The organism is Dactylosporangium sp. CA-139066 (assembly GCF_050936175.1).
GTDB lineage: Bacteria > Actinomycetota > Actinomycetes > Mycobacteriales > Micromonosporaceae > Dactylosporangium.
The window spans coordinates 4,720,664-5,165,896 of sequence record NZ_JBNJNH010000001.1 but is presented as its reverse complement, the minus strand read 5'-3'; the positions used below and the strand labels follow the sequence as shown (position 1 = coordinate 5,165,896).

At 73.8% G+C, this 445,233-nt stretch carries 435 protein-coding genes and 9 pseudogenes (2 of these 444 only partly in view); 207 read left to right on the top strand and 237 right to left on the bottom strand.

Going from position 1 to position 445,233, the window contains the following annotated elements; all coding sequences use genetic code 11:
* Positions 1-605, bottom strand: the 5' portion of a protein-coding gene (locus ACQEVU_RS23690; protein ID WP_433327021.1) for an NAD(P)-dependent oxidoreductase. It extends 241 nt beyond the left edge of the window; 605 of the gene's 846 nt are visible here — the first part of the coding sequence; it begins with the start codon at positions 603-605; the stop codon falls past the left edge of the window.
* A gap of 118 nt (positions 606-723) precedes the next feature.
* On the opposite strand from ACQEVU_RS23690, the gene ACQEVU_RS23685 reads away from it, so the two are divergent.
* The 3 genes from ACQEVU_RS23685 (at position 724) to ACQEVU_RS23675 (ending at position 3,531) form a co-directional block, all read left to right on the top strand.
* Positions 724-2,229 carry a long-chain-fatty-acid--CoA ligase gene (locus ACQEVU_RS23685; protein ID WP_433327019.1) on the top strand — a complete coding sequence of 502 codons (1,506 nt, stop codon included), beginning with the start codon at positions 724-726 and terminating at the stop codon, positions 2,227-2,229.
* Positions 2,230-2,300: 71 nt separating this feature from the next.
* On the top strand, positions 2,301-2,654 hold the full coding sequence (locus ACQEVU_RS23680) for an MmcQ/YjbR family DNA-binding protein (RefSeq protein WP_433327017.1): 354 nt from the start codon (positions 2,301-2,303) through the stop codon (positions 2,652-2,654).
* Between the two features lie 58 nt (positions 2,655-2,712).
* On the top strand, positions 2,713-3,531 hold the full coding sequence (locus ACQEVU_RS23675) for a universal stress protein (protein WP_433327015.1): 819 nt from the start codon (positions 2,713-2,715) through the stop codon (positions 3,529-3,531).
* On the opposite strand, the gene ACQEVU_RS23670 is transcribed toward ACQEVU_RS23675, so the two are convergent.
* Positions 3,524-4,525: a zinc-binding alcohol dehydrogenase family protein gene (locus ACQEVU_RS23670; RefSeq protein ID WP_433327013.1), complete on the bottom strand. Its 1,002-nt coding sequence runs from the start codon at positions 4,523-4,525 to the stop codon at positions 3,524-3,526. The genes ACQEVU_RS23675 and ACQEVU_RS23670 overlap by 8 nt on opposite strands.
* A gap of 76 nt (positions 4,526-4,601) precedes the next feature.
* On the opposite strand from ACQEVU_RS23670, the gene ACQEVU_RS23665 reads away from it, so the two are divergent.
* Entirely contained in the window at positions 4,602-5,297 is a 696-nt protein-coding gene (locus ACQEVU_RS23665) for a DUF998 domain-containing protein (protein WP_433327011.1), read from the top strand.
* A gap of 6 nt (positions 5,298-5,303) precedes the next feature.
* Here ACQEVU_RS23665 and ACQEVU_RS23660 read toward each other — a convergent pair whose 3' ends face one another.
* The 3 genes from ACQEVU_RS23660 to ACQEVU_RS23650 all read right to left on the bottom strand — a co-directional run bounded on the left by ACQEVU_RS23660 (position 5,304) and on the right by ACQEVU_RS23650 (position 8,915).
* Positions 5,304-6,854, bottom strand: coding sequence for an IMP dehydrogenase (locus ACQEVU_RS23660; RefSeq protein ID WP_433327009.1), 1,551 nt, complete (start codon positions 6,852-6,854; stop codon positions 5,304-5,306).
* Between the two features lie 167 nt (positions 6,855-7,021).
* Positions 7,022-7,453 (bottom strand): RDD family protein, encoded by a 432-nt coding sequence (locus ACQEVU_RS23655; protein WP_433327007.1) that lies wholly within the window; start codon positions 7,451-7,453, stop codon positions 7,022-7,024.
* A gap of 31 nt (positions 7,454-7,484) precedes the next feature.
* Complete coding sequence (locus tag ACQEVU_RS23650) at positions 7,485-8,915, bottom strand: GAF domain-containing protein (protein WP_433327005.1); 1,431 nt, start codon at positions 8,913-8,915, stop codon at positions 7,485-7,487.
* Between the two features lie 292 nt (positions 8,916-9,207).
* On the opposite strand from ACQEVU_RS23650, the gene ACQEVU_RS23645 reads away from it, so the two are divergent.
* Together ACQEVU_RS23645 and ACQEVU_RS23640 are read left to right on the top strand one after the other, a co-directional pair.
* On the top strand, positions 9,208-9,429 hold the full coding sequence (locus ACQEVU_RS23645; protein ID WP_433327003.1) for a LuxR C-terminal-related transcriptional regulator: 222 nt from the start codon (positions 9,208-9,210) through the stop codon (positions 9,427-9,429).
* 119 nt (positions 9,430-9,548) lie between these two features.
* On the top strand, positions 9,549-10,877 hold the full coding sequence (locus tag ACQEVU_RS23640; protein ID WP_433327001.1) for a DNA polymerase IV: 1,329 nt from the start codon (positions 9,549-9,551) through the stop codon (positions 10,875-10,877).
* A gap of 6 nt (positions 10,878-10,883) precedes the next feature.
* Here ACQEVU_RS23640 and ACQEVU_RS23635 read toward each other — a convergent pair whose 3' ends face one another.
* Both ACQEVU_RS23635 and ACQEVU_RS23630 read right to left on the bottom strand, forming a co-directional pair.
* Positions 10,884-11,768 (bottom strand): AIM24 family protein, encoded by an 885-nt coding sequence (locus tag ACQEVU_RS23635; RefSeq protein WP_433327000.1) that lies wholly within the window; start codon positions 11,766-11,768, stop codon positions 10,884-10,886.
* Between the two features lie 7 nt (positions 11,769-11,775).
* Positions 11,776-12,573 carry an AIM24 family protein gene (locus ACQEVU_RS23630; protein ID WP_433326998.1) on the bottom strand — a complete coding sequence of 266 codons (798 nt, stop codon included), beginning with the start codon at positions 12,571-12,573 and terminating at the stop codon, positions 11,776-11,778.
* Positions 12,574-12,674: 101 nt separating this feature from the next.
* On the opposite strand from ACQEVU_RS23630, the gene ACQEVU_RS23625 reads away from it, so the two are divergent.
* From ACQEVU_RS23625 to ACQEVU_RS23610, 4 genes are all read left to right on the top strand, one after another.
* Positions 12,675-14,354: an alpha-keto acid decarboxylase family protein gene (locus ACQEVU_RS23625; protein WP_433326996.1), complete on the top strand. Its 1,680-nt coding sequence runs from the start codon at positions 12,675-12,677 to the stop codon at positions 14,352-14,354.
* Positions 14,355-14,442: 88 nt separating this feature from the next.
* A complete protein-coding gene (locus tag ACQEVU_RS23620; protein ID WP_433326994.1) occupies positions 14,443-15,648 on the top strand; it encodes an Nramp family divalent metal transporter in 1,206 nt (401 codons plus the stop codon).
* 4 nt (positions 15,649-15,652) lie between these two features.
* Positions 15,653-15,913: a hypothetical protein gene (locus ACQEVU_RS23615; protein ID WP_433326992.1), complete on the top strand. Its 261-nt coding sequence runs from the start codon at positions 15,653-15,655 to the stop codon at positions 15,911-15,913.
* Positions 15,861-17,003, top strand: a complete 1,143-nt coding sequence (locus tag ACQEVU_RS23610) for an oxalate decarboxylase family bicupin (protein WP_433326990.1) — start codon at positions 15,861-15,863, stop codon at positions 17,001-17,003. Before ACQEVU_RS23615 ends, ACQEVU_RS23610 begins: the two co-directional genes overlap by 53 nt.
* Here ACQEVU_RS23610 and ACQEVU_RS23605 read toward each other — a convergent pair.
* Together ACQEVU_RS23605 and ACQEVU_RS23600 are read right to left on the bottom strand one after the other, a co-directional pair.
* Complete coding sequence (locus ACQEVU_RS23605; RefSeq protein WP_433326988.1) at positions 16,993-18,255, bottom strand: glycosyltransferase; 1,263 nt, start codon at positions 18,253-18,255, stop codon at positions 16,993-16,995. The genes ACQEVU_RS23610 and ACQEVU_RS23605 overlap by 11 nt on opposite strands.
* A gap of 14 nt (positions 18,256-18,269) precedes the next feature.
* A complete protein-coding gene (locus ACQEVU_RS23600; protein WP_433335034.1) occupies positions 18,270-20,474 on the bottom strand; it encodes a glycoside hydrolase domain-containing protein in 2,205 nt (734 codons plus the stop codon).
* A 121-nt stretch (positions 20,475-20,595) separates the two neighbouring features.
* Here ACQEVU_RS23600 and ACQEVU_RS23595 point away from each other — a divergent pair, with 121 nt between their 5' ends.
* Both ACQEVU_RS23595 and ACQEVU_RS23590 read left to right on the top strand, forming a co-directional pair.
* Positions 20,596-20,811 carry a hypothetical protein gene (locus ACQEVU_RS23595; RefSeq protein ID WP_433326986.1) on the top strand — a complete coding sequence of 72 codons (216 nt, stop codon included), beginning with the start codon at positions 20,596-20,598 and terminating at the stop codon, positions 20,809-20,811.
* Positions 20,808-23,735: a phosphatidylglycerol lysyltransferase domain-containing protein gene (locus tag ACQEVU_RS23590; protein WP_433326984.1), complete on the top strand. Its 2,928-nt coding sequence runs from the start codon at positions 20,808-20,810 to the stop codon at positions 23,733-23,735. Before ACQEVU_RS23595 ends, ACQEVU_RS23590 begins: the two co-directional genes overlap by 4 nt.
* On the opposite strand, the gene ACQEVU_RS23585 is transcribed toward ACQEVU_RS23590, so the two are convergent.
* The gene (locus tag ACQEVU_RS23585) at positions 23,716-24,843 is read right to left on the bottom strand and encodes an EAL domain-containing protein (RefSeq protein ID WP_433326982.1); all 1,128 of its coding nucleotides are present in this window, start codon (positions 24,841-24,843) and stop codon (positions 23,716-23,718) included. The genes ACQEVU_RS23590 and ACQEVU_RS23585 overlap by 20 nt on opposite strands.
* A complete protein-coding gene (locus ACQEVU_RS23580; protein ID WP_433326980.1) occupies positions 24,840-25,982 on the bottom strand; it encodes a diguanylate cyclase domain-containing protein in 1,143 nt (380 codons plus the stop codon). Before ACQEVU_RS23580 ends, ACQEVU_RS23585 begins: the two co-directional genes overlap by 4 nt.
* Positions 25,983-26,078: 96 nt before the next feature.
* Between ACQEVU_RS23580 and ACQEVU_RS23575 the strand changes: the two genes are divergently transcribed.
* Positions 26,079-27,413, top strand: coding sequence for an extracellular solute-binding protein (locus ACQEVU_RS23575; RefSeq protein ID WP_433326978.1), 1,335 nt, complete (start codon positions 26,079-26,081; stop codon positions 27,411-27,413).
* Positions 27,414-27,503: 90 nt separating this feature from the next.
* On the opposite strand, the gene ACQEVU_RS23570 is transcribed toward ACQEVU_RS23575, so the two are convergent.
* The 5 genes and pseudogenes from ACQEVU_RS23570 to ACQEVU_RS23550 all read right to left on the bottom strand — a co-directional run.
* On the bottom strand, positions 27,504-27,836 hold the full coding sequence (locus ACQEVU_RS23570; RefSeq protein WP_433326976.1) for a transcriptional regulator: 333 nt from the start codon (positions 27,834-27,836) through the stop codon (positions 27,504-27,506).
* Positions 27,824-28,504, bottom strand: a complete 681-nt coding sequence (locus tag ACQEVU_RS23565; RefSeq protein ID WP_433326974.1) for a hypothetical protein — start codon at positions 28,502-28,504, stop codon at positions 27,824-27,826. The genes ACQEVU_RS23570 and ACQEVU_RS23565 overlap by 13 nt, the downstream gene beginning before the upstream one ends.
* Positions 28,505-29,832: 1,328 nt before the next feature.
* Positions 29,833-30,195, bottom strand: a complete 363-nt coding sequence (locus tag ACQEVU_RS23560) for a hypothetical protein (protein WP_433335032.1) — start codon at positions 30,193-30,195, stop codon at positions 29,833-29,835.
* A 17-nt stretch (positions 30,196-30,212) separates the two neighbouring features.
* Positions 30,213-30,536 (bottom strand): annotated as a pseudogene (locus tag ACQEVU_RS23555) (LysR substrate-binding domain-containing protein); the annotation flags it as partial.
* 73 nt (positions 30,537-30,609) lie between these two features.
* Positions 30,610-30,744, bottom strand: a pseudogene (locus ACQEVU_RS23550) (LysR family transcriptional regulator); the annotation flags it as partial.
* 38 nt (positions 30,745-30,782) lie between these two features.
* On the opposite strand from ACQEVU_RS23550, the pseudogene ACQEVU_RS23545 reads away from it, so the two are divergent.
* The 4 genes and pseudogenes from ACQEVU_RS23545 to corA all read left to right on the top strand — a co-directional run.
* Positions 30,783-31,211: pseudogene (locus ACQEVU_RS23545) on the top strand (serine hydrolase); the annotation flags it as partial.
* A 38-nt stretch (positions 31,212-31,249) separates the two neighbouring features.
* The gene (locus ACQEVU_RS23540) at positions 31,250-31,546 is read left to right on the top strand and encodes a hypothetical protein (RefSeq protein WP_433326972.1); all 297 of its coding nucleotides are present in this window, start codon (positions 31,250-31,252) and stop codon (positions 31,544-31,546) included.
* A gap of 28 nt (positions 31,547-31,574) precedes the next feature.
* Positions 31,575-33,242, top strand: coding sequence for an MFS transporter (locus ACQEVU_RS23535; RefSeq protein WP_433326970.1), 1,668 nt, complete (start codon positions 31,575-31,577; stop codon positions 33,240-33,242).
* 100 nt (positions 33,243-33,342) lie between these two features.
* Entirely contained in the window at positions 33,343-34,305 is a 963-nt protein-coding gene (gene corA, locus ACQEVU_RS23530) for a magnesium/cobalt transporter CorA (protein ID WP_433326968.1), read from the top strand.
* 262 nt (positions 34,306-34,567) lie between these two features.
* On the opposite strand, the gene ACQEVU_RS23525 is transcribed toward corA, so the two are convergent.
* On the bottom strand, positions 34,568-35,212 hold the full coding sequence (locus tag ACQEVU_RS23525) for a hypothetical protein (RefSeq protein ID WP_433326966.1): 645 nt from the start codon (positions 35,210-35,212) through the stop codon (positions 34,568-34,570).
* A gap of 52 nt (positions 35,213-35,264) precedes the next feature.
* A complete protein-coding gene (locus ACQEVU_RS23520; protein ID WP_433326964.1) occupies positions 35,265-35,789 on the bottom strand; it encodes a cupin domain-containing protein in 525 nt (174 codons plus the stop codon).
* Between ACQEVU_RS23520 and ACQEVU_RS23515 the strand changes: the two genes are divergently transcribed.
* On the top strand, positions 35,754-35,996 hold the full coding sequence (locus ACQEVU_RS23515; protein ID WP_433326962.1) for a hypothetical protein: 243 nt from the start codon (positions 35,754-35,756) through the stop codon (positions 35,994-35,996). The two genes, ACQEVU_RS23520 and ACQEVU_RS23515, sit on opposite strands and share 36 nt — an antisense overlap.
* Here the strand turns inward: ACQEVU_RS23515 and ACQEVU_RS23510 are convergent.
* Both ACQEVU_RS23510 and ACQEVU_RS23505 read right to left on the bottom strand, forming a co-directional pair.
* The gene (locus ACQEVU_RS23510; protein WP_433326960.1) at positions 35,976-36,182 is read right to left on the bottom strand and encodes a ferredoxin; all 207 of its coding nucleotides are present in this window, start codon (positions 36,180-36,182) and stop codon (positions 35,976-35,978) included. The genes ACQEVU_RS23515 and ACQEVU_RS23510 overlap by 21 nt on opposite strands.
* Positions 36,176-37,393: a cytochrome P450 gene (locus ACQEVU_RS23505; RefSeq protein WP_433326958.1), complete on the bottom strand. Its 1,218-nt coding sequence runs from the start codon at positions 37,391-37,393 to the stop codon at positions 36,176-36,178. The genes ACQEVU_RS23510 and ACQEVU_RS23505 overlap by 7 nt, the downstream gene beginning before the upstream one ends.
* 101 nt (positions 37,394-37,494) lie before the next feature.
* Here ACQEVU_RS23505 and ACQEVU_RS23500 point away from each other — a divergent pair, with 101 nt between their 5' ends.
* The 5 genes and pseudogenes from ACQEVU_RS23500 to ACQEVU_RS23480 all read left to right on the top strand — a co-directional run bounded on the left by ACQEVU_RS23500 (position 37,495) and on the right by ACQEVU_RS23480 (position 41,469).
* Positions 37,495-37,944 (top strand): hypothetical protein, encoded by a 450-nt coding sequence (locus ACQEVU_RS23500; RefSeq protein WP_433326956.1) that lies wholly within the window; start codon positions 37,495-37,497, stop codon positions 37,942-37,944.
* Entirely contained in the window at positions 37,941-39,143 is a 1,203-nt protein-coding gene (locus ACQEVU_RS23495; protein ID WP_433326954.1) for an ATP-binding protein, read from the top strand. The genes ACQEVU_RS23500 and ACQEVU_RS23495 overlap by 4 nt, the downstream gene beginning before the upstream one ends.
* Before the next feature lie 622 nt (positions 39,144-39,765).
* Positions 39,766-39,954 (top strand): annotated as a pseudogene (locus ACQEVU_RS23490) (hypothetical protein); the annotation flags it as partial.
* 42 nt (positions 39,955-39,996) lie between these two features.
* Positions 39,997-40,179, top strand: coding sequence for a hypothetical protein (locus ACQEVU_RS23485; protein ID WP_433326952.1), 183 nt, complete (start codon positions 39,997-39,999; stop codon positions 40,177-40,179).
* Positions 40,180-40,188: 9 nt separating this feature from the next.
* Positions 40,189-41,469: a hypothetical protein gene (locus ACQEVU_RS23480; protein ID WP_433326951.1), complete on the top strand. Its 1,281-nt coding sequence runs from the start codon at positions 40,189-40,191 to the stop codon at positions 41,467-41,469.
* Here ACQEVU_RS23480 and ACQEVU_RS23475 read toward each other — a convergent pair.
* The 5 genes from ACQEVU_RS23475 to ACQEVU_RS23455 all read right to left on the bottom strand — a co-directional run bounded on the left by ACQEVU_RS23475 (position 41,427) and on the right by ACQEVU_RS23455 (position 44,972).
* Complete coding sequence (locus ACQEVU_RS23475) at positions 41,427-41,714, bottom strand: hypothetical protein (RefSeq protein WP_433326949.1); 288 nt, start codon at positions 41,712-41,714, stop codon at positions 41,427-41,429. The genes ACQEVU_RS23480 and ACQEVU_RS23475 overlap by 43 nt on opposite strands.
* A 26-nt stretch (positions 41,715-41,740) precedes the next feature.
* Positions 41,741-42,721 carry a carboxymuconolactone decarboxylase family protein gene (locus ACQEVU_RS23470; RefSeq protein WP_433326947.1) on the bottom strand — a complete coding sequence of 327 codons (981 nt, stop codon included), beginning with the start codon at positions 42,719-42,721 and terminating at the stop codon, positions 41,741-41,743.
* An 87-nt stretch (positions 42,722-42,808) separates the two neighbouring features.
* Entirely contained in the window at positions 42,809-43,258 is a 450-nt protein-coding gene (locus ACQEVU_RS23465; RefSeq protein WP_433326945.1) for a hypothetical protein, read from the bottom strand.
* Positions 43,255-43,818: an RNA polymerase sigma factor gene (locus ACQEVU_RS23460; protein ID WP_433326943.1), complete on the bottom strand. Its 564-nt coding sequence runs from the start codon at positions 43,816-43,818 to the stop codon at positions 43,255-43,257. The genes ACQEVU_RS23465 and ACQEVU_RS23460 overlap by 4 nt, the downstream gene beginning before the upstream one ends.
* Positions 43,815-44,972, bottom strand: coding sequence for a S8 family serine peptidase (locus tag ACQEVU_RS23455; RefSeq protein WP_433326941.1), 1,158 nt, complete (start codon positions 44,970-44,972; stop codon positions 43,815-43,817). The genes ACQEVU_RS23460 and ACQEVU_RS23455 overlap by 4 nt, the downstream gene beginning before the upstream one ends.
* A 370-nt stretch (positions 44,973-45,342) precedes the next feature.
* Between ACQEVU_RS23455 and ACQEVU_RS23450 the strand changes: the two genes are divergently transcribed.
* Positions 45,343-47,712, top strand: a complete 2,370-nt coding sequence (locus ACQEVU_RS23450) for a CHAT domain-containing protein (protein WP_433326939.1) — start codon at positions 45,343-45,345, stop codon at positions 47,710-47,712.
* 14 nt (positions 47,713-47,726) lie between these two features.
* Here ACQEVU_RS23450 and ACQEVU_RS23445 read toward each other — a convergent pair whose 3' ends face one another.
* The 12 genes from ACQEVU_RS23445 to ACQEVU_RS23390 form a co-directional block, all read right to left on the bottom strand.
* A complete protein-coding gene (locus ACQEVU_RS23445; RefSeq protein WP_433326937.1) occupies positions 47,727-48,527 on the bottom strand; it encodes a hypothetical protein in 801 nt (266 codons plus the stop codon).
* A gap of 5 nt (positions 48,528-48,532) precedes the next feature.
* On the bottom strand, positions 48,533-48,994 hold the full coding sequence (locus ACQEVU_RS23440) for a hypothetical protein (RefSeq protein ID WP_433326935.1): 462 nt from the start codon (positions 48,992-48,994) through the stop codon (positions 48,533-48,535).
* 1 nt (position 48,995) lies between these two features.
* Positions 48,996-50,048: a PASTA domain-containing protein gene (locus tag ACQEVU_RS23435; RefSeq protein ID WP_433326933.1), complete on the bottom strand. Its 1,053-nt coding sequence runs from the start codon at positions 50,046-50,048 to the stop codon at positions 48,996-48,998.
* Between the two features lie 10 nt (positions 50,049-50,058).
* Positions 50,059-50,538, bottom strand: a complete 480-nt coding sequence (locus tag ACQEVU_RS23430; RefSeq protein WP_433326931.1) for a phage tail protein — start codon at positions 50,536-50,538, stop codon at positions 50,059-50,061.
* Positions 50,525-53,092: a putative baseplate assembly protein gene (locus ACQEVU_RS23425; protein ID WP_433326929.1), complete on the bottom strand. Its 2,568-nt coding sequence runs from the start codon at positions 53,090-53,092 to the stop codon at positions 50,525-50,527. Before ACQEVU_RS23425 ends, ACQEVU_RS23430 begins: the two co-directional genes overlap by 14 nt.
* Before the next feature lie 17 nt (positions 53,093-53,109).
* Positions 53,110-53,526 (bottom strand): GPW/gp25 family protein, encoded by a 417-nt coding sequence (locus tag ACQEVU_RS23420; protein ID WP_433326927.1) that lies wholly within the window; start codon positions 53,524-53,526, stop codon positions 53,110-53,112.
* A complete protein-coding gene (locus tag ACQEVU_RS23415) occupies positions 53,523-53,861 on the bottom strand; it encodes a hypothetical protein (protein WP_433326925.1) in 339 nt (112 codons plus the stop codon). Before ACQEVU_RS23415 ends, ACQEVU_RS23420 begins: the two co-directional genes overlap by 4 nt.
* Complete coding sequence (locus tag ACQEVU_RS23410) at positions 53,858-55,351, bottom strand: phage baseplate assembly protein V (protein WP_433326923.1); 1,494 nt, start codon at positions 55,349-55,351, stop codon at positions 53,858-53,860. Before ACQEVU_RS23410 ends, ACQEVU_RS23415 begins: the two co-directional genes overlap by 4 nt.
* On the bottom strand, positions 55,348-56,076 hold the full coding sequence (locus ACQEVU_RS23405) for a hypothetical protein (protein ID WP_433326921.1): 729 nt from the start codon (positions 56,074-56,076) through the stop codon (positions 55,348-55,350). The genes ACQEVU_RS23410 and ACQEVU_RS23405 overlap by 4 nt, the downstream gene beginning before the upstream one ends.
* Before the next feature lie 1,905 nt (positions 56,077-57,981).
* Positions 57,982-58,461 carry a phage tail protein gene (locus ACQEVU_RS23400; protein WP_433326919.1) on the bottom strand — a complete coding sequence of 160 codons (480 nt, stop codon included), beginning with the start codon at positions 58,459-58,461 and terminating at the stop codon, positions 57,982-57,984.
* A 14-nt stretch (positions 58,462-58,475) separates the two neighbouring features.
* Complete coding sequence (locus ACQEVU_RS23395) at positions 58,476-59,684, bottom strand: phage tail sheath family protein (RefSeq protein WP_433326917.1); 1,209 nt, start codon at positions 59,682-59,684, stop codon at positions 58,476-58,478.
* Between the two features lies 1 nt (position 59,685).
* Positions 59,686-60,354, bottom strand: coding sequence for a carboxypeptidase-like regulatory domain-containing protein (locus tag ACQEVU_RS23390; RefSeq protein ID WP_433326915.1), 669 nt, complete (start codon positions 60,352-60,354; stop codon positions 59,686-59,688).
* 123 nt (positions 60,355-60,477) lie between these two features.
* Between ACQEVU_RS23390 and ACQEVU_RS23385 the strand changes: the two genes are divergently transcribed.
* Together ACQEVU_RS23385 and ACQEVU_RS23380 are read left to right on the top strand one after the other, a co-directional pair.
* Positions 60,478-61,566 carry an alanine racemase gene (locus tag ACQEVU_RS23385; protein WP_433326913.1) on the top strand — a complete coding sequence of 363 codons (1,089 nt, stop codon included), beginning with the start codon at positions 60,478-60,480 and terminating at the stop codon, positions 61,564-61,566.
* A gap of 168 nt (positions 61,567-61,734) precedes the next feature.
* Positions 61,735-64,467 (top strand): BTAD domain-containing putative transcriptional regulator, encoded by a 2,733-nt coding sequence (locus ACQEVU_RS23380; RefSeq protein ID WP_433326911.1) that lies wholly within the window; start codon positions 61,735-61,737, stop codon positions 64,465-64,467.
* Positions 64,468-64,474: 7 nt separating this feature from the next.
* Here the strand turns inward: ACQEVU_RS23380 and ACQEVU_RS23375 are convergent, their stop codons facing one another.
* Together ACQEVU_RS23375 and ACQEVU_RS23370 are read right to left on the bottom strand one after the other, a co-directional pair.
* On the bottom strand, positions 64,475-64,864 hold the full coding sequence (locus tag ACQEVU_RS23375) for a PPOX class F420-dependent oxidoreductase (RefSeq protein ID WP_433326909.1): 390 nt from the start codon (positions 64,862-64,864) through the stop codon (positions 64,475-64,477).
* Between the two features lie 10 nt (positions 64,865-64,874).
* Entirely contained in the window at positions 64,875-65,273 is a 399-nt protein-coding gene (locus ACQEVU_RS23370) for a pilus assembly protein CpaE (protein WP_433326907.1), read from the bottom strand.
* A 33-nt stretch (positions 65,274-65,306) separates the two neighbouring features.
* Between ACQEVU_RS23370 and ACQEVU_RS23365 the strand changes: the two genes are divergently transcribed.
* Entirely contained in the window at positions 65,307-65,474 is a 168-nt protein-coding gene (locus tag ACQEVU_RS23365; RefSeq protein ID WP_433326905.1) for a hypothetical protein, read from the top strand.
* Positions 65,475-65,709: 235 nt separating this feature from the next.
* Positions 65,710-67,842, top strand: coding sequence for an Hsp70 family protein (locus tag ACQEVU_RS23360; protein WP_433326903.1), 2,133 nt, complete (start codon positions 65,710-65,712; stop codon positions 67,840-67,842).
* A 52-nt stretch (positions 67,843-67,894) separates the two neighbouring features.
* On the opposite strand, the gene ACQEVU_RS23355 is transcribed toward ACQEVU_RS23360, so the two are convergent.
* The 4 genes from ACQEVU_RS23355 to ACQEVU_RS23340 are packed head-to-tail and all read right to left on the bottom strand — an operon-like array spanning position 67,895 to position 70,875.
* A complete protein-coding gene (locus ACQEVU_RS23355) occupies positions 67,895-68,656 on the bottom strand; it encodes an energy-coupling factor ABC transporter ATP-binding protein (protein ID WP_433326901.1) in 762 nt (253 codons plus the stop codon).
* Positions 68,653-69,576, bottom strand: coding sequence for a cobalt ECF transporter T component CbiQ (gene cbiQ, locus ACQEVU_RS23350; RefSeq protein WP_433326899.1), 924 nt, complete (start codon positions 69,574-69,576; stop codon positions 68,653-68,655). Before cbiQ ends, ACQEVU_RS23355 begins: the two co-directional genes overlap by 4 nt.
* Positions 69,573-70,640 carry a cobalt transporter CbiM gene (cbiM, locus tag ACQEVU_RS23345; protein WP_433326897.1) on the bottom strand — a complete coding sequence of 356 codons (1,068 nt, stop codon included), beginning with the start codon at positions 70,638-70,640 and terminating at the stop codon, positions 69,573-69,575. Before cbiM ends, cbiQ begins: the two co-directional genes overlap by 4 nt.
* Positions 70,641-70,671: 31 nt before the next feature.
* Positions 70,672-70,875, bottom strand: a complete 204-nt coding sequence (locus tag ACQEVU_RS23340; RefSeq protein WP_433326895.1) for a TauD/TfdA family dioxygenase — start codon at positions 70,873-70,875, stop codon at positions 70,672-70,674.
* A 215-nt stretch (positions 70,876-71,090) separates the two neighbouring features.
* Between ACQEVU_RS23340 and ACQEVU_RS23335 the strand changes: the two genes are divergently transcribed.
* Together ACQEVU_RS23335 and ACQEVU_RS23330 are read left to right on the top strand one after the other, a co-directional pair.
* Positions 71,091-72,050, top strand: a complete 960-nt coding sequence (locus tag ACQEVU_RS23335; protein WP_433326893.1) for a proline racemase family protein — start codon at positions 71,091-71,093, stop codon at positions 72,048-72,050.
* Complete coding sequence (locus tag ACQEVU_RS23330; protein WP_433326891.1) at positions 72,047-72,937, top strand: ornithine cyclodeaminase family protein; 891 nt, start codon at positions 72,047-72,049, stop codon at positions 72,935-72,937. The genes ACQEVU_RS23335 and ACQEVU_RS23330 overlap by 4 nt, the downstream gene beginning before the upstream one ends.
* On the opposite strand, the gene ACQEVU_RS23325 is transcribed toward ACQEVU_RS23330, so the two are convergent.
* The gene (locus ACQEVU_RS23325) at positions 72,934-74,106 is read right to left on the bottom strand and encodes a mannitol dehydrogenase family protein (protein WP_433326889.1); all 1,173 of its coding nucleotides are present in this window, start codon (positions 74,104-74,106) and stop codon (positions 72,934-72,936) included. The genes ACQEVU_RS23330 and ACQEVU_RS23325 overlap by 4 nt on opposite strands.
* Entirely contained in the window at positions 74,103-75,524 is a 1,422-nt protein-coding gene (uxaC, locus tag ACQEVU_RS23320; protein ID WP_433326887.1) for a glucuronate isomerase, read from the bottom strand. Before uxaC ends, ACQEVU_RS23325 begins: the two co-directional genes overlap by 4 nt.
* A gap of 142 nt (positions 75,525-75,666) precedes the next feature.
* Here uxaC and ACQEVU_RS23315 point away from each other — a divergent pair, with 142 nt between their 5' ends.
* A complete protein-coding gene (locus ACQEVU_RS23315; RefSeq protein WP_433326885.1) occupies positions 75,667-76,668 on the top strand; it encodes a LacI family DNA-binding transcriptional regulator in 1,002 nt (333 codons plus the stop codon).
* 301 nt (positions 76,669-76,969) lie between these two features.
* Here the strand turns inward: ACQEVU_RS23315 and manD are convergent, their stop codons facing one another.
* From manD to ACQEVU_RS23295, 4 genes are all read right to left on the bottom strand, one after another.
* Positions 76,970-78,208 (bottom strand): D-mannonate dehydratase ManD, encoded by a 1,239-nt coding sequence (gene manD, locus ACQEVU_RS23310; RefSeq protein ID WP_433326883.1) that lies wholly within the window; start codon positions 78,206-78,208, stop codon positions 76,970-76,972.
* Between the two features lie 110 nt (positions 78,209-78,318).
* Complete coding sequence (locus ACQEVU_RS23305) at positions 78,319-80,244, bottom strand: putative bifunctional diguanylate cyclase/phosphodiesterase (protein WP_433326881.1); 1,926 nt, start codon at positions 80,242-80,244, stop codon at positions 78,319-78,321.
* Positions 80,245-80,462: 218 nt separating this feature from the next.
* Positions 80,463-81,200, bottom strand: coding sequence for an OmpA family protein (locus ACQEVU_RS23300; RefSeq protein ID WP_433326879.1), 738 nt, complete (start codon positions 81,198-81,200; stop codon positions 80,463-80,465).
* Between the two features lie 718 nt (positions 81,201-81,918).
* Entirely contained in the window at positions 81,919-82,803 is an 885-nt protein-coding gene (locus ACQEVU_RS23295; RefSeq protein ID WP_433326877.1) for a hypothetical protein, read from the bottom strand.
* Positions 82,804-83,044: 241 nt separating this feature from the next.
* Here ACQEVU_RS23295 and ACQEVU_RS23290 point away from each other — a divergent pair, with 241 nt between their 5' ends.
* Positions 83,045-83,611, top strand: coding sequence for a hypothetical protein (locus ACQEVU_RS23290; RefSeq protein ID WP_433326875.1), 567 nt, complete (start codon positions 83,045-83,047; stop codon positions 83,609-83,611).
* Positions 83,612-83,643: 32 nt separating this feature from the next.
* Complete coding sequence (locus ACQEVU_RS23285; RefSeq protein WP_433326873.1) at positions 83,644-84,129, top strand: hypothetical protein; 486 nt, start codon at positions 83,644-83,646, stop codon at positions 84,127-84,129.
* Here ACQEVU_RS23285 and ACQEVU_RS23280 read toward each other — a convergent pair.
* From ACQEVU_RS23280 to ACQEVU_RS23270, 3 genes are all read right to left on the bottom strand, one after another.
* Positions 84,126-84,581 carry a hypothetical protein gene (locus tag ACQEVU_RS23280; RefSeq protein ID WP_433326871.1) on the bottom strand — a complete coding sequence of 152 codons (456 nt, stop codon included), beginning with the start codon at positions 84,579-84,581 and terminating at the stop codon, positions 84,126-84,128. The two genes, ACQEVU_RS23285 and ACQEVU_RS23280, sit on opposite strands and share 4 nt — an antisense overlap.
* Positions 84,582-84,661: 80 nt before the next feature.
* Positions 84,662-85,192 carry a GtrA family protein gene (locus tag ACQEVU_RS23275; RefSeq protein WP_433326869.1) on the bottom strand — a complete coding sequence of 177 codons (531 nt, stop codon included), beginning with the start codon at positions 85,190-85,192 and terminating at the stop codon, positions 84,662-84,664.
* Positions 85,193-85,253: 61 nt separating this feature from the next.
* Complete coding sequence (locus ACQEVU_RS23270; RefSeq protein WP_433326867.1) at positions 85,254-87,491, bottom strand: LuxR C-terminal-related transcriptional regulator; 2,238 nt, start codon at positions 87,489-87,491, stop codon at positions 85,254-85,256.
* 146 nt (positions 87,492-87,637) lie between these two features.
* Between ACQEVU_RS23270 and ACQEVU_RS23265 the strand changes: the two genes are divergently transcribed.
* On the top strand, positions 87,638-88,204 hold the full coding sequence (locus tag ACQEVU_RS23265; RefSeq protein WP_433326865.1) for an adenylate kinase family protein: 567 nt from the start codon (positions 87,638-87,640) through the stop codon (positions 88,202-88,204).
* Between the two features lie 3 nt (positions 88,205-88,207).
* Here the strand turns inward: ACQEVU_RS23265 and ACQEVU_RS23260 are convergent, their stop codons facing one another.
* Both ACQEVU_RS23260 and ACQEVU_RS23255 read right to left on the bottom strand, forming a co-directional pair.
* Entirely contained in the window at positions 88,208-89,392 is a 1,185-nt protein-coding gene (locus ACQEVU_RS23260; RefSeq protein ID WP_433326863.1) for a M48 family metalloprotease, read from the bottom strand.
* Positions 89,393-89,432: 40 nt separating this feature from the next.
* A complete protein-coding gene (locus ACQEVU_RS23255) occupies positions 89,433-90,437 on the bottom strand; it encodes a LacI family DNA-binding transcriptional regulator (RefSeq protein WP_433326861.1) in 1,005 nt (334 codons plus the stop codon).
* Between the two features lie 224 nt (positions 90,438-90,661).
* On the opposite strand from ACQEVU_RS23255, the gene ACQEVU_RS23250 reads away from it, so the two are divergent.
* Positions 90,662-91,699: a polysaccharide deacetylase family protein gene (locus tag ACQEVU_RS23250; RefSeq protein WP_433326859.1), complete on the top strand. Its 1,038-nt coding sequence runs from the start codon at positions 90,662-90,664 to the stop codon at positions 91,697-91,699.
* 93 nt (positions 91,700-91,792) lie between these two features.
* Positions 91,793-92,521 carry a hypothetical protein gene (locus ACQEVU_RS23245; RefSeq protein WP_433326857.1) on the top strand — a complete coding sequence of 243 codons (729 nt, stop codon included), beginning with the start codon at positions 91,793-91,795 and terminating at the stop codon, positions 92,519-92,521.
* Here ACQEVU_RS23245 and ACQEVU_RS23240 read toward each other — a convergent pair.
* Positions 92,515-93,492 carry a TerC/Alx family metal homeostasis membrane protein gene (locus ACQEVU_RS23240; RefSeq protein WP_433326855.1) on the bottom strand — a complete coding sequence of 326 codons (978 nt, stop codon included), beginning with the start codon at positions 93,490-93,492 and terminating at the stop codon, positions 92,515-92,517. The genes ACQEVU_RS23245 and ACQEVU_RS23240 overlap by 7 nt on opposite strands.
* Before the next feature lie 184 nt (positions 93,493-93,676).
* Between ACQEVU_RS23240 and ACQEVU_RS23235 the strand changes: the two genes are divergently transcribed.
* Positions 93,677-94,357 carry a M23 family metallopeptidase gene (locus ACQEVU_RS23235; RefSeq protein WP_433326853.1) on the top strand — a complete coding sequence of 227 codons (681 nt, stop codon included), beginning with the start codon at positions 93,677-93,679 and terminating at the stop codon, positions 94,355-94,357.
* Positions 94,358-94,370: 13 nt separating this feature from the next.
* Here the strand turns inward: ACQEVU_RS23235 and ACQEVU_RS23230 are convergent, their stop codons facing one another.
* Positions 94,371-95,216, bottom strand: coding sequence for a DUF72 domain-containing protein (locus ACQEVU_RS23230; protein ID WP_433326851.1), 846 nt, complete (start codon positions 95,214-95,216; stop codon positions 94,371-94,373).
* Between the two features lie 215 nt (positions 95,217-95,431).
* Here ACQEVU_RS23230 and ACQEVU_RS23225 point away from each other — a divergent pair, with 215 nt between their 5' ends.
* The 5 genes from ACQEVU_RS23225 (at position 95,432) to ACQEVU_RS23205 (ending at position 102,069) form a co-directional block, all read left to right on the top strand.
* Complete coding sequence (locus ACQEVU_RS23225; RefSeq protein ID WP_433326849.1) at positions 95,432-96,826, top strand: aldehyde dehydrogenase family protein; 1,395 nt, start codon at positions 95,432-95,434, stop codon at positions 96,824-96,826.
* A complete protein-coding gene (locus ACQEVU_RS23220; RefSeq protein WP_433326847.1) occupies positions 96,823-98,283 on the top strand; it encodes a sugar ABC transporter ATP-binding protein in 1,461 nt (486 codons plus the stop codon). Before ACQEVU_RS23225 ends, ACQEVU_RS23220 begins: the two co-directional genes overlap by 4 nt.
* An 82-nt stretch (positions 98,284-98,365) precedes the next feature.
* The gene (locus ACQEVU_RS23215) at positions 98,366-99,328 is read left to right on the top strand and encodes an ABC transporter permease (protein WP_433326845.1); all 963 of its coding nucleotides are present in this window, start codon (positions 98,366-98,368) and stop codon (positions 99,326-99,328) included.
* Positions 99,325-100,272: a substrate-binding domain-containing protein gene (locus tag ACQEVU_RS23210; RefSeq protein ID WP_433326843.1), complete on the top strand. Its 948-nt coding sequence runs from the start codon at positions 99,325-99,327 to the stop codon at positions 100,270-100,272. Before ACQEVU_RS23215 ends, ACQEVU_RS23210 begins: the two co-directional genes overlap by 4 nt.
* Before the next feature lie 9 nt (positions 100,273-100,281).
* The gene (locus ACQEVU_RS23205) at positions 100,282-102,069 is read left to right on the top strand and encodes a discoidin domain-containing protein (RefSeq protein ID WP_433326841.1); all 1,788 of its coding nucleotides are present in this window, start codon (positions 100,282-100,284) and stop codon (positions 102,067-102,069) included.
* A 4-nt stretch (positions 102,070-102,073) separates the two neighbouring features.
* On the opposite strand, the gene ACQEVU_RS23200 is transcribed toward ACQEVU_RS23205, so the two are convergent.
* A complete protein-coding gene (locus tag ACQEVU_RS23200) occupies positions 102,074-103,162 on the bottom strand; it encodes a SecDF P1 head subdomain-containing protein (RefSeq protein WP_433326839.1) in 1,089 nt (362 codons plus the stop codon).
* 20 nt (positions 103,163-103,182) lie between these two features.
* A complete protein-coding gene (locus ACQEVU_RS23195; RefSeq protein WP_433326837.1) occupies positions 103,183-103,446 on the bottom strand; it encodes a virginiamycin B lyase family protein in 264 nt (87 codons plus the stop codon).
* 79 nt (positions 103,447-103,525) lie between these two features.
* Here ACQEVU_RS23195 and ACQEVU_RS23190 point away from each other — a divergent pair, with 79 nt between their 5' ends.
* Positions 103,526-104,356, top strand: coding sequence for a DUF4240 domain-containing protein (locus ACQEVU_RS23190; protein WP_433326835.1), 831 nt, complete (start codon positions 103,526-103,528; stop codon positions 104,354-104,356).
* A gap of 5 nt (positions 104,357-104,361) precedes the next feature.
* Here ACQEVU_RS23190 and ACQEVU_RS23185 read toward each other — a convergent pair whose 3' ends face one another.
* Positions 104,362-104,784: an MmcQ/YjbR family DNA-binding protein gene (locus tag ACQEVU_RS23185; RefSeq protein ID WP_433326833.1), complete on the bottom strand. Its 423-nt coding sequence runs from the start codon at positions 104,782-104,784 to the stop codon at positions 104,362-104,364.
* Positions 104,785-104,800: 16 nt separating this feature from the next.
* Positions 104,801-106,213 carry a S1C family serine protease gene (locus tag ACQEVU_RS23180; RefSeq protein WP_433326831.1) on the bottom strand — a complete coding sequence of 471 codons (1,413 nt, stop codon included), beginning with the start codon at positions 106,211-106,213 and terminating at the stop codon, positions 104,801-104,803.
* 104 nt (positions 106,214-106,317) lie between these two features.
* On the opposite strand from ACQEVU_RS23180, the gene ACQEVU_RS23175 reads away from it, so the two are divergent.
* From ACQEVU_RS23175 to ACQEVU_RS23165, 3 genes are read left to right on the top strand one after another with little or no spacing between them, the layout of a single operon-like run.
* Positions 106,318-107,058, top strand: coding sequence for an ATP-binding protein (locus ACQEVU_RS23175; protein WP_433326829.1), 741 nt, complete (start codon positions 106,318-106,320; stop codon positions 107,056-107,058).
* A 9-nt stretch (positions 107,059-107,067) separates the two neighbouring features.
* Positions 107,068-108,903, top strand: coding sequence for a CheR family methyltransferase (locus tag ACQEVU_RS23170; protein WP_433326827.1), 1,836 nt, complete (start codon positions 107,068-107,070; stop codon positions 108,901-108,903).
* 19 nt (positions 108,904-108,922) lie between these two features.
* The gene (locus ACQEVU_RS23165) at positions 108,923-110,062 is read left to right on the top strand and encodes a SigB/SigF/SigG family RNA polymerase sigma factor (RefSeq protein WP_433326825.1); all 1,140 of its coding nucleotides are present in this window, start codon (positions 108,923-108,925) and stop codon (positions 110,060-110,062) included.
* A 124-nt stretch (positions 110,063-110,186) separates the two neighbouring features.
* On the opposite strand, the gene ACQEVU_RS23160 is transcribed toward ACQEVU_RS23165, so the two are convergent.
* Genes ACQEVU_RS23160 through ACQEVU_RS23150 form a run of 3 tightly spaced genes read right to left on the bottom strand, consistent with a single transcriptional unit; the run spans position 110,187 to position 115,571 of the window.
* On the bottom strand, positions 110,187-113,882 hold the full coding sequence (locus tag ACQEVU_RS23160; protein WP_433326823.1) for a chemotaxis protein CheB: 3,696 nt from the start codon (positions 113,880-113,882) through the stop codon (positions 110,187-110,189).
* A 28-nt stretch (positions 113,883-113,910) separates the two neighbouring features.
* On the bottom strand, positions 113,911-115,344 hold the full coding sequence (locus tag ACQEVU_RS23155) for a protein kinase domain-containing protein (protein ID WP_433326821.1): 1,434 nt from the start codon (positions 115,342-115,344) through the stop codon (positions 113,911-113,913).
* A 32-nt stretch (positions 115,345-115,376) separates the two neighbouring features.
* Positions 115,377-115,571: a hypothetical protein gene (locus ACQEVU_RS23150; RefSeq protein ID WP_433326819.1), complete on the bottom strand. Its 195-nt coding sequence runs from the start codon at positions 115,569-115,571 to the stop codon at positions 115,377-115,379.
* A gap of 153 nt (positions 115,572-115,724) precedes the next feature.
* Here ACQEVU_RS23150 and ACQEVU_RS23145 point away from each other — a divergent pair, with 153 nt between their 5' ends.
* Complete coding sequence (locus tag ACQEVU_RS23145) at positions 115,725-116,537, top strand: phosphotransferase (RefSeq protein ID WP_433326817.1); 813 nt, start codon at positions 115,725-115,727, stop codon at positions 116,535-116,537.
* 74 nt (positions 116,538-116,611) lie between these two features.
* Entirely contained in the window at positions 116,612-117,673 is a 1,062-nt protein-coding gene (locus ACQEVU_RS23140; protein ID WP_433326815.1) for a hypothetical protein, read from the top strand.
* Positions 117,674-117,819: 146 nt separating this feature from the next.
* Here ACQEVU_RS23140 and ACQEVU_RS23135 read toward each other — a convergent pair whose 3' ends face one another.
* The 7 genes from ACQEVU_RS23135 to ACQEVU_RS23105 form a co-directional block, all read right to left on the bottom strand.
* Positions 117,820-120,669: an FAD-binding and (Fe-S)-binding domain-containing protein gene (locus tag ACQEVU_RS23135; RefSeq protein WP_433326813.1), complete on the bottom strand. Its 2,850-nt coding sequence runs from the start codon at positions 120,667-120,669 to the stop codon at positions 117,820-117,822.
* A gap of 121 nt (positions 120,670-120,790) precedes the next feature.
* A complete protein-coding gene (locus tag ACQEVU_RS23130; RefSeq protein ID WP_433326811.1) occupies positions 120,791-121,060 on the bottom strand; it encodes a hypothetical protein in 270 nt (89 codons plus the stop codon).
* Positions 121,061-121,271: 211 nt separating this feature from the next.
* Positions 121,272-122,411 (bottom strand): sensor histidine kinase, encoded by a 1,140-nt coding sequence (locus ACQEVU_RS23125; protein WP_433326809.1) that lies wholly within the window; start codon positions 122,409-122,411, stop codon positions 121,272-121,274.
* A gap of 67 nt (positions 122,412-122,478) precedes the next feature.
* Positions 122,479-123,687: a lanthionine synthetase LanC family protein gene (locus ACQEVU_RS23120; RefSeq protein ID WP_433326807.1), complete on the bottom strand. Its 1,209-nt coding sequence runs from the start codon at positions 123,685-123,687 to the stop codon at positions 122,479-122,481.
* 32 nt (positions 123,688-123,719) lie between these two features.
* Entirely contained in the window at positions 123,720-124,484 is a 765-nt protein-coding gene (locus ACQEVU_RS23115; RefSeq protein ID WP_433326805.1) for a hypothetical protein, read from the bottom strand.
* Positions 124,481-124,963: a sigma factor-like helix-turn-helix DNA-binding protein gene (locus ACQEVU_RS23110; protein WP_433326803.1), complete on the bottom strand. Its 483-nt coding sequence runs from the start codon at positions 124,961-124,963 to the stop codon at positions 124,481-124,483. Before ACQEVU_RS23110 ends, ACQEVU_RS23115 begins: the two co-directional genes overlap by 4 nt.
* Positions 124,964-125,003: 40 nt before the next feature.
* On the bottom strand, positions 125,004-125,765 hold the full coding sequence (locus ACQEVU_RS23105; protein WP_433326801.1) for a MerR family transcriptional regulator: 762 nt from the start codon (positions 125,763-125,765) through the stop codon (positions 125,004-125,006).
* A gap of 32 nt (positions 125,766-125,797) precedes the next feature.
* On the opposite strand from ACQEVU_RS23105, the gene ACQEVU_RS23100 reads away from it, so the two are divergent.
* Positions 125,798-126,637 (top strand): alpha/beta fold hydrolase, encoded by an 840-nt coding sequence (locus ACQEVU_RS23100; protein ID WP_433326798.1) that lies wholly within the window; start codon positions 125,798-125,800, stop codon positions 126,635-126,637.
* On the opposite strand, the gene ACQEVU_RS23095 is transcribed toward ACQEVU_RS23100, so the two are convergent.
* The 3 genes from ACQEVU_RS23095 to ACQEVU_RS23085 form a co-directional block, all read right to left on the bottom strand.
* Complete coding sequence (locus tag ACQEVU_RS23095) at positions 126,627-127,523, bottom strand: carbohydrate ABC transporter permease (protein ID WP_433326796.1); 897 nt, start codon at positions 127,521-127,523, stop codon at positions 126,627-126,629. The genes ACQEVU_RS23100 and ACQEVU_RS23095 overlap by 11 nt on opposite strands.
* Entirely contained in the window at positions 127,520-128,362 is an 843-nt protein-coding gene (locus ACQEVU_RS23090; RefSeq protein ID WP_433335030.1) for a carbohydrate ABC transporter permease, read from the bottom strand. Before ACQEVU_RS23090 ends, ACQEVU_RS23095 begins: the two co-directional genes overlap by 4 nt.
* Before the next feature lie 135 nt (positions 128,363-128,497).
* On the bottom strand, positions 128,498-129,781 hold the full coding sequence (locus ACQEVU_RS23085; protein WP_433326794.1) for an ABC transporter substrate-binding protein: 1,284 nt from the start codon (positions 129,779-129,781) through the stop codon (positions 128,498-128,500).
* 294 nt (positions 129,782-130,075) lie between these two features.
* Here ACQEVU_RS23085 and ACQEVU_RS23080 point away from each other — a divergent pair, with 294 nt between their 5' ends.
* Positions 130,076-130,552: a YdeI/OmpD-associated family protein gene (locus ACQEVU_RS23080; RefSeq protein ID WP_433326792.1), complete on the top strand. Its 477-nt coding sequence runs from the start codon at positions 130,076-130,078 to the stop codon at positions 130,550-130,552.
* On the opposite strand, the gene ACQEVU_RS23075 is transcribed toward ACQEVU_RS23080, so the two are convergent.
* Positions 130,528-130,683 carry a hypothetical protein gene (locus ACQEVU_RS23075; protein ID WP_433326790.1) on the bottom strand — a complete coding sequence of 52 codons (156 nt, stop codon included), beginning with the start codon at positions 130,681-130,683 and terminating at the stop codon, positions 130,528-130,530. The genes ACQEVU_RS23080 and ACQEVU_RS23075 overlap by 25 nt on opposite strands.
* Positions 130,684-130,787: 104 nt before the next feature.
* On the opposite strand from ACQEVU_RS23075, the gene ACQEVU_RS23070 reads away from it, so the two are divergent.
* Positions 130,788-131,561 (top strand): SDR family NAD(P)-dependent oxidoreductase, encoded by a 774-nt coding sequence (locus ACQEVU_RS23070; RefSeq protein ID WP_433326788.1) that lies wholly within the window; start codon positions 130,788-130,790, stop codon positions 131,559-131,561.
* A gap of 283 nt (positions 131,562-131,844) precedes the next feature.
* Here ACQEVU_RS23070 and ACQEVU_RS23065 read toward each other — a convergent pair whose 3' ends face one another.
* From ACQEVU_RS23065 to ACQEVU_RS23055, 3 genes are all read right to left on the bottom strand, one after another.
* Positions 131,845-134,571: an Hsp70 family protein gene (locus ACQEVU_RS23065; protein ID WP_433326786.1), complete on the bottom strand. Its 2,727-nt coding sequence runs from the start codon at positions 134,569-134,571 to the stop codon at positions 131,845-131,847.
* A 178-nt stretch (positions 134,572-134,749) separates the two neighbouring features.
* Positions 134,750-134,998 carry an ATP-binding protein gene (locus ACQEVU_RS23060; protein WP_433326784.1) on the bottom strand — a complete coding sequence of 83 codons (249 nt, stop codon included), beginning with the start codon at positions 134,996-134,998 and terminating at the stop codon, positions 134,750-134,752.
* Positions 134,999-135,145: 147 nt separating this feature from the next.
* The gene (locus tag ACQEVU_RS23055) at positions 135,146-135,709 is read right to left on the bottom strand and encodes a hypothetical protein (protein ID WP_433326782.1); all 564 of its coding nucleotides are present in this window, start codon (positions 135,707-135,709) and stop codon (positions 135,146-135,148) included.
* Between the two features lie 233 nt (positions 135,710-135,942).
* On the opposite strand from ACQEVU_RS23055, the gene ACQEVU_RS23050 reads away from it, so the two are divergent.
* From ACQEVU_RS23050 to ACQEVU_RS23040, 3 genes are all read left to right on the top strand, one after another.
* Positions 135,943-136,290 (top strand): hypothetical protein, encoded by a 348-nt coding sequence (locus ACQEVU_RS23050; RefSeq protein ID WP_433326780.1) that lies wholly within the window; start codon positions 135,943-135,945, stop codon positions 136,288-136,290.
* A 309-nt stretch (positions 136,291-136,599) separates the two neighbouring features.
* Positions 136,600-136,890 (top strand): hypothetical protein, encoded by a 291-nt coding sequence (locus ACQEVU_RS23045; protein ID WP_433326778.1) that lies wholly within the window; start codon positions 136,600-136,602, stop codon positions 136,888-136,890.
* Positions 136,887-138,032, top strand: coding sequence for an MFS transporter (locus ACQEVU_RS23040; RefSeq protein ID WP_433326776.1), 1,146 nt, complete (start codon positions 136,887-136,889; stop codon positions 138,030-138,032). Before ACQEVU_RS23045 ends, ACQEVU_RS23040 begins: the two co-directional genes overlap by 4 nt.
* A 282-nt stretch (positions 138,033-138,314) precedes the next feature.
* On the opposite strand, the gene ACQEVU_RS23035 is transcribed toward ACQEVU_RS23040, so the two are convergent.
* Positions 138,315-138,722, bottom strand: a complete 408-nt coding sequence (locus ACQEVU_RS23035) for a hypothetical protein (protein WP_433326774.1) — start codon at positions 138,720-138,722, stop codon at positions 138,315-138,317.
* A 169-nt stretch (positions 138,723-138,891) separates the two neighbouring features.
* On the opposite strand from ACQEVU_RS23035, the pseudogene ACQEVU_RS23030 reads away from it, so the two are divergent.
* Positions 138,892-139,239: pseudogene (locus ACQEVU_RS23030) on the top strand (BlaI/MecI/CopY family transcriptional regulator); the annotation flags it as partial.
* Positions 139,236-140,195 carry a M48 family metalloprotease gene (locus tag ACQEVU_RS23025; protein WP_433326772.1) on the top strand — a complete coding sequence of 320 codons (960 nt, stop codon included), beginning with the start codon at positions 139,236-139,238 and terminating at the stop codon, positions 140,193-140,195. The pseudogene ACQEVU_RS23030 and the gene ACQEVU_RS23025, both read left to right, overlap by 4 nt.
* Before the next feature lie 110 nt (positions 140,196-140,305).
* Here the strand turns inward: ACQEVU_RS23025 and ACQEVU_RS23020 are convergent, their stop codons facing one another.
* The gene (locus tag ACQEVU_RS23020) at positions 140,306-141,934 is read right to left on the bottom strand and encodes a copper resistance CopC/CopD family protein (protein ID WP_433326770.1); all 1,629 of its coding nucleotides are present in this window, start codon (positions 141,932-141,934) and stop codon (positions 140,306-140,308) included.
* Between the two features lie 129 nt (positions 141,935-142,063).
* Positions 142,064-142,621 carry an NUDIX hydrolase gene (locus ACQEVU_RS23015; protein WP_433326768.1) on the bottom strand — a complete coding sequence of 186 codons (558 nt, stop codon included), beginning with the start codon at positions 142,619-142,621 and terminating at the stop codon, positions 142,064-142,066.
* Positions 142,622-142,873: 252 nt separating this feature from the next.
* Here ACQEVU_RS23015 and ACQEVU_RS23010 point away from each other — a divergent pair, with 252 nt between their 5' ends.
* The 8 genes from ACQEVU_RS23010 to ACQEVU_RS22975 all read left to right on the top strand — a co-directional run bounded on the left by ACQEVU_RS23010 (position 142,874) and on the right by ACQEVU_RS22975 (position 153,051).
* Positions 142,874-144,523 (top strand): methyl-accepting chemotaxis protein, encoded by a 1,650-nt coding sequence (locus ACQEVU_RS23010; RefSeq protein ID WP_433326766.1) that lies wholly within the window; start codon positions 142,874-142,876, stop codon positions 144,521-144,523.
* Positions 144,524-144,705: 182 nt separating this feature from the next.
* Positions 144,706-145,161 carry a hypothetical protein gene (locus ACQEVU_RS23005; RefSeq protein ID WP_433326764.1) on the top strand — a complete coding sequence of 152 codons (456 nt, stop codon included), beginning with the start codon at positions 144,706-144,708 and terminating at the stop codon, positions 145,159-145,161.
* Between the two features lie 72 nt (positions 145,162-145,233).
* Positions 145,234-145,323, top strand: coding sequence for a K(+)-transporting ATPase subunit F (gene kdpF / locus ACQEVU_RS23000; RefSeq protein WP_344617409.1), 90 nt, complete (start codon positions 145,234-145,236; stop codon positions 145,321-145,323).
* A complete protein-coding gene (gene kdpA, locus ACQEVU_RS22995) occupies positions 145,323-146,984 on the top strand; it encodes a potassium-transporting ATPase subunit KdpA (protein ID WP_433326761.1) in 1,662 nt (553 codons plus the stop codon). The genes kdpF and kdpA overlap by 1 nt, the downstream gene beginning before the upstream one ends.
* The gene (kdpB, locus tag ACQEVU_RS22990) at positions 146,981-149,065 is read left to right on the top strand and encodes a potassium-transporting ATPase subunit KdpB (RefSeq protein WP_433326759.1); all 2,085 of its coding nucleotides are present in this window, start codon (positions 146,981-146,983) and stop codon (positions 149,063-149,065) included. The genes kdpA and kdpB overlap by 4 nt, the downstream gene beginning before the upstream one ends.
* Positions 149,065-149,856 (top strand): potassium-transporting ATPase subunit C, encoded by a 792-nt coding sequence (locus ACQEVU_RS22985; protein WP_433326757.1) that lies wholly within the window; start codon positions 149,065-149,067, stop codon positions 149,854-149,856. The genes kdpB and ACQEVU_RS22985 overlap by 1 nt, the downstream gene beginning before the upstream one ends.
* A 1-nt stretch (position 149,857) precedes the next feature.
* Positions 149,858-152,365, top strand: coding sequence for an ATP-binding protein (locus tag ACQEVU_RS22980; protein ID WP_433326755.1), 2,508 nt, complete (start codon positions 149,858-149,860; stop codon positions 152,363-152,365).
* Entirely contained in the window at positions 152,362-153,051 is a 690-nt protein-coding gene (locus ACQEVU_RS22975; protein WP_433326753.1) for a response regulator, read from the top strand. Before ACQEVU_RS22980 ends, ACQEVU_RS22975 begins: the two co-directional genes overlap by 4 nt.
* On the opposite strand, the gene ACQEVU_RS22970 is transcribed toward ACQEVU_RS22975, so the two are convergent.
* Entirely contained in the window at positions 153,048-154,961 is a 1,914-nt protein-coding gene (locus ACQEVU_RS22970; RefSeq protein WP_433326751.1) for an amino acid transporter, read from the bottom strand. The two genes, ACQEVU_RS22975 and ACQEVU_RS22970, sit on opposite strands and share 4 nt — an antisense overlap.
* A gap of 255 nt (positions 154,962-155,216) precedes the next feature.
* Between ACQEVU_RS22970 and ACQEVU_RS22965 the strand changes: the two genes are divergently transcribed.
* The 4 genes from ACQEVU_RS22965 to ACQEVU_RS22950 all read left to right on the top strand — a co-directional run bounded on the left by ACQEVU_RS22965 (position 155,217) and on the right by ACQEVU_RS22950 (position 159,795).
* The gene (locus ACQEVU_RS22965) at positions 155,217-156,713 is read left to right on the top strand and encodes a diguanylate cyclase domain-containing protein (RefSeq protein ID WP_433326749.1); all 1,497 of its coding nucleotides are present in this window, start codon (positions 155,217-155,219) and stop codon (positions 156,711-156,713) included.
* A gap of 214 nt (positions 156,714-156,927) precedes the next feature.
* A complete protein-coding gene (locus ACQEVU_RS22960) occupies positions 156,928-157,146 on the top strand; it encodes a CbtB domain-containing protein (protein ID WP_433326747.1) in 219 nt (72 codons plus the stop codon).
* Between the two features lie 14 nt (positions 157,147-157,160).
* Complete coding sequence (locus tag ACQEVU_RS22955; RefSeq protein WP_433326745.1) at positions 157,161-157,976, top strand: CbtA family protein; 816 nt, start codon at positions 157,161-157,163, stop codon at positions 157,974-157,976.
* Positions 157,977-158,079: 103 nt separating this feature from the next.
* Positions 158,080-159,795, top strand: coding sequence for a methyl-accepting chemotaxis protein (locus ACQEVU_RS22950; RefSeq protein WP_433326743.1), 1,716 nt, complete (start codon positions 158,080-158,082; stop codon positions 159,793-159,795).
* Here ACQEVU_RS22950 and ACQEVU_RS22945 read toward each other — a convergent pair.
* The 12 genes from ACQEVU_RS22945 to ACQEVU_RS22890 all read right to left on the bottom strand — a co-directional run bounded on the left by ACQEVU_RS22945 (position 159,708) and on the right by ACQEVU_RS22890 (position 168,746).
* Positions 159,708-161,882 (bottom strand): chemotaxis protein CheA, encoded by a 2,175-nt coding sequence (locus ACQEVU_RS22945; protein WP_433326741.1) that lies wholly within the window; start codon positions 161,880-161,882, stop codon positions 159,708-159,710. The genes ACQEVU_RS22950 and ACQEVU_RS22945 overlap by 88 nt on opposite strands.
* Positions 161,879-162,151, bottom strand: a complete 273-nt coding sequence (locus ACQEVU_RS22940; protein ID WP_433326739.1) for an STAS domain-containing protein — start codon at positions 162,149-162,151, stop codon at positions 161,879-161,881. The genes ACQEVU_RS22945 and ACQEVU_RS22940 overlap by 4 nt, the downstream gene beginning before the upstream one ends.
* Positions 162,148-162,516: a response regulator gene (locus tag ACQEVU_RS22935; protein WP_433326737.1), complete on the bottom strand. Its 369-nt coding sequence runs from the start codon at positions 162,514-162,516 to the stop codon at positions 162,148-162,150. The genes ACQEVU_RS22940 and ACQEVU_RS22935 overlap by 4 nt, the downstream gene beginning before the upstream one ends.
* Positions 162,517-162,527: 11 nt before the next feature.
* Positions 162,528-163,565, bottom strand: coding sequence for a methyl-accepting chemotaxis protein (locus ACQEVU_RS22930; RefSeq protein ID WP_433326735.1), 1,038 nt, complete (start codon positions 163,563-163,565; stop codon positions 162,528-162,530).
* Positions 163,558-164,586 carry a protein-glutamate methylesterase/protein-glutamine glutaminase gene (locus ACQEVU_RS22925; RefSeq protein WP_433326733.1) on the bottom strand — a complete coding sequence of 343 codons (1,029 nt, stop codon included), beginning with the start codon at positions 164,584-164,586 and terminating at the stop codon, positions 163,558-163,560. Before ACQEVU_RS22925 ends, ACQEVU_RS22930 begins: the two co-directional genes overlap by 8 nt.
* Positions 164,583-165,059, bottom strand: a complete 477-nt coding sequence (locus ACQEVU_RS22920; protein ID WP_433326731.1) for a chemotaxis protein CheD — start codon at positions 165,057-165,059, stop codon at positions 164,583-164,585. Before ACQEVU_RS22920 ends, ACQEVU_RS22925 begins: the two co-directional genes overlap by 4 nt.
* Positions 165,052-165,885, bottom strand: coding sequence for a CheR family methyltransferase (locus ACQEVU_RS22915; RefSeq protein ID WP_433326729.1), 834 nt, complete (start codon positions 165,883-165,885; stop codon positions 165,052-165,054). Before ACQEVU_RS22915 ends, ACQEVU_RS22920 begins: the two co-directional genes overlap by 8 nt.
* Complete coding sequence (locus ACQEVU_RS22910) at positions 165,882-166,427, bottom strand: chemotaxis protein CheW (RefSeq protein ID WP_433326727.1); 546 nt, start codon at positions 166,425-166,427, stop codon at positions 165,882-165,884. Before ACQEVU_RS22910 ends, ACQEVU_RS22915 begins: the two co-directional genes overlap by 4 nt.
* 105 nt (positions 166,428-166,532) lie before the next feature.
* Positions 166,533-167,294 (bottom strand): ABC transporter permease, encoded by a 762-nt coding sequence (locus ACQEVU_RS22905; RefSeq protein ID WP_433326725.1) that lies wholly within the window; start codon positions 167,292-167,294, stop codon positions 166,533-166,535.
* Between the two features lie 5 nt (positions 167,295-167,299).
* Entirely contained in the window at positions 167,300-168,055 is a 756-nt protein-coding gene (locus tag ACQEVU_RS22900) for an ABC transporter ATP-binding protein (protein WP_433326723.1), read from the bottom strand.
* On the bottom strand, positions 168,055-168,414 hold the full coding sequence (locus ACQEVU_RS22895; protein ID WP_433326721.1) for a DUF1048 domain-containing protein: 360 nt from the start codon (positions 168,412-168,414) through the stop codon (positions 168,055-168,057). The genes ACQEVU_RS22900 and ACQEVU_RS22895 overlap by 1 nt, the downstream gene beginning before the upstream one ends.
* Before the next feature lie 2 nt (positions 168,415-168,416).
* Positions 168,417-168,746, bottom strand: a complete 330-nt coding sequence (locus ACQEVU_RS22890) for a PadR family transcriptional regulator (protein ID WP_433326719.1) — start codon at positions 168,744-168,746, stop codon at positions 168,417-168,419.
* 96 nt (positions 168,747-168,842) lie between these two features.
* On the opposite strand from ACQEVU_RS22890, the gene ACQEVU_RS22885 reads away from it, so the two are divergent.
* Positions 168,843-169,589, top strand: a complete 747-nt coding sequence (locus tag ACQEVU_RS22885; protein ID WP_433326717.1) for a DUF5995 family protein — start codon at positions 168,843-168,845, stop codon at positions 169,587-169,589.
* 68 nt (positions 169,590-169,657) lie between these two features.
* Here ACQEVU_RS22885 and ACQEVU_RS22880 read toward each other — a convergent pair whose 3' ends face one another.
* Positions 169,658-171,013: a S8 family peptidase gene (locus ACQEVU_RS22880; RefSeq protein ID WP_433326715.1), complete on the bottom strand. Its 1,356-nt coding sequence runs from the start codon at positions 171,011-171,013 to the stop codon at positions 169,658-169,660.
* Between the two features lie 276 nt (positions 171,014-171,289).
* Between ACQEVU_RS22880 and ACQEVU_RS22875 the strand changes: the two genes are divergently transcribed.
* The 4 genes from ACQEVU_RS22875 (at position 171,290) to ACQEVU_RS22860 (ending at position 174,576) form a co-directional block, all read left to right on the top strand.
* Entirely contained in the window at positions 171,290-172,486 is a 1,197-nt protein-coding gene (locus tag ACQEVU_RS22875; protein WP_433326713.1) for a hypothetical protein, read from the top strand.
* 26 nt (positions 172,487-172,512) lie between these two features.
* Complete coding sequence (locus tag ACQEVU_RS22870; protein ID WP_433326711.1) at positions 172,513-172,950, top strand: MarR family transcriptional regulator; 438 nt, start codon at positions 172,513-172,515, stop codon at positions 172,948-172,950.
* 20 nt (positions 172,951-172,970) lie between these two features.
* The gene (locus tag ACQEVU_RS22865) at positions 172,971-173,537 is read left to right on the top strand and encodes a cysteine hydrolase family protein (protein ID WP_433326709.1); all 567 of its coding nucleotides are present in this window, start codon (positions 172,971-172,973) and stop codon (positions 173,535-173,537) included.
* 85 nt (positions 173,538-173,622) lie between these two features.
* Positions 173,623-174,576: a DNA topoisomerase IB gene (locus ACQEVU_RS22860; RefSeq protein WP_433326707.1), complete on the top strand. Its 954-nt coding sequence runs from the start codon at positions 173,623-173,625 to the stop codon at positions 174,574-174,576.
* Positions 174,577-174,604: 28 nt separating this feature from the next.
* Here ACQEVU_RS22860 and ACQEVU_RS22855 read toward each other — a convergent pair whose 3' ends face one another.
* The 7 genes from ACQEVU_RS22855 to ACQEVU_RS22825 form a co-directional block, all read right to left on the bottom strand.
* The gene (locus ACQEVU_RS22855) at positions 174,605-175,747 is read right to left on the bottom strand and encodes a cytochrome P450 (protein ID WP_433326705.1); all 1,143 of its coding nucleotides are present in this window, start codon (positions 175,745-175,747) and stop codon (positions 174,605-174,607) included.
* Entirely contained in the window at positions 175,744-176,847 is a 1,104-nt protein-coding gene (locus tag ACQEVU_RS22850) for an AAA family ATPase (protein ID WP_433326703.1), read from the bottom strand. Before ACQEVU_RS22850 ends, ACQEVU_RS22855 begins: the two co-directional genes overlap by 4 nt.
* Before the next feature lie 32 nt (positions 176,848-176,879).
* The gene (locus ACQEVU_RS22845; protein ID WP_433326701.1) at positions 176,880-178,358 is read right to left on the bottom strand and encodes a glycosyltransferase family 2 protein; all 1,479 of its coding nucleotides are present in this window, start codon (positions 178,356-178,358) and stop codon (positions 176,880-176,882) included.
* A gap of 9 nt (positions 178,359-178,367) precedes the next feature.
* Positions 178,368-179,261 (bottom strand): cellulase family glycosylhydrolase, encoded by an 894-nt coding sequence (locus ACQEVU_RS22840; RefSeq protein ID WP_433326699.1) that lies wholly within the window; start codon positions 179,259-179,261, stop codon positions 178,368-178,370.
* A gap of 154 nt (positions 179,262-179,415) precedes the next feature.
* Positions 179,416-180,498, bottom strand: coding sequence for an enolase C-terminal domain-like protein (locus ACQEVU_RS22835; RefSeq protein ID WP_433326697.1), 1,083 nt, complete (start codon positions 180,496-180,498; stop codon positions 179,416-179,418).
* Positions 180,488-183,409 (bottom strand): FAD-binding and (Fe-S)-binding domain-containing protein, encoded by a 2,922-nt coding sequence (locus ACQEVU_RS22830; RefSeq protein ID WP_433326695.1) that lies wholly within the window; start codon positions 183,407-183,409, stop codon positions 180,488-180,490. Before ACQEVU_RS22830 ends, ACQEVU_RS22835 begins: the two co-directional genes overlap by 11 nt.
* 6 nt (positions 183,410-183,415) lie before the next feature.
* Positions 183,416-185,179 (bottom strand): thiamine pyrophosphate-dependent enzyme, encoded by a 1,764-nt coding sequence (locus tag ACQEVU_RS22825; protein ID WP_433326693.1) that lies wholly within the window; start codon positions 185,177-185,179, stop codon positions 183,416-183,418.
* A gap of 131 nt (positions 185,180-185,310) precedes the next feature.
* Here ACQEVU_RS22825 and ACQEVU_RS22820 point away from each other — a divergent pair, with 131 nt between their 5' ends.
* From ACQEVU_RS22820 to ACQEVU_RS22790, 7 genes are read left to right on the top strand one after another with little or no spacing between them, the layout of a single operon-like run.
* On the top strand, positions 185,311-185,790 hold the full coding sequence (locus ACQEVU_RS22820) for a Na+/H+ antiporter subunit E (protein ID WP_433326691.1): 480 nt from the start codon (positions 185,311-185,313) through the stop codon (positions 185,788-185,790).
* On the top strand, positions 185,787-186,047 hold the full coding sequence (locus ACQEVU_RS22815) for a monovalent cation/H+ antiporter complex subunit F (protein WP_433326689.1): 261 nt from the start codon (positions 185,787-185,789) through the stop codon (positions 186,045-186,047). The genes ACQEVU_RS22820 and ACQEVU_RS22815 overlap by 4 nt, the downstream gene beginning before the upstream one ends.
* Positions 186,044-186,346: a monovalent cation/H(+) antiporter subunit G gene (mnhG, locus tag ACQEVU_RS22810; protein WP_433326687.1), complete on the top strand. Its 303-nt coding sequence runs from the start codon at positions 186,044-186,046 to the stop codon at positions 186,344-186,346. The genes ACQEVU_RS22815 and mnhG overlap by 4 nt, the downstream gene beginning before the upstream one ends.
* Complete coding sequence (locus ACQEVU_RS22805) at positions 186,346-186,618, top strand: hydrogenase subunit MbhD domain-containing protein (protein ID WP_433326685.1); 273 nt, start codon at positions 186,346-186,348, stop codon at positions 186,616-186,618. The genes mnhG and ACQEVU_RS22805 overlap by 1 nt, the downstream gene beginning before the upstream one ends.
* Complete coding sequence (locus ACQEVU_RS22800) at positions 186,615-187,451, top strand: MnhB domain-containing protein (RefSeq protein ID WP_433326683.1); 837 nt, start codon at positions 186,615-186,617, stop codon at positions 187,449-187,451. Before ACQEVU_RS22805 ends, ACQEVU_RS22800 begins: the two co-directional genes overlap by 4 nt.
* Positions 187,448-187,789 (top strand): sodium:proton antiporter, encoded by a 342-nt coding sequence (locus ACQEVU_RS22795; RefSeq protein ID WP_433326681.1) that lies wholly within the window; start codon positions 187,448-187,450, stop codon positions 187,787-187,789. Before ACQEVU_RS22800 ends, ACQEVU_RS22795 begins: the two co-directional genes overlap by 4 nt.
* A 1-nt stretch (position 187,790) precedes the next feature.
* Positions 187,791-189,362 (top strand): complex I subunit 5 family protein, encoded by a 1,572-nt coding sequence (locus ACQEVU_RS22790; protein WP_433326679.1) that lies wholly within the window; start codon positions 187,791-187,793, stop codon positions 189,360-189,362.
* A gap of 5 nt (positions 189,363-189,367) precedes the next feature.
* On the opposite strand, the gene ACQEVU_RS22785 is transcribed toward ACQEVU_RS22790, so the two are convergent.
* A complete protein-coding gene (locus tag ACQEVU_RS22785; protein WP_433326677.1) occupies positions 189,368-191,329 on the bottom strand; it encodes a family 43 glycosylhydrolase in 1,962 nt (653 codons plus the stop codon).
* Between the two features lie 124 nt (positions 191,330-191,453).
* Positions 191,454-191,717: a hypothetical protein gene (locus ACQEVU_RS22780; RefSeq protein ID WP_433326675.1), complete on the bottom strand. Its 264-nt coding sequence runs from the start codon at positions 191,715-191,717 to the stop codon at positions 191,454-191,456.
* Here ACQEVU_RS22780 and ACQEVU_RS22775 point away from each other — a divergent pair.
* On the top strand, positions 191,695-192,885 hold the full coding sequence (locus ACQEVU_RS22775) for a hypothetical protein (protein ID WP_433326673.1): 1,191 nt from the start codon (positions 191,695-191,697) through the stop codon (positions 192,883-192,885). The two genes, ACQEVU_RS22780 and ACQEVU_RS22775, sit on opposite strands and share 23 nt — an antisense overlap.
* A gap of 54 nt (positions 192,886-192,939) precedes the next feature.
* Here the strand turns inward: ACQEVU_RS22775 and ACQEVU_RS22770 are convergent, their stop codons facing one another.
* From ACQEVU_RS22770 to ACQEVU_RS22760, 3 genes are read right to left on the bottom strand one after another with little or no spacing between them, the layout of a single operon-like run.
* Positions 192,940-194,670 carry a glycoside hydrolase family 15 protein gene (locus ACQEVU_RS22770; protein ID WP_433326671.1) on the bottom strand — a complete coding sequence of 577 codons (1,731 nt, stop codon included), beginning with the start codon at positions 194,668-194,670 and terminating at the stop codon, positions 192,940-192,942.
* A gap of 2 nt (positions 194,671-194,672) precedes the next feature.
* Positions 194,673-195,611 carry a TIGR03557 family F420-dependent LLM class oxidoreductase gene (locus tag ACQEVU_RS22765; RefSeq protein ID WP_433326669.1) on the bottom strand — a complete coding sequence of 313 codons (939 nt, stop codon included), beginning with the start codon at positions 195,609-195,611 and terminating at the stop codon, positions 194,673-194,675.
* Between the two features lie 4 nt (positions 195,612-195,615).
* Positions 195,616-196,170, bottom strand: coding sequence for a hemerythrin domain-containing protein (locus tag ACQEVU_RS22760; RefSeq protein WP_433326667.1), 555 nt, complete (start codon positions 196,168-196,170; stop codon positions 195,616-195,618).
* 154 nt (positions 196,171-196,324) lie between these two features.
* On the opposite strand from ACQEVU_RS22760, the gene ACQEVU_RS22755 reads away from it, so the two are divergent.
* Positions 196,325-196,684: a hypothetical protein gene (locus tag ACQEVU_RS22755; protein WP_433326665.1), complete on the top strand. Its 360-nt coding sequence runs from the start codon at positions 196,325-196,327 to the stop codon at positions 196,682-196,684.
* Here the strand turns inward: ACQEVU_RS22755 and ACQEVU_RS22750 are convergent.
* Genes ACQEVU_RS22750 through ACQEVU_RS22710 form a run of 9 tightly spaced genes read right to left on the bottom strand, consistent with a single transcriptional unit; the run spans position 196,650 to position 206,532 of the window.
* Complete coding sequence (locus ACQEVU_RS22750; RefSeq protein ID WP_433326663.1) at positions 196,650-197,555, bottom strand: glycosyltransferase family 9 protein; 906 nt, start codon at positions 197,553-197,555, stop codon at positions 196,650-196,652. The two genes, ACQEVU_RS22755 and ACQEVU_RS22750, sit on opposite strands and share 35 nt — an antisense overlap.
* Positions 197,552-198,241: an SDR family oxidoreductase gene (locus tag ACQEVU_RS22745; protein ID WP_433326661.1), complete on the bottom strand. Its 690-nt coding sequence runs from the start codon at positions 198,239-198,241 to the stop codon at positions 197,552-197,554. The genes ACQEVU_RS22750 and ACQEVU_RS22745 overlap by 4 nt, the downstream gene beginning before the upstream one ends.
* On the bottom strand, positions 198,238-199,593 hold the full coding sequence (locus ACQEVU_RS22740; protein WP_433326659.1) for a PfkB family carbohydrate kinase: 1,356 nt from the start codon (positions 199,591-199,593) through the stop codon (positions 198,238-198,240). Before ACQEVU_RS22740 ends, ACQEVU_RS22745 begins: the two co-directional genes overlap by 4 nt.
* Complete coding sequence (locus ACQEVU_RS22735) at positions 199,590-200,186, bottom strand: D-sedoheptulose-7-phosphate isomerase (RefSeq protein WP_433326657.1); 597 nt, start codon at positions 200,184-200,186, stop codon at positions 199,590-199,592. The genes ACQEVU_RS22740 and ACQEVU_RS22735 overlap by 4 nt, the downstream gene beginning before the upstream one ends.
* Complete coding sequence (locus ACQEVU_RS22730) at positions 200,183-201,400, bottom strand: glycosyltransferase (RefSeq protein WP_433326655.1); 1,218 nt, start codon at positions 201,398-201,400, stop codon at positions 200,183-200,185. The genes ACQEVU_RS22735 and ACQEVU_RS22730 overlap by 4 nt, the downstream gene beginning before the upstream one ends.
* A complete protein-coding gene (locus ACQEVU_RS22725; protein WP_433326653.1) occupies positions 201,385-202,332 on the bottom strand; it encodes a glycosyltransferase in 948 nt (315 codons plus the stop codon). Before ACQEVU_RS22725 ends, ACQEVU_RS22730 begins: the two co-directional genes overlap by 16 nt.
* The gene (locus tag ACQEVU_RS22720) at positions 202,329-203,888 is read right to left on the bottom strand and encodes an HAD-IIIA family hydrolase (RefSeq protein WP_433326651.1); all 1,560 of its coding nucleotides are present in this window, start codon (positions 203,886-203,888) and stop codon (positions 202,329-202,331) included. Before ACQEVU_RS22720 ends, ACQEVU_RS22725 begins: the two co-directional genes overlap by 4 nt.
* Positions 203,885-204,868 carry a glycosyltransferase family 2 protein gene (locus tag ACQEVU_RS22715; protein ID WP_433326649.1) on the bottom strand — a complete coding sequence of 328 codons (984 nt, stop codon included), beginning with the start codon at positions 204,866-204,868 and terminating at the stop codon, positions 203,885-203,887. The genes ACQEVU_RS22720 and ACQEVU_RS22715 overlap by 4 nt, the downstream gene beginning before the upstream one ends.
* Positions 204,865-206,532 (bottom strand): carbamoyltransferase family protein, encoded by a 1,668-nt coding sequence (locus tag ACQEVU_RS22710; RefSeq protein WP_433326647.1) that lies wholly within the window; start codon positions 206,530-206,532, stop codon positions 204,865-204,867. Before ACQEVU_RS22710 ends, ACQEVU_RS22715 begins: the two co-directional genes overlap by 4 nt.
* Before the next feature lie 92 nt (positions 206,533-206,624).
* Here ACQEVU_RS22710 and ACQEVU_RS22705 point away from each other — a divergent pair, with 92 nt between their 5' ends.
* Positions 206,625-208,019, top strand: a complete 1,395-nt coding sequence (locus ACQEVU_RS22705; RefSeq protein ID WP_433326645.1) for an aldehyde dehydrogenase family protein — start codon at positions 206,625-206,627, stop codon at positions 208,017-208,019.
* Positions 208,020-208,033: 14 nt separating this feature from the next.
* Here ACQEVU_RS22705 and ACQEVU_RS22700 read toward each other — a convergent pair whose 3' ends face one another.
* Entirely contained in the window at positions 208,034-209,161 is a 1,128-nt protein-coding gene (locus ACQEVU_RS22700; RefSeq protein WP_433326643.1) for a SigB/SigF/SigG family RNA polymerase sigma factor, read from the bottom strand.
* A gap of 173 nt (positions 209,162-209,334) precedes the next feature.
* Between ACQEVU_RS22700 and ACQEVU_RS22695 the strand changes: the two genes are divergently transcribed.
* The 3 genes from ACQEVU_RS22695 to ACQEVU_RS22685 are packed head-to-tail and all read left to right on the top strand — an operon-like array spanning position 209,335 to position 211,290.
* The gene (locus ACQEVU_RS22695; protein ID WP_433326641.1) at positions 209,335-210,288 is read left to right on the top strand and encodes a helix-turn-helix transcriptional regulator; all 954 of its coding nucleotides are present in this window, start codon (positions 209,335-209,337) and stop codon (positions 210,286-210,288) included.
* Between the two features lie 43 nt (positions 210,289-210,331).
* Positions 210,332-210,781: a hypothetical protein gene (locus ACQEVU_RS22690; RefSeq protein WP_433326639.1), complete on the top strand. Its 450-nt coding sequence runs from the start codon at positions 210,332-210,334 to the stop codon at positions 210,779-210,781.
* 8 nt (positions 210,782-210,789) lie between these two features.
* On the top strand, positions 210,790-211,290 hold the full coding sequence (locus ACQEVU_RS22685) for a hemerythrin domain-containing protein (RefSeq protein ID WP_433326637.1): 501 nt from the start codon (positions 210,790-210,792) through the stop codon (positions 211,288-211,290).
* Between the two features lie 59 nt (positions 211,291-211,349).
* On the opposite strand, the gene ACQEVU_RS22680 is transcribed toward ACQEVU_RS22685, so the two are convergent.
* Positions 211,350-212,495 carry a glutathione-independent formaldehyde dehydrogenase gene (locus ACQEVU_RS22680; RefSeq protein ID WP_433326635.1) on the bottom strand — a complete coding sequence of 382 codons (1,146 nt, stop codon included), beginning with the start codon at positions 212,493-212,495 and terminating at the stop codon, positions 211,350-211,352.
* 135 nt (positions 212,496-212,630) lie between these two features.
* Here ACQEVU_RS22680 and ACQEVU_RS22675 point away from each other — a divergent pair, with 135 nt between their 5' ends.
* The 4 genes from ACQEVU_RS22675 to ACQEVU_RS22660 are packed head-to-tail and all read left to right on the top strand — an operon-like array spanning position 212,631 to position 215,673.
* Positions 212,631-213,509, top strand: coding sequence for an ABC transporter substrate-binding protein (locus tag ACQEVU_RS22675; RefSeq protein WP_433326633.1), 879 nt, complete (start codon positions 212,631-212,633; stop codon positions 213,507-213,509).
* Positions 213,509-214,351, top strand: coding sequence for an amino acid ABC transporter permease (locus tag ACQEVU_RS22670; protein ID WP_433326631.1), 843 nt, complete (start codon positions 213,509-213,511; stop codon positions 214,349-214,351). Before ACQEVU_RS22675 ends, ACQEVU_RS22670 begins: the two co-directional genes overlap by 1 nt.
* Positions 214,348-215,094, top strand: coding sequence for an amino acid ABC transporter ATP-binding protein (locus tag ACQEVU_RS22665; protein ID WP_433326629.1), 747 nt, complete (start codon positions 214,348-214,350; stop codon positions 215,092-215,094). Before ACQEVU_RS22670 ends, ACQEVU_RS22665 begins: the two co-directional genes overlap by 4 nt.
* A 39-nt stretch (positions 215,095-215,133) precedes the next feature.
* A complete protein-coding gene (locus ACQEVU_RS22660; RefSeq protein ID WP_433326627.1) occupies positions 215,134-215,673 on the top strand; it encodes an FUSC family protein in 540 nt (179 codons plus the stop codon).
* Here the strand turns inward: ACQEVU_RS22660 and ACQEVU_RS22655 are convergent.
* The 3 genes from ACQEVU_RS22655 to ACQEVU_RS22645 form a co-directional block, all read right to left on the bottom strand.
* Complete coding sequence (locus tag ACQEVU_RS22655) at positions 215,574-217,019, bottom strand: MFS transporter (protein WP_433326625.1); 1,446 nt, start codon at positions 217,017-217,019, stop codon at positions 215,574-215,576. The two genes, ACQEVU_RS22660 and ACQEVU_RS22655, sit on opposite strands and share 100 nt — an antisense overlap.
* A 2-nt stretch (positions 217,020-217,021) precedes the next feature.
* A complete protein-coding gene (locus tag ACQEVU_RS22650) occupies positions 217,022-217,198 on the bottom strand; it encodes a hypothetical protein (RefSeq protein WP_433326623.1) in 177 nt (58 codons plus the stop codon).
* 66 nt (positions 217,199-217,264) lie between these two features.
* On the bottom strand, positions 217,265-217,705 hold the full coding sequence (locus ACQEVU_RS22645; protein WP_433326621.1) for an Lrp/AsnC family transcriptional regulator: 441 nt from the start codon (positions 217,703-217,705) through the stop codon (positions 217,265-217,267).
* Positions 217,706-217,799: 94 nt separating this feature from the next.
* Here ACQEVU_RS22645 and ACQEVU_RS22640 point away from each other — a divergent pair, with 94 nt between their 5' ends.
* The 3 genes from ACQEVU_RS22640 to ACQEVU_RS22630 all read left to right on the top strand — a co-directional run bounded on the left by ACQEVU_RS22640 (position 217,800) and on the right by ACQEVU_RS22630 (position 220,806).
* Complete coding sequence (locus ACQEVU_RS22640; RefSeq protein ID WP_433326619.1) at positions 217,800-219,086, top strand: PhzF family phenazine biosynthesis isomerase; 1,287 nt, start codon at positions 217,800-217,802, stop codon at positions 219,084-219,086.
* Positions 219,087-219,224: 138 nt separating this feature from the next.
* A complete protein-coding gene (locus tag ACQEVU_RS22635; RefSeq protein ID WP_433326617.1) occupies positions 219,225-219,953 on the top strand; it encodes a histidine phosphatase family protein in 729 nt (242 codons plus the stop codon).
* Positions 219,946-220,806, top strand: a complete 861-nt coding sequence (locus tag ACQEVU_RS22630) for an NAD(P)H-hydrate dehydratase (RefSeq protein WP_433326615.1) — start codon at positions 219,946-219,948, stop codon at positions 220,804-220,806. The genes ACQEVU_RS22635 and ACQEVU_RS22630 overlap by 8 nt, the downstream gene beginning before the upstream one ends.
* 16 nt (positions 220,807-220,822) lie before the next feature.
* Here the strand turns inward: ACQEVU_RS22630 and ACQEVU_RS22625 are convergent, their stop codons facing one another.
* Positions 220,823-223,090 (bottom strand): catalase, encoded by a 2,268-nt coding sequence (locus ACQEVU_RS22625; protein WP_433326613.1) that lies wholly within the window; start codon positions 223,088-223,090, stop codon positions 220,823-220,825.
* Between the two features lie 122 nt (positions 223,091-223,212).
* Here ACQEVU_RS22625 and ACQEVU_RS22620 point away from each other — a divergent pair, with 122 nt between their 5' ends.
* Positions 223,213-224,052, top strand: coding sequence for a Rieske 2Fe-2S domain-containing protein (locus ACQEVU_RS22620; RefSeq protein ID WP_433326611.1), 840 nt, complete (start codon positions 223,213-223,215; stop codon positions 224,050-224,052).
* A gap of 14 nt (positions 224,053-224,066) precedes the next feature.
* Here the strand turns inward: ACQEVU_RS22620 and ACQEVU_RS22615 are convergent, their stop codons facing one another.
* Complete coding sequence (locus ACQEVU_RS22615) at positions 224,067-224,348, bottom strand: LysR substrate-binding domain-containing protein (protein WP_433326609.1); 282 nt, start codon at positions 224,346-224,348, stop codon at positions 224,067-224,069.
* 10 nt (positions 224,349-224,358) lie between these two features.
* Here ACQEVU_RS22615 and ACQEVU_RS22610 point away from each other — a divergent pair, with 10 nt between their 5' ends.
* Together ACQEVU_RS22610 and ACQEVU_RS22605 are read left to right on the top strand one after the other, a co-directional pair.
* Positions 224,359-224,607, top strand: a complete 249-nt coding sequence (locus tag ACQEVU_RS22610) for a hypothetical protein (protein ID WP_433326607.1) — start codon at positions 224,359-224,361, stop codon at positions 224,605-224,607.
* A complete protein-coding gene (locus ACQEVU_RS22605; RefSeq protein ID WP_433326605.1) occupies positions 224,600-226,156 on the top strand; it encodes a multicopper oxidase family protein in 1,557 nt (518 codons plus the stop codon). The genes ACQEVU_RS22610 and ACQEVU_RS22605 overlap by 8 nt, the downstream gene beginning before the upstream one ends.
* A gap of 3 nt (positions 226,157-226,159) precedes the next feature.
* Here ACQEVU_RS22605 and ACQEVU_RS22600 read toward each other — a convergent pair whose 3' ends face one another.
* The 4 genes from ACQEVU_RS22600 to ACQEVU_RS22585 all read right to left on the bottom strand — a co-directional run bounded on the left by ACQEVU_RS22600 (position 226,160) and on the right by ACQEVU_RS22585 (position 228,688).
* Complete coding sequence (locus ACQEVU_RS22600) at positions 226,160-227,086, bottom strand: cation diffusion facilitator family transporter (protein ID WP_433326603.1); 927 nt, start codon at positions 227,084-227,086, stop codon at positions 226,160-226,162.
* Between the two features lie 12 nt (positions 227,087-227,098).
* Complete coding sequence (locus tag ACQEVU_RS22595; RefSeq protein ID WP_433326601.1) at positions 227,099-227,326, bottom strand: hypothetical protein; 228 nt, start codon at positions 227,324-227,326, stop codon at positions 227,099-227,101.
* Between the two features lie 24 nt (positions 227,327-227,350).
* Positions 227,351-228,163, bottom strand: coding sequence for a mechanosensitive ion channel family protein (locus ACQEVU_RS22590; RefSeq protein ID WP_433326599.1), 813 nt, complete (start codon positions 228,161-228,163; stop codon positions 227,351-227,353).
* A 126-nt stretch (positions 228,164-228,289) separates the two neighbouring features.
* Entirely contained in the window at positions 228,290-228,688 is a 399-nt protein-coding gene (locus ACQEVU_RS22585) for a ChaB family protein (RefSeq protein WP_433326597.1), read from the bottom strand.
* Positions 228,689-228,963: 275 nt separating this feature from the next.
* Between ACQEVU_RS22585 and ACQEVU_RS22580 the strand changes: the two genes are divergently transcribed.
* The 3 genes from ACQEVU_RS22580 to ACQEVU_RS22570 all read left to right on the top strand — a co-directional run bounded on the left by ACQEVU_RS22580 (position 228,964) and on the right by ACQEVU_RS22570 (position 231,811).
* Positions 228,964-230,181, top strand: coding sequence for a hypothetical protein (locus ACQEVU_RS22580; RefSeq protein WP_433326595.1), 1,218 nt, complete (start codon positions 228,964-228,966; stop codon positions 230,179-230,181).
* Positions 230,174-230,761, top strand: a complete 588-nt coding sequence (locus tag ACQEVU_RS22575) for a hemerythrin domain-containing protein (RefSeq protein ID WP_433326593.1) — start codon at positions 230,174-230,176, stop codon at positions 230,759-230,761. Before ACQEVU_RS22580 ends, ACQEVU_RS22575 begins: the two co-directional genes overlap by 8 nt.
* Before the next feature lie 237 nt (positions 230,762-230,998).
* Positions 230,999-231,811 carry a hypothetical protein gene (locus tag ACQEVU_RS22570; RefSeq protein WP_433326591.1) on the top strand — a complete coding sequence of 271 codons (813 nt, stop codon included), beginning with the start codon at positions 230,999-231,001 and terminating at the stop codon, positions 231,809-231,811.
* Positions 231,812-231,820: 9 nt separating this feature from the next.
* Here the strand turns inward: ACQEVU_RS22570 and ctaD are convergent, their stop codons facing one another.
* From ctaD to ACQEVU_RS22550, 4 genes are read right to left on the bottom strand one after another with little or no spacing between them, the layout of a single operon-like run.
* Positions 231,821-233,494 (bottom strand): aa3-type cytochrome oxidase subunit I, encoded by a 1,674-nt coding sequence (gene ctaD / locus ACQEVU_RS22565; protein WP_433326589.1) that lies wholly within the window; start codon positions 233,492-233,494, stop codon positions 231,821-231,823.
* A complete protein-coding gene (qcrB, locus tag ACQEVU_RS22560) occupies positions 233,487-235,031 on the bottom strand; it encodes a cytochrome bc1 complex cytochrome b subunit (RefSeq protein WP_433326587.1) in 1,545 nt (514 codons plus the stop codon). The genes ctaD and qcrB overlap by 8 nt, the downstream gene beginning before the upstream one ends.
* Entirely contained in the window at positions 235,028-235,447 is a 420-nt protein-coding gene (locus ACQEVU_RS22555; RefSeq protein ID WP_433326585.1) for a cytochrome c oxidase subunit 4, read from the bottom strand. The genes qcrB and ACQEVU_RS22555 overlap by 4 nt, the downstream gene beginning before the upstream one ends.
* A 44-nt stretch (positions 235,448-235,491) precedes the next feature.
* A complete protein-coding gene (locus tag ACQEVU_RS22550; RefSeq protein ID WP_433326583.1) occupies positions 235,492-236,010 on the bottom strand; it encodes a vitamin K epoxide reductase family protein in 519 nt (172 codons plus the stop codon).
* Between the two features lie 123 nt (positions 236,011-236,133).
* Between ACQEVU_RS22550 and ACQEVU_RS22545 the strand changes: the two genes are divergently transcribed.
* Entirely contained in the window at positions 236,134-236,967 is an 834-nt protein-coding gene (locus tag ACQEVU_RS22545) for a glucose 1-dehydrogenase (protein WP_433326581.1), read from the top strand.
* Between the two features lie 7 nt (positions 236,968-236,974).
* Here the strand turns inward: ACQEVU_RS22545 and ACQEVU_RS22540 are convergent, their stop codons facing one another.
* The 5 genes from ACQEVU_RS22540 to ACQEVU_RS22520 all read right to left on the bottom strand — a co-directional run bounded on the left by ACQEVU_RS22540 (position 236,975) and on the right by ACQEVU_RS22520 (position 240,784).
* Positions 236,975-237,658: a DUF6766 family protein gene (locus ACQEVU_RS22540; protein ID WP_433326579.1), complete on the bottom strand. Its 684-nt coding sequence runs from the start codon at positions 237,656-237,658 to the stop codon at positions 236,975-236,977.
* An 81-nt stretch (positions 237,659-237,739) separates the two neighbouring features.
* Complete coding sequence (locus tag ACQEVU_RS22535) at positions 237,740-238,153, bottom strand: hypothetical protein (RefSeq protein ID WP_433326577.1); 414 nt, start codon at positions 238,151-238,153, stop codon at positions 237,740-237,742.
* A 76-nt stretch (positions 238,154-238,229) separates the two neighbouring features.
* Positions 238,230-238,637, bottom strand: coding sequence for a DUF6158 family protein (locus ACQEVU_RS22530; protein ID WP_433326575.1), 408 nt, complete (start codon positions 238,635-238,637; stop codon positions 238,230-238,232).
* Positions 238,638-238,679: 42 nt separating this feature from the next.
* Positions 238,680-239,819, bottom strand: a complete 1,140-nt coding sequence (locus ACQEVU_RS22525) for a carboxylate-amine ligase (protein WP_433326573.1) — start codon at positions 239,817-239,819, stop codon at positions 238,680-238,682.
* Positions 239,810-240,784: a methyltransferase gene (locus ACQEVU_RS22520; protein ID WP_433326571.1), complete on the bottom strand. Its 975-nt coding sequence runs from the start codon at positions 240,782-240,784 to the stop codon at positions 239,810-239,812. Before ACQEVU_RS22520 ends, ACQEVU_RS22525 begins: the two co-directional genes overlap by 10 nt.
* Positions 240,785-240,845: 61 nt before the next feature.
* On the opposite strand from ACQEVU_RS22520, the gene ACQEVU_RS22515 reads away from it, so the two are divergent.
* A complete protein-coding gene (locus ACQEVU_RS22515) occupies positions 240,846-241,892 on the top strand; it encodes an iron-containing redox enzyme family protein (protein WP_433326569.1) in 1,047 nt (348 codons plus the stop codon).
* Here the strand turns inward: ACQEVU_RS22515 and ACQEVU_RS22510 are convergent.
* Positions 241,844-242,089 (bottom strand): CDGSH iron-sulfur domain-containing protein, encoded by a 246-nt coding sequence (locus tag ACQEVU_RS22510; RefSeq protein ID WP_433326567.1) that lies wholly within the window; start codon positions 242,087-242,089, stop codon positions 241,844-241,846. The two genes, ACQEVU_RS22515 and ACQEVU_RS22510, sit on opposite strands and share 49 nt — an antisense overlap.
* A gap of 71 nt (positions 242,090-242,160) precedes the next feature.
* On the opposite strand from ACQEVU_RS22510, the gene ACQEVU_RS22505 reads away from it, so the two are divergent.
* Positions 242,161-243,045: a glycosyltransferase family 2 protein gene (locus ACQEVU_RS22505; protein ID WP_433326565.1), complete on the top strand. Its 885-nt coding sequence runs from the start codon at positions 242,161-242,163 to the stop codon at positions 243,043-243,045.
* A 238-nt stretch (positions 243,046-243,283) separates the two neighbouring features.
* Entirely contained in the window at positions 243,284-244,102 is an 819-nt protein-coding gene (locus ACQEVU_RS22500) for an MBL fold metallo-hydrolase (protein ID WP_433326563.1), read from the top strand.
* Between the two features lie 13 nt (positions 244,103-244,115).
* On the opposite strand, the gene ACQEVU_RS22495 is transcribed toward ACQEVU_RS22500, so the two are convergent.
* From ACQEVU_RS22495 to ACQEVU_RS22485, 3 genes are all read right to left on the bottom strand, one after another.
* Positions 244,116-245,183 carry an NAD-dependent epimerase/dehydratase family protein gene (locus ACQEVU_RS22495; protein WP_433326561.1) on the bottom strand — a complete coding sequence of 356 codons (1,068 nt, stop codon included), beginning with the start codon at positions 245,181-245,183 and terminating at the stop codon, positions 244,116-244,118.
* A gap of 229 nt (positions 245,184-245,412) precedes the next feature.
* Positions 245,413-246,210, bottom strand: a complete 798-nt coding sequence (locus ACQEVU_RS22490) for a DUF4142 domain-containing protein (protein WP_433326559.1) — start codon at positions 246,208-246,210, stop codon at positions 245,413-245,415.
* A gap of 150 nt (positions 246,211-246,360) precedes the next feature.
* Entirely contained in the window at positions 246,361-246,822 is a 462-nt protein-coding gene (locus ACQEVU_RS22485) for an AAA family ATPase (protein ID WP_433326557.1), read from the bottom strand.
* A 17-nt stretch (positions 246,823-246,839) separates the two neighbouring features.
* Here ACQEVU_RS22485 and ACQEVU_RS22480 point away from each other — a divergent pair, with 17 nt between their 5' ends.
* Complete coding sequence (locus ACQEVU_RS22480; RefSeq protein ID WP_433326555.1) at positions 246,840-248,252, top strand: hypothetical protein; 1,413 nt, start codon at positions 246,840-246,842, stop codon at positions 248,250-248,252.
* Positions 248,253-248,641: 389 nt separating this feature from the next.
* Here the strand turns inward: ACQEVU_RS22480 and ACQEVU_RS22475 are convergent, their stop codons facing one another.
* From ACQEVU_RS22475 to ACQEVU_RS22460, 4 genes are all read right to left on the bottom strand, one after another.
* Positions 248,642-249,622 carry a CU044_5270 family protein gene (locus ACQEVU_RS22475; RefSeq protein ID WP_433326553.1) on the bottom strand — a complete coding sequence of 327 codons (981 nt, stop codon included), beginning with the start codon at positions 249,620-249,622 and terminating at the stop codon, positions 248,642-248,644.
* Entirely contained in the window at positions 249,619-250,194 is a 576-nt protein-coding gene (locus ACQEVU_RS22470) for an RNA polymerase sigma factor (protein WP_433326551.1), read from the bottom strand. Before ACQEVU_RS22470 ends, ACQEVU_RS22475 begins: the two co-directional genes overlap by 4 nt.
* Before the next feature lie 84 nt (positions 250,195-250,278).
* Complete coding sequence (locus ACQEVU_RS22465; protein WP_433326549.1) at positions 250,279-251,553, bottom strand: MFS transporter; 1,275 nt, start codon at positions 251,551-251,553, stop codon at positions 250,279-250,281.
* 62 nt (positions 251,554-251,615) lie between these two features.
* The gene (locus ACQEVU_RS22460) at positions 251,616-252,845 is read right to left on the bottom strand and encodes an MDR family MFS transporter (RefSeq protein ID WP_433326547.1); all 1,230 of its coding nucleotides are present in this window, start codon (positions 252,843-252,845) and stop codon (positions 251,616-251,618) included.
* A 60-nt stretch (positions 252,846-252,905) separates the two neighbouring features.
* On the opposite strand from ACQEVU_RS22460, the gene ACQEVU_RS22455 reads away from it, so the two are divergent.
* Positions 252,906-253,874, top strand: coding sequence for a DUF5937 family protein (locus tag ACQEVU_RS22455; RefSeq protein WP_433326545.1), 969 nt, complete (start codon positions 252,906-252,908; stop codon positions 253,872-253,874).
* Here the strand turns inward: ACQEVU_RS22455 and ACQEVU_RS22450 are convergent.
* The 3 genes from ACQEVU_RS22450 to ACQEVU_RS22440 are packed head-to-tail and all read right to left on the bottom strand — an operon-like array spanning position 253,869 to position 255,708.
* Positions 253,869-254,816 carry an NAD(+)/NADH kinase gene (locus ACQEVU_RS22450; protein ID WP_433326543.1) on the bottom strand — a complete coding sequence of 316 codons (948 nt, stop codon included), beginning with the start codon at positions 254,814-254,816 and terminating at the stop codon, positions 253,869-253,871. The two genes, ACQEVU_RS22455 and ACQEVU_RS22450, sit on opposite strands and share 6 nt — an antisense overlap.
* Positions 254,817-254,821: 5 nt before the next feature.
* On the bottom strand, positions 254,822-255,445 hold the full coding sequence (locus tag ACQEVU_RS22445) for a TetR/AcrR family transcriptional regulator (RefSeq protein ID WP_433326541.1): 624 nt from the start codon (positions 255,443-255,445) through the stop codon (positions 254,822-254,824).
* A complete protein-coding gene (locus tag ACQEVU_RS22440; RefSeq protein ID WP_433326539.1) occupies positions 255,442-255,708 on the bottom strand; it encodes a hypothetical protein in 267 nt (88 codons plus the stop codon). Before ACQEVU_RS22440 ends, ACQEVU_RS22445 begins: the two co-directional genes overlap by 4 nt.
* Before the next feature lie 71 nt (positions 255,709-255,779).
* Here ACQEVU_RS22440 and ACQEVU_RS22435 point away from each other — a divergent pair, with 71 nt between their 5' ends.
* Entirely contained in the window at positions 255,780-256,721 is a 942-nt protein-coding gene (locus ACQEVU_RS22435) for a hypothetical protein (RefSeq protein WP_433326537.1), read from the top strand.
* Here the strand turns inward: ACQEVU_RS22435 and ACQEVU_RS22430 are convergent.
* Positions 256,712-258,265, bottom strand: a complete 1,554-nt coding sequence (locus tag ACQEVU_RS22430; protein WP_433326535.1) for a pectate lyase family protein — start codon at positions 258,263-258,265, stop codon at positions 256,712-256,714. The two genes, ACQEVU_RS22435 and ACQEVU_RS22430, sit on opposite strands and share 10 nt — an antisense overlap.
* Before the next feature lie 217 nt (positions 258,266-258,482).
* Here ACQEVU_RS22430 and ACQEVU_RS22425 point away from each other — a divergent pair, with 217 nt between their 5' ends.
* From ACQEVU_RS22425 to ACQEVU_RS22410, 4 genes are read left to right on the top strand one after another with little or no spacing between them, the layout of a single operon-like run.
* Entirely contained in the window at positions 258,483-259,532 is a 1,050-nt protein-coding gene (locus tag ACQEVU_RS22425) for an ABC transporter substrate-binding protein (RefSeq protein ID WP_433326533.1), read from the top strand.
* A gap of 5 nt (positions 259,533-259,537) precedes the next feature.
* Positions 259,538-260,320, top strand: a complete 783-nt coding sequence (locus ACQEVU_RS22420; protein ID WP_433326531.1) for an ABC transporter ATP-binding protein — start codon at positions 259,538-259,540, stop codon at positions 260,318-260,320.
* Positions 260,317-261,057, top strand: coding sequence for an ABC transporter permease (locus ACQEVU_RS22415; RefSeq protein WP_433326529.1), 741 nt, complete (start codon positions 260,317-260,319; stop codon positions 261,055-261,057). The genes ACQEVU_RS22420 and ACQEVU_RS22415 overlap by 4 nt, the downstream gene beginning before the upstream one ends.
* Positions 261,054-261,857 carry an ABC transporter permease gene (locus ACQEVU_RS22410; protein ID WP_433326527.1) on the top strand — a complete coding sequence of 268 codons (804 nt, stop codon included), beginning with the start codon at positions 261,054-261,056 and terminating at the stop codon, positions 261,855-261,857. The genes ACQEVU_RS22415 and ACQEVU_RS22410 overlap by 4 nt, the downstream gene beginning before the upstream one ends.
* A 4-nt stretch (positions 261,858-261,861) precedes the next feature.
* On the opposite strand, the gene ACQEVU_RS22405 is transcribed toward ACQEVU_RS22410, so the two are convergent.
* Entirely contained in the window at positions 261,862-265,692 is a 3,831-nt protein-coding gene (locus tag ACQEVU_RS22405) for a CHAT domain-containing protein (protein WP_433326525.1), read from the bottom strand.
* Between the two features lie 77 nt (positions 265,693-265,769).
* Here ACQEVU_RS22405 and ACQEVU_RS22400 point away from each other — a divergent pair, with 77 nt between their 5' ends.
* Both ACQEVU_RS22400 and ACQEVU_RS22395 read left to right on the top strand, forming a co-directional pair.
* Complete coding sequence (locus ACQEVU_RS22400; protein WP_433326523.1) at positions 265,770-266,183, top strand: hypothetical protein; 414 nt, start codon at positions 265,770-265,772, stop codon at positions 266,181-266,183.
* A complete protein-coding gene (locus tag ACQEVU_RS22395; protein WP_433326521.1) occupies positions 266,180-267,043 on the top strand; it encodes a hypothetical protein in 864 nt (287 codons plus the stop codon). The genes ACQEVU_RS22400 and ACQEVU_RS22395 overlap by 4 nt, the downstream gene beginning before the upstream one ends.
* Here ACQEVU_RS22395 and ACQEVU_RS22390 read toward each other — a convergent pair.
* A complete protein-coding gene (locus ACQEVU_RS22390; protein WP_433326519.1) occupies positions 267,040-267,903 on the bottom strand; it encodes an alpha/beta fold hydrolase in 864 nt (287 codons plus the stop codon). The genes ACQEVU_RS22395 and ACQEVU_RS22390 overlap by 4 nt on opposite strands.
* Before the next feature lie 116 nt (positions 267,904-268,019).
* Here ACQEVU_RS22390 and ACQEVU_RS22385 point away from each other — a divergent pair, with 116 nt between their 5' ends.
* Both ACQEVU_RS22385 and ACQEVU_RS22380 read left to right on the top strand, forming a co-directional pair.
* On the top strand, positions 268,020-268,526 hold the full coding sequence (locus tag ACQEVU_RS22385; protein WP_433326517.1) for a DUF1269 domain-containing protein: 507 nt from the start codon (positions 268,020-268,022) through the stop codon (positions 268,524-268,526).
* 79 nt (positions 268,527-268,605) lie between these two features.
* Positions 268,606-269,103 (top strand): inorganic diphosphatase, encoded by a 498-nt coding sequence (locus tag ACQEVU_RS22380; RefSeq protein ID WP_433326515.1) that lies wholly within the window; start codon positions 268,606-268,608, stop codon positions 269,101-269,103.
* Positions 269,104-269,139: 36 nt separating this feature from the next.
* On the opposite strand, the gene ACQEVU_RS22375 is transcribed toward ACQEVU_RS22380, so the two are convergent.
* The gene (locus ACQEVU_RS22375; RefSeq protein ID WP_433326513.1) at positions 269,140-269,973 is read right to left on the bottom strand and encodes a hypothetical protein; all 834 of its coding nucleotides are present in this window, start codon (positions 269,971-269,973) and stop codon (positions 269,140-269,142) included.
* 38 nt (positions 269,974-270,011) lie between these two features.
* Between ACQEVU_RS22375 and ACQEVU_RS22370 the strand changes: the two genes are divergently transcribed.
* Positions 270,012-270,698, top strand: a complete 687-nt coding sequence (locus tag ACQEVU_RS22370; RefSeq protein WP_433326511.1) for a VC0807 family protein — start codon at positions 270,012-270,014, stop codon at positions 270,696-270,698.
* 60 nt (positions 270,699-270,758) lie between these two features.
* Here the strand turns inward: ACQEVU_RS22370 and ACQEVU_RS22365 are convergent, their stop codons facing one another.
* A complete protein-coding gene (locus ACQEVU_RS22365) occupies positions 270,759-271,832 on the bottom strand; it encodes a CapA family protein (protein WP_433326509.1) in 1,074 nt (357 codons plus the stop codon).
* A gap of 251 nt (positions 271,833-272,083) precedes the next feature.
* Here ACQEVU_RS22365 and ACQEVU_RS22360 point away from each other — a divergent pair, with 251 nt between their 5' ends.
* Both ACQEVU_RS22360 and ACQEVU_RS22355 read left to right on the top strand, forming a co-directional pair.
* Positions 272,084-272,476: a hypothetical protein gene (locus ACQEVU_RS22360; protein WP_433326507.1), complete on the top strand. Its 393-nt coding sequence runs from the start codon at positions 272,084-272,086 to the stop codon at positions 272,474-272,476.
* A 162-nt stretch (positions 272,477-272,638) separates the two neighbouring features.
* Positions 272,639-273,190 carry an MFS transporter gene (locus tag ACQEVU_RS22355; protein ID WP_433326505.1) on the top strand — a complete coding sequence of 184 codons (552 nt, stop codon included), beginning with the start codon at positions 272,639-272,641 and terminating at the stop codon, positions 273,188-273,190.
* On the opposite strand, the gene ACQEVU_RS22350 is transcribed toward ACQEVU_RS22355, so the two are convergent.
* The 3 genes from ACQEVU_RS22350 to ACQEVU_RS22340 form a co-directional block, all read right to left on the bottom strand.
* A complete protein-coding gene (locus ACQEVU_RS22350) occupies positions 273,087-274,610 on the bottom strand; it encodes a flavin-containing monooxygenase (protein WP_433326503.1) in 1,524 nt (507 codons plus the stop codon). The genes ACQEVU_RS22355 and ACQEVU_RS22350 overlap by 104 nt on opposite strands.
* A gap of 2 nt (positions 274,611-274,612) precedes the next feature.
* Positions 274,613-275,077: a cupin domain-containing protein gene (locus ACQEVU_RS22345; RefSeq protein ID WP_433326501.1), complete on the bottom strand. Its 465-nt coding sequence runs from the start codon at positions 275,075-275,077 to the stop codon at positions 274,613-274,615.
* 111 nt (positions 275,078-275,188) lie between these two features.
* Positions 275,189-275,953: an IclR family transcriptional regulator gene (locus ACQEVU_RS22340; RefSeq protein WP_433326499.1), complete on the bottom strand. Its 765-nt coding sequence runs from the start codon at positions 275,951-275,953 to the stop codon at positions 275,189-275,191.
* An 18-nt stretch (positions 275,954-275,971) separates the two neighbouring features.
* On the opposite strand from ACQEVU_RS22340, the gene ACQEVU_RS22335 reads away from it, so the two are divergent.
* From ACQEVU_RS22335 to ACQEVU_RS22255, 17 genes are all read left to right on the top strand, one after another.
* Complete coding sequence (locus ACQEVU_RS22335; protein ID WP_433326497.1) at positions 275,972-276,781, top strand: SDR family oxidoreductase; 810 nt, start codon at positions 275,972-275,974, stop codon at positions 276,779-276,781.
* Entirely contained in the window at positions 276,781-277,284 is a 504-nt protein-coding gene (locus ACQEVU_RS22330; RefSeq protein ID WP_433326495.1) for a cupin domain-containing protein, read from the top strand. Before ACQEVU_RS22335 ends, ACQEVU_RS22330 begins: the two co-directional genes overlap by 1 nt.
* Positions 277,281-278,156, top strand: coding sequence for an alpha/beta fold hydrolase (locus tag ACQEVU_RS22325; protein WP_433326493.1), 876 nt, complete (start codon positions 277,281-277,283; stop codon positions 278,154-278,156). Before ACQEVU_RS22330 ends, ACQEVU_RS22325 begins: the two co-directional genes overlap by 4 nt.
* A complete protein-coding gene (locus ACQEVU_RS22320; RefSeq protein ID WP_433326491.1) occupies positions 278,153-279,082 on the top strand; it encodes a 2,3-dihydroxyphenylpropionate 1,2-dioxygenase in 930 nt (309 codons plus the stop codon). The genes ACQEVU_RS22325 and ACQEVU_RS22320 overlap by 4 nt, the downstream gene beginning before the upstream one ends.
* 1 nt (position 279,083) lies before the next feature.
* The gene (locus ACQEVU_RS22315) at positions 279,084-279,845 is read left to right on the top strand and encodes a 2-keto-4-pentenoate hydratase (protein WP_433326489.1); all 762 of its coding nucleotides are present in this window, start codon (positions 279,084-279,086) and stop codon (positions 279,843-279,845) included.
* Entirely contained in the window at positions 279,842-280,753 is a 912-nt protein-coding gene (locus ACQEVU_RS22310) for an acetaldehyde dehydrogenase (acetylating) (protein WP_433326487.1), read from the top strand. The genes ACQEVU_RS22315 and ACQEVU_RS22310 overlap by 4 nt, the downstream gene beginning before the upstream one ends.
* On the top strand, positions 280,750-281,748 hold the full coding sequence (dmpG, locus tag ACQEVU_RS22305) for a 4-hydroxy-2-oxovalerate aldolase (RefSeq protein WP_433326485.1): 999 nt from the start codon (positions 280,750-280,752) through the stop codon (positions 281,746-281,748). The genes ACQEVU_RS22310 and dmpG overlap by 4 nt, the downstream gene beginning before the upstream one ends.
* A gap of 166 nt (positions 281,749-281,914) precedes the next feature.
* Entirely contained in the window at positions 281,915-282,499 is a 585-nt protein-coding gene (locus ACQEVU_RS22300; protein WP_433326483.1) for a hypothetical protein, read from the top strand.
* 10 nt (positions 282,500-282,509) lie between these two features.
* A complete protein-coding gene (locus ACQEVU_RS22295; RefSeq protein ID WP_433326481.1) occupies positions 282,510-283,661 on the top strand; it encodes an SRPBCC family protein in 1,152 nt (383 codons plus the stop codon).
* A complete protein-coding gene (gene gvpJ / locus ACQEVU_RS22290; protein ID WP_433326479.1) occupies positions 283,658-284,059 on the top strand; it encodes a gas vesicle protein GvpJ in 402 nt (133 codons plus the stop codon). The genes ACQEVU_RS22295 and gvpJ (ACQEVU_RS22290) overlap by 4 nt, the downstream gene beginning before the upstream one ends.
* A gap of 1 nt (position 284,060) precedes the next feature.
* Positions 284,061-284,819, top strand: coding sequence for a GvpL/GvpF family gas vesicle protein (locus tag ACQEVU_RS22285; RefSeq protein WP_433326477.1), 759 nt, complete (start codon positions 284,061-284,063; stop codon positions 284,817-284,819).
* A 2-nt stretch (positions 284,820-284,821) separates the two neighbouring features.
* Positions 284,822-285,058, top strand: coding sequence for a gas vesicle protein GvpG (locus ACQEVU_RS22280; protein WP_433326475.1), 237 nt, complete (start codon positions 284,822-284,824; stop codon positions 285,056-285,058).
* Between the two features lie 3 nt (positions 285,059-285,061).
* Positions 285,062-285,361, top strand: a complete 300-nt coding sequence (gene gvpO, locus ACQEVU_RS22275) for a gas vesicle protein GvpO (RefSeq protein WP_433326473.1) — start codon at positions 285,062-285,064, stop codon at positions 285,359-285,361.
* Between the two features lies 1 nt (position 285,362).
* The gene (gvpJ, locus tag ACQEVU_RS22270; protein WP_433326471.1) at positions 285,363-285,734 is read left to right on the top strand and encodes a gas vesicle protein GvpJ; all 372 of its coding nucleotides are present in this window, start codon (positions 285,363-285,365) and stop codon (positions 285,732-285,734) included.
* A complete protein-coding gene (locus tag ACQEVU_RS22265; RefSeq protein ID WP_433326469.1) occupies positions 285,727-286,521 on the top strand; it encodes a GvpL/GvpF family gas vesicle protein in 795 nt (264 codons plus the stop codon). Before gvpJ (ACQEVU_RS22270) ends, ACQEVU_RS22265 begins: the two co-directional genes overlap by 8 nt.
* Positions 286,518-286,799 (top strand): gas vesicle protein, encoded by a 282-nt coding sequence (locus ACQEVU_RS22260; RefSeq protein WP_433326467.1) that lies wholly within the window; start codon positions 286,518-286,520, stop codon positions 286,797-286,799. The genes ACQEVU_RS22265 and ACQEVU_RS22260 overlap by 4 nt, the downstream gene beginning before the upstream one ends.
* Positions 286,796-287,116 carry a gas vesicle protein K gene (locus tag ACQEVU_RS22255; protein WP_433326465.1) on the top strand — a complete coding sequence of 107 codons (321 nt, stop codon included), beginning with the start codon at positions 286,796-286,798 and terminating at the stop codon, positions 287,114-287,116. Before ACQEVU_RS22260 ends, ACQEVU_RS22255 begins: the two co-directional genes overlap by 4 nt.
* On the opposite strand, the gene ACQEVU_RS22250 is transcribed toward ACQEVU_RS22255, so the two are convergent.
* Together ACQEVU_RS22250 and ACQEVU_RS22245 are read right to left on the bottom strand one after the other, a co-directional pair.
* The gene (locus ACQEVU_RS22250; protein WP_433326463.1) at positions 287,088-288,203 is read right to left on the bottom strand and encodes a sensor histidine kinase; all 1,116 of its coding nucleotides are present in this window, start codon (positions 288,201-288,203) and stop codon (positions 287,088-287,090) included. The genes ACQEVU_RS22255 and ACQEVU_RS22250 overlap by 29 nt on opposite strands.
* A gap of 4 nt (positions 288,204-288,207) precedes the next feature.
* A complete protein-coding gene (locus ACQEVU_RS22245; RefSeq protein ID WP_433326461.1) occupies positions 288,208-288,861 on the bottom strand; it encodes a response regulator transcription factor in 654 nt (217 codons plus the stop codon).
* Positions 288,862-288,975: 114 nt separating this feature from the next.
* Between ACQEVU_RS22245 and ACQEVU_RS22240 the strand changes: the two genes are divergently transcribed.
* The 3 genes from ACQEVU_RS22240 to ACQEVU_RS22230 all read left to right on the top strand — a co-directional run bounded on the left by ACQEVU_RS22240 (position 288,976) and on the right by ACQEVU_RS22230 (position 292,143).
* On the top strand, positions 288,976-289,836 hold the full coding sequence (locus ACQEVU_RS22240) for an ABC transporter ATP-binding protein (protein WP_433326459.1): 861 nt from the start codon (positions 288,976-288,978) through the stop codon (positions 289,834-289,836).
* Positions 289,833-290,831, top strand: a complete 999-nt coding sequence (locus ACQEVU_RS22235; RefSeq protein ID WP_433326457.1) for an ABC transporter permease subunit — start codon at positions 289,833-289,835, stop codon at positions 290,829-290,831. The genes ACQEVU_RS22240 and ACQEVU_RS22235 overlap by 4 nt, the downstream gene beginning before the upstream one ends.
* A 106-nt stretch (positions 290,832-290,937) precedes the next feature.
* On the top strand, positions 290,938-292,143 hold the full coding sequence (locus ACQEVU_RS22230) for an MFS transporter (protein ID WP_433326455.1): 1,206 nt from the start codon (positions 290,938-290,940) through the stop codon (positions 292,141-292,143).
* On the opposite strand, the gene ACQEVU_RS22225 is transcribed toward ACQEVU_RS22230, so the two are convergent.
* Complete coding sequence (locus tag ACQEVU_RS22225) at positions 292,133-293,974, bottom strand: ABC transporter ATP-binding protein (protein ID WP_433335028.1); 1,842 nt, start codon at positions 293,972-293,974, stop codon at positions 292,133-292,135. The two genes, ACQEVU_RS22230 and ACQEVU_RS22225, sit on opposite strands and share 11 nt — an antisense overlap.
* 220 nt (positions 293,975-294,194) lie before the next feature.
* Here ACQEVU_RS22225 and ACQEVU_RS22220 point away from each other — a divergent pair, with 220 nt between their 5' ends.
* The 4 genes from ACQEVU_RS22220 to ACQEVU_RS22205 are packed head-to-tail and all read left to right on the top strand — an operon-like array spanning position 294,195 to position 297,350.
* Complete coding sequence (locus tag ACQEVU_RS22220) at positions 294,195-294,587, top strand: GntR family transcriptional regulator (RefSeq protein WP_433326453.1); 393 nt, start codon at positions 294,195-294,197, stop codon at positions 294,585-294,587.
* 8 nt (positions 294,588-294,595) lie between these two features.
* Complete coding sequence (locus ACQEVU_RS22215) at positions 294,596-295,462, top strand: ABC transporter ATP-binding protein (RefSeq protein ID WP_433326451.1); 867 nt, start codon at positions 294,596-294,598, stop codon at positions 295,460-295,462.
* Positions 295,459-296,412 carry a transporter gene (locus ACQEVU_RS22210; RefSeq protein ID WP_433326449.1) on the top strand — a complete coding sequence of 318 codons (954 nt, stop codon included), beginning with the start codon at positions 295,459-295,461 and terminating at the stop codon, positions 296,410-296,412. Before ACQEVU_RS22215 ends, ACQEVU_RS22210 begins: the two co-directional genes overlap by 4 nt.
* Complete coding sequence (locus ACQEVU_RS22205; RefSeq protein ID WP_433326447.1) at positions 296,409-297,350, top strand: transporter; 942 nt, start codon at positions 296,409-296,411, stop codon at positions 297,348-297,350. Before ACQEVU_RS22210 ends, ACQEVU_RS22205 begins: the two co-directional genes overlap by 4 nt.
* Here the strand turns inward: ACQEVU_RS22205 and ACQEVU_RS22200 are convergent.
* The 6 genes from ACQEVU_RS22200 to ACQEVU_RS22175 form a co-directional block, all read right to left on the bottom strand.
* Complete coding sequence (locus tag ACQEVU_RS22200) at positions 297,347-298,006, bottom strand: alpha/beta fold hydrolase (protein WP_433326445.1); 660 nt, start codon at positions 298,004-298,006, stop codon at positions 297,347-297,349. The two genes, ACQEVU_RS22205 and ACQEVU_RS22200, sit on opposite strands and share 4 nt — an antisense overlap.
* 112 nt (positions 298,007-298,118) lie before the next feature.
* Positions 298,119-301,136, bottom strand: a complete 3,018-nt coding sequence (locus ACQEVU_RS22195) for a lectin (RefSeq protein ID WP_433326443.1) — start codon at positions 301,134-301,136, stop codon at positions 298,119-298,121.
* A gap of 53 nt (positions 301,137-301,189) precedes the next feature.
* Positions 301,190-301,729, bottom strand: a complete 540-nt coding sequence (locus ACQEVU_RS22190) for a DUF3995 domain-containing protein (RefSeq protein WP_433326441.1) — start codon at positions 301,727-301,729, stop codon at positions 301,190-301,192.
* Positions 301,730-301,927: 198 nt separating this feature from the next.
* Positions 301,928-302,968 carry a LacI family DNA-binding transcriptional regulator gene (locus tag ACQEVU_RS22185; protein ID WP_433326439.1) on the bottom strand — a complete coding sequence of 347 codons (1,041 nt, stop codon included), beginning with the start codon at positions 302,966-302,968 and terminating at the stop codon, positions 301,928-301,930.
* Between the two features lie 59 nt (positions 302,969-303,027).
* Positions 303,028-304,455 (bottom strand): glycosyl hydrolase, encoded by a 1,428-nt coding sequence (locus tag ACQEVU_RS22180; protein ID WP_433326437.1) that lies wholly within the window; start codon positions 304,453-304,455, stop codon positions 303,028-303,030.
* Between the two features lie 18 nt (positions 304,456-304,473).
* Positions 304,474-305,859 carry a glycosyl hydrolase gene (locus ACQEVU_RS22175; RefSeq protein ID WP_433326435.1) on the bottom strand — a complete coding sequence of 462 codons (1,386 nt, stop codon included), beginning with the start codon at positions 305,857-305,859 and terminating at the stop codon, positions 304,474-304,476.
* Positions 305,860-306,239: 380 nt separating this feature from the next.
* Between ACQEVU_RS22175 and ACQEVU_RS22170 the strand changes: the two genes are divergently transcribed.
* A complete protein-coding gene (locus ACQEVU_RS22170; RefSeq protein ID WP_433326433.1) occupies positions 306,240-306,806 on the top strand; it encodes a hypothetical protein in 567 nt (188 codons plus the stop codon).
* A 175-nt stretch (positions 306,807-306,981) separates the two neighbouring features.
* On the opposite strand, the gene ACQEVU_RS22165 is transcribed toward ACQEVU_RS22170, so the two are convergent.
* Complete coding sequence (locus tag ACQEVU_RS22165; protein ID WP_433326431.1) at positions 306,982-307,524, bottom strand: DUF3455 domain-containing protein; 543 nt, start codon at positions 307,522-307,524, stop codon at positions 306,982-306,984.
* 56 nt (positions 307,525-307,580) lie between these two features.
* Positions 307,581-308,129: a hypothetical protein gene (locus tag ACQEVU_RS22160; RefSeq protein WP_433326429.1), complete on the bottom strand. Its 549-nt coding sequence runs from the start codon at positions 308,127-308,129 to the stop codon at positions 307,581-307,583.
* A gap of 141 nt (positions 308,130-308,270) precedes the next feature.
* Here ACQEVU_RS22160 and ACQEVU_RS22155 point away from each other — a divergent pair, with 141 nt between their 5' ends.
* Complete coding sequence (locus ACQEVU_RS22155; protein ID WP_433326427.1) at positions 308,271-309,032, top strand: PIG-L deacetylase family protein; 762 nt, start codon at positions 308,271-308,273, stop codon at positions 309,030-309,032.
* On the opposite strand, the gene ACQEVU_RS22150 is transcribed toward ACQEVU_RS22155, so the two are convergent.
* Positions 309,004-312,159, bottom strand: coding sequence for an ATP-binding protein (locus tag ACQEVU_RS22150; protein WP_433326425.1), 3,156 nt, complete (start codon positions 312,157-312,159; stop codon positions 309,004-309,006). The two genes, ACQEVU_RS22155 and ACQEVU_RS22150, sit on opposite strands and share 29 nt — an antisense overlap.
* A gap of 254 nt (positions 312,160-312,413) precedes the next feature.
* Between ACQEVU_RS22150 and ACQEVU_RS22145 the strand changes: the two genes are divergently transcribed.
* Positions 312,414-313,358: a sensor histidine kinase gene (locus ACQEVU_RS22145; protein ID WP_433326423.1), complete on the top strand. Its 945-nt coding sequence runs from the start codon at positions 312,414-312,416 to the stop codon at positions 313,356-313,358.
* Positions 313,359-313,560: 202 nt separating this feature from the next.
* Here ACQEVU_RS22145 and ACQEVU_RS22140 read toward each other — a convergent pair whose 3' ends face one another.
* The gene (locus ACQEVU_RS22140) at positions 313,561-314,328 is read right to left on the bottom strand and encodes a permease (protein WP_433326421.1); all 768 of its coding nucleotides are present in this window, start codon (positions 314,326-314,328) and stop codon (positions 313,561-313,563) included.
* 476 nt (positions 314,329-314,804) lie between these two features.
* On the opposite strand from ACQEVU_RS22140, the gene ACQEVU_RS22135 reads away from it, so the two are divergent.
* Both ACQEVU_RS22135 and ACQEVU_RS22130 read left to right on the top strand, forming a co-directional pair.
* Positions 314,805-315,092: a hypothetical protein gene (locus ACQEVU_RS22135; RefSeq protein WP_433326420.1), complete on the top strand. Its 288-nt coding sequence runs from the start codon at positions 314,805-314,807 to the stop codon at positions 315,090-315,092.
* 233 nt (positions 315,093-315,325) lie between these two features.
* Entirely contained in the window at positions 315,326-317,194 is a 1,869-nt protein-coding gene (locus ACQEVU_RS22130; protein WP_433326418.1) for a putative Ig domain-containing protein, read from the top strand.
* 77 nt (positions 317,195-317,271) lie between these two features.
* Here the strand turns inward: ACQEVU_RS22130 and ACQEVU_RS22125 are convergent, their stop codons facing one another.
* Positions 317,272-320,616: a hypothetical protein gene (locus tag ACQEVU_RS22125; protein WP_433326416.1), complete on the bottom strand. Its 3,345-nt coding sequence runs from the start codon at positions 320,614-320,616 to the stop codon at positions 317,272-317,274.
* A 361-nt stretch (positions 320,617-320,977) separates the two neighbouring features.
* Between ACQEVU_RS22125 and ACQEVU_RS22120 the strand changes: the two genes are divergently transcribed.
* From ACQEVU_RS22120 to ACQEVU_RS22110, 3 genes are all read left to right on the top strand, one after another.
* Complete coding sequence (locus ACQEVU_RS22120; protein ID WP_433326414.1) at positions 320,978-321,166, top strand: hypothetical protein; 189 nt, start codon at positions 320,978-320,980, stop codon at positions 321,164-321,166.
* A 31-nt stretch (positions 321,167-321,197) separates the two neighbouring features.
* Complete coding sequence (locus tag ACQEVU_RS22115; protein WP_433326412.1) at positions 321,198-321,599, top strand: Fur family transcriptional regulator; 402 nt, start codon at positions 321,198-321,200, stop codon at positions 321,597-321,599.
* 117 nt (positions 321,600-321,716) lie between these two features.
* Positions 321,717-322,247, top strand: coding sequence for a hypothetical protein (locus ACQEVU_RS22110; protein WP_433326410.1), 531 nt, complete (start codon positions 321,717-321,719; stop codon positions 322,245-322,247).
* Positions 322,248-322,435: 188 nt separating this feature from the next.
* Here ACQEVU_RS22110 and ACQEVU_RS22105 read toward each other — a convergent pair whose 3' ends face one another.
* Positions 322,436-323,155, bottom strand: coding sequence for a YcnI family protein (locus ACQEVU_RS22105; protein ID WP_433326408.1), 720 nt, complete (start codon positions 323,153-323,155; stop codon positions 322,436-322,438).
* 180 nt (positions 323,156-323,335) lie between these two features.
* On the opposite strand from ACQEVU_RS22105, the gene ACQEVU_RS22100 reads away from it, so the two are divergent.
* Positions 323,336-325,345, top strand: coding sequence for a cytochrome c oxidase assembly protein (locus tag ACQEVU_RS22100; protein WP_433326406.1), 2,010 nt, complete (start codon positions 323,336-323,338; stop codon positions 325,343-325,345).
* Positions 325,346-325,628: 283 nt separating this feature from the next.
* On the opposite strand, the gene ACQEVU_RS22095 is transcribed toward ACQEVU_RS22100, so the two are convergent.
* From ACQEVU_RS22095 to ACQEVU_RS22075, 5 genes are all read right to left on the bottom strand, one after another.
* Positions 325,629-326,219 (bottom strand): copper resistance CopC family protein, encoded by a 591-nt coding sequence (locus tag ACQEVU_RS22095; protein WP_433326404.1) that lies wholly within the window; start codon positions 326,217-326,219, stop codon positions 325,629-325,631.
* Positions 326,220-326,463: 244 nt separating this feature from the next.
* Positions 326,464-327,213 carry an SDR family NAD(P)-dependent oxidoreductase gene (locus ACQEVU_RS22090; protein WP_433326402.1) on the bottom strand — a complete coding sequence of 250 codons (750 nt, stop codon included), beginning with the start codon at positions 327,211-327,213 and terminating at the stop codon, positions 326,464-326,466.
* Positions 327,214-327,287: 74 nt separating this feature from the next.
* Positions 327,288-328,274: an ABC transporter substrate-binding protein gene (locus ACQEVU_RS22085; protein WP_433326400.1), complete on the bottom strand. Its 987-nt coding sequence runs from the start codon at positions 328,272-328,274 to the stop codon at positions 327,288-327,290.
* Entirely contained in the window at positions 328,275-329,057 is a 783-nt protein-coding gene (locus ACQEVU_RS22080) for an ABC transporter ATP-binding protein (protein WP_433326398.1), read from the bottom strand.
* Positions 329,057-330,058, bottom strand: coding sequence for a FecCD family ABC transporter permease (locus ACQEVU_RS22075; protein WP_433326396.1), 1,002 nt, complete (start codon positions 330,056-330,058; stop codon positions 329,057-329,059). Before ACQEVU_RS22075 ends, ACQEVU_RS22080 begins: the two co-directional genes overlap by 1 nt.
* A 119-nt stretch (positions 330,059-330,177) precedes the next feature.
* Between ACQEVU_RS22075 and ACQEVU_RS22070 the strand changes: the two genes are divergently transcribed.
* The 6 genes from ACQEVU_RS22070 to ACQEVU_RS22045 all read left to right on the top strand — a co-directional run bounded on the left by ACQEVU_RS22070 (position 330,178) and on the right by ACQEVU_RS22045 (position 336,741).
* Positions 330,178-331,422 (top strand): MFS transporter, encoded by a 1,245-nt coding sequence (locus tag ACQEVU_RS22070; RefSeq protein WP_433326394.1) that lies wholly within the window; start codon positions 330,178-330,180, stop codon positions 331,420-331,422.
* Positions 331,423-331,535: 113 nt separating this feature from the next.
* Positions 331,536-331,721: a streptamidine-related RiPP repeat protein gene (locus tag ACQEVU_RS22065; protein ID WP_433326392.1), complete on the top strand. Its 186-nt coding sequence runs from the start codon at positions 331,536-331,538 to the stop codon at positions 331,719-331,721.
* Between the two features lie 36 nt (positions 331,722-331,757).
* The gene (locus ACQEVU_RS22060; protein ID WP_433326390.1) at positions 331,758-332,567 is read left to right on the top strand and encodes a hypothetical protein; all 810 of its coding nucleotides are present in this window, start codon (positions 331,758-331,760) and stop codon (positions 332,565-332,567) included.
* On the top strand, positions 332,564-334,105 hold the full coding sequence (locus tag ACQEVU_RS22055; protein WP_433326388.1) for a CocE/NonD family hydrolase: 1,542 nt from the start codon (positions 332,564-332,566) through the stop codon (positions 334,103-334,105). Before ACQEVU_RS22060 ends, ACQEVU_RS22055 begins: the two co-directional genes overlap by 4 nt.
* The gene (locus ACQEVU_RS22050; protein ID WP_433326386.1) at positions 334,090-335,439 is read left to right on the top strand and encodes a YcaO-like family protein; all 1,350 of its coding nucleotides are present in this window, start codon (positions 334,090-334,092) and stop codon (positions 335,437-335,439) included. The genes ACQEVU_RS22055 and ACQEVU_RS22050 overlap by 16 nt, the downstream gene beginning before the upstream one ends.
* Before the next feature lie 9 nt (positions 335,440-335,448).
* Positions 335,449-336,741, top strand: coding sequence for a YcaO-like family protein (locus tag ACQEVU_RS22045; RefSeq protein ID WP_433326384.1), 1,293 nt, complete (start codon positions 335,449-335,451; stop codon positions 336,739-336,741).
* A gap of 4 nt (positions 336,742-336,745) precedes the next feature.
* Here the strand turns inward: ACQEVU_RS22045 and ACQEVU_RS22040 are convergent, their stop codons facing one another.
* The 10 genes and pseudogenes from ACQEVU_RS22040 to ACQEVU_RS21995 all read right to left on the bottom strand — a co-directional run bounded on the left by ACQEVU_RS22040 (position 336,746) and on the right by ACQEVU_RS21995 (position 343,484).
* Positions 336,746-336,913, bottom strand: coding sequence for a hypothetical protein (locus ACQEVU_RS22040; protein WP_433326382.1), 168 nt, complete (start codon positions 336,911-336,913; stop codon positions 336,746-336,748).
* Positions 336,910-337,203, bottom strand: coding sequence for an ArsR/SmtB family transcription factor (locus ACQEVU_RS22035; RefSeq protein WP_433326380.1), 294 nt, complete (start codon positions 337,201-337,203; stop codon positions 336,910-336,912). Before ACQEVU_RS22035 ends, ACQEVU_RS22040 begins: the two co-directional genes overlap by 4 nt.
* A 101-nt stretch (positions 337,204-337,304) precedes the next feature.
* Positions 337,305-338,159, bottom strand: a complete 855-nt coding sequence (locus ACQEVU_RS22030; protein ID WP_433326378.1) for a metal ABC transporter permease — start codon at positions 338,157-338,159, stop codon at positions 337,305-337,307.
* On the bottom strand, positions 338,146-339,021 hold the full coding sequence (locus ACQEVU_RS22025; protein WP_433326376.1) for a metal ABC transporter permease: 876 nt from the start codon (positions 339,019-339,021) through the stop codon (positions 338,146-338,148). Before ACQEVU_RS22025 ends, ACQEVU_RS22030 begins: the two co-directional genes overlap by 14 nt.
* Positions 339,022-339,028: 7 nt before the next feature.
* Positions 339,029-339,793: a metal ABC transporter ATP-binding protein gene (locus ACQEVU_RS22020; RefSeq protein ID WP_433326374.1), complete on the bottom strand. Its 765-nt coding sequence runs from the start codon at positions 339,791-339,793 to the stop codon at positions 339,029-339,031.
* Positions 339,786-340,733 carry a metal ABC transporter substrate-binding protein gene (locus ACQEVU_RS22015; protein ID WP_433326372.1) on the bottom strand — a complete coding sequence of 316 codons (948 nt, stop codon included), beginning with the start codon at positions 340,731-340,733 and terminating at the stop codon, positions 339,786-339,788. Before ACQEVU_RS22015 ends, ACQEVU_RS22020 begins: the two co-directional genes overlap by 8 nt.
* 35 nt (positions 340,734-340,768) lie before the next feature.
* A pseudogene (locus tag ACQEVU_RS22010) lies at positions 340,769-341,029 on the bottom strand (transcriptional repressor).
* A gap of 43 nt (positions 341,030-341,072) precedes the next feature.
* Positions 341,073-342,119, bottom strand: coding sequence for an LLM class flavin-dependent oxidoreductase (locus tag ACQEVU_RS22005; protein ID WP_433326370.1), 1,047 nt, complete (start codon positions 342,117-342,119; stop codon positions 341,073-341,075).
* A complete protein-coding gene (locus tag ACQEVU_RS22000; protein WP_433326368.1) occupies positions 342,109-342,501 on the bottom strand; it encodes an SCO5389 family protein in 393 nt (130 codons plus the stop codon). The genes ACQEVU_RS22005 and ACQEVU_RS22000 overlap by 11 nt, the downstream gene beginning before the upstream one ends.
* A 20-nt stretch (positions 342,502-342,521) precedes the next feature.
* Positions 342,522-343,484 (bottom strand): ATP-binding protein, encoded by a 963-nt coding sequence (locus ACQEVU_RS21995; RefSeq protein ID WP_433326366.1) that lies wholly within the window; start codon positions 343,482-343,484, stop codon positions 342,522-342,524.
* Positions 343,485-343,632: 148 nt separating this feature from the next.
* On the opposite strand from ACQEVU_RS21995, the gene ACQEVU_RS21990 reads away from it, so the two are divergent.
* The 4 genes from ACQEVU_RS21990 (at position 343,633) to ACQEVU_RS21975 (ending at position 349,201) form a co-directional block, all read left to right on the top strand.
* On the top strand, positions 343,633-344,034 hold the full coding sequence (locus ACQEVU_RS21990) for a Fur family transcriptional regulator (protein ID WP_433326364.1): 402 nt from the start codon (positions 343,633-343,635) through the stop codon (positions 344,032-344,034).
* A gap of 325 nt (positions 344,035-344,359) precedes the next feature.
* Positions 344,360-346,453, top strand: coding sequence for a hypothetical protein (locus tag ACQEVU_RS21985; RefSeq protein ID WP_433326362.1), 2,094 nt, complete (start codon positions 344,360-344,362; stop codon positions 346,451-346,453).
* An 82-nt stretch (positions 346,454-346,535) separates the two neighbouring features.
* Positions 346,536-347,006 (top strand): hypothetical protein, encoded by a 471-nt coding sequence (locus ACQEVU_RS21980; RefSeq protein ID WP_433326360.1) that lies wholly within the window; start codon positions 346,536-346,538, stop codon positions 347,004-347,006.
* A complete protein-coding gene (locus ACQEVU_RS21975; RefSeq protein WP_433326359.1) occupies positions 347,003-349,201 on the top strand; it encodes a tetratricopeptide repeat protein in 2,199 nt (732 codons plus the stop codon). The genes ACQEVU_RS21980 and ACQEVU_RS21975 overlap by 4 nt, the downstream gene beginning before the upstream one ends.
* A 312-nt stretch (positions 349,202-349,513) precedes the next feature.
* Here the strand turns inward: ACQEVU_RS21975 and ACQEVU_RS21970 are convergent.
* The 8 genes and pseudogenes from ACQEVU_RS21970 to ltrA form a co-directional block, all read right to left on the bottom strand.
* Positions 349,514-349,813: pseudogene (locus ACQEVU_RS21970) on the bottom strand (calcium/sodium antiporter); the annotation flags it as partial.
* Positions 349,814-350,711: 898 nt separating this feature from the next.
* Positions 350,712-351,761 carry a PucR family transcriptional regulator gene (locus ACQEVU_RS21965; RefSeq protein WP_433326357.1) on the bottom strand — a complete coding sequence of 350 codons (1,050 nt, stop codon included), beginning with the start codon at positions 351,759-351,761 and terminating at the stop codon, positions 350,712-350,714.
* Between the two features lie 8 nt (positions 351,762-351,769).
* On the bottom strand, positions 351,770-352,558 hold the full coding sequence (locus ACQEVU_RS21960) for an ABC transporter permease subunit (protein ID WP_433326355.1): 789 nt from the start codon (positions 352,556-352,558) through the stop codon (positions 351,770-351,772).
* A complete protein-coding gene (locus ACQEVU_RS21955; RefSeq protein ID WP_433326353.1) occupies positions 352,536-353,462 on the bottom strand; it encodes an ABC transporter ATP-binding protein in 927 nt (308 codons plus the stop codon). Before ACQEVU_RS21955 ends, ACQEVU_RS21960 begins: the two co-directional genes overlap by 23 nt.
* Before the next feature lie 123 nt (positions 353,463-353,585).
* On the bottom strand, positions 353,586-354,368 hold the full coding sequence (locus tag ACQEVU_RS21950; RefSeq protein WP_433326351.1) for an ABC transporter permease: 783 nt from the start codon (positions 354,366-354,368) through the stop codon (positions 353,586-353,588).
* Positions 354,365-355,297: an ABC transporter ATP-binding protein gene (locus tag ACQEVU_RS21945; RefSeq protein WP_433326349.1), complete on the bottom strand. Its 933-nt coding sequence runs from the start codon at positions 355,295-355,297 to the stop codon at positions 354,365-354,367. Before ACQEVU_RS21945 ends, ACQEVU_RS21950 begins: the two co-directional genes overlap by 4 nt.
* A 241-nt stretch (positions 355,298-355,538) precedes the next feature.
* Positions 355,539-356,063, bottom strand: a pseudogene (locus ACQEVU_RS21940) (IS1380 family transposase); the annotation flags it as partial.
* 190 nt (positions 356,064-356,253) lie between these two features.
* Positions 356,254-357,570: a group II intron reverse transcriptase/maturase gene (ltrA, locus tag ACQEVU_RS21935; RefSeq protein ID WP_433322606.1), complete on the bottom strand. Its 1,317-nt coding sequence runs from the start codon at positions 357,568-357,570 to the stop codon at positions 356,254-356,256.
* Between the two features lie 742 nt (positions 357,571-358,312).
* Between ltrA and ACQEVU_RS21930 the strand changes: the two genes are divergently transcribed.
* Complete coding sequence (locus ACQEVU_RS21930; protein ID WP_433326347.1) at positions 358,313-358,453, top strand: hypothetical protein; 141 nt, start codon at positions 358,313-358,315, stop codon at positions 358,451-358,453.
* Between the two features lie 34 nt (positions 358,454-358,487).
* Here ACQEVU_RS21930 and ACQEVU_RS21925 read toward each other — a convergent pair whose 3' ends face one another.
* From ACQEVU_RS21925 to ACQEVU_RS21915, 3 genes are read right to left on the bottom strand one after another with little or no spacing between them, the layout of a single operon-like run.
* The gene (locus tag ACQEVU_RS21925; protein WP_433326345.1) at positions 358,488-359,036 is read right to left on the bottom strand and encodes a GerMN domain-containing protein; all 549 of its coding nucleotides are present in this window, start codon (positions 359,034-359,036) and stop codon (positions 358,488-358,490) included.
* Between the two features lie 20 nt (positions 359,037-359,056).
* Positions 359,057-360,412, bottom strand: a complete 1,356-nt coding sequence (locus ACQEVU_RS21920; RefSeq protein WP_433326343.1) for an ATP-binding protein — start codon at positions 360,410-360,412, stop codon at positions 359,057-359,059.
* On the bottom strand, positions 360,409-360,573 hold the full coding sequence (locus ACQEVU_RS21915; RefSeq protein ID WP_433326341.1) for a hypothetical protein: 165 nt from the start codon (positions 360,571-360,573) through the stop codon (positions 360,409-360,411). The genes ACQEVU_RS21920 and ACQEVU_RS21915 overlap by 4 nt, the downstream gene beginning before the upstream one ends.
* Positions 360,574-360,765: 192 nt before the next feature.
* Between ACQEVU_RS21915 and ACQEVU_RS21910 the strand changes: the two genes are divergently transcribed.
* Positions 360,766-361,290 carry a MarR family winged helix-turn-helix transcriptional regulator gene (locus tag ACQEVU_RS21910; protein ID WP_433326339.1) on the top strand — a complete coding sequence of 175 codons (525 nt, stop codon included), beginning with the start codon at positions 360,766-360,768 and terminating at the stop codon, positions 361,288-361,290.
* A 10-nt stretch (positions 361,291-361,300) separates the two neighbouring features.
* Here the strand turns inward: ACQEVU_RS21910 and ACQEVU_RS21905 are convergent, their stop codons facing one another.
* Positions 361,301-363,055, bottom strand: coding sequence for a chloride channel protein (locus tag ACQEVU_RS21905; RefSeq protein ID WP_433326337.1), 1,755 nt, complete (start codon positions 363,053-363,055; stop codon positions 361,301-361,303).
* A gap of 88 nt (positions 363,056-363,143) precedes the next feature.
* On the opposite strand from ACQEVU_RS21905, the gene ACQEVU_RS21900 reads away from it, so the two are divergent.
* On the top strand, positions 363,144-363,347 hold the full coding sequence (locus ACQEVU_RS21900) for a hypothetical protein (RefSeq protein ID WP_433326335.1): 204 nt from the start codon (positions 363,144-363,146) through the stop codon (positions 363,345-363,347).
* 37 nt (positions 363,348-363,384) lie between these two features.
* On the opposite strand, the gene ACQEVU_RS21895 is transcribed toward ACQEVU_RS21900, so the two are convergent.
* Positions 363,385-363,516 (bottom strand): hypothetical protein, encoded by a 132-nt coding sequence (locus tag ACQEVU_RS21895; RefSeq protein WP_433326333.1) that lies wholly within the window; start codon positions 363,514-363,516, stop codon positions 363,385-363,387.
* Positions 363,517-363,770: 254 nt separating this feature from the next.
* Here ACQEVU_RS21895 and ACQEVU_RS21890 point away from each other — a divergent pair, with 254 nt between their 5' ends.
* Both ACQEVU_RS21890 and ACQEVU_RS21885 read left to right on the top strand, forming a co-directional pair.
* On the top strand, positions 363,771-365,153 hold the full coding sequence (locus ACQEVU_RS21890) for a protein kinase domain-containing protein (RefSeq protein ID WP_433326331.1): 1,383 nt from the start codon (positions 363,771-363,773) through the stop codon (positions 365,151-365,153).
* A gap of 371 nt (positions 365,154-365,524) precedes the next feature.
* Entirely contained in the window at positions 365,525-366,034 is a 510-nt protein-coding gene (locus ACQEVU_RS21885) for a MarR family winged helix-turn-helix transcriptional regulator (RefSeq protein ID WP_433326329.1), read from the top strand.
* A 72-nt stretch (positions 366,035-366,106) separates the two neighbouring features.
* On the opposite strand, the gene ACQEVU_RS21880 is transcribed toward ACQEVU_RS21885, so the two are convergent.
* On the bottom strand, positions 366,107-366,316 hold the full coding sequence (locus ACQEVU_RS21880) for a hypothetical protein (protein ID WP_433326327.1): 210 nt from the start codon (positions 366,314-366,316) through the stop codon (positions 366,107-366,109).
* A 254-nt stretch (positions 366,317-366,570) separates the two neighbouring features.
* Between ACQEVU_RS21880 and ACQEVU_RS21875 the strand changes: the two genes are divergently transcribed.
* Complete coding sequence (locus ACQEVU_RS21875; protein ID WP_433326325.1) at positions 366,571-366,999, top strand: STAS domain-containing protein; 429 nt, start codon at positions 366,571-366,573, stop codon at positions 366,997-366,999.
* 30 nt (positions 367,000-367,029) lie between these two features.
* On the opposite strand, the gene ACQEVU_RS21870 is transcribed toward ACQEVU_RS21875, so the two are convergent.
* The 5 genes from ACQEVU_RS21870 to ACQEVU_RS21850 all read right to left on the bottom strand — a co-directional run bounded on the left by ACQEVU_RS21870 (position 367,030) and on the right by ACQEVU_RS21850 (position 369,640).
* A complete protein-coding gene (locus tag ACQEVU_RS21870; protein ID WP_433326323.1) occupies positions 367,030-367,263 on the bottom strand; it encodes a hypothetical protein in 234 nt (77 codons plus the stop codon).
* Positions 367,264-367,501: 238 nt separating this feature from the next.
* Positions 367,502-367,855: an STAS domain-containing protein gene (locus tag ACQEVU_RS21865; RefSeq protein WP_433326321.1), complete on the bottom strand. Its 354-nt coding sequence runs from the start codon at positions 367,853-367,855 to the stop codon at positions 367,502-367,504.
* A 138-nt stretch (positions 367,856-367,993) separates the two neighbouring features.
* Positions 367,994-368,239, bottom strand: a complete 246-nt coding sequence (locus ACQEVU_RS21860) for a hypothetical protein (RefSeq protein WP_433326319.1) — start codon at positions 368,237-368,239, stop codon at positions 367,994-367,996.
* 217 nt (positions 368,240-368,456) lie between these two features.
* Positions 368,457-369,068 (bottom strand): STAS domain-containing protein, encoded by a 612-nt coding sequence (locus ACQEVU_RS21855; RefSeq protein WP_433326317.1) that lies wholly within the window; start codon positions 369,066-369,068, stop codon positions 368,457-368,459.
* Between the two features lie 137 nt (positions 369,069-369,205).
* A complete protein-coding gene (locus ACQEVU_RS21850) occupies positions 369,206-369,640 on the bottom strand; it encodes a sodium:calcium antiporter (protein ID WP_433326315.1) in 435 nt (144 codons plus the stop codon).
* Here ACQEVU_RS21850 and ACQEVU_RS21845 point away from each other — a divergent pair.
* Positions 369,639-370,919, top strand: coding sequence for an ABC transporter permease (locus ACQEVU_RS21845; RefSeq protein WP_433326313.1), 1,281 nt, complete (start codon positions 369,639-369,641; stop codon positions 370,917-370,919). The two genes, ACQEVU_RS21850 and ACQEVU_RS21845, sit on opposite strands and share 2 nt — an antisense overlap.
* A gap of 18 nt (positions 370,920-370,937) precedes the next feature.
* Here the strand turns inward: ACQEVU_RS21845 and ACQEVU_RS21840 are convergent, their stop codons facing one another.
* Complete coding sequence (locus ACQEVU_RS21840; RefSeq protein WP_433326311.1) at positions 370,938-371,234, bottom strand: PucR family transcriptional regulator; 297 nt, start codon at positions 371,232-371,234, stop codon at positions 370,938-370,940.
* A gap of 713 nt (positions 371,235-371,947) precedes the next feature.
* Here ACQEVU_RS21840 and ACQEVU_RS21835 point away from each other — a divergent pair.
* Both ACQEVU_RS21835 and ACQEVU_RS21830 read left to right on the top strand, forming a co-directional pair.
* Positions 371,948-372,736, top strand: coding sequence for an OBAP family protein (locus tag ACQEVU_RS21835; RefSeq protein ID WP_433326309.1), 789 nt, complete (start codon positions 371,948-371,950; stop codon positions 372,734-372,736).
* 347 nt (positions 372,737-373,083) lie between these two features.
* Positions 373,084-373,620 carry a MarR family transcriptional regulator gene (locus ACQEVU_RS21830; RefSeq protein ID WP_433326307.1) on the top strand — a complete coding sequence of 179 codons (537 nt, stop codon included), beginning with the start codon at positions 373,084-373,086 and terminating at the stop codon, positions 373,618-373,620.
* Between the two features lie 25 nt (positions 373,621-373,645).
* Here ACQEVU_RS21830 and ACQEVU_RS21825 read toward each other — a convergent pair whose 3' ends face one another.
* The 3 genes from ACQEVU_RS21825 to ACQEVU_RS21815 form a co-directional block, all read right to left on the bottom strand.
* Positions 373,646-374,185, bottom strand: coding sequence for a DUF421 domain-containing protein (locus tag ACQEVU_RS21825; protein ID WP_433326305.1), 540 nt, complete (start codon positions 374,183-374,185; stop codon positions 373,646-373,648).
* 419 nt (positions 374,186-374,604) lie between these two features.
* On the bottom strand, positions 374,605-375,057 hold the full coding sequence (locus ACQEVU_RS21820) for a VOC family protein (protein WP_433326303.1): 453 nt from the start codon (positions 375,055-375,057) through the stop codon (positions 374,605-374,607).
* Positions 375,058-375,382: 325 nt separating this feature from the next.
* Positions 375,383-375,844, bottom strand: coding sequence for a MarR family winged helix-turn-helix transcriptional regulator (locus tag ACQEVU_RS21815; protein WP_433326301.1), 462 nt, complete (start codon positions 375,842-375,844; stop codon positions 375,383-375,385).
* Between the two features lie 135 nt (positions 375,845-375,979).
* Here ACQEVU_RS21815 and ACQEVU_RS21810 point away from each other — a divergent pair, with 135 nt between their 5' ends.
* Positions 375,980-376,837 carry an NAD(P)H-binding protein gene (locus tag ACQEVU_RS21810; protein ID WP_433326299.1) on the top strand — a complete coding sequence of 286 codons (858 nt, stop codon included), beginning with the start codon at positions 375,980-375,982 and terminating at the stop codon, positions 376,835-376,837.
* Between the two features lie 406 nt (positions 376,838-377,243).
* Positions 377,244-377,543: a hypothetical protein gene (locus ACQEVU_RS21805; protein ID WP_433326297.1), complete on the top strand. Its 300-nt coding sequence runs from the start codon at positions 377,244-377,246 to the stop codon at positions 377,541-377,543.
* Positions 377,544-377,705: 162 nt separating this feature from the next.
* Here ACQEVU_RS21805 and ACQEVU_RS21800 read toward each other — a convergent pair whose 3' ends face one another.
* The 4 genes from ACQEVU_RS21800 to ACQEVU_RS21785 form a co-directional block, all read right to left on the bottom strand.
* Positions 377,706-378,275, bottom strand: coding sequence for a dihydrofolate reductase family protein (locus tag ACQEVU_RS21800; protein ID WP_433326295.1), 570 nt, complete (start codon positions 378,273-378,275; stop codon positions 377,706-377,708).
* Between the two features lie 338 nt (positions 378,276-378,613).
* Positions 378,614-378,907: a DUF1330 domain-containing protein gene (locus tag ACQEVU_RS21795; RefSeq protein WP_433326293.1), complete on the bottom strand. Its 294-nt coding sequence runs from the start codon at positions 378,905-378,907 to the stop codon at positions 378,614-378,616.
* Between the two features lie 33 nt (positions 378,908-378,940).
* Entirely contained in the window at positions 378,941-380,374 is a 1,434-nt protein-coding gene (locus tag ACQEVU_RS21790; RefSeq protein ID WP_433326291.1) for an MFS transporter, read from the bottom strand.
* Positions 380,371-380,829 (bottom strand): MarR family winged helix-turn-helix transcriptional regulator, encoded by a 459-nt coding sequence (locus ACQEVU_RS21785; protein WP_433326289.1) that lies wholly within the window; start codon positions 380,827-380,829, stop codon positions 380,371-380,373. Before ACQEVU_RS21785 ends, ACQEVU_RS21790 begins: the two co-directional genes overlap by 4 nt.
* Positions 380,830-381,026: 197 nt before the next feature.
* Between ACQEVU_RS21785 and ACQEVU_RS21780 the strand changes: the two genes are divergently transcribed.
* Both ACQEVU_RS21780 and ACQEVU_RS21775 read left to right on the top strand, forming a co-directional pair.
* Entirely contained in the window at positions 381,027-381,713 is a 687-nt protein-coding gene (locus tag ACQEVU_RS21780; protein WP_433326287.1) for a FadR/GntR family transcriptional regulator, read from the top strand.
* Complete coding sequence (locus ACQEVU_RS21775; RefSeq protein ID WP_433326285.1) at positions 381,710-382,915, top strand: MFS transporter; 1,206 nt, start codon at positions 381,710-381,712, stop codon at positions 382,913-382,915. The genes ACQEVU_RS21780 and ACQEVU_RS21775 overlap by 4 nt, the downstream gene beginning before the upstream one ends.
* A 61-nt stretch (positions 382,916-382,976) precedes the next feature.
* Here ACQEVU_RS21775 and ACQEVU_RS21770 read toward each other — a convergent pair whose 3' ends face one another.
* Complete coding sequence (locus ACQEVU_RS21770; RefSeq protein ID WP_433326283.1) at positions 382,977-385,253, bottom strand: transglycosylase domain-containing protein; 2,277 nt, start codon at positions 385,251-385,253, stop codon at positions 382,977-382,979.
* Positions 385,254-385,314: 61 nt separating this feature from the next.
* Between ACQEVU_RS21770 and ACQEVU_RS21765 the strand changes: the two genes are divergently transcribed.
* The 3 genes from ACQEVU_RS21765 to ACQEVU_RS21755 all read left to right on the top strand — a co-directional run bounded on the left by ACQEVU_RS21765 (position 385,315) and on the right by ACQEVU_RS21755 (position 387,955).
* Positions 385,315-385,884, top strand: coding sequence for a TetR/AcrR family transcriptional regulator (locus ACQEVU_RS21765; protein ID WP_433326281.1), 570 nt, complete (start codon positions 385,315-385,317; stop codon positions 385,882-385,884).
* 47 nt (positions 385,885-385,931) lie between these two features.
* Positions 385,932-386,723: an SDR family NAD(P)-dependent oxidoreductase gene (locus tag ACQEVU_RS21760; protein WP_433326279.1), complete on the top strand. Its 792-nt coding sequence runs from the start codon at positions 385,932-385,934 to the stop codon at positions 386,721-386,723.
* Between the two features lie 98 nt (positions 386,724-386,821).
* A complete protein-coding gene (locus tag ACQEVU_RS21755) occupies positions 386,822-387,955 on the top strand; it encodes a glycosyltransferase 87 family protein (protein WP_433326277.1) in 1,134 nt (377 codons plus the stop codon).
* Here the strand turns inward: ACQEVU_RS21755 and ACQEVU_RS21750 are convergent.
* The 3 genes from ACQEVU_RS21750 to ACQEVU_RS21740 are packed head-to-tail and all read right to left on the bottom strand — an operon-like array spanning position 387,942 to position 390,402.
* Positions 387,942-388,649 (bottom strand): ABC transporter ATP-binding protein, encoded by a 708-nt coding sequence (locus ACQEVU_RS21750; protein WP_433326275.1) that lies wholly within the window; start codon positions 388,647-388,649, stop codon positions 387,942-387,944. The genes ACQEVU_RS21755 and ACQEVU_RS21750 overlap by 14 nt on opposite strands.
* Complete coding sequence (locus ACQEVU_RS21745) at positions 388,622-389,443, bottom strand: ABC transporter permease (protein WP_433326273.1); 822 nt, start codon at positions 389,441-389,443, stop codon at positions 388,622-388,624. Before ACQEVU_RS21745 ends, ACQEVU_RS21750 begins: the two co-directional genes overlap by 28 nt.
* Positions 389,440-390,402, bottom strand: coding sequence for an aliphatic sulfonate ABC transporter substrate-binding protein (locus ACQEVU_RS21740; protein ID WP_433326271.1), 963 nt, complete (start codon positions 390,400-390,402; stop codon positions 389,440-389,442). The genes ACQEVU_RS21745 and ACQEVU_RS21740 overlap by 4 nt, the downstream gene beginning before the upstream one ends.
* An 83-nt stretch (positions 390,403-390,485) precedes the next feature.
* On the opposite strand from ACQEVU_RS21740, the gene ACQEVU_RS21735 reads away from it, so the two are divergent.
* Positions 390,486-391,538, top strand: coding sequence for an LLM class flavin-dependent oxidoreductase (locus ACQEVU_RS21735; RefSeq protein WP_433326269.1), 1,053 nt, complete (start codon positions 390,486-390,488; stop codon positions 391,536-391,538).
* Here ACQEVU_RS21735 and ACQEVU_RS21730 read toward each other — a convergent pair.
* Complete coding sequence (locus ACQEVU_RS21730; protein ID WP_433326267.1) at positions 391,428-392,687, bottom strand: MFS transporter; 1,260 nt, start codon at positions 392,685-392,687, stop codon at positions 391,428-391,430. The genes ACQEVU_RS21735 and ACQEVU_RS21730 overlap by 111 nt on opposite strands.
* 72 nt (positions 392,688-392,759) lie before the next feature.
* Between ACQEVU_RS21730 and ACQEVU_RS21725 the strand changes: the two genes are divergently transcribed.
* Positions 392,760-393,602 carry a LysR family transcriptional regulator gene (locus ACQEVU_RS21725; protein ID WP_433326265.1) on the top strand — a complete coding sequence of 281 codons (843 nt, stop codon included), beginning with the start codon at positions 392,760-392,762 and terminating at the stop codon, positions 393,600-393,602.
* Here ACQEVU_RS21725 and ACQEVU_RS21720 read toward each other — a convergent pair.
* The 5 genes from ACQEVU_RS21720 to ACQEVU_RS21700 are packed head-to-tail and all read right to left on the bottom strand — an operon-like array spanning position 393,585 to position 399,331.
* Positions 393,585-394,373, bottom strand: a complete 789-nt coding sequence (locus tag ACQEVU_RS21720) for a hypothetical protein (RefSeq protein WP_433326263.1) — start codon at positions 394,371-394,373, stop codon at positions 393,585-393,587. The genes ACQEVU_RS21725 and ACQEVU_RS21720 overlap by 18 nt on opposite strands.
* 3 nt (positions 394,374-394,376) lie before the next feature.
* A complete protein-coding gene (locus tag ACQEVU_RS21715; RefSeq protein ID WP_433326261.1) occupies positions 394,377-395,987 on the bottom strand; it encodes a dipeptide ABC transporter ATP-binding protein in 1,611 nt (536 codons plus the stop codon).
* The gene (locus tag ACQEVU_RS21710; RefSeq protein ID WP_433326259.1) at positions 395,987-396,787 is read right to left on the bottom strand and encodes an ABC transporter permease; all 801 of its coding nucleotides are present in this window, start codon (positions 396,785-396,787) and stop codon (positions 395,987-395,989) included. Before ACQEVU_RS21710 ends, ACQEVU_RS21715 begins: the two co-directional genes overlap by 1 nt.
* Position 396,788: 1 nt before the next feature.
* Positions 396,789-397,709, bottom strand: a complete 921-nt coding sequence (locus tag ACQEVU_RS21705) for an ABC transporter permease (protein ID WP_433326257.1) — start codon at positions 397,707-397,709, stop codon at positions 396,789-396,791.
* 2 nt (positions 397,710-397,711) lie between these two features.
* Positions 397,712-399,331: an ABC transporter substrate-binding protein gene (locus ACQEVU_RS21700; RefSeq protein WP_433326255.1), complete on the bottom strand. Its 1,620-nt coding sequence runs from the start codon at positions 399,329-399,331 to the stop codon at positions 397,712-397,714.
* Between the two features lie 150 nt (positions 399,332-399,481).
* On the opposite strand from ACQEVU_RS21700, the gene ACQEVU_RS21695 reads away from it, so the two are divergent.
* From ACQEVU_RS21695 to ACQEVU_RS21665, 7 genes are read left to right on the top strand one after another with little or no spacing between them, the layout of a single operon-like run.
* Entirely contained in the window at positions 399,482-400,204 is a 723-nt protein-coding gene (locus tag ACQEVU_RS21695) for a glutathione S-transferase C-terminal domain-containing protein (protein ID WP_433326253.1), read from the top strand.
* Complete coding sequence (locus ACQEVU_RS21690; protein WP_433326251.1) at positions 400,201-401,142, top strand: LLM class flavin-dependent oxidoreductase; 942 nt, start codon at positions 400,201-400,203, stop codon at positions 401,140-401,142. Before ACQEVU_RS21695 ends, ACQEVU_RS21690 begins: the two co-directional genes overlap by 4 nt.
* Positions 401,139-402,461, top strand: coding sequence for an NtaA/DmoA family FMN-dependent monooxygenase (locus tag ACQEVU_RS21685; protein ID WP_433326249.1), 1,323 nt, complete (start codon positions 401,139-401,141; stop codon positions 402,459-402,461). The genes ACQEVU_RS21690 and ACQEVU_RS21685 overlap by 4 nt, the downstream gene beginning before the upstream one ends.
* Entirely contained in the window at positions 402,458-403,504 is a 1,047-nt protein-coding gene (locus ACQEVU_RS21680) for an LLM class flavin-dependent oxidoreductase (RefSeq protein ID WP_433326247.1), read from the top strand. Before ACQEVU_RS21685 ends, ACQEVU_RS21680 begins: the two co-directional genes overlap by 4 nt.
* Positions 403,501-404,598, top strand: coding sequence for an LLM class flavin-dependent oxidoreductase (locus tag ACQEVU_RS21675; protein ID WP_433326245.1), 1,098 nt, complete (start codon positions 403,501-403,503; stop codon positions 404,596-404,598). The genes ACQEVU_RS21680 and ACQEVU_RS21675 overlap by 4 nt, the downstream gene beginning before the upstream one ends.
* A complete protein-coding gene (locus ACQEVU_RS21670; RefSeq protein WP_433326243.1) occupies positions 404,595-405,089 on the top strand; it encodes a flavin reductase family protein in 495 nt (164 codons plus the stop codon). The genes ACQEVU_RS21675 and ACQEVU_RS21670 overlap by 4 nt, the downstream gene beginning before the upstream one ends.
* 35 nt (positions 405,090-405,124) lie before the next feature.
* Positions 405,125-405,328, top strand: a complete 204-nt coding sequence (locus ACQEVU_RS21665) for a hypothetical protein (RefSeq protein WP_433326241.1) — start codon at positions 405,125-405,127, stop codon at positions 405,326-405,328.
* A 14-nt stretch (positions 405,329-405,342) separates the two neighbouring features.
* Here ACQEVU_RS21665 and ACQEVU_RS21660 read toward each other — a convergent pair whose 3' ends face one another.
* Positions 405,343-406,317 carry a zinc-binding dehydrogenase gene (locus ACQEVU_RS21660; RefSeq protein ID WP_433326239.1) on the bottom strand — a complete coding sequence of 325 codons (975 nt, stop codon included), beginning with the start codon at positions 406,315-406,317 and terminating at the stop codon, positions 405,343-405,345.
* Between the two features lie 54 nt (positions 406,318-406,371).
* On the opposite strand from ACQEVU_RS21660, the gene ACQEVU_RS21655 reads away from it, so the two are divergent.
* Positions 406,372-407,130 (top strand): AraC family transcriptional regulator, encoded by a 759-nt coding sequence (locus ACQEVU_RS21655; RefSeq protein WP_433326237.1) that lies wholly within the window; start codon positions 406,372-406,374, stop codon positions 407,128-407,130.
* A 44-nt stretch (positions 407,131-407,174) separates the two neighbouring features.
* Here ACQEVU_RS21655 and ACQEVU_RS21650 read toward each other — a convergent pair whose 3' ends face one another.
* Entirely contained in the window at positions 407,175-407,615 is a 441-nt protein-coding gene (locus tag ACQEVU_RS21650) for a hypothetical protein (protein ID WP_433326235.1), read from the bottom strand.
* A 125-nt stretch (positions 407,616-407,740) separates the two neighbouring features.
* On the opposite strand from ACQEVU_RS21650, the pseudogene ACQEVU_RS21645 reads away from it, so the two are divergent.
* Positions 407,741-409,264: pseudogene (locus ACQEVU_RS21645) on the top strand (BTAD domain-containing putative transcriptional regulator); the annotation flags it as partial.
* 1,793 nt (positions 409,265-411,057) lie between these two features.
* Here the strand turns inward: ACQEVU_RS21645 and ACQEVU_RS21640 are convergent.
* Positions 411,058-411,483, bottom strand: a complete 426-nt coding sequence (locus tag ACQEVU_RS21640; RefSeq protein WP_433335026.1) for a hypothetical protein — start codon at positions 411,481-411,483, stop codon at positions 411,058-411,060.
* On the opposite strand from ACQEVU_RS21640, the gene ACQEVU_RS21635 reads away from it, so the two are divergent.
* The 7 genes from ACQEVU_RS21635 to ACQEVU_RS21605 all read left to right on the top strand — a co-directional run bounded on the left by ACQEVU_RS21635 (position 411,394) and on the right by ACQEVU_RS21605 (position 419,151).
* A complete protein-coding gene (locus ACQEVU_RS21635) occupies positions 411,394-411,609 on the top strand; it encodes a hypothetical protein (protein ID WP_433335394.1) in 216 nt (71 codons plus the stop codon). The two genes, ACQEVU_RS21640 and ACQEVU_RS21635, sit on opposite strands and share 90 nt — an antisense overlap.
* 162 nt (positions 411,610-411,771) lie before the next feature.
* A complete protein-coding gene (locus ACQEVU_RS21630; protein ID WP_433326233.1) occupies positions 411,772-412,272 on the top strand; it encodes a DUF6220 domain-containing protein in 501 nt (166 codons plus the stop codon).
* The gene (locus tag ACQEVU_RS21625) at positions 412,269-414,101 is read left to right on the top strand and encodes a multicopper oxidase family protein (RefSeq protein ID WP_433326231.1); all 1,833 of its coding nucleotides are present in this window, start codon (positions 412,269-412,271) and stop codon (positions 414,099-414,101) included. Before ACQEVU_RS21630 ends, ACQEVU_RS21625 begins: the two co-directional genes overlap by 4 nt.
* 75 nt (positions 414,102-414,176) lie before the next feature.
* Positions 414,177-416,780 carry an ATP-binding protein gene (locus tag ACQEVU_RS21620; RefSeq protein ID WP_433326229.1) on the top strand — a complete coding sequence of 868 codons (2,604 nt, stop codon included), beginning with the start codon at positions 414,177-414,179 and terminating at the stop codon, positions 416,778-416,780.
* 49 nt (positions 416,781-416,829) lie between these two features.
* Positions 416,830-417,996 carry an FAD-dependent oxidoreductase gene (locus ACQEVU_RS21615; protein ID WP_433326227.1) on the top strand — a complete coding sequence of 389 codons (1,167 nt, stop codon included), beginning with the start codon at positions 416,830-416,832 and terminating at the stop codon, positions 417,994-417,996.
* Positions 417,993-418,532, top strand: a complete 540-nt coding sequence (locus tag ACQEVU_RS21610; RefSeq protein ID WP_433326225.1) for an OsmC family protein — start codon at positions 417,993-417,995, stop codon at positions 418,530-418,532. The genes ACQEVU_RS21615 and ACQEVU_RS21610 overlap by 4 nt, the downstream gene beginning before the upstream one ends.
* A 1-nt stretch (position 418,533) precedes the next feature.
* On the top strand, positions 418,534-419,151 hold the full coding sequence (locus ACQEVU_RS21605) for a peroxidase-related enzyme (RefSeq protein ID WP_433326223.1): 618 nt from the start codon (positions 418,534-418,536) through the stop codon (positions 419,149-419,151).
* 214 nt (positions 419,152-419,365) lie between these two features.
* Here the strand turns inward: ACQEVU_RS21605 and ACQEVU_RS21600 are convergent, their stop codons facing one another.
* From ACQEVU_RS21600 to ACQEVU_RS21590, 3 genes are all read right to left on the bottom strand, one after another.
* Positions 419,366-420,499, bottom strand: coding sequence for a GH12 family glycosyl hydrolase domain-containing protein (locus ACQEVU_RS21600; protein WP_433326221.1), 1,134 nt, complete (start codon positions 420,497-420,499; stop codon positions 419,366-419,368).
* Between the two features lie 217 nt (positions 420,500-420,716).
* On the bottom strand, positions 420,717-421,736 hold the full coding sequence (locus tag ACQEVU_RS21595) for a LacI family DNA-binding transcriptional regulator (protein ID WP_433326219.1): 1,020 nt from the start codon (positions 421,734-421,736) through the stop codon (positions 420,717-420,719).
* 139 nt (positions 421,737-421,875) lie between these two features.
* Entirely contained in the window at positions 421,876-423,234 is a 1,359-nt protein-coding gene (locus ACQEVU_RS21590; RefSeq protein ID WP_433335024.1) for a ricin-type beta-trefoil lectin domain protein, read from the bottom strand.
* 279 nt (positions 423,235-423,513) lie between these two features.
* Between ACQEVU_RS21590 and ACQEVU_RS21585 the strand changes: the two genes are divergently transcribed.
* A complete protein-coding gene (locus ACQEVU_RS21585) occupies positions 423,514-425,907 on the top strand; it encodes a ricin-type beta-trefoil lectin domain protein (RefSeq protein WP_433326217.1) in 2,394 nt (797 codons plus the stop codon).
* A gap of 113 nt (positions 425,908-426,020) precedes the next feature.
* On the opposite strand, the gene ACQEVU_RS21580 is transcribed toward ACQEVU_RS21585, so the two are convergent.
* Positions 426,021-428,588 (bottom strand): FAD/NAD(P)-binding protein, encoded by a 2,568-nt coding sequence (locus ACQEVU_RS21580; RefSeq protein ID WP_433326215.1) that lies wholly within the window; start codon positions 428,586-428,588, stop codon positions 426,021-426,023.
* A gap of 144 nt (positions 428,589-428,732) precedes the next feature.
* Between ACQEVU_RS21580 and ACQEVU_RS21575 the strand changes: the two genes are divergently transcribed.
* A complete protein-coding gene (locus tag ACQEVU_RS21575) occupies positions 428,733-429,848 on the top strand; it encodes a WD40/YVTN/BNR-like repeat-containing protein (protein WP_433326213.1) in 1,116 nt (371 codons plus the stop codon).
* Positions 429,845-430,141, top strand: a complete 297-nt coding sequence (locus ACQEVU_RS21570; protein ID WP_433326211.1) for a MoaD/ThiS family protein — start codon at positions 429,845-429,847, stop codon at positions 430,139-430,141. The genes ACQEVU_RS21575 and ACQEVU_RS21570 overlap by 4 nt, the downstream gene beginning before the upstream one ends.
* A gap of 42 nt (positions 430,142-430,183) precedes the next feature.
* On the opposite strand, the gene ACQEVU_RS21565 is transcribed toward ACQEVU_RS21570, so the two are convergent.
* Genes ACQEVU_RS21565 through ACQEVU_RS21555 form a run of 3 tightly spaced genes read right to left on the bottom strand, consistent with a single transcriptional unit; the run spans position 430,184 to position 432,241 of the window.
* Positions 430,184-430,582: a MerR family transcriptional regulator gene (locus ACQEVU_RS21565; protein ID WP_433326209.1), complete on the bottom strand. Its 399-nt coding sequence runs from the start codon at positions 430,580-430,582 to the stop codon at positions 430,184-430,186.
* 7 nt (positions 430,583-430,589) lie between these two features.
* Positions 430,590-431,531, bottom strand: coding sequence for a zinc-binding dehydrogenase (locus ACQEVU_RS21560; protein ID WP_433326207.1), 942 nt, complete (start codon positions 431,529-431,531; stop codon positions 430,590-430,592).
* 35 nt (positions 431,532-431,566) lie between these two features.
* On the bottom strand, positions 431,567-432,241 hold the full coding sequence (locus ACQEVU_RS21555; RefSeq protein ID WP_433326205.1) for an NADPH-dependent F420 reductase: 675 nt from the start codon (positions 432,239-432,241) through the stop codon (positions 431,567-431,569).
* A 186-nt stretch (positions 432,242-432,427) separates the two neighbouring features.
* Between ACQEVU_RS21555 and ACQEVU_RS21550 the strand changes: the two genes are divergently transcribed.
* The 3 genes from ACQEVU_RS21550 (at position 432,428) to ACQEVU_RS21540 (ending at position 434,270) form a co-directional block, all read left to right on the top strand.
* Complete coding sequence (locus tag ACQEVU_RS21550; RefSeq protein ID WP_433326203.1) at positions 432,428-433,177, top strand: SDR family NAD(P)-dependent oxidoreductase; 750 nt, start codon at positions 432,428-432,430, stop codon at positions 433,175-433,177.
* Positions 433,178-433,214: 37 nt separating this feature from the next.
* Positions 433,215-433,703, top strand: a complete 489-nt coding sequence (locus ACQEVU_RS21545) for a MarR family winged helix-turn-helix transcriptional regulator (protein WP_433326201.1) — start codon at positions 433,215-433,217, stop codon at positions 433,701-433,703.
* A gap of 108 nt (positions 433,704-433,811) precedes the next feature.
* Positions 433,812-434,270: a cupin domain-containing protein gene (locus ACQEVU_RS21540; RefSeq protein ID WP_433326199.1), complete on the top strand. Its 459-nt coding sequence runs from the start codon at positions 433,812-433,814 to the stop codon at positions 434,268-434,270.
* A gap of 7 nt (positions 434,271-434,277) precedes the next feature.
* Here the strand turns inward: ACQEVU_RS21540 and ACQEVU_RS21535 are convergent, their stop codons facing one another.
* A complete protein-coding gene (locus tag ACQEVU_RS21535) occupies positions 434,278-435,360 on the bottom strand; it encodes a RuBisCO large subunit C-terminal-like domain-containing protein (RefSeq protein WP_433326197.1) in 1,083 nt (360 codons plus the stop codon).
* A 204-nt stretch (positions 435,361-435,564) separates the two neighbouring features.
* Between ACQEVU_RS21535 and ACQEVU_RS21530 the strand changes: the two genes are divergently transcribed.
* Entirely contained in the window at positions 435,565-435,894 is a 330-nt protein-coding gene (locus ACQEVU_RS21530) for a hypothetical protein (protein WP_433326195.1), read from the top strand.
* A gap of 44 nt (positions 435,895-435,938) precedes the next feature.
* Positions 435,939-436,757, top strand: coding sequence for a hypothetical protein (locus ACQEVU_RS21525; protein ID WP_433326193.1), 819 nt, complete (start codon positions 435,939-435,941; stop codon positions 436,755-436,757).
* Between the two features lie 12 nt (positions 436,758-436,769).
* On the opposite strand, the gene ACQEVU_RS21520 is transcribed toward ACQEVU_RS21525, so the two are convergent.
* Positions 436,770-437,447, bottom strand: coding sequence for a hypothetical protein (locus ACQEVU_RS21520; protein ID WP_433326191.1), 678 nt, complete (start codon positions 437,445-437,447; stop codon positions 436,770-436,772).
* 197 nt (positions 437,448-437,644) lie between these two features.
* Here ACQEVU_RS21520 and ACQEVU_RS21515 point away from each other — a divergent pair, with 197 nt between their 5' ends.
* Both ACQEVU_RS21515 and ACQEVU_RS21510 read left to right on the top strand, forming a co-directional pair.
* On the top strand, positions 437,645-438,802 hold the full coding sequence (locus ACQEVU_RS21515) for a sensor histidine kinase (RefSeq protein WP_433326189.1): 1,158 nt from the start codon (positions 437,645-437,647) through the stop codon (positions 438,800-438,802).
* A complete protein-coding gene (locus ACQEVU_RS21510; RefSeq protein WP_433326187.1) occupies positions 438,799-439,452 on the top strand; it encodes a response regulator in 654 nt (217 codons plus the stop codon). The genes ACQEVU_RS21515 and ACQEVU_RS21510 overlap by 4 nt, the downstream gene beginning before the upstream one ends.
* Before the next feature lie 29 nt (positions 439,453-439,481).
* On the opposite strand, the gene ACQEVU_RS21505 is transcribed toward ACQEVU_RS21510, so the two are convergent.
* Positions 439,482-440,048 carry a class I SAM-dependent methyltransferase gene (locus ACQEVU_RS21505; RefSeq protein ID WP_433326185.1) on the bottom strand — a complete coding sequence of 189 codons (567 nt, stop codon included), beginning with the start codon at positions 440,046-440,048 and terminating at the stop codon, positions 439,482-439,484.
* Positions 440,049-440,144: 96 nt separating this feature from the next.
* On the opposite strand from ACQEVU_RS21505, the gene ACQEVU_RS21500 reads away from it, so the two are divergent.
* From ACQEVU_RS21500 to ACQEVU_RS21490, 3 genes are all read left to right on the top strand, one after another.
* Positions 440,145-441,302, top strand: a complete 1,158-nt coding sequence (locus tag ACQEVU_RS21500; protein ID WP_433326183.1) for a sensor histidine kinase — start codon at positions 440,145-440,147, stop codon at positions 441,300-441,302.
* On the top strand, positions 441,284-441,967 hold the full coding sequence (locus ACQEVU_RS21495) for a response regulator (RefSeq protein WP_433326181.1): 684 nt from the start codon (positions 441,284-441,286) through the stop codon (positions 441,965-441,967). Before ACQEVU_RS21500 ends, ACQEVU_RS21495 begins: the two co-directional genes overlap by 19 nt.
* A 174-nt stretch (positions 441,968-442,141) precedes the next feature.
* Complete coding sequence (locus ACQEVU_RS21490) at positions 442,142-442,435, top strand: hypothetical protein (RefSeq protein ID WP_433326179.1); 294 nt, start codon at positions 442,142-442,144, stop codon at positions 442,433-442,435.
* On the opposite strand, the gene ACQEVU_RS21485 is transcribed toward ACQEVU_RS21490, so the two are convergent.
* The 3 genes in view from ACQEVU_RS21485 to metX are tightly spaced (each overlapping or abutting the next) and all read right to left on the bottom strand, a layout consistent with a single transcriptional unit that may run on beyond the window.
* Positions 442,436-442,909, bottom strand: a complete 474-nt coding sequence (locus ACQEVU_RS21485; protein ID WP_433326177.1) for a CoA-binding protein — start codon at positions 442,907-442,909, stop codon at positions 442,436-442,438.
* Positions 442,906-444,204 carry an O-acetylhomoserine aminocarboxypropyltransferase/cysteine synthase family protein gene (locus tag ACQEVU_RS21480; RefSeq protein ID WP_433326175.1) on the bottom strand — a complete coding sequence of 433 codons (1,299 nt, stop codon included), beginning with the start codon at positions 444,202-444,204 and terminating at the stop codon, positions 442,906-442,908. The genes ACQEVU_RS21485 and ACQEVU_RS21480 overlap by 4 nt, the downstream gene beginning before the upstream one ends.
* Positions 444,197-445,233, bottom strand: partial view of a homoserine O-acetyltransferase MetX gene (metX, locus tag ACQEVU_RS21475; protein ID WP_433326173.1) — the 3' portion only. 145 nt of this gene lie beyond the right edge of the window; 1,037 of the gene's 1,182 nt are visible here — the last part of the coding sequence; the start codon falls outside the window, past its right edge; its stop codon occupies positions 444,197-444,199. The genes ACQEVU_RS21480 and metX overlap by 8 nt, the downstream gene beginning before the upstream one ends.

The following is a 445,233-nucleotide window of genomic DNA, read 5'->3' as shown; positions in this document are numbered from 1 at the left end:
ACGCCGAGCAGCTCGCGCAGCTGGTCGTCGCGCAGCCCGCCGCCGCGGCCGACGGCGAACGCCTCGGCCAGGGCGGCCACCTCGGACAGCAGCAGCATGTTGGTCGCCAGCTTCGCCGCCAGGGCCAGGGCCGGCGTGTCGTACAGGCGCACGGACCCCGACAGCGACTCGACCATCGGGTGGACCCGGTCGAGGACGTCGCGGCCCCCGCCGGCGAGCAGCGTGGTCGTGCCGCCGTCGACCGCGGCCGGGCTGCCGACGACGGGCAGGGCGAGGAACCGGGCCGGGAACGCGGCGGCGAGTTCCTCGCTGAGGGCCGGCGAGACCGTGGAGCAGTTGACGTACACCGTGTCGGGCCCGATGGCCGGGCGCAGCTGGTCCAGGGCGACGGAGCGCACCGCCTCGTCGTTCGCCAGCATCGTGACGGCGGCCTCGGCGCCCCGCACGGCGTCGGCGACGGTCCGCTCCTCCCGCGCACCGGCGTACACCAGCTCGGTGGCCCGGCCCTCGGTGCGGTTCCACACCGTCACGCGGTGGCCGCCGGCGAGCAGCCGCCGGGCGATCGCCCGGCCCATGTTCCCCATACCGAGCACGGCGATGTCCATGGCGGCCCCACTACCCCGGGCCGGCGAGGGGGAACCGCTCCGTGGGGGCGAAGGTTAGTGCAGTCGCAGTGCAAATAGAAGCTGGCGTCGAAAAACTTCCGGCGTTAGTTTGGACGCCATGAGCGCGACCCTGTCACTCGCCGCGGTCCTCGCCGAGTCGGCCCGGAAGTACCCCGAGAAGATCGCCGTCGTCGACGGCCCGCAGCGCGTGACGTACCGCCGGCTCTGGCACGAGGCGCTCACCGTCGCCGCCGCCCTGCGCGAGCTCGGCGTCCGGCCGGGCGACCGGGTCGCGCTGCAGATCCCCAACGTCGTGGACTTCCCGCGCGCGTACTACGGCGCCCTCGCCCAGGGCGCCGTCGTCGTACCCGTGCACCTGCTGCTGACCGCGGACGAGGCGGCGTACACCCTGAAGGACAGCGGCGCGCGCCTGCTGGTCTGCCACCCGAGCCAGGCCGCGATGGGCGCGGCGGCGGCCGAGGCGGCCGGCATCCCGGTCGTCGCCCCCGCCGACCTGCTCGGTGCCGAGCCGCTGCGTTCCTACGCCTCCCGCGCGCCGGAGGACCCGGCCGTCATCCTCTACACCAGCGGCACGACGGGCGAGCCCAAGGGCGCGGTCCTCACCCACCTCAACCTGGTGATGAACTCGATGGTGAACGTGTTCGACGCCAACGACGCGCGCACCGAGGACGTCGTGCTCGGCTGCCTGCCGCTGTTCCACACGTTCGGGCAGACGGTCGGCATGAACGGCGCCTTCCGCCTCGGCGCCACCCTGGTGATGCTGGCCCGCTTCACCGGCGAGGCCGCCCTCGACCTCATGACCCGCGAGCACGTGACGGTGTTCCATGGCGTGCCGACGATGTACGTCGCGCTGCTGGCCGCCGCCGAGGGCCGCGCCGACCTGCCCCGCCTGCGGCTGTGCATCTCCGGCGGCGCCGCGCTGCCGGTCGCGGTCCTGGAGCGGTTCAACGCCGCGTTCGCCACGAACATTTTCGAGGGGTACGGCCTGTCGGAGACGTCGCCGACGGCCACCACGAACCAGCCCCACTTCGGCACGCGCGCCGGCACCGTCGGGCACCCGGTGTGGGGCGTCGAGGTCGAGATCGCGCGGCCGGAGATCGAGGAGCGCATCGAGCTGCTCCCCGCCGGCGAGCTCGGCGAGATCGTCATCCGCGGCCACAACGTCTTCGCGGGGTACCTCAACCGCCCCGACGACACCGCCCAGGGCATCGTCGACGGCTGGTTCCGCTCCGGCGACCTCGGCACGAAGGACGAGGACGGCTTCGTCACGATCGTCGACCGCAAGAAGGACATCGTGATCCGGGGCGGCTTCAACGTGTACCCGCGCGAGGTCGAGGAGGCCCTCGCCCGCCACCCCGGCGTCGTGCAGGTCGCCGTCATCGGCGTGCCGCACCCGGTGCACGGCGAGGAGATCTGCGCCGTCGTCGTCGCCGACCCGGACGCGAACCTCACGGCCGACGCGCTCATCGAGTGGTCGAAGGAGCGGCTGGGCCGGCACAAGTACCCGCGCGAGGTCCGCTTCGCCGAGTCGCTGCCGCTGGGCCCGAGCCACAAGGTCCTCAAGCGCGAGCTGCGCCGTTCGATCGGCCGGCCCCCGGTGTAGCGAAGCCGGCGCCGTCCGGCGTCGCCCCGCCGCCGTCGCTTCGCCAGGCCGACGCGCGTACGGTTCGGTTCATGGTGACGCTGGACGAGGCCGCCGAGCTCGCGCGCCGGCTGCCGGAGACGGTCGAGGGCGAGAGCCGCGGGAACCGCACGTGGTCGGTGGGCGGGAAGGCGTACGCGTGGGAGCGTCCCTTCAGCAAGGCCGACCTGAAGCGCTTCGGCGACGCCCCCGTGCCCGACGGCCCCATCCTCGCGATCCGGGTCGGCGACCTGGCCGAGAAGGAGGCCGTGCTCGCCGCCGGCCGGCCGGGCTTCTTCACGATTCCGCACTTCGACGGGTACGCCGCGGTGCTGGTCCAGCTCCGGGAGGTACGACTGCCGGATCTTGAGGAGGCCCTCGAGGACGGCTGGCTCGTGAACCGTTGATCGCAGACCGCGCAACGCTGGTGGAGGGGGAACGACCGAGCCGGCGAGGAGGTCTGCAATGGGTACCGAAATGCCAGTGGTCGTCGGCGTCGACGGGTCGGACGAGGGGCGGTTCGCGCTGGAGTGGGCCGCGCGCGACGCGGCTCATCGCCGGCGGGCGCTGCGCATCGTGCACGCCTACGTGTGGCCGATGATGTACGCGCCGGTCGCCGTGCCCGTGCCGGCGCCGTACGAGACCGGGCTGCAGGAGGCGGCGGCCGAGATCCTGCGCGACGCGACCGAGCGGGCGCAGGCCGTGGCGCCGGGGCTGGCGATCGAGACCGACATGCCGGTGCAGCAGCCGGCGGCGGCGCTGATCGCCGCGGCCGAGCCGGCCTCGATCGTCGTGGTCGGCAACCGCGGCCGCGGCGGGTTCTCCGGCCTGATGCTCGGCTCGGTCGGGGTGGCGCTCGCCGCGCACGCCGCGTGCCCGGCCGTCATCGTGCGCCGCTCCACGCGCCCGGCCGGCCTCGAGGCGGGCCGCGTCGTCGTCGGCATCGACGGCTCCCACGAGTCCGAGCGGGCGCTGGAGTTCGGGTTCGAGGAGGCGGCGTTCCGCGGCGCCGGGCTCACGGCGCTGCACGCGTACGACCGCGACGACGAGCAGCGGGGCCTGGTGGAGACGACGAGCCGGTGGGCCGAGAAGTACCCCGACGTCGACGTGCGCTACCACGGCGTGCGCGCCCGCCCGGCCGAGGCGCTGGCCGACCGCTCCGCGGGCTCCGAGCTGCTAGTCGTCGGATCCCGCGGCCGCGGCGGCTTCGCGGGCCTGCTGCTGGGATCGGTGAGCCAGGCCGCCATCCATCACGCCGCGTGCCCGGTCGCCGTCGTCAAATAGTGAGCACCGCCGCGCCCGAGAAGCGGTCCGCCTCGAGGTCGGCCAGGGCCCGGCCGGCCTCGGCGAGCGGATAGGCGGTGGTGGACACCCGCAGCCGATGCCGCGCGGCGAGGGCGAGGAACTCCCGCCCGTCGTCGCGGGTGTTGGCGGTGACGCTGCGCAGCGTCCGCTCTTCGAAGAGATGCTCGTCGTAGCGCAGCGACGGGATGTCGGTCAGATGGATCCCGGCGATCGCCAGCGTCCCGCCCCGGTCGAGCGCGGCCAGCGCCGGCGGCACGAGCGTGCCCACGGGCGCGAAGAGGATGGCCGCGTCGAGCGGCTCCGGCGGCGCGCCGGCCGACGCGGACGCCGCCCCGAGTGCCAGCGCCAGCTCCCGCGCCGCTGCCGAGCGGGTCACCACGTGGACGGCCGCGCCCTGCGCGATCGCGACCTGCGCGGCCAGGTGCGCCGAGGCGCCGAACCCGTAGATCCCGAGCCGCCCGCCCTCGGGCAGCTCGGCGCGGCGCAGCGCCCGGTAGCCGATGATCCCGGCGCACAGCAGCGGCGCGACCTCCTCGTCGCCGTAGTCCTCCGGCAACCGGTAGACGTAGCCGGCGGGGGCCACGCACCACTGGGCGTAGCCGCCGTCGGCGTCCCATCCGGTGTACCGCGAGTCGGGGCACAGGTTCTCGTCCCCGCGCCGGCAGTAGCGGCACACGCCGCAGGTCCACCGCAGCCAGGCCACGCCCACGCGATCGCCGACGGCGGGCTCGCCGACCCCCGCCCCGACCGCCTCGACGACGCCGACGACCTGGTGCCCCGGCACGGTCCCGGCCCGGTGCGGCGGGAGGTCCCCCTCGGCGAGGTGCAGGTCGGTCCGGCACACGCCGCAGGCCCGCACCCGGATGAGCACCTCGCCGTCGCCCGCCTCCGGCACCGGCAGCGCCGCCTCGCGCAGGGGATGCGTCGCAATGGGCCCGGGCCGCTCGACCCGCCACGCGGTCATCGTCTCCATGCCCCAATTGTCCGCCGAGCCGGCGGGGTGTCAACCTTGGTTGACGACCGGACGGCTGTCAACTACGGTTGACAGCATGTCGGGGATTCAGACTCTCGTCGCCGCCGCCACGCCGGCGCGGCCGCCGCACCGTCCCAACCGCCTGCTCCGCGCCGGCCTCGTCGCCGGCCCGCTGTTCGTCGCCGTGTTCCTGGTGGAGCAGGCGTTCCGCGCCGGCTACGACCCGATGCGGCACCCGGTCAGCTCGCTCGAGCTCGGAGCAGGCGGATGGGTCCAGGTCGTGAACTTCCTCGTCGCCGGGGTGCTCTGCCTCGCCTTCGCCGCCGGCCTGCGGCGCGCGCTGCGCCCCGGGCCGGGCTGCGCCGCCGCGCCCCTGCTGCTCGGCATCTGGGGCGCCGGGCTGCTCGGCGCCGGGGCGTTCGTCACCGACCCGGTGAGCGGCTACCCGAAGGGCACGCCGGCCGTCGCGGACCCGCCGACGTGGCACGGCCAGCTGCACGACCTGGCGTTCTCGCTGCCCGGCTTCGTGTCCTTCGCCGCGGCGATGTTCGTGCTCGCCTACGCCTACGCCCGCCGCCGCGCGCCATGGTCGGCGGTGCTCAGCGGCGCCAGCGGGGTCGCGTTCGTCGCGCTGTTCGTGCTCACCAATCTCGGCTTCTCGCAGCACCCGCACCTCGTCGGCGTGGCCGGCCTGCTGCAGCGGCTGACCGTCGGGGTCGGCTGGCTCTGGCTCGCCCTCGTCGCCGCACGCGAGATCCGGGCGGACCGATAACACGCGTCAACGGCGCGAGGACGATCGCCGCCGCGAACACCGACTCGGACACGGGCTATTGGCCGCCGCCGCTGGAGCCGGTGCGCAGCCGGACCTCGGCGCCGTTCTGGCGTAGCTTTGCTGCGAGACCTGCACGAGGACCGCGTCGCGGTGGAAGTCCGGCAGGGTGGTGGCGCCGCAGCTGACCATGGTGGCGCGCAGTTTCGCCGTGGTGCGCGCGACGTTGGCGTACAGGCTGCCGGCGTAGGGGACGTAGCCGTCAACGCCTTCCTCGAACGGCAGCTCGGTCTCGCCCTGGTCGTAGCGGGCGACGTTGCGGGCGCGCTGCGAGCCCTCGCCCCAGTACTCCTTGAACAGCTGCCCGTCGAGGTTGACGAGGTTGGACGGGCTTTCGTCGAAGCGGGCGAAGTAGCGGCCGAGCATGATGAAGTCGGCGCCGAGGGCGAGGGCGATGGCCATGTGATAGTCGGCGAGCAGGCCGCCGTCGCAGCAGATCGGCACGTAGACGCCGGTTTCCTCGGCGTAGCGGTCGCGCTCGGCGACGACGTCGATGAGGGCCGATGCCTGGCCGCGGCCGATGCCCTTCTGGTCGCGGGTGATGCAGATCGATCCGCCGCCGATGCCGACCTTGACGAACGCGGCGCCCGCGTCGGCGAGATAGCGGAACGCCCGTCCGTCCACGACGTTGCCGGCGCCGACCGGGATGATCCCGCCGAGCTCCTCGACGGCGTACCGCAACGTGTTGCGCTGCCAGACGGAGAAGCCGTCGGAGGAGTCGATGCACAGCACGTCCGCGCCGGCCTCGATCAGGGCGGGGATGCGGTCGCGGTAGTCGCGGGTGTTGATCCCGGCGCCGACCCGGAACCGCTTGTCGGCGTCGATGGACTCGTTGCGGAACTGCTTGTGCAGCTCGTAGTCGCGGCGCAGCACGATCGACGCGAGCCGCCCGTCGTCGGTGACGATCGGGAGCAGGTCGAGCCGGCGGTCCCAGATCAGGGTGTTCGCGTCCGGCAGCGAGATCGTGGGTGGCGCGGTGACGAGCGTGCTCGCCGGGCGCATGCGGGACTCGACAGTGTCGTTGAGGTCGTGCCGCTGCGGGTGGAAGTCGCTGGTGGAGATCAGCCCGACGAAGACACCGGTCGGGGTGCCGTCGTCGGTGACGACGGCGATGTCGCGCTCGGCGGCCTTCAGCAGCCGGCTGACCTCGCCGAGCGTCGCGGTGGGTTTGGTGTTGATGTCGGAGTGGCGGAAGCCGGCCTTGTGCCGTTTGACGGCGCCGACCATCGCCGCCTGCTCGCCGATGGGCTGGTTCTGGTGGGCGAAGCTCAGCCCGCCGGTCTGGGCGAGGGCGATCGCGAGGCGGGGCGAGGAGACCGCCTGCATGATCGCGCTGACGAGCGGGACCGCGATCCGCAGCGGGGACGTCTCCGCCACCGGGTGCCGCACGATCGGGGCCGACAGGTCGACGACGTCGGGTGTGCAGTCCTCGGTGGTGAGGTTCGGCACGAGCAGGTACTCGTTGAGGGTGCGGGAGACCTCGGAGAGGATGACGGCCACGCGGTGCTCCTAAGACACTCCGCCGCTGCGGGCTGGCTGGCTGGAATGCAGCCATACGCTACCAGCGCGGTCCCCGCTCGGTCGGCCCGTGCCACCCGTGCGGGTGCCGCCGGCGGCGCACGCGAGGCCCGACGCCGAGCCCACGATCCGCGCGGGCGGGCCCTCTGTCAGTTGCGCACGACGAGGGTGCCGGCGGCCATGTCGCCGAGGCGGCGGCGGTTGCGGGAGCCCAGGACGACCAGGAAGCCGAGCAGGTAGCCCAGGATGCCGTCGATGAGGCGCAGCGCGGTGCGGACCAGGGCGCGGCCCAGGCCGGGCGGGCGGCCGCGGACCGGGTCGACGACGCGGATGCCGGTGATGAGCTTGCCGATCGTCCAGCCGAACATGCCCTCGAAGATGATGTAGTACAGCGCGGCGGCGACGACCAGGCCCGCCTGGGTCCGGGTCGGCAGGGCGGCGACGTCGACGCCGGACGCGTCGGCGTTAGCCTGGGCGACGCCGCCGCTCACGCAGCTGAAGAGGGCGCCGTCGATGAGCGTCGCGACCACGCGACGGCCGGTGACGTGGACGTTGTAACGAAAGCCGTCGTCGTATGCCACGGCCATGACGGTACAAGGATCATGCAACGGGTCAGGGCACCAGCCGGGACAGCAGGGTGCGGGCGTGGCGGCGGGCGCCGGCCAGGGCGGCGTGGCGGCGGGCCAGGCCCTCGGGCGTGGCGATCGACGGCCGGCGGGCGGCCTCGTCGGCCACGCGCAGCAGCAGGTTGACGGCGAACGGCTCGAGGATGTCGGCCTCGCGGACCCGCAGCTTGAGGGCGTGGCGGACCTGCGCGTCCGGGGCGGCGAGGGCGAGCGCGGCGAGGTCGAAGCCGGCCAGGTACACGCCGGCGTCGGCGAAGTCGGTCAGCGCGAAGCGGTTCGACGGCAGGCGCACGACGTCCCGCGGGGTCAGGTTGCCGTGAGCGAAGGTGCGGTCGCCGCGGCAGTCGCGCAGGGCCTGGCGCAGGCGGCGGGCGTCCTCGGCGCTGAGCCGGCCGCAGCGTTCGTGACGCGCGATCCAGGCGTCGTAGTCGACGGTCCAGGCGTGCTCGTCGGCGGCGTTGGGGTGCCACGTCGACAGCAGGGCCGCGGCGCGCATCACCCCGGACCACAGGCGCTGGCCGGGCGGCGGCGGGTCGTCGGCGCCGGCCTGCAGGGGTTCGCCGATGGCCCGGCTGACCACCAGGACGCGGTCGTCGTGCCAGCGGTACTCGTCGACCGGCACCAGCGGTGGAGTACGCCGGAATGCCTGTGTCACAGCGACCCGATGACGGAAGCGGGCCTGTGCGGCCGGCTCGTCGGCGGTGCGGATGAGCACGGCCACCGGCTCGCCGTTCCACCGGCCGGCCAGCGAGACCTCGGCCGCGGCGCTGCGCAGCGGCGGGCGGCGGTCCAGGGTCAGATCGGGCGGCAGCGCCTGCGGGGTCCACAGGCCGGTCTCGGGGACGACGGCCGCGGGGGCGGGGGCCGGCGGCGGGTCGGTCTCGGCCGCGACGGACGGCAGGGCCGCCGGTGCGCTCAGCGCTCGCAGCTTCCGGCTGCAGCGCTCGGCGATGGTGCCCAGGTCGGCGATCTCGGCGGCCGTCCAGTCCCGCGGGCAGTTGTCGATGGCGCACAGCGCGCCCAGGACGTGGCCGTCGCGGCCGTGCACCGGGGCGCCGGCGTAGGCGACGACGCCGATGTCGCGGATCGCGTCGCTGGTGTGCAGCACCGGGTCGCGGCTCGTGTCGGAGATCGTCAGGGTGGCGCGGGCGCCGACGACGTACTGGCAGATGGAATGCGTCAGCGGGATCTCCCGGCGCTGCTGCCACGGCTCCGGCAGGCCGGCCGCGCCGGGCACGATCTGGCGCGACCGCTCGACCAGCACGAGCAGGGCCATCGGCACGCCCAGGGTCCGGCGGGCGGCCGCGACCACCTCGTCGAACCACGGATACGCGGCCGCGCCGAGCCCGGTGGCCGCCACGGCATACAGCCGGGCGACGTTGTGCACCGCGGCGGCGGCGCCCAGCACGTCGATCACTGGACCTCCCGATCGATCCCGCTCCCCCTCGTCTGAGTATCCCGTCGGACGTTTGCGCTGCTATCGGCCACGCGGCTGGCATCGGCGACGAAGCGGACACGGCAGCGTCGGGAATCGGTCCGGGTGTGGCCCTGATCCTGATCCCCATCGCTCGATCCGGTGCACTTCGGTAGCCACCCAGGTGAGCGGCCGCCACTGATCCGGCGAGAATTTCTGCAATTTGCGCATTGGGTGGACATGTGCTCACGCGCTGTTGCATCGTCGGTTTGACCCCACGGATGGGAGCGAGGCGATGGACCGTCTGGGCGCCATCGAGGCGTTTGCCAAACTCTCCGAGGCCGAGGCCGGCGTGCTGCAGCTGCTTGTCGGGTTCCTCACGGTCGCGGAGATTGCCGGGGCGCTGGGCCAGTCGGCCGGCACGGTTCGCGCCCAAACCGCCGTGATCTACCGCAAGCTCGGCGTGTACCGCCGCCGCGACGCCATACGCCGGGCCCGGGAGCTGGGCCTGGTGTAGCGTCGGCCCGGGCCGGCCGCTCGGCGCCGACCACGCAGGAGGCCGGGGCCGGCCAGTCGGCGCCGACCACGCAGGAGGCCGGGGCCGGCCAGTCGGCGCCGACCACGCAGGAGGCGGGCGTGCGGGACACGGCAAGCATCCTGCACGTCGACCTCGACGCGATGTTCGCCAGCGTCGAGCAGCGCGACAAGCCGTCGCTGCGCGGCCGCCCGGTCGTGGTCGGCGGCATCGGCGGCCGCGGCGTCGTCGCGACCGCCTCCTACGAGGCCCGGGCCTTCGGTGCGCGCTCCGCGATGCCGATCGCCGAGGCGCGGCGCCGCTGCCCGGCCGGCACCGCGTTCCTGGCCCCGCGCTTCGCGGCGTACCGCCGGACCAGCCGCGTCGTGATGGACCTCCTCGCCGGCGTGTCGCCGCTGGTCGAGGCGGTGTCGATCGACGAGGCGTACGTCGACCTGGCCGCCGCCGGCCCGGACGACCTCGGCGTCGCCGCCGTCACCGCGGCCGCGGCCGAGCTCAAGGCCCGCATCGCCGCCGCGACGGGCGGCGTCACGGGCTCGGTCGGCGCCGGCACGTCGAAGCTCATCGCGAAGATCGGCTCGGACCTGCACAAGCCGGACGGCCTCACGGTCGTCGCGCCCGGGACCGAGCGCGCGCTGCTGGGCCCGCTGCCCGTGACCCGGCTGCCGGGCGTCGGGCCGGCGACCGAGGAGCGGCTGCGCCGGGCCGGGGTGCACACGATCGGCGACCTCGCGCAGGTGCCGCCGGCCGACCTGCTGGAGCGGTTCGGGCAGGCCCACGGTGCGGCGCTGTACCGCCTGGCGCGCGCCGACGACGACCGCCCGGTGGTGGGCGAGCGGGAGACCAAGTCGGTGTCCGCCGAGGAGACCTTCGCCACCGACGTCGCCGACCGGGCCCGCCTCGGCGCCGAGCTGGACCTGCTGGCCGCCCAGGTCGGCGCCCGGCTGCGCACCGCCGGGCTGTCCGGGCGGACCGTCACCCTGAAGGCGCGGTACTTCGACTTCACCACGATCACGCGCTCCACGACCCGCGCCCAGGCCACCGACGACCCGCAGGTCATCACGCAGGCCGCGCGCCGGCTGCTGGCCGAGATCGAGGTCACCGGCGGGCTGCGCCTGCTCGGCGTGGGCGTGTCGGGCCTGAGCGAGTTCGCCCAGGACGACCTGCTGTCGCTGCTCGAGCCGCCACCGGCGCCGGCGCCGTCCGAGCCCGTGGAACAGCCGGCGCCCGAGCCGGAGGAGACGCATCCCGGCTGGCGCACCGGCGCCGACGTCCGCCACGACGAGCACGGCGCCGGCTGGGTGTGGGGCAGCGGCCTCGGCCGGGTCACAGTCCGCTTCGAGGGCCCGGACACGGGTCCGGGCCCGGTGCGCACGTTCCCGGCCGACGACCCGCGCCTGCACCCGGCCGACCCGCCCGACTGGTCGTGACCGCCGTTACCAGCGGCGCTCCGTGGCGCCCGAGTGGCGCGTGATCGCCTGCGAGCTCGCGTGGTGGAACACCGAGGACACCGCCACGCGGCCGGGCCCGATCAGGCGCAGCCACACGTTGCGCTGGCTGAACGAGCCGCTCCACGAGAAGCGCTGGCCGCCGCGCGGGTACTCCAGGTGCAGATGCATCTGGACCGACACGTCGCGGTAGAGCAACGCGCCGGGCTGCACCAGGATGGTCTCGCCCGGGGCCAGATCGCGCAGGAACGTGTTGCCCGGCGAGTGCAGCAGCAGCAGGCCGGGGCCCTGCTGCGCGGTGAACAGGTCGCCGAACTGGCCCAGCGGATAGTGCGTCTCGCGGTCGTCGCCGGAGCCGGTGGTGTACCAGATGCCGGTCTGCTGCCACGTGTAGGTGATGTTGCCGGTGGCGGTCAGGAAGCGGTGCTCGCGGGTCCACACCACCCGGCCGGGCATGAGCGGCAGCGCGATCAGCTCGCCGGCGTGGTCGCCCGAGAGCGCGACGTGGCCGGGGCCGCGGGCCTCCAGCATGATCAGCGGCAGGCCGGCCATCATCCGGTTCCAGCCGCCGGCCAGCGAGGTGTTGCTCAGCCGCACCGCCGGGTCGGTCCACAGCAGGGCGTGGTGCGAGAAGTAGATCCACTCCTGGCCGGCGAGGGCGAAGTCGGCGACGGGGACGTACTTGCCCTCGATCTGCACCCGCGACTGGCCGAACTGGATGCGCGTCATGTCCTTGATCGGCGGCTGCTCGATCCAGCCCGACCGGGTGACGACCTGCCGCACGTCCAGCGCGGCGCCGCACGAGGGGCAGGACGGGCCGCCCGGCGGGTGGGGCATGCGGCAGTACCGGCAGACGACAAGGCCCTCGGTCATCGTCGCCTCATTCCGAGTGGTGGTGGACGTACATCGACTGGATGCCCACCCGGCCGGGGCCGGTCATCTCGGCCAGGTACATGCCGCGGCGCATCAGGCCGGTCTTCACCGGCATCTGCACGGCCTGCATGTTCACCGTCGCGTCCTTGTAGAGGAAGCCGCCGGGCTCGACCATGATCTTCTCGCCGGGGCGCAGGTAGCGCTCGAAGACGTTGCCGTAGCCGTGCAGCACGAGCAGGCCGGGGGCGGCCTGGGTCACGAAGCGGTCCAGGTACATGCCGTTGCCGCCGTGCAGCACGTTGGCCAGGCCCTGGATGCGGACGAAGTCGTAGGCGATGGTGTGCGTGGCCAGCAGGAACGCGTGGCCGCGCACGTCGAGCTCCATGCCGGGGTGCAGCGGCAGCACCACGAGCTCGCCGGGCGAGTCGCGGGAGAACGCGACGCGGCCGGGGCCGTGGGCGATCGTGAGCACGAAGGGCATGCCGCCGAAGACGCGCTTCATGCCGCCCCCGGTCGGCATCGCGGTGACCGGGGTCGCCTCGTCCTTCCACAGCAGCACGTGGTGCTCGAAGTAGACGGCGTCGCCGGGCGCGAGCGCCATGTCGATGACCGGGACCAGCTCGCCCTCGACCTGCGCGACCGAGTTGGAGAAGCGGAACTCGGTCATGTCGCGCAGCCGCGGCGCCTCGCGCCAGCCGGAGTCGCTGACCAGGTTCTTCACGTCGAGCGGGGCCCCGCACGTCATGCACGACGTGGCGCCGGGCTGGTTCTGCAGCCGGCACCACTGACACTCGATCCGTTCCACGCGGCGGAACGTAACAGACCAACCTCAAAGATCACTCCGCCTGTAGCCGACCGGACAGCGTGTCCGGGTAGCTGCACCCGAAAAGACGAAAGGACACAGCGATGGCGGACTGCACCGTCGGCGACTACCTCCTGCGCCGCCTCAGGGAGCTGGGCATCCGGCACGTCTTCGGCGTGCCCGGCGACTATCAGCTGGAGTTCCTGGACCAGCTCGAGGCCACGGACTGGCCCAAAGGAGACGGCATCACGTGGGTGGGCAACTGCAACGAGCTCAACGCCGCGTACGCCGCCGACGGCTACGCCCGCCTGCACGGCATCGGCGCGGTCGTCACCACGTTCGGCGTCGGCGAGCTCAGCGCGCTCAACGGGGTCGGCGGCGCGTACGCCGAGCAGGTCCCGCTGGTGTCGATCGTCGGCATGCCGGCGACGTTCGTCATCCGCGAACGCCAGAGCGTGCACCACACCACCGGCGACGGCGACTTCACCCGGGCCGCGAAGTGCGCCGCGGAGTTCACGGTCGCCCAGGCGCTGCTGTCCCGGGACAACGCGGCGGCCGAAATCGACCGCGCGCTGAGCCTGTGCTGGCTGCTCAAGCGGCCGGTGTACCTCATGCTGCCGGCCGACGTCGCCGGTCAGCCGATCCCGGCGCCGGCCGGCCCGCTCGAGCTGCCGGAGCCGACCAGCGACCCGGCCAAGCTCGCCAAGTTCACGCGCGACGCCCAGCGGCTGATCGGCCCGGCCCGCTCGGTGGCCGTGCTGGTCGGCCACGAAGTCGACCGCTACCGGCTCGGCCCGCGCGTCGTCGCGCTGGCCGAGGCGCTCGACGCCCCGGTCGCCTGCCTGAGCAGTGCGAAGGGCGTGTTCCCGGAGGGGCACGAGCTGTTCGCCGGCGGGTACGCGGGCCAGCTCAGCGACCCGGAGACGCGCCGGACGATCGAGGACGCCGAGTGCCTCATCGCGGTCGGCACCGTGTTCACCGACTCGACCACCGGCGGGTTCACGCAGCACATCGACCCGGAACGGTTGATCGAGCTGCACCCGGCGGCGGCCACGGTCGCCGGCACGTGCCACAGCCACGTCGCGATGGCCGACGCCCTCGACGCGCTCACCCGGCCCGCCGACCGCAAGCCCCACCGCGCGGAGCGGCCGCCCCGCCACCGGGCCGCGGCCGAACCGGACGCGCGGCTGGCCCAGAACCGGTTCTGGCCGCTGCTGGGCGAGTTCCTCGAGCCCGGCGACGTGATCATCGCCGAGCAGGGCACGTGCTTCTTCGGCGCCGCCGACATCGCCCTGCCGCGCGACTGCACGTTCTTCGGCCAGCCGCTGTGGGGCTCGATCGGCTACACGCTGCCGGCGCTGCTGGGCAGCATGCTCGCCGCGCCGGACCGCCGCCACGTGCTGCTCATCGGCGACGGCTCCTTCCAGCTCACGGCGCAGGAGCTGGCCACGGTGCTGCGCCTCGGGCTCAACCCGGTGATCGTGCTGGTCAACAACGACGGGTACACCGTCGAGCGGTGCATCCTCGGCCCCGACGCCGACTTCAACGGCATCGCCCGCTGGCGCTACGACCGGCTCGTCGAGGCCTTCGACCCGGCCGGCCGCGCGATCACCGTGACGGTCCGCACCGAGGGCGAGCTGACCGCCGCGCTCGACGCCGCCGCGGCCAACCGGGACCGGCTCGTGTTCGTCGAGGCGGTGATGGACCGGCTGGACGCGCCCGAGTCGGTCGTGCGCATCGGCAAGGCGTTCGCCGCCTCCGACTACCACCACGCCCCCGTATAGCCGCTGTAGGTGAGGGCGCCCGCGGGCGGCCGCGGCGACCGTTGGACCATGACGTCCACGATCCGGGTCGCGCCCCCGGCGGGCCCCGGTGCGGCTGACGCCGATGCTGGGGCCGGCCGCGGTCGCGGCGATCGCCTACGTCGACCCGGGCAACGTCGCCACGAACCTCACCGCCGGCGCGACGCACGGCTACCTGCTGGTCTGGGTCGTCGTCGCGGCCAGCCTCGTGGCGACGCTGGTGCAGTTCCAGGCGGCGAAGCTCGGCGTGGCGACCGGGCGCAGCCTGCCGGAGCTGTGCCGGGAGCGGCTGCCGCGGTGGGCCAGCCGCACGCTGTGGGCGCAGGCCGAGCTGGTGGTGCTGGCCACCGACCTGGCCGAGTTCGTCGGCGCGGCGATCGGGCTCAGGCTGCTGTTCGGGATGCCCGTCGCGGCGGCGGCCCTCGTCACGGCGGCGGTGTCGATGGTACTGCTGGAGCTGCGCCGCCGGGGGCGGCGCCGCTTCGAGCTGCTCACCGTCGCGGCCCTGCTGCTCGTCGGCGCCGGCATGCTCTACGACGTCGTCACGGTCGGGCACCAGACCGCCGCGGGGCTGGCCGGCGGCCTCGTCCCGCGCCTCGACGGCGCGCAGAGCGCGCTGCTGGCCATGGGCATCGTCGGCGCGACCGTCATGCCGCACGCCATCTACCTGCACTCCGCGCTGACGCGTCGCCTGGAGCCGGACGGGCCCGCCCGCCGGCGCCCCGCCGCGCTGGTGCGCCGCGCGCTGCGGCTGGACTGCGGAATCGCGCTGGGCGGGGCCGCGGCGGTGAACGTGTCGATGATCGCGCTCGGTGCCGGCCTCGGCGCGCTCACCGCCGGCGCCTGGTCCGGCGACCTCGCCGACGCCCACGAACAGCTCGCCGCGCGGGTCGGCGGCGGCGCGGCCCTGGCCTTCGCGGTCGCGCTGCTCGCGTCCGGTGTCTCCTCCTCCGGCATCGGCGCGCTCGCCGGCGACTTCGTGATGGAGGGCTTTCTCGGCCGGCGGATACCGACCCGGGTGCGGCGGCTGGTCACCATGCTGCCGGCGGTCGCGGCGCTGCTGGCCGGCGCGCCGCTGACGACGCTGCTCGTGGTGAGCCAGGTCGTGCTCTGCTTCGGCGTGCCGGTGGCGCTGTTCCTGCTGGTGTATTTCTGCCGGGACCGCGCCGTGATGGGCGGCCTCGTCAACGCGGTGGCCACCACGCGGGTCGCCGCCGGAGCCGCGTTCGTCGTCGCCGCGGCCGGGCTGTGCCTGCCCGTGCTGCTCCTGTGGTGAGCCGATGCTGCCGTCCGTCGCGCGGATCCGCGCCAAGACCCTGACCTGCGCCGGCGCCTGCCTGGCCGCCCTCGCCCTGGACGCGGCGCCGGTCGCGGTCCTGGCCCTCGCCTTCGCCACCGCCGCCGTCCCGGCCGCGGCGGCCTTCATCGGCGGCGCGCCCCTGCTGCGCGCGCTGGCCTTCCTCGACCGACCGACCGATCGGAGCGCAGATGACGAACACCGAACCGCTGCCCCAGCCGAAGCGTGGCAGCCAGGGCGGTAGCGACACCGGCCCGCGCAACGTCGCGCTGGACCGGCAGAACCCGGACCTGCTCTCGCCGCCGGCCACGGACCACGGCACGCTGCCCAACCTCAAGTTCTCGATGTCGATGGCGCACACGCGCATCGAGCAGGGCGGCTGGACCCGCGAGGTGACGCAGCGGGAGCTGCCGATCGCGACCGAGCTCGCCGGCGTCGACATGAAGCTGGAGCCGGGCGCGTACCGGGAGCTGCACTGGCACAAGCAGTCGGAGTGGGCGTACGTGCTGCAGGGCAGCTGCCGCATCGGCGCGGTCGACCAGGAGGGCCGCAACTTCCTCGAGGACGTGCGGGAGGGCGACCTGTGGTTCTTCCCGCAGGGCGTGCCGCACCACATCCAGGCCCTCGGCGAGGGCGTGGAGTTCCTGCTCGTCTTCGACGACGGCGGGTTCTCCGAGAACGCGACGTTCATGATGAGCGACTTCTTCGCGCACACCCCGCGCAGCGTGATCGCGAAGAACTTCGGCTGGTCGGCCGAGCAGCTGGACCGGCTGCCGGAGCGGGAGAAGTACATCTTCTCCGGGCAGGTCCCGCCGCCGCTGGAGAGCGACGCGGTGGTCAGCCCGACCGGCGACGTGCCGCGCACCTTCAAGCACCGCCTGCTCGACCAGGAGCCGGAGCGCTTCGACGGCGGGCACGCGCGGGTGGCCGACTCGACGAACTTCGCCGCCGCCGACAAGATCAGCGCCGCGCTGGTGGAGATCGAGCCGGGCGGGCTGCGCGAGCTGCACTGGCACCCGACGGACGACGAGTGGCAGTACTGGATCAAGGGCAGCGGCCGGATGGGCGTCTTCGCCAGCTCCGGCATGAACGGCACCTTCAACTACCAGGCCGGCGACGTCGGCTACGTGCCCTTCGCCTACGGCCACTACATCGAGAACACCGGCAAGGAGCCGCTGGTGTTCCTGGAGATGTTCCGCAACCCGAAGTTCGAGGACATCTCGCTGAGCCAGTGGATGGCCAACACCCCGCCGCAGGTGGCCGCGGAAACGCTGAACCTGCCGCGCGAGACCGTCGAGGCGATCCCGAAGACGAAGGCCCGCATCACGATCTGAGCGCACCGGGGAACAGTGCGTCGAAGACCGCGGCGCGCTCGAACGCCATGGCGTGGGCGCGGGCGCGCCGCTCCAGATCGGCCCGCTCGGCGGCGGACAGGTCCAGCACCACCCGGTCGATGGCGGCGGCCAGGCCGTGCACGTCGCCGGGCTCGACGATGATCGCGGCGTTGTCGACCGCCTCGCCGGTGCCGCCGGTCAGGGTGGTGATCACCGGGCCGCCGCCGGCCAGCATCTTCTCGGTCAGCGCGATGCCGAACGTCTCGACGAAGTCGGGCTCCGGCCGCGTCGGCAGCGCGTACGCCGCGCAGCCCCGCATGAGCAGCGGCTTCTCGGCGTCGTCGACGTCGGTGAGGAACACGATCCGGTCGTCGTCGGCGGCCAGAGCGCGGGCCTGCTCCAGCGCCGGGCCCGTCCCGGCCACGACGAGCTTGGCCTGCGGCCGGCAGCGCATGTACTCGTACGCCGTGATCAGGTCGTAGATGCCCTTGGCCCGCGACACCCGGGACAGGTACAGCACGTACTCGTTGCGCCGCAGCCCCCGGCGGGCCAGCGCGGCGTCGACGGCCGCCTCGTCGAGGTCGATGTACGCGGATACGTCGATCGGCGGGTAGCTGATCGTCACCCGTTCCCGGCACTGCTCGGCGAAGCGCGTACCGCACTGCGCGTCGACCTCGGCCGCCGAGGCCACGATCTCGTCGCGGGTGTACTCCGACACGGCGACGACCCGGTCGTTGGACAGGAACGTCGTGAACAGCGCGATCGCCGCGCCGTGGCGCCCGTCGCGCAGGCAGGAGCGGATCACGTTGGTGACGTCGGAGCCGACCGCCTTCGCCACCGTCAGCACGTCCGGCGCGAACCCGGCGGCGCGCGCGGCGGTCACGGCGTCGGCGACGACGGTGGCGTGCGGGACGAGGTACATCGACAGGCACACCGTCGGCACCGGCTCCATGAGCAGCTCGACGAGCCGCCCGGTGAGCCCGGCCAGGTGCCGCCCGTCCGGGACCCGGTAGTCGCCGACCGGCTCCGGCCGCTCGACGGTGATGCCCGGCGAGTACGGCAGCAGCCGGTCGAGGGGCTTGAGCGGCAGCCCGGCCGCCTGCAGGGCAGGGATCGGCCAGGTGAGCAGCCGCACGTCGTCGAAGCCGCGGGTCAGCGCGACCTCCGCGAGGTTGCGCGCCTCGCCCGAGTGGCCGCAGATCACCGGGTCGGCACGGACCACGATGACGAGGCGGCGGCTGGGGTGGGTCAAAGAGTCTCCTTATGTCACGGAGGCGCGGAGGCGGAGGGGGGCCGGATCCGGTGGCCCCAGCCGGACGGCTCGGGGCCGAGCACCACGTGCAGGCGGCCGCCGCGGTGGATGTCGGCGGCGCCGATGTGCGTCGCCTCCAGGGGCCGGCCGTTGAGCGTCACCGACTGCACGTACTGCGGCAGCGGGTCCTCGTCGATCCCGTCGGCGCCGATCGGGGTCGCCCGGTGCCCGCTGGTCTCCACCACGAACTCCCGGTCGTCGACCCGGATCGCGGCCCGCTCGAACGCGGGCGCGTTGACCAGGAACAGGTTCTGCCCGGCGACGGGGAACAGGCCGAGGGAGGCCCACACGTACCAGGCGCTGAGCCCGCCGGAGTCGTCGTTGCCCGGCAGCCCGCCCGGGCCGGTGCCGAACTGCCAGGTCAGCGCCGCGTGCACGATCTCGGCGGTGCGGTCGGGCCGCCCCGAGTAGTGGTACGCCCAGGGCGCCTCCATGTCGGGCTCGTTGTTGAGCCCCTCGAAGCGGTTCAGGGCGTAGCCGGCGGCCATCTCCGGCGGCTGGGGCCGCTTGCCCGGCTGGGTCACCGGCGGCGCGCCGAAGCCGAAGAAGCGGTCCAGGTTGGCCACGAACGCGTCGTCGCCGCCGCCGAGGGCGATGCGGCCGGCCATGTCGTGCAGCAGGCGGAACGAGTAGTTCCACTTGCCGCCCTCGTAGAACTCCGAGTCGCGCAGCAGCCCGGTGTCCGGGTCGAACGCGTTGCGCCACGCCCCGCTGCGCCGCTCCAGGTCCTCGGCGAGGCGGACGTCGTTGAGCGCGCGGGCGACCTGGGCGGTGCAGTAGTGGCCGTAGGCGAGGTCGAGGGTGTGGCTGATCGGGTGGACGACGCCGTGCTCGAAGAAGTCCTCGCCGTACATCCGGCGCAGGTCGTCGACCATGTGCACCAGCGCCCAGCTCCAGTCCAGGTCCGGCAGGCCCAGGGCGTGCGCGTCGGCGATCGCCGTGTGCGCCAGCGCGCTGGCCTGGCGGAAGAACCGGTCGGCGCCGCGGGCCATCCGGTAGCCGATCGGGAAGTTGCCCTCCTCCTCGCAGACCCGGATGAGCGACTCGAGCAGGTCCCGGGCCCGGGCCGGCGCGATCGCGGTGAGCAGCGGCAGCTGGGTCTTGTAGATGTCCCACATCGTGCAGACGTCGAACGCGAACGGCCCCCGGTTGGGCCAGAACGGGCTCTCGTCGTCGCCGAAGCAGGGCTTGATCATGGAGTGGTACTTCGCGCTGGCGAAGACGGTGCGCCGGGCCGGCGTGCCGCCCTCGACCTCCACCCGGCCCAGGTGGTCGCGCCAGCGCTCCCGGGTCGCGTCGCGCACGGCGGTGAACGCCTGCGCGTCCCAGCCGTCCTGGTCGCACTCCGCCTCGAGGTTGCGCCGGGCCTGCTCGCAGCCGCGCAGGGAGAACCCGAGGCGGATCTCGACGGTCTGGCCGGCCGAGGTCGGGCCCATGTACAGCATCCCGAAGGGCCGCAGCGTGGTCGGCCGGATGCTGTCGAAGTCCAGCCGGGTGCCGCCGTCGATGAGCCGCCGGTCGTACCACAGCATCTGCCGCCAGCCGGGGCTGTCCAGGTCCATGTAGACCGACAGCGGGACGCCCTCCATGACCACGGTGCCCTGGCAGCGGCCGTTGCCGAGGCTCTCGGCGTGCGCGCGCAGCGGGACCGTGCGGCCCAGGTCGATGCCGAGCCCGCCGCAGGACATGTCGATCACGACGCGGGCGTTGGTGTGGCGGGGGAAGGTGTACCGGTGCACGGCGACCTTCTCGCCGACGGTGATCTCGCAGCGCACGCCGGTGCCGAGGGTCGCGGCGTAGTAGCCGGGCTCGGCGACCTCGTCCGTCAGCGGCCAGGACTCGCCCAGGCCGTCGAGCTGCTGCACCATCGGGGTGACCCGGATGTAGTTGTAGTACTTGCGGATGGCGCCCGTGCCGGACTGCTGGAAGTGGGTGAACCCGGAGGCCTGGAGGCGGTCGAACATCTCCTCCGGCACGCCCTCGGTGTTCTTGGTGTAGCGGCCGTAACCGGTCGGGTACGCCCCGGAGTATGCGCAGGCCGAGACCATGCCGAAGGGCGAGGTCGCACCGGGATGCGTGTTACCGACCTGGGGCTTGGGCCACCACCAGGCCGCGGCCAGTCCGCGCGGCCGGGGCAGGTCGGTCGCGGCGGTGCCGATGAAGGGATCAACTTCGTCAAAGATGGCGGGACTCTACCCGTTTCCCGATGGTCCCGTGGTTTCGGACAGATGAAATCGGGGTCCGGCGTGTCGGGCGGACCTGCGCGGGTACCGGCTGGCGATGTTCGGCCACCTCGTCGCGCTCGGCCTGGCCGTGGCCGCGATGTTCGGCTACGGCATCGGCTCCCTGCTGCAGTCCGAGGGCGCCACGGCCGGCGGTGGCGTGCTCGGCATCGTGCGCCGGCCCGCCTACCTCGCCGGCGCCCGCCCTGACCGGCTGGCGCCGGCCCCGGCGGCGACGCCCGCCGCGACCGTCCTCGCGGGGGTGACGCCGTGACCGAGATCCCCGACCGCATCGAGCTCGACCTGGGGCCCGAGGCCGCCGCGCTCGTCTGCGGGGACCTGCACCTCGGCGCCGTACCGTCGGCCGCGACCGCTCTCATGGAGCACGACCTCGTGGCCCGCCTGCACCGCTGGGAAGGCCCGGGCGCGCTGGTGTTCAACGGCGACACGTTCGAGCTGTGGGGCGAGCCGGAGACGACCGTCGCCGACGCGCTCGACGCCCATCCCGCGCTCACCCGCGCGGTCCGCGACTTCGCCGCCGGGCCGGGCCGCGCGGTCGTGGTCGTCGTCGGCAACCACGACGCGCCGATCGCCTGGGACGACCGGTCGGCGGACACCCTCGCCGAGCGCATCGGCGCGCGCTGCGCCCTCGCCGCCGACCTGGTCTTCGACGCCCCGGCCGGGCGGCGGGTGGTGCGCTGCGAACACGGGCACGACCTCGACCCGGCCAACCGCTTCGCCGACCCGCGCAACCCGCTGGACTCCCCGCTCGGCCAGCACATCGTCCAGGAGGTCCTGCCCGAGGTGCGGCGCACGCCGCTGCTGGCCGACATCGGCTGCCTCGCCGACCCCAACGCCATCGGCCGGTTCGTCGCGTCCCGGCTCGTCTACCGGGAGCTGGGCCGCCGCCTGTGGTGGCTGGCCGTGCCGATCGCACTGACGGTCGTGCTGCACGCCCCGGAGTCGGTCCGGCTGCTGGCGCGCTCCGCGACCGCGGTCCGGCTCGAGCGCTGGGCGGCGCTGACCGCCGTCGGGATCGTCGCCCAGGCCGTCCTGCTGCTGGCGCTGGCCGGGCTGGCCGCGCGGATGCTGTACCGCGTCATGGCCGGCAGCCGGTTCGGGCCCCGCGGCGCGAAGCTCAACGCCACGCCGAAGACGGCCGCTGCGGCCGCGTGCGGCGACGGCCTGGCCGGGCTCATCACCGGCCACACCCACCAGCCGGAGCTGGCCGCGCTCGGCGGCGGCTTCTACGCCAACACGGGCAGCGGCACCCGGCAGGTCGAGTCGCGATCGGGGCGGTGGCGGCTGCCGCCGGTCTTCCTGGCCGTGCTGCGCCGCTCCTGGGTGGAGGTCGACGTCGAGCGCGACCTGCGGGTCCGGCTCGTCGCCGCCGAGACCCCGGCCGGGGAGGCGACCCGGCTCGAGCGGCTCGTCGCGCGCCGGGCCGCGCTCGCCCTGCCCGGCGTGCCCACCGTCGTCGCCGAGCTGCCGGGCGCGGCCGGGTGGCCCCTGGAGCAGGAGGCGCTGGGCGCCCGGACGAGGGCCGCGCGGGTGCGTAACGTGGCGGCGCTCGTCGTCGCCGCGGTCGCGGTCGTCAGCGCCCTGTCGGCGCTGACGCCGCCGCTGCCGCACCGGTTCGGGGCGCTGCTCGCGGTGCTGCCGGTCGCCGCGGCGCAGGCGGCCGCGACCAACGCGGTGTTCGTGAGCGTGGCGCTGCTGCTCGTCGCGTGGGGGCTGCACCGCGGCCGCCGGCTCGCCTGGGGCCTCGCGGTCGTGCTGCTGACCGGGTCGGCGCTGCTGCACCTGCTCAAGGGGCTCGACGGCGAGGAGGCGGTGCTCGCCCTGGCCGTCGCCGGGTGGCTGGCCGCGCACCGTTCGGCGTTCCCGACCCGCCCGGACCGCCGCCAGGCGCGCCGGGCCGCGCTGGTCTTCGGCGGCGGGGTCGTCCTCGTCGTCGCCGTGTCCACGGCGCTGGTGGCGATGACCGGGGTCCGCAGCGACGACGAGAGCACGGCCGAGGCGGTCGCCGAGCGGCTCGTCGGCGACGACGCGCTGCCGCTGCCCGGGGCCTGGCGGCTCACCGCGCCGATGCTGCTCGCCGCCGGGCTGTGCCTGCTGCTGGTGCTGGCCGGGTCGCTGCTGCGGCCGCGGCGGCCGGCGCCGTCGAGCCCGGCCGAGCGCCGGGCCGACCTCGAGCGGGCCCGGCGGATCGTGGCCGAGCACGGCGGGGACACGCTCGGGTACTTCGCCCTGCGCGCCGACAAGTCGTGGTTCTTCGCCGGGGAGTGCGTGGTGGCGTACGACATCCGGGAGGGCGTCTGCCTCGTCTCCCCCGACCCGATCGGCCCGCCGGAGCAGCACGCCGACGCCTGGGCGCAGTTCGGGGCGTTCGCCGACCGCAACGGATGGCCGGTGACCGTCGTCGGGGCGAGCGAGGGGTGGCTGCCCATCTACCGGGCGGCCGGGATGCACCCGGCGTACCTCGGCGACGAGGCCATCGTCGACTGCGCCGGGTTCAGCCTCGACGGGCGGGCGATGAAGTCGCTGCGCGGGGCGTACAACCGGGTGAAAAGGGCGGGGTACACGGTCCGCTTCCACGACCCGGCCCGGCTCGACCCGGCGCTGGCCGGCCAGCTGCGCTCGCTGTCGGCGCAGAGCCGGCAGGGCGAGGTCGAGCGCGGCTTCTCCATGACGCTGTCGCGGCTGTTCGACCCGGGCGACACCGGGCTGCTGATCGCCGTCGCCTACGACCCGGACGGCCGCCCGGCCGCCTTCTGCCACTGGATCCCGGCCGCCGACATCACCGGCTGGTCGCTGGACCTCATGCGCCGGGCCACCGACCGGGAGCTGCCCAACGGGCTGACCGACTTCGTCGTGGTGGAGACGATCCTGCACCTCAAGGCCCGCGGCGAGTGGGGCCTGGCGCTGAACTTCGCCGTCATGCGCGGTGTGCTGGCCGGCGAGCGCGGGCAGGGCTCGCTCAGCGACCTGCATCGGCGGGTGCTGCACCGCCTCGGCGACGGCACGCAGATGGAGACGCTGTGGCGGTACAACGAGAAGTACCAGCCGATGTGGCGCCCCCGTTTCGTCGTCCTCGGCGACCTGGTCGGCGCCCCCGCGCAGACCCTCGCCGTGGCCTGCGCGGAGGGCGTCACCGGGATCCCGGTCGTCGGCCGGATCACTGCCCGACGCGGCTGAGCAGGGCCCGCACGACGTCGGCCACGGCGGGCCGCTCGTCGAGCACGACCAGCGCGCCGCCGCGCACGCACACCGCGCGGGCGTGGCCCGGGCCGATGGTCGCGACCGCCACCTCCCCGGGCAGCGGCTCGTCCAGCAGGATCACCGATCGGCCGGGGCCGGCAAAATGCGGCAGCGCGACCGCATCGGGGCAGGACGCCAGGACGACGCCGGTGGAGGTGCCCCGCAGGCCGGCGATGGCGTGCGCGACCGCCTCGGGGTGGGCGTCGCGAGCCGGGCCGTGCGCCGCGGCGACCTCGAACGGGGTGCCCTCGGGGCAGTGGAAGCCGGGCCGGGGCGGGCGCAGCGCCTGCGCCCCGGACGGGTCGTAGCGCACGCCGAGGGCGTCGATGTGCCCCGGCCGGCCGAAGAACCAGCCCTGGCCCCAGGTGGCGCCGAGCTCGAGGGCGGTGTGCAGGTCGGCCTCGGTCTCGACGCCCTCGGCGACCACGACGGCGCCGGTGCGGCGCGCCTCGGCGGCCACGACGGCGCAGACGATGCGGGTGTGCTCGGCGTGCGGGTCGCGCAGCAGGCTCATGTCGAGCTTGATGACCTCGGGCTCGAGCACCGGCATGAACGCCAGCGACATCGGGTCGACGCCGACGTCGTCCAGCGCGATGCCGTTGCCCCACTGCTCGACGACCGCGGACAGGCGCAGCATGTGGCCGGGCACGGCGGGCAGCGAGCGCTCGGTGAACTCGAGCACCTCGCGGAACGGCAGGCCCGAGAGCACCAGCTCCCGCAGGCGCGGCGAGATCGGCTGGTCGAGCACGGCCGGCTCGGCGTTGATGAACAGCAGCGGCGGGGGTGCCTGCGCGGCCACGGCGCACTCCAGGGCGCGCTCGGCGCAGAGCATGTCGAGCTCGCCGAGCCGGCCGGCGGCGCGGGCCGCGGCAAAGAGCCGGTCCGGGGCGTGCACGGCGCTGCCGGCCGGGCCGCGGGCGAGCGCCTCCAGCCCGACGACCGCGCGCGTGCGCAGCTCGACGATCGGCTGGAACACCGGCTCGACCAGCCGGCCGGCCAGGACCGCCTCGATGGCGACGCCGGTCGCCGGGGCGGCCGTGCTCACGCCGCCGCCAGAGAGTTACGCCGGTACACCTCGAAGCCCCCCTTGCCCGCCTGCTTGATCCGGTACATCGCCTGGTCGGCCTCGCGCAGCAGCTGCGTGCCGTCCACGCCGCCGTCGCCGACCGCGACGCCGACGCTGGCGCCGATGCGCAGCTGCGCGCCGGCCACGGCGAACGGCTCGGCGACCGCGGCGACGACGTTCTTCGCGACGCCGACCGCCGAGCCGAGGTCGCCGGCCGCGACGACCACGGCGAACTCGTCGCCGCCGAGGCGGACCACGGTGTCCTGCGGCCCGGCCGCGGCGATGAGCCGGCCGGCCACCGCGATGAGCAGCTCGTCGCCGGCGGCGTGGCCGAGGCGGTCGTTGACCGGCTTGAAGTTGTCGAGGTCGACGAGCAGCAGCGCCTGGTGGCCGCCGCCGGGCTCCAGCAGCGCGGTGAGCGCCCGCCGGTTGGGCAGCCCGGTCAGCGGGTCGTGCGAGGCCTGGTGGCGCACCAGCGCCTCGTGCTCGGCGAGGGTGTCCAGGGCGATGCGCTGCTGGTGCAGCAGCTCCTCGCCGGCCCGCTGGGTGGCCCGGTGCTCGCGCTCGAAGCGGAACAGCAGGATGCCGATCGCGGCGACCGCGGCCGCCATGGCCGTGCCCATCGCGAGGTTGGCGACCTCGTTGGCGCGCAGGGCGTCGTCGGCGGCGGCCGCCTCCAGGTGCTGCAGGGCGACGTTGAGGCGCCCGAAGCGCGGGTCGGTCTCCTGCAGCTCCAGGGCGCGGGCCTCGCTGGTCTTGCCGACGCCGAGCAGGCCGAGCTCCTGGTCCAGCACGAGGTGGTACTCCCGGATCTGCGTCCCCAGGTCCCCCACGCCTCTGAGCGTGTCGAGGATGGCGCGCTCCCGGGCCCGGATGGAGCCCTGCTCGCGGCCCACCGCGACCGGCGAGTTGCGGTCGGCGAGGGTCTTCCACAGCAGCGAGCTCTCCTCGTGCAGCAGCATGTTGAGCTCGCTGACGCGGGAGCGGGTCTCCTCGTGCCGGCGGCTCGCATCGTGCAGCATGATGTTGGCGAAGGCGACGCCGCCGAGCAGGAACACGGCGACGGCCAGCACCCGCGGCCATCGCCATCGCAGCCATTCCAGTCGTCCGTCGTGCATGTCCTCCGCTATCGGCAGCACGCGCGGCGAACTTCGGGATAATTTCCCGCTCAGTCCCGCGGATGCGGCGCCGATGTTCCGGACGTGATGAGGCTCATGGCAGTCGCGGCGGTGGCCGCGCTCGCGGCGACCGGGTGCGCCGCCACCAAGGATTCGGCCCCGGCGGTGCTCGGCTACGACGCCAACCGCCCCGCGGTCACGATCGACTTCTGGTACATGCCGGCCGGCGGGCCGATCCAGGACCAGGCGGTCCTGAAGGAGACCCAGGAGTTCCACGCCAAGCATCCCAACATCACCGTGAAACCGGTGCGGGTGGAGTGGGACGACGCGCTGACCCGGATCAGCACCGCCTCCACCAGCGGCGAGGGCCCCGACGTCACCCAGCTCGGCACGACCTGGGTCGGCGGCTTCAGCTCGCTCGGCGCGCTACGGCCGTACACCACCGCCGAGATCGCCGCCATCGGCGGCCAGCAGGCGTTCGCCGAGGCGGCGTGGAGCTCCAGCCACCTCGCCGGATCCAAGGACATCACGGCCATCCCGTGGCTGGTCGACATCCGCTCGCTGTTCTACCGCACGGACGTGCTGGCGAAGGCCGGCATCGACCCGGGCACCGCGTTTTCGACCTGGCAGTCGTTCGAGGCCACGCTCAAGAAGATCAGGGACGCCAAGCTCGGCGTGGAGCCGCTCGCGATCGGCAACCAGAACAACTTCGGCATCATCCACAACGTCGCGCCGTTCATCTGGGGCGCCGGCGGCGACCTGCTCGACGCCTCCGGCACCCACTCGCGCCTGGCCGAGCCGGCCGCCGTCGACGCGGTCAGCTACTACCAGCGCCTGGTCGCCCTCTACGACGACCCGAAGGCGGTGACCCTCGCCTCCAACAACGTGCCGGCCGCGTTCGCGAGCGGCATCGGCGCGGTCACGATCGACAACTCGCAGTCGATCGCCGACTTCCTGTCCAACCCGGACCGCCCGGGCCTCAAGGCGGGCTGGGCGACCGCCCAGATGCCCGCCGGCCGGGCCGGCCGCTTCGGCTTCCTCGGCGGGTCCAACCTCGCGATCCTCAAGGGCGCCAAGCATCCCGACGCCGCGTTCGAGTTCGTCAAGTTCCTGGCGAGCAAACCGAGCCAGCAACGGTACGCCGTGAACTCCGGCTTCTGGCCCGCGCGCAAGGACGCCGTGGCCGGCACCCGCCTGGAGACGGACCCGGCCTACGTCGCCTTCCGCGAGATGATCCCCCACGGCCGCATGTACCCCTCGGTCCCGGCCTGGATCACCGTGGAGACGGTCATCGCGAAGGACTTCGCCGAGCTGTGGCACGCCAACGGCGCCCTGCCCCGCGAGGAGATCCAGTCGATCCTGACCCGCACGTCGGCCGACATCGACGACGCCCTCAAGGACTCCTCGGCGACCGGCATCGGCGGCAACTGAGCCGCGCCACGGCTCGCTTCGCTCGGCGCTGCTCGGGTCGGCGGGTCGGGTGAGCGAAGCTGCCCACCGCCGGCGCAGTGGGCCGGTAGCCTACGGCTCCGCCGCCTCGACGCGGTCGATCAGCGCCTTCAGGCGCCCGATCTCCGCGTCGAGCGCGGCGCGGCCGGCCGCGGTGAGCGAGATCCAGGTCCGCCCGCGCCGCCCCTCGTAGCCCTTCTCCACCTCGACCAGCCCCGCGCCCTCGAGGACGCCGACGTGCTGCGACAGGTTGCCGGCGGTCAGCTCCAGCTGGTCGCGCAGAAACCCGAACTCCACCCGCCCCGCCTCGCGCGCGATCGTCAGGATGCCCAGCCGCACCCGCTGGTGCACCACGTCGTCGAGGCCGGTGACGGGGTGCGCGGCCGTCTCGTTCACCGCGACCACCGGCGCTGCAACCCGAAGCCCAGCGACCCCAGCAGCAGCATCCCGCCCGAGAACACCAGCGGCGGCGCGAAGCCCCAGTTTGACCCCCAGTGCTCGCCCCACCCGAAGGTCACCGGCACCAGCGCCACCACCAGGTATCCGACGGCGAAGACCAGCAGCGCCACGTGCCGCTCCAGCCACCCCAGCACCAGCAGGGCCAGCCCGATCCCGGCGGCCGGGTCGATGACGTGGGCCAGGATGATCGCGCCCCAGGACGGCGTGTCCGGGTAGGCCGGCGGCCGGTAGAGGAAGAAGAACCCGAGGGCCGCCACCACGAGCCCGACGCCGGTGAGCACATACGGCCACGGCCGCCGCCCGGCCCCGCGGGCCCGGGCGGCGCGGGCGTAGGCAACGACGATCACCGCGTAGGCGGCGAGCAGCGCCACGGCCCAGTAGATCATGTACCCCCAGAACCGCCCGGTGCAGACCTGGCCGTCCGCGACCGCGCGGCAGTGCATCTCCCGGTACCCCCAGCGACCGGCCGGGATCGCCCCGAACGACACCACGCCGAACACCAGCAGCGGCAGCCACGTCATGCGTTGCGCAACCCTCACCCGCAGCGCGAGGTCACGCATCTCCCCGAGCATCCGCCGCGCGTCTCCGCCGGCGGGCAGCGATTCCGAAGCCATGCAGATAGGTTTGCACAACAAACCTATCTGCGCCAGTCCCACGGCCTCGGTCCGGGCGGGCGGCTGGAAGGGCGGGCGGGCGGCTGGAAGGGCGGGCGGGCGGCTGGAAGGGCGGGCGGCCCACGTGGGGCGGCACGGCCTCTCGCGTCACCCGGCACTGTGGGCACCCCTTGACGGACGGCCGTTCCGGCCGCTCCCCGCCGCCGCTCCCCGCCGCTCCCCGCCGCCGCCCCGCCGCTGCCGCTGCATGTCGCCGCCCCGCCGCTCCCCGCCGCCGCCCGCCACCGCCCCGCCGCCGCCCGCCACCGCCCCGCCGCTGCACGTCGCCGCCCCGCCGCTGCACGTCGCCGCCCCGCCACTGGACGCTGCCCGCCGACCGCCGCCGCCGGACGCTCGCCGTCGATCGCGGGCGCGGCAGGTTCGTCGTGACACGACCGCAGGTTCACTTGGACGGGGGGGCTGACAAACGACGCTCGGCCGATAGTGGCGGGCGCTGGCGCGCCCGCTGAACGTATAAGCGTGGTCCGGGTTCGAGGGTGCTCACGGTTGGGCCTCGGGACCGTCTGCCGCTGCCGGATCCGTGCGGGTCATCATTCGGTGCTCCAGGAGTGACGTGCGCCATTTTATATTGTTGGACGTCATTCGGGGCAGCGGTTCTCACTGGGGTCTGGGACAATTGTTGTATGGGGCAGTTGCAGTTGTTTACGGGTACGGAAATAGCTGCCATGCGTGACCGAACCAGGTCGCGTTCTTACTCTCCCATCAATGAGCAGTTTCGGCGAGAACATGAGCGGCATCGTGCCTGGGGGCTTGTCAGGCGGCAGGCCGAGCGCCTGCGGCGGGCGCATGGCGACTTCGCGTCGTCGGCCACGGTGGACGATCGGCCGGAAGAACCCGTGTGCGAATCGTCCCTGGCTGCGGGCGTAGGTTCTGAGCAGGTCGAAGAATCGGGCAGCGACTGCGCGTACGCGGCTGGCAACGTGCCGGACCCAGCCCCAGGCTCGGCCCCGCACGCGGCCCCGGAACCAGAGCCGGCCCCAGACGTGGACCCGGATCCGGAACCAGAGCCGGGCCTGGACGCGGATCTGAAACCAGACGCGGACGCGGACCTGAAACCAGACGCGGACGCGGGCCTGAACGATGCTCAACCCTTGGCGCCAAGCCAGCACCGGGGCGCACCCGCCTTACCACACTGGATCATCCAGGCGGCAAGGCGCAGATCCGTCAGCCGCCGGAATTCACGCCTGCCGGCAGCGACGCAGTGTGCGGAGTCGCGGACGATCTATGACCCGCTCGCGATCATCGAGGCCCTTAAAGAGCCGACGAGGTCAGGTGGTGGTGATGCCGGCCACCTTGTCCAGGCGCTGCAGCAGGTCGTGCGCGGCGAGCTCGACCGACTTGTGGCGCCACTCGGCGGCCCGGTAGACGCAGGCGATCAGGCCGGTGCGGTGAACGCGGCGCAGGTCGCCGTACACGAACGCGTACCGCGCCTTGGTCTCGTCCGTGGCGCCGTCGGTGAGGGCCAGGTGCCACTCGGCGTAGTCGGACCACGAATGGCGCTCCAGGAACGCGTTCTCGTCGTCCGCCCGGGGCTGGGACTCGCGCCAGTCGCTCTCCAGCACGTACTGCTTCGCGTCGATGAGGCGCTTGGCCCGCTCGACGGCGGCGGGGTTGACCGTGTAGCTGGACATGGCAGATGGGTACCCGGTCAGGCCCCACCCGAAGCGGCCGCGGACGCGTACACCACCGACCAGGGGCCCGGGGCGCCCAGGATCGTCTCGGGGGCGGTCGCGCCGGGCGCGAGGACCTCGCGGACCAGGGCGCCGAAGCGGGGCGCGGCCGGGTGCGGGGCGCGGGCCGGCCACACCGCCGACGTCTCCTGCCACAGCGGGTCGCCGGCGAGCGGGCGCCAGGCGACGCGCGGCTCCCGGCGTACTGCGGCCTCGCGCTCCAGGCCGGCGCCGCAGCCGGCCAGCACGAGCCCGCACAGGAAGTCGGGGTTGCGGGCGTGGCGGACGCGGCCGGGCTCGAAGCCGCCGGCGCGGGCAGGCGGCGAGCAGGGTGTCGTACCACGCCGGCGCCGTCGCCCGCGGAAAGACCACGAGCCCCTGCCCGGCCAGCGCGGCGAACGTCACCTCGGACGCGCGGGCCAGCGGCGACGTGCGGGGCAGCACGACGCCGAGCCGGACCCGGGTGGCCGGGCCGGCCCGCAGGTCCGGCGCGTCGATCGGGTGGTGCACGACGCCGACGTCGAGGCGGGCGGCGGCGAGCTGCTCCGCTGGACGTCCTGCCGCTGCTGGCGGCCGAGCTCGGGATGGCCCGCACCCGCATCGTCGGCGGTCCTCGCCAGCTGCTCGAGTCGATGTTCGCCGACGTCGGCGCGCGCGACGGCAACGACTTCGCGCGCCGCTTCGTCGCCCTGCCGGCCGAGCGGATCCGGGCGCTGCGCGTCTTCGACCCGCAGCGCACCACGTCGAGCACGCCGCGGGAGCTGACCCACCTGCTGGGCCTGATCTGGCGCGACGAGGCCGGCCCGGCGCCGGCGTGTTCCGCGGTGCGCGGCCTGATGGTCCGGCAGATGTTCTGGACCCGGCTCGGCGCGGCGTTCCCGGCCGGCGTGCAGGTGTCGGGCAAGACCGGCACGCTGCCCGGGCTCGCGATGGAGGCGGGCGTCGCCGAGTACCCCGACGGCGGCCGGTACGCGGTCGCCGTCTTCGTCCGCGCCGGGGCGGACCGGCCTCAAGGGTGGCAGCGACTTCGTCGAGCGCAACCCTGTCCGGCCTGCAGCCGGACGTGGCGATGGTCGCGCTGGCGTCCAGCACGGCGACCGCCGACTACGTGCCGCGGCTGCTCGAGGCGCTCGGCCGGCCGCGGGTCGTGGTGCCCGTGCACTGGGACAACTTCGAGACCCCGCTGCGCAACCCGCCGCCGTCCGCCCCGGCCGACGCCGACCGGCTCGCCGCGCTCATCGCCGCGGTGCGCAAGGCCTCCCCGCGCTCCCAGGTGATCGTGCCGTCCTACGACACGCCGTACACCTTTTAAAGGCGAATGATCCGGGCAACCGCAGGCCATGCCCGGGTTTGCGAACCGGTGGTCGGTGCTGTCGAACACCACGCTCGGCATGCTCCTGGCCACGGTCAACGCGTCCATCCTGATCATCTCGCTGCCGGCCATCTTCACCGGGATCCGCCTCGACCCGCTCGCCCCGGGCAACGTGAGCTACCTGCTGTGGCTGCTCATGGGGTACCTCCTGGTGACCGCCGTCCTCGTGGTCAGCCTCGGGCGGCTCGGGGACATGTACGGGCGGGTGCGCATCTTCCGCGCCGGGTTCATCGTGTTCGCGCTGGCGTCCGTCGCCCTGGCACTCACCCCGGGCGGCGGGCGGGCGGCGGCGCTGTGGCTGATCGGCTGGCGGCTGGCGCAGGGCGTCGGCGGGGCGATGCTCATGGCCAACTCGACCGCGATCATCACCGACGCCTTCCCGCCGACCCAGCGCGGGACCGCGCTCGGCGTCAACCAGGTCGCGGCGCTGGCCGGCACGTTCATCGGGCTGGTGCTCGGCGGGGTGCTGTCCGCGTGGCAGTGGCGGGCCATCTTCTGGGTCAGCGTGGTGGTCTCCGTCGCGGGGGCCGTGTGGGCGTACCGCAACCTGCGCGCCATCGCCCCGCCGAGCGCCGGAGTGCGCATCGACTGGCTGGGCAACCTGACCCTGGCCGCCGGGCTGACGCTGGTGCTGGCGTCGATGACGTACGGCATCCAGCCCTACGGCGGCCACACCGAGGGCTGGACCAACCCGATGGTCCTCGCGGGCCTCGTCGGCGGCGGAGCCCTGCTGGTCGTGTTCTGCCTGATCGAGGCCCGCGTGGCGCAGCCCATGTTCGACCTGGGCCTGTTCCGTATCCAGGCGTTCTGGGCCGGCAACGCGGCCGCCCTGCTCAACGCGATCGCCCGCGGCGGCCTGCAGTTCATGCTCATCATCTGGCTGCAGGGCATCTGGCTGCCGCTGCACGGCTACGATTTCGCCGAGACGCCGCTGTGGGCCGGCATCTACCTGCTGCCGCTGACCGCCGGCTTCGTCGCCGCCGGCCCGGTGTCGGGCCACCTCTCCGACCGCTACGGCGCCAAGCTGCTGGCCACCGGCGGCCTGCTGCTCATGGCGGCCTCGTTCATCGGCCTGCTGCTCATCCCGGTCGACTTCGCCTACCCCGAGTTCGCGCTCCTGCTGCTGTTCAACGGCATCGGCTCGGGCCTGTTCTCGGCCCCGAACACCACCGCGGTGATGAACGCGGTGCCGGCCGCCCAGCGCGGCGTCACCTCGGGCATCCGGGCCACGTTCCAGAACGCCGGCATGGTGCTGTCCATCGGGCTGTTCTTCTCGCTGCTCATCGCGGGCCTGTCGAACTCGCTGCCGGCCGCGCTGCACACCGGCCTGGCCGAGCAGGGCGTGCCGGACAACGCGATCGCGCAGATCACCGCGGTACCCCCGGTCGGCCTCATGTTCGCCGCGTTCCTCGGCTACAACCCGATCGGCGCGCTGCTGGCCTCGGCCGGGGTGCTCGAGTCGCTGCCGTCCGCCACGGTGGCCACCCTGACGGCCCGCACGTACCTGCCCCGCCTGCTCGCCGACCCGTTCCACGAGGGCCTGGTCATCGTCTTCATCCTGGCCGCGGCATTGTCGGTCGCCGCCGCGGTGGTCTCCCTCTTCCGCGGCGGCGCCTACATCCACGACGAGGATTAGCACGATCGGTCCCGGCCGCGGGGACCTGCGCATGGGGCCGTCGCCGGCTGTACCGGCCCCCGTAACCTGGCGTTGAATCCCCGAGGTGCGGAGCGTAGCCATGCGGATCATCGACTCGATCGACGATGCACTGATCACAGAGTTGTGCGACCGGCAGGAGTTCTTCTGGCTGGACGTCGCCGGCCCGACCGCAGAGCAGGTCGAGCAACTGGGCGCCGTACTGAAACTGCACCCGCTGGCGGTGGACGACAGCATCCGGTTCGGGCAGCGTCCGAAGCTCGACACGTACGCGGACACGGCGCTGCTGGTGCTGCAGGGCGGGGTCGAGTCCCAGCCGGAGAACGAGAACCCGCATCCGCTCGAGGAGATCCACTGCTACATCAGCGGGGACTACATCGTCACCCTGCACCGCCAGCCGTACGCGCCGCTGGAGAAGCTGAAGACGGTGGTCAAGCGCGTGACGGCGGCCAAGAGCGAGCAGTACTACGTGTACAAGGTCGTCGACGCCATCGTGGACAGCTACTTCCCGATCCTCGCCGACCTCGACGAGGAGATCAACGACCTGGAGGACACGATCGTCGCCGGGGCCGGCCGGCGTCAGCTGGAGGAGATCTTCCGGCTCAAGCGGGTACTGATGCAGCTGCGCAAGGCCGTCGTGCCGATGCGGGACGTCTTCGCCCGCGAGGCCGAGGCGATCGCCGACCTGGCCGGGCTGGAGGCTGACAGCCACGACTACTTCCGCGACGTCTACGACCACCTGATCCGCATCACGGACGAGCTGGACTCCTACCACGAGATGGTCGCAAGCTGCACCGACCTCTATCTGTCCATGGTCGCCAACCGGCAGGGAGAGATCTCCAAGCAGCTGACGGTGATCGCCTCGATCTTCCTGCCGTTGAGCTTTCTGACCGGATTCTTCGGGATGAACTTCGACTGGGAAGGCAGCCATCTCCTCAGCGGGGCGTGGACCTTCCTCGCGCTCGGCCTGGGAACCATGGCCGCCGCCGCCGCGGCGATGTGGTGGTGGTTCCGGTACAACGGCTGGACCAGGTCTGACAACTAAGCCTGCGGTCAGCGGTGTGAAAATCGGCGGCGACCTCGGCGCGTTCGCGGGCGCTCTGCCGGTCGCGTTCCGCCACGGCGTTGTGCGATTGGTACAGCACCAGCGCGGCGCACAGGACCAGCGGCACCAGACCTGCGGCGAGCACCGTCAACCCGAGGCTCGCCCTCCGGAGCCGCTTGTTGAACACACCGACCGATTCGGCGCACGACGGAGGAACTTCATGCAAATGACGATGGCCGGCCGCCAGGGTTGCACCGGCGGCTCACCAGTTCGCGATGTCCTCCGAGTACTCGCCGCCGAAGAAGTTGCGGGCGTGCTCGCGCATGCGGGGGCCGTAGGTGCGGTCGGCGGCCAGGGACGAGTAGCCGGGGCCCCGCTCGACGCCGAGGACCTCGGCGGTGTCGGCCAGGTAGACGTCGAAGCCGGGGTACATGAGCTCGATGCACGGCAGGTCGTCCACGTCGAGGGCGAACACCGGGTACTCGCCCTCGGCGTCCGCGGTGCCGGTGGCCAGCACGCGGCGGGAGTCGCTGCCGCCCGGCAGCAGGAAGCACTCGGCGAACCGGTCGGCCAGCGCGGGCGTGTCGTAGCAGCCGCCGATCTCGCCGAACGCCTCGCGGGCGATCTCGGGCAGGGTGCGCGGGGTCAGGCGGCCGGCGTCGTCGAGCCAGCCGTGGCGGCGCAGCATCGAGCGGTCGTAGGCGAGCCAGCGCCGCACGCTCGGGGGCACCGGACGGCCGCTCGGGAACGCCTCGAGGCCGTTCAGCGGGGCCGGTTCGCCGTCCACCCAGGGGCCGGCCCACCGGTTGTAGCCGAGCACGAGCCGCCCGGGGTCCGCCCGCACCGACTCGATCACGCGCTGCACGAGTGTCTCGCCGTGCCCGCCGGCGTTCGGCCCCAAAACCATACCGATCTTGTACCCCATGAGCCTCACCCGGCCCGCACCGCCCCCTCGGCGCTCAGCCGGTCCGGGCGTGGCGGCGGTACTCCCCGGGCGGCCGCCCGGTCACCCGCTTGAACGTCTTGGCGAACGCGACCGGCGAGTCGTAGCCGACGTGCCGGGCGATCGCCTCGCTGCTGCGCCGCTCGGTGCGCAGCAGCACGGCCGCCTTCTGCATGCGCCACGCCAGCCACGGGGCGGCCGAGTTGCCCGCGGCCCGCACGTGCGGGACGGCCGGCAGCACCGCCCGGAACGCGTCGTGCGGGTCGTCGAAGCGGAACGAGCCGCAGACGAGCTGCGTGGCGCCGGGCCGGGTGCCGGCCGGGTGGCACAGCGCCCCCTCGGCGAGCAGCTCCCGCACGTCGCGGGTGGCCGCGCCCGGGTCGCTGCGCAGCGTGTGCGCGAAGCCGGGGGCGAGCACGACGACGTCGCCGGCGGCGAGCTCCACCGGGTCGGCGGCGTCGGCCGCGAACAGCGCGGTGCCCCGCGACACGACGTGGAAGGCGTAGTGCTCGCGCGGCCCGGTGGCGATGCAGGGCGCCACCAGCTCGGCAACCTGTCGGCGCGGCTGTTCGGCCGCTCGCCGGCCAAGGGCGCCGACACCCCGCTATGGGCCGCGGCCGACCCGTCGCTGCGGGGCCGCACCGGCCGGTACTTCGCGGACCGCGCCGAGAAGGACGCCGGCCCGCGCGACCCCGCGACGATCGCCGCCCTGCGGCGGCGCTGCGCGTCAGTCCTCGTCGAGGCGTAGCGCCCCGGACGGGCAACTGTGCACGGCGTCGTGGACCCGGTCCGCGAGCTCCGGCGGCGGCTGCTCGCGCCGGACGACGACGCGGCCGTCCTCCTCGCGCTGGTCGAAGACCTCCGGCACCATCATGGCGCACATGCCGGACGACACGCAGACGCCGGTGTCGGCGCTGATCCTGGGGGTCACCACGTCACCGGCACCTCATCCACGCCGCCGGTGAGCCGGTTGGACCGGACCTCGATGTCGTCGACGGCGACCGCCAGCCGCAGCCCGGGGAAGCGCCGCAGCAGCGCCGGGAACACGGTGCGCAGCTCGGTGCGGGCCAGGTTGGCGCCCAGGCAGACGTGCACGCCGTGCCCGAAGGCGAGGTGCGCGTTGGGCCGCCGACCGGGGTCGAACGCCTCGGGCTCGGCGAACACCGTCTCGTCCCGGTTGGCCGCGTTGCTGGAGATGATGACCGCGTCGCCGCGGGCGATCGTGAGGCCGCCGACCTCGACGTCGTCGTGGGCGTACCGCAGCAGGCCCAGCCCACCGGGCGCGGTGATGCGCAGGATCTCCTCCACGGTCGGCCCGACCTCGCCGTCGGGGTCCGCGGCGAACCGGTCGCGCCGGCCGAGATCGGCGAGCAGCAGCAGGACGCCGAGGTCGATGCGGGTCGAGGTGGTCTCGTGCCCGGCGAAGATGAGCCCCGCGGCCAGCCGGGCCACCTCGTCGTCGCTGAACGTCGGGTCGTCGCCCTGCGCCGCCACGAGATCGGAGATGACGTCCGGTCCCGGTTCGCGCCGCTTGGCGTCGGCGAGCTTTCCGGTGTACACCCGGAAGTCCGTCATCGCCTTCCGCGCATCTTCGCCGCCGTCGATGAGCCCGATGCGCCGCGACAGATCGCGGAAGTAGGCGCGGTCCTCGTAGGGCACCCCGAGCAGCTCGCAGATGACGAGCACCGGCAGCGGGAACGCCAGCAGCTCGTGCAGGTTCACCGGCTCCCCGGGCCGCGCGTCCCGCGCGGCCTGCATGTCGTCGAGGCAGCGCCCGGTGAGCTCCTCCACCCGCCCGGCGAGCCGCCGCATCCGCGGCGCCGAGAACGCGGGCGCCAGCAGCCGCCGCATCCGGGTGTGCTCGCGCTCCTCGTGCTCGAAGTCCCCGGTGGGCCCGTCGAGCACGGCCGCGTGCGAGACCCGGGCGGCCTCCTGCGGCGCCGGATGCGAGCGCCCGAACCGCCGGTCCCCGAAGATCTGCTTGGCCTCGGCGTAGGCGGTCACCAGCCAGGCCGGATCCCCCGCCGGCGTGGTCACCTTGGTGATCGGCGCCTGTCTGCGCAGGACGTCGTACAGCGGCGCGATGTCGAGCACGTTAGGCCGGTCGAACGGCAGCTGCGGCCGCTCGTGTGCCGTCACGGTCATGAACACTCCTCCGCGATATCCGTCAACATCGATGCCTAGGCTAACACGGCGTCACGCTACCCACTCTCCCCGTAACCATGCGCGGTCCGTCAGATGCACATATGCGAGGCGCTCCCCTGGACGTGGCCCTGGTCGTGTCGGACTCGACGGTCCGCCTGACCGGCGCCGGCGTCGACGTGTCGGCCCCGCACGCGGGCGTCCGCCCGGGCCTGCGCAACGCCCTGCACGACGTCCGCCTCGAGCGCACCCGGCGTACCGACGCCGCGGTGACCCGCGACGTGGAACCCACGCCCGGCCTGGTGTCCCTGCGCCGGGCGGGCGAGCTGCTGGCCGAGTCGTTCCTGCCGGCGCCGGTCGCCGCGGCCCTGCGCGCCCTGCTCGAGCGGGCGGTGCGCGACTTCCTGACGCTGCGGATCGGCGTGGACGCCCCCGGCCTGGCCGCCCTGCCCTGGGAGGCGCTGCCCGACCCGGTGTCCGCGCAGCTCCTGGCGCTGCACCCGCACGTGGTCGTGTACCGGCGCAGCACGCCGCCCGCGGCGTGTGCGCCGTGATCGGCACCCAGACCAGCGTCACCGACCGCTACGCAACCCTGTTGTTCGCCCGCGTCTACGCCGAGCTCGCCGCCAGCCGCGACCCGGACGTGGTCCGCGCGGTGAGCGACGCCCGCCGCTCGGTCCAGCGCGACCTGGTGTCCGCCGCCGACCCGGCCACGCAGGTTCTGGCCGGCATGGACGAGTGGGGCGTGGTGACGCTGCTGGCCAACGCCCCCGCGATCCCGGTCATCGACCACGCGGAGCCCCGGGTCCCCGTCCCCGCGCCGCGAACCGCCGAGTGGGGCCGGGTCGGCGCCCGCCCGGTCGGCCAGTTCGTCGGCCGCCGCGCGCTGCAGCGCTGCCTGCCGGACGTCCTCGCCGCCACCGCGCACGCCGGCCTGGTGCTGCACGGCATCGGCGGCGTCGGCAAGACCACGCTGGCCGCCGAGGTCCTGCGCCGCACCGTGGAGGCCGACCCGGACTGGCGGGTGGCGTCGCTCTACGGCCCGGTCACGACCGACACGCTGCTGTCCGAGGTCGCCACGGTGGCCCGCCGCGAGCTCCTGCGCCGCGACATCGCCACGGGGCCCGCCGCGACGGCGGTCCGGATCGCGACGCGCGCCGACGTCCCGTGGCCCGACCGGCTCTCCCTGCTGCACGACGACGTCCTGGACGAGGTCCCGATCCTGCTCGTCCTGGACAACTTCGAGGACAACCTCACCCCCGGCACGCCCACGATCGCCGACCCCGCCCTGGCCGAGCTCCTCACCGCCTGGGCGGCGGCCCCCGCCCGCAGCCGCCTGCTCATCACTTCGCGCCACTTGGTCCCCCTGCCCGGCCTGCTCGCGGTCCCGGTCGGGCCGTTGTCGGCCGCGGAGACCGGGAAGCTGCTGTGGTCGCTGCCCAACGTCGATCGCCACGCCACCACCAACGCGACCGCCGACCGCGTCTGGCGGGTCGTCGGCGGCCATCCCCGGTCGCTGGAGTACCTGGACGCGCTGCTCGACCAGGGCCAGGGCCGCTTCGACGACATCACCGACCGGCTGAGCCGCGCCGTCACCACCCGCCTCGGCCCCGACGCCGCCGAGACCTGGCTGGCCCAGCACCGCACCCTGGACGCCGCGCTGGCCGACACCGTCACCTGGCCGCCGACGACGTCCTGCTCAGCGACCACCTCCGCCGCCTGTCCACCATCCCCGGCGCCATCGACCTGCTGACGTTGATCAGCGTCTACCGCGAGCCCGTGCCCACCATCGAGCAGGCCTTCGGCGGCACCGAGCCATCACCCGAACTGCTGGCGGCCCTGACGGCCAGCAGCCTGATCCACCACGACCAGGACCACGGCCTCGTGGTGATGCACCGCTGGACCGCGACGGAGCTGCACGGCCACTGGCCACCGGACGCGCTCCTGGAGGCGCATCGCACCGCGGCCACGTACTGGCAGCAGCGCGTCAGGGAACAGGCGAACGACCGTGACGTGCACGACCTGTTCGAGGCCCGCTACCACCTGCTCGCCGCGGCCGATCTCGACATGGCCGCCGCCGTAACCGAGGTCATCGAAGTCCGGCTGGAGGCAGCCAGCGCCTGGGACCAGGCGACCGCACTCATCCACGACACCCTTCGCTGGCTGCCCGAAACCTCCGCCAGTCTTGCCGGCTACATGTATCAGCTCGGCGCGCTGGCCCACAAGCGGGGCGACTACGCCGAGGCCGAGCGCTACTACCACGACGTCATCGCGTTGTGCCGGCAACGCGGCGATCAGATCAGCCTCGCCGCGGCGCACGGCCAGCTCGGCACGCTCACCGAGAAACGTGGTGACTTCGCCGCTGCCACCAATCCCTGGCCATCGCCCGGCAACTCGGCGATCAGCTCAGGATTGCCGTCAACTATCAGCAGCTCGGCCTCCTGGCCCACGATCGCCACGACTTCGCCGAGGCCGAGCGCCGCTACCATCAGGCAATCGCCCTGCTGGCGCAGGTCGGCGACCGGCCCAACCTTGCCCTCGGCCACACGAATCTCGGTCGGCTGTACGCCGAAACGGACCGTCCCGCCGAGGCCGCCCGATGTCACATGATGGCTCTCAAGATCCACCTCGAACTCGGTGCGCCGCAGGTCGCCATCAACCTCGCCGGCCTGGCCGGCCTTCGCGCCACCATCGCCCACGAAACGTTCATTCAGGTCGCGACGGAGGTCTTCGGTCCGAACCATGGTGAAGTAGTCGTCAGAGCACTCGACGCGAGGGCACCGTCCTAAGATCGCGGCATGCCGGGGGTTTCGGCGGTTTCGATGTTCGGTCGGCTGCTTGATCGGTCCGTCGCGGAGATCGGGGAGATCGCGGCCGACGGGCGGCGATTTGACCGCGAGCGGATCGTCAATGTCGCCGACGTCTGGGACAACAACACCTTCCCGTTCTTTGCCGTTGCGCTCACCAGGCCCCGCCGGGTCGCCGAGTGGCGGGCCCGCCGGGCGCTCATGTGGATGGCGGACCTCGGCCCGACCCGCCGCGCATGGATGATCGAGCAGGCCGGCCCCGACCTCGAGGCCCTGCTGCCCTTGCCCGCCGACCGGCCGGCCCACTATCGGGACTACCGCGGCCAGGTGTGGCCCGGCGTGGCGCCGCTCGACAAACACGCGGTCGAGGAGGACTACGACCTGGCCGCTGCCACGGTCCGGACCGTCCGGCTGGAGCGGGCCGGCACCAGCCTCTGCGCCCACGTCGCCCTGCACGCGCCGCGCCGGTTCGACGCGGCCGGCAGCCTCGAGGACGCGGTCGTGCAGCTGTACCTTGACGACGTGCGGGCCGCCGAGTTCGACAGCGACGACGAGCCGGGGGCCGGGATCACGGTGGGCGCAGAAGGGTTCGAGGTCCGGGTCGGCCGCCGCGGGCGGTTGAGGGCCGCCAAGGCGACCGTCGGGTTCGAGGACATGGACTGGTACCGGTCAACGGCGGGGCGGGCCGCCGACGCCGTCACGCCGCGCGGCCGGACCGGGCCGCGGGGGCCGCGGGGCGTCGAGTGGCGCCTGGCGCGCGGTGCGGCGCTGGACGCGGCGCACGTGCTCCACGAGGCGATGCTCGAGCTCAGGTCGGTGCGGTACTCGACGAACGTCGGCCGGGTGCCGCTGCGCGAGCTGTGTGCGGCGTTCGCCGGGGCCGGCGCCGGTGTGCTGGCCGCCGCCGGTGGGGCCCGCGAGCGGGCGTTCCGGGAGCTGGCGGAGGCCTGGATCGCCGCGAGCCCGCCCGCCATGGCCGACCGGATCGCGGACCGGTTCGGGGAAGGGCACTGGGCCCGGGCCGCGATCCGGGCGGACCGGCCGGCCGGGGCCGCGGCGACGGGGACCGCCGAGGTCAGGCTGGTGAGCTACACCGCGGCCCACGTCCAGTGGGGCGTGCCACGCCAAGCGTCGGCCGTGCTGAACCTCGCGGTCCTGCTGGCGGACGGGACCTGGGACATGCGCGCGCAGCAGGAACAGGAGCCGGGACGGGTGACGTTCAGCGCCGACTACTCCTCCTCGATCCAGGCGTCGGTCTCCTCGTCGAAGTAGCGGCGGCTGTAGTTCGTCACGCCCAGCTCGTCCGGGACCTCGGCGAGCCGCAGCAGCTCGGGCTGGGACACGAAGTACACGATGGCGCCGCAGTCCAGGCAGGCGCGCGCGAACGCCGCGGCGAACGTCGGGCGGTTCTGGAACCGGCCCGGCTTGCGGAACTCCAGCCTCGGCGAGACGTGGCCGTGGTACGAAACCTGGGCCAGGGGGCTGAAGCGGTCCGAGTCACATATGTTGCACCGCATCCGCCGGACTGTACAACGTGGACGGCTCAGCCGGCGGCCCGTGTGCGGGCCAGGCGGTCGACCGCGGTGAAGGCGCCGAACGCCAGCAGCCGCACCAGGTCGGCGTCGCCCGTGTGGCGCCAGGCCGCGACCGCGGCATCCGTGAGGCGGTACGGGGCCAGGGCGGCCAGCAGCGCCAGGCGCGCCGCCGGGAGCTGGTCCGGCGGCACCGCGATGAGCGCGGCGTCCAGCCAGGCCGTGCCGAGATCTGGGTGGGCGCCGTCCCAGGCGTCGACGGCGGCGGTCAGGGCGGCCCGGGCGGCCGGGCCCAGCAGGTCGCCGCCGGAGAGGGCGGCCCGCTCGAACGCCGACCACGCCGCGCCGACCGGGGTGCCGGCCGCCCACCGCGGCTCGGGGCCGGCGTCGAGGTCGAGCAGTGCCAGGCTCTCGCCGGGCACGAGGGTGCGGCGGACCGTGCGGGACAGGGCCAGGCCGGCCGCGCGGCGGGACGGGTCGCGCAGGGCTCCGCCGGGCAGCGGCGAGCCGGGGCGCAGCGCGTCGACCATGCGGTTGATGAAGTGGTTGGCCAGGGCCACGCCGACGTACTCGGGGGCGAGCGCCGGCGGGAACGGCCAGGGCAGCGGGTCGGGGCCGCGGGTCGAGCGGGCCCAGGCGACCACGGCGGCGTCCTCGGGATCGTCCGGGGTCTCGCCGGCCAGGACGGCGGCGGCCAGGCGGTGCTCGCCGGTGGCGTGCAGCATCGCGCCGTGGGCGTCGATGCAGAAGGGGCAGCGGTTCACCACGGCGACGGCGGCGGCGACCGCCTCCTTGCGGGCCCGCGGGGCGGCGCCGACGAGCAGCGACTCGCGCAGCACGGCCCACAGGGCGGCGTGCAGCGGCGGCACCGCCGTGAGGTGCGGGGCGAACAACGCGCCGAGCTCGCGGGAGGAGCGTGCATAGACGGCGGCGACGGTGCCGGTGGCGGAGCGCCGCGGGACGGGGACGACGAAGCGGTACGGCGTGGACATGACGGGAATGCTGCCGGGAAACCGCGGGGCCGTCGTCGGACCGGGGGATGCTCTGTGGCGTACGACCGGGGTCGTACGCCACACCCGCTACAGCATGATCGTCGGGCTGCTGACCGGCGGTGTGCCCCAGGTGATGCGCAGCGGGGCGGCCGGCAGGCCGGAGACCGCGAAGCGGCCCAGCTCGTCGGTCGTGCCGGTCCACGTGCCGTCGCGGTGGCGCACGGCGATGGGCGCCACCTCCGGCGAGCTGACCTGGCCCACGAGGCGTACGGTGCCGTCGTCGACGACCAGCTCGACGTCGAGCTGCACGTCGCCGACCGCGAAGCTCAGCATCCGCGGCGAGTCCGACGCCGAGCGGATGCCGGCCGCCTCGCCCGCCACCGCGCTGTCCACGAGCAGCGCCGCCAGCTCAAGGTCGGGGTCGCGCCACGACAGCAGGGCCGAGGCGGCGGCGAGCAGATGCGCCGGCGGCGGGTCCGCCGTCGCGTACATCCGCGACACCGCGGAGCCGAGCTCGTCGTGGCGGTCGTCGGTCACGATCGATCTCCTCCCGATGTGGTGAGCAGGCCGCGCAGCGTCTCCAGGCAGCGGGCCCGGGTGGGTCCGATGCTGCCGACCGGCATGCCCAGCGCCGCGGAGAGCTCCGCGTAGGAGGGCACCGGGTCGGCGCCCATCGCGCGGAGCAGCCGCGAGCACCGGTCCGGCAGCCGGTGGACCGCCTGCCACAGCAGCCGGTCCTCCTCGTCGCGCAGCACGGTCTCCTCCGGCAGGCCGGCGGTCGAGCGAGCGCCGGCCAGTTGGTCGTCGAAGTCGGCGGGCGACTCCCGGCCGCGGCGGCGCAGCAGGTCGATCGCCTCGTTGCGGGCGGTCGTGGCGAGCCAGGAGCCCAGGCCGTCGCCGTTGCGGATCTGGTTGAGCTTCTCCACCAGCCGGAACCAGGTCGCCTGGAACACGTCGGCGGCGTCGGCATCCGTCAGGCGGAACCCCCGCACCGTGGCCCAGATCAGGCCGGAATACCGCGAGACGATGGCATTCCACGCCCTTTGGTCCCCGTCGGCCGCCTCGATCAGCGCAATGGTGGGATCGAATGCCGTCACAATATTGCAGCGTACCCGGCGAACGTGGCCGGGGCGGCGGAGGTGACCTGCTTCGCGGCCGCGAACACCCCGCCCGACTGCGTGGACGCCTCGGCGATCGCGGCGACCACGTGCGGCGTGGCGAACGACGTGCCGCTCCACGCCGCCCAGCCGGAGCTGAAGTCGCTGTGGTTGATGTAGGTGCTCACGATGTCGGCGCCGGGCGCGGCCACGGTCACCCACGGGCCGCTGTTGCTCCAGTCGCAGATCGCCTTGCCGTCGTGGGCCGCGACCGCGATGACCTGCTGGCTCCACGGCACGGCGCTGCCGGCGAACCCGGCCGGCCAGAACGGCGCGCCGGAGATGCCGTCGTTGCCGGCGGCGGCGACGACGAGCCGGTCGTGCCCGGCCAGGAACCCCGCCAGGGCCCAGCGCAGCAGGGCCGGCGGCTGGTCATCGACGGTGTACGCGCCGAGCGAGAGGTTGAGCACGTCGGCGTCGTCGAGGGCGGCGATGCGGCGGGCCAGCTCGAGCTCGGTGCCGACGCCGAAGGAGTCGAGCACCTTGACGATACGCACCTGGGCGCGGCTCGAGGCCTGCAGGATGACGCCGGCGATGAAGTTGGCGTGCCCGACGTCGGAGTCCAGCACGTCGTCGCCGTCGGCGTCGACCACGGTCTCGTAGTCGGCGTCCAGGACCTGGTACCGCGACGCCGGCAGCGGGCTGTCGGCCCACACGCCGGTGTCCATGACGACGACCCGCACGGCGGCGTCGGCCTCCGCGGGCTCGAGCGCGCCGGCCTGCGCGGCGACCGGGCGGCCGAACGGGCCGCCCTGCTCGTGCGGGGAGCCGAGCAGCACGTGGTTGGGGCCGACGAGGGCGCCGGCGCCGGAGCGGCCGCGGACCCGGCGGGTGGCGGCGAGCGGGTCCAGACCCCTGGCCCGGATGCGGCGCACGCCGGGCAGCGGGGCGTCCTCGGTGAGGTCCCGGGCGGCGACGCCGAGGGCGGACACGGCGGAGCGGGCGTCGTCGTAGTGCTCGTCGACGGCCAGCAGCTCGCCGGCGACGTAGCGGACCGGGCGCGCGCCCACGGACTCGGTGGCCAGCCAGGGCAGCGCGGCGAGGTGCTCGGCGCGGCGGCGCCGCCACCGGTCCAACCGATCGGTCGCGTTCACGGCTCCTCCTTCGAACGGATGCGTTGTTTGGATGACGGCCGATTCACCCGACCGATACGTCGGCTGGGCGACAGTTGCCGTCGATGGCAGGATCTGCCCTGTGACGGAAGGTGCGGGGGTACCGATCGCGCTGGCGACGCGGGCGGTCGAGGCCGTGGCCGGTGATCCCCGGCGGGCCCGCACGCTGGCGAGCGCCGCGCTGGCCGCGGCGCGACGGGCCCGGGACGCGGACGCCATATCGATGGCGCACCGCGCGCTCGGCCTTGCCGCCCGGGCATCGTATGACGCACATACCGCCGCAAAACACCTCCGAACGGCACTAAACATCGCACGCCGACACGAACGGATGACCCTTGCGGCCGAGGCAAGAATGAGCCTGGCTTTGGTACTGGAGGATCTCGGCCGCCCCGCCGCCGCCGTCCGCGAGATCGACGCGGCGCTGCACGGGCTGCGGGGCCTGCGCCGGGCCCGCGCCGTCATGCAGCGGGCCCTCATCCTGCGCCGCATGGGCCGCGACGAGGAGGCGATGCAGGGCTACAACGCCGCCCTGCGCGTCTTCCGGCGCAGCGGCGACCGGCTGTGGCAGGCGCGAGCGCTGAACAACCGCGGGATCCTGCACGGGTACCACGGCAACCACCGCTCGGCCCAGGCGGACCTGGAGCGGGCCGCGGCCCTGTACGCGGAGCTGGATCTGGCCGCGTCCGCGGCCCAGGTGCAGCACAACCTCGGCTTCGTGGCCGCGCAGGCCGGCGACGTGCCCGAGGCCCTCGCCCGCTACGCCCGGGCCCGCCCGGCGCTCACCCGCACCGGCTCGGACGCCGTCGGCCTGCTCGACCTCGCCGAGCTGCTGCAGTCGGTCCGGCTGCTGCCCGAGGCGTACCAGGCCGCGCAGGACGCCCTGGACGCGTGCCGCCGGGGCCGGCTGTGGGCGGTGCGCGGCGAGGCCGGGCTGCTGCTGGCCCGCATCACGCTGTCGCGCGGGCGGGCGACGGAGGCGCTCGCGGTGGCCCGCAACGCCCGCCGGGCGTTCGCCAAGCAGGGCCGCACGCTGCTGGCGATGCGCGCCCTCGCCCTGGAACTGTCGGCGACGATCGCCGCCGGGCGCGCCCACCGCGGCACGCTGCGCCGGCTGCAGGAGACGGCGGCGGCGCTGACCCGCGCGGGCTGGCTCATCCCGGGGTGGGAGGCGTGGCTGGAGGCGGCGCAGCTGGCCGTCGCGCTGCATGAGCCGGCGGCGGTACGCCAGAGCCTCGCGGGTGCGGCCGGTGCCGCCCGGCGGGGTCCCGCAGCGCTGCGGGCCCGGCTGTGGCACCTGCGCGCCCAGGCGGGGCTCGCCGGCGGCTCCGTCGCCGACGCGATCCGGGCCGCCGACGCCGGGCTGCGCGAGTTCGAGGCGCACCGGGCCAGCCTCGGCGCGACCGAGCTGCGGGTGCGCAGCGGCGCCACGATCGCCGAGCTGGCCGAGTTCCGGCTGCGCCTGGCCGCCGCCCACGAGGACCCCGAACGGCTGCTGGCGGCGTCGCAGCGCTGCCGGGCGGCGGCGCAGTGGCTGCCGCCGGCGCGGCCCAGCGGCGACCCGGTGATCGCCCGCGGCCTGACGCTGCTGCGCCGGCTGCACGCCGACCTGTCGGCGACCCCGACCAGCGCCGCCCAGGCCGGGCGCCTGATGCAGCGCCAGCACGAGCTCGAGGCCCGCATCCGCGAGCGGTCCTGGCGCGCCTCCGGGTCCGCGCCCGGCTCGGCCGATCACGGGACCGACCCGGCGCCGCGGCGCTTCGCCGCCGAGCTGGCCGCCGACCTCGGCGAGACGGCGCTGGTCGACCTCGTCGCCGTCGACGGCGACCTGCACGCGCTGGTCGTCGCCGGCGGCCGGGTGAGCGACCACCCGCTCGGCCCGCTCGCCCCGATCGTCGCCGAGCTCGACGCACTGCGCTTCGCCCAGCGCCGCCTGGTCACCCGGCGCGGGCACGCCGCCTCGGCCGCCGCCGCCGCCCGGCACGCCGCCGACGCCCTCGACCGGGCCCTGCTCGCCCCGCTCGCGCCGCTGATCGGCGACCGGGCGCTCGTGCTGGCGCCGGCCACGCAGCTGCACGCGCTGCCGTGGCCGCTGCTGGCGACCTGCCGCGGCCGGGCGGTGCGGGTGGCGCCGTCGGCGGCGATGTGGTGGCGGGCGTGGCGGGCCGCCGAGCCGTCGGGCCCGGCGGCGTTCGTCGGTGCGCCCGAGCCGCCGCACGCGCTGGCCGAGGTCGAGCAGATCGCGCAGTACTCCCCCGGCTCCCGCCTGCTGCGCGGCGCCGACGCCCGGGTCGCCGACGTGCTCGCCGCGCTCGACGGCGCCCGGATCGGCCACATCGCCTGCCACGGCGACTTCCGCAGCGACAACGCGCTGTTCTCGGCGCTGCGCCTGGCCGACGGGCCGCTCACCATCTACGACCTGTCCGCGCTGCGGGCCGCGCCCGGCACGCTGGTGCTGTCCGGCTGCGACACCGGCGTCTCCGCGGTACACCCGGGGCAGGAACTGCTGGGGCTGACCAGTGCGCTGCTGCAGCTGGGCACGCGCACGGTGGTGGCGAGCACCGGTCCCGTCGACGACGAGGCGACCCGCGCGCTCATGACCGACTTCCACAAGCGCCTCGCCGCCGGCGGGGGCGCGGCGGCCGCCCTGGCCGCCGCGCAGCTGGCCGCGGATCCGGCGCACTGGTGCAGTACCGCGGCCTTCGTCTGTTTCGGCGCCGGCTGACCTGAAAAACGCGGTCAGCCCGGCGTCGCCGCGGCCAGTGCCGTCGAGCGGGCCGTGTCCGCCGTGGCCCGCGCCGCCGTCACGATCCCCACGATCGCGCCGACGAGCAGCACGATCGCCCAGATGATCGCGACGATCGCGCACACGATGCCGGCGATCGCGTCGGTGATGCTGACCAGGATGCCGGGCACGATGCCGTGCAGGAACGACACCACGATCGTGCACACCAGCGAGGTCAGGGTCAGCAGCACGAGCCCCTTGTTCTGCAGGAAGCGCTGCTGGGCCGCGAAGAGGGAGCCGGCGAAGACGAACTTCAGGAACATGATCAAGGACAGGATCACGGCCGCGGTACCGCGGGGGAAGAACCCGAACCCGATCAGATAGGCGATCGTGCCGAACGGGAACGCCAGCAGCAGCGTCACCATGAGGATCAGCTTGGCGATGGCGAGCACCAGCAGCCCCAGCGAGGCCAGGATCAGCAGGATCGCGAAGATGAGGGTCACGAGGCCCTGCAGGCGCCCGTGCAGCCGCTGCGGCACGACGAGCCCGGCGGCCATGAGCGCGACGGTGAACAGGGCGGCGGCGTCGACCAGGGCGAGGTACGGGATGCCCAGGCCCGACGGCCGTTCGACCTGGCCGCCGGCGGGCACCTGCAGCCCGGCCGCGCCGGCGGAGTCGGTGAGCGCGCCGCCGGCGTCGAAGCCGCCGACCATGAGGTGCTCGCCGAGCTCGACGCAGACGACGAGCGCCATGGCGACGAGGGCGATGATGAAGAACGGGGTGCGGAGGCGGTCCAGCGCCGTCGGGGTCGTCATCGCGCTCACCCGCCCGTGACCAGCGTGAGGGTGCAGGTGCGGGCGCCGGCGCAGATGACGTCGATGTCGGCGCCGTCGCCGGCGACCGCGACGCTGACGGTGGCGCCGGCTTCGACGTCGCTGCGCACGAGCGTGTCCTTGCCGGGCGCCGGGGCCTGCACCGCGACGTCGCTGTCGCTGCGCAGGCGCACGTTGCGCTGGCCGGCGCCGGACTTGGCCACGGTCAGGGTGCAGGTGCCGTCCTTGACGGTCAGCTTGTCCTGCTGCAGGCAGGGTGCGCTGAGGTCGGCGCGGTCGGCGTCCGGGGTACCGCCGAACTGGCGCCCGAGCCAGCCGACGAACCCGCCGGGGTGGGACAGGTCGCCGCCGTTGCCGCCGGCCCGGTGGGTCGTGGCGAGGACAAACAGCACGGCGAGCAGGACGAACACGCCGATGGCGATGCGCTGCCGGGTGAAAATGCTCTTCATGTCAGGCCACCATCTGCGCGGTGAGGACGGCGCTGTAGGGGCCGACGTTGCCGAAGTCGTCGACGGCGGCGACGTTCCACTGGAACTGGCCGTTGAAGTTCAGCGCCGCGATGCCCGCGGCGAACGCGGCGGGGCGCAGCGACGGCGTGTACGACTTGGCGTCGGTGCGCGCCGCCACGATCGACGCCGGCAGGCAGACGCTCGATCCGACGGTGGCGGTCGCCACGAGGGTGCACACGATGGGCGAGACCTGGATCGTCCACGCGGTGACGTACGGCTCCGTCTGCTCCCACTCGAGCTTGCCCGTCTGCATCTTGATCTGCGCGTTCTGCGCCGTCTTCTGCGTCGGCGGGCTGAGCTTCACGGCGATGACGAGGCCGACCTGGGTACCCTTCTCGACCGTCGTGTTGGGCGCGACCGTCTGCTCCAGCACCGACTCGGCGTGGGCCGGGTCGTTGCGGTGGCGGATGGTGCCCGGGGTGAGGCCGGCCTGCTTGAGGGCGAAGACCGCCTGGGTCTCGTTGAGCCGGGCCAGGTCGGGCACGGTCACCGGGCCGGACGCCGACGGCGACGGCTGCGGCTTGGCCTCCTCGGAGGTGCTGCCGCCGCCGAGGGTGAACACGAGCGTCAGGGTGACGGCGGTGATCAGGACCAGCGCGGCGGCGATGGCGATGATCCACCACGGGATCTTGCGCTGCTGCGGCGCGGGCGGGGCGGCGATCTCGAACACGACCCGGTTGCTCAGCACCGAGGACTCCTCGGGCGCCGAGTCGGCCGAGTAGACGCGGCCCTGCAGCTCGTAGGTGCCCGGCCGCGCCGTGTCGGGCACGTGCGCCTTCACCAGGAAGGACACGGACGCGGCCGGGGCGACGCGGCGCTGCGGCTCGTCGACGGTGAACCAGCCGGGGTCGGCGCCCTCGCCGGGCACCGGCTCGAACACGACCCGGTCGGCCCGGGTGCCGGGGTTGGTGACGGTGAATGTGGTCTCCCCCTGCTTCGCGTCGTTGAGCGCAATGCGCTCGGCGGCGGTGGTGACCACCCAGTTGGTGGGCATGTGACGGCTCCTAGGAATCTGCGAGCTCGGCGGTGACGGCGGCGGGTTTCTCCGCCTCCACCGCGAGCCGGATGAGGTACGACTGGTCGCGCGCCGCCTCCGGGATGCGCACGACGATGTGGAACGGGCGGTCGGCGGGCTCGTCGACGACGAAGCCGGCGACGCCGGTCAGGGTCTCCAGCAGGGCGCACAGCCCGGCCGCGGTGCCGCGCACGCGGGCCAGGTCGCCGGCCCGGGCGGCCAGGTCGCGCTGCCGCCCGGGCGGCAGCGACCGCCCGACGTGGTCGACGGCGAGCCAGCCCAGCAGGTACGGCAGGAACGCGTCCGGCGCGCGGTAGGGCGCGAACAGGTCCTCGACCGCGCCGAGGCGGGCCTCGACCGGGGCGTGCAGCCCCTCCATGACGTCCAGCAGCGCGAAGAGCACCCCGCCCGGGCCGGCCGCGTGCTGGTACACGGCCGGCAGCAGGCGCTCGATGTCAGCCCGCCGCATTTTCGCGCACCACCTCGATGTCGTGCTCCGCCGAGCAGAGCAGCCAGGTCTCCGGGATCGTGACGGGCTGGCGGGTCTCGCGGTCCGCCACGAACGCCCACGTGTCGCCGTTGTCGCTGCGGAACACGCCGCGGCTGGTGCCGGCCAGGGTCTGGTGGTCGGGGCCGCCGACGCCGCCGGCGGCGAGCGCCGAGACCGGCTGGAACCGGGTGCGGTCGCGCAGCGGCAGGCCGCAGTTGACCGACGAGGCCTGCCACTGCGGGTTCGCCACCGAGGTGTCCAGGCGCAGGATGCCGGCGCTCTGGGTGGCCGCGACGACCGTGCGGCCGTCGAAGTCGAGATCCCAGCAGGTGCCGCCGGTCCAGCCGCCGCTCATCGCCTCCCAGCGCACGTCGGCCTCGAACAGCCGCGCGCGGTGGCAGCCCTGGCCGGGCTTGCGCGGGTCGGCCTCGCCGGCGCCGACCCAGAGCACGGTGGCGGAGCCGTCCAGCTGTACCTCGATGGCCCGGGCGTCGACGCCGCGCAGCCCGACGTGGGTGAAGGTGCCGGCCGTGCCGCCGGCGACGGAGAGGTACACGCCCTGCTGCGCCTGCGCGGTGACCGCGACGCCGTGCACGCCCCGTTCCGACACGAACGAGCGCACGCCCGCGAAGCCGCGGTCGGGGTCCTGGGCGTCGACCAGGACCTGGATCGGCACCCCGCCGGCGACCGCGGGCACCTCGTAGAGGCCGCTGTCGGTGGCGCACAGCAGGTTAGCGACGCCCTCGCGGTCGATCCAGTCGAGGTCGGCGACGGCGGGCTCGAGGATGGCCACGAGCGTCCACGTCTCGCCCAGGTCGGTCGACAGGTGGATCGCCGAGCCGTCGTCGCGCCGGGTCGCGACCGCCAGGTGCCCGGGGCGGGCGACCACGCCGGGCCGCTGCGCGTCGGGGGCGGTCACGACGCGATGGACCTCCTCGTCGGGGAAGCGCCCGACCGTCTCCCAGCCGTCGCCGTCGTTGCTGGAGCGGAACAGCAGCTCGCCGCAGCCGGCGTACCACGTGTTGCGCTGGAACCGGTCGGCGACCACGGTGCGCACCGCTCCGTCCGGGGCCTCCTCGACGACGAACCGCACGTCGTCGACGTAGCGCACGCCGGGCTCGGCGGACTCGAGCATCCGGTACACGTTGGAGCCCCGCAGCGGCTCCCCGAACGCCCAGCCGGTCGGGTTCAGCGGCGTCGGCAGCGGGCTGATCGTGGCGTGCAGGCGGTCGTTGATGCGCCGGCGCACGGCGTCGACGTCCTCGTGCGGGCCGACGACGACCCGGGCCCGCACCGAGACCGCCTTGTAGCGGGCCCAGCCGGCCAGGACCCGGGTGCCCAGCGCCCGGCGGGCGTCGAGGTCGCGCTGCGCATCGTCCCGCACGTCCTCGGTCTGCACGCCCAGCATCTGCGCCAGCGGCAGCCGCCAGTCGGGTCGGGACTCGGGGCCGATGTGCGGCACCAGGACCACCTCGACCTCGCCGGGCCGGGCGAAGGCCCACATGGTGCTGCGGGTGAACGCCTTCGCGCGGGCCACGGCGGCCGAGGCGGCCGTGGCCAGCAGCTCGAAGTCGCGGGCGGTGACGGCGCGGCGCAGCGCGAAGAACTCGTAGGGGCCGCGCACGAGGGCGGCGTCGGTCGACTCCAGCTCGCGGCCGCCGGACGCCGGCTCGCGGTTGGTGACCGCGACGCCCGGGATCGGCTCGCGCAGGGCGGTGAGGCTCCCGGCGGCGACGTTGCCCGCCGGTCCGCCGCCCGTGCGGTACCACATCCGCACCTCGCGGCCCGAGCGCGGCACGGCGGCCACCGGCGCCCCACCCGCGTCGACGGCGGGCGCGAACGTGACGGTGCCGGTGCTGCGGTCCAGCAGGTACACCCGCGCTCCCGGCGCCACCCCGGCGAACCCGGCGACCGGCTGCCAGATCTCGAACGAGCGCCCGTCGTGGTCGCGGGCCGGCGCGCCCTCGCCCGCCTCCTCGGCCGGCGTCTCGACGCCGAGCATCACGTCGAACGGCTCGGTGGTGGTGACGATCGGCGCGTGCGCGGTCCGCAGCACCTGGCCCGGGCGGCCGGTGCCGAGGCCGAGCAGTTCGGCGGCGACGACCTCGCAGTGGTGGGCCCGCACCCGCACCTCGGCGGCGTCGGCCTCGAGCACGACCGACTCGGTGGTGACGAACACGACCGGGCGCGGGTCGGCGGTGCCGGCCGCGGCGACCCGGGTGCCGGCCGGGATGGCGACGCGCGGCTTCTCCTCACCGGCCCGGGTGAACGTCAGCTCCGCCCACGCCGCGGCCGGCGGCCGGCGGGTCACCCCGAGCAGGTTGAGGAACTCCACGAACGCCTTCTCCGGCAGGCGGTTCAGCCGGTACAGCAGCACCTCGGTCAGGTGCGCGAACGTCTCCACGAGCGTGATGCCCGGGTCGTGCACCGACAGGTCCGTCCACTCGGGACAGGTGCCGGCGATGCGGTCGCGGGCGTCGCGGACGAGGTCGACGAACGAGCGGTCGTCGAGGTTGGGCACGGGCAGGGTCATGACGGGGCTCCCGGGTTCTAGGGCTTCGGTGTGCCGAGGTCCAGCGGCAGGTCGATGACGTCGAGCGTCGCGGTGGCCCGCACCCGGTAGCGCAGCCGGATGTTGAGCCGGGTCGGGACGTCGGGGTCGGCGGCGGCGTCGAGCTCGACGACGTCGGCGCGCGGCTCCCACCGCTGCACGGCCTGGCGCACGTAGTGCACGGCGAGGCCGGCCGTGGTGTGGTCGTTGGGGGCGAACAGCAGGCGGTTGAGGTGGCAGCCGTACTCGGGGCGCATCAGCCGCTCGCCGGGCGTCGTGGACAACAGCAACAGCAGCGCCTGCCGTACGGCGGCATCTCCGTCCACCATGGACAGCGCCCCGGCGGAGGTGAGGACCGGGCCGGTGCCCGCGCCGTAGCCGGCCGAGCCGGCGCCGGCGAAACGGATCGCTCTCATGCGTCCACCGCCACGAACGTCTGCCCCGGCTCGCGCACCGTGTAGTGCACGGTGCCCGGGACGGTGCCGTCGGTGAGACCGTCCAGGTTGGACATCACGACGGCCTGGCCGCCGATGCGCACCCACGAGCTGTAGCCGGAGATCACCGCCAGGGTGGTGGTGCAGGGCTTCATCGTCGGGCCGATGTTCGGGCAGGCGACGATCCCGCGCCGCTCCGGATCGCTGTCGACGAGCACGTCGCCGCCGCCGATGCGGACCCAGTGCTGCGACGCCACGTTCTGCACGCGGCCGTCGTGGCCGCAGCGCACGGTGGCGTCCTTCGTCACGACCTTCATGCGATGCCTCCCGGCAGTCCTAGTGGCGAATGGTCGAAGTCCACCGACGCGGCCCGGACGGTGATGCCCTTGCCGGGCGCCTCGAGCAGCAGGTCGGTCTCGGCGTGCAGGCGCAGCAGGTCCGGGGTCAGCTCGACGTAGGACCCGGCCGCGTTCTGCAGCCGCAGCGAGCGCCGGTCGTCGTCGACGACCACGCTCTGCCCGCCCGACGTGCGCATCGACCAGCGGCGCACGCTCTTGCCGGCCACGCCGGCCCCGTCGGGCGCCTTGGTGGCGCCGTAGAGCCCGCCGAGCACCACGGCGTCGCCGGTCGCCTCGTGCGGCAGCGCGACGAGCACGGGGTCGCCGACGTCGGGCAGTACCACCAGGCCGCGCCCGGCGCCGGCCCCCGGCACCAGCACGGCGAGCCAGCCGAGGTCGAGCCCGCCGTGCGCGCCGAGCGCGACCCGCACCCGGCCGCAGCCGTCCGGGTCGTCGACGGCGGTGACCGCGCCCAGGCTCAGCGTCGTCGCCGGGTTGGGCAGGCGCCGGGTGGGCGGCCGGGTCGAGATCGTCGCGAGGTACCCGTCGGCGTCGACGGTCGTGACCACCTCGCTCAGCACGTACGTCCCGTCGAGCGCCCGCGCGACGTTGTCGGCCCGCACCCGGCGGCCCGGCCGCAGCCCGGCGTCGCCGGCCACGACCGCGTCGAGCACGACGGTCCGCGCCGCGCTCGCGTCCAGCGCCCCCTGCGCCACCGCCAGCAGCTCGTCGTCGCTGCCGGCCGTCTCGTCGACGAGCGTCAGCGAGGCCTGGATCTCCGGCTTCAGCGCGATGTCCCTGCTGCTGCGCGGCTGTTCCACCGCCGCGGTGAGCACGTCGGCCGTCCGGGGCCGCCACGCCAGCGCCGCGCATGTCGCGGCGGCGCGCTCCAGGCTCGCGCTGACCTCGACGCGGTGCAGATTGCGGCCGTACCGCAGGACAACCGGCGGCCCGTACCCCTCCAGCGTCAGCACCCGCAGGTCGTCGCCGTCGAGCGCGACATAGAGCCCGACCCGTTCCAGCGTCTCGGTCAGCAGCTCCAGGTCGCGCTGCCGGTGCTGTACGACCCGCTCGAACCGCGGCCCGCGCGCCTCGGCCCTGACCGTCAGGCCTTCACACACGATCCCGGCGAGGTCGGCGGCGTCGACCCGCTCGAGGCAGCGCAGCGTCTGCCGCTTGCGAAGCCGGTGCAGCCGGTCGTACGCGATGACCCGCGTGACGGTCTCCCCGTCGCCCCCGCGCACCAGGTCCACGCCGGTGACCTCGCCCGCGAACAGGACCCCGTCCTCCTCGGCGACCCGGATCGCCAGCGGCGCCCCGAGCAGCTCGAGCGCCCGCCCGTCGGGATCGTCGAGCGTCAGCTCACACTGCGCCGGCATCGACAGCCGCGCCGCGACCCGGACCGCGATGGCCCGGCACGTGCCGGCCAGCGGCGCGCCGCCGGCGGTGATCTCGACCGCGGGCATCATGACGGGCCCCCGGCGGACGGCACGGCCATGACGCTGCCGGCCGGCACGTCGAGCGGGTTGTCCACGCCGTTGTGCGCGGCGAGGTCCCGCCAGTGCATCGGGCTGCCGAGCGCCTCGGCGGCGAGCAGGTCGATGCGCACCCCGCTGGTGCCCTGCCCGTCGGTCCCCCCGCCGACGGCCTGGACGGCCGCGGGCCGCTCGGCGTCGGGCTTGGCGACCGCGGTCTGCGCCAGCTCCTCGTCGAAGGACCGCGCGGCCCCGTCCTCGGGCTCGTCGACGCGCAGCAGCTTGAGCCGCATCCACGACCGCCCGGGCGCGCCGGTGGCGTTGAACGCGTCGAACCGCTCGGCGATGGCCGACACCACGCCCGGCACGTTCCAGGACTTGCCCCAGACGAGCCGCACGAGCGGCGGCCGTACGGCCCCGCGCTCCTGCGCCGAGTTCTCGGCGAGGTTCCACAGCCGCGCGGTCAGCTGCCGGACGTCCTGCGGCGCGTTGCCGGACTCGACGAGCTCGACGTCGAACACCATGTCGAGCAGCAGCTCGGTCCGCCCGCCACCGGTGAAGCGCACCGGGTCGTCGGCGCGCCCGCGCCCGACGAGGCGCTCCCCACCGGCCGCGAAGGCCCGGATCCCGGCGAGCCGTTTGACCTCGAACGTCTCCGGGTTGAGCAGGCAGTCGATCCGCTCACCGGTGTCATCGACGATGAACGCTACGCGTTCCATGGCAGCCCTCGCTGTTCCTCATCCAGGTATGTCGCGCGTTCCCGGCGGCTGGGCCCTACGACGAACGTCCACTGTGGTGTGTCGTCCGGCAGGGTGGGCCATCCGGCGTTCACGGCGTCCGCGGGGATGCCGCGTCCGCCGCCGGTCGCCGCGTCCGCGGGGAATCTCCTTGCCCCGCCGGTCGTCGCGTCCGCGGGGAATCCCCTCCCGCCACCGGTCGCCGCGTCCGCGGGGAATCCCCTGCCGCCGCCGGTCGTCGCGTCCGCGGGGAATCCCCTCCCGCCACCGGTCGCCGCGTCCGGGACGGCCCCCCGCCGCCCGGCCGCGTGCGGATCCGGCCCACCGGCCGCATCTGCGTCGCCCCATCCCGACGCGCGACCCGCCCGCCCGGCCGCGTGCGGATCCGGCCCACCGACCGCATCTGCGTCGCCCCATCCGGACGCGCGACCCGCCCACCTGGCCGCGTGCAGATCCGGCCCGCCAGCCGCAGCTGCGTCGCCCCATCCCGACGCGCGACCCGCCCGTCCGTCCGCCGTTGCGTCATCCGGGGGGAATTCCCACCCGGTCCACGCGTCGCGCAGCTCGGGTCCGAACCCTCCGGCCCCGACCATGACCGCCCGCCGCCCGTGCTCGTCGCCGGCTTGTCCTGCGGCCGCCCCCCTCGAAGCGGCCGCAGGTCCCCACGTTGAGCGTCGACTCGATCGCCCACCGTCACCGGCGGCCGGTGTTGCCCCCACGGCGTCGGCGGACGGAGGTACGATCGATGTCGCCGGTACGCTTCCCGCTCTTGCCGCCGGCTCCGTCTGGTCAGCCCACGCCGCCAACCTGCCGGCGGCGCTCGGTTCTTCCTCTTGCGGCCCGTCTTCCGTCACTGTCGCGTCGTCGCCCGCCTGGTTCCGGGACTCGACCGACGGCCTCGTTGCCGTCGTCGTTCCCGGGCCCACTGCCGGCGTCGCCGCCGACTCGAACTCCGATCCACGCGTGCGCTCCGACGTCGTCGCGGCGTGCGGGTCCGGCCACGTTGCCGGCACTCGCTGGCCGGACGCCGTCGTTCCTAGCGGCGCGACAACTGAATCCGCCGTGGTGGTCTCGCCAGCCGTCCCGGTCGCGCCCACAACCCCGGCCTTGGCCCCGGCCCCGGCCCCGGTCTCGGTCGGCCCCGCAGCCCCGGTCCCGCCCGTGGCGGCTGTGCCGGCCGAGCCCACGGACCCGGTCGCGCCCGTGGCCGCTGTGCCGGTCGAGCCCACGGACCCGGTCGCGCCCGTGGCCGCAGTCTCGGTCTCGGTCGAGCCCACGGTTCCGGTCACGGCCGTGGCTGTGGTCTCGGTCCCGCCTGTGGCCGCGGTCGAAGCCGCTGCCGCCTGGTTCGAGCCCGGCGTCGCCGTCGAGGTCTCGGGGGCGCTCGGGTCCGCGTGCGGATGCGGTGGTGCCGGCTCCGACGCCGGTCGGGGTGTCGGGGCGACGCCGCCGATCCTGTCGCCGGTCAGCAGCTGGGGCGCCCGCTCGCGGATCGCCGCCAGCCAGTGCTCCGGGGCGGACCGCGGGTCGGCCGGTGCGCCCAGCGGCCTTGCGACTGTCGCCGGGTCGTCCGCGCCCCGTGCGACCGTCGCTGAGTCGTCCGCGCCCTGTGCGACCGTCAGCGGGTCGTCCCCGCCCCGGGCGGCCGTCGTCAGGCCGTCCGCGCCCTGGACGGCCGTCGTCAGCTCGTCCGCGCCCTGGGCGGCCGTCGTCGGGTCGTCCGCGCCCCGGGCGGCCGTCGAAGCGTCCGCGGCCGGCTCGAGGTCCGTCGTCGCGCTCGGGGCGGCCGTCTCCGGAGCCTCGGGCTCGGCGGGGGCGGCCGGGGCCGGCGGCGACGCCGGGCCCCGGGAGCGCGATGACATCGATCGGCGCAGCGCGGACAGGGCGCTACGCAGCGGGCCCACCGCCGGCCTCTCGTTGCAGGCCCTCGTGGGCCAGAGACAGCGTCTCGATGGCGAGTTCGCGGGTCATGGCGTCGAGGGGGGTGCCGTACCACTCCTGGGGCCACGCGTTGAGCAGGTTCCAGCGCAGGACCTCCGTGGAGCCCGCGGAGTCCAGCAGGACGATGGAGGCGTTGCGGCGGCTCACGCGGCCCTCGACCGCGGACATCAGCCAGTCCCACAGCTCCGTGGAGTTGGTCAGGCCGAACTTCAGCGTGACCGGCGGGTAGGTGACGCGGCTGGGGATGGCGCGGACGATGCTGTTGTTGCCGGCCTCGCGGTAGGAGATCCGCTCGACCTTGACGCCCAGGCCGGTGACCTCCGTGAAGTGGCCCTCGGTGACGTTGTTGATGAGCAGCTTGAAGTTGTAGGCGCGGTACGGATCGACCCAATTGCCGGGCTGGGCCGCCGGGGTGGGACTGGTCATCGCGAGGAACTCCCTTACTGGGCTTCGGTGCCGACGGAGGACTGGCTGAGCTTGAAGACGACGAACTCGGCCGGCTTGACCGGCGCCACGCCGATGAGGGCGACGACCTGGCCGGCGTCGCGGACCTCCGGCGGGTTGGTCTCGGCGTCGCACTTGACGAAGAAGGCCTGCTGCGGGGTGCTGCCCATGAGGGCGCCGTCGCGCCAGACCCGGGTCAGGAACGCGCCGATGTCGCGGCGGATGGAGCGCCACAGCTGCTCGTCGTTCGGCTCGAAGACGATCCAGCGGGTGCCGTCGCCGATCGACTCCTTGAGCATGCTGAACAGGCGGCGCACGTTCAGGTAGCGCCACTCCGACGCCTCCGCGGCGAGCGTGCGGGCGCCCCAGATGCGGATGCCCTCGGCCGGGAAGTACCGGATGCAGTTGACGCCGGCCGGGTTCAGCAGCTCCTGCTCGGCGCGCGTGACGCGGTAGGCGAGGTCGACGGCGCCGCGGACCGGCTCGTTGGCGGGGGCCTTGTGCACGCCGCGCACGGTGTCGGTGCGGGCCCACACGCCGGCGACGTGGCCGCTCGGCGGGGTCGAGACGACCTCGCCGCTCAGCGGGTCGCGCACGACCAGCCACGGCAGGTAGAAGGTGCCATAGTCGGACTGGCGGGGGCGCAGGCCGCCGTCGTTGGTGTTCGGCGGGGGCGGGGCCTGGTCGTCGGCCTTGGGCTTGGCCTTCGGCGGGGTGGCCGAGGCGACCCGGGTGAGGCGCTCGACGTCGGTGATCTCCTCCGGCGGGTCGAGGATCGCGACCCGGTCGCCCATCAGCTCGCAGTGCTTGAGCAGGTCCTCGTGCGACAGCGGGTCGCTGTAGCCGGGGGCGGCGACGATCGCGACCTCGTCGATCGCCTCGAGCAGGGCCAGGCCGCTGCGGGTGCGGCCGCTGCCGCCGATCGGCTCGCCCTGCGCGACGTTCACGACGTAGCAGCGGCCGCCGCCGTTGTCGAAGAAGCCGTAGACGGCGCGGGACAGCGGCGTGCTCGCGGCCCGCTCGTCGGCGGCGAAGATGCGCAGGAACTCCGACCACGAACCGATCGCGACGGCCTCGTTGCGGCGGGCGTCGGGCACCGGTGCGGTACCGACGAAACCGGCCGTGCTCGTGCCGACCGCGCCGATGGGGCGGGCGCCGCCGCTGACCTCTTCGACGTAGACGCCCGGGGATGCGTAGTGTGGCATGTCAGTCCTCTCTGAACTCGCAGCGGATCACCGCGGGCCGCGGGTCGTCCGCCGGGACCTGGTGGTGGAACTGGCGGCCGCGGCCGGTCAGCCGCAGCGTGATCGGCCGGTCGGCGGGCAGCCCGGGCAGCGTGAACCGCCCGGCGCCGTCGGTGTGGGCCGCGGCGAGGCCGTCGCCGGTCTCGACGCGCAGGCCCGGGACGGGCACGTCGCCGGGGCCGAGGACCACGCCGGCGACCGCCCGCATCGGCGCCGTGTCCAGCCGCAGCGGCGCGGTGACCCGCGGGGCGGGCGGCCGGGGCCGGTCGAGGCGGGCGACGACGTCGACGTAGAAGGCGGGCCGCGGCGCGACGTGCACCGCGGACCAGATCTGCTCGGGCACCGGCTCGAACACCGGCTGGTACGGGCCGCCGATGCTCGCCTCCAGGAGCCGGTCGAGCGGCTCGAGGTCGTCGGGGCGCCCGGCGCACAGCAGGTACCGCAGCCGCAGCCGCACCGGGTTGGCGCCGGTGCCGGGCCGCAGCTCCTGCTCGGGCAGCAGGGCCAGCAGCCAGCAGTACGCCGGAGCGGGCGACTCCGCCGCCGGCGGCCCGGCCACGGCCGTGAGGCCCGCCCCGGCCGCCCAGCGCAGCAGCGCCCCGGTCGTGGCCGAGATGACTCCCTCAGGCATCGCCGCTCCCTCCGTCCGCTCGGTGCATCAGCGGTCAGAAAGACGGCGGGTTGCTCAGGGTGATACGGAACCGCCTGTCAGCAACACGACGGTGTTGAACCGCTCCCCCGATAGGGTGGCGCCGTGGAACTGCCGGACGGGACGAGCACCCCGGCGCTCGTGGTCGACGTCGACGTGCTCGATCGCAACATCGAACGGATGGCGGCGGCCGCCCGGGCCGGCGGGTTCGCCCTGCGGCCGCACGCCAAGGCCCACAAATGCGCCGAGATCGCGGCCCGGCAGCGCGCGGCCGGGGCATCGGGGCTGTCGGTGGCGACGCTGAGCGAGGCCGAGGCGTTCGCCCGGCCGGGCGTCGATGATCTCTTCATCGCGTACCCGCTGTGGCTCGACGCGCCGAAGGCCCGCCGGTTCGGCCGGCTCGCCGGCGCGGCGCGGCTGCGGGTCGGGGTGGACTCCGCCGAGGCCGCCCGCCGGCTCGGCGACGCCCTGCGCGGCACGGCCCGCCCGGTCGAGGCGCTGATCGAGGTCGACTGCGGGTGCGGGCGGACCGGCGTCGCCCCGCCCGAGGCCGGCGCCCTGGCCGAGGCGGCGGCCGGCGCCGGTCTCGCGGTCGCGGGCGTGTTCACGTTCCCCGGCCACGGCTATGCGCACGATCCGGGTGCGCGCGCCCGGGCGGCCCGCGACGAGGAGCGGGCCCTGGCGGAGGCCGCCGCGGCCCTGGAAGCCCGCGGGTTCGAGGCCCGCGTGCGCAGCGGCGGGTCGACGCCGACGGCCGGCGAGTGGCGGCCCGGCGCGGTGAACGAGCTGCGGCCCGGCGTGTACGTGTTCAACGACGCCATCCAGCTCGGCATCGGCACCTGTGCGCCGGAGGACCTCGCCCTGGCCGCCGCGGCGACGGTGGTCAGCCGGCCCGCGCCCGGCCGGTTCGTCCTCGACGCCGGCAGCAAGGTCCTCGGCGCCGACCGCTCGCCCTGGGTGGACGGCCACGGCTACCTGCCGGCGTATCCCCGGGCGACGGTGACCGGGCTGTGGGAGCACCACGCGGTCGTCCAGCTGCCCGCCGGCGAACCCGCGCCGGCCCTCGGTGCGGTCGTCACCGTGGTGCCCAACCACTGCTGCAACGCGGTGAACCTCGCCGACGAACTGCTCGTGGCGCAGCGCGGCGCGGTGGTGGACCGCTGGCGGGTGTCGGCCCGCGGCACCAACACCTGACAGCGCGACCGTGAACGTGGCCGGCGCGGCGGGCAGCACGTACTGCGGCAGCACGCCCGGCCCGCAGGCGGCGGTGCCGGGGCCGTGGTGGGCCGCGCCGTGAAGTCGATGCGCGGCCGGGCCGGTTCACGCTGGTGGGCGCGGTCGCGGCGGCGATAGTTTGAGCGGATGCAGGTCAGGCTCCTCGGCCCCGTCGACGCCGAGGTGGACGGCGCCGTCCGCGAGATCTCCGGGCTGCGGCGCAAGGCGGTCCTCGCCGCGCTCGCGGTCGCCCACGGCGAGATCGTGAGCACCGACCGGCTCATCGAGGCGGTCTGGGGCGACGACCCGCCGGCGACCGCCCTCAACACCCTGCAGCGGCACGTCTCCTACCTGCGCCAGGTCCTCGGCGACCGGGACGCGATCCGGGCCCGCCCGCCCGGGTACGTGCTGGACCTCGGCCCGGCCGACCCGACCGACGCGGCCCGGGCGGAGCGGCTCATCGCGCAGGCCGACCGGGCCGGCGCTCCGGCCGAGCGGGCCGGCCTGCTGCAGGCGGCCCTGGCGCTGTGGCGGGGCCGGGCCCTGGAGGACGTGGCCGGCCTGGCCGGGCTGGACGCCGAGGCCGAGCGGCTGGACAACCTGTGGGTCGCCGCGCGGACCGCGCTGGTCGACGCGCGGCTCCTGCTCGGCGAGCACGCGCAGGTGCTGCCGGACCTCGAGCGGCTGGCCCGCGACCACCCGCTCGACGAGCGCGTCCACGGGCAGCTGATGCTCGCGCTGTACCGCGGCGGCCGCCCCTCCGACGCCCTGGCCGCCTACCGGCGGCTGCGCAGCGCCCTGGCCGCCGACCTCGGGCTCGACCCGGGCCAGCCGCTGCGCGACCTCGAGGCGGCGATCCTGCGCCAGGACCCGTCGCTGGACCAGGCCGGCCCGGGCCGCGCCGTGCCCGCGCAGCTGCCGCTCGCCGTGCGCGGCTTCACCGGCCGGGCGGCCGAGCTGGCGCGGCTCGACGCCCTGCTCGACCCGGGCGCCGTCGTCGTCTGCGCGGTGACCGGCCCGCCCGGTGTGGGCAAGACGAGCCTGGCCGTGCACTGGGCGCACGGCGCGGCGCGGCATTTCCCCGGCGGGCAGCTGTACGCCAACCTGCGCGACCAGGAGCCGGCCGACGCCCTGCGCGGCTTCCTCGGCGCGCTCGGCGTCGCCGCCGACGCGCTGCCGGCCGGGACCGACGCGCTGGCCACGCTGTACCGCAGCACGGTCGCCGGCCGCCGGCTCCTCGTCATCCTCGACAACGCCCGCGACGCCGAGCAGGTCCGGCCGCTGCTGCCCGGCGCCCCCGGCTGCCTGGTCCTGGTGACCGCCCGCCGGCAGCTCACCCCACTCGTCGCGGCCGAGGGCGCGCACGCGCTGGCCCTGGACCTGCTCTCCGCCGGCGAGGCCCGCGACCTGCTCGCCCGCCGCCTCGGCGCCGAACGGGTGGCCGCCGAGCCCGGCGCCGCCGACGAGATCATCGCCCGCTGCGCCCGGCTGCCCCTGGCCCTGGCCATCGCCGCCGCGCACGCCGCGATCCGCCCCGGCGCCCCGCTGTCGACGCAGGCCGCGCAGCTGCGCGACGCCGCCGGCGGCCTCGCCGCGCTCGACGGCGGCGACCCGGCCACCGACGTGCGCACGGTGTTCTCGTGGTCGTACCGCGCCCTCGACGACGCCGCCGCCCGGCTGTTCCGGCTGCTCGGCCTGCACCCCGGCCCGGACTTCACCGCGCCCGGCGCCGCCAGCCTGGCCGGCCTGCCGCTGCCGCGGGCGCGGGCGCTGCTGGCCACCCTCGTGGAGGCCAATCTCCTCACCGAGCACGCCCCCGGCCGGTTCGGCTTCCACGACCTGTTGCGCCGCTACGCCGCCGAGCGCGCCCAGGCCACCGACGCCGAGCCGGAGCGGCGCGCGGCGCTGCACCGCGTCCTCGACCACCACCTGCACGCCGCGCACACCGCCGCGATGCTCATCGACCCGGCCCGGCAGTCGGTCGGCCCGGCCCCGCCGCTGGACGGCGTCACCGTGCCCCGGCTCGACGGGCCCGAGCGGGCCCTGGACTGGTTCGCGGCCAACCACCGGGTGCTGACCTCGGCGGTACGCCGGGCCGCCGACGACGGCTTCGACGCCCACGCCTGGCGGCTGGCGTGGACGCTGACGACGTACTTCGACTGGCAGGGCCGCTTCGACGACCTCATCGCCACCCAGGAGGCCGCGCTGGACGCCCTGCGCCGCCTCGACGAGCTCCCGGGCAGTGCCCATGCCCACGTGCACCGCGACACCGGCCGGACCCTCGCCCGGCTGGGCCGCTACGAGGAGGCCGAGGCCCACCTGCGCCGGGCCCTCGAGCTGTACGAGCGCCTGGGCGACCAGGCCGGGATGGGCCGCGTCCACCACAGCGTCGGCTGGATGCTGCAGCAGCAGGGCCGCCACCGCGAGGCGCTCGCCCAGGCCGAGCACGCCGTCGCCCGCTTCCGCGCCGCCGGCGACCGGCTGTGGCAGGCCCGCGCCCTCGGCGCGGCCGGCTGGCTGCACGCCCAGCTCGGCGACCACGCCCACAGCCTCGAGCTGTGCCGGCAGGCCCTGGCGCTGCAGGAGGAGGCCGGCGACCGCCACGCCATGGCCGGCACCTGGGACAGCATCGCCTTCGCCCACCACCGCCTCGGCGACCTCGACGCCGCCCGGCACGCCTACGAGCAGGCGATCCGCCTCTTCGACTCGCTCGGCGACCGCGCCTCCACGGCCGAGGTCCTCGTCCACCTGGGCGACACCCGCCTCGCCGCCGGCGACCGGCAGGCCGCCCGCGCCGACTGGCAGCGCGCCCTGGACCTGCTCGACACGCCGGGCCACCCGGCGGCGGCCGAGGCCCGCGAGCGCCTGGCCCGCCCGTGACCGCCGGTCAGCGCCCGGTGATCCGGTCGGCCTCGATCGTGAGCAGCAGCCGCACCTGGTCCCGCCCGCCGAACCACGGGTACGGGCCGCCGAGGTAGCGGTGGGCGAGCTTCTCGATGTGCTCGGCCGCGCCGTCCTCGGTCACCGAGATCACCCGACCGCGGACCTGGAAGTAGCGGCGCGGCTCGGCGCTGTCGCCGATCGCGACGGCGACGCGCGGGTCACGCTCGATGTTGCGCACCTTCTGGTGGCCGCGGACGGTGTTGATGAGGACGTGCTCGCCGTCGGTGTCGGCCCACGTCTGGGTGATCTGCGGCGAGCCGTCGGGCATGAGCGTGGTCAGGTAGCAGAGGCTGGGCAGTTCCAGGAGCTGGAGCAGGCCTTCGGGAAGATCCACACCGCGCAGGCTACTCCCGTTCCTTGAGCCGCCGCAGCAGGGCCAGCGCGTACGCGTCCTCGGGCCCCGCCCCGAACGTGTCGGCCTGCCCGTCGACCGTGACCCGCCACCCGTCGCCGGCCCGCTCGAGCCGCCGGAACCCGCCGCCGAGCAGGTCGCGCAGCTGGTCCTCGCGCGGCAGCCAGATCGCCTCGTCGCGCTCCACGTCGTCCAGCGCCCACTCGGTGGTCCCGTTGAACCCGATCACGGTGCTGCCGAACGGCAGCTCGTGCACCTGGGCGATCATGTCGCTGAGCACGAACGTCTGGTCGTCGAGGCCCCGGTCGGGGATGGCGAACCGGTCCCCCGGCCGCGGCCGCCAGTCCAGCCCCGCGTCCCGCAGCTCGCCCGCCAGCTCGATACTGATCACCCTCCAATGGTGCCCGACGCTGGGGTCGTTGCCATGATCGTGCTGACCGGCGCCGCGGGTGGCGTCGCCTCCCTGCTCGACCTCGAGGGCCCGGTCCGCCGCACCGACCGGCGCGCCACGACCCCGGACATCGTCCCCGGCGACCGGTCGAGCTGCGCTTCGAGGTCCGCGGGCCGATGCGGGACCTTGACGATCCGGTAGGCCGTCCCGTCGGTGAGCCGGCGCTGGACGACCGGGGAGTGCTCGCCCTCGATAAGCTCCTCATCGGAACGGCCCGATAGGACGCGGCCTGCTCGGCGAGCAGCCCCGCCAGCCGGTTCCCGTCATCCATCCGTCAATATTTGGGAGCCCTGGCCGAGCCGCAACACGTTGATGGGCTCCTATAGCATCGCGAGCCGCGGGGCCAACGTCTCCTAAACGCAGAGCGAGGGTCGGGATGCTGCTCGGCATCGACTTCGGCACCACGCACACCGCCGCCGTCCTGTTCGATCCGGAGGGTGCGGGCGCGCCCGTGCCGCTGCTGTTCGACGCGTCGCCGCTGTTGCTCTCGGGGGTGCATCTCACGGCCGACGGGCAGTTGCTCACGGGGCGGGACACGGCCCGCAACGCGCTGTCGGACCCGGGGCGCAGCGAGCCCAACCCCAAGCTTCGCGTCGATGAGGGCACGGTGCTGCTCGGGGACGCCGAGGTGCAGGTGCACGCGCTCATCGCGGCCGTGCTCGGGCGGGTGCACGACGAGGCGGTACGCCATGCCGGCGCCCCGGTCGGGCGGACCGTGCTCACCCATCCGGCCTCGTGGGCGACCCATCGGCGCGATGTGCTGCTGCGGGCCGCCGAGGCCGCCGGGCTGCCCGGCGTGACGCTGGTGCCGGAGCCGGTCGCGGCGGCCGCGTTCCATGCCCGCGCCTCCGGGCGGCCGTTGCCGGCCGGGGCGACGATCGCGGTGTACGACCTCGGGGGTGGCACCTTCGACGTCTCCGTGCTGCGGCGCACCGACGCCGGGTGGGCGATCGTGGCCACCGCGGGGCTCGACGACGTGGGCGGGATCGATCTCGACGCGGCGCTGGCCGAGCACATCGGGCGGACCGCGGGTGCGGGGGACGCGCGGAAGTGGCGGCGGCTCGTCGAGCCCGTCGACGCGGCCGGGCGGCGGGTGCTGCGCGGGTTCCGCGACGACGTGCGCGGGGCCAAGGAGCAGCTGTCGCGGACCACGTCGGCGACGGTGCGGGTGCCGCTGCTGGAGGTGGAGGCGTACCTGTCGCGGGAGGAGTTCGAGGCGGTGGCCGCGCCGCCGCTGACCCGGACGGCCGATCTCGTCGGCGCGGCGCTGCGGCAGGCCGGCGTCGACCCGCGGGGGCTCACGGCGCTGTACCTCGTCGGCGGGTCCAGCCGCATCCCGCTCGTGGCGACGATGCTGCACCAGCGGTTCGGGGTGGCGCCGACGCTGGTCGACGAGCCGCAGCTGGTGGTCGCGGCCGGCAGCGTCGCCGCGGCCGGCACGCCGGTGATCGCGCCGCCGGCCGCCACGTTCGCGGCTCCCCCGCCGCCCCCGCCGGCCCCGCCGGGCGGCCCCGCCGCACCCGTCGCACCGGCCGCCTCCGTCCCGCCGGGGCAGGCGCCGCCGCCGCGCCGCAGGAGCGTGCCGGGCGCCGCGATCCTGGTGGCGGCGCTGGTCGCGGGCCTGCTCATCTGGCACCCCTGGACGGCGTCGCGCGGCAGCGACGACCCGACCCAGGGCGACGGCGCACGGGCGACCGCCACCGGCAACCCCGCCGCAGTGGCCGGGCCCGGCGGCAAGCGCACGTTCCACGTGGACAAGGACGCCTGGTTCGCCGGGTTCCAGCTGCACATCAAGGACGCCGTCTACGACCCGGCGGACGCCGACTCCGCGCTCGTGGTCAGCGTGCGGGCCACCAACCTCGCCCACAGCGACGAGGGCGTCGACACCGCCGTGCCGTTCTCGGTGCGGTTCGGCAGCGGGCCGTACAACGGCCGCTACCTCGGCTCGTCGCTGACCGCGCCGGCGGGCTCGTACATCGACGCCACCGTCGCCTTCCGCATCACCGAGAAGGTCGACCCGGCGACCGGCGTCGTCGTGCTGGGCGCCAACTCCCAGCGCCTGGCCAAGGTGCCCTTCACGGGCGCCGAAGGGCTCGTGGCGCTGCAGCCGCAGCCGGTGCTGAGCCCGGCGCAGGCGGAGATGCACCAGCTGAAGTTCACCAACGTGCAGTGCACGGCGGGCGCCGCCATCCCGGAGCGGTTCCGGCAGGTGAGCGACGGTGAGCGGTCGGTGCACTGCACCTACGACGCGGAGTACACCGGCACCGAGATCGGCATCGAGGCCGGGCACGACGCCTTCCGCCTGGTCCGCCCGGACAACACCGAGGTGGCGCCGACCGACTCCAAGGTCGCGAGCCTCAGCGGCGGCGACTCGCTGCGCGGCCTGTACGTCACGTTCGTCCTCGCCGCCGGCGCGAGCGGCGCGTTCAAGCTGCGGATGCGCTACCGCGGCTCGTACACCCGCGTGACCGACCAGCGCGACGTGCCCTTGACGGTGCAGCCGGACTGACGGCCGCCCTCATACCGCGGCATACCCGCAGGGTCGCGCACCGTGTCAACGGTCAGGAGCGCAGCGCGGCCCGGGCGTGGATGAGGTTGGCCGACAGCAGCAGGTCGCGGTCGTCGAGGACCTGGGCGGTCGGGGCGTCGGCGATCACCCGGTGCTGTTCGCTGAAGACGACGCACCGGTCGGCGAGGTCGGGCAGCGTGTCGAGGTCGTGGGTGGCCAGGACGATGGTCTTGCCGGCCGCGCGCAGCTGCTCGAGCAGCTCGATGAGCCAGAACTGGGTCCGCGGGTCGAGGGCGGCGGTCGGCTCGTCGAAGAGCAGGACCTCGGGGTTCATGACGAGGACCGAGGCGATGGCGACGCGCTTCTTCTGGCCGCCGGAGAGCTGGAACGGGGCGCGGTCGGCGAGGTCGGCGATGTCGAGCATTTCCAGCACGTCGTCGACCCGGGCGCTCGTGGTCGCCCGGTCCAGGCCCAGCTGCAGGCAGCCGAACGCGATCTCCTCGCGCACCGACGGGGAGAAGACCTGGGCGTCGGAGTTCTGGAAGACGAAGCCGACGCGGGCGCGGAAGCCGCGGTTGAACTGCTCGTCCTCGAGCTTGTCCTCGGTGACCTCCTCGCCGAACGCGGTGAAGGTGCCGCGCTCGGCGAAGAGCAGGCCGTCGAGGAGCTTGAGCAGGGTGGACTTGCCGCAGCCGTTGGCGCCGAGCAGCGCGACCGTCTCGCCGCGCCCGACCCGGAGGCTGACGCCGTCGAGGGCGGGGAAGCGTTCGACGTACCGATAATGCAGGTCCTTGCACTCGAAGACCGTGGTCATCGTCCCACCTTGTGATCCGCCACCAGGATCGCCGCGGCCAGGGCGGCGGCGAAGAGCGTGAACGCGATGTCGGCGCCGCGCAGCCGGAAGCCGGCGAGGGTGCGGGCGTCGCCGGCGTAGCCGCGGGCGGTCATCGCCTGATGCACCTCTTCGGAGAGCTGGTGGGCCTTGCCGAACAGCGTACCGGCGCCGGCGGCGACGAACTTGCGCCCGCTCGCGGTCGCGGCGCGGCCGGTGTCGGCGACGAGGGTGCGGGCGCGGCGCGCGGTGTACATGTCGTCGACCGAGTCGAGCAGCAGGAACAGGTAGCGGTAGGCCATGCCGATGATGAGCACGAAGATCTTCGGCACGCCGAGCCCGCGCAGCGCGGCCAGCAGCCGGGCCCAGGGCGTGGTGAGCGTGAGCAGCACGACGAGGGAGATCGAGGTGGCCACCCGGGCGATGATGATCCCGGCGCCGTGCAGGCCCTGCTCGGTGACGCCGTGGGTGTGGCCGTGCCAGGTCCACAGCGGCAGCAGCACGTGCCCGGGCGTGACGATCGACAGGGTGGCCGGCAGCACCACGATCCCGGTGAAGATGGGGATGAACAACCAGACGCGCTTGATGAAGAAGCTCAGCGACAGCCCCGAGGCGACGGCCAGCGCGACGGTGGCGACGTAGGCGCCGGCGAGGATCGGCAGGGAGTGCACGAGCCCGACGACGATGAGCAGGCCGACCATCGTGACGAGCTTGACCCGCGGGTCGAGGCGCTGCAGCAGCCCGGGGCTCTTGGCGATGTCCTCGGAGAAGATCGCCTGGCGCAGCACGCCGGTCGCCCCGGCGAGGGTCTTGGCCACGAAGCTGCCCTTGCGCCGCTTGCCGATGCAGCCGCACGGGCACAGGCCCAGCTCCGGCTCCAGCAGCCACGCCGGGGTCGTCATGAGTGCACCGGCGGGGAGTCGAGGTCGGCCGCCTCCCGCTCGCCGCCGCGCAGCCGGCCGATGAGCCAGGTGACGCCGAAGACGAGGCCGGCGACGACGACCACGCCGATCAGGGCCGAGAGGATGTACTGCCACCAGCTCCCGCCGCCGTAGTCGGGCAGCAGGGTGCTGCCCCAGAAGTCGGTGTACTTCTGCAGCCCCTCGGGCACCGCGCCGAGATGGTACTTGGCCAGGTCGAGGTCCTCGGGGGCGTCCTCGCCGAACGCGCCGCCGGGCGCCAGCAGCCCCAGCGGGCTGATGACGGCCATGATCCCGAGCGTGACGAGGGCGGCGCGCAGCGGGCTGACCGGCCGGCGCTGCGTCTCGGCCGCGGTGAGCGGCACCTCGGGCGCGTTGATGCGCAGCAGCGGCACGTTGGCCCGCTGCAGGTAGGCGACGACGCCGCCGGTGAGCACGCCCTCCACGACGCCGGCCACGACGAGGTGGGCGAGCATCATCGCCGGGATTGTCTGCGAGAGGTGGAACGGCGCGTAGAGCGGGGTGCCGTCGGCCTTGTGGAACAGGTCCGGCTGCACGCCGAACTCGACCGCGGCGGCCAGCGCCGAGGCGTTGAGCCCGGCGTAGGCGCCGACCGCGCCGGCCCAGACGCGCCGGCTCGAGGTGAGCGCGGTGTTGCGGGTCAGCAGCCGGTACACCCCGTAGGCGACGAACGGCAGCACCACCGCCATGTTGAAGGCGTTGGCCGGGAAGGCCAGGATGCCGCCGTCGCCGAAGAACAGGGCCTGGATGAGCAGGGCTATGGACACGGCTATGCATGCCGCCCACGGCCCGAGCAGGATGGCGATCAGCCCGCCGCCGACCGCGTGCGCGGTGGTGCCGTCCGGGATCGGGATGTTGAACATCATGACCACGAACGAGAACGCGGCGCCGAGGGCGACCAGCGGCACGTAGCGGCTCTTGACGACCTTCTTCACGCGCCGCGCGGACTGCCACCACAGCGGCAGCATGGCCGCGCCGAACACGGCGCTGGTCTGCGGGCTCAGGTATCCGTCCGGAATGTGCACGACCGCCTCCTAGGTTGTTGGCAGTCTTTCGCTATCGCCAGTTATTTGCAACAACGTCCGGCGATGTGATCCACTGCACAGCGTCGAGGTCGGCGTAGCAGCCCTGCAGGTGGCGGTCCCACGAGCCGGCCGCGTCGGCGAACGCGGTGCGGGCGTGCAGCACCCGGGTGTTGTCGAAGATCACGCAGTCGCCGGGGGCCAGCTTGAAGGTGACCATCGCCGCGAAGCGTGCCATCGCCGCATGAACGGCGCCGGAACGCCGGATATCCCTTCGGCGCGGCGCGGCCGTTACCGTCGTCGCCGTGACGACGCGGTTCCAGGTGGTGTACTGCGACGGCTTGCACCGTGCTGCTGCGTCGCGGGCACCGTGGCGGCCGCCCCTGCATGTCCGATCCCGGGGGCGCGGCGGCGGACCCGGCGGGTCGATGAGCAGGGGGTACGCTCGGGCGGATGCGCACGGTTGACTTCCACACCGGCGGGGAGCCGTTCCGGATCGTTCCCGAGCCGCCGGTGGAGATCCGCGGCGCGACGGTGGCCGAGCGGCGGGTCTTCGCGATGGCCGACCCGGCGGTCGACGGCCTGCGCCGCCTGCTCTGCTTCGAGCCCAGGGGCCACGCCGACATGTACGGCGGGTTCCTCGTCCCGCCCGACGACGCCGGCGCCCACCTCGGCGTGCTGTTCTGGCACAAGGACGGCTTCTCCACCGCCTGCGGGCACGGCACCATCGCCCTGGGCGTGTGGGCGGTCCGCTCGGGCCGGGTCCCGGCGCCGGCGGACGGCCGCGCCGACGTGGTCATCGACGTCCCGTCGGGCCGGGTGACCGCCCGCGTGCACCGCACGGCGGGGAAGGTGACCGCGGTCGACTTCGTGAGCGTGCCGTCGTTCCTGATCGCGGCCGCCGTCGAGGTGCCGACGAGCCGGGGCCCGGTCGAGGCCGCCGTGAGCTACGGCGGCGCGATCTACGCCCAGGTCGACGCGGCCGCGGCCGGCCTCAGCGTGGCCCCGGAGCACCACCAGGCGCTCATCGCGCTGGGCCGCGAGGTGAAGTGGGCGCTCAACGACCACCCGGTGGCCCGCCACCCCACCGACGAGCGGCTCAGCGGCATCTACGGCACGATCCTCTACGAGCGGGTCGGACCGCTGCACCAGCGCAACGTGACCATCTTCGCCGACGGCGAGCTGGACCGCTCCCCGTGCGGGTCCGGCACCGCGGCCCGGGTGGCCACGCTGATGGCCACGGGCGAGCTGCCGCCCGGGGCCACCCTGGTCCACGACTCGATCGTCGGCTCGCGCTTCACCGCCCTCGCGGAGCCCTCGCCGGTCATCACCGGGATGGCGTACCCGACCGGCACCCACGAGTTCGTCGTGGACCCCGACGACCCTCTCGTGCCCGGGTTCGTGCTGCGATGATCCCGTACTTCTCCGCCGCCGACATCGCGCGCCGGGTGCCGCCCGCGGCCGCGGTCGCCGCGATCGAGTCGGCGCTGCGCGGCCCGGTCGACCCGGCGGCCGGCGTGCCGCGCTCCTCGGTGCCGGTGCCGGCGGGCGAGCTGCTGCTCATGCCGGCCGCCTCGGCCGCGCACGCGGGCGTGAAGATCGCCGCCGTCGCCCCGGCCAACCCGGCTCGCGGCCTGCCCCGCATCAGCGCCGTCTACGTGCTCTTCGACGGGCCGACGCTCCGGCCGGTCGCGCTGCTGGACGGCGCCGCCCTGACCGCGCTGCGCACGCCCGCGGTGTCGGTCGCCGCGATCCGCCCGTCGCTGCCCGCCGGCCCGCTGCGGGCGGTCGTCTTCGGCGCCGGCCCGCAGGGCACCGGCCACATCGCGGCGCTGTCCGCGGTCGCGCAGCTGTCCGCCGTGGCCGTTGTCGTGCGCCACCCGGACCCGGGCTCCGGGTTCCTGCGCGCCGGCACGCCCGAGGTGGCGGCCGCGCTCGAGGCGGCGGACGTGGTCGTGTGCGCGACGACGGCCCGCACGCCGCTGTTCGACTCGGCGCTGCTGCGCGACACCGCGGCGGTGATCGCCGTCGGTTCGCACGAGCCCGACGCCCGCGAGGTCGACGCGGCCCTGTGCGCCCGCGCGGCGGTCGTCGTCGAGGACCCGGCCACGGCCCTGCGCGAGTGCGGCGACGTGATCCTGGCCGTCGCGGAGGGCGCCCTCTCCCCCACCGACCTGATCCCGATGCGCACGGCGGTCCGCTCCGCCGCCCGCCCGGGCAACGGGATCGTGCTGTTCAAGGGCTCGGGCATGGCGTGGCAGGACCTCGTGGTCGCGGAGGCGGTCGCCGCGGCCGCCTAGGGTTCCACGGCGGCGGCGAGCTCCCGGTCGTCGGCGAGGTCGGGGGCCAGGCGGGCGAGGACCGCCCGGGCGGACGACGCGACGGCCACGTACGGGGCGGCGCCGGCGTCGCGGACCGGGATCGGGCCGCCGCGCAGGTGGCGGATCCAGGCGGCGAGGATGCCGGCCGCGCCGGCCGGCAGGCGGCCCGCCGCTCGTTGCGAGCGCAGGACCGGCAGGACGCGCACCGGCAGCTTCTGCGAGCCGTCGGCCGCGATCTGCTCGAGGCGGTGCCGGATGCGCCCGTTCGACCAGCGTCGCAGCAGCGCCGCCCGGTAGTCGGCCACCTCGGCCGGCGGCAGCGGCAGGCAGGGCGACGCCTCGTCCCACCACCGCTCGAGCTGCGCGCGGCACGCCGGGTCGGCCACGGCGTCGGCGACGGTTTCGTGGCCGCGGGCGCCGCCGGCGTACGCGAGCAGGGAATGGCCGCCGTTGAGCAGCCACAGCTTGCGCTGCTCGTGGGGGCGCACGTCGGCGACGAAGCGGGCGCCGGGCACCTCCCAGGCCGGGCGGCCGGCGGGGAAGTCGCCGCTGAGGACCCATTCGTGGTAGGGCTCGGTGACGACCGGGGCGGCGGGCGGCGAGGCGGGGGTGATGCGGTCGACCATCGTCGACACGAACGACACGTGCTCGCCGATCCAGGACGCCAGGGCCGGGCCGGCGGCGGCCGTCACCGCGGTGCGCAGCACGTCGCCGTTGGACGGCAGGTTGTCGCACGGGACGATCGCGATCGGGCCGGCGCCGGCGGCACGGCGGGCCGACAGGCCGTCGAGCAGGCGGGCGGCGAGCGCCGGGTCGGCGTAGGCGGCCTCGGTGACGGTCAGCGTCGCGATCGCGGTCCGCGGGCTGGACCAGACGCGGCGCCAGGCCGCGACGTCGGTGCCGGGGTGGACCTCGCTCAGCGACGCCGGTACCACCGTCTCGTCGGTCTGCGGGCCGCGGATCACCAGGTCGTAGACGCCGTCGCGGGCGCGCAACACGTCGGGCAGGGCGGATGAGCGGCCCGTGAACGCGGCGATGCCCCACTCGGCGGCGTCGGGGGCGGCGTGGGTGTACCAGGCCTGGTGGGCCCGGAAGAAGGCGCCGAGTCCCAGGTGGACGATCCGGGTGGGCGGCCGGCGGCGGCTCACAGCTTGAAGACCTTCGCCGGCTGGGTCGTGACGAGCGCCTCGATGGTGTCGAGGGCCTCGTCCTCCTCAAGGCGGTGCTCGGCGACGAGGCCGGCGAGGAACCCGGCGTCGAGGCGGCGGGACATGTCGTGGCGGGCCGGGATCGAGCAGAACGCGCGGGTGTCGTCGATGAAGCCCGACAGCCGGCCGAAGCCCGCGATCTCGGTGACCGCCTGCTGGAAGCCGCGGATCGCGGCCGGGTTGTCCAGGAACCACCACGGGACACCGGCGTACACGGCCGGGTAGAAGCCGGCGAGCGGGGCGATCTCGCGGGCGTACACCGACGGGTCGACCGTGAACAGGACCAGGTGCAGGTTGGGGTGGGTGCCGTAGCGGGCCAGCAGCGGCTGCAGGGCGCGCGTGAACTCGGCGGCGACCGGGATGTCGTGGCCGGTGTCCGGTCCGAAGGCCTCCAGCGACGCCGGGTGGTGGTTGCGGTACACCCCCGGATGCACGGTCATCACCAGCCCGTCGTCGCACGACATCCGGGCCATCTCGAGGATCATGTGGCGGCGGAACGCGGTCGCCTCCGCCGGCGTCGCCTCGCCGGCCAGCGCGCGGGCGTAGATGCGGGCCGCGTCGGACGGGTCGAGGGGCGCGGCGGCGGCGTCGATGTGGCCGTGGTCGGTGGAGACGGCGCCGCGCTCGATGAAGTACCGCCGCCGGGCCTCCAGCGCGGCCACGAACCCCGCGTAGTGGCCGGTGTCGGCGTCGGCGACGGCGCCGAGGCGCTTGACGGCCCCGGGCCAGTCGCGGCGGCCGGGCTCCAGGTAGCGGTCCGGGCGGAACGTCGGCACGACCCGGGCCGCCACGCCGGGGTCGGCGGCCAGGGCGGCGTGCGCCTCGAGGTCGTCGGCGGGGTCGTCGGTGGTGGCCAGGAACTCGATGCCGAAGCGGCGCAGCAGCGCCCGCGGCCGGTAGGCGTCCTCGCGCAGCCGGGCGGCGATCGCGTCGTACAGCGCGTCGGGGTCGGCGGTGTCGGGGCGCTGCGCCACGCCGAAGATGTCGTGCAGCTCGGTGGCGAGCCAATACTGCACGGGTGTACCGCGGAATGCCGCCCAGTGCGCGCACAGCTCCCGCCAGACGGCGCGGGCGCGGTCCTCGGGCAGCGGGCCTTCCCCGACCCCGAGCCGCCGCAACGGTACGCCGTGCGCGTGCAGGATCCGCGTCACGTAATGGTCGGGCTGGATGAACAGCGAGGCCGGGTCGGCGAACGGCGCGTCGTCGCGCAGCATGCGCGGGTCGACGTGCCCGTGCGGCGAGATGATCGGCCGGTCGCGCACCGCCTCGTACAGCCGGCGGGCGACCGGCCGGACCGCCGGGTCGGCCGGCAGGAGACGGTCGGGGTCCAGCCGCAGGGGCACGGGGATCTTCGCCATGCCACGACCCTGCGGTACCGCCACCCGTCACGCCAAACGGTTGCCACGTGTTGCCAGGACTTGCCACGCCGGCGTATGGTTGGCAACCGGTTGCCTTCTGCCTGGCTGTCGCTGTCGTCTGGTCGTTTTCTGGAGTGCTCCTGTGGCCGAGGACGGACCCGCCCGCCGCTCGCCGACGACGATCTACGACATCGCCCGGACGCTCGGCGTCAGCCCGTCGACCGTGTCCCGCGCGCTGCACAAGCCCGGCCGCACCAACGCCAAGACCGAGCAGCGCATCCGGGAGGCGGCCGAGGCGCTCGGGTACCGGATCAATCCCCTGGCCCGGGCCCTGCCGACCGGACGGACCGGAACCCTCGCCCTGATCCTGTCCGACATCACCAACCCGGTGTGGTTCGACCTGATCCGCGGCGCCGAGCGCGTCACCGCCGAGCACGGCCGCACGCTGGTGCTCGCCGAGTCGCAGGAGTCGCCGGAACTGGAGCGGCACACCGCCGACCGCCTCGTGCCGTCCGTCGACGGTTTCGTGCTCGTCGCCTCGCGCCTGGACGACGCCGAGATCCGCGCGCTGGCCGCGCGCAAGCCGGTCGTCGCCGTCAACCGGGCCGTCGCCGGCGTCGAGTGCCTCGTCCCCGACGTGGCCCCCGGCATCCGCGCCGCCCTGGCCCACCTCGCCGGGGCCGGCCACCGCTCGGCGGTCTTCCTGTCCGGCCCGGCCGCGTCGTGGATGAGCCAGGCCCGCTGGGACATCGTGTTCGACGAGGCCCCGCGCCGCGGCCTGTCCATTGTGGAGATCGGCCCCGGCGCCCCGACGATGGAGGGCGGCGCGTCGGCCCTGCGCCGCGTCCTGGCCAGCGGGGCGAGCGCCGTGCTGGCCTACAACGACCTCATGGCGATCGGCCTGCTGCACGCCTGCCGCGACGCGGGCGTGGCGGTGCCGGACCGGCTCAGCATCGTCGGCTTCGACGACATCTTCGGCTCGGACTTCACCTCGCCGCCGATCACCACAATCCGGGCGCCGCTGGGCGCGCTGGGGGGCGGGGCGGTGCGGCGGCTGATCGCGCTGACCGCCGGCGAGCCGCCCCCGAAGCAGGCCCCGCTGTCGACGGAGTTCGTACCGCGCGGCTCAACGTCACGCCGCTGAACGTGCCGACCGATAAGTCGGGCGCTGGCGCGCCACGACTTATCGGATTTTTCTCCCGACGGGGCATATGTCCGATACAGCGAACCGGGCAGGTCGCGTGCGCCCGGCCTCGCCCAGCGGACCGGGACGATCGCCCAGCTTCGGCCGCCCGGTCATGCGGGACCGAGCACGGCCGGACGAACGAGGCGGTGCGGCCCCGGCTGGCCGCGCCCGCGGCCGCGATGCGCCGATGTGCGTGAGGGCTGTGCGAAGTTCCGGCGCCCGACGCACCCGGGCGGAGCGTGATCCGGGAGCGAGAACGTCACCAGTCGTGGACCGTGCCGTCGGCGAGCCGGTTGAAGGGCAGGTACGCCTGCTCGTACGGGTACTTGCCCGCCTCGTCGACATCCAACTCGACGCCGAGCCCCGGCTTGTCCCCCGGATGCAGCAGCCCGCCCGACCACGTGAACGACTGCTGGAACACGGCGTCGGTGCGCGAGCCGTGCAGCATGTACTCCTGGATGCCGAAGTTGTGGATCGCGAGCCCCAGATGCAGCGCCGCGGCCATGCCGACCGGCGAGATGTCGGTCGGGCCGTGCATGCCGGACTTGATCTGGTACTGCGCCGCGAAGTCGAGAATCTTGCGCAGGTGCGTGATCCCGCCGGTGTGCGTGACCGCGGAGCGCACGTAGTCGATCAGCTGCTCGCGGATGATCAGCTGGTAGTCCCAGACGGTGTTGAACACCTCGCCGATGGCCAGCGGCGTCACGGTGTGGCTGCGCACGAGACGCAGCGCCTCCTGGTTCTCCGCCGGCGTACAGTCCTCGAGCCAGAACAGGTCGTACGGCTCCAGCGACCGGCCCAGCTTCGCCGCCTGGATCGGGGTGAGCCGGTGGTGGGCGTCGTGCAGCAGCGGCACCTCCGGGCCGAACTCCGAGCGCACCGCCTCGAACACGGTCGGCAGGTGCCGCAGGTACGCGCGGGTGTCCCAGTCCTCCTCGGCCGGCTGGACGCCGCGCTGCGCGGGCTCGTGGTCGTAGCGCACGCCGGCGTTGGCGTCGAACGCGACGTTGGAGGCGATGCCGTAGATGCGGTTGAGGCCCGGCACCCCGGACTGGATGCGGATCGCCCGGAACCCCAGCTCCTGGTGCTTGCGCACGCTGTCGAACAGCTCCGGCAGGTCCCGGCCGGAGGCGTGGCCGTAGGCGAGCAGCCCGGCCCGGGAGGCGCCGCCGAGCAGCTGGTACAGCGGCATCCCGGCCGCCTTGGCCTTGATGTCCCACAGCGCCACGTCGACGGCCGCGATGGCCGCCATCGTCACCGGCCCGCGCCGCCAGTACGCGCTGCGGTACAGGAACTGCCACGTGTCCTCGATGCGCCCGGCGTCGCGGCCGATGAGCAGCGGCACGACGTGGTCGCGCAGGTAGCTGACCACGGACAGCTCGCGCCCGTTGAGGGTGGCGTCGCCGAGCCCGGTGAGCCCGTCGTCGGTGGTGAGCTTCAGCGTCACGAAGTTGCGGTCGGGGCTGGTGACGATGACTTCGGCCCGATCGATGATCATGCGAGTCCCTTGCGGGTCGGCGGCGGGTGCGCTCCATCCGACCGCCCCGGGACCGCCTTTGTCAACCGGTTGCCACCGCTGCCCCGCAACCCCTTGGCCGGGACCCGACGCTACGGCCGGACGACCAGTACCCGGGACTCCAGCCAGGCGTCGAGCTGCTCGGCCGGCATCGGCCGGGCGTAGTGGAAGCCCTGCGCGATGTCGCAGCCCAGCTCGTGCAGCGCGTCGACGTGGGCGCTGCCCTCCACCCCCTCGGCGACGACGGTCATGCCCAGGTTGTGGCCGAGCTCGATCGCGCCCCGCACCAGGACGGCGTCGTCGTGGTCGGTGTCCATGTGCTGCACGAACGTACGGTCGACCTTGAGCTCGTCGACGGGCAGCTGCTTGAGGTACGCCATCGAGGAGTACCCGGTGCCGTAGTCGTCGATCGACAGGTGTACACCGAGGTCGTGCAGCTGCCGCAGCGTCGCCGTGGCCTGCGCCGGGTTGGCCATGACGGCCGACTCGGTGACCTCCAGGCGCAGCAGCGCGGCTGGTACCCGGTGCTCGCCCAGCAGCCGCGTGACGTGCTCCACCAGGGCCGGGTCGAGCAGGCACCGGGGCGAGAGGTTCACGGCGACGGGCACCTCCCGGCCCGCGTCGAGCCAGGCCCGGGTCTGCGCCAGGGCGCGGCGCAGGACGTACAACGTCAGGCGGTTGATCAGTCCGGTCGTCTCGGCGACCGGAATGAAGTCGTTCGGGGCGATCGGCCCGCGCACCGGGTGCTGCCAGCGCACGAGCGCCTCCACACCGCTGAGCCCGCCGTCGCTCAGGCGCACCTTCGGCTGGTAGTGCAGCGTGATCTGGTCCTCGGTCTCCAGCGCCCGGCGCAGGTCGCCGAGCAGCAGCAGCCGGCTGCTGTCCTCCGCGTGCATCGCCGGCCGGTAGGCGACCGTGCCGGTCTTGGCGTCCTTCGCCGCGTACATCGCGATGTCGGCGCAGCGCAGCAGCTCGTCGGCGCTCGCGGCGTCCTGCGGGGCGGAGGCGACGCCGATGCTCGCCTCGATGTCGACGGTGACGTCGCCGAGGACGAAACTGCGGTGCAGCTCGGCCTGCACGCGCTGGGCGAGCTGCACCGCGTCTTCACTGCCGGTGTCGGGCAGCAGAATCGCGAACTCGTCCCCGGCCAGCCGCGCGACGGTGTCGCCGGTCCGCACCGCGCCGGTGGCGCGCCTGGCGACCTGGCGCAGCAGCTCGTCCCCGTAGTGGTGGCCGAGGGTGTCGTTGACCTCCTTGAACCGGTCCAGGTCGAGCATGAGCACCGACGGCTCACCCTCGAAAGCCTCGGTGGTCCGGGAGGTGAACAGCGCCCGGTTGGGCAGCCCGGTGAGCGGATCATGGGTTGCGCGGTGCGCACTCTCGGTCGCCTGGCGCACAAGCCGCCGCTGGTACCCCACCGCGATCGCGGAGAACGCCACGATCATCGCCAGCCCCACCCCGAACGTCGACACCGTCGCGAGGAACACGACATGCTCGACCTGGTTCAGGCGGGTGTTGGCCTCCGCGGCCGCGGCCACGTGCTCGGCCGTCGCCTCCTGCAGCATGAAGTCGATCTGGTATGCCGCCGGGTCCACCTCGTCGCGGTTGAGCCGGAAGATCTCGGCCGGGTTGGCGTGGTCGACGGCGGCGAACAGCTTCTCGACCGAGGCCAGGTACAGCGGCTGCAGGATCCGGGCCTGCACGACGAGGGCCCGGTCGTGAGCATTGCCGCGAGCCTGGATCTGGTCCAGCGCCGCCTGGAAGTGCGCGGCCGCCTCGGCATGCTGGGCGCGGGCACGGCGCTCGGGTTCGATGCGGTACTGCTGCTCGTAGATCTCCTCGCGCGCCACCGCGTCACGGGCGATGTGGTACGACTCCGCCAGCGACGTGGCGGTCTGCGCCGCGCGGGCCGCGTTACGGGTGGCGACCGTGCCGACGACGCTCACGCCGGTCAGCGCCAGCAGCACCGCGGCCAGGCCGATGAGCGCGGCGCGCCGCCTGAGTTGCGATCGTGGCACCCGTGCCCGCTCTCGTCCACGCGCCCGCCAGCCGGCCGCACCGAACGTACCGTCGGCACGCCGACCGCCGCGTTGACATCGCCGAAGTTGCGGAACAGGTGCAGCTCGCCCCGGGCCACCCCTGAGGCCCGGCCGCTGCTCCCGGCCGGCACCCGCAGCGCAGCCGAACAGCAGCACCGCGCGACGTTCCCGGCGCCACGGTCCCAGCGCCTGGAGTCTTAGGGCAGGCGGATGGCGAGCTCGACGCGGCGGTTGAACGCGCGACCGGCGAGGCTCGGCGAGCCGTCCGGGTTGGTCTCCTCGACCAGCGGCTGGCTGCTGCCCAGCCCGGCCGCGCTGACCTGCCCGGCCTTGACGCCGTGCCCGGTGAGGTAGTCCCGCACGGTCGCGGCCCGCCGCTCCGACAGCGCCTGGTTGTTCGAGGCCGTACCCGTCTTGTCGGTGTGCCCGCGGACCTGGATCGCACCCCCGGCGAACTTCGCGTTGATGAGCGCCACGACCGGGTCGAGCGTGTTGTTGTCACCGAGCCTGTCGCTGCCGGTGGCGAACAGGTTGTCGCTGTTGAACACGAAGATCACGACGCGTTTCCCGTCGGTGGCGCGGGCCGTGACCAGCGACCCGGAGATCCCGGTGAGGTCCGCGTCATAGGACGGCAGCCGGTACAGCGAGTCCTTCACCAGCCGCGTCCCGTCGTCCGGGTCGTTGGGGTTGGGGATCGTGCACGGGATGCGCAGCACGAGCCCGGCGCCGAAGTCCTGCTGCCCGCAGTCCGGGTCCGGCGTACCGTCCTGGTCGAGATCGTCGACCCCGAGCGACGACGCCGCGGCCGACGCCGGCGCACCGGTCGCCGCCCCCGGTCCAGCGGCGACCGGCGCGGCCGGCTCGCCCTTGTCGCCGGACGAGCATCCGGCCAGCAGCAACCCGCCCACGATCACCATCGGTAACAGCGCCCTCATGCGCCGCAATCTAGGCGCCGCCCGTTTCCGCCGCCCGCCTGTAGCGGATTGCCGACACCGCTTACGGCAACCGGCGCCGCGAAGCCAAACCGACCAGCCGCCACACCGACGCGCCGCGCAACACCGCTCGGTCGCGGCGGCCGCCGAGAACACGGCGACATCGACCGTCCGGCCGTTAGAGCGCCGCGCCGCGCAGCGCCGCCAAAGCCTGCAGCGTCGCAAAGCCCCGCCACGCGATCGCGGAAGCCATCGAGGGGGGCGGGCGAGCGGCGCGGCGGGCGAGCGGGCGCCGCGGCGGGCGAGCAGGCGCCGCGGCGGGCGAGCGGCGCGACGGTCGGGCGGCGCGGCAGGCGAGCGAGGACGACGGCGGGCGAGCGGCGCGGCGGGCGAGGACGACGGCGGGCGAGCGACGCGGCGGGCGAGGACGACGGCGGGCAAGCGGGCGGCACGGCGGGCAAGCGGGCGGCACGGCGGGCAAGCAGGCGGCGGGCGAGGACGACGGCGGGCAAGCGGGCGGCGCGGCGGGCGAGCGGGTGGCGCGACGGTCGGGCGGCGCGGCAGGCGAGCGAGGACGACGGCGGGCGGGCGGCGGCGCCGCGGCGCGGCGGGCGAGGACGGCGACGGGCCGGCGACGGCCGCGGTGGACTGCGCCCCGGCCGGCGGCTGCGGCCTGCCGTCGGCGTTGCGCAGCGCGTGGTGACGTCGGCCGTCCGGACCGTTACAGCGACGCGCCGCGCAGCGCCGCCAAAGCCTGCAGCGTCGCGAAGCCCCGCCACTCGATCGCGGCGGCCGGCGAGAACGCGGTGAAGTCGACCGTCCAGCCGCCGTCCTCGCGCTGCCCGGCCGCGGTCCGGGACAGCTCGGCCCGCACCGTGGCGGCGTCGAACATGGCGCGGGCCGGCCCGTCGGCGTGCGGGGCGAAGCTGAGCGGATGCAGGACCTCGCCCTCGGCGCCGCCGGCGACCGGGGTCGGCCCGTCGCGGACCACGAACCGGCTCAGGTGCTCCAGCAGTTGCCCGGCCCGCGGCACCCGGGCGGCGGCCGCGTCCAGGAAGTGCATGGCGAACATCAGCACGTAGGCGTGCGGGGCCTCCTCGGTGCGCTCGATCTCGTCGAGGCAGTAGCCGGTCGCGGCGGCCAGCCACGGATGCTCGGCGACGTCGGCGCGGTGCCGGGCGAGGCGGTGGGCCTGGGCGGCGAGCTGTGCCGTCATCTGCAGCGTCGGCACCGCCGGGTCGGCGCCGACCCAGTGCGGAGCGCTGCCCTCGGTGTCGGGGAACCCCAGCGCGAACGGCACGCCGCCGCCGGCGAACGTGTGGGCGGCGAGCCAGTCGAGCAGCTCGATCGGGCGGCGGCTCGTGGTGTCCGGCAGGTCGGCGAGGACCTCCAGCGCGCACATGGCGCCGACCGGCTGGCTCGTCGTGGAGCGCAGGTCGGGCTCCAGGCCCCAGCCGTAGCCGCCGTCGGGGTTGCGGTAGGCATCGAGCGCGGCGAGCACGTCGTCGGCGGTGGCGTGACCCAGGGCGAACTGCAGCCGCCGCCGGTCGAGCACGCGGGCGTGCGTCGTCATGAACGCCACGGCGGCGTCGAGGTCGATGTCCATGCCTCTGATCCTGCCAGCGGGGTACGACAAAAACGCCCGGCTCACATGGCGCACCGCATCCTAGGAAACTAGGTAAGCACCCCAGCCATCGACGCGGGCGAGGCGAACGCCCGCGCACGCACGCACAGAGCGAACGCCCGCGAACGCACAGAGCGGCAGAGTGGCGCACATGATCGGCGGGTGAGGGCGGGGACGTCGGTGCGGGCTAGCGTTCGTACCGGAAGCGTCGGAGGGAGCCGCCATGTCGTCTGTCACGACCACACTCGCCGTCATCGTGATCGTGCTCATCATCGCCGCGGCCGTCGTCATGGCCGTCGGGCGGTATCGGCGCTCGCGAGACCTGCGGCGGCGCTTCGGGCCGGAGTACGACCGGGCCGTCGCCGAGCAGCCCAGCCGCCGGGCGGCGGAGCGCGACCTGCAGGGGCGGGAGCGGCGCCACGCCGGACTGCAGCTCAAGGAACTCGAGCCCGAGCAGCGGCAACGGTACGCCGAGCAGTGGCAGCAGACGCAGGCGCACTTCGTCGAGCAGCCGGAGGCGGCCACCCGGGAGGCGGACGAGCTCGTGACGCTCGTGATGGCCGAGCGCGGCTACCCGGTCGGCGACTTCGACACCCAGGTCCAGGATCTCAGCGTCGAACACGCCGAGACCCTGGGCCACTACCGCGACGCCCACGAGATCAACCAGATCAACGAGCGCGGCCAGGCCTCGACCGAGCAGCTGCGGCAGGCGCTGATGCACTACCGCATCCTGTTCGCCGACCTGGTCGGCGACCCCCGCGGCGGCGGGCCGGTACCCCGCCACGGCTGACCACGCAATCTCTCTGGAAAGGCGGACCCGCCATGCAGGAGCAGCGCCCGACCGAGACCACGCCGGGCACCGCGATCCCGATGCCGCCGGCCACCCCGCAGGCGCCGGGGCAGCCCGCCCCGCAACCGGCAACGCAGGCCACCACACCGCCGCCGGCGCCGGCGCCGGCGCCGACGGCCCCGCAGGCGGCCCCGCCGGGCACGCAGCCGACCCAGGAGGCGAGCCCGGAGCCGGCCGCCGCGAGCAGCGAGAGCACGTGCATCTGGGATCCGGGGCAGGCCGAGCAGCTACGGCAGCGCTGGCACGAGATGCAGACCCGGTTCGTCGAGGACCCCACCGCGACCGTCGCCGAGGCCCGGCAGCTGCTCGACGAGGCCGTGCAGTCCCTGGCGGACAACGTCCACGAGCGCGAGGAGCAGCTGGCCCGCGCCGGCGCCCGCGGCTCGGACAGCACCGAGGGCAAGCGCGACGCGGTGCAGCAGTACCACCGCCTGCTCGACCGCCTCCTGGCGGTCTAGGACGAGCTGCCGTCCAGGGTCACGGCGACCACGAACAGTACGAACAGCGCGACCGGGATGCACAGGCCGATGATGGACATCGGGCGGGCCAGCAGCGGCTTGCCCGGGTCCATCGGGCGCTGGCCGCTGCCGTCGGCGGCGGGCTGCGGCGCCGGCAGGCTGGCGACCTTGCCGCGCCGGAACAGGTTGATGAGGATCGTGATCGGGGCCGCGATGATCGAGCCGTAGCTGTACCAGCCCTGGATGAGCGTCTTCGACGTCATGCTGCGAAACGTCGCCAGGCCGCAGTCGCGGCAGAACGGGCCCTGCAGGCTCAGGAACCGCATCAGGATGATCATGCCCTGGTGGCCGCGGAACGTCGTCTGCACCGCCGGCACGCAGCCGCAGAAGCGGCACCGCACCGCTTGGGCGCCGGCGTACTGCTGGGCCGGCGACGGGAAGGTCTGGCTCATGGAGGGGGCCTCATTCATTGATCACGGGGTACGGAAGCACGCAGAGATTACGCGAAACTTCCCGACCCGTGGGGGCACCCTCAGGCGACCGGTCCGCCGACCGCGTCCAGGTCCGGATCGGAGTCCTCGACGGCGACGGCCGGCGCGGGGACCGGGCGGTCGCGGAAGACCCACCAGCGCGACGCCGTGTAGGTGAAGACGGCGACGAAGACGGAGGCCAGCACCCGCGCGATGCGGAAGTCCAGGCCGAGCATCGTCAGCGCGGTGGTCACCACGACGGTGATGAGGAAGTCGCCGACCATGACCACCGCGTAGCGCAGGAACTGCTTGCCCACCGGCGCGTGCGAGCGGAAGTTCACGGTCCGGTTGAGCATGAAGTTGAGCGTGAACGCCCCGATGTAGGCGATGGCGACCGCGACCGCGATCGGCAGGTGCGTCCAGTGCCGCAGCATGGCCAGGACGGCCAGGTCGATGGCGAACGTGAAGCCGCCCAGCATCGCGAACCCGGCCAGCTCCCGCGGCACGAACCGGCGCACCCGCGGCGGGAGCCGGTCGACCCAGGCGGTGAGGAGGTCGCCCAGGCGTTCGGCGCGCGTGCGGTCCACCGTCATGGGCCAATCATGACCGAGCGCGCCGGGGCGCCGGTCACCAGGTTCCGATTGCGGACATTCGCTACGGCCCCGGTGTCAGATGGTGGTCCAGCGCGTACCGGGTCGCGGCGGCCCGGTTGCGCACGCCGATCTTGCGATAGATCGCCCGGAGGTGTGCGGCGATCGTGCGCTCGCTCACGTGCAGGCGCCGGGCCATCTGCGCGCTGGTGAGGCCCTCGGCGAGGATGCCGAGCACCATGCGCTCGCGCTCCGTGAGGCCGTCGCCGTCCGCGAGCACGGGGCGCTCGGTACCGGCCGGGGCGAGCAGCCGGCCCGGTTCGGGGCAGGCGGCCAGGATGCGCCGGGCCCGGGCGCGCAGCGCGGCCGCGGAGTCGTCCTCGCCCAGCCGGTCGCGGGCCTCGGCCAGGGCGGCGAGGACCTCGACGAGCTCGATGCGGTACGGGCCGCGCTGGGCCAGCTCCAGCGCCCGGCGCAGGCGCGGCTCGGCGGTGTCGGGGCGCCCCTCGGCCAGGTCCAGCCAGCCGGCGACGTAATGCCGGGAGTAGGTCGAGCAGTGCTCGTCGAGGCGCCGCCAGCGCTCGTCGCGGGCGGTGCGCTCGGTCCACTCGCGGGCCGCGTCGAGGCGGCCGAGGCTGCAGTACGTCAGCATCATCCCGCCCTTGGCCTGCACCGTCAGCAGGTGGTTGCCGGTCGCCTCGGCCCGGGCCAGGCACCGGCGCAGCGCATGCACCGCGGCGTCGTCCTCGCCCCGGCGCCGGTCGGCGTAAGCGGCGTGGACCAGCGACAGGCTGTACCAGACATCGCTTCGAGGAAGGTCGGACAGCGCGCTGCGCGACCAGCGCCGCGCCTGCCCCACATCACCCGCGGCGTAGCCGCGCAACTGCCGCAGCATCGCCTTCTTGGCCTCGATCCGGGCCCGCAGCCGGTCGTTGCGGCGCGGCGACGAGCCGGCCTCCTCCAGCCACGCCGCGGCGCCGTCGAAGTCGCCGGCCAGCACCGCGGTCATCGCGCGGGCGATGAGCAGGCGGGCGTCGGCCTGCAGGATCGCGCCGCCCATCGCGTCGAACCAGGACAGCACCGCGGCCACGTCGCCGTCGTTGGCGACGCGGAAGAAGTTGGCGCGGATGAGCCGCCCGGCGGTGTCGGGGTCGCCGGCGGCGACGGCGTGACGGACCGCCTCCGCGGCCAGGCCGTGCGCCTGCAGCCAGGCCGCGGCCCGCCGGTGCAGCTGCGGCACCAGCTCCGGCTCGGTGGCCCGCAGCTCGCCCAGCAGGATGTCGCGCAGCAGGCGGTGATAGCGAAACCACGTGCCGTGGCTGTCCAGCGCGACGAGGAACAGGTGGTCCCGCTCGGCCCGGCGCAGGATCTCGGCCGCGTCGTGACCGCCGGTGACCTGGTCGCACAGCTCGGCGCAGTACCGGTTGAGGATGGCCGTACGGCGCAGGAAGGTGCGCACGGCGGCCGGTTCGCGGCCCAGGAGCTCGGCCATGAGGTACTCCGCGATGTTGCGGTCGGCGCCGGAGAACGCCTCGACGACCTGGTGGACGTCGGGCCGTCCGCGCAGCGACAGCGCCGCCAGGTGCAGCCCCGCGCACCAGCCCTCGGTGCGCTCGTAGAGCAGGTCGAGGTCGGCCTCGGGCAGCGGCGCGCCGATCTCCTGGGCCAGCAGCCGGGCCGCCTCCTCGCGGGTGAGCCGCAGCTCCTGCGGGCCGAGGTCGACCAGCAGGTTGCGGGCCCGCAGGCGGCTCGTCGGCCACTCGGCGGGCGGCTCGTGGCGGCTGGCCACGACGAGGCTCAGCGACGGCGGCAGGTGCTCGACGAGGAACCCGAGGGTCGCGTGGATGGCCGGCGCGGCGACGAGGTCGTAGTCGTCGATGACCAGCGTGACCGGGTGGTCGAGGACGGTGAGGTCGTTGATCAGCGTGGGCAGGACGTCGCCGGGCACCGTGGTGCCGGGCGCGGCCAGGACCCGCCCGGCCCGGCTCGCGGCATCGCCGACGGCGTCGGTGAGGGCGGCGATGACGTACGCCCAGAACGAGGTGACGGTGTTGTCGCCGGCGTCGGGGCTGTACCAGGCGAGGTGGCCCGAGGCGGCGATGCGCCGGGCCAGCAGCGCCAGCAGGGTCGACTTGCCGCAGCCGACCGGGGCGCCGACGAAGGCGAGCCGGCCCGGCACCGCGCGTTCGGCCAGCTGGTCGACGAGCGCGGGGCGGTCGAGGTAGCCGGGCCACAGCCGCGGCGGCACGAGCTTGTTGCGCAGCAGCGGCGTGAATGCCGGCGCGACCTCTTGCTCCAGCACCCGTCCGACCGTAGCGCGTAGGCGGACCCGCCTACGCAGGCCGCCGCGGCCGGGTTCGGCAGTTGTGCCGATGGAGGGCCGGTACGCCGCCCGTAGCGTCGAGCGCGTTCACCCGACCGATCGCCATCCCGACCAGGAGACGATGCATGCGAGTCCTGCTGATCGGCGCCCCCGGTGCCGGCAAGGGCACTCAGGGCGCGCGGATCGCCGCCCACTTCCACATCCCGCACATCGCCGCCGGCGACATCCTTCGCGGCCACGTGGCCCGCCGCACCGCCATCGGCCGGGCGGCCCGCCGCCACCTCGACCGCGGCGCGCTGGTCCCCGACGACGTCTTGTTCGACGCGCTCGGCCACGCGCTGACCGGCGCCGCCGGCTACGTCCTGGACGGCCTGCCCCGCACGGTGGAGCAGGCGCACCGCCTGGAGCGCCTCGGCGCCGAGCACGGCCTGGAGCCCGACGTCGCGCTGCACCTGCGGGCCGATGACGAGGAGCTGACCCGGCGGCTGCTGGCCCGGGGCGCGACCGGCGGGCGCAGCGACGACACCGCGCCGGTGATCCGGGAGCGGCTGGGCCTCTACCACCGCACGACGGCGCCGCTGCGGGCCTGGTACTCGCTGCGCGGGCGGCTGCTGTCCGTCGACGCGATGCGCCCGGCCGACCTGGTCGGCCGCGACGTCCTCGCCGCGCTGGAGGCGCGCTTCGCCGCGTGAGCCTCAGCCGTACCGCAGGTCCCGCGCCATCCGCCGGAACTCCCCCGCCAGCTCGGCGTCCACCCCGGCGCAGCCGGCGTCGTCCCGCGGCGGCGCCGGGTGATCCGGCAGCGACCGCAGGAGCCGCATCCGGTACGCCGGCGGCGGATGACCGGCGAACGGCGAGGCGTCCGGCGCCGACTCGGCGACGCCGTGCTCCAGCACCGAGCGGGCGAGGGCCCGCCACGCCTCGGGGTCGGGCCGGTCGCTGCCCCCGGCGCGCACGTGCCGGCGCAGCACGGTGAGCACCGGCTCCCGGGCCGCGAGCAGCGACACGGCCTCGAGCGCGGCCGCCGAACCGGCGACCTCGGCGGCGACCGCATCCGCGCGGTACTCGGCCCGGTGCACGTCGGACCGGGCCGCGCCGACGACGGCCAGCCGGACCAGCACCGACAGCCACTGCAGGACGGCGAGGACGGGGCGCAGGAGGACCTCGGCGTACCAGACGTCGGCGGCCACGCCACCGAGCTTGCCGAACCCGCCGGTGGCCAGGCTCGCCCGCAGGAGCTGCGGATCGTTCGTGGCCCGCATGGTGGCGGGTGGGCGCGGCTCGAACAGCAGGACCAGCGCCGACAGGCTCTCGTCGACGGCGGCGGCCGGACCGCCGCGCAGCGGGTCGCCGCTGTCGAAGTGCGCCAGCTGGTGGGCCACGACGGCGGCGCGCTGATCGGCGTCGAGGACCGCGAGCAGCGGCGCGCCGAGCCGCAGGTAGCGGCGGCGCAGCACGCCCGTGGTCGCGCCGTCGGCGGCGAAGCGGTCGTCGACGACGATGAGGCCCGGGGCGGGCACCCCGACCCGCTCGGCGACCCGGTCGACGAACGCGAACAGGTGCGGCGCGTCGCGGCGGTGCAACCGGGTGGCGTACCGCGGCAGGCCCGGCGGCCGCGGCAGCAGCACCACGCCGAAGGCGAGCAGCGCCACGCCCGGCAGCAGCGTGTAGCTCGGGAAGTGCCGCACGCACAGCCACGCGCCGAGCGCGAGCGAGCCGAGGGCGACGATCTGGACCAGCACCGCGGCCGCGACGACGAAGGCCCGCGTGAGGTGCCAGCCGGGCCGAGCCGGCGTGCGGCCGGCCGCGACCAGTTCGGCGACGAGCGCCGCGTCGTCCCGCGCCGCCCGCCGGGCGATCCAGCGGTTGAAACGGTTCACGCCTCCACTGTCAACCTTCGATGCAAACCGGCGCAACGGGTCAGGCTGTGACCGTACTCTCCCGCACGACGAGCGAGGTCGCGAGCTCCATCCGCGGCGTCTCGATGTCCTCGCCCCGGGCCAGGCGCAGCACGGTGCGGGCGGCGAGCAGGCCCATCTCGGCCAGCGGCTGGCGCACAGTGGTCAGCGGCGGCGATGCCCAGCGGCTCTCCGGCAGGTCGTCGAAGCCGACCACGGACACGTCGTCGGGCACGCGCAGACCGCGGCGGCGCACCGCCTCGTAGACGCCGAACGCCATCTGGTCGCTGGCCGCGAAGATCGCGGTCGGCGGCCGGTCCAGGCGCAGCAGCGCGTCCGCGCCGGCGCAGCCGGACTCGTGGTAGAAGTCGCCGGGCTGGATGAGCTCCGGGTCGGCCTCGACGCCGGCCGCGGCCAGCGCCGCGCCGTAGCCGTCGAGGCGGGCCCGGCTGCACAGCAGCCGCTTCGGCCCGGCGATGAAGCCGATGCGCCGGTGCCCGAGCGCCAGCAGGTGCTCGGTCGCGGCCAGGCCGCCGGCCCAGTTGGTCGCGCCGATCGTCGGCACGTCGTTGACCGGCCCGCCGGCCGGGTCGACCACGGCGAGCGGGATGTCGAGGCGGCGCAGTTCGGCGTGCAGCGGCGGGGTCACGTCGGAGGTCACGAAGATGACGCCGTCGGTGGCCCGGGCCCGCAGGTTCGACAGCCACTGCCGGGCCGAGGCGGCCTCGCCGTGGATGGCGGAGACGACGGTGCCGATGCCCGCGGTGTGGGCGGCCTCCTCCACCCCGCGGATGATCTCGACCGCCCACGGGCTGTCGAGGTCGTTGAACACGAGGTCGAGCAGGCCCGACGAGGAGCGCCCGGGCACCCGGCGGCGGTACCCGTGCTCGCGCAGGATCGCCTCGACGCGCTCGCGGGTCCCCGGCGACACGTCGGCGCGACCGTTGAGCACCCGCGATACGGTTGGCACCGACACCCCGGCCGCCCGCGCGACCGCCGCAAGGTTTCCGGAATTCCCCTGGCTCACGGTTGCACGATACGGGTGTACATCCACCAGGAACAGCCGGAAACGCGCTGAAAGGCTTCCGGAAAACATTGACAGGCCCGAGTGGCCGGTCCAATATTGGCGCCATCGACGAGCCTCGACGGCCGCCGACCCGGTCACCCGCCATGACCGCTGCGCCCACGCCGTGCCGCACCGTGCCGCCCCGCCTGGGCCTCCCGCCATTCGCGCACGAGGAGGAAGCGCGCATGCACGTCCCCGTTCGACTGCGCCACCGGGCCGGCCTGCTGGCCGGCGCCTGCGCCGCGGCGCTGGTCACGGCCGCGGTGGCCCTGCCGGGCACCGCGGCCGCCACGCACACCGCCGGCGTCGCCGCGGCCGCACCCGCGCTCGCCGCGACCTGCAACGGCTACGTCGGGCTGACCTTCGACGACGGCCCGTCCAACGACCACACGCCCGCGATCCTCAACGCCCTGCGGCAGAACGGGCTGCAGGCCACGATGTTCAACGAGGGCCAGTACGCCGCCGCCTACCCGAGCCAGGTCGCGGCCGAGGTCGCCGCCGGCATGTGGGTCGGCAACCACAGCTACACGCACCCGCACCTGATCCAGCAGAGCCAGGCACAGATCGACTCGGAGGTCTCGCGCACCCAGCAGGCGATCGCCAACGCCGGCGGCGGCACCCCGAAGCTGTTCCGCCCGCCGTACGGCGAGACGAACGGCACCCTGCAGTCCGTCGAGGCGAAGTACGGGCTGACCCAGATCATCTGGGACGTCGACTCGCAGGACTGGAACGGCGCGAGCGTCGACGCGATCGTGGCCGCCAACGCCCGGCTCACCAACGGGCAGATCATCCTGATGCACGAGTGGCCGGCCAACACCCTGGCCGCCATCCCGCGCATCGCGCAGGGCCTCGCGAGCCGCGGCCTGTGCGCGGGCATGATCTCCCCGCAGACCGGCCGCGCCGTCGCCCCGACCGGGACCGGCGGGGGCGGAGGGGGCGGCGGTGGCGGAGGCGGCGGCAGCTGTACGGCGAGCCTCTCCGCCGGCCAGTCGTGGAGCGACCGCTACAACCTCAACGTCACCGTGAGCGGTTCGAACACGTGGACGGTCACGATGAACGTCCCGACCCCCGAGAAGATCATCGCCACCTGGAACACGAACGCGACCTGGCCCAGCGCGCAGGTGATGGTGGCCAAACCGAACGGCAGCGGCAACACGTTCGGCGTCACCATCCAGACCAACGGCAACCGCACCTGGCCGACCGTCTCCTGCAGTCCCAGCTGACCCTGGCGGGGGTCGACGGCGCGGCGGTCCCCTGCGGGCCCGCCGCGCCGCCCCGTTTATGATGCTGCGGCTCATACACGGGGAGAGATCGACATGAGGTACCTGACCGCCGCGGCCCTGATCCTGGCGCTGCTCGCCGGCTGCGACGACGACGTCACAGTGCAGCCGGCCGCGGCCCCGACAACCGCGGCCGCGACCACCGCGACGGCGTCGCCGCAGCCGACCGCCTTCGACCGGACCGCCGACCTGCGGGCAGCCCTGCAGAAGACGACGGCGGCCGGGTTCGCGTTCACGTTCGGCCCGGCGTCCGGGGTCTACGACGCGCGCAGCGGCGGGGCCCGGATGACGATGGGCCAGGACGAGCTCACGGTCATCGGCACCGACGTCTGGGCGCGGGTCGAGCCGAACGTCTGGCTGCATCTGAGCGTGCTCAAGTTCGCGCCGGGACAGAACCAGCTGAGCGTCGCGTTCCCCATGGCGCTGCTGGCCTACCTCGCGGTGCTGCCGAAGTGCGTCAGCCCCGCGGCGGCGGCCGCGTCCTGCAGCGCCGAGCTGGACCTGACCGCGATCGCGCCGCTGGTGCCGGCCGGGCCGAAGAAGCTCGCCGAGGTGCTCGCCACGATGCTGCCGTCGGCCGAGGCGGCGGGGCACGTGCCGGTGACCGTGACGTTCGCCGCCGGCGGCGGGCTCGGCGCCGTCACGGTCACGATGGCGGTGGACGCCGGGCCGAGCCAGGGCACGCTGACCGTCACCGGGCCCAGCACCGCCGCGGTGGCCAAGCCCACCGGGCGGATCGTCGAGGCGCCGATGGACGCCTACTGACCGGCGGCCGCCGCGGCGGCGTCGCGCCGGTTGGCCAGCAGGCTCGACGCCGTCACCGCGACCAGGGTCGCCACGATGACGAGCAGCGACAGCGGGGTCGGCACGTCCGGGACCGACGGCCAGACCGTGTGCGCCCAGTGCAGCACGAGCTTGGCGCCGATGAACGCCAGGATGACCGCCAGGCCGTGGTTGAGGTGGCGCAGCTTCGCCAGGGCGTTGCGCAGCACGAAGTACAGCGCGCGCAGGCCCAGCAGCGCGAACGCGTTCGTGGCGAAGACCAGGTAGGGGTCGCTCGTCACGCCGTACACCGCGGGCACCGAGTCCACGGCGAACACCACGTCGGTGAGGAACACCGCGGCGACGACGAGCGCCATCGGGGTCAGCGCCCGCCGCCCGGCCCGGCGCACGGTGAGGCGGGCGCCGTGGTACTCGTCGGTGACCGGCATCAGCCGGCGCAGCAGCCGCGTGCCGCGCATCGAGCCGGGGTCGACCTGGTGCTCGCCGCCGCGCAGCGCGTCGCGCAGCACCTTGGCCGCGGTCACGATGAGCACGGCGCCGAACAGCAGGAACGCCCACGTCCCGGCCGACAGCAGCGCGGCGCCGAGCGCGATGAAGATGCCGCGCAGCACGAGCGCACCCACGATGCCGTACAGCAGCACCCGCTGGGCCAGCGCCGCCGGCACCGCGAAGGCGCCGAGCAGCAGCATGAAGACGAACAGGTTGTCGACCGACAGCGACTTCTCCACGACGTAGCCGGTGAAGAACTCGACGCCGGCGGTGCCGCCGTGGGCCAGCCAGACGTACGCCCCGAACGCGGCGGGCAGCGCCAGGTAGAAGACCGACCAGCCGACCGCCTCGCGCATCGGCACGTCGTGCGGGCGGCGCGTGAGCACGAAGTCGAGCGCCAGCAGCCCCAGCAGCACGGCGACGGTCACCGCCCACAGCGCGGGCGACGCGATGGACTCGGTCATGATCGGACCCCCTCGAACGCAGCATGCACTCGTTCGAGGTCTCTCTCGCCCGCCGGGACGGGTGGCCGACCGGGAAGCCGCACTGGGGCGGCTCGTGCTGACCGGAGCGGCCGTTGGGAGATACTCCCCTCGCCGGTTGCCGAGGCTACCGGCCCAACCTGAACGTTTCCTGGGACAGGAGCGGATGAGCGCCCGCAGCGTGTACCGCTGGACGATGCTGTCGATCATCGCCGGCTGCGCCGTCGTGTCCTACTTCGTCCTCACCCACCGCCCGTCACCCCCGCCGCCGAAGCCGGGCCCCCGGCCCGCCTTCCAGCTGCCGTTCCCGTGCGGCGAGACGTGGCGGCTCACGACGTACCCCGGGCACGACGACTACGACATCGACTTCTTCGCGGTGCAGGGCGACACCGGGGGCCGCAGCGTGCTCGCCTCGGCGGCCGGCACGGTCACCTGGGCCGGCTGGAGCGCGACGCTGGAGAACGGCGCCCAGGCGGCCCCCGGCACGTCGGGGACCCGCGGCGGCCTCGGCTACGGCGTGATCATCGACCACGGCGGCGGCTGGTTCACGGAGTACGGCCACCTGGCCGCCGCCCCGCTGGTGCGCACCGGCGACCGCGTGCGCCAGGGCCAGCAGCTGGGCCAGGTCGGCCACACCGGCTCGACCACGGTCGACCACCTGCACTACGAGCAGCTGGACGACACCCGCGACCCGAAGCACACCCGCGGCGTGCAGGACAAGGTGGAGGCGGTCTTCGACGGCGTACCGTCCGGGATCACGTCGGACGGCAGCGCGGCGACGGGCCCGCTGCGCACGGCCGGGCCCCAGTCCCCCGACCAGACCCGCACGAGCCGCAACTGCCCCTGACGGCCCGGTCGCGCTACACGGCCCGCAGCCCCGGCCGCGACGGGCGCCGGGCCACCAGGTCGGCCAGGCGCTCGGCGTCGCGGTGTGCCTCGCGCGTGTCGACCAGCGCGTGCACCTCATCGGCGTCCGCGGCCAGGTGGCGCAGCCGGTCCGCCCAGTCGGCCAGCCGCCGCTCATCCTCGCCCTCCCCCGGCGAGCCCGGGCCGTCCTCGATGCGCACCAGCGCCGGCTCGGCCGTGACCGACAGGCCGTGCAGGTCGCTCACGCAGACGAACGACGCGCCGGCCTCGTGCAGCATGAGCAGCGTCTCGGCGGCCCGCGTGCCCTCGAACCACGACGGGTGGCGCAGCTCGACCGCGGCGCGGCGGTGTGCGCAGCGCTCGACGGTGTCCAGGACGCGGCGGCGGGCGCCCGGCCCGTAGGCGAGCCAGCCCGGGAAGTCCAGCACCACCGCGCCGAGCCGGTCGGCCTCCTCCAGCGGGTCGAGGGCCTGGTGGAAGCGGTGCCACAGCTCGTCGATCGCCTCGATCGGCAGGTCGCCGCGGCGCAGCCGGGTGGTCACGTCCACGCCGTCAGGGCGCAGGTCGGCGGGGAACGCGGCCAGCGCCGTCGGGTGCCCCGTCAGCAGCCCGAACGCCTTGACGTCGAACGTGAATCCGGCGGGGGTCGCGGCCGCCCACGCCTCGGTCATCTCGGGCGCCGGGATCGCGTACAGGCTCGTGTCGGCCTCGACCACGTCGAAGCGGGCGGCATAGTGGGCCAGGCGCCCGGCCGCGGTGCGCACCGGGCGCGGGTACCAGCCCGACGCCAGCTGCCGGCGGTTCGCCCACGAGGCCGTACCGACCCGAATCACACCCATGTAATGCATTCGACCGCGTACGCCCGCCAACCGCAAATCGCCGCATGGATCGAGGGACTTGAGCGTTTGCGGGCCCGCCGGGTACATTGACCACCAACCCTCACGTTCCACTGTTCACTCGCCGGACGGCACCGGCGGACCGCCTGATCTATTCGTGCAGCGAATCGGCGCGCCCGCACGCGGACATCCGTGACGACGAGGAACGAGGGGGCGCCATGCCCGTCATCAGCGTGCGCAATCCGGGGACCGGAGAGCCGCTGGGCGAGGTGGTCGAGCACGATTCCGGGCAGGTCGACGCGATCGTCGCCCGGGCCGCGGGCGAGGGACGACAGGCCATGGCGGCCCTGGCCGCGCACGAGCGCGAAGGGCTGCTGCGCCGCGTCGCCGACCTCATCGAGTCCGAGCTGGAGGACCTGGCACGGCTGCTCGCGGCCGAGAACGGCAAGCCGATCCAGCAGACCCGCGGCGAGGTGCAGGCCGCCGTGCGCATCTTCCGCGGGTACGCCGGCGAGGCCACCCGTCTCTTCGGCCGCCAGATCCCGCTGGACGCCGTGCCCGGGCTGGAGCGCCACCTCGCGGTGACCGTCCGCGAGCCGCTCGGCGTCGTCGCCGCGCTCGTGCCGTTCAACTACCCCGTCGAGCTGTACGCCCACAAGGCCGCCGCCGCCCTCGCCGCCGGCAACCCCGTCGTCGTCCAGCCGCCGCTGCGCTGCCCCCTCGCGGTGCTGCGCGTGGCCGAGCTGGTGCAGCTGGCCGGGGCGCCGAAGCACGCGCACCAGGTGGTGCTCGGCGGGGCCGCCCTGTCGCAGGCCCTCGCCGCGCACCCCGGCATCGCCGCGGTCAGCCTCACCGGCAGCACCGCCGCAGGCCGGGAGATCGCCCGGCTCGGCGCGGCCACGCTGAAGAAGGTCTGCCTCGAGCTCGGCGGCAACGACGCGCTCATCGTGTGCGCCGACGCCGACCCCGAGCAGGCCGCCCGCGCCGTGGTGCTGGGCCGGCTGGCCCGCGGCAACGGCCAGATCTGCTGCGCGGTCAAGCGGGTGTACGTCCAGTCGCTGATCCACGACGCCTTCGTCGACGCCCTGCTCACGCAGACCGCGAAGCTCGTCGTCGGCGACCAGCTGCTCGAGCCGACCGACGTCGGGCCGCTGATCGCGGAGCCGGCCGCCGAACGGGTGGCGGCCGCGGTACGGACCCTGGTCGGCGACGGCGCCCGGCTCGTGGCCGGCGGCGGGCGCAACGGCGCGTTCGTCGAACCGGCCGTCCTCGTCGACGTGCCCGCCGACAGCCCCGCGTTCGCCGAGGAGATCTTCGGCCCGGTCGCCCCCGTCGCGCGGTTCGACGACGTCGACGAGGCGGTGGCGATGGCCAACGCGTCGCCGTACGGGCTGCAGGCCGCCGTGTTCACCCGCGACATCGGCCGGGCGTTCGACATCGCGCGGCGCCTCGACGTCGGCGGCGTCGTCGTCAACGGCTCCACCGCCCTGCGGGCCGAGAACCTGCCCTTCGGCGGGACGAAGGACACCGGCGGGTACCGCGAGGGCATCCACGACACCGCCCTCGACCTCACCCGCCAGAAGACGATCATCGTGATGGACGCGTTCCGGTGAGTCTCCGCCTGCGCGGGGTGCGCAAGGCGTTCGCGGGCGTGGAGGTGCTGCACGGCGTCGACTTCGACGCCGAGCCGGGCCAGGTGCTGGCGATCGTCGGGGCCAACGGCGCCGGCAAGTCCACGCTCATCCGCATCCTCGCCGGGGCGCTGCCGGCCGACGGCGGCGAGATCGCCCTCGGCGGCGCCGCCGTGGCGCTGCGCTCGCCGCACGACGCCCACGACCTGGGGATCCGCACGGTGTACCAGGAGCTGTCCCTCGTGCCGGAGCTGTCCGTCACCGAGAACCTGCTCATGGGCAACTTCCCCCGCCGCCTCGGGCTCATCGACTGGCCGGCCGCGCACCGCCGCGCCCGGCAGCTGCTGGACGCGGCCGGCTTCGGCATGATCGACCCGCGGACCCGGGCCGGGCGGCTGCCGGTCGCCCGCCAGCAGATGGTCGAGATCGCCAAGGCCCTCGTCAGCGACCCGCGGGTGCTCATCCTCGACGAGCCGTCCGCGGTCCTCGCCGGCGCCGACCTCGACGCCCTCTTCGCCCTCGTGCGGCGCCTGCGCGACCGGGGCGTGCTGGTGCTGTACGTGTCGCACCGCCTCGCCGAGGTGCTCGACCTCGCCGACCGCATCGTCGTGCTCAAGGACGGCACGGTCGTCGCCACGCCGGATCCAGGAGCCACGAGCGAAGCCGATCTCGTACGCCTGATGGCCGGCCGGCAGATCGAGCGCATCTACCCGCCGCGCCGCCCCGCGCCCGGCGAGCCGCGGCTGCGCGTCGACGGCCTCACCCGGCCCGGAGAGTTCGACGGCGTGACGTTCGAGGTCCGCGCGGGCGAGATCGTCGGCCTGTTCGGCCTCGTCGGCTCCGGCCGCAGCGAGCTGGCCGCGTGCCTGTTCGGCGCGAGCCCGCCGGCCGCGGGCGAGGGCGCGCAGCCCACCCCGGCGGCGGCGATCCGGGCCGGGCTCGCGCTCGTCACCGAGGACCGGGCCGGCAGCGGCCTCGTGCTCGGCCTCACCGTGCGCGACAACATCGGCCTGGCCACCTGGCGCACCGCCCGCCGCGGCCCGCTGCTGGACCGGGCCCGGCAGCGCCGCGACGCCGAGGCCATGATCGGCCGGCTCGACATCCGGCCCCCGCACTGCGCGGCGATGCCGGCGGTGCGCCTCAGCGGCGGCAACCAGCAGAAGGTCGTGCTCGCCAAGTGGCTGCTCACCGGGCCGCGGGTGCTCATCCTCGACGAGCCGACCCGCGGCGTCGACATGGCCACCCGGGTCGAAATCTACCGGCTCGTCGACGAGCTGGCCCGCGCCGGGCTGGCCGTGCTGCTCATCTCCTCCGACCTCACCGAGGTGCTCGGCGCCACCGACCGCGTCCTGGTCATGAACGCCGGCCGGATCGCCGGCGAGCTGCCGTCGGAGGGCACCACCGAAGACCAGGTACTGGAGAGGGCGATCGCAGCATGAGCGGTACGGAGCGAAGCGGAGTGGCCGCTCATCATGAACGTCACAACTCGTGCGGGCACCGGAGCGCAGCGGAGGTGTCCGCATGAGCACTCTCGCGGTCAGGGTCCGCGGGCGGGACATCACCGTGGAGCTGGCGTTCACGCTGCTGATCGTCGCGCTCGTCGTGGTCGCGGCGACCACGTCGGACAGCTTCCTGTCCCAGACCAACCTCACCAACCTGCTCAAGCAGATGGTCACCACCGGGCTGCTCGCGTTCGGGATGCTCGTGGTCATCCTCACCGGCGGCATCGACCTGTCCGTCGGCTCCGTCGTCGCGTTCTCCGGCATCGTCACCGCCGGGCTCGCCGCCGACCTGCCGATCCCCCTCGCCATGGCGGTCGGCATCGCCGGCGGCGCGGGCTTCGGCGCGCTCAACGGCGTCCTCGTCGCCCGCTTCGCCCTCGCCCCGTTCGTGGTGACCCTCGCGGCGCTGACCACGATCCGGGGCCTGGCGTTCGTGTACTCCGAGGTGCCGATCTCCCCGGCGGATCCGGGGTTCCTGTGGCTCGGCTCGGCGATGGCCGGGCCGATACCGCTGATCACGCTCGTGATGCTGGCCGTCTTCGCCGTCGGCTGGGTGTTCCTGGAACGGACCCCGGCCGGGCGCTCCATCGTCGCCATCGGCGGCAATGCCGAGACGGTCCGCCTCGCGGGCATCAACGTGCGCCGGCACGTCATCCTGGCGTACGTCATCAGCGGCTTCTGCGCCGGCCTGGCGGGTGTCATCCTCACCAGCCGGGTCGGCATCGCCCAACCCAGCGTCGGCGTGGCGTTCGAGCTCGACGCGATCGCGGCCTGTGTCATCGGCGGCGCGAGCCTGGCCGGCGGCAAGGGTTCGGCCAAGGGTGCCTTCGGCGGGGTGCTCGTCCTGGTCCTCATCAACAACCTGCTGAACCTCTACGGGGTGCAGAGCTTCTGGCAGCAGGTGGCGAAGGGCCTGATCATCATCGCGGTCATCCTCGTGCAGCGCACGAACCGGCCGCGCACCGTGAAGGGACGCGCATGAAGAAACTCCTCGCCGGCTTAGCCATCGCCGGCCTGGTGCTGCCGGCCGCCGCCTGCAAGGGCGACGACTCCGCCGGCGGCGCCAAGACGTACACGATCGGCATCGCCAACTTCCTGCTCAGCGGGCCGTACTTCAGCGGCATGGACGCCGCCATCGCCGCGCAGGCCAAGACGAAGGGCAACGTCAAGACGATCAGCACCGACGCCGGCGGCGACGCGGCGAAGCTCGCCGCCAACGTCGAGGACCTGCTGAGCAAGAACGTCGACGCCGTCATCATCTCCGGCGGCCCCCTCGAGTCCGCGCCGGCCACGCTGAACGCGATCAAGGCGGCCGGCAAGCCCGTCGTGCTCGTCGACCGCAAGTTCGCCGTCGGGGAGTACACCAGCTGGATCGGCCCCGACAACGAGGCCATCGGCAAGCAGGACGGGCAGTTCCTCGCCCAGAAGCTGACCGCCGGCGGCAAGGTCGCCATCATCAAGGGCGGCCCCGCCGACAACTCGATCGGCCTGGCCCGCACCAACGGGCTCAAGTCGGTGCTTGGCAAGGACTCCCGCTTCACCCTGGTCGAGGCGCCCGACTTCGGCAACTGGGGCTCCGACGGCGGCCTCACCGTCATGGAGGGGCTGCTGGCGAAGCACCCGGACCTGGTCGCCGTGTTCTGCGAGAACGACGCGATGTGCCTCGGCGCGCAGCGGGCGGTCGCGTCGGCGAACAAGACCGCCCAGATCGTGCTCGCCGGCGTCGACGGGCAGGCCGAGGCGCTCAAGGCCATCCAGGACGGCACCAACTACGTCGTGACCGGGCTCAACAGCCCCAACGTCATCGGCAAGCTGGCGCTGGACCGGACCGTCGAGGTGCTCGGCGGGGCCAAGGTCGAGAAGGACACCGTCGTCCCGTCGCCGCAGATCACCAAGGAAACCGCCGCGCAGTACATGAACAGCTGAGGAGTCCGTATGAGACTGCACAAGTTCGTGGCCGCGACCCTGATGGCGAGTTCCCTCGTCTTCGTCCCGCTGTCGTCGGCGGTCGCCGCCCCGACGTGGAAGTTGTTGTATTCCGAGAACTTCGGCACCGCGTTCAACAGCGACACGGTGCCGTGGGTGAGGGACACCTACGCGACCGGGTTCGACAACATCACCGACGACGCCGGCCTGTGGTACCACAACGACTACGGCTCGGCCTGGGACACCCAGCTCAACTCGTTCGCCACCTACCGCAAGGAGTTCCGCGTCGGCCAGGACGGCTGGCTGACCGCGTCGCTGTCGGCGCGTGACTTCAACAAGGACGGCGTCATCGAGCAGCCGCCGAGCATCACCACCCAGGCGCTGGGCAGCGAGCACGTCGCCGTGCTCAACGTCCCCGAGAGCACCGGCGGCGCCATTTTCCGGCCCACCAACAGGCTGCCGGACCAGTACCGCATCGAGTACAAGCTCAAGACGCTGGACTTCGGCGGCAAGCGCAACGGCACCATCAACTACAACGGCAAGATCAACGGGTACAGCACCACGGGCTGCAAGACCCAGCACCCGTGGGGCGAGGGCTCGCGCTCCGCCGGCTGGACCGGCGACGCCTCCGTGCCGTACTGCCAGTGGCAGGACGACCGCGAGGGCCCGTTCGGGTACAACGGCTTCCACTACCTGTCCATTGTGGACTTCGCCAACCCGGCCCCGCGCAACAACCACTTCTGGCACTACCACCGCAAGGTGCTCATGGACCAGTTCGCCCAGCACCCGGACCGCATCGGCACCGGCACCGGCGGGCGGGTCTGCGACTCGAACACCAACACGTACTACAACTATCGCGACGGCAACTTCAACACCGTCAACATGTGGATGAGCGGGATGCCGAACTGGAATCCCGGCCCCGGCGGCCTGCCCGGCAACTCCCAGTGGTTCATGACCAGCTGCTCCGGCGGGGCCGCCGAGAACCAGCTGTCCAGCGCCGCCGAGCTGCAGCCGGAGCTGATGCCCAACACGTACTACACGTTCGCCATCGAGCGCGACGCGACCGGCTACACGCTCGAGGCCAGCGGCAACTTCGCCCGCGTCGGCCAGAAGACGCTGCGCTTCCACCGCAACTTCGTCGTCAACAACGTGCCGATCTGGCACTACAACACGACCGCGGCGGAGTACAACGGCCAGTTCAACGGCACGCTGACCCAGAACGACGCGCACGGCAGCGCGTCGTGGCCCAACCAGTGGCCGGCCGGCTCGGCGTACCCGGACTACTTCGTCATCGGCGACCTGTACACCAACGTCTACGAGGGCAGCGCCAGCCTCACCGACATCAAGCTGTTCGTCCCCGACACCGCCGCTCCCACCAACCTGGCCCTGAACAAGCCGGCCACGGCCTCGGGCCAGTGCGCGGCGACGGAGGGCCCGGAGAAGGCCGTCAACGGCTCCTGGACCGGCGGCAACGCCGACAAGTGGTGCGCGCTCGGCTCCAACCGGTTCCTGCGTGTCGACCTCGGCTCCCCCCAGACCGTCGGCAAGGTCGTGCTGCGCCACGCCGCGGCCGGCGGCGAGAAGGCCAGCTGGAACACGAAGGACTTCGACATCCAGGTGAGCACCGACGGCAACACCTGGACGACGGTCGCCTCGCCGCGCGGCAACACCGCGGCGGTGACGACCCACACGTTCACGCCCCGCCAGGCCCGATACATCAGGCTGAACATCATCACCCCGACCAGCGACACCGACACCGCCGCCCGCATCTACGAGCTGGAGGCGTACGCCTCCTGACGGTTCACGGGGTGCTGCCGACGCCGGTGATGACCAGCCGCAGCGGCAGCACCCCGTGGCTCAGCGTGGCGGCCAGGGCGCTCGCCCCGTCCCTGCTCGACAGGTCCCCGCCGGAGACCTGCGCGTCGCCGGGGATGACGGCCTGGATCGCCGGGGCGGTCACGACCTGGTTGTCCATGAGCACGGCGACCTGGGCGCTCACGCCGGAGGACTGCCCCTTGTCCATGGCCTCCCTGGTCAGCGCCGTCCACCGCGGCTGCCCGCCGGCGCTGAAGCGGATGAGGACGTTCCAGCCGCCGGCCTGCGGGTCGTTCTGTGCCTTGGCCGAGGCGAGGTCCGCGCCGGTCACCTCGGCCACGTCCATGAGGTACTTGATGCGCCCCTCGTCGCACGCCACCCCCTGCGCGCCGTCCTCGACCCCGCCGGCCGGCCGCCCGTCGAGCATCGCGCAGGTGACGCCGGGCACGTTGTACTGCACCGCGGGCGGCAGCGCCGCCACCTCGGCACAAGTCAGCGTGTCGAACCCGGTGAGCGCCCCGGCCGCGGACGCCTCGGCCGGCTCCTTGAGCGCCACGGCCGCGTCGTAGGCGGCGCCGAGCTTGCCCTTCGCCGACTCCAGCGCCGCGGCCCGGCCGGTCGGCGCCTGCGGGTCCGCCTTGCACCCGGCGTCCCCGGGCGCGGAAACCTGCCCGAGCACCAGCCGGAACGTCAGGTTGCCGGGCACGAGCACGGCCTTGACCCGCTCGGCGTCCTTGGCCGCGGCGGTGACGAGCAGCGTGTCGTCGCCCTGCGCGGTCACCGTCGGCCGCTCCAGGTCGAGCTGGCGCATCCGCTCGAGCAGGATCTTCCTCGTCTGCTGCACCGCGTCGCCGGACGGCTTCGCCCCGTCGGCCCCCAGCAGCCGCACGGTGATGGCGGCGTCCCCCGTGGCCGCCCTGCCGTCCCACCGCCGCGACAGCAGCAGCACGGTCGCCCCCGCGGCCACGAGCACGAGCGCGACGAGGGCCAGCAGGAGCCACAGCCACAGCAGCCGCCCGCCGCGCGCGGGGGCCGGCGGGGCGTACGGCATCGGCGGCGGTTCGCACGTGGACATGGCCGCCAGCGTACGGGCGCCTATGGTGCGAGGCGGGCCGCCGCGCCGGTTTCCAGGGCCACCCAGACGGCGCCGTCGGGCCCGACGGTGATCCCGAACGGTCCGCTGCCCGGCGTCGGCGTGGCGAACGACGTGGCCACGCCGTCGGTGGTGACCCGCCCGATCCGGTGGTCGCGGTTGCCGGTGTACCACAGCGCGCCGTCCGGGCCGGTCGTGACGCCGTACGGCCCGGCGCCCCGATCGGCGATCGGCAGCTCGGCGATTCCCTGGCGTTCGTGCGACATCGGGTACTCCTTCGTGGCCGGCGCAACGAATCTCAGCAAAGCCGGACCTTACGGCACCTACCGGGCCACCATGGAAGGCGTGACGCCGATCGAGCGGGGTGACCTCTGGGCGCTGGTCGCCGCGCACGGCGGCGACCACCCGGACTACCAGGGGATGACGGACGAGCTCGCCCGGCTCGGGCCCGAGGCCGCCGAGGGGTTCGCCGAACAGCTCGCCCAGGCCCTGCACGACATCGACACACCGGCGCACTTCGCCGAGATCCGGCCGTACACGGTCGGCGACGACTCCTACCTCTACGCCCGCTGCGCCGTGGTGGCCGCCGGGAAGCGGGCCTTCGACCGGGTCGTGCGGCGGCCCGAGCGCTTCGGCAGGTTCGTCGACCGCGACGCCGAGCCGCTGCTGGCCGTCGCGCCGGACGCGTACGAGCGGGCGACCGGGCGGCCCTGGGAGTACACCACCAGGGTCAGCTACGAGATGCGCAGCGACGACTGGCTGTCCATCGACGTCGAGTGGCCGATCGCCGAGGGGTGGCCGCTGGCGTACGACCACGTCGTCGAGGCCGTCCGCCGGGCGCTGTGCGCCGATCCGGGCCGGCGGGGCCACGAGCCGCTCGTCCTGGTGCTCACGCCGGACCTCGAGCCGTTCGCCGAGCGGGATCCGGCGCGGCTGCTGGAGCTCGTGATCCGCGATGTGAGCCGCGCGCTCGGCCCGGTGCCGGCGGTCGAACTTCCGCGGGATCTCCCCGAGGACTACTTCGTCGCGGAACCTCCGCCGGCGCTGCCCGCGCCGCTGGTCAAGCGGGTCGCGCGGCAGGGCGGGCTCAAGACGTCGTCGATCGTCGCCTACTACCGGCACAATCCGGACGCGCCGGGCGCCGGCTATTGGGCCAAGCGCCTCGGGCTGCGGTAGCCGCGTCAGCGGGGGTGGTCGCGCAGCCAGGCGCTCGCGCGGCGGGCCGAGGCGCGCGACAGCCAGGCGTCCTGGACGAGCTCGGCCACCTCGCGGCGGGTGAGCTCGCCGAGGCGGGCGGCGCGCAGCAGGACCGACGGGTGGCCGTCGAAATGGGGCGTGGTGAAGAACGGCGTCGTCGCGTCCTGGATCAGGGCCTGCTTGTCGGCCTCGGACTCGACCCAGAACACGATCACGTCCGAGTACCGTTCGCCGGTCTGCGGGTCGAACGCGTCCGGGCGCGGGGTGCGGAAGAACACGAAGGACTTCCCGCCCACCTGGTACACCGGGTTGTCCCCGCTGCCGTAGACCACGGTGACGTGCGGCATCGCCTCGGCGAGGGCGTGGACGTCCTCGAGCCGGGCCGGCCGCTCGTCGTCGCGGGACACCTGCACACCATAGGCGTCAGCCGGCCGGGCCGGTGGCCAGGCGTACCGTGGCGGAACGGGAACGGCCCGAGCGGTCCACCCAGTCCACGCGGACCTCGTCGCCCGGATGGTGCAGGTCGATCGCCGACGTGAGGTCCGCGGCCGAGCCGACGCCGGTCCCGTCGACCGCGCGGATCACGTCGCCCTCGGCCAGGCCGGCGCGGGCGGCCGGGCTGCCGGAGACGACGCCGGTCACCTCGGCGCCCGGCGTGCGGCCGCTCGCGTCCCGCGCGGCGACGCCGAGCAGCGCCGTCGCGCCGATGTGGATCGTCGCCGAGCCCTGGCCGGACTGGATGCGCGAGGCGATGCCGACCGCGGTGTTGCTCGGCACCGCGAAGCCCTGGCCGGCCGGGCTCTGGTCGCGCGGGTCGATCGACGCGGCGGTGTTGATGCCGATGAGCCGGCCGGTCCGGTCGACGAGCGGGCCGCCGGAGTCGCCGGCCCGGATGTCCGCGGCGACCTGGATGAGGCCGTCGAGGCGCCGCGAGGCGCCGCCGTCGGGGTCCTGGGCGTTGATCGAGCGGTTGAGGCCGGTCACCGAGCCGGTCACCGCCTCGGGGGTGCCGCCCTGCCCGCCGGCGTTGCCGACCGCGACGATCGGGTCGCCGACCTTCACCTGGCCGGAGTCGGCGACGCCGAGGCGGGGCAGGCCGCTCGCGCCGGCGAGCTGGATCACCGCGATGTCGTGCGAGCGGTCGTACCCCACGACGCCGGCCTGAAACGTCCGCCCGTTGACCACGGCGACGGCGCTGATCGAGGTCGCGCCGGCGATGACGTGGTTGTTGGTCAGGACCAGGCCGCTCGCGTTGAGGATGACGCCGGTGCCGGCGACGCGGGTGTTGCGCAGGCCGAGCGTGCTGGTGATGTTCACGACGCTCCTGTTCACCGCCGCGATGATCTCCGGCGTGTTCAGCGCCCGGGTCGGGGTCGGTGACACTGCCGCGCTCGGCGACTCCCCCGGCCCGTCCGTCGGCAGCAGCGGGGCGGCCACGTTCGGCTCGGCCGGCGCCGACGCGCGCGGCGACGGACCCGGGTTGCGGGCGCCGACGATCGCGGCCAGGCCGGCCGCGGCGACCGCGAGGGCCAGCCCGACGATCGCGATGGCGCCGACGATCCAGCGCAGCAGGCGGCGGACCGGGCGGGGCCGCGGCTCGTCCCACTCGGGCGGGCGGTGCCAGTGCGGAGGGCGGGGCGGCGGGACCGGGCCGTCCCAGCCGCCCCACCGGTCCGGGCCGTACCAGTCCGCGCCGCCGCCCGGCACCGCGGTCGCGGGGACCGCCGTCGCCGGGACCGCCGTGACCGGCGCCGGGCGCCCGTACGCGGCCGGCCGCCGTGGCGCGGCCGTGCCGGGCGCGGTCGCCACGCCGTATGCGAAGTGCGGTTCCGACACCGTCCACCGCCCCCGATCTCGCCGTCGCCGATCTGACCACCTATCAGCGACTACGGGTCCCGCTCGGGTGAAGGTTCAACGGCCGGGCGCTAAACTCGGTGACTGTGAGCGGCGACGAGCTGGTCTGCGGGTATGAGCCGGATCTGCCCGTGGCCGTATTGCGCGCGGCCGGGCCCCTGACGCTGTCCAGCGTGGCCGGGCTGCGCCGGGCCGCGCTGAAGGCCCTCACGGACCGGCCGGAGCTGCTGGTCCTCGACGTGTCCGGGCTGGAGGCGGTCGACGACATCGCCCTGACCGTGTTCCCGGCCCTGGCCCGCCAGGCCGCCGAGGACGGCGTCGACGTGATGCTGGCCGCCGCGGGTGCGGTGCTGCGCGAGCAGCTGGAGCGGCTGGCCGTGACCCGCCAGGTGCGGCTGCTGCCGAGCGTCGAGCAGGCGCGCGACGAGCACGCCCGCCGGACCGGGCCGCTGCGCGCCGAGACCGAGCTGCTGCCGGCGCCGGGGGCGACCGCCCGGGCCCGGGCCCTGGTCGACGGGGCGTGCGCGCGGTGGGACCTCGCGCCGCTGGCCGACACCGCCGCGCTCGTCGTGACCGAGCTGGTCGCCAACGCCGTCGAGCACGCCGGCACCCAGATCCGCGTCGCCGTCGCCCTGCGCGAGCGGCACCTGCACCTCGCCGTCCACGACGCCAGCCCGCTGCCGGTCCGCCGCAGCGGCGACCCGGACGAGGACGACCCGGGGCGCGGGCTCCTGATCGTCGAGGGGCTGGCGTCCTCCTGGGGGTGGATGCCAACCGGCGAGGGAAAGGTGGTGTGGGCGACGCTGCGGCGACCATCGACGCGGTAGCGTGGCCCGGTGATTGAGGCCGGCTCCGATTTCGAGGCTTTGCTGGTGTACCTCAAAGAGGCCCGCGGCTTCGACTTCACCGGATACAAGCGTTCCAGCCTGACCCGGCGGGTCGGGCGGCGCATGGCGCAGCTGCCGGTGGCCGACCACGCGGAGTACCTCGACTACCTGCAGGTCCATCCCGACGAGTTCACCGCGCTGTTCAACACGATCCTGATCAACGTGACCGGGTTCTTCCGCGACCCGGACGCGTGGGCGGCGCTGGCCCGCACCGTGCTGCCGGCGCTGCTGGCCGAGCAGGCGGAGCGCACCGGCCCGCTGCGGGTGTGGAGCGCCGGCTGCGCGTCCGGCGAGGAGGCGTACAGCCTCGCCATGATCATGGCCGACGCGCTCGGCCCCGAGCGCTTCCGCGACCGGGTCAAGATCTACGCGACCGACGTCGACGAGGAGGCGCTGGTCACCGCCCGGCAGGGGGTGTACACCGCCGCCGAGCTGCAGCACGTCGCGCCCGAGCGGGTCGAGCGCTACTTCGAGCGGGGCGACGGGCGGTACACCTTCCGCAAGGATCTGCGCCGTTCGATCGTCTTCGGCCGCAACGATCTGGTCCAGGACGCGCCGATCGGGCGCATCGACCTGCTCGTGTGCCGCAACACGCTCATGTACTTCAACGCCGAGACGCAGGCGCGCATCGTCTCCCGGTTGCACTTCGCCCTCGCCCCGCACGGCGCGCTGTTCCTCGGCAAGGCCGAGATGCTGCTGCGCCACGGCGCGCTGTTCACCCCCGTCGACCTGCCGCAGCGCATCTTCCGCCGGGCCGCGGCGGCGTGCGGGGCGGCGCCGATCCCCGACCCGCCGTGCGAGGACTCGCCGAGCCTGGAGCGGCTGCGCACCGAGGCGTTCCTGGCCGGGCCCGTCGCCCAGCTCGTCGTGACCGGCGAGGGCATCGTGACGCTGGCGAACCGGCGGGCCGGCGCGCTGCTGGGCATCGGCCCCGGTGACGCCGGCCGCCCGCTGCGCGACCTGGCCCTGCCGCCGCGCTTCGCCGGCCTGCGCGGCCACGTCGAGCGGGCCCAGGACGAGCGGCGCGCCCTGCAGGTCGACGACGCCGGCGCCGAGGAGCCCGCGTACCTCGACGTGCGCATCGACCCGCTGCCCGACGAGCCCGGCGAGCGCCCGACCGTGCTCGTCGCCGTCCACGACGTCACCGCCGCCCGCCGCCTGCAGGAGGACCTCGAGCGGGCCAACCGGCAGCTGGAGGCCGCGTACGAGGAGCTGCAGTCGGCGAACGAGGAGCTCGAGACGACCAACGAGGAGCTGCAGTCCACGGTCGAGGAGCTGGAGACCACCAACGAGGAGCTCCAGTCGACCAACGAGGAGCTCGAGACGATGAACGAGGAGCTGCAGTCGGCCAACGACGAGCTGCGCGACCGCACCGCCGAGCTCGGCGACGCCAACCGCTTCATGGCCGCGGTCCTGTCCAGCCTGCGCGCCGGCGTGATCGTCCTCGACCGCAGCATGCACGTGCTGGTGTGGAACAGCGGCGCGTCGGACCTGTGGGGCCTGCGCTCGGACGAGACGGTCGGCCGGCACCTGCTCGACCTCGACAGCGGCCTGCCGGTCGAGCGGCTGCGCCCGGCGGTCCGCGAGGTCCTGGCCGGCGCCTCCCCGCGCCTGGAGTCCGAACACCCCGTCGTCGACCGCCGCGGCCGGCCGGTGCGCCTGCGCTTCGGCTGCTCCCCGCTGACCGGCGAGCCGGACGGCATCATCGGCGCGATCGTCGTCATGGAGCCCGTGCCGGGTGCCGATTCGCCCGCTCCGCCTGCGCCGCCGCGCTCCTCGGCTTAACCTGCTTCGAGGAGGCCGGATGGAGCTCACGATCGCGGTGGCGGACAGGCAGGGCGAACGCCTCGTCGAGATCGGCGGGCCGCTGGACTACGCCTCGGCGCCCTACCTGCGCCGCATCGTGCTCGGCCTGTTCGACGACGGCGCGGCCGGCGTCACGCTCGACCTGGCCGGCGCCCGCCTGGTCGACGCCGCGGCGATCAGGGTCCTGCTGTACCTGCACCAGCGCGGCGCCCAGGTCGGCACCGAGCTGCGCACCGCCAACGCCGCGGGCGTCGTCCTGACGGCCCTGGAGATCGCCGGCGTCGCGAAGACCCTGGCCGCGTACGACGCGGTGACCTGGCCGGGCCCGGCCGCCGACCCGGTCGACCTCGGCTCGATCGAGGTCGGCTACGGCCACTGGCCGGCCGACGTGACCGGCCGGCTGCTGCAGCTGCACGCGATGCACCCCACCGACCCGGCCCGGGCGGCCGCCCGCCGCGCCGTGATCGAGCGGAGCCTGCCGGCCGCGCACCGCCTGGCCCGCCGCTACGCCGGCGCCGGCGAGCCCCTGGCCGATCTGTCCCAGGTGGCCGCGCTGGGCCTGGTCAAGGCGGTCGACGGTTTCGACCCCGACCGCGGGATCGAGTTCCCGACCTACGCCACCCCGACCATCGTCGGCGAGCTCAAGCGCCACTTCCGCGACCGCTCGTCCGGGGTGCGCCTGCCCCGCCGCCTGCAGGAGCTGCGCATGGCGGTGAACCAGACCCGCGACGCCCTGACGCAGCGCCTCGGCCACGCCCCCACGACGGCCGAGCTGGCGGCGGAGGTCGGCGTGCCCGAGGAGCGGATCATCGAGCTGATGAGCGCGCTGCGCGCCTATCGCCCGGTGTCGGTCGACACGCCGGTCGCCGCGGCGCCCGCCGCCGGCCTGGACACCGACGCCACGATCCTGGACGTGCTGGGCGCCGAGGCCCCCGAATACGGCCTGGTCGACGCGCGGGAGTCGCTGCGCCGGATCATCGGCCGCCTGCCGGAGCGCGAGCAGCGGATCCTGTCGCTGCGCTTCTTCGGCAACCTGTCCCAGGCCCAGATCGGTGAGCAGGTCGGGATGTCGCAGATGCACGTGTCGCGCCTGCTGAACCACGCCCTGGGCTTCATCCGCCGCCGTCTGTCCGAGTGAGCGACCCCTTCGACGCGTGGCGCAAGTGCCCTGCGGCGGCGCGGCCGATTTCTCACCTTGAGCTTACAGCCCGCCACCAAACTGATCTCCAATCGCGTGACGGCGCCGTCACGCGATGCGATGCTCAGCCCTTCTTCAGCTGGTCGATGTCGATGACCAGCGCGAAGGCGCCCGTGACGTGGCCCGCGCGGTCGCGGATCGGGGCCGACGCTATCAGCGTCCACGCCTGTGTGCCGTCGTCGGCCGTGTAGCGCATCGGCAGGCCCGGCACGACGGTGTCGCCGCGCAGCGCCCGCGCCACGGGGAAGTCGCTCGGGGCCACGACCGTGCCGTCCGCGTCGACGCCCTGCCAGCGGGCCACGCGCGACGGGTCGCTGGACGGGATGACGCCCGTCGGCACGTACCGGCGCATGTGCTCGTTGGCCAGCAGCATCGCGCCGGACGCGTCGACGACGGCCACGCCGACCGGCAGCGCCTGGAAGACGAGCGCCAGGCGCTGCTGGGCGCGCGAGCGCTCCACCTCCGCCCACGTGCGCTCCGCCACCTCCCGGACCAGGGCCACCTCGTCGTCGGGCCACGCGTACGCCTCGGCGTGCTGCACGCCGAGACAGGACACGAAACGGCCGCGCTTGATCAGCGGCACCAGGCACATGGCGGCGACGCCGAGCCCGGCCAGGGCCTCCCGCTCCGCCGGGAGCAGCCGCGGATCCGTGCTCACGTCCGCCACGACGACCGTCTCACCGGCCGCCAGCCGCTCCAGGAGGGCGACGCCGAAATCCGCCATCCGGTACCGCCCGGCCGGGTTCGGCCGCCCCGTGACGACGTAGCCGGGGCCGGTCACCATGTGCGTGCCGCCCGGGGCGACCTCGCCGTACGTGACCCGGGCCGCGGCCAGGTGCTCGCCGAGCACGCGGGCGGCGGCGGTCTGGACCTCGAGCGGTTCGCCGAGCGGGCGCAGCACGTCGGACAGGCGCAGCAGGACGGCCTGGCGGCGCGCCGTGCGGCGGCGCAGGCGGGCCAGCTCGAGCTGCGCGCCGACCCGGGCCACGAGCTCGCGGGCGGAGAACGGCTTCACGATGTAGTCGTCGGCGCCGGCCAGCAGGCCCTCGATCGCGCTCTCCTCGCCGGCCCGCGCGGTCACCAGCACGACCGGCACGTGGGCCAGGGCCTCGTCGCCGCGGATCGCGCTGAGCAGCGCGAAGCCGTCCGGGGCGGGCATCATCACGTCGGCGACGACGATGTCGAACGGCGCGGCGCGGGCCAGGCGCAGCGCCTGCTCGCCGTCCGGCGCGGCGGTCACCGTCCAGGCCTCGCCGAGCAGGCGGCCGAGGTAGTCGCGCATGTCGGCGTTGTCCTCCACGACGAGGACCCGGGCGCCGGGGGCGCGGCGGGGCAGGGCCGGGGCCTCGGCCGGGTCGAGCACGCCCTGGGCCGCGACCGCGCGCTCGTGCTCGGCGTCCCACCGGGCCGCGTCGCCGGCCATCGCGGCGGCGATCGAGCCGGTGCGCGGCGACGGGCCGGGCGCCTCCGCGGCGGCCGGCCGGCGCGACAGCGGCAGCCACACGGTGAACGTCGTGCCGGCGCCCTCGACGCTGCTGACCCGGATGCGGCCGTGGTGCAGGCGCACGAGCTGCTCGACCAGCGCCAGGCCGATGCCGGCGCCCTCGCTCGTGCGGGCACGGGCCCGCGGTACGCGATGGAAGCGCTGAAACACCAGCGGCACCTCGGCGCTGGGGATGCCGACGCCCGTGTCCCGCACGACGAGCTCGGCGTGCTGGGGAAGGGCCCGCAGGCGTACCTCGACCGTGCCCTGCCAGGTGAACTTCAGCGCGTTGGAGAGCAGGTTGGACACGACCTTCTCCCACATCTGCGCGTCCACCCACACCGGCTCCGGCAGCGGCGGCGCGTCGATGACGAGCCGCAGCCCGGCGGCGTCCGCGGCGCCGGCGAACATGACGGCGATCTCCGCGGTGAGCGCGGCGAGGTCGGTCGGCGCGAACGCGGCCCGCAGCCGGCCCGCCTCGGCGGCGGAGAAGTCGAGCAGGGCGCCGACGAGCCGCAGCAGCCGGCGGGCGTTGCGATGAACCAGGTCGACGTCGGCGAGGCGCTCCTCGGTCGGGCGCTCGGGGTGGCGCAGCAGCTCCTCGAGCGGGGCGAGCATGAGCGTGAGCGGCGTGCGGAACTCGTGGCTGACGCTGGTGAAGAACTCGGTCTTGGCCCGGTCGAGCTCGGCCAGGCGCTCCAGGCGCTGGCGCTCGCGCTGCCGGGCGTGCGACTCGGCGACCTTCGCGGTGACGGTCTCGGCGATGAGGGACAGGAACTCGCGGTACGGGCCGTCGACGGGCAGCCGCGGGTGCGTGCCGAGCACGAGCACGCCGGCGACGGTGTCCTCGGCCTCGTCGCGCAGCGGGTGCAGCGCCGCGCTGTCGGGGGCGAGCCGCTCGGGGCCGACGAGGTGGCCGCGGAAGCGGGCGGCGACGTCGTCGACGACGACGGGGGCGCGGCCGGCGACGACCTTCTGCAGCGGCCAGGCGCCCCCGACCGCGACCCGCACGTCCCGCGGCGCGAGGGATCCGCCGGGCTCGACGCCGACCGCGCCGACCAGGCCGGCCCGGGTGCCGGCGGCGTCGAGCAGGTACGCGACGGCGAACGCCACGTCGGGCGCGTCGCCGAGCACCGCCAGCGCCGCCTCCAGCGCAGCCCGCCGCCCGGAGCTCGCGGGCGTGGTGGCGAGGCGGTTGAGCACCTGCAGGCGGCGCGCGGCAAGGACCTCGGCGGTGCGCTCGTGCGAGGCCTGCAGGATGCCGACGATCGCGCCGTCCTCGCCGCGGACCGGCGTGTAGGACACGTCGAACCAGGCGAGCTCGGGCCGGCCGCGGCGCTGGACGAGGCCCTCGCTGTCCGGGCGGTACACCGTCTCGCCCCGCATCACGCGGTCGTACAGCGGCCCGAGGATTGGCCGCGCCTCCGCCCACGTCTCGAGGCTCGAGCGGGCGAACTGCTCCGGATGCTTGGCGCCGCTGGGTTCGATGGCGGCGTCGTTGTACAGCAGGATGTGCTGCCCGCCCCACAGCAGGTTGAGCGGCTTCGGCGCCGCCATGACCAGCGCCACCATCGTGCGCAGCGTGGGATCCCAGCCGGCCACGGGTCCGAGCGGGGTCTTCGACCAGTCGATGTCCCGGGCGATGCTTTCCATGGTGGTGGTACCGCGGAAAAGCTCCCGGACCGCCGCGTCCTCGGCCGAGGCCCGCGGCAGGCGCCCGCCCCGCACGGCGCTCGCGATCGCCGGGCCGATCTCGTGCAGCGGCAGGACCAGGTCGGCGCCTGCCTCGGCGGCGGCGCGCGGCATCGACGGCTGCTCGGCGGTGTCCTCGCTCTGCGCGATGACCATCCCGCCGGCCGCCTTCAGCGCCGCCGTGCCGGCCGCGCCGTCGTTGAGCATGCCGGTGAGCACCACGGCGAGCGCACGGGGGCCGTAGGAGTCGGCCAGGGAGACCAGCAGCGCGTCGTGCGGGCGCTCGCGGGCCCCGGCGGAGGGCATGAGCGCGCAGGTGCCGTCGGGCAGTACCTCGAAGTGCCGCCGCGGCGGGCAGACCAGCACGGCGCCGGGCGTGAGCCGGTCACCGTCGGCCGCGACCGCCACGGCCCGGCCGGTGCGCCGGGCCAGGACCTGCGGCAGGGCGCTGCTGCGCGCGGCGAGGTGCTGCTGGACGACGACTGCGGCCTCGAGGTCGGCGGGCAGGCCGCGCAGGACCGTCGTGAGCGCCCCGAGGCCGCCGGCGGAGGCCACGAGCGCGACCACGTCGACGGCCGTCCCCATGACACTCTCCTACCACACAGCGGCGAATCTACTCACCCGTCTCGGTCACGTCGGCGGACGGAGTGCCGGCCGGGCAGGTGACGATGACCCGGAGCGTCCGGTTGCCGTGGCGGAAGTCGACGGACACGGACGCCGCCGGCCCGGGCACGGGCCGCTCCGCCCTGAACGCCCTGGCCGGGGTGTACTCCAGCAGGTGGGCCTGCCCGGCCGCGGTGCACTCGGCGCGGACGGTGCCGCCCTCGGTCTCGAACGTGCGCGGCGCGGACGGCGCGCCCGTGGTGGGCGGCGCGCTCGTGGTGCTCGTCGTGGCCGGCGGCGCGCCGGTCGTCCCCCCGGCCGAGCCGGGGACGGCGGGGTCAGTGGCCGTGCCCGCCCGCGGCCGGCCGTTCTCGCCGGCGGGCGTCGGCGTCGGTGCCGCACCGGAGCCCCTCGGCGCCGCCACCCCCGACGCCGCCGGGCGGTCGCCCCTCGCGGGCCGTTCGGCGGCCGGCTGCTGCTCCGGCGCGACGGCGAACTGCCAGGCGATGACGACGGCCGCGACGACGGCGGCGGCCGACACGGCGAACCACACGGGCAGCCAGCCGCCCGAGCCGGCGGCGCCGGTGCCGGGCGCCGCCGCGATCGGGCCGGTCGCCTCCGCCAGCACGGCGGCGACCTCGGCCGCCGTGGGCCGGGCGGCCGGGTCCTTGTCCAGGCAGCGCCGGCACAGGTCGGCGACGAAGCGGGGCACCCCGGGCCGCTCGGGCAGCGGGTCCGGCGTCTTGTGCAGGTGCGCCTCGAGGATGCCGGTCGCCGACGCCACCGGCCACGGCAGCCGCTCGGCGAGCAGCTTGTAGAGCACGATCCCGAGCGAGTACACGTCGGAGGCGGCGTTGACGGTGTCGCCGGTGACGCGCTCCGGGGCCAGGTACACGGGCGTGCCGAACACCTGCGCGCCGTACTCCCCCGACGCCAGCGGCCCGGCCGCGGCCGCGATGCCGAAGTCGACGACCTTGGCCCCCGCCGGGGAGAGGATCACGTTGGCCGGCTTCACGTCGCGGTGCACCAGCCCGTCGGCGTGCGCGGCGGCGAGGCCGGCGGCCACCTCGGCGCCGATGCGGAACACCTCGGCCGGCGGCAGGGGCGCGCGCGCGGCCCGCTGCTGCAGGGTCGGTCCGGGGACGAGTTCCATCACGACGTACGGGATCGGCTGCCCGTGCTCGATCGCCTCGCCGTAGTCGTGGACCTGCGCCACGTTCGGGTGCGACAGGGCGGCCGCCGCGCGCGCCTCCTCGCGGATGCGACGCCGGGCCGGCGCGTCGGTCACGTACTGCCCGGACAGCAGCTTGACCGCGACGGGCCGCCCGAGGACCTCGTCGCGGGCGCGCCACACCGTCGACATGCCGCCAACGCCCAGCACGTCCTCCAGCCGGTACCGCCCACCGATGAGCCGGTGGCCGTCCCCGGTCGCTTCGTCGTCCATCGATGGCACCGTACACACTCCGGATTTCGTCGCTACGCCCGGCGGGTCCCATGCACCGCCCGCGAGCGGAGACAGGACGGCCCGCCGATGCCGGCGATCAGGCCGAGGGCGACGATGAGGTGCAGCCACGGCATGGCGCTGCCGAACAGCGGCGCATCGACGCGGCCGTCGGGCCGCGACACGACCGCGACGGTGTGGGAGGTGCCGAGATCGACCCCGAGCCTCATGGCCCGGCACGTTACGGCGCGGCGCAAGACATCTACAGCACCCGTTCGGCCGTGTTCGGCGGCACTGTCGGCTCGCGACCCGCTCCGGGCACGGTCGCCGGGCGGCGGGTCAGGGGCGCACGCCGGGGCGATGCGCATGCAAGGGTGGTCCGCATGGAGATGACGGGGAGCCGGCGCATCGACTGGGCGGTCGTGCCCGCCGCGGTGCGGGCACGGGTTGCGCAGCTGCTCGGCCGCGAGATCGCGAGTGCGCAGAGCCTGCCGGGCGGGTTCTCCGAGGGCGTGGCGGCCCGGCTGCGGCTCGACGACGGCACGGACGTCTTCGTGAAGGCGATCTCCGCGACCACCGCGCCCGCCGTGGCCGGGTTCCACCGCCGGGAGGCCGCCGTCGCGCGCCGGCTTCCGGCGGCGGTGCCGGCGCCGCGGCTCATCGCCGACTACGACGACGGCGAGTGGGTGGCGCTGCTGTTCGAGCACGTCGCCGGCGCCCTGCCGGCCCAGCCCTGGCGCCCGGAGGACTTCGAGCGGGTCCTGGACGCGGCGACGGAGATGGCGGCCGCGCTCACCCCGTCGCCGATCCCGGCCGCGGACGCCGCCCGCCCGCGGCTGCTGGAGACGGTGCCGTTCGCGGGCGACACCCTGCTGCACGGCGACCTGTACCCGTTCAACGTCCTGCTCGACGCCGGCCGCGTGCACGTCGTCGACTGGCCGCACGCGTGGGTCGGGCCGGTGTACGCCGACGTCCTGACCCTCATGTCGACCGCCCCCGACCCGGAGCGGCACCTGGCCCGCAACCCGCTCACCCGGGACCTGCCGCCGCGCGAGGTCGACGCGTTCCTGGCCGCGCACTCCGGGTTCCTGCTGCGCCTGGCCGCCACCGCCGGTCCGGGCGCCGATCCGCGCCTGGTCGACATGGCCACCACCCTGGGCCGCAACTCGCTGCGCTGGCGGCAGCGCAGGGCCTGAACCCCCGGACGACCGCTGCAGACGCGAGACATCGACGTGGCAAGCTGACCTGCCACGGATGAGGCGAGGTGCGCATGGCGACAGGCAGCGAAGACCGGGCACCGGGGCCGCCGGCCCACGACCTGGCGAGCCGCAGGCACGACGACCTGCACACGCCCGGCGACCCGGTCCGCCTCGACACGCCCGACGGGCCGGCCTGGGTGCTGCGCCGCCGGGCCGACATCCGCGCGGCGTACACCGACCCGCGCCTCTCGCCGTGCCCGCGCCACGCGGCCGGCGGCGACTACCGCGGCTACGACCTGCCGCCCGAGTTCCGCGACAACATCATCAGCGCCGAGCCCGCCGACCACCGCCGCGTCCGCCCGCTCGTCGTTGCGCTGATGGACCGCGCCGCCGCGGCCCGCCTCGCCCCGTCGCTGCGGGCCGTCGCCGACGACGTGCTGGCCCGGGCCGGCGGGGAGTTCGACGCCGTCGCCGACTTCGCCGGGCCCTACGTCGCCGAGGCCGTCGCCGGCTGGATCGGCCTGCCGGCCCAGCCCCGCGCGGCGTACCTGGCCTGGGCGGCGACGATCGCCGGACCCGGCTGGCAGCGCGTCCGCGCCCGCGACACGCTGCCCGGCATGCTCGCCACCGTGCGCGCGCTCGACGAGGCCGCCGCGGGCACCGTCGCCCACGTCCTGCTCGCACACCGCGCCGCCGGGCGGATCAGCGCCGGCGAGACCAGCGCGATGCTGTTCTACCTGCTGTACGTCTGGTTCGAGGTCTGCGTCGACGCCATCGCCGAGGCCCTCGCCGGCCCCGGCGACCTCGACCAGGCCCTGGCCGCGCACGCGCCCCAGGTCACCGCGTTCCGGCGGTTCGCGACACACGACGTCGATCTCGGCGGTACCACCATCCGCGCGGGCCAGAGCGTCCTGTACTCGCTGCGCGCCGCCGGCGTCGACGGGCCGGACCGCGGCCACCTGGCGTTCGGTCACGGCCCGCACCGCTGCCCGGGCGAGCCGGTCGCCCGCGCCCTGGTCGAGGAGGCCGTCGCGGCCGCCCGGCGCGCCGGCGTCACCGTCGGCACCGGCGGCTGCGTGCGCACGAACGGCCTGCGCACCGACGGTCTGCGGCGCCTGCGCGCCACCCGGTGACCAACCGGCACGAAATTGTCAGAATCAGTGCTGGCGGAAAGCCTCACCGCTCAACTAACCTAGTGCGCGAGACCGGCATCTTCCCCCGTGGATGCCGGTCTCCGTATTTGTCGGACCCTCCGGTCGCGCAGCGCCTCGGCCAGGACTCAGGCCCTCCGGTTGCGCAGCGCCTCGGCGAGGACCTGGACCAGGTGGCGGCCGTCGACGCCGGCCAGGTCGGCCGCCTGGGTCCGGCAGGAGAAGCCGTCGGCCAGGAACACGTCCCCCGGCTGCGCGTCGCGCAGCGCCGGGAGCAGCTGCTGCTCCGCCACCTGCACCGACACCTCGTAGTGGCCGCGCTCCACGCCGAAGTTCCCGGCCAGGCCGCAGCAGCCGCCGAGCCGCCGCACGTCCGCGCCGGCCGACTTGAGCAGCTTCGCGTCGGCCTCCCAGCCCATCACCGCGTGGTGGTGGCAGTGCGGCTGGGCGACGACCCGGACCCCGGACAGCGACGGCGGCGTCCAGCCCGGCGTGCGCGCGAGCAGCTCGGCGACCGTCACCGTCGCCTCGCTCACCGAGCGCGCGTCGGCGCCGTCGAGCAGCTCCGGCAGGTCGCCGCGCAGCACGCCGGTGCACGACGGCTCCAGCCCGACGATCGGCGTGCCCTGCGCGGCCGCCTCCCGCAGCCGGTCCACGGTCGAGCCGAGGATGCGCTTGGCCGCGTCGAGCTGCCCGGTGCTGATCCACGTCAGCCCGCAGCACACCGGGTCGGCGGTGACCTGCGGCGCGTACCCGGCGGCGGTGAGCACCTCGACCGCGTCCTTGGCGATCTCGGGTGAGAAGTGGTCGGTGAAGCTGTCGACGAACAGCACCACCGGCGTGCCCGCCGCCGGCCGCTGCGCCGCCGTCGCCTTGAACCAGCGGCGGAACGTCTGCCCGGCGAACGCGGGGATGGCGCGGCGCTTGTCGACCCCGGCGAGGTACAGCGCGAGCCCCCGCACGCCGGGCAGCCGCATCACGCCGTTGGCCAGCTTCGGCATCCGCGCCGCCAGCCGCGACCAGCGCGGCAGCCGGCCCAGCGAATAGTGGGAGCGCGGCCGCAGCCGGCCCCGGTAGCTCTGGTGCAGCACCTCGGCCTTGTAGGCGGCCATGTCGATGCCCGTCGGGCAGTCCGACGCGCAGCCCTTGCACGACAGGCACAGGTCGAGGGCGTCGTGGACGGCCGGGGCCCGCCAGTCGGGGGCCAGGTCGCCGTCGAGCATCTCCTGCAGTACCCGCGCGCGGCCCCGGGTCGAGTCCTTCTCGGTCCGGGTGGCCACGAACGACGGGCACATGACGCCGCCGAGGACGCGGGTGTCGGCGCGGCACTTGCCGACGCCGGTGCAGCGGTGCACGGCCTGGTTGAAGTCGCCGCCGTCGGCGTGGTAGCCGAACGCGAGCGGCCGGCGCACCGGGCGGGCCGACGAGACGCGGATCGCGGCGTCGACCGGGTCGGGGTCGACGAGCACGCCCGGGTTGAGCAGGTTGGCCGGGTCGAACGCCTGCTTGACGGCGCGGAACAGGTCGATCGCTTCCGGGGAGTACATCCGCGGCAGCAGCTCGCTGCGGGCCCGCCCGTCGCCGTGCTCCCCCGACAGCGACCCGCCGTAGCGGACGACCAGGTCGGCGGCGTCCTCCAGGAACGCCCGGAACCTTGCCGGCCCGCCCTCGTGGTCGAGGGGGAAGTCGAGGCGGACGTGGACGCAGCCGTCGCCGAGGTGCCCGTACGGCATGGAGCTGAGCCCGTGCTGCTCCACCAGGACGTCGAAGTCGCGCAGGTAGTCGCCGATCCGGGCCGGCGGCACGGCGGCGTCCTCCCAGCCGGCGTGCGCGGGCCTGCCCGACGGCGCCCGCCCGGCCAGCCCGGCGCCGTCCTCGCGGATGCGCCACAGCGGCGCCGCCTTCGCCGGGTCCTCGACGATGAGGGTGTCGACGGCCGCCGCCGCCTGGACCAGCCGCTGGGCCCGCTCCCGCGCCTCGCCGAGGTCGTCCCCGGCGATCTCCACGAACAGCCACGACGAGCCGCCCGGCAGCGGCGGCACCGAGCCCGGGCCGCGCCGGCTGCGGACGATCTCGACGATGCGCGAGTCGATGCCCTCGCACGCGGTCGGGTCGAACGTGAGGATCGTGGGCACCGCGTCCCCGGCGGTGCCGAAGTCGGGGTAGCCGAGCACGACGAGCAGCCGGTGCGCGGGGTCGACGACGAGGCGTACCGTGGCCTCGGTCACCACCGCGAGGGTCCCTTCGCTGCCGACCAGCAGCCCGGTCAGGTCGAAGCCGCGCTCCGGCAGCAGGTGCTCGACGGCGTAGCCGGACACCTGCCGCGGGAACGTCGCAAACTCGGTCCGCGCCACGGCGAGGTTCGCGCCCATGATCGCCTGCAGGTTCTCGGCGATCGCCTTGGCGCCCTCCAGCGTCGGTCGCCCCTGCTCGTCCCGCCCGGTGGCCAGCCGCTCCCCGTCGACGGTGAGCGCGGTGATCCCGGTGACGTTGTCGGAGGTCCGCCCGTACCCCAGCGTCCGCGACCCGCACGAGTTGTTCCCGATCATCCCGCCGATCGTGCACCGCGTGTGCGTCGACGGATCGGGCCCGAACCGCAGCCCGTGCGGCCGCGCCGCCGCCTGCAGGACGGCGTGCACGGTGCCGGCCTGCACCCGGGCCGTCCGGCTCCCGGCATCGACCTCGAGGACCTTGTCCAGGTGCCGGCTGAAGTCGAGCACCACACCCGGCCCGATCGCGTTGCCGGCCACGGACGTCCCGGCCCCCCGCGCGGTGACCGGCACCCCGAGCGCCCGGCACACCTCGAGCGTCGCGATGACGTCCTCGTCGGAGCGCGGCCGCACGACGGCGCGGGGCACGACCCGGTACAGCGAGGCGTCGCTGCCGTAGGCGGCCCGGTGCGCCGAGTCGGCCAGCACGTCGGTCACCCCGGCCCGCGCGAGCCGCCCGAGAAGATCATCACGAATGTCGACGGTCATGTCCCTCTTCGCCGTTTCTGTGGTGCCGGCCTGAGGCTCCGTCGCCGCCTGCACGCTCCGTGGACCCCGCCATGATAGTTCGACCGCGGTTTCCCTCGCCGAGCGGGCGCTGCGGCCCGGCTCACTCGTTGTCCGCGATCTCGCGGTAGCCCTGCATCGTGAGCACGAGGTCAGCCAGGGCGGCCGCGTCAAGCACGGCGGCGGCAAGGCCGGCCCAGACCTCCCGGCCCAACTGGATGTAGATCTCGGCGAGCGCCGCGACGTCGGCGTCGGTGGCGAACACGCCGAGCTCCCGGCGGACCGCGAACGCCAGGCAGTGCCACTCGATCCGGTCCTCGGGGCGGCCGGTCCGCGCCAGCAGCGCCCCGATACCGCTGTAGCTCGAGGCCACGCCGGCCCGCTTGCCCAGCTCCTCGAAGATGTCCAGCGCGCGGTGGTACCGCCGCTGGGCGCCGGATCCCGCAGCTGGATCGCCCGGTAGCCCTCGGCCGCCCGCTCGATGACGGCGACCAGGTCGTCGTCGATCGCCACCATGCGGGAGCGAACCCCCGCGGCCAGCCGCTGGATCTCGTCGACGCTCATACCCAACCGGCTCACCGTCCTCATCCGTACGCTGACGGACAGCGACGACTCCAGGCCGTCGGGAGGGTGACGACGAAGCAGGCGCCCGGGTCGGCGGGCTCGTAGCGGGCGTCGCCGCCGTGCGCGCGGGCCAGCTCGCGCGCGATCCACAGCCCCAGCCCGACCGAGTCCGCGCCGCCGCCCGCGTAGCGCTCGAACAGCTGGTCGCGGCGGTCCGCCGGCACCCCGTCCCCGTGGTCGCGCACGGTGACGTCGACGGTGGCGCCGGACGTGGTGGCGGCGATGACGATCGGGGCGCGGCCGTGGCGGGCGGCGTTGCCGACCAGGTTGACCAGGATCTGCTCCAGCCGGTCCGGGTCCGCGTCGACGGTCAGTTCATCGGGGATCGACACGACGGTCACGGCCGCGGCCGGGGTCAGCGCGGCGGCCGACTCGCAGGCGGCGCGCAGCGCGACGGGGCGGCGGTCCAGGCGCAGCGTGCCGTGCTCGATGCGGCCGACGTCGAGCAGGCCGCCGGCCAGCCGGGTGATCCGCGCGGTCTGGCGCAGGGCGCTGCCGGTGAGCCGCAGCCGGTCGGCCGGGGCCGGCGGCGGGTCCTCGGCCAGCATCTCCAGGACCATCTGCACCGAGGTCAGCGGGGCCCGGACGTCGTGGGCGAGGGTGACCATGAGCGCGGCCCGCCAGCGTTCGGCGTCCTCGACCTCGCGGCGGGCGCGGTGCAGCTGCCGGACGCGGCGGGCGATGACCTCGCCGACCGCGGTCGTCACCGGGACGAAGACGACGGCGCTGCCGATGACGGCCGCGGGCCGGTGGGCGGCGACGAGCGGCGCGACGTAGGCGGCGGCGGTCAGCGGGGCGAGCGCGACCGACGTCCACGGCGGGTGGTGCAGGCCGACCCAGGCGAACAGCAGCACGAAGAAGGGGCCGGTGCCGGTGGCCATGCCGCCGAAGGCCCAGGTCGAGTACGCGAGCACGACCAGGCCGGCGACGGCCAGCGCGATCGTCCGCCGCGGCGGCAGCCGCCAGGCGACGGCGGCGATGAGCAGGTCGGCGATCGCGACGATGAGCAGGTCGCGGGCGCGGCTGCCGGGCTGGGCGATCCCGGCCAGCGCGAGGACGCCGGCGAGCGCGAACAGTCCGGACGCGCTGCGGCCGGCCATCGCATCCTCACACCCTCGTCGCCTGCTCCCCCGGGCCTCATCGGCCGCGGCGGGGCCGACTTGAGGCTCAGAGCCAGTGCAGGAGCGGCGGGGTCGCGGGTGCGGCCAGGCGGGCCAGCCAGCTCGCGACGCCGGCCGAGCCCTGCATGAACCCGGGCTCCGGCGGCAGGTCCGGCGGGGTCTTCGTGTGCTCCGTGTTCGACCAGGTCACGCCGTCGGGCCGCTGCACCGTGCGGCTCAGCACGTCGGCGGCGAGCACGTGGGCCCACTCGAGCAGCGCCGGGTCGCCGGCCGTGCGGTAACACTGCAGCAGGAACTGGCCGACGCCGGCCGTGCCGCAGCAGCGGGCCACGTTGTCCCAGTACCCCGGGTAGAGCCGTTCGGGGAGCCGGCTGTCGCGCAGCGCGCCCAGGGCCGCCTCCACGGCGGCCGACCAGCGCGGCTGCGGGTCGACGGCGTCGAGGAGCGTGAAGAGCCGGGCCGTCCCGCTCGGGCCGTGACACCAGCCGAACATCACCGGTGGCCGGTGTTCCTGTGGCGGTACCACCAATGGCACCGCCCACCGCTGCGGGAACCCGGCCATCGTCATCAGGCCGTCCGCGGCCCGGACGGCGATGGCGACCAGGTCGTCGCGGCCGAGCGCGCGCCCGGCGACCGCGAGGGCGTACGCGACGCCGGCGGTGCCGTGGGAGAAGCCGGGCATGAGCCGTTCGTACCCGGCGCCCATCATCCAGTGCGGGCCCTCGGGCCGCTCGTCGGCGAGCGCGACGAGCCCGCCGGCGAGCCGGCCGGCCGCCTCCAGCGCCTCCGGGGACGGCTCCGGCGGGCCGAGCAGCGCCAGGATGATGCCCGCATCGCCGGAGATGATGTCGGTGTACCGGTCCGGCTCGAGCGTGCGGCGCATCGTGCGCTCCGCGATGGCGGCCGTCAGGCGCTCGGCGGCCGCTGCGGCGGGACGGTCGCCGGCGGTGGCGCCCCACGCGCGCAGCGCGACGGCGACGCCGGACCACCCCGTGAAGAGGCCGTCGTCCGGCATCGCCGCCGGGTCGCCGGCCGCCAGGTGCAGCAGCCGGTCCCGGGCCGCGGCAGCGACCCGGGACACCGCGGCGGGCTGTGCGTCCCCCGTGGACGCCTCGGCGGCGGCGAGGAGCACGCCGGCGGTGCCGCAGTACAGGTCGTCGTAGGGGATGCCGGCCTCGGGCCACTGCGGACCGCCCTCGGCCGCCACGGCCATCGACTCGATCCACTCGAAGGCTCCGGCCACCACATCGCGCACGGCGCCGATCCTGCCACGCCGCCGGCGTCCCGCTACTTGTTTTTCGGCTCGCCGGACGGCGCGGGCTTGCGCTCGGGCCCCGGCTCCTTGCCGCCGCCGGCGCCCTGCTTCGCGTTGCCGTTCGGCGGCGGCGGCGTGGTCGTGCAGGTCAGCTGCACCCCGGTGGAGACGAGCCGCTCGACGGAGCCGGGCGCGCCGCCGGTGACCTGCAGCTGCGCGTCGTTGAGGTACCCGATGAACAGCTGCTTGCCGGCCGGCATGGCGGCGGCGTTGAACGTGAAGATCACCCGGCCGTCCTCCTCGCGCTCGGCGCCGACGACGGCGTCGACGCCCGGACCGGTGCCGCTGCGATCGAGCGTGGTGTCGTCGCCCGGGCCGGCGCAGAACTCGCCGACGCGGATGACGACCGGGAACCCGGCCTGGTGCAGGGCCGCTTCGAGGCCGGCGCGGTCGTCGAAGTACCGCTGCTTGTCCCACGTGACCTTGACGATCCCGCCGGCGGTGCGGTCGACGGTGTACCCGACGGTCTGGATGTGCAGCGCCACCGCGTCGTCGGGGGCGGCGGGCGGCGCGGCCGCCGGGTTGGCGTAGGTGGTGACGCCGAGGGCGACCCCACCGGCGACGACCGCGGCGGCCACCCCCGTGGCGACGCGCCGCCGCTGCCGCCGGGCCCGCCCGGCGGCGACGATGCGCTCGACCGGCGTGCCCATGGTGACGCCGTCCATCGAGGCCCGCAGGGCGTCCAGCACCGCCGGGGCGTCCGGCCCGCAGGCCTCGTACGTGTCGTGGTCGTTCATGCTCCACCCTCTCCTGGTTCGGTGACGAGATGCGCGCGCAGCGTGGCCACGGCGCGCGAGAGGTGGGCGGTGACGGTGCCCTTGGCCATGCCGAGCGCCCGGGCCGTGGTCTCGGTGTCGAGGTCGAGCAGGACCCGGAACACGATCACCTCCCGCTGCCGCGGCGGAAGGCCGCGCAGCAGGCTCAGGAGTCGCGGGTCCACCCCGGGGTCGCCCGGCCCGGCGACGGGCACGTCGTCGCCCTCGGTCAGCGCCACCTCGCGGCGCCGGCGGCGCCACCAGGAGATCCGCGCGTTCAGCGCGGTGCGCACGACCCAGGCCCGCGGGGCCGGGTGCCGGCGCACCTTGGACCAGCCGGTCCAGGCGCGCGTGAACGCCTCGGCCACCAGGTCCTCGGCCAGCGGCCGCTCCCCGACGACCGCGAGCACGGCGCGCAGGCACCGGTCCCGCTCGTCCCGGTAGAACTCCGTGAACTCCATCTGTCCCACGCCCCGTACACGCCCGAGAGGCCCGCGACGCTTACCCGGCCGCCGAACACGATAAGGCGCGCAGGTGCTCGTCGAGGCGGGCGGCGGCGGCGAGCATCGCGCGGCCGCGGGTGACGTGCCGCTCGCGCCACGCTTCCAGCGACGCGGCCAGGGGCTCCGGGCCGCCGGCCGTGCGGACCTGCCGGACCACCGTGGCGATGTGGGCGAGCAGGTAGCCGCCGCGGCGCAGCAGGTGGGTCAGGTCGGCGTCGCGGACGTCGTCGGCGTCGTAGACGCGCTGGCGCGTCACCCGGTCGCGGGCCGGGGCGAGGATGCCGGCCCGCTCCCACTTGCGCAGCGTCGCCGGCTTCACGCCGAGGCGGTGCGCGAGCGCGCCGATCGGCAGCGGCCGGCCCGGCGGCGTCGAGCGGGCCGGGGCGGTGAGGGCGCCGGCGGCCGCGGCGACGGCGTCGAGGGTCTCGCGGTCGCGCAGCAGCTGGGCGTGGCCGGCGTCGATCGTGCGCAACGCGGTGTCGAGGTCGCCGGCGGCGACCGCGCGCATGACGGCGGTGGCGGGGGCGTGGCCGTAGGCGGGTACCAGTGCCAGGAACGCGCGCAGGGCGCCGGCGTGGACCGGGGTGTAGCGGCGGTAGCCGGACGGGGTGCGCTCCGCGGGCGGCAGGACGCCGTCGCGTTCGTAGTTGCGCACCGTCTGCGGGCTGATGCCGTGCTCGCGGGCCAGGTCGGCCGGGCGGTGGTGTCCCGCGGTTTGAGGGTTCAGGGCATGGCCTCCCAGACAAAGGCGCGTGAACATTCACTGGACGGTTCAACGATACGGTAGAGGTCATGGTTGAGGTACGACTGCATGACGGAAGCATCGTCGAAGCCGAGGTGGCCGGGGCCGGGCCGGCCGTGCTGCTGCCGGTCAACCCGGTGCCCGTGGACGGGCCGCGGGGCGAGGAGCTGCGGCGGTGGGGGGCCGACCCCGAGCTCGGGCGCAAGCTGGTCGACGGGCTGCGCGACCGGCACCGGGTGATCGCGTTCGACTACGAGGGGCACCTGCTCGCCTCGCCGCAGCCGGACACGCTGACGCCGGACACCATCGCGGCCGACCTGCTCGCCGTGGCCGATGCGGGCGGGGCCGAGCGCTTCGCCTACTACGGGTACTCGTGGCTGGCCGTCGCCGGGCTGCAGCTCGCGCTGCGCACCGACCGGCTCACCGGGCTCGCGATGGGCGGGTACCCGCCGCTGGACGGGCCGTACGAGGAGATGCTCACGGTCACGCGGGCCACCCACGCGCTGGCCGTTGAAGCCGCCGGGGCCCCGCCGCAGCCCGCGAGCGAGCCGACGGACGAGATCGACTGGTCGAGCGTCGTGATGACGTTGTCGCCGGCGCAGACGCGGCAGTGGGTCACGCTGTACGAGGCGCTGCAAGGGTTCGACGAGCGCGCCGCGCTCGCCCGCATCGGCGGTGCGCGGATGTGCTTCGTCGGCAGCCGGGACGAGATCAGCTACGACGAGCGGTGGGGCGGCGTGAGCGTCAGCATGGCCGCGCCGGCCGTCGAGCACCGGGCCGAGCTCGAACGGCTCGGCTGGGACGTGCGGGTGCTCGACGGCCTGGACCACATGGGGGCCATGCAGGCGGCGGTGGTGGTACCGATGCTGCGGGAATGGCTCAGTTCTTGACGGAGCCGGCCATCAGCCCGCCGATGAACCAGCGGCCCAGGACGATGTAGACGACCAGGGTCGGCAGCGAGGCGATGAGGGCGCCGGCCATCGAGGCGGCGTAGTCGGGCGACTGGGCACCCGCAAGGGCGTTGAGCGCGATCGTGATCGGGCCGTTGCGGGTGTTCGACATGAAGATGGCGAACAGGTAGTCGTTCCAGGCCGAGGTGAACTGCCAGATGACGGTGACGACGAAGCCGGGCGCCGACAGCGGCAGGATCACCGAGGCGTAGGTGCGCAGCATACCCGCCCCGTCGACCCGGCTCGCCTCGATGAGCTCGACCGGCACCGTCGTCGCGTAGTAGTTGCGGAAGATCAGCGTGCAGATCGGGATGCCGTAGACGCAGTGGACGAACACCAGCGTCGGGATGCCCGGCGGCAGGCCGAGCTCGTGCACGATCTGGCGCAGCGGGATCATCACCGCCTGGTACGGGATGAACATGCCGAACAGGATCAGCGTGAAGACGACGTCGGCGCCGGGGAAGCGCCAGCGGGACAGCACGAAGCCGTTGGCCGAGCCGAGTACCGAGGAGATGAGCGCGACCGGGATCGCGAGCTCGAAGGTCCGCACGAACGACGGGCGCAGCGAGTGCCAGGCCTTGGCCCACGAGGCGAAGGTCCAGTGCCCGGGCAGGTTCCACTGGCCGTTGACGCCGATCTCGCGGCCGGACTTGAGGCTGGTCACCACCAGCACGTACGCCGGCATGAGCACGATGATCAGGAAGAACAGCAGCAGGAGGTACCGCACGGCCTGCGCGGCCGGCGAGCGGCGGTTGATCCCGCCGGGCGCGCGGCGGGCCGGCGGGGCGGCCAGGTCGGGGCGCACGTGCGCGGCGGTCGTCGTCATGAGCGGCGCTCCACGCGGTTGTTGTAGACGAGGTACGGGACGATGACGATCGCCACGAGCAGCAGCAGGATGATCGAGATCGCCGCCGCCTTGGCGTAGTCGCTGGTCAGCAGCGTCTGCCAGACGTAGACGGCGGGCACCTCGGTGAGCCACTGCGCGCCCGAGACGCTCATGATCAGGTCGAACATCTTCATCGACATGTGGCCGAGAATGATCAGCGCGGACAGCGCCGTCGGGGTCAGCTGCGGGAAGAGCACGTGCCGGTAGAGGCGGTAGCCGCTGGCGCCGTCCATCGCGGCCGCCTCGCGCAGCTCGGCCGGGATCCCGCGGAACCCGGACAGGAACAGCGCCATCACGTACCCCGACAGCTGCCAGATCGCCGGCAGCGCCATCGCCGCCATGCCCCAGTCCGGATCCGTCCACCAGGGGTTCTCGAGGAAGCGCAGGTGCAGGTCCTCGAAGATGCGGTTGAGCCCGCCGGCCTGGGCGCCGTCGGAGGAGTTCATCAGCCAGCGCCACACGACGCCGGAGGCGACGAACGACACGGCCATCGGGAAGAGGTAGACGGAGCGGAAGAAGCCCTCGCCGCGGGCGCCGCGCTCCAGCAGCAGCGACCACAGCAGGCCCATGAGCAGCGCGCCGAGCATGAACACGACCGTGAAGACGAGCAGGTTCTTCAGCGAGTGGACGAACCGGCCGCTGATGTCCTCGGTGAACAGGTCGGTGAAGTTCTTCAGGCCGACGAAGCCCTTGTTGCCCAGGGCGTCGTGCTCGTCGCTGAGCGACAGCTTGATCGTCCAGCCGATGAGCCCGTAGACGAAGACGGCCAGCAGTACCAGCGACGGGGAGAGCAGCAGCAGGCCGGGCAGCCAGCGGCGCACGGCCGCTCCGGTTTTCGACACCGATCGAGTCCTTCGCGTATGGGTGCGGCGGAGCGGGGCCCAGACCCCGCCCCGCCGCGGCTCTGCGGGATGTTACTTGCCGGCGAACTGCTTGGCCGCCGCCACGAGCGCCTTCTGCAGCCCGGCGACGTCGCCGTCGCTGGAGAACTTGCCCTGGGCCGAGTTGACCGCGCCCTGCCAGCCCTGCGAGCAGGCCGAGCCGTGCGGGCACGACGGGACCGCGACGTCCTTGGCCCAGTCCGCGATCGCCGACTGCTGGTACGCCGGGTAGTCCGCCGCCACGGTGTCGGTGCGGGCCGGGATCGAGCCCTTCTTGGTGTTGAACGCCTTCTGGCCGGCGGCCGAGCCGACGGTCTTGAGCCAGCACTTGGTGCCCTCGGGGTTCTTCGCGCCCTTGGGCAGCACGAACGAGTCGGCGAGCCATTGGTAGGCGTTGCCGTTGCCGGGGAACACCGTGTACGAGTAGTCCTTGAAGCCCTTGGCGTCCATGTCGGCGGCTTCCCAGTCACCCATCAGCTGGAACGCGGCCTTGCCGTCCATGACGGACTTCTCGGCGTCGGTCCAGTCGAGGCTGTCCCGGTCCTTGTTCGTGTAGTCGAGCAGCTTCTTGTAGTCGTTGATGGCGGTGGTGACGTCCGCGCCGGCCCAGTCGGTCTTGCCGCTCCACAGGCCGATGAACTTGTCGGTGCCGAGGTCGGAGATGAGCACCGCCTCGAAGAGCATCTGCTGGGTCCAGTCCTTGCCCAGGGCGAGCGGGGTGACGCCCTTGGCCTTGAGGGTGTCCAGCTGGGTGAAGAACTGCGGCAGCGTGGTGGCCACCGACGTGATCCCGGCGCCGTCGAGGACCTTCTTGTTGGCCCACAGCACGTTGGCGCGGTGGATGTTCGCCGGCACGGAGTAGATCTTGCCGTTGACGGTCAGGCTGTCGACGAGGCCCTTCGGGAACGCCGTGGCGAGGCCCCAGTCCTTGTACTGCGCGGAGAGGTCCTCGATCTGCCCGGCCTTGATGTAGTCGGCGAGCTCGGCGCCGGCGTGCGCCTGGAACGTGTCCGGCGGGTCGCTCTGCTGCAGGCGGGACGCGAGGACCTGCTTGGCGTTGGACCCCGCGCCGCCGGCGACCGCGCCGTTGACGAACTCGTACTGCGCGCAGTCCGTCTTGAACTGGCTCACCAGCCCGTCGAGGCCCTGCTTCTCACCGCCGTCGGCCCACCAGGTGAAGACCTCGACCTTCTTGGAGCCTCCGCCGCCGCCACCGTTGTCGGTGCCGTCACCCTCGTCGGCACCGCAGCCACCGGCCAGCAGGGCCAGGGCGATGCCGGCGGCGGCGAGGGTGGTCGCACGCCCGTAATAGCGCATCCGTCCTCCAGATAGGGGTGTACCGCTGTTTGAGTGTGTGTGTTGGGGTGTCGTTGATGCTCACGCTTGGTCGAACGTGTTGAAGCATGATGATGTCCGTAAGAGGTACGCGGCGGCGGCCAGTTCTGTCAACGCTTTGCGATAACAAGGCCGTCACATCGGGTCGGCCGATGTTCAAGATCGACATTTCGGGACATCCACGGTAAGGAGTTGACAGAACTGCGGGCGGTTACTTCCAACGCCCGCCTGCTGTTGTTACACAACAACCAACACAGCGGGTCTAGGGTCGGCAGCATGGGAGCCGCCACGCGCACCTTCACCGCGACCGTCGCCGCCGGCCCGCGCGGGCGGCTCGTCGTGCCCGTGCCGTTCGACCCGGACGAGGCCTGGGGCGCCAAGGCCCGCCACCTCGTCGGCGGCACGGTCGGCGGTCGGCGGGTGCGCGGCGAGGTCGAGCGCACCGCCGACGGCCCCGCGCTCGTGATGGGCCCGGCCTGGCAGCGCGACTGCGGCCTCGCCGCCGGCACGACGGTGAGCGTCGAGCTCACGCCCGAGGGGCCGCAGCGCGCCGACCTGGCCGAGGACGTCGCCGAGGCGCTGGCCGCGGATGCGGCCGCCGCGCTGTTCTTCGACTCGCTCGCGCAGTTCTACCGCAAGGCCTACCTGCGCTGGGTCGACGCCACGAAGCGCCGGCCGGACGAGCGGGCCGGGCGCATCGCGGAGATGGTCCGCCTGCTCGCCGCCGGTCACAAGGAGCGGCCGAAGCCCTGACCGTCCCGGGACACCCACCAGCGCGACAGCGTGCAGGTGAACGCGGCCACGAGCGCCGCGGCGGCGACCCGCGCCGCGCCTACGTCCAGGCCCAGGGCGTACAACCCGGACGCCCCCGCCCGCTCCCCCAACGCCCCTCGAGACCGCGTGCTGTGACCACTGACGTTCGCCGGGTTGGACAGAGGGGCGGGCCTACCCGGCGAAGGTTTCCGGTCACCGCAGTAGCGTCGGGCTCATGAGAGCGGAACGGGTGTTGGTGACCGGTGGTACGAGCGGGCTCGGGCGGGCGATGGCCGCGGCCCTCGCCGCTGCCGGGTCGGCGGTGGCGCTGACCGGCCGCGACGGGGACCGCGCCGCGGCGGTGGCGGCCGGGCTGCCCGGCGCCGTCGGCCTCGAGCTCGACGTGCGCGACGAGGCCTCGGTGGCCCGCGCGGTCGACGCGGCGTGGAAGCGCCTCGGCGGGATCGACCTGCTGGTGAACAACGCGGGCATCGGGATGCGCACCGTCAACCCGCGGTTCATGACCGAGCCCCAGGGGTTCTGGTCGGTGGCGCCCGAGCAGTTCCGGGCCGTCGTCGCCACGAATCTCACGGGGTACTTCCTGGTGGCCCGCGAGGTGACGCCCCGGATGCTGGCGGCCGGCGCCGGCCGGATCGTCAACGTGTCGGTGAGCGAGTCGACGATGCGGCGGGCCGGCTTCGTCCCCTACGGCCCGTCGCGCGCCGGCAGCGAGTCCCTGTCCCGCGTCATGGCCGCCGACCTGCGCGGCACCGGCGTGACGGTGAACGTGCTGCTGCCCGGCGGCCCCACCGCCACGGGCATGCTCCCGCCGGACGCCCCGGCGCAGGGCGTCCTGCGGCCCGAGGTGATGGGCCCGCCGATCGTGTGGCTCGCCTCCGAGGCCGCCGAGGGCGTGCACGACGAGCGGATCGTCGCCGCCGAGTTCGACGCCTGGCTGCGCGCCCGCGCCGCGGGCCCCACCGGCGGCGCGGGCGGCCCGGCGCGCTGAGCCGTGCGCCGGGGCGCCGCCTGAGCGGGCAGCACGGCATCCATGGCCGCCGCAGGTCGCGGACTTGCCTGTGCCTCGTGATCGACGAGACCGGACAGCCGACGTTGCGGTGCTCGAGCCGGGTCTTGCAGACGTGGTGACGCTGGAGCGGCGTCGCGCGGCGGGTGCCGGCCACGAGCAGGCGCTGTTGCTGGATACGCTTGCGGAGTACCAGTGGGCAGGCAATCGCCGCAGTGCTGGTCACGCCTGGCTGGCCCTGAGTGGGCCGGCCCCGTCGCTGCTGCTACTTCGATGGGGCGGTCGGCCAGAGCCGGGCGACGCCGTCCTCGCACGCGGCGGCGAGGGTGCCCGCGTCCGGGCTGAATGCGATCCCGCGGGGCTTGCAGGCGTGCTGGATCCGCGCGCCCGTCTCCTGCCCGGTGGCCACGTCCCACAGGGTGATGTCGCCCTCCTTCCCGGCCGTCGCGAAGAGCCGTCCGTCGGGGCTGAAGGCGTATGTCTCGATGTTGTTGGCGTCGCCGGCCCGGAACGTCGCCTTCTGCTCGCCACCCGGCACGCTCCAGACCGACACGGTGACATCGTGGTCTCCGTCGCTCGCCGTCAGCAGCGTCGTGCCGTCCGGGGCGGACAGCATGGCATGCACCCGCCCGGGCTGGCTGGCGAACTCGGCGGATCGGTTCCCGCTCGACACCTCCCAGAGCCGGATCGGGCCGTTCGAGCTGGCGGTCGCGACGGTGCGGCCGTCGCGGCTGAAGGCGATCGCCGAGACGAAGTGGGGCAGTCCGGAGGTCACTGTGGGCTCGGTGACGATCTCGCGGACCTGCGCGCGGGTCGCCGTACTCCACAGCCGAATGCCGTTCTCGCCGAGGCTGCCGGTGGCCAGGAGCCCACCGTCGCGACTGAACACGACGGTTGAGATGATAAACGCGCTGCCGTGGTAAGTGTCGATCGGCTGTCCGTTGGCGGCGTTCCACAGTCGAATGGTCGCATCGCCGCTCACAGTGACGACGCTCTCGCCGTCCGGGCTGTAGACGATCTTGCCCACGCTGTTGGTGTGCCCCGTCAGGGTGGCGATGGGCTGGCCGGTGGCCGCGTTCCACAGTCGAGCGGTGTGGTCGACGCTGCTGGTGGCGATGGTCTTGCCGTCCGGACTCCACGCCACCGTGTTGACGGCCCCGGTGTGGCCGGTGAGGGTGAGCGCCGGCATGGGACTGGGGCTGGCGGTCTCGCTGGTCCCAGAGGTGGCGGTGTTCCGATCGCGGTTGCTCAGCACGACGCCGGCGATTACGCCGGCCACGACGAGCACGGCGACCGCTGTGGCGAGGACCACGACGCGCCGCCGACCGCGACGACCCGTTGGCGGCGGTTCGGCGGGGCTATCGGCGGCCCGCGCAGGACTTGCTGCTGCCAACGGTGCGGAAAGGCGTGGCGCCTGCTCGGCCGCGGCGAGCCCGGACGCTGTCGGCTCAGGCTCGGCAGCCTCGGTTCCGGCGGGTTCGGCGGTTGCTGGTGTGGTCGCTGGTTCGGCGGTGGGTGGTCCGGCGTGCTCGGCGGGCTCGGTTCCGGTGGCCTCGGGCGCGGCAGGCTCTACGTCCGCCCGAGTCAGCCGCGCCCGACCATGACCCTCGCCGGTTGGTCCAGCGGGTTCGGCGGAACGGCCCGGCGTGGGCTCGGCCGCGACAGGTGCGGTAACCGGCTCCGACTGAGCGGGATCGGTGACTGGCTCGGGCATGGTCGACACGGTTACCGGCTCGGGCACGGTGGGCACGGCCGCTCGCGCCAGCACGGCGGCTGCCGACGCGGCCTCGGTCGTGGCCTGCTCCACCGCAGGCGGTGCGGCCTTCGCTGCGGGCGGTGCGGCCTTCGCTGCGGGCGGTGCGGCCTTCGCTGCGGGCGGTGCGGCCTCCACAGTGGACGCTGCCGCTGCGGCCGGTGCGGGCCTTGCCTCGGCGTGCAGGCTTCCGATCGCGACCACCAGCTCCGGCTGGTCGATGACGGTCGGGGCGATCCGCAACGCCCGGTGCAGCAGACTCGCCACCAGCGGGATCCGGCTCGAACCGCCGACGAGGAACACGCCGGCGATCTCCTCGTGGCGCACCCCGGCGGTGCGCAGCGTAGCGAGCGTCAGCGCAACCGTCCGGTCCAGCAGCGGCCGCGCGGCGCGTTCGAACTCGTCCCGGGTCACGTGCACGTCCGCGTCCACCAGCGGCACGTGCAGATCCGCCTTCGCGTGCCGGGACAGCTGCTCCTTGACCGCCCGGGCGCCCTGCCACAGCGCGCGATGGGCCCGCTGGTCGGCGGGCGTCTCCGGCCAGTCCAGCCGCCCCCAGCCGGCCTGCTTCCCGGACGTGACCGACCGGGCGTGCGCGACCACAACCGCGTCGACGTCCAGGCCGCCGACGTCGGCGAGGCCGTCGGTGGCTATGACCTCCGCGCGGTCCGCCGTGTGGCGCACGACGCTCACGTCGAACGTCCCGGCACCGAGGTCGTACACCACAAGGCACTGCCCCCGCGGGAGCTCACGGCCGAGAACGGTCGCGAAATAGGCGGCGGCCGCGACGGGCTCGGCCACGAACCCGACCTCGGTGATCCCGGCGTCCCATGCGGCCGCCGACAGCAGCCCCAGCCGGCTTCGGCTCCAGGCCACCGGGTGCGTCAGCACTGCCGAGCCCGGCACAGTTCCGCCAACCCGCTCGGCCTCGGCCATCACCCGCCGCAAGACCGCCGCGACCAGTGCCGCCACCGGCAGCTCCCGCTCGCTCAGCCGGACGGCGCGGTCGTCAATGCGCCGCTTCGGGTTGGCCTCGAACCCGGCCGGGTGCGCGGTCGCGGCCCGCTCGGCGTCCGCACCGGTCAGCAGTTCGCCGTCCGCGTCGGCGAAGACCCCGGACGCCAGCAGCGGCGACGAATCGAACAGCAGCGGCATCGCCGCACCGTTGTCGCGGCGCAGCACCGCGACCGTGTTGGACGTGCCGAAGTCGACACCCAGCCGCACCGTGTTGGTGACCACGCGCACACCTTAAGCCACCGCAGCCACTGCGGGAGCTACGCCTTTCCGCGCCGATGAGGCGCCGCTAAGTTGGACATGTTGCTGCCGTGACTGCGGCGCTCGGTGCGAGCGGCATGACATCGCGACGTCGTCAGGCCCTGGCGTACCAGGGGATGGTCGTCGGCGAGCAGAACGCGGATCATGGCGGCTCCGGGAGCGGGAATCGGGCGGTGACGGCTCCGCCGTCCGGGCCGGGACCGGCGTGGCGGCGGCCGCCGAGTTCGGCGGCGCGCTCGCGCATCGCGGTGACCCCGACGCCGGGCAGCCAGGGCCCGGTGGAGGTGCCATCGTCGCCGACGTCCGGCGCGAGCTCGCGGGCCGACGCCGAAAGGCGTATGCGGCAGCGTTGCCCGTTGCTGTGGCGTACCGCGTTGGTGATCGCCTCCACGGCGGTGCGGTAGGCGGCGACCTCGACGGCGGCCGGCAGGTCCGGAAGGTCGCCGGCGTCGATGGTGCACCGCAGGTGGGAGCCGGCGGTGAGCCGGTCCGCCTGCGAGCGCAGGGCGCCGCCAAAGCCCGACCTGCCCCTCGTACGTCAGGGGCCGGCGCACCGGCGGGCCGGCCGCGACGCCGTGGGAGGCGACCGGCCTGCCGCTGGCGCTCTCGATGGCCACGTAGGGCAGCCGCAACATGGTGGCGATCGCGTCCGCGAACGAGCCGAGCGCCTCAGGATCCCGCCCAGGATGACGAGGGCCGTGCTGGTGATGAGCACCTTCTCGAGCAGGCTGCCCCATCGGCTGGCCGGCCGGCCCGACGGGAACCGGATGTTGATCAGGCCCTGCGCCGCGATCGGCGCGAAGCCGAAGGCCGAGACGGTCAGCCCCCAGCGTGGCGCCGCGCCGTGGTCGCCGTGCACGACGGCCTCGTACGACGGCGGCAGGACCAGCATCTCAACGACGACGAGCACCGCGGCACCGGCGAGCATCCACCCGGACGGCAGGTCCGGCCGCCGGTCGATGAGCAGCGCACCCGCCACGCCGTAGGCGACCATCGTGACCAGCGGTTCCAGCCACCCCGGCGACGCGTCGTCAGCGTCAGGGAAGGAATGGCCGCCGGTCACCCAGCCGAGCAGGAACAGCATCCCGACCAGGACGGCCACCAGCGTCGCGGCCGCCCACCGGCTGGCGTCGCGCTTCGGGTGCGTTCGTGCAGCGTCGATGCGGCGAGTATCGCAACCCGGACCGGCCTGACCATCGGCCGCGGTTCCCGACCGGCCGGGAACGCCTTCCCGGCCGCCCGGGACGCCGCCGCCGCGCCGCGGGAAGCGCCGCCCTGGCTCGGTGAGCGCGGCGCGGCCGACGCTGAGCGCATCGACACCACAGGGAGGCCGTCATGAGAACGATCCGCTACAGCGCCGCCGCCGTCACCATCGTCATGTCACTGCTCAACCTGCCGATCGCGTTCGACGACGGAGGCGCCGGCATCCCCGCCCCGCTGGCCTGGCTCGTCAGCATGCTCGGCGTCGCCGGCATCGTCGCCGCCGTCGCGCTGCTACGCTCGGCCGCCTTGGCCGTGCCCGCCGTGATCACCGTGGGCGCTCTCAACCTCGTCGGCGCCGTCGTCGAGCTCGTCAGGAAGTCCGACGGGGCGATCATCGGCCTTGTGCTCAGCGTCGTCGGAACCGCCCTGGCCGTCGCGTACGCGATGCGCAAGCCCCCGACCGCGGCGCCGGCCCGCTGATCGCGGCCGGAAAGGACCTCCAGGAGCGACACCATGCGCACCGCTGGTCGCCGCGGTCGGCTTCGCCGGCGCCAGCGTCGCCCTGCTGCGCACGCGCAACAACGACTTCGACCTCGCGCCTGCGAGGTTCACCCCGGGAGCGTAGGACCACCCGGCAACCGTGACCGCCGGCACCGAACCAGCCGGCGGTCACGCTGATCGTCTTCGACGCCGCGCGGCAGCACGTCCCGTCCTCACCCGCGTCTGCGGCGTGCTCGTCCGCCCCCGGACGGCACACTCGCGCTGCAGCACCGCGGCGGGTTCCGGACGGTGGAGGCGGTCGCGGTGGCCGACGGCAGCCCGCGGTACACCCTCTTCGGCCACGGCGACGCCGTCACCGCGGCCGAGGACCGCACCGTGCGCGTGTGGGACCTCGCCACCGGCGAGTGCCGCCACGTGCTGAGCGGGCACAAGGAGAAGCTGTCCGCCCTCGCCGTCAGCGCCGACGGGCGCACCGCCCGGGCCACCGCGCGGCGCAGCGGCCAGCAGCTGCGGGCGCGACGCCGGTCGGGCGGCCGGCGTGTCGATCCGGGCCGGCTGCCGATCGTCGTAGGGACGTGACCACGAGCATTCCCCGCCGCGCCGTGACGGCCGTGTTCCTCATCAACGGGCTGACGCTGTCGACGTACATCGTCCGCGCCCCCTCCATCAAGAGCACCTTCCGCCTGAGCGACGCCGAGTTCGGCGCCACCGGCCTCCTGTTCGCCGTCGCGGCGCTGGCCAGCATGCAGCTGGTCGGCCCCCTGGTCGCCCGGGCCGGCAGCCGCGCGGTGCTGCGCGCCATGCTGGTCGTCATGCCGGTGCTGCTCGCCGCCGTCGCCGCGGCGCCCGGGCCGTGGACGTTCGCCGCGGTGGCCACCGCGCTCGGGGCCGCCCACGGCACCACCGACGCGGCGATGAACGCCAACGCGGTCACCGTCGAGCGCCTGGCCGGCCGACCCATCCTCAACGGCTGCCACGCCGCGTGGAGCGTCAGCGCCGTCGTCGCCTCGCTGGCCACCGCGCTGCTGAGCCACGCCGGCGTCCCGCTGTCCGCGCATCTCGTCGTGGCCGCGGTTGTACTCCTCGTGGCGGGCCTGTTCGTCACCCCGCACCTGCTCCCCCAGGTCCTGGAGCAGGGTTCGGCCACCGCTGCGCGGGCCCCGCTGACCCGCCCGCTCATCGTGCTGGGCCTGACCGGCACCGCCCTGATGGTCTGCGAGGGCGCCGCGCTGGGCTGGGGCGGCATCTTCCTGCACGAGACCCGCGGCGCCACGCTCCCCGTCGCCGCGGCGGCGGTCACCGCGTACACGGCCGGCCAGACCGCGGGCCGCCTGGCCGGTGACCGCCTGAGCCTGCGCGTCGGCGCCGGCCCCCTGTTCCGCTCGGGCGCGGCCCTGGCCGCCGCCGGGTTCGCGGTCGCGGTGCTCTGCGGCCACCCGTACGCCGCGGTCGCGGGCTTCGCCCTGGCCGGCCTCGGCACGTCGGTCCTGATCCCGCTCACGTTCAGCGCGATCGGGAAGCTGCCCGGCGCCGCCACCGCCGCGCTGGTGTCGCGGTTCACCACGTTCACGTACGCCGGCATCCTGCTCGGCCCGGCCCTCATCGGCTGGGCGGCCCAGGTCGCCGGCCTGGCCCGGACCCTGGCCGCCCTGGTACCCATGCTCGTGGTGATCGCGTTGCTGCCGCGCCCGGCTACGGTGCCGGCCGGCAGCGCACGCTGAGCGCGGCCGCGGGGTCGCCGTCGCCGAGGCGGAGCCGGACCGGGGCGGCGCCGGGGTTGCCGGCGGCCCTCGCGCCGATCCGCGCCCCCTTGGCGACGTCGCAGTCCAGGAACCCCGGCCGGCACGGAAGAGGCCGCGCTCATCGAGGCGGCCGCGGGCCGCTCGGTGCGGCTGCACGGCCTGGCCCGCTACCGTGTCGCGGGGCCGCCGGGCCCGCCGGGGCCGACCTGCTCGGTGCGCCGGGCGCCGCCGGTCGCGGGGCAACGCCCGGCGCGCGGGCGGTCAGTGCGAGGCGATGGACAGCCCGCCGTCGCCCTCGCCCAGGTGCAGCTGGGTGCCCTGGGCGAAGCTCGAGCCGAACTGCGCCCGCAGCGCGTCGAGCTCCGAGAAGCTCGCGGTGTGTGCCGACTCGCTGCCCTGGGCGGCGAAGACCGAGTCCGAGGTGTGCGAGTCGTTGGAGTAGTTCGTGAAGTCCGTCGACTCGTAGTGGCTGCCGTCCGCGCCGTCGAACTCGACGTGCCGGCCGGTGCTGAAGTCGGTGGACTCCGAGGCGCTGTGGTCCTCGCCGTACACGCCGAACTGCGACGCGTAGTCCGACTCGCTGCCCGCCGCCTGGTGCAGCTTATCGAGCTCGCCGGACTCCTGGCCGGCCTGGAAGTTGCTGTACTCGAGGTCGCCGTACTCGCTCATCAGGGTGGTCCTTCCACGATGCGGGGGAATTCGGCGCGCTCGCCGATGACCAGCACACTACTATCGCAGCTAGTAGGAAAACCTCCCCGAAACGTGCCACTCGATCGCCCCTACGAACCGGCGTCGTTGCGAAGTACGATGACGCGGTGCAGGTTTCGGGGAACTTGAGGCGGCGCTCATGGAGCTGCTGTGGCAGCGGCCCGCCCCGACCACGGTCCGCGAGGCGCTGGCCGGGCTGGACTGGCACCGCGAGCTCGCCTACACCACGGTGATGACCGTCCTGGACAACCTGCACCGCAAGGGCTGGCTCACCCGCGAGCCCGACGGCCGGGCCTACCGCTACACGCCCGCCCTGACCCGCGAGGAGTACGTGGCCCGGGCCATGCACGACGCGCTCGTCGACAGCGGCGACCGCGCGGTGGCGCTGACCCACTTCGTCGGCCGGATGAGCCTGGACGACGCCGCGGCGCTGCGGGCCGCGCTGCGCACCTACGAGCGCCGGATCGCCGGCCGGTGAGCCCGCTGCTGCTGGCCGGGTTCACCGCGGTGCTCGCCCTGGCGGTCGCGCCCCGGCTGGCGTCGGCGCGCTGGGTGGTGCGAGCGCCCCGGCTCGCCGTCGGGGCCTGGCTCGGGCTGTCCGGCGCGATGCTGCTCGCGGCGGTGCTCACCGGCCTGACCCTGGCGCTGCACTGGAACCGGACCCACGACCTGGTCGAGGGGGCCTGGCACATCTGCCTCGACGCGCTGCTGGGCCGCCATCACCGCCCGGCCCAGGCGGCGGCGCTCGCCGGGCTGGCCGGCCTGCTCGCCCTGACCGCCCGGCTCGCCGTCCACGCCCGCCGGATGGTCGCCGCCGCCCGCACCCGCCGCGCCGAGCTGCGCCTGGCGGTGCGGCTCGGGACCGTGCCCTCGCCGCTGCCCGGTGCCAGCGTGGTGCGCCACGCCGAACCGGCCGCCTACCTCATGCCCGGCCCCAGCCTGCCCGGCCGCGCGGCGGAGATCGTCGTCACCTCGGCCGCCGTCGAGCGCCTCCCGTCCGCGCAGCTCGCCGCGGTGCTGGCCCACGAGCGCGCGCACCATGCCGGCCACCACTACGAGCTCGTCCACTGGATGCGGCTGCTCATGGCCGCGTTCCCGTGGCCGGCCTGCTTCCGGCTCGGCAGCCGCCACATGGACCGGCTGGTGGAGCTGTGCGCCGACGACGCCGCGGCCCGCAGCGCCGCGCGGATCGACCTGGCCCGGGCGCTGGTCACGCTGGCCCAGCCGGCGCCCGGCCCGGCCGGCGGGCCGCTGGCCGCCGGCGGCGGCGACAGCCTGGAGCGCCTGCACCGCCTGCTGAACCCGCCCCGGCCGCTGCCCTGGCCGGCCCGCGCCGCGATCGTCGCCGCCACCGCCGCGGTCCTCGCCGCCCCGGCCGCCCTGGCGGTGTTCGACCGCTATGTCGCCTGGGCGTCCGCGCTGCTGCCGCTGTAGCCGACCGCGGCCGCGTCGAGCGGGGCCGTGCCGGAGACACAGCGACCAAGGGGATGGTTGGCGGAACCCGGCACGGCCCGCCACCACTCTACTACGATTTGCCGTAGTAGTCAGCCGACCGGCACAAGCGCGGTGACGGTGGCCTGGTCGAAGTCCGATACGCGCAGCGTGATGGCGAGCCGCCATTCGCCGCGCAGCGGGAACGTCAGGTTGCCCAGGCCCTGGTTGCCGGTGAGCGTGAAGACCGGGTTGGGCATCGGCTCGATGCCGCGCTCCGGCAGCGCCGCCGTCACCGTCCACTCGGCGACCGGCAGCGGCCGGCCCTCCGGCGTGAACACGTAGGCGTGGAAGCTGTTGTACTCGCCCACCGTCGCGGGGTACACCTCGAGCTGCACCGCATAGAGCGCGCTCGTCAGCGTCGCGGTGTAGCCGCCCGCCCGCGCGGCCGCGGCCGCCTCCACGTCGCCGGTGCGGCCCGGGCTGAGCTGCACGAGGACGGCGGTGGCGGCCAGCACGGCGAGCGCGACGGCGGCCTCGGCCCGGACCGTCCGGCGCAGCCGCGCCGGCGCCGCCGTGGCGGTCCCGCGCCGGACCAGGCGGCGGGAGGCGGCGGCCGCGGCGAGCATCGCTACCACCAGGGCGGCCTTGGCCAGCAGGACCCGGCCGTACGCGCTGCCGGTGACCGCCGCCCAGCCGCCGGCCTGCACGAGCGCCTGCACCAGACCCGCGGCGACCAGCCAGTACACCGCGACCATGGCCCACCGCGACCACGACGGCAGGATCAGCCGCAGCTCGCGCGGGTCGGCCCGGCGCAGCACCACCGCCCAGAGGCAGACCAGCCCGCCGATCCACAGGCCCATCGCCGCCAGGTGCAGGACGTCCGCCGCCACCAGCAGCGCCGCGTGCGGCGAGGCCACCGGATGGCCCGTGAGCGGCCACGTCGCCAGGCCCGCCGCCGCGGTCAGGGCGAGCGCCGTGCCGCGCCGCCACCCGGGCCGGCGGCGCAGGCCGCCCAGCAGCGCCGCGGCGACCGCGACGGCGAGCAGCCGGCCGAGCAGAATGAGGCCGAACGGGCTCGCCACGACGTCGCGCACCTCGGCCGGGGACACGTCGAACGGTCCCGCGCCCGAGGCGGCCGGCGCCTGCAGCCACAGCGCGGCAAGGGTGCCGGCGGCCACCGCGACGAGGCCCGCCCGGGCCAGGCGCAGCGGGACGCGCCGGGGCAGGCGGCGCGGGTACCACACCGCGAGCATCACCGCGGGCCCGATCAGCAGGACCAGCCCCAGGTAGCCGGCGAACCTGGCCGCCGGGACCGCGGCCCGCACGGCCGGATCGGTGCCGGTCGGCACGGCGGCGACCGGACCGGCGGACGGCGCGCCGACCGAGAAGCTGAACGAGCCGGAGACCGGGTGGCTGTCGGCGGAGATCACCCGGTAGGAGACGACGTAGGTCCCGGTCCGCGGCTCGGCGGAGCGCAGCCGGATGGACAGCGCGCCCGGCGACGCCGCCGGGTCGCCGGCGTTGATGCGCTTGCCGTCCGGGCCGACCACCACGGTGCGGCCGGGGACCGCCCGCACGGGCTCGTTGAACGCGAGCCGGATCTCGGCGGGCAGCGCGGGCACGACCGAGCCCGGCGGCGGGTTGGAGTCGCTGAGCACCGCGTGCGCGCCGGCCGGCCCGGCCGGCCCGAGGAGCACGGCGGCGACGCCGGCCACGGCCGCCGACAGCCACCAGGTCACGCGCCGCCGCTGTCGTCCCACATCAGGGCGTACGGGACGGGCGGCGCGAGGGTTCAACCCGGACGGCGGTAACCGGCGATCCGTCGTCGGGGCGCGCACCATCCAGCCGCCGCCCGCGCAGGACTACCCCTAAGCACGTTCGTAGTCCACTGTGGACATCAGGCGGGCCGCCCGGGCGATCGTCTCACGCAGGTTGGGCTCCGCCGTCACCGACAGCGCCTCCGGCACCGTCAGCCAGCGCAGCGGGGCGCTCGGGCGCTCCGGGCGGGCCGCGTCGGGGGTCGCGGTGGCCAGGACCAGGCGCACGTCGGCGTGCTCATGCGCCGGCTCGTCGCCCTTCGCGTTCACCGGGACGATCACGACGTGCACGAGCCCGGCGTCCGGCCAGGGCGCGAGGTCGCCCAGCCCGGTCTCCTCGCGACCCTCGCGCAGCGCGACGGCGAGCGGGTCGGTCTCGCCGGGGTCCGCGTGGCCGCCGACGTGCAGCCAGGCGCCCTGCCGCTCGTGCCACCGCAGCAGCACGCGCGCGGTCGGCGGGTGCACGATCAGCGCCGACCCGGTGACGTGCAGCGGGCTCGCCCGCGTCCACGGGTCGTCCGCGCCGGCGAGCAGGGCGCGGAGGCGGGCGACGTCGGCCTCCTCGGCGGGGCCGGCGGCGCGGTAGCGGGCGAGGACGTCGGCAAGCACGCCACGCAGCCTAGATCACGGCTCGGGACGGCACAGATTATTCAGCGCGTAAGTTCCCCTTGCGCGGAGCCTACGGATCCTGCACGGCCGTGCTGACTCAATCGGTTATGTAGTCCGTGATCCGACACCACCAACCGTCTGGAACGCGAAGGCTACCCAGAGCGGCCGCCAGGTGACCGCCGGAAAAGCCCTCAAGCGGCCGCAATCACCGCCGATCGGGCTGGTAATGCTCAAAGGCGGGGGGACAGTGCCATGTCGCAACAGGGCGTCGCGGTGACCGTACGGCGGGGAGCGTTCACCGGGTGGGTGGCTGACCGGGGCGTCATCACCAAGGCGTTTCTCGTGGTCCTGCTCATGGCGGTGGTCGCCGCCGCCATCGGCGTCCTGGCCCTCGTGCGGATGTCGGACCTCAACGCCGGCCTGCACGACATGAAGCGCCGCCACCTCGACAGCTCACAGCAGCTCATCCGGCTGCGCGGCGGCCTCGCCGACATGTACCGCAACGCGCTCATGTTCTCGGTCTTCACGTCCAACAACGACCCGGCGGACGCCAAGCAGTCCCGCGCCGCGGTGGCGGAGGCCGACAACGCCGTCGACGCGGCCGCGGCGGCCTACCGCATCGCGGCCGCCGGCTCGGCGGCCCGGCTGGCCGCCCTCGAGCAGGTGACCGCCGCCGTCGCGAAGTACCGCTCCCTGCGCAACGTGACCCTCTTCCTGGAGGCGCCGCCGGCCGGCTACACCCTGCCGCCCCAGGACCAGATCGTGGCGACCGCCAACTCCCTGGAAAACCAGGTCAAGGCCGCGATCGAGCACCTGCAGACCGTCGAGAGCGACGAGGCCACGGCCACCGCGAACGAGGCCGACGCCGCGTACGGCCGCGCCCGCACGCTCATCGGCACCATCCTCGTCCTGGGGATCGTCGCGGCGCTGCTGGCCGGCGCCTGGATCGCGCGCATCCTGCGCCGGCAGCTCGGCAGCGTCGCCGGCGCCCTGCACGCCCTCGCCGGGGCCGACCTGACCGTGCCGGCCGAGGTGTACGCCCGCGACGAGCTCGGCGCGATGGCGACCGCCGTCAACAACGCCCGCGAGGGCCTGCGCAACACCGTGAACGCCATCACCGGCGGCGCACAGACGCTCGGCCAGAGCTCGCAGCAGCTCACCGCGATCACCGGCCGCATCGCCACGAACGCCCGCGACGCCGCCCGGCAGGCCGACGTCGCCGCGGGCGCGGCCGACGCGGTGTCGCACAACGTGCAGACCGTCGCCGCCGGCGCCGAGCAGATGGGCTCGTCGATCCGCGAGATCGCCCGCAACGCCGGCGAGGCCGCCCAGGTCGCCGCCGAGGCGGTCGGCGTGGCCCAGTCGACGAACCAGACCGTGTCGAAGCTCGGCGACTCCTCGGCCGAGATCGGCAACGTCGTCAAGGTCATCACCTCGATCGCCGAGCAGACCAACCTGCTGGCGCTCAACGCCACCATCGAAGCGGCCCGCGCGGGCGAGGCCGGCAAGGGCTTCGCCGTCGTGGCGAACGAGGTGAAGGAGCTCGCCCAGGAGACGGCCCGGGCCACCGAGGACATCTCGCGGCGGGTCGAGGCGATCCAGGCGGACACGGGCAACGCCGTCTCCGCGATCGGCGAGATCAGCCGGATCATCGCCCGGATCAACGACTACCAGCTGACGATCGCGTCCGCGGTCGAGGAGCAGACCGCCACCACGGCGGAGATGAGCCGCAGCGTGAGCGAGGCCGCCGGCGGCGCGAACAACATCGCCGGCAACATCGCGGGCGTCGCCCAGACCACCCAGGCCACCACGTCGGTCCTCACCGAGGCCGACACCACGGTCACCCAGCTGTCGCAGCTGGCGGCGCGGCTCCAGCACGAGGTCGCCCGCTTCCGCGCCTGACCCGGGACGCTTCCCGCCCCCTGACGCCGCCCGGAGACCCGGGCGGCGTTAAGAGTGCGTCAAGAACCCCACGGCGGGCGTAGGGATTCCGTCAAGACGTCTGGGCGGCGCCGGTGCCCGGGTCTTCACTTGCAGCGGGCCGGACGGAAGGCCCTCGGCGCGAGTGTCGAAGCGGGTGCGACATGCACGAGAACTGGTGGCTGGTGCGGCTGCACGCCGCGCCGACCGGCATCACGCTCGCCGCGGGCTCGGCCGCGGTCGTCGCCACGGCGTTGTTCGCCGCCGCGGCGACCGCGCCGTCGCAGCCGGTGGCGCGGCTCGTGGCGATGGCGCTGTGCGTCGCCGCGATCGGAGCGTTCGGCGGGAACCTCGCCGCCGCGCTCGCCACGGCCGGGATCGCCTGGTCGGTGCTCGACGGGTTCCTGGTGAACCGGCTGGGCGAGCTGACCTGGCACGGCCCGGCGGACGTCGTCCGGCTCGGCGTGCTGGCCGGCGTCGCCGTCGCCGGCTGGCTGGGCGCGCGCTCGCACCGGGCGGCGCGGCACCGGCGGCACGTGGTCCGCATGCGCGCCTGGCTGCACGGCGAGGAGTTCGCGTCGACGATCCGCGCACACAAGGAGGCAAGCCCCAGTGGCTGATGTGGTGTTCGTACTGCTGACGATCGCGTTGTTCGCGGTCCTCGGCCTGGCGGTGCGGGCGGTGGAGCGGCTGTGAACGCCGAGAACCTCGTCGGCCTCGTCCTCGCGGTCGCCCTGACCGCGTTCCTGATCGCTGCCCTACTCTTCCCGGAGCGGTTCTGATGAGCCCCACCCTGGCGGGCGTGCTGTTCATCGCCTCGCTGGTCCTCGTGCTGGCGCTGCTGTACCGGCCCTTCGGGGACTACATGTACCGGGCGATCACGTCTGTGCGGCACCTGCGCGCCGAACGCGTGCTCTACCGCGCCGTCGGCGTCAACCCCGACGGCGAGCAGTCGTGGGGTGTCTACGCGCGCAGCGTCCTGGCGTTCTCGGCGGTGTCGATCCTCTTCCTGTACCTCTTCCAGCGCCTGCAGAACCACCTGTGGCTCAGCCTCGGCTTCGACCCGGTGAAACCCGACCAGGCGTGGAACACGGCCGTGAGCTTCGTGACGAACACGAACTGGCAGTCGTACTCCGGCGAGTCCACGATGGGCCACCTCGTGCAGATGGCCGGCCTCGCGGTGCAGAACTTCGCCTCCGCCGCGGTCGGCGTCGCCGTCGCCGTGGCCCTGGTGCGCGGCTTCTCCCGGTCCCGGACCGAGCAGCTGGGCAACTTCTGGGTCGACCTGGTCCGCGTGAGCCTGCGGATCCTGCTGCCCGTGGCGGTGCTCGGCTCGCTGGTGCTCATCGCCGGCGGCGTGGTGCAGAACCTGTCCGGCGGCACCGACGTGACCACCCTCGCCGGGGCCGCCCAGCACGTGACCGGCGGGCCGGTCGCCTCCCAGGAGGTCATCAAGGAGCTCGGCACGAACGGGGGCGGGTTCTACAACGCCAACAGCTCCCACCCGTTCGAAAACCCGACCGGCTGGACCAACTGGTTCGAGATCTTCCTGATCCTGCTGATCCCGTTCTGCCTGCCGCGCGTCTTCGGCCGCATGGTCGGCGACAAGCGCCAGGGCCTGGCGATCGCCGGCATCATGGCGATCCTGGCGATCGGTAGCGTCATCACGCTCAACGCGCTGCAGATCCACCACGCGGGCACCGTCCCGGCGTCGGTCGGCGCGGCCACGGAGGGCGTGGAGACCCGCTTCGGCGTGCCGCAGTCGGCGACGTTCGCCGCGGCCACGACGCTGACGTCCACGGGGGCGGTGAACTCGTTCCACGACTCGTACACGGCGCTGGGCGGCATGGTCGCGATGCTGAACATGATGCTCGGCGAGGTCGCTCCCGGCGGGGTGGGCTCCGGGTTGTACGGCATGCTGATCCTCGCCGTCATCACGGTCTTCGTGGCCGGGCTCATGGTGGGGCGCACTCCCGAGTACCTCGGCAAGAAGATCGGCGCGCGGGAGATCAAGTTCGCGTCGCTGTACCTGCTCACGACGCCGGCGCTGGTCCTGGTCGGCACGGCGATCGCGATGGGGTCGGCGAAGGCCCGCGAGTCGATGGCCAACCCGGGCGCGCACGGCCTGTCCGAGGTGCTCTACGCCTTCACGTCGGCGTCGAACAACAACGGCTCCGCGTTCGCCGGCATCAGCGTCAACACGACGTTCTACAACACCGCGCTGGGCCTGTGCATGCTGCTCGGCCGGTTCCTGCCCATCATCTTCGTCCTCGGCCTGGCCGGCTCGCTCGCCCGCCAGCAGCCGGTGCCGGCGTCGACGGGGACGCTGCGGACGTACCAACCGCTGTTCATCGGCATGGTGGTCGCCGTCACGGTCGTCGTCGTGCTGCTCACGTACCTGCCGGCGGTCGCGCTCGGCCCCCTTGCGGAAGGAATTCGATGACCACCCCGACGCCGCGCAGGATCGCCGGCGGTCTGCTGGACCCGGCACAGCTGTGGCGGTCCACGCCGGACGCGCTGCGCAAGCTCAACCCGGCGACGCTGTGGCGCAACCCGGTCATGTTCATCGTCGAGGTCGGGTCGGTGTTCACCACCGTGCTCGCCGTGCTGCACCCGAGCGTGTTCGCGTGGGCGATCACCGTCTGGCTGTGGCTGACCGTGCTGTTCGCGAACGTCGCCGAGGCCGTCGCCGAGGGCCGCGGCAAGGCCCAGGCCGACACGCTGCGGCGGGCCAAGCAGGACACCGTGGCCCGCCGGCTCGTCGACGGCGTCGAGGAGCAGGTGCCGGCCCCGCAGCTGCGCCAGGGCGACATCGTCGTGGTCGAGGCCGGGCAGGTGATCCCCGGCGACGGCGACGTCATCGAGGGCATCGCCTCCGTCGACGAGTCGGCGATCACCGGCGAGTCCGCGCCGGTCATCCGCGAGTCGGGCGGTGACCGCTCGGCGGTCACCGGCGGCACGAAGGTGCTGTCCGACCGGATCGTCGTGAAGATCACCCAGAAGCCGGGCGAGTCGTTCATCGACCGCATGATCGCGCTCGTCGAGGGCGCGAACCGGCAGAAGACGCCGAACGAGATCGCGCTCAACATCCTGCTGGCCTCGCTGACGATCATCTTCCTGCTGGCCGTCGCGACCCTGCAGCCCCTGGCGATCTTCTCGAAGAGCGTCCAGGCGTTCGCCCCGGACAGCGCCGCGCTCAACGCCGACGGCGTCACCGGCATCGTCCTGGTGTCGCTGCTGGTCTGCCTGATCCCGACGACGATCGGCGCGCTGCTGTCGGCGATCGGCATCGCCGGCATGGACCGGCTCGTGCAGCGCAACGTCCTGGCCATGTCCGGCCGGGCGGTCGAGGCGGCCGGCGACGTCAATACGCTGCTGCTGGACAAGACCGGCACCATCACGCTGGGCAACCGGCAGGCCGGCGACCTGCTGCCGGTCGACGGCGTCACGATCGACGAGCTCGCCGAGGCCGCCCAGCTGTCCTCCCTCGCCGACGAGACCCCCGAGGGGCGCAGCATCGTGGTGTACGCCAAGGAGCACCACGGCCTGCGCGAACGCGACGTGTCCGGTGCGGCGTGGGTGCCGTTCACCGCGAACACCCGCATGTCCGGCGTGGACGTCGACGGCCGCGAGGTCCGCAAGGGCGCCGCGACCGCGGTCATGAAGTGGGTCCGGGACAACGGCGGCCACCCGACGGCCGAGGTCGGGTCCATCGTGGACGCCGTCTCCTCCTCCGGCGGCACCCCGCTGGTGGTGGCGGCCCGCACGCCGGGCGAGCCCGCCCGCACCCTCGGCGTCATCCACCTCAAGGACGTCGTCAAACAGGGCATGCGGGAGCGGTTCGACGCGATGCGCCGCATGGGCATCCGCACCGTCATGATCACCGGCGACAACCCGCTCACCGCGAAGGCCATCGCCGAGGAGGCGGGCGTCGACGACTTCCTCGCCGAGGCCACCCCCGAGGACAAGATGGCCCTCATCAAGCGGGAGCAGGAGGGCGGCAAGCTCGTCGCGATGACCGGCGACGGCACCAACGACGCCCCGGCCCTCGCGCAGGCCGACGTCGGCGTGGCGATGAACACCGGCACGTCGGCCGCCAAGGAGGCCGGCAACATGGTCGACCTCGACTCCGACCCGACCAAGCTCATCGAGATCGTCGAGATCGGCAAGCAGCTGCTCATCACCCGCGGCGCCCTGACCACGTTCTCCATCGCCAACGACATCGCCAAGTACTTCGCGATCATCCCGGCCATGTTCGCCGCGATCTACCCCGGCCTCGACCGGCTCAACATCATGCGGCTGCACTCGCCGACCTCGGCGGTCCTGTCCGCGGTCATCTTCAACGCCCTCGTCATCGTCGCGCTCATCCCGCTCGCGCTGCGCGGCGTGCGCTACCGGCCCAGCTCCGCGGCGGCCATGCTGCGGCGCAACCTGCTGGTCTACGGCATCGGCGGCATCATCGTGCCGTTCGCCGGCATCAAGCTCATCGACCTCTTCATCATGTCCATCCCGGGGATCTCCTGATGCGCCTCCCATCGTGGCTCGCCCAGCACCTGGCCGCCCTGCGCGCCCTGATCGTGCTGACGATCGTGCTCGGCCTGGCCTACCCGCTGCTCATGGTCGCCGTCGCCCGCATACCGGGCCTGGCCCACCACGCCGACGGTTCCCTCCTCGCCGGCAACAAGGGCAGCGCCCTCATCGGGCAGTCCTTCACCGACAAGGACGGCAAACCCCTCAGGCAGTACTTCCAGTCCCGCCCGTCCGCGGCCGGCGAAGGCTACGACCCGACCGCGACGTCGGCGAGCAACCTGGGGCCCGAGAACCTCAAGCTGCTCAACCTCGTCTGCGAGCGCAGCAAGGCGGTCGGCGAGCTCGAGCACGTCGACGGGGCCCGGCCCTACTGCACGCCCGGCGGGGAAGGCGCCGTCCTCGCGGTCTACCCGGACCACGCGGTGAGCCTCGGGGAGGCCTGCCCGGCCAGGCCGTTCATCGCGCAGTACCAGGGCCGGCCGGTCCAGTGCGCCGAGCCCGGCAGGGACTACGGCGACGGCGTCACCACCCCGATCCGCGGCGACGCGCCGGAGCACCCGGCGGTGCCGGCCGACGCGGTCACCGCCAGCGGCAGCGGCCTCGACCCGCACATCAGCGTCGCCTACGCCGACCTGCAGGTGCCGCGGATCGCGGCCGAGCGCCACCTGAGCGAGGCGCAGGTGCGCAGACTGGTCGAGGAGCACACCGAGGGCCGTACCCTCGGGTTCATCGGGGAACCGGCGGTCAACGTCCTGCAACTCAACCTCGCCCTGGACGGGAGCTGACATGACGGCGCGCGGGACGCTGCGGGTGTACCTGGGTGCGGCGCCCGGCGTCGGCAAGACCTACAAGATGCTCGAGGAGGGGCGGCGGCGCCAGGACCGCGGGACCGACGTCGTCGTCGGGTTCGTGGAGACCCACGACCGCCCCTTCACCCAGGCGATGCTCGACGGGCTCGAGATCGTGCCGCGCAAGGACATGCAGTACCGCGGCGCCGCCTTCACCGAGCTCGACCTCGACGCGGTCCTGGCCCGCCACCCCGAGGTGGCCGTGGTCGACGAGCTCGCCCACACCAACGTGCCCGGCAGCCTGCACGCGAAGCGCTGGCAGGACGTCGACGTGCTGCTCGACGCCGGCATCGACGTGCTCACCACGGTCAACATCCAGCACCTCGAGTCGCTCAACGACGTGGTCGAGGCCATCACCGGCGTACCGCAGCGCGAAACCATCCCGGACGCGGTCGTGCGCCGGGCCGAGCAGATCGAGCTCGTCGACATGACCCCGGAGGCCCTGCGGCGGCGCATGGCCCACGGCAACATCTACAAGCCCGAGAAGATCGACGCGGCGCTGGGCAACTACTTCCGCGTCGGCAACCTCACCGCGCTGCGCGAGCTCGCGCTGCTGTGGCTCGCCGACAAGGTCGACGAGCAGCTGGACCGCTACCGGGCCGACCACGCCATCGACAAGACGTGGGAGGCCCGCGAGCGGGTGGTCGTCGCGCTCACCGGCGGCCCCGAGGGCGACACGCTCGTGCGGCGGGCGGCGCGCATCGCCGCGCGGACCAAGGGCGCCGACGTCCTCGCCGTCCACGTCGTGCGTGGCGACGGCCTCGCCGACGCCCACCCGGCCAACCTGACCCGGCAGCGGCTGCTCGTCGAGTCCCTCGGCGGCACCTACCACCAGGTCCTCGGCGCCGACGTGCCCCGCGCCCTGCTCGACTTCGCCCGCGGCGTCAACGCCACCCAGCTCGTCCTCGGCGCCAGCCGCCGCGGCCGCCTCGCCCAGATCCTCTCCCCCGGCGTCGGCGTCACCACCACCGCCGAGTCCGGCACCATCGACGTGCACCTCGTCACCCACGAGCACATGCGCCGCTTCCCGTGGCGGCGCACCGGCACCGCCGCCGGCCTCGACCTGCGCCGCCGGCTGCTCGGCGTCGCGATCGCCCTGGCCGGGCTGCCGGCCCTGACCGCGGCCCTGGGCGCGATGCGCGGCGACATGGCGCTGCCCAGCGACATCCTCGCCTACCTCATCCTCGCCGTCGCCGCGGCCCTGGTCGGCGGCCTCCTGCCGGCGCTGATCTGCGCGGTGGGCGGCTTCCTGCTGCTGAACTGGTACTTCACGCCGCCGCTGTACGAGTTCACGATCGCCGAACGCGAGAACGTCTTCGCCCTCGTGGCGTTCGTCTTCGTCGCCGTCGCCGTGGCGACCGTCGTCGACCGGGCCGCCCGCCGCGCCCGCGACTCCGCCCGCGCCTCGGCCGAGGCGCAGACCCTGGCGACGCTGGCCGGCAGCGTCCTGCACGGCGACAACCCCCTCGAGGCGCTGCTGGAACGGGTCCGGGAGTCCTTCCACCTGGCGAGCGTCACGCTGCTGGAACGCGACCGCCCGCACGCACCGTGGCGCATCGCCGCCACCGTCGGCGGGCCGCCGTGCACCTCGCCGTCCGAGGGCGAGGCCGAGGTGCCCGTCGAGGAGGACGTCTCCCTCGTCCTGCGCGGCCACGCCCTGCCCGCCGCGGCCCGCCGCCTCGTCGAGGCCTTCGCCGCCCACGCCGCCATCGCCCTGCGCCAGCGCCGCCTCGCCGAGCAGGCCGCCGAGGCCGGCACCCTCGCCGAGGTCGACCGGCTGCGCACCGCGCTGCTCTCGGCCGTCAGCCACGACCTGCGCACCCCGCTCGCCTCGGCCAAGGCCGCCGTCGGCAGCCTGCGCAGCCCCGACGTCGCGTTCTCCCCGGCCGACACCGAGGAGCTGCTGGCCACCGCCGAGGAGTCCCTCGACAAGCTCACCCGGCTCGTCGAGAACCTCCTCGACATGTCCCGCCTGCAGGCCGGCGCCCTCGCGATGACGATGCAGCCGGTCGACCTGGCCGACGCCCTGCCCCGCGCCGCCGACGACCTCGACGCCGCCGTCGCGCTCAGCGTCCCCGAGCTGCTGCCCGAGGTCCGCGCCGACCCGGCCCTGCTCGAGCGGATCCTGGTCAACCTGCTCGCCAACGCGCTTCGCCACAGCCCGCCGGACCGCCCGCCGTCGATGAGCGCCAGCGAGCACGCCGGCCGCGTCGAGATCCGGGTCGTCGACCACGGCCCCGGCATCCCCTCCGCCGACCGGGAGCGGGTCTTCCAGCCCTTCCAGCGCCTCGGCGACCGCGACAACGCCACCGGCGTCGGCCTTGGCCTGGCCCTGTCCCGCGGCCTCGCCGAGGCGATGGGCGGCACCCTGCAGCCCGAGCACACCCCCGGCGGCGGCCTCACCATGACCCTGACCCTGCTCGCCGAAAAGACCGAGCCCCGATGACCCGCACCCGCGTCCTCATCGTCGACGACGAGCCCCAGCTGCTGCGCGCCCTGCGGATCAACCTGCAGGCCCGCGAGTACGACGTGGTGACGGCGGGCGACGGCACGACCGCCCTGCGCGCCGCGGCCGAGCAGCACCCCGACGTCGTCGTGCTCGACCTCGGCCTGCCCGACATCGGCGGCCTCGAGGTCCTGCGCTCCCTGCGCGCCTGGACCCCGGTCCCGGTCGTCGTGCTGTCGGGCCGCCTCGGCAGCTCCGAGAAGGTCGCCGCGCTCGACGCCGGCGCCGACGACTACGTCACGAAGCCCTTCAGCGTCGACGAGCTCCTGGCCCGCCTGCGCGCCGTGTCCCGCCGCCGCCCCGAGCCGGAGCTGACGCCCGCGGTGCGCATCGGCGACTACGAGGTCGACGTGGCCGCGCGCGACGTGCGCCGCGCCGACGGCAGCGGCGAGCGGGTGCACCTGACCCGCACCGAGTGGCGGATGCTGGAGCTGCTGGTGCGCAACCCCGGCCGGCTGGTCGGCCGCCGGGAGCTGCTGCGGCACGTGTGGGGCCCGACGTACGTCGGGGAGACCCACTACCTGCGCCAGTACATGACCCAGCTGCGCCGCAAGCTCGAGCACGACCCGTCCCGCCCGCGGCACCTGCTGACCGAGCCGGCGATGGGCTACCGCTACCAGCCCTAACCCGCGTGGACGTGGGGCCGCCGGCCGCGGTCCGGCTCGGAGCGGCGCAGCATCTCCCGGGTCACCGGGGCGACCTCGCCCTGGCCGAACGCCAGGTAGCGCAGGAAGTTCAGCGCCGGGTTGCCCTCGGTCCACTCGAAGTAGATGTGCGGGCGGCGGCCGGTGCGGTCGCGGATGTGCAGCAGCAGCGCGGCCAGGGCGTTGGGGACCGACGAGCTCTCCATGACCAGGACGCGGTAGCGCCCGTGGACCACCGCGCCGCGCACGCGCAGGTCGGCCTCGAACTCCGACGGGTCGGTGACCTCGACCTCGACGAAGATGATGTCGTTCGGGTCCGGCAGGTCGTTGTCCGCGGTGATCTGGGCGAGCTTGTCGCGGTACTCCCCGGCGTCGCGGCGGTCCGGCTCGCTGGCCACCAGGCGGATCGAGCGGCGGGCGCACTCGTGGATGAAGCGCTCGGCCACCGGGTCGGTCTCCACGTGGGTGACCCGCAGCTCGAACGCCCGGTACAGCCGCGACAGCAGCGACACCGCCATGATGCCGCCGATGAAGCAGGCGGCGATCTTCACGCCGTCGGGGCGTTCGACGACGTTGTCGACGGTGGTGTACGCCAGGACGGCCGTGATGAGGCCGAAGCCCACGGTCTTCGCGCGCTGGCGGCGCCGGCGGGCCGACAGGGTGACGGCGACCGCGGCCGACGTGATGAGCACGAGCACGCCGGTGGCGTAGGCGCCGCCCTGCGCGTCGACGTCGGCGCCGAACCAGACGGTGATGAGGAACGCGACCGCGGTGAACACGAGGACCAGCGGCCGCACGGCACGGGCCCAGGTGGGCGCCATGCCGTAGCGCGGAAGGTAGCGCGGCACGAGGTTGAGCAGGCCCGCCATGGCCGAGGCGCCGGCGAACCAGAGGATGGCGATGGTGGCGAGGTCGTACACCGTGCCGAACCCGCCGCCGAGGTTCTGATGCGCCAGGTAGGCCAGGGCCCGGCCGTTCGCGGCGCCGCCGGGCTTGAACGCGTCGGCCGGGATGAGCACGGTGGTGACGATGCTGCTGGAGATGAGGAAGACGCTCATGATGGCCGCGGCCGTGGTGAGCAGCTTCCGGGCGCCGCGGATGCGCCCCGCCGGGTGCTCCTCGGTGTCGCCCGGGTCGCCCTTGACGTGCGGCATCACCGCCACCCCGGTCTCGAACCCGGACAGCCCGAGGGCCAGCTTCGGGAAGACGAGCAGCGCGATCGCGACCATCATGAACGGGTCGCCGTGCTGGGCGGTCAGCGCCGCGGTCCAGTCGCCCACCGCCGCCGGGTGGCTCACGACGCGCCACAGCCCGTCGGCGACGACGACGGCGTTGAGCGCCAGGTACACCCCGACCAGCCCGACCGCGATCCCGATCGCCTCGGTGAAGCCCTTCAGGAACACCGCCCCCAGCAGCCCCACCAGCACCAGGGTGACGATGACCGGATGGCCGTGCAGGCTCGCCGGCCAGAACGGGTTCTCGTTGATGTGCGCCGTCGCGTCCGCCGCCGACAGCGTCACGGTGATGATGAAGTCGGTCGCGGCGAAGCCGAGCAGCACCAGGACGAAGAGCTTGCCCTGCCAGTACGTCAGCAGCCGCACCAGCATCGCGATCGAGCCCTCGCCGTGCGGGCTGTCGACGGCCACCCGGCGGTACACCGGCAGCGCCCCCAGCAGCGTGACGAGCACGAGCACGGCCGTGGCGATCGGGGAGAGCACCCCCGCGGCCAGCGCCGCGATGCCCGGCTGGTAGCCGAGCGTGGAGAAGTAGTCCACGCCGGTGAGGCACATGACCTTCCACCAGGCGTGCGTCTTGTCCTCGGGCGGCCGCGCGTGCGGCCCCTGGTGCTGCAGTGACCGCTCCGACAGACCGGAGAGCAGCCAGTCGCGCACCGGCCCACCCTTCACACGCCCGGGCGCAACGGTCGTCGACACGCTGAACCGGCCTCCTCCCGTTCTCGAGCCCCGCCCTGTATTGAGCCACCAACTCCCGGCCGGTTGCCCCACGCGGGGCGTTAAGAACGCGTCAAGAATGCCGGCGGGGCCGCACGAAGCGCGGAGCCGGTACAACCGTGATCCCTCTCAGCTCCGGAGCCGTATGGACGATTGAGACAGCGCAGTCGGTACCCGGCGGAGCGAGGGAGGGCCGTGAGCACACCGCGTGACCGGGCGTCCTCGGGCGCCATGCTGCGCGACCCGGTCCTGCGCGGGCTCGTCGCGCTCGGCGGTGTGTGCCTGGTGTGGTACCTCATGCCCGGCGCCGGCGCCGCGGCCAAGCTCGCGCTGTTCTGGCCGATCCAGGTGCTGCTCGACGTCGCGTTCGCGATCATGTGCGCCCGGATGAGCGCGCTGGCCGGCGTGGACCGCTCGATGCGGCGGTTCTGGCGGATCATCTCGGCCGGCGCCGTGCTGTTCACGGTGGCCGACACCGTCCAGGGCGCGGCGACGTTCGCGCACCCGGTCGACGGCATGGTGCAGGGCGGGCCGGTGCAGTCGGCGCTGGTGACGCTGGGGTCGCTGGTGTGCCTGCTGGCGATGGTGCAGCACCCGACGCGCACGAGCGGTCGGGAGAAGCTGCGGTTCGTGCTCGACGCGGCCACCGTGGTCGCGGCGACGGCGGTCTTCGTGTGGTACCTCTCCCCCTCCGTCGACGTGCGCGAGGGCGGCATGGCCGTGCTGCTGCCGTTCGCCTCCGCCGGGGCCAGCCTCGCCGGGTCGTTCGGGCTGGTGAAGCTCATCCTCGGGCGCAACATGCCGTTCACCCCGATCGCCGGGTGGTGCGCCGGGCTGGCCGGCGTGCTCGTCGGCCTGAGCACCGGGCTGACCCCGGCGCTGGTCGGGGTGGCCGGCCCCGAGGTGGCCATGCTCGCCCGGCTGCTGCCGTGCGTGCTGCTGGCCGCGGTGCCGCGGATCAACGAGGTGAACCTGCGCGCCGACCCGGACATCCTGGCCCGCCGCCGGTCCCGTCCCTACAGCCTGCTGCCGTACTTCGGCGTCGCCGGCGTCTTCGCCCTGCTGATCGTCGCGCTGTCCGGCGGGACGCTGGGCGTGCGGGTCTGGGGTGTCGTGGCCGGGGTCGTGCTCGTCACCGGGTTCGTCGTGAGCCGCCAGCTCGTCGCGTTCACCGACAACGCCCGGCTGCTCGCCGAGGTCGTCGCGTTCCAGGACCGGCTGCGTCACGAGGCGACCCACGACCCGCTGACGGGGCTGGCCAACCGGGCGCTGTTCGCCGAGCGCATCGCCGAGGCCGGCGGCACCGCGGCCATCCTCATCATCGACCTCGACGGCTTCAAGACGGTCAACGACACCCTCGGCCACCACGCCGGGGACGCGCTGCTGCGGGCGGTCGCCGACCGGCTGCGCGGCTGCGTGCGGGCCGGCGACACGGTGGCCCGCCTCGGCGGGGACGAGTTCGCGGTGCTGCTGCCGGGCACCTCGCGGGCCTACGCCGACGACCTCGTGCCGCGGCTGCACGAGTCCTTCGCCGAGCCGGTGCCGATCGAGGCGGCCCGGGTGCCGATCCGGGCCAGCATCGGCGTGGCCCACGGACCCCTCGCGCAGGCCGAGGCGCTGCTGCGCGACGCGGACATCGCGATGTACGCCACAAAACACCGCCGGGACCGGGCGGGCGTCGCGCCGCTGTGACATGCTGCGCCACCTGGGGGCCGCCGGGTGATTGACGGTTCCCGCTACGGGCCGTAGCGTTCGGCCCATCGACGGTGACAGGAAGCCGGTGCAAGCCCGGCACGGTCGCGCCACTGTGAGCCGCCCGCCCCGCCAGGGTGGTCGGTGAGTCAGACCCTCCGCCGTCGCTCGCCACTACACGAGTGGGACGCTTGATCCCCGAAGGAGGCTCTCCGTGAGCTCGTCGTCCACCACGACCCCCGCCGCCGCGACGCCGGTCGTCATCCCGCTGTCCCGGTCGCTGGTCTGGCTCGTCGGCACCGCCGCGCTGGCCGCGCTCATCTACTACTTCGTCGGCATCGACCAGGGCGCGGTGTCGATCTTCGGCAACGACACCCACGTGCACGAGTTCGTGCACGACGGGCGCCACTTCCTCGGCTTCCCCTGCCACTGAGCGGGGCGGACCCCATGGAGAAGCGGATCATCCTCCGCGGCGCCCTCGCCGGCGCGATCGCCGGGCTGGTCGCGTTCGTGTTCGCGCGGATCTTCGCCGAACCGCTCATCGGCGAGGCCGTCGACTACGAGTCCGGCCGCGACGGGGCCCAGCACGCGCTGGACGAGGCGGCCGGCATGGCGGTCGGCGAGCACGACCACGAGCTGTTCAGCCGGGCGATCCAGGCCAACGTCGGCATCGGCGTCGGCATGATCCTGTTCGGGCTGGCCATGGGCGCGATGTTCGCCGTCGCCTACATGGTGTGCCTGGGGCGGGTCGGCAACCTGCGGCCGCGCAGCCTGGCCGTGCTGCTGGCCGGGGCCGGGTTCCTGACGCTGTACTTCGTGCCGTTCCTGAAGTACCCGGCCGAACCACCGTCCGTCGGGCAGGAGGACACGATCGGGCAGCGCAGCGCCTACTACCTGATCATGGTGCTCGCCTCGGTGCTCTTCATGATCCTGGCCGGCATCCTCGGGCAGCGGCTGCGCCACCGGTTCGGCACCTGGAACGCGAGCCTGCTCGCCGGCGGCGCGTTCATCGTGGCCGTCGGCGTGCTCATGGCGCTGCTGCCCGGCTTCGACGAGACGCCGCAGGCGCTGAAGAACGAGGCCGGCAGCCTGGTGTTCCCGGGCTTCGACGCCGACCTGCTGTTCCACTTCCGGCTGTACTCCGTCGGCGCCCAGCTGGTGCTGTGGGCCGTCATCGGCCTGGTGTTCGCGCCGCTGGCCGAGCGGCTGCTGGGCAACCGCCCGGTGCACGCGGCGCCGGCCCGCGAGACCGCCGCGGCCTGACCGGCGGCGCAGAGGCGAAACCCCGTGTGATCGGACCTCAGGTGACCGGCCTGAGGTCCGATGGGTGTGGTGTACACCGCACCACAACGGGAGGGTTGCCGCCATGACCACAGCACCGAGCCCGCGCCGCCGGTCCGTCACGGCCGTGTTCCGGGACGTGTCGGTCGCCTGGAAGCTGCGCATCGTCGCCGTGGTGGTGTGTGCCCTGCTGGCCGCCGTGGGGCTCATCGGCCTGCTGTACCTCGGCAGCAGCCAGACCCGGCTCGACGAGCTGTACAACCGCAACCTGCGAGCGGTGCAGAACCTCGGCGAGGCCCAGGCCGACTACCGGCAGCTGCGCTTCGACGTCCGCGGCCTCGCGCTGGCCCAGGGCGACAGCGAGCAGGCCGCCGCCGCCCAGCGCATCGCCGACGCGACCAAGGGCCTCGACGACAGCTGGAAGGGCTTCGTCGCACACAACGACGACGCGGCGACAAGGCAGAGCCGCGCCGACTTCGAGTCCGCGTGGTCGGACTACCAGAAGATCCTCAACGGCAAGATGATCCCGGCCGCCCGCGCCGGCAATATCGTCGAGTTCAACCGGATCACCCGCGAGGAGGTAGAGCCGATCGTGCAGCGCATCGACGCGGCCGTCCAGAGCCTCGTGGCGCAGCAGGACACGGCGGCGAAGGCCGCGCTGGACGTGTCGCGGTCCAACTACAACTCGGCCCGGCTGCTGCTGATCGGGCTGACGCTGCTCGCCATCGTCATCACCTTCGGCATGGTCACCGTGGTGGTGCGGGCCGTGTCGCGGCCGCTGCGTCAGACCGTCGAGGTGCTCACCGGGCTCGCCCGCGGCCGGCTCGACCAGCGCCTGGCGGTGGACAGCCAGGACGAGGTCGGGCGGATGGGCGCCGCGCTCAACAGCGCCCTGGACCGGCTCTCGGAGACCGTCCGCACCGTCGTGGACTCAACCCACCAGCTCGCCAACGCCTCCAACCAGATCAGCGGGGCGTCGCAGAGCCTGTCGCAGGCCGCGACCGAGCAGGCGGCCAGCGTGGAGGAGACCACCTCGAGCATGGAGCAGATGACCGCCAGCATCAGCCAGAACAGCGACAACGCCACCACCACGGAGGGCATCGCCGGGCAGGCCGCGACCGAGGCCGACGAGGGCGGCGAGGCCGTGCAGCGCACCGTGGACGCGATGAAGCAGATCACCGGCAAGATCGGCATCATCGACGACATCGCGTTCCAGACGAACATGCTGGCGCTCAACGCGACGATCGAGGCGGCCCGGGCCGGCGAGCACGGCAAGGGCTTCGCCGTCGTGGCCACCGAGGTCGGCAAGCTCGCCGAGCGCAGCCAGATCGCCGCCCAGGAGATCAGCGAGCTGGCGGCGGAGAGCGTGCAGACGGCCGAGCGGGCCGGCGACCTGCTCGGCAAGATCATCCCGAGCATCACCCGCACCTCCGACCTCGTGCAGGAGATCGCGGCGGCGAGCAACGAGCAGGCGACCGGCGTGCGCCAGATCAACATCGCGATGACCCAGATCGGCAAGGTCACCGAGCAGACGGCCTCCTCGAGCGAGGAGCTGGCCGCGACCGCCGAGCAGATGGCGGCGCAGACGGCCCAGCTGCAGGACCTCATGACGTTCTTCGTCACGGACGAGCACGGGCCGGCGCGGGCGCTGACCGGGCGGCCGTCGTTCGACCGGGGCGCGCACCGCCACCTCGGCGGCAGCGGCCGCGCCGCTCAGCGCCCGGCGCCGGCGCTGGTCTCCGCCGCGGCCGGTCGCTCCGGCGACGCCGGCATCGACGAGAGCAAGTTCGACCGGTTCTGAGCCTGCCGGTCCCGCGCGATGTGCTGGGAGACCAGCGCGTCGATGTCGAGGATCAGGGCGACGTCGCCGTTGCCGAGGATGGTCGAGCCGCTGACGCAGCGCACGTCCTGGAACAGCTTGCCCAGCGGCTTGATGACCGTCTGCGACTGCCCGAGGAGCTGGTCGACGACGAACCCGGCGCGCTGGCCGGCGTGCTCGATGACCACGACCGACTGCCGCCGCGGCGCCCGCCCGGCCAGGCCGAAGACCTCGCGCAGCCGTACGAACGGCAGCACCTGCTCGCGCAGGTGCATGAAGGAGCGGTGCTCGGCGCCGGGCGGCAGCTCCACGCACTCCACGACCCGGTCCAGCGGGATGATGAAGTGCGACTCGCCGGCGTTGACCAGAAACCCGTCGATGATGGCCAGGGTGAGCGGCAGCCGGATCTGCATCGCGGTGCCCGCGCCGGGCGTGGTCTGCACGTCGATGCTGCCGCGCAGGGCGGTCACGGCGCCGCGCACGACGTCCATGCCGACGCCGCGGCCGGACAGGTTGGACACGGCCTCGGCGGTGGAGAACCCGGGCTCGAAGATGAGCGCGTAGACCTCCTGGTCGCTGAGCACGTCGGTGCGGCTCACCAGGCCCCGTTCGGCGGCCTTGGCGAAGATCCGGTCCCGGTCCAGGCCGCGGCCGTCGTCGGAGACCTCGATGACGATGCTGCCGCCGTCGTGGGCGGCGTTGAGCGACAGCCGGCCGCGCGGGGACTTGCCGCGCCGCTGCCGCTCCTGCGACGTCTCGATGCCGTGGTCGAGGGCGTTGCGGACCAGGTGCAGCAGCGGGTCGCCGATGCGCTCGACGAGGGCCTTGTCCATCTCGGCGTCGCCGCCGGTGATGACGAGGTCGACCTCCTTGCCCAGCTCGACGCTCACGTCGCGCACGACCCGCTCGAAGCGGCGCAGCGTCGTGCCGATCGGCACCATCCGCAGCGACAGCGCGGTGTGCCGGACCTCCTCGACCAGCCGCATCACGTGCGCCTGCTCCTCCGACACGCCGTCGGCCGCGCCGACGCCGGCCTGGGCGATCACCAGCTCGCCGACGAGGTCGATGAGCTTGTCGAGGCGGGAGGCGAACACCCGGATCGTCTGGTTGTCCTGCTGACGGCCCTCGGCGCTCTTGCGCTGGCGGTTGAGCGCGGCGTCGACGACCGGCTGCTGGACGATCTGCTCCTCGACGAGGATCTCGCCGAGCGGCCGCCCGGCCCCGGCGCCCTCGTGCTGCAGCTGCAGCGCCTTGGCCAGCTCCAGGTCGGTGACGACGCCGCCGCGGCGCAGCAGGTCGCCCAGCCGGTCGGACTCCGGCAGCGACTCGATGAGCTCCGCCGCCCCGTCCGCGGGCAGGATGCGGATCGTGCTGTCCTCGCGGACGAACTCGAACACGTCCTCGATCTCGGCCTTCGCCGCCGCGGTGACGAACTCGAGGTCGAAGCCGAGGTAGCAGACCTCCGGGTCGGCCTCATCGGCGCGCGGCAGGGCGTCGGTGCGGGTGACCATCCGCGCGATCGTGCCCAGCGTCGTGAGATACCGCAGAAACGACAGCGGATCCATCCCGTTGCGCAGACAGTCGGGGCCGAACCACAGGCTCAGCAGCCAGGACCGCGGCCCGCCGCCGGCCGCCGCGCCGGCGTCCCCGGCCGCGGCCGGCGCCTCGTCGGCCCGGAACGGGGCCAGGCCGGCCAGCAGCCGGGCGCTCATCTCCTGCTCGGCCGCGCCGGGCTCGCCGCGCCCGGCGGCGACCGCGTCGACCAGCGCGGTGATGTGGTCGGCGCACGGCAGCAGCGCGCTCACGAGGTCGGCGCTGACCTGCAGCCGCCCGTCGCGCAGGTCGTCGAGGACCGACTCGAGCACGTGCGTGAACGACACGAGGTGGTTGAGGCCGAACAGCCCGGAGGAGCCCTTGAGCGTGTGCATGGCCCGGAAGAGCGCGTTGACCGCCTCCGGGCCGTCGGGCGCCGACTCGAGCTCCAGCAGCCCCTCCTCGAAGTCCTGCACCAGCTCGCGCGCCTCGGTGATGAACGTGTCGAGCGCGTCGCGGATGTCGTCCTCGTTCACGCCGCCGCCTCCAGCTCCGGGGTCAGCCGGGCCAGGGCGAGCACGTCCAGTACCGCGGGCGAGAGCCCGGCCAGCCGCAGCACCACGCCCCGGCGCCGGGCCTCCCGCCGGGCCAGCAGCAGCACCTGCAGGCCGGCGGTGTCGAGGTCGGTGACGCCCGACAACCCGACCTCGACGTCCCCGTCGCCGAACGCCTGCAGCAGCCGCTCGTGGTGCTCGCTCGCCGTGAGGATCGTGAGCTCGCCCTCGATCTGCAGAGTCGAGGTCATGGCGCGATGAGCTTCGACACGGCGGCGAGCATCTGCGCCGGCTGGAACGGCTTGGTGACCCACGCCTTGGCCCCGGCCGCCTGCGCCTGGCGCTTCTTCTCCTCCTGCGACTCGGTGGTCAGCATGATGATCGGCGTGAACCGGTGGTCGGGCTGCTTGCGGATCTCCCCGACCAGCGTGATGCCGTCCATGTTGGGCATGTTGACGTCGGAGATGATGAGGTGGACCCGCCGCCCGGTGAGCTTGCGCAGGGCGTCCTGGCCGTCCACGGCGTCCACCACCTCGTAACCGGCGCCCTTGAGCGCGATCGTGACGACCTGGCGCACCGAAGCCGAATCGTCCACGACCATGACCGTCTTGGACATGCTGCCCCCTCCTAGAAGAACGTGACTTCGGACGTCGGCGCCTCGGTCACCGCGCCGGAGCGGTGCGCCTGCAGCTCGCCCTGCATGGTGTACGTCCGCTCGAGCTCGGCCAGCAGCGGCCGGGCCTGCGGGCCGCTCGCGGGCGCGTCGGCGACGTGCCCGGGCAGGCGCTTGATGTTGTCCTCGAGGTGCTGCAGGACCTGCCCGACGCGATCCTGGAACTGCAGGTTCACGATGGCGTCGGAGACCGCGGAGCGGATGTCCACGGCGGCCCGCTCCAGGCGCTGCGACGACTCCCGCGAGCGCATGACGACGGCCTGCAGGTCGTCGATGACCTCCCGCACGTCGTCGCCGGCCCGCGCGACGGCGACGCTCTCCCGCTCCGCGTCGCCCTCCGCCGTGGCCAGCACCGCGTTGATGGCCGTCTCGATCCCGGCGACCTTCTCCGCCATCTGCACGCTGGTCTGCAGCGAGCGGTCGGCGAGGCGGCGGACCTCCATGGCCACGACGCCGAAGCCGGCGCCGGCCGCGCCGACCCGGGCCGCCTCGATCGAGGCGTTGAGGGCCAGCAGGTTGGTCTGCGCGGCGATCTGGGCCACGTCGGCGGTCATCTGCTTGAGCTCGTCGTTGAACCCGGCCAGCCCGGCCAGGTCGTGCACGGCCTGCCGCTTGGCCCGCATCGCGCTGTCGAGGGTGTGCACGACGTTGGCGAGGCGCTCCCGGCCGCGGTCGAACGAGCCCGCCCCCTCGCCCGGCTGGCCGATCGCGTTCGCCGAGGACGCCAGGACCGCGTCGACGTTGTCGACGATCTGGCTGAACCGGTGCGTGACGGCGCCGATGCCGGACTCCATCTGGGCCCGCGACGACTCGATCTGCGCCGACCAGACCGGTGCGACCTCGGCGGCGAAGGAGCCGACGCCGCGGCGGTATTCGTCGGGCGCGGCGGGCGCCGGTGGCCCCTCGGGCCGGGCGTGCCGCGCCCGCCCGGCGGCGTAGCCGGCGGCCGCGCCGGCGATGAGCGCGGCGACGATGTACAGGAACTCAGCCATGGTTGCGAATCACCTCTGCAATCGCGGGGAGCGGCACCTCGCGCTCGACCGCCCCGATGAGCACGGCTTCCTTGGGCATGCCGTGTACGACGCACGTCTGCTCGTCCTGCGCGACGGTGGCCGCGCCGGCGCGGCGCATCTCCAGCAGCCCCCGGGCGCCGTCGTCGCCCATGCCGGTCATGATGACGCCGAGCGCGTCCGGGCCGGCGGCGCGCGCCACGGACCGGAACAGCACGTCGACCGACGGCCGGTGGCGGTTGACCGGCGGGCCGTCGAAGACCCGGACGCGGTACCCCAGCCCGTCCCCGACCAGCTCCAGGTGCCGGCCGCCGGGCGCGACGAGGACGAGCCCGTCGGCGACCCGGTCGGCGTCGGCGGCCTCGCGCACCTCCACCGCGCACAGCCTGTTCATCCGGTCGGCGAACGCGGCGGTGAAGCGCTCCGGCATGTGCTGCACGACCACGACGGCGGGCGAGCGGGCCGGCAGGGCGGTGAGCACCCGCTCGAGCGCCTGGGTGCCGCCGGTGGACGTGCCGATCGCCACCACCCGCCGCTCCTCGCGCCGGGCCGGGCGCGGGGGCGGCTCGGCCAGCCGCGACGGGGGCCGTCCGGCGCGGCGGACGCGGCCCGCGGCGGCGGCGCGCACCGCGGCCACGATGTTGCCGCTGTCGTCCTCGAGGTAGCGCTTCAGGCCGCTCTCCGGCTTCGGCACCGCGCTCACCGCGCCGGCGGCCAGCGCGTCGAGGCCGGCCCGCGCGTTGCGCCCGACCAGGGTCGAGCAGATCACGATCGGGGTGGGCCGGGTCGCCATCACCTGCTTGACGAACGTGAGGCCGTCCATGCGCGGCATCTCGATGTCGGAGACGATCACGTCGGGCCAGTCGCGCCGCATGATGTCCATCGCGCGGACCGGGTCGGGGACGGCGCCGATGACCTCGATGCCGGGCGCCGCGGCGAGCACGGAGGTGAGCACCTGCCGTACGACGGCGGAATCGTCCACGATGAGCGTCTTGACGGTCATGAGGCCACGCCCAGGTCGAGGCGGCCGGCGCGGCGCACCCAGACGTCGCCGGTGGCCAGGTCGAAGCGCAGCACGCGCGCCCCCGTGCCGCCGACGTCGCGGGCGGCGAGGGTGAAGCCGTGCCGCTCCAGCAGCGCCAGCCCGGCCCGCACGTTGGCCGCGGCCACGCCATCGGCGAGCAGCTGCGCGGCGCCGCCGAAGATCTTCGCGTGGTACTGCGGGGGCCGCGTCCCGGTCCGCGCCAGCTCGCGGCCGAAGAGCGCGAACGCGTCCTCGGCGAACCGGCCGTCCGGGCGCGCCGCTGCCTGCGGCCAGTCACCCGAGCGGCCGGGCAGCATGAAGTGGCACAGCCCGCCGATGCGCCGCCCCGGGTGCCACAGGCTCACGGCGACGCACGAGCCCAGCAGCGTCGCCAGGACGGTGCCGGTCTCGGCGAAGCGGAACTCGCCCGGGTGGAGGAAGACGTCAGTCACGGGAGCCCGCCGGGAGCCGGTAGATGGAGGGCCGGACCATGCGCAGGTGCGACGGGATGCCGTTGAGCGTCTCGGACAGGCTCACGATGAGGTGCCCCTCGGGGTGCAGCATGTTCTGCAGCCGCTGCACCAGCGCCGCCTTCGTCGGCTGGTCGAAGTAGATCATGACGTTGCGCAGCAGGATGACGTCGAAGCGGCCCAGGTCGCCGAGGTCGTCGAGCAGGTTGGCGTGCAGGAACGTGACCCGCTCGCGCAGCGTCGAGCCGGCCGCCATGAGCCCGGCGTACTCGTCGCGCCCCTTGAGCCAGTACTTGCGCAGCAGCTCGGGCGGGATCCGCGCGGATGCCTCCAGCGGGTAGAGGCCGCGCCGGGCGCCGGCGACGATCCGGGTCGACACGTCGGTGCCGTAGATCTCGAACCCGCCCTGCGGCGGCCGCTCGAGCAGGACCATCGCCGCGGTGTACGCCTCCTCGCCGCTGGAGCTCGCCGCGCTCCACAACCGGAAGAGCCGCCCGCCGGGGTGGCGCGGCACGACGGTGTCGCGCAGGTAGTCGAAGTGCTGCGGCTCGCGGAAGAACGACGTCTCGTTCGTGGTGAGCAGGTCGATCGCCTGCCCCAGCTCGTGGCCGTCGGGGTGGTGCAGCAGCCGCACGTACTCGTCGTAGCCGCCGATCCCGAGCTGGCGCAGCCGCCGGCTGAGCCGCCCCATGACGAGCGTCTCCTTGCCCGGCACGAGGCGGATGCCGGTGCGCTGGTGCAGCAGCGCGCTGATCGCCGCGAAGTCGTCGCGCGTGATCTCCGGAGGCGCATCCAGCGACCCGGTCACGATCCGTCGTCCGCCGCGAGGTCGCGCCCGGCGCGGGCCAGCGCCGCCACGTCCGACGGCGACAGGATCCGCTCCAGGTCGAGGACGATGATGAAGTCGTGCTCGCGGCGGGCCATGCCGCTGATGTACTCCGGCTGGATCCCGCTGCCGAAGGTCGGCGGCGGCTCGAGGTCGCCGGCGCCGAACCCGGCGACCTTGTTCACCATGTCGACGAGGATCCCGACGTCCTGGCTCTCGGCGCCGCCCGGCTCGCCGCTGCGCACGATGATGATGCTGGTGCGCCGGGCGACCGCCGTGGCGCCCCGCCCGAAGCGGATGCCGAGGTCGACGACGGGCACGGCGCGGCCGCGCAGGTTGATGACGCCCCGCACGAAGTCGGGCGCCATCGGCACGGCGGTCAGGTTGCGGTACGCGATGATCTCGATGACGTGGAAGATGTCCAGCGCGTAGGACTCGCCGTGCAGCGTGAACGTCAGATACCGCCCGGCCTCGACGCCGCCGGCGTCCTGCGCGTCCTGCGCGGTGGTATGCGTGATGCTCACCGGTCTGCCCGTTTCCGTGCGTCGGCAAAATTGTCGTACGTTTCGCTGATCGGCGCCGGCCGGCCGGTCTGTAGCGTTTCGGTTCCCTCAGGCGGTCATCGCCGGTCAGGAGATCCGGCGGCGGTACGTGACCATCGCGAAGGCGTATGCGACGGCGAGGATGCCGAGGCACCAGCCGAGCGCGATCCAGATGTCGCGGTCGACCGGCCGGCGGGTCAGCAGGTCGCGGATCGCGTTGACGATCGAGGTCACCGGCTGGTGCTCGGCGAAGGCGCGCACCGGGCCCGGCATGGTCCCGGTGGGCACGAACGCCGAGCTGATGAACGGCAGGAAGATCAGTGGGTAGGAGAACGCGCTCGCGCCGTCCACGGACTTCGCGGTGAGACCGGGGATGACGGCGATCCACGTCAGCGACAGCGTGAACAGCATCAGGATGCCGGCGACCGCGAGCCACGCCGGCAGTCCCGCCGCGGAGCGGAATCCCATGACGAGGGCGACGAGCACGACGACGACGATCGAGATCAGATTGGCGACGAGCGACGTCAGCACGTGCGCCCACAGCACCGACGAGCGCGCGATCGGCATCGACTGCAGCCGCTCGAAGACGCCGCGCTGCATGTCCAGGAAGAGCCGGAACGCGGTGTAGGAGATGCCGGAGGCGATCGTGATGAGCAGGATGCCGGGCAGCAGGTAGTTCACGTACGGGCCCGGGCCGGCGTTGATGGCGCCGCCGAACACGTAGACGAACAGCAGCATGAAGGCGACCGGCATGATCGTGGTGGTGATGATGGTGTCCGGGCTGCGCATGATGTGCCGCAGCGACCGCCCCAGCAGGACGGCGGTGTCACCGGGGAAATGCCTGTTCACGGCCCTCACGCCCCCTGGCTGCCGGCGCCGACGAGCGCGAGGAAGACGTCCTCGAGGGTCGGCTGCTTCTCGACGTACTCGACCTTGGCCGGCGGCAGCAGCGCCTTGAGCTCGGCGAGGGTGCCGGTGACGATGATCCGGCCCTCGTGCAGGATCGCGATCCGGTCGGCGAGCTGCTCGGCCTCGTCCAGGTACTGCGTGGTGAGCAGCACCGTCGTGCCCTTCCCGGCGAGCTCCTTGACGCTGCTCCACACCTCGAGGCGCGACTGCGGGTCGAGCCCGGTGGTCGGCTCGTCCAGGAAGATCACCGGCGGGTTGCCGATCAGGCTCATCGCGATGTCGAGGCGCCGGCGCATGCCGCCCGAGTACGTCGCCACCCTCCGCGCCGCCGCGTCGGTCAGCGAGAACCGCGCGAGCAGCTCGTCGGCGATCGGGCCCGGGTTCCTCAGGTGCCGCAGCCGGGCCACCAGCACGAGGTTCTCCCGCCCGGTGAGGATCTCGTCGACGGCCGCGAACTGCCCGGTGAGGCTGATCGACTCCCGCACGTCCGCGGCGTGCGTGGCGACGTCGAAGCCGTTGACGGTGGCCGTGCCCGCGTCCGCCTTGAGCAGCGTGGACAAGATCTTCACGACCGTGGTCTTGCCGGCGCCGTTCGAGCCGAGCAGGGCGAAGATGCTGCCCGGCTCGACGTCGAAGTCGACGCCGCGCAGCACGTGCAGATCCTGGTACGACTTCTGCAGCCCTTGCACGTGGATCGCCATCAGGCCGCCCCCTCTTCTTCCTCGCGTGCGGCGCGGGCGACGGCGTCGGTCAGCCGCTCCCGCTCCCGGACGATCCAGCGGCCCTGCGGGTAGTTGCGGATGAACGTCTCGACGAACTCGACCGGGTCGTCGCCGACGATCTCGCGGATCGGGGTGCCGCTCGCCGCGCCCTGCTCGAACAGGTCGATGAGGTCGCCGAACATCGCCATCCCGTCGCCGCCCCCGCCGAAGTACATGAGGTAGCGCTCCACCGCATCGATCGTGGTGCGATAACTCGGGGGAAGCCGTCTCGCGCGCGCCTTGTACGCCCGCCACTCCTTCTTCGGGCCGATCACCGTTTCGACGATCTTCGAGAACATGCTCAGCTACCTCCTTCGCGGAGCTGCCCGAGCCGGTCGGCGAGGAAGCCCCAGGTCCGCCAGAACTCTTCGAGGTATTCGCGGCCTTGCGCATTGAGGGAGTACACCTTGCGGGGCGGGCCCTTCTCCGACGGCACCTTCTCCACGTCGACGAGGCCCTTCTGCTCGACCCGCACGAGCAGCGCGTAGACCGTCCCCTCGGCGATGCCGGAGAAGCCCTGCTCCCGCAGCCACGCCGTGATCTCGTAGCCGTAGGCGGCCCGCATGGCGAGGATCGCGAGGACGATGCCCTCCAGCGTGCCCTTGAGCATCTCCGTCATCTGCCGGCCCACGCAACGCCTCCCCGGACTACTCAGTGGTGTTGACTACCGGTACATAGTAGCGCTGACTAGTGCCGGCGCAAGCCCCCGCGGAGGACCATCGGGGTCGTGTTCGACAGCATCCCGGCGCTGGTCTCGCGGATGGAGAGCGACCTCGCGCGCCTCGGCGAACGAGACGCGCGGCGGCACTTCCTCGGGACCTACCTGCGCACCACCCGCGCGGTCGCCGCCGAGATCGAGCGGGGCGGGTTCCTCGACGGGCCGTGGCTGCAGCGGTGGGACGTCGTGTTCGCGCAGCTGTACCTCGACGCGTTCGACGCCGAGCTGGCCGGACGGCCCGTGCCGGCGCCGTGGCGGATCGCGTTCGACGCGGCGCGCGAGCGGCCCGATGCGCCGGCGCTGCGGCACGTGCTGCTCGGCATGAACGCGCACATCAACTACGACCTGCCGCAGGCACTCATCGCGGTCATCGCGCCCGCGGAGTTCGACGACCCGGCCGTGCTCGCCGCCCGCAACCGGGACCACACGCACGTCGACACCGTTTTACTGGCGCGCGTGGGAGCCGAGGACGGCGAGATGCGGGCCACCGTGGCCCGGATCGGCCTCGTCGACCGGCTGCTGGGGCCGCTCAACCGGGCCGCCACGCGGCGGCTGCTGGCCGAGTCGCGGGCCAAGGTGTGGCACAACACCGCGGCGCTGGACCGGGCGCGGCGGGAGGGCCCGGCGCGGTACGACATCGTGCTGCGGGAACTGGAAGCCCTCTGCGCGGCCAAGGTGGCCGAGCTGACCGCCCCCGGGCAGGTGCTGCTGCGCCTCGCCCGGCGCGGCTTCGGCGTGACCCTGTCAGGCCCGTGAACGGGCCGGAAAAGCGGGTGGGGCCGCCGGCCTCGTGAGCCGGCGACCCCACCGTGGTACTGCCGGTGCTATCGCACCGCGTTGTACGCGTCGACCTCACCGGCTCCGTAGAAGCCGTTGCGGTTGCCGCCCGAGCACGTCGCCTCGAAGCCCTGCAGGTTGGGCACCGGGTTGTACACGCCGCTGGGGCAGGGAAGCGCGACGGCGGTGCGCTCCAGCCACGACGCCAGGGCGCCCGGCTGCATGCCGGGGTGGGCGGAGAGCGCCAGGGCGGCGACGCCGGCCGCGTGCGGACCGGCCATCGACGTACCCTGCTTGTAGCCCCAGCCGTTGGTCTTCGTCGCGGTGTTGAAGGTGGTCGACAGGACCGCGTCGGTCAGCGTCGACCTGGAGCCGAGGGTCCGGAACCGGGTGTCGCCACCGGGCGCCGCGACGTCCACGACCCCCTGGCCGTACGACGAGTAGTAGCTCTTCAACCGGGTCGGGCCGACCGCCGACACGGTCACCACGCCGGGCGCCTCGGCCGGCAGGTCAAGGCAGGCGCCGGTGATCGTGCGGTCCTCGACCGGGAAGCTGCCGTCGTTCGGGCTGCCGGCGTCGACGAACTTGTGCTGCAGGTCGACGTTGGAGTTGCCCGCCGAGGCGATGTTGAGCACGCCCTTGTTCTGCGAGTACCGGATCGCGCGCTGGACGGCCTGCCAGACCGGGCGCTGCCGCACGTCGTTACGGCAGTTGAACTCCCACGGGTCGATGTAGTAGCTGTTGTTCGTGATCTGCATGCCGTGGTCGGCGGCCCAGAGGAAGCCGCACACCGCGGCCTCCGGGTAGATGAAGCCGTCGTCGTTCACGACCTTCACGGAGGCGACCTTCACCCCGGGGGCCACGCCGGCGATGCCGACACCGTTGATCGCGGCGGCGATCGTGCCGGCGACGTGCGTGCCGTGGTCGGAGGTGGTCGGGTTCCAGGCGGCCTCGGCCGTGTCGACCGAGCCGCCGATGCAGGACGCGCTCTTGTCCTTCGCGATCTGCGTGGCGAGGTCGGGGTGGGTGCTGGAGATGCCGCTGTCCAGGATGCCGACGACCACGTTCGGGCTGCCGGTGGTCACCTTGTGCGCCTGGGCAACGTTGATCTGGGCCATGTCCCACTGCTGGCCGAACAGCGGCTCGCCGGTCGGGTCGCCGGTGCTCTGCTGCGCGGCCGGTTCGGCGACCTCCACGGTGGCGCCGTCCTCGAGCGCGGTGCCCAGGCCGGCGGTGGACGCGACGGCGTCCACGCCCGCACCCGCTACCGAGGTCGCGAACGACGGGTTGGTGGAGCGCGCGACGAGCACGCCGATCTGGTTGTAGTTGGCGACGACCGTGCCACCGGCGGCGGCGATCCGGTCCGCGGCCCGAGTTGTCGACTGACCCTTTGGAGCAAGCACGATGTAGGTGCTTTCCGGTCCGGCCGCCAACGCCTGCGTCGGTAACGCTGCGGCGGTCAGGACGCCGGCACCGACCACGGCGGCGGACGCGGCTGCCAGTGCCTTGCGACGAGATAGTCTCACGGTGAACCTTTCCGTCGGACTGTCCGATCGACGTCGCGCTGTAAACGCCACGTCCGCGGAATGAGCGGCGTCGGGGAGCCCGGCGTTACACCGGGACGTGGCACTGGACGGTGCCTGGGGCACCGGTCACCGGCCGCGAGGCTTTGGTGGGACATGGACAACGACACCGCAGATCTGACCGGGTTGGTCGATCGGCTCCGTCGCGATCGCCGCGCGGATCCCTGCCGGGGCCGGCGCGAGTATTCGCAGACGGCCCGCGACCTGGCCGACCGGTGTGCGGCGCTGATCGACGCCGGCGCCGCGGCGAGCGTGGTGCCCGCGCTGCGCAAGGCGGTCGACCGGATCACGCCCGCGCTGATGTACATGGACGACCCGTCCGGCGTGGTCGGCGACGACCTGCAGCAGCTCATGGAGCTCTACGCCCGCGCCTGCATCGCGGTACCCCAGAACCCGAGACAGCTGGCCGGCTGGCTGGTGAGACTCCAGTGCGACGGCCCGGGATGGCCGCGGATCGTGCTGCGCGACTTCGCCCCGGCGCTCGGCGCGCCCGGGCTGGGCGAGGTCGAGCGGCTGGTCGCCGATCGGGCCGAGACGGTGGATCCCGAGTCATGGCGGGGACGGTTCGCGGTGCAGGATCTGCGCCAGCAGTTGGCCGAGCTGTCCTGTGACCGGCACGTCCAGGTGCTCGCCGGGCATTCGGCCAGTGCCGTGCGGTACGCGCGGACCGTCGACACGCTGCGCGCGGCCGGCCGGACCACGGAGGCGATCGCCTGGGCGCGGCGCGGGCTGGTGGAGAAGGCCGGCTGGCCGTACGCCGACCAGCTTCTCGACACGCTGGTGGCGTTGCTGCTCGAACAGGGCGACAGCGAGGCCGCGCTGGCGGTGCGGCGGGAAGAGTTCGACCGGCACCCGTCGCTCGAGGCCTTCCAGGCATGGGAGAGCACCGCGGTGCAGGCCGGCGCCGCCGACCCGACCCCAGCGGCGCTCGAGCGGCTACGGCAGCGCGTCGCCGAGCAGCCCCTCTACGTGTCCGAACTGGTCGACGTGCTCAGCGCGGTCGGTGCCGCCGGCGAGGCCTGGGCGATCGGCCGGGCCGACGCCGGCCGGCTCGGCCGGCGGCGCTGGCTCGAGCTGCTCGAGCGGCGGGGCACGACCGAGCCGGCCGACGTGATCGAGCCGTACCAGGACCTCATCGAGGAGCAGATCCGCGCCGGCGGCGACGGCGACCGGGACCGGTTCCGCCGGGCGCTGCCGCTGTTGCGGGCCCTGCAGGCGGCCTGCCGGGCGGCCGGACAGGGCGATCGGTTCGCCGCCTACCTTGCCGATGTCCGCAGGCGGCAAATTCCGTAGCCTAACTACGTAGTATGCTGACGTATATGAGCCAGGAGCCGACACCCGCCGCGGCGGCCGCCGCGCGCGACCTGATCGTCGTCTTCCGGCGGCTGCGGGCCCGGCTGCGGGAGCTGCCGTCCGGCGGGCTGACCCCGTCGCAGACGTCGGTCCTCGTGCGCCTGCACCGCGACGGCGCCTCCACGACGACCGCGCTCGCGCTCGCCGAAGGGGTGCGCTCGCAGTCGATGACGGCGACGCTCAACGCGCTGGACGAGCTGGGGCTGATCGAGCGGGCGCCCGATCCCGAGGACGGCCGCCGGCACATCATCACGCTCAGCGCTTCCGGGCGGAGCCGGGCGAGCGCCGACAAACAGGGCCGCGGCGAGTGGCTGGCCCGGGAGATGGACCGCCGGTACTCGGCCGGCGAGCTCGCCACCATCAACGCGGCGCTCGCCCTGCTCGGCGAGCTCGCGGATCAGTGAACCCCAGGAAAGGAACGCTCATGTCCGACGCCCGTCCCGTCCTGCTCGTGATGGACTTCCAGCAGGGCATCGTCGCGCGCCTCGGCAACGAGGACGTGCTGGCCGCCGCCGGCCGCGCCGTCGAGGCGGCCCGGGAGGCCGGCGTGCCGGTCATGTTCGTGCGGGTCGGGTTCCGGCCCGGCTACCCCGAGGCCGCCGAGTCGAACCGGACGTTCGGCGCCATCTCGGCCGCCGGGGACACCATGACCCAGGACCACCCGGCCACGCAGATCCACCCGGCGCTGCAGCCGCGGCCCGACGAGCCGGTCGTCGTCAAGCGCCGCGTCAGCGCCTTCAGCGGCAGCGACCTCGACGTGCTGCTGCGCGGCGCGCGGGCCGGCGCGCTGGTGCTGGCCGGCATCTCCACCAGCGGGGTCGTGCTCTCCACGCTGCGGCAGGCGGCCGACCTCGACTACGGGCTGACGGTCCTCGCCGACGCCTGCGCCGACCCCGATCCCGAGGTCCACCGGGTGTTGACCGAGAAGGTGTTCCCGCGCCAGGCGGAGGTCACCACCGCCGACGCGTGGGCGAAGACGCTCAACCCGTGATGTAGCCGGCCCGCGGCAGCTCCCGGTCGCGCCGGCGGCCGGGAGCTCTGTTTCGCCTGTGTCGCGCCCGGGTACGGGCGACGCCATGCGACTGCGGCGCAGCCACCCCGACCGCCCCGGCCTCGGCCGGCGCCGGGCCGGGCGCGGCTTCGTCTATCTCGGCACCGGGGGCCGGCCGCTCAAGGACCGCGCCGCCATCGAGCGGATCAAGGGCCTGGTCATCCCGCCGGCGTGGAAGGACGTCTGGATCAGCCCCGACGAGCGCGGCCACATCCAGGCCACCGGCGTCGACGCGGCCGGGCGCACGCAGTACCTGTACCACCCGCAGTGGCGGCAGCGGCGCGACCGCAAGAAGTTCGACCACGTTCTCGAGGTCGCCGAGCACCTGCCGGACCTGCGCGACCGCGTGCGCCGCGACCTGACCCGCGGCCGCGGCCTGACCCGCGAGCGGGTGCTCGCCGCCATCGTCGCGCTGCTGGACCGGGGCATGTTCCGCGTCGGCGGCGCCCAGTCGGCCGACCGCGACGAGGACCCCTCCTACGGCCTGTCCACGCTGCGCCCCGACCACGTCCGCGGCCGCGACGGCTGCATGGTGCTGGAGTTCGTCGGCAAGTCCGGCATCGAGCACACGTCGGCCGTCGACGACGGCGAGGTCTGCGCCGTGCTGCGCGCCCTGCGCCGGCGCCGCCGCGGCGAGGACCGGCTGTTCGCCTACTGGGACCCGTCCGCCCGCCGCTGGCGCGAGATCTCCGCCGCGGAGATCAACGACTATCTCGGCGAGGAGATGACCGCCAAGGACTTCCGCACCTGGCACGGCACCGTCACCGCGGCGCGGGCCCTCGACGAGGCCGGCCCGCAGCCGACGAAGACGGCCCGCCGCAAGGCGGTGGCCGGCGCCATGCGGGAGGTGGCGGACCGGCTCGGCAACACACCGGCGGTCGCGCGTTCGTCCTATGTGGACCCGCGGGTGGTCGAGGCGTACGAGTCGGGCGTGACCGCCGCCACCGAGGCCGGGGTGGCGGACCTGCTGACCCCGTGACGGCCCGGGCCGCCTCGGCAACGGGCGCTCAGACGGCGCCGACGGTCAGGCCGGCCGGCGCGTGCACGATCGGGTCGTGGTCGCGCCACCGCGGCCGCGGCCCGCTGAGCGCCAGCCGCGGGAAGGCCTCGAGCAGCGCGGTCAGGGCGGCGCGGGCCGTCAGGCGGCTCAGCTCGGCGCCGGGGCAGTAGTGCCGGCCCAGCCCGAACGACAGGTGCGGGTTGGGCCGGCGGCCCGGGTCGAACCGGTCCGGATCGGGGAAGCGGGCCGGGTCGCGGTTCGCCGCGGCGGTCATCACCACCAGCTCGGCGCCGGCCGGCACCGCCCGGCCGGCGATGAGCACGTCCCGGGTGGCCCGGCGCAGCACGCCCAGCACGGGCGGCGCGAACCGCGCCCCCTCCTCCACCAGCGCCCCGGGATCGCCCGTCGCCGCGTGGCGCAGCACGGCGTGGACGGTGTTCACGATGAGGTTCTGCGTGGTCTCCACGCCGGCGAAGACGAGCATCAGGCTGTGCGCGCCGACGAGGTCCTCGTCGTCGCCCCACGCCGCGCGCAACGCGGACATCATCGGCGCGTCGCAGCGCTGGTACCTGCGGGTGGTCTCGGCGGCGGCCGCCATCGCCTCGAGCCCGGCCCGGCGCGCCTGCGGGTCGCGGGCGCAGGCGTCGGCCCGTTCCAGGACGCGCGCCTGGGCCAGGAACTCCTCGGTCGCCGCGCCCGGCGGCCGCAGCAGCCCGGCGATGACCCGCGCCGCCAGTGGGTGCGCGAGGTCGGCGAGGACGTCGAACTCGGGCCGCGGCAGGTCGCCGACCAGCCGGCGGGCCAGCTCGCCGACCGGGCCGGCCAGGTGCGCCAGGGCCCGCGGCGCAAGGGCCCGGGCGACCGGCCCGCGCCTGGCCGCGTGCTCCGGCGGGTCGAGGAAGAACAGCCACCGCGCCGACCACCGCGTGAACTCGGCCAGCAGGTCGCGGTCGGCCGGCGGGACCTGCGGGATGACGGCGGAGGAGTACGTGGCGGGGTCCTGCAGGACGGCGGCGACGTCGGCGTAGCGGGTCAGGACGAACCGCCGCAGCCGCGGGCTCCAGAACACCGGCTCGGACCGGCGGAGCCGGGCGAGCGCCGGAAACGGATCCGCGGCGTAGCCGGCCCCGAACGGGTCCCAGCCGCTCATCGCCCCAGCAGCTCGTCGACCGCCGCGACGGCCCGCTCGAACCGCTCGTCGAACGACCCCTCGATGGTGACGAACGGCCGCCCGAGCCGCTTGAGCTCCCGCTCGCAGGCGGCGTGGAACTCCCGGCGCTCCCCCGGCCGGTTCAGCTCGTCGGCCCCCGCGAAGGGCAGGTCGGGCGCCATGAGCAGGTGCAGGTCGGCCGCCGGGCGCTCGGCCGCGTCGACGAGCCACTGCGGCGCGGCGCCGAACAGCCGCTCGCACCACAGCCGCATCGACAGCACGTCGGTGTCGCACAGCAGCACCCGGCTGGCCCGCCGGGCGAGCAGGTCCTCGGCCGCCCGCTGCCCGAACGCCGCGTCGGCGACGTCCGCCGGGTCGTCGGCGCAGACGCTGTAGGACCGCAGCCGCTCGGGCGCCCAGGTGGTGCCGTAGTGCTCGGCCAGCCGCCGGGCGAGGGTCGTCTTGCCGGTGGACTCGGCGCCGATGAGGCAGACGCGGCGGGTGTACCAGGCCCGCACGGGCGGCGGCAGGTACCGCTCGTACGCCCACGGGTCGGCCCGCACCTGCGTCCCGGTGACGGGGACGTGCTCGCGGTCGACGCACACGTACCGCGCGCCGAGCCGCCGCGCGAGCACATACCCCCACCCCTCGCCGGAGAAGACGTAGTCCGGGTGCACCTCGGCCAGGATCCGCTCGGCCCAGCGCCCTTCGTCGATGCGCGGACCGTCCTCGACGGCGTGGACGCTGACGTCCGGGAACAGCTCGCGCAGCCAGTCGCGCCGCACCTCCCACGGGATCGGATCGTCCTGCTGCACCCGCACGAAGACGAACACCCGGCCGGCCCAGGCCCGGGCGAACTCGATGAGGTACCGGTGCCCGTCGTGCACGGGCAGGAAGCGCCCGAGCACGAGCCCGGCCCGCTCGGCGCCACCCGGCTCGTCGCCGAACTGCTCGGGCGTGAACCCGGCCGTCCGCCGCGCCCGCGCCTGCTCGGCCGCGGCATCGCGCTCGGCGTCGGTGGGCGGCTCCGGCTCTTCGTCGTAGTAGGCGAAGCTGCCGCCGTACCAGGCCAGCGGCGGCGGATCGGTGGCGAGGGTCACGCCGTCAATTTAACCCGCACCGGGCCACGCGGTCACGACGGCTTGGCGATCACCGCGAAGCGGTTCTCCTCGCGGCGGGCGAACTTCATGAAGCCGCGCAGGCCGGGCACGCCCTCCAACAGGCCGAAGACCGGGATCAGCAGCACCACCGCGACCAGCTCCCACCACCGGCGGCGGCCGTCGGCGGAGACCTCGGCGTTCACGCGCAGGCCCTCCCAGTACATCCACACCACGTACGCCATGTTCAGGGCCCAGAACGGGATGACCCACGCCGCCACCGGGGACGTGTTCGGGTCGGCGATCAGGACGCCGAGCAGCATGACGATGCCGACGTTCTGGATCGGGCCGACCACCCAGGACAGCACCGAGTAGCCGAGCAGAACGCGGTTGCGCAGCTGCAGCGAGCGGTTGAAGACGAGCGCGGCCAGGCCCCACGACCATCGTTCCCGCTGCCGGAAGAAGTCGTGCACGGTCGCCGGTGAGGCGCCGTAGCAGCGGCCCGCGACCCAGGCGCTGCGGCCGGGGTAGCGGGCGCTGAAGTACAACGCGAACTGGGCGTCCTCGACCAGGGTCCGCGGCCCGAAGTCCCAGCCGATCGCGGCCTCGATCGAGGCCCGGACGAGCAGCAGCTCGCCGTGCACGCCGGCCCTCGGGGTGCCGCCGCCGGTCCAGGCGGAGAAGCGGCCCACGTCCTCGGCCGGCCGGGCGGCGTCGGCCAGCCAGGTCAGGCGGTTGCGGGCATACTCGCGGGGATACGTCAGGATGCCCTGGGCCAGATGCTTGCCGTCATCGCCCGCCTCCGCCTGCTCGGCGATGAAGCGGGCCATCGCCAGGGCCGTGTCGGGGCCGACGCCGGTGTCGTCGTCCATGTGCAGGACCCACACGTCGTCGCGCGCCTCGTCCTCGTGGATGCGCAGCTCGTGCAGGTAGTGGGTGGCGCGGGCCTTGAAGCGCGTGCCGTTCGGCGTGGAGTACGACTCCGGGACCGTGATGAGGCGGATGGCCTCGCTGCCGGAGGCCAGCGCGGCGATGTCCGCAAACGCCTCGCAGCCCTCGTCGACGACGATGTCGATGCGCAGGTGGGGAAAGCAGGGCGGCAGATACGCGAGGAAGGAGCGGACCGAGCGCTCCAGTGCGGGAAAGGTGTCGTGCCGCCCGACGGTCGGCACGGCGACGATGAGCAGTTCGTCGCTGGTCGTGATGCCCTTGCCGGACCAGCGCTCGGCCGAGCGGCGCAGGGCCTGGCGGGTGCGGCGGATGCCGACGATGCCGGTCAGCGTGGTGAAGAGGGGCCAGCTCCACAGGATGGTGAGCGGCCAGCCGAGCGTCCCGGGGGTCGGGCCGTTCGACCAGAAGTCGCTGGCCACGACGACCAGGTACGCGAGGATCAGCGGGAGGTACGCCGGTCTCCACCGGGCGATCCGGCGGTGCAGGTCCGCCGCGCGCCCGGTGGCGACCGCTTGCGAAAGTCGGGCCTCCCACTCAGGACTCAACGCCTCGGGTTGTCCCACCCAGCGTCTCTACCCGCGGGCCGCCAACCCACGCTCGCCGTAGACGGCCGCCTCGCGGGACGTCGCACGAATGCCGTCGGGGCCGTTGAAGATGCGCTCGCCCCACTCCGTGAGGCGGTCCGGATCGAATCCGAGGGCCATGTCGAGGTACTCCACCCCGCCGCTGTTGCCGCTCCACGACCAGCCCAGGTAGCCGATCCCGCGGGCCTGGGCCTCGTGCATGATGGCGTCCTCGGCCACGTCGCCGTCGGTGTGCTTCCAGCCGAACTCGCCGACGACGAGCGGCAGGCCGGCGCGCGCGAACGCGTCGAAGTAGCCGGTCACCTTGTCGGCCGTGCCGTAGACGCCGTACATGTGCACCGAGAACACCGTGTTGTGCCGCGGGTCGGCGGCGAGGACCGCGGGGGCGTTGTCGCGCATGATGCCCGACCAGTCCTGCCCCCAGTTGGGGGCGTCGACCATGAGCATGTGGCGCAGGCCGGCGGCGCGCAGCGTCTGGATCGCGGCGGTCGTGGCGGCCGTCCACCCGTCGGCACCCGCGTTGCCGAACGGCTCATTGCCGATGTTGACCACGACGTAGTCCTCCTGGCCCTCGAGCACCTTGCGCAGGCCGGTCCAGTAGGCGGCCGCCCGGTCCAGGGACACACTGCCGGGCTGCTCGCCGTGGCCGGTGGTGTCGTGGTACTCCAGCACGCAGATCAGCCGGTTGGCCTTGCACTGCGCGATGACACCGGCCACCCGGCCGGCGTCCACGGTGGAGTCGAGCACCACGCGGATGGTGTTGGCGCCCAACCGCTTGATGTCGCCGAACGCCCGGTCCTGGCCGAGCCAGGCATACCCGTGGCTGACGCCCCGCATCACCAACGGGCTCCCGCCCGCCTCGACGATGTTCTTCCCGCTCACGTGCAGTCCCGTGAGCGGGGGCGACGACCGGCTCGATTTCGAAGGTTTGTGCCACGCGAACGCGAAGAGCAGAGCACACACAACAGCAACAACTACCGCTAGTTTCTTCAAGGAATCTCCGACACGGCCGGCAACAACGCGGGGTGAAGTGTAATCACCCGCCGGAGGCGACCTGATATGCCGAAGCGTCGGAAGACTTGAAGGTCAGCCCGTTGCCGGGGGCCGAAAAGTCCGGGCGCAGAACGCCCCCGGGCGAAGGGGAGGCCACCCCGTCGAAGAGCATGGACTCGATGCGGACGTGGTCGTGGAAGTACTCCAGGTGGCGCAGGTTCGGCACCGCCGCGGCCACGTCGAGGTGCAGCGCGGGGGCGCAGTGGCCGGACAGGTCCAGGCCGACCGAGGCGGCCACGGCGGCGACGCGCAGCCACTCGGTGATGCCGCCGCAGCGGGTCACGTCGGCCTGCAGGCAGTCGACGCTGCCGGCCATGCGGGCGAAGTACCGCAGGTCGTAGCCGTACTCCCCGGCCGCGACGTCGGCGGCGACGGCGTCGCGCACCCGGCGCAGCCCGTCGAGGTCGTCGGAGGAGACCGGCTCCTCGAACCAGCGCACGTCCGGGAAGTCCGCCGCCATCCGGATCGCCTGCGCGGCGCTGTAGGCGCCGTTCGCGTCGACGAAGAGCTCCCGGCCGGGGCCGAGGGCCTTGCGGGCGACACCGATGCGGCGGCGGTCGGCCGCCTCGGTACCGCCGCCGATCTTGATTTTGGCTCGTGGCACGTCGCCGTTGTCGTCCAGCCAGGCGGCCAGCCGGCGGTCGTCCCAGTTGGTGAAGCCGCCGCTGGCGTAGATGGGCACGGCGTCGCGGGCCGCGCCGAGCAGGGTGGCCAGCCGCACGCCGAGCAGGCGGGCCTTGAGGTCCCACAGGGCGGCGTCGACGGCGGAGATCGCGGTCGCGGCGACGCCCGGGCGGCCGGCGTTGCGCACCGCCCGGGCCATCGCCGCGTTGGCCCCCGGGATGTCCGCCGCGTCGCGGCCGGCCACGTGCGGGGTCAGCAGCTCCTCGACGATCTGCCCGGCGGCGGCCGGGGCGTAGGTCCAGCCGACGCCGGTGCCGTGCTCGGCCTCGACGTGCACGACGACCATCGTGGTGGCGTCCCACTCGAGGGTGCCGTCGGACTCGGGGCGGTCGGTCGGGATGCGGTACGCCGCCCAGCGCACCGCCCGCACCTCAGCGGACATCGGTGCCCCGTATCGCCGCGTTGACGACCTCGGCGATGTGGACGGGGCGGCGGCCCGTGTGGGCGTCCTCGATCTGGGTGCGGCAGGAGAACCCGTCGGCCAGCACGAGCGTGTCCGGCGCGGCGCCGCGCACGGCGGGCAGCAGCGCCTGCTCGGCGCAGGCGAGCGACACGTCGCGGTGCTCCGGCGTCATGCCGAAGTCGCCGGCCAGGCCGCAGCAGCCGGAGTCGAGCTCCTCGGCCTCGAGCCCGATGGCGTCCATGAGCCGCCGGTCGGCGGAGGCGCCGAGGATGGCGTGGTGGTGGCAGTGCCGCTGCACGATCGCCCGGGTGCCCTCCGGCAGCCGCGGCGCGAAGTCCGGGGCCCGGTCGGCGAGCAGCTCGGCCAGGGTCACGCTCTGCCGGGCGAGGCGGTCGGCGTCCTGGTCGCGGCCGAAGAGCTCGCCCATGTCGGAGCGGAAGACCGCGGTGCACGACGGCTCCAGGCCCACCATGGGCAGGCCTTCGCGGATGTACGGCGAGACGACGTCGACCGTGCGCCGCAGCACCCGTTCGGCGACGCCGAGCTGGCCGGTGGAGATCCACGTCAGTCCGCAGCAGATGGTCTTCGGCGGCACGACCACCTCGAAGCCGGCCGTCTCCAGCACGCCGACGGCGGCCGCGGCGATCCGCGGCGTGAACGCCGTCGTGAACGAGTCGAGGAACAGCAGCACCTTCCCGCGCTCGCCGGTGCCGGCGGGCCGGCGGCGGCGCAGCCAGCGGTCGATGCGGGCCGGCGCGAAGCGGGGCACGGTGCGCTGCGGGTCGACGCCGGCGAGGCGCTTGGCCAGCGGCAGCCGGCCGGCGGCGTTGGCCAGGTCGGGCGCGATCGCGGCGGCCCGGGCGAGCAGCGGCAGCCAGCCCAGCGTGTAGTGCGCGCGCGGGCGGATCCGGCCCTTGTAGTGGTGGTACAGGAACTCGGCCTTGTAGGTGGCCATGTCGACCTGCACCGGGCAGTCGCTCTTGCAGCCCTTGCAGGCCAGGCACAGGTCGAGGGAGTCGTGCACCGCCTGGCTGCGCCAGCCGTCGTCGATGACGCCGCCGTTGACCATCTCGAACAGCAGCCGGGAGCGGCCCCGGGTGGAGTGCTCCTCGTCGCGGGTGACCTGGTAGCTGGGGCACATGACGCCGCCGCCCGGGTGGGTGCGGCGGCAGTCGCCGACGCCGGCGCAGCGCAGCGCGGCCCGGGCGAAGGAGCCGTCGTCCTCGTGGTAGCCGAACCGGGTCGCCGGCTGGGCGGGGGCGTAGTCGGCGCCGAGACGCAGGTCGTAGTCGAGGGGCCGGGCGTGCACGACCTTGCCGGGGTTCATCTTCCCGTTCGGGTCGAAGATCGCCTTGAACTCCTCGAAGGCGTGCACGACGTCGTCGCCGTACATGATGGACAGCAGCTCGCCGCGGGCCTGGCCGTCGCCGTGCTCGCCGGACAGCGAGCCGTGGTGCTCGACGCAGAGCCGGGCGGCGCGCTGCACGAACTCGCGGTAGCGGGCGATGCCGGGCTGGCTGGTGAGGTCGAACGGGATGCTGCAGTGCACGCAGCCCTGCCCGAAGTGGCCGTAGACGCTGGTCGCGCCGTAGCCGAACTCCTCGAGCAGGCCGGTGAACGCCCGCAGGTAGTCCCCGAGCTGCGCGGGGTCGACGGCCGAGTCCTCCCAGCCGGGCCACGCGTCGGGGCCGTTGGGGGTGCGGGCCGTGGTGGCCAGCGCCGCCTCCCGCACGGCCGAGAGCCGCTCGCGCATGTCGTCGTCCTCGAGGATGGTCGCGGTGCCGCCCGTGGCCGGATCGGCGACGAGCGCCTCGGCCTTGGCGCGGGCCTCGTCCTCGGTGTCGGCGCCGAGATCGACGCAGAGCCAGGCGCGGCCGGGCGGCAGCGCGTTGAGGATCTCCGTCGGCCGGTGTTCCTCGCGCTCGTAGTGCAGCAGCTTTTCGTCCAGCCCCTCGAGCTGGATCGGCGCGTGGCGGGCCACGGCCGGGGCGGCGTCGCCGGTGGCGGCGATGTCCGGGTAGCCCAGCAGCACCGTGACCATGTGGGACGGCTTGTGCAGCAGCCGCACCTCGGCGCGCAGGATGACCACGCACGTGGACTCGGTGCCGACGAGCGCCCGGGCGACGTTGAACCCGCGCTCGGCGGTGAGCTCGGGCAGGTTGTAGCCGGAGACGCGGCGCGGAATGTCGGGGAAGCGCGACGCGATCTGCTCGGCGTAGCGCTGCCGCAGCTCCCGCAGCGAGCGGTAGATCTCGGCGCGGCGCCCGCCCGCGTTCACGATGCGCTCGTACTCCTCGTCGCTGGTCGGGCCGACCCACATCCGCTCGCCGTCGTAGGTGAGCACCTCCAGGCGCTCGATGTTGGCCGCCATGGTGCCGGCCCACTGCGCGGTGGCGCCGCACGAGTTGTTGCCGGCCATGCCGCCGATCGTGCAGTGCGAATGGGTCGCCGGCTTCGGCCCGATGGTGAGCCCGTGCTTGGCGAAGACGGCGTTGGCGTCGTCCAGCGGCGTGCCCGGCAGCACGACCGCGGTGCGGGCGTCCGGGTCGACGGACTCGACGCCGCGCACGTACTTCGTGAAGTCCAGCACGACGGCGACGTTGCAGCACTGCCCGCCCAGGCTGGTGCCGCCGCCGCGGGAGACGACGGGGACGTCGTGCTCGGCGCAGACCCGCACGGCGGCAACCGCGTCCTCGACGTCGCGCGGGCACACCACGGCGATCGGGACCATTCGGTAGTTGGAGCCGTCGGTGGAGTACGCGGCGCGTGCCCCGGCATCGAATCGCACGTCGCCGCGGACCGCCTGGCGCAGCGCGGCCTCCAGCCCGGAGATGTCCCGGGCCGGGGCGGCGCGGCGGGCGGTCGGGGTCGGCAGGGAGATGACCGCCATGGTGGCTCAGCCCTTCAGCTGCTGGATCTTGTCCTTGAACAGGGTGGTGGCGATCGACGCCTTGTGCGGCTGCCCCTTGAGGAACGCCGCCGCGAACTTCTTCGCCTGGTCGTAGGTGACCTTCGCCGGCAGCGGCGGCTCGTTGGGGTCGACGGCGACGTCGACCAGCGCCGCGCCCGGGTGCGCGAACGCGTCGCGCAGCGTGCCGGCCAGATCGCCGGGCTTGTCCACGCGGGCGCCGTAGCCGCCGCAGGCCCGGGCGATCGCCGCGTAGTCGGGCGCCGGCTCGCCGAAGCGCACGCCGTGCTCGGGGTAGCCCAGCACCATCTGCTCCCACAGGATCTGGCCGAGGGCGTTGTTGTTGTTCACCACGACCTTGATCGGCAGCCCGTAGCGCACGGCGGTGTTGAAGTCGGCCATGAGCATCGCGAAGCCGCCGTCGCCGACGAACGCCACCACCTGCCGGCCCGGGTGGGCGTACTGGGCGGCGACCGCGTAGGGCAGGCCGGGCGCCATCGTGGCCAGGGTGCCGGACAGGTAGAACTCGCGGCGGCCGCGGATCTGCCAGTGCCGCGCGGCCCAGGTCGCGATGGTGCCGGAGTCGCAGGTGAGGATCGTGTCGTCGGTGCACAGCTCGTCGAGCTGCTGGGCCAGGTACTGCGGGGCGATCGGGTCGCGGTCCGGGGACTCCAGCGCGATCATGTGCTCGCGCCAGTCGCGGACCATCTCCTGGTACCGCCGCAGATGCTCCTTGCTCTTGGGCTGCAGCAGCGGCAGCAGCGCCTCCAGGGTGGCCCCGACGTCGCCGACGAGGGGCACGTCGGTGGCGATGCGGGTGCCGGCCCGGGTCGGGTCGATCTCGATCTGCACCACCTTCGCCGTGCCGGGCTTGGGCAGGAACTTCGTGTAGGGGAAGTTGGTGCCGAGCATGAACAGGACGTCGATGTCGTCCATGAGCTCCTCGCTCGGCCGGGTGCCGAGCAGCCCGAGGCCGCCGGTGACGTACGGCGAGTCGTCGGGCACGACCATCTTGCCCGACAGCGTCTTGACGATCGGCGCGCCGAGCACCTCGGCGACCCGCTCGACGAGCGGCCCGGCCCCGCGGGCGCCGATGCCGGCCAGGATGCCGACCTTCTGCGCGCTGTTGAGGATGTCCGCGGCGGCGCGCAGGTCCTCGTCGCGGGGCCGCACGGCCGGCGCCAGGTAGATCGGCGCGCTCGAGGGCGGGCTGACCGGGGCGACCGTCGTGTACGGGTCCTTGTTGGCCGGCGCGACCTGGATGTCGTTCGGGATCGTCAGGTGCGCCACGCCGCGGCGGGCGTAGGCGGTGCGGATCGCGACGTCGACCAGCGTCGGCAGCTGGGCCGGGTTCATGATGATCTGGTTGTACTCGGCCACGTCCTCGTACAGCCGGTCCAGGTTGACCTCCTGCTGGTAGCGGGTGCCCAGCACGCTCGACTCCTGCAGCCCGGTGATCGCGAGCACCGGCACGTGGTCGAGCTTGGCGTCGTACAACCCGTTGGCCAGATGAATGCCCCCCGGCCCGGAGGTGGCCAGGCACACGCCGATCCGGCCGGTCGTCTTGGCGTAGGCGGTGGCCATGAAGGCGGCCGCCTCCTCGTGATGCACGAGGACGAACCTGACCCTGTCGCTGTTGCGGCGCAGGCCCTCCATGATGCCGTTGATGCCGTCACCGGGAATGCCGAACACGGTGTCGACACCCCATTCGGCGAGCCGGGAAATCAGAACCTCTGACGTGATGTCACCCATGTTTGAAGCCGTTACCCCGCCGCCGCCGTCATACGCGGGCCACGGGCAATTCGCAGCCTTCTCCCAACCGCCCAGCGCCACGTTGCGGTTCGCCCGGTTTGCCCGGGGCGTGCGGGGGTACGCGGCCAGACGTGTCGCGGGTGGTGGCCCTGTTCTGCTGGGCCGAGCTGACGTGGACGCTGCTGTCGTTCACGGCGACGGCCGAGCAGATCACCGCCGGCGTCATCGTGAGCCTGATCGCGGCGCTCGCCTGCGCGCCGCTCGGCCCGGTCGCCGGCCCGTGGCGGCTGCTGCTCCCGCGCCGCATCCCGCCGCTGCTCGCCCTGTCGGCCGCGGTCGCGTGGCGGGTGGTGCGGGCGAACCTGGACCTGACCCGCCGCATCTGGACGCCGGGCCGGCCGCCCAGCGGCATGCTCACGACCCCGACGCAGGCCCGCACCGACGCCGAGCTGACCGCGGTCGGGCTGCTGACGTCGCTCATCGTCAACTCGCAGCTCGTCGACGTCGACCAGCAGCGCCACCGGCTGCGCTTCCACGTCGTCTCCGTCGGCGCCGACGACCCGGTGAACCGCGCGATCGAGGCGCGGGTGCTGGCGGTGACCCGCCGATGACGACGGCGTTCTGGCTCGCCGGCGTCACCGAGCTGCTGGTGTGCGGGCTGCTGCTGGTCCGGGTCGGGGCCGGGCCGGCCGTCTGCGACCGGATCGTCGCCCTGAACATGATGTCCACCCAGCTCAGCCTGGCCGTGTTCGCATTCGCCGTCGTCTCCGGGCGGGCGATCTACACGGACACCGCGCTGTGGCTGTGCTCGTTCAGCTACCTCGGCGCCCTGGTGTGGGCCCGCTACCTGGAACGGGGACTGCTGTGACCACCGTGATCGTGTACGTCCTGCTCGGGCTCGGCTTCGTCACCGCCCTGTCGGGGGCGGTCGGCGTGCTGCGGCTGCCGGACACGTACCTGCGCATCCAGGCGTCCTCGAAGACCGTCACGCTCGGCGTGCTGCCGACCCTGGTGGCGGTCGTCGTCGCCGAGGGCGTCGACAGCGTCTACGCGTCGCGGGCGTTGCTGGTGGCGGTGCTGGTGCTGGTGATGAACCCGGTCGCCGCGCACGCCCTGGCCCGGGCCGCCACCAGGGCCGGCGTGCCGATGTGGCGCAGGGACTCCTGATGTTCTGGGTCGCCGACTACGTCGCCCTCGCGCTGATCCTGACCGCCGGGGTCCTCGTCGTGCGCCTGCGCAACCTCAACGGCTCGGTCATGGCGCTCTCCGCGCTGGGTCTGGTGCTGTCGCTGCTGTTCGTGCTGCTCGGCGCCCCCGACGACGCCCACGCCGAGATCGTGGTCGGGGCCATCGCGCTGCCGACGATGTACCTCATCGCGCTGAGCAAGCTGCGCACCGCCGTCAGCGACGAGCCCGAACTCGGCGAGGACGCGTCATGACCCACCGCCCGCGGCTGGGGCTGCTCGTGGCCGGGCTCGTCACGCTGCTGCTGGGCGCGGCGGCCTGGGTCACGCCGCGCGAGCACGCCGGCCTGCCGCTGCTGGCCCGCCGGGCCCTGGACGGGGCGCTGCCGGACTGGCACAGCACCGAGCCGGTGGCCGCGATCGTGTACGGGTACCGCGGCTTCGACACCTTCGGCGAGACGTTCATCCTCCTGGCCGCCGTCGTCGGCATCGCCCTGCTGACCCGGCGGCGCGAGCCCCGGCACGGCTACGTCGGCGAGGCCGCCGCCGGCCGCCGCGAGCAGCGCCGGGTCCCCGTCGGCGAGCACGGCACCACCGTCACCGAGCGCGAGGCGCTGCGGGCCGAGGCGGCCGAGATCGGCGAGGCGCCCGAGCCCCCGGAAGGGGCGGGGATGAGCGTCGTGGTCCGCGGCGGGGTACGCGTGGTGGCGCCCGTCCTCGCGGTGGCCGGGATGTACCTCGTCGCGTGGGGCTACTCCCCCGGCGGCGGGTTCCCGGGCGGCGCCGTCGCCCTCGGCGTGGCGCTGCTCGCGTACGTGTCCGTCGGCTACCGCCGCGTCCAGCCGCTCATCCGCCCCGAGGTCATGGAGCCGGCCGAACTCGCCGGCGGCCTGGAGATCCTCGCCGTCATGGGGCTCGGCCTCCCGCTGGCCGGCTCGATCTCGGCGAACTTCCTGCCGCTCGGCACGCCGCAGACGATCCTCAGCGGCGGCATCCTGCAGGCGTTCTCGTTCGGCGAGCTGCTCGAGGTCGGCACCGGCCTGATCCTGGCGGTCTTCGCGCTGCTCACGATGGGCCATGACTGGTGATCGTGGCCAACTACCTCGCCGCCGCCGCCCTGTTCGGGCTCGGCCTCTACACGGTGCTCACCCGCCGCAACATCATCAAGATCGTGATGGGGCTGTCGCTCATGGAGGCGTCGGGTTACCTGCTGCTGCTGTCCATGGCGTACCGCGCCGGCTCGACCGCCCCCGTCCTGATCAACCCGCCGCACCGCCGCTTCGCCGACCCGATGCTGCAGAACATCTGCCTCACGGCGATCGTCATCGGCGTGGCGATCACCGGCGTGTTTCTCGCCGTCGTCGTCCGCCTGGCCCAGCACCACCGCACGCTGGACGCCGGGCGCATCCGCGACCTGCGCGGCTGACGTGGCGCTGCCGCTGGCCGTGCTCGTGCCGATCGCCGGCGGCGTGCTGGCCCCGCTGCTGGCGAGGTGGTCGGCCCGGCTCGCGCTCGCCGTCGCGGTGCTCGCCTCGGCCGCCTCCGGCGTCGTGCTGGCGCTGGCCGGCCGGACCGGCCCGACGTACCTGGGCGGCTGGGGCCCGGTGATCGGCATCGAGTACGTCGCCGACCGCTTCGGGTTCACCGTCGCCCTGGCCGCGTCGGTCGTCGGCACGCTGGCCCTGCTGGCCACCCTGTCGGGCATGCAGGAGCTGGGCCGCCGGGAGCTCGGCGGCTACGCCTGCCTGTCGCTGCTGCTCATCGCCGCGGTCATCGCCGCCGCCCTGACCGCCGACCTGCTGCACCTGTTCGTGTGGTTCGAGGTGGCGGGCCTTGCCAGCTACGCGCTCACGGGCTTCTTCCTGGAGCGCCCGCACGCGCTGGAGGCGACGTTCAAAATCATCGTCCTGACGTCGATCGCCGGCTTCTTCATCTTCATCGGTACCGCGCTGCTGTACCAGGCCCACGCCGTGGTCAACCTGCCGCAGCTGCAGCGCGCGTTCGCCGCGCGGCCCAGCGTGCTCGACGCGGCGGCGGTCGCCCTGCTGCTGGCCGGGTTCGCCACGAAGGCGGGCCTGATCCCGTTCTGCGGCTGGCTGCCGGACGCCCACACCGCCGCCCCCGGCCCGATCAGCGCCCTCTTCTCCGGCATGATGGTGAACCTGGGCGTCGTCGGCATCGTCCGCGTCACGGCCGCCGCGCCCCACCTGCCCACCTCCGGCGTCCTCACGGTCGTGGGCTGCGCGTCGGCGCTGTTCGGCGCCTTCGCGGCCGCGGTGCAGGAGGATCTCAAGCGGCTGCTGGCGTACGACACGATCTCGCAGATCGGCATCGTCACCGCGGGCCTGGCGGTCTCACGGGACGCCGCGCTGTACCACCTGGTCAGCCACGCCCTGTTCAAGGCGCTGCTGTTCCTGGTCGCCGGCGCGATCGTCCACACCACGGGCGCCACGCAGCTGGCGGAGCTGGCCGGCACCGGCCGCCGCTCCCCCGCCCTGGCGCTGCTGTTCATCGTCGGCGTGGCCGCGATCGCCGGCGTGCCGCCGCTGAACGGCTACGTCTCGCTCGGTCTGCTGCACGCCGCGCTGCGCTCGAGCCACCAGACGGTCGCCCTGACGGCGGTGCTCGTCGCCCAGGTGGCCACGGTGGCCGCCCTGACCCGCGCGGTGCGGGCGATGTGGGCCCGCACGCAGGACCCGCAGTTCGCCCGCGACGAGCGGCTGCGCCCCGGCATGGCGGTGGCGCTGGGCACCCTGGCCCTGGCCTGCGTCGCCACCGGCGTGGCGACGCCGGTGGCGTTCGACTGGGCCGACCCGGTGGAGCTGCTCTTCACCGGGGTGACGGTCGCGGCCGGCATCGCACTGGCGTCGATGGTGAGCCCGCGCGCACCCCGCCTGCGCGACCGCCTGGCAGTGGTCGCGACCGGCTCGGTGAACGACTACGCCCTGTACCTCTCCGCCGGCCTGATCGTCGTGTTCGCCGCCGTCCGGCTGGGCTGAGCCGGCTACGGGCCGATGTAGCAGGCCTTGACGACGTTGTAGAACGCGTCGCCGAAGGTGGCGTTGGTGCAGGCGGCCGAGCCGGTGACGGTGCGGTAGGCGAACGATCCGTTGGCCCCGTAGGCGACGCTGTGCGTGCCGCTGACGGTGCACGTGCCGTTCTCCGCGGCGCATCGCGTGTATCCGGACGGCCCGCCGATGGGGGCGGCGTAGCAGGACTTCAGCGAGCCGTAGGCGGGATCGGCGCCGAACGCCGCGCTCGTGCACGGCACGGTGCCCGCGGGCGCGGTCTGGTACACCAGCGTCCCGGCGCCGTAGGCCACGACCGAGGGCGCGGTGAGCGTGCAGAGGCCGTGCTCGCCGGCGCAGCGGGTCCATCCGGCGGGAACCGGGCCGGCCGGCAGCGCGGCCCTTGCGCTGACGGTGGTCGCGAACCGGGTCGTCCGGTTCGCCTCGGCGCGGAAGGTGGCGCCGCCGTCGCTGCTGTAGCCCTGGCCGCCGCCGGGGTACGGGGCGGCGTCGTTGTGCAGCATGCCGTAGCAGCCGGTGGTGTTGGCCGACTTCACGACGATGCCGTAGCGGGTGCCGGCGGTCACCGGGATGTTGGGGTACACCGTCGCGTCCCTCGGGGCCCAGCCGATCGAGTAGGCCGGCAGGACGGTGCTGTACAACGCGGCGCCGGTCGGCTGGAACGAGGCGTTCGCCTGGTAGATCGCGATCTGCAGCCCGGCGTCCGGGTTGCCCTGCTGGTACGTGGTGTACGAGGCGGAGGTGAGGGTGCCGGTGCGGCCGGCGACGAACGTCTGGACCCGCGCGATGTTCCGGCCGATGTCGCACCAGGACTGGTATCCGTCCACGCCGCCGGACTGGTCCAGCTCGGGCGAGGGCTGCTGGGCGCCGGCCGCGCCGGTCGCGAGGGCCAGCGCGAACGAGGCCTGGCACGTGATCGGGGCGATCGCGCCGTTGGCGCCGAACTCCAGCGGCGCCCAGTAGGCGTTGGCGAGGGCCTCGTTGGGGTCGGCGTTGTTCCACAGGTCGCTGGCGTACAGGTAGGCGGTGCCGGTCGTGGTCGGGATCGCCGAGACGAACGCGGGCTGCCCGCCGCAGGAGTTCGTCGTGATCTTCGTGGCGGCCGACCACGTCCCGAGCGGGTTGCCGGCGGTGCGGTAGGACGTCCCGGTGCCGGCGCAGTAGCCGCAGTTCGGGTCGGAGTACGTGATGTAGTACGTGCCGTTGCGCTTGAACAGCGCGGGCGCCTCGGTCGCGGACTGGTGCAGGCGCGTGTAGCTGCCGGTGCCGGAGAGGTAGGACGCGTTGAGCCGCTCGACGACGATGTCGCCGGAGGAGCGCCAGTCGGTGTACGCCAGGTAGGCGGTGCCGTCGTCGTCGACGAAGACGGTGTGATCGCCGTTGTTCACCCCGGCGACGGGCGCGTTGTTGTTCACGGCCAGCGTCGGCACGGCGGCCTCGGTGAACGGGCCGGTCGGCGAGGGGGACGTGAAGACGCGGTAGCCGACGCTGTTGTCGTACACGTTGATCCACAGCACGTACTGGCCGGTCGAGGCGTTGCGCACGACGTGCGGCCGGAAGCAGCCGTAGGTGTTGCCGTTGCAGCGGGTCTGCCAGGTCGCGGTGGTGGGGTCGAACAGATAGCCGCGATCGGACCAGTGCACCAGGTCGGAGGAGGTGTACACCTTGAACCCGCAGAACGGCGTGCCGGCCCGCTGCCATCGGTAGCCGCAGTCGTAGCTGGTGCCGTACAGGTGGTACAGGCCGTCGAACAGCGCAATGTGCCCGTCGTGGGCGTCGACCGCGTTGCCGCGGGTGTCCAGGCGGACGACCTGATGGCCGCCGGCGTCGAAGTTCGTCACCGTGGTCTGGTAGGCCGCGTCCGCCCGGCCCGGCGTGCTGAGGGACGCGAGGGTGGCGGCGGCCAGGACAGCGAGAGCGGCGACGACTCGGCGCATGGATCCTCCACTGGCGGATGAAACGTTCCAATCGTTCGTCCTAAGAGGAGGCTAGGAGCCGGGCGCATCAATAGCAATGGATAGGTTTTGTAAACCTGGACCGTCGGATAGCCGACGCGCGGTATCACGTATCTGCGTGCCGCCGGGGCCGGTCATCCCCGCCGATCCCGACGGACCGCAGCCGGCGTCCGCCGACCGACAGGCGAGGAGCAGCCATGACCCAGCCCAGCGCCCGTAAGCCTCCGCCTTCGTACCCGCCGCCGCCCCGCCCGACCACGACCACCACCACGACGACCACCACGACCACCACCACGCCCACGACCTCGGGCTCCGGCTCGTCGATGTCGAGCGGATCGTCGTCATCGGTGACGTCGACGCCCGCGCCCACGCTGCCCCCGGCACCCGCGCCGCCCGCGTTCACGGCGGTCAAGGTGGGGCGGTGGCGGGTTCCGGCCGGCACCCGGATCACCGGCGTACCGACCGAAACCCCCCACGGCCATGCCGCCGAGTTCGACCTCATCGAGCTCGACGCGCGCGTCGTCACCGGCGCCTCGTTCGCGGTGACGATCGTGGCGCCGGGCGGCACCTCGGCGCGCCAGGTCGTCGTCGACCGCGCCGAGGCGCTGCGCGTCATGCGGCTCGGCCACGAGGAGCCCGACGTGCTGACGAAGCACATCACGGAGGTCTTCTACGCCCGCTACGCCGGGCAGCTGTTCGGCACCGAGATCAGCCCGCGTGACGTACGACAGGGTTCTCCCGGCGACTGCCGGACCATGTCGTCGCTGCAGGCGATCGCCGACGTCAGGGGCGGCCCCGACTTCCTGCGCAGCAAGATCACGCCGGTCGCCGGCGGCTACCTCGTGTCCCTCCTCGACGTGCCCGCCCCCGGGACGGCGCAGGGCGGCCGGCGCATCACGCAGCGGCAGGTCTTCGTCTCGGACTATTTCCCGACCGCCATCGCCGGCGACGCCACGGACCGGGTGGCCCGGTACGCCTCCAGCGGGCGCAGGCCCGGCCCGGCGGTCACGTTCCCGCTCTGGCCGGCGGTCCTGGAGAAGGCCCTGGCCACGCTCTGGGGCGGCTACGGGAAGCTGGAGCACTTCGACATCCATGAGGACCTGGTGTTCCGGGCGCTCGGCATCTACGCGAAGCAGGGCCACACGCTGAGCCTGACCAACTCCGGGCCCGGCGGGCAGCGGCCGACCGCCGCCACCGTCGAGCAGTTCGTGCGCGCGGCCGCCGGGCGCGGCGCGGCCATCACGGCCCCCGGCATGAGCAGCCAGCACAACTTCGCGGTGCTGGACGTGCGGCCCGGCGGCGTGACGCTGGCCGACCCGCGTACCGCCCAGGGCAGCGGGGACCTGGCCCGCTGGGACAACCCGAAGAACGGCAGCGACGCCGAGGAGTCGGAGCTGGCGGACTACGCCTACTGGCCGATGCGCTTCACCTGGCAGGACCTGATGAAGCGGGTCCGCTGGTTCTGCACCTACGACATCCCGGAGCTCGAGAAGGACAGCGACGGCAAGGAGGGCAAGGGCGGCAAGGACGGCAGGTAGCCCCGGCCGCCGGCGGCGAGGCCCCCCGGCTACCGGGGCCCTCGCCGTCGCGGCTCACCGCAGGACGCAGGCGGCCTGCAGCAGCATGGCGTGCACGAAGCTCTGCGGGAGGTTGCCCCGCAGCTGGCGCTGGCGGACGTCGTACTCCTCCGCGAACAGCCCGGGCGGCCCGCACGCGGCGCGGTTGCGCTCGAACACGCGCACCGCGGCGACGGTGTCGCCGGCCCGGTGCAGGGCCTGGGCGTGCGCGAAGCCGCACAGCAGGAACGCGCCCTCGGCCTCGCCCAGCGGGCGGTCGTCGGGGCGGTAGCGGTACACGAGATCGTCCTCGGTGAGCTCGGCCGCCACCGCGGCGAGGGTGGCCCGGTAGCGCGGGTCGGCGTCGTCGAGGGCGCCGAACAGCGGCGGCAGCAGCAGCGCGGCGTCCACGCGCGGGTCGTCGCGGGCGCGCTGCCAGCGGCCCGACGGGTGGGTGTGGTGGCGGGCCAGATCGGCGGCCATGCGGTCGGCCAGGCCCGTCCAGTCGCGCGCGGCCGCGGCGCCGATGCGCTCGGGGGCGGCCTCGGCGGCGGCGCGCAGGCCGGCGACGGCGGTCAGGCCGGACTGGGTCCAGCGGGCCGGCGCCAGCTCCCAGATGCCGTTGTCGGGGTGGCGCCACCGCTCGGCGATCGTGCGGGCGGCGGCGCGCATCGCGGCCTCGGCGCCGGCGTCGAGGCGGCCGGCGCGGGCGGCGGCGGCGAAGAGGCCGAGCGCGTTGCCGAACATGTCGAGCTGGAACTGGTCGTTGACGTGGTTGCCGGTGATGGCGACGCCGCCGGGGTAGCCGGGCAGGCCCGGCACCGGGCGCTCGTCCGGGACGGGCGCGCCGGTCACCGTGTAGGCGGGGGCGGTCGCCGGGCCGTGCTCGTTGAGGCGGGCCGCAACGAACCGGACCACGCCGTCGAGCAGTCCGTCGACGCCGGCCGCCGCGGCGGCGTGGCCGGTGATGCACAGGTCGCGCAGCCAGGCGTAGCGGTAGTCGTAGTTGCGGCCCTGCTCGGCGCGTTCCGGCACCGACGTGGTCGCGGCGGCCACGATGCCGCCGCCGGGGTGCATCATGCCGCGCAGCACCGCGACCGCGTGCGCGGCGTCGCGCGCGGCCGGCAGCCCGTCGAGCTCGGGGCGCTCGGCGAGCCAGGCGGCCTCGGTGCGCTCCCAGGCGGCGAGCGGGTCGGCCTCCTGCGGGTCCGGGTCGCGGTCGGCGATCTGCAGCACGAGGTCGTAGCGGGAGCCGGCCGGGACGCGCAGCCGCCCGCGCAGGACGCCGTCGTCGCCGGCGCGCACCCCGAACCGGGCGGACCAGCGCCACCGCAGGGCGCCGCAGCGGCCGGTCCAGGAGCCGTCGCGGTGGCGGTGGGCCTGCCCGCGGTAGCGCCCGAAGCCGCCCCGCACGTCCAGGCTCACGTCGAGCACGGCGTCGCCCTCGACCGCCTCGATGCGGCGCAGCAGCATCGGGCCGTGCGGGTCGCCGGGGAACGCGAGGGCGTCGCGGCAGTGCACGACGCCGTCGCGGGTGACCCAGCGGTTGGTCCAGATGAGCGTGCCCGGCTCGTAGAAGCCGCCCCAGGTGTGGTGCGGGTCGGCCGGGGTGACGGTGTACTGCCCCCGGCCGCCCAGCAGCGTGGCGAAGACGTCTGGCGAGTGCCAGTCGGGCACGCACAGGAAGCCGATGTCGCCGCTCGGGCCCAGCACCGCGCCGCGCCGGCCGTCGCCGAGGAACGCGAGGTCCCGCAGGACGTGCGGCACGGCTACAGGAACTCTTTGCGGTACAGGTCGATGAGCTCGCCGTAGTGCGGGCCGATGTTGGCCACGTACACCTCGTCGAAGCCCGCGTCCTCATACGCCCTCAGCTGCGCGGCCTGCTTCGCCGGGTCGGGGCCGCAGGCGATCGCCTCGCGCACGGCGTCCGGCGTCACCAGCTGCGAGGCCTGCTCGAAGTGCTTCGGCGACGGCAGGACCTGCAACAGCTCGCCGGGCAGGCCCTCGTTGGGCCACAGCCGGTGGGCGGTCGCCACGCCCTCGTCCTCGGTGGGCGCCCACGACGCCTTGAAGCCGCCCTGCACCGGTTTGTCGCCGCCGCCCGCCTCGCGGAACCCGCGGACCAGGCCGGCGTCGGGCATGGTGAGGATGTAGCCGTCGGCGATGCGGCCGGCGAGGGCGAGCGCCTTCGGCCCGAACGCCGACAGGTAGACCCTGGGTGGCGTCGGCGTCCGGGTGTACACCTGAGCCTGCTCGACCGCGAAGTGCCGCCCGCGATGGTTGACGAACCCGCCGTCCCACAGCTTGCGCATCACGTCCACGGCCTCCTCGAGCATCTCGAGGCGCTCGCCCGCCGAGGGCCACCGTTCGCCGGTGACGTGCTCGTTGAGCGCCTCGCCGGTGCCGACGCCGAGGACGAACCGCCCGTCGTGCAGCACGGCGCTGGTCGCCGCGGCCTGGGCGACGACCGCCGGATGGACCCGCTGGATCGGGCAGGTCACGGCGGTGGTGACCGGGATGTCCACGACCTGGCTGAGGGCCCCGATCATGGACCAGACGAACGAGCTCTGTCCCTGCTCGTCGTTCCACGGGTGGTAGTGGTCGGAGATCCACAGCCCCTGGAACCCGGCGTCCTGCGCCATCCGCGCCTGCTCGATCAGCTGGGCCGGGGTGTACTCCTCGCAGGAGAGGAAGTAGCCGATGCGCATGCGTTCACCCGGACCGCAGCGCGTCGCGGATGCGGTCGAAGACGGCCACCGGCGGGCCGAGGAGCAGGTTGGCCGTCGCGGACTCGCCGGCCGCCGGGTGCGGGCGGGTCGGCGCCACCTTCTCGGCCGCCTCGAACACCGACACCATGCGGCGCAGCTTGTCCGGGTCGACGCGCTCGCGCAGCCGCGGGAACTCCTCCTGCTCCTCGTGCGTGGCGTGCTCGACGACGTCCTGCGCGAACTCGGCCATCCGCGCGTCGAACTCCGGGTGCTCGACGCCGAGCTCGTAGAGGTCGGACAGGACCCGCTTCGCCGCGGCCTCCTCGTGCAGCCGCGCCTCCACGACGCGCTCGCCGCCCTCGCCGATGGCGCGGCGGGCCTCCGGGTGCACGATCTGCTCCTCGGCGCTCTCGTGCACGGCGAGCAGCCGGACGAGGTCGTAGAAGAGCTCCTGCTTCTGCTTGTCCTGGGCCGTCGCGATCCGCTCGAACAGTCCCTTGATCTCGCGGTGCTGCTCGAGCAGGACGTCGACGACGTCCTTGTGCTGCAACTGAGTCATGATCTGCGGTTACCCGCCGCCGGGCCACCGTAACGGCGGGATTGTTTCCGGGTGAGGGGCGGGGGTAAGCGCCGGGCCATGAGCGACGAAACGATGGCCGGGCCCGGGAGAGCGTCGTGATCCCGTTACCCTCGCCGGGTTCCTGCCCGACGCGGTGGCGGAGAAGTTCATCGACAAGGCCGGCGTCGACCGGCTCGCCGCGCTGCACCTGGCCATCGACGCGGTGCGCCGCGGCGGCACGATCTCGCTGTCCGGCGTGTACGGCGGCACCGCCGACCCGCTGCCGATGATGGTGCTGTTCGACAAGCAGATCCAGCTGCGCATGGGCCAGGCCGACGTGAAGCGCTGGATCGACGACATCCTGCCGCTGCTGGGCGACGACGACCCGCTCGGCGTCTACTCGTTCGCCACCCACCGGCTGCCGCTGGACGACGCGCCCGGGGCCTACGAGCGGTTCCAGGAGAAGAAGGACGGCACGGTCAAGGTGCTCCTGCAACCCGCTCTGCGGCCCTGAGCACGTCGCCGACGGCGATCCGCAGCAGGGCCGGGTGCGGGTCCGGGCCGGGCGTGTCGCCCGGCTCGGCCGCCCCGCCCGGCCACAGCGCCGCGTGCCGCGGCCGGTCCGGCGGCGGGCCCCACAGCCGCGGGGGCACCGGGCCGAACAGCACCACCGACGGCGTGCCGTAGGCGGTGGCCAGGTGTGCAATGCCGGTGTCGCCGCTGACCAGCAGCCGGGCGTGGGCGACGAGCGCGGCGAGCTCGCGCAGGCCGGTCCGGCCGGCGAGGACGGCCGCGGCCGGCAGGCCGGCGAGGCCGGCGACCTGCCGCGCGAGGGGCTCCTCGGCCGCCGAGCCGGTGACCACGACGTCGTGGCCGGCGCCGGCCAGGGCGCGGGCCGTCCCGGCGAAGCGCGCCGCGGGCCAGCGCCGCCGGCCCGACTTCGCGCCGGGGTGCACGATCGTGACGCCGGGTCGGCCGGTCGGCGGCCGCTCGAGGGCGAGGTCGGCGGGGTCGGCCTCGATGCAGAACCACCGCAGCAGCCGGACCCAGCGGGCCACCTCGTGCTCCTCGGCGCGCCACCGCGGGCCGCCGCCGCCGAACGCGAGCAGCCGGGCGGGCCCGGTCGCGCGCAGGAGGCGGTGCGACTCGGGCCCCTTGCCGTGCAGGTTGACCGCGACCGCCGGGCACAGCACCGGCAGCGGGTCGTCGAGGCCGGCGCAGGGCAGCAGCTCGTCGACCGCGCCGGTGAGCTCGGCCAGCGGGGCGAGCCAGTCCGGCGCGGCCAGGACGAGGGGCTCGGGCGCGAAGGCGCGGCGCAGCGCCCGCAGCGCCGGCACCCCGGTGGCGAGGTCGCCGACGCCGAGGGCACGCAGGACGAGGATCACGGATAGGACGTCTCCGTCTCCGCGCAGACGACGAGCTCCCGCACGGCGCAGCCGCGGGGCTGGCCGACGGCGAACATGACCGCCGAGGCGACGTTCGCCGGATCGTTCAGGACGGCGTCGGGGCCCGGCTTGTACTGCGCGTCCCGGTCGTCGAAGAACTTCGTGCGCATCCCGCCCGGCACCACGAGCGTCACGCCGACGCTGCCGGCCAGCTCGGCGGCGAGGGCCCGGGTGAAGCCGACGACGCCGAACTTGGCCGCGCAGTACGCGGTGGCGTCGCTGACCGCCTTGACGCCGAGCGTGGAGGCGATCGTGACCACATTGCCGTGGCTGGCGGTCAGCGCCGGCAGGGCGGCCCGGATGACGGCGGCGGTGGCGAGCAGGTCGACGGCGACGACCCGCTCCCACGTCTCGGCCGGCACGTCGGCGAGCCGGCCGGGCACGTCCATGCCGGCCGCGGTCACGACGGCGTCGAGGCCGGCGAGGTGCTCGGCCGCGCGCCGGGTGGCGTCCTGCGCGGCGCGGGTGTCGGCCAGGTCGCACTCGGCCCAGGGCACGCCCTCGACCGGCGGCTGCCGGTCGATGACGAACGGGCGCCAGCCGGCCTTGACGGCGGCGCCGACGACCGCGGCGCCGAGGCCGCTCGAGCCGCCGGTGACGAGGATCGCGGGTCCGGCCTGGGTCATGTGGTACCTCCCGAACGGGCAGTGGTGATCATCTTGGTGGTGGAGCGGCCGTCGAGGTAGGGCACGACCACGGTGTGCCCGCCCCAGCGGCGCATGAGGTCGGCCTCCGGCAGGGCTGGCCCGCCGTCGGCGTAGTCGCCGCCCTTCACCCACAGGTCGGGGCGCAGCCAGGACAGGACCGCCTCGGGCGTGGGCTCGTCGAAGACGACGACGGCGTCGACGCAGGCGAGCGCCCGCAGCAGCCGGGCCCGGTCCTCCTGCGCCACCACCGGCCGGTCGGGGCCCTTGAGCCCGCGGACGCTGGCGTCGGAGTTGAGGCACACGACGAGGCAGTCGCCGAGCGAGCGGGCCGCCTCGAGGGTCGCGACGTGCCCGGCGTGCAGCAGGTCGAAGCACCCGCCGGTGGCCACGACGGTGCCGCCGCGGGCCCGCACCCGGGCGACGGCGTCGCCGCCGGGGGATTCGCCGGCCTCGGTGCGGGGCGGCGCGGCCACATACTCGCCGGCCGCGGCGACGGCGGCGGTGACCGCCTCGGACGGCAGCGCGCCCGCGGCGACCGCGGCCGCGGCCGCGGCGGCGAAGCGGTCGCCGGCCCCGCAGGTGTCCCCCTCGGTCACCTGCGGGGCCGGGACCACCAGCGGGGTTGGTCCGGCGTGGCAGAGCACGGCGCCGGCGGCGCCGGTGGTGACGGCGACGGCCCCGGCCCGCCACCGCTGCCGCAGCGTGTGCCCGGCCCGGGTGGCGGCGGCGATGCGGCCGCCGCCGCCGGCGTCGCCGCTGAGCGCCCGCGCCTCGGCCTCGTTCGGGGTGACGAGGCGGGCGCCGGCGACGGGGGCGGCGCCGCGCGGGTGCGGGTCCCACACGATCGGGGTGGCCGTGCCGGCGAGCGCGGCCCGCAGCCACGGCCGGCCGGTCATTCCCCGGCCGTAGTCGCTGACGAGGATCGCGCCGGCGCAGTCGAGCAGCTCGGCCAGGTCGACCGGCGCGTCGCCGGGGACCGCCGGCTCGGTGCCGCCGCGGTCGAGGCGCAGCAGCACCTGGCCGCCGGCCCGCAGCCGCACCTTCTCCGGCGTCGGGCCGGGCAGCGGCACCGGATGCAGCTGTACGCCGGCCGCGGTGAGCAGCTCGGCCAGCCGCTGCCCGCCGGCGTCGTCGGCGATCGCGGTGACGAGGGCGACGTCGAGGCCCTCGCGGGCGGCCAGCAGTGCGGCGAGGCCGGCCCCGCCGGGCCGTTCGGTGACGCGCTCCTCATCGAGCACGAGGGCGGGCGCGTCCGGGCTGACCCGCCGCACCCCGCCGTCGACGTCGCGGTCCAGCAGCGTGTCGCCCATGACGACGATGCGGTCGGTCATGACGCCACCAGCTCGGCGGCCGGGGCGAAAGGGCGCGACAGGGCCCGATCCACGTATTCGCACAGGACGTGGACGGCGACGAGGTGCAGCTCCTGCACCACCTGGCCGTCGGCGCCGGGGCAGGCGACCGCCTCGTCGCAGGCCGCGGCGAGCGGGCTGGGCGCCGGGCCGGTGAGCGCCCAGGTGTGCAGGCCGCTCTCCCGCGCCGCGGCGACGGCGGCGAGGACGTTGGGGCTGCGGCCGCTGGTCGACAGGGCCATGAGGACGTCGCCGGGCCGGCCGTGTCCGCGCACCTGGCGGGCGAAGAGCTCCTCGAAGCCGTAGTCGTTGCCGATCGCGGTGACCGCCGAGGAGTCGGCGCACAGCGCGATCGCCGACAGCGGGGCCCGCTCGTCGCGCAGCCGGCCGACGAGCTCGGCCGCGAGGTGCTGGGCCTGGGCGGCGCTGCCGCCGTTGCCGCAGACGAGCAGGCGGCCGCCGCGGCCGAGGATCCGGGCGAGGCGGGCGCCCCACTGCTCCAGGCGCGCGGCCTCCTGCCGGAACGGGCCGATCGCCGCGGCCAGGCCGGCGAGGTGGGTCTCCAGCGGGCTCATCCGGCCACCGCCTCGGTGAGCACGGCGCCGGTCACGGTCGCGTACAGCGCCTGCAGCTGCTCGGCGGCGCGCCGCCACGAGTACCGCTCGGCGGCGCGGTCCTCGGCCGCGGCCGCGTAGCTGTAGCGGCGCATCGGGTCGTCGAGGAGCCGGCGCAGCGCCCGGCCGAGGGCGACGGGGTCGCGGGGCGGCACGAGGTCGCCGGTGACGCCGTCGACGACGGTGTCCAGGTGCCCGCCGACGGCGGTGGCGACCACGGGGCGGCCGCAGGCCATCGCTTCGAGGACGGTCAGGCCGAACGGTTCATACCACGGCACCGCGGCGACGAGGTCGGCGGTGCGGTACCACCGCGGCATGTCGGCGGCGGGGGCCTGGCCGGTGAGGTGCACGCGGTCGGCGACCCCGCACTCCTCGGCGACGCGGCGCAGCCGGGCGGCCTCCGGGTGGGCGCCGAGCTCGCCGGCCGGCGGGCCGCCGACGATCACGCACTCGGCGCCCGGCACGAGTGGCAGGGCCCGGATGAGCTCGGCGAAGCCCTTGCGCTCCACCAGCCGCCCGCTGGAGAGGAGCCGCCGGGTGGCCGGGCCGGCCGGCGCCTGCGGGCCGTGGGGGGTGAACCGCGACCCGTCGACGCCGGAGGGGATGAGCGCGATGCGAGCGCGCGGCACGCCCATCCGGACCAGCTCGCGGATCTCGTCGCGGCACTGGGCGACGACCCGGTCGACGGTGCGGCCGATGCGCCGCTCGAAGTGGGTCCGCTGCGGCGGGCTGGTGTCGGCGGCGCCCTGGTGGCGGCGCTTGACCGCGCCGAGGGCGTGGTAGGTCTGCACGACCGGCGTGGCCCGCCCGGCGACGGCCGTGAGCGCGGCCAGGCCGCTCATCCAGAAGTGGGCATGGACGATGTCGGGCGCCCAGGCGCCGTCGTCCCAGTGCGCGGCGAGCCAGCGGCCGAAGTCGCCCATGTACGGCAGCAACTCGTCCTTCGGCACCGCCGCCGGCGGCCCGGCCGGCACGTGCACGACGGACACCCCGTCACGCATCGCCACCATGACGGGGCGTGCGGCGTCGTCGCGGCGCGTGTAGACGCGCACGTCATGGCCCAGCGTGGCGAGGGCCGCCGACAGCTCGGCGACGTGGGTGTTCTGCCCGCCGGCGTCCTCGCCGCCGAGGGCGGCCAGCGGGCTGGCGTGTTCCGAGATCATCGCGATGCGCACAGTTGCTCCTCCAGCAGGTGGTCCCAGTCGGCGAGGAAGCGGTCCAGCCCGTAGCGGCGCCGGGCGGCCGCCCGGCCGGCGGCGCCGAGGCGCAGGGCCTCCCCGGGTGACTCGATCAGCCACAGCGCCGCGTCGACGAGCGTGTCGACGCGCGTGGACAGCACGCCCGCGCCGGGCGGCACGGCCTCGACGGCCTCGGTCGTGGCCAGCGCGACGACCGGCAGGCCGATGGTCATCGCCTCGATGAGGCTGAGCCCCAGCGACGTCCAGCGGCACAGGTGCAGGTAGGCGCGGCGGCGGGCTAGCAGCGTGTGCATGGCCGCCTGCGGCGGGTCCTCGAACGTGTCGACCCGCGGCCCGGCCAGCCCGGCGACGCCGATGCCGAAGACGTCCAGCGGCGCGGCGGCGGCGAAGCGTGCGAAGAGGTCGGTGCCGGTGACCCGGCCGCGGCGCAGCGGCTCGTTCGTCACCACGGCCAGCCGTTCGAGGTCGCCGCGGTAGTCGGCGACGGGCGGCACGATCCCGTGCTCGATCACGGCCGTGCGGGTGCCGCCGCAGTCCCAGAACAGCTGGTTGAAGTGGGTGACGTGCACGATGAGCAGGTCGTCGCGGTCGCCCATGGGGTGCCGGGTGGCCGGCACGTCGCCCTTCGGGGTGTTGTGCTCGACGTAGATTTTCGGCAGTCGTACCGCGGGCGCCCACGCGGACAGCAGCGCCAGCTCCTCGGGGCGTTGCAGGATCACCGCGTCGATCTCGTGGGCGCCCAGCCGGTCGTAGGGGACCTCCTCGACGCTGTCCGGCCAGGAATAGGTCTGCGCCCGGCCGCGGCCCCAGGGCCCGCGATCGGCGCTCACCGGTACCAGATAGCGGTGCTTGCCCTGGACGAACGCCGTCGTCCAGGAGCCGTGCACGTGCCACAGCAGGATGTTCACGCGCGCCCTCCGGCGGTGAGCAGGCCGACGGCGGCCACGACGGCGGCGGGGTCGATCGCGCCGAGGCACGGATGGCCCGGCACGGGGCAGCGGGCGGCCCGCGTGTCCCGGCACGCCGCCGCCGCGTCGCCGAGCCGTACCACCGGCACCCGGTAGGGTGCCCACTGTCCGAAGGGGACGGTCGGGGCGAAGAGGCTCACGACGGGCGTGCCGGTCGCGGCGGCGACGTGCGCGGGCCCGGTGTTGCCGGCCACGAGGCAGCCGGCGCCGGCGACGAGCGCGGCCAGCCCGGCCAGGTCGCTCGCGCCGCCGAGGTCGGCGGCGTCGTCGCCGGCGACCTCGGCGGTGAGCGCCTTCTCCGCGGTCGAGCCGGTGACGAGCACGCGGTGGCCGGCGGCGGCGAGCGCGGCGACGATGCGCCGGGACACCGCGGCCGGGACCGTGCGGGCCGGCACCGACGCGCCGGGGTGGACGACGACGTAGGGGCCGGGCTCGCCGGCGGGGGCGAGCGGGCGCAGCCGCAGCCGCAGGTCGTCGCCGGGCGGCGGGAGGAAGCCGGCCGCCGCGGCCAGCGACAGCGCCCGCTCGGGCTCGGGGACTCCGGGCGGTACGCGATGGCGCACGTCGAGCAGCGAGCCCGGGTAGTCGTCGCTGATCGCGCTCACCCGGGCGACGCCGGCCGCGCGCAGCACGAGCGCGGTGGGCAGCGGCGACTGGTGGAACGACGTGAACACGACGGCCTCGGCAGCCCCGGTGGCGGCGAGCCGGCCGGTGAGCGCGGCCAGGTCGGCGGGGTCGACCGGGTCGGGCTCGGGGTCGATCCAGGGCAGCCGCCACTCGACGATCTCGTCGACGCCGGGCAGCAGCTCGGCGGCGGCGCGGCCGCGCGGCCCGCACAGCAGCACCACCCGCTCGGCGCCCGCGGCGAGGGCCCGGATGGCCGGGCCGGTGACGAGCACGTCGCCGGCCGAGTCGGGCCGCACGGCGAGCACGGTGCCCGGCCGGCGCAGCGCCCGCAGCCCGTCGAGGTGCAGCTCGTGGCGGCGCAGGATCAGCTCGACGGCCGCGGGAAGGTCCGCGGCGACGGCCGGCGCGGCGGCGACCTCCGCGGGCCGGGTCACCCCCGTCGGCACCAGCACACCGGCGGCGCCCGCGGCGAGGGCCGCGTCCATGTCCGGCCCGATGTCGCCGACCACGACGCAGCGCCCGGCGGTGGTGCCGATGGCGGCCGCGGCCGCGTGGACCAGGCCCGGGCGGGGCTTGCGGCAGGAGCACCCGTCGGCGTCGGCGTGGGGGCAGTACCGCCACACGTCGAACGGCCCGAGCAGCTCCTCGACGCGCCGGTTGACCCGCCGCACCTGCTCCTCGCTGAGCAGGCCCCGCGCGATGCCGGACTGGTTGCTGACGACGCCCAGCCGCAGCCCGCGCTCGCGCAGCCGGTCCAGGGCGGCGCGGGCGCCGGGCACGGGGCGGACCAGGCCGGGGTCGCCGTTGTAGGGCACGTCCTCGACCAGGGTGCCGTCCCGGTCGAAGAGGACCGCCTCGAAGACGCTCACCGCTCGCCGGCCCCGTCGATCGGCCACGGGCCGGCCGAGCGCCAGCGCCACCGGCCGGCGAGCCAGTGCCCAACGGCCAGGGGCGGGATCGCGACGCTGGTCGCGGTCATGGCGGCGATCTCGGCCGGGGTGCGCGGGCCGGGCGCGATCCGGGCCGCGGCGAGCTCGGCGGTGCCGGCCGCCCAGGCGAGCCCCGCGCCGACGGCGAGGGGCCGCCACCGCCTCGGCAGCGCGGCGGCGCCGAGGGCGGTGAGCCCGGCGGCGACGACGGCGGCGTGCCGGGCGCGGCGGCCGCGCGGGATCTCCAGGTGGGCGCGCCAGCCGGGGCCGTGCAGGCGGCGCAGCAGCGCGTCGTCGGCGTTGCCGCGCTGCGCGCGCAGGCTCGCCAGCGGGCCCGCCGGCCGCACCGGGTGGGTGACCGTGCGGCGGCCGCGGACCAGCCGCCAGCCGCCGGCGCGGACCCGGTGGGCGAGGTCGGCGTCCTCGCGGTACGCCCGCGGGAAACGCTCGTCGAAGCCGCCGGCCGCGGCCAGGGCGGCCCGCCGGTACGCCATGTCGGCGGTGATCCAGGCGCCGCCGGACAGGGCCGCGGTGCCGCGCTCCCAGTCGGTCGGCCGCCGGTGCGCGGGCAGCGGCACCTCGACGCGGCCCTGCACGCCGCCGACGCCGGGGTCCACGTCGAGGTCGGCGAGCAGGTCGTCGTACCAGCCGGCGGCGGGCACCACGTCGTCGTCGAGGAAGACGACCCACTCGTGGCGGGCGGCCCGCCAGCCGATGTTGCGGGCGGCGGCGGGACCACCGCGACCCGCTTGCGCGCGGCCGGTGAGGACCTTCGCGCCGCCCGGCAGCGGGGCCGCCCGGTCCCGCCGGTCGTCGACCAGCAGCAGCTCCACGGCCGGCGGGAGGGCCGACAGCGCGTCGAGCAGCGCCCGCAGGCTCGGCCGGCCGAGGGTCGGCACGACGATGCTGACGCCGCTCACCGTGCGTTCCCCGGCAGGCCCGGCGCCGCACCGAACGCCGCGGCCCGTCGCACCGCGAACGGGCCGAGCGCGAGCAGGTCGATGGGGGCGGAGCCGAACAGCTCCATCGCCTCGCGGGGCGTGTCGGCCATCGGCCGGCCGGCGGTGTTCAGCGACGTGTTGACCAGGACGGGCAGGCCGGTGCGCCGCTCGAACGCCGCGAGCAGCCGCGCCACGAGGGGCTCGGTCTGCGGGTGTACGGTCTGCACCCGCGCCGTGCCGTCCACGTGGACGACGGCCGGGATCCGATCCGTCCACTCAGGACGGACGCGGTGCACGAAGAGCATGTACGGGCTCGGGTACACCCCCTCGAACACGTCGGCGAAGCGCTCGGCGCGCACCATGGGCGCGATCGGGCGGAACTGCTCGCGGCCCTTGATGTCGTTCATCCGCGCGGTCGTCTCGCGGTCGCCGGGGTGGGCCAGCAGCGAGCGGTGCCCGAGGGCCCGCGGCCCGTACTCGCTGCGCCCCTGGAACCAGGCGACGGTGCCGTTGCCGGCGAGGACGGCGGCCGCCTCGGCGGCGATGTCGCCGGGGCGGGTGTAGGGCAGCGCGGCCCGGCGCAGCTCCGCCTCGAGCTCGGCGTCGCTCCAGCCGCGGCCGAGGTCGGCGCCGCGCATCGGCTCGATCGACGCCCCGGTCCCGGACGCCACGTGCAGGGCGGCGCCGAGCGCGGTGCCGGCGTCACCGGCGGCCGGCTGCACCCACACCCGCTCGAACGGGCCCTGCGCGGCCAGCCGGGCGTTGGCCACGCAGTTCAGCGCCACGCCGCCGGCCAGGGTCAGCGTCTGCGGGCCGCCGGCCGCCTCGTGGGTCCAGCGGGCCAGGTCGAGCAGGACCTCCTCCAGGCGCTGCTGGACGGAGGCGGCGAGGTCGGCGTGGTCGTCGGTGAGCTCACCGTCGGCGGCGCGGGCCTTGGCCAGCGACGGCCAGTCGACGGGCTCGGCGCGGAAGCCGCCGCCGCCGGTGGCGCACACGAGCTCGCGCAGCTCGGGCAGGAACCGGGGCCGGCCGTAGGAGGCCAGGGCCATGACCTTGTACTCGTCGCTGGAGTGCAGGAACCCGAGATGGCGGGTCAGGTCCTCGTACAGCAGCCCGAGCGAGTGCGGCAGGCGCTGCGCGGCCAGGGTGGTGAGCTCGCCGCCGCGGTACACGCCGGCGAGGTGGCTCGCGGCCTCGCCCCGCCCGTCCAGCACGAGTACCGCGCCGTCGCCGCCCGCGCACAGCCCGGCGGAGGCGGCGTGCGCGACGTGGTGGGGCACGAACCGCACCTTCTGCGGGTCGAGGCCGGGCAGCGCCTCGGCCAGGAACCAGGGCGCGCGCCGCGCGTAGTCCACGCGCATCGGGTCCCACGGGTCGCTGAGGCCGAGCGTGCCGGGGTCCGCGCAGAGCGCGGGATCGAAGGAGTACGCGACGGCGTCGATGTCCTCGGGTGACAGGCCGGCGGCGCGCAGGCACCAGGCGGCGGACAGCTCGGGCAGCTCCCAGGCCGAGAACGGCACCGGCCGCTTGCCGTGCTTGCGGCGGCTGAACCGCTCCTCCTCGGCGGCCGCCACCGTCCGCCCGCCGACGACCAGGGCCGCGGAAGGATCATGAAATATCGCGTTGATCCCAAGCACTCTCATGCCCGAGCCAGCTACCCGTCGCCGGGCGAGACAACCAAATCGGTTCTCACGCAGAACCGTTTGGCTCGGGCGTGGCCGGGAAGCCGGAGGTCATGCAGGTTGTCGAACACCTCGTCGCCGGCGCCTGGCGCGCCGGCCGCGACCGGTTCACGGTCGCCGATCCGCACGACGGCGTGACGGTCGTCACTGCCCCGGCCGCCGGGCCCGAGGAGGTCGCCGAGGCGGTCGCCGCCGCCCGTGCCGCGCAGCCCGGCTGGGCGGCCACCGCCCCGGCCGAGCGGGCCCGGGCGCTGCACGAGGCGGCCGCGGCGCTGGAGCGCGGGGCCGGCGCGCTGGCCGCGCTGCTGTCGGCGGAGACGGGCAAGCCGGTCGCCGACGCCGCCGGTTCGATCGCCGCCGCCGTGGGCACGCTGCGGCAGTACGCCGAGCTCGGGCCGCTGCACGGCGGCCGGGCCCTCGCGGGCGACCCGGACGCGATCGACTTCATGCGACCCGGCCCGCGCGGCGTGGTCGCCGCCATCACACCCTGGAACGATCCGGTCGCCGTGTCGTGCGGGCTGCTCGGGGCGGCCCTCGTCACCGGCAACGCGGTCGTGTACAAGCCCAGCGAGCGAGCACCGGGCACCGGCTGGCGGCTGGCCGGGCTGCTCGCCCCGCATTTCCCGCCGGCGGTGCTGTCGATGCTCGCCGGCGCGGGCCCGACCGGCGCCGCCCTGGCCGGCTGCGCCGTCGACGTCGTCGCGCACGTCGGCTCCACGGCGGCCGGCCGGGCGATCGCCGCCGCGACGGCCCGCTCCGGCGCGAAGGCGCTGCTGGAGAACGGCGGCAGCGACCCGCTCATCGTCGACGCCGGCGTCGACCCGGCCTGGGCCGCCGCCCAGGCGGCGCTGGGCGCGTTCGCCAACGCGGGGCAGATCTGCGTGTCCGTCGAGCGCATCTACGTGCACGCCGACGTCGCCGAGGACTTCCTGACGGCGCTGGCCAAGGAGGCGGCCGGCTTCGAGATCGGGCCGCTGGTCGACGTGCGCCACCGCGAGAGCGTGCACGCCCAGGTCGACGCGGCCGCCGGGCAGGGTGCGCGGGTGCTGGCCGGCGGCGCGGTGCCGGAGGGCCCGGGCGCCTGGTACCCGCCGACGGTCCTCGCCGGCTGCACCGACGACATGCGGGTCGTGGCCGCGGAGACGTTCGGCCCGGTCGCGCCGGTCGTCACGGTCGGCTCGTTCGACGAGGCGCTGCGCCGGGCGGCCGACAGCCGGTACGGGCTCGCGGCGACCGTGCTCACCCCGTCGATGGGCAACGCGCAGCGGGCCTGGCGCGCGCTGGACGTCGGCACGGTGAAGATCAACGCGGTGTTCGGCGGCGCGCCGGGCGGCGCCGCGCACCCCCGCCGGGCCAGCGGGCAGGGGTTCGGCTACGGCCCCGAGCTGCTGGACGAGATGACGGCAACGAAGGTGGTACACGCACAGCCGCCACCGTCGGGCTGGTGAGTGAGCCCGGGCGCTCAGGCGTCGAGGTGGCGGCGCAGGAAGGCGAGGGAGTGCGCGAGCAGGCGCGACACGTGCATCTGCGACAGGCCGACCTGCTGGGCGATCTCGGACTGCGTGTGGTTGCCGTAGAAGCGCAGCGACAGGATCCGCTGCTCGCGGGCGGGCAGCCGGGCGATCACCCGGCGCAGTGACTCACGGTGGTCGATCAGGTCGTACTCGGGGGCGTCGCCGCCGACGGTCTCCCCCAGGGTGCTGTCGTCGGCCGCCCCGGCCGCCGGGGCCTCCAGCGACAGCGGGCGGTACGCCTGGCCGGCCGCGACCACCTCGATGATCGCCTCCTCGGGCTCGCCGAGGTGGACGGCCAGGTCGGACACGGTCGGTGAGCGCTGCAGGGCCTGCACCAGCTCGTCGCGGGCCGCGTTGACCCGCAGCCGCAGCTCCTGCAGCCGGCGGGGCACGCGCACGCCCGACGTGCGGTCGCGGAAGTACCGCTTGATCTCCCCCACGATCGTCGGCGTCGCGTAGGCGCCGAAGTCGATGCCCCGCTCGCTGTCGAACCCGTCGACGGCCTTGACCAGCCCGAGCGCGGCGACCTGGGTCAGATCGCTGACCGGCTCCGTCGCGCCGTAGCGGCGGGCGAGGCGGCGCGCCATCGGCAGGCACAGCTCGATGACCTCGTCGCGGGCCCGGGCCCGGGCCGGGTCGCCGGGGTCGAGGCCGCGCAGCCGGCCGACGAGCTCGGTGGCCTCGGCCGGGAAGTGCCCGGGCAGCGTCTGCAGGTCGTCCAGGGGCACCGGTTCGCGCACGCGGTGCCGTACCGGCCAGCCGGAGTCGTCGTAGGCGTGCAGCTCCTTGGCGACGCCGGTGATCTCCAGCGCCGACAGCACCGTGCCGGTCGCGCCGGCCAGGCGCAGGCCGGCGCCGATCTGCTCGGCCCGGCGGCGCAGGTACAGCACCACCTTGATCGCCCCGGCATCGAGCACCCGGACCCGCGACACCTCGATCACGATGTCGTGCGCCCCGGCGTCGAGCTGCCGGAACACCAGCTGTCTCACGTACGGCGCGGACGCGTAGTCCAGGACGCCGGACAGCTCCAGCAGGCACCGGTTGCCCCGCGTCGACGACAGGACACACAAGTCCATATGACCGCCCCCTTGGTTCCATGGTGTTTGCGCGAATCGCCCGGCGACTAGGTCGCGGAGCGCTGTGAACCGGGTGGCTGTCAACTGGGCGAACGAATTGTTTGGACGTGCGTTTTCCGGGTAGATGGGCGGGTCATCCTGTACGCGCGACCGCCCGCCCCCGGAGGCTCAGGATGGCGACCACATTCGAGACGACGGACCTGGCCGCCGCCCAGCGGTTTCTGCGCACCACGTACGGCGGGCTCCATCTCACCGTAGCCGACGGGCCGCATCAGATCCGGCTGACGCAGTACTCGCTCGGCGCGGTTCAGCTGCACCACGTGATCCTGCGGCTGCGCGGTCGCGTACACGGCCCGCCGCGGCCGACCCTCGCCATCGCCCGCATCGTCGGCGGCACCGTCACCTGCCGCGGCCCCGGCCGGCGTCGCACCCACCACACGGCCGGCGACGTGTTCATCGCCGCCCAGCCCGGCGAGGCGTTCGACGCCGCGGTCACCGACCCCGACCTCGAGCTGACCCTCATCGATCCCGAGCTGCTCGCCCAGGTGGCCGACGGCGCTGCGAAACGCGTCGCGCGCACGCTGCGCTTCACCGGCGAGCACCCCCTGTCACCGGCCGCGGCGGCGCTGTGGAGCAGCACCTACGACTACGTCCGGCGCGTCATCGCCGACGGCCCCGCCATCGACAAGCCGATGATCGTCGCCAGCGCCGGCCGCCTGCTCGCCGCCGCGTCCCTGGTGGTGTTCCCCAACACCGCGCTGGGCGAGCCCGCCGCCGAGGACCGCGACGGCCCGCACCCCGCGATCGTGCGCCGCGCCGTCGGCTTCGTCGACGACAACGCCCACCGTGCCATCGGGCCGGCGGACATCGCCGGGGCGGCGAACGTCTCGATCCGGGCGCTGCAGGTCGCGTTCCGCCGCTACCTGGACACGACGCCGATGGCGTACCTGCGCCGGGTCCGCCTCGAGCACGCCCACCGCGAGCTGCGCGCCGCCGACCCGACCACGACCGTGCACACCGTCGCCGCCCGGTGGGGCTTTCCCAACCACAGCCGGTTCACGGCGCTGTACCGCTCGGCGTACGGCGTCACGCCCTCGCACACATTGAGCCGCGCCGAGGCGCGGTGAAGCATTCCGTTTCTCGCGCGGGCGAAAGGGTACGCCAGGGGGCATGGTCCTGGAGGTGACGGCCCCGGCCGACCGGCGTGCCCGGCCGGCGACCGGCGTCGGCGTGCTCGACACGCTGCGGTGCGCCGGCGGTGTGCTCGCCCCGATGCTCGCCCAGGGCTGGGCGAACCTGCGGCCGCGCCGGGAGCACCTGCGCGCCCGGTTCCAGCGCCGCGTCGACGCCTACGTCCGCGCCGCCGAGCCCGTCAGCCTCGCCGGCGTCATGGCCGGCGAGGCGTGGCTGGCCGGCGCGCCGCAGCGCGGCTGGACCGTCTACCCGTTCAGCGCCGGCCCCGGCGTGTGCCCCACGCGCAACCTGGTGCTGCTCGCCACGACCACGCTGCCGGCCGCGCTGCTGCAGCGCTTCCCGGACCTGCCCGCGCCGCGGCCGCTGCCCGAGCCGCTGCCGCGCACCCTCGACCACACCGGCCTCCAACCGGCCCTTCAACACTGAGGAGATCCATGTCCACCGACGCCATCGTCATGCTCAAAGAGGACCACAAGAAGGTCAAGCGCCTGTTCAAGGAGTTCCAGGCGGCCGAGGAGGGCCCGGCCGAGGCCAAGGGCCGCATCGTCGAGCAGATCCTGCAGGAGCTGACGGTGCACACCTACCTCGAGAACGAGGTCATGTACCCGGAGGTCCGCCGCCTGCTGCCCGACCTCGAGGACGACATCCTCGAGTCGTACGAGGAGCACCACGTCGCCGACGTCCTCTGCCTCGAACTGTCCACGATGGACCCCGACGAGGAGCACTTCGACGCGAAGGTCACCGTCCTCATCGAGAGCGTGACGCACCACATCCAGGAGGAAGAGGAGGAGTGGTTCCCGAAGGTCCGCGAGAACCTCGGCCGCCAGCAGCTGCAGGAGCTCGGGGCGAAGATGCTCGAGCTGCGGCCGAAGGCGCCGACGAAGCCCAGCGAGCCGGCCGCCCTCAAGAAGGCCCTGGACGCGGTCCGGGCCTGAAGCGCGCGCGAAGGAGGGGGCCGGCGCCGGCCCCCTCCTTCGTCACGCCGGTCGTCCGGTCAGTGCTGGCCCGGACGCAGCAGGACCTTCGTCCAGCCGGCCTCGCGCCGGTCGAAGTGGTCGTACGCCTCGGCCGCCCGCTCCAGCGGCAGCTCGTGGGAGACCAGGAACGACGGCGTCGCCCGGCCGGTGATGATGAGGTCGCGCAGATGGCGGTTGTACCGCATGACCGGGCACTGCCCGGTGCCCATCCGCTGCCCCTTGCTGAAGAACGTGCCGTAGTCGAAGCCGATCCGGCCCTGCTTCGCAGCGTCGGTCGCCGCGCCGGGGTCCTGCGGGACGTACACGCCGACCACGCCGATGCCGCCGGTGGAGCGCACGACCGTGACGAGGTTGTCCAGCACCAGCTCCGGGTGCTCCTCGCCGCTCGGGTCGTGCGCCTGGTAGCCGACCGCCTCCACGCCGCAGTCCGCGCCGCGCCCGCCGGTCGCCTCCAGAATCTGCTCGGCCGGGTCGCCGCGGCTGAAGTCGACCGGCGTCGCGCCGATCTTCACCGCCAGGTCGAGCCGGTCCTGCTCCTTGTCGACGACGAAGACCTCGGACGCGCCGCGGATCATCGCCGAGTGCGCGGCCATCAGCCCGACCGGACCGGCGCCGAAGACGGCCACCCGGTCCCCCGGCCGCATGCCGGCCAGCTCCGTGCCGTGCCAGCCCGTCGGGAAGATGTCCGAGAGCATGGCGAAGTCGTTCTCGTGCTCGGTGCCCGGCGGCAGCTCGAGCAGGTTGAAGTCGGCGTACGGCACGCGCAGCAGTTCGGCCTGGCCGCCGTCGTACGGCCCCATGTTGGCGTACCCGTAGGCGGCCCCGTCCACGCCTTCGATCGGGTTGGTGCGCAGGCAGAAGCTGGTCCAGCCCTCCACGCAGTTGCGGCAGGTGCCGCAGGCGACGTTGAACGGCACCGAGACGCGGTCGCCGACCTTGATCCGGCTCACCCCCGGCCCGACCGCCTCGACGACGCCCATGTTCTCGTGCCCGAGGATCTTGCCTTGCTCGACGGTGCTGCGCCCCTCGTACATGTGCAGGTCCGACCCGCAGATGTTGGTCGTGGTGATCCGCACGATGGCGTCCGTCGGCGCCTGCAGCTGCGGGTCGTCGACCTCGGTCACCGCGACGTTGCGCGGGCCCTGGTACACGACTGCCTTCATGAGTTATCCCTCCTCGCCTTCCAGCTACCGGCTACCCGCGACGGAGGCGGCTACGCGCCGGCCTCGCGACCGCGCGGTCGTGATCCGCGGCACGGAGAGGTCTTTCCTACTTCCTCGATAGATATGATCGCCGCCATGCGTCCCCCGTCCCTCCTTCTCGCGGCCGGACTCACCGGCGTCCTGGCCGCCGTGGCCGGCTGCGCACCGGCCGATGACGACACCGCGGCACCGGCCGCCTCCGGCGGTGCCACCAGCGCCGCCTCCTGCGCCCCGGCGCAGCTCAAGACCCTCACCGCGGGCAAGCTCACCGTCGGGACCGACGATCCGGTGTACCCGCCGTGGTTCGCCGACAACAAGCCCGGCAGCGGGCAGGGCTTCGAGGCGGCCGTGGCCTACGCCGTGGCCTCGAAGCTCGGCTACACCAAGGACCAGGTCGCCTGGGTCCGCGTGACGTTCAACAACGCCATCGCCCCCGGGCCCAAGACGTTCGACTTCGACATCAACGAGTTCTCGATCACCGACGAGCGCCGGCAGGCGGTCGACTTCTCCTCGCCGTACTACGACGTGACGCAGACGGTCATCGCGCTGAAGGGCTCGAAGATCGCCGGCGCCCGGTCGGTCGCCGACCTCAAGGGCGCCAAGCTCGGCGCGCAGGTGGGCACGACGAGCTACCGCTCCATCACCGAGGTCGTGAAGCCCGCGAGTCAGCCCTCCGTGTACAACAACAACGACGACGCCAAGAAGGCGTTGCAGAACGGGCAGATCGACGGGCTCGTGGTGGACCTGCCGACCGCCTTCTACATCACCGGGGCCGAGATCACCGATGCGGTGATCGTCGGGCAGCTGCCGCCGGTCGCCGGCACGCCGGAGCAGTTCGGGCTCGTGCTCGACAAGGGCTCGCCGCTCACGGGCTGCGTGAGCGGGGCCGTCGACGCGCTGAGGGCCGACGGGACGCTCAAGAACCTGCAGCAGCAGTGGCTCGCGGCGGCCCAGGGCGCGCCGGCGCTCAGCTGATGTTCGAGCGCTCCGCCGTCCAGCTCCAGCGCGAGGCGTACCGCCGCCGGCAGACGATCCTGTCGGTGGCGGTCGCCGCCGCGTCCACCTTGGCGCTCGGGTTCCTGCTGTACTTCGCCATCACCGGCGCGCCCGGCTGGGCCCGCGTCAAGCGGAGCTTCTTCGACCCGCACATCGCGCGCCGGGCGCTGCCGGCGGTGCTGCACGGCCTGTGGCTCAACATCGAGCTGCTGGCGTTCTGCGCCGCCGGCGCGCTGCTGCTCGGGCTCGGCATCGCGCTGCTGCGCACGCTGCGGCGCCCCGTGTTCTTCCCGCTGCGGGCGCTCGCCGGCGGTTACACGTACACCTTCCGCGGCTTGCCCCTGATCATCACCATCTACCTGTTCGCGTTCGGGGTGCCCGGCCTGCGGCTGCGCGGCATGCCGTCGGTCCTGGTGCTCGGCGGGGCGGCGCTGGTGCTGACCTACGGCGCGTACATCGCCGAGGTGTTCCGCGCCGGCATCGAGTCGGTCCACCCCTCGCAGCGGGCCGCCGCCCGCTCGCTCGGGCTCACCTACCGCCAGAGCATGCGCCACGTGGTGCTGCCGCAGGCGGTGCGCCGCATCGCCCCGCCGCTGCTCAACGACCTGGTGGCGATGCAGAAGGACGTCGGCCTGATCTCCCTGGCCGGGCCCGTCGACGCCATCCGGGCCGCCCAGATCGAGACCTCGGTGTCGTACAACTACACGCCCTACATCGTCGCCGGCGCGCTGTTCGTGCTGCTGGCCGTCCCGCTCGTCGCGGTGACCGACGCGGTCACCCTGCGGGCGGCCCGGCGGCAGTCCGCGGAGGCCGGCCTATGACCACCGTCCTGTCGATCGACGCGGTGCACAAGGTGTTCGGCGAGCGCCACGTGCTGCGCGGGGTCTCCCTCGACGTCGCCGAGCACGAGGTGGTGGCGCTCATCGGCGCGAGCGGCTCGGGCAAGTCCACGCTGCTGCGCTGCGTCAACCTGCTCGAGCCGGTCGACGACGGCACGATCCGCCTCGACGGCGAGGACATCACCGACCCGCGGGCCGACCCCGACCGCGTCCGCCGCCGCATCGGCCTGGTGTTCCAGGCGTACAACCTCTTCCCCCACATGACGGTGCTGGCCAACGTCACCCTGGCCCCGCGCCGGGTGCACGGCGTGCCGGCGGCGCAGGCCCGCGACCGGGCGATGGCGCTGCTCGCGCGCATCGGCCTGGCCGAGCTCGCCGGGGCGTACCCGGACCGCCTCTCCGGCGGCCAGCAGCAGCGCGTCGCGATCGTTCGGGCCCTGATGAACTCGCCGCGCCTGCTGCTGCTCGACGAGGTGACCTCGGCCCTGGACCCCGAGCTCGTCGGCGAGGTCCTGGCGCTGGTCCAGGAGCTTCGGGCCGAGGGCATGACGATGCTGCTCGCCACGCACGAGATGGGCTTCGCCCGGCAGGTCGCCGACCGGGTCTGCTTCCTCGACGGCGGCACGCTGGTCGAGCAGGGGCCGCCGGAGCAGGTGCTGGGCGAGCCGCGCGAGCCCCGCACCCGCCAGTTCCTGCGCCGGATCATCGAGGCCGGCCGCCTGTAGCGGGTACCTTGATCGCCGATCGGCGCCGGCAGCGAGCGAGTGGCCGCGCGCGCCGCGGTGACGATGCTCGTGGCGCTGCTGGCGCCGTGGGGCGACGACCGGCTCGACCACGCCGCCTACGCGACGTTCGGGGCCTTCGCGTCCGTCTACGGCGGCCCGGCCCGCTCGCCGCGGCGCTGGCGCCTGCAGGCCGCGGCCGGCGCGGTGCTCGTGCTCGCCGTCGGGTCCGGCGCCGCCACCGGCACGCTGCCCGCGCGGGCCTGGGCCGCAGGTCGTGCGCGGCGTGCACCGGGTCGTCGGCACCCTCGCGGGCCCGCGGTGGCGGCCGGGCTGCTCGTCCTGCCGCTGCCGGCCCTGTCGGTCATCGTGCTCGTGGCCGCCTGCCAGGCCCTGACCGAGCTGCTGGTACCGCGGCACTACGGCGCCGCCCTCGTCTTCATCACCCCGCTGGCGCTGCTGATCGGCCAGCTCGCCAACCGTCAGCCGGTCGGCGAGCTGCTCGTGTCCAGGCTGCTCGAGACGGTGATCGGCGTCGGCGTGGGCGTGGCGTTCGCGATCGCCACCCGCGAGCGCCGCTGACGGGTCCGGTCCGCGGCGGAGAGGCCCAGCGCGGCCAGCACGAGGGCGAGGCAAAGCAGGACGCCGTGCAGCAGCGCGGCCCGGCCCGGGCCGCGCAGGGACAGCGCGGTGGCCGCGGCGATGCCGACGCTCGCCACGAGCCGCTGCGACAGCTGCAGGATGCCCGCGCTGAGGCCGCCGGCGCCGCTCGGCGCGTGCTCGAGGGTGAGCGCCTGGTTCGGGGCGTTGACGAGGCCGCCCGCCGCACCGGTGACGAGCTGCCCGGCGGCCAGGGCGGCGATGAGCCACGGCGCCGGCAGCAGCGCGACCGCGAGCGCGTCGACGGCGACGCCGCCGGCGGCGACCGCGATGGCCACCGTCACGCCGGGCCGGCCGAACCGGGCCAGCACGGCCGCGCCAGCCGCCGAGGCGGCGGCGAAGCCGACGGCGCCGGGCAGCGACATGGCCGCGGCGGCCAGCGGCGCGAAGCCGAGCTCGTCCTGCAGGAACAGGGAGAGCACCAGGTTCAGGGCGAGGGTGGCGCCGAAGTGGCACATGGCGACGAGGGTCCCCAGGACGTACCCCCGGCTGCGGGTCAGCGCCGGCAGCAGCACCGGGGTGCGGCCCCGCGCGGCGTAGCGGCGCTCCCAGGCGACGAACCCGGCGGCGGCCACCGCGGCGAGCGCGGCCCACCGCCAGCCGCCCGCGGTCCCGACCAGCGGCAGGATGACGGCCACGGTCGCCGCGCCGAGCAGCAGCAGCCCCGGCGCGTCGAGGTCGGCGCGGCGGCCCGCCGGGCGCCCGGCCGGCAGGCAGCGCCAGGCCAGCGGCACGGTGACGAGCGCGAACGGCAGGTTGGCCAGCAGCACCAGGCGCCACCCGGGGTCCGGCCCGGCCAGCTGCAGCACGAGCCCGCCGAGCGGCGGCCCGACCGACCCGGACAGCCCGCCGATGACGGCGTAGGCGCCGAGCGCGCGGGCCCGCTCCCGGCCCCGGAAGAGGTCCTGTATCAGCCCGATGATCTGCGGGTTGACGGTGCCGGCCCCGACACCCTGCACGAGCCGGGCCGCCGCGACCAGCCAGGCCCGGTCGGCGCCGGCGGCGACAATCCCGCCGGCGGCGAAGAGGGCGAGCCCGCCGGCGAACAGCCCGCGCCGCCCGAACATGTCGCCGAGCCGCCCGGCCGGCACCAGCGCCAGCCCGAACGTGAGCGAGTACCCCGCCATGATCCACTGCAGCGCACCGTCACCGGCGCCGAGCGCGGCGCGGATGGCCGGGAGGTTGACGTTGAGGATCGACTGGTCCAGCAGCGTGGTCCAGCCGGCGCCGAGGCAGACGAGCAGGACCACCCGGCGCGAACGGCCCACCCTCAGCGGCCGGCGAGACGGTGCAGCCGCCGCTCGGCGGCGAGCTCGGCCCAGGCCGGCGCCTCCAGCGCGGAGGCGCCCGCGAAGGGCTCCCCCGCCCCGAAGCCGACCAGCCGATGCGCGAGCCCGACGGCCCGGTTGACGAGCCGCGTCACCGCCGCCTGCATGAAGAACCTCATGCGGCGAAGGTATCAGATATCCTATCTTCCCGATAGGATTAATTCGACGCCATGCCCGGCGCAGCGTCAGGCGGGCACGGCGCGGTCCACCACGACCTCGTAGACCAGGTCCGTCGTGATCGAGCCGACCCGGGCCAGCTCCGACGTGATGCGGGCCAGGTCCGGCATGTCGGCGGCGAGCACCTCGGCCACGTAGCAGGCCTCGCCCGTCACCCGCACGCAGCGCACGATCTGCGGCTCACGCTCCAGCACCGCGGCGACCTTGTCGTACAGCGCGCCGTGCACCTTCATCCGCACCACCGCCCGCAGCGGCAGGCCGCACGCCGCCGGGTCGACCCGGGCCGTGTAGCCGGTGACGACGCCGCGCTCCTCCAGGGCGCGCAGCCGCACCCGCGTGGCGGACACGCCCAGGTGGATCGCGCGGGCCAGGTCGGTCAGCGAGGCCCGGGCGTCGCGCTGCAGCTCGGCCACCAGGCGCCGGTCGACCTCGTCGAGGGGTGCGGTCATCGCGCGACGGTACCGCAAATCGTGCGGCGAACCCGCCGGACAACCGCCGGATCGCGCTGGGCCGGGCGCCCGCCGCGGTCGTAGCGTCGTAGGCGTGACCGAGATCGAGTTCGCCTATGTGGACGTGTTCGCCACCGCACCGCTCACCGGGGCGCCGCTCACGCTCGTGCCCGGCGCCGACGGGCTGAGCGACGAGCAGATGCGGGCCGTCGCGCGGGAGTTCAACCAGTCCGAGACCACGTTCATCCAGCGGCCCACGACCGCCGGCGCGACGTGGCGGCTGCGGTCGTTCACGCCGAGCGGGGCGGAGGTGTTCGGGGCCGGGCACAACGCGCTCGGCGCCTGGCTGTGGCTGGCCGCCTCCGGGCGGGTCGGCGACGGCGACTTCACGCAGCAGATCGGGCCGGACGTGCTGCCGGTGTACGTCCGGGGGCTTTTCGTCACGGTGGAGCAGTCGCCGCCCGTGTTCGGCGCGATCGCGGCGGACCGCGAGGGGCTCGCCGCGGCGCTCGGGCTGGACGTCGAGGACCTGGCGGCCGACCGCCCGGCGCAGGTCGTGTCCACGGGGGCCGGGCATCTGCTCGTGCCGGTCCGCGACCGTGCCGCGGTGGGGCGGGCCGCGCCCGACGCCGGCCGCCTGGTCGCCGCGCTGCGTGCGGTCGGGGGCGAGGGCTGCTACGTGTACACGCACGACACCGTCGACCCGGCCGCCACCGCCCACGCCCGGTTCTTCAACCCGGCGATGGGCATCGCGGAGGACCCGGCCACCGGCACGGCCGCGGGACCCCTCGCCGCGCTGCTGAGCGCCGGCGGCGTGGTCGTCATCGAGCAGGGGCACGCGATGGGCCGGCCGAGCACGATCACCGTGACCGTCGCCGGGGACCGGGTGCGCGTCACCGGGTCCGGCCGGGTCGTCGCCCGGGGCACCATGACCGTGGCCGACGCCGAGCCGGTCACGGCGGACGAGGAGGGGTTCCTGCGCCGCGCGATCGGCCTCGCCGCCCGCTCCCGCGCCGCCGGCGACGCGCCGTTCGGGTCGCTGCTCGTCGGCCCCGGCGGTGAGGTCCTCGCCGAGGAGCACAACACGGTGCGCTCCGACGACGACATCACCGCCCACCCGGAGCTCAAGCTCGCCCGCTGGGCCGCGCGCAACCTGGACGCCGCGGCGGCGGCCGGCACCACGATGTACACCAGCTGCCAGCCCTGCGGCATGTGCGCCGGCGCCATCGACCGCTCCGGCCTCGGCCGGGTCGTCTACGCCCTCTCCGGCGCGCAGCTGGAGGCGTTGCAGGCCCCCGGCGGCGGGCGGTCCGGCGCCGGGCGGCGCGGCCCGGCGCTGTTCGAGGAGGCCCGCGCGGTCCTGGAGGGCTACTACTCCTGATCATCCGAGGTGATTGAGAGGGCCCCCGGCGGGGCATCGAGCAGTCGTGCAGTGGTTCATCTGGGTTTTGGCGGGGGCTCTCGCCCTCCGCGGCGTCGCGGGCCTGTTGGTGCTGAGCGACCGGCGACGGATCAGGCGGTGAGCGCGGTGGGTGACCTGGGCTGGCTCGGTGTCGTCCGGCACGGGCAGAGCACCGGCAACGTCCAGGCGCAGCTGGCCGAGCAGGCCGGGCTCGACGTCATCGACATCGCCGAGCGCGACGCCGACGTGCCGCTGTCCGACCTCGGCCGGGTGCAGGCCCGCGCGGTCGGCAAGTGGCTGGGTGAGCTGGGCGAGGGCGAGCGGCCGGACCTCGCCGTGGTGTCGCCGTACCGGCGCACGGTGCAGACGGCGGAGCTCGCGCTGGCCGGGACCGGGATCGACGCCGTGTTCGACGAGCGGCTGCGCGACCGGGAGCTCGGCGTCCTCGACCTGCTGACCCGCAAGGGCGTCCAGGCGCGGCTGCCGGAGGAGGCCGAGCGGCGCCGGCACCTCGGCAAGCTCTACTACCGCCCGCCGGGCGGCGAGTCGTGGGCCGACGTGCTGCTGAGACTGCGGAGCCTGCTGGGGGATCTGCGCACCCAGCGGCCGGGCGGGCGGGTGGTGCTGTTCGGGCACGAGGCGATCGTGCTGCTGCTGCGGTACCAGATCGAAGGCCTCGACGAGGAGGAGCTCATGGCGATCGCCGGCGCGACCGCGATCGCCAACGGCTCGGTCACCAGCTGGCACGCCGAGGACGGGCGGCTGCGCCTGGAGCGATTCAACGCCACCGACCACCTGCGGGAGGCCGAGGCCCCGGTGACGCGCCAGGAGGACGTCCATGGCTGACCCGTGCATCATCACGCCCGGCACCTTGCGCGCCTGGCCCCTGCCGGCCGGCGACGCGCGGGACAAGCGCGGCCGCGGCACGGTGCTCGTCATCGGCGGCTCGCGCAACACGCCCGGCGCCGTGCTACTCGCCGGGATCGCCGCGCTGCGCGCCGGCGCCGGGCGGCTGCAGCTGGCGGTCGCGCAGACCGCGGCCACGGCCCTGAGCATCGCCGTGCCCGAGGCCAAGGTCGTCGGCCTGCCGGAGACCCCCGCCGGCGGCGCCGCCGCCCTGCCGCAGGCCCTGCTGGAGCTGGTGGCGGCGGCCGACACCATCGCCGTCGGGCCCGGCCTGGACGACGTCGAGGAAACCGGGAAAATCCTGGACACGGTACTGCACGAGGCCGCACCCGGCACCACCGTCGTGCTCGACGCCTACGCCCTCGGCGCGCTGAGCCTGCGCCCGCAGCTGCTGGAGGACGGCAGGCGCGGCGTGGTGCTCACCCCCAACCGCGTCGAGGCCGAGCACCTGCTGGGCCGCGAGCTCGGCGCCGACCTGGGCGCGGAGGCGGCCGCCCTGGCCGCCCGCCACGGCGCCGCGGTGTGCCTGCACGGCCACGTCGCCGACCCCGACGGCACCGTGTGGCGGGAGGAGAGCGGCGACGCCGGCCTCGGCACCTCGGGCAGCGGCGACGTCCTGGCCGGCCTGGTCGCCGGGCTGCTGGCCCGCGGCGCGCGGCCCGCGCAGGCCGGCTGCTGGGCGACGTACGCGCACGCCGTCACCGGCCAGCGCCTGGCCCCCCGCTTCGGCCGCACCGGCTTCCTGGCCCGCGAGCTGCTGGACGAGGTCGCCTACACCATCGCAACGGTGTAGGCGGCCCCGCGCCGGCTCAGGCGACGGTCGCCGGGAAGCGCTCCCAGGCGCGGTGGGTGCCCAGCGCCTCGAGCACGGTGGCGAAGACGCCGGTACCGCTGTCGCCGGTGACGACACCCGCGCCGTTGCCGATGCCGGCCAGGCCGGCCGTGGCGACGACCGTCGTGCCCTCGCCCCAGGCGCCGATCGCCTTGGCGTGGCGCCAGGACTCCTCGACCAGCAGCAGCACCCGCGGATCGATGGTCGCGGTGTCGCTCGCCGCGGCCTTCGCGTCGCGGGCCGGGACCGCGTCCGCGGCGGGGGCCGGTGCGCCGGACAGCAGCAGCGCGTCGTACTCGACCGACCGCGCGGTGGCGAACGTCCGCTGCACCGGCACGCCGTCGACCAGGCCGCCGCGCGGGGCGATGAGCAGCGGCACCAGGCCGGCCGCGAAGACCGCCTCGCGCAGCGCGCGCAGGCCGCCGAGGTCGCCGTCGGGGTCGACGACGATGCCGATCGTGCGGCCGTCGGGCGGCCACGCCCGGCCGACCTGCGACAGCGCCGGGCTCGGGACGACCTTGGCGAGCGGGACCGTCGGTGCCGGCGCGGGCAGGCCCAGGCCGGCGGCGACCTCGGCGCACAGGGTCGCGTCGATGTTCGCCAGGCACAGCAGCTGCCGCTCCTTGATCGCCTGCTCGTAGCACTTGCCGAGCTCGAAGGTGTACGCCCGGATGATGTGCTCCTTCTCCACCGGCGACATGCTCACCCAGAACAGCCGCACCTGGCTGTAGTGGTCGTCGAAGGACACCGGGTTGGCGCGGACCTTGCGCGACTCGGCGACCGTCACCGGCACGTCGAGGAACGCGTGCTCGGCGTCGCCGGCCAGGAACGGGTTGCCGCCGTCGAGGGAGTTCGGGCGGTACGGCGCCACGCCCCCGTGCACCGCGTTCTGGTGGAAGCCGTCGCGGAGCATGTCGTTGACCGGGGCGTGCGGCCGGTTGATCGGGATCTGCGGGAAGTTGGGCCCGGCCAGCCGGGTGATCTGGGTGTCGACGTAGGAGAACAGGCGGGCCTGCAGCAGCGGGTCGTTGGTCACGTCGATGCCGGGCGGGAGGTTGCCCAGGTGGAACGCGGCCTGCTCGACCTCGGCGAAGAAGTTGGTCGGCGTGCGGTTGAGCGTCAAGCGCCCGATCGGCTGGACCGGCGCGAGCTCCTCCGGCACGATCTTCGTCGGGTCGAGCAGGTCGATGCCCTCGAAGGTCTCCTCCGGCGTGTCCGGCAGCACCTGGATGCCCAGCTCCCACTCCGGGAACGCGCCCGCCTCGATGGCGTCGTAGAGGTCGCGGCGATGGAAGTCGGGGTCCATGCCGGCGAGCATCTGGGCCTCCTCCCACTCCAGGGAGTGCACGCCGAGCCTGGGCTTCCAGTGGAACTTGACCAGCACCGTCTCGCCGGCATCGTTGATGAGCCGGAAGGTGTGCACGCCGAAGCCTTCCATCATGCGGAACGAGCGGGGGATCCCCCGGTCCGACATGTTCCACATCGTGTGGTGCTGGGCCTCGGTGTGCAGCGACACGAAGTCCCAGAACGTGTCGTGCGCGCTCTGCGCCTGCGGTATCTCGCGGTCCGGGTGCGGCTTGACGGCGTGGATGACGTCCGGGAACTTGATGCCGTCCTGGATGAAGAAGACGGGGATGTTGTTGCCGACGAGGTCGAAGTTGCCCTCCTCGGTGTAGAACTTCGTGGCGAAGCCGCGGGTGTCGCGCACGGTGTCGGCGGAGCCGCGCGAGCCCACCACGGTGGAGAACCGCACGAACACGTCGGTCCGCCGGCCCTTGCGCAGGAACGCGGCCCGGCAGACCGGCTCGGCGGTGCCGTACGCCTCGAAGACCCCGTGCGCGCCGGCGCCCCGGGCGTGCACGACCCGCTCCGGGATCCGCTCGTGGTCGAAGTGCGTGATCTTCTCGCGGAGATGGTGGTCCTGCAGCAGGATCGGGCCGCGGGGGCCGGCCTTCAGCGAGTGGTCGGTGTCGCGCAGGCGGGCCCCTTGCGCCGTGGTCAGGTACTCGCCCTGCTGGGCGTTGGCGGCCGGCGGCCCGCCCATGCTCGCGCCGGTCGGTGTGCGCGGCTCCGGCGTGCCCTGCTCCCCCTTCGGCGGCAGCGGCTCACGGGGCTCGACCGGCTCGTCGACGCTCGGCGTGCCGCTGCCCGGGGCGCCGGGCACATCGGGTGTCACGAGATCGACGACCTTCTCGGCGGCGGCCTCGACGGCGTTCTTCACGGCCTTCGCGGGCTTGCTGTCCATAGGGTATCGGCACCTTTCGCCGGAGGATCTACTGCGGACGCTGCCGCTTACCCGCCGGTCCCTGCCGAAAACACCGTTTGGCCTCCTCGGCGCTGGGCACGGCAACCGTTATGAGCGAGCTGATGACGAGGCTGGAAGGCGTGCGGTCGCTGGACCGCATCGGCGACAGGCTGCGGCGCTTCGCGCTGGCCACCGTGGGCCGGGGCCGGCTCGGCGACGCGCTGCACGGCCGGTGGTTCGGCCATCCGCTGCACCCGGCCGCGGTGCAGGTGCCGGTCGGGGCGTGGACGAGCGCGGCGATGCTGGACCTGGTGCCGGGCACCGGGCCGGCCGCGACGGCGCTGCTCACCGTCGGCACCGCCGCCGCCGTGCCGACCGCGGCGACCGGCTGGGCCGACTTCGCCACCCTGTCGCCGCAGCAGCGGCGGGTCGCGGTGGTGCACGCCGCCGCGAACGTCACCGCGGTCGGGCTGATGGCCGCCTCGGTGGTCGCGCGGCTGCGGGGCCACCGCCGCCGCGGGCAGGCGCTCACCCTGGCCGGGCTCGGCGTCGCCAGCGCCGGGGCGTACCTCGGCGGGCACCTCGCGTACAGCGAGGGCGCCGGGGTCAGCCACGCCACCACGGCCCTGCCGCAGGTGCCGGTCGGCTGGCACGAGGTCGCGGCCGTGGACACGATTCCCGACGGCCAGGCGTACCGGCGCACGATCGGGGAGACGCCGGTGATGGTGTACCGCGACCAGGACCGCTTCACCGTCCTGATCGCCCGCTGCGCGCACCAGGGCGGGCCGCTGCCCGACGGCCGCATGGTCGACGTCGACGGCGACCAGTGCATCGAGTGCCCCTGGCACGGCAGCGTGTTCCGCCTGCGTGACGGCAAGGCCATGCACGGCCCGGCCGCGTCGGACCAGCCGCGGCTGCGCACCCGCGTCCGCGACGGCCGGCTCGAGGCGGCCCTGCTCTAGCTTGGTGTACTGACCTACGAGGTCCAGTCCCAGGCGGTCAGTGCGGAGCGCATGAGCCGGGCGGCGGGCGACAGGTGGCTCCCGGCGCCCCAGTACAGCGTCACCGTGCGCCGGCAGTCGGGGCTGTCGACGGCGATCCACGCGCCCGTGGCCGGCCCGGCGTAGCGGCCGGCGAAGGCGGGGACGAGCCCGACGCCGAGCCACGCGCCGATCAGGTCGGCGATGGCGCCGTGCTCGTCGCTCTCGCAGACGATGCGGGGGGTGCGGCCGCGGGCGGCGAAGAGCCGGCACGCCACCGGCGCCGACGTGGTGACCTCGATCGGCTACCTGCAGCTGCTCGCGGCGGCCGCGATCTGTGTGCGCCGCCGCCGGCCCGGGCCGCTGCCGGCCACGGCGGCGCTGGTGGCGGCGGAGACGGTGCAGTACTTCGCCGGCCTGGCCGGCGCCCTGTGGCTGCACATCCCGCTGGGCGTGCTCACCGTCACCGGGCTCGTCGTGCAGTTCGCCGCCGCCTGGCGCGAGCCGCTGCGCAGGCGGGTGGCCGGCGATGCCTGAGCGCGACGGCGGCGTCACCCGGCGGCGGATGCTCGGCATCGGCGGAGCGCTCGGGCTGGTGGCGGCCGGCGGGCTGTCGGCCTCGGCCGCGCTGGCCCGCCGGCCCGCGTTCACCGGCGCGCAGCTGCGCAGCGAGGTGCCGCTGCCGCCGCCGTTCCGGGTGCCGCTGCCGATCCCCCGGCCGCTGGCCCCGGCCGGCCCCGGCCGGTACGCGATCACCCAGCGCGAGGCGACCGTGGAGCTCCTGCCGGGCGTCCCGACGCGGCTGTGGACGTACGAGGGAACGTTTCCCGGGCCGACGATCGAGTCGCGCCGCGGCCGGCCGCTCACCGTGACGCACCGCAACGAGCTGCCCGTCCCGTCCGTCGTACACCTGCACGGCGGGCGGACCCCGGCGTCCTCCGACGGCTACCCGACCGACCTCGTGCTCCCCGCGGGCTGGGCCGAGCACCACCGGCACGACCCGCGGGCGGTGACGAGCGAGGTGACGCGGGAGTACGCCTTCCCGCTGGACCAGCGGGCGGCGATGCTGTGGTACCACGACCATCGCATGGACTTCACCGCCCCGGCGATCTGGCGGGGCCTGGCCGGGCTGCACATCGTCCGCGACGATGCCGAGGACGCCCTCGGCCTGCCGGCCGGCCCGCGCGAGCTGCCCCTGGTGCTCGCCGACCGGGCCTTCGGCGCCGACGGCGGCCTCGCCTACCCCTCCCTCGACCCGGCCCTGCGCGAGCGGCCGGGCGTGCGCGAGCGCTACGTCGCCGGCGTGCTCGGCGACGTCATCCTCGTCAACGGCGCCCCGTGGCCGGTGCACGAGGTCGACGCGGTGCGGTACCGGCTGCGGATCCTCAACGCCTCGAACGCCCGCCAGTACGAGCTCGAGGCCGTCACCGACGACGGCCGCCGGCTGGACCTGGTCCAGGTCGGCGCCGACCAGGGCCTGCTCGCCGCGCCGGTGACCCACCGGCGCCTGCCCCTCGCGCCGGCCGAGCGCTACGACGTCGTCGTCGACTTCGCGGGCGTCCCGCCCGGCGGGCGCGTGCGGCTCGTCAACCGGCTCGGGTCGGGACGCACGGCGGACGTCATGGCCTTCCGGGTCGCCCGCCGCGCCGCCGACGACAGCCGCGTCCCGCCGGTGCTGAGCGCCGATCTGCCGGCGTGGCCGCGCACGGACGCCGTCCGCGTGCGGGACTTCGCCTTCCGCGCCGGCCGCATGGGCGACGGCCGCGGCTGGCTGATCGGCGGCCGCCCGTTCGACCCGGCCCGCGCGGACGTCACCGTCGGCCTGGGCGACGTCGAGGTGTGGCGGCTGGTCGCCGACGTGCACCATCCCGTGCACCTGCACCTGGCCGGCTTCCGGGTGCTCTCGCGCGGCGGCCGGGCGCCGCTGCCGCACGACGCCGGGCTCAAGGACACCGTCGCCCTGCGCCCGGGCGAGGCGGTGGAGATCATCACCCGGTTCGAGGGCTACCGCGGCCGGTACCTGTTCCACTGCCACAACGCCGAGCACGAGGACATGGGCATGATGGCCAACCTGGAGATCGTGTGAGGCCTAAGGACGCGGCGGCACCAGCGTGACGACCGCGTCGGCCACGGCGGGTGAGCCGCGCAGCCGCTCGCGCAGGTCGCCGACGCGGTCGAGCAGTTCCGCGCCGGGCCGCTCCCCCAGTTCCGCGCGCGGCTCGACGCCGAGCGTGACGAGCAGCTGGGACGGGCCCACGTACACCGCCCGGAACTCGTGCACCTCCCGGATCCACGGCTGCGGGCCCATCGCCTCGCGCAGCCGCTGCATCACGTCCTCCGGGGCGGCCGCGTCGATGAGCAGCGTCTTGGAGCGCCGGGCGAGCAGCCACGCCACGACGGCGAGCAGCACGCCAATGGCCATGCTGGCGGCGGCGTCCCACCACGCCCAGCCGGTGACCATGTGCAGGATCAGGGCGAGCAGGGCCAGGCCGATGCCGACGAGGGCGGCGGTGTCCTCGAGGTACACCGTCGTCGCGCTCGGGTCGGAGGCCAGCGCGAGATGCTCGCGCACGGACCGGCGGCGCCGGGCCGCGTCCCGGCGCAGCTGGCGGCGGGCGGTGCGCCAGGAGTACCCCTCGAAGGCCGCGGACACCACCAGCACGGCGATGCCGATCCACGGGCTCTGGAGGGGCTCCGGGACGAGCAGGCTGCGCACGCCCTCGGCGACCGACAGCAGCCCGCCGACGAGGAAGATGCCGAGCGCGGCCAGGAACGCCCAGAAGAAGCGTTCCTGGCCGTAGCCGAAGGGATGCCGGCGGTCGGCGCCACGCTTGGAGCGGCGCAGCCCCAGCCACAGCAGCACCTCGTTGCCGGTGTCGGCGAGCGAGTGCAGGGTCTCGGCCCACAGCGCGGCCGAGCCGGTCAGCAGGGCGGCCACCGCCTTGGCCGCCGCGATGCCCAGGTTGGCCGCGGCCGCGACCACGACCGTGCGCGTGCTGTCCTCATGCTCCGGCATGCCGTGCCGGCGTCAGGGCTTGGGGTGCCCGGCCACCAGGGGCGCGGAGCCGTTGGCCGGCGTGGTCGTGGGCGGCGTGCTGGTCACGTTGCGGACCGTCTTCTGCACCTGGTCGAACGTCGGGTTGGCGCGCACGTCGCGCAGGCCCTCGACCAGCTGCACGTACTTCTCGCGCCCCGCGCGGGTGCCCAGCACATAACCCACCGCAACGCCGGCGGCCACAGGAATCCATCGCATCATGCGAATCGGGCTACCCCTGCGGTGTCAGCCGGAAACACCCGGGTGCTTGGTGAGCTCCTCGCCCGCCTCCGCGCCGGCGACGACCGTGGCGAGCGCGGCGCCGTCCTGCACCGGCGGCGAGAAGGCCTCGTCCGGTGCGGCCTCCGCGGGCGGCTCGGGCTCCACGGGAGCGGGGCCGACGGCGGCGGCCAGCAGCGCCGAGTTGGGGATGTTCAGGGGGCCGTCGGTGGTTTCCAGCATGGTGTACAGCAGGCCGGCCGAGACGATGTAGCCGGTGTGCGGGCCGTTGATCGCACCCGACATGACCCGCACCTGCTGGCCCGGCACGTAGGGGCGGGCGAAGAGCAGCACCAGGCCGGCGAAGAGGTTGCCCAGCACCGGCTGGGCCGCGAGGCCGACGACGATGCCGGTGATCGCCCCGCCGACGAGGACCTGCCGCAGCTGCACGCCGAGCAGGTCGCAGACGGCCAGGACGGCGATGAGGTACCCGCCGAGGAGCACGAACAGCCGAAGCGGCGTCCCCGCCACGGCGCCCGCGCGGGCGACGGCGATGCGCTGCACCTCGCGCGCCGCCGTCCGGCTCGCCGCCACCCCGAACACGGCGGTGACGAGCGCGCAGCCGTAGGCGATCAGGCGGATCCGCAGCGACTCGGCGTGCACGCCGCCGACGTCGTGCCCGGCGACCAGGGCGATGAGCGCGATCGCGCCGAAGATGACGGTGCGCCGGAAGTCGGGCCGCACCCGCAGGTCGATCGACCGCAGTGCGCCGAGGCCGGGCGTGTGATGGCCCGCCGCGCCGTCGTCGCCGTTGCGCCGTCCCCGCGCCTGCCAGACCATGCCACTCCTCCTCGCGCCCGTGTGCACCGACCGCGACCATACCTCCGTCGGTCGTTCGCGATCATGATGCCCACGGGCGGCGAGGCGTTATCCGGTGATGCAGATCACCACCTGGCTGCGTTCCGCCTACCGGCCGCGCGACTTGCGAGTGCTGCTCGCGTTGGCCTTCTGGATGGCGTCGACCAGCTGCGGCTTGGTCATCCGCGACCGCCCGTTGATGTCGAGCCGCTTGGCCACGTCCATGAGGTGGTGCTTGCTGGCGTTGGCGTCGACGCCGCCGGCGGTCTGGGCGCGCGTGTTGCGCCCGCCGGCCGCCTTAGCGTCGCTGGGGCCCTTCTTGGCCTTGGGCTCCCAGTGGTCGCCGACCTTCTCGAACGAGTGCTTCACGGCGGCCAGGGCGGTGCGGTGGGCGCGCTCGCCCTCGCCGTACTCCTCGACGGCCGAGTCGTGCGCCTTGACGTACGTGTCCTGCGCCTTCTTCGGCGACCGCTTGAGCGTGCTGGGCATGTCCTGACGCGCTGGCATGACCGTCCTCCTTTCCCCGGTGACGACGTGCTCGGTCACCACTTGGACCGGTGCCCGGGCGACCGTGGTTCAAACGGCCGCCGTCACGCCGCCAGTACCGATCGGCTCCGCACCGGTAGGCGGCGTAACGGTTCCAGCGGCCCGGCGGCCCGCCGAATTGTTTCGGCCGCCCGCTGCCGGAAAGTCGCCCGCGTGTCGGCGCGGCGGCTCCGCAGAGGGGGCAGGGGCCGCCGCGTGCGGCTTGGCCGTGCCGCAGCGTTCGCGAGGGAGATCGCGTGTTCAACCCATTGGATCATCGGGGCATCCCGCTGGAGCAGCAGATCCGCAACTGGCGGGAGCTCGACGTCGAGCCCATCGACCCGGAGGCCGTCGACCCGTACACCCGGTGCCGCATCATCACCATGAACGGCATCGAGGTCGAGGCGGTCATGTTCCAGCACCAGTTCGCCCGCAACTGCCCGGACCCGGAGGTCCGCCGGGAGCTGGCGCTCGTCCGTTACGTCGAGAGCCAGCAGCAGCGGGCCGTGAACTGGCTGCTACCGGGCGTATCCAGCGTGCTGGAGACGACGCTGGGCTACGAGCAGGTCGCCGTCGACCTCACCGCGTGGGTGGCCCGGCACGAGCCGGACCCCTCCCTGCGCCAGGCCTACGAGTTCGGCGTGCTCGAGGACTTCGACCACCTGTACCGCTACGCCAACCTCTACGAGATGATCGAGCACCGCCGGGCGGAGAAGATCGTCGACGCGCTCACCGAGGTGATGCCCGGCCGGCCCACCGCGCAGCAGCACCGCCACCCGTACGACGACGTGTGCGCGCCCTACGACAAGGACGCGGTCGACCCGCGCTCCAAGCTCAACGCGCTGACGATCCTCTCGGCCGAGCAGCAGGTGATGCTCTACTACATGAACGTCGGCCCGCAGTACATGGAGCCGATCGCCCGGCAGCTGTACCAGGAGATCAGCCTCATCGAGCAGGAGCACGTCACCCACTACGAGTCGCTGCTCGACCCGGGCGAGAACTGGTGGGAACGGCTGCTGATCCACCAGTACAACGAATGCTGGCTGTACTACTCCTTCATGGAGCAGGAGAGCGACCGACGGATCAAGTCGCTGTGGGAGCTGCACCTGCAGATGGAGCTCGGCCACCTGCAGCAGGCGGCGGGCCTCCTGCGCCGCCACGACGGCCGCGAGCCCGAGCAGATCGCCGGCGCCGCCGGCGTGCCCGAGCCGCTGCGGTTCGAGCCGAACAAGGGGTTCCTGCGCCACCTGCTGGCCACCCAGATCGACCTCACGAAGCTCGGCGAGGGCTACGTGCGCGAGGCCCACCAGCGCTTCGAGTGGATGCAGCGGCAGGTGCACGGCGGCGAGCAGCCGCCGTCCGAGGACGTCATCGACCGGCACCGGGAGCGCTTCGGCGGCGAGTACCGCATCGAGACCGACGGCCCGCACCCGGTCGAGTCGCTGCGCGAGCGCCTGGGGGCCGGCCGTGGCTGACACCGCGACCCGCACCGAGGACGTCGTGGACCTGCTGCTGGTCCAGCACGCCCGGATCGAGGAGCTGTTCCTGCTCGTCACCGGCGGCTCCGGCCAGGCCCGCCGCCGCGCCTTCGACGAGCTCGTGCGCCTGCTGGCCGTGCACGAGACGGCGGAGGAGGAGCTGATCCACCCGCTCGTGCGGAGGCTGCCCGGCGGCGGCGACGATCTCGTCGACGACCGGCTGGCCGAGGAGCGCGAGGCGAAGCAGGCCCTGGCCGTGCTCGTCGAGCAGGGCGTGGACGCCCCGGGGTTCGAGGCCGCGGTCGTGCTGCTGCGCGAGGCGGTCCTCGAGCACGCCCGGCACGAGGAGCGCTACGAGTTCAACCGGCTGCGCCAGCACGTGGAGCCGGCGCGGCTGGGCCGGCTGGCCACCGCGCTGCGGGCCGCCGAGGCCGTCGCGCCCACCCGCCCGCACCCGGGCGCCGAGTCCGCCCTGGCGAACGTGGCCGCCGGCCCGTTCCTCGCGGTGGCCGACCGCGTCCGCGACGCGATCCGCGCCGTGAGCGCCGGCGGCGGCCCGGCGCCCGACCGGCGGTAGGGTTGAACAGGGCCCCGGAGCCCCGCGGTCGTGGTCGATCATGCGGTACTCCTCTCGTCGCTGCGCTTGCCGCCGCCCGTGTTCCGCTGACGGCGGCCGTTTCATCGCGTTGCCGGCGGGAAGTGGGCACGCCGCATGAGCCGAATCTGTCGACCTTCAGAAGGTGGCGGCGCCCATGACCGATCCGGACCCACCACCCCCTGCGCCGGGCAGCGGCGCCCGCCACAGGGCCGAGCGTTGATCCGGCCGCCGCTGGAGCACCTCTTCGCGCGGGCGTCGGCCGAGGCGCTGCGCCACGGCGCCGTGCGGCCGCCGCGGCGGCACCCGGGCCTGGTGCTCGGCGCGGCGCACGGCTCGGCCGTCCACCTCGCGCTGGCCCTCGGGGTGCCCTGGCAGCCGCTCGACGGCGGCTGGCCGGCGGCGCTCGACGAGCACGTCGCGCCGAGCGGCACCGTGGTGCTGGTCCACGGACCGCGGCAGGTCGACCGGGGCACGGCCCGGGCCCTCTTCGACGCCTGCCGGCGCCGGCGGCTGACCGCCCGCGAGGTGCTCTACTCGAGCGCGGCCGCGCTCAGCGCCGCCGTCGCCGACCTGTACCGCCACTGGCTGCGCGCCGACGGCCGCACCGGCAACCGGCTCGTCGTCGAGTGCGGCCGGCTCGTGGACCCGTGGAACGTGCTGCGGGCCGGGCTGGTGCCGTACTGGTGCCGGGAGCCGACCTGGGACACCGTGCAGGAGCTGTGCTGGTGGCTGGCCGGCAGCGAGCCGTTCACCGCCATCGAGGCGTTCCCGGAGCCGCCGGGCGCGCACCGGCCGAGCACCGCGCCGCTGGACAGCTGGCGGGCGGCGGCCGCGTTCGCCACCCGCCGGGGCGTCGTCGACGGCCGCTGCACCCGCCGCTACCCGACCGGCACCGTGCCGCCCGGGCACGCGACCAAGGTGCTGGCCCGCCAGCCGTACGACCTGCCGCTGCTCGCGCCGCTGCGCCCGGACGACGCGCTGGGCCGCCTCGCCGGACCCGACACGGCGCCGGGGCTGCTGGTGCGCTGAGGGGCCGGCTCAGACCTTCGTACCGGTCGAGTCGCCGTGGACGGCGTCGAAGACCGGGCGGTTGGAGCGGATGCGGGGCAGGGTGGTGAAGTTGTGCCGCGGCGGCGGGCACGTGGTCGCCCACTCCAGCGAGTTCGTGTACCCCCAGGGGTCGTTGCCCTCGACCAGGCGGCCGAAGCGGTAGGAGGACCACAGGTTGTACAGCAGCGGCAGCATCGACAGGCCCAGGATCAACGCGCCGATGCTCGAGATGGTGTTGTACGTGGTGAAGCCGTCCGACGGCAGGTAGTCCGCGTACCGGCGCGGCATGCCCCTCGTGCCGAGCCAGTGCTGGACGAGGAACGTGGTGTGGAAGCCGACGAAGGTGAGCCAGAAGTGCAGCTTGCCGAGGCGCTCGCCGAGCATCCGGCCGGTGATCTTCGGGAACCAGAAGTACAGGCCGCCGAACGCGGCGAACACGATCGTGCCGAACAGCACGTAGTGCATGTGGGCGACGACGAAGTACGTGTCGGAGACGTGGAAGTCCACCGGCGGCGAGGCCAGCAGCACGCCGGACAGGCCGCCGAAGAGGAACGTCACGAGGAAGCCCAGCGACCACAGCATCGGCGTCGGGAACGTCAGCTGGCCGTGCCACATCGAGCCGATCCAGTTGAAGAACTTGATGCCGGTGGGCACGGCGATGAGGTACGACAGGAACGAGAAGAACGGCAGCAGCACGTTGCCGGTGACGAACATGTGGTGCGCCCACACGCTCATGGACAGCAGCGCGATGGCGATGGTGGCCCCGACGAGGCCCTTGTAGCCGAAGATCGGGCGGCGCGAGAAGACCGGCAGGATCTCGGTGACGATGCCGAAGAACGGCAGCGCCACGATGTAGACCTCGGGATGGCCGAAGAACCAGAAGAGGTGCTGCCACAGCAGCGGACCGCCGACCGCGGGGTCGTACACGTGCGCGCCGAGCTTGCGGTCGATCTCCAGGACCAGCAGCGCGGCGGTCAGCACCGGGAACGCCAGGAGCACCATGAACGCGGTGGCGAAGATGTTCCAGGTCAGGATCGGCATCCGGAACATCGTCATCCCGGGCGCACGCAGCGTGAGCACGGTCGTGATCATGTTGACGGCGCCGATCACCGTGCCGGCGCCGGACACGACCAGGCCCATGATCCACAGGTCGGAGCCGACGCCGGGCGAGTTGATCTCGCTGTTGAGCGGCGCGTAGGCGAACCAGCCGAAGTCGGCGGCGCCGCCCGGGCTCGCGAAGCCGCCGAGCGCGACGAGGCCGCCGGTGAGGTACAGCCAGTAGGCCAGGGCGTTGAGCCGCGGGAAGGCGACGTCGGCCGCGCCGATCTGCAGCGGCACGAGGAAGTTGCCGAAGCCGAAGACGAGCGGGGTCGCGAACAGCAGCAGCATGATCGTGCCGTGCATGGTGAACAGCTGGTTGTACTGCTCGGTCGAGAGGAACTGCAGCCCCGGCCGGGCGAGCTCGGCCCGCATCAGCAGCGCCAGGATGCCGCCGACGATGAAGAAGCCGAACGACGTCACCAGGTACAGCACGCCGATCCGCTTGGCGTCGGTGGTCCCGAGGGCCTCGACGACCCGGCCGCCCGGCGCGACGCGCCGGCGCGGCCCCGGCAGGCTCGGGGTGTGCACCGGGTCGACGGGCACCACCCTGCGGTCAGTCATCGGCGGTCTCCTTCGCGGGCGCCTTCTCCAGCTCCGCCTTGTCCGGGGCCCGCTCCAGGGCGGGACGGTTGACGCCGAGGCGCTGCATGCGCTTCGGCACGGCCCAGCCCGCGTACGGCAGCGGCAGCTCGCCCGGCCGGGCGAGGGGCTGTTCGATCTCGCGGTATTCCCCGTCGGGCGTGCGGATGACGATCCCGGTCTCCAGGCCGTGGGCGAGCCGCTTGCGGTCCTGCTGCTGGAAGCCCAGGCACAGGCGGCGGGTGAGGTAGAAGGCGAGCGGCGGCAGCACGACCGCGCCGATACGCCCGGCCCAGACCATCGCGTTGAGGCTGATGTGGAACTTGTCGGCGAGGACGTCGTTGGCGGCCGAGACGGTCAGCACCATGAAGAAGGTGACGGCCATGGCGCCGACCGCCGCGCGGGTGGGCGCGTCGCGCGGGCGCTGCAGCAGGTTCTGGTAGCCCTGCCCGCGGTGGCGCCAGGCGTGGCCGAACGGGTAGGCGAGGGCGAGCCCGGTGAGCACGCCGGGCAGCACGACGCCGGGCCAGAAGACCGGGGACAGTGTGTAGCCGAACGCGCGGATCTCCCACGGCGGCATGAGCCGCAGGCCGCCGTCGAGGAACATGACGTACCAGTCGGGCTGGCTGGCCGCGGTGACCACCGCGGACTCGTAGGGGCCGAACAGCCACAGCGGGTTGATCTGCACCAGCCCGCCGAGCCCGGCCAGCATCGCGAACACCATGAGCGCGAGCCCGGTCGAGCGGCCGGCGAAGCCCGGCACCATCCGCTCGCCGACGACGTTGTCGTTCGTGCTCCCCGCCCGCGGCCACTGGGTGTGCTTCTGCTTCACGACCAGGCCGAGGTGCACGGTGATGAGCGCCACGAGGGCGCCGGGCACGAGCAGGACGTGGACGATGTACAGCCGCCCGATGATCACCTCGCCCGGGAACTCGCCGCCGAACAGCGCGTTGGACGCCCAGGTGCCGATGATCGGCAGCGACTCGACGATGCTGGCCGCGATGCGCAGGCCGGTGCCGGACAGGCCGTCGTCGGGCAGCGAGTAGCCGGCGAAGCCCTCGATGAACCCGAGCCAGAACATGAAGATGCCGATGACCCAGTTGACCTCGCGCGGCTTGCGGAACGCCCCGGTGAGGAAGATGCGGCCCATGTGCACGACGATCGCGGCCATGAACAGGTCCGCCGCCCAGTGGTGCATCTGGCGCAGGAACAGCCCGCCGCGTATGTCGAAGCTGATCTGCAGCGCGGAGTCGTACGCCGCCGACATCGGCAGCCCGCGCAGCGGGGTGTAGGAGCCGTCGTAGTGCACCACCCGCATCGACGGGTCGAAGAACAGCGCGAGCACGGTGCCGGTCAGCAGGAGCGCGATGAAGGAGTACAGCGCCAGCTCGCCCAGCATGAACGTCCAGTGGTCCGGGAAGACCTTGTTCAGGATGCCCCGCAGCGGTGTGGCGGCCTGGAAGCGCTCGTCGAGGGCGATGGCCGCCGCGCGGGCAGCCCGCCGGGACCGGTGCCTCACCGCGACTCCGGCGCGCCGGCGTAGAACTCGAAGACCAGCCCCGCCGTGGCGAGCAGCAGGGCGATGATGGCCGCGCCGAGCAGCCACCACTGGCTGACCGCGATGCCGACCGCGCCGGCGGAGACCGACACCGCGATGCCGAACGGCCAGAACCCGGGCGGCGCGAAGAACCCGACCGTCCCCGCGCCGTCGGCGATCTCGGCGCCGGGCCGGTCCTCGGGCCGCAGCGGCATCCGCCGCGCGACCAACCAGCAGTAGCTCCCGCACAGCGTGCTCATGAGGCCGGACACGCCGAGCGCCAGCGTGCCCGCCCACTCCGGATGCGCCGCCCCGAGGCCGGTCCACCACATGTAGACGCCGGTCGTGACCAGCAGAAACAGCGCGATGACCCCGAACACCTTCGCTTCGGTCCGCACGGACACCTCCCCACAGGGGCGCCTCTAACCCAGCCGCGGCCGATTCAAACAACCTGCCCGCGAATCGCCCGCGACCAGGTGAGCCCGTAGCGCCGCCCGCGCCGCAGCTGCCCCCAGGCGACCACGACCTCCTCGGCGACGAACAGCGGAATGGTCAGCGACAGCGCCGCGGAGACCAGGCACAGCGTGCAGAAGGCGTGCAGCACGAAGATCTGCATCGCCACGAGCCCGATCGCGGTGACGGCCATGGCGGCCGACACGAGCCCGAGCAGCAGCACGTGCCAGGGCCGCCGCCAGCGGGACAGGCCCCCGGTGACCTCCAGGACGAGCTCGATCAGGTACGCCACCGCGCCGAGCGCGGCGTCACGCACGGGCAGCGACCGCGAGAACGCCGAGTCGAGCACCTTCACGCTGCCGTCGCCGAACCACGGGTCCCACACGGTGTCCGTCAGCCCGTACTGGAAGAACGCGAGCTGCATCGACACGAGGAACCCGGCCAGCGCCAGCACCGCCACGGCCACCCGCCGCGGCAACCCCGACGGCCCGTCGAACCAGCGCCACACGATCGCCACCTCCCGCCTGTCCGTTTCCCCGCGACGGGCCCGCTCAACCGGACACCGGCGGGCAGGCGGCGCAGATGCCTCCTGAGCTTGTTTTCCGTGCCGGGGCCCGGGTAACGGCCGACCATGCCCGAACCTCAGCAGCAGCCACCCGGCACGATCGCCGCGATGGCCGAGAAGCCGGACCACGGCGAGCACAGCTACCGCGGCAGCGGCCGCCTCAACGGCAAGACCGCGGTCATCACCGGTGGCGACAGCGGCATCGGCCGGGCCGTCGCGATCGCGTTCGCTCGCGAGGGCGCCGATGTCCTCATCGCGTACCTCGACGAGCACGACGACGCCCGCGACACCGCCGGGTGGGTGCAGGAGGCGGGGCGCCGGGCCGTGCTGGTGCCCGGCGACCTCGCCGGGCGCGAGCACTGCGAGACGGTCGTCGCCACCGCCGTGCGCGAGTTCGGGCACATCGACGTGCTGGTCAACAACGCCGCCTACCAGATGACCCACGAGAGCGTCGAGGAGATCACCGACGAGGAGTGGACGCGCACGTTCGACATCAACATCCATGCCATGTTCCGGCTGGTGAAGGCGGCGCTGCGCAGCCTGCCGGAGGGCGCGTCGATCATCAACACCAGCTCGGTCAACTACGACATGCCGCGCCCGACGCTGCTGCCGTACGCGACCACGAAGGGCGCGATCGCGAACTTCACCGCGGGCCTGGCCCAGCTGCTCGGCCCGCGCGGCGTGCGGGTCAACGCGGTCGCCCCCGGCCCCGTCTGGACCCCGCTGATCCCGTCGACGATGCCGCCGGAGCAGGTCGAGGAGTTCGGCCGCAACACCCCGCTGGGCCGGCCGGGGCAGCCCGCCGAGGTCGCACCGGTGTACGTCCTGCTGGCCTCGGGCGAGGCGAGCTACATCTCCGGCGCGGTCGTGCCGGTCACCGGCGGCAAACCCATCCTCTGACCGCGCCTCAGCCCTCGACGCCGGTGGCATCGTGGGCCGCGCCGACCGGCTTGGACTCCGGGGAGCCGCGCTGGCGCAGGTAGATGGACAGGATCGCCATCGACGCCACGGCCAGCAGCTCCGACTGCCAGTTCTGCAGGGTGCGGTTCCAGAAGTCGGGCTCGGTCAGGTACTTCGCCCAGCTGACCGGGTCCTGCAGCCGGCTGAGCTGCCGCTCGTTGAACGACGTCACGCCGGCGACCGACTGCGCCAGCCAGGACAGCAGGAAGATCAGGCCCATCACGAGGCCGAGCGAGTTGGACAGCAGCCACCGGCGCGAGCCGCCGGCCCGCGCCCACGACGGCGACTCCCCGCCGGCGTGCGCGCCGACCTGCTGGTCCGCGTCCGACTCGGTGCCGGCCTCGTCCAGCGACTTGGACTCCGGGGAGCCCTTCTGCAGCAGCCAGACGGTCAGCACGATGTACAGGAAGAACTGCAGGTACTCCGACTGCCAGTTCTCCGCCACGTCCGCCGCGAACGACGCCGAGGTCAGGTACCGCCCCAGCGACACCGGCGGCAGGCCGTCGGTGAGCTGGTCGGCGTTGAACTGGGCGTGCCCGGCCACGCCCTGCCCGGCCAGCGCCAGCAGGAACAGCACCCCGAAGACCAGCCCGAGCGAGTGCTCGCGGATCCACCGCCGCCGCGCGCTCACCGGTGCATCGCCCCGATCACGAAGAAGTACGCCAGCCCGACCGCGATCACGCCGAGGCACAACGCGAACAGTGTGCGCATGTCAGCCTCCCTGGACCGCGCAGTCGTACGGCCGCTGCCCGCGCGAGCGGCAGCCGGCCGCGGCGACGCGCCAGCCGCCCGGGAACATGGCCAGGAACACGGTGCCGTCGCCGTCGGCGGCGCTGAGGGCGACCTTGGCCCACTGCCCGTCGATGTCCACACCCGTCACGGCGCCCGGGCCGGGCAGGTGCTCGTCGCCGATCGCGTCCGCGCAGGCCTTGCCGGCGGACTTCGCGACCGCGTCCGCGGTACCGGGCGCCAGCAGCGCGCAGGCGGCCGTGCCGTCACCGTCCCGGACGTGCTGCAGCAGCCGCACCGCCACGTCGGCCGCGGCATCGCGCCGCCCCGGTGCGGTGGCGCATGCGCTCAGGGCGAGCAGTGCGAGCGCCGCGGGCCAGAAACGCAGTAGCCTCATGGGCATTGCATTCCCCGCCGTGGCGTCGGTCAATCGGCGTTGCGCGCCGGGCCGTGGCCGGCGAGCGGGTCGCGATCTATGACGGCCCACCCGACCGCAGCCGCCGCGGGTCCACGGCGCGGTCGGGGAAGCGGCGCAGGAACTCGGCCTCCAGCTCCTCGGTGCGCGCGTCATGGTTGGCCAGAGCCTGCGCCGAGCCGTGGCGGAACGTGTCGTCGCGGGTCTCGTGCAGGTGGCCGAGCTCCCGGGACAGGTCGTCGTCGGTCAGCTCGGCGGCCGGCACGCCGACGCCGTCGCCCGTGTCCTGGCCGGCCAGCGCGTCCAGGACCTCGTCGTAGCTGTACTCGCCCTCGGGCAGCGAGCCGAGCCGCTCGACGGCACCGGCGGGCGCGTCGGCGGCCACCGCGTGCCGGCGCAGCTCGCCGGCGCTCAGCCGCTCCCGCCCGGCGTAGAGGCCGTCGAGCAGCTTCTCAACCTCATCCATGCCCGAACCGTTACCCGCCCGCCGTCGCGCGGAACATCGGGCTCAGCCGCTCGTTGTCGCCGCGGCGAGGTCGTCCAGCACCGCCGGCAGGCCGCCGCGGGCGTGGACGCGGCGCTGGCGGGTCGCGCCGTTGCCGCGCTCGCGCAGCGCGGCCAGGCCCGCGCGCACGGTCTCGCGGTCGTCGTGGCGCTCCAGCGCGGGCCCGGTCCGGGCGACGAGCTCGTCGACCAGCTGCCAGGCCGGCCGGGGCTCGCGCACGCGCAGGTCGGTCAGCGTGCCGTCCAGGCCGGCGTGGGCGGCGTTCCAGTGGGCCGCCCGCAGCAGGTGCTCCGGCGGGCGCAGGGCCGGGCGCCCGGCGGCGACGTCGGCGACGGCGGTCGCGACCAGCCCGCGCACGAGGGCGGCGACGAGGACGGTGTCGTCGGCGGTCGGGCACACGTCGCCGACGCGCACCTCCACCGTCGGGTACCGCGACGACGGCCGCGCCCACCACAGCACCATCGAGGCGTCGAGCATGACGCCGGTGTCGACCAGTTCCTGCACGGTGCGGTCGTAGTCCTCGGGCGAGTCGAGGTACGGCGCCGGCCCGAGGCTCGGCCAGCGCTCCAGCGCGATGGCCCGCCAGCTGGCGTGCCCGGTGTCGGCGCCGGCGTGGAAGGGCGAGTTCGCGGTGATCGCCTGCACGACCGGCAGCCAGGGCCGGATCGCGTTGCACGCCTGGATGGCCAGCGCCCGGTCCGGCACGCCGACGTGGACGTGGACGCCGCACAGCGCGGGGTCGTGGGCGATGGGCCCGTAGTGCCGCGCGATCGCGTGGAACCGCGGCGTGTCGACGACCGCCCGGTCCGGCTCGGCCACCGGCGTCGCCCCGACCGCCACCAGCCGGGCGCCGACGGCGGCGGCGGACCCGGCCGCCGCCCGCCGGTTGTCCAGCAGGTGCCCCCGCAGCCGCCGCGCGTCCGTGCACACGGGCGTGACCATCTCGAACATGCTGCGGCGGAACTCGGACCGGCTGCGCTCGTGCATCGCCGGCGGCAGCGTCAGGCGCGCCTGCTCGGCCACCGGCCGGTTGGCCCACGTGTCGGGGTCCAGCAGCAGGAACTCCTCCTCGACGCCGAACGTGAACGGGCGGCGGGCCACCTCGGCGGCGATCTCGGCCGGCCGGGCCGCGGTCAGCGACATGAGTGCTCCTCCCCCGGTCGCGTCGCGGTCAGCACGACGAGCGCGATCCGGTCGGCGTGGGCGTAGGCGGGGTCTTCGAGGTTCTCGCCGTACGCGTCCGGGTCGACCTCCCGGTAGGTCCACTGCAGGCCGGTGCCGGCCAGCCGGCCGGCCACGGCGGCGCGCAGCGGGTCGCGGCCCTCGACGACGCCGGTGCCGGCGAAGAGCACCAGGGACCCGCCCGGGGCGAGCCGCCCGGCCGCCGCCGACACGAGCGCCAGCGGCACGTCGTGACCGTGCTCGCCGCCGCCGTCGCGGTAGGCCCGCCGCTGCGGGTCGATCATGAACGGCGGGTTCGAGACGATCAGGTCGAAGTCCCCGGGCACGTCGTCGAGCAGGTCGCTGCGCGCGACACGGACGTTGCCGGCGCCCGCCGCGGCGGCGTTGACGCGGCTCAGCTGCAGCGCGGCCGGGTTGATGTCGACGGCGAGGACCTCGGCGCCGGGCAGCCGCTTCGCGACCGTCACGGCGACGGCGCCGCTGCCGCACCCGACGTCGACGACCCGCCGCGGCGGCTCGGCGCGCCCCGCCAGGTGCTCCAGCACGGCGTCGGCGGTGCGGTGGGTGTCGGGCCCGAAGAACACCGCGTCCGCCTCGGCCGGCGGGAACGCGGAGTGCACGAACAGCTCGCCGCCGTAGCCGGAGACGCGCACGGCGCTTCGCCACAGCGCGCCGTCGCGGCGCAGCGCACCGGCCCGGTCCAGCGCGTCCACCACGTCCGGCGGCAGGTCGGCCCGGTCGAACGGCCGGCTCCAGCCCAGCGCGTCGGCGACGGTGCGGCCGCGGCCGGCGCCGTAGCGGCGGTTGACCCGCTCGTGCGTGGCCGGCGTGACGGTCGTGAACCGGTAGCCGGCCGAGCGCAGGACGGTGACCAGCCGGAGCAGCTCGGCGTCGGCGAGCGGCGAGGCGGGCGCGACTGACGTCATGCGCGTACGTTCCCCCGAGAATTCCCGCTTAACCGACCCGGTCGCGGGAATCCCCTCACCCATGCAGCTACCGCAGCCCAGAGGGCCGATCTCGGCGGGCCTCGTCGACGCGCTGGCCCGCGCACCCCACGACCTCCCCGACTCCCTGGCCGCCGCGGCGGGCGCCGCGGGCGGCGACCTCGACGACGAGGACCTGCAGCTGAGCCTGCACGTGTGCTACGAGCTGCACTACCGCGGCTTCGACGGCGTCGACGAGGACTGGGAGTGGCACCCGTCGCTGCTGGCCGTGCGCCGGGCCGCGGAGCGGCGCTTCGAGGCCGCGCTGCGCCGGCTCGTGCCCGTCCCGGCGGCCGTCCCCCCGGCGCAGGTGCCGGGGGCGCTGGCCGCCCTCGTCGAGGCCGACGACGGGCCGGGGCTGTCGAAGTACCTCACCGCGCGGGCGACGCTGGAGCAGTTCCGCGAGTTCGTCATGCACCGCTCGATCTACCACCTGCGCGAGGCCGACCCCCACACGTGGGCCATCCCGCGGCTGGCCGGCCGGGCCAAGGCGGCCCTGGTCGAGGTCCAGGCCGACGAGTACGGCGGCGGCCGCCCGGAGCGCATGCACGCCGAGCTGTTCCGCACCACGATGGACCGGCTCGGCCTGGACACCGCCTACGGCGCCCACCTGGACGCGGTACCGGCGGTCACGCTGGCCACGAACAACCTGATGTCGCTGTTCGGGCTGCACCGCCGGCTGCGCGGGGCGGTGCTGGGCCACCTGGCGGCGTTCGAGATGACGTCCTCGCTGCCCAACCGCCGCTACGGCAACGGCCTGCGCCGCCTCGGCGGCGACGACGACGCCACCCGGTTCTACGACGAGCACGTCGAGGCCGACGCGGTGCACGAGCAGATCGCGGCGCACGACCTGTGCGGCGGGTTCTGCGCGGACCTGCCGGAGCGGGAACGCGAGCAGCAGACGTCGCTGCTGCTCTTCGGCGCCGCGTGCGCGCTGGCCCTCGACGGGCGCTTCGCCGCGCACCTGCTGCAGCGCTGGGAGGCGGGCGAGAGCTCGCTGCGTCAGCCGGAGTCCAGCGGCCGGTCGCTCGTCGGCGCGCTCGGCGCCTGAAAGCCGATCGACTTGTGCGTGCCGTCGCAGAACGGCTTGATCGCGGAGGCGCCGCACCGGCACAGCGCCACGGTGCGGCGCCCGGGGTCGATGACCTCGCCGTCCTGGGTCAGCAGCTCGAACGAGCCCCGCAGCAGCAGCGGCCCGTCCGCGCAGGCCGTCAGCGAGGCCGCGGCGCCGTCCGGATTCCTATCCACCTCGCTGGTGGTTCCCGCCGATCGACCGCGCAAACTGTTTGATCGCCGGGCGGCGGGTCAGTGCTCCAGGCGTGACCGAGGTGACGGTTGTGATCGCCACCCGCGACCGGCGCGCCGGCCTGGAGCGCACGCTGCGCGAGCTGCGCGGCGACGCCGAGGCGCCGGCGACGGTCGTCGTCGACAACGGTTCCGGTGACGGTACGCCGGACATGCTCGCCGCCCGCTTCCCCGACGTCCGGGTGCTGGCACTGGGCCGCAACGCCGGGGCGGTGGCGCGCAACCACGGCGTCGCGGCGGCCCGGACACCCTACGTCGCCTTCGCCGACGACGACTCGTGGTGGGCGCCCGGCGCGCTGGCCCGCGCGGCGCGCCACCTCGACGCCGCCCCGCGGCTCGCCCTCGTGGCGGCCCGCACGCTCGTCGGCCCCGGCGAGTGGCTCGACCCGATGTCGGCGTTCATGGCCCAGGCGCCGCTGGGCACCCCCGACGACCTGCCCGGCCCGTCGGTGCTGGGCTTCCTGGCCTGCGCCGCGGTGGTCCGCCGGGACGCGTTCCTGGCCTGCGGTGGCTTCGACCCGGTGGTGTTCTTCATGGGCGAGGAGGCCCGGGTGACGCTGGACCTGCGCACCGCCGGGTGCGGGCTGGCCTACTGCGACGACGTCGTCGCCCACCACCATCCGCGGGCCGACGCCGCCGGCCGGGCCGCGAAGCGGCTGCTGGCCGCGCGCAACCGGGCCCTCACCGCATGGATGCGCCGCCCGGCCCGCATCGCCGTGCGGGAGAGCGTCGCGCTGCTGACGGCCGCGCGGGCGGACCCGGCCGCCCGCGGCGCCGCATGGCAGCTGCTGCGCCGGCTGCCGGGCGCGCTGGCCCGCCGGCGCCCCGTCCCGGCCGAGGTCGAGCGGGAACTCGCCGCGCTCGCCGCCGCCGAGCAGCGCCATTGTGCGGCATCGTGAGGGCGAGCAGCGCCTTTGCGCGGCACCGTGAGGGCGAGCAGCGCCTTTGCGCGGCACCGTGAGGGCGAGCAGCGCCTTTGCGCGGCACCGTGAGGGCGAGCAGCGCCTTTGCGCGGCACCGTGAGGGCGAGCAGCGCCTTTGCGCGGCACCGTGAGGGCGAGCAGCGCCTTTGCGCGGCACCGTGAGGGCGAGCAGCGCCTTTGTGTGGCGCCGTGAGGGGCGGGTAGCCGAACCCACATGACCGAAACCGAGGCAACCTTCATCGGTACCGCGACGGTCCTGCTGCGGCTGGGCCGGTTCACGGTCCTCACCGACCCGAATTTCCTGCACAAGGGCCAGCGCGCCTACCTCGGCCACGGCCTGTGGACCCGGCGGCGCACCGAGCCCGCGCTGGACGTCGACGAGCTGCCGGCGCTCGACGGGATCGTGCTGTCGCACCTGCACGGCGACCACTTCGACCGGGTCGCCCGGCACGGGCTGCCGCAGGACGTGCCCATCGCGACCACGCGCCCGGCCGCGCGGCGGCTGCGCCGCTGGCAGTTCGACCGCGCCGTCGGGCTGCCCGACTGGGGGGACGTCGTGTGGTACCGCGGAAACGAGGCCCTGCGGGTCACCGCCGTCCCCGCCCGGCACGGCCCGACGGGGGTGCACCTGGCGATGCCGGCCACGATGGGCAGCGTCCTGGACTGGGAGCGCGACGGCGAGCGGCGCCTGCGCCTCTACATCAGCGGCGACACCCGCTACAACCCGCGGGTCCTGCGCGACATCCCGGAGCGCTTCGGCGACATCGACGCCGCGCTGCTGCACCTCGGCGGCACGCGCATTCTCGGGGTACTGGTGACGATGAACGCCCGCGACGGCCTCGCGCTGTCCCGGCTGGTGCGGCCCCGGCGGATCGTGCCGATCCACTACGACGACTACACGGTGTTCCGCGAGTCGCTGCCGCCCTTCCTGCGTCTGGCCGCGGCGAGCGAGTTCGCGGACGCGGTCCAGCCGGTCCTGCGGGGGCAGACGATCGACCTGCTCGAGCCCGCGGTCAGCGGCGCCCGTCCGTAGGGGGCCGCCGGTCTCAGTACGGGTTGCCCGTCCCCGGCAGCCGGCCGTGCAGCAGCAGGGCGGCCAGGCGGCCGGGGCTGCGCGGGTCGCCGGACAGCGGCGCGGTCGCGGCGTGGGCGCGCGTGGCCATGCCCGTGGTGAGCTCCCGCAGCGCCTCGGTGGCGTCGATCGACGGCCGCCAGCCGAGCTCGGTGGTCGCCCGCGTCGTGGCCAGCAGCGGGGCGCACAGCGCGAGCTGCACCCAGCCGGCGTCGACCGGCTGCAGGCGCAGCCGCCAGCTCGCGTCCGCCCCGGTGCGCAGCAGCGTCGCCGGGACCGGGAACGTGCGGCCGTGGAACAGCTCGGCGGCCACCCGCGGCGTGAGGACCGGCTCGGCGGCGATGTTGAAGGCGCCGCGCACGTCGGCGCTCAGCGCCCGCGCATACGCGTCGGCGACGTCGTCGGCGTGCACGGCCTGCAGGCGCAGCCGGGGATGGTCCGGGATCAGCGGTACGCGGCCGAAGCGCAGCAGCCGCACGGGCGCCAGCGGCCCGAGGAAGTAGCGGGCGATCTCGGTGCCCGCGGCGCGCTGGAAGATCAGGCCCGGGCGCAGGCGCACCACCCGCAGCCGGTCCTCGACGCCGTCGAGCAGCCGCTCCATGGCGACCTTGTCCCGGCTGTACGACGACGCGGCGACACCGGTGGCCAGCCAGTCCTCGCCGACGAGCCGGTCCTTGGGGCCCGGGGCGTAGACGCCGACCGACGAGGCCGCCACGAGCGCGCCGACGCCGGCCCGCACCGCGGCGGTGACGACCGCGCGGCTGCCGTCGACGTTCGTGCGCCGCAGCGCCGCCCGGTCGTGGCTCGGCTGGATCTGCCACGCCAGGTGCACGACGGCGTCGGCCCCGCCGAACACCGTGGTCAGCGCCTCGGCGGCGTCCGGCGCCCCGACGTCGCACGCGTGCCACTCCACGCCCGCGTACTCCGGCCCGTCCGGCGGCCGGCGGGCCACCCCGGCGAGATGGTGCCCGCCCTCGGCCCGCAGCCGCCGCAGCAGCGCCGTGCCCGCGTTGCCCGATGCGCCGACGACCACGATCCGCATGCCGCCACCGCCTTCTCTTCGCCGGTCCCCCGCGCGCCCGGTTGCGGATATGTCCGCCACTGCGTGACGGACATATCCGACATATCGGTTATGCGCGTTTCCGAGAGTATGTCGCGGCGCGACCGAGCCCGGGAGCGCTCTGCTGGATTTCACGGTTCGAGCCGCCGCGCCGCGACGACCGGCCCGTTTCCCGCGCTGCCGGGGCGCAAACAAACCCGGTCCGGGCGGCTTACGGTACCGGCGCGGTGGTCGGCGACGCGGCCGGCGTCGGGCGCCGGGTCGGCCACAGGGTCGGCAGCGGCAGGCGCGTCGGCAGCCATGTCGGCAGGACGGTCGGGCGTGTCGTCGGCCGCGCGGTCGGGGTGCCGGTCGGGGTGACCGTCGGCCGGTGGCTCGGGCGGCCGGTCGGCCACATCGTCGGATGCGCCGTCGGGTGGTGGGTCGGCCTCGTCGTCGGCACCGGCCACGGAATCGGCCACGGCGGGCTCGGCTGCCCGATCGGGCCGGTGCCGTTGTCGTTGCCGGTGCCGCAGGTCAGGTTCTTCACGTTCGTGGCGGCCGTCGCGCGATGCTCGCGCAGGGCCGGCAGCGTGTCGCGGGCGAACGCGCGCAGCTTCGAGTTCTGGCCGTCGGCGGCCTCGCGCTCGAACAGGCCGACGTCGGCGACGTGGTCGGCGTACATCATGGGCGCGTACGAGCAGTCGAACGCCGCGCCGGCCAGCGACGACCACTGGCTGAGGATGGCCCGCTGCACGCTGTCGGGCGAGCCGGGAACGCTGATGCCGAGACTGTCGGCCAGGGCCGTCAGCTTGTCGCCGGCCTTGCTGTGGTCGGTGACCATGCGCCGGCCGAACGCTCTCAGCGCCGGGTCCGACGCCCGGTCGCCGGCGAGCACGCCGGCCGCGACCTCGAAGGCGCCGCCGTGGCCGGCCGCGTCGACGAACGCGCGGTCCTGGGCCGACAGGTCGGTGGCGGCGGCCTCGGCGGGCGCGGCAGCGGCGGCGACGGCGAGCAGGGACGCCGCCACGGTACAGACCTTGACACTCAACGGGACGCGCATGCGTGCGCCCTCCAATCGTGCGGACCGAACAGATGCCGCAACTCTCTGTAACCGAACGACTACAAATCTAACGCAAGGCTCGGTTGCAAAACGCGAGGTCGCCGAACGGCGGGCCGACTACGCCGGGTGGCGGCCGTCGAACAGCGCGAGCTCGCCGGCGTCGGGTGCCTCGAACAGCGGGGCGTGCTCGTCGAGCATCGCGCGGGTGATCGGCCTCGCGTCGGCGCGGGCCGCCAGCCGCCGGGCCAGCTCGTCCAGCGGCACGTCGAGGTAGTGCAGCTGGACCGAGGCGCCGAGCGCGCGGGCGCCGAGGCGCTTCTCGTCGCGGTCCGCGCGCAGCCAGAAGCCCGACTCCAGGATCACGCTGCGGCCCAGCCGCAGCAGATCCTGCGCCAGCCGCCAGAACTGCCGCTCCAGCCGGATGCGGGCCGCGACGTCGAACAGGTCGATGTCCAGCGCGGCCATCCACTCGTCGGCGCACAGGCGCACCGCCGGGACCTCGCCGGCCAGGCGCCGGGCCAGGGTCGTCTTGCCGGCGCCGGGCAACCCGCACAGCAGGTACAGCGTCGGTCGATCCACGTCCCTATTATCGGCGGATGGCGAACGAGCTGCGGGAAGCGTTGTTCGATGCGGTCACGCGCGGGGACGAGCGGCGGATGCAGCAGCTGTGCACCGCGAACCGCGACGCGATCCGGCGGGAGTTTCCGTCGTGGACGCGGGTTCCGGTCGAGCTGCGCAACGATCCGGCGGCCGTGCAGCGCTACGGCAACGGCCTCATCGGCCTGGCGCAGTTCTTCGCGGCGCGGCTCGGCGACCCGAGCCTCATGAACGCGCTGAGCGGCCCGGACGACGACGACAACCCGCTCGTGGCCTGGCAGCAGGCGCTGCGCCGGGCCCGCGGGCTGATGGGCGAGGCGCGGTTCGGCGAGGCCCGGGCGCTGCTGTCGCAGGCCCTCGAGCCGGTGCGCGGGCTGCAGGGGCCGGGCGTGGACCGCCTCATGCCGATCACCCTCGGCATGCTCGGCGAGTGCTGCTTCCAGCTCGGCGACGCGGGCGCGGCCGTCGAGCCGAGCACCGCGGCCCTGCGCCTGTGCGAGGCCAACCGCGACCTGGAGGGCGTGCTGGCCTATCTGGGAAACCTGTTCGAGATTCGGCGGTACCTCGGGCAGTGCGCCGAAGCGGCGGCCGTCGCCGAGCGGTATGCCGAGGTGCTGGCGTCCGCCGGGCAGCCGGCGCACGAATGGCGGCGGCGGGCGGCCGCGACCCGCGCCGGGGAGCCCGCCAACCGGGTCGTCGTCGTGGTCGGCGGCCGGCACCGCGAGCTCGGCGACCCGGGCGACATCTCCGGCCCGGTCGAGTTCGTGTACCAGCGCAACCGGCTCACGCTCGAGCCCGCGCGGCGGCGCACCGCCGACGGGGAGCGGCTCGGCGGCGAGGGCCGCCACGCCGAGGCTCTGGAGGCCTTCCGGGACGCGGCCCGGCTCGACGCGTTCGACCCCCACCCGCGGTACCTGGCCGGCCTCGCCCTGCTGCAACTGGGCCGCTACGCGGAGGCCGCCGCCGAGTACGAGGCGACCGAGCGCCTCGCGCCGGGCTGGTTCCACTGCCGCACCGACCTGTGGCTGGCCCGCGAGCTCGCCCGGGGCGCGATCGCGCCGGAGCTCTACCCGATGCTGTACGTGCTGGAGGACGCCCCCGCGCCGCCGGCCGAGAAGGTGCGCATCGCCGATGCGGCGCTGCGCTCGGCGCCGGGGCTGGCGCCGCTGCACCTGTTCCGCGGGCAGGCGCTCGCCGCGCTCGGCAACGCCGCCGAGGCCGAGGCCGCGTACCGCGCGGGTCTGGGCTGCGCGGCCGAGCCCGACCTGCGCAGCCGCCTGCTCGTCGCGCTCGGCACGCTCACGCGCTCGGCCCAGGAGCGCACGGCGGCGCTGTCGGAGGCGGCGGCGCTGCCGGGCGGCAACCTCGTCGCCGCGGCCATGGCCACCGTCGCGCTGCGCAGCGGCTCCTAGATCCCGCTCGGTCCGTCGGCGCTGCGCACCGTCCCAGGCGGCAACCGCAGCGGCCCCCTGGATGCCGCTCGGGCCGTCGACGATGCGCAGCGTCCCAGGCGGCGACCGCGAGGGCGGTCACATCGGTGCGCAACCGCTGCCGGAACCCGGTCAGCATCGCCCGCCGGCTGGCCCGCATCTCGGCGTCGATCATACCTTGATGGGCCCGCCGCATCCGGCCGTCCCGGTCGGCCGGTGGTTGCGAGGCCGCGGTCACAGCCCCACGCTACGCCGGTCCGGGACCGGCGGGCGTGCCTTCATCGCCCGCTCGAGGATCGGCGGTGACCTGCGGAAGATCGACGAGATCGCTCGATGCCGCCGGACGGCGCCGTCCGGCGGCATCGAACGTCCTACTGGGTGTCGCCGACCTTGTCGACGATGATCGCCTTGGTGTAGACGGCCTGGCGCAGCACGGCCCCCTTCGGGGTGAAGACGTCGTTGCCGTGCTCATCGGTGTCGTGGTGGTCGGCGATGGCCACCAGGCGTTCGCCGATGATGCGGTACGTCTGCGGGTCGAACAGCAGCTCCTGCGACAGGTACCCCTCGAGCACCTTGCCCAGCCCGATCGCCGGGCGCCCGTCGATGTTCACCGCGTCGGGGTTGAGCCGCACGTCGTCGCCCTGGGCGAGGGCGCCGTAGAACGCGGCCTCGACGGCGGGGGGCAGGACGTACTGGCCGAGCAGCGCGTCCAGGCGCACGCCGAAGTTCTTGTCGGCCTTGTCCCAGGCGAGCACCTTCGCCGGGGTGTTGAGCTTCCTGAGTTCGTCGTAGTTGAGCTGGCCCCACTGGATGCCCTGGCCCTGGTGGTACACCTCCAGCTTCCCGCTTTCGTTGGTCGCCATCACCTGGGCGTCGATGCGCTTCCACTCCTGCCTGGTGATCGTGCGGGTGTGCCCGGGGATGATGTACCCGTTGGGGTGCTCTCGCTCGTACGCCAGCTCGTTGCGCAGCTCGCGGTCCTCGTTGTACATGAACTGGTCCGGCCGCGGGTCGGTCCACGGCCGCTTCTTGGCCGCCCAGGCGGCGTTGGTGAGCACCTCGGCGGCGCTGGCCGGCTTCGGGAACGGCAGACCGACGGTGGAGTACCCCTTGCCGCTGTCGTCGACCGTGCCGATGTTCTCCACGGCGACGACGCCGATGACCGCCGCCGCGGCGGCCGCGGCCGTGAGCGCCACCCGCAGCGGCCAGCGCCGCCGGTGCCGGACGTGGTGGGCCGGCGCGCCGCCCTCCATGCGGTGCAGCAGGGCCGCGCGGGCCCGGTCGTGCGCGTCGGGCGGCGGGACCGGGTCGGGCCCGAACGCCTCACGCAGCGTCGTCATGTCGTCCTTCACGGTGCTTCCTCCTCGTTCGGGCCCGGACCTTCGGTGCCGAGCGCCTTGCGCATCTCCTGGCGGGCGCGGTGCAGGCGGGAGCGGGCGGTGCCGGGCGGGATGCCCAGCGCCGCGGCGGCCTCCTGCTGGTTGAGCCCGGCCCACGCCACGAGCAGCAGTACCTCGCGGTCGGCGGGCGCGAGCCGGCGCAGGGCGGCGGCGAGCCGGGCCCGCGCGAGCCGTGCGTCGACCCGCCCGGCGATCGCGTCGGTCTCGTCGGGGCCCTCGCCCGGGTCCGCGCCGCGCGCGAGGGCGCGGTAGCGGCGGGCCTCCGCCCGCGAGTGCCGCATGATCAGGTTGGCCGCGATGCCGTACAGCCACGGCCGCGCCTCGGCGCGCCGCGGGTCGAAGGTGTCGCGGCGGTCGTAGGCGACCAGGAACGTCTCGGCCGCGACGTCCTCCCCCAGGTCGGGCCCGAGGCGTCGCGCCGCGTAGGCGTAGATGTGCTCATAGTGCCGCTCGAACACGTCGGCGAACCGGTCCCGGACCAGGTCGGCGTCGGTCGGCGGCGGTTCCAGCTCCGTCTCCCTCACAACCCCTGTTCGCCGCAGGCCGGCAAAGTGTTCGCGCTACCCGGCGACGCCGGCCGCCGTGGCTCGCGCCCGCACGTCCGCATGCTATGCGTCCGGAACATCAGGCGCCGGGGCTCGGCGCGCCGCCGCGCCGGCCCTGGTCGCGATGAGGACCGCGGCGCTCCCGCCGAGGGCGAGCGTGGCGACGGCGCACGCGAGGAGCGTTTCGCGGGCGCCGATGGCGGTGACGAGCGGGGCGCCGAGGACGGTGCCGAGCGGCACCGCGATCACCAGGACCGAGCCGTTGGCGGCCAGGACCCGGGTGAGCTGGTCGGCCGGTGCGCTGCGCTGGAAGAGCGCCATCGACGTGGACATGTAGGGCGCCCAGACCGCGCCGGCCAGGGCGAAGCTCGTCAGGGCGAGGCCCGTGGGGGCGCCGAGGCCGAGCGGCAGCAGCGCGGCGCCGAAGGCGATGACGATGCCGACCGTGGTGGGCCAGAGCCGCCAGCGGCGCAGGTAGCCGGTGATGAGCCCGCCGGCGACGGCGCCGATGCCGAAGGCGGTGTAGTACGCGCCGAGGAGGGTCGCCGGGGCGTGCAGGTCCTCGGCGACGTGGATCGGCAGGGCGGCGTAGAAGGGGCCGAAGAGCAGGAAGAAGCCGAACGACAGGCTCAGCAGGCCGATCAGGGCGGGTTCGCGGCGGATCAGGTGGAAGCCGCCCGTGCGTGCCGGTGCGGTCTCGGCGCGACGAGCCGGCGCCGGCAGCGCCAGCCGGTAGGTGACGGCGAGGAGCATGAAGCTGACGGCGTCGACGGCGATGACGACGACGGCGTTGCTCCAGCCGATGAGGAATCCGGCCAGCGGCGGCCCGACGATGGTGGCGAACTCGCCGATCGTGGTCATCACGGCGTTGGCGGGAAGATGGTGCCGGCCGGGCAGCAGCTCGGCGACGAGGGCGTACCGGCCGGCCGAGCCCCAGGCGGCCAGCAGCGACGACACGGCGAGCAGCGCCACGTACGTTGCGGCATTGAGCCGGCCGAGGCCGTAGAGGGCGACGATGGCGGCGAGCGAGACCGCTCGCAGGATGGCGTTCCAGCCCGCGAGCTGGGCACCGCCGCGGCCGCTCATGAACCGGCCGAGCAGGACGCCGCCGGCGGCGCTGGGCAGCGAGTAGGCCGCGACCGCCACCGCGACCCAGATGCCCCGCTGTGCCGTGGGTGCCAGTTGCAGCGCGAGCCAGCTGATGGCGACGATCGACATGCCGTCGCCGAGCGCGGAGATGGCCAGGCCGGGCAGGACGCGTCGAAGCTGCGGGTGGGAGACGACGGGCCAGTACGGCGACGATCGCGGGAAACGCCGCTTCACGGGGCTGGGCTGCATGCCTCCACCGCACCGTACCGGCCGGGCGTCAGGCAATCGAACTCGCTTGCAGCGTATTGCGCTCAGAGCGGAGCAACGGCCGCGGCGGTGCGGCGGCGGATGGCCGGGCCGACGGCGAGCATGCCCGCGGCGGCGAGCAGGCCGGCGCCGCCGACGCTGAACCACAGCGCCTCGACGCCGGCCGTGAGCAGGCGGCTGCCGGCCAGCGGGGCGACGACCGCGGCGAGCGCCCAGGCGAAGCCGTACACGCCGTTGTAGCGGCCGCGCAGGTGGGCCGGGGCCAGCGTGGCGACGATCGTGCCGCCGATGCCGGCCGTGACGATCTCGCCGGCCGTCCACACGGCGACGGTGACGGCGAGGCCGGCGACGGTGGTCGCGTACGCGGTCGCGGCGAAGCCCAGGGCCATCACGGCGAGGCCGAGGGCCATCACCCGCGACGGGTCGAAGCGGTCCAGCCGGGCGGAGACGAACGGCTGGAGGGCGACGATGAGCAGGCCGTTGAGCGCCATCGCCATGCCGAACTCGCTCGGGCTCAGGCCGGCGACGTCCGTCATGGCCACCGGGAGCATCGTCACCGTCTGGAGGTACACCAGCGCCTGCCCCAGCGTGATGACCGTGAACGCCAGCATCGCCCGGTCGCGCAGGACGGCCCCGAACCCGCCGGCCGGGCGCTCGTCGTGGGTGGGCCGGGTCTCCGGTACCGCCCGCCACACCAGCACGGCGAAGACCGTGCACGTCACCGCGTCGGCCCAGAACAGCCACGAGAAGCCGAGGCGGGCCAGCCAGCCGCCGGCCACCATGGCGACGGCGTAGCCGAGGTTGACCGCCCAGAACAGCAGGCCGAACGCGCGCGGCCGCAGCGCCGCGGGCACCAGGTCGGCGACGAGGGCGCTGGAGGCCGGGCGGTAGGCGTCGATGAGCAGGCCGAGGACGAACATGCCGGCCAGGATGGCGGGCAGCGCGGTGCTGTACCCGAGGGCGAGCATCACCACGGCGGTGCCGACCATGCTGCCGCACAGCGTGGCGCGCCGCCCGATGCGGTCGGTGAGCAGCCCGGCGGCCAGCTGCGACATGAGCGAGCCGATGCCGAACAGCGTCATCGCGAGGCCGGCGACGGCGACGGAGAAGCCGCGGGCCTGGGTGAGGTACACACCGGTGAACGGCATGACCATGGTGCCGAGCCGGTTCACGAGCGTGCCCGACCACAGCGCCCAGAACGGTCCGGGCAGCGTGCGCGGTTGCCGTACCGGCGGCGTGGTGGTGGTTGTGGTTGTCCCCGTTGTCGTCGTCACCGGCACAGCGTCGGATCTCGCACCGGCGCCTGGCCAACCTCTTAGCGTAGGCTAAATCGTATGGGGGTGACCTGGCTGCTCGACCCGGAGGACGTGGCCCGGATCCGGTTCGCGTACTCGCCGATATGGGAGCTCGTGGCCAGCCTGCGCACCCTCGCCGACCCGGCCCGCCAGGCGATCCACCGCCCGTGGGTGACCGCCGTGCGGCCCCGCCTGGCCGGCATCGAGGGCTTCGACGAGCTCGTCGCGATCGTGCCCCCGGACGGGTACATGCCGGACTTCCTGACCCCGCCGCCGGAGCAGCAGGCGCCGACGTTCGCGGCCGAGCTCGAGCGCATCCGGGCCACGCCGCCGCAGACCGCGCATGCCGAGGTGAGCCAGCTGCGCCGGCGCCGCTCCCCGCTGGTGGAGGCATTCCTGGACGACGCGGCGGCCGGCGTCGAGCGGGTCGCCGGGACCCTGGCCCGCTACTGGGACGCGTGCCTGCGCGAGCACTGGCCGCGGGTGCACGGGCTGCTGGAGGCCGACGTCATCCGCCGCACGCGCACCCTGGCCGCCGGCGGCGCCCGGGCCCTGTTCGACTCGCTGCACCCGGACGTGGCGTGGACCGGCGACCGGCTGCAGATCAACCGCCGGCACCGCCACGTCGAGGAGCCGCACGGCGAGGGCCTGGTGCTGGTGCCGAGCGCGTTCCACTGGCCGGCGGTGGCGGTGATGTCCGCGCCGTACCGCCTGATGCTGGCCTATCCGGTGGCCGGCGTCGGCACGCTGTGGGAGGACGCCCCGCCCCCGGCGCCGGACGGGCTCGCCGCGCTCATCGGCCGCAGCCGCGCCCAGATGCTCGTCGCGCTCGCCGAGCCGTCCACCACCACCGCCCTGGCCCGCCGGCTGTCCCTGACCACCGGCGCGGTCAGCCAGCACCTGGCCGTGCTGCGCGGCGGCGGCCTGGCCGTGGGCAAGCGGGTGGGCAAGGAGGTGTACTACCGCCGCACCGCGACCGGCGACGCCCTGGCCCGCAGCGCGCTATGACGCCTCGCGCTCGATGATCTTGTGGGCGCGCTGGCGCAGCTCGGGCGGGATGAGGTCGAGCAGCTGCCCGGGCCGCAGCGGCAGGTCGAGCAGGCTGAGCTTGATCCGGCTGCGGCTGGCGTGCTCGTCCGCCGACAGCCGCACCACCTCGGCCGCGTCGCGGCGCAGGGCCACGCTCAGGCGCCCGCCGCGCTCGAGGGTGCCGCCGGGCGTACCGTCGACGTCCACCGCGATCGGCGCGCTGTCCTCGGCGACCGCGAGCGTGACCCGGTCGCCCGCGCCGAGCACCACCGCCCGGCTGATCCCGGCCATCGGCGCCACGGGCGTGACGACGAGCGCCTCCGACGAGGGCGACAGCACCGGCCCGCCGGCCGCGTAGTTGTACGCCGTCGACCCGGTCGGCGTGGCCACGACGACGGCGTCGGCCCGGTAGTAGCCGTAGCGCACGTCGTTGACCCACAGGTCCACGGACACGGCCCCGGTGCACGAGCCGCGGGCCAGCACGACGTCGTTGAAGCCGAACCGCGGCTCGGCGTCGGTCTCCAGGCACGCGTGCCGCTCGATGGTGAAGTCCCCTTCGGCGAGCCGCTGCAGCGCCGCCGGCAGCTCGCCCGGCGCCACCTCGACGAGGAATCCGAGGTTGCCGTGGTTGACGCCGAGCACGGGCACGGGCCGCTCCACGACGAGCCGCATGGCCCCGAGCATGGTCCCGTCCCCGCCGAGCGCGATGAGCCCGTCGACCTCGCGCACGAACGCCGCCTCGTCGACCACCTCGACGCCGCCGGGCACCCGCTCCCGGTCGGGTTCGCGGACGACCACCCGGATCGGCTGGTCGCGGCCGGCGTCGAGGATGGTGGCGACGGAGTCGAGGATGGTGGCGACGGAGTCGCCCACCGCCTTGCGCGGATGCATCACGAGCCCGAGCACGTGCACGGCGTCCATCTGCCTCATCCCGCTTCGCGGAGTTGGGCCGGCGTCAGGGGCGGCGCCGGGAGGGGGTGGGCGGCCTCGGCGCGCAGGCCGTCGAGCAGCAGGGCCAGGTGGCGGCGCCACATCTGCGGGGCCACGGCGCGGGTGGCGTCCATCGTGGACACCGCCGCCCACGTCAGGATGGCGATGTCCGTCGACTCGACGTCGGCGCGCAGGGCTCCGGAGCGCTTCGCGCGGTCCAGGATGGACAGTTTCAGGGCCGTCAGGCGGTCCTTCGCGGCGCTGATGACCGGGGTGTCCGGGACGGTCGCGCGATACACGTCGGCGTAGCCGCGCTCGGCGGCGAACAGGGCGCACGTGTCCTCGACGTACATCGCGAAGCCGGCCCACGGGTCGTCGGCGCCGGCGGCGGCCTCGGCCAGCTCGACGGCGCGCTCGGCCAGGGGGCCCAGGGCGGCGTCGACGAGCTCGCTGCGGCTCGGGAAGCGGTTGTACAGGGTGCCGATCGCCACCCCGGCCTCGCGCGCGATGTCCTCGAGGGGCGCGTGCAGGCCCTTGCGGCGGAAGACCTCGCGCGCGGCCAGCACCAGTCGCTCGCGGTTGCGGGCGGCATCCTGGCGCAGCGGGCGGGCGGTGGTCACGCGCCCAGCATATGGCCGGGCACCGGTACGGATGCCAAGTTGAGGATCACCCTCAACTTACGAGAGGATGCATGGGCACGATCGCGATCTTCGGTGCGGGGCCGTCGCTCGGGCTGGCCACGGCGCGGCGGTTCGGGCGGGAAGGGTTCCGCGCCGCGCTCGTGGCGCGGGACCGGCGCCGGCTCGACGACATGGTGGGCGAGCTGGGCGGCGCCGGCATCGAGGCGGCCGGGTTCGTCGCGGACCTCGCCGATCGCGTTCACCGACGGCTTCCACCGAGCGTGAGCCGTTTCCACGATGGACGGCCGCGGCCCGCCGCTGTCATCCTGTCCCGATGCGGAAACGGGGGTTCGTGCTGCTGTGGCTTGCCGGGATCGCGGTCGCCGCCCTGACCCGGCGCTCGTGCAACGGCCTGCAGGCGGCGCGCAACCTGCGGCAGGTCGGCGAGGTGCTGTCGGTCGTCGAGGGCGCCCGGCCCGGCACGGTCGTCGTGCACACGCACAACCCGAACTACCGGGACGACCAGGTCTGGCTCGTCGGCGACGACGGCGACGTGACCGCCATGGACGCCGACGCGGTCGAGGCGCCCGGCGCCACCCCGCAGCGCCAGGCGTGCGCCGGCGACTCGTGCTACCGCGTCGCCGGCGACACGCTGCGCGTCGAGGGCAGCACGGACGGCGGCCGCACGTGGGCGACGGCGTGGGAGGTGAGCGCTCCGGCGTACGCCGCGCTCGTGCACACCTATCCGGACCTCGGCGACCCGGCCCGGCACCTGGCGTCCACGTCGCTCGTCGTGCACGCGGTCGCCGGCGGGCATGTGGTGTACGTCGCCGACGGCCGCGACGGGCTGCTGCGCCGCGACCGGACCGGCGCCTGGCAGCGCATCGGCAGCCCGGACTCCGGCGAGGGGTGCTGCTTTCTGGACCCGGTGCCGCGGCTGTCGAGCGATCCGGTGCCGTTCGACCCGGCGCCGTACGCGGCCGGCGCCGCCGCGGTCGTCATCCTGGCGGCCGGCGGGATCGCCGCGGCCCGCCGCCGGAACGGCCGGTGGAGCGTGCTGCTCGCGGTGGCCGCCCTCGCCGCGCTCGGCGGCTACATGGCCTACCTCGGCGCCGGCATCCCCGACGCCGGCATGTTCCCCGGCCTGCTCTACGGCATCCCGTGCATCGTGCTGAGCCTCGCCGGCGGCGCGCTGCTGGCCGTCCGGTTCGTCCGGCCGCCGCGCCCGGCGGAGGAGGGCGGTGACCCGCCCTCCTCCCCTGACGATCAGGCGTAGGTCTCGAACTCGGCGACCTTCGGCGTCCCCGACGCACTGGTGATCGTGAACGTCACCTTCTTCAGCGACGTCGCCGTGAAGCTGATGACGCCCGCGCCGCTGCCGGACTTCAGCACGGCGCCGGTGTCGGCGTTGACGACCTGCCAGGACCCGATGGTGCCGGCCGAGCCGGACGCCTCCCGGATGTTGATCGACCGCACCGTCTTGGCGGAGCCCCACTTGACCGAGATGGAGCCGGTCGTGCCGGACGGCGACCAGTACGTGCCCATGTCGCCGTCGATCACGTTGCCGTAGCTCGTGCCGCCGCCCTTGCTGGAGCCGTCGGCGCCGGCGCCGATGCTCAGGTTGGTGCCGGACGGCGCCGGGCCGGTGGTCGGGCTCTTGGTCGGCGTCGGGCTGGCGCTGGTCGACGGCCGCGGCGAGGTGGTCGTCGGCGTCACCACCGAGCAGCTGCCGCTGGAGACCTGCAGGCCCTTGCCGGCGCCGGCGGTCTGCCCGACGATCGTCGGCACGCAGCCGGCGGCGTCGAGGCTGTACGAGTACGGGACGCTGATGCTGGTGTTCGACTGCACGTTGGGCCCGGCCGGGTGGTTCTCGGTGCCGGGGCTGGTCCAGGTCACGTTGTCGAAGATGTTGCCGGCGACCTGCCAGCTGCCCATCAGGTCGGTGTAGAACGTGCCCAGGACGTCCTGGGAGTTCTTGAAGTAGTTGTTCTCGACCTTGGCCTTGCCGCCGTCGCGCGGGTTGATGCCGGACTTGTTCAGGCTCACGTAGTAGTTGTTGTAGATGTGCGCCGTGGCCGCGCGCAGCAGGGGCGTGCGGGAGTCGATGTTCTCGTACAGGTTGTGGTGGAACGTCACCGGGCCGTTGCCCGTGTCGCTGTCACTGGACCCGATGAGCCCGCCCCGGCCGGAGTTGCGCAGCGTGTTGTAGGAGACGGTCACGTAGTTCGTGCCGGCCTTCATGTCGATGAGCGAGTCGTAGCCCTGGTCCTCACCGCCCGAGGCCAGCAGGCTGTTGTGGTCGACCCAGACGTTGTGGACGTTGCTCTCCATGCCGATGGCGTCGCCGCCGTTGGAGGTGGGCGAGCCCGACTTCTTCACGTTCTGGACGGTCACGTTCTGGATGATGATGTTGCTCGACTCGCGGATGTGAATGCCGATCTGGTCGAAGACGGCGCCGGCGCCGACCCCGACGATCGTGACGTTGCTGATCTGCTTGAGCTCGATGACCCCGGCGGCGGTGTTGCAGCTGTTGCCGGAAACCTTGGCGGTGTTCCCGACGGTGATCGTGCCCTCGACCTGGATGATGATCGGGGTGCTGCTCGAGGCCCGGTTGCACAGGGCGGTGTGGATCGCGGTGCCCGTGGTGGCCCGGACCGTCTGGCCGCCCGCGCCGCCGGTGGTGCCGCCGTTCTGGGTCGCGTAGCCGGTGACGCCGCCGGTCGCGGCCGACGCCTGTGGCACCACCAGCGCCACGCCGATCGCGGTCGCGGCGGCCGCCGCACCCACCGCCAGGAGTCGCAACGCGCCTGGTCGTCTCATCCTCGTCTCACCTTCGTCTCGCGTGATGGGGGTGTCGCTGCTCCTGCGGCCGTTAGGAAAGCGCATTCCTCAACCAAACTGCCGGGACCATGAGTTGAAGTCAATGGATGGCGTTTGCAGGTTTGTTGCAGCCCCGACGTGGATCTCAACAAGCACCACACACGGCCGTAACACGTCGCCCTTAGCGTCGGGCCACGCTGCGACCGAGGAGATCACCGTGGGCAAATCGATAGATCGACGTTCACTGCTGTTCGGCAGCGCCGGGGCCCTGGGCCTGGCCGTGCTCGCGGCGTGCGGGGACGACAAGCCCGCCGCGACGCCCGGCGGCAAGGCCGACCTCGGCAAGCTCACCTACCAGCTGTCCTGGATCAAGAACGTCGAGTTCGCCGGGATGTACATCGCCGACACCAACGGCTACTACAAGGACGCCGGGTTCAGCTCGGTCGAGCTCCTCGCCGGCGGGCCGAACGTGAGCCAGGACTCCGTCGTGGCCGCCGGCAAGGCCCTGGTCGGCATCTCCTCGCCGGACATCACCGGGGCGGCGATCCTCAAGGGGGCGCCGATCATCGCGATCGGGGCGCAGTACCAGAAGAACCCGTTCGCGATCATGAGCCTGGCCAGCAACCCGATCAACTCGCCGCAGGACCTCATCGGCAAGAAGATCGGCGTGCAGGCGACCAACGAGCCCGTCTGGAACGCCTTCCTCAAGGCCAACGGCATCGACCCGGGCCGGATCACGAAGGTGCCGGCGCAGTTCGACCCCCAGCCGCTGGTGGTCAAGGAGGTCGACGGCTGGTTCTCGTTCTTCACCAACGAGCCCAACCTGCTCAAGACCAAGGGCATCGACACGGCGGTCATGCTGCTCAACGACCACGGCTACCCGATGGTCTCGGAGATCTACGTGGTACGCAAGGACTCGCTGGTCAAGGACCGCGACAAGGTCAAGGCGATGCTCACCGGCGACATCCGGGGCTGGACGATGTCCGTGCGGGACCCGGCGCTCGGGGCCAAACTCGCCGCCGGCACCTACGGCAAGGACCTCAAGCTCGACGAGGCCGAGCAGGCGCTGGAGTCCAAGGCTCAGAACACCGTCATCGCCACCGACGACACCAAGGCCAACGGGCTGTTCACCATCACCGGCAGGCAGATCGACGAGACCATCAAGACCCTCGCACTCGGCGGGCTGACCATCACCAAGGAGCAGCTGTTCGACCTGTCGGTCCTCGAGGAGGTCTACCAGGACGACCCGGGCCTGAAGGCGTCCTGAACGCCATGGCCGACTACGGCATCGAACTGCGCGGACTCACCAAGCAGTTCACGATCCGCCGGGCGAGCGTCACCGCGCTGGACGGGGTCGACCTCGCCACGAAGGCCGGCGCCTTCGTCGCGCTGCTCGGCCCGTCCGGCTGCGGCAAGTCCACCATCCTGCGCATCCTCGCCGACCTCGACCGGCCGACGTCCGGCGAGGCGTTCGTGCACGGCGAGGCGCCGGCCCTGACCCGCAGCCGGCACCAGCTCGGCATCGCCTTCCAGGACGCGGCGCTGCTGCCCTGGCGGTCGGTGACGGCGAACATCCGCCTTCCGCTCGAGGTCAGCGGCGTGAAGGCCGACGACGCGGCGATCGCCGAGCTCATCCGGCTCGTCGGGCTCGACGGCTTCGAGGCGGCCCGGCCGGCCCAGCTGTCCGGCGGCATGCGCCAGCGCGTCGCGATCGCCCGCGCCCTCGTCGTGCAGCCGCGGATCCTGCTGCTGGACGAGCCGTTCGGCGCGCTCGACGAGATGACCCGCCAGCGCCTCAACCTCGAGCTGCAGCGCATCTGGACCGAGCGGGCCACCACCACGCTGCTCGTCACGCACTCCATCGCCGAGGCCGTCTTCCTCGCCGACACCGTCGCCGTCATGAGCCCGCGACCCGGGCGCATCGTGGCCCAGGTCGACATCGACCTGCCCCGGCCCCGCACGCCCCAGATGCTGCGCACGCAACGCTTCCACGAGCTGGAGGACGAGCTGTCCGCCCTGCTGTTCGGCGGGTCCGTCGCCGAGGAGCGGCGGTGAGGGCCGGCGCGCTCGGCCCGGTCGCGCTGCTGGCGCTCTGGGAGGTCCTCGGCCGCACCGTGTTCGCCGCGAGCCGCGTCGTGCCGCCGCCCAGCGCGATCCTGTCGCACATGGCCGACGACGGCTTCTCGTTCTACTGGTCCAACAGCGTGACCACGCTGCGCGAGGCCGGCGCCGGCTGGCTCTACGGCAACGCGGTCGCGCTCGTCCTCGCGATCGCGTTCGTGCAGATCCCGCTGCTCGAGCGGGCGCTGCTGCAGCTGGCCCTCGCCAGCTACTGCCTGCCGGTCATCGCCATCGGGCCGGTCCTGGCCGTGCTGTTCGGCGGCGACACCCCGAAGGTCATCCTGGCCGCGCTGTCGGTCATCTTCACCACGCTGATCAGCACGCTCGTCGGGCTGCGCGGCGCCGACCGCACCAGCCTCGACCTCGTGCGGGCCTACGGCGGCGGCTCGTGGACCCAGCTGCGGCGGGTCCGCCTGCGCGCCGCCCTGCCCGGCCTGTTCGCCGGCCTGCGCATCGCCGCGCCGGCCGCGATGCTCGGCGCCATCATCGGCGAGTACCTCGGCGCCGAGTCCGGCCTCGGCGTGGCCATGATCAATTCGCAGCAGAGCCTGGCGGTGGAGCGCACCTGGGGCATCGCGCTGGTGGCGACCGCGCTGTCCGGCGTCGCGTACGGCATCACGGCCCTCGCCGGACGCCTGCTGACGCCCTGGGCGCCGAGGATCGCGCGATGAACCGCCACCTCGCCCGCCGGGCGCTGCTCGGCCTGGGCGGTGCGGTGCTGTCGGTGGCGGTCGTCTGCGCCGTGTGGCAGGGCCTGATCAGCGGGTTCGGCCTCGACCCGTTCCTCACCCGGGGGCCGCTCGACGTGTGGCGGTACCTCATCGACCCCACCCACGACGCCGAGCGCTCGCTGCTGTGGGAGGCGACCCGGATCACCGCCCGCGACGCGCTCGTCGGCATGGCGGCCGGCACGATCGCCGCCGCCGGCACCGCCACCGCGTTCGCGCTGTGGCGCCCCGTCGAGCAGACGCTCATGCCGGTCGCGATGGCGCTGCGCGCGGTGCCGCTCGTCGCCATGACCCCGCTGATCGCCCTGGTGTTCGGCCGCGGCCTGCTGTCGGTCACGGTCATCGCCGGCATCGTCACGTTCTTCCCGGTGCTGGTCAACGTGTCGCTGGCGCTGCGGGCGGTGCCGGCCCCGGCGCTCGACCTGATGCGGGCGTGCGGCGCGTCGCCGTACTTCACGCTGTGGCGGGTCCAGGTGCCGACCGCGCTGCCGGCACTGTTCGCCGCGATGCGGGTCGCGGCCCCGCTCGCGCTCGTCGGCGCCCTGCTGGCCGAGTGGCTCACCACCGGCCGGGGCCTCGGCTACCTGATGCTGCAGGCGGTCACCACGTTCGAGCTGGACCGGATGTGGGCGGCGGTGACCGTCGTGACGGCGGCGTCGATCCTGCTGTACACCGTCATCAGCATCCTGGAGCAGCTGACCCTCGCCCGCTACGCCCCGCAGCAGGACCGCCGCCCGCTGTGAGCCGTCACCGTCCGACGTGGACGTGGCCGGCCCAGAAGCTCGGGTTCCCCGGCCGGTCGGCGGCGAGGCCGGCCGCGGCCCGCCGCAGCGCCTCGGCCGGCCCGAGGGCGTCGAGGCGGGCGTAGAAGGACGCGGCCGTCGGCAGCGCCGCGAGGCGGTCGTCGACGGCCCACAGGGTGCCGACGACGTTGGCGAACCCGGCGTGGCGGAACGCGGCGGCGAGGTGCACCGCCTCGTCGGCCAGGCCGCGGCCGCTGAGCATCGTCGCGCACGAGGACAGGTACGCCAGCCACGCCCCGGGCAACCGCAGCCGGGCCACGTCGTGCAGGGTGAACGGGTGCCGGGCGTGGTCGTGCAGCAGCAGCCGCGCGTTGCCCGGCCGCTCGGGGTCGGCGACGCTGTGGCAGGCGAAGTGCGCGATGTCGCAGCCGGCGAGCGCCTCGACGACGGCGGCGCGGGTGGCGTCCGGCCCGATGAGCTCCACCGGGTCGCGGCCCGCCCGCAGCAGCTCGGCCTCGGCCCCGGCGCCCGGCAGCGGCGCCGCGCCGGGCGTCTGCGGCATCGCGACCACGAGCGTGCGCGGCGCCGCCGGAGCGGCCGGGCCCGTGCCGCGCAGCGCCGCCAGCGTCGGGCTGAACGAGGAGCAGGCCCGGGTCAGGGCGTCGCCGGCGGCGTGGATGGGCAGCGCCGCGAGCGGCCCGGCCGGCACCCACCAGAGGCGGTGCGGCCCGCCGGCCGGGGCGATGCGGTCGAGCCGGTCGAGGACCGGCCCGGTCACCGCGGACCACAGCCAGTCGAGCACGGCCCCGATCTCCGCCTCGGCGCGCAGCTGCCCGGCGTGGCCGGTGCCGGGGTCCTGCAGGGCGAGCAGGGCGTCGCGCACGCGGTCGGCGGCGTCGGCCGCGGCGCCGGGCGGGGCGGCGGGCAGCGGCACCGGCTCGATGCCGCCGCCGGGCAGCAGCAGGACGGCGTACGACCCGTGGGCGCCGGCCGCGAGCAGCGCCACGGCGCCGGGCACGCCCGGATGCACGGCGTCGGCCGGCGCGCCCGGGTCGTCGGCCTCGCCCAGCCGGGCCAGCAGCGCCCGCCACTCGGCGCCGAGGAGTCGGCGGCGCTCCGCGAGGCGCCCGGCGGACTCGGGCGACAGGGGCTCGCGGGTGTACGGCTCGTCGAGCGCGTCGCGCAGGTCCGCGTACCGGCCGGCGAGGCCGGGCGCGCGGGCGGACAGCCGGGCCAGGTCCGCGTCGCCGCGCATCAGCCGGGCCCACAGCACGCCCCGGCCGGCCTCGAGCAGGCCGGCCGCGACCGCCGGCTCCCCCGCCCGCAGCGCCGCCACGCCGGCGTCGGAGGCGAGGTCGGCGGCGTGGCTGAGCCGGTACTCCTGGTCGGCCCGCAGCAGTGTCCGCGGCGCCAGCTGCGGCAGCAGGCCGACCGCGAGCCGGTAGGCGGCGACGGCACCGCCCCAGTCGCCACCGGCGGCCAGCGCGGCGCCCCACCGCCGGGCCGCGTTCACCCGGTCGACCGGCGCCGCGTCGGCCCGCTTCGCCACGGCGGCGAGGAAGCGCGCCGCCTCCCGCATCGTGCGCTCGTCGCCGTCGCGGCGCGCCCGCTCGTACAACACCTCGCCCAGCTCCGGGTGCAGCTCGGTCTTGTCGAGCCCGACGCGGCGGGCCTGCCGCAGCAGCCGTTCGGCCTCCCGCGAATGCTCGGGCGCGTCCGGATCCAGCAGCCAGAGCCGCTGCAGCAGCCGGGCCAGCTCGATCCGGCCGGCCCGGTCGAGGGGGCCGGCCCGGCGGATCGCCACGGCCTCCGCCAGCCGGGCGCGGTCGCCGGGCGTCCCGGTCGGGGTCGACAGGACGGTGGCCAGGGTCCAGCGGGCATGCTCGGCGTGCCGGTCGCTGCCCGCCTCGTCCACCGCCGTACGGGCCAGCCGCACCGCATCGGCGATCTCGTCCGCGGAGCCGGTGCGGCCGGCCCGCGCGGCCAGGTGCCGGGCCAGGGCGGCGCGGGCGACGGACGCGAACGAGTGACCGTCCGGCACCTCGGCCAGCACCGCGCGGGCCAGCGCGACAGCGTCGTCGAGGTCGCTGATCGCGCCGTGCTCGCGGTAGCGCAGCCCGATGGCGGTGCCGAGCGCGTACAGGCTCTCGTGCCGGCGCGTCCAGTGGCCGTCGGCCATGGCCTCCCACGCGTCGCGGGCCGCCTGCGCCGCCTCGTCGAGGTCGGCCACCGAGCCGCCGGCGTAGTACCGCGCCACGAGGGCGGCGCTGAGGTTGTTCAGCACGGTCGGGCGGTTCTCGTCGCCGTCGGGGATGCCCGCGCCCTCGCGCAGCAGGCCGATCCCGGCGTCGAGGTCGGCGCCGGGGACGCCGTCGGTCGCCGCGTACACGGTGGCGTGCCCCAGCCCGGCCCGGGCCAGGAACGCCACCGCGCTGCCGGCCGGCGCCAGCCGCACCGCCCGGGCCGCCAGGGCCATGGCCTCGTCGAGGTCGGGCCGCCGCCCGCCGTCCTCGTACCGGCCCACCAGGTAGCTGGCCAGATCGGCGTAGTGCCGGGCCAGCTCGCCGGGGTCGCGCACCGAGCGCAGCGCCAGGAACTCGCGCAGCCGGGCGATGACCGCGTCGAGGTCGGCCGGGTCGCCGTCGGCGTCGAGCCGGGCCAGCAGGGCGCGGAACAGCGCCAGCAGGCATCGGCCGCGCCGCGGGTCGTGGCGCGGGCACAGCCGGACCGCCTCGGTGGCCGCCCGCACCGCCTGGTCGAGCAGCTCGCGGTCGTGCCGCTCCCGGTAGCGGCGCAGGTGGTGCTCGGACAACTCGGCGAGGAGCTCGGCCCGCCCGCCGCGGTCGCGCGGGGGCCGGGCGGCGATGTCCTCCTCGATGTGCTGCGCGGTGGCCTCGCCGAGGTTGATGTTCGCCACCCGCAGCGGCTCGCCGCCGCCGCGGTCGAGGTCGATCATCCCGCCCCGCGGCACGACCGTGATCCGGTACGGCTCGTCGGCCCGGACGTTCCAGAAGTCGTCGAGCGCCGTGCCGCCGGAGCGCAGGTACACGGTGCCGGCGGCGTGGCCGATCGCGGCGGTCATGTAGCCGACCGACCCGAAGCGCGCCAGCGACACGACATGGTCGCGCATGAACGCGGCGAGCACGGGCGCATGGACCCCCAGCTCGCTCAGGTGGGTTTCGTCGCCGTCGTACGCGTACATCAGCATCAACGCCCAGCGCAGCGCCTCGCGCATCTCGTCCAGCCGGTCGTTGTCCGGGCGGGCGCTGGCCAGGCTCAGCCGGCGCACGGCCAGCAGGTGCGGTATCGGCCCCGGCTGGTTCGACGCGCCGACGAGGCGCTGCAACTCGTCGCCGTGCAGGGCGAGCAGGTCCGCGGCCAGCTCGCCCTCCGGCTGCGCATAGTCGATCGCGAGCCGGGTCAGCCCGACCGTCGTCAGCAGGAGCTGGACGTCCTGGGGGCCGTGGTCCTCCGCGAGGTGCTCCGACAGCTCGTACGCGGCGACCGCCAGCTGGACGGGGTGGCAGGGCGCGCCGGGCACCGCCGCCTCGACGTCGGGCTGGACGTCGGCGGCGAAGATGCGCCGGACGAGGTCGGGCTGCTCCCGCTGGGGCAGGTCGGCGTAGAGGCGCAGGGCCCGGTCCAGCCCCTCGACGTCGAGGTAGTCCTCCTCGCCGGACCACAGCAGCAGGAATATCGTGGCCGCCGCCAGCGCGGCCGCCGCATCGGTGCCCGCGAACCCCTCCAGCGCCGCCGCGAGCACGCGACCGTCCTCGTCGCTTCCCTCGTGACCGATCCACTCGCGCGCCGCTTCGAGCAACTGCTGCAGATTCATGGGATCATCGCAATCCGTCGAGGCACAGATCCAGGCTCATCGTACGAACGCCGGTCACTCCGGAAGGGAGACGCGCCATGGATGACGAGCCACCCGGCGTCGAGCAGCTCGTCGGCGCACTGTGCCTCCGGCTGGGCGAGCGCGGCGGCCCCCTCGCCGAGGACTCCGCATCCCGGGCGGCGGCCGAGGCGGTCGTCGCCGCGGTGCGCGACGGCGCCGCCGAGCCGGCCCTGCGGGAGCTGTTCGCGCGGCTCGAGGCGGCGCTGCACAAGGCCGGTCTGCCGCACGGCCTCGGCGCCGGCGGCTTCCGGGGCGAGGCCGGCGGCTACCAGCGGCTGCCCGGCGGCCCCGGGCATGCGATCCACCGGGTGCTGCGCTGCCCCGCCCCCAACCGGTGCGCCCGGACGGAGCGGGCGACCTGGGCCACCCGGGACGACCCGCCGGTGTGCGCGGTGCACGGCGCGGCGCTGGAGCCGGAGCGGCGGCGGTGACCGGGTTCCTGTCCGAGCTGGGCAAGAAGGCGGCCGAGCGGTGGCTGGCCCTCATCGTGGTGCCGGGCCTGCTGCTCGTCGCCGTGGTCTGGGCGAGCTGGACGCTGCGCCGCCACAATGTGTGGTTCGACCCGGCTCCGCTGCGCGCCGACGTGCGGCGCTGGTCGGGCGAGCGGGCGGAGGCGCTGGTGCTGGGCGCGGCCGGCGCGCTGCTCGCCGCGGCCGGGGCCGCGCAGCTCGCCCGGGGCCTGTCCGGCGCGGTCGAGCGGCTGTGGTTCGCCGCCGGGCTGGGCGGGCTGGGCCGCCGCCTGACGCGGCGGCGCGCCGAGCGCTGGCAGGAGCGGGACCGCGCCTACGAGCGGGCGCTGCTCGCCGAGCCCGGCGGGGCCGACCTCGACGCGCTGCTCGCCGCCCGCGACCGGATCTGCCCGGTCCGGCCGGCCCGCCCGACGTGGATGGCCGACCGGGCGCGGGCCGCCGGGGAGCGGGTGTATCTCGCGTACGACCTCGATCTGACCTCGCTGTGGCCCCGCCTGTGGCTCATCGTGCCCGAGGCGGCCCGCAACGAGCTGGCGGCCGCGCGCACCGCCGTGACCGCGAACGCGCGGCTGTTCGCGTGGGGCGTGCTGTACCTGGTGCCGGCGCTGTGGTGGTGGCCGGCCGCCCTCGTCGCGGTGGTGACCGGCGCCGTGGCCTGGCGGCGGGCCCGCGCCGCCACCGACGTGCTCGCCGACCTCGCCGAGTCGGCGGTCGACCTCTACGGCCCGGCACTGGCCGCCCAGCTCGGCGTCGCCGCGCCGGACGGCCTCACCCCGGCGGTCGGCCTCGCGGTCACCGAGCGCCTGCGCAAGGACGGCTAGCCCAGCACCTCGCGCAGGCGCGCGGCGAACTCGGCCGGCCGGCCGGCGTAGCCGTGCTCGCCGCCCAGGAAGCCGCCGTGGTGGCTCGGGAACACCGTCGCCTTCTGGCCGATCGCGGCGGCCATCCCCTCGGCGGTGCGGGCCGTGTACGTCCCGGCGGACTCCTCGCCGACCGCGATCACGATCCGGGTCGGCACCGACGCGAGGCGCTCGGCGTCGGGCCGGTAGTCGGTGATCGCCCACGAGTGCTTCGACAGCAGCGGGTCGTCGCGGCCGCCGTCGTCCTCGGCCGGCATCCCGAACGCCGCCGGGTCGGGCAGGGGCATGGCGAAGAACGCTTCCGTGTACTCCCCCTGCCACGACGTCATCGCAATGAACGCGGCCATCCCGGCGCCGGCGCCGCCGCGCTCGTAGGCGTCGTTGAACCGGGCCCGGGCGCGGTCGGCGGCGTCGGCATCGGCCAGTACGGCATTGATGGGCGGCTCGTGCGCCACCAGCGTGACCACGTCCTCCGGGTGGGTGGCCACCAGCTCGAGGCCGGTCACCGCGCCGCCGCTGCTGCCGAACACCTCGACGGGCCCGGCGCCCAGGTGCTCGATCAGCCGGTGCAGGTCGGCGGCCTGCTGCTGCGGCGTGTTGTCCCGCCGCCCGTCGGTGCGCACGCTGCGCCCGAGCCCGCGCGGGTCGTAGGTGACCACGGTGCGATCGTCGAAGTGGCTCGCGAGCGCGGCGAAGCCGTCGGCGGTCATCGGCTGGCCGATCATGAGCAGCACGGGCCGCCCGCCGGCGGGCGGCAGCGGCCCCCGCACGTCGTACACCAGGTCAGCGCCCGGCAGGGCCAGGGTGAACGTCTCGGTCATATCGGCGACCCTACCCGCCGAAGGTGAGTCGGACGGGTTGTTCCGCCGCGACGCTGGCAGGGTGCGGTATCGAACCGGCGGTATCGCACTTCCAGATCTGATAGAGGGAAGGTGCCATGACTGATCTCGTTGCCATCGGCTACCGCGACCTGTCCACCGCCAACGCGGCCCGCGACAAGATCATGGACCTGCAGCGGCAGGGCCTCATCACGGTACGCGACACCGCCGTCGTGGAGTGCCAGCCGGACGGCAAGGTCAAGCTGCATCAGTCCAGCAGCGCCGCGGCGATGGGCGCGGCCGGCGGGGCCCTGTGGGGCGGCCTGATCGGCCTGCTGTTCCTGGCCCCGTTCATCGGCATGGCGGTCGGCGCGGGCGCGGGCGCCCTGGCCGGCAAGGCCACGGACATGGGCGTGGACGACAGCTTCATGAAGGACCTGGGACGCTCGCTGGAGCCCGGGACCGCGGCGCTCTTCCTCCTCGTCGACCAGGTCACGGTCGACAAGGTGATGGCGGAGATGGCCCCGTACAACTTCGGCGGCCGCCTGCTGCACAGCTCCCTGAGCATGGAGGCCGAGCAGCGCCTCCGCGACGCCATCGACGCCGCCCACCTGACGCGAGTCTGAGCCGTAGGCCGGCGCCCGGTCACGGGTGCCGGCCGTCCGCGCTGTCTGCCTCGCCACCGATTGCGACCGGAGGCGGCCCGTGGACATCGACATGATCGTGGAGACTCCGGCCGGCTCGCAGAACAAGTACGAGATGGACCTTCGGTACGGCCGGATCCGGCTGGATCGAACGCTGTTCACCGCCACCGCCTACCCGGCCGACTACGGCTACGTCCCCAACACCCTGGCCGAGGACGGCGACCCGATCGACGCGATGGTCCTGTTGGACGAGCCCACGTTCCCCGGCTGCACGGTCCGGGTGCGGCCGATCGGGGTGTTCTGGATGTCCGACGAGCAGGGACCGGACGTCAAGCTGCTGTGCGTGCCGGCCGCCGATCCCCGCTGGCAGGCCGTCAACGGCCTCGCGGACCTGCCGGCACACATGCTCGACGAGATCGGCCACTTTTTCGACGTCTACAAGGAACTCGAACCCGGCAAGCACACGGACGTACAGGGCTGGCGAGACCGCCCGGCCGCCGAAGCCGCCCTGACCGCGGCGTGCACGCGGCACCATGCGGCGACCCACGCGGCCGGCTGACACCGCCGGTGCCGCCATGGCGGGCCGATACCCGGGTCAGGGGCCGGCCACGCCCGCGCCGGCGTCGAGCACGCGGGTGACGTAGGCGGTGGCCGGCCCGCCGAAGACCCGCAGGACGTCGCTGATCGCGTGCCACAGGGCCGGCGCGGGCCAGCCGGGCGGGAACAGCGCCGCGGGGAGCCGGGGGCTGCGCAGGGTGTCGACCAGGGTGGTCTTCAGCAGATCCACGTAGCGGCGCAGGGTGTCCGGGCCCGGCTCGGGCGGCTCGGCCAGGTCGCGCAGGGCCGCGCGCAGCGCCTGTTCATGCGCGGCGAACGTACCGGCCAGTGTGTCGAGGTCCCACGCGAGGTGCGCCGCCCGCGCCGCCTCCGCCTCGTCCATGCCAAGGCTCGTCACGAACAGTCGCGCCTCCGGCGGCGGGTCGGCGAGGGGGGTGAGCAGGGCGGTCCGGTCCTCCAGCGCGATGAGGACGCCCTGCTGGAGCTGCCCGTAGCCAGCGTGGACGGCGGAGCGGCGCAAGGCGTCGCGGAACGCCCGCCGCGACTCGGGCACCTGGTAGAGCAGCGCGTGGTAGGCGCCGGGCCACTCCAGCTGCGGCGCGCGGTCGGCCCCGCGGATGCGATCGAACCGGTTGCCGTACTCACCGGCGAGCCGGTAGCCGACCATCCGCCCCCGGCGCACGCTGTCGAGCTTGCCCTCCTGCCGCATCCGCAGCAGCAGCGCCCGGGCGGCGGCCTCGGTGAGCCCGAGGTCGCCGAGCAGCCGGACCAGCCCGACGCCGGGCAGTTCGGGCCGATGCGCGACGCCGAACAGGAACGGCACCAGTGAGGCCGACCGCCCGCTTCGATCTGATGCTACGCTTTCGCTCACGCTCGTGAGCTTACCTGACTAGTTCGAGGAGGGCGGCCGTGGGCCGGTTCGGAAGTGTGCTGCTCAACTGGGGTCCCACCGTCGTGTGCAACGTCGTGCTGCCGCTGATCACGTATTCGGTGCTGACCGGCCGCGGGACCGGCGAGGTCCCTGCGCTGGCACTCAGTGCGGTGTGGCCGGCCGTCGAGGTGGGGGTCCTGTTCGCGATCCGCCGCCGGGTCGACGAGATCGGCGCACTGACGCTCGTCATCATCGCGGTCGGCGTCGGCTCGTCGCTGCTGCTGCACGACGGCCGCCTGGTCCTGCTCAAAGACTCGGCGTTCACCGGCCTGTTCGGCCTCGGCCTGCTGGGCTCGCTGCTGGCGCCGCGGCCGCTGATGTTCTACTTCGGCCGCAAGTTCGCCACCGACGGCTCCGCCGAGCGCCTCGCCTGGTGGAACGGGCTGTGGCAGTTCGCGGGCTTCCGCCGCACGCAGCGGATCATGACCGTCGTGTGGGGCGTGACGTTCCTCGCCGAGGCGGTCGTGCGCATCGCGCTCACCGAAACGCTCTCCACCGACGCGATGGTCGCCGTCAACGCCGTCCTGCCCTATGCGGTGACCGCGGCCCTCGTCACCTGGACGATCCTCTACGGCCGCCGCGCCCGCGAACGCGCCGCCGCGGCGAACCCGGCCGCGAACCCGCCGGCGGGCCCGGGGGCCGTGGCGGAGGCGGTCACCGGCTGACGCCTACGCGGCGGGCCGGGCCGCTCAACGGCCGGCACCCCGTGCGAGGGCGTGCGGCGATCACGGCGTATCCCCGGAACGTGCCACCGGCGCGAGGCCGGTGCAGGCGCGCAGGTCGGTGAAGCGCTTGGCCGCGCTCGCCGCCGCCGTGCCGGTCAGGGGCGCCGGCCGGCCCGTCGACGAGACCACCGCCGGGATCAGGTCGGCGGAGGTCACCGACCGGCCGTGGACCCGGACCTTCAGGACGCCGGTGGCGCCCGAGCCGACGTACCACACGAAGTTGCCGAGGCCGTACGCGACGTACGTGCGGCCCAGCATGCCGTCGCCCTGCAGGACGTGGGCGTGGGCGCCGATGATCAGGTCCGCGCCGGCGTCGGCCAGCGCGGCCGCGAAGCGCTTCTGGTCGTCGTTGGGGCAGGAGACCGTTTCGGTACCCCAGTGGTTGAACACGACCACGAGGTCCGCCCGCTCGCGGGCCGACCGCACGGCGGCGACGGCGCGCGGGACGTCCCACGCCATGGCGATGCCCGGCGTCGACGGGCCGGCCTTCCAGGACTCGGCGAGGGTGTGAATCTGGCTGAAGCCGAGGATCGCCACGCGGACGCCGCGCACCGGCAGGATCAGCGGCGCGTACGCCTCGTCGATGTTGCGCCCGCCGCCGAAGACCGGCATCCCGGCCGCCGCCGCGCCGTCGAGGGTGTCGGCGAACCCGACGCGGCCGTAGTCGAGGGCGTGGTTGTTCGCGACCGACACGGCGTCGACGCCGGCCGCCTTCGCCGCCGCGTACGCCGACACCGGGGCCCGGAAGTGGTACTCCTTCGGCTCCGGCGTGCCGCGCGTGGTGATCGCGGTCTCGAAGTTGACCACGGCGAGGTCGGCGCCGGACAGGACGCTCGCGATCGGGCCGAACGCCGTCGCCGGATCCTTCAGCAGATCCGCCGTACGCCCGGTGAAATGCACGTCCCCGCCGAAGGCCAGGGTCAGGTCCGCGGGCGTCGGCGAGGGCGCGGGCGGGGCCGAGGCCGGCGGGGACGCGGACGGCGACGCCGGGGCCGGCTGCGCGGCCGGCGGGCCGGCGTCGCATCCGGCCAGGAGTACGACCAGTGCCGCCGAAACCGCCCGCCCAGCCTTCACGGCGACAGCGTACGGCCCCCGCTGTCCGGCATGTCGCCATCAGTCTGGGCGAGGGCAAGGTCATCGGCACGTCCGTGTCGGGCCGCGTGGGCGTGGCGGGCCACCTCGACCACGGCATGTACCGCGGCTGGCCGGTCGCCTACCTCCCGGCCGCCTGCTAACCGCTGGCACGTTTCCGGGATTCGAGCGGATCTTCCGGCCCCTAATGTTCTCCTCAACAGCGACACGGACTGCTTGAGGGAGACATAGACATGAGCGACGTCGACTACGGCCACTTCGAGTCCGGCCAGGAGCACGACGGCCTCGACCAGCTGCACCAGGCCCAGGGCTCCGAGGCCGACTACAACAACCAGTTCGGCGTCTACGAGGCCGACCACCACGCCGACACCTCGACCGACTTCTCCCAGGGCCACCACACCGAGTTCGACCAGGGCCCGGCCGTGCACTACGAGTCCGACGACTACACCAACTACAGCCACGACGCCAACGTCGACGACCACGTCTTCGCCGCCGAAGGCTCCGAAAACGCCCACCAGGCCGAGTTCGGCGAGCTCGACGCGCTGCAGCAGCGCTTCGACGCCGCCTTCGCCCAGGGCACCGAATTCCACGGCGACAACGCCGGCCTCGGCATCGCCGCCAACTAACGCCCCACCGACCACACCAACGGCCGGCACCCCTCGCACGGGTGCCGGCCGTTGCGTCGCCCCCATGGGGCCAGCTTCCGGTTCCAGGAAATTGGTCCCTGGACACGGCATGCCCGTCGCCGCCGAGCCGGTGCTGCCGCGGCTGGTGGCCGGCCGGCGCTCGTGTTCGGCGCGGCCGCCACGCTCGCCGGGATCGTGGCCACGTTCCTGCCCGCGGCGCTGCCGCACGCCACCGCGGGGCTGGTCGCCGCCGCGCTGCTCGTGCAGTCCGTGGCGGCCACCGTGACCCGCTGGTGCGCCGGGAAGGCCGGCGACCGGATCGGGCCGCGGCGGCTGCTCGGGCCGGCGCTGCTCGTGACCGCCGCCGGCCTCGCCGCGCTGCCGTTCGCCGGCCGTCCGGCCGCCGCGCTGGACGCGGCCGCCGTCTTCGGCGCCGGATTCGGGGCGCTGCAGGCCGCGAGCCTCACCGTGATGCTGGATTCGGTACCGCAGAGCCGCTACGGCACGGTCACCGCGCTCTGGAGCGTGGCGTACGACGCCGGGCTCGGCATCGGCGCGGCGGGCTTCGGCCTGCTGGCCTCGGCGACCGGGTACCGGACCGGCCTGCTCGTCACCGCGGTCCTCGCGGCGGCGACGGTGATCTCGCTACGCCGCCGGCCAGGATCGGCGAGCCGCCCCGGGCCGGCCCGAGGCGAGCGAGAACCCGCGGCGTGACGCGCCGGTACGCGGCCGGGTCGACCGGGTTGAGCCAGTGCGAGGCGCGCACCGCGGCGCTGATGTTGACGCCCAGGTCGCCCAGCACCTCGTCGAGGTTGTGCAGCGAGAACGGGATGATCTTCCCGCCGCGGCAGTGGTGGGTGTTCGTCGCCTCGTCCATGAACGCGAGCTGCGCCTCGACCTCGCGCCGCATGGCGGGCGGCGCCGGCCGGTCGAGCGCCCCGGCGAGGTCCGCGGCGATCCACAGTGCCGCCATCTCCGCGTTGAGGGGGCTGAAGAACGAGGAGTTGTACCCGTTGAAGTACAGGTCGTCGACGCCGACCGGGCAGATCTGGCGGTACAGCATGAAGTTGCCCCGCTCGTCCAGCAGCCGGCCGGTGACGTCGGCGTCGAGGAAGGGCACGCCCTGCGTGAAGCCGGTCGCGCAGACGATCAGGTCGGCGGGCAGGACGGTGCCGTCGTCGAGCTCGGCGGCGGGGCCGGGGAGCAGGCGGGCGATGGTGCGCTCCTTGCGCACGACGATCCGGCCGGCGGCGACGCCCTCGAAGAAGCCCTCCGTGGCCAGGCCGATCGCCCCGCGCACGATGTCCTCCATCCGGCCCGGCGGGACGAGGCCGAGCTGCTTGAGGCGGTACTGCCGCACCGACACGCCGCCGATAGAGTTGATCATGCGGCCGCGCAGGCCGTTGCCGGGGCCGTGCAGGAAGCGCTCGACGCCGCGCAGATGGCGGTAGCGGAACAGCGCCTCGCCCATCCGGGTCAGCAGCAGCATCTTGAAGTTGAGCCGGCCGCCGATGCGGCGCGGCACCTTCCACAGCAGGTGCCGGGCGATGACGTCGGTACTCGCGGCGACCTCGCTGAGCGGGACGGCGACGTCGCAGGCGGACTTGCCGTAGCCGACGACGAGGACCCGTTTGCCGCGGGCCGTCTCGGCGTCGTGCAGCTCGGTGCCGGCCAGCACGCGGCCGCCGGCGGCGGTGAACTCGGCCCGGCCGGGGTAGGCGGGCACGGCCGGCTCGCAGAACACGCCGTTGGCCACGACGAGCTTGTCGACGTGCTCGACGCCGTCGGCGGTGGCCACGCTCCAGCCGCCGCCCGCCGCCGGGGTGGCCGCGGTGACCTCCGTCGACAGCCGCAGCACCGCCTCGAGGCCGAAGTGGCTCGCGTACCCGGCGAGGTACTCCTGCACCTGCTCCCCCGTCGGCCACTGCGGGTAGGCGCGCGGCATCGGGTAGTCCGACAGGGAGTACTGCGCCTTGGGGCTCTGCGTCGTCAGGCCCGGGTACCGGCGGGTGCGGCTCCACACGCCGCCGACGTCGGGGGCCTTGTCCCAGACGATGACCTCGTGGCCGGCCTGCCGCAGGACCTTCGCGGTGCTCAGCCCGGCGACGCCGGCACCGATGATCCCGACGCGCATGCTCAGCTCACCTGGGGCGGCAGCTGCAGCCGGATGCCGAAGTCGGCCATGATCGTCTTGATCTTCGTGATGTCCTTCGGCCCGGGCGGGAGCTCGGCGAGGGCCTGGTAGTAGCCCTCGAGCCCGACCGGGGAGACGACGGAGATGACGCGGGCCTCCTCGTCGTAGGTGTTGCGGAACGTGTGCACGACGTCGCGCGGCAGGTACAGGTAGTCGCCCATGCCGATCGTGAAGTCCTCGCCGCCGAGCTGCACGTCGAGTTTGCCCGCGAGGCAGACGAACGACTCGTCCTCGCGGGTGTGGATGTGCGCCGGCGGGCCGTCGGTGCGCGGCGGGATGGCGTACTCGAACAGCGAGTACGCGTCGTGGGTCGACTTGCCGTTGGTCTTCATCGTGATGCCGAGGCCGATCGCCGCGATCTGGGTTCCCTCGCGGGAGGGCAGCATGTACCCGCCGCCGAGCGTCATCGTCGTCTCCCTTGCGACCGCACACCGCGCCGGTCGCGGATGTGTCAGGGCTCACAGCCTGCGGGCCGCGCGCGCACAGCCGCAATCGGGAGTCCCGCTGGCCGGGACGCTTTAACGGCGGAGGCTGTACGCCCGGGAGGCCGCGGCGGCCGCCATGCGCACCGCGGGCCCGATGCGGTCGGCGCGCACCAGCTGGCTGGGGCCGGTCACCGACAGGGCGGCCGCGACCTCGCCCAGCGGCCCGAAGATGGGGGCGGCGACGCAGCTGACGCCGATGTTGCCCTCCTCCCGGTCGACGGCCCAGCCGCGCTCCGGCACCGCGGTCAGCTCGCGCATGATGGCGACCGGGCTGGTGAGCGTGCGGGGCGTGCGCGCGGGCAGGTCGCCGGCGAGCGCGGCATCGATGACGTCGGCCTCGCAGTACGCCAGGATCGCCCGCCCGAGCGCCGAGCAGTACGCGGGAATCGTCCCGCCGACCTGCGCCAGGATCGGCATCGCCCGGTGCCCGGTGATCTTCTCCACGACGAGGATCTGGGCGCCGTCCAGCACCCCGAGCTGCACGGTGATCTTCGTGGCGTGGTGCAGGTCCTGCAGGAACGGCAGCACGGCCTCGCGCAGCTGCAGCCGGATCGGGGCGAGGCTGGCGATCTCGAACAGCCGGTTGCCGATCCGGTACCGCCCGGCCGGCTTGTCCAGCCAGCCGAGCCTGATCATCTTGTCGGCGGTGCGGTGGGTGGTCGAGCGGGGCAGTCCGCACCGGGCGACCAGCGCGGCCAGGGTCAGCTCCCGGTGCGCGGCGTCGAACGCGCCGAGGATGGCGGCGGCCCGGTCCAGCCCACCCTCGGCGGCCCCCTCGTCCCGCTGAGCGGGACTCATCGTTGGCTCCGGCGGTCCATGTCGGCCAGGCTAAGGCCCACGCGGCAATCGCACGAGACCCGGGAGGCCGCCATCACCGCACGCAACGCTCTCATCGGCGGCGGCAGCGCCGGCATCGGCTTCGCGATCGCCGCCCGCCTCGCGCCCACCCATCGCACGGTCATCGCCGGGCGCACCGCCGGCTCGCTGGAGCAGGCGGCGGCCCGGCTGCTGGAGCAGACCGGGACTGCGGTCGAGACCCTCGCCGCCGACCTTTCGGCCCCGCATGACGACGCCCTCGCGGCGGCCGCCGAGTGCGACGTCCTGGTGCTCAACGCCGGCGGTCCCCCGCCCGGCCGCATCCTCGATGTCGGCGACGACGCGTGGCGGCACGGCCTCGGGCTGTTGCTGCTCGGACCGCTCGCCCTGTGCCGGAATGCGTTGCCGGCCATGGCGAGGCGCGGGTTCGGCCGGGTGGTGTTCGTGACCTCGACCGCGGTGCGCCAGCCGCAGCCCGACCTCGCCGTCTCGGTCGTGGTGCGCTCCGCCGTCACCGCGGCCGCGAAGCTGCTCTCCCGCGAGTACGCGGCCGACGGCGTGACGGTGAACTGTGTGGCCCCCGGCCCCACCGACACCGCGCGCCGCCGGGAGATCCTCGAGGCGCGCTCGGCGCGGGCCGGGCGGCCGATCGGCGACGTGCTCGGCGAGGACCTGGCCGCGGTGCCGGCCGGCCGCGCCGCGGATCCGGACGAGATCGCGGCGGCGGTGGAGTTCCTCGTCTCCCCCGCCGCCGGCTATGTCAACGGGACCGTGCTCACGGTCGACGGCGGGCGGACGGAGATGGTGTGATGGCAACCTCCGGCGAAGGCTTCCGCATGGCCGACTTCCTCGGCGCGCTCACCGGCTCGGTCCGCCCGAGCGCCGCCCGGCCGCTCGTCGTGCACGCCGGCGAGCTCGAGACCCTGCCGGCCGGGCAGATCCACAACCCGACCACGCTGTCGATCGCCGGGAAGCTGCCGACCGCGACGTTCGAGCTGTTCCGGCAGACGATCCCGCCGGGCGAGAGCTCCGACATGCAGCGGCACTACCACGAGACGGTCCACTTCGTCATCGCCGGGCGCGGCCACAGCGACATCGAGGACGAGACCGAGGCGTGGGCGTCCGGCGACTTCATCTACACGCCGCCGTGGACCTGGCACCGGCACTACAACGACTCGGCCGGCGAGCCGGTCGAGTTCCTCACCATCGAGAACTCCCGCCTGCTCGCCGCGCTCGGCATCGCGCGGCGGCAGAGCGCCGGGCTGTGCACCGTCGACGAGGCCCGGGCCCGATTCCCGCAGGAGCGAGCATGAGCGACCTTCCCGAGCACATCAGCATCTGGGGCGAGCTGGCCGACGTCGACCACGAGCTGCGCCACGTCAACGTCGCCGGGGTGCGCACCCGGGTCCTGCGGGCCGGCGCCGGCCCCGACCTCGTGCTGCTGCACGGCACCGGCGGCCACCTCGAGGCGTACGCGCGCGACATCGCCGGCCTGGCCGAGGACTTCACCGTCACCGCGTACGACATGGTCGGGCACGGCTGGTCCGGCCTGCCCGACCGGCCGTACACCGTCGACGTGCTCAGCGAGCACCTGCTCGGCCTGCTCGACGCGCTCGGCATCGGCTCGGCGCACCTGTCCGGGGAGTCGCTCGGCGGCTGGGTCGCGGCGTGGACGGCGGCGCACCACCCGCACCGCCTCGACCGGCTCGTGCTCAACACGCCCGGCAACATCGCCAACAAGCCCGAGGTGATGGCCGGGCTCTCGGCCAGCACCCGCGCGGCGGTGCGGGATCCCAGCGACGCCACCGTCCGCCGGCGGGTCGAGTTCCTGTTCCACCACACGGAGATGGTCACCGACGAGCTGGTGCTGCTGCGGCGCGCCGTGTACAGCCGGCCCGGGTTCGTCACCGCCATCGAGAACACGCTGGTGCTGCAGGACCCGGCCGTGCGCAAGGACTTCGCGTGGGACCCCGGCTGGGTCGGCAAGATCGTGACGCCGACGCTGCTGCTGTGGACCGACCACGACCCGACCGGCGGGCTCGACGAGGCCCGGCTGCTGCTCGACTGGCTGCCCGACGCGCGCCTGCACGTCATCTCCGACGCCGGGCACTGGCCGCAGTGGGAGAAGCCGCGGGAGTACCTCGCCGTGCACCGCGAGTTCCTGCTGGGCCGGGCCGAGCGATGAGCGAGATCGTCGGCCTGGTCGGCATGTCCCACTCGCCGTTCGCGACCCTGCTCCCCCGCGGCGGCCCGGACGCGCCCGGCGGCCGGTTCCTCGCCGACGCCGGCCGGGTCGCCGCCGCCGTCGCCCGCCTCGCCCCGGACGCGCTCGTGGTGGTCGGCCCGGACCACTTCCACGCCAACTTCTACGACGCCATGCCGCCGTTCGTGCTCGGCGTCGAGCAGGTGGCCGCGTTCGGCGACTTCGACAGCCGCCGCGGCGCGCTGCCGGTGGCCGCGCAGCTGGCCTGGTCGATCCGCGACGGGCTGGCCGATGCCTTCGACGTGTCGCTGTCGTACGCCCTGGCCGTCGACCACGGCATCGTGCAGAGCTACGAGATGGTCCGCGGCCGCGCCGAGCTGCCGCTGGTGCCGTTCGTGGTGAACACCGCCGCGCCGCCGCTGCCCGGCATGGCCCGCTGCGTGGAGCTGGGCCGGGCGATGGGCGCGGCGATCCGCCGCTCCCCGTTCCCCGGCCGGGTGCTGGTGGTGGCCAGCGGCGGCCTGTCGCACTGGCTGCCGTCCAACGACCCGCGCGACCCGATGCCGGCCGAGCGGCGGGCGTCGCTCATCCACGGCCGGCGCGACGTGCACGCGTTCTCGGCCGCCCGCGAGCCGCGGGTGCGGGCCATGGCCGGCAACCCCGACGCGCCGGTGAACGCGGCCTGGGACGCCTGGTTCCTCAAGCAGCTCGCGGCCGGCGACCCCGAGCCGGTGGTCGGCCTCGGCGACGACGGGCTGAGCGAGCGGGCCGGCAGCGGCGGCCACGAGATCCGCACCTGGCTCATCGGCCTGGCCGCGGTGGGGCGGCCGCTGGTGTGGACGAGCTACGAGCCGGTGCCCGAGTGGATCACCGGCATGGGCATCGGTACGACGTTCGAGGTGGCCTGAGATGGCCCTGGCCGAACTGCTGCGGGCGCGGGAGACGGGCCGGCCGTGCCCGCCGGTCCGGGGGCTGCTGCCCGACGGCGACGTCGCCGCCGCGTACGCGGTGCAGGCCGCCTGGGTCGAGCACGAGGTGGCCGCCGGCGCGTCCGTCGTCGGGCGCAAGGTCGGGCTGACCAACGCCGCCGTGCAGGCCCAGCTCGGCGTGGACCGGCCCGACTTCGGCACCCTGCTGTCCTGGATGGACTGTCCACATGGGACGCCGATCGACGCGTCGCGGCTGCTGCAGCCGCGCATCGAGGCCGAGGTGGCGTTCGTGCTCGGCGCCGACCTCGACGCCGGGCGCATCGGGCCGCCCGAGGTCCGCGCGGCGACCGCGGCGCTGGCGCCCGCACTGGAGATCGTCGACAGCCGCATCGCCGGCTGGGACATCGGGATCGTCGACACCGTCGCCGACAATGCCTCGTCCGGGCTGTTCGTGCTCGGCGACGCGCGGGTGCCGCTCGGCGGGCTCGACCTGCGGTACCACACCATGGAAATGCGGCGCGGGGACGTCGTGGTGTCGGCGGGCTCCGGCGCGGCCTGCCTCGGCGACCCGGTGCTCGCGGTGGCCTGGCTGGCGAACACGGCCCGGGACCTCGGCCGCCCGCTGTGCGCGGGCGAGATCGTGCTGTCGGGGGCGCTCGGCCCGATGGTGCCCGTCGTGGCCGGCGACCGGTTCGCGGCCGACATCGACGGGCTCGGCCCGGTGACGGCGGCGTTCCGGTGAGCGCGGGTGCGGCGATCATCGGCTCCGGCAACATCGGCACCGACCTGATGATCAAGCTGCTGCGCGGCGGGCGCGGGCTGCGGGCGCTCGCGATGGCCGGCATCGACCCCGGCTCCGACGGGCTGGCGCGGGCGGCCCGGCTCGGGCTGGCGACCACGGCGGGCGGCGTCGACGGGCTCGTCAGGCTGCCCTGCTTCGAGGACGTCCGGGTCGTGTTCGACGCGACCTCGGCGGCCGCGCACCGGGCCAACGCCGAGGCGCTCGCGCCGTTCGGGGTGCGGGTCGTCGACCTGACCCCGGCGGCCCTGGGCCCGTTCGTGGTGCCGGCCGTGAACCTCGACGCGCACCTCGACGCCCCCGAGGTCAACCTGGTCACCTGCGGCGGGCAGGCGACGATCCCGATCGTGGCCGCGGTCGCGTCCGTCGTCCCGGTCCCCTACGCCGAGATCGTCGCCTCGATCGCCTCGCGCTCGGCCGGGCCCGGCACCCGCGCCAACATCGACGAGTTCACCGAGACGACGGCCCGCGCCATCGAGGGCGTCGGCGGCGCCGGGCGCGGCAAGGCCATCATCGTGCTCAACCCGGCCGAGCCGCCGCTCATCATGCGCGACACCGTCTTCTGCCTCGTCAACCTGGAGCGGCCCGACGACGGGCGCGCCATCGTGCGGGCCGTCGGCAAGATGGTGGCCGACGTGGCCGCATACGTGCCCGGCTACCGGCTCAAGCAGCCCGTCCAGGTCACGCCGGTCGGCGACGGCACGGCGACCCTGGCCACCGGCGTCACCCACCAGGTGAGCGTGCTGCTGGAGGTCGAGGGCGCCGGGCACTATCTGCCCGCCTACGCGGGCAACCTCGACATCATGACGTCGGCCGCGGTGCGGGCCGGCGAGCGGCTGGCGGCGCGATGAGGCTGTATCTGCAGGACGTGACGCTCCGCGACGGCATGCACGCCACCCGGCACCGTCTTGAGCCGGCCCGGGCGGCGGCGATCGCGGCCGCCCTCGACGCCGCCGGCGTGGACGCGATCGAGGTCGCCCACGGCGACGGCCTGGCCGGCGGCAGCGTCACCTACGGCCCCGGCAGCCACACCGACGCCGACTGGATCGCCGCGGTCGCCGGCGCCGTCACCCGGGCCCGGCTCACCACGCTGCTGCTGCCCGGCATCGGCACCGTCGGCGACCTGCACCGCGCCCACGCCCTCGGCGTCCGCTCGGTGCGGGTCGCCACCCACTGCACCGAGGCCGACGTGGCCGCCCAGCACATCGCCACCGCCCGCGAGCTCGGCCTGGACGTGTCCGGGTTCCTCATGATGAGCCACATGGCCGAGCCCGCGGCCCTCGCGGGCCAGGCCCGGCTCATGGAGTCCTACGGCGCCCGCTGCGTCTACGTCACCGACTCCGGCGGCCACCTCACCCCGCGCGGCGTCCGCGACCGGGTCCGGGCCTACCGCGACGCCCTCGACCCCGGCACAGAGATCGGCATACATGCGCACGACAACCTCTCGCTCGCCGTCGCCAACTCCCTCGCCGCCGTCGAGGAGGGCGCGGTGCGCGTCGACGCGTCGCTCGCCGCCCACGGCGCCGGGGCCGGCAACTGCCCGCTCGAGGTCTTCGCCGCCGCGGCGCGCCTGGACGGCTGGGCGCACGACGCCGACCTGCACGCGCTGCAGGACGCGGCCGAGGACCTCGTCCGGCCGCTGCAGGACCGGCCGGTGCGGGTCGACCGGGAGACGCTGACGCTCGGGTACGCCGGGGTGTACTCGAGCTTCCTGCGCCACGCCGAGACCATCGGCGCCCGATACGGCGTCGCGGTGCGGGAGCTGCTGCTCGAGGCCGGCCGGCGACGGCTCGTGGGTGGGCAGGAGGACCTGCTGCTCGACATCGCGCTCGACCTCGCGGTGTGACGGCGACGCAGCGGCGCTGAACCCGGCTTTTTGAGACGGCGTAAGGCCTGGTGGCGCCTCGCCGCCGGTCGGCCGGGTCGCGCCCGCCGATCGCTTCCCCACTGGTTTCGCCCCAGGGGGTGGGGGTACCGGACGGTTTGCCCCCCACTGCCGAAGGGAGAGGCCAATGCATTGCAAAACCCAGGTGGCTCTGGCCGCCGGAATCGGCTATCTGCTCGGGCGCCAGCGCAAGCTGCGGTGGGGCCTGCTGCTGGGGGCCGCCATCGCGGCCGGGCGCTTCGGCCGGCCCGGATCCCTTGTGGAGCACGGGTTGCGGGCGCTCAAGTCGACGCCGGAGCTCGGCAAGCTGGGCGAGATGGGCGCGCCGCTCGTCAACGCCACGAAGGAGGCCGCCAAGGCGGCCGTCACCGGCCGGATCGCCTCGGTGAGCGACCGGCTGCGCGATCGCACCTCGTCGCTGCTCCAGCAGGAGAAGGAGAGGAAGGCCGAAGAGGAGCCGGCCGAAGAGGAAGAGGCGCCTCGCCAGCGGGACGAGGGCCGGGCACCGCGACGGCGGCCGCGCCGTCGGCCACCCGCCGAGGAGGCCGAGGAAGAGGAGCGGTACGAGCGCGAGGAGGAGCCCGAGGACGAGGAGGACTACGAGGAGGAGGAAGGAGACCAGGAAGAAGAGGAAGAGGAAGAGGAAGAGGAAGAGCCGGTGAGCGCTCGCGTACGGTCCGCAGTCCGGGCCCCGGTACGGCGGCGCAGATAGGGCGGCGGCCATGGCTGAGAAGACAGGCGACAAGAGCCTCGGCGCGCAACTCGCCGGGATGGTCGCACGGGACGCGCGAGAACTGGCGGCGGTGGCCGGGCGGCGGGCGCTGAGCCGGGTCGGCGAGAGGCTCGGGTCCGTCACTGAGCGCCTGACCGACTACGCCGGCGGCAAGAGCAGCCCGGGATTGGCCGCGGCGGCGTCGGGGGCGGGACAGATCGCCGAGGGCAAGTCGCCGTTCCGCGCCGCGCTGTCCGGCGGATGGACCGGGCTCAAGGAGAAGGTGAAGGGATTCTTCGGCAAGGGCGGCGGCCGGGGCAAGAAGCTCAAGGTCACCAACATCGAGGAGTCGCTCGACGTGGGCGTGCCCCTGCGGGTCGCCTACAACCAGTGGACGCAGTTCGCGGACTTCCCGAGCTTCATGAAGAAGGTCGAGACCGTTGAGGCGGAGTCCGACGAGAAGCTCAACTGGAAGGCCCAGATCTTCTGGTCGCACCGCAAGTGGGAATCCTCGATCATCCAGCAGATCCCGGACTACTGCATCGTCTGGAAGTCCAAGGGCGCCAAGGGCCACGTCGACGGCACCGTCACGTTCCACGAGCTGCGGCCGAACCTGACGCGCATCATGCTGGCGTTGGAGTACCACCCCCAGGGCATGTTCGAACGCACCGGAAACCTGTGGCGGGCCCAGGGCCGGCGCACGCGGCTGGAGTTCAAGCACTTCCGGCGGCACGTGATGACGCAGACGATCCTCGACCCGGACTCGGTAGAGGGCTGGCGCGGCGAGATCCGCGACGGCGAGGTGGTCAAGGACCACCAGACCGCGATGCAGGAAGAGGAGCAGGCCAAGGAAGAGGAAGAGCGCAAGGGCCAGGAAGAGGAAGAGCCCCAGGGCAAGGAAGAGGAACAGCCCGAGGAAGAGGAACAGCCCGAGGAAGAGGAAGAGGAACAGCCCGAGGAGGAAGAGGAAGAGGAACAACCTGAGGAAGGCCGCGAGCCCAGGCAGCGGCGCCGGCCTAAGCAAGAGGAACCGCCCGAGGAAGAGGAACAACCTGAGGAAGGCCGGCGGCCCAGGCCGCAGCGGCAGACCAGGCGAGCACGGCCGGCCAACCAGCAGCGGCGGTCCCAGGAAGAGCAGCAGCCCGAGGAGGCAGAACGATGACCACGGCCATGCAGCCACGCGGCGGCGGCGTCGTCGACAGGCCGAATTCGGCCTCGCTCGCCGAGGTGGTCGGCATGATCCTCGACAAGGGGCTCGTCATCGACGCCTACGTGCGGGTCTCGCTCGTCGGCATCGAGCTGCTGACCATCGACGCACGCATCGTCGTGGCGAGCGTCGACACCTACCTGCGCTTCGCCGAGGCGGTGAACCGGCTGGACATCTCGCAGGAGAAGGCCGGGCTGCCCGAGCTCGTGGGCGACATCACCCAGGGCGGCGCCAAGCACAAGGTGAAGGGCGGCGTGAAGGGCGCGCTCGAGGCCGCCGGCGACAAGGTCCGGGACGTGCTCGAGCCGCAGGAGCGGCCGCGTCAGCGGCGCAGTCAGCGGGAGGGGGACTGACATGCCCACCGCGACCGGTGTCTACATCTACGGCATCGTCCCGGCCGACGTGGAGACCGACCCAGAGGCGCACGGCATCGGCGAGGAATCGGCGCGGGTCGACGTCGTGCGGCACGGCCGCATCGCGGCGCTCGTCACCGACGTGTCCCTCGACCGTCCACTCGGGACACCCGACGACCTCCTCGGCCACGAGGGGCTGCTGGACGCCGTTGCCGCCGTCGTGCCGGTGCTGCCGATGCGCTTCGGCGCGGTCCTGACGAGCCGCGAGGCGACGGTCGACGAGCTGCTCGCGCCGCACCACGACGAGTTCGAGGCGGCGCTGCGCGAGCTCGAGGGCCTGGCGCAGTACCTTGTCAGCGCCCGTTACGTGCGCGACACCGTCCTGCGCGAGGTGCTCACCGAGGACCCGGACCTGCGGCGGCGCCGGGACGCGATCCGGGACCGGCCCGAGGAGGAGACCCACGCCGAGCGCATCGCGCTGGGCGAGCGCATCGGCGGTGCGATCGACACGCGCCGCGACGCGGATGCGGCGAAGCTCGCCGACGCCCTGGAGCCGGTCTGCACCGACCTGGTCAGGCGGGCGCCGACCGGCGAGTTCGACGTCGCCGCCATCGCCGTGCTGGCCGAGACGGCCCGGGAACGGGAGCTGGTGCGCACGGTGGAGCGGCTGGCCCACGACTGGGACGGGCGCATCGAGGTCCGGCTGCTCGGCCCGGTCGCGCCTTACGACTTCACCGCCGAGCCCCAGCCGGAGGGGTGAACGTGGGACTCGTCAGCGCGATCCTGACGTTGCCGCTCGCCCCGGCCCGCATGGTCATCTGGGTCGGCGAGGTGATCCGCGACCAGGTCGAGCACGAGCTGTACGACCCAACGGTGATCCGGCGCAAGCTCGTCGAGGTCGACGAGGCCAAGGCCGCCGGCCGGATCGAACCGGAGGAGGCCGACCGGCAGCAGCGCGAGCTCATCGGCAGGCTCCTCCAGACCAGGCAGGGGGGCTGATGCATGGCCCAGAGCGATGAACGCTACGACGACGAGTACGAGGTGGACGCGGGCACGGTCGTACGGGCGGTCCTGCACGACGTCGCCGAACTGACCGGGAAGCCCCCGTCGGGCGTCACCGCGCTGGAGCGTGACGCCAAGGACGGCTGGCTGGTCGAGGTCGAGGTGGTCGAGGACCGGCGCATCCCGTCCTCCAGCGACATCCTGGCCACGTACCGGGCGGAGGTCAGCCCCGACGGGGACCTGACCTCGCTGCGGCGCACAAAGCGCTACCCGCGCGGCAAGGGCGACGAGGGGGCGTGAAATGACGCAGCAGCAGGTGGTGCCCTCCCACGAGCCGGCCAACCTCGGCGACATCCTGGAGCGGGTGCTGGACCGCGGCATCGTCATCGTCGGCGACATCCGGGTGAGCCTGCTCGACATCGAGCTGCTCACGCTCAAGCTGCGCCTGGTCGTCGCCTCGGTCGACACCGCCCGGCAGATGGGCATCGACTGGTGGGAGCACGACCCGTGGCTCACCTCCGGGGCGCGCGAGGCGCTTCCCGACAGCAAGACCAAGCCCGCGGCGATCGAAGAGGGCAAGGCCAAGCCCGCGATCGACGAGGGCAGGGTCAGGTCCGGCGTCGACGAGGGCAGGGCCAGGTCAGCCACCGGCCGGGAGGAGCGCCATGACTGACGGCCTCTGGCTGCACGCGGTCGCCCGCGGGCCCGGGCCTACCGCGCCGGCCGGGCTCGCCGACGTCACCGGGATCGGCGGCGAGGCGGTCCGCACGGTCGCCGCCGCAGGACTGCTCGCCGTGGTCAGCCCCGTGGACCTGGCCGAGTTCGGCGAGGCGGCGCTGCGGCGCAACCTGGAGAACCTGGCCTGGCTGGAGGGCGTGGCCCGGTCCCACCATGCCGTGGTGGCGGCGGCCGGCCGCCTCGGCGCCGTGGTCCCGGCGACCCTGGCCACCGTGTACCGCGACGACGACGGCGTCCGGGCGATGCTGCAGGAGCGCCACGGCGACTTCGAGGCCGTGCTCGAGCGCATCGAGGGGCGCGCGGAGTGGGGCGTCAAGGCGTACGCCGAGCCGGCACCGGCGCCGTCCGTCGCGGCCGACGCCCGCCCGGGGGTCGCCTACCTGCAGCGGCGGCGCGCGCAGCTCACCGCCGACGACGAGCGGCTGCGGCGGGCGCGCGAGGGTGCCGAGGAGGTGCACGCGGCGCTGGCCGGCGGCGCCGTGGCCGCCCGCCGCCACCCGCCGCAGGATCGGCGCCTCACCGGCCGGGGCGAGCCGATGGTGCTCAACGGGGCGTACCTGGTCGCGGGCGGGGTGGCCTTCGGCGAGGCCGTGGACGCGCAGGCCGAGCGCCACCCGGAGCTGCACCTGGAGCTCACCGGGCCCTGGCCGCCGTACTCGTTCGCGTCGGCCGAGGACGAGCACGAGACACGGGACGAGGACCAGGAGGCGCCGGCGCCATGACGACGACCGAGGTGAGCGACCCGGTCGGCCTCGTCGACCTGCTCGACCGGCTCCTTGCCAAGGGCGTGGTCATCACCGGCGACGTGACCCTGTCGATCGCCGGCGTCGACCTGGTCTACCTGTCGCTGCGCGCACTGGTGACGTCGGTCGGCGAGGGAGGGCCGCTCCGCCTGGCGGCGCCGGTCCAGCAGGGGGCGCCGGTCCTCGAGGGCACACCGGTCCGCAAGACGGCGCCGGTCGGCGAGGAGGCGTCAACACGCGAGGAGGCGGGGCGGTGAACCCGCGCATCGAGCTCGACCGGGACGACTTCGAGCGCGGCTTCGCCGCCCTGGTGCTCACCGTCCTCGATCTCGTGCGCGAGCTGATGGAGCGCCAGGCGCTGCGCCGCATCGACGTCGGCGACCTCAGCGACGAGCAGGTCGAGCGGATCGGCGACACCCTGATGGCCCTTGACGAGCGGATGCGGGAGCTGCGCGAGCGCTTCGGCGTGAGCGCCGCCGACCTCGGCATCGACATCCGGACGCCGGACCTCGCGCCGGAAGGCATGCCGGACAGGATGCCGGACGTCACGCCGGAAAGTCGGCCTCGACCGTGAGGCCGCCGTCGCGGCGGGCCCGGGCCGACACCGTCGCGCCGTGGGCGACCGCGATGGCCCGCACGATCGACAGGCCGAGGCCGTGGTGGCCGTCGTCGGCGACGCGGCGCAGCCGCTGGAACGGCTCGAAGAGCCGCTCGACCTGCTCGGGCGGCACCACGGCGCCGGTGTTGGCGATGCGCAGCCGGGTGCGGCCCTCGTAGCCGCGCACGCTCACCTCGATGCGGCCGCCGGGCGCGTTGTAGTGGATGGCGTTGTCGAGCAGGTTGGCGACCAGGCGGGCCACGAGCAGCGGGTCGCCGACGAGCGGCGCCGGGCGCACGGTGGCCTCGACGCTCAGCCCGCGCTCGCCGAGCTGGTCCGCGCGCTCGCGCAGCGCCGCCGTCACCACGTCGCCGAGGTCCAGCGGCTCGCCGCCGTCGCGCGCCGACTCGCTGGCGGCCAGCGTCAGCAGCGACTCCAGCAGCTCGCCGCGGTGCCGGTTGACGGCGATGAGCTGCTCGAAGTTCGCCCGGTACGACTCGACGGTGGCGCCGGCGTCGATGAGCGGCTCCTCGAGCAGGGCATGCTCGACGGTGATCGGGGTGCGCAGCTCGTGGGCGGCGTTGGCGACGAAGCGCTTGTGGCCGTCCAGCGCTTGCTCGAGGCGGCCGAGCAGGCCGTCGATGGTGTCGGCGAGGTCCTTGAACTCGTCGCGGGGCCCGGCCACCGCCAGGCGCTCGTGGACGTTGCGGCCCGAGATCTGCTGCAGCGACTCGGTCATCGTGCGCACCGGGCGCAGCAGGCGGCCGGCGAAGTACCAGCCGAACGCCAGCGAGATGGGCACCATGATGAGCAGCGCGATGCCGGGCACGAGGAGCACCCGCTCGCGGTAGTCGTCGCGGTCGCCGGGGTAGACCACCGCCCGAGCCGGGGGCTCGGGGCGCAGGATTGGCACCGCGTGCGGCCGTGCCTGGCTGACGCTGGCGCCGCCGGGCAGGCTCAGCGACACCAGGGTGAGCAGGACCAGCAGGACGATGCCGGAGATGCTCGCCGCCACGCAGTAGAGCAGGGTCAGCCGCCGGCGCAGCCGGTTGGCCGGGCGCACGGGCTCAGATCCGGTAGCCGGCGCGGGCGACGGTCTCGATCAGCGGTGGGTCGCCGAGCTTGGCCCGCAGCCGGTTGACGGTCGCCTTGACGGTGGTCGTGAACGGGTCGGCGGCCTCGTCCCAGACCCGCTCGAGCAGCTCCTCGGCCGGGATCACGCGGCCCCGGCCGCCGAGCAGGTACTCCAGCACCGCGAACTCCTTCGGGCTGAGCGGCAGGCGGGCGCCGGCCCGGGTGGCGACCCGCTGCGCCGGGTCGAGGCGCAGGTCGCCGTGGGTGAGCACGGGCGGCGCGGCCGGGCGGGTGCGCCGGGCGACGGCCCGGATCCGGGCGACGAGCTCGGCGTAGGCGAACGGCTTCGGCAGGTAGTCGTCGGCGCCGAGGCCGAGGCCCTCGACCCGCTGGGCGACGGTGCCCGAGGCGGTCAGCATGAGCACCCGGCTGGGCGCCTCGCGGGCCACGAGGGCGCGGCACACCTCGTCGCCGTGCACGCCGGGCAGGTCGCGGTCGAGCACGACGACGTCGTACTCGACGACGTCCGTGCGCTCGAGCGCGGCGTCGCCGTCGTAGGCCACGTCGACCGCCATGCCCTCGCGGCGCAGCACCCGCGCGACCGAGTCGGCCAGCGGCCTGTGGTCCTCCACCACCAGCACCCTCATCGCGCCGAGCCTAACCGGGCCGCGGTCACAGGGCGGTCACAGCGGCGCGGACCGTCCTGTGACCGCTTCGTGGCTAGAACTGGCCGTATCACCGGAAAGGACGGGAGATCATTCATGACGTCGGTCATCGAGACGACGGCGCTGAGCAAACGGTACGGCCGCAAGACGGCGCTGAGCGACTGCACCATCCGTATCCCGGCGGGCCGGATCGTGGGCCTCGTCGGCCCCAACGGCGCCGGCAAGTCGACGCTGCTGGGCCTGGCCGGCGGGCTGATCGCGCCGAGCGGCGGGCGCATCGAGGTCCTCGGCGCCGTCCCCGCCGGCAGCGCCGGGCAGCTGGCCCGGGTCGGCTTCGTGGCGCAGGACGCGCCGGTGTACGCCGGCCTGTCCGTCGCCGACCACCTGCGTCTCGGCGCGCGCCTCAACCCCGGCTGGGACGCGAGCCTGGCGAAGCGGCGCATCGAGCGGCTCGGCCTCGACCCGCAGCAGAAGGCCGGCCGGCTCTCCGGCGGCCAGCGGGCCCAGCTCGCCCTGACCGTGGCCGCGGCCAAGCGCGGCGAGCTGCTCATCCTCGACGAGCCGGTCGCCTCGCTCGACCCGATCGCCCGGCGCACGTTCCTGCACGACCTGCTCGAGTTCGTCGAGGAGCTCGGCGTGAGCGTCGTGCTGTCCTCGCACCTGCTGGGCGACCTGGCCCAGGTCTGCGACCACCTGATCGTGCTGGCCGGCGGGCGGGTGCAGATCGACGGCGCCGTCGCCGACCTCGTCGCCGTGCACCACCGGCTGCGCCTGGACGGCGAGCACGATCCGGCGCTCGGCGCGCTGCCCGCCGCGGCCCGGGTCGTGCACACCGACCGCACCACCGCGGGCCGCACGGCGATCGTGCGGTCGGCGGATCCGATCCCCGGCGCCGAGCGCGCCGATCTCGAGGACGTGGGGCTGGCGTACATGATGGCGACGGAGGCGCAGCGATGATCTGGCTCACCTGGCGGCAGTTCCGCATCCAGGCGCTCGTCGCCGCGGTCGCGCTGTTCGCGGTCGCCGCCTACCTGCTGTACCTCGGCGTGCAGATCCGCCACGACTACGCCGCCGACGTCGTCAACTGCGTGCCGTCGGACTGCGCGACGACCCGGCGGCTGTTCTCCGACCGCTACGAGGCGCCGGTGGCGCTGCTCGGCGCGCTGCTCATCGCCGTGCCGGGGTTCATCGGCGTCTTCTGGGGCGCGCCGCTGGTCGCCCGCGAGCTGGAGGCGCACACCGACCGCCTGGTGTGGAACCAGAGCGTGACCCGCCGCCGCTGGCTGGCCGTGAAGCTGGCGGTGCTGGGCGCCGCGGCGGTCGCCGTCACCGGGGTGTACAGCCTGCTGCTCACGTGGAATGCGAGCCGCTACGACCAGTGGGCCGGCGGCCGCTTCGGGGCGATGAACTTCGCGTCCCGCGACGTCACCCCGCTGGGCTACGCGCTGTTCGCGTTCACCCTCGGCGTGGTCGTGGGCCTGCTGGTACGCCGCACGGTGGCGAGCATGGCGATCGTCGCCGGCGCGTTCGTCGTGCTGCAGATCGTGGTGCCCAACGTCGTGCGGGTCCATCTCATGCCGCCGATCACCACGGACGTGGCATTCACCGCCGACGTGATGGAGCACGCCAACGGCTTCGGGTTCAACGACACGTCGGCGCGCATCATCGGGTACACGATGCCGGGCGCCTGGTCGATGGACCCGGTCAGCCAGATCTACAACGCCGACGGCACCCCGTACAACGCCAAGCAGGCGCGCCCGTGCGTCACCGGCGACCGCGCGCAGGACCAGGACTGCATGGCGAAGCAGCACCTGCATTTCCAGTACACCTACCAGCCCGGCCGCCGCTACTGGCCCTTCCAGTGGATCGAGCTGTCCGCGTACACGGCGCTGTCCGCGCTGCTGGCCGCCTTCGGCCTGTGGCGGGTCCGCCGCCGGGTCACACTCCGCTGAGCCTGCCCGAATTAAACCATTTGACGGTACCGATAATCTGATCCTCCGTGTCTCAGAGGCGAGCTCGAGGGGGGCACCTGACCCTCCTCGACACTCGGGAGCCACGATGCGCCGGGCCTCTGCCCCTGCCCTGTCCTTCCTGCTCGTCTCCGTGTTCATCGACATGCTCGGCCTCGGCCTGGTCGTGCCGATCCTGCCGGCGCTGATGGCGGCCCTGACCGGCCACGCCACCGACGGCGCCCGCTGGTCCGGCGTGCTCGGCTCCAGCTTCGGCATGCTGCAGTTCCTGTGCTCGCCCCTGCTCGGGCGGATCGCCGACCGCTACGGCCGCCGGCCCGTCCTGCTCGTGTCGCTCGCCTGCCTCGGCGTGGACTGGCTGGCCCACGCGGTCGCGCCGGCGCCCGCGCTGCTGCTGGTGTTCCACGCGGCCGCCGGCGCCTGCGCCGGGACGAACACGGTCGTCAACGCCTACATCGCCGACGTCGTCGAGCCCGCCGGCCGCGCCCGCGCGTACGGCCTGGTCGGCACGGCGTTCGGGCTGGGCTTCATCGCCGGTCCCACGCTCGGCGGCCTGCTCGGGGCCGTGGACGTGCGGCTGCCGTTCTACGCCGCGGCCGGGCTGGCGTTCGCCAACGTCGCGTACGGGTACTTCGTCCTGCCGGAGTCCCGCCCCGGCGATCGCACCACGCCGCTGACCCTGCGCCTGGCCAACCCGGTCACCGCCCTCGCCGCCGTGCTGCGCCGTCCGGTGCTGGGCCGGCTCGCCCTGGCCCGGTTCTTCGCCGACCTCGGCCGGATGACGCACCAGGCGGTGTGGGCGTTCTTCCTGACGTACCGCTTCGCGTGGAGCCCGGCCCGGGTCGGGCTCGTGATGGCGGCGGGCGCGCTCGCCGTCGCGGCGTTCCAGGCCCGCCTCGTCGGCCCGGGCGTGCGGTGGCTGGGCGACAAGCGGGCCGCGGTGCTCGGCGGCGCGCTCGGCGTCGTGTCCTTCGGCGGCACCGCGTTCGTGACCGGGCCGTGGGCGCTCTACGCGCTGCAGGCCGTCGGCGTGCTGAGCACCCTCGGCATCGCGGCGGCGCAGGCGTGGCTGTCCGGGCAGGCCGGCGCGGACGAGCAGGGCACGGTGCAGGGCGCGGTGACCGGCATCGGCGCGATCGCCGAGACGGTGGTGCCGGTGACGGCCGGCGCGGCGTTCGCGTGGTCGCTGGCGCACGCGCAGCCGGGCCTGGTGTACCTCGCCGCGGCCGGGTTCGCGGTCGCCTCGACGCTCCTGCTGGCCGCGACGCCGGCCCGGGCCGCCGTCAGGTCGTGACGTAGCCGGCGGCCTGGAGGCGGAACAGCTCCGCGTAGCGGCCGCCGGCGGCGATGAGCTCGGCGTGCGTGCCAGACTCGACCAGGGCGCCGTGGTGCAGTACGAAGATCCGGTCGGCGTGGCGGACGTTGGCCAGCCGGTGTGTGATCAGGATCGTCGTCGCGGTGCCCTGGCGGTCCCGGATCGCCTGGAAGAGTGCGTCCTCCGCGCGCGGGTCGAGCGCGGAGGACGGCTCGTCCATGATGAGCAGCTCGGCGTCGCGCATGAAGCCGCGGGCGGCGGTGATGCGCTGCCACTGGCCGCCGGAGAGGTCCTGGCCGTTGGCGAACGTGCGGTCCAGCAGCGTCTCGTAGCCGTGCGGGAGCTCGCGGATCATGTCGTGGGCGACGGCGCGGGCCGCGGCGGCCTCGATCCGGTCGCGGGACGGCTCGGCCGCGATGTCGCCGATGGCGATGTTCGTCGCCGCGGTGAACGGCCACTTGTGGTACTCCTGCGTCACCACCCCGATCCGGGCCCGCAGCGCCTCGGGGTCGCAGTCCTCCAGCGGCCGGCCGTTCCACTCCACGACGCCGGCGACCGGCCGGCGCAGCGCGGCGATGACCGCGGCCAGCGACGTCTTGCCGGAGCCGTTCTCGCCGACGAAGGCGACCGTCTGCCCGGCGTGGATGGTGAGGCTGACGTCGTCGACGGCGGCCTCGTCGCGGTCGGGGTAGCGCAGGCTGACCCCGCGCACGCTGAGCGTGGCGAGGTCGCCGGGGTCGCGGCGCGCGGGCGACGCCGGCTCGGGCAGGTGCTCGGCGGCGCGCTGCATGAAGCCGGTGTAGTCGCTGAAGTGCTGGCCGTCGGTGTAGATGTGGTCGACCTGGAACGTCACGGTCACCAGCGCCCGCTGCGCGGCCTGCACGGCGATGACGCAGGTCGCGGCGGCGGCCAGCGGGATGCGCCCGTCGTGCAGCAGCACGCCGAGCAGGACGTAGACGGCGCCGGTGGCCAGGCCGCCGATGACGGAGCCGGCGCTGGTCGTGGTGGTGACCCGGCGGGCCAGCGCGAGCTGGATGTCGGTCTCGGCGCCCATGACCCGGTCGTACTGGTCGAGCAGGAAGCGGCGCAGCCCGTACGCGCGCAGCTCCCCGGCCGACTCGCGCTCGGCCATGAGCCGGTGCAGCAGCCACAGCCGCCGGCGGCGCACCGAGCCGGCCAGGTACGTCTGGTACCGCTGATGCCCGGCCCGCAGCGACGCCCACGCGTTGGGCACCGTGGCGAACAGCAGCGCGACGAGCAGCAGCGGGTGGATGACGATGACCGCGGCGGCCACGGCGAGCAGGCTCACGAGGCCGGCGCAGAGGTTCATCGCGCCCTGCACGAGCGAGATCGCCGAGTCGTTGCCGCGGGAGGCGCGCTCCATGTCGTCGGCGAACGCGTCGGCGTCGAACGCGTCGAGCCGCACGGCGGTGGTGACCTCGAACAGCCGCCGCTCGACCTCGCGGCTCACCCGCGGGGTCAGGCCGTTTTGGGCGTATCCGGTGGCGATGCCCAGGCCGGCGCGGACCGCGGTGACGGCGGCGAGCGCGGCCAGGGCGGGCAGCGCGGCGATGACCTTGTCGGAGGTCGGGCCGCCCGCGAAGAGCTGCACCAGCACCCGCTGCGTGGCCAGCAGGCCGAACGCGGCCATGACGCCGGCCCCGACGGTGGCCAGGGCCACGGTCAGCGTGCGCGCCCGGTCGGCGCGCCAGCTGATGACCAGGGCCCGGCCGACGAGCCCGGGCAGCTCGGCGAAGACCGCGAAGAGGCCGGCGTCGACCCGCGCCCGCATCCCCGTCTCCCACCACATTGTCCGCAGTTCCGGCAGGACCGACTCGCCGATGGTGGATGCCGCCACGGAGACCTCCTCAACGCGCGCCTGGCCCAAGGCTATGGGTCGGAATCAATGCGGAGGCAAGAGTCCGCGGCCCGGGTTCGCTCGAAGGTATGGCAGGGCTTGCGGTTGACAGCGAAACACGTTCCGGGCATCCTGTCCTACTGTCGTAGGACAATAGAGAGAGTCGGCAGCGGTGATCGAGTTCGTGCTGGACGGCCGGTCCAAGGTCGCGACCTACATGCAGCTGGTACAGCAGGTGCGGCAGGCCCTGCGGGTCGGCCTGGCGCGCCCGGGCGACCAGCTGCCGAAGGTGCGCGACGTGGCCCAGACGCTGGCGATCAATCCCAACACCGTGCTCAAGGCGTACCGCGAGCTGGAGCTCGAGGGCCTGGCCGAGGGCCGGCCCGGCGTCGGCACGTTCCTGGTCGCCACGCTCGCCGGCCCGTCGCTGGACAACCAGGTGGAGCTGCGCGAGGAGCTCGTCGCCTGGCTGGGGCGGGCCCGGGCGGCCGGCCTCGGCGCCGACGACATCAGGGCGCTGATCGAGACCACCATGCGCAGCAACCAACCGGAAATGAGGACGTGAGGACACCGATGGACGACATCGCGATCCAGGCCGATCGTCTCGGCAAGCGGTACCGCAAGAAATGGGCCCTGCGCGACTGCTCCCTGCACATTCCGGCCGGCCGGATCGCGGCGCTCGTCGGGCCCAACGGCGCCGGCAAGAGCACCCTGCTGCACCTCGCCGTCGGCCTGCTGCGCCCCGACGAGGGCGAGGTGCGCGTCTTCGGCGCCGCGCCGCGCAACAACACCGCACTGCTCGCCGACATCGGCTTCGTGGCCCAGGACACCCCGCTGTACCAGGACTTCACCGGCGCCGAGCTGATCACCTTCGGCACCCGGCTCAACCGCCGCTTCGACACGGCACTGGCCCGGGAGCGCCTCGCCCAGCTGCGCATCCCCCTCGACCAGGCGGTCGGCACGCTGTCGGGCGGGCAGCGCGCCCAGGTCGCGCTCACCCTCGCCATCGCCAAGCGGCCCAGGGTGCTGCTGCTGGACGAGCCGGTCGCGAGCCTCGACCCACTGTCGCGCCGCGAGTTCCTGCAGGCGCTCATGGGCGGCGTCGCCGAGTCGGGCACGACGGTCGTGCTGTCCTCGCACCTGCTCGCCGACCTCGAGCGGATCTGCGACTACCTCATCGTGCTGCAGACCGCGCACGTCCAGCTGGCCGGTCCGGTCGACGAGCTGCTCGAGGCGCACCGGGTGCTGATCGGGCCGCGCGGCGCCGGCTCGCCGGGCGAGGTGATCCGGGAGAGCCACACCGACCGCCAGAGCACGCTGCTGGTCCGCTCCGGCACCGCCCCGGTACCTCCACAGTGGACGGCGCAGGAGGTGTCGCTGGAGGACCTGGTCCTGGCGTACCTCGCCAACGCCGACGCCGGGCTGGAGCGGGCCGCATGATCTGGCTGACCTGGCGCCAGCACCGGCGGGAGGCGCTGTTCACGCTGCTGGCGCTGGCCGCGCTCGCGGCGTTCACGATCCCGACCGGCGTGGCCATGCACCGCGCGTTCGACCGGGACGTCGCCGGTTGCCTGCGCGCACTGGGCGCCGGCGTGCTCGTACCGTTGCGGGGGTCCTGCCAGCAGCCGGCGAGCGCGTTCGCCGACCAGTACGCCGGCTACCGTGTCGTGGCGCCGCTGCTGCTGTTCGCACCGGCCGTCATCGGGCTGTTCTGGGGCGCGCCGCTGCTGGCCCGGGAGCTCGAGCAGCAGACCCACCGGCTGGTCTGGACCCAGGGCGTCGGCCGGCTGCGCTGGGCCGCGACCAAGTTCGGCCTGGTGCTCGGCTTCGCCGCCCTCGTCGCCGCCGCCTGCGCCGCCCTGCTGTCGTGGTGGCTGCGGCCCCTGGCCACCGCGCTCGGCGACCGGTTCGAGTTCCCCGTCTTCGACCTCGGCGGCCCCGCCGCCGTCGCCTACACGCTGTTCGCGGTGGCGCTGGGCATCGCGGCCGGGGCGGACCGGCGTAAGGTCCTGCCCGCGATGGGTGTCCTGCTCGCCGTGTTCCTCGCCGCCCGGATCGGGGTGACGGTCTTCGCCCGGCCGGGCTACCTGCCGGCCGAGGAGGCGACGGTCGCGGCGACGTCGCCCGAGCACTTCAACCGGCTCGGCGGCGGCTGGGTGCTCGACCAGGCGGTAAGGGCCCCCGACGGCCGGGTGATCCACCCCAACGCCGAGCAGCGCTGCGACCCGGACCACCCGGCCGAGGAGTGCGACCGCGGCGCCGTGAACTGGGTGCGGTACCAGCCGGCGCAGCGCTACTGGACGTTTCAGGCCATCGAGTCGGGCGTCTTCCTGCTCGGCGCGGCCGGGCTGGTGCTGGTCGCGCTGCGGCGGACCGGGCGGCTGGCATGATCTGGCTGACCTGGCGGCAGCACCGCCGCGCCGCGCTGTTCACGCTGCTCGGGCTGGCCGCCCTGGCCGCGTTCCTGATCCCGACCGGCCTCGGTATGCACCGCGCCTACGACCGCGACGTCGCCGAGTGCGCCCGCCGGGCCGGCACCGGCCTGCTGCTGCCACCGGGGATGCAGTGCCCGGCCGTGGCGTCGTTCGAGGCCGAGTACAAACCCTACATCGTCATCGTCGCGCTGTTCATGGCGCTGCCGCTGCTCGTCGGGCTGTTCTGGGGCGCGCCGCTCGTCGCGGCCGAGGTCGACCAGGGCACCCACCGGCTGGCGTGGACGCAGGGCATCAGCCGCACCCGCTGGCTTGTCGTGAAGCTGTCGCTGGTGCTGGGCTTCGCCCTCGCCGTCGGTGCCGCCTACGCCGCCCTGCTGAACTGGTGGGTCGAGCCGATCGCCCGCGCCAACGGCGAGCGGTTCGCGTTCCCGGCGTTCGACGTCGCCGGCGTCGTCCCCGTCGCCTACACGATGTTCGCGGTGGCGCTGGGGCTCGGCGCCGGCACGCTCTGGCGCCGGCTCCAGCCGACCGTAGCGACGCTGCTGGTGGTGTACATCGCCGTGCGCACCGCCGTCACCACGCTGGCCCGGCCGAACTACCGCGCGCCCGTCACCGCCGACCTGCCGGCCTCGGCCGGCAGCGACGGCAACGTCACCGCGGGCAACTGGCTGCTGTCCGACCAGGTGCGCGACGCCGCCGGGCGCACGCTGTTGCGCAACGGGTGGATCGACTGCGACACCCCGGCGGGTTGCCCCGCCGGGGTGCACAACTGGGCCAGCTATCAGCCGGCCGACCGGTTCTGGCCGTTCCAGTACGTCGAGGCCGGCATCTTCCTCGCGCTGGCGGCGCTGCTGCTGTGGCTGGCCGCCACCCGCCTGCGCCGCCTGGCTTAGGCCGGGCGGTAGGGCCGGAAGAACTCGCGCAGCTCCTCGGCGTACGACCGCGGATCCTCGAACGGGGCGAAGTGCCCGCCGCGCGGGTGCTCGCGCACCCGAACGGTGTTGGCGATCCGGTCGAGCCAGGCGCGGGGCGGCCGCACCAGGTCGGCCGGGAACAGCGAGAAATCCGACGGCACCTCGACCCGGCGGGCGTGCTGGGCCGCCGGGAAGGCGCCGTTCACGCGGTACATCCGCATCGCCGAGCCGATCGTGCCGGTGAGCCAGTAGATGGTGACGTTGGTGAGGATCTCGTCGCGGGTGAAGGCGCGTTCGACGTCGCCGCCGCAGTCGCTCCACGCGCGCAGCTTCTCCACGATCCAGGCGGCCAGCCCCGCCGGCGAGTCGTAGAGGCCGACGGCGGCGGTCTGCGGCTTGGTGCGGTGCATGGCGGCGTAGGCGCCCTCGGCGGCGGCCCAGCCGGCGGCGCCGTCGAGGAAGTCGCGCTCCTCGGGCGCGAGGTCGGCCCGGTCGCCGAGGTACACGGGCAGCCCGGCGTCCATGCGGTGCACCGCCACTACCCGGTCCGGATGATCGAGGGCGAGGTAGCGGCTCACCCCGCTGCCGATGTCGCCGCCGGCCGCGCCGAAGCGCTCGTAGCCGAGGCGGCCCATGAGCTCGGCCCACAGCGAACGGTTCGATCATGCCGCCACGGTAACGCGCGGCCGGGATGGTGTGCGCCATCCCGGCGGGTTGCCCCGCCGGGGTGTGCACCCGGGCCGGCCGTCAGGCGGGCAGGTTCCAGTGCTGGGCGTTGGTGCCGTTGCAGTCGTAGATCTGCAGCTGCGTGCCGTCCGTGGTGCTGGAGTTCGGCACGTCGAGGCAGCGGCCCGACTGCGGGTTGCGCAGCGCGCCGGTGCCCGCCACGTACTGCCACTGCTGGGCCCCGCTGCTGTTGCAGTCCCACAGCTGCACGAGCGTGCCGTTGGCGGTGCCGCTGTTGGACACGTCCATGCACTTGCCCAGCGCGCGGATCGTGCCGTCGCCGGGCAGCGTCCACACCTGCGCGGCCGAGGTGTTGCACGACCAGATCTGGATCTTCGTGCCGTTGCCCGTCGCGGCGCCGTTGACGTCGGCGCACTTGCCGGCGATCGCCGAGGTGATCTGCCCGGTCGGGGCGTGTGGCACCGTCCAGTGCTGGGCGTTGGTGCCGTTGCAGTCGTAGATCTGCAACTGCGTGCCGTCCGTGGTGCTGGAGCCGGGGTCGTCGAGGCAGCGGTTCGACTGCGGGTTGCGCAGCGCGCCGGTGCCCGAGTCGTACGCCCACTGCTGCGCGCCGGATGCGTTGCACGTCCACAGCTGCACCTTCGTGCCGTTCGCGGTGCCGCTGTTGGACACGTCCAGGCACTTGCCGAAGGCCTGCAGCGTGCCGTTCACCGGCGTCCACGCCTGGGCCAGCGAGCCGTTGCACGTCCACAGCTGCACCTTGGTGCCGTCTGCGGTGCCGGAGTGGTCGACGTCGACGCACTTGCCGGCGATCGCCGAGGCGATCGGGCCGGTGGCCCCGCCCGGGTTGGTGGGCGGCTGGCTGCCGCCGTTGCCGTTGTACGACGGCGGCGCCGACGACGCCGCGGTCGCCCACGAGGTGTTGGCCGCGGTACCGAGGACGAAGTCGAGCGTCCCGCCGTTGAGCGCGAACGACGCCGGCAGGTAGGCGTTGTTCCACGCCGCGCCGTTGAGGTTCAGGCTCTGCACGTACGGCGCGTTGTTCGCCGCCGCCGGCGCGTTGATCGTGATGGTCCCGCCGCCGCCGAGGTGCACGATCGCCTGGGTGAACACCGGGCTGCCCAGCGCCAGGTCCGAGGTGCCCGGCGTCTGCGGGAACATGCCGAGCGCCGACCACACGTACCAGGCGCTCATGGTGCCGAGGTCGTCGTTGCCGACGCCCCAGCCGGCCGGGTTGTTCGGCCACAGCTGGTTCTGCACCTGCCGCACGACGGCCTGGGTCTTCCACGGCTGCCCGACGTAGTCGTACTCCCACGGCAGCTCGATCGACGGCTCGTTGCCGAGGTCGGCGTGCGTGCCGCCGGAGCCGTTGAACGCGGCCAGGACGTTGTCCAGATAGGACACCATGGCCGCGTTGCCGCCCTTGGCGTCGGCCAGGCCGCGGACGTTGAAGGGGACCATGCCGGTGTACTGCCACGAGGTGCCCTCGACGAAGTCGTCCCCGGAGGCGGGGTTGAAGCCGTCCTTCCACGCCCCGCTGGTGAGCTTCGGCTGCATGAAGCCGCTGGCGGTGTTGAGCATGTTGCGCCAGTCCTGCGCGCGGTTGTAGAACTGGTCGCGGGTGGTCGTGTCGCCCAGCGCCCCGGCGAAGGCGCCGACGGCGAAGTCCGCGGTGTTGTACTCCAGCAGCGTCGAGACCGGCCCGTAGAAGTTGCAGCAGCCGTACGAGCCGTCGGAGGGCAGGTAGCCCATCCCGGCCAGGTAGTTCAGCCCCGGCCGCGCACCGTTGGCGACGGTCGCCTGCTGCACCATCGCGTTCTTCGCCGCCGCGGTGTCGAAGCTGCGCGCGCCGAAGGCGTAGTACCCGGCGATGATGCCGTCGGCCGGGTCGCCGACCATCACGTAGGTCTCGCCGTTGTAGAACGACCACTTCGGCAGCGTGCCGCCCTGGGCGTAGTCGTTCACCATCGACTGGGCGCTGTCGCTCATCTGCTGCGGCGCCACCAGCGCGGACAGCTGCGCCTGGGCGCGGTAGATGTCCCAGCCGGAGTAGTTGCCGTACTGCGCCTGGTGCCCGGCGGTCACGGTGTGCACCGCGTTGTCGAAGCCGCGGTACTGCCCGTTGCTGTCGCTGACCACGTTCGGGTGCAGCAGGGCGTGGTAGAGCGACGTGTAGAACACCACCTGCGAGTCGGTCGTCCCGCCGCTGACCTGGATCTTGTTCAGCAGGGTGTTCCACGCGTTGTGGGTGGCGGTGCGCGTGCCGGCGAAGTCCCAGCCGGAGTTCTCGGCCGCGCGGTTGCCCGCGGCGTTCGCGGTCGAGACGAAGGAGATGCCCACCTTGGCCTGCACGACCTGGTTGCTCGAGGCGTCGAAGGTGACCGACCCGAGCCCGTTGCTGAAGCCGCTGGAGGAGAACGCGCGGTCGAACACGACGTCGTAGTAGAGCGTGTAGTGGTACGCCGAGCCGCAGAAGCCGCCGGCGGTCACCGACCCGCTCACCTCGGTGTTGCCCACCGCGGTGAACGACGGGTTGCTGGTGCCGGTCATCGCGCTCGTGAGCTTGAACAGCAGGTTGGCCTGCCCGGTCGCCGGGAATGTGAACCGGGCCATGCCGGAGCGGGTGGTGGCGGTGAGCTCGGTCTTGACGTTGTTGCCGAGCGTCACGGTGTACGCCCCGGCGCTGGCCGTTTCGTTGCTGTGCGAGTACGAGACGCTGGCGGTGCTGGCCACGGCCCCGACGGTGGGCAGGATCGGCACGTCGCCCGTGGCGTCGCAGCCCGGCCCCGACAGGTGGGTCAGGCTGAAGCCGGTGATCGCGGTGTCGCCGTAGGCGTAGCCGCCGCCCTGGGCGCGCGAGGGCGTGTCCGGGCTCCACTGCACCATGCCGAAGGGCGCGTCGGCGCCCGGGAACGTGTTGCCGCCGTGGCTGGTGCCGAGGCGGGGATTGACGATCGCGGCGGGGTCCGCAACGGGCGCCGCGGCCGCCGGGCCGGCCCCGAACAGCAGGACCGGCGTGGTGACCGTCGCAATGGTCGCGAGCGCAAGCCCCGCAACCCTGACTCTGGCGGAAGACATGGATACATGGAAGTCTCTCAATAATTACATGTCAATATTTGACAGAACTGATCCTAGATCCGGCTTGCCAGGCGTTCGGTTTTGTTGACTCTTCGCGAAACAATGTGGCGGTGGGCGACGGCGAGGGCGCAGTACAGCAGGCCGCCGGCCAGGAAGTAGAGGTCGATGGCGCTGCTGGACCACAGGGTGTAGGCGTTCGGGTGGGCGACGCCCATCTCCTGCTCGTACGTCAGGCCGGTGATGCCCCGCTGCGACAGGCCTGACGCGCGCACCAGGGTGTCGAGCAGGCCCGCGGCGCCGCGCAGGGTCAGCAGGGCGCCGCCGATCCAGCAGCAGGCGATGAGGGCGCGGCCGCGCAGCCGGGCGCCCCACGGCTGGTACAGCGCCAGCGGCACCGCCGCGCCGATGATGAACGCGACGGCCAGGAAGCCGGTGAAGACCCACGCGCCGGCGCTGTCGACCGTCGGCACCGTGGTCGGCGCGTCGCCGAAGCCGAAGTGCCCGCCGAGCTCCCAGTAGACGTGGAAGGCCGCGAACACCGCGACCCAGCCGAACACGATGTTGTCCAGGTTGCGCAATCCCCGTGTGGTCACGCTCTCAGGGTGGGCGATCGGGCCTGAGAGCGAACTGAGCGACGCTGTTAGATGTCTCAGCCGCGCGGCCGCCGCGCCCTGCCGGACCGCCGCGGCGCCAGGCCCGGGATGCACGCTCCTCGGCGTACGACCTCGGCACGCTGTTCGGCTGCGCCCTGCTGTGCCTGTGCCCGGTGGCGGCGGGAGCGGGCGCCGCCCCTACTGATCCCGCGGCGGCGGGGCGGTCGAGGCGCGCGGGACCAGGACCGGGGCCTCGGCGGCGTGCGAGCGCGGGTCGCCGCGGCGCATGACCTCGAACAGCGTCTCGGTGACGTCGGCGCCGAACGAGTGGATGTCGTGGCGCATCGCCGACAGGGTGGGGCGGGTCAGCTGGCACAGCTGGGAGTCGTCCCAGGCCAGCAGGGAGAGCTCGCGCGGCACCTCGAGCCCGAACTCGGCGGCGACGCCCAGCGCGGTCACGGCCATGAGGTCGTTGTCGAAGACGATCGCCGTCGGGCGGTCCGGGGACGACAGCAGCGTGCGGCAGGCGCGGCCGCCCTGGTCGGCGGAGAAGTCGGCGACCACGGTCTGGGCGCGCACCCCGAGCTCGGCGCACGCGGCGGCGAACGCGGTCGTGCGGATGGCACTGTGGCCGAGGTCGGCAGGGCCGCTGACGCGGGCGATGCGGCGGTGGCCGAGCGCGGCGAGGTACCGCACCGCCTCGGTGATCGCGGCCGCGTCGTCGGTCCACACGGCGGTGAACGGCCCGGCCAGGGACGGGTGCCCGACGGCGACGGCGGGCAGGCCGATCGCCGCGAGGGCGGGGACCCGCGGGTCCTCGACGCGCAGGTCGACGAGGATGCTGCCGTTGACCCGGTTGCCCCGCCACCACTCGCGGTGCACGGCGATCTCCTCCAGCGCGTCCGGGCCGGCCGGCTCGATCAGGCGCAGCAGCAGCGAGCAGCCGTGTCGGCCGAGGACGCTCTCGATGCCGGAGATGAACTCCATGTAGAACGGCTCGAGGCCGAGCATCCGGGCCGGGCGGGCGATGGCCAGGCCGACGGTGTGCAGGGCCTGGCTGGACAGCGATCGGGCCGCCTGGTTGGGGCTCCAGCCGAGGTCGGCGGCGGCCTGCAGGATGCGGGCGCGGGTGGCGGCGGAGATGCCGGGCTTGTCGTGCACGGCGAGCGTGACGGCCGCGGTCGACACGCCGGCCCGCTTCGCGACGTCCCTGATCGTCACCCGCCGCGCCCCCTCCATGCGAGCGATCCTGGCATGCGGGCCGGGGCCGCCACGCGCGACCCCGGCCCGGCAGGACGTCAGCTCGGCAGGTGCCAGAGCTGCCAGGCGTTGGCGTTGGCGTCCCAGATCTGCAGCCGCGTCCCGTTGGCGGTGCTGCCGCCGGGGTCGTCGAGGTAGCGGCCGGACTGCGGGTTGCGCAGGTGACCGTCGGCCTGGGCGACCCACTGCTGGGCGCCCGAGCCGTTGCAGTCCCAGATCTGCAGCTTCGTGCCGTTCGCGGTGCCCTGACCGGTCACGTCCAGGCACTTACCGAGCGCCCGGATCGTGCCGTCGGTCCCCACGGTCCACTGCTGGGCCGCGGTGCCGTTGCAGTCGTAGAGCTGCACGGCCGTACCGTTGGCGCTGCTGGAACCGGCGACGTCCACGCATTTGCCGCCGATGCCGGTGATGGCGCCCGTCCTGGAGCCGCCGCCGGTGCCCCCGGTCGTGATGTGGACCTCGCCCTGGCTCAGGGTGCGGGGGTCGTTGTAGCCGGCCCGGATGTAGTCGTCGGTGGGGTTGTAGTCGCGCATGGTGAGCCAGTCCAGCCACACGCTCCAGTACACCCACTTCGGCTGCGACGCCATCTGGCTCGGCTGCGGCACGGCGCCGACCTCGGCCAGCGCCATCGGCTTCTTCGTGCCGGCGATGCCGCCCAGCGCGTTGTACCAGTCGGTGGACGGGAACTTGTCGACCCACACGTCCAGCGCGACGACGTCGACGTAGGCGTCGCCGGGGTAGTAGCTGGACGCCTGCGCGGCGCCGCCGGCCACGTCCTTGAGCGCCCACACCCAGATGATGTTGCTGAGGCCCTTGGACTCGAGGTAGTCGTGGGTGATCTGGTACAGCCGGGCGCTGCCGTTCGGCCCGGCCTGCCCGCCCCACCAGGCCCAGCCCTCGTTCATCTCGTGCAGCGGCCGGAACATGATGGGGATGCCGGCGTCCTTGAGCTGCTGGAAGTACGGCACGAACTGGTCGAGCTTGCGCTTGTACGCGGTGTTGAGGGAGGTGCCGTCCTGCACGATCTGGCCCCACTCGGCCGCGGACAGCCGGCTGCCCTTGACCGGGTTCGAGCCGCCCTCGAAGTTGCAGGTGGCCACGTCGGGGCGGCAGGCGTGCATCGTCAGGGAGCCCAGCGTGCCGTTGTTCCACTCGGTCTTGGCCTGGTTGATGACGGTCTGGCGGTTGTCGATGTCGTTCTGGCTGAAGCCGAAGTCCCCGCCCCACAGGCCGGGGTACTGCCCGGTGATGTCGTGCACGGTCTGGATCCACTGGCCGGGGTTGTTGTTCGCCCCGCCCTGCTGGCCGGAGAGCGTGTTGCGGCCGGTCAGGCCCTTCAGGTAGTTGATGACGTCGGCGCGGGTGACCCCGGCCGGCGCCGGCGGGGCCGCGGCCGCCGGGCTCTGGGCGACGGCGAACGCGATGCCCGTGACGGCGACCGCGAGCAGTGTCAGGCGTCGTTTCATGGACTGTCCTTCTCGGGGTCAGGCGGGCAGGTGCCAGAGCTGCCAGGCGTTGGCGTTGGCGTCCCAGATCTGCAGCCGGGTGCCGTTGGCGGTCGAGCCGGCCGGGTCGTCGAGGTAGCGGCCGGACTGCGGGTTGCGCAGGTGCCCGTCCGCCTCCGCGACCCACTGCTGGGCGCCGGAGCCGTTGCAGTCCCAGATCTGCAGCTTGGTGCCGTTGGCGGTGCCCTGGCCGGTCACGTCGAGGCACTTGCCGAGGGCCCGGATCGTGCCGTCGGTGCCGACGGTCCACGACTGCGCCCCGGTGCCGTTGCAGTCGTAGAGCTGCACGGCCGTACCGTTGGCGCTGCTGGAACCGGCGACGTCGACGCACTTGCCGCCGATGCCGGTGATGGCGCCCGTCCTCGACGAGCCGCCGCCGGAAATGGTGAACTGCCCCTGGCTCAGGGTGCGGGAGTTGTTGAAGGTCGCCTGGATGGCCGAGTTGCAGTTGCACGAGGTCAGGTACTCCGACCAGATCATGAAGTACGCCCACAGCGGCTGCGAGGACAGCTGCGCCGCCGACGGGATGTTGCCGACCTCGGCCAGGGCGATCGGCTTGCCGTGCGAGACGTTGACGATGGCGGAGTACCAGTCCGACGGCGGGAAGCCGTGCACCCAGGGGTCGAGGGTGACGACGTCGACGTACGCGTCGCCGGGGTAGAACGACGCCACCGAGCTCGAGCTGCCGTTGTCCTTGACGTTCCAGACCCAGATGAGGTTGGTCAGGCCCTTGGACAGCAGGTAGTCGTGCGTGATCTGGTACAGCCGGGCGCTGCCGCTCGACCCCGAGCGCCCGCCCCACCAGGCCCAGCCCTCGCTCATCTCGTGCAGGGGCCGGAACAGCACCGGCACGCCGGCGTCCTTGAGCTGCTGCAGGTACGGCACGGCGGTGTCGAGCTTGGCCTTGTACGCGTTGTTCATCGCGGTGCCGCTGGTGATGAGCTGCGTCCACTCCGTCGCCGACAGTGAGCTGCCGTTGACGCCGCCGTCGAACTCGCACGTGGACACGTCGGGGCGGCACATGTGCCAGGTCAGGGCGACCAGCGAGCCGTTGGCCCACTCCGTCTTGGCCTGGTTGATCATCGTCTGGCGGTTGGCGATGTCGTCGGCCCGGAAGCCGAGCTCGCCGCCCCACAGGCCCGGCCACTTGCCGGTGATGGTGTGGGCCTGCGCGGTGTACGCCGACGGGGAGCTCAGCGGCTCCTTGTTGTGCACGCCGCTGATGACGTGGTTGCCGCTGATCGTGCGCAGGTAGCCGACCACGGCCGACGGCGTCGACGCGCCGAAGGCCGAGGCCGGCGTGGGAAAGGCGGCGAGGCCGCCGAGGGTGGCGGCCACGGCGGCCGCGATGAGTCTTGCTCTCACTGGGGGAAGCCTTCCTCGGGTGGCGGAGGGCGCCGGCCTGGAACGTTGAAGTCGCTGGCGGGCGGCACTGATCGGGGCCGATGCGTGGCGGCGCACCAAGGCCGAGCTAGACGACGTGAGACATTGACATCGACCAGGTCCGGGCTGAACGTCTCTGCAACTTACTCGGTTCGGTACGGCACTTGTCAAGCCCGGTATCGAGGAGATGGCATATGCACAGGCGTTCGCGACTTCATCGCCGCCGGGCTCGTCGACCACATCCACCCGGTCCAGGTGCCGATCGTGACCGCCAGTTGCCCACAGTGGACAGGGCGCGGGACTCCGGCGTCGCGAACGCGACACCGGGGAACGGCGCGGGCCACCCGCCCATCTCAGTGGGCATGAAACGCGGACTTCTCCTGATCCCGGCGGTCGCGCTGGTGGTCGGCGGGTGCAGGCCCGGGGCCGACGGTCTCGTCACCCCGGAGCCGGTCGCCTCGCCGACCACGGCGGCGGTCACCGGGCCGGTCGCCTTCCACGTCCGGCTCAACGCCGGCCAGAGCATCACGACCCGCCCGGCGCCGTCGGCCGGCTGCCCGGGCCTCGACGCCCGCGTCGACCTCGGCGCCGCCGGCCACGTGCGGCTCGCGGCCTACGCGAGCACCTGCTCCCCCGGCGACAACGCTCAGCCGGGCAACGGGCGGCACGGGGTGTACCGCACCAAGGCCGACATCCCCGCCCAGCGCAGCACCACCGAAGTGCGGACCGCCCTGGGCGAGGCGACGGTCTTCAGCCAGCCCTACTACGAGTGCACGAACTCCTGCCACAACTACACGGAGGCGGTCGCGGTGATCGCCCTCGACAAGCCCGCGGACCCCGCCTACCCGACCCTGGTCCTGTACGCCGAGAAGGGCGACACGACCCCCGACCGCCTCACGGCCCTGCTGCGCGACCAGCTGGCTGCGTGACGACCCGGACGATCCGCGAGACACGCAACCTCATGCTGGAGGAGTCGCCGCGTTGCGGGGCCGCATCGCCGCCTACGTCGAGCATGCCGATCCATCGGGCGTGCTCGACGGCCGGGCACTCGACGAAGCCCCGCAGGTGCGGCCGTTCCGCAATCGACGTTCGTGACCATGCGGATCAGGGCTGAGCGGCTTCGTACAGCACGTACTCGGCGTCATACGCCACCGGCTGTTCGGCCCCGTCCGCACACGGGCCGGCGGGGGCGAGGCCGCGCCGGGTGTGCAGCCGCTGGATGTAGCTGACCCTCGACAGCTCGCCGCCAATCGTGCCGGCGTGACCGGTGACCTCCAGCAGCAGCTGCGGGATCGCGCCGGGCACGGGCGACTCCGCCTTCTTGACCGCGGTGACGGCCGACCCGTCGGTCATCGACTGCCACGTAGGTCCGGCGGAGTGGTAGATGGCCCGGGAGGCGGCCTCGCCGTGGCGCAGCATGGCCGCCGGCCCCTTGAGGCCCCAGGCGCCGCCGACGCATCGGTAGATCTGGAAGCCGGTGGTGACCCGGTAGGTCGCCACCTTGACCGAGCCGGCCGGCGGCCGGATGGCGGCGGGCACCGCGGGTTCGCGGCCGGCGGGTCCGGCCGAGGCGGCGGTCGGCCCGAGGGCTGCCGTGGCGATGGCCGCGACGGCGAGGAAGGGCCGGACGAGCCGTGAGGAATGCATGTCCTGGTCTGCCTTTCGATGTGGTCTGATCCGGGCCGGGATCCGGTGCGGCAGGGTCAGCCGCAGCAGAAGTACCCCGTCGCGACGTTGGACTGGACCTGGGAGCTGACGCCGTCGCCGTCGGTCCACACCGCCGTGAAGTAGATCTCGTCGCGGTAGTTGTTCCCGAGCCAGTCGCTCGGGTCCTCGTCGAGCTCACGGCCCGGCGCCAGGAACTGGTACCGCAGATGGATGCCGTCCGGCTCCGCCGTGTACCCGGGGTCGTGCGCCTGCCAGGTCTTGGCCGACGCCGTGCCGTTGGCGAAGGGCGCCAGCAGGGCGTCGAAGAGCGGGTCGTCGGCGAAGAACCGGGCCGAGATGCGGGCGCCGTTGTTGTAGTACCCGTACGAGTCGAACTCGTTCATCGGGATCCACACGTCCATGCTGACCAGGTACGTGCCGCCGGGCCGCGGATTCCGGTCGATGTCGAGCGTGGCGTGCATGGTCTTGGCCTGTGCCGGCGCGGCGTCCAAGCCCACAGCCACGCCGAGCGCCAGCGCCAGGCCGGCGGCCGTCACCCCGATCCGCGCGGCGTTACGGGCCGCCGACCGCATGAAACTCACCATGATCTCTCTTCCTTTCGTTGTGGTAGGCGAGACCATTGACCACGACGAGCCTTCCCCGCGCCTTCCCCGGCGCAGCCGGCAAACGCGGTCCCACCGGCCGCGGGGAAGGGCCGGGGAAGGCGTCTCGGGCACGGTGAGGCCATGCAGACACACGAGACGTCCCCGCCGGCGACGGCCGCCGCCCTTCCCGCCGAGCGACTGGGCACGCTGCTGGGCGTGTGGGCGCACCCCGACGACGAGGCGTACCTGTCCGCCGGGCTCATGGCGACCGCCCGCGCGGCCGGGCATCGCGTGGTCGTGGCCACGGCCACGCGCGGCGAGCACGGCACCGCCGACCCGGGCGCGTGGCCGCCGGCCCGCCTGGCCGGGCTGCGCGAGCGGGAGCTCGCCGAGAGCCTGGCCGCGGTCGGCGTCGAGGAGCACCACTGGCTCGGCCACGTCGACGGCACGCTCGACCGCGTCGATCCGCGGGCGGGCGCCGGCCAGGTCGCCGAGCTGCTCGATCGGGTCCGGCCCGACATCGTGGTCACGTTCGGCCCCGATGGCATGACCGGCCACCCGGACCACCGGGCCGTGTCCGCCTGGGTCACCGACGCCTGGCACCGGACCGGGCGCGTGGCGCGGCTGTGGTACGCAACGCTCACCCCCGAGTTCCACGCCCGCTGGGGCGCCGTCAACGACACCGCCGGCCTCTGGCCGGATCCGGCCGCCGCGCCCCGCACGCCGGGAGGCGAGCTGGCGCACGTGGTGCGGTGCGAGGGCCCGATGCTGACCCGGAAGTACGAGGCGCTGCGCAGTCACCGCTCGCAGACCGGGAACCTCATCGAGCTGGTCGGGGAGGACGTCTACCGGGACTGGTGGGCGATCGAGTACTTCACCACGCCCGGCGCAAGCCGGCGATGAGGGCCGGGTTCGTCGCCCGGCACCGCGCGGCGTCGAGGGGCTGTGCCGACGCCTCGAACATCTCGGCGGCCCGGTCGAGCAGCCGCTGCGCCTCGGCCGGTCGCCCCTCGGCGCCGGCGATGTGGGCGCGCACCTCGACGAGGGCCGCCTCCCAGGCGGTGCCCTCCCACAGTGCGGCCGACCGCTCGGCCTGCCCCAGGTGGCGCCGCGCCTCCGCCACGTCGCCGACGCCGGCGCACGCGATGGCGGCCGGCACCGCGAACGTCACCGGGCAGAACGAGCAGCGCTCGTGCTCGTCGAGGGTGGCCTCACCGGCGTCGACGACCGCGCGGGCCGCCTCCGGATCCTCGGCGGCACGGATCATCGTGCCGTACACGCGGTACAACACGTGCATCGACAGCTGCGACCAGCGCCCGAGCGGCAGCGCCCGGCGCAGCAGGCGGTTGGCGGCGGCCCGGTCGCCGCGGGCGAGCTCCACCTCGGCGAGCCGTTGCAGGCAGTGCGCCTCGCCGGCGGGGGCCGCGAGCTCGCGGTGCAGGTCCGCCGCGTCGGACAACTCGCGCGATGCCAGCGCGAGGTCGCCCGCGAGCAGTGCCGCCTCGCCGACCAGCGCACCGGCGAAGGCCACCGCGCGCAGCGCGCCGGCGCGTTCGGCCGTCTCCCGCAGCCCGTTGGCCATCTCGATCACCTTGGCGTACGGGGTGGCGCCGTACAGGAAGTACTCGGCCACGCACAGGTGCGAGTCGAACACGACCGTGGCCAGCCCGGGATCGTTGCGGGTGCGGTGGAGCTCGGTCCACAGCAGCCGGCTCCACCTCCCCCGGTTGTGCGAGATCAGGCCCTTCAGGGAGATCATCTCCAGCCGCTCCCAGCCCGAGTTCCCGTCGACGGACCGGCCGGCCTCGTCCGCCGCCGCCAGGGCCGCATCGAGGTCGCCGGTGAAATAGGCGAGACCGCCGCGGGCGAGCAGGATGGCGCCGTCGTGCGGGCCGCCGTCCGGCTGCAGCCCGTCCAGCGCGGCCGCGGCGGTGTCGAACTCCCCGGCGTGCAGCGCGATCCAGGCCATCCGGGCGCGCAGCCGCCGCCGCTCGTGCGGGCCCGCACGGTTGATGGCCTGGCGGTAGGCCGGCAGGGCCCCGGGATCGCCCATCGCGCCGAGCAGGTCGGCACGCAAGGCGAGGGCCCGCGCCACGTCGTCGCCGCCGGCGGCCGACCGGACGGAGTCCACGAGCGACAGCGCATCGCGGTAGGCGCCGACGGCGGCGGTCGTCTCGGCCGCGGCGAGCACGTACGGGACGGCCGTGCGCGGCTCGCCGGCCGCCAGGAGGTGGTGCCCGATCCGCGTGGGCGACGCCTCGAGCGCGATGAGGCGTTGCGCACACGTGCGGTGCAGCGCCCGCTGCCGGTGCGGCGGCAGCTCGGCGAGCAGGGCCTCCCGGATCAGCGGGTGGCGGAACCGGTAGCCCGACAGGGTCCGCTCGACGACGAGCGCCGCCAGCGCGGCGTCGAGACAGTCGAACGCCTCCGGCTCCGGCAGGCCGGACAGGGCGACGAACTCGTCCGTGTCGAACGTGGCACCCGCGGTCGCGACGTGCTGCAGGGCGACGCGGGCGGCCGGACCAAGCGTGGCCAGGACGGCATCGCCGGGGCGCTGCTGCTCGATGGGCGTGGTCCCGGCGGTACGACTGAGCTCGACAACGGCGAACGGCAGGCCCCCGGAGATCTTGAAGATGCGCTCGGCGGCGTCCGGCGGCAGGCCGGGGCGGCACGCGGCGACCAGCACGGCGGTCTCGTCGCGGTCCAGCGGGCCCAGTGACACGTCGACGGCGGCGGCGCGGCCGATCAGGCTGGCGCGGACCTGCTCGAACGTGTCGGTGACCGGCTGACGCCGGTGCGCGAGCACGAGTACGACGCGCTCGGTCACGCAGCTGCGCGCGAGGTAGTGCAGCAGCCGCAGGCTGGCCTCGTCGGCCTCGTGCCCGCCGTCCACGCTCAGCAGCAGTCCCTGATCGGCCGCCGCGAGCCGGACCAGCTCCGCCGTCGCCACGAAGAGCCGCTGGTGCGCCGTCTGCCCGGTCCATTCCAGCGAACCGCCGGCCAGCGCCCGGTCCAGATCGCCGCGGCAACGGTCGTCGAGGCCGTCGAGCAGGGTGGGGTGGCGACGGCAGAGATCGGCGACGGCCTCCAGGACCGGCGCGTACGGCCAGGCGCCTTCGATGGCGGACGCGACCCCGTGCCCGGTCCGCCAGCCCCGGCCGCCCGCCTGGTGCCGCAGCCACGCAAGGAGCGTCGACTTGCCCGTGCCGGCGGCGCCGCCCACGAACACGGTCCGGCCGCGGCCCTCGGCCGCCTCGCCCAGCGTCCGCAGCAATGTGCCGGTCTGGGCGCCGCGGCCGACCCACGTGGGGTGCGGGCGTGTCGTTCCCGCCCGGCCGGACCGGTCGGCCTCTGCGGCCAGCAGCGAGTCACGCAGGGCGACGGCCTCGTCGCTCGGGCCGACCCCGAGCTCCCGGTGCAGCGCCCGCTCCATCCGCTCAAACTGGCGCAGCGCGCCGCGACGGTCGCCCCGGGCGGCGAGGCGGCGCATGAGCTGCGCATGCGCGTCGGCGTCGGCGGGGTCGAGCTCCACGAGCCGCTCGAAGCGCCCGGCCTGCCGCAGCATCCGCAGGTGCAGCTGCTCCAGCCGGTCCCGGGTGTCGCCGGCCCAGGCCTCGTACCGATCCTCGGGCAGCAGGGGGCCGCCGTAGGCGTCCGCGGCCTGCGCGGCGGACGCCTCCCCACCGGCGTCCAGCGCACTGGCCGCCAGGTCCTGGAAGATCGCGGCGTCGATCCGGACCGGTCGTTGCGGGAAGAGTGCCACCGTGTCGTCGCGCAGCACGAGACTGTCCGGGCCGAGCACGCGGCGGGCGTAGTGGGCCGCCTTGTGCAGCCGGGGTGCCACCTCGTGCACCGGCACCCCGGGCCACAGCACGTCCATGACCTGCTCGCGGTGCAGCTGCCGGCGCGGCGCGAGCGCGAGCACCTTGACCAGCGCCGCCGCCTGACGGCGGCGCCACGCCTCCGCGGGCACGCTGTGTCCGTCGAGGCACACGTCGAACCGCCCGAGAACGCTGATGTCGACAGTCACCGGCTCATGGTGGCGCACCCGGCCGTGACCGCCTGTCAACTATCGGTCCCCGGCACCGCCTCCATCTCGCACGGCGCCGAACCTACGAGGGCCGCCCTCCCGCGGCCTGCCTGCCGGATCGCCGCACAGCCGGGGTGAGGTATCCGGGTGGTTGTGCCGCAATCCTCAACCTAACGGCCGTTGCGTCGAATTGCGCGTCGTTTTCGGGCTACGTTCGACCGGACCACTGTTTCCGAAGTCCCCCGGGGTGCCACATGAACCAGGTAGAGCAGGCGAACGCCACCGCCGCGACGAACGACGGACTGCACAACGGCGGTACGCCGGCGCCCGCCTCGGTCATCCCGCGTCTGGTCGACGAACTCCAACCCGGGAAGCGGCCCGCCACCGATCAGGACGCCATCCAGCAGTTGGCGGTCCTCATCGCCCGCTGCGTGCCGGCGGATGAGGCGATGGCCGTGGTCGCCTCGGCGACGGCCGCGCTGCTCGATGCCGACGCGGCGCAGCTGCTGCAGTTCGCCGCCGTCATCGACGCCGAGAGCCGCACGCAGCTCAATGCGTCGCGGGCCCGCATCGTCCTCGCCGCCGACGAAGCGCGCCGCGGGTTCGAACGCGACCTGCATGACAGCGTCCAGCAACGCCTCGTCTCGCTCGGCCTCGAACTGCGCACCCTGGAAGCGCTGGTGGGTGACGACCGCAGCGAGCTCAAGCCGCGGATCGGACGGACCATCGACGGCTTGACGCGTGCCTACGAGGACCTGCAGGAGATCTCCCGCCGCCTGCACCCGGCCATCCTCACGCAGGGCGGCCTGTCGTCGGCGCTCAAGGCGCTCGCCCGCCGCAGCCCCGTACCGGTCACCGTCGACGTTCGTTGCGAACGCCGGTTCTGCAGCAGCGTCGAGACGGCCGCCTACCACGTCGTGTCGGAGGCGCTCACCCTCGTGGCCGAACATGCACAAGCCTCCGCCGTCACGGTCGACGTCGACGTCAACCCCGCCACCGCGACCACACGCGAAATGCTCGCGCTGTCGATCCACGCCCACGGCACCGGCGGCGATGACGCGGCCCTCGACTCGCGACTCGTCGGCCTCGTCGACCGGGTCGAGGCACTCGGCGGACACCTACGGCTGGCCGGCCCGCCGCCCGGCAGAACGCCGCTGCTGGTCACGCTGCCGGCCGACGGGCGACCACTCCCCGGGTGAACGCCGTCAACGGTCGCCGGCCATGAAGTACTTCGGGAAAGACGTCCCGGCCGGTGAATCTCGTCCGGTCGACCGTCTGCGCCGCGCCGTTGACGGTCGCCCACATCGATCCGGTCCCGGCGGCGCGGGCGGTGCCACGGCGGTCGGGTTGGTACCGCTGGTGGTCTGGCGCGGGGTGAGCCGACCGAGCCGTGAGCAGCTCCTAGCCGACTGGGGCGGACTCGCCACCGACGCGGCCGACTGCGCCATCGCCACCAACCAACCCGACCGGACCCTCGAGCTGCTCGAGCAGGGCCGCGCGGTGCTGTGGTCCCAGCTGCTGGAGACCCGCACCGACCTCCACGCCCTCCACGCTTCCGGTGACGGGGGCCCGCCGCGGCGTGCGCAGCCAGTCGTCGCGGCCCAGCCGCAGCCAGCCCATCGCCAGGCTGGTGGCCAGGCTCGCCACCAGCCGGGCGGCCACCATCATCGGGCGGCCTGGGAACGCGACCGCGGTCGCGGCCAGCACGACCGGGTTGATCGCGGGTGCGGCGAGCAGGAACGCCAGGGCCGCGGCCGGGGTGACGCCGCGGCGCATGAGCGCGCCCGCCACCGGCACCGACGCGCATTCGCAGCCGGGCAGCGCCAGGCCCGCCATCCCGGCGACCGGCACCGCGAGCACCGGGCGGGACGGCAGCGCCCGGGCGAAGAACCGCACCGACACCAGGGTGGCGATCGCCGCGGACAGCAGCGTGCCCAGCACCACGAACGGCATCGCCTGCACGACGATCGCGACGAAGACGGTCACCCATTCCTGGGCCCGCGGCGAGGTGAACGCGCCGCCGATCCAGGTGCGGGCCCCGATGGCCGCGACCAGCGCCACGGCCAGGATCTCGAGCGCCCACGAGCGGCGCGGCCGGTGCGTACCGGCACCGCCGTCCGGCGGCACCGGCGCCTCGATCACGCCGACGGGCGGTTGGGTGTCCTGCATCGGGCACGGGGTACGCCTCCGGCCGACGCGGTCACAGGTCGAGTGCATTCGTAAACGCATTGCTATATCTGCATTTGGGCGGCTCGCAACGCCGGGATCACCTCCCTGCCCCGCCGATCGATGTTGCGCAGCGTGTACCCGGGGTCGCCGCGCGACACACCACTGGGGTCAGCTTGCCGGGCTTTGATCTTCGTGTGCCGGCCGGGCGCTACCGACCGGTCTCCGCTACGACTGCCCGGATCGAGCCGGAACCGGGTCCTCGGGCGACACATCCAACCTTCATGATGCGTTCGAAACGGATCGTCACTGTTGTGTCCGTCGTCGCGGCGGCCGTGCTGGCCGGATGCGCCAGCGCCTCGAGGACGGCCGCGTCTTCAGGCCCACCCGTGAGCACCTCATCCGAATCTGCTGGCGGGGGCGGCGGCTCGGCGGGCCCGGACGGCTGCACCGGCGACCCGGGCACGACCCGGCTGGTGTTGACCGAGGCGGACAACGGCTCGCGTCGATGCTTGTCGGTTTCCGGGGCCGTCGAGGTGTACCTGCACGGCACCGCCGAGGATCGGTGGTCGCCCGTGGGGCTGGCCGGCACCGCGCTACAGGTCGCGCCGAGCGGGAAGGGCGCCTTACCGATCGGCGTCACCGCGGGTTTCTTCGCCGGCGCCGCGCCCGGGGAGGCACGGCTCAGTGCATTCCGGTCGCCATGCATCGCCGCGGTCGCCTGCGACGCGGCGCACCTGATGGTGGTCATTGTCATCGTGCGGTAACCGTCGCCCTGCGGGCGCCGCGTACAGGGTGACGGAGAGGGTTCTGCGCGCCGCCACCCTCTCCCACACCCTGCGGCTTGATTGATGAATTTCCATGCATTGACCCGCGATCGGCCCGTCCCTAGGGTTCGGCCTCACCTGGCGTCATATCCGGTGTCCAGGGCCCGGCGCGCTGCGTCCCGCGCGCGCCGGACGACCCCATTCCCGTTGCGAGATCCGCAGAAGGGACCACCATGCCACGTCGCGAGTCACCCCGCTGGGCAGCCCGAATCGGCCTGGCGTCGCTGTCGGCGCTCACCTTGGCGATCGGCACCGTCGCGCTGTCCACACCAGCCCAGGCGGCGTCCGCGAACCCGTACGCCCCGGCGTACGGGCACCCGTACCGGCACGGCGCATTGCCCACCCGCCCCGTCAACGACCAGATGCGCTCCTACCAGGCCGCGCACCCCGATGCCGCCGCGATCCCGGCGGTCGGCTCCGGCCCCCTGCACTACGGTGGTGGCGTCGACGGCATCGGTGTCACCACCGGCGCGCCCAAGGTGTACCTGGTGTTCTACGGCTCCCAGTGGGGCAGCACCGGCACCGACGCCAACGGCAACACCACCTTCTCCGGCGACAGTGTCGGCATGGCGCCGCGCCTGCAGCAGCTGTTCAAGGGCATCGGCACGAACAACGAGCTGTACTCCGGCGTGATGACCCAGTACTGCGAGGGCGTCGCCAGCGGCGCGACGAGCTGCCCGGCGAGCGCGGCGCACGTCGGATACCCCACCGGCGGGGCACTGGCCGGCGTCTGGGCGGACACCGGCGCCGCCTCGCCGTCCTCGGCGAACGGGCATCAGCTCGGCGTCGTGGCGGTCGCCGCCGCCGCACACTTCGGCAACACCACCGCGGCGGCCAACCGCAATGCCCAGTACGTCATCGTGTCGCCGCACGGCACCACGCCGGACGGGTTCAACACGCCCAGCGGCGGCTTCTGCGCCTGGCACGACTGGAACGGTGACACCACCCTGACCGGCGGCGCGGTCACCTCGACGGTCGGCGACGTCGCGTTCACCAACATGCCCTACGTGACCGACGCCGGCTCCGGCTGTGGCCAGAACTTCGTCAACTCCGGCAGCGCCGGCACCCTCGACGGGGTCACTATCGTCGAGGGGCACGAATACGCGGAGACGATCACCGACCAGAACCCGGCCGGCGGCTGGACCGACACCACCGGCTACGAGAACGCCGACAAATGCGCGTGGGTCAGCACCGGTACGGGCGCATCGGCGAACTTCACATTCTCGACCGGCACGTTCGCCATGCAGACCACCTGGTCCAACGACATCAACGGCTGCCAGATGACGCACGCGATCGTCGGCGGCGGCAGCGGCGGCGTGACGGTGACCAACCCCGGTAACCGGACCGGGACGGTGGGCACGGCGACCAGCCTGACGCTGACCGCGTCCGGTGGCACCGGCAGCTACACCTGGAGCGCCACCGGCCTGCCGCCCGGGCTGTCGATCAACACGTCGACCGGCGTGATCAGCGGTACGCCGACCACGGCGGGCACCTACAACGTGGCGGCGACCGCAACCAGTGGCGGGCAGAGCGGCAGCACGTCGTTCACCTGGACGATCAACCCGTCGGGCGGGGGTGGCTGCACGAGTCCCGGGCAGAAACTGGGCAACCCCGGCTTCGAGACCGGTACGGCGGCGCCGTGGAGCGCGACGTCCGGTGTGATCGACAGCTCGTCGGGCGAGCCGGCCCACTCGGGTTCGTGGAAGGCGTGGCTTGATGGCTACGGCAGCACGCACACCGACACGCTGACCCAATCGGTCAGCATCCCGGCGGGCTGCACGTCGTACACCTTCAGCTTCTACCTGCACATCGACACGGCGGAGACCACGACGTCAACCGCCTACGACAAGCTGACGGTGAAGGTGGGCTCGACCACCGAGGCGACGTACTCGAACCTCAACGCGGCCTCCGGGTACATCCTGAGGTCCTTCAACGTCGCCGGCTTCGCCGGCCAGACCGTCACGATCTCCTTCAGCGGCACCGAGGACGCCTCGCTGCAGACGTCGTTCGTCGTGGACGACACGGCGCTGACGGTGAGCTGACACCGCACCACCGACCGGCGTCCGAGCCGCAACCGTCCCGGACGCCGGTCACCGCCGGGCAGCTTGCGGACCCCCGGTCACCACAGGAACGCGGAGGCGGGCGAACCGTCGTCGGACAGGCCGTACTGCTCGACCAAGGCCGCGGACGTCGTGTCGCCGAGCGCGCGCAGCACCCGGGCCAGCTCGGGTGCTGCGCCCGCAACGGCGCGGTTCGCGGCGGCGAGGCACAGCGCGGGGGCACCGCCGGGGTCGCCGGCCGCGAGCCCCAGGCGGGCCAGGACGAGCAGTGCGCCGCCCACGTGGCGTTCGGCCGCCCGGTGGTACAGCTCCGCCACGTGGTGCGGCGGCGGGCGCCCGTCGGCGAGCCGCAGCCGCACGATCTCATGCAGATCCACGAGCTGCCCGCGGTGCATCGCGGCCAGGTTCAGGGCCTCGGCGCCGTCGAGATCGCCACACGCCGCGCGCAGCAGCGCCAGGTCGGTGACAGCGCCGACGCGTCCGCGGTCCGCGGCCTCGAGCGCCAGGGCGGTGGCGAGCGCAGGGTCGCCGTGGTCCTCCTGCCGCATGTGCGGCAGGTTGAGCAGCACCGCCGGGTCGCCGTGCTCGTGCGCCGTCCAGTACAGCGCGTCGGCGCTCGCCTGGTCCCCGGCCTGCTCGCACAGCTCGGCCAGGTACCGCAGCGGTGCCGTGCAGCCTGTCTCCGCGGCCCGGGCGGCGAGCGCGGTCAGGGCTCGGCCGCCGTGGTGACGGTGCCAGATCCGGGCGAGGTCCCGGCCAGCCAGCTCGTCGCCGTGCCGGGCCGCCCGCTGCAGCAGGTCCGCGGCGGCCTCGTAGTCCCCGGCCGCCAGCCGGCGCTGCGCCAGCTCCCGCAGTGCGCTGGTGTCGCCCTCCTCGGCGGCCTTCGCGGCAAGTTCGCCGGCGTCGTGCGTGGCGCCGGTCGAGTCGTGCAGCAGGGCGACGCTGCACAGCGCGTGGACCACGCCGTGGGCGGCGGCGCGCAGATACATCGCCGCGGCCTCGTCGATCTTGCCGGCCCGCTCGTGATGCCGCGCCAGGCCGCACATCGCCTCCGCATTTCCGGCGGCGGCCGCTTCGTGCAGTACCGCGACGGCCTGGGCGTGCTCGCCCCGTTGCTCGTGCCGGCGGGCGAGCCGCCGCATCGCGGTCGTGTCGCCGCGGGCCGCGGCACGCCGGGCGAGCGCGGCGGCGGGCTGCATGTCGCCGGCGCGGGCCATCTCCGCCGCCAGCATGCCCAGCCCAACCGGGTCGCCGCGCGCGGCGCAGATGTTGGCCAGCCGCAGGGCGTGGCGCGGGTCGCCGTGCCCGTGCCAGTAGACGACGAGCTCGCGAAGCGCCCCGGTGTGGCGGCGGGCGGCGATCTGCACCGCCATCGCCATCGCCATCGAGGCGTTGGCACGGAGCAGCCGGTTCAGCCGGCGTGCCTCGCTGTCGTCCGCCGTTCCCGCGCAGCGCCGCGCCAAGGCCTGGGCGACCTGCTGCACGCTGAAGCGGCGGCGCTGCTGGGCCAGGTCGCGGCGGTCGTAGGCGAACCCGAGTTCGGCGGCGCTCAGCGCGAGGCGCTCGGCGCCGCCCAGGTCTCCGGCTGCCCGCCGGGCCCGGGCCAGCCGCTGCAGGGCGCCGGTGTCGCCGGCCTCGGCGGCGCGCAGCGCGAACGGCTCCGCACCCTCCACGTCGCCGTCGTCGAGCCTGATCATGGCGACCCTCGCCGACGCGGCCACGTCGCCGTACCCGGCGGCCGTGCGGTACAGCGCCTCGCCACGGGCCGACCCGGCGTGCCGCTCAGCGAGCAGCATGAGCGGCCCGAGGTCGCCGCGCGCCGCGGCGTCGCGAGCCAGCGCGTCGGCCTCGGCCGCGGCGCGCATGTCATCGCGGGCGACCGCGAGCCGGCGCAGCGCCGCGGTGTCGCCAAGGTCGGCGGCGTGCAGCGCGAGCCGGTGCGCACCCCGCCGGTCGTGCGTCGACTCCCGCAACAGCGCCAGGGCGGTCATCGCGTGCGTGTCGCCCCGGCGGGCGGCATGGTCGTACGCCTGGCCGGCTCGGCTCAGCCGCCCGCGCAGCTGGGCCTGCAGCCCGGCGGCCAGCAGCACGGCAGGGTCCGTCACGGTCCGGGTGAGCGCCTCCCAGAACCGCGGCGGCGGGAACGCGTCCGCACGCTCCAGCCGGGCCGCGTGGTCGAGGCACGGTGCGAGACGGTAGGCGGATGCGTCGGGCACCGTGACGTGGCCGCCGCTCACCGGCACCGGCGTGAGCATGGGCGGCCGGCCAGGCGCCGGCGCCGTGACGTGCTCCAGTGCCGCGGCGTACTCCTCGGCCCACGGACGCACCTGCGCGGCGCTGGCCGGCGGGTGCGGGTGGACCGGGAGATAGCCCGCAGCGGCGTAGGCGAGGAACGCGCCCGGCAGCTCTCGCGGCAACCCGAATCGCCGGGCGTCCATCGCGGCGTGAACGACGGCCCGGGCGGCCGGCGGGGCCTCGCGGTAGCAGCGCAACAGTTCCGGTATGCCGCTCAAGGTCCGCGTGCCGGCGCCGTCCGGCACGGTCAGCGCGTTCGCCCGCAGCCACGCCGTCGCCTCGTGCGCGGGTGCAGGAGCCGCGGCCAGACCGGCCCACGGCTCGGGCCAGATCGTCGCGAGCACGAGCACCGGGGCGCGGCCAGGGTCATCGAGCAGGCGACGTACCGCTGCGGCGACCTCTGCGGACGTGTCATGGGCGTCCATCGGTCGAAGGTGGTCGTGCACGTCCGGCAGCCACACAACGGTATGCGGCCGGGCGCGCGCCACGCCTGCGGCAACGTCACCCGGCGTGGCGTCGGCGGGCGGCTGCCAGAGCCGCCACCGGTCCGGCAACCGCCGCACCGCCTCCCAAAAGGACCTCGCCCGGCCGGAACCCGGCTCGCCGACCAGCAGCAGGCACCCGCTCGTGCCGCCGGCCGCCGCCCCGAAGACCTGGGCCACGCGGGCGTCGTGGGCACGCGGGACGTACGCAGGCAGCACCGGCTGCTCGCCCACGGGCCGGTGGACGCCGAAGACGAACGGATCACAGCCGGCCGCCGGCCGCTCCGGCGGTTCGCGGTCGTGCGGGCGGGTCCAGGCATGCGCCCGCGTCCAGAGCCCGCCCAGGTGCGCCGCAGCCGGCCCGGCGGCACGGCCCGCGCGACGCGCCAGCACGACCGCGACCGCCACCGCGTACTCGCGGGTCGGCAGCCCCGCCGCGTGGTTGAACATGGCGCCAACGGTGACCCGGGACGGCACGCGGGACAGCCCAAGGCCGGCGGCCGACTCCCGAAGGTCGTCGACGATCGCGCTGAGCGGCGGGCAGCCCGCCGCGGCGTACAGCTCGTAGAGCGCGTCTTTGAGCTCGTCCGGCGGGATCGGCGGGGCGCCCGTGACCGTCGCGGTCACTGGGGGGTCCCTGAGATGGCCCTAGTAGTTATGAGAACCATTGTCATCAATGCCGCCCGCCGCACAAGGGTCCGCCGAAACGTAGACTCTTGCGCATATTCACAATGCTTCGTGCGCAGCGCCCGCTCCCAGCAGGCGATCGCCTCCCGCCATGATGGCAGTGGTTGTCGTTTCCGGCGCCATCCGCGGATGAGCAGCTGGACGGCTTCGCCGCCGCGCTCGACCTGCCGTTAGCCGGCCTGTCCGGCGCCGACACTGTCCGCGGCGACCGGCACCGGTTCCCGTTCCCCGAGGTCGCAAATGGGCGCCCCGCGCCGCGTCGAGACGTCGCTGTGCCGGTCGCCGAACGGGCGATCCCGATGTGGGTGGCGGACGCCTCGGCGCCGACCGTCGAGCCGGCCGCGGTCCGGGCGCTGCCGCCGCGCTCGCCGCCACCGGGGTGCGGCAGCTGCTGCTCATGGTCGAAGGCGGCGGCGAACCGCGGCGAACCCTCGCCAACCTCGAGCGCCTCGGCCGCGAGGTCCTTCCGCCGCTGCGCCGCCTACACTGAACCCCTCGGCCGGACATATCGTGGGGTGGCAATGAATGACATGATCAGTGGCGCGTCCCGCAACACCAGGCAACGCTACGAGGTCATCGCACTGCTGGACGAGATCGCGGACTTCCGCACACCGCAGCAGCTGCACGCCCTGCTGCGCGAGCGCGGGGCGCAGGTCGGGCTGACCACGGTGTACCGGACACTGCAACTGCTCCAGGAGGCCGGCGAGGTCGACGTGACCCGGCTGCCCGGCGGCGAGCAGCTGTTCCGCCGCTGCGGCGCCAGCCACCATCATCACCTCGTCTGCCGTTCCTGCAACGCCACCGTCGAGGTCCGCGGCCCGGCCGTGGAGCGCTGGACCGAACGCATTGCCGCCGAGCACGGCTTCAGCGACGTCGGGCACACCCTCGAGATCTTCGGCACCTGTTCGCGCTGCAGCCGCTGACCGCGGCACTCCCGTCCCCGGCATGCTCACATCACGTCCAGCATCGCTCGGCATGAACGGGCCGCCGAACGTCCGTGGGGCCGGCAGGACTCGTGGCGTACGGCGGGTCTGCTCGGTGTGATCGCATTACTGCATGCGGCGGCCTGGGGTGTACTGCTGATCGCGGTCGTGCCGTACCGGTTTCAGGTGGGCAGCATGGTGTTCGGGCTGGGCCTCGGTGTGACCGCGTACGTGCTCGGGGTGCGGCACGCGTTCGACGTGGACCACATCGCGGCGATCGACAACACCACCCGCAAGCTGATGGTGGAGGGCCGGCGGCCGGTGTCGGCCGGGTTCTGGCTCGCGCTGGGCCGCTCGGCCGTCGTGGTCGTCCTGGCGGTGCTGATCGCCACCGGTGCGCGCGCCGCCACTGGTGCGCTGCTGGACGACTCCTCGCGGGTGCACCAGACCCTCGGCGTGGTCGGCACGAGCGTGTCCGGGTTGTTCCTGTACCTCATCGGCGTGCTGACCCTCGTCGCGCTGGCCGGCGTGGTGCGGCTGTTCCGCCGGCTCCGCCGCGGCGAGGTCGATCCGGCCGGCCTGGACACCTCGATCGCGGCGCGTGGCATGCTCAGCCGTGTCGTGCGCCGGCTGACCGGTACTGCATGACAAGCTGCGCCTGGCCGGTGTCGGCCGGTGTTGCCTGCTCAACCGGCCGGGATCGCCGGACGGCGAAGTCGGAATTGCCGTAGGAACGTGAAGAAGGCCCTGGACTGAGGTCCAGAGCCTTGCTTCCGTCAGCTTCTCGGGCCCACGGGGTGATCTTTCAGGTCAGTGGCCCATGGATGAATCGACGGTCAAGCGGTGCGACCGGCCCGTCGATACGCGAGTACGCCGGCGACGAGGCCGGCGAGGCCGAGGACGAGTCCGGCGATGCCCAGGCTGATGGCAGTGCCGTTGTTGTTGGTGGTGCTGTCCTTCGTGGTGGCGGCGGCGTCCTGGGCGGCAGCGCTCGCGTTGGTGTTGGTGGCGGCGCCGGCCTTGGCGAGTTTCAGGGTCGGCGCGGGGTGGTCGGGCTCGGCGCCGCCGGTGGGCTCGTCGATCCACCGGACGACCTCGCCGTCGGAGTAGGTCTGCAGGGCTTTGAAGACCAGCTGGTCGGTCTCGGGCAGCGGGCCGAGGGACACGTCAAACTCCTGAAACTCATGCGGTTTGATCGCGGCGCTGGCGTCGGCGGTCCAGGTGATCTTCGAGACGGCTTCGGTGACCTCGCCGTCGTCGGTCTTGATCGGGGTGGCGAGTTTCGAGGTTTCGGTGACGGCGGTCCAGCCGGTGACGGGTTTGAGGCCCACGGAGGCGATCGGCTTGTCGGTGGGGATCGCGACCTCGAGCTTGGTGGTGGTGCCGGTGTCCTTCTCGTTGGGCACCCGGAAGGTGATCTTGGTGTAGCCGCCCTGCACGGCGGAGGCCGAGCTGACCGTGACGTGCGCCGACGCGGCAGCAGGGAACGCGAGGGCGGCGGCCGCGGCGGCAAGGGCCGCTGCACCGGCGCGGAGCAGAGCGGTTCGACGCACCATGAGTCCATTTCATGAGGTGAGGCGGAACAACGTCGTGGGGTAGTCGTCCGTCACCAGGCTGCGGTTCCCGGCCCGTCCGCCGGAATTCTCGGGAACCAGCAGGGGTCGCCGGCCGACCATCTGGGTGATGTTCACGGGACTGCACTCGTATGCCACGATTCGTCGCTGTCTGAGGGCGTTGTGACCGCGCGCCGCCTTGCCTTCGGCGTGGGCGCGGCCGTCATGCTGGTGGCGACCCTGGTCGCCGCGTTGCGGTGGGGCGGCGCGGTGACCAGCTGGATTCCTGGCCTGCCCGACGCCGGCGCGGGCACGCGGTGGGGCCTGCCGGTGGCGCGGGCGGCGGTCGACGTCGGCTGTGTGGCCACGGTCGGCTGGTGTGTGGTGGCGGCGTTCCTGCTGCCCGGCACCGATCCCGGCAACACCGTCAATGCGCACGGGCGGGGCCAGTTGCTCGGCCCGGCCGGGTACCGGTTGCTGCGGCGGGCGTCGTGGTGGGCCGCCGGCTGGACAGTGACCAGTCTGGCGATCCTGCCGTTGACGCTGTCCGACCTGCTGGGCCGGCCGGTGTCGGCGGTGACCTTCGCCGGTGTGCGGAGCTTGGCGTGGTCGGTGGCGCAAGGCCAGTCGGCGCTCGCGCAGGCGGCGCTGGCCGCCGTCGTGGCGGTGGCCTGCCGCATGGTCTTGACCCGCACCGGCGCTGGTGTGGTCGCGGTCGTGGCGTGCGTGGCGGCCGTGCCGCCGGCGCTGACCGGACACGCGGCCGGTGCCGGGAACCACCAGCTGGCGGTCACCAGTCTCGCCGCGCACATCCTCGCCGCGGCCGTCTGGGTCGGCGGCCTCGCCGCGTTGCTGACGCTGCGCTCCGACCGGGTCCTCGGCGTCGCCGCGCACGGCTACAGCCGCCTGGCGCTGGGCTGTTGGGCAGTCGTCGTGGTGAGCGGGGTCGCCAACGCGGCCGTGCGGCTCGGCTCGGCCGCCGAGCTGTGGCAGTCGCGGTACGGGCTGCTGGTCCTGGGTAAGGCGGCGGCGCTCACCGCGGTCGGTGTCATCGGTGCTGTCCACCGGAGCCGGACCTTGCCGGCGTTGCGGGCCGCAACGCCACGGGCGTTTCGCCGGCTCGCGTGCGGGGAGCTGCTGGTCTTCGCCGCGACGCTCGGGCTGGCAGTGGCGTTGTCGCGGACACCGACACCGGTACCGACCAACCCGGTCGACACCGACCCGGTGACCGATCTGCTCGGGTTCGCCGCACCGGCGCCGTTGACGGCGGCACGGGTGTTGTGGCCGCCGCTGCTGGACGCGTTCTTCCTGACCGTCGTCGCCCTCGGGGTGGCCGGCTACCTGGCCGGCGTGTGGCGGCTCTATCGGGCGGGGCATCGGTGGCCGGTGAGCCGGACCGTGAGCTGGCTTGGCGGGATGCTGCTGCTGGCGGGGTTCACGGTGACCGGTTTCGCCCGGTACGCCTACGTGCTGTTCTCCGCGCACATGGCGCAGCACATGGTCCTCGGCATGGTGGTGCCGATCCTGCTGGTCGGCGGCGCCCCGGTCACCCTCGCCCTGCGCAGCCTGCGCAAACCCGCCGACCCAGGCGTGCGCGGCGCCCGGAACTGGCTGCTGCTCATCCTGCACAGCCGGGTCCTGCGGCTGCTGTCCCATCCGCTGGTCGCGCTCGCCCTGTATGTGGTGAGCCTCTACGCCCTGTACTTCAGCAACCTGCTCGGGGTGCTGATGCGCTACCACCTGGGGCATCTGGCGATGCTGACGCACTTCGTGGTCGTCGGGTTCCTGTTCTACTGGGTCCTCATCGGCGTCGACCCGGGCCGCCGGCCGGTACCGCCGCCGCTGCTGGTCCTGATCCACTTCGCCGGGATGGCGTTCCACGCGTTCCTCGGGGTCGCGCTGATGCAGTCCCGCACCGTGATCGCCCCGGACTGGTACGGCAGCGTCCACCCGGCCTGGGCAAGCAGTCTCCTCACCGACCAGCACCTCGGAGCCGGGCTGGCGTGGAGCTTCGGCGAGATCCCCGCCGCGATCATCCTGATCCTGCTCGTCGTGCGGTGGATCCGCGCCGACGAACGCGAACAGCGCCGCCTCGACCGGGCCGCGGACCGCGCCGAGGCCACCGGCGAGGACGACGAACTGGCCCGCTACAACGACTTCCTGCGCCGCGCCGCCGAAGCCGAACGCCGCTGACCCGCCGGTCGGCACCGACGTCACCTGCCCCAGCCGGGGCCTGACCAGAGCTCGGCGGCGGCGTACCGGGCGGGTACCACCAACCCAGCCCGCCCGGTGCGCTGCTGCCTCATCCGCATCTTCCGGCACGGCGGACGAGATAGACGTGCACGGCTACGACCGCAAAGCCGAACTCGCACCCGGTGTGCCGGCCTCAGTGCAGTTCCGCGCCGACACCACCGGACTGTTCCAGCTCGCCGTCCGCTGAACCGAACCACTGCCCACCGTGCAGTACACGGAGGGATCAGGGGCTGCCAGACGTGCGCCGGCGCCACCACAGCCAGCCCCCGGCCAACACCACCAGCAGTAGCGCAACGCCGATGGCCGCCCGTATCGCACCACTCAAACCCGACGACGTGCCGGCCCGCGACGCGATCGGCGCTGCGATGCTCGCTGCCGCCGACGGCACCAACACGGCCCCGGCGGACACCGAAGCGGACGCTGGCGCGGAGACCGAGGCGGCGCCGGACGGCGCCGGCACGGCGTACATGAACGCAAACTGGCCCTCGACCGGGTGACCATCGGCGGAAACCACGCGCCACGCCACCATGACCTTCCCGGTTGGGAGCGCCTTGACCGCCTGGGTCAGGTTCCGGTCGACCGAGCGGGGCGTGCCCTCGCTGTAGGAGACCCCGTCAGCGCCGGTGACGACCACGGTACTGAACTGCTGCTTCACCATCTCGTTGAACGTCAACGTCACCGCCGTGACCGGCGTACTGACGGTGGCGTTGGCCGCCGGGTCGGTTTTGACAAGCTGCGAGTGCGCGAACGCCGGCTGCGCAGGCACCATAACCACCAACGCGGCAGCCAACACAGGCCCGGATGAGGCCAGCACACCGCGAAGAATCCTAGGCAGTCGCATCCCCCCATCCTGGACCACCAACGCAGCAAGCGGCCGGCGACGAGGAGTGCGATGGCGTTGACAACTCGACGGAACTCGAGCCGGCTGCGCAGCGACTACCTTCCGCAGACCCACAATCCGCCACGCCACCGGCAGACGCGTCCTCGACCTGGCGATCACCCTCGACAAGCTGCTGTAACACCAGAACCGGCACCCCCCGCCCGATGCGGACGATCGCCTACCGCGTCTCGGGGGCCGGCTCGGTGAGCTCCGGGAGCTCCGGCCCGTGCGGGATGTCGATGCGCTCCTCGCCGGTCCGCAACGCCCGCAGGATGACCCGCCCGACGTACTCCGCGGTGTGCACGACCATGCCCGGCCGCGCCCCCGCCGCCCCGGGCAGAAACCGCCCGCCGGCGAACTCCGACGCCGTGATCGACGGCAGCACCAGCGACACGTCGACACCGTCGGCCGCGAACTCCTTGCGCGCCACCTCCGTGAGCATGTTCATCGCCGCCTTGGACGCCGCATACCCGCCCGCGCCCGGCGGGGCCATCCGCGTCGTGCCGGAACTGACCGAGACGATGCGACCCGCCCGCTGCCGGCGCATCACCGGCAGCACCGCCTGCATCCCCGCCACCACACTGACCACGTTGAGCTTCAGCAGCTGCAGATACGCGGCCGGGTCGATGTCCTCCAGCCGGTGATGGAAGCTGGCGCCCGCATTGATAACCAGCCCATCAACGCGGCCGTGACGCTCCAACGCCGCCTGCACCAGCGCCCGCTGCTGCTCGGGGTCCGTCACATCGGTCGGCACCGCCAGCGCCCCGCCCAGCTCCGCACTCAGTCCGGCCAGGCGATCGGCCCGCCGGGCGGCGAGGACAGGCAGCGCACCCGCGGCGTGCAGGAGGCGGGCGGTGGCCTCGCCGATGCCGGACGAGCTTCCGGTGACGATCACGACTTTGCCGGTCAGATCAAGCAGGGCAACCACCTGATGATTATGGCGCCCCCGCGACACCCGCAGGCGCACGCGTGAAAGCATTGCCATGTCTGCATTTCCGTCGCCTAGAACGCGTCCGGGTGCAGCTGGCGCGCCAGGACGGGGACACCGTCGACGGAGCGCAGCGCCCCGCCGAAGGTGGCCTCCGGGGTGGCGATCATCCGGCCGGTGCGCACCGCGGTGGTGTCGGCGAACGTGCGGCGCAGGTAGTCCTCGGAGGCGGCGCGGCCGGTGTCGTCGAGGTAGGTGTAGACGATGACGTCGGGGTTCTTGCGGGCGACGGTCTCGGCCGAGACCTGGGCGTAGTATTCGCCGGCCGGCAGCTCGGACGGGTCGGTGACGTTGCGGCCGCCGGCCAGGGTCAGCACGTCGGTGTAGAGGCCACCGGCGTCGGCGTAGAGCGCCTTGTCGTAGACGGTGACGAGCGCGCAGCGGGCCGGGGCCCGGCTGGACAGCCGGGCCCCGGTATCGGCCAGGGTCTGCTTCGCGGCCGCGGCGAGGGCGGCGGCCCGGTCTGCGACGCCGAAGATCCGGCCCAGGCCGGTCAGGTCGGTGTCGACGTCGCCGACCTTCGCCAGGGTCTTACGTCCGTCGCAGAAGGAGGCGTTACGGTACACGGGGATGCCTTTGGCGGCCAGATCGTCGATGGTGGGCAACTGTTTGCCGTCGAAGTGGTAGCCGGCGTCGGCGACGATGAGGTCGGGCCGGGCGGCCAGGAGCACCTCGATCGAAGGTTCCTGCTCGGCGAGGACTTTGACCGCGGTGTACCGCTGTGCATAGGTGGGGCTGGGCGGGGACTGGTTGGTGTTGACCTGCCCGGCGAGGCGTTCGTCGAGGCCGAGGGCGAGCAGCAGTTCGGTCATGGCCGGGTAGAACGACACCACGCGCTGCGGCGGTGCGGCGAACGTCAGGTCCCCCCCGCAGGCGGTGACCGACGTCGCGGCGGCGGTCGCCGGCTTCGGCGGCCCTGCGGCCGGGGCCCGGCCGCAGCCGGCCAGCAGGAACGCACCGGCGCCCGCCAACAGTGTCCGGCGGCGAAGGACGGCATCCATCTAGGTCTCCTCGGGGTCGAGCGGCGCGAGATACAGGTGGGGTGCGCCGGTCAGCGGATTGGTGCCCAGGCGGGCACGGACGTGAAAGATCCGGGCGATCAGGCCGGGGGTGAGCACGTCGGCGGGAGGCCCGGCCGCGACGACCCGCCCGTGGTGCAGCACGTAGACGCGGTCGCAGAACGCGGCGGCGTGGTTGAGGTCGTGCAGCGCGGCGAGGGTGGTGAGCCGCAGCCGGCGGATGAGCCGCAGCTGCTGGAGCTGGGCGGTGATGTCGAGGTGGTTGGTCGGTTCGTCGAGCACGAGCAGCCGCGGCTGCTGCGCCAAGGCCCGGGCGAGCAGCACCCGCTGCTTCTCACCGCCGGACAGGGTGTGCACCAGCCGGCCGGCGTGGCCGGGCAGGCCAACCTGCTCCAGCGCGGCCAGGACGATCGCAGCGTCGGCGGCCGTGTCGCCGTCCAGGTGGCGCTTGTGCGGGGTGCGGCCGGCGAGGACCGTCTCGGCGACCGTGAACGGGAAGTCACCGCCGTATTCCTGCGGCAGCGCGGCGGTGTGCCGGGCGGCCTCGCGGATACCGACGTCGCGCCAGAGGTCTCGGCCGTCGACCCGGACGGCACCGGCCGCCGGGCGCAGCGCCCGGTACACGGTGCGCAGCACGGTTGACTTGCCGCAGCCGTTCGGGCCCAGCAGCCCGACCAGTTCCCCGGGCTGCACGTGCAGCTCAACCGCGTCGACGACGGTGGTGCCGCCGAGCCGCACGTGGACGGCGTCGAGGCGCAGGTCCATCAGCGCACCGCCGGGTCGGTGTCGCCGCGGCGCAGCAGCCACAACAGCACCGGGGTGCCGAGCACGGCGGTAAGGATGCCGACGGGCAGTTCAACCGGCCGGGCCAGGGTGCGGGCGGCGGTGTCGACGAGCAGCAGATAGCCGCCGCCGAGCAACGCGGCCAGCGGCAGGACCCGCCGGTGGTCGGCGCCGACGAGGAGGCGGACCACGTGCGGCACGAGCAGGCCGACGAAGCCGATCGCGCCGACCTCGGCTATGACCGTGCCGGTGACCAGTGCGGTGACCAGCAGCAGCCCAAGCCGGAACCGGCTCGTGTCCACCCCCAGCGCGGCGGCGGTCTCGTCACCGAAGGTCAGCGCGTTGAGCTGCCGGCCCCGGGTGAGCAGCCATAGCGTGCCGCCCACCACGCACAGCGCGGGTACGCCCAGCTGTGGCCAGTGCGCTCCGGTGAGCGAGCCCAGCAGCCAGAACAGCACCCCGGCGAGCTGGTCGGGGTGGGCGCGCAGCTGCAGGTAGCTGGTGACCGCGGAGGCGAGGTAGCCGATGGCGACGCCGGCGAGCAGCAGCCGGCCCGGCCGCAACTGCCCAGTCTGCCGGCCTAGCGCCAGCACGAGCGCGAGCGCGGCGGCGGCGCCGGCGAACGCGGCGGCCGGCAGGCTCAGCCCCGCCACGGCGGCGCTGCCGAGGGTGAGCACAGCTACCGCGCCGAGCGAGGCGCCGGAGGCCAGCCCGAGCACATACGGGTCTGCAAGAGGGTTGCGGACCACCGCCTGCAGCACCGTGCCGGCCACCGACAGTCCCGCGCCGGCGACGACGGCCAGCAACGCCCGGGGCGCCCGGTACTGCCACACGATGTCGTCGCCGATCAGGTCGGCGTCGTAGCGGCCACCGGCCAGGTGCGCGGCGACAATGCGGACCACGTCACCGACCGGCACCGGCACCGCCCCGGTTCCCAGCGCGAGCACCGTCCCGCCGAGGACCGCGCCGGCCGACGCGGCCATGAACCAACGGAACCGCCGCCTCGCCAACTGCCGCCTCCCAGTTCGGTACCGCCGAATGCTGATGCGGCGCGACCGTATCACTGTTGAATATGGTTTTCAATTGCGGTAAGCCGTACGACATGACTGCAGACATCGACGCCCCCGTGGTACCGCTGCGCACCGATCCGCTGTGGCGGCGGTACCTGCTGGCCCGGGCGGTGTCCTGGTCGGGTTCGACGCTGACGCTGGTGGCGTTGCCGATGCTGGCGTTCCAGCGCACCGGCAGCCCGGCCGTGGTCGCGGCACTCACCGCGGCGGAGGCGGTGCCGTACCTGCTGTTCGGCCTGCTGGCCGGCGCGCTGGCCGACCGCTGGGACCGCCGGCGGATCATGGTGACGGCCGGACTGGCGGAGGCGGTCCTGCTCGGCGGCATCCCGGTCGCCGCCGCCTTCGACGCGCTGACCCCCGCGTACATCCTCGCGGCGGCCGCGGGCAGCGCCACCGCCGCGGTCTTCTTCGACGCCGCCGCCTTCGCGGCCCTGCCCACGCTCGTCGGGCGCCGCCGCATCGCCCAGGCGACCGCGAGCAGCATCAGCGTCTACACGCTCATCGGCCTCGCCGGCCCCGCCGCCGGCGGCGCGCTCGCCGCCGTCGCGGGCCCGCCGGCCGCGATCGGCCTCGACGCGCTGAGCTTCCTCGCGGCGACGGGACTGCTGGCCCGGCTACCGGCCGCCCGGCTCACCCCGGCCGGGCCGCCGCCTGTGGCGGCACGGCACCTCGGCGCCGAGATCCGCGAAGGCCTGACCTTCATCCGCCGCCACCCGGCGGTGGGCTCCTACACCGTGCTCGGCATCGGCAACAGCCTCACCGCCGGCGCCGTCCTCGGCCTCGTCGTCGTGGTCGCCGTCGACCGGCTCGGCCTGCCGGCCAGCGACTGGCGCATCGGGCTGTGCTACGCCGCGGCGTGCGCCGGCACCCTGGCCGCCAACGCCGCCCTGCCCCGGCTGCGGTCCCGGGTGCCGGCCGGCTGGATTACCCTCGCCGGCCTGGCCGGCAACTGGCTGGCCCTGCTCGCCTGGGCCGGACTCACCAGCCTCGGCCCGGCCCTCGCCGCCCTGCTGCTGTGGCAGGCCACCAACAGCCTGGTCAGCGTCAACGGCATCATCGCCCGCCAGGAAGCCACCCCCGAGCACCTGCAGGGCCGGGTCAACACCACCGCCCGGATGATCGCCTGGGGCGGCCAGCCCGTCGGGGCCGCCCTCGGCGGCGTGCTCGCCGACGCCGCCGGCGTGCGCACCGCCCTGCTCGTCACCGGCTGCGGGGTCCTTGCCGCCGCCGTGGCCGGCTGGGCCACACCCCTGCGGCACCGCGCACCCGACGCGTAGCCGCATGCGGATACGGCCACCCATCGACGGATCCCTTGCCCAGGCACGCGGCCCGCCACTACTGTCGGCTTATCGAAAACGGGAGTCGTTTTCGATAACTTGGAGGAGGTTCCATGAAGGTCACGTTCGAGCCGGTGCGTGAGACCGCGCCGCTGCGGGCGCTGCAGGGCCCGGGCACCAACGCGCTGGTCCACACGCCGTTCACGTTCGAGCCGGTGCGTGAGACGGCGCCGCTGCGGGCGCTGCAGGGCCCGGGCACCAACGCGCTGGTCCACAGCCCGTTCATGTACCAGAGCTGACCGGCTGACCGGCCGCGCCTTCATCCCGGAGCCTCGATGACCCACACCCTTGCCCGCCTCGCCACCGGCGCCCACCTGTACCCGGGCCCGGACGGTGTCTGGCGCTATCACCTGCCCGGCGACGGTTTCGTCCGCATCACCGCCCCGGCCGAGCTCATGGCGGCCGCCCAGCGGCTGCTGCACGGTGCCCCGCCCGGCGAGGCGACCGGCGAGCTCGACGAGCTGCTGGCCGCGTTCGCCGGGCGCGGCTGGCTGGCCGAGCCGCGACCGGACGTGCCGCGGACCCTGGCCACGGTCTGGGTCGACGGCGACAACCCGATCGCCGAACAGGTGACGCTCCTGCTGGCGGGCGAGGTGCGGGTGCTGACCGGCCCGGCCGATGAAGGCGCGGTCGCCGCCGCCGACCTCGTCGTCGCCTGCGCCGGCTGGCTGCCCGATGCCCGCTGGCAACGCCTCGACGCGTGGTGCCGCCAGCAGGGCACGCCGTGGCACATGTGCTACGCCGAGGGGCGCCGCTGGTACCTCGGGCCCCTCGCCGTCCCGGACAGCACCGCACGCTACATGGACGTGCGCGCCCGGCGGCTCGCCGCCAGCGGCGTGCCGGACGAGCTGCTCGCCCATTGGGCCTACCTCGACACGACCACTGTCGCCCCGCCGGTGCCGTGGCCGGCGCCCGGGGTTGCCGCGATCGTCGCCGGGCTCATCGTCACCGACATCCTGGTCTGGCGCGACACCGGCGTCGCCGCCGCCCACGGTGTGCAGACCGGCGTGGACGGGGCGACCGGCGAGCTGACCCGCCACCCGGTGCTGCCACTGCCCGTCTTCGCCGCGGAGGTCCAGCCGTGACCGCCGTGCACGCGAACCTGCGCCTCGCCGCCGGTGACGGCACCGCCCTGGCCACCGACGTCTACCTGCCCCAGCAGACCCCGGCCCTGGTCGTGGTGACCCGCACCGCCTACGACCGCTCCGCGCACCTGCACGAAGGGCTCGGCTGGGCCCGGCGCGGCTACGCGTTTGTGGTCCAGGACGTGCGTGGCCGCTACGGCTCCGACGGCGTCTGGCGGCCGTACCGGGCCGAACGCGCCGACGGGGCGGCGCTGGCCGACTGGGTCGCCGCCCAGCCGTGGTGCGACGGCCGGCTCGTGCCGCTCGGCGGCTCCTACAGCGCCTACACCGCCTGGACGATGGCGGTCGAGCGGCCCGATCTGATCGCCGGGCTGATCAGCCTCGGCCCGGCGATGGGCCTGGCCCGGGTCAAGTACGACCGGTCCGGCATTCTGCGCCTGGCCGAGCATGCCGCCTGGTGGCTGGAGCGGGCCGAGGCCCGCACCAGCCGCACCGGGCTGGCCGCGGCCATGTTCGCCGCCGAGCCCGGCCTGCTGCGCCACCTGCCCGTCGCCGCACTGCCTGAGCGGATGTGGGCCCACCTCGAGCAGTGGACCGACACCATCGACGCCGGCCCCGACCACGAACCGCCGGAGGCCGTCACCGACGCGGAACTGGCCAAGGTCGGCGCGCCCACGCTGCACGTCGGCGGCTGGTACGACCTGCTGCTGCCCGAAACCCTGCACCAGTGGGCCCGGGTCGGCGGGGACCGCACCCTCGTCATCGGACCCTGGGACCACGACCTATGCTGGTCGTCGGCCACCCTCGTCGGCGCCCGCGAGCACGGCCCGGACTCCCGCGTCGAGCCCGGCCGGCTCATGCTCGACTGGCTCGGCCGCACCCTCGGCGGTGGCCCACCCGCCAGCGAGGCCCGCATCTTTGATCTCGGCACCCGCCGGTGGCGGACCAGCACCGACTGGCCGCCGCCCACCAACGCGTGCACCTGGTACACCGGCGCCGGCGGGAACCTGACCCCGGCCCTGCCCGGCGATGGCACCGACCGGTACCGCTACGACCCGCATGACCCGTACCCGTCGGCCGACCCGGGCGCCGACCGCGCCGCGCTGCAGGACCGCAGCGATGCCGTCCGCTACACCACCGAGCCGCTGCGGGCACCGGTCACGATCGCCGGCGCGGCAACTGTCACCCTGTACGCCGCGACCGACGCGGACGGCACCGACTTCGTCGCGCGGCTGCTGGAATGCCGCCCCGACGGCCGCGTGCTGGCCCTCGCGCAGGGCGCCGTCGACACCGGCCGGGCCAGCGCGCCGTACCGCGTCGACCTCGACCCGGTCGCCGTCACCGTCCCGGCCGGTGCCCGGCTGCGGCTGGAGATCACCAGCAGCGACTTCCCGCACCTGGCCCGGCACCTCGGCAGCGGCTTCGACCGCTACCACGCCACCACGGTGCGAGCCGCTGAGCAGACCATCCGCAGCGGCGCGGCCTGTCCGACCGCGGTCACCATTCCCGTGCTGGAGGAACCGTGCCCGACGCGCTGACCGAGCTGGCTGAGCGGCTCTACGCCACCGCGGCGCCGGCCGAGCGGTGGCTGGTCGACCCAAGGCTCGGGCTACTCACCGCCGTCACCCGCCAACCGGCCCAGCCCGGCGCCCCCGCCGGCTGGACCGGGTACGGCGCCCACGTCGCCGACACCACCGTCTACGCCCCGTGGACCACCGACCGGTACGGGTTCGGCGCCGCCCTGTACGAGCCCGGCCGGGCCCGCCGCGCCGCGGTCGGCGAGGCCGTCGAACGCTACTGCGGCAACACCGTCCCACCCGGCCTGCCCCTGGCCAGCCACGCCGACCTCGTCGCGGCCGGGCACCGCGCGATCGACCCGGCGGACCTGGCCCTCTACTCGGCCGGGCAGTACGCCGAACCGGGCTTCCCGTTCGTGCCGTTCACCCGCGACCTGCGCGTGTCGTGGGTGCGCGGCACCTGCCTGCACACCGGTGCGGCCACGTTCGTCCCTGCGTCCCTGGCCTACCTGAACCTGCCCGGGACCGGCCCGGCCACCAACGCCCTGTCCTACGCCGGCATCGCCGCCGGCACCGACCGCGGCCACGCCGAACGGTTCGCCATCGAGGAACTCCTCGAACGCGACGCCACCGCCCTGTGGTGGACCACCGGCACCCCCGCCGCGCTGATCACCGACGAGATGCCGGCCGCCGACGGCCACCGGGTCCGGCTGCTGCACGTGCCGTCCGAGTTCGGTGTCCCGGTCGTCGCCGCGTTCATCGAGGACCCCGGCGCCGGCGTGGTCGCCTTCGGCAGCGCCTGCCGCGCCGACCCACGGCAGGCGGCCGTCAAGGCCTTCGTCGAGGCGACCGGCATGTACGCGCTCACCGTCAAGCTCACCGACCCCGGCTCCGACGTGTGGGCCGCGATCGCCGAGGGCACCATCCCCGGCCACGTCTTCCGGCCCTACCGCGCCGACCGCCGCTACCGCGACGCGTTTCGGCCCGACCTGCGCGACCTCGTCGACCTGCCCGCCGTCGCCCAGCTCTACCTCGACCCCCGCATGCACGGCGAGCCCCTCGACCGGCTCCGCGTCACCGACCCGGTCACCACCCTCGCCGACCTGCCCACCGTCCCGGACGCGACGGCCCGGCAGGTGTACCTCGACCGGCTCGCCCGCGCCGGCCTGGCCGCGGTCAGCGTCGAGCTCACCACGCCCGACGTCGCCGCCGCCGGGCTGTGCGTGGTCCGCGTCGTCGTGCCCGGCCTGTACGGCAACGCCCCGCCCGCCTTCCCCCTGCACGGCGGCCGCCGCCTGCACGCCGCATCGCTCACCCCGGCCGACCTGACCCGGCCCCCGATCCCCCTAGCCTGAGGCCGCCCCGTGGACCCGACCCTGCTCTACGACACCCGCACCGGCATCGTCCGGCGCCTCGCCCCGCATCCCGTCCCGGCGCACTTCCCGCCCGGCTACCGGCTCGTCGACGCCTTCCTCGCCGACGCGCGCACGTTCAGCCCGTGGCCGGTCGAGTCGGCAGGCGCCGGGCACACGTTCACCGACCCGGCACGGGCGGTCGCCGCGGCACTCGGCGAGGCCGCCGAACGCTATTGCGGCAACCTCATCCCGCCGGGCCTGCCGGTCAACAGCCACATGGGTCTTGTCGCGGCCGGCGGCGACGCCGTCGACCCGGACACCTTCGCGCTGTTCGCGGCGCACCAGTACGCCGCGCCCGGGTTCCCGTTCACGCCGCTGACCCGTGACCTGCCGGTCCCCTGGGCCACCGGCACCGACCTGGCCAGCGGCCGGCCGGCCAAGGTTCCAGCCGCCCTGGTCTGGGTGAACCATCCCGGCGGCCCGCGCACCAACCCGATCGTGCAGGCCGGCCTCGCCGCCGGCCCTTCCCGCGCCGCCGCCGACTGGGGTGCCCTGTGCGAGGTCGTGGAACGCGACGCCATGACCGTCACCTGGACCGGCGGGCGGCCGCTGTACCGTATCCGCCCCACCGATGCCCTCCGCCGGCTGGGCACCGGCCCGACCGGCGACCTGCACACCGACTGGTACTGGTTCCCCGCCGAGACCGGGCTGCCGGTCGTCGGCGCCCTGGTCCGCGACCGCAGCACCGGCTACCTTGCCCTGGGCATGGGCTGTAGCCCGGACCCGGTCGCCGCGATGACCAAGGCGCTCGGCGAGGCCCTGCAGCTGCAGGTGCTGCTCGCCGACTACGACGACCCCGACGGCCCGTTCGCCCGCGCCGCCGCCGGCCCGGGCAGCCCGCTCAAGCCGTGGCGGGCCCGCCGCGACTACGCCGCCGCCTACCGCCCTGACCTCGCCGACGCCGTCGACTACGGCTGCCATCTGCAGCTGCACCTCGACCCCACCGTGCAACAGCAGTTCCTGGCGCAGCTGCACGCCCGCGTCGACGGCGGGGCGGAGCCCGCCGACCTCGCCGCGGACACCCCGACCGACCTGCCCGCCACAGTGCGCCGGTTGACCGAACTCGGCCACCGGGTACTCAGCGTCGACGTCACCACCGCCGACATCCGCGCCGCCGGCCTGCACGTGACCCGGGTCGTCGTGCCCGGCTACTACACCAACGCCGCAGCCGGGCTCCCACTGCTCGGCGGCACCCGCCTGCCCCAGGCCGCCGGTGACCGGCCTGTGCCGCTGCCGCACTGACCCGTCACCACACCGGCGCGGAGGCACCGTCGTCGTCCAGACCAGTACCGCTGCGCCAGGCGACCCGGCCGGCGTGCTGGCTGATGACCGCCGGCGACGGCTGACCGGCCTCGGTGTACAGGCCGTGCAGTACCTGCTGCAACGCGCGGGCTGCCGCCATGGCCGGGGTCACGACGCGTCGCCGAAGCAGCGGGCCGCGGCGGCGAGGACCGCGGCGACCTCCGGGTCGGCGAGCCGGTACACGACGCTGCGCCCGTCCTGGGCCCGGTCGACGAGCTGGGCGTGGCGCAGCACCCGCAGGTGCTGCGACGTCAGCGTCTGCGGCGCGCCGATCGCCTCGACGATCTCGTGGACGTGCAGCTGGTGGTGCACGATGAGCAGCTCGACGATGGCCAGCCGCAGCGGCGCCGCCAGGGCACGGAACAGGGCACTGATCTGTTCGTGACGCTCGGCGTACGACATCGGCTGCTCCCGGCCCCCAAACTCGACGCGCAGACGATACGGGTTTTCATTTCTGATAACGAGACGTCGCATTGCGATGTGCGCATACGCGACGGTCGCGCTCAGGTCTGGGCGGGGGCGACGCGGGCGTGTGGTCGCCGGCGCCGCAGGTGGGTGAGCAGGCTCTGCCGCGGGGCGACGAGCGTGGACAGCGCGAATGCGGCGGCGGCGAGCAGGCTGACCGCGCCGCCGGCGGCGACGTCGAACAGCCGGGACAGAAAGAGACCGCCGATTGCGCTGGCCACCGCGACGGTGACGGCCAGGACGGTCATGGCGGCGAACCGGTCCGTCCACAGCCGGGCCGCGCCGGCCGGGGCGACGACGAGCGCGAGGGTGAGGATCGTGCCGACGGCCGGGACCGCGGTGGCGACCACCGCTTCGATGAGCACGAGGACGAGCAGGTCAAGCGCGGCGGTGCGGTACCCGGCCGCCCGGGCCCCCGCCGGGTCGAACGCGGTGTACAGGAGCTCCTTGTGCAGCACGGTGAGGATGACGGCGACGGTGGCGGTGACGCCGGCGGCGACGAGCAGGTCGGGGCGGGCGACGGTGAGGATGGAGCCGGTCAGGTAGGCGGTGAGGTCCTTGGTGAAGCCGTTCTGGGCGGACATGAGCGCGACGCCGAGGGCGAACCCGGCGGCGAGGGCGACGGCGGTGGCGGTGCTCGGGTCGTGACCGCGGCGGCGGGCCAGGGCGGTGACCGCGAACGCGGCGACGACCCCGGCGGCGAACCCGCCCAGATACAGGTTCAGACCGGTGACGGCGGCGATGACCACGCCGGGGAACGTGGCGTGGGTCATCGCCATGGTGAAGAACGCCTGCCGGCGCAGCACCACGTGCACGCCGATCAGCCCGCACACGGTGCCGACGAGGACGGCCTCGATGAGGGCGCGGTGGAAGGCGACGTCAAGCCACGGCATCGGCGCTCCGGCGCGGGCGCAGGGCTCGGGCGGATGCCGCGGCGAGCAGGGTGAGCAGATAGACCGCGACGAGGGTCAGCACGACGGTCGCGCCGCCGGCAAGCCGCAGCCCGTAGCTGATCGAGGCGTGGTAGCTGACGGTCAGCCCGAGGTACCCGGCCAGGGCCGCGGCCGCCACGCCGATCGCGGTGATCGGCCCGATCCGGTCGGCGACGAGGCGGCCGGTGGCGGCTGGGACGACGAGCAGGGCGATGACGAGGATCGTGCCGACGGACTGCGCGGCGGCGACCACGACGAGCGCGACGGCGAGGTTGAGGGCCAGGTCGAGCAGCCAGACCCGGTAGCCGAGTGCGGCCGCGGCGGCTGGGTCGAACGCGCGCAGCAGCAGCTCCTTGTGCAGCAGGGCGAGCGTGACCAGCACGACGGCGGCGACGACGGCGGTCTGGGTGATCTGCCCGGTGCTGACGGTGAGCAGCCGGCCGAACAGGAACGAGGTGAGGTCCGCGGTGTACGAGGCGCGCCGCGAGACGAGCACGACACCGACGGCGAACATGGCCGCCAGGAGCACGGCGAGGGCGGTGTCGTCGGTGATGCGGCGGATGCGGGTGAACGCGGTGAGCAGGATCGCGGTGATCGCGGCGGCGAGCAGCGCGCCGGGGAAGACACCGGAGATACCGGCGGTGAGGAAGCCCAGCACGACGCCGGGGAAGACGGTGTGGGTCAGGGTGTCGGCGACGAAGCCGAGCCGGCGGGTAAGGACGTGGGTGCTGACCACACCGGCCAGGACGGCGAGCAGCAGCAGCTCGGTCAGGGCGCGGCCCATGAACGGCGGCGCGAACGGGGCGATGAGGGTGGCGTACACGCGGGCCTCAGTGGTGGGCGACGACGATCTGGTCGCCGTGCAGGTCGAGGGCCTGGTGGCCGTAGGCGGTCCGCAGCAGGTCCGGGGTGAGTGTGTCGGCGGTGGGGCCGAAGCCGACCATGCGCCGGTTGAGCAGGCAGGCGTGGTCGGCGACGTGCCGGGCCAGGGTCAGGTCGTGGGTCGAGATGAGTACCGCGGTGCCCTCCTGCTGCAGCTGCGTGAGGACCCGCAGCAGGGCCTCCTGGCTGACCAGGTCGACGCCGTTGAACGGCTCGTCGAGCAGCAGCAGCCGCGGCTGCTGGGCGATCGCCCGGGCCAGCAGCACCCGCTGCCGCTGCCCGCCGGACAGGGTGCCGAACGTCGCCCCGGCCCGCTCGGTCAGGCCGACCTGCTCGAGGGCCTCGGCGGCGACGGTCCGGTCGGCTCGGCCGGGCCGGCGTAGCCAGCCGACCTGCCGGTAGCGGCCCATGAGCACGACCTGCGCGACCGAGATCGGGAACTGGGCGTCGAGGGTGCCGGCCTGTGGGACGTAGCCGACGTCGCGCCGCGCCGCCGCCGGGGAGCGGCCGAGGACGGTGATGCGGCCGGCGACGACGGGTACGAGGCCGAGGACGGCCTTGATGAGGGTGGACTTGCCGGCCCCGTTGGGGCCGATGAGGGCGACGACCTGCCCGGCCATGACGGCGCCGTGCACGCCGGTCAGCACCGGCTCGGCGTCGTAGGCGACCGTGGCGTCCTCGATGTGCAGGGCCGGTGCTTCCTGGTCAGCCACCGAGGGCCTGCACGATGACGTCGGTGTTGTGCTGTTCCATCTTCAGGTAGGTGTCGCCGGCCGAGCCTTGCGGGCCGAGGGTGTCGCCGTACAGGGAGTCCTCGCCCGCGACCACCTTGACGCCGGCCTGCTTGGCGATCGCCTCGGCCGTCTTGGGCGGCAGCGAGCTTTCGGAGAACACCGCTTTCGTGCCGGTCTGCTTGATCTTGGCGACGATGTCGTCGATGTCCTTTGCGGACAGTTCGGCCGAGGTGTCGAAGCTGGGGATGATCGAGCCGACGAACTCCAGCCGGTAGCGCTCGATGTAGTAGCCGAACGCGTCGTGGTTGGTGACAAGTTTGCGGTTGTCGGGCGGCAGCTTGTCGATCTTCGCCTGAATGTCGGCGTCGAGCTGGTCCAGCTTCGCGGTGTAGGCGGCGAGGTTCTGCGCATAGACGGCGGCGTCGGCCGGGTCGGCGGCGGCGAACGCCTGCTCGATGTTCTGCACCATGATCTTGACGTTGCGGGGGTTGTGCCAGATGTGCGGGTCGCCGGCGGCCTCTTCCTCCTCGCCGTTGCCCTGCCGGATCTGCACACCCTTACTGGCGTCGGCGGTCGCTCCCTTGAAACCGGCGGAGGCGATCGTCTCGTCGAGCCACTTCTCCAGGCCGACACCGCTCTTGACGAGGACCTTCGCGGCGCCGATCGCGGTGATGTCGGCGGGGGTCGGTTCGTAGTCGTGCGGGTCGACGTTGGGCTTGAGGATCTGGGTGACGCTCACCTTGTCACCGCCGATGTTGCGGGCGAAGTCGGCGACCTGGGTCGTCGTGGCCACCACGGCGAGCGTGCCGCCGCCGGCGGCTGCCGGTTGTGGCGTGGCGTCGTCGCCGCAGGCGGCGAGGAGTATCGCGGCCGCGACGGCGGGGCCGATGGTGGCGATCTGGCGCCGGGATACGCGCATGGTGGTGCTCCTGCAAGGCCGAGGGGCGGAACACGCTAGACGGTACTCGTTTTCATTACCGATAACGAGACGTCGTATCGCGATGTACGCATGCGGCCCGTCCGGGTCACGTCGGCCTCACCGGCTTCCTGCAGCAGTTGCAGCGTCCGGTACACCGTGGTCAGCCCGACTTCGGCGGCTCGCCGGCGCAGCATCTCGTGCAGCTGCTGCGGCGTGCGGAAGTCCGCGACCTCGTCGAGCAGCGCGAGGACCTTTGGCGCTCACTGGCGGGTGTTGCGGGTCGCGCCGCCGATCATCTCGGTCACCCGCCGCCTCCCCGCACACCACTGGAACTGATCGTCAGTGTAGGCGGCGCAGCTCGGGCAGCACCTCGCGGCCGAGGCGTTCGATGTTGTCGCGGGTGCGGCCGGGATCGCGGCCGCCTTCGACCATGAGCAGCAGCCGCCGGACGCCGGTCGCGGCGAGGGCGGCGTGGAGGCGTGCCACGCACCGCGATGGCGGGCCCACGGGGTGGATCGCGAGCAGATGCTCCAGATAGGCGTCCAGGTCTCGGCGTTGCGCAGCCGACCCGTCGAGGCGCACCGAGGCGCCCGCGGTGGCGAGCCAGCCGGGCATCGCGTCGCGGAGCACCGTCTCCGCCTCGGTGACGGTGTCGGCGACGAAGGCCAAATGGGTGGAGGCGTGCGGGGCAGCGGCCGTGCCGGTCGCGGCGTACCGGTGGAGCATGGCGGCCTTGGCGATGTCGTCGTCGTGCATGCCCAGCAGCAGCGGCAGGCCCCGGGCAGCGGCCAGCTCGACAGTCGGGGCTGCGGTCGCGGCGACCCAGACGGGCATGCGCCGCTCGACGGCCGGCACCATCGCGACTTCGCGGAACGGGAACCGGTCGTCGTCGCCGATCAGCGTGCCGGCCCCGGACAGGCCCGCCAGCAGCAGGTCGAGGGCGGCGGTGAACCCGTCATGGCGGTAGCGGTCCAGGCCGGTGCCGAAGACCTCGAGGTCGACCCACGGGCCGCCGCGGGCGACGCCGAGGTCGAACCGGCCGCTGGAGACCGCGTCGAGCAGCGCGGCCTCCTCGGCGAGGGCGACCGGGTGCCGGTTGGGCAGGATGGCCGCGGCGGTGCCGACCCGCAGCCGGCTGGTGCGGCCCAGCAGGTGCCCGGCCAGGGCCACCGCCGACGGGCAGGTGCCGTAGCCGCTGAAATGGTGCTCGGCCAGCCACACGCCGTCGAACCCGGCCCGCTCGGCCGCCACGGCGTGGCCGACGGCAGCACGCAGCGCCGCACCGTGGGACCGGTCCGGCACCGGGCGGGCGAGCAGGAACGCGTCGACCTGCAGAGCCGGGCCGGCCGCTGCCGGCCCGGCTTGCCCGTGGGGGTCAGCAGTCACGGAGCTCCGGGGACTGGTTGAGCAGCTGCCCGCGAGGCGAGACGAACGCCCGGTAGCGGTCGCCGCCGACCGCGCTCGGGGTGAACGCCGCGACCCGGTGGCAGTTCTGGAACGCCAGGGTGACACCGAAATGCCGTTCGAGGCCGCCACGGATGGCGTCGCTGGCCAGCGCGCGCAGCAACTGCCCGCGCTCCGCCTCGCTCGGCGGCGGCACGCTGTGCTCGGCGAACTCACCGCCGCCGGCGTGCAGGTCGGCGGCGACACCGCTGATGATCTGCCACGCGTACGGCAGCGACTCCCGCACGCAGGCGACGAACTCGGCGTCGTCGACCGGACCGGCCTCGGCGCGTTCCAGCAGGGCGGTGGGGACGGACAGGGACATGCGCTCCTCCTCGATCGTGCTCAGCGCGCGGCGGTCGCCGGCGCCAGCGTGAAACCCGGTGCAATCTGGCCGGTCAGGTCCGCCCCGGCCCGGGCGTTGCCCCAGGCGGCCGCGTTCCGTGCGTGGAACTCGGCGGCCTGGGCGGCGTAGCGGTCCCAGTCCTTCTCGCAGCCGTCCACCGCGGTCCGCATCGCGGCCAGGGCGTGCGCGTTGCCCGGTTCGAGCTCATCGATGGGCAGGAACCGGCCGCGCTCGCCCGCCTTGACGAAGCCGGACCGGCCGACCCAGCACAGCAGGTCAGCGCCGACCTCGTCGCGCAGGAACGCCACGTCGTCGGCGTCGTCGACCTTGTTGCCCACCACCGCCACGCGCACGCCGTAGTCGCGTGCGTAGCCGACATACTGCCTATACACCCCGACGCTACGCACCGTCGGCTCGCACACCACGAACGTCAGGTCGAACCGGGTGAACAGCCCCGACGCGAACGAGTCCGCGCCCGCGGTCATGTCCACCACCGCGTACTCGCCGGGCCCGTCCGTCATGTGGTTGAGCAGCAGCTCCACCGCACCGACCTTCGAGTGGTAGCAGGAAACGCCCAGATCGTCGGCGGCGAACGGGCCGGTCACCGCCAGCCGGACCCCACCGAACGTCCGGACCAGCCCGTCATAGAGCGGGTTGCGCTCCTCCACCCGGACCAGCCGCGACCCGGGGCCGGGCGGGGTGGTCTTCAGCATCGCGGCGGACGAGGCGATCCGCGGGTTCTCGCCGCGCAGATACTCCTTGATCACGTCGAGGTGATCGCCGAGCGCCGGCAGCAGCGCTGCCTCCTCCGGATCCGCGCCGAGAGCGACGGCCAGGTGCTGGTTGATATCGGCATCGAACGCCAGAACCCGTGCGGCGTCCTGGATCGCAAGGTATCGGCAGAACAGGGCGGCCAGGGTGGTCTTCCCGCTCCCGCCCTTGCCGACGAAGGCAACTTTCACACCATACTGGTATCGGTTTTCATTTCGCTGGTCAAGCGGAACGCCGGAATAACCCGCGGCAGAGCGCATATTGCCAATTGCAGCTATGCACATTCGGGCATGAACGCGGCCCCTTTACAATGAAAATCGTTTGCAACAGGATGATGATATGGCAACGTACCGGCTCACGCGCCGACGAGCCGAGGTCATGGCGCAGCTGACCGATACGCAACAGTTCCTCAGCGTCCGGGAACTGCACTACCGGCTGCAGCACAACGGGTCGACGGTCGGGCTCACCACCGTCTACCGGATCGTGCAGACGCTCTGCGACGCGGGTGAGATCGACACCGTACGGCTCGGATCCGGTGAGCAGCGCTACCGCCGATGCGACAACCGGCGACAACATCACCACCTGACCTGCCGCAGGTGCGCACGTGCCGTCGAGGTCGATGGCCTGGACATGGAGCCCTGGGTCAGACGAACCGCCGGACTGCACGGCTACACCGACGTGCGGCACACCGTCGAACTCACCGGCATCTGCCGGGAGTGCACCGGCCCTGCTGGAGACTGACGTTCATCGTCGCGCGGCGGTCACGGGCGCGATGCCGCAAGGTCCGGGATGTGCCAGGTACTGGATGGCCGGCTACCGGTAGACACCACAGCATGTGACCCGCGCCGCCGACCTGGTCGAATTTCCGCGACGGTCACCAGCCGGCCGGCAGCCAGGTCATACACCAGCAGCCGCCGCGCAACATCGAACGCGGTCCGCGTCCCGGTCTGCACCATGACGACAAACCGATCCAGCAGCGCGACCGCAGGCACCGCCGGGGTGCTGTTACCTGCGCCCGCCCGCCGTCGGCCCGTACCGTCCACCCGCAGCACGCCGAGGTGACGACATGACCCGGATTCCGCACCCGATGACCGATCGGCGGCCGTCGTCGGACGCCCGGCGACCTGGGCCCGCGCCGCGGCACGTCCGCGCCGTGCTGGCGCTGGCGTGGTTCGAGGGCCTCCGGCTGGTGCGGCGACCGGTCGTCGTGGCGGCACTGCTCGTGTTGTGTCCGTTGTGGTACCTGGCCAACGCCGATCGGGCCTGGCGGTTCGCGGTGCTCTACGAGGCCGACCAGTGGCTGCAGCCGCCGGGCCTGCTGCTGGGTGGGGTCGCCCTCATCGCCAGCAACCTGGCGGTGACCCGGGCGCACCGCGACGGCGCGACCGCGCTGCTCGATGTGCTCACCCTGCCCTTGTCCCGGCGGGTCGGTGCCCACCTGGTCGCCCTGCTGCCGCTGACCGCCGTCGCCGGCGTGTTCGTGGCCGGGCACATCGCGGTGCTGGCCGCGCTCGACGGTTCGGTGGGACGGCCCCGCGTCTTCGAGCTGGCGACCGGCCCGGCGGTGGTGCTGCTGTCCGGCGCCGTTGGCGTGCTGCTCGGCCGCATCGTCCGGGGCGCGTTCGTCGCGCCGCTGCTCACGGTGGCTTTCGTCGCGTACACCATCATCTCATTGGGGATGGCTCCCACCGGCGGGTCGAATCCGAACTGGTTCGTCCCGGTGATCGGGCGAGCCGGCGGCGATCCCGAGTTCGGGCTTCCGCCGCTGCCGCCCGCCCTCATGGCCAGGCCGGCCGGCTGGCACTTGATGTACCTGCTCGGGGTGGCGGCGCTGGTCGCGACGCTCGCCCTGCTGCTGGCCCGGTGCCGGCGCGGTGTCGCTGCGGTCGCCGCCGCGGCGGCGCTGCTCGTCACCGGGGTCGCCGGGACGGCCCAGGCGGGCGCGACGGGCCGAGGTGACGACGCCGCGCTCATCGCCGCGACACGGCGGCCCGGCGCGACCCAGACCTGCGAGCGGATCGCCCGGGTCACCTACTGCTCCTTCGCCGGCTTCGAGCCGTGGGTGGAGCAGTGGGACGCGGTCGCCCGCGGGGTGTCGCGCCAGACCCCCGCCGCCGTGTCGGAGCAGCCGCTCGCCGTGCGGCAACGCCTCGATGCGTACGCGTACAGCCGCCCGGGCGGCAGCCCGGCACCCGGCACCGTGCCGGTGCCTGCGCCCCTCGAGTCCTGGCAGGCCGAAGATCGCGCCGCCGGCATCCCCAACGCGATCACCGCAAGCACCCGCTGGGGGGACGGCTGGAGCGAGGCCAGCCTGGCCGCACGCCTGGCCTACGAGCTGATCACGCGGAGCGGACCGGGCGCACAGTCGCACGAGTGCGGCGCGCGGGGCGTGCTCATCGGCTGGCTGGCCGGCCAGGCGACCCCGGCAACGGGCGCCGGCCTGCGCAGGATCGCCGAGTTCAGCGGCGGGCGGCTCTACTTCGCCGAGGCGAACTTCCCCACCGGGATCGGCCTCTCCGACCGGGTCACCGCCAGTGGTGGGCATGCATCGCCGTCGCCGCCCTGGGTACCTACGGATGGGCGGCGCACGACCGCAACCGTCGGCCTTGGCTTCGCCTCCACGCCCGCGCGCCTACACGGAGCGGCCGCGAGGACGGGCCGCACCTCTAGCGATCCGGAGCCCACGCCACGCGCTCGGCGGTGTCGGCGCTGGGCTGCGGGTTCTGCCCCCTTGATCAGGTTACCGAGGTCGCCGCCCTCTGCGTCGCCGGCCACGCCGACCGCTACCCACCCCTGGATCCTCGGTTTCTCGGCCGGACCCGGCAACCCGACTCCCTCGCAACCGACAACTGGGTCTTCGGCCGCTCCGCCCGCTACTGCCCGACCTGCCTTACCGGGGACGGCAGCACCATCCAGACCCTGCACGGCGGGGCCTGGCAACGCCGCTGGTACCTACCGGTCGTGTTCGCCTGCACCACCCACCGGCAACTCCTCACCCGGCACTGCACCGCCTGCGGCCTGCCGGTGCATCACGGCGCCAAGCAGCCCGTGCGCGCAGCGGCCGTGCCCGGCCTGCACCCCGCCCAGTGCCGCAACCCGATCGCCGGACGGTGAAGCACGCATGCCCGGTCGATGGATTCGCCCGCTTGCAACTCCCTGACCGGAGTTGTCGGCTGTTTGTCGATGCGAGTCCGCGCCGAGCGGTGACACAATCGGCGCGTCCAGTAACGGAAGGTGATCTTGTGTCCGAGGTTGAGCTGATCCTGACCGCGTTGATGACCGGCGCGGCCGCAGGCGGGACCGCTGGGGTGACCACGGCGGCGCAGTCCGCGGTCCTGGACGCCTACACCGGGCTGAGGGACCTGCTACGTCGAGTCCTGACCCGGCAGGGCAGCTCAGGCGAGGTGCTGGACGCGGTCGAGGCAGCGCCCGGCACCTGGCAGACCAGCCTCGGCGAAGCCCTCACCAGCGCCCACGCCGACCAAGACGCGCAGGTGCTAGCCGCCGCACGGACGCTGCTGGCCGCCGCCGACCCGACCAGTACCGCAGCCGGCAAAAACACCGTCAGCATCTCCGACTCAACCGGAATCCAGGTCGGGGACCACACCACGCACATCGGCACCCTCAACGGCCCGAACATCGGCGAGACGCACGCGCCGATGCACCTGTCGTACGGACAGGTTGCGGACCCCCCGTCCCGGCCGGGGGCGTGAGCAGGTCACCCGTCCCCGGCAGTGGCACCGACCACACCGGCATCCGCGACGTGCACGGCGCCGCCGTGCACACCGTGCACGGCAACGTTATCGTCACCGGCCGGCCCGACGTGTTGTGGCCGCGTCTTGTGGGGGTGCTGCCGCCGGTGGCCGTGGGCCGGCTGAACCGTCCGGCCGACTCCGTGCTCGACGCAGCAGTCGCGGCAGGTGGCCAGACGACGGTGGTGTGTCAGGTCCTCATCGGTCTCGGCGGGGTCGGCAAAACGCAGCTCGCGGCGAGTCTGGCCCACCGCTGGTGGCAGGACCGGCGAGTGGATCTGCTGGTGTGGGTGACCGCCACTTCCCGCACGGCAGTGTTGACCAGGCTGGCGCAGGCGGCCGCGGAGGTGACCGGGATACAGGACGCTGACCCGGTTGAGGCCGCGATGCGGCTGCTTGGCTGGCTGGCGTCGACGCCGCGGCGATGGCTAATGGTGCTCGATGACGTCGCCGATCCAGCCGACCTGCACGACTTGTGGCCGCCGATGGCGACGGTCGGAGCGACGGTCGTGACCACCCGCCGCAGGGACACCGCACTGTTGGCCGGCAGGACGGTGATCGGCATCGACACATTCACCGCCGACGAGGCGATCAACTTCCTGCACGGCCGGCTCGGCGAACAGCCGTACCGTCTCGATGAGGCTGCCGACCTGGCCGCAGACCTCGGTCATCTGCCCCTCGCGCTGGCACAGGCCGCCGCATACATCGCGGATCAAGATCTGACCTGCGCCGGCTACCGGCAGCGGCTGACCCGCCGCCGCCTGGATGCGCTGCGCCCAGCCGTGCTCCCCGACGGCCAGCACACCGCGGTGGCGGATACGTGGGCACTGTCGATCGAAGCGGCCGACGCCGCCACCGGCGGTATCGCAGGTGTGTTGTTGCAGCTGGCCGGGCTCCTGGACCCCAACGGCGCCCCCTCCGCACTGTTCACCACCACCGCGGTGGCTGGCTACTGCAGCGAGCGCACCGGGCGGCCGGTCGACGGCGACGACGCCCACGACGGGCTACGAGCACTGCACCGCCTCGGCCTGCTCACCGCCCCACCATCTGGCGATGAGGCTGGGCTGGTGCGGATGCATGCCCTACTGCAACGCGTTGTCCGGGAAAACACCCCCACCGAGCACCAGCATGGTCTTGCTGTGGCCGCCGCCGACGCCATCGACGGACTCTGGCCCGGCCATGAACAGGACGCCGCTACGGCGCAGCTGTTACGCGCGAACACCACCATCCTGCACCAGCACACCGGCACACACTTGTGGACCACTACGGACGCCGCCCACCCAATCCTGTTCCGCACCGGCAGCAGCCTCGGCGAAACCGGTCTGGTCACCGCCGCGCGTGACTACTTCCAGCAACTGCACTCCGCAGCCACCACCATCCTCGGCCCGGACCACCCCGACACCCTCGACATCCGCGGCGAACTCGCCTACTGGCGGGGTAAAGCCGGCGATCCGGCCGGTGCGGCCGCCGCCCTGGAACGGCTGCTTGACGACCAGCTGCGGGTACTAGGGCCGGACCACTCTGACACCTTGGTCACCCGCATGGAACTTGCCCGATGGCAGGCACTGGCCGGGGACCCGGCTGGCGCTGCCAGCGCCCTGCAGCGGCTGCTTGCCGATAGGGTTCGGATCCTCGGCCCAGACCACCCTGGCACCCTCGTCACCCGCCACGAGCTCGCCTACTGGCGGGGTGAGGCCGGGGACCCGGCTGGCGCTGCCAGCGCCCTGGAGCAGCTGCTCGCCGATGAGGTTCGCGTCCACGGCCCAGACAACCCCCACACCCTCACCACCCGTCATAGCCTCGCTCACTGGCGGGGTGAGGCTGGGGACCCGGCTGGCGCTGCCGCCGCCCTGGAGCAGCTGCTCGCCGATAAGGCTCGGGTCCACGGCCCGGACCACCCCGACACCCTCATCACTCGCAGGTACCTCGCTCACTGGCGGGGTGAGGCTGGGGACCCGGCTGGCGCTGCCGCCGCCCTGGAGCAGCTGCTCGCCGATGAGGTTCGGGTCCTCGACCAAGACCACCCCCAGATCCTCCGCACCCGCCAAGCCCTGGCCCGTTGGCAGGGCGAGGCCGGAGATCCGGCCGGCGCGGACGCCGCGTTTCGAGCGGCTACTCGACAACCAGCCGCCGAGACTGAGGCCGGACCACCCTGACACCCTGCCCCGTTCGCTCACTGGCCGGGACAGGCGGGCCAGTCCTCCACGGAAAGTGCCAGATAGGTCCGGACACTTCTCGTCGCACTGTCCGGCCGAACTTGTCGCACCGCAGGTTGCGCATGGCGGCTCCGTGAAGGTCAGCCGTACGGGACAGTGGGTGTTAGTTCTCAGCGAAGCTGATCTGTTCTCACTTCAACTCGTCTCTACTCGTGTTGTCTCGGTCAGGTTGATCCAAATCAATGCCGGGTTTGGGCAGTACGTCGCCGTATGGTACGCCCGGGCAGCTTCCTCAGTTGATCAATGGCAGGGTCATGGCGTATGCGGTGAGCAGCACACTGCTTCGATGCGGGTCACACGGTAGCGGCGGTACAGCACGAGCCAGGCCAGCAGTGCCACGGCGGCCATGGCGGCGAGGACGGGGTAGTCGAGGCGGGCCGGTTCGCCGCGCCCGGCGAGGCCGACGAGGGCCCCGCCGGCGACGCTGTTGAAGAGGTTGCTGCCGAGCAGGTTGCCGACGAGGAGGTCGCCGTCGCCGCGGCGCTGCGCCTGGACGGCGGTGAACAGTTCCGGCAGGGGGGTGCCGAGCGCCGCGACGGTGAAGCCGATGACGGCGGCTGTCGTAATGCCGCCGCATTCGTCGCGGTGGCGTGGTGACCGCGGGCGCACCCCGGCCCGACCCCGACCCGTCCCCGGGGGAGGCGTCGCTGGCGCGGGCATGACGCGGCGAGTGCGGGCGACGGTGCGGCGACGCGCAGAAACCCGCCGCGCTCGGCCGCCACCTCGCCAGCTGCGGTCAGCATCGTCGCTGCCGTGGCGTCGCAGGCGGCTGCTGCGTGGGCGTCGGATCACAATGTTCGGCGGACGGCGGGTCAGGGCCAGCGCCAGCCGCGCCCCGACGGTCAGCGCGGTCAGAGCCACGAACTGACCCGTCAGCCGCAGGATCACGAAATCGTCGAGGTCCTCGTACCGCACGGACACCCGCGGCTGTTGCACGTTGCCGACCAGGCTTCCCGGCGCACCGGCGCTTACCCTACCGACGCCCGCCCACCGGTGGGATCGGCGCAACGGCTACGCCGACGCGGCAGCATGGCCGCCCGCTCGGCCGCGAGCCGTGACGCGGCGGGCGCCTAGGTCAGCGACAACGCAAGACCTGCACCGTGCGGCGTGGGTACACCGCACAGTGAATCCTGTCGGGGTGTCGCTCAGCGCGTCCAGCGACACCCCGGCGTCCGCCACCGACAGCTGCCTGCCGCAGCGGCTCGCTGTCCGGCAGGATTCGACACCGCCGGGCCTGCCGACGTTGCGGCCTTCGGGGCCGCCGCCGCTGCCGGTGCTGCGCCCGCCAGCCAGATGGCGGCGACAACGCCGGTGAGCATGACCTTGCCGGATCGGTGCATACAGCCCTCCAGCCGCGTGGTGGATGCCTCGACCATGGCACCGCTCTCGGCGCATCCGCGGCGCGGCATCGGTGCACTTCGGGAGTATCTCCGGCGGCCGGGCGGTGGCGTCAGTCGGGCGGCCAGCCGAGCAGGCGGGCGCCGAGGACCGCGGTGTGCAGGGTGAACCGCTGGGTGGGCTGGCTGGGGTGGTAGCCGGTCAGCTCGCGGATCCGGTCGAGGCGGTACGCGACGGCCCGCACGGACAGGTGCAGGGCGCGGGCGGTCGCGGTGTGGTTGCCCTGGTGGTCGAAGAGCACGGTCAGGGTGTCCAGGTACATCCGGGCCCCGCCGCGGGCGGTGGTGAGCGGGCCGAGGACGGTGTGGACGAGGTCAGTGATCGCGTCGCGGTCGCGCAGCAGTACGGGGAAGACGAGCAGGTCGGCGGCGTGCAGGACGGGGGCGGTGAAGCCGAGTTTGGCGGCGTGGTCGAGGCTGTTGCGGGCCTCGTCGAGCGAGGCGGCCAGCCCGGCCACGCCGGCGTGGGGGCGGCCGACGGCGATCTGCCAGCGGCCCGGCCCGACGTGGGTGAGCAGCAGGTGGGCGAGTTCGGGGGCGATGCCGCGCAGCCCGCCGGCGCTGATGCAGACCAGCTCCCCGTCGCGCAGCGTCGTCAGGGTGTTGCCGTCACCGAACCGGGCGGCGAGGGCGGCGTCGACCCGGTGGGCCAGGGCGGCGTTCAGATCCGTGCCGCGGGCCACGTGGACGACGTGGGTGGCGGCGAGCCTGATGCCGTAGCGGTGCGCCCGCTCGGCGAGCACCCCGGGATCGACCCGTCCGGCGAGGAGGTCGCCGACGAACGCGGCCCGCTCGTCGTCGTGGCGGACCACGGTGGCCCGGGCCGCTCGGGCGTAGCCGTCCAGTGCCGCCGCGGCGACCGCCTGCGTATCGGCCAGGAGGACGGCCGCAGCCGCGTGCACCGCCGCGGTTCCGGTGGCGGACACGGTGGCCGCCCACGCGGCCGCGGCGCCGCGCAGGATCTGGACCACGACGTCGCGCTGCGCAAGGCCGGCGTCCGCGGCGCGGGCTCCGAGCCCTGCCGCGGCGCGCAGCCGGTCCCCGTCGGTCGGGCCGGCCAGCAGCGCGGCGCAGCCGTCGGCGAGCCACCCGTCATCGCTCATCGCCGCGCTCAGACACCGACGTCGCGGCGGTCGAACCGCACGATCCCGGCCGCCGCGGTCACCACACCGGCGGCCACCAGGACGGTGAGTTCGAGCGGGTGCCAGCCAGTGTGCAGCGGGTCGGTGCCGATGAAATAGTGAAACGGCGACAGCCAGCACAGCCAGTGCCAGCCGTCGAGCATCCCGCCGAGCGCGTTGGCCATGTAGGTGGCGACCGCAACGGCGCCGGTCACGGCCAGGACGGTGCCGCGGCGGCCGGTCACCGCCCCGACGAGGAACGCCACTCCGGCGAAGCACCAGGCCAGTGCCACCAGGCCCGCGCTGGCGGCGGCGACGTTCGACAGCGGAATGTCCATGCCGACGCCTGGCACGATGAGCATCAGCAGCAGCCACGGCACGCCAGCCACCGCGGTCACCGCGATACCGGTCGCGGCGAGCCGCTGCCCGGCGAAGCGGACCCGTGACACCGGGACGGTCAGCAGCAGCTCCAAGCCGCCGTCCTCCTCCGGCCGGGCGATCGTGCGGGCCATGAGGGTCACCGCGCACATGAGCACCAGCAGCGGCCCGATCAGGCTGAACACCGTCGCCTGCAGGTATCCGGCGGCGGAGAGCATGTCGGCGATGCCGAGGAAGTCCAGCATGCCCTTCGGCAGCGCGTCCTGCTTGAGCTCGGCGGCGCCCTGGAAGCTCGAGTAGAACGACGTGTAGATGGCGGTGAACGCGGCCACGCCGGCGGCCCAGCCGATCAGCGCCCGCCGGTCGTCCCGCCACGTCTTACGCATCAGCGCGGGCAGCATCCGAGGTCCCTTCCGAGTGGTAGTAGTACGACAGGAACGTCTCCTCCAGGTCCGGCTCCGCCGACAGCAGGTCGATCACCTCGTGCCGGGCGGCTGCCTTGACCAGCGGATCCAGGCGGCCGTCGACGGTGCACGTGAGGACCGGGCCGGACACGGACACGTCGTGGACACCAGGCAGCGCAGTGAACTCGGCCGGGTCGACCGGATCGGCGAAGTGCACCTCGACGGTCCGCACCGCGCGGCGGCCCAGCGACTCCACCCGTTCCACCGCGGCGAGCCGCCCGTCGCGCACGATCGCGACCCGGTCGGCGACCTGCTGCACCTCGGCCAGGACGTGCGAGGACATGAACACTGTCTGCCCGGCCGCCCGGGCATCGCGGACCAGGCTGAGGAACTCCTGCTGCATCAGGGGGTCCAGGCCGCTGGTCGGCTCGTCGAGGATGAGCAGGTCCGGCCGGTGCATGAACGCCTGCACGAGACCGACCTTCTGTTTATTGCCCTTGCTCATCGCCCGGACTGGGCGGGTCAGGTCCAGTTCCAAGCGGCCGGCCAGGTCGGTCAGGTGCGACCAGTCCACCCCGCCGCGGGCGGCGGCGAAGAACCGCAGCAGCTCATCGGCGCGGCCCGACCCGGGGAACGTGAGTTCGCCGGGCAGGTAGCCGATGCGGCGGTGCAGGGCGGCCTTGTCTCGGCGCGGGTCGACGCCGAGGACGACGGCGCGTCCGCGGGTCGGGCGCAGGAAGTCCAGCAGCAGCCGGATGGTGGTGGTCTTCCCCGCGCCGTTCGGGCCGAGGAACCCCATCACCTCCCCGGCCGCCACCTCCAAGTCGAGGTCCTCGATCCCGCGGTGGGTTCCGTAGAACTTCGTCAATCGCTCAGCGTGTACGGCGACATCGCCAGTCATGCCCACATCCTCCGACCCGGGCCCGCACCGATCCAGGTCCGCACCCGGACACGATCCCGGCCCCCGGACTGCCGAACCTCCGCAAAGGCCCAGGTCATCGGCGTCACCGGTGCGCGGCGGCGGTCACTGCGACTGGTCGGCGTGCCGCCACCAGGACACCGTGCCCACCACCGCGACGGCCGCGACCGCGGCAACGCTCAGCGGGCTCCACCACACCGGATGCTGCCCGTCGGGGCCGCTGATGCCGGCGTACAGCGCCGGCGCCGACCAGGGGAACCAGGTGCCGTAACCCAGCGCGGTGACGATCTGGGTGACGAAGACGGTGACGACCATCGCGCCGACCGCCGGCAGGTAGCCGCGCCCGGCCGACGCGGCCAGCCCGAACGGCGTACACAGCAGGAAGGTCAGCAGCGCCACCATCACCAGCCGCCCCAACGCGGCCGCGGCGACCGGACCGGTCCACCCGGGCAGGCCCAGCACCAGCCCGCCGGCGACGCCGAGCACTGCCAGGTACACCGCGAGGACGACTGCCCAGGCGCCGGCAACGACGAACTTCGCCAGCACGATCGCGGCTCGGCTGGTCGGCAAGGCGAGGAGGTCCTTGGCGGTGCGGTCGCTGAACTCCCGACCGAACATCCAGATGACTAGCAGCCCGTACAGCAGCAGTCCCCCAACCGCGGCGATCTGGCCGAGCAGCTGCAGGTGGCCGGGCCAGTCGGTGGGCACGCCGCGCAGCTGCGCCTTGGCCCCGACGATCCCCAGGTCCTCGGCGCGGTCCGGGTTGCGGCCGATGTAGGTGAACAGGCTGCCCATCAATCCGGCCACGGTGAAGCCGACCAGGGTGATCCACCACAGCCGGGACCGCAGGAGCTTGACCCGCTCGGCGTACACCGCGGCGCCGATCACGGCCCCTCCCCGGCAGTGACCCGGCGCAGGAAGTACTGCTCGAGATCCTCGGTCTCGACCGCCAGATGGGTCGGCGGGCAGCCCACAGCCACCAGCGCGGCCGCAACCTCATCCGGTCGTTCGGCAGCGTCCGGCCCGTGCACCTCGATCCGCTCGTCGTACACGGTGGCGGCGACGTAGCCGGCCGCCGTCAGGGCGGTCACCGCGGCGGCCTGATTGCGGGCGGCGACGACCAGCCTACGCCGCAACCGGCCCGGCAACTCCGCCGCCGTCACCTCCTCCAGCAGCCGGCCGCGGTGCAGCAGCCCGATCCGCGTCGCGGTCCGCGCCACCTCGGCGAGCAGGTGGCTCGACAGCAGCACCGTGGTCTCGTGCCGGGCGGCGAGGTCCCGCAGCATCTCCCGGATCTCCACGACGCCGGCCGGATCGAGGCCGTTGACCGGTTCGTCGAGCAGCAGCAGCCGCGGCCGGTGCAGCATCGCCTTGGCCAGGCCCAGCCGCTGCGCGTTGCCCAGCGACAGCTGCCCGGCCCGCCGCCCGGCGTACCGGTCCAGACCCAGCCGATCCAGCACCTCGTCGACGGCGACCCGCTCGGCGACCCCGCGCAACCGCCGCACCAGCTCCAGATTCTCCCGCACCGTGAGCTCCGGATACGCGGCCGGGCCCTCGACCAGATACCCGACGTCAGCCCAGACCCCGCTCGCCACCCGGCCGATCCTGGAGCCCAGGACGCGCACCGTACCCGCACTCGGCCGGACCATACCCAGCACCATCCGGATCAGCGTCGTCTTACCCGCCCCGTTGAGACCCAGCAGCGCGTAGATCTCCGCCGGGTCCACCGCGAGGTCGACGCCGTCGACAGCCCGCACGTCGCCGTAGCGCTTCCGGAGCCCGTCGGCGGCGATCACTGGTCCGCCCGGGGCCCTCACGGTCCCCACCACCGCGCATCATCGCGGTGGTGAAGTCCGGCCGATGCCGGGCCGCAACACGGCCCGTCGGCTCGTGCACCTGTTCGACTCGGCACCTGCGGCCTCCCGCCATGTCACCAGCATGACTTCGCCGACCAGGCTTCCCGGCACTCCTGTCGGCACGGTACCGCCCGCGCGCAAGTCCGTGCACGCCCGCGTCACCCGACCACAAGGTATGCTGCTGGAACACACACAGCCGGTGCGGTCGACGCGCCCGGCGGGCCAGCCGGGCCGGGACGGTGATCAGCTGTCGGCGGATGGTGGCGGCCCGGGCGGTGGCGTAGCGAGGGCTGGTGAGGCAGCCGGCGGCGCGCAGCACGTTGTGGGTCATGGCGGCCAGGGTCAGCCAGGCGGCGTTGGCGGCGAAGCGGCCCGAGGGCAGGTGCGCGAGGGGTCCGTCGATGAGGTCGGCGAAGACCTGTTCGACGACGGCGTGGCCGCGGTGGGTTAGGTCAGCGTCCACTGTGGATTCTGTGGTGTCGGTGAGGAAGGTGTGATACCGCCACAGCGGGAACAGTTCCTCCTGCCCTTCGGGTGCGGGGTTGCGTTCCTTGACCCGGCGCACGACGAGGCGGGCGGTGACCTTGTGGCGGGTGGACTCGAACGCGGTGTAGACCGTTTCGGCGACCTCGGCCTCGGAGATCCAGCAGCCGGCGGCCTCGTCGTAGACCGCACTGGGGTCGCGCACCGGGGTCCACGCCTGCTCGTCGATACCGGCGATCGCGGCGCGCAGCACGACGTCACGTTGGTCGTAGGGTCGGGAGCTGGCGCGGTGGCCCGGGTTGGCGGTAGGTCCGACAGCCTTCTCGTTCCAGTGGTTTCCCGTCCGGTTGTCCCACTGCCGTAACCATGACCAGGGTGCTCCGTTTCCAGCTCCCGCCGCATCGAACCGTGCATGCGGTTCTCCCGCACACGGCTCACCGACGCCGTTCACCGCCGGCATTCGGCTTGTCCCGCCGCCACGGTTTGAATGGCCGTGGCGCGACGACGGTCCCCAGGCCGACCAGGCCCAACTCGTTGTCCGACTGGAACGACAGCACCTGCCAGCCGAACTCCCGGCTGCGCTTGTGCCGTTTGGCGATCACCAACGCCAGCCGCAGCTTCGCGTAGTACCTGATCTTCTCGAAATGGCGGGCCGAGTTGCCGTACTTGAAGAACCCGGCCCAGCCGCGCAGGAACATGTTGATGTCCTGCACGATCCACTCCGTCGACAGCAACAGCCGCGACCGGTCCGTCAACTGCCGGATCCGGTCACGGGCATGCTGCATAGCCTTGCTCGCGGGCCAGCGGGCCAGAAAAGTGACCTGCTTGCCACCCGTGCGGGCCCAGGCGCGCACCAGCCGGTGATGGAAACCGAGGAAATCCACGCCTTCCCCACCGACCTCAAGGTGCACGATCCTGGTCTTGGCCTCCTTCGGCTCCAAACCGAGGTCGGCCAACAGCTCCCGAAGCCGCTGCAACGCGGCCTCGGCCTGCGCCCGAGAGGCGCACATCACCAGCAGATCGTCAGCGAACCGGACCAGCACCCCATGCGCCCGCGCATCCCACGCCCGATCGAGTCGGTGCAGGTAGACGTTACAGAGCAACGGTGAAATGACACCGCCTTGGGGGCTTCCGGTGACCGGCCGCCGGACCTGGCCGTCCTCCATCACCCCGGCGCGCAGCATCGCCCGCAAGAGCTTCAAGACCGCCTGGTCACAGACCCGTTCCTGGACTGCTTGCATCAACTCGTCGTGCGGAATCGCCGAGAAGCAGTTGGCGATGTCCGTCTCGACCACCCACCGCCGACCCCGCCAGGACTCGTCAACGAGCACCTGCAGGGCATCGTGCACCGAGCGTTTCGGGCGGAACCCGAAACTGCACGGCAGCATGTCGGCTTCGAAGACCGGCTCGAGCACGATCTTCACCGCTGCCTGCACGATACGGTCACGAACCGCGGGAATCGACAACGGCCGCTGCTCGGTCGTTCCCGGCTTCGGGATAAACACCCGACGAGCCGGTAACGGCCGATAACCGCCGTGCCGCAGTTCCGCGGCCAGTTCGTCGAGCAGCCGGGCCACCCCGTACTCCTCGACCTGATCCAGGGTGATCTTGTCGATGCCCGGCGCGCCGTTGTTGCGGCGCACCGCGACCCACGCCCGCCACAAAACGTCCCTGCGGAAGACCTTGTCTCGCAGCGCATGGAACCGACGCCCGGGATCGGCCTTGGCCGCCCGGTAGAGCGCATGCTGCAAAGCTCGAACCGGGTCCAACACGAACCCCAACGCGGCGGGACTAGCCGAAACGGCACTCACCGGGCACCCCTTCACCAGCACTACGCATCGACGAAGTAGCGGCCCTTCCCATCACCGGCGGTTGTGTTGTCCGCCCGGCTCAATCGGTACTACGACCGCCTCCGACTCCCTCCCGGCACGAAATCCACTTCCCGGCGTGAACCGGTTATAGGACCCGACACTCCAGTGCGCATCCGCAGCACACCGGGCCGGGGAGGGTCTCCCCAGTTCCCGCCGCCACCATCTGAACGTTCCGCGCCCAGTACGCCGGGGAGTTCTTCGCGGCTGCAATCCAGGAGCTACACCGCTTCCATGGCCTTCACCCTGACATCGGGGGCTCGGCTCTCCCTCTGCCCCACCCTCAACAAGTGAGACCTCTAACGACGCCGCAGGCTTCGCGTCATGCTACGGACCGCTCAGTCGCTCCCCCATCAGGGCTTTTGACGCTGGGCTTCGACCCGACCCGTTTCCAGACCGAGCCGCCAGCCTGCTACCGGGCCTCCTGGCAGCTACCCGGACCGGACTTGCACCGGCAGGCGACGACGAGCTTACGACTGCAGCTGAGCTACACACTCACCTCCAGGTTCGCTGGGCGCACGGTGGATCGAGGCTAAGGTCCGGGTCTGGCTCAGCCGGCGGCGGGCCGTGCAGGCGCGCGGAGATCCTCGCACCGGACGAGAGCCGCGACCGGCTCCAGCAGTACGTGGACCAGCATCCGAGGTCGGCCGCCGGCCTGGGCTGGATGCCGGGCATCGCCGACCTGACAACCGGCACCGCCCTGCCGCCCGACGTCGCCGCGCGCCTGCCGCTCGTGACGTTCCGATACACGGCCGAACCCACCTGACTCCCAGGTTGTGCCAGATCGCGATCCCCGGTGGTCAGGACGGCAAGACGAGCTCGGCGTAGTCGGCGCTGGTGAGCTGCCCGTCGGCCAGCGAGGCGTCGGCGCGTGGGACGCGCAACGGCTGCCCGTCATGCAGGAACGCTACGGCGTCCACGTCGGCGCGGCTCGTGAGCGTGCACACGATCTGTCCGTAGGCCAAGACCTCGTCGCTGCGCCCGGCGACGTCGGAGCGGTCACCGACCTCGACCGCCGCCGTCGCGCCGTGCAGCGTCACGCCGATCACCGTGATGCCCGTCAGGGCACCGACATATCCGTCGTCGCGTTCTCGTGCCGTCGGGCCGGACAACAGATGCTGCATCTGATCGTCGATCGCCGGTAGCTGCTCAGCCGCTCGACGGACGGCGACCAGGCGGGCGTTGCGCACCAGATACAGCAGCTCGACCGGTTCCCCGGGCGCCGGGCTGGCCGTTCTGGCCCCGGTCGTGGCGCTCGGCCGGCCGTCGGCCACGGCGATCGGCTGCGGGCTTCGTTCGCTCGGGACGCCGCACCCCGCCACCGTCATCAACAGCGCCAACGCAGTCACGCATGCTCTGGTCCGGAAGATCACGGCAGCCCGCCTCCCAGTTCGACTCGGAACCGTGCGCCGCCGCCCGGTCGGTCTAGCACGACCGCACGGCCCCCGTGCGCGGCCGCGTACTGCGAGACCAGCGCCAGCCCCAGGCCGGTGCCGCCGTCGCCGGTGCGGGCTCGGGCCGCCCGGCCGCGAACGAATCGATCGAAGATGACGGCCTTGTCGTCCGGGCTCACGCCCGGGCCTTCGTCGTCGACCTCGATGTACCACCGCTCGGCGCTGCCGCCGATACGGACCACCGTCGCGCCACCGCCGTACCGCGCAGCGTTGTCAAGGAGGTTGCCGATGATCTGCTCGACCCGTCGGCCGTCGACCAGCCAGCGGCTCGGCGAGCCGTCGACGACGGTCACGACGTCGGGCGACAGGTTGCGCGCCTGGCAGGCCCGTTGCGCGACGTGCAGGACGTCGACGTCGCTGCGTTGGGCCGGTTGGTCGCTTCGGGCCAGTTCGAGCAGATCGTCGATGAGCGACTGGAATCGTTCGACCTCCTCGACGATCAGCCGCACGGCCGTGCCCGTCCGCTCATCGAGCGCGTCCTGTCGCCGGGTGAGCACGCTCGCCGACGCGGCCAGCGTCTGCAGCGGCGAGCGCAGCTCGTGACTGACATCAGCGGCGAACCGCCGGTCCTGTTCCGCCCGTTTGGCGAGCCGGTCCACCATGTCGTTGAACGACGTGGCGAGCTGGAGCAGATCGGGTTCGACGGCCGGGTCGAGGCGCGTCGACAGGTCACCGGCGGCGATGTTCTGCGCCGCCCCCGCAACGGATCGCAGCGGCCGCGCCACATACCGGGCCGCGTACCAGCCGAGACCGGCGCCAGCGGCAGCGGTCAGCGCCGCCACGACCGTCAGGACCCAGCTCAGCACCCGCAGCGTCTGGTCCAGTTCGCGCAGCAGATCGACCTCGTACAGCGCGGTCGACTCCGTCAGCGGCACACCTACGACAATCGCGGGGACGCCATTGACGCGGACGCGTTGCTTTCCGGCCTGGCCGTGGCGGACGAGCTGCTGCAAGCTCTCCGGCACCGCCTGCGTGGCGCCGTCGTCCGCGGCCCGGCCGAACCAGCCGCCGTCGCGGTACAACATCGCCCGACGATTGCCGCCGGTGTTGAGCGAGCTGAGCAGCTCCACCACGTCCGCCCGGTCGGACAGCACGCCCTCCCGCAGGATCCGGGCATCGAACGACACTGTACGGACCGACACTCGCTCGCGGCCTTCCAGCAGGGACCGGCGGGTCGCCTGGTACGTCGCGAAGGCCATCGACGCCGAGAGCACCAACGCGCCGACGGCGAACCCGCCGACGACCCGCGTCTGAAGCCCGGCCCGTCTCATCGCTGCAGCTTGTAGCCCATGCCACGGACCGTGACCAGCCGCCGCGGCGCCCGCGGGCCGTCCTCGATCTTCAGCCGGGCCGGCCGGCCCCGCAGCGTCTCGTGGACCGCGGCAAGCAGGCTCGGCACAGTTGCGGCGTCGAGCTCGCCGCGCACGATCACGCCCGTCCATGAGCGGATCCGCCGCGTGGAGCATTTGTCACTGATTGTCGACCGGAATCCTTCACTCCCGTGACGGTTGCGGGTCACGCGACGGCGAGATTGCACGGCGAGGAGCTCGGCATGCGGCACTGCCGGTGGCCGCCTGATGCGCGGCGCTTCGCCTGGGCAGTTCCCACACTCTAGGGTTGTCGCATGGCAAACGATGCACGAGCTATGGACGCCGGGATCGACGCCGCTGAGGCGGTCGAGGCGCTGCTGGCGGCCAGCCGTGCACTGGTCGGCATCGCCGCCCGGTCCCTTGCCGACATCGACCCTGACGTCACGCTCCCGCAGTACCGGGCCCTCGTCGTGCTCGCCGCCCGCGGACCCCAGCGCGTCGCCGACATCTCCGCCGAGCTTCAGGTCGCCGCGTCCACCGGCACCCGCATGTGCGAGCGGCTCGTGCGCAAAGGCCTCGCCCGCCGCTCCCGGCCGTCTTCCGACCGGCGCGTGGTCCGCCTCACCCTCACCGCAGCCGGCCGACGGCTCGTCCAGCGGGTCACCGCCAGCCGGCGCAAGCAGCTCGCCGCCGTCGTCGCGGCCACCGCCGACATGTGGCATCCCGCCGTCGCGCCCGCCCTGCGCGCCTTCGCCGCCGCGTCCGGAGAGGTGCCCGAGGACGAATGGTGGCTCGGCTTCCCGTCCGTCGACGACGAAGCCGAGCCGATCGAAGCCTGACGCGTCGCACTCAGCTGCCCGCCGGCACCGCCTGACGGTCCCGCCCCGCCGTGACCGCGGCAAGGATGTCCCGGTGGGTGACCCATCCGACGAGCGCGTCGTCCCGCTCCACCGGCACCCCCACGCCACCGGCGCGGACCACCGCGTCCAAGGCCTCGTCGAGCGACTGGCCGGCCCGCAGTACCGGAACGCTGGCGGCCAGGTCACCGGCCGTCAGATCCGCCGAAGCATCGCGCACCGCTCGCTCAACCTCGACGGCGGGCACCACGCCGCGCAGCCGGCCCTGCTCATCGACCACCGGCAGCGCGTCGTACCGCCCATCGGTGAACCGCTCGACGACCTCGGCCAACCGCGCATCGGCCGCGAGCGCAACCGGCAGCGCTCCGGCAATCGCCTCGACCGTCGGCGCCGGCGCTTGCACGGCATCGCGTCCCAGGTCGACCCCGCGCCGGTGCAGCTTGCGTGTGTAGATGGTGTCGGCCGACAACAGCCGCGACGCACCCGCGGCGAGCGCCACCGCGACCATGAGCGGCAGCACGACCGAGTACTCCCCGGTCAGCTCGAACACCATGACCACCGCGGTGATCGGCGTCCGGGCGGCGCCGGCGAACACCGCCCCCATGCCGACCAAGGCGTATGCCCCCGCGGACGCGACGTGGCCGGGCATCGCGGCATGCGCGGCATCGCCGACAGCGGCGCCCAGCATCGCGCCGACGAACAGGCTCGGGCCGAACACGCCACCGGAGCCGCCGATACCGATCGTCAGACTCGCCGCCACCATCTTGCCGACCAGCAGCACGAGCAGGAACAGCACCGAGTAGCCGCCGACCACCGCACGGTCCAGCACCGGGTATCCGACGCCGTACAGCTGCGGCACAGCCAGCAGCACGCCGCCGAGCAGCACGCCGCCCACCGCGGGGCGCAGCCATTCCGGGCCCTGCCAGCACCGGTCGCAGACATCCTCCACGAGGTACAGGATCCGGCTGAAGCCCACCCCGACGACCGCGGCGACGAGACCGAGGCCCGCGTACCACAGATACTCGATCGGCGACGTCACATGGAACGCAGGAAGCGCGAGAAACGGGTGGTCACCGATCAGCGCCCGGCTGATCGCGCTGGACGTCACCGACGCGAGTACTACGGCGGCAAAGGACTCGACGGCGAAGTCGGCCAGGATCAGCTCGAGGGCGAAGAAGACCGCCGCGATCGGCGCGTTGAACGTCGCCGACACCGCGCCGGCCGCCCCCGCCGCGACCAACAGGCGCAGCCGGGAGTCCGGCAGCCGGACCAGCTGGCCGAGGGCGGAGGCCAGCGCGGACCCGACCTGCACGATCGGCCCCTCCCGCCCGACCGACCCTCCCCCGCCGATGCACAGGGCACTGGCCAGCGACTTCACCACGGCCACCCGCGGGCGGATCCGGCCGCCATGGGCCGTCACCGCGTACATGACTTCAGGCACACCGTGGCCGCGGGCCTCGCGCGCCCCGAGGTGGATCAACGGCCCATACAGCAGGCCCGCCACCACGGGCGCCGCCACGACGAACCAGCGACCGGCCCACGGCAGCCACCCGTGCGCAGACCCGGCGTGACCTGCGTAGTCCGTCCATCCGCTGAACAACCGCGTCGCGGCGGCGACGAGCCAGCGGAAGCCGACCGCGCCGAGGCTCGCCCCGGCCCCCACGACGACCGCAAGCACCAGCAGGCCGGCCGAGCCGCCCCGCAACCGGTCCCACACCACGAGGCGACGCTCGTTTGGCACACGCACTGATAGCTGCATACAGCAATCATTGCAGTACGGAGGCATGTGCGGGACGCACTGAACGTTGTATGTGTGCAATAATACGCTTATGCCAATGGACGTGGAGCCGCCGACGATCGCCTCTCACGCCTTCGCCATTCGGCCGGCGCTGCTGACCCTGACGATCGGCGGCACAACCATTGCGACGTCGTGCTGGCTCGGTTGGGACGTCGCCGCACTGCTCGCTGCCGAGGCGGCCACCGGCATCGGGCTGGCCGTGGCGGTCGGCGAGCCCGACGACGACATCTCGTCGATCTAGGTGCCGCTCCCGTTGACCGGCCCGCCGCGGGGCGCTGTCACATGGGCCAGTACCAGGCCAGGCGGCGTTCGGCCACGTTCGGGTCGACGTCGCGGGTGTCGACCTGGATCTGGTACGCGTCGGCACGGAGCCCACCGACGCGGGTGAGTTCGCCACGGATGATGCGCACGCTGTCATCGGTCTGCTCCTCTCGTCATACGGAAGGTTTCGCGCTGGGACGACGGGGTCTCTGCGCACCCCATGACGAGGTCGTGACGCCGGCCGTTCGTACTGTTGCACTTCGGCAACATTTCGCGGGCGCCCGTCCGCCGACATGACGGTCCTGTGTCAATGCCGTTCGGGCAGCGTCTCGGGCTGGGCAGGCGGGAATGCGACTGGATAGCGTCTGCAGAAAAGACGTCCGGCGTGGAGAAGGGAAGCACGATGGCAACGGTGGCCCGGCGTTACCGGCTCATGAGCCAGGCCGGCACCGGCGGGATGGCCGAGGTATGGCGGGCCGTCGACACCCGGCTCGAGCGCACCGTGGCCGTGAAGCTGCTCCTGCCCGACCTCGCCGGGTCCGCGCAGGCCCGTGAGCGTGCCGTGGCGGAGGCGCGCGCGGTCGCCCGGATCAACCACCCGAACGTCGCCGCGGTCTTCGACGCCGGCGATCGCGCCCGCGGGCTGCACAAACCGGCGCCCTACCTGGTCATGGAGTTCGTCGACGGCGAGACGCTCGACCGCCGGTTGGCCGGACCGAGATCATTGGACTGGCTGGATGCCGCCCGCATCGCGGTGCAGGTCGCCGACGCGCTCGCCGCGGCGCATCTGCACCGCGTGGTCCACCGTGACATCAAGCCGGGCAACATCATGCTCACCCCCGCCGGGGTCAAGGTCATCGACTTCGGGCTCGCCGCGATCCTCAGCGCCGTCCCGACCGGGCCGGCCGGCGTCCTACTCGGCACGCCCGAGTACATGGCGCCGGAGCAGCTGCGCGGCGAGGCGGTGACGGCGGCGACCGACATGTATGCGTTCGGGCTCGTGCTGTACCGCATGCTCACCGGCGCACTGCCATGGACCGCACCAACCCGCCACGCGATCATGCGGGAGCGCCGAACCTGGCGGACGCTGCGCCTGCCGCCGATGTCCGGCGTTCCCGCCGCGGTGGTCGCGGTGGTGGACGCGTGTCTCGCCGAGGAGCCGGACACCCGACCTTCGAGCCGGACCGTGGCGGCGGCCCTGCGGTCCGCCATGTCGGGGTGTGCGGCCGCACCGGACCGCCCGGTCGCGATCGAACCGGTGGCTACGCCGTACCGTCCGCAGCGGCCCGAGCATCCCTGCACCATTCCGTGGCGATCCCAGCCCGCGCGTCCCTGGCGGCGCCGCGCGGCGCTCGTCACCGCAGCCGCGCTCATCGGCGCCGGTGGCTGGGTCCGGCCACTGTGGTCGACGGCGGCGGCGAGCGCCGGCGGCGAACACACCGGTTCAACCCAGGGATGCGCGGTGCGGTACATCGGGCATCGCACCGCGGCTGGCTTCACCGCCGACGTCACCGTCACCGCGGACGAGCCGGCGTCATGGACACTGCAGTTCGCCGCACCGCCGGGCCAGCAGGTCACCCAGGTGCCCGGCTCCACATGGCGCCAGACCGGCTCGGTCGTCACCGTCGCGGGGAACGAGCCGTTCACCGCCGACGCGCCGGCCCGGATCGAGCTCCGCGGCGTGCTGGAACGGTCTGACGCCGGCTTCCCGACGGCCTTCACGCTCGACGGGGTCTCCTGTCAGCGCGCCGTGTCCATCTACACCGTCGCCGCGGCGGACAGCTGACCGGACCCCCATCCGCCGGCTGGGCGACGTCCTGTACCCCACCGACCGACCGGGCTCAGGCGAACGCGAGATAGCGCAGCCATAGGTACGGCATGCAGACGGCGACCGTGACGCCGGCGACGATCAGGCCGCAGCGGGTGAACTGCCAGAAGCTGATCTTCGTGCCGGCGCGCTCGGCAAGGCCGAGGATGACGACGTTCGCGGAGGCGCCGACCGCGGTGGCGTTGCCGCCGAGGTCGGCGCCGAGCTTCGCACCTCGGCCGGGCGCGGAGATGACGGTCTCATGTCACGCTGCCGCCAGGCGGGCGTAGAGACAGCCCGTGAGATGCGAGGCCCGCGACCGGGCCGGCGACGCATGCGAGGATGGAGCGGTGCCCGAGACAGACGATGAGGCGCTCGTCAGCGCACTATTGGCCGTGAGCCGGACCATGGTGGCACTCACGGCACGCAACCTCGCCGAACTCGACGTGGACGTCACGCTGCCCCAGTACCGCGCGCTGGTGATCTTGGCCGGCGAGCCGCGGCGCAGCACCGACCTCGCCGCCGAACTCCGGGTCGCGGCGTCGACGCTCACCCGAATGTCCAACCGCCTGTGCCAGAAAGGGCTCGTACACCGGTTCCAGCGGGACGGGAACCGGCGCACAATCTGGCTCGGCCTCACCCCCGCCGGCCGGGACACCGTCGGCGCCGTCATGGAGGCGCGGCGCGGCGAGATACACCGGATCGTGCAGGAGGCCGCCCTGGTCGCCTCGGGCCGGACGTTGAATCTCCTGCACCGTTTCGTCCTGGCCGCCGGCGAGCTGCCGGACGACGAATGGTGGCAGCAGTGGCAGCGGTCCGCCGACGAGGCACCCAGACCGACAAGGCGGCGAGCGGGCTGACGGTCGGCATTGCCGAAACGGTATCCCCGGAATCCCCAGCGGCGCACGAAGACTGGCCGCCGACCCGGCCGGCTACCAGGCCTCGAGCGCCGATTGCGCCATGCAACGGGGGCAGCCGTGAGGCCCGCGCTGCGAGCGTTCGCCGATCCAGCCGTAGCGCCTGACGACACTCCACGCCAGGTCCCACCTGCGCAAGGTCGCCCCCAGATGCTCGACGACGGCACCACAGCCGTCGCAGACGAGCCGGAAGTCGCCCCCATCGGACTCCTGCAATACCGTCATGGCCAGACCTCCTGCCGTCAATCGTCACATCCGGTGCACCACACCCATCCCGCGGACGTATGACGATCGCGCGACATCCCACGAACGTTACATAGACCAACGGTTGCGTCATGGCAAATGTTGCGTTTCGCCCATCGTCGCCGCTGACCAGGGTTCGATCCCAGGCGTCATATGACTGTCATTGAACCGTCCCAGGGGCTCCACAAGCCGGATTCACGGTGGAGGTACGACAGTCGTCGACGAACGGAGGACTCATGCCGGCCACCGACATGCCAGCGGTGCCATTCGTTGAGGTAGTCGTGGTGGGCGCGTTGGATGCCGCCGCGATTCCCCGTATGCGGGTCCAGCTCGAGGACGCCGCCGCGCTCAGGCCGGTGCACATGGTCGTCGATCTGGCCGACTGCCCGAGGCTCGACGCAGCCGGCATCGACCTGCTGGTCAGCGTGCACCGTGCGGTGTGGAGCTCGGGTGGCCGGCTGACATTGCGCGGCATGTCGTCGCGGCTGTACCGGCTGCTGGCACTCGCGCGAGTTGATCGCGTATTGCAGACCGCACCGACTCCGGCCGGTTACGAGCCGAGGCATCGATCGCCCGGAACGTCCGGGCGTACCGAGGCCGCCGGCACGGAATGTAGCCAGCGCGACGACGAGGTGCGTTGGTGGGAGACCGCCGCGACCGGCTGACCGCCGATCGGCCGCGCGGACCCAGCGAAATCAGGCATCCCACTGCTGATCCTCCTCGGCGACGAGCGCCGGCCCGCCGTCGCCGGCGTAGACGACCTCCGCCCCGTAGCGCGATGCGATGACCTCGCTGAACGCCCGGGCGTACTGCTCGTAGAGGTCCCGGCCGCCGTCGGCGAACCGCAGCAGATTCAGCATCACCACCGGTGCGTCCGGATCGGCGTCCAGGAACATGGCGAGATCACTCCCGCGCGGATCGACAGCCATGCCAACTCCTTCCGCAGACGACCGGCACAGTATATGCACTATCCATGCACAATATTCTGGTCAACATCGCAACGACCGCATCGCCTCCCCGAAACCGGCGGCCGACCGGTCGAGATAATCGTGGCCACGATCCGCGTCAACGGCCACGGACGGCGCGGCGGCCAGGAGCGAAGGCGGCAGGCGACGGGGTGGCGATGATGGACGCCGGGCGAAGGCCCATCATCGCCGGTACGGGGACTCATCCGGACGACGCGGCCCGGTGTCTCGGATGATGGCCGACTGCGGCGTCCGCGATCTGCAGCACGCGGTCGACTCGCGCGAGGGTCAGCAGCCGGGACAGCCGCGCCGACACACCACGCAACGTCAGCCGTCCCCCGTCGGCCCATAGGCGCCGGTGTACCTCGACGAGCACGTCGATTCCGGCGGTGTCGAGGCTGTCGCAGGCGGTCAGGTCGACGACCATGTGGGCAGGACGTGTGGCGGCGGCGTCGTCCGCCAGGGTTCGCCACCGGTCCACGGTGGCGGCAGTTAACGCCCCGGTGACGAGGACCTCGATCGGAGACGTTGCCGCTTCGCCAGCGGTCCCTCGCATGCCACCTCCTCGTGGTCTGCCGCTCGCTCAACGGTGCGACGTCGTTGTGGTGACCACCCGGCGGCGCCGTGAGAGTTCGATGACGCCCGGTCCGTCACTGGTCGACGCCTCGGTGCGATGCACGGCCCGCTGGAGGAATCACTGTCCGGTCGAAAGGGCGGCGGTGGTCCGTTCTCGCGCCAATGGCTGAGCGTCCTGCAGGAGGCACCGCGGGCATCGGTGCGGTCCATCCGCCGCGCCGGAGCCGACCCAGCCGTGCCGCTTGAAGAATATCCAAGCCAGATCCCAGTTGTGCAGGTTCGCGCCGAGACGTCCGACGATGAGACCGCATCCGTCGCATACGAGACTGAAGTCCTCGCCGTCATCCGCCTGCATCACGGTCATGTCCGTCCTTCACGCCAACTCGGCCGTCGGGCGCACCGGTACCGATGCAGCACCACTCACCCGCGAAAATTGTATTCATACAAGCGACGAGTCTGGGCGACGCCCATGACCACTGTTGTGCGCCATGATGGCAAACGCATGACAATCCCGACCGACATGACGGGCCCACATCTCACCCGGCAAACGGTGGTCAAGGCCCCGAGGGCGTCCGGGACGGTCACGACGGCACGGGATGACCGGCGCGCAGCCACTCGAGGGCGGTGACCTGATCCGCATGCGTCGGCAGGACGTCATCCAGACAGAGCAGCCTCAGCGCCGCGGCCACCGCAGCGGGCGCGCCGACGAGACAGGTACGGCCACCCCGTTCGGCGGCGCAGTGCGCCGCCCGCACCAGCACGTCGACCGTTGCCGATGTCAGCCGGCGAACCCGGCTGACATCGACCATGAGATGCGCGCACCGCCCCGGATCGCCGCTGAGCATGTCCCAGAGCCGGGCGTCGTCGGCACACAGCAGATCACCGCGCAGGTACACCGCCCGGACGTCGGACAGCAGTTGTGTCACCACGCGAGACGACCCTCGACCGGCCGGCGTCAACGACGGCACGTCGAGAGTCCGGGCAACGACGCCGGTCAGTACAGTCGGCGGTCCGCAGCGGCCGCAGGCGTGCGGTCCGACGGCGAGATCGCTGCCTTGCCACCCGTCGACGCTGAACAATTGCCAGGCCACGTCCCACGAGCCCGTTGAGGCCGCCAGGTTACCGACGACGGAGCCGCAGGCATCGCACACCAGACTGAAGTCGGTGCCATCGCGGCTGAGCAACGCGGTCATGAAAGCATCAATGCAACCGTGAGCATCATGCAACGATCTGGCATCCGTACGACGGTGGATGCAAGGCATCATCACGGTTTCGTGACTACTCCAGCTACGTCAGGGACGGCCGGCCGCCCGGTTCACGGCAGCTCGGCTCAGCGGATGAGCGGCAGCGTGAGCGCGTACATCACGAGAAGCGCCAACGCCTCGGCGCGGCTGACCCGGTAGTGTCGATACAGCACCAGCCACGACAGCAACGAGACAGCGACCATGGCGGCCAGCACGGGGTAGCCGAGCCGGGCCGCCTCTCCACGACCGAAGAGCCCTACCAGGGCACCTCCGGCGACACTGTTGAACAGGTTGCTGCCGAGGAGGTTGCCGACGAGCAGGTCGCCGTTGCCGCGGCGCTGGGCCTGCACCGCGGTGACCAGCTCGGGCAGCGACGTGCCGAGCGCGACGACGGTGAAGCCGATCACCGCCGGCGCGACGCCGAGGCGTTGCGCCACGCCCGAGGCGCCGGCGGTCAGCAGCTGCGCTCCGGCGAGCGTGCCGACCAGCCCGCTGCAGGGCATCGCGCTGGTCACCGGCATGACGCGACGCGAGGAGGAGTCGGGCCGGCTCGAGACGGTCCTCGGCGGGCGGATCGCCCGGCACCAGCCCGCGCTGGCCGCGCTCACCGTCGCGACCGCGGGAATCTTCGTCACCGCCGTGCTCTTCGCGACCGGACTGGCCCTCGCGGGAGTGCCGGCGTCGGGGGCGGTCCTCTACTCGGCGGCGCTCGGCACACTGGCGTTCGTGTTCGCCGGACTCGCCGCCCAGCTCGCACAGATCGCGCTGCATGCCCGCGCTGTCTACACCTGGAGCCTGATCGGACTGGCCGCCGCTTATGTGCTGCGTGGCGTCGGCGACACGACCAACACCTGGCTCGCCTGGCTCTCGCCCCTCGGTTGGGCGGAGAAGACCTCCCCCTTCGCCGCCCAGCGGTGGTGGGTGCTCGCCATCCCCGTCGCCGCCGGCATCGCCTCGGGCGCCACGGCGACGTGGCTGGCCGCACGCCGTGACGTCGGCAGCGCGCTGCTGCGGGGCGGCACAGGACCTACGCGAGCAACCACACGACGGCGATCGGCGCTCGGCTTCGCGGCCTGGATCCACCGCCCGGCCATCGCGGGCTGGCTGGCGGGCGGCGCGCTGCTCACTGCCATGATGGGCGCACTCGCCCGGCAGTTCATCGACACGATGGCGGGCAACCCGGCACTCGCCGAAACCATGGGCATCGGCGACGGCCGCCCGCTGGACGGCTTCGTCGCCGCCGCGCAGCTCTACGTAGCCGTCATCGGGGCCGGATACGTCATTCAGGCGATCGGCACGCTGCGGTCGGAGGAGGCCGCCGGCCGTCTCGAGACCCGTCTCGCGGGCACCCTGCCGCGCGTCGGCTGGCTGGCCGCCCACGGCAGCGTCGTCATCGCCGGACTCGCACTGACCGTCGTCGTCCCGTCCTTGATCCTGGCGACGGCGACCATGTGGTCGGTCGGCGACGCCGACGAGTTCGGCGCCATCCTCGCGTCCGGACTGGCCTACCTGCCGGCCGAACTGGTGTTCGCGGGTCTCGCGCTGGCTCTGTTCGGCCTGTGGCCGCGGGGATTCGGACTGGCCTGGGCCGGGTACGCCGCGGCGACCTTCATCGCGTTTCTCGGCCCAGGCCTGAACCTCCGGCACTGGTTGCTCGACGTCGCCCCGACCACGCATGTCGGGAACCCACCAGTGGGATCGGTAAATGCCGGCCGCCTGACACTGCTCGGTGTGATCGCGTTCGTACTCGCGCTGGTCGGATGCGTCGCATTTCGCCGTCGGGACATACCGCGGACCTGACGTATGCCGCGCGACGCGTCAGCCGGGCGGCGGCCAACCCAGCAGCTGGGCGCCGAGCACGGCCGTGTGCAGCGTGAAGCGTTGCGTCGGCGCGCTTGTGTGGTAGCCGGTCAGGTCGCGGATACGCTCGAGGCGGTACGCGACGGCGCGCACGGACAGATGCATCTGCCGGGCGGTGGCGGTGTGGTTGCCCTGGTTGCCGAAGAGCGCGCTCAGCGTCTCCAGGTACGGCCGGGCGCCTCCGCGGGCCGCGGTGAGCGGACCGAGGACGGTGGTGACCAGGCCCGTGATGGCATCGCGATCGCGCAGCAGCACCGGGAAGACGAGACACGAGGAACGCCCAGGCCCCCAAAGAACCGGAGGCAACCTCCCGATTTACCCGGCTCATGCCGCTCCGGCGTCAGGTCGTACACCACAGTGCCCAGTGCGCGAACAGGCGGGGCGACCGTTGCCGGACCCACTGTAGCCAGGCCCGTGCTTGGGCTTCGCTGTGTCTGAGTCGTTTGTACTTCCCTCGCCCAGCGCATGAGATGACGATCGACGCGCACGCCGCAGCGTTCCCCAGCACCGTCGCTGGCGGCTCGACCTAGCGCGGGCCACTCGCCGGAGACGATACTGCTTTGCGCCGCCGGGCGCGCATGTATAGCCCCAACCAACCCGTCCGATCACCGGCCCGTGTGCGGTCGGTTGTACGCGCCTGCCTAGCGTGTCGCTTCTAGAAGGATCCGACATTGCCGTTCACCGTAAGCCATCCGGCCGCGATCATCCGCCCGCCGGGCTTCCGTTCCTTGTCTCGGCCCTGGCCGCCCTCGCCCTTGCGCCCGACGTACCGTACTTCGTCCCGCTTGTGGGTGACAGGGCCGACAGCCTCCGGAGGCGCCGGGGCATACATCTGACGCTCACCGTGCGAGCCGCCCGGGAGACCTTTGTGGGTCATCCGGACGCGCCGGGTCGGCCGCCAACCCAGCAGGCCGACCCCTGACGCGAGAGGTCGGTTAGCTGGACAGGTGTCGGGTATCCCTAGGAAGATGGCGAAGAAGATCCGGTTACAGAAGCCCGCAACCGGCTCGGCAAAGGGCATCGGCATCGGCATCGCGGCGGGTGTAGCGGCGGGAGGGGCCGTTCTGCTGAGCCGTAAGGTCATGGCCACTGCCAAGATCGGCAAAGGTCACGCTCTCAAACACCGGGTGCTCGACATTGCCGCAGGTGCGATGCAACCGAAGTATCCGTTGCAGGCGATGAGCACCTATCTCAACGGTTTCCACATGTACGCCGACGACATGGGCCGCCAGGTCGAGGCAAGCCACTTCTGCATTCACCGACAACACGACCTGCACCAGTGCGTCATTTTCGATCGGAACGCCGCCGATGCCCGCTTGATCGGGATTGAGTACATCATCAGTGAAGAACGCTTCCGCGACCTGCCTGCGGAGGAGAAACGGCTATGGCACAGCCACCACTACGAGGTGAAGGCGGGGATCCTGGCCGCTCCTGGGATTCCTGAACTTGCGGAGCATGCCTACTTCGCAGACCTGGTCACTACGTACGGCAAGACCTTCCACACCTGGCAATACGACCGCGACGACTTCCCCTACGGTATCCCGCAGCTCATGATGGGCCTGACCGAAGACGGCCAGGCCCGCGAAGAGCTCATCCACGAACGCGACCGCCGGCTCGGCATTTCCACGGCGCACAAGCGGAACAACCGGTCCAATATCCCCATGCCGAACGTGATAGCCGGCGCGAACCCTTGGGAGAGCGGCCGCACCGTCCAGACCCAGCTGCAGGAACTCGACTTCAAAAGCCACAAATCTTGAAAGGCCGCCCGGCGGCACATCCGGTGTCGGCGAACGATGCGCCAGTCCATTCGGCAGCCGGCCGGCGAGGAGTGTCAGCGGTTGAGGACAGCGCGGGTGTACAGCACGTCGAAGCCCCGCCGCTGCACGTTGCGCTGGGACGGCGCGGCTGCGCGGTGACGGCGGCCACTTCGGCGCCGGCAGCGGCGGGTCGGGCGGCCATCAGGGCGCCCTCCACGTCGCGGCGGGGAAGTTGGGGCGCGGTCCCCACGCTGAACGTCGCGATTCCATCCCGGGCGTACATACTCGCGCCGTCGGCCGGCACGCCGTCGACGAGTGCAAGATAGCGGCCGGCGTCGGAGGCCGCGATGTCCGCTCGGCGCCGGCGACGATCTGGCGCGGGTAGCGATAGCCTTGCACGGCAGAGACCCGCCCTGGCGAGGAGCCAAGTCGATGAACGAGCGCCCGCTGCGCCGAGCGGCTGGCCTGGCAGGCGAACGACCCGAGCCGGGCAGCGCCCTGGCCGACACCATCGCCTGGCTGCGGCGCGCGTTGCGTGTGTGGCCCGCGTGGCCGATCCGAGCAACCAGCTGTCGGTTGCGCAGCTTGAGCTGCTCGTTTGCCTCGCCGAGCACCCCGGCGCTCAGCCGGGTCAGCTCACCAGGCTGCTCAACCTGCGGACAAACACCGTCACCACGCTCGTGAACGCCCTGACCGGGCTCGGCATAGTCAGGCAGTTGCCAGGGGGCGCCGGCGACCGCAGGACGGTCGAGCTCGGCATTACCGGCGACGGGTTCCGCGCCGTGCAGCCTGGCAAGCGACCAACAGCGCCGTGCTCAACCTCGCCGTGTCCACCCTGCCCGCTGGCCGGCGCAACACCCTCACCCGCGCACCGCCGCCCTTGACACCGATCGACCGCGGTCGCGTTGTTTAGGACGGGTGGGGTAGGCGATCGGTGATGTCACGCAGGACTTCGCTGTCGGCGGGCGTCGTCTGGCCTCCGTGGCGCACGACCGACAGCTGTCCGCGTTGCTCCAGGATGACGTAGCGCACGTCCTTCAGACCATGTACGCCGTGTCGGCGTAGCAGGCCGTACAGATCACGCCGGGTCAGGCCGCCGCGCCGGAGGTTCGCGTCGTTCAGCCGCCCGTCAACGACGAGCAGCAGCGGCTCGCGATCGATCAGCCGTGCCAGCAAGGGCATGAAGCGCAACCGCGAGATGATCCGGTGCGCGACGAGCACCGTGACCAGGGTTGTCGCGCCGGCCAGATAGCCGGCGTCGCTGGCATTCGGTACCCGGCCGACAATGGCGCCGACCGCTATGGCCGCGACGAAATCGAAGCCTGACATCTCGGCCAGCGTGCGGCGCTCACCGAGGCGGAAGCCCACGATCGCGGTGACATAGAGCAGCAGTGCTTTCAGCGCTACCACACCCAACGCTCCGACCGGGCCGAAAACACCTGATGACATTGCCGCTCCTCTCATCCGCGCCGGGCGACTCGGCTACCCGGTCCCGATCGGGGCGAAACCCTCTTCCGCGTTGACGGCGGCTGCTGGGCAAGCCCCCGTGGCCCTGTCGGTGCCCCAAACCTGGCGACACCCCAGCCCACCCGGCACGGCTCGGCGCTGGCGGTGGTGACGCCGTTACCGAACGTGGCTCAATCTGCCGCGACCGGATCGCCGTGTTGGCGTGGCGCCCTGGTGTTGGCGGATCCGCCGGTCGTGACTTCGACGGCGCGCCTTGGCGGCGCGTCGGTCCCAGCCATCGGCGCTGCGCCGGGCGGAAGGCACACTCCGGCGTCGGCATTGACACTTCGCATCAGAGCTGGCCAGACCGCAGGCCATGCCGACGTACGCGATCCCGCGTCGCATTCGAAGGGCCGGCCCAATCAGCGTGGGAACGGACCCAGAGGTGACTTGTCGCCTACGGACCACTTGTGACCGAACGGGTCCGTGAAGCCACCTTGACGGTGCGTCCCCCAGGGCACGTGGTGATCCTCGATCCCCGGTCCGGCGATCGCGCCCGCGGCCACGGCGCGCTCGATGAAGGTGTCGGGATCATCGCCGAACACCTCGATGCGGGTGCTTGTGACCCCCGCCTGGCCCGGACTGGTCTCTGTGGGGTTCTCGGGATTGACCTCATGGAGGAAGAAGGCTGCGCCTCTGACCTCAAGGCCGGCCACGCCACCAAGGTTCCACAGCTCCGTCGCGCCCAGCGCAGCCCTGTACCAGGCGACCGCCGCGTCAGCATCCGGGACGATCAGCATCACAGAGATCACCGATGGCGAAGCGGACACCGTGTCGCCGGACGGCACGGAACGATCTCTCAGTTCCTCGGTCATACCCACAGCATGCCCGATGTCACCAGCAGCGTCTCCCCAGTCCAGCCCACGGCCAGACTCCACCAGCCCCGAAGACGAGCAGCTCGCGAAGCGTCAGTGCCGACCAAACCTTTGCTGAGATCACTTCATTGAGGGGGTTGGTAAATCTCTGCCGTCCCACCGACCTCGATCCGCACGCGGCGCTGGACCAGCGAGGCCGTCGCGTCCCGGTGCCCATACCGTCGCAGGCAGAACCGACCTGGCTCGATCGGCACCCTGAGTTCGCCTACCACCAAACTCGGCCAGCCGCCGTTCGTCGCCCGGCACGCCCTCATCCCCAACGTGGTTATTCGACGGTCATGTCGTCGTGTCCCATCGGGGCGCCGCTGCTCAGCAGGGTGCTTGCCGACCGGTGGATCTTCGCGAGCGCGCTCATGAGGTGCTTGCGTTCCGTCGCCGTGAGGTCTTCGGTGATTTGCTCTTCCAGGAGCCGCCGTTCCGCCTCAATCGGCTCCTGTAACGCCCGTCCCGCGTCGGTAAGCCATAGCCGTACGAGCCGGTTGTCCCGCTCGTCGCGCCGTCGGGTGAGCAGCCCGGCCTCCGCCATCCGGGCGGCGAGCTTGGTCACGGCCGGAGTCGTGACGTTCGCCGCGGCGGCCACCTCGCCGGGGGTGCGGCCGTCCTGCTCCCACAGCGTCGCGAGCAGGTGGTCCTGGCCGAGGCGCAGCCCGTGGCGGCGCATCGCGGCGTCCGCGGCCGCTCGGAGCACCTTCGTCGTCTTGCTGTGCAGATCCAGCAGTTCGGGCACGGTGTGCCTCCGGTGGGGTGCGGGCCTGCCGGGGTCGGGCCGACGATGGCCGATTGACGGGCGATCGTTTACCGGTTAACGTTCGGCGCGAAAATACGTTAACCGGTAAACGACCTTCTGGAGTCCCTTATGCTAATGGTCATCGGTGCCACCGGACACATCGGCCGTGAACTCGTCCGCGAACTCGACGCGAGAGGCGCCGCCTTCCGCGTCCTGGCACGCGACCCCGCCCGCGCCGCCGGCCTGCCGGAACGTGTCGAGCGCGTCGTCGGCGACCTGGACACACCCGCGACGCTGGCGCCCGCCCTCGACGGCGTCGAGCGGTTGTTCCTGCTCGTACCCGGTATCGGCATCGACCACACCGCACATGCGATCGCCGCAGCGCAGGCGGCCGGCGTACGGCACATCGTCTACCTGTCCTCGTACGCCGTCATCGGCGACCCGATGCCCGCGATGGGACGCTGGCACCACGAACGCGAACAGCTGATCCGCGCCAGTGGCATCCCCGCGACGTTCCTACGGCCCTGCGGCTTCATGACCAACGCCTTCGACTGGTTGCCCACGCTCCGCGAGGCCGGCTACGTCCTCGACCCGATCGGCCCCGGCCGCGCCGCGCCCATCGATCCGGCCGACATCGCCGCGGTCGCCGCCGTCACACTGACCGAAGACGGCCACCAGGGCAAGGAGTACCTGCTGACCGGCGGCGAGGTATTCACCGTCGCGGAGCAAGTCCAGATCCTCGCCAAGGCCCTCGGCCGCGACATCGAGATACGGACAGTGGCCACGCCCGCCGAAGCGGTCCGTTTCCGTTACCCCCACGGAGCGCCGCCGGCTCTCGCCGACGCCCTCATCGAAGGGCTCAACCTGATGCGCGCGGACACCACCGGAGTATGCAGCGACGCCGTTCAACGCCTCCTCGGCCGCGAGCCACGGACCTTCGCCGACTGGTGCGCTCACAACGCTCATGCGTTCCCCGGGGCCGCCCCGGCCTGATCCAGATCCCGACAGCCGCGGGACCGACACCTCGACCCGTGCTTCGCACCGCTACGCATCCGGCCGCGACGATGATCGGCGCGACGTTCAGGCAGCCCGGGCAGCAGGTTGCGGGCGCCGACCTGCGCGGCGAGCTTCGCGCACTCCCAGCGCAGCACCGTGAGCTTCGGCGCAGCCGTCCTCGACGGGGCGTTCGACCAGGCTGACCACGCCGTTGGTGCGACGGAACAGGTTTTGGCATCGTCGCGCCTGTGGGGATGCCTGGGATGGCGTAGCACAGTCCGCGGGTATTCCTCGACGCTGGCCGAGTGCGGCGGTCTGCGTCTTCGCCGCGGGAGGATCGCGCCGGAATGCCTCGCACGAAACGCTGAGGCACACCCCGCGCGGGCCGGAGACAATGAGCGGCGTGCGTGTGCTGTTCACCGCGGTACCGGTCTACGGGCACCTGCTGCCGCTGCTACCCCTCGCCGAGGCCGCAGCCACGGCCGGCGACGAGACCGCCGTCCGCTTCGTGGACTTCGCGCCGATGGCGCAACTGCTCGCCACCGGCGTGACCACGGTCGTGGTTGTCCGGCATTCAGAATGCCGATGCACGGGGCGTTGTGGATGCCGATGTGGTGAGGCAGGAACGCCCCGCCGGTGGTGTTCTGGCGGGGCGTTCGTTGGTGCGGTGTCGCCGTTCGTGGGCAAGGTGCCGGGTTTCTAGTGCCACGTCAGGCAACGTTGGCCCTGTCCGCTACCGGCACCTCGGGGCGATGTCCCCTGTCGATATGTCCTCGCGTTCGGGGGCACGGCCAGCGCGGGGCAACGCGACCCCGAGCCGTCGTTCCGTCGCAAGGCAGCGGCCAACGTGCCAGGACACATCACGTCAAGCCGGAGCGCGCGTGGGTCGGTATCGCAGGGCGATCGCCCCCGACCGGAACGCATGGCGGTCCACGAGCTCGAGCTGGATGCGCTCGCGCAGACCGGCGAGCAACGTCGGCCCGTGTCCGGCAAGGACCGGCTGCACAAGGAACTCGTACTCGTCGATCAGTCCCAGATCCGCCAACGCCAGGGGAAGCGTCACGCCGCCCACCCACAGGCCCTCGCCTGGCTCCTGCTTGAGCCGCTGAACCGCTTGCCCCAAGTCGCCTCGCACCAGCTCGGCATTCCAATCGGCCCCGCTCAGCGTGCTCGACACGACGTACTTCTTCGCCCGGTCGATGGTCTCGGCGAACGGGATCTGCCACTCACCCATCCAGTCAGGCCACGTGCCCGTGGCCGGCTTCCGCCACGCCGACTCCATCATCTCGTAGGTCACCCGGCCGAACAGCAGGGCATCGGCTCGTTCCATCTCAGCGGTCCAGTAGCGCATCGACTCCTCGTCCGGCGGGAGCCCTGCCTCGTGATGGCAGCAGCCATCGAGCGTGACGTTGATCGAGTATCGAAGTGGTCTCATCTCGTTGCTCTCCCTTGATGCGGGCCCCGCGTTCACCAGTCCATATTGAGACGACTGCCGACGCCATTTCTCATCGGCGCCCCGATCGCACCTACTCAACACCGTCGTGATGCGAACCAGACCGCAGACCGAGCGCGCGACCCGATTCGGCGCTCGGGACGTTCAGGTTCGCGACCGGACGGCGCCCATAACGCTCGACTTCGATGCACGGTGTCACGCCGCCCTACCGCCGGCTCAGGGTCAGCCAGGCTCACCGACGCCCTCGCCACGGCCGTCACCGTCGGTCCGCAGCCCGGCGTCCCCGCGGCCGCTTCAGTGAAGATCCGACTGAACCTCGGTCAGTCGATGCCTTCGACGATGCGGAAGTCGCGCTCGACGCCGTCGGAGAGGGCGACCAGCGCCTCCTGATAGGCCGCACTCTCGCGCGCCGCGACGGCCTGCTCGAAGCTGTCGAACTCGACCAGGACGGTGCGCTCGGCGATTCCGGCGTCATGCGCCACGACCCGACCGCCACGGACGAGGACCCGACCGCCCCCGGCTGCGACGGCCGCACGGGCCAGCTTGTTGTAAGCAGCCAGCTTCTCAGGGTCTGCAATGGTGCGGTAGACGCTGACCCAGTAGCCCTTGGCCATGGAACCTCCAGTGTTCGGATGAGTGCATCTGACTTACGGGTTGGTCTCGGACGAGCGTCGGCGGGCGAGAGCGAGGCTTGTCAGCGTCGTGATCGCCATGGCGCCGATGCCGACCAGCGCCGCGGCGGTGTAGGCGCTGTCGTCGGGGAAGAGGTGGCCGGGGACGGTGCCCGCGGCGAGGATCAGGCCGCCGATGGCGCTGCCCAGGGAGTACCCGACGCTGCGGACGACGTAGTTGAAGCTCATGGCGCTCGACGTCTCGCTCTTGGGGGTGACGGCCAGGATGACGCCGGGCATCGCGGCCGAGAAGCCGCCGACGCCGAAGCCGAGCACGCCCATCGCCACGAACAGTTCGGCCAGATCCGACCGGGCCGCCGCGAACAGGGCGAAACCGCCGCCGACCACGACGGCGCTGCCGGCCAGGAGCAGGGGGTCGGCGATCCGCGTCTGGACCCGCGGCGTGAGCTTGCCGGCGACGAACCCCAGCACCGAGAACGGGATGAGGACCAGCCCGGCGACGAAGGTCGTCAGCCCGAAGCCGTAGCCGGCGCCGTGCGGCGTCTGCGCGTACCGGGTGATGAGCGTGAGCAGGAGGTACATGCCGATCCCGCCGACGAACATGGCGAGGTTCGCCCCGGCAACCGCCGGGTGCCGCACCGCCCGCACATCGACCAGGGGCGTCGTGCTGCGCAGCTCGATGACGGCCCAGACGCAGAGCAGCACCACCGCGACGACGGTGAGGCCCGCCGCCACGGTGAGGTGCCGGCTCCACAGACTCCGTTCGCCGGCGAGGAACAGCACCAGGAGCAGCGCAGCGGCCAGGACGACCGCGCCTGCGACGTCGACGTGGGCGGAGCGGCCTTCGGGGGCTTCGGGCATGGCGCGCCACGCGGTCAGGAAGGCGGCGGCGGTGACGACCAGGCCGAGGCCGTACGCGGCCCGTACCCCGCCGAGCTCGGCGAGCAGTGCGGCCAGCGGGTAGCCGACGCCGGCCCCGATGATCGAGACCACCGAGATCAGGGCGATCACGGCCGCGCTGCGCTCCTCGGGGAGGTGGTCGCGGGCCACGCCCATCATCAGCGCCGTCAGCCCGAGCCCGACGCCCTGGGCGGCCCTGCCGGCCAGCAGCCACGCGAACGGCAGCGGCAGCACGGTGAGCGCGCTGCCGGCGACGACGACGGCCAGCGTGGCCAGGATCGTGGCCCGCCGGTGCGGGCCGGCTCCGAGCCGGCCCAGGACCGGCGTGGCGACGGCGCCGCTGAACAGCGCGACGGTCAGCGTCCACTGCGCGCTGCCGAGCGAGACGTGCAACGAGGTCGCCACGCTGGTGATGAGCGGCGTCCCGAGGCTGGCGACCGCCGCCACGACCAGAGCGATGAACATCAGGGCGGGAACCAGCAGCCGCGCCTCGGAACGCGCCACCGGCAACGCCTGCACCGCGTCCCCGCCGACCGGCTGCCCGGTCACTGCTTCGGCCCTTCGCGGTCCTGGCTGTCGAGCTCTGCCAGATGCTTCAGCGCCGGAAGGGCCGCCACCAGCGCCTCGACCTCGTCGCCGGTGAGTTCGCCGATCAACCGCTCGAACGCGTGAACGCCCGCCTGGCGCCGCTCCCGGACATAGGAGGCGCCGGCCTCGGTCAGGCACACCAGCGTGACCCGCTTGTCGGACGCGTCGCCCCGCCGCTCGACCAGGCCGGACTCCTCCATCACCCGGACCAGGGTGGTCATCGCGGGCTGGGTGACGCCCTCGACCGCGGCCAGATCGGTGATGCGCCGCGGGCCGGTCCGGTCCAGGGTGGCCAGGGTTGCGGCGGACGTCAGGCTCATGTCCCGGGGCAGGCGTCTCGCGGCCCTGGTGGCCAGGCCGTAGAGGGCTGCCCCGATGGCGGCGGACGCGCCAGGAACGGTGTCTTGACGACTCATGCTCGAAGCATAGCAACTTTATATTCAAACTCTATGTAACTGCTCGACCGGCGCGGGCGCTCGCCCGCCGTCACGCCCGCCGGGATGGGATTGCTCAGGTCTGATCCGACATCGAGAGTCCTCAGCGCGATCCTGAAACGCGCTCGCGGCGGTTAAATGTCCTACTATCCAAATGCCCAACATTTGGAGGTCGCAACATGCTGACGAACCCACGCCGGGGCGCGCCGCTCGCCGCGCAGGTCGCCGATCAGCTCAAAGCGCTGATCGTGGCCGGTGACTGGCCGATCGGCACGCGCATCCCGCCCGAACACCGGCTCACTGAGGAGCTCGGGGTCAGCCGCAACACCATCCGGGAAGCCCTCAGCGCGCTCGTACACCTGGGACTCCTCGAAGCGCGGCCAGGTGACGGCACCTACGTGCGAGCGAACAGCGAGCTGCAGGTCTCGCTCGGTCGCCGGGTCGCCGAGGCCGACCCGCACGACGCGTTCGAGGTCCGCGCCCTGCTCGAGCACCGCGGCTCCCGCCGGGCCGCGCAGCACGCCACCGCCGAGGACGTCGCCCGCATACGCGAGTACCTCGAGCGCCGCGACGCCGCCCGGGCCGCCGGCGATCTGCCCGGCTTCGTCGAGGCGGACTTCGCGTTCCACCGCGCGGTCGTCATCGCCGGCGGCAACCCGCTGCTCGCCGAGCTCTACCAGCACCTCAGCCCGGTCATCACGCAGACCATCAGCAGGACGGCCGCGCTGCACGACGACCGCGCCGTCCACGATCTGCACCACCGGCTGGTCGATGCGATTGCCGCCGGCGACCCCGACGCCGCCGAAGCGTGCAGCGTCGCGCTCGTCGACGAGGGCCGCGACATTCTGCACGGGACCGCCGCATGATCACATCGGCGCAGCGGACCGACGCCCCGCCCCGTCAGCGCGCCGGTCTGCTGGTGGTGGGCATCCTGCTGATCGCCACGAACCTGCGAGCGGCGCTGACCTCGGTCGGCCCGGTGCTCGACCACGTCCGCGCCGACCTCGGCCTGACGGCTACCGCGGCGGGCGTGCTGACCGCCCTGCCGCTGCTCGCCTTCGCGGGCTTCTCCCCGGTCGCGCCGCCGATCGCGAGGAGGCTCGGGCTCGAGCGCACCGTCGGGCTGGCGCTCGCGGTGCTCGCCGCCGGTATCGTGCTGCGGTCGCTGCCGGTCGTCGGCGCGATCTGGGCCGGCACCGTCGCCATCGGCGCCGCGATCGCGTTCTTCAACGTACTGCTGCCCAGCCTGGTCAAACGCGACTTCCCCGATCGGGTGGCCCAGCTGTCCGGCAGCTACTCCGCGACGCAGAGCATCGTCGCCGCCATCGCCTCCGGCGTGGCCGTGCCGATCGCGGGCGAGTCCCCGGCCGGCTGGCGGATCGCACTGGGCTGCTGGGTCGGGTTGACCGTCATCGCCGCGGCCTTCTGGCTTCCGCAACTGCGCGCGAACCCGCCCGGCCGCGGCCCCGGCGGCAGCCCAGCCGAGACGGCCGCCCACCGCTCACCGTGGCGCAGCGCCCTCGGCTGGCAGGTCACCCTGTTCATGGGCCTGCAGTCGCTGGTCTTCTACGCGATGATCGCGTGGCTGCCCACCATCGAACAGGACCACGGCGTGGCCGCGGCGACGGCCGGCTGGCATCTGTTCGTCTATCTGATCGCCGCGGTCGTGGCCAATGTGGCCGCACCGCAGATCATGCGTCGCCTGCCCGATCAACGGCTCGTCGGCCTGCTGTGTGCCGTGCTCATCCTGATCGGGGTCGGCGGCCTCCTACGCGCGCCCGGCGCCTCGGTACTGTGGCTGGTCTGCGCCGGCCTCGGGGCGGGTATGTCCCTGGTGCTGTGCCTGTCGCTGTTCAGTCTGCGCGCCGTCGACCACCGCCAGGCCGCAGCGCTGTCCGGCATGGCGCAGTCGATCGGCTACCTGCTGGCGGCCTGCGGGCCCGTCCTCATCGGCGCGCTGCGCGACGCCAGCGGGGCGTGGACCCTGCCGTTGTCCGTCATGTGCGCCCTGATCGCGGTGATGGGCGGCTTCGCCTTCCTGTCCGGCCGGACGCGGGTGGTCGGCTGACCCCGGCCGCCCCGCGCATCGACATCGGGGTCGGTGTCTCCGAGATGCTCCGGGATGTCTGTCACGGCTGGACCCCGGTGCCGATCTTCTTGTCGCCGGTGCCGACCTTCGCCGGGAACGTCGCCTTGGGCGCGTTGGTCTCGGTCAGCGCGCCGTCGAGGAAGTCGCGCCAGATCTGGCCCGGCAGGCTGCCGCCGATGATGGCGTGGCCGTCCTTGTCGACGATCTTCTGCTCCGGGCCCTTGTTGCCCACCCACACCGCGACCGCGAGGCCGGGCGCGTCGTGGCCCGGGTCGGAGGCGGTGTACCCCACCATCCACGCGTGCCCGGTGTCGCTGGTCGGCCCCAACTGCCAGGTCCCGGTGGCGCCGGCGACCTGGCGGCCGTCGTGCGGCGTCAGGTTGTAGTGCTGGGGCACGCCCTGCAGCGCGGCGCTGAGGTCGGCGGCCATCGCCTCGGTGAACCCGGGGATTCGAACCGGGCGGACCGGCGCGGCGTAGGTCTTCCGGCCGTCCGTCCAAATCTCCTTGAGGAAATGCGTCCTGGCGGCGGCGCCGCGCGCGGCGAAGGTGGCCATGCCGCCGGCCTGGTCCAGAACGGTCACCGGATACTGCCCCAGGGCGACCTCGGGGCCGAAGTACTTCGGGAAGACGTCCCTGCCGGTGGTCGTCGTCAGGTCGACCTTCTGCGCCGTGCCGTTGACGGTCGCCCACATCGTGCCGATCCCGGCGGCGCGGGCGGTGTCGATCACCTTGTCCGGGCCGGCCTTCTCGGCGAGGGCGAAGAACGGGACGTTGAGCGACAGCACGGCCGACTCGTCGAGGGTGCACCACTTGGCGGAGCCCGACGCGCACGGCGGCGAGGCCAGGTTGCCCTCGCCGAGGTTGCGGACCGGGTTGTTGTTCTTGATCGCGCGGCCGCTCGCCGGGAAGTCCTGCGGGGACTCGCCGTTCCAGTGCGAGTCGGTGGAGTACCCGTCGATGAGGCCGGTCGCCATGGTGTAGACGTTGAACGTCGCGCCGGCCGGGTGGCCGCCGCAGCACGAGTCCTGCCCGTTGCCGAGCACCGGGTCGCGGTAGGAGCCGGCGTAGTCGTTGCCGTTGCCGCTGTCGCCGCCGTAGTACGCCTTGACCTCGCCCGTGCCCGGCTCGACCGCGACGAGCGCGGCCTGCAGGTTGGCCGGCTGTTTGTCCATGTTGGATTCAGCGGTGCGGCTCGCCTCGCGGATCGCGACCTGCTGCATCGTCGGGTCGATCGTGGTGACGACCTTCAGGCCGTCGTTGCGGATCCGGTCGAAGTGCTTCGCGCCGTCCCTGTCGGTGTCCTCGTACACCGGCTTGCCGGTGGCCGGGTCGATGAGCGCGGCGACCTCGCCGAGCACGTGGTGCACGATGAGGCCGCCGGGCTTGTCCATGCCGCCGTACACCGTGGCTGCGCGGGCGCGGGCCTGCGCCGCGGTCAGCACCCGGGTCGGGTAGACCGCCTTCTGCTCGGCGTCCGCGGGCGTCAGGTAATCCAGCGCGACCATCTGCTGCTTGATGTAGTCGAAGCGCTCGTGCGCCCGCGTCGCGTCGACCGACGGGTCGAACGGGCTGCCTTTGCCGTCGTTGCCCTCCGGGCTCTTGATCAGCCCGGCCAGGACGATGCCCTCGGCGAGCGTGAGGTCACTGACCGGCTTGTCGAAGTACGCCTGCGCGGCCGCCTCGATCCCGTAGGCGCCGCGGCCGAAGTAGACGATGTTGAGGTACAGCGCCAGGATCTGGTCCTTGCTGTACTGGTCGTTGAGCTTCAGCGCGATGACCGACTCGCGCAGCTTGCGCGAGTACGTCACGCCCTCGAGGTCGGCCCACTGGCGCGCGTACTGCTGGCTGATGGTCGCCGCGCCCTGGCTGCCGTCGCCGAAGACGTGGTTCCACGCCGCCCCGGCCGCGTCGCCGTAGTCCACGCCCCGGTTGCTGTAGAACGACGGGTCCTCGGCCGCGACGACCGCGTGCTGGACGTGGGGGGGGATCTGGCCGATCGTGACGAGCGTGCGGTTCTGCTCGCCGATGCGCGCCAGCGGCGTCGTGCCGTCGGCGTAGTAGATCGTCGTCGCCCGGTTGAGGCGGAGGTCGTCGGGCAGGGCGACCGAGTCGTAGTAGTACGTGCCGCCGACCAGGCACAGCGCGGCGAGCACGACGAACGCCACGAGCGACCGGATGAGGATCTTCCGCAGCCGTCGCCTCCCCTTCGCCGGGGCCGGCGGGACGTCGAGGTCGGCGGGGGGAGCTTCAGGGCTGTTCAGGTCGTCGTCGTCCACGTGCTCCCCCGCTGTCGCGTCGCCGTTGATCGATCGCAAGGGATGGTACAAAACCGCGGCCGAGATCGTTGCCCCTCGCCGCTAGGGTACGATCCCTAACATGACGGAGGGTGCCCGGCAGCGGCGCAGCGCTGCGGAGACGCGCGAGCACATCCTGAGCGTCGCGCACGACCTGTTCTACAACGGCGGGCTGCACGCGACCGGCGTGGACACCGTGGCCGGCGCGGCGCAGGTCGCCCCGACGACGCTGTACCGCGTCTTCGGCAGCAAGGACGACCTCGTCGCCGCCTACGTCCAGCGGGCCGACCTCGCGAACCGGGCGTGGGTCGAGGCGGCGATCGGCGCGGCGCCGGGCGACGCGCGCTCGGCGATCCTCGCCGTCTTCGACGGGCTGCGGGGCCACCTCGATCCGGCGACGTACCGCGGATGCGCGTGCCAGATGACCCTCGCGGAGTACGGGGACGGCTCCAGCGCGCCGCACCGCGCCGCGGTGGCGGCCAAGGAGTGGCTGCGCGAGCGGTTCGCGGGGCTGCTGCGCGACGGCGAGCTCGCCGACCAGCTGATGGTGATCCACGAGGGCGCCCTCGCGTCGGCGCAGCGGCTCGGCACCGACGAGCCGGCGGTCCAGGCCCGGGCGCTCGCAGAGCTGCTGCTCGACAGCCGGCTGTGACGGGCGTCATGTTAGGGATCGTTCCCTTACCTTGCTAGCGTGGCGGCATGGACCTCAGCCTGACCGGCAAGACCGCCCTGGTGACCGGCGGCAGCAAGGGCATCGGCCTGGCCGTCGTGCGCGCCCTGCTCGCCGAGGGTGTCCGCGTCGTCACCGGGTCGCGCACCGTCACGCCCGAGCTCGCGCGGACCGCGGCCGTCCCGGTGACCGTCGACCTCGCCACGGCGGCCGGCGCCGCCGAGCTCGTCGAGCGGGCCCGCGCCCACCTCGGCGGCATCGACCTGCTCATCAACAACGTCGGCGTCGGCGACCCCGAGCGGCTCGTCGACGGCGCGGTGCGGCCGCTGGCCGAGCTGCCCGACGGCGACTGGACCGACGCCTTCGAGCTGACCTTCTACAGCGCCCTGCGGGTCAGCCGGGCCGCGCTGCCGAGCCTGGTCGAGCGGCGCGGCGTCATCGTGAACGTGTCGTCGGCCGGCGCGCACGCCGTCACGGCCGGGCCGGTGACCTACAACGTCGCCAAGGCGGCGCTCAACGCCCTGACGAAGGTCATCGCCGAGCAGTACGGCGGGCTCGGCGTCCGCGCGATCACGGTCTCCCCCGGCCCGGTGAGCACCGCGGTCTGGACGGACCCCGACGGGTTCATCGGCCGGGTCGGCCGCCGGCAGGGGCTGGACCACGAGACCTTCGCCGCGCGGATGCGGGCCTCCCTCGGCGCCTCGACCGGCCGGATCTCGACCCCGGAGGAGGTGGCCCGGCTCGTCGTCTTCGCCGCCGCGCCGAACAACATCAGCGGCGCCGAGCTGATCGTGGACGGCGGGCTGCTCAAGCACCGCTGAGCGCGGCGTGCCATCATCGGCGGGGCCGCCGCGCGGGCGGCCCTCAGCGTCGGAGGTGCGCCCTGGTTTCGCCCGAACGGTCCGCGGCGAGGTCCGGCGTGCTCGTGCCGGCGATCCTGGCCGCGGCCGCCGTGACCGCGCTCTACCTGGCCCCCTTCGGCCCGACGATGCTCGACCTCGGCGTCTACCGGGCCGGCGCCCGCGCGCTGATCGACGGCGCCGACGTGTACAAGGTCGTCGGCCCGGGCGGGCTGCCGTTCACCTACCCGGTGTTCGCCGCGGTCGTCTTCGTGCCCTTCGCGGTGGTACCCCCCGTGGTGGCGAAGCTCGCGATCACGCTGCTGTCCCTGTGCGCCCTGTTCGTGCTCTGCTACCTGACGCTGCGCGAGGTGCTCCCCCGCGCCGAGCGGGTGGTGCTGCTGCGCTGGAGCCTGCCCGCCGCGCTGGTCGCCAGCGTCGCCTACCCGGTGCTCGGGACGCTGCTGTACGGCCAGGTCAACCTCGTCCTGGCCGGCATGGTGCTCATCGACGTGCTGGTGGTGCGGGGCCGGGCCCGCGGCGTCCTCGTCGGGCTCGCCACCGGCATCAAGCTGACGCCCGGGCTGTTCGTCGTCTACTACCTGGCCACCGGGCAGTGGCGGGCGGCCCGTAACGCCGCCCTCACCGCCGGGGCGACCCTCGCCGTCGGCCTGCTGGTGGCGCCGGGCCCGACGTGGGCGTTCCTGACCGGCTACATGCTCGACCCGGGCCGCACGGGCGACGTCGCCTTCAACGGCAACCAGTCGATCCTGGCCATGACCGCGCGGCTGCTGGGCGACACGCACCCGCCGAAGGCGCTGACCTGGCTGGTCGCCGCCGTCGTGGTCCTCGCCGCGATGGTCGCGGCCCGCCGGCTGCACGCGCGGGGTCAGGAACTGGCCGCGGTCTGCGCCGTGGCGGCCGCCGCGCTGCTGGCCTCCCCCGTGTCGTGGACCCATCACTGGGTGTGGTGCGTTCCCGCCACCGGGGTGCTGGCGGCGTGGGCGTACCGCGGCGGCCCGTGGCGCGTCACCCCGTGGCGCTGGTGCGTCATCGGCGCGGCGGCGCTGGTGCTGTGGATCGGGCCGATGCAGTTCACGCCGGCCGACGGGCTGCCGGCGGTGATGGCCGACGCCTACGGCCTGCTGGCGCTGGTGTTCCTCGGCTGGGCGGCGCTGCAGGCCCGCCGGGCGCCGGACGTCACTGGACGTTGAGCCGGGCCAGCAGCGCCCGGCGCTCGCCGGCGAAGCCCGGGGCGTCGGCGGTACGGGGGCGCGGCAGGGACACCGGCCGGTCCTCGGCGATGCGCCCGGCGTCCAGGATGAGGATGCGGTCGGCGAGCAGCAGCGCCTCGTCGACGTCGTGGGTGACCAGCAGCGCCGCGAAGCCGTGACGCTCGCGCAGCCGGCCGAACAGGGCCTGCATCCGCAGCCGGGTCAGGGCGTCCAGGGCACCGAACGGCTCGTCGAGCAGCAGCAGGTCGGGCCGGCGCACCAGGGCGCGCGCGAACGCGACCCGCTGGGCCTGCCCGCCGGACAGCTCGGCCGGCCAGGCGGCGGCCCGGTCGGCCAGCCCGACCTCGGTGAGCGCCTCGCGCACCCGGGCCGGCAGGTCGCCGCCGCGCACGCCCAGGGCCACGTTCGCCCCGACGCGCTTCCAGGGCAGCAGCCGGTGCTCCTGGAAGACCACGGCGGTCGCGCCCTCGGTGCGGTACGTGCCGCTCGCCTCGTCGTCGAGGCCGGCCAGCACGCGCAGCAGCGTGCTCTTGCCCGAGCCGCTGGCGCCCAGCAGCGCCACCACCTCGCCCCGGGCGATGGTGAGGTCGACGGCGTCGAGGACGACGGCCGGGCCGAACGCGCGGCGCACCCCGGCCGCGACCGCTACGTCGCCCGCAGGCCCCGGCGCCATGCCAGCGTCCTCCGTTCCGCGTATCGCAGTGCGAGGTCGGAGAGCAGGCCGAGCAGCGCGTACGCCACCAGGCCCAGCACGACGACGTCGGTCTGGCTGAACTCGCGGGCCTCCATCATCATGAAGCCGAGGCCGCCCTGGCCGTTGACCTGCTCGCCGACGACGAGGCTGAGCCAGCCGGCGGCGAAGGCGAGCCGGACGCCGAGGAAGAGCGAGGGCAGCGCGCCGGGGATGACGACGTGCCGGACGCGTTCCAGGGCGCTCAGGCCGCACGCCCGGGCCGCCTCGACCAGCTTCTCGTCGATGTTGCGGATGCCGGCGTAGGTGTTGAGGTACACCGGGAAGAACGCCCCGAGCGCGACCAGCGTGATCTTCAGGGACTCCCCGATGCCGACCCAGATGATGAGCAGCGGCACCAGGCCCAGGTGCGGCAGCATGCGGCCCATCTGCACGGTCGGGTCGACGAGGTCGTCGCCGAGGCGGGACAGCCCGGCCAGGGCGCCCAGCGCGAGGCCGAGCAGGCCGCCGATGAGCAGCCCGAGCAGCGCCCGCTGGATCGAGTCGAGCAGGTAGCCGCCGAGCGTGCCGTCGGCGGCCAGGCGCCAGCCCGTCTCGAGCACGGTGCTGGGCGCCGGCAGCTTGTCGGTGTCGAGCAGCCCGGCCCGGGCGCCGCCCTCCCAGGCGGCGAGCAGGGCGACGGGCGTGAGCGCACGCCGCCACCGCCGGGCGCGGGCCCGCCGGGCGGTGGCGGGCGCGGCGGCGGTGGCCGCGGCGGCGCGGGCCAGCAGCGTCATCGCAGCAGGTCCGAGAACTGCTCGTCGACGCGGGCCTTGATGTCGACCTTGCCGGGGATCAGCTGCAGGTCGGTGAAGCCGTCGGAGATCTGCTGCAGTTCGGCGCCGATCTCGGGGGTGATCGCGGCCAGCGGCTGGGCGCTGCGCCCCAGCGCCCGGCGGGCGACGTCCTCGGGGATGCCCAGCTCCGGGGCGAGGATCTTCACCCGCTCGTCGGGGTTGGCGATCCCCCAGTCGGTGACCTGCCGGTACGTCCTGAGGAACTCGCGGATCCTCCCGGGCTTGCTCTTCAGCGCCTGCGGGGACACCAGCAGGTACTCGCGGTTGTTGGCCAGCCCGGTGGCGTCGACGAGGACCTTGACGCCGGGCGTCTCGGCCAGCGCGAAGTAGGGGTCCCAGATGATCCACGCGTCGACCTGGTCGTTGTCGAAGGCGGGCCGGGCGTCGGCGGGCTTGAGGTACTGCACGTCGATGTCCTTGATGGTCATGCCGTTGGCCTCGAGCAGCCGCACGAGCAGCCAGTTGACGTTGGAGCCCTTGTTCAGCGCCACCTTCTTGCCGCGCAGGTCCTTGAACGAGGTGTACCCCTTGCTCGCCTTCACCAGCACGGCCTCGCCCTTCGGCACCGGCGCCGACGTGCCGATGATCCTGAAGTCGATCTTCCCGGCGGCGGCGAAGATGGGCGGCGCCTCGCCGACCTGGCCGATGTCGATGGCGCCGGCCTTGAGCCCCTCGGTGAGCGCCGGCCCGCTCTCGAACAGCGACCAGCTCGTGCCGGCCGCCCCGGCCTTCTTCGCCTTGACCAGGCTGAGGCCGCCGAAGCGCTGGTAGCCCACGCGCAGCGGCTCCTCGGCCCCGCCCGGCGCGGCGGCGGAATCGGCGGCCTTGCCGGCGCAGCCGGCGACCAGCGACGCGCTGAGCAGCAGCACGCCGGCCAGAACGGCCGTGAGTCGACGCATCGGTGTACTCCCATGGCGGTCGGGTTCGATCCAACGACTCGGCACTATACCTACTACACCTACCTCTTGGATAGGATTAGCCGGTGACCCTCGAGTTTCTGTGGTACATCCCCAACCAGGCCGAGCCCGGCCATCGCGGTGACGACGTCGTCGACGGGCACAACGGCCTCGGCACGCTGACCGCCCAGGCCCGGGCCATCGAGGAGCACGGCTGGGGCGGCGCGCTGATCGGCACGGGCTGGGGCCGGCCGGACACCTTCACCGTCGCCACCGCCCTCGCGGCGCGGACCACCACGTTCCGGCCGCTGATCGCCGTGCGGCCCGGCTACTGGCGCCCGGCGCAGTTCGCCTCGGCCGCCGCCACCCTCGACGACCTCACCGGCGGCCGGGTGCTGGTGAACATCGTGTCCGGCCGCGACGACCTGGCCGCGTACGGCGACGCCGAGGGCGACCAGGCCCAGCGCTACGCCCGGACCGGGGAGTTCATGCGGCTCGTGCGCCGGCTGTGGACCGAGGAGCGGGTGACGTTCCGCGGCGAGCACTTCGCCGTCACCGCCGCCACGCTCGCGCCGCGTCCGGCCGGGCCCGGCGGGCGCCGCCATCCCCGGCTGTACTTCGGCGGCGCGTCCGAGGCCGCCGAGCGGGTCGCCGCCGCCGAGGCCGACGTGCAGCTGTTCTGGGGCGAGCCCCTGGACGGCGTGCGCGAGCGGATCGAGCGGCTGCGCGACCTGTCCGCGCGGCTCGGGCGCGCGCATCCGCCGCTGGAGTTCGGGCTGCGGGTGACGACCGTCGTGCGGGACACCACCGCGCAGGCGTGGGCCGACGCCGAGGCCAAGGTCGCCGCCATGGCCTCGGCCGCACCCGACCCGAACCGCCACGCCGCGGTCGGCCAGCAGCGGCTGCTCGACCTCGCCGCGCGGGGCGAGGTGCTCGACGAGAACCTGTACACCGCACCCGGCCGCTACGGTGGCGGCGGCGCGGGCACCACCTGGCTCGTCGGCTCCGCCGAGGACGTGGCCCGGGCCCTACGGCGCTACCGCGACCTCGGCATCACCCATTTCGTGCTCTCCGACACGCCGTACCTGCCCGAGATCCGCCGCCAGGGTGACCGGCTGCTGCCGCTGCTGCGCGGCTGAACGGCGCGACACCAGCCATCCGATCAGCGCGGCGGCGAGGCCGGCCAGCCCGGCCGCCACGAAGCCGCCCGCCGGCACCGAATGGTCGATCGCCAGCCCGGCCAGCGGGGAGCCGAGCGCGAAACCGCCGCTCTGCGCCGCGGACTGCAGGCCCGTCGCCTCGCCGCGCACGCCGGCCGGCGCGAGCCGGCTCACCGCGTCGGCCACCGTCGACAGGGTCGGCGCCGTGAGCAGCCCGGTGACGACGATGGCCGCGCACAGCCACGGCCCGTTGCGGGCCAGCCCGAGTGGGACGGTCGCGAGCCCGAGCAGGCCGAGCAGCAGCCACGTCGGCCGCGGCCGGGACCGCGCGCCGTAGACCAGCCCGCCGGCGATCGACGCCGCGCCGAAGACGGCGACGACGCCGGCGGCCCACGACACCTGACCCGCCTCCTTCAGCGTGGCGACGATCGCGATGTCGACGCCGCTGAGCAGGATCGTGGTGCCGACCGCCATCGTCAGCACGGCCAGCATGGCGGCGCCCAGCCACTCGCGGCGCGGCGGGCGGGCGACCACACCGGTCCTCGCCTCGCCCTCGGCCCGGACCGGCGGGTCGAGCAGGGCCATCCCGGCCCCGCCGGCCGCGATCGCGGCGCCGACGCCCCACGCCACCACCCCGGGCGACAGCTGCGCCGCGCACAGGATCACCACCGCCGGGCCCACGATGTACGACAGCTCGCCCTGCACCGACTCCAGCGCGAACGCGGCCCGGCGCTGGCCCGCCGTCGTCATCGCGGCGATCGCCTGCCGGGTCACCGATGGGGCCGGCACCATCAGCAGGCCCGCCACGAAGGCGGCGCCGAGCAGGGCGCCGTACGGCAGGACCGGCACGCTCAGCCAGAACACGACCTGCATGACGACCGTCGCCAGCAGCACGGCGCGCACGCCCCGCCGGTCGATCAGGCGGCCGAGCAGCGGCCCGCCGAGCGCCATCCCGGCGGTCAGCGCCGCCGCGACCACGCCGGCGGCCGCATAGCTCAGGTCGAGGCCCAGCACGACGTACATCGTCAGGGCCATCACGTCGGCCGTGATCGCGATGCGCGCCAGCAGCGAGACGCCGAGCAGCGATGCCATCCCCCGCACCGCGAGAACCTGCCCGTAACTGGTCACCCTGGCGACGCTAGGCCGTCCGGCGCCCCATAGGAACCGCTAATTTGCTAGGACCGGGCATAATGCATTGTTATGGCTCGGGATCTCGAAATCGTGCTGCTGCGCTCGTTCGTCGCCGCCGTGCGGGCCGGCAGCATCAGCCGCGCCGCGACCGCGCTCGGGCAGACCCAGCCCGCGCTCAGCCAGCAGCTGCAGAAGCTCGAGCGCGTCGTCGGCCGGCCGCTGCTGCGCCGCTCGCCGTCCGGCGTCGCGCTGACGCGGGCGGGCGAGGAGCTGCTGCCCTACGCCGAACGCATCCTCTCCCTCTCGGCGCAGGCGCTCACCGAGTCCGGGCGGGCGCTCACCGGCCACTGCGGCGTCGGGCTGCTCGAGGACCTCGCCGCGGCCCAGCTGCCGCAGGTCCTCGCCGACCTCGCCCGGCTGCATCCCGGCGCGACGCTGGAGGTGCTCAGCGTCTCCAGCGCCGCGATGCGGGAGGCGTACGACGCGGGCCGGGTCCATCTCGTGCTCGACGAGGTGGCCGACCTTCCCGGGCCGCCGCGCTGGACGGTGCGCCGCCCGCTGGTCTGGGCGGCCGGCCGGGACGTGGACGTGTCCGCCGATCCGCTGCCGGTCGTGCTGTTCTCCAACGCGTGCGTCTGGCGCACGGCGGTGCTGGAGACGCTGGGGCGCACCGATCGGCCGTGGCGGGTGGCGTTCGAGAGCAACAGCCTGGTCGGCGTGCTCGCCGCCGTACGGGCCGGGCTCGGCGTCGCGGCCCTCATGCCCGCGAACCTCGAACCGGCCATGGCCGGTCACGACGCGGACGCCCTGCCCACCCTGCCCGACGTCGAGCTCGGCCTCGCCCGCCACCCGCGCAGCGACGGGGACCCGCTCGTCGATGCCGTGGAGACGGCGCTACGACGCACGCTGTGAGCCCGGGACATCGCAGTAGACGGACACCTCGCTCCGGGCCGGGTCCGCGGTGGCGGGGAGGTGGAGGGCGGGCACCCCATATCCGCCGCCGGCGCCGGAGCAGCTGCCCTCGCCGGCGCCGAGGGCGAGGCCGCCGCCGACGATCGCGTCGCCGGCGTCCCGGAACGCCATGCCCACGCCGCGCTCGGCCAGGCCCGCGTCCCGGCAGCCGCTGTCGTCGATCAAGAAACTGATCTCGGCGGGCCGTGCCGGATCGGACAGCCGGCCGACCAGGGACGTCACTGGCGGCCGGAGCAGCGGGTTGCGCGTGTCGTAGGCGACCCAGCGGGTTGCGCTCAGGTCGAAGACGACGCCGGAGACGGCCGCCCGGTCGGCGGCGGGCACGTGCACCGCGGCGCCCACGGCCACGCGGCGACCGGGCAGCACGACCGGGATCTCCTGGAACGGGTCCGGCGACAGGACCGGCGTGCCGTCGATGCGGACCACCCGGAACGTGACCCGCGTGCGGTACGCGACCTGCTGCTTGCCGTGGTTGCCGAGGATGGCGCCGATGCTGAGCGTGCCGTCGTCGCCGAGCGTGAAGCCCTGCTCGACGACGGCGAGGTCACCGGGGGCGGCGGCCGACAGCGCGGCCGGCCGGCACGCCGGCTCCCCGTCGACGCCGGAGGACAGCGGCCGCCACTGCAGCGCGACCGCGCACACGCCGCACACCGCCACCGCGAGCGCCGCGGCGACCGCGTAGCCGAGCCGATGCCGCCATCGCCCACCCACGGGCTACACGGTAGTGCCCGGATGCACCACCGACGTGGCGAGCGTGGGCACGGCGGCCAGCAGCGCCCGGGTGTACTCGTGCGCGGGGTCGGTGAAGACGCCGGTCACCGGGCCGTGCTCGACCACCCGGCCCTCGTGCAGCACCAGAACGCGGTCGGCGACGTGGTGGATGACGCCGAGGTCGTGGGAGATGAACAGCAGCGCGGTGCCGTCCGCCGCCTGCAGGTCGGCCAGCAGGTCCAGGACCTGGGCCTGGATCGACACGTCGAGCGCCGACACCGGCTCGTCGCAGACCAGCACGTCCGGGCGGGGGCCGATGGCGCGGGCGATCGCGACGCGCTGGCGCTGGCCGCCGGACAGGGCGCGCGGGTGGCGGCCCAGGTGCTCGGCGCCGAGCCCGACGCGCTGCAGGAGCTCGACGACGCGGTCGCGGCGGGCCCGGCCGCGCTCGTGGAGGGGTTCGCCGACGAGCCTTTCCACGGTGTACCGCGGGTCGAACGAGCTCAGCGGGTCCTGCGCGATGACCTGCAGCCGGCGGCGGTGGGGGCGGCGGCGGCGCTCGGGCACGCCGGTCCAGTCGACGTCGCCGAGGCGGACCGCGCCGGCGGACGGCTCGACGAGGCCGAGCGCGATGCGGGCCAGGGTCGTCTTGCCGGAGCCGGACTCGCCGACGACGCCGAGGGTCTCGCCGCGGGCCAGGGTGAAGGAGACGTCGGCGACGGCGTGCCTGCTGCCGTACCACTTCTGGATCCCGGTCGCGGACAGCACGATCCGGTCGGGCCGCACGTCCCGCGGCGGCAGCGGCTGCGGCTCGGTGACGCTCAGGCGGCGGCCGCGGGAAGCGGCGGTGGGCACGGCGGCGAGCAGCAGCCGGGTGTAGGGGTGCTCAGGGGCGGCGAGGACCTGCGCGGTGGGTCCCTGCTCGACGATCTCGCCGGCCCGCATGACGAGGACGCGGTCGGCGATGCGGGCCACCACCGCCAGGTCGTGGCTGACGAGCAGGATGGTCGAGCCGGCGGCGCGGCGCTCGGCGAGCAGGTCGAGCAGCTGGGCCTGGACGGTGGCGTCGAGCGCGGTGGTCGGCTCGTCGGCGATGAGCAGCGGCGGGTCGGCGGCGATCGCGGAGGCGATGAGCGCGCGCTGGCGCAGGCCGCCGGAGAGCTGGTGCGGATACTGCCGCGCGCGTTCCCCGGGATCCGGCACGTGTACCGTGGACAGCAGCTCGACCGCGCGGGCCGGGCGCTCGGCGGGCCGGCCGATGCCGTGCGCGCGCAGCACCTCGCCGATCTCGGCGCCGACGGTGTTGAGCGGGTCGAGCGACACGAGGGCGTCCTGCAGTACCAGGCCGGCGACGCGGCCGCGCAGCCGGCGCCAGTCGCGCTCGCCGTAGCCGGTGGTGTCGCGGCCGTCGAGGCTCAGCCGGGCGGCGCGCACGTGCGCGCCCGCGCCGGCCAGGCCGACGATGCTGCGGGCGGTGACGCTCTTGCCCGAGCCGCTCTCGCCGACGAGGGCGACGCACTCGCCGGGCTCGATGTCGAGGCTGACGCCCCGCACGGCGTGGACCGGACCCGGGAACGTGACGTGCAGGTCCTGGATGGACAGCAGCGGCGCCATCAGCGCCTCCCCTCGAAGCGGGCCTGCAGCCGGCGGCCGACGGCGGTGAGCGCGATGACGGTGAGCGTCAGGGTGGCGCCGGGCAGGATCGCCGACCACCACGCCACCCGCAGGTAGTTGCGGCTCTCCGAGAGCATCGCGCCCCACTCCGGCGACGGCGGCTGCGGCCCCATGCCGAGGAACGACAGGGCGGAGGCGTTGACGATCGCCGTGCCCAGGCCGATGGTGGCGAGGATGGGCAGCGGGCCGAGCACGTTGGGCACGATGTGCCGCCAGGCCAGCCGGAAGCGGGACAGGCCGAAGGTGACCGCCTGCTCGACGTAGCCGGCGCGCCGCACGAGCAGCGTCTGGGCGCGCACGATCCGGCCGTAGCGGGGCGCGAACGCCAGCGCGATGGCCAGGATGAGGCTCGGGGTGCCGGGCTCGGTGAACGCGATGAACAGCAGGGCCAGCAGGACCTCCGGGAACGACGACAGCACGTCGAGGGCCCGGCTGACGACCTCGTCGACCGCGCGCGGGGCGAGCCCGGCCAGCAGCCCGAGCACGCCGCCGGCCAGCACCGACAGCGCGGTGGCGAGGGCGCCGATGAACAGCGAGTAGCGGGCGCCGTAGACGGTCCGGGTGAACACGTCCCGGCCCAGCTGGTCGGTGCCGAACCAGTGCGCGCCGCTCGGTGCCTGCAGGGCGGCGAACGGATCGGCGGCCAGCGGATCGGTGTGGGCGAGCAGGCCCGGCGCGATCGCGGCGGCGAGCATGAGGGCCAGGAGCAGGGCCGCGACCCGGGTTGTTGCCGTGGGCATCTCAGGCCTTCCGCAGTCGCGGGTCGATCAGCAGGTACGCGAGGTCGGCGATCGTGCTCAGCGCCACGTAGATGGCCGCCGAGAGCATCACGACCGCGAGGACCACCGGGATGTCCTTGGTCCCGACCGCGTCGGTGGCGACCTGCCCGAGGCCCGGGCGGCCGAAGACGCGCTCGACCACGACGGCGGCGCTGAGCAGGAAGCCGATGAGCGTGCCGGCGAGGGTGACGGCCGGCAGCAGGGCGTGGCGCAGCGCGTGCCGCCACAGCAGCGCCTGCCGGGTCAGGCCCCGGGCCCGGGCGGTGACCGCGAACGGCTCGTCCAGTGCCCGCTCCAGGCCCTCGCGGATGACCTGGCTGAGCAGGCCGCCGAGCGGCAGGGCGAGGGACAGCGCGGGCAGCACGAGCGCGGAGGCGTCCCGGTCGCCGGAGACCGGGAACCAGCCGAGCCGGAACGAGAACACGCTCAGCAGCAGCACGCCGATGAGGAACCCGGGCGCGGAGACGACGGAGAGCTCCAGCGCCGAGACCAGGCCCCGCACGAGGCGGCCCCGCCCGGTGCTGACCAGGGCCAGGCCGACCGCGATGACGACCGTGAAGGCGCTGGCGAGCAGGGTCAGCTTCACCGTCGGCCAGACCTGGCTGGCGATGATGTCGGCGACCGGGCGCTGCAGCACGTAGGAGCGGCCGAAGTCCAGGTGCAGCAGGCGCCACAGGTACGCGACGTACTGCACCACGGCCGGGCGGTCCAGGCCGAGGTCGGCGGCGATCTGGGCGCGGATCTGCGGCGTGTCCGGGCCGTCGCCGACGAGGGTGTCGACGGTGTCGCCCGGTGCCAGGTGCAGCGCGAGGTAGGCCGCGGTGGCGGCGGCCCAGAGGACCACCGCCCCGCTGCCGAGACGTCGCAGGACGGCTCGCCACATCGCTACTTGCCGATCCAGAGGTTGTACGCGCTGCCGGGCACCCCCGCCGTGGGCTCGAAGCCGAGGCCGCCGACCTTCTTCTGCGCGGCGATCTGGTCGGCCGGGGCGTAGAGCGGCAGCAGCGTCGCGTTGTCGGTCAGCGCGCGCTGCACGGCCACGTAGGCGTCCTTGCGCTTGGCGGTGTCGGTGGTGGCCGCCGCGGCGGCGATCTGGGCCTCCAGGTCGGCGCTGGTGAAGCCGTGCCGGTTGATCGGCGCCCCCTTGGGCACGATGAGGGCGAGCGCGGCGCCGGCGTCGGTGTCGGCGCGGGAGTTGTCGAAGACCTCGAACTCGTTCTTGTTCAGCGCGTCGGTCGCGGTGCCCTGGTCGACCACCTTGACCTGCAGGTCGATGCCGGCGCTCTGCTTGACCGCGGCCTGTACGCCCTGGGCCAGGATGTCGCGCTTGTCGCGCACGAACGGCGCGGAGAGCACGATGCGCACGGTGAGCCGCCTGCCGTCCCTGGTGCGGAAGCCCTCGCTGTCCTTTGTGGACCATCCGGCCTGGTCGAGCAGCTGGTTGGCCTCGGCCGGGTTGTTGCCGAAGGTCTTCTCGAGCGAGGGGTCGTAGTACGGGCCGGACGGGCTGAGGATGCTCCACGCCCTCGTGGCCGTCCCGCGGTACACCCCCTGCAGCACCGCATCGACGTCCACCGCGTCGCGGAAGGCCTTGCGGACCCGGATGTCGTCGAACGGCGCGCGGGTCTGGTTGAAGTAGTAGTTGTACGCCGTGCCGCTGTTGAGGTGCTGCGCGAACTGCAGGCCGGGATCGGCCTTGACGAGGCTCTGCTCGGTGGCGGGGACGCCCTCGATGACGTCGACCTGGCCGGAGGTCAGCGCGCCGACGCGCACCGAGGACTCCTTGAGGAACCGGTAGGTGATCTCGTCGAGGTAGGCCGGGCCCTGGTGCCCGGCGTTGGCCGGCGCCCAATTGTAGCCCGGGTTCTTCTTGTAGTGCACCTCCTGGCCCTTGGTGTAGCGGTCCAGGATGAAGGGGCCGGTGCCGACGACGTCGGGGCCGCCGGCCTTGAGGTTGGGGCTCTTGAGCGACTTCGGCGAGATCTGCGCGCCCTGCGGCGAGGCGAAGAAGTCGAGGATCAGCACGTCGGGCCGCTTGAGGTGCACGGCGATGGTGGCGGGGTCGACGACCTGCGCGTCCTTGAAGTTCTTCAGCTGGGTCGAGGTCACGCCGGGGGCGTAGCCGGGGACGAACAGCTGGTCGAGGTTGGCCTTCACCGCGGCGGCGTCGAACTTCTCGCCGTCGTGGAAGGTGACGTCGTCGCGGAGCTTGAAGGTGTACGTCAGCCCGTCCGCCGACACGTCGTAGGAGCGCGCCAGCCAGGGCAGGTAGCCGCCCTTGTCGTCGTGGGTGAGCAGCGCCTCGAAGCTGTTCCAGACCAGCAGCCGGGCCTTGGCCTGTGCGTACTGGTGGGGGTTGAAGGTGATCGGCTCGGTCTCGACGGCCCAGGTGAGCGAGCCGCCCTGGACCGGGGCCCCGGCGCCGGCGGCCGGGTCGGCGGCGGCACCGCCGCAGCCGGCGAGTAACAGGCCGGCGGCGACGGCTACGGCAGCGAATCTACGCATGGGGGGACCTCGAAGTTTGTGGGGTTCGGTTCCGTCAGTGCAGCAGCGCCCGTCGACGGGCGTCAACGAACCGAGGTCAGCGTCACGAACCCCTAGCCTAAACCATATCTTGCACGTAGGATTAGTCGGCATTTAGCTCCGGAGGTTCACATGCCGACCCTGGCCAGCCCCGTCGACACCGCGACACACGGGGACTACCGCATCGTCAACCCGAATCCCCTGTACCGGTTCACCGGCCGCATCGAGCACGCCGCCGCCGGCCGGTATCACATCTACGCGGGCTGGTTCTGCCCGTGGTCGCACCGCGTCACCATCGCCCGGGAGCTCGCCGGCCTGCACGACGCCGTCAGTGTGTCCTATGTGGACAGCGAGCGGGACGGCCGCGGCTGGGCCTTCCGCGAGCGCTACGGCCCCGATCCGGTCAACGGGTTCGCACTGCTGCGCGAGGCGTACGAGAAGACCGAGCCCGGCTTCGACGGCCACATCTGCGTGCCGACGCTGTGGGACCGCTCGACCGGCGCCGTGCTGAGCAACGACTACCGCACGATCGGCATCGACCTCGCCACCCGCTTCGGCGACGTCGCCACGCCGGTCGTGCCGACCTATCCCGAGCCGCTGCGCGAGCAGATCGAGGCGCTGACCGGCTGGATCGCGCCGGGCGTCGCGCTCGAGCCCCGTCTGGCCGAGTTCGAGGAGCGCGTCGCGGGCCGGCCGTACCTCGTCGGCGACGGCATCACCGAGGCCGACATCCGGCTGTACGTCGCGCTGATCCGCCACGGCGGGCTGGACGCGTACCCGAACCTGCAGGCCTACGCGCGGCACCTCTACACCGTGCCGGCGTTCCGCGACACCACGGAGGTCTTCGCCGTATGAGCCCCGAGCTGCACATCGCCGTCGCGCTCGACGGCGCCGGGTCGCACCCCGACGCCTGGCGCGCCCCGGGCGCCCGCCCGGCGGAGCTGTTCACGCCGGCGTACTGGCTGTCGCTGGTCCGCGAGGCCGAGCGCGGCCGCCTCGACTTCGTCACCATCGAGGACTCCTACAACATCACCGGCCACGCCGGCCGGGTCCAGGGCCGCCTCGAGGCGCTGCTCATCGCGGCCCGCATCGCGCCGGTGACGAAGGGCATCGGGATCGTGCCCGCGGTCGCCGTCGCCGCCACCGAACCGTTCCACGTCTCCACCCAGGTCGCCACGCTGGACTACCTCAGCCGCGGCCGGGCGGGCTGGCAGGTGCTGCCCGGCGAGGCCCTCGACGAGGCGGCCGACCACGTCGAGGTGGTCCGGCGGCTCTGGGACAGCTGGGAGGACGACGCCGTCATCCGCGACGTCGGCACCGGCCGGTTCATCGACCGCGACAAGCTGCACTACGTCGACTTCACGGGCCGCCACTTCAGCGTCCGCGGGCCGTCCATCACGCCGCGCCCGCCGCAGGGCCAGCCGCTGGTGGCCACCGTCGCGTCCGGCCCGGTCGCCGCGGCGGACGTCGTCTTCGTCGACTCCCCCGCATCGGCCGCCGCGGTCCGCGCCGACGCGCCCGCCGCGAAGATCTTCGTGGACGTCGCCGTGTCATCCGACGACGGCCCGCCGCAGCGGCTCGCCGACCGGCTGCTCGACTGGCGCGACGCCGGCGTCGACGGCTTCCGGCTGCACCCCGGCGTGCTGGCCGCCGACCTCACCGCGATCGTCGACGGGCTGCTGCCGATCCTGCGCGAGCGCGGGGCGTTCCGGCGGGAGTACACGGCCACCACCCTGCGCGGGCACCTCGGCCTGCACCGGCCCGCCAACCGCTACGCGAAGGCCACCGCATGAAGCAGATCATCCTCGCCGCCCACTTCCCCGGCGTGAACAACACCACGGTGTGGAGCGACCCGGCGGCCGGCAGCCAGATCGAGTTCGAGTCGTTCGAGCGCCTCGCCCGCACGGCCGAGCGCGGCCGCTTCGACTTCTTCTTCCTCGCCGAGGGCCTGCGGCTGCGCGAGCAGCGCGGGCGCATCCACGACCTCGACGTCGTCGGCCGGCCCGACAACGTGACCGTCCTGGGCGGCCTCGCCGCGGTGACCACCCATCTCGGCCTCACCGGCACCGTCAACTCGACGTTCAACGAGCCGGTCGACCTCGCCCGCCGCATCGCCACGCTCGACCATCTCTCCGGCGGCCGCGCCGGCTGGAACGTCGTCACCTCGTGGGACGCGTTCACCGGCGAGAACTTCCGCCGCGGCGGCTACCTCGACCGCGCCGACCGGTACTCCCGCGCCGAGGAGGTCCTGCAGACCGTTCGCGAGCTGTGGGACGCCTGGGACGCCGACGAGCTCGTCGCCGACCCGGCCGCCGGCCGCTTCACCCGGCACGACTGGCCCGGCGCGTACGCCCACAGGGGGCGCCACGTCGACATCGAGGGCCACTTCCCGGTGCCGCGCAGCCCGCAGGGCCGCCCGATCATCCTGCAGGCCGGCGACTCCGAGCAGGGCCGGGAGTTCGCCGCCCGGTCCGCCGACGCGATCTTCTCCCGGCACGGCACCCTCGAGGCCGGCAAGGCCTTCTACGCCGACGTCAAGGGCCGCCTGGCCGCCTACGGCCGCCGCCCCGACGAGCTGAAGATCCTGCCGGCCAGCACGTTCGTCCTCGGCGACAGCGAGGCCGACGCCCAGGAGCGGGCCCACCACATCCGCCGCCAGCAGGTCAGCCCGCAGACGGCGATCCTGCTGCTGGAGCAGCTGTGGAACAAGGACCTCAGCGACCTCGACCCGGAGGGCCCGCTGCCGCCGTTCGACCCGGTGCTCGACGACGACACGATCATCAAGGGCCGGGCCGGGATGTACCCCGACCGGCTCGCCACCGCCGCGCAGTGGCGGGCGATCGCCGAGGAGCGCAAGCTCGGCATCCGCGACCTCATCATCGAGGTCACCGGCCGGCAGACGTTCATCGGCACCCCGCAGCGCGTGGCGGCGACGCTGCACGAGTTCGTGCAGAGCGACGCGGCCGACGGGTTCATCCTCGTGCCGCACGTCGTCCCCGGCGGCCTCGACGAGTTCGTCGACACGGTCGTGCCGCTGCTGCAGGAACGCGGCGCCCTGCGCACCGAGTACACCACCACGACCCTGCGCGGGCACCTGGGGCTGGCGGCATGAAGTTCCTGGCGATCACCCTCATCGTCCACGACCGCCGCAAGCCGCCGCGCGAGCGCCTGCGCGAGGTCGTCGACAACGCCATCCTCGCCGAGCAGCTGGGCTTCGACGGCTTCGGCGTCGGCGAGCGCCACGAGCGGCCGTTCATCTCCTCCTCGCCGCCGGTGGTGCTCAGCCACATCGCGGCCCGCACCAGCCACATCCGGCTGTTCACCGCGGTGACCACGCTCAGCCTGCTCGACCCGGTCCGCGCGTTCGAGGACTACTCCACCCTGGACAACCTGTCCGGCGGCCGGCTGGAGCTCATCGTCGGCAAGGGCAACGGCGCCGCCCAGGCGCAGCTGTTCCACGTCACCGCCGAGGACCAGTGGGACCGCAACCGCGAGGGCTACGAGCTGTTCGTGCGACTGTGGCGGGAGGAGCGGGTCACCTGGTCGGGCCGCTTCCGCCCGTCGCTGACCGACGCCGAGGCCCTGCCCCGGCCGCTGCAGCCGGACATCCGCATCTGGCACGGCAGCGCCACCAGCAAGGCATCGGTGGAGCTCGCCGCCCTGCACGGCGACCCGCTGTTCTCCGCCAACGTCACCAACCCGGTCGAGCCCTACGCCGAGCTGGTCGCGCACTACCGCGAGCGGCTCGCGTTCCACGGCTACCCGCCGGAGCGGGCGCTGGTCGGCGCCGGCAGCGCGGGCCTCTACGTGGCGCGCACGTCGCAGGAGGCGGTCGAGACGTACCGCCCGGTCTACAACGCCCGGCTGGAGACCTTCCGCCGCGTCGGCGTCGAGCCGGTCTTCACCTCCTTCGAGGACGCGATCGAGCGCAGCTCGATCCTCGTCGGCAGCCCGCAGCAGGTCATCGACAAGGTCCACCGCTACCACGAGCGGCTCGGCCACGAGGTGATGCACGTCCAGGCCGACGCCGACGGGCTCACCGACAAGCAGCACCACGCCTCCCTGGAGCTGTTCCAGGCCGAGGTCGCCCCGGTCCTGCGCCGCTCGATCCCCAGCCGGCCGTTCCCCGCACCACCGGAGGTCGCCACGCCATGACCGTGCCGCTGTCCATCCTGGACCTCTCCCCGATCCCCTCCGGCGCCGACGCCGGCACGGCGCTGCGCAACTCGATCGACCTGGCCCGGCGGGCTGAGTCGTTCGGGTACCACCGCTACTGGGTGGCCGAGCACCACTTCGCCGACGGCGTCGCCGGCGCGGCCCCGGCCGTGCTCATCGGCCTCATCGCCGCGGCCACCGACCGCATCCGGGTCGGCTCCGGCGCCGTCCAGGTCGGCCACCACACCGCGCTGTCCATTGTGGAGTCCTTCGGCCTGCTCGACGCCGTCTACCCGGGCCGCATCGACCTCGGCCTCGGCCGCTCCGGCGGCGCCTCCTCCGGCCGGGGCGCGCCGGCGGCCGCTCCGGCCAGGTTCGTCGACGGCCTGCTCATCCCGCCCCCGTTCGACTTCTCCAAGCTGGCGGCGTCGCCGCGGTGGGCGTCGCGGGCCGGGCTGCTGCAGCAGCCGGGCGCGGTGACGCCGGACTTCGCCGAGGTCGTCGCCGACATCGCCGCGCTCATCGCCGGCACCTACACCCGCGACGGCTACGACGTGCACGCCACGCCCGGCGAGGGCGCCGGCGTGCAGCTGTGGATCCTGGGCAGCAGCGCCGGGCAGAGCGCCACGGTGGCCGGCGAGCGGGGCCTGCCGTTCGCCGCCAACTACCACGTCAGCCCGGCCACGGTCCTGCAGGCCGTCGAGGCCTACCGGGCCGCGTTCCGCCCGTCGCCGGTCCTCGACCGCCCGCACGTGCTCGTCTCGGCCGACGTCGTCGTCGCCCCGACCGACGAGGAGGCGGCCCGGCTGGCCGCGGGCTACGGCCTGTGGGTGCGCAGCATCCGCACGGGCCGCGGCGCGATCCCGTTCCCGACGCCCGAGCAGGCCGCGGCCGCGTCGTGGACGCCCGAGGACCGGGCCCTGGTCCAGGACCGCCTGGACACCCAGTTCGCCGGTACCCCGGAGTCGGTCGCCGACCGCCTGCGCACCCTGCAGCGGGTCACCGGCGCCGACGAGCTGCTCGTCACCACCATCACCCACGACCACGCCGACCGCGTCCGGTCGTTCGAACTGCTGGCGAAGGAGTGGTCATGACCGCGCCGACGGCCCTGTCCCCCGCCGACCTGCGCCGCGTCTTCGGCGCCTTCCCCACCGGCGTCACGGCGGTGGCCGCGCTGGTCGACGGCGCCGCCGTCGGCCTCGCGGCCAGCTCGTTCACGTCGGTGTCGCTCGACCCGCCGCTGGTGTCGGTCTGCATCGCCCGGACCTCCACCACCTGGCCGGTCCTGCGCCGCGCCCGCCGGCTGGGCGTGAGCGTGCTGAGCGCCGACCAGGAGCACCTGGGCCGCCAGCTGTCCCGGCGCGGCGCCGACCGCTTCGCCGGCGCGACGTGGCGCGCCAGCAACGGCGGCGAGATCCTCCTCAACGGGGCGTGCGCCTGGCTGGACTGCACGATCTACGACGAGTACCCGGCCGGCGACCACACGATCGTCCTGCTGCAGGTGCAGGACCTCGACGCGGACCAGGCCACGGCGCCGCTGGTCTTCCACCGCAGCTCGTTCGGACGCCTGCAGGCGGCCGCCTGACCCTGATCCTTGCATCGGCCTGCAACAATCGGTTCATGTCGACGGGGGACGACACACCGCAGGCCCGACGGAGGCGCACGGCGGTGCTGGCCGCACTGCTGGCGGCCGGTTGCGGTGTGCTGGCCGCCTGGCACTGGCTGGGCTGGATGATCGGGGCGCTGCTGTTCGCGAAGGTCGTGGGCGTCTCCGCCCTGCTGTCGGCCGACGGGAAGCCCGACGAGGAGCACGCCGCGATGTAGGCCGGCGCGAGCGGCTACGGCACCAGGACGAGCTTTCCGGTGGCCTCGTCGCCCTCCATGTACCGGTGGGCGGCGACGATGTCGTCCAGGCCGAACACCCGGTCGATGTTGGGCCGGTAGGCGCCGGCCTCGACCGCGTGGACGACGCGCTGCAGCACGGCCGCGCCCGCCGCGCCCTTCATGGTGTCGCTGTGGAACGCCGTGAGCCTGGTCCCGGACGGGATCATCGCGATGGGCTCGAAGTCCGCGACCGCCCACCCGCTGAGCGAGCCGGCCACGCACACCGTCCCGCCGGCGCGGACGAGGCGCAGGGAGTCGAGCACGGTCCTCGCCCCGACGAGCTCGAGGACGTAGTCGGGTCCCTCGGGCCAGAGCGCGCGCACGTCGTCGCCGCCGTCGAGCAGGACGTGGCCGACGCCCAGCGCGGCCAGCGCGCCGGCCTTGCGCCGCTGCCTTGTCGTGGCCGCGGTCTCGACGCCGAGGCCGGCCGCGATCGACGCGGCCGCCATCCCGACCGACGACGTCCCGCCGCGGATGAGCAGCCGCCCGCCCGGCGCGATGCCCAGCGTGTCCAGGGCGCCCTGCGCGGTCAGGTAGGTCTCGGGCAGCGCGGCCAGGACGGGCCAGGGCAGCACGGTGGCGACCGGCATGAGCAGCGCGTTGGGTAGCAGCGCGAACTGTGCGTAGCCGCCGTCGAAGGCCCGGCCCATCTCCCCCATCACCGCCGCCACGGTCGTGCCCTCCGGCAGCCCGGCATCGGTGGAGACGGCCACGGTGCCGACGCACTCGATCCCGAGCACCCGCGGGAACGTCACCGCCGGGGAATGTCCCTGCCGGGTCCGCAGCTCGGATCGGTTCAGGCCAGCGCCCCGGACCCGCACGAGGCTCCAGCCGTCGCGGACCGCCGGCACCGGCACGTCACGGACCTGCAGCACCTCCGGGCCGCCGGCCCCGACACAGACCACCGCTCGCATCGTCGCATCGCTCATACAGGCCACTGTGGTCGGCGGCGTCGTGGCGGACCACCGATAGAATGCCAGGTTATGCCGATCGGCCGCCATTCCCCGACGTCGCGTCTCTGGCCGGGCGGCGGCGCGCATCTGTGGCCGTCGGGGGGAACGAGCGAGGCGCAGGTCCACCCGCGCGGGCATCTGGTGTACGCGGCCCGGGGCGTGCTGTCGGTGCACACGAAAGACGGCACCTCGATCGTTCCGGCGAACCGGGTCGGATGGACGCCGGCCGGGTTCACCCACTACCACCGCGCCCACGGCGACACCGACATGCGCATCGTGTTCCTGCCGGCCGCCCTGGCCCGGCTGGTTCCGGCCCGGCCGGCCGTGTTCGGAGTCTCCGGCCTCGCCCGCGAGATCCTGCTGGCCCTCACCGAGCCGCCCCACGACGCCCGCGACCGGGCCGCGACCGCCCGCCTGCGCCGGGTCCTCGTCGACGAGCTCCGCGAGGCCCGCGAGCAGCCGCTGCGGCTGCCGGAGCCGCGCGACGACCGGCTGCGGGCGGTGGCGCGCAGGCTGTACGAGAACCCCGGCGACACCACGCCGCTGGCCGGCCTCGGCCGCTCGATCGGCGCCAGCCCGCGGACGCTGAGCCGGCTGTTCCACGACGAGCTCGGCATGACGTTCTACGAGTGGCGCACGCAGCTGCGCATCTACCACGCCCTGGTGCTGCTCGCCGACGGTCACGACACCACCCACGTCGCGCACGCCTGCGGCTGGGCCAACCCCAGCGGGTTCATCGCCGCCTTCTCCGGCGTCATCGGCACCACGCCGGGCCGCTACCGACTGTGAGGCCTCCGCCTCCGTGCCCTCGCCGTCGGGTCCCCGGGCTTAGGTCAAGCGGCGGGAGACGCCGACTTCGCGGTGCGCACAAACCGCGTGGCGGCGACCACGCCGACCAGCGCCAGCGACCCTACGAGGACGACCTGGTAGGCACGCTGCCCGGCGGTGAGCCGCTCGTCGGCGTACCCGCCGTCGAAGAAGCCCGAGATCACGCTGACGAACAGCGCCGCGGCGACGAGCCCGGAGCCGGTCAGCGCGAGGGCGCGGCGGCGTGTTCCGGCGCACAGGGCCAGCAGGAGCTGGCCGGCGATCATCGGGATCGGAATGGACAGCCGCCCCGCCGGGCCCATGGCGTCGAGCAGGCTTGGGCTGAGCCCGCTCGCCACCGAGATGACGCCGCCGAGCACGGAGATCACGGCGAGGGCAAGGACCCCGTAGAGCACGGAGCGGCTCGGCGGGATCGCCGCCCGGGGTGGCTGGGTGACAGTGGTCATGGCTGGCTCCGGATCTCGGGAGGGGTCGTCGGTGGTGCGCCTTCGAGGGGACTCCCGGCCGCTTGGATTCGGCTTGAATCCGACTGCATGATCGTTGCGCCGGCTCGCGGCCGTATCCTCGGCAAGTGCGTGTGGCGGTCCTGGGGCCGGCGGAGGTCCTCGACGACGGCGTTCCGGTCGACGCCGGCTCGCCGAAGCAGCGTGCGATCCTCGCCGCCCTGGTGCTGCACCGGCCCCGGGCTGTCGCCGTCGACGCGCTGGTCGACCTTGTCTGGGGTGACGACCCGCCGCCCTCGCCGCTGAGCTCGCTGCACGGCTACGTCGCCGGCCTGCGCCGGGTCGTGGAGCCGCGGCGGGCGCCGCGCGAGCGGGCGGCGGTGCTGGTGACCATGGCGCCCGGTTATGCGCTGCGGCTGCCCGACGACGACGTCGACGTGACCCGGTTCGCAGCGGCCGTCGACGACGTGCACCGCCGGCTGGTGGTCTGCGACGGTTCGGCGCTTCCGGCGGTGCCGCCGGAAGCCGGCCCGGCGGACCTGGCCGGCATGTCGATGCGCCTGAGGGAGGCGCTCGGCCTGTGGCGCGGGACGCCGTTCCACGAACTCGAGGAGGCCGACGCGGCGGCCGCCGAGCGGGCCCGGCTGGAGGAGCTGCGGCTGATCGCGGTCGAGGACCTCGCGCTGCTCCGGCTGGAGTCAGCCGAGCACGCGACCGTCGCCGCCGAGCTGACGGCCTTCGCGCAGCGGCACCCGCTGCGGGAACGGCTGTGGGCGCTGCGCGCACTCGCCCTGGCCCGCTCGGGCCGGCAGGCCGACGCCCTGGAGGCACTGCAGGCGATCCGTCGTGCGCTCGGCGAGGAGCTGGGGGTGGACCCGGGGCCGCAGCTGCGGGCCGTGGAACTGGCGATCCTCCGGCAGGACCCGGCGGCGGCCCGAAGTCGACGGCCGGCGGCCGCGCCCGTTTCGGCCGCGGCGGCGTCTGCCGCGGTCGCGCCGGCCGCGGTCGCGCCAGCCGCGGTCGCGCCAGCCGCGGTCGCGCCAGCCGCGGTCGCGCCAGCCGGTGATGGGGCGCCGGAGGCCGGGCCGCCCGTCGCGTCGGCGGACCCGAGCGCCTGGCCGCTCGTCGGCCGGGACGCGGAGCTGGCCACGCTGATCGAGCTGCTCGGTCCGGCTCGCGAAGGCCGTACCCGCTGGGCGTCGCTCGTCGGCGAGCCCGGCATCGGCAAGTCACGGCTCGTCGCCGAGCTGGCCCGGCACGCGGCCGGCGACGGATTTGCCGTGCTCGTGGGGCGCTGCTCCGACGACGAGGGCGCGCCGCCGTTCTGGCCGTGGGCGGGCGGGCTGCGCGCCCTGCCGGCCGTGCTCGGCGACGACGCCCTGCGTGCGCTGGCCGGTGCCGACGCTGACCGGCTCGCGGCCCTGCTGCCCGCACTGGCCGGCCCCGGCCGGCGCGCACCGGTGGCGCAGGACGGCGCCGAGGCAGCGTCGGCCGACGCGGAGCGGTTCCGGATCTCCGACGCCGTCGCCCGGCTGCTCGCCGCCGCGGCCGAGCGCCGGCCGCTGCTCGTCGTGCTTGAGGACCTGCACTGGGCCGACGCCTCGTCGCTGCGCCTGCTGCACCACCTCGCCGGTCATCTCACGGACGCGCGGGTGCTCATCGTCGTGACCTGGCGGCCCCGTCCGGAACCGGCCGGCGTGCTGGCCGAGGTGGTGGCCGGGCTGGGCCGGCGGCACGCGCTGCGGCTCGACCTGGCCGGCCTGCGCGCCGCCGGCGTCGCCGAGCTCGCGCGGGCGGTGACGGGCGAGGCGCCGGCCGCAGCGCGGGTGGAGTCGTTGCACGAGCGTACCGACGGCAACCCGTTCTTCCTGGTTGAGCTGCTGCGCCTGCCCGGCGCCGCGGACATCCCGGCGGCCGTCACCGACGTCGTCGCCCGGCGGGTGGCCCGCCTGCCCGAGGTGACCCGGGAGTTGCTGCGGACCGCGGCCGTCATCGGCCGGCAGTACGACGTGGATCTGCTCGCGGCCGCGACCGCTCACGATGCGGACACGGTGCTCGACGCCCTCGACCCGGCCCTCGCGGACGGGGTCGTGCTGGAGGAGGCGACGCCGGGCGCGTTCCGGTTCGCGCATGCCCTGGTCCGCGACGTCGTGTACCGCGGGCAGACCGCCACCCGCCGGACTCGGCGCCACGCCGCCGTCGCGGCCGCGCTGCGCGAGGACGGCGACGAGCGGCTCCTGGAGGCGGCCCGGCACTGGCTCGCGGCCGGACCCGCCCACGCCGGGACCGCGTGGCGGACGGCCGCCCGGGCGGCCCGGCAGGCGCGCTCGATCCACGGCTACGAGGAGGCCGCCGCGCTGCTCGCGGCGGCCCGGACCGCCCAGGCGCAGGACCGGTCGTGCGATCCGGCGGACCGGTACGACCTGCTGATGGCCCACGCCGAGGCCGGCCGCTGGATCGGTGACCGCGACACACAGCTCGAGGCGCTGGGTCACGCCCGCCGGGTGGCCGAGGAGCTCGGCGACGTCGACCGGCTCGCCCGCGCCGCGGTCGGCTCCGCCGACGGCTCGGTGTGGACCGTGCGGGACCGCGGCGTCGTCGACCAGCCGGCGGTCGCCGCGCTGCGCCGAGTACTGCGGGAGCTGCCGGCCGGCGACAGTGACCTGCGGTGCCGGGCCCTGCTGACCCTGGCCGGCGAGCTGCACTATGCCGACGCGCCACGGGAACGCGACGCCCTCGCCGAGGAGGGGCTCGCCATGGCCCGGCGGATCGGCGACCTGGAGCTGATCGTGTGGGCGGCGGCGACCGCGTTTGTCGCCACCTGGCAGGCGACCAATGCCGAGCAGCGGTGGCGCCGGGTCGATGCGGCGCTCGCGCGGTGCGAGGAGCGCTCCGGTGGTGATGCCGCCCGCACCCACCTGCTCACGTTCCGGGCGATCGCCGGGATGGAGACGGGCCGCATCGCGCAGATGTGGCGGGACGTCGCCGAGGCGAGGGCCGGCGCCGAGCGGCTGCGCCTGCTGTACCCGCTGGTGGTCCTCAACGGTCTCGAGCTGCCCTGGCGGGCGATGCAGGGCCGCTTCGCCGAGGCCGAGGAGCTGATCGCCGAGGCGGACGCCCTGTCCGCGCGCACCGCGCTGCCCGCCCGTGCGTACTTCGGCCTGTCCTCGCTGTTCGTGCGCATCTGGCAGGGCAGGGCCGGCGAGTTTCTGCCGATGGCCCGCACGATGTACGAGGCGGCGCCGGCGCTCTCCGTCGCCTTCTACCTGCTCGTCCTGGTCCGGGCTGGGCGCCACGACGAGGCCGCCGCGGTGCTGGAGCGCAGCGGGTGGGTGCCGGACGGCGGGTCGTGGGCGGCGACGTCCGACCTGGCCATCGGCGCGCACGTCGCCTACGCGGCGCGACGGCCGCAGTTCGCCGCCGAGGTGTACGAGCGGCTGGCGCCCTACGCGGGCCGGCCCGCCACGGCGGGCTCCAGCGGTGCGCTCGGTCCCGTCGACGCGTTCCTCGCCCTCGCCGCCGCGACCGCCGGGGAGCCTGCCACGGCCGCCCGCCACGCCGACGACGCGGCCGCCCTCGCCGCGGCGTGGGGCCTGCCCCTGGTGACCGAGTGGCTGGCGGCGCTGCGTGCCGACGGCGGATTCTGATCAGTCCGCGTAGCGGAAGACCCGGTCAATCCGCGTAGCGGAAGACCCGGCGTTCCCATGGCGTCGAGCACGCTCGCCCCCGCCGCGCCCGCCCCGCCCCGCAGCGCGGGCCAGATCCCCGCGTCCTCGCCGGCGTGGTGGTCGTGCAGGACGTGGCGGAACAGGCCCCATCGGCGGGCCAGCGCGCGCCACACCACCCGGTCGTCGACCGGCGTGCGGATCACGGCTGCCGCGAAACGGTGCAGGTCTCGGCGCAACGCCCAGTGCATGACCAACATGCCGGTCAGATCGAGCGGGCCGGCCGGCGCCGCCGCCTGACCGGGAAGGCGCAGCTGGTCGACGGCCGGTGAGCTGGTACTGCGAGTCATGCCCCGCAGCCTGCGCACCGCCGCTTGACGCGCACTGGGAGGCGGCTGGGATCGGCCTCCCGTGCACGCCCAGTGCGTGCCAAGGGCGGGCTCGCACAGTGACGGCACCGCTGGTCAGAACCTCTCTCAGACTGGAGCAAGACGGTGCGCAACGTATATCTGGGCATGAGCGGCCTGGTGCTGCTCGCGGTGCTGGCCCAGTTCTATTTCGCCGCGTTCGGCGCGTTCTCGATCCCGCGCGACCACGCGTCCTTCGAGATGCATTCCGTGAACGGCGTCATCGTGATCCCGTTCGCGTCGCTGCTCACCACGGCCGTCGCCGCGGCGGCCCGCGTGCCCGGCCGGCTGGTCGGGCTCGCGGCCGCCCCGTTCGGGTTGGTGGTCGTGCAGATCCTGATCTTCGTGCTGGTGCACCTCGTCACCGAGATGACCATGGAGCAGAGCACGCCCGGCGCCCAGTGGATCCTCGGCTTCCACGCGCTCAACGGACTCGCGATCGTGTCCGTCGCCGTGCTGGGCGTGGTGCGGGCCCGCAGGTTCGTGCGCACCGCACCGCCGCGAACCAGGAGGTCCGCGGCCCGGCCCGGCACAGCGGGGGAAGCCTCGGGCGCGTCCGGGAAGGCGCTGAGCGAGGTGGCGGTGTGACCGCCCGGCTCATCGACCTGGAGGTGCTCGCCGGCGCCCTGTCGGCGGCGGCCTGGCTCGCCGCGGCGGGCTGCGTCGCGGCCCGGCGCCGCCGCTCGGCCGCCGCGCTCGCCGCCGTCGCGGTCCTTGCGTTCCTCGCCCGGATCGGCCTCGTCGCGGCGCTCGGCCGGGCCGGCTGGTGGTTCGTCGAGGAGAAGCTGACGGTGACGCTGCCGCTGGCGGCGGTGACCGCGGTCGCGGCCGGCGCTGCGGCGCTCACGGCGCGCCGGTGGACGGCGCTCGCGCTCGCCGTCGCCGGGTACGCCGCGGCCGCCGGGCCGGTCCTCGCCCTGTTCGCCGGATATCCGCCCGGCTGGGGTACCGGGCTGGTCACGGCCGGCGCGGTCGGGCTGGCCGGCGTCGTCACCCGGCGGGCGGCGGGCCACCGCTCGCGCCGGGCGCCGTTGGTGTGGCTGCTGGCGCTGGCGCCGGTCGTGCTCGGCGCCGCCGTTGCCGTCCCGCCGCCGGCGTCCGCCGACGACGGCGGGCACGGCGTGCCGGTGAGCTCGGTGCGCGGACCGGATCCCGGGACCGCCGCGGCGTCCGGGATTCCGGTCCGCCGGTTCACGCTCACCGCTCGGACCGCGACGGTCACGCTCGGCTCCGGCCGGCGCGTCGAGGCGTGGACCTTCGACGGCCGGGTTCCTGGGCCGGCCCTCGAGGTGACGCAGGGTGACCTTGTCGTTGTGACGCTGCGCAACGCCGACATCGCGGCCGGGGTCACGCTGCACTGGCACGGCTACGACGTGCCGGCCGGCGAGGACGGGGTCGCGGGCATGACCCAGGAGGCGGTCCGGCCGGGCGAGTCCTTCGAGTACCGGTTCCGCGCCGACCAGACGGGCACGTACTGGTACCACACCCATGAGGCGTCCGACCGCGCGGTCCGGCTGGGGCTGTACGGCACGCTGGTCGTCCGGCCGCGCGCCGCCGCCGGCGGGGCCGACCTCACGCTGCCGCTGCACACGTTCGGCACCGTCCTCGCTGTCGGCGACCGCGACCTGCCCGTCACGCACTTCGTGGCGCCGGGCACGCCGGTGCGGCTGCGGGTGGTCAACACCGACGACGGTCCGCACCGGCTCACGCTCACCGCGCCGTTCCGGCTGGTGGCCGTCGACGGCACCGACCTCAACGGGCCTGGCGTCCTGGAGCGGGTGGCGATCAGGCTGCCCGCGGGCGCCCGCGCCGATGTTGCGATCACTGCGGGTGTGACGCCGGTGGCGCTGCAGGTCGACGACGGCCGGGCCACGGTCCGGCTCGCGCCCGCCGCAGACACGCCCGCCCCGCCGCCGGTCGGCACCGCGGCCTGGCCGACGCTCGACCAGACCCGCTACGGAACGCCGGCCCCGACGCCGCTGGACGCGCAGAGCCGGTTCGACCGGCGGTTCACGATGGTGCTCGACCGGGGCGTGACCCTGGCGGACGGCCTGCCGAAGTACGCCTTCACCGTCAACGGCCGCGCCTACCCGTACGTCACCACGCAGACCGTCCGCGCCGGAGACCTCGTGCACCTCACGATCGTCAACCGCGGCCGGGACACGCACCCGATGCACCTGCACGGCCACCACGTGCTGGCACTGCGGTACAACGGCCGCCCCTTCACCGGAAGTCCACTGTGGATGGACACGTTCGACGTCCAGCCCGGCGAGGTGTGGGAGGTCGGCCTGCGGGCCGACAACCCGGGCGTGTGGATGAACCACTGCCACAACCTCAAACACGCCGCCAAGGGCATGGCCGTGCACCTCGCCTACGCGGGCTATCACCCGGCGTCCCACCACGCGCACGGCGCTTGACGCCGACCCAGCCGGACCGGGGCCGGCGCAGGCATCCGACAGCGACCGGGGCGGTGCCGCTCGTACGATCACCGGATGGAGTTGTGGGAGCGGTCCGCGGCGCTCGACCTGCTCGACGACCTCTTGCGTCGCAGCGGCGACGGCGGGCGTGTCGCGGTCGTGTCCGGCGAGGCCGGCCTCGGCAAGTCCGCTCTGGTCGCCGAGTTCGCCCGGCGCTGCGGAAGCCGGGCCCGGATCCTGTGGGGCGCGTGCGACCGGCTGGTCACCCCGCGGGTGCTCGGCCCGCTGCAGGACATCGGCGCTCAGACGGGCGGCATCCTCGCCGCCCGCCTGAGCGCCGGCGCCCCGCAGGGCGAGGTGTTCGCCGCGTTCCTCGACGAGCTGTCGGGACCGCGGCAGCGGGTGCGTCCCGTCGTCGTGGTCGAGGACGCGCACTGGGCCGACGAGGCGACCCTGGACTGGCTGGTGTTCCTCGGCCGGCGCATCGACCGCGTCGCGGCGCTGCTCGTGCTGACGTACCGCACCGACGAGCTGGGCCTGGAGCACCCGCTGCGCGGCGCGCTCGCCGCCCTGCCGAGCCGGGCCGTGGACCGGATTGCGCTGACCTCGCTGTCCGAGGCGACCGTCGCCGAGCAGGCGCGCCGGGCCGGCCGCGACCCTTCGGTGGTGTACCGGCTCACCGGCGGCAACCCGCTGCTCGTCACGGAGCTGCTCAAGACCGACCTGCTCGACGGCGACGCCGTCCCCGCCGCGGTGCAGGACCTCATCCTCGACCGGATGCGCGCGCTGCCGGCGCCCGCCCGGGAGCTGGCGCAGCTGGTGTCCGTGGTGCCGACCCGCGCCGACGCGGCGCTCGTCGCGGACGCGCCCGACCTGGTCGACGCGGCGATCGAGGGCGGGGTCCTGGTGCCGTCCGGCGACGGCGTGGCGTTCCGGCACGAGCTGCTGCGCGGCGCCGTCGAGGACGCGCTGTCGCCCGCCCGGCGGGCCGCGCTGCACCGGCGGGTGCTGGCGGTCCTGGCCCGGGTGGCCGGGGTCGACCCGGGCCGGCTGGTCCACCACGCCGTGCACGCCGGCGACAGCGGGGCGGTGCTGCGCTACGGGCAGGTCGCCGGCGCCGGCGCCGCGCGTCAGGGCGCCCACCGCGAGGCCGCCGCGCACTACCGCGCCGCCGTCGGGCATGCCGCGCAGCTCGCCCCGGCCGAGCGGGCCGCGTTGCTGGAGGAGTACGCCGAGCAGGCCTACCTCGCCGGCCTGCACGACGAGGGCCTGCGCGCCCGCCACGCCGCGCTCGCGCTGCGTGAAGGCCTGGACCAGCCGGAGCGGGTGGGTGAGAACCTGCGCTGGATCTCCCGGCTGGCCTGGTGGACCGGCGACGCCGCGCTGGCCCGGCAGGCGGCCAACCGGGCGGTGACCGTCCTGGAAGGGCACGACGAGCAGCTGCTCGCGACGGCGTACGGGAACCTGGCGCACCTCTACTGCCTCACGTACGAGCTCGACGACGCCGTCGCCTGGGGCGAGCGCGCCCGCGACCTCGCCGAACGGCTCGGCGACCTCGACACCGCGCTCTACGCCACGATCAGCGTCAACACGGCCCGGCTCGCCCTGGACGCCCCCGGTGCGCGGGAGGCCCTGGAGACCGCGCACCGCACCGCCGCCGCGCACGGCTTCGCCGCGCACGCCTCCCGCGCCCTGGGCAACATCGCCGGCGTCCTCGCCGACGAGCTGGCCCGATACGCCGATGCGGCGGCGGCCGTGGAACCGGCCTGCGCGTACACGGTCGCGCAGAACCTCGACGGCTACGCCCTGTTCGCGCTCGGAATCCGGACCCGGATCCGGTTCGAGCGCGCGGACTGGGACGGTGCGCTCGCCGACGCCGACGAGATCATCGCCCGCAGCGGCCGGGTCGGCGTCAACGCCGTGCTGCCGCTCGCCATGAAGGGCCGCATCCTGGCCGCGCGCGGGCACCCCGACGCGCTGTCCACATTGGACGCCGGGCTGCGGGAGGCGCTGCGCGTCAACGCCGTCCAGTTCGTTGCGCCCGTCGCCGACGGCCGCTCGGAGTACTTCCTGCTGGCCGGCGAACCGCAGCGCGCCCAGCAGGAGGCGCTACGCGGGCTGGAGCTCGCCGGGACCGTCGTCGGCCAGCCGTTCGTCACCGGCCGGCTCGCCTACCGGTACCGGCGCGCCGGCGGCCGCGGCCCGCTGCCGGACGGCATCGCCCGCCCGTACCAGCTGATGATCGACGGCGAATGGCAACAGGCCGCCGACGAGTGGCAGCGCCGCGGCGCGACCTACCTGCGGGCCGAGGCGCTGTCCGCCGGGGACGAGCCGGCCGCGCTCGAGGCGCTGCGCCTCTACGACGAGCTCGGCGCGGTCCTGCCCGCCGACCGCCTGCGGGCGGATCTGCGCCGGCGTGGTGTGGCCAAGGTGCCGCGCGGTCCGCGCCGGGCGACCGCCGAGCACGCCGCCGGGCTGACCCCGCGCCAGGCCGACGTCCTCGAGCTGCTCGTCGAGGGCCTGTCCAATGCCGAGATCGCCGCCCGGCTCACGCTGTCGGCGAAGACCGTCGACCACCACATCTCGGCGGTGCTGGCCAAGCTCGGCGTAGCCAACCGCGCCCAGGCCGTCGCCGCCGCCCATCGCCGCAATCTGGGTGGTGCCGGGGAGCCAAGTTAGGGGGCGCTCCCCATTCGGCACACGGCGGGCGAACCTACCGTTCGATCCCGTGAACGTATTACACGACGTCGTCATTGTCGGTGGCCGGGCCGCCGGGGCGGCCACCGCGCTGCTGCTGGCCCGGCTGGGCCACGACGTGGTCGTCGTCGACCGGGCGACGTTCCCGTCCGACACCATCTCGACGCACCAGCTGGCCCGGCCCGGCATCGTCCAGCTGGACCGCTGGGGCCTGCTCGACACGGTACTGGCGAGCGGGGCGCCCGCCATCCGGCAGGTGACCTTCAGCGCCGCCGGCGCGTCCGTCACCCGCACCATCAAGCACAAGGCCGGCGTCGACCTGCTCGCCGCGCCGCGCCGGAGCGTGCTGGACACGATCGTCCTCGACGCGGCCGCCCGGGCCGGCGCCCGGGCCGTCACCGGCGTCACGGTCGACGGCGTCCGGTTCGACGGCACCGGCCGCGCCTGCGGCGTCGTCGGGCGGGGGGCGTCGGGTGCCCCGGTGTCGATCGCCGCGCGCTACGTCGTCGGCGCCGACGGCCTGCGGTCCGTCATCGCCCGGTCCGTCACCGCCGAGGTGATCGAGGACCGCGGCGATCAGGGCGCGGCGCAGTACGCCTACTACGGCGGGCTGCCCTGGCACGGCATCGAGCTCGTCGCGGCCGACCGGGCTCTGGCCGGCGTCTTCCCGACCAACGGCGGCGAGGCCTGCATCTGGGTGACGACGCCCACCGAGGACGCGCGGGCGCAGCGGCGCGCGGCCCCGTCGCGGGCCGCCGCCTTCGAAGCGCTCCTGCGGCGGGCGGCGCCCGAGCTCGCGGACCGGCTGGCCGGTGGCCGGCGGACGTCCCCGGTCGCCGGCATGCTGCGCCACCCCAACATCCTGCGCCGCGCTCACGGCCCGGGCTGGGCCCTCGTCGGCGACGCCGGCTACCACCGCGACGCCGTCACCGGCCACGGGCTCAGCGACGCCTACCGCGACGCGGAACTGCTCGCCGACGCCCTCGACCGGGCGCTGCGCGGCGGCGGCGACGGCGAGCTCGCCGAGTATCAGCGGCGACGCGACCGCGCCCTGCGCGAAGTCTTCGACCTGACGTGCGCCCTGGCGGCCTACCCGCCGGTCGCCGACTTCGTCGAACTGCAAAAGCAGCTCTCCCACGCCCTCGACGTCGAGGCGGAGGAGCTGGTGTCCCTACCACTTGTCAGGAGTTCACGATGACCAACGGCGTCGACACCGCCACCCTGTTCGCCACCATCGACGCGGTCAAGGCCGCTCCCGAGGCGGCCCGATTCCAGTTCCGCGCCGCCAACAGCTGGGTCAGCGGCACCCACAACCGCAGCACCATCCACGGCTACTTCGGCGTCGGGGAGGAGCGCACCCACGAGCGCAGCTTCACCTTCGACGCCGACCACCCGGCCGTGCTCGTCGGCAAGGACAACGGCCCGACCCCGGTCGAGTACGTGCTGCACGCCCTCGCCGCCTGCCTGACCGCCGGCATCGCCAACATCGCGGCCGCCCGCGGGGTCACCCTCACCTCGGTGCGTTCGGAGGTCGCCGGCGACATCGACCTCAACGGCATCCTCGGCCTCGACCCGGGTGTGCGCAACGGGTACCAGAACATCGCGGTCCGGTTCATGATCGAGGGCGACGCCCCGGCCGACACGCTGCGGCAGATCGTCGAGCAGTCGACGGCTCGCTCGGCCGTGTTCGACGTCCTCGCCAACCCCGTGCCGGTTACGGTCACGGTCGGCTGAAATGTCCTACCTGGACCCACCGGAGGAGGCGCTGGCGGGCGAGGACGTCGCCCGCCAGTTCGCCGCCGACCGCGCCCGCCACGGGTACGTCGCCAACTACACGCGGGTGTTCGCGCTGCGCCCGGCCGTGCTGGACGCCTGGGCGGGGCTCAACGTCGCCATCAAGTCCGGGATGCAGCACCGGCGGTACGAGCTGGCCACCCTGGCGGCGGCCCGGCGCCTGCGGTCGAGCTACTGCGCGCTGGCCCACGGCACGCTGCTGCGGCAGCGGTACTTCGACGCGGCGACCCTGCACCGCGTCGCCCTCGACCACCACGACGCCGGCCTGGACCCGGTGGACGTGGCGGTGATGGACTTCGCGGAGAAGGTCGCCGGCAACCCGACCGCCGTCACCGCCGCCGACGTGGAGACGCTTCGCCGCCACGGCCTGAGCGACACGGAGATCTTCGACGTGGCGCTGACCGCCGCGGCGCGCTGCTTCTTCAGTACCGTCGTCGACGCCGTCGGCGCCGAACCGGACGCGGAATACCGCTCGTCGCTGGAGCCGGAGCTTCGGCAGGCGCTGACGGTCGGCCGGGCGATCGCCACGGCCGGGCACCCGAACGGGGCACCCGCATGAGCGCCCGGGCCGCCGATCCGTCCACCGCCGCAGGACCGGTCGCGGACGACCGCGGAGGCGGACACGGAGGCAGCGAACGGCCCCGGCGGTGGGCCGGCCCATGCTGCCACTGAGGGCTGCGCGGATCAGGTGACGGCGCGACGCGGCGACGTCGCCCTGCACGGACGCCCCACGCCGGCCACCCCCATGGGCGGCCGGCGTGGGGCCGGCCCGTTCAGCCGTTGGAGCAGGCGGTGCCGTTCAGCCGGAACGAGGTGGGGTTGCTGTCGTTGGAGTTCCAGGTTCCCTGGAAACCGAAGGACGTGTTGCCGCCGGGTGGGATCTGGGCGTTGTATCCGACGTTGGTGGCGGTCACCGCCGAGCCGCTCTGGCTGACCGTGGCGCTCCACGCGTTCGTGATGTGCTGATCGCCGGGGAACGAGAAGCCCAGCGACCAGCCGTTGATCGGGCTCGTGCCGGTGTTGGTCACGGTGACGTTTCCGGTGAAGCCGCCGGGCCACTCCGACTTCGTGTAGCTGACCCGGCAGCTTGCGCCGCCCGTCCCGCCGCCGGTGGAACTCGGGCTGGGCGAGCCGGTGCTGCCGCCGCCGATGCTGTACGAGAAGTTGTTGACGGCCAGGCCGGTGCCGTTGACCCAGGGCTCGAAGCCGGCCTGGACGCTGGTGATGTACCAGGAGTTCTGGGCGTAGCCGCGGTTGACCATGTCCCGGTAGAAGGGTGACACGTTGAAGCTGATCGACGAGGTCGGGCTCTGCCGGACGTAGGACACGACGTTCCAGCCGTAGTTGCCGTACCAGACGTCCCAGTTCGCGCCCGCGATGTTGACCGTGCCGACCTGTGAGCCGGCGGCGTGCACGGACCCGGTCTTGTTGAGCCAGACCATCAGCTCGGCGCCGGTGTTCTGGCCGTCGGTGCGCGGGGTCGGGTCGAACCAGACGTCGTAGGAGGCGTCGTACACGCTGCCGTTGTTGGGGTACGACATGCTGACGCTCGTGGCGATGGTGGCGAACCGGCTGTCGCTCACCGCGAGCGGCAGGCCGCTGCCCGAGGTGCAGTTGCCGTAGTGGCATCCGGCGTACACCGAGGGATAGGCCGCCGGCGCGCCGTTCTGCGGCAGGTTGTGGACCGCGGAGGTGACCGCGAAGCCGGTGTTCGTGACGTTGATGCACTGGGTCGTGTCGTCGCCCCAGACGTTGTTCTGCACGATGTACCGGCCGCCCTGGATGGACGTCGACCCGTACTTGGTGCAGATCTGGGTGTCGGCGCCGGCCGGCGCCGCCACCGCGACGGCGACGGCCCCGCCGACCGCGAGCAGTGTCGCGGCGGCGGCGACGGACAGTCGTTTCATGGAAATCCTCCGATGCGGACGGTGAGCGAGGTGGAACCGCTTCCAGATCTGTCACCGTTCGACCGGAGAGATCCGCAGGTGATAAGCTATGGAAGCGCTTCCAACAGTCTCGGGCCGTGAGCGCGCTGCGGGCGCAATGACGAGGCGGGCCGGGGCGCGGTCCGTCAGATGCGGCGAGGTGGGAGCGTGTGCGTGCGCGCGGCCGGAGCTGAAAGTTTCAGGCCGATTCCCGCACCACCAGGCGCGTGGGCAGGATGAGCGGGTTGGGCTGCTGGCCGGACAGCAGCGCCGTGAGCATCCGGGCCATCTCCTCGCCCAGCGCGCGGACCGGCTGGTGCACCGTGGTCAGCGGCGGGTCCGTGCGGGTCGCGATCTCGAGGTCGTCGAAGCCGACGACGGCCACGTCGTCGGGCACCCGGCGCCCGCGCTCGCGCAGCACGCGCATGGCGCCCGCCGCCATGTTGTCGTTGGCGACGAACACCGCGTCGAGGTCGGCCCGGGCGTCCAGCAGGGCCGTCATCGCCGCGGCGCCGCCGGTGACGGTGAAGTCGCCGGCCGCCACGGCGGGCGGGGTCAGCCCGGCGGCGGCCATCGCATCGCGGTAGCCGCGCTCCCGGGCCTCACTGACCTCGGTGTCGGGCAGGCCGGTGACGACGGCGACGCGGGTCCGCCCGAGCCCGATCAGGTAATCGGTGGCCTTCCGGGCCCCGCCGTGGTTGTCCGCGTCGACGAACCATCTGGGTTCGCCGCGCAGCGGCCGGCCGCCGTAGACGGTGGGCAGGCCGGACCGCTCCACGATGTGCACGAGCGGATCGTCGCCGCGCAGCGCGACGAGCAGGACGCCGTCGACCGCGCGCGTGCCGAGGAGGCCCTTGAACCGCGCATGCGAGCGGGCCGACGCCGCCAGGCACAGCAGCAGGTGCAGGTCGGTCTCCTCCAGCACCGCCGAGATGCCGACGATGACGTGGGCGAAGAACGGATCGGCGAAGAGGGCGGGGTCGTCGCCGGAGACGGCCAGCGCGATCACGCCGCTCTTGCGGGTGGCCAGCGCGCGGGCGCTGCGGCTGGGGGCGTAGCCGAGATCCCGGATGGCCTTCTCGACGGCCTCCCGCTTGGCCCGGCTCACGTGCGGCGCATTGTTGATCACCCGTGAGGCCGCGGTCATCGACACACCGGCGCGCGCGGCGACCTCGGCGAGTGTGGGCCGCCGACGGGATGGCCCCGCCGTCGTTGCCATGCCTCGTCCCTTCGCCGGCACCCGTTCGCACCACGAACGGTGCACCGACAAGAGTACGAGGCGGGCCCGGGCACGGCTCAGCCCGCATCCGCATGCGTGTGTCCGGCGCCGGTCCGGCGCCGGACACACCCGGCCCGGGTCAGCTGCGCAGGCTCCACTGCTGGTTGGAGCCGCCGTGACACGACCAGAGCTGCACCTTGGTGCCGTTGGCCGTGGCGGCGCCGCTGACGTCGAGGCACAGTCCGGACTGGACGCCCGTGATCGTGCCGTTGGCGTTGACGTTCCACTGCTGGTTGCTCTGACCGTTGCAGTCCCAGATGACGGCGGCCGTGCCGTTGCTCGTCCCCTGCCCGCTGGCGTCCAGGCACTTGTTGCCGTACACCGTCAGCTGCCGGCCGGCGGTGTAGGTCCAGCGCTGGTTGGAGCCGCCGTGGCAGTCCCACAGCTGCACCTGTGCGCCGTTCGTCGTGCTGGAACCCGGCACGTCGAGGCAGCGACCCGACGCCGCCCCCACGATCGTCACGTTGGACTGGCCGGCCGGGGGGCTGCTCGACGGCGAACCGGACACCGGCGGGCTGGACGGCGACGTGGTCCCGAACGACGAGATGAACCGCCAGGCCTCACCCTTGGTCCACGTCCGGGCGCCGTCGTCGCAGCCGGAGCAGCCGTCCACGGGAGCGGGTCCGTGACCGCCGTCGAAGGCCGCCCACTGCACCGGGTACCCGGCCCGGCACGAATAGACGGTCGTGATGTGCCGCCCGCTGCCCGGCGCCGGCTCCGGCGCGTTCTGCGCGGCGCAGCCGTTGTTGCGCACGAACGTGTCGCGCAGCGCCCGGCCCGAGGAGATGTTGAGGACATTGTCGGAGACGCCGTGGATGCCGAAGTACCCGATCGGCTGGGTGCCGCCGCTGCAGCCGGACAGCTGCGCGCCGGAGTAGACCACAACCGCCCGGAAGACGGTGGCCCGGGCGCACGCGACGGCGTAGCTCATCCCGCCGCCGTAGCTGAATCCCATGGCGAACAGCTGCGTCGTGTCGACGCAGAGGTCGTTCTCGATCATCCGGACCATGTCGTCGGTGAACGTGAGGTCCTGGCCGTTGGTGTTGGCCCAGCCGTTGCCGATGCCCTGCGGCGCGACCAGGATCGCGCTGTTGTTGGACTGCTCCTGCATGCCGTAGTACGACCAGGTGGCGCCGCTGGTGCCGCCCGAGGAGACGTCGTTCATGGTGCCGCCGCGCCAGTGGTACGCGAAGATCAGCCGGTACGCGCGCGCGTTGCTGTAGCCGTCGGGAATCCGCAGGATGAAGCTCCGGCTCTGGCCGCTGCTCTGGATGGTGTACGAGCCGTTGTGCAGTGTCGGGGTCTTGCCGCAGCCGGCCGTCGTCGCCGCGGAGGCGGGCGGGACGGTGGCCGTCATGACGGCGAGCGTCGCGGCGGCGACCGTGGCGACGGCGCCGACGACGGCGAGCCACCGGGGAACCAGGCGGCGTCTCTGCAGTGTTCTCACAGCTGTGGCTCCTTGCTGGTGATCGACATCCATCGGGGGTCCGGATCACGACCGGAGACGTCCCGGAAACATAGGTCGTATGACGTATTGAGTCAACGATTTGCACCAATCGATGCGGCACACCCCATCGGCCGGTGAAACTTTCACGTGGCTCGGTATCGATATTGACCTATTCCAACGCTCGCCCTTAACGTAATACGTCCTATGTCCAGATCCCCTACATCCGCCAGTGGCCGGGGAAAGCGAGAGATACACATGTCGAGAAGAGCGATGCGCCTGCGACCGCCGGCGGCGCGCCGATGGCGGGCCGCCGCCGCGGCGATCGCCATGGGCGCGGCCGCCGTCCTGGTGTGGGCGGCCTCCCCGGCGCACGCCGCGACGGCGATCACGATCAACGGCGCGTCGGGCGGGCGCGTGCTCGACGGCGTGGGCGCCGTCAGCGGTGGCGGCGGCAACTCGCGGCTGCTGACCGACTACCCGGAGCCTCAGCGCAGCGACATCCTGGACTACCTGTTCAAGCCGGGCTACGGCGCGGCGATGCAGATCCTGAAGGTGGAGATCGGCGGGGACACCAACTCGACCTCGGGCGCGGAGCCCAGCCACGAGCACACGCGGGGCAGCGTCAACTGCAACCGGGGGTACGAGTGGTGGCTGATGGAGCAGGCGAAAGCCCGCAACCCGAACATCAACCTGGTCGGCCTGGCGTGGGGCGCCCCCGGCTGGATCGGCAACGGCAACTTCTGGTCCAACGACTCGATCGACTACCTGCTGGCGTGGCTGGACTGCGCGGGCACGCACGGGCTGACGATCAACTACCTCGGCGGCTGGAACGAGAAGGGCTACAACGTCACCTGGTACAAGAACCTGCGCTCCGCCCTGAACTCGCGCGGGTACGCCAATGTGAAGCTCGTGGCCTCGGACGACTTCGGCTGGGCCGCCGCCGACGACTCGCTGCGTGACCCGGCGTTCGCCGGCGCCGTGTCGGTCTTCGGCAGCCACTACGTCTGCGGGTACCGCAGCGCGCAGAGCAGTTGCCCCAGCTCCGGCAACGCCGTGTCGACCGGCAAGGCGCTGTGGGCCAGCGAGAACGGCTCGGACGACTACAACGCGGGCGCCGCGGCGCTCGCCCGCGGCATCAACCGCGGCTACATCGACGGCAAGATGACCGGCTACATCAACTGGCCCGTGATCGCCGCCATCACTCCCAACATCCCCTGGGCCACCACCGGCGTCGCGGTCGCCCCGCAGCCCTGGTCCGGCTACTACTCCATCGGCAGGAACACCTGGGTCATGGCGCAGACCACCCAGTTCACCGCGCCCGGATGGCGCTACCTGGACAGCTCCAGCGGCTACATCGGCGGCAACCGCAACAACGGCAGCTACGTCTCGCTCCGGTCGCCGGCCGGGGCCGACTACAGCACCGTCGTGGAGACGATGGACGCGACCGCGGCGCAGACGCTGACGTTCAGCGTCACCGGTGGCCTGTCCACCGGCACCGTGCACGTGTGGTCCAGCAACGTCCGGTCCAACAGCCCGGCCGACCAGTTCGTGCGCGGGGCCGACATCACGCCGTCCGGCGGCAGCTTCTCGCTCACCGTCCAGCCCGGCTACGTGTACAGCATCACGACCACCACCGGGCAGGGCAAGGGCGCGGCGGCCAGCCCGGCGCAGGGCAACCTGAAGCTGCCCTACAGCGACAACTTCGACGGCTACGCGACCGGCCGCGAGGCGAAGTACCTCATGGACCAGCAGGGCTCGTTCGAGGTCGCCGGGTGCGGGGGCGGGCGCAGCGGGCAGTGCGTCCGTCAGATGTCCGAGCAGGCGCCCATCTTCTGGACGTCCGGCCAGGCCGAGCCGTTCACGCTGCTGGGCGACCTGACCTGGCGCAACTACACCGTCTCATCGGACGTCATGCTGGAGAAGCCCGGCTACGTGCAGCTCATCGGCCGCGGCAACACCTACAACCACCAGGGCCCGCAGAACCTCAACGGCTACTACCTGCGCGTCTCCGACACCGGCGCCTGGTCGATCCGCAGCAACAACACCAGCGGCAACTGGCGCACGCTGGCCAGCGGCACCACGTCGGCGCTGGGCACCGGGCGCTGGCACTCGTTGTCGCTCACGCTCAACGGGAGCACCCTCACCGCGGCGATCGACGGCACCACCCTCGGCAGCGTCTCGGACTCCACCTGGGTGGCCGGCCAGATCGGGTACGCCACCGCCCAGGGCGTGACCGCGCAGTTCGACAACCTGTCCATCACCCCGGTGGGCGGCACCGGCGGCGCCACCGGCGAGGTGCGCGGCGCGGGCTCGAACCGGTGCCTCGACGTCAACGGCGCCAGCCAGGCCGACGGGGCCGTCGTGCAGATCTGGGACTGCAACGGCGGGGCGAACCAGCAGTGGACGGCGACCGCAGGCAACCAGCTGACGGTGTACGGCAACAAGTGCCTGGACGTGCCCGGCACCTCGGCGGGCTCCCGGGCCCGGATCTGGACCTGCACCGGCGGGACCAGCCAGCAGTGGCGCCTCAACGCCGACGGCACGATCGTCGGCGTCGGTTCGGGGCTCTGCCTGGACGTCAACGGCGCGGGCACGGCCAACGGCACCGCCGTGCAGCTCTGGACCTGCAACGGCGGCAGCAACCAGCAGTGGATCCGCGCCTGACGGCCTGACCTTGACCGTCGGCGCGACGCACGGGAGCGTTGCCTCCGGGGCCCCCGCAACCGCGGGCCTCGGGGGCGGCGCCGCCGGTGTGGGCTGACGGCCGGGCCGGGCGATCATCTCCCCGTCGGGGCGGAGGTGTAGCGGCCCGCGCGGTGCAGCGCGCTGAGCAGGGTGTCGTCGATGATTTCGCGCTGGGCGTCGCTGCCGCCGAGCCGGACCCACTCGCCCGTGCGGCGGGAGATCAGCTCGACGGTGAGCGCGTAGTCGCCGGTGAGGTACGCGATCAGCGCCCGGACGAGGACGGCGACGAGGTCGAACGCCGGCTCGGTGCGGCCGGCGGCGTACCGGCGCAGGGCGTCGAGCCGGTCGAGGTCGCCCGCGGCGGCCAGGGCGAGCGCGGCGTGCAGGCCGATGAAGGCGGTCGGCGGCTCGTGCAGCAGCTCCTGCGCAACCGCGCCGAGCACCTCGTCGATCGCCACCGGCTGGGCCGACGCGCCGAGCACGTGGCAGCGCCACAGCAGCGACGCCGAGTCGACGAGCGCCCGCACGCCGCTGACCGAGGGCGGCGACAGCTGGCCCCGCAGCCGGGCCGACACGTCGGCCCAGCGTTCGAGGGCGATCTCGTGCAGCGCGGCGTGCCACGAGTAGTGCGCGCTCTGGAACGCGGTCCGGCCCGGCCCCCTGATCCAGCCGTCGAGCCACTCGAGCCCGGCGCGGTGCTCGCCGGTCTCGTAGTAGACGTGGCTGCGGGCGTGCGCCGCATGACCGCCGGACGGGTCGGCGGCGAGGGCGCGCTCGGCGAGGTCGGCGCTCAGGGCCCACCGGTGCTGTTCCTGCCGTACGAACGCCAGGAGCCCGAGGTACCACCAGTCCTCGCCGTACACCGGGGCCAGCCGCTCGACGATCGCCCAGGCGTGCTGCGGGACCTGGGTCGCGCCGCCGAACGCGATCGTCGGCACGCACGCGTTGACCACGAGCGCGTCGCGGGGGAACTCGTCGATGTGCCGGAGCAGCCCGGCCGGGTCGTTCGCCCGGACGCGGCCGGTGACGGCCCGCAGGAGGCTGCCGGTGCGGGCGTCGGTGCGCGTGCCCGCGGCCCGCTCGGCCTCGGCCAGGGCGCCGCGCGCGTCGGCGACGATGACCCCCTCGGCGGCCAGCAGCGCGCGCACAATGTGCGCGAGCGCGAACGACGGGTCCTCGGCGATCGCCGCATCGAGGGCCTCTTCCGCGCCCCGCTGGACGCGCAGGACCCGCCGCACCGCGTCGTCGAAGTGCTCGCCGGCCCGCGCCGTGGTCAGGATCGGCAGGCCGTACTGGTCGCGGCGGACCAGGTGGCCGGAGCCGCGCCGCGGTCCGGGGCCGCGCCGCGGCGACGGCGTGTCGCGCAGGCGCTCGGCGAGGTCCAGGGCCTGTGCCCGGATCTCCGGCACCGCGGTGGTCTCCAGCAGCTGGCCCCGGCGGGTGCTGCCGAGGGTCCACAGGCCCGGCACCGCTTCGCCGTAGGCGTCGCGCAGCTGCCCGTCGTCCGTGGTCGCCCAGCCCATGCCCAGCGGGCCCGTCGTGACGTACCCCTCGGCGAAGAGCTGCTGGATCAGCGGGTTCGTCGACCCGGCCAGGTCCGGGTCGGGCCCGGTGGTGTTGATGATCCAGCTGTCGGGCCCGGCGACGGCGATGGCGACCGACGGGTGCTCGGCGGCGATCAGCAGCCGGCCCTCCGCCCGCAGCCCGGCGATCGCGTCGGCCACCGTGGGCGCCATGCGGTGCCGCGCATTCTCCCAGCGGCGCAGGTCCCGCCGCAGGAACTCGCGCCGGTCCGCCTCCGGAAGGCCCGACCAGATCGCCTGCGTGTGCGGCCGCAGCCCGTCGATGGCCGGGCGCCAGTCGCCGGTCGCCGCGATCGACTCGCGCACACGGCGATGCACCAGCCGCCGCAGCTCCTTGACGCTGGCGGGCAGCTCGCCGCCGTCGAGCGGCATGGACGCGCGGGCCTCGCGCGTGTGGGCGAACGGCAGCAGGCCGTTGCGCGAGGTGGCGGTGATCGGCCGCCGGGTCCGCGCCGACAGCGACACGGCGACGTCGACGGCGGTGAGCCCGGTGCCGACGATGAGGACCGGGTCGCCGGGCCCGACGCCGTCCAGGGCGCCGGGCCGCCACGGATCGGCGACGAACCGGGGCCGGCCGCGCAGGCGGCGCGGCACCCAGGCCTGGGCCGGCGGCTCGATGCCGATGGCCAGCACGACCTCGCTCGCGTGCACCGGGGCGGCCCCGTCGATGGTGATCGTCCAGCCGTCGGGGCTGCGGTGCAGGCCGTTGGCCCGGCCCCGGATCAGGCGCACGTCCGCCTGGCCGCCGCCGGCGGCGTCGTAGGCCAGCGAGGCGAGGTAGGCCCCGTAGGCGGCGCGCTGGGCGAAGTCCTCGCCGCCCACGCCGCCCCACCCGTTGGCCGAGAGCCAGCGGGCGAAGTGGTCGGGCCGGTCCGGCCAGGCGCTCATCGCCCCGGCCCGGACGTTGAGCAGGTGCGCCGGGTCCGGGGTGCGGTACGCGGTGCCGCTGCCGACCTCGCCGGGCCCGCAGTCGATCAGGGCGACCCGGACCCGGGCGGCGGCGAGCCGGGTCAGGTGCGCCAGCACCAGCGCACCGGCGGCCCCGCCGCCGACCACCGCAACATCGACATCGCTCACGATTCACCCTATTGTTCGCAAATAACCGCCTGAAGATCAGACTACGGCGCGCCCGGCGGCGTAGCGGCCCGCGGGAGGTTGAATCGGTGGTCACGGGCCGCGGACGGCCGTCATCCGTGTGACGATGCACGAGGAGGTGACGCCATGACCGGGGTTCGGGTGCTCGTCGGCACGCGCAAGGGTGCGTTCGTCCTCACCGCGGACGGCAAGCGCCAGGACTGGAAGGTGGACGGGCCGCATTTCGGCGGGTGGGAGGTGTACCACGTCAACGCCTCGCCCGCGGACCCCGACCGGCTCTATGCCTCGCAGTCCGGGGGCTGGTTCGGGCAGCTGATCCAGCGCTCCTGCGACGGCGGCCGCACCTGGGAGCCGGTCGGCAACGACTTCGGCTACGCGGGTGAGGTCGGAGAGCACCTGTGGTACGACGGCACGCCCCGGCCGTGGGAGTTCAAGCGGATCTGGCACCTCGAACCGTCCCGCGACGACCCGGACACGGTCTACGCCGGAGCCGAGGACGCCGCGCTGTTCCGCTCGACCGACGGCGGCCACGAGTGGCAGGAGCTCACCGCGCTGCGCCGGCACGACTCCGGGCCGCGGTGGCAGCCGGGCGCCGGCGGCATGTGCCTGCACACGATCATCCTCGACCCGGTGCACCCGGACCGGATCTACGTGGCGATCTCGGCGGCCGGGGCGTTCCGGTCCGACGACGCGGGGCAGAGCTGGCGGCCGATCAACCGGGGGCTCGTGTCGGGCCAGATCCCCGACCCCGACGCCGAGGTCGGGCACTGCGTGCACCGGCTCGCGATGCACCCGTCGCGCCCCGACGTGCTCTACATGCAGAAGCACTGGGACGTCATGCGCACCGACGACGGCGGGGGGTCGTGGCGGGAGATCAGCGGCGACCTGCCGACCGACTTCGGCTTCCCGATCGCCGTGCACGCGCACGAGCCGGAGACCGTCTACGTCGTGCCGATCACGAGCGACTCGGAGCACTACGTGCCGGACGGGCGGCTGCGCGTGTACCGCTCCCGCAGCGGCGGCGACGAGTGGCAGCCGCTCACCGAGGGCCTGCCGCAGGCCAACTGCTACGTCAACGTGCTGCGCGACGCCATGGCGGTCGACACGCTGGACGAGTGCGGGATCTACTTCGGCACCACGGGCGGGCAGGTGTACCGCTCCGCCGACGCCGGCGACACCTGGGCGCCGATCGTGCGGGACCTGCCGGCCGTGCTCTCCGTCGAGGTGCAGACGCTGCCGTGATCCGGGTCGTGCTGCCGCCGCACCTGCGCAACCTGGCCAAGGCCGGCCGCGAGGTCGAGCTGGACGTGGCCGGGGAGCCGACGCTCGCGCGGGTTCTCGACGCGCTGGAGGCCCGCTACCCGGTGCTGCTCGGCACGGTCCGCGACCGGGGCAGCGGCCGGCGCCGAGCGTTCGTGCGCTTCTACGCGTGCGAGGAGGACCTGTCCAACGACCCGCCGGACACCCCGCTGCCGGCGCCGGTCGCGGCGGGGCTCGAGCCGCTGCTGATCATCGGGGCGATGGCCGGCGGGTAGCGCCGGCCGCCCGAGGCGAGGGCCGAGCCGCCGCGGCGGCCGTCAGCGCCGCGCGGCGGCCGGAACGCCCGCGCCGGGGGTGAACGCCGGGCGGTCGAGGCGGCCGGCGAGGCTGTCGTGCAGGCGGGTCAGCGTGTCGAGGCGCTCGCGGATGAGGGCGAGCCGCTCGTCGGCGACCCGCATCGCGGCCGCGCATCCGGGGCCCACGGCGAACGTCGGCGGCAGGTCGCGGTCGAGCCACGGCAGGAACTCGCGCACGTCGGCGATGGTGAAGCCGAGCGCCAGCAGCTCGCGGATGTTGCGCACGCGGCGTACCGCGGCAAGGTCGTAGTCGCGGTAGCCGGCCGGCGTGCGGGCGCTGGTGAGCAGGCCCTCCTGCTCGTAGTACCGCAGCGTCCTGGTGGTCGTCCCGGCCGCCTCGGCCAGTGCCCCGATGCGCATCACCCCACTATGCCAGCCGAACCACCACGGTCCCGGTATGGCGGCCGGCGAACAGGTCGAGCAGGGCCTGCGGCGCGGCGGCGAGGCCGTCGACCACGGTGTGCGGCACCGCGATCCGCAGGCCCAGGAACTCCGCCTCGTGCCGCGGCTCGTCGGCCGTGGTGAACCCGTGCAGCGACAGCCGCCGGCCGATGACCGTCGTCAGGTCGAGCGCCGGGTCGCCGGCGCCGCCGAGCTGGGCCGCCAGCGCCCCGCACAGCGCGATGCGGCCCCGCGGCCGCATCGCGCCGACGAGCTCCGCGAGCAGCGGGCCGCCGACGGTGTCGAAGCCGACGTCCACCCCGTCCGGCGCCGCCGAGCGCAGCGCCTCCACACCGTGCTGGAATCCGAGGTCGTACCCGAACCGCTCCGTCAGCGCCGCCACCTTGCCCGCGCTGCCGGTGCTGCCGATCACCCGCCCGGCCCCGAGCGCCCGCGCGATCACCCCGGCGAGGCTGCCGATGCCGCCGGCCGCGCCGGACACGTACACCGTCTCCCCGGGCCGCAGCCCGGCCGCGCGCAGCCCCGCGTACGCGGTCAGGCCGCCCGACAGCAGCGCGACCTCGTCGCCCGCGTCGATCCGGCGGAACCGCGCCGCCGGGCCGGCCGCGTACTCGCGCCACCCGAGCCCGTGCAGCACGGTCGCGCCGACCGGCAGCGCCGGGCTCGCCGAGGCCGCCACCTCGCCGACCGCCTTGCCGAACAGCGGCTCCCCCACCTCGTAGCCGGGCCGCACGCCGAGCCCGCCGGCCAGCAGCGACCGCATCGCCGCGCCGAGCGCCATGAGCCGGTTGCGGACCACCACCTCGCCGCCGGCCGGGTCGGGCAGCTCCCGCACGGCCGGCTCGAAGTCGTCCATCACCGGTACGGCGCCCGGCCGCCGGGCCAGCCTGATCTCCGCGCTTCTCATGGGCCGGAGGTTAGGCCTTGACGTACACGTGAAGGTCAAGCTCTGGGTGCAGCGCTCTGCAGCGCCGCACGGATCGCCGACGCGTCGGCGGGGTGCCCGACCGGGTCGCTGAACGGCCCGTACGGGTTGCCGTAGACGGGCGTGCCGGGTTCGCTGCGCCAGCTGTCGGCGAGCGTCCCGGCGTCCACGGCGTCGAAGCCGATGGCGTCCAGCAGCGCCGTGACGGTCCGCTTGGCCTCGGCGTCGTCGCCGGCGATCGGCAGGGCGGTGCGGTCGGCCGCGCCCGCGGGCCTGGCCAGCGAGCCCAGGTGCAGGTAGAAGATGTTGTTGAAGCCCTTGACGACGCTCGCCTCGGGCAGGTGGCGCTGCAGCAGCGCGCTGCTCGTCGCCGTGCCCTCGTCGAGCTCGCGGATCTGGCCGTCGCGCTGCGGGTAGTAGTTGTTGGTGTCGATGACGACCTTGCCCTTGAGCGGCTCGGCCGGCACGTCGCGGTACGCGCGCAGGGGGATCGTCACCACGACGATGTCCCCGGCCGCGGCGGCGTCCGCGGGCCGCCCGGCGCGAGCGTTCGGGCCGAGCTCGGCGACCAGGCCGGCGAGCGTTTCCGGGTCGCGCGAGTTGCTGAGGACGACGTCGTAGCCGGCGGCGACCGCCAGCCGCGCCACGGTGGAGCCGATGTTGCCGCTTCCGATGAAGCCGATCGTGGTCATACCCGCCGGAACTCCGCCGGCGGGCCGGTCATTCCGTCCCGGTCGAGGCCCGTCTGTGGCGACCGACATACCCAAGCCGGGAATAGACGGGAACAGGAAAAGTGTGTCGACGGCCACTCGAGGAATACATGACATGTCACGTAAGTTGGCGAGCAGGTAGGTCATCGACGAGCAAGGAGCAATGAGATGCATCGGCTGCAGGGCAAGACCGCGCTGGTGACAGGGGGCACGTCGGGTATCGGGCTGGCGGTCGCGCGGCGCTTCGCCGACGAGGGTGCGCACGTGTTCGTGACGGGGCGGCGCAAGGAAACCGTCGACGAGGCGGTCGCTCTGATCGGCCCGTCCGCCACCGGCGTGGCCGGCGACGTCACCGATCAGGATGATCTCGACCGGCTCTTCGCGACGATCGGCCGGCGCGGGCGCGGACTCGACGTGCTGATGGCCAACGCGGGCGGCGGGTCGTTCGCGCCGCTGGATGCGATCACCGCGCAGGACTACCGGGCGACGTTCGACCGCAACGTCGGCGGCACGCTGTTCACCGTGCAGAAGGCGCTGCCGCTGCTCAGGCCGGGCGCATCGATCATCCTGACCGGTTCCACCGCGGCCTCCACCGGCACACCGGCATTCGGGCTGTACGCGGCGACGAAGGCGGCCATCCGTTCGTTCGGGCGCACGTGGGCGGCCGAACTGGTCGACCGGGGCGTCCGGGTGAACACGCTGGTCCCCGGGCCCGTCCAGACGCCCGGGCTGGCCGGCCTCGCCGGCGACCCTTCGGGCGTCGAGCCGCTGTTCGCGTCGCTGGCCGCCGGTGTACCGCTCGGGCGGCTGGGCCGTCCCGAGGAGATCGCGGCGGCAGCGGTGTTCCTGGCCTCGGACGACAGCAGCTTCATGACCGGTGCCGAGATCTTCGTGGACGGCGGCGCCGAGCAGATCTGAGTTCCGTGACGGGTCACGTAACTGGCACCATGGCGGTATGACGGCCAAGGTTCCGGCCCGAGGCTGGCTCGATCGCGACGAGCAGCGCACGTGGCTCGCCTACATCCGCCTCCAGCTCCGGCTCACGTACGAGATCAACCGGCAGGTGCAGGCCAATAGCGACCTCTCGCTGCCGGACTACGACGTCCTCACCGCCCTGAGCGTCGCCCCGGCCGGGTGTCTGACCATGACCGCGCTGGCCAACCAGATCGGCTGGGAACGCAGCCGGTTGTCGCACCACGCCAAACGGATGGCCCAGCGCGGCCTGGTCGACCTCGACCAGGCCCTCAACGACCGGCGCGTGACCGAGGTGTCCCTCACCACGGCCGGGCGGCACGCCCTCGAGGCGGCCGCACCGGGCCACGTCGATCTGATCCACGACCTGTTCTTCGACGGCCTGCCGGCCGACCTGCGGGCGCCGTTCACCGCGGCTCTCGAACGTATCTACGACAACGTCCTGGCCCGGGGAACGCTGCCCCGGCCCTGACCAGAGGAGTCACCGATGCCCAAGGCTGTCGTACTCGACGCGTACGGCCCACCCGACGTCCTGATCTGGAAGGACGTGCCGCTGCCGGAATCGTCGTAGGATCGGCGGATGACCACCCATCGCACGCAGCGGGAGCCGTTCGTGTGGGAGGGCGGGGACGTGCTCGCGTACAAGGAGCAGGACGGCACGTTCCGGTCGGTCACCCGGCAGGTGCTCACCGACGCCGAGCACGGTCAGGGCACGTCGCTGCGATACTTCGAGGTCGGCCCGGGCGGGCACACGACGCTGGAGCGCCACGCGCACACGCACGTGGTGGTGCCGATCCGCGGGCGGGGCCGCGCGCTGGTCGTCGACCGCGTCGTACCGCTGGCGCTGCACGACGTGGTGTTCGTGCCGAGCTGGGGGTGGCATCAGTTCCGGGCCGCCGACGACGAGCCGCTCGGCTTCCTGTGCGCGGTCACGCTCGAGCGGGACCGGCCGGTGCTGCCGACGGCCGCGGAGGTTGCCGAGCTGCGCCGCGACCCGGCCGTTGCGGCGTTCATCCGGGTCGCCGCCGACCTGGGGTAGCCGCCGGTCAGCGGGTGGCGGCGACCAGTCGCTCGGCGGCGCGGCGGGGATCGCCGCCGCGCTGCAGGTCCGCCCCCACCAGGAAGACGGTGTCCGGGCCGTAGGCGGCCAGCAGCTCCGGCGCGCGCTCGATCGACATGCCGCCGCCGGGCGCGGGCAGCGCCGGCGCCAGGCCGTGCCACGGGCGGCGCGCCGCCTCGGCGATGGCCAGGCACTCCGGGCGGCCGAGGCTGAAGCGCCCGCCCCAGCTCGGGAACACGGTCACGTCGGCCCCGGCCAGCCGCAGCAGCGTGCCGAAGAGCACCGGCGGCGCGATGCCGTGGCTCGCCGCGGCCGTGAACCCGCCCAGGAACGCGGGGTGGGCCAGCACGATGCCTCCGTCGAGCAGGTCGGCGGCGCCGGCGAGGGCGCCGAACCCGGCGATGCCGGGCATCACCAGTACCCCCTGCGCGCCCTCCCGCCGCGCGAGGCGGATCTGCTCGGCCGAGCCGTTCACGGAGGGAAGGTAGGCGCAGTGCCCGCCCGTGTCCTGGTTGGCGCGGCGGACCGCCTCGGCCACCCGCGGCACCCGCTCGGCGAACGGCGCCCACGGCTGGTTGGCCAGGCCCTGGTCGTCCTTGAGGAGGTGCAGCCCGCCGGCGGCCAGCTCGTAGGCGAGCGCGGCCAGCTGTTCGGCGGTCATGCCCACGGGCTTCAGCGCCGTGGCGAGCAGGGCGCCGCCGGGCTCGGCCACGAGCGCCCGCACCCCGGCCACGCCGAGCCGGGGGCCGGGCAGCGCGGCCACGAGGGACCCGGGCAGCTCCACGTCGACGAGCCGCACGCCGTCCTGCAGCGACACGTTGCCCAGCAGCAGCACCAGCAGCTGCCCGAGCTCGCCGCCGGCGAGATCGGCCGGGTAGTCGACGGTGACCAGCGCGGGCCGGCCCGCCCGCCGTTCGACGGTGCGGACGTGGGCGAGCGAGTCGCGCACCGCGTTGCCGGGCGCGAGCTCGGTGGGCAGCTCGTGGCTCTGCTCGACCGCCACGGCGGCGGCGCGCCCGGCCGGATCGTCCGCGGTGATCTCGTACACGGCCGTGATGATCTCGGGCATGACGCCGCCTCGTCCTCGGGTGCGTGCGCGGACCTGACGATCGTATGCGCCCTACGGGCCGGCCGGGACGTCGCCGCGCAGCGTGATGCGGTGTATCACCCGGTCGCTCGAACCTGACGCCCATCCGACACAGGTATCAGGCGGCCGCCCGGGCCGGTCTTCCCCGCACCAGTTCGGCACACAGCGAGATCGAGGGAGGCCGCAATGACGGACAAGCGTGCGGAGGAGGCGATGGAGGTCCTGTACGGCAACGCCCTGCGGGAGCTCGAGGAGGCGGACGAGGAGGCCGGCGAGCAGCCGCTGAGCGAGGCCGACCGCGACCAGGTCCGCGCCTACATCCGGACGGGGTACCGGCCCGGCATGAGCGCCGAGGAGGCCGCCGCGCTCCAGGCGGCCGCGGTCGACGACCTGCTGCGGACCCTCGAGTTCGAGCCCGGCGGCGCGCTCGCGGACCTGTTGCCGCAGGTCCGGGCCCTCGGGGAGGTCATCACGAAGGTCAAGGAGGCCCGCGAGGCCGCGTCAGCAGGGTCCTGACCGCCGACCGGCGGCGGAACAACGACACGAGAAAGAGGGAACCCATGGGCACGACCCAGGCCGTCATGAACGCCGACAACCGCCTGTTGACACTGACCGGCGAGCTCGGGCAGCTGCAACGCCGCATCGGCGACGAGCTCGTCGCCGGCCCCGGCGCGCGCAACACCGACCAGCTCCTCGCGGATGCCGACAACCTGCTCGCCGACGTGCAGCAGGAACTCATCACGATCGACCCCAGCCTGGGACCGCGGTACCGCGACGAGTTTCACGCCGTCACCAACGCGGTCCAGCACGTCCGGGACGAGATCCTCAAGATCCCGCTCTTCCACGTCAAGCAGGATCTGCGCACGCTGCTGGGCCCCGGCTGGCAGGCCGCGGCGCCGGCGGGCTTCGCCTGGTTCCGCGGGACCCCGCTGCCCAATGCCCTCGAGGTGCTCCAGGCCGGCCATTTCAACGCGCGCAAGACGAACCATGGCGCCTACTTCGGCCTGGGCACGTACTTCGCGCCGGGCCTGGCGACGGCGTTGACGTACGGCCCCAAGTGCGTGTTCGGGTTGAACCCCCATCCCAACCGGGTCCTGCGGGTCCTGGAGGCCGGGTATCCGGTGTTCGCGTCCGCGTTCGGCGGGGCGTTCGTCGTCAACGACGTGATCTACAGCGTCCAGCTCGAGATCGTCCTGGACTATGAGGAGAAGCGGCGGATCAGGGACTCCGGCAACGCCGCCAGCGCGGTGGCGGAGATCGCCCGGAGCCGGCAGTACGACGCCGTGGAGGTCCTGGCGTCGCGGGAGGGCCACCTGCTCATCCTCCTGGACAAGCACAACGTTGCTCCCGCCAACGTGGTGTACCTCGACCTCATGTGACCGCTGAACGCCTCAACCGTGGACCGCGGCGCCGGTGGGGCGCAGCCGGCGCCGCAGGGCGGCCACGCCGACGCCCACGATCCAGACGATGGCGAGCAGGCGGTACAGCGGCTCGAGCCTGACCAGCGGCGGCCATGCGATCGAGACGACCGACACGGCGATCAACGGCGCGGCCCACCGTCCGTAGCGGAACATCCAGCGGGTTCGGGCGTCGCTGCGCAGGCCCGCGACGGACGCCGCGGCGACCAGCCCGGCGAAGCCGCCGAGGTGCAGGGCGCCGCCGCACAGCAGCGTCGCCTTGCCCAGCGCGGAGACGACGCCGGCGCCGGCCGTGTCCGCAACGGCGGCGAGGATCAGCGACGTGAGGACCGACAGCAGCAGGAACCCGGCCGCTGCGCGGTTGCCCCAGGCCGCCGCCCGTTCCAGCCGACCGGCCGCCGCGAACGCGCGGCCGGGCCAGAGCGCGGCGTGCAGCCCGCGCCCGAACAGGTACAGCGCGGCGGCGGCGAGCACCTGCAGCACACTCTGCGTGAGCACGGCGGCGCGGCTGCCGCCGTAGAACGCCCGCAGGTCTTCGACCGAGGCGCCGGGCAGATACAGCGTCTTGCCGGTCGTCAGCGCGCCGCCGGCGACGATGCTCGCGACCAGCGCGACCGCGAAGACCGGCCCGAACCAGCCCCATCGCTTCATGAACAACCCACCGCCCTCATGACCAACTTCATGCTCACCACCCTGCCGGGATTGCCGCCAGGTGGCGTCCGGGCCGGCGCGGCTTCTGCCGTACGTCATGGCGCGTACGCGGCCCGGTGGCACTACGTCCCCTGCGGTACGCCCGGATTCGCCGGTCGGCGCAGTGCGCCCATGCCCGGCTGGGGCATCATCGGGTGATGCGGTCGACACGGTGGTCCACGCGGCGGCCCCCGCCCGCCGATCTCCTGCTGGCGGGGGCGCTCGCGGCGCTCTGTGCGGCCGGCACCGCCGTGCCGTGGGCGGGGCAGCACGGCCGGGGCGCGGATCTGGCGGCGGCCGGGCTCGCCGTGCTGGCCGCGCTGCCCCTCGCCGTGCGGCGGGCGTGGCCGCTGGGGAGCCTGCTCGTCACCGCCGGGGCGACCACGGTGTACCTGGCGCGCGGATACCCGTACGGGCTGATCTTCGCGGCGCTGGCCGTGGCGGTGTACACGGCCGCGTCCCGGCTGCCGTGGCCGCGCTCGCTGCCGGCCGGCGCGGCGGCGCTCGCACCGTTGGCCATGCACGCGGCGATGCCGGGCGGCAGCGTGCTCGGCGCGGCCGCGGCAAGCTCGGCGTGGGTGGTGGTGCCGTTCGCGGTCGGCTGGGTCGTGCGCACCGGCCGTGAGTCGGCCGCGCTCGGGCAGGCGGAGCAGGCGCGGCGGTTCGCGTACGAGGAGCGGCTGCGCATCGCGCAGGAGGTGCACGACGTGGTCGGGCACGGGCTGGCGGCGATCACCATGCAGGCCGAGGTGGCGCTGCACGTGCTGCCCAAGCGGCCGCAGCAGGCCGAGGCGGCGCTGACGGCGATCAGCCGCACCGGCAAGGAGGCGCTGGACGAGCTGCGCGCCACCCTCGCCGTCGTGCGCCGCGACGAGGATGACGGCCCGGTCCCGCGCCCGGAGCTGGCCCGCCTGGACGAGTTCGTGGCCCGGATGGCGGGCGCCGGGGTCGCGGTGAGCGTCGAGGTGACCGGAACGCCGCGGCGGCTGCCGGCCGCGGTGGACCTCGCGGCGTACCGGATCGTGCAGGAGGCGCTCACCAACGTGCTGCGCCACGCGGGCAGCCCGACCGCCACGGTCCGCCTCGACCACCGGCCGGGCCGGCTCCTCGTGGAGGTGACCGACGAGGGCCGCGGCGCCCCGGCGGCACCCGAGCGGCCCGGCCACGCGACCTCCGCCCCGCTGCGCGGCGGCCACGGCATCGCCGGCATGCGGGAGCGGGCCATCGCCCTCGGCGGCGAGCTCACCGCGGGCCGCCGGCCGGGCGGGGGCTTCCGGGTGGCCGCCCGGCTTCCGGTACCGGAGCCGACGCCGTGATCCGGGCCCTGCTCGCCGACGACCAGGACCTCGTCCGGCTCGGCCTGCACGTGCTGCTCGACAACGAGGAGGACATGGAGGTCGCCGGCGAGGCGGCCGACGGGCTGGAGACCGTGGAACTGGCCCGGCGGCTCCGGCCGGATGTGGTCCTGATGGACGTGCGCATGCCGGGCATCGACGGCATCGAGGCGACCCGCCGGATCGTGGCCGATCCCGCCCTCGCGGCGACGCGCGTCGTGGTCCTCACCACGTTCGAGGTGGACGAGTACATCTTCGCGGCGCTGCGCGCGGGTGCCAGCGGCTTCCTCATGAAGGACACCAAGCCCGCCCAGCTGCTGGACGCCGTGCGCCGGGTCGCGGCCGGCGACGCGCTGCTGTCGCCCTCGGTGACGCGCCGGGTGATCCGCGAGTTCGCGGCCGGGCGGCCCCGGGTCCGCAGCCCGCACCCGCTGCTCGACACCCTCACCGACCGGGAGCGCGAGGTGCTCGTCCTCGTCGCCGAGGGCCTGAGCAACGACGAGATCGCGGCGCAGCTCGTCATCAGCCCGGCGACCGCGCGCACCCACGTCAGCCGCATCATGGCCAAGCTCGCCGCCCGCGACCGCGCCCAGCTGGTGGTCGCCGCCTACCGCTCCGGCCTGCTCGACTGAGCTTCGCCCCGCGCTGCACCGAGCGGTGGTCAACGCGGGTGGAGCGCGCGGTGCACGAAGGCGGGCGGGAGGTTCGCCCACACCAGCGGCGTACGCTCCAGCGTCCGGAACCGCGCGTCGAGCTCGGCGGCGAAGTCCCGCGCCGGCGGGGTCCACGCGGCGTGGGCGTACGCGAACGTGGTGAACCCGCCGTGCGGGGCGAGCACCGCGCCGATCGCGTCGAGGATCCTGGTGCGCACCGGGCGCGGCAGCACCGTCCACGGCAGGCCGGACACCACCGCGTCGACCGGGCCGTCGACGAGGTCGGCGAGCCGCTCCGCGGAGTCGTGGACGACCTCGACCGGTCGCAGGCGAAACCGCCGGCGCAGCGCCGCGGCCAGCCGCGCGTTGGCCTCCACCGCGACGAACCGCGCGCCGGGCGCCATGCGCCGCAGGATGGCCGCCGTCGCCGGCCCCGTCCCCGGACCGAGCTCGACGATGGTGCGGGCGTGCTGCAGGCGCAGCCCGTCGGTGAGCGCGCGGGCGAGGGAGGACGAGCTCGCCGCGACAGCGCCGGTCGTGCGCGGATGCAGCAGGAACTCCTGGAAGATCGACATGCCGGCGACGCTATGGAGGGCCGCCGTACACGGGCGTCATGCTGCGGGCTCGCGGACGTCCTCCCGCAGGAGGAACCGACCCGTATCGTGGGTCGGGTGCATGGGCTGGCCAGGCTGGTATGGACGCGCGACGCGGCGATCGCCACGGCGCTGACGGCGGTGTCCCTGACCGCTCTGCCCGAGGGGCGGCCCCGGTGGGTCCAGGCGGCGCTGCTCGTCGTGCTCGCCTCGGCGTTGCTGTGGCGCCGGCGGCGACCGCTCACCGCGGCCGCGGTCGTGCTCGGCGCGGCCTGGCTGGGGTTGCTCGGCACGGTCTGGCGCGAGCATCTGCCGCTGGGTCATCTCGCCGTCGAGATCGTGGTGTGCACGCTGGTGCAGGCCGGCCGGCGCGGGGCGGCGGCGGTGGTCTCGGCGATCGGCGCCGGGTTCTTCGTCGCCTGGGCCGTGCGCTGGTACCCCGGGGTCGGCGCGTTCTGGGGCTCCGCCGGGTTCTGCCTGTCCCTCGCCGTGGCCTGGCTGCTCGGCGCGTACCTGCGCGCGCGGCAGGCCCGGGCGGCGGCCGAGCGCCGGGCCCTGGCCGCCGCGGCCGCCGCGGGCGAGCGCGCCCGGATCGCCCGCGAGCTGCACGACGTGCTCGCCCACAGCGTCGGCGTCATGGTGGTCAACGCCGAGGGCGCCCGGCTGATGCGCCACGCCGACCCGGCCGTCGTCGACCGGACGTTCGAGTTGATCAGCACCACCGGGCGGGGCGCGCTGGAGGAGCTGCGCCGCCTGCTGGCGGCACTGGACGAGCACGCCTGCACGGCGGCCGACCTCGAGGACCTGGTGCGCCGCGCCGGCGCCGCGCTGCGCGTCTCGGGGAGCGCGGACGGGGTGCCGCCGGAGGTGCTGGCCCAGGCGTACCGCATCGTCCAGGAGGCACTGACCAACGTCATCAAGCACGCCGGAGCGGGTGCCCGGACCGAGGTCGTGGTCGGATTCGGTACTCCGAGACGCCGCACGCTGCGCATCGAGGTACTCGACACCGGGGGGACCGGGGCCGCCGCCGGCCTGCCGTCGTCCGGGCGCGGGCTGGCCGGCATGCGGGAGCGGGCCGCCCTCGTCGGCGGCACGCTGAGCGCCGAGCCGGTCGAGGGCGGCGGATTCCGCGTGGTCGCGACGCTGCCGTACGACTCCACAGCCGGCTCTCAGCCGCGCACAGCGGGCGCACAGGCGCCCGCGGGCAGGATCGGCATGTGGCGGCACGGGTACTGATCTGCGACGACCAGGAGCTCATGCGGGTCGGGCTGCGGATGGTGGTGGACAGCCAGCCCGACCTGACCGTGGTGGGCGAGGCCGCCGACGGGGCCGCCGCGGTGAGCCTGGCCGAGCGGACGTCGCCCGACGTGGTGCTGCTCGACGTACGGATGCCGGCCCTCGACGGGGTGACCGCGGCGGCACGGATCGCCGCCGCCGTGCCCGGGACGAGGCTGCTCATGATCACCGCGTTCGACCTGGACGAATACGCCTACGCCGCACTACGGGCCGGCGCGCACGGGTTCGTGCTCAAGGATGCGCCCGCCGCGGAGCTGCTGGTCGCGATCCGCGGCGTGCTGCGCGGGAACGCGATGGTGGCGCCGTCGGTGACCCGGCGACTGCTGGAGCGGTACCTGACCGGGCCCGCGGCGCCGGAGCCCGATCCGCGCTGCGACCTGCTGACCGAGCGGGAGCGGGAGGTGCTCGGCCTGGTCGCGCTCGGGCTGAGCAACGCCGAGATCGCCGGCCGGCTGTTCCTCGGCGAGACGACCGTGAAGACGCACATCGGCCGGATCCTCACCAAACTGCGGCTGCGGGACCGCATCGGCGCCGTGGTGTTCGCATACGAGTCGGGCCTGGCCCGCCCGGGCGGTCAGGCCGCGCCGACTAAGGTGCGAGGGTAACGAGTACCCCTCGGGAAGCGGAAGCGCGCATCGGTCCGATCGGCGCGCTCCTGTGCCGACTGCTGTTCCTGGCCATCTGCCTGCCCGGACCGGTCCTGCTCGCCGCCGCCGTGACGCGAGACCCGGTGCGGTCGCCCGCAGACTTTCTGGGGCCTGCTCGCCGGCGGCGTCCTGATGACGATCGTCGGTGTCGGCTTCGGCGTCTTCGGCTGGCGGCTGGTCACCCGCTCGCGCCACGACGCGCGCCGGCTGTCCGCCGCCGGTGTCGCCGCGACGGCGGAGGTTCTCGCGGTGGCGAACCACCTGGGCGGGGAGGATCCCGGGCTGGAACTGCGCCTGCGGATCAGCGGGCCCGGGTTCGCCACGTTCGAGGCCGACACGATCCGCGCCGACGACCCGGCCCTCGTGCCCGGCGCGGTGCTGGCCGCCGTCGTGGACCCCGCCGACCGGCTCTTTTCGATCACGTAGCTACTGCAGGCCGCCCCGGACCGAGGTGATCCGCTGCGTGTTGAAGCCGAGCCAGTGCATCCGGCCGTTGTACCGCGCGTGCTCGATCTTCAGGCAGCGGTCCACGACGACGGTGAGGCCGCCCTCCTCGGCGATGCGGTTGCCCTCGTCGTTGATGACGCCGAACTGGCACCACAGCGTGCCGGCGCCGATCGCCACGGCGTCGCGGGCGATGTCCGGCAGGGCGTCCGGCGCGCGGAAGACGTCGACCACGTCGACGTGCTCGGGCACGTCGCGCAGGCTCGCGTACGAGGTCTCGCCGAGGATGCGCGGCTCGCGCGGGTTGACCGGGATGACGCGGTAGCCGTGGCGCTGCAGGTAGTACCCGACGAAGTTGCTGGCCCGCAGCTCGTTGCCGGACAGCCCGACGATCGCGATCGTGCCCGCGGTGTGCAGCACGCGCTGGATGGTCAGCGGGTCCTGATACCCGTTCATGCCTTCACCGCCGCCAATCCCTGCTCCAGGTCCCAGATGAGGTCCTCGACGGACTCGAGGCCGACCGACAGGCGCACCGTGCCGGGGCCGACGCCCGAGGCGCGCAGCTCGTCGTCGCCGAGCTGGCGGTGCGTGGTGCTCGCCGGATGGATGACGAGGCTCTTGGCGTCGCCGACGTTGGCCAGGTGCGACCACAGCGTCAGGCCGCGGATGAGGTCCTGGCCGCCGTCGCGGCCACCGGCGCAGTCGAAGGAGAACACCGCCCCGGCGCCGCGCGGCAGGTACTTCTCCACCAGCGGGCGGTAGCGGCTCGACGGCAGGCCGGGGTAGGTCACGTTCGAGGCCAGCTCGTGCCCGTCGAGGAACGCGGCGACCGCGGCGGCGTTGCCGACGTGGCGCTCCATGCGCAGCGACAGCGTCTCCAGGCCCTGCAGGAACAGGAACGCGTTGAACGGCGACATCGCCGCGCCGAGGTCGCGCAGGGTCTCGGCGCGCAGCTTCATGAGGTACCCGTAGGTGCCGAACGTCTCGTGGAACTTGAGCCCGTGGTAGGCCGGCGACGGCTCGGCGATCACCGGGTAGCGCCCGTTGGACCAGTCGAACGTGCCCGCGTCGACCACCACGCCGCCGATGCTCGTGCCGTGCCCGCCGATGAACTTCGTCGCCGAGTGCACGACGATGTCGGCGCCCCACTCGATCGGCCGGCACAGGTACGGGGTGGCGAACGTGTTGTCCACGATCAGCGGCAGGTCGTGCTCGTGCGCGATCGCCGCGACGGCCTCGATGTCGAGGACGTTGCCGGCCGGGTTGCCGATCGTCTCGGCGAAGAACGCCTTGGTCTGCGGCGTTACCGCGGCCCGCCACGCGTCGGCGTCGTCGGGGTCGACCCAGGTGAGCGCGACGTTCATCTTGCGCAGCAGGTGCTTGAGCTGGTTGACGGTGCCGCCGTACAGCGCCGCCGACGACACGACGTGGTCGCCCGGCTGCAGCAGCGTGAACAGCGCGGCCGCCTGCGCGGCGATCCCGCTGGCGAACGCGACCCCGCCGGCGCCGCCCTCCAGGCTGGCCAGGCGCTCCTCGAGGACCGCGACGGTCGGGTTCATGATGCGGGAGTACGTGTTGCCGTACTCCTGCAGGTTGAAGTAGGCGGCCGCGGACTCCGGGTCCTCGAACACGTAGCTGGTGGTCTGGAAGATCGGCACCGCGCGGGCCCCGGTGTTGGGGTCGGGCCGCTGCCCCGCGTGCAGCTGGCGCGTCTCGAACCCGAACTCGCGGGCCTGTTCGAGGTCAGTCAACGGTACTCCCCAGGAATCTGCGGATGAGCGGCGTCTGGCGGGCCTCCTCGAGCAGGAAGCTGTCGTGGCCGTACGGCGCCTCGATCACGTGGCACTCCACCGGCTTGCCCAGCCCGTGCAGCGCGTCGGCGATCTCGCGTGATGCGATCGGAGGGTACAGCCAGTCGGAGCTGAACGCGATGAGCAGTGTGCGCGCGTTCACACCGGCGAGGGCCCGTTCCAGGGAGCCGTCGCCGTGCTCGCGGGCGAGGTCGAAGTAGGTGAGCGCCCGGGAGAGGTACAGGTAGGTGTTGGCGTCGAAGCGGCGCACGAACGTGCCGGCCTGGTGGCGCAGGTAGCTCTCGATCTGGAACTCGGCCTCGGTGATGGTGTGGCGGATGTCGTCGCCGTGCTGCAGCCGGCGGCCGAACCGGTCGTCGAGGGCGCGGCCGGACAGGTACGTGATGTGGCCGAGCATCCGGGCCACGCCCATGCCGCCCTCGGGCGCGGAGCCGGTGCCGTAGTAGTGGCCGCCCTGCCACGCCGGGTCGCGCATGATGGACTCGCGGGCGATGGCGTTCCAGGCGACGCCCTGGGCGTGCAGGCCGTGCGTGCTCGCGATGGCCACGACGGCGTCGACCAGGTCGGGGTAGCGCACCGCCCACTCGAGGGCCTGCATGCCGCCGAGCGAGCCGCCGGCGACCGCCGCGAGGCGCCGCACGCCGAGCTGGTCGAGGGCCGCCTTCTGCACGCGGACCATGTCGGCGACGGTGACGACCGGGAAGTCCGAGCCGTAGGGCCGGCCGGTGGCCGGGTCGGTCGAGGACGGGCCGGTGGTGCCGCGGCAGCCGCCGAGCAGGTTGGTGCACACCACGAAGTACCGGTCGGTGTCGAAGGACTTGCCGGGGCCGATCATCCCGTCCCACCAGCCGAGGCCGGCGCCGGCGGAGCCGTCGCGGTCCTCGGCGCCGAAGCCGTCGCGGGTGCCGGCGGCCGGCGGCTGCGCCGAGGTGCCGGCCGCGTGGGCGTCGCCGCTGAGGGCGTGGCACA

Excerpts from the sequence above, each read along its gene's own strand:
- ACQEVU_RS23685 (WP_433327019.1), top strand. The coding sequence starts at position 724 with ATGAGCGCGACCCTGTCACTCGCCGCGGTCCTCGCCGAGTCGGCCCGG.
- ACQEVU_RS23680 (WP_433327017.1), top strand. The coding sequence starts at position 2,301 with ATGGTGACGCTGGACGAGGCCGCCGAGCTCGCGCGCCGGCTGCCGGAG.
- ACQEVU_RS23675 (WP_433327015.1), top strand. The coding sequence starts at position 2,713 with ATGGGTACCGAAATGCCAGTGGTCGTCGGCGTCGACGGGTCGGACGAG.
- ACQEVU_RS23670 (WP_433327013.1), bottom strand. The coding sequence starts at position 4,525 with ATGGAGACGATGACCGCGTGGCGGGTCGAGCGGCCCGGGCCCATTGCG.
- ACQEVU_RS23665 (WP_433327011.1), top strand. The coding sequence starts at position 4,602 with ATGTCGGGGATTCAGACTCTCGTCGCCGCCGCCACGCCGGCGCGGCCG.
- ACQEVU_RS23645 (WP_433327003.1), top strand. The coding sequence starts at position 9,208 with ATGGACCGTCTGGGCGCCATCGAGGCGTTTGCCAAACTCTCCGAGGCC.
- ACQEVU_RS23635 (WP_433327000.1), bottom strand. The coding sequence starts at position 11,768 with ATGACCGAGGGCCTTGTCGTCTGCCGGTACTGCCGCATGCCCCACCCG.
- ACQEVU_RS23625 (WP_433326996.1), top strand. The coding sequence starts at position 12,675 with ATGGCGGACTGCACCGTCGGCGACTACCTCCTGCGCCGCCTCAGGGAG.
- ACQEVU_RS23615 (WP_433326992.1), top strand. The coding sequence starts at position 15,653 with ATGCTGCCGTCCGTCGCGCGGATCCGCGCCAAGACCCTGACCTGCGCC.
- ACQEVU_RS23610 (WP_433326990.1), top strand. The coding sequence starts at position 15,861 with ATGACGAACACCGAACCGCTGCCCCAGCCGAAGCGTGGCAGCCAGGGC.
- ACQEVU_RS23595 (WP_433326986.1), top strand. The coding sequence starts at position 20,596 with ATGTTCGGCCACCTCGTCGCGCTCGGCCTGGCCGTGGCCGCGATGTTC.
- ACQEVU_RS23580 (WP_433326980.1), bottom strand. The coding sequence starts at position 25,982 with ATGCACGACGGACGACTGGAATGGCTGCGATGGCGATGGCCGCGGGTG.
- ACQEVU_RS23575 (WP_433326978.1), top strand. The coding sequence starts at position 26,079 with ATGGCAGTCGCGGCGGTGGCCGCGCTCGCGGCGACCGGGTGCGCCGCC.
- ACQEVU_RS23565 (WP_433326974.1), bottom strand. The coding sequence starts at position 28,504 with ATGGCTTCGGAATCGCTGCCCGCCGGCGGAGACGCGCGGCGGATGCTC.
- ACQEVU_RS23560 (WP_433335032.1), bottom strand. The coding sequence starts at position 30,195 with ATGTCCAGCTACACGGTCAACCCCGCCGCCGTCGAGCGGGCCAAGCGC.
- ACQEVU_RS23535 (WP_433326970.1), top strand. The coding sequence starts at position 31,575 with ATGCCCGGGTTTGCGAACCGGTGGTCGGTGCTGTCGAACACCACGCTC.
- corA (WP_433326968.1), top strand. The coding sequence starts at position 33,343 with ATGCGGATCATCGACTCGATCGACGATGCACTGATCACAGAGTTGTGC.
- ACQEVU_RS23525 (WP_433326966.1), bottom strand. The coding sequence starts at position 35,212 with ATGGTTTTGGGGCCGAACGCCGGCGGGCACGGCGAGACACTCGTGCAG.
- ACQEVU_RS23505 (WP_433326958.1), bottom strand. The coding sequence starts at position 37,393 with ATGACCGTGACGGCACACGAGCGGCCGCAGCTGCCGTTCGACCGGCCT.
- ACQEVU_RS23500 (WP_433326956.1), top strand. The coding sequence starts at position 37,495 with ATGCGAGGCGCTCCCCTGGACGTGGCCCTGGTCGTGTCGGACTCGACG.
- ACQEVU_RS23485 (WP_433326952.1), top strand. The coding sequence starts at position 39,997 with ATGATGGCTCTCAAGATCCACCTCGAACTCGGTGCGCCGCAGGTCGCC.
- ACQEVU_RS23480 (WP_433326951.1), top strand. The coding sequence starts at position 40,189 with ATGCCGGGGGTTTCGGCGGTTTCGATGTTCGGTCGGCTGCTTGATCGG.
- ACQEVU_RS23475 (WP_433326949.1), bottom strand. The coding sequence starts at position 41,714 with ATGCGGTGCAACATATGTGACTCGGACCGCTTCAGCCCCCTGGCCCAG.
- ACQEVU_RS23470 (WP_433326947.1), bottom strand. The coding sequence starts at position 42,721 with ATGTCCACGCCGTACCGCTTCGTCGTCCCCGTCCCGCGGCGCTCCGCC.
- ACQEVU_RS23450 (WP_433326939.1), top strand. The coding sequence starts at position 45,343 with ATGAGCCTGGCTTTGGTACTGGAGGATCTCGGCCGCCCCGCCGCCGCC.
- ACQEVU_RS23445 (WP_433326937.1), bottom strand. The coding sequence starts at position 48,527 with ATGACGACCCCGACGGCGCTGGACCGCCTCCGCACCCCGTTCTTCATC.
- ACQEVU_RS23440 (WP_433326935.1), bottom strand. The coding sequence starts at position 48,994 with ATGAAGAGCATTTTCACCCGGCAGCGCATCGCCATCGGCGTGTTCGTC.
- ACQEVU_RS23435 (WP_433326933.1), bottom strand. The coding sequence starts at position 50,048 with ATGCCCACCAACTGGGTGGTCACCACCGCCGCCGAGCGCATTGCGCTC.
- ACQEVU_RS23430 (WP_433326931.1), bottom strand. The coding sequence starts at position 50,538 with ATGCGGCGGGCTGACATCGAGCGCCTGCTGCCGGCCGTGTACCAGCAC.
- ACQEVU_RS23425 (WP_433326929.1), bottom strand. The coding sequence starts at position 53,092 with ATGACCCTGCCCGTGCCCAACCTCGACGACCGCTCGTTCGTCGACCTC.
- ACQEVU_RS23420 (WP_433326927.1), bottom strand. The coding sequence starts at position 53,526 with ATGAGAGCGATCCGTTTCGCCGGCGCCGGCTCGGCCGGCTACGGCGCG.
- ACQEVU_RS23415 (WP_433326925.1), bottom strand. The coding sequence starts at position 53,861 with ATGAAGGTCGTGACGAAGGACGCCACCGTGCGCTGCGGCCACGACGGC.
- ACQEVU_RS23410 (WP_433326923.1), bottom strand. The coding sequence starts at position 55,351 with ATGATGCCCGCGGTCGAGATCACCGCCGGCGGCGCGCCGCTGGCCGGC.
- ACQEVU_RS23405 (WP_433326921.1), bottom strand. The coding sequence starts at position 56,076 with ATGGAACGCGTAGCGTTCATCGTCGATGACACCGGTGAGCGGATCGAC.
- ACQEVU_RS23400 (WP_433326919.1), bottom strand. The coding sequence starts at position 58,461 with ATGACCAGTCCCACCCCGGCGGCCCAGCCCGGCAATTGGGTCGATCCG.
- ACQEVU_RS23395 (WP_433326917.1), bottom strand. The coding sequence starts at position 59,684 with ATGCCACACTACGCATCCCCGGGCGTCTACGTCGAAGAGGTCAGCGGC.
- ACQEVU_RS23390 (WP_433326915.1), bottom strand. The coding sequence starts at position 60,354 with ATGCCTGAGGGAGTCATCTCGGCCACGACCGGGGCGCTGCTGCGCTGG.
- ACQEVU_RS23380 (WP_433326911.1), top strand. The coding sequence starts at position 61,735 with ATGCAGGTCAGGCTCCTCGGCCCCGTCGACGCCGAGGTGGACGGCGCC.
- ACQEVU_RS23365 (WP_433326905.1), top strand. The coding sequence starts at position 65,307 with ATGATCGTGCTGACCGGCGCCGCGGGTGGCGTCGCCTCCCTGCTCGAC.
- ACQEVU_RS23360 (WP_433326903.1), top strand. The coding sequence starts at position 65,710 with ATGCTGCTCGGCATCGACTTCGGCACCACGCACACCGCCGCCGTCCTG.
- ACQEVU_RS23355 (WP_433326901.1), bottom strand. The coding sequence starts at position 68,656 with ATGACCACGGTCTTCGAGTGCAAGGACCTGCATTATCGGTACGTCGAA.
- cbiQ (WP_433326899.1), bottom strand. The coding sequence starts at position 69,576 with ATGACGACCCCGGCGTGGCTGCTGGAGCCGGAGCTGGGCCTGTGCCCG.
- ACQEVU_RS23340 (WP_433326895.1), bottom strand. The coding sequence starts at position 70,875 with ATGGCACGCTTCGCGGCGATGGTCACCTTCAAGCTGGCCCCCGGCGAC.
- ACQEVU_RS23335 (WP_433326893.1), top strand. The coding sequence starts at position 71,091 with ATGCGCACGGTTGACTTCCACACCGGCGGGGAGCCGTTCCGGATCGTT.
- ACQEVU_RS23330 (WP_433326891.1), top strand. The coding sequence starts at position 72,047 with ATGATCCCGTACTTCTCCGCCGCCGACATCGCGCGCCGGGTGCCGCCC.
- uxaC (WP_433326887.1), bottom strand. The coding sequence starts at position 75,524 with ATGGCGAAGATCCCCGTGCCCCTGCGGCTGGACCCCGACCGTCTCCTG.
- manD (WP_433326883.1), bottom strand. The coding sequence starts at position 78,208 with ATGATCATCGATCGGGCCGAAGTCATCGTCACCAGCCCCGACCGCAAC.
- ACQEVU_RS23300 (WP_433326879.1), bottom strand. The coding sequence starts at position 81,200 with ATGAGGGCGCTGTTACCGATGGTGATCGTGGGCGGGTTGCTGCTGGCC.
- ACQEVU_RS23295 (WP_433326877.1), bottom strand. The coding sequence starts at position 82,803 with ATGGACATCGACCTCGACGCCGCCGTGGCGTTCATGACGACGCACGCC.
- ACQEVU_RS23290 (WP_433326875.1), top strand. The coding sequence starts at position 83,045 with ATGTCGTCTGTCACGACCACACTCGCCGTCATCGTGATCGTGCTCATC.
- ACQEVU_RS23285 (WP_433326873.1), top strand. The coding sequence starts at position 83,644 with ATGCAGGAGCAGCGCCCGACCGAGACCACGCCGGGCACCGCGATCCCG.
- ACQEVU_RS23280 (WP_433326871.1), bottom strand. The coding sequence starts at position 84,581 with ATGAGCCAGACCTTCCCGTCGCCGGCCCAGCAGTACGCCGGCGCCCAA.
- ACQEVU_RS23275 (WP_433326869.1), bottom strand. The coding sequence starts at position 85,192 with ATGACGGTGGACCGCACGCGCGCCGAACGCCTGGGCGACCTCCTCACC.
- ACQEVU_RS23265 (WP_433326865.1), top strand. The coding sequence starts at position 87,638 with ATGCGAGTCCTGCTGATCGGCGCCCCCGGTGCCGGCAAGGGCACTCAG.
- ACQEVU_RS23250 (WP_433326859.1), top strand. The coding sequence starts at position 90,662 with ATGCACGTCCCCGTTCGACTGCGCCACCGGGCCGGCCTGCTGGCCGGC.
- ACQEVU_RS23245 (WP_433326857.1), top strand. The coding sequence starts at position 91,793 with ATGAGGTACCTGACCGCCGCGGCCCTGATCCTGGCGCTGCTCGCCGGC.
- ACQEVU_RS23240 (WP_433326855.1), bottom strand. The coding sequence starts at position 93,492 with ATGACCGAGTCCATCGCGTCGCCCGCGCTGTGGGCGGTGACCGTCGCC.
- ACQEVU_RS23235 (WP_433326853.1), top strand. The coding sequence starts at position 93,677 with ATGAGCGCCCGCAGCGTGTACCGCTGGACGATGCTGTCGATCATCGCC.
- ACQEVU_RS23230 (WP_433326851.1), bottom strand. The coding sequence starts at position 95,216 with ATGGGTGTGATTCGGGTCGGTACGGCCTCGTGGGCGAACCGCCGGCAG.
- ACQEVU_RS23225 (WP_433326849.1), top strand. The coding sequence starts at position 95,432 with ATGCCCGTCATCAGCGTGCGCAATCCGGGGACCGGAGAGCCGCTGGGC.
- ACQEVU_RS23215 (WP_433326845.1), top strand. The coding sequence starts at position 98,366 with ATGAGCACTCTCGCGGTCAGGGTCCGCGGGCGGGACATCACCGTGGAG.
- ACQEVU_RS23210 (WP_433326843.1), top strand. The coding sequence starts at position 99,325 with ATGAAGAAACTCCTCGCCGGCTTAGCCATCGCCGGCCTGGTGCTGCCG.
- ACQEVU_RS23205 (WP_433326841.1), top strand. The coding sequence starts at position 100,282 with ATGAGACTGCACAAGTTCGTGGCCGCGACCCTGATGGCGAGTTCCCTC.
- ACQEVU_RS23200 (WP_433326839.1), bottom strand. The coding sequence starts at position 103,162 with ATGTCCACGTGCGAACCGCCGCCGATGCCGTACGCCCCGCCGGCCCCC.
- ACQEVU_RS23195 (WP_433326837.1), bottom strand. The coding sequence starts at position 103,446 with ATGTCGCACGAACGCCAGGGAATCGCCGAGCTGCCGATCGCCGATCGG.
- ACQEVU_RS23165 (WP_433326825.1), top strand. The coding sequence starts at position 108,923 with ATGGAGCTCACGATCGCGGTGGCGGACAGGCAGGGCGAACGCCTCGTC.
- ACQEVU_RS23160 (WP_433326823.1), bottom strand. The coding sequence starts at position 113,882 with ATGGGGACGGCCGTCGACGTGGTCGCGCTCGTGGCCTCCGCCGGCGGC.
- ACQEVU_RS23155 (WP_433326821.1), bottom strand. The coding sequence starts at position 115,344 with ATGGACGACGAAGCGACCGGGGACGGCCACCGGCTCATCGGTGGGCGG.
- ACQEVU_RS23150 (WP_433326819.1), bottom strand. The coding sequence starts at position 115,571 with ATGAGGCTCGGGGTCGATCTCGGCACCTCCCACACCGTCGCGGTCGTG.
- ACQEVU_RS23145 (WP_433326817.1), top strand. The coding sequence starts at position 115,725 with ATGGAGATGACGGGGAGCCGGCGCATCGACTGGGCGGTCGTGCCCGCC.
- ACQEVU_RS23140 (WP_433326815.1), top strand. The coding sequence starts at position 116,612 with ATGGCGACAGGCAGCGAAGACCGGGCACCGGGGCCGCCGGCCCACGAC.
- ACQEVU_RS23135 (WP_433326813.1), bottom strand. The coding sequence starts at position 120,669 with ATGACCGTCGACATTCGTGATGATCTTCTCGGGCGGCTCGCGCGGGCC.
- ACQEVU_RS23125 (WP_433326809.1), bottom strand. The coding sequence starts at position 122,411 with ATGGCCGGCCGCAGCGCGTCCGGACTGTTCGCGCTCGCCGGCGTCCTC.
- ACQEVU_RS23115 (WP_433326805.1), bottom strand. The coding sequence starts at position 124,484 with ATGAACGACCACGACACGTACGAGGCCTGCGGGCCGGACGCCCCGGCG.
- ACQEVU_RS23110 (WP_433326803.1), bottom strand. The coding sequence starts at position 124,963 with ATGGAGTTCACGGAGTTCTACCGGGACGAGCGGGACCGGTGCCTGCGC.
- ACQEVU_RS23105 (WP_433326801.1), bottom strand. The coding sequence starts at position 125,765 with ATGTTCACGCGCCTTTGTCTGGGAGGCCATGCCCTGAACCCTCAAACC.
- ACQEVU_RS23100 (WP_433326798.1), top strand. The coding sequence starts at position 125,798 with ATGGTTGAGGTACGACTGCATGACGGAAGCATCGTCGAAGCCGAGGTG.
- ACQEVU_RS23095 (WP_433326796.1), bottom strand. The coding sequence starts at position 127,523 with ATGACGACGACCGCCGCGCACGTGCGCCCCGACCTGGCCGCCCCGCCG.
- ACQEVU_RS23085 (WP_433326794.1), bottom strand. The coding sequence starts at position 129,781 with ATGCGCTATTACGGGCGTGCGACCACCCTCGCCGCCGCCGGCATCGCC.
- ACQEVU_RS23080 (WP_433326792.1), top strand. The coding sequence starts at position 130,076 with ATGGGAGCCGCCACGCGCACCTTCACCGCGACCGTCGCCGCCGGCCCG.
- ACQEVU_RS23070 (WP_433326788.1), top strand. The coding sequence starts at position 130,788 with ATGAGAGCGGAACGGGTGTTGGTGACCGGTGGTACGAGCGGGCTCGGG.
- ACQEVU_RS23050 (WP_433326780.1), top strand. The coding sequence starts at position 135,943 with ATGAGAACGATCCGCTACAGCGCCGCCGCCGTCACCATCGTCATGTCA.
- ACQEVU_RS23035 (WP_433326774.1), bottom strand. The coding sequence starts at position 138,722 with ATGAGCGAGTACGGCGACCTCGAGTACAGCAACTTCCAGGCCGGCCAG.
- ACQEVU_RS23010 (WP_433326766.1), top strand. The coding sequence starts at position 142,874 with ATGTCGCAACAGGGCGTCGCGGTGACCGTACGGCGGGGAGCGTTCACC.
- ACQEVU_RS23005 (WP_433326764.1), top strand. The coding sequence starts at position 144,706 with ATGCACGAGAACTGGTGGCTGGTGCGGCTGCACGCCGCGCCGACCGGC.
- kdpA (WP_433326761.1), top strand. The coding sequence starts at position 145,323 with ATGAGCCCCACCCTGGCGGGCGTGCTGTTCATCGCCTCGCTGGTCCTC.
- kdpB (WP_433326759.1), top strand. The coding sequence starts at position 146,981 with ATGACCACCCCGACGCCGCGCAGGATCGCCGGCGGTCTGCTGGACCCG.
- ACQEVU_RS22985 (WP_433326757.1), top strand. The coding sequence starts at position 149,065 with ATGCGCCTCCCATCGTGGCTCGCCCAGCACCTGGCCGCCCTGCGCGCC.
- ACQEVU_RS22980 (WP_433326755.1), top strand. The coding sequence starts at position 149,858 with ATGACGGCGCGCGGGACGCTGCGGGTGTACCTGGGTGCGGCGCCCGGC.
- ACQEVU_RS22975 (WP_433326753.1), top strand. The coding sequence starts at position 152,362 with ATGACCCGCACCCGCGTCCTCATCGTCGACGACGAGCCCCAGCTGCTG.
- ACQEVU_RS22955 (WP_433326745.1), top strand. The coding sequence starts at position 157,161 with ATGGAGAAGCGGATCATCCTCCGCGGCGCCCTCGCCGGCGCGATCGCC.
- ACQEVU_RS22950 (WP_433326743.1), top strand. The coding sequence starts at position 158,080 with ATGACCACAGCACCGAGCCCGCGCCGCCGGTCCGTCACGGCCGTGTTC.
- ACQEVU_RS22940 (WP_433326739.1), bottom strand. The coding sequence starts at position 162,151 with ATGACCTCGACTCTGCAGATCGAGGGCGAGCTCACGATCCTCACGGCG.
- ACQEVU_RS22935 (WP_433326737.1), bottom strand. The coding sequence starts at position 162,516 with ATGTCCAAGACGGTCATGGTCGTGGACGATTCGGCTTCGGTGCGCCAG.
- ACQEVU_RS22930 (WP_433326735.1), bottom strand. The coding sequence starts at position 163,565 with ATGGCTGAGTTCCTGTACATCGTCGCCGCGCTCATCGCCGGCGCGGCC.
- ACQEVU_RS22925 (WP_433326733.1), bottom strand. The coding sequence starts at position 164,586 with ATGACCGTCAAGACGCTCATCGTGGACGATTCCGCCGTCGTACGGCAG.
- ACQEVU_RS22900 (WP_433326723.1), bottom strand. The coding sequence starts at position 168,055 with ATGGCGATCCACGTGCAAGGGCTGCAGAAGTCGTACCAGGATCTGCAC.
- ACQEVU_RS22895 (WP_433326721.1), bottom strand. The coding sequence starts at position 168,414 with ATGTTCTCGAAGATCGTCGAAACGGTGATCGGCCCGAAGAAGGAGTGG.
- ACQEVU_RS22875 (WP_433326713.1), top strand. The coding sequence starts at position 171,290 with ATGGACAACGACACCGCAGATCTGACCGGGTTGGTCGATCGGCTCCGT.
- ACQEVU_RS22870 (WP_433326711.1), top strand. The coding sequence starts at position 172,513 with ATGAGCCAGGAGCCGACACCCGCCGCGGCGGCCGCCGCGCGCGACCTG.
- ACQEVU_RS22865 (WP_433326709.1), top strand. The coding sequence starts at position 172,971 with ATGTCCGACGCCCGTCCCGTCCTGCTCGTGATGGACTTCCAGCAGGGC.
- ACQEVU_RS22860 (WP_433326707.1), top strand. The coding sequence starts at position 173,623 with ATGCGACTGCGGCGCAGCCACCCCGACCGCCCCGGCCTCGGCCGGCGC.
- ACQEVU_RS22855 (WP_433326705.1), bottom strand. The coding sequence starts at position 175,747 with ATGAGCGGCTGGGACCCGTTCGGGGCCGGCTACGCCGCGGATCCGTTT.
- ACQEVU_RS22835 (WP_433326697.1), bottom strand. The coding sequence starts at position 180,498 with ATGTCCGCTGAGGTGCGGGCGGTGCGCTGGGCGGCGTACCGCATCCCG.
- ACQEVU_RS22830 (WP_433326695.1), bottom strand. The coding sequence starts at position 183,409 with ATGGCGGTCATCTCCCTGCCGACCCCGACCGCCCGCCGCGCCGCCCCG.
- ACQEVU_RS22825 (WP_433326693.1), bottom strand. The coding sequence starts at position 185,179 with ATGGGTGACATCACGTCAGAGGTTCTGATTTCCCGGCTCGCCGAATGG.
- ACQEVU_RS22815 (WP_433326689.1), top strand. The coding sequence starts at position 185,787 with ATGACGACGGCGTTCTGGCTCGCCGGCGTCACCGAGCTGCTGGTGTGC.
- ACQEVU_RS22805 (WP_433326685.1), top strand. The coding sequence starts at position 186,346 with ATGTTCTGGGTCGCCGACTACGTCGCCCTCGCGCTGATCCTGACCGCC.
- ACQEVU_RS22800 (WP_433326683.1), top strand. The coding sequence starts at position 186,615 with ATGACCCACCGCCCGCGGCTGGGGCTGCTCGTGGCCGGGCTCGTCACG.
- ACQEVU_RS22785 (WP_433326677.1), bottom strand. The coding sequence starts at position 191,329 with ATGCGCCGAGTCGTCGCCGCTCTCGCTGTCCTGGCCGCCGCCACCCTC.
- ACQEVU_RS22765 (WP_433326669.1), bottom strand. The coding sequence starts at position 195,611 with ATGCGCATCGGCTACTTCCTCTCCTGCGAGGAGTACACCCCGGCCCAG.
- ACQEVU_RS22760 (WP_433326667.1), bottom strand. The coding sequence starts at position 196,170 with ATGACTCAGTTGCAGCACAAGGACGTCGTCGACGTCCTGCTCGAGCAG.
- ACQEVU_RS22745 (WP_433326661.1), bottom strand. The coding sequence starts at position 198,241 with ATGACCCAGGCCGGACCCGCGATCCTCGTCACCGGCGGCTCGAGCGGC.
- ACQEVU_RS22740 (WP_433326659.1), bottom strand. The coding sequence starts at position 199,593 with ATGACCGACCGCATCGTCGTCATGGGCGACACGCTGCTGGACCGCGAC.
- ACQEVU_RS22735 (WP_433326657.1), bottom strand. The coding sequence starts at position 200,186 with ATGAGCCCGCTGGAGACCCACCTCGCCGGCCTGGCCGCGGCGATCGGC.
- ACQEVU_RS22710 (WP_433326647.1), bottom strand. The coding sequence starts at position 206,532 with ATGAGAGTGCTTGGGATCAACGCGATATTTCATGATCCTTCCGCGGCC.
- ACQEVU_RS22705 (WP_433326645.1), top strand. The coding sequence starts at position 206,625 with ATGCAGGTTGTCGAACACCTCGTCGCCGGCGCCTGGCGCGCCGGCCGC.
- ACQEVU_RS22700 (WP_433326643.1), bottom strand. The coding sequence starts at position 209,161 with ATGGACTTGTGTGTCCTGTCGTCGACGCGGGGCAACCGGTGCCTGCTG.
- ACQEVU_RS22695 (WP_433326641.1), top strand. The coding sequence starts at position 209,335 with ATGGCGACCACATTCGAGACGACGGACCTGGCCGCCGCCCAGCGGTTT.
- ACQEVU_RS22690 (WP_433326639.1), top strand. The coding sequence starts at position 210,332 with ATGGTCCTGGAGGTGACGGCCCCGGCCGACCGGCGTGCCCGGCCGGCG.
- ACQEVU_RS22685 (WP_433326637.1), top strand. The coding sequence starts at position 210,790 with ATGTCCACCGACGCCATCGTCATGCTCAAAGAGGACCACAAGAAGGTC.
- ACQEVU_RS22680 (WP_433326635.1), bottom strand. The coding sequence starts at position 212,495 with ATGAAGGCAGTCGTGTACCAGGGCCCGCGCAACGTCGCGGTGACCGAG.
- ACQEVU_RS22675 (WP_433326633.1), top strand. The coding sequence starts at position 212,631 with ATGCGTCCCCCGTCCCTCCTTCTCGCGGCCGGACTCACCGGCGTCCTG.
- ACQEVU_RS22670 (WP_433326631.1), top strand. The coding sequence starts at position 213,509 with ATGTTCGAGCGCTCCGCCGTCCAGCTCCAGCGCGAGGCGTACCGCCGC.
- ACQEVU_RS22665 (WP_433326629.1), top strand. The coding sequence starts at position 214,348 with ATGACCACCGTCCTGTCGATCGACGCGGTGCACAAGGTGTTCGGCGAG.
- ACQEVU_RS22650 (WP_433326623.1), bottom strand. The coding sequence starts at position 217,198 with ATGAGGTTCTTCATGCAGGCGGCGGTGACGCGGCTCGTCAACCGGGCC.
- ACQEVU_RS22645 (WP_433326621.1), bottom strand. The coding sequence starts at position 217,705 with ATGACCGCACCCCTCGACGAGGTCGACCGGCGCCTGGTGGCCGAGCTG.
- ACQEVU_RS22630 (WP_433326615.1), top strand. The coding sequence starts at position 219,946 with ATGGCTGACCCGTGCATCATCACGCCCGGCACCTTGCGCGCCTGGCCC.
- ACQEVU_RS22625 (WP_433326613.1), bottom strand. The coding sequence starts at position 223,090 with ATGGACAGCAAGCCCGCGAAGGCCGTGAAGAACGCCGTCGAGGCCGCC.
- ACQEVU_RS22620 (WP_433326611.1), top strand. The coding sequence starts at position 223,213 with ATGACGAGGCTGGAAGGCGTGCGGTCGCTGGACCGCATCGGCGACAGG.
- ACQEVU_RS22605 (WP_433326605.1), top strand. The coding sequence starts at position 224,600 with ATGCCTGAGCGCGACGGCGGCGTCACCCGGCGGCGGATGCTCGGCATC.
- ACQEVU_RS22600 (WP_433326603.1), bottom strand. The coding sequence starts at position 227,086 with ATGCCGGAGCATGAGGACAGCACGCGCACGGTCGTGGTCGCGGCCGCG.
- ACQEVU_RS22595 (WP_433326601.1), bottom strand. The coding sequence starts at position 227,326 with ATGATGCGATGGATTCCTGTGGCCGCCGGCGTTGCGGTGGGTTATGTG.
- ACQEVU_RS22590 (WP_433326599.1), bottom strand. The coding sequence starts at position 228,163 with ATGGTCTGGCAGGCGCGGGGACGGCGCAACGGCGACGACGGCGCGGCG.
- ACQEVU_RS22585 (WP_433326597.1), bottom strand. The coding sequence starts at position 228,688 with ATGCCAGCGCGTCAGGACATGCCCAGCACGCTCAAGCGGTCGCCGAAG.
- ctaD (WP_433326589.1), bottom strand. The coding sequence starts at position 233,494 with ATGACTGACCGCAGGGTGGTGCCCGTCGACCCGGTGCACACCCCGAGC.
- ACQEVU_RS22545 (WP_433326581.1), top strand. The coding sequence starts at position 236,134 with ATGCCCGAACCTCAGCAGCAGCCACCCGGCACGATCGCCGCGATGGCC.
- ACQEVU_RS22535 (WP_433326577.1), bottom strand. The coding sequence starts at position 238,153 with ATGAGGCTACTGCGTTTCTGGCCCGCGGCGCTCGCACTGCTCGCCCTG.
- ACQEVU_RS22530 (WP_433326575.1), bottom strand. The coding sequence starts at position 238,637 with ATGGATGAGGTTGAGAAGCTGCTCGACGGCCTCTACGCCGGGCGGGAG.
- ACQEVU_RS22525 (WP_433326573.1), bottom strand. The coding sequence starts at position 239,819 with ATGTCGCTGACCGCGGCCCGGCCGGCCGAGATCGCCGCCGAGGTGGCC.
- ACQEVU_RS22520 (WP_433326571.1), bottom strand. The coding sequence starts at position 240,784 with ATGACGTCAGTCGCGCCCGCCTCGCCGCTCGCCGACGCCGAGCTGCTC.
- ACQEVU_RS22515 (WP_433326569.1), top strand. The coding sequence starts at position 240,846 with ATGCAGCTACCGCAGCCCAGAGGGCCGATCTCGGCGGGCCTCGTCGAC.
- ACQEVU_RS22500 (WP_433326563.1), top strand. The coding sequence starts at position 243,284 with ATGACCGAAACCGAGGCAACCTTCATCGGTACCGCGACGGTCCTGCTG.
- ACQEVU_RS22495 (WP_433326561.1), bottom strand. The coding sequence starts at position 245,183 with ATGCGGATCGTGGTCGTCGGCGCATCGGGCAACGCGGGCACGGCGCTG.
- ACQEVU_RS22480 (WP_433326555.1), top strand. The coding sequence starts at position 246,840 with ATGGCGAACGAGCTGCGGGAAGCGTTGTTCGATGCGGTCACGCGCGGG.
- ACQEVU_RS22465 (WP_433326549.1), bottom strand. The coding sequence starts at position 251,553 with ATGCAGCCCAGCCCCGTGAAGCGGCGTTTCCCGCGATCGTCGCCGTAC.
- ACQEVU_RS22455 (WP_433326545.1), top strand. The coding sequence starts at position 252,906 with ATGGGGGTGACCTGGCTGCTCGACCCGGAGGACGTGGCCCGGATCCGG.
- ACQEVU_RS22450 (WP_433326543.1), bottom strand. The coding sequence starts at position 254,816 with ATGGACGCCGTGCACGTGCTCGGGCTCGTGATGCATCCGCGCAAGGCG.
- ACQEVU_RS22435 (WP_433326537.1), top strand. The coding sequence starts at position 255,780 with ATGCGGAAACGGGGGTTCGTGCTGCTGTGGCTTGCCGGGATCGCGGTC.
- ACQEVU_RS22430 (WP_433326535.1), bottom strand. The coding sequence starts at position 258,265 with ATGAGACGACCAGGCGCGTTGCGACTCCTGGCGGTGGGTGCGGCGGCC.
- ACQEVU_RS22420 (WP_433326531.1), top strand. The coding sequence starts at position 259,538 with ATGGCCGACTACGGCATCGAACTGCGCGGACTCACCAAGCAGTTCACG.
- ACQEVU_RS22410 (WP_433326527.1), top strand. The coding sequence starts at position 261,054 with ATGAACCGCCACCTCGCCCGCCGGGCGCTGCTCGGCCTGGGCGGTGCG.
- ACQEVU_RS22405 (WP_433326525.1), bottom strand. The coding sequence starts at position 265,692 with ATGAATCTGCAGCAGTTGCTCGAAGCGGCGCGCGAGTGGATCGGTCAC.
- ACQEVU_RS22400 (WP_433326523.1), top strand. The coding sequence starts at position 265,770 with ATGGATGACGAGCCACCCGGCGTCGAGCAGCTCGTCGGCGCACTGTGC.
- ACQEVU_RS22390 (WP_433326519.1), bottom strand. The coding sequence starts at position 267,903 with ATGACCGAGACGTTCACCCTGGCCCTGCCGGGCGCTGACCTGGTGTAC.
- ACQEVU_RS22385 (WP_433326517.1), top strand. The coding sequence starts at position 268,020 with ATGACTGATCTCGTTGCCATCGGCTACCGCGACCTGTCCACCGCCAAC.
- ACQEVU_RS22360 (WP_433326507.1), top strand. The coding sequence starts at position 272,084 with ATGAGCGACGTCGACTACGGCCACTTCGAGTCCGGCCAGGAGCACGAC.
- ACQEVU_RS22350 (WP_433326503.1), bottom strand. The coding sequence starts at position 274,610 with ATGCGCGTCGGGATCATCGGTGCCGGCGTCGCCGGGCTGAGCACCGCG.
- ACQEVU_RS22345 (WP_433326501.1), bottom strand. The coding sequence starts at position 275,077 with ATGACGCTCGGCGGCGGGTACATGCTGCCCTCCCGCGAGGGAACCCAG.
- ACQEVU_RS22340 (WP_433326499.1), bottom strand. The coding sequence starts at position 275,953 with ATGAGTCCCGCTCAGCGGGACGAGGGGGCCGCCGAGGGTGGGCTGGAC.
- ACQEVU_RS22335 (WP_433326497.1), top strand. The coding sequence starts at position 275,972 with ATGTCGGCCAGGCTAAGGCCCACGCGGCAATCGCACGAGACCCGGGAG.
- ACQEVU_RS22330 (WP_433326495.1), top strand. The coding sequence starts at position 276,781 with ATGGCAACCTCCGGCGAAGGCTTCCGCATGGCCGACTTCCTCGGCGCG.
- ACQEVU_RS22325 (WP_433326493.1), top strand. The coding sequence starts at position 277,281 with ATGAGCGACCTTCCCGAGCACATCAGCATCTGGGGCGAGCTGGCCGAC.
- ACQEVU_RS22320 (WP_433326491.1), top strand. The coding sequence starts at position 278,153 with ATGAGCGAGATCGTCGGCCTGGTCGGCATGTCCCACTCGCCGTTCGCG.
- ACQEVU_RS22315 (WP_433326489.1), top strand. The coding sequence starts at position 279,084 with ATGGCCCTGGCCGAACTGCTGCGGGCGCGGGAGACGGGCCGGCCGTGC.
- dmpG (WP_433326485.1), top strand. The coding sequence starts at position 280,750 with ATGAGGCTGTATCTGCAGGACGTGACGCTCCGCGACGGCATGCACGCC.
- ACQEVU_RS22300 (WP_433326483.1), top strand. The coding sequence starts at position 281,915 with ATGCATTGCAAAACCCAGGTGGCTCTGGCCGCCGGAATCGGCTATCTG.
- ACQEVU_RS22295 (WP_433326481.1), top strand. The coding sequence starts at position 282,510 with ATGGCTGAGAAGACAGGCGACAAGAGCCTCGGCGCGCAACTCGCCGGG.
- gvpJ (WP_433326479.1), top strand. The coding sequence starts at position 283,658 with ATGACCACGGCCATGCAGCCACGCGGCGGCGGCGTCGTCGACAGGCCG.
- ACQEVU_RS22285 (WP_433326477.1), top strand. The coding sequence starts at position 284,061 with ATGCCCACCGCGACCGGTGTCTACATCTACGGCATCGTCCCGGCCGAC.
- gvpO (WP_433326473.1), top strand. The coding sequence starts at position 285,062 with ATGGCCCAGAGCGATGAACGCTACGACGACGAGTACGAGGTGGACGCG.
- gvpJ (WP_433326471.1), top strand. The coding sequence starts at position 285,363 with ATGACGCAGCAGCAGGTGGTGCCCTCCCACGAGCCGGCCAACCTCGGC.
- ACQEVU_RS22265 (WP_433326469.1), top strand. The coding sequence starts at position 285,727 with ATGACTGACGGCCTCTGGCTGCACGCGGTCGCCCGCGGGCCCGGGCCT.
- ACQEVU_RS22260 (WP_433326467.1), top strand. The coding sequence starts at position 286,518 with ATGACGACGACCGAGGTGAGCGACCCGGTCGGCCTCGTCGACCTGCTC.
- ACQEVU_RS22245 (WP_433326461.1), bottom strand. The coding sequence starts at position 288,861 with ATGAGGGTGCTGGTGGTGGAGGACCACAGGCCGCTGGCCGACTCGGTC.
- ACQEVU_RS22240 (WP_433326459.1), top strand. The coding sequence starts at position 288,976 with ATGACGTCGGTCATCGAGACGACGGCGCTGAGCAAACGGTACGGCCGC.
- ACQEVU_RS22235 (WP_433326457.1), top strand. The coding sequence starts at position 289,833 with ATGATCTGGCTCACCTGGCGGCAGTTCCGCATCCAGGCGCTCGTCGCC.
- ACQEVU_RS22230 (WP_433326455.1), top strand. The coding sequence starts at position 290,938 with ATGCGCCGGGCCTCTGCCCCTGCCCTGTCCTTCCTGCTCGTCTCCGTG.
- ACQEVU_RS22225 (WP_433335028.1), bottom strand. The coding sequence starts at position 293,974 with ATGTGGTGGGAGACGGGGATGCGGGCGCGGGTCGACGCCGGCCTCTTC.
- ACQEVU_RS22215 (WP_433326451.1), top strand. The coding sequence starts at position 294,596 with ATGGACGACATCGCGATCCAGGCCGATCGTCTCGGCAAGCGGTACCGC.
- ACQEVU_RS22210 (WP_433326449.1), top strand. The coding sequence starts at position 295,459 with ATGATCTGGCTGACCTGGCGCCAGCACCGGCGGGAGGCGCTGTTCACG.
- ACQEVU_RS22205 (WP_433326447.1), top strand. The coding sequence starts at position 296,409 with ATGATCTGGCTGACCTGGCGGCAGCACCGCCGCGCCGCGCTGTTCACG.
- ACQEVU_RS22200 (WP_433326445.1), bottom strand. The coding sequence starts at position 298,006 with ATGGGCCGCCTCGGCTACGAGCGCTTCGGCGCGGCCGGCGGCGACATC.
- ACQEVU_RS22195 (WP_433326443.1), bottom strand. The coding sequence starts at position 301,136 with ATGTCTTCCGCCAGAGTCAGGGTTGCGGGGCTTGCGCTCGCGACCATT.
- ACQEVU_RS22185 (WP_433326439.1), bottom strand. The coding sequence starts at position 302,968 with ATGGAGGGGGCGCGGCGGGTGACGATCAGGGACGTCGCGAAGCGGGCC.
- ACQEVU_RS22180 (WP_433326437.1), bottom strand. The coding sequence starts at position 304,455 with ATGAAACGACGCCTGACACTGCTCGCGGTCGCCGTCACGGGCATCGCG.
- ACQEVU_RS22170 (WP_433326433.1), top strand. The coding sequence starts at position 306,240 with ATGAAACGCGGACTTCTCCTGATCCCGGCGGTCGCGCTGGTGGTCGGC.
- ACQEVU_RS22165 (WP_433326431.1), bottom strand. The coding sequence starts at position 307,524 with ATGCATTCCTCACGGCTCGTCCGGCCCTTCCTCGCCGTCGCGGCCATC.
- ACQEVU_RS22160 (WP_433326429.1), bottom strand. The coding sequence starts at position 308,129 with ATGGTGAGTTTCATGCGGTCGGCGGCCCGTAACGCCGCGCGGATCGGG.
- ACQEVU_RS22155 (WP_433326427.1), top strand. The coding sequence starts at position 308,271 with ATGCAGACACACGAGACGTCCCCGCCGGCGACGGCCGCCGCCCTTCCC.
- ACQEVU_RS22145 (WP_433326423.1), top strand. The coding sequence starts at position 312,414 with ATGAACCAGGTAGAGCAGGCGAACGCCACCGCCGCGACGAACGACGGA.
- ACQEVU_RS22140 (WP_433326421.1), bottom strand. The coding sequence starts at position 314,328 with ATGCAGGACACCCAACCGCCCGTCGGCGTGATCGAGGCGCCGGTGCCG.
- ACQEVU_RS22130 (WP_433326418.1), top strand. The coding sequence starts at position 315,326 with ATGCCACGTCGCGAGTCACCCCGCTGGGCAGCCCGAATCGGCCTGGCG.
- ACQEVU_RS22115 (WP_433326412.1), top strand. The coding sequence starts at position 321,198 with ATGAATGACATGATCAGTGGCGCGTCCCGCAACACCAGGCAACGCTAC.
- ACQEVU_RS22105 (WP_433326408.1), bottom strand. The coding sequence starts at position 323,155 with ATGGTGCGTCGAACCGCTCTGCTCCGCGCCGGTGCAGCGGCCCTTGCC.
- ACQEVU_RS22085 (WP_433326400.1), bottom strand. The coding sequence starts at position 328,274 with ATGGATGCCGTCCTTCGCCGCCGGACACTGTTGGCGGGCGCCGGTGCG.
- ACQEVU_RS22080 (WP_433326398.1), bottom strand. The coding sequence starts at position 329,057 with ATGGACCTGCGCCTCGACGCCGTCCACGTGCGGCTCGGCGGCACCACC.
- ACQEVU_RS22075 (WP_433326396.1), bottom strand. The coding sequence starts at position 330,058 with ATGGCCGCGTCGGCCGGCGCGGTCCTCGGCGGGACGGTGCTCGCGCTG.
- ACQEVU_RS22070 (WP_433326394.1), top strand. The coding sequence starts at position 330,178 with ATGACTGCAGACATCGACGCCCCCGTGGTACCGCTGCGCACCGATCCG.
- ACQEVU_RS22065 (WP_433326392.1), top strand. The coding sequence starts at position 331,536 with ATGAAGGTCACGTTCGAGCCGGTGCGTGAGACCGCGCCGCTGCGGGCG.
- ACQEVU_RS22060 (WP_433326390.1), top strand. The coding sequence starts at position 331,758 with ATGACCCACACCCTTGCCCGCCTCGCCACCGGCGCCCACCTGTACCCG.
- ACQEVU_RS22035 (WP_433326380.1), bottom strand. The coding sequence starts at position 337,203 with ATGTCGTACGCCGAGCGTCACGAACAGATCAGTGCCCTGTTCCGTGCC.
- ACQEVU_RS22030 (WP_433326378.1), bottom strand. The coding sequence starts at position 338,159 with ATGCCGTGGCTTGACGTCGCCTTCCACCGCGCCCTCATCGAGGCCGTC.
- ACQEVU_RS22015 (WP_433326372.1), bottom strand. The coding sequence starts at position 340,733 with ATGCGCGTATCCCGGCGCCAGATCGCCACCATCGGCCCCGCCGTCGCG.
- ACQEVU_RS22000 (WP_433326368.1), bottom strand. The coding sequence starts at position 342,501 with ATGTCCCTGTCCGTCCCCACCGCCCTGCTGGAACGCGCCGAGGCCGGT.
- ACQEVU_RS21990 (WP_433326364.1), top strand. The coding sequence starts at position 343,633 with ATGGCAACGTACCGGCTCACGCGCCGACGAGCCGAGGTCATGGCGCAG.
- ACQEVU_RS21985 (WP_433326362.1), top strand. The coding sequence starts at position 344,360 with ATGACCCGGATTCCGCACCCGATGACCGATCGGCGGCCGTCGTCGGAC.
- ACQEVU_RS21965 (WP_433326357.1), bottom strand. The coding sequence starts at position 351,761 with ATGAGCGATGACGGGTGGCTCGCCGACGGCTGCGCCGCGCTGCTGGCC.
- ACQEVU_RS21960 (WP_433326355.1), bottom strand. The coding sequence starts at position 352,558 with ATGCTGCCCGCGCTGATGCGTAAGACGTGGCGGGACGACCGGCGGGCG.
- ACQEVU_RS21955 (WP_433326353.1), bottom strand. The coding sequence starts at position 353,462 with ATGACTGGCGATGTCGCCGTACACGCTGAGCGATTGACGAAGTTCTAC.
- ACQEVU_RS21920 (WP_433326343.1), bottom strand. The coding sequence starts at position 360,412 with ATGAGACGGGCCGGGCTTCAGACGCGGGTCGTCGGCGGGTTCGCCGTC.
- ACQEVU_RS21910 (WP_433326339.1), top strand. The coding sequence starts at position 360,766 with ATGGCAAACGATGCACGAGCTATGGACGCCGGGATCGACGCCGCTGAG.
- ACQEVU_RS21900 (WP_433326335.1), top strand. The coding sequence starts at position 363,144 with ATGGACGTGGAGCCGCCGACGATCGCCTCTCACGCCTTCGCCATTCGG.
- ACQEVU_RS21890 (WP_433326331.1), top strand. The coding sequence starts at position 363,771 with ATGGCAACGGTGGCCCGGCGTTACCGGCTCATGAGCCAGGCCGGCACC.
- ACQEVU_RS21880 (WP_433326327.1), bottom strand. The coding sequence starts at position 366,316 with ATGACGGTATTGCAGGAGTCCGATGGGGGCGACTTCCGGCTCGTCTGC.
- ACQEVU_RS21875 (WP_433326325.1), top strand. The coding sequence starts at position 366,571 with ATGCCGGCCACCGACATGCCAGCGGTGCCATTCGTTGAGGTAGTCGTG.
- ACQEVU_RS21870 (WP_433326323.1), bottom strand. The coding sequence starts at position 367,263 with ATGGCTGTCGATCCGCGCGGGAGTGATCTCGCCATGTTCCTGGACGCC.
- ACQEVU_RS21865 (WP_433326321.1), bottom strand. The coding sequence starts at position 367,855 with ATGCGAGGGACCGCTGGCGAAGCGGCAACGTCTCCGATCGAGGTCCTC.
- ACQEVU_RS21860 (WP_433326319.1), bottom strand. The coding sequence starts at position 368,239 with ATGACCGTGATGCAGGCGGATGACGGCGAGGACTTCAGTCTCGTATGC.
- ACQEVU_RS21855 (WP_433326317.1), bottom strand. The coding sequence starts at position 369,068 with ATGACCGCGTTGCTCAGCCGCGATGGCACCGACTTCAGTCTGGTGTGC.
- ACQEVU_RS21845 (WP_433326313.1), top strand. The coding sequence starts at position 369,639 with ATGACGCGACGCGAGGAGGAGTCGGGCCGGCTCGAGACGGTCCTCGGC.
- ACQEVU_RS21850 (WP_433326315.1), bottom strand. The coding sequence starts at position 369,640 with ATGCCGGTGACCAGCGCGATGCCCTGCAGCGGGCTGGTCGGCACGCTC.
- ACQEVU_RS21835 (WP_433326309.1), top strand. The coding sequence starts at position 371,948 with ATGGCGAAGAAGATCCGGTTACAGAAGCCCGCAACCGGCTCGGCAAAG.
- ACQEVU_RS21830 (WP_433326307.1), top strand. The coding sequence starts at position 373,084 with ATGTCCGCTCGGCGCCGGCGACGATCTGGCGCGGGTAGCGATAGCCTT.
- ACQEVU_RS21825 (WP_433326305.1), bottom strand. The coding sequence starts at position 374,185 with ATGTCATCAGGTGTTTTCGGCCCGGTCGGAGCGTTGGGTGTGGTAGCG.
- ACQEVU_RS21820 (WP_433326303.1), bottom strand. The coding sequence starts at position 375,057 with ATGACCGAGGAACTGAGAGATCGTTCCGTGCCGTCCGGCGACACGGTG.
- ACQEVU_RS21810 (WP_433326299.1), top strand. The coding sequence starts at position 375,980 with ATGGTCATCGGTGCCACCGGACACATCGGCCGTGAACTCGTCCGCGAA.
- ACQEVU_RS21800 (WP_433326295.1), bottom strand. The coding sequence starts at position 378,275 with ATGAGACCACTTCGATACTCGATCAACGTCACGCTCGATGGCTGCTGC.
- ACQEVU_RS21795 (WP_433326293.1), bottom strand. The coding sequence starts at position 378,907 with ATGGCCAAGGGCTACTGGGTCAGCGTCTACCGCACCATTGCAGACCCT.
- ACQEVU_RS21785 (WP_433326289.1), bottom strand. The coding sequence starts at position 380,829 with ATGAGTCGTCAAGACACCGTTCCTGGCGCGTCCGCCGCCATCGGGGCA.
- ACQEVU_RS21780 (WP_433326287.1), top strand. The coding sequence starts at position 381,027 with ATGCTGACGAACCCACGCCGGGGCGCGCCGCTCGCCGCGCAGGTCGCC.
- ACQEVU_RS21775 (WP_433326285.1), top strand. The coding sequence starts at position 381,710 with ATGATCACATCGGCGCAGCGGACCGACGCCCCGCCCCGTCAGCGCGCC.
- ACQEVU_RS21765 (WP_433326281.1), top strand. The coding sequence starts at position 385,315 with ATGACGGAGGGTGCCCGGCAGCGGCGCAGCGCTGCGGAGACGCGCGAG.
- ACQEVU_RS21760 (WP_433326279.1), top strand. The coding sequence starts at position 385,932 with ATGGACCTCAGCCTGACCGGCAAGACCGCCCTGGTGACCGGCGGCAGC.
- ACQEVU_RS21750 (WP_433326275.1), bottom strand. The coding sequence starts at position 388,649 with ATGGCGCCGGGGCCTGCGGGCGACGTAGCGGTCGCGGCCGGGGTGCGC.
- ACQEVU_RS21745 (WP_433326273.1), bottom strand. The coding sequence starts at position 389,443 with ATGACGCTGCTGGCCCGCGCCGCCGCGGCCACCGCCGCCGCGCCCGCC.
- ACQEVU_RS21740 (WP_433326271.1), bottom strand. The coding sequence starts at position 390,402 with ATGCGTCGACTCACGGCCGTTCTGGCCGGCGTGCTGCTGCTCAGCGCG.
- ACQEVU_RS21725 (WP_433326265.1), top strand. The coding sequence starts at position 392,760 with ATGGCTCGGGATCTCGAAATCGTGCTGCTGCGCTCGTTCGTCGCCGCC.
- ACQEVU_RS21715 (WP_433326261.1), bottom strand. The coding sequence starts at position 395,987 with ATGGCGCCGCTGCTGTCCATCCAGGACCTGCACGTCACGTTCCCGGGT.
- ACQEVU_RS21710 (WP_433326259.1), bottom strand. The coding sequence starts at position 396,787 with ATGCCCACGGCAACAACCCGGGTCGCGGCCCTGCTCCTGGCCCTCATG.
- ACQEVU_RS21705 (WP_433326257.1), bottom strand. The coding sequence starts at position 397,709 with ATGTGGCGAGCCGTCCTGCGACGTCTCGGCAGCGGGGCGGTGGTCCTC.
- ACQEVU_RS21700 (WP_433326255.1), bottom strand. The coding sequence starts at position 399,331 with ATGCGTAGATTCGCTGCCGTAGCCGTCGCCGCCGGCCTGTTACTCGCC.
- ACQEVU_RS21695 (WP_433326253.1), top strand. The coding sequence starts at position 399,482 with ATGCCGACCCTGGCCAGCCCCGTCGACACCGCGACACACGGGGACTAC.
- ACQEVU_RS21690 (WP_433326251.1), top strand. The coding sequence starts at position 400,201 with ATGAGCCCCGAGCTGCACATCGCCGTCGCGCTCGACGGCGCCGGGTCG.
- ACQEVU_RS21685 (WP_433326249.1), top strand. The coding sequence starts at position 401,139 with ATGAAGCAGATCATCCTCGCCGCCCACTTCCCCGGCGTGAACAACACC.
- ACQEVU_RS21680 (WP_433326247.1), top strand. The coding sequence starts at position 402,458 with ATGAAGTTCCTGGCGATCACCCTCATCGTCCACGACCGCCGCAAGCCG.
- ACQEVU_RS21675 (WP_433326245.1), top strand. The coding sequence starts at position 403,501 with ATGACCGTGCCGCTGTCCATCCTGGACCTCTCCCCGATCCCCTCCGGC.
- ACQEVU_RS21670 (WP_433326243.1), top strand. The coding sequence starts at position 404,595 with ATGACCGCGCCGACGGCCCTGTCCCCCGCCGACCTGCGCCGCGTCTTC.
- ACQEVU_RS21665 (WP_433326241.1), top strand. The coding sequence starts at position 405,125 with ATGTCGACGGGGGACGACACACCGCAGGCCCGACGGAGGCGCACGGCG.
- ACQEVU_RS21660 (WP_433326239.1), bottom strand. The coding sequence starts at position 406,317 with ATGAGCGATGCGACGATGCGAGCGGTGGTCTGTGTCGGGGCCGGCGGC.
- ACQEVU_RS21655 (WP_433326237.1), top strand. The coding sequence starts at position 406,372 with ATGCCGATCGGCCGCCATTCCCCGACGTCGCGTCTCTGGCCGGGCGGC.
- ACQEVU_RS21650 (WP_433326235.1), bottom strand. The coding sequence starts at position 407,615 with ATGACCACTGTCACCCAGCCACCCCGGGCGGCGATCCCGCCGAGCCGC.
- ACQEVU_RS21620 (WP_433326229.1), top strand. The coding sequence starts at position 414,177 with ATGGAGTTGTGGGAGCGGTCCGCGGCGCTCGACCTGCTCGACGACCTC.
- ACQEVU_RS21610 (WP_433326225.1), top strand. The coding sequence starts at position 417,993 with ATGACCAACGGCGTCGACACCGCCACCCTGTTCGCCACCATCGACGCG.
- ACQEVU_RS21605 (WP_433326223.1), top strand. The coding sequence starts at position 418,534 with ATGTCCTACCTGGACCCACCGGAGGAGGCGCTGGCGGGCGAGGACGTC.
- ACQEVU_RS21600 (WP_433326221.1), bottom strand. The coding sequence starts at position 420,499 with ATGAAACGACTGTCCGTCGCCGCCGCCGCGACACTGCTCGCGGTCGGC.
- ACQEVU_RS21595 (WP_433326219.1), bottom strand. The coding sequence starts at position 421,736 with ATGGCAACGACGGCGGGGCCATCCCGTCGGCGGCCCACACTCGCCGAG.
- ACQEVU_RS21585 (WP_433326217.1), top strand. The coding sequence starts at position 423,514 with ATGCGCCTGCGACCGCCGGCGGCGCGCCGATGGCGGGCCGCCGCCGCG.
- ACQEVU_RS21575 (WP_433326213.1), top strand. The coding sequence starts at position 428,733 with ATGACCGGGGTTCGGGTGCTCGTCGGCACGCGCAAGGGTGCGTTCGTC.
- ACQEVU_RS21565 (WP_433326209.1), bottom strand. The coding sequence starts at position 430,582 with ATGCGCATCGGGGCACTGGCCGAGGCGGCCGGGACGACCACCAGGACG.
- ACQEVU_RS21560 (WP_433326207.1), bottom strand. The coding sequence starts at position 431,531 with ATGAGAAGCGCGGAGATCAGGCTGGCCCGGCGGCCGGGCGCCGTACCG.
- ACQEVU_RS21555 (WP_433326205.1), bottom strand. The coding sequence starts at position 432,241 with ATGACCACGATCGGCTTCATCGGAAGCGGCAACATCGGCTCCACCGTG.
- ACQEVU_RS21550 (WP_433326203.1), top strand. The coding sequence starts at position 432,428 with ATGCATCGGCTGCAGGGCAAGACCGCGCTGGTGACAGGGGGCACGTCG.
- ACQEVU_RS21545 (WP_433326201.1), top strand. The coding sequence starts at position 433,215 with ATGACGGCCAAGGTTCCGGCCCGAGGCTGGCTCGATCGCGACGAGCAG.
- ACQEVU_RS21540 (WP_433326199.1), top strand. The coding sequence starts at position 433,812 with ATGACCACCCATCGCACGCAGCGGGAGCCGTTCGTGTGGGAGGGCGGG.
- ACQEVU_RS21535 (WP_433326197.1), bottom strand. The coding sequence starts at position 435,360 with ATGCCCGAGATCATCACGGCCGTGTACGAGATCACCGCGGACGATCCG.
- ACQEVU_RS21530 (WP_433326195.1), top strand. The coding sequence starts at position 435,565 with ATGACGGACAAGCGTGCGGAGGAGGCGATGGAGGTCCTGTACGGCAAC.
- ACQEVU_RS21525 (WP_433326193.1), top strand. The coding sequence starts at position 435,939 with ATGGGCACGACCCAGGCCGTCATGAACGCCGACAACCGCCTGTTGACA.
- ACQEVU_RS21520 (WP_433326191.1), bottom strand. The coding sequence starts at position 437,447 with ATGAAGCGATGGGGCTGGTTCGGGCCGGTCTTCGCGGTCGCGCTGGTC.
- ACQEVU_RS21515 (WP_433326189.1), top strand. The coding sequence starts at position 437,645 with ATGCGGTCGACACGGTGGTCCACGCGGCGGCCCCCGCCCGCCGATCTC.
- ACQEVU_RS21505 (WP_433326185.1), bottom strand. The coding sequence starts at position 440,048 with ATGTCGATCTTCCAGGAGTTCCTGCTGCATCCGCGCACGACCGGCGCT.
- ACQEVU_RS21490 (WP_433326179.1), top strand. The coding sequence starts at position 442,142 with ATGACGATCGTCGGTGTCGGCTTCGGCGTCTTCGGCTGGCGGCTGGTC.
- ACQEVU_RS21485 (WP_433326177.1), bottom strand. The coding sequence starts at position 442,909 with ATGAACGGGTATCAGGACCCGCTGACCATCCAGCGCGTGCTGCACACC.